Source organism: Nitrosospira multiformis (genome assembly GCF_900103165.1).
Lineage (GTDB): Bacteria > Pseudomonadota > Gammaproteobacteria > Burkholderiales > Nitrosomonadaceae > Nitrosospira > Nitrosospira multiformis_D.
Genome location: NZ_FNKY01000001.1, coordinates 2,996,883 through 3,458,255 on the forward strand (window position 1 = coordinate 2,996,883; position 461,373 = coordinate 3,458,255).

Annotated in this window: 409 protein-coding genes, 7 tRNA genes, 1 other RNA gene, 6 pseudogenes and 1 riboswitch (1 of these 424 cut by a window edge); of the genes and pseudogenes, 191 read left to right on the forward strand and 232 right to left on the reverse strand. The window is 52.4% G+C overall.

From position 1 onward, the window contains the following. Positions 1–242, forward strand: partial view of an EAL domain-containing protein gene (locus BLR00_RS13475; RefSeq protein WP_074633551.1) — the final stretch only. 2,722 nt of this gene lie to the left of the window's left edge; 242 of the gene's 2,964 nt are visible here — the last part of the coding sequence; its start codon lies off the left edge, out of view; it ends in the stop codon at positions 240–242. A 204-nt stretch (positions 243–446) separates the two neighbouring features. Here BLR00_RS13475 and BLR00_RS13480 read toward each other — a convergent pair whose 3' ends face one another. From BLR00_RS13480 to BLR00_RS13490, 3 genes are all read right to left on the reverse strand, one after another. Continuing rightward, the gene (locus BLR00_RS13480) at positions 447–1,718 is read right to left on the reverse strand and encodes an ADP-ribosylglycohydrolase family protein (protein WP_074634323.1); all 1,272 of its coding nucleotides are present in this window, start codon (positions 1,716–1,718) and stop codon (positions 447–449) included. Positions 1,719–1,789: 71 nt separating this feature from the next. Beyond that, on the reverse strand, positions 1,790–2,356 hold the full coding sequence (hpf, locus tag BLR00_RS13485; protein ID WP_074633554.1) for a ribosome hibernation-promoting factor, HPF/YfiA family: 567 nt from the start codon (positions 2,354–2,356) through the stop codon (positions 1,790–1,792). 115 nt (positions 2,357–2,471) lie between these two features. Beyond that, on the reverse strand, positions 2,472–2,912 hold the full coding sequence (locus BLR00_RS13490; protein ID WP_074633557.1) for a universal stress protein: 441 nt from the start codon (positions 2,910–2,912) through the stop codon (positions 2,472–2,474). A gap of 430 nt (positions 2,913–3,342) precedes the next feature. On the opposite strand from BLR00_RS13490, the gene polX reads away from it, so the two are divergent. The 5 genes from polX to BLR00_RS13515 all read left to right on the forward strand — a co-directional run bounded on the left by polX (position 3,343) and on the right by BLR00_RS13515 (position 10,884). Beyond that, positions 3,343–5,064, forward strand: a complete 1,722-nt coding sequence (polX, locus tag BLR00_RS13495; protein WP_074633560.1) for a DNA polymerase/3'-5' exonuclease PolX — start codon at positions 3,343–3,345, stop codon at positions 5,062–5,064. A 133-nt stretch (positions 5,065–5,197) separates the two neighbouring features. Beyond that, positions 5,198–5,836, forward strand: a complete 639-nt coding sequence (locus BLR00_RS13500) for a phosphoribosyltransferase (RefSeq protein ID WP_074633563.1) — start codon at positions 5,198–5,200, stop codon at positions 5,834–5,836. 598 nt (positions 5,837–6,434) lie between these two features. Then, positions 6,435–7,130 (forward strand): ABC transporter ATP-binding protein, encoded by a 696-nt coding sequence (locus BLR00_RS13505; RefSeq protein WP_074633565.1) that lies wholly within the window; start codon positions 6,435–6,437, stop codon positions 7,128–7,130. Then, on the forward strand, positions 7,127–9,688 hold the full coding sequence (locus tag BLR00_RS13510) for an FtsX-like permease family protein (RefSeq protein WP_074633570.1): 2,562 nt from the start codon (positions 7,127–7,129) through the stop codon (positions 9,686–9,688). Before BLR00_RS13505 ends, BLR00_RS13510 begins: the two co-directional genes overlap by 4 nt. Before the next feature lie 62 nt (positions 9,689–9,750). Beyond that, complete coding sequence (locus BLR00_RS13515) at positions 9,751–10,884, forward strand: lipocalin-like domain-containing protein (protein WP_256324155.1); 1,134 nt, start codon at positions 9,751–9,753, stop codon at positions 10,882–10,884. Positions 10,885–10,961: 77 nt separating this feature from the next. Here BLR00_RS13515 and BLR00_RS13520 read toward each other — a convergent pair whose 3' ends face one another. From BLR00_RS13520 to djlA, 6 genes are all read right to left on the reverse strand, one after another. Further along, on the reverse strand, positions 10,962–11,483 hold the full coding sequence (locus BLR00_RS13520) for a hypothetical protein (RefSeq protein ID WP_074633575.1): 522 nt from the start codon (positions 11,481–11,483) through the stop codon (positions 10,962–10,964). 309 nt (positions 11,484–11,792) lie between these two features. After that, entirely contained in the window at positions 11,793–12,806 is a 1,014-nt protein-coding gene (locus tag BLR00_RS13525) for a hypothetical protein (protein WP_074633578.1), read from the reverse strand. 1 nt (position 12,807) lies between these two features. Then, the gene (locus BLR00_RS13530) at positions 12,808–13,893 is read right to left on the reverse strand and encodes an IS630 family transposase (RefSeq protein ID WP_074631760.1); all 1,086 of its coding nucleotides are present in this window, start codon (positions 13,891–13,893) and stop codon (positions 12,808–12,810) included. Positions 13,894–14,273: 380 nt separating this feature from the next. Then, positions 14,274–14,717 (reverse strand): CNP1-like family protein, encoded by a 444-nt coding sequence (locus BLR00_RS13535; protein ID WP_256324156.1) that lies wholly within the window; start codon positions 14,715–14,717, stop codon positions 14,274–14,276. Beyond that, positions 14,718–14,840 carry a hypothetical protein gene (locus BLR00_RS17115; protein WP_256324157.1) on the reverse strand — a complete coding sequence of 41 codons (123 nt, stop codon included), beginning with the start codon at positions 14,838–14,840 and terminating at the stop codon, positions 14,718–14,720. Between the two features lie 239 nt (positions 14,841–15,079). Next, the gene (gene djlA, locus BLR00_RS13540; RefSeq protein WP_074633580.1) at positions 15,080–15,856 is read right to left on the reverse strand and encodes a co-chaperone DjlA; all 777 of its coding nucleotides are present in this window, start codon (positions 15,854–15,856) and stop codon (positions 15,080–15,082) included. Positions 15,857–16,099: 243 nt separating this feature from the next. On the opposite strand from djlA, the gene BLR00_RS13545 reads away from it, so the two are divergent. The 4 genes from BLR00_RS13545 to BLR00_RS13560 all read left to right on the forward strand — a co-directional run bounded on the left by BLR00_RS13545 (position 16,100) and on the right by BLR00_RS13560 (position 20,652). Continuing rightward, positions 16,100–16,822, forward strand: coding sequence for a glutathione binding-like protein (locus BLR00_RS13545; RefSeq protein ID WP_074633582.1), 723 nt, complete (start codon positions 16,100–16,102; stop codon positions 16,820–16,822). Between the two features lie 350 nt (positions 16,823–17,172). Next, the gene (gene ettA, locus BLR00_RS13550; protein WP_074633585.1) at positions 17,173–18,837 is read left to right on the forward strand and encodes an energy-dependent translational throttle protein EttA; all 1,665 of its coding nucleotides are present in this window, start codon (positions 17,173–17,175) and stop codon (positions 18,835–18,837) included. Between the two features lie 202 nt (positions 18,838–19,039). Further along, complete coding sequence (locus tag BLR00_RS13555) at positions 19,040–19,531, forward strand: retropepsin-like aspartic protease family protein (protein WP_256324158.1); 492 nt, start codon at positions 19,040–19,042, stop codon at positions 19,529–19,531. Positions 19,532–19,737: 206 nt separating this feature from the next. Further along, on the forward strand, positions 19,738–20,652 hold the full coding sequence (locus BLR00_RS13560; RefSeq protein ID WP_074633589.1) for a formylglycine-generating enzyme family protein: 915 nt from the start codon (positions 19,738–19,740) through the stop codon (positions 20,650–20,652). Between the two features lie 378 nt (positions 20,653–21,030). On the opposite strand, the gene BLR00_RS13565 is transcribed toward BLR00_RS13560, so the two are convergent. After that, complete coding sequence (locus tag BLR00_RS13565) at positions 21,031–22,296, reverse strand: PEP-CTERM sorting domain-containing protein (protein ID WP_074633592.1); 1,266 nt, start codon at positions 22,294–22,296, stop codon at positions 21,031–21,033. 154 nt (positions 22,297–22,450) lie between these two features. Here BLR00_RS13565 and BLR00_RS13570 point away from each other — a divergent pair, with 154 nt between their 5' ends. Next, positions 22,451–22,681: a hypothetical protein gene (locus BLR00_RS13570; protein WP_143007658.1), complete on the forward strand. Its 231-nt coding sequence runs from the start codon at positions 22,451–22,453 to the stop codon at positions 22,679–22,681. Between the two features lie 508 nt (positions 22,682–23,189). Here BLR00_RS13570 and murA read toward each other — a convergent pair. Continuing rightward, positions 23,190–24,440: a UDP-N-acetylglucosamine 1-carboxyvinyltransferase gene (murA, locus tag BLR00_RS13575; protein WP_074633597.1), complete on the reverse strand. Its 1,251-nt coding sequence runs from the start codon at positions 24,438–24,440 to the stop codon at positions 23,190–23,192. A 590-nt stretch (positions 24,441–25,030) separates the two neighbouring features. Between murA and BLR00_RS13580 the strand changes: the two genes are divergently transcribed. From BLR00_RS13580 to panC, 8 genes are all read left to right on the forward strand, one after another. Then, positions 25,031–25,420: a Rid family detoxifying hydrolase gene (locus BLR00_RS13580; RefSeq protein ID WP_074633600.1), complete on the forward strand. Its 390-nt coding sequence runs from the start codon at positions 25,031–25,033 to the stop codon at positions 25,418–25,420. Then, complete coding sequence (gene recG / locus BLR00_RS13585) at positions 25,417–27,525, forward strand: ATP-dependent DNA helicase RecG (protein ID WP_074633603.1); 2,109 nt, start codon at positions 25,417–25,419, stop codon at positions 27,523–27,525. The genes BLR00_RS13580 and recG overlap by 4 nt, the downstream gene beginning before the upstream one ends. A 106-nt stretch (positions 27,526–27,631) precedes the next feature. Further along, the gene (locus BLR00_RS13590) at positions 27,632–28,417 is read left to right on the forward strand and encodes an ABC transporter ATP-binding protein (protein ID WP_074633606.1); all 786 of its coding nucleotides are present in this window, start codon (positions 27,632–27,634) and stop codon (positions 28,415–28,417) included. A gap of 270 nt (positions 28,418–28,687) precedes the next feature. After that, a complete protein-coding gene (gene pcnB, locus BLR00_RS13595; protein WP_074633608.1) occupies positions 28,688–30,088 on the forward strand; it encodes a polynucleotide adenylyltransferase PcnB in 1,401 nt (466 codons plus the stop codon). 4 nt (positions 30,089–30,092) lie between these two features. Continuing rightward, positions 30,093–30,602, forward strand: a complete 510-nt coding sequence (gene folK, locus BLR00_RS13600) for a 2-amino-4-hydroxy-6-hydroxymethyldihydropteridine diphosphokinase (protein ID WP_074633611.1) — start codon at positions 30,093–30,095, stop codon at positions 30,600–30,602. Next, positions 30,599–31,240: a deoxynucleoside kinase gene (locus tag BLR00_RS13605; protein ID WP_074633614.1), complete on the forward strand. Its 642-nt coding sequence runs from the start codon at positions 30,599–30,601 to the stop codon at positions 31,238–31,240. Before folK ends, BLR00_RS13605 begins: the two co-directional genes overlap by 4 nt. 203 nt (positions 31,241–31,443) lie before the next feature. Further along, a complete protein-coding gene (panB, locus tag BLR00_RS13610) occupies positions 31,444–32,235 on the forward strand; it encodes a 3-methyl-2-oxobutanoate hydroxymethyltransferase (RefSeq protein ID WP_074633616.1) in 792 nt (263 codons plus the stop codon). Positions 32,236–32,249: 14 nt separating this feature from the next. Next, positions 32,250–33,080: a pantoate--beta-alanine ligase gene (gene panC, locus BLR00_RS13615; RefSeq protein WP_074633619.1), complete on the forward strand. Its 831-nt coding sequence runs from the start codon at positions 32,250–32,252 to the stop codon at positions 33,078–33,080. A gap of 109 nt (positions 33,081–33,189) precedes the next feature. On the opposite strand, the gene BLR00_RS13620 is transcribed toward panC, so the two are convergent. After that, positions 33,190–33,786: a hypothetical protein gene (locus BLR00_RS13620; protein WP_074633622.1), complete on the reverse strand. Its 597-nt coding sequence runs from the start codon at positions 33,784–33,786 to the stop codon at positions 33,190–33,192. A 642-nt stretch (positions 33,787–34,428) separates the two neighbouring features. Between BLR00_RS13620 and BLR00_RS13625 the strand changes: the two genes are divergently transcribed. Further along, a complete protein-coding gene (locus BLR00_RS13625; protein ID WP_074633624.1) occupies positions 34,429–35,205 on the forward strand; it encodes a Crp/Fnr family transcriptional regulator in 777 nt (258 codons plus the stop codon). A 104-nt stretch (positions 35,206–35,309) separates the two neighbouring features. Here BLR00_RS13625 and BLR00_RS13630 read toward each other — a convergent pair whose 3' ends face one another. Then, positions 35,310–38,138: an aconitate hydratase gene (locus BLR00_RS13630; protein ID WP_074633627.1), complete on the reverse strand. Its 2,829-nt coding sequence runs from the start codon at positions 38,136–38,138 to the stop codon at positions 35,310–35,312. A gap of 200 nt (positions 38,139–38,338) precedes the next feature. Beyond that, on the reverse strand, positions 38,339–39,097 hold the full coding sequence (locus BLR00_RS13635; protein WP_074633630.1) for an SDR family oxidoreductase: 759 nt from the start codon (positions 39,095–39,097) through the stop codon (positions 38,339–38,341). Between the two features lie 758 nt (positions 39,098–39,855). Between BLR00_RS13635 and BLR00_RS13640 the strand changes: the two genes are divergently transcribed. Then, complete coding sequence (locus BLR00_RS13640) at positions 39,856–40,584, forward strand: esterase/lipase family protein (RefSeq protein ID WP_256324159.1); 729 nt, start codon at positions 39,856–39,858, stop codon at positions 40,582–40,584. Between the two features lie 6 nt (positions 40,585–40,590). Next, a complete protein-coding gene (locus BLR00_RS13645; protein WP_256324160.1) occupies positions 40,591–41,997 on the forward strand; it encodes a hypothetical protein in 1,407 nt (468 codons plus the stop codon). Between the two features lie 47 nt (positions 41,998–42,044). On the opposite strand, the gene BLR00_RS13650 is transcribed toward BLR00_RS13645, so the two are convergent. The 6 genes from BLR00_RS13650 to BLR00_RS13680 all read right to left on the reverse strand — a co-directional run bounded on the left by BLR00_RS13650 (position 42,045) and on the right by BLR00_RS13680 (position 47,369). After that, positions 42,045–43,496: a bifunctional 2-methylcitrate dehydratase/aconitate hydratase gene (locus tag BLR00_RS13650; protein ID WP_074633636.1), complete on the reverse strand. Its 1,452-nt coding sequence runs from the start codon at positions 43,494–43,496 to the stop codon at positions 42,045–42,047. Positions 43,497–43,720: 224 nt separating this feature from the next. Next, entirely contained in the window at positions 43,721–44,110 is a 390-nt protein-coding gene (locus tag BLR00_RS13660) for an MliC family protein (protein ID WP_081346779.1), read from the reverse strand. 61 nt (positions 44,111–44,171) lie between these two features. Continuing rightward, entirely contained in the window at positions 44,172–44,762 is a 591-nt protein-coding gene (locus tag BLR00_RS13665) for a DedA family protein (RefSeq protein ID WP_074633642.1), read from the reverse strand. 274 nt (positions 44,763–45,036) lie between these two features. Next, positions 45,037–46,194: a bifunctional 2-methylcitrate synthase/citrate synthase gene (gene prpC, locus BLR00_RS13670; protein ID WP_074633644.1), complete on the reverse strand. Its 1,158-nt coding sequence runs from the start codon at positions 46,192–46,194 to the stop codon at positions 45,037–45,039. After that, the gene (prpB, locus tag BLR00_RS13675; RefSeq protein ID WP_074633647.1) at positions 46,187–47,086 is read right to left on the reverse strand and encodes a methylisocitrate lyase; all 900 of its coding nucleotides are present in this window, start codon (positions 47,084–47,086) and stop codon (positions 46,187–46,189) included. Before prpB ends, prpC begins: the two co-directional genes overlap by 8 nt. Positions 47,087–47,120: 34 nt before the next feature. Next, positions 47,121–47,369 carry a hypothetical protein gene (locus tag BLR00_RS13680; RefSeq protein ID WP_081346780.1) on the reverse strand — a complete coding sequence of 83 codons (249 nt, stop codon included), beginning with the start codon at positions 47,367–47,369 and terminating at the stop codon, positions 47,121–47,123. 465 nt (positions 47,370–47,834) lie between these two features. Between BLR00_RS13680 and sdhC the strand changes: the two genes are divergently transcribed. The 24 genes from sdhC (at position 47,835) to tatC (ending at position 72,290) form a co-directional block, all read left to right on the forward strand. Continuing rightward, positions 47,835–48,212 carry a succinate dehydrogenase, cytochrome b556 subunit gene (gene sdhC, locus BLR00_RS13685; protein WP_074633650.1) on the forward strand — a complete coding sequence of 126 codons (378 nt, stop codon included), beginning with the start codon at positions 47,835–47,837 and terminating at the stop codon, positions 48,210–48,212. Beyond that, the gene (gene sdhD, locus BLR00_RS13690; protein ID WP_074633653.1) at positions 48,206–48,568 is read left to right on the forward strand and encodes a succinate dehydrogenase, hydrophobic membrane anchor protein; all 363 of its coding nucleotides are present in this window, start codon (positions 48,206–48,208) and stop codon (positions 48,566–48,568) included. Before sdhC ends, sdhD begins: the two co-directional genes overlap by 7 nt. Then, a complete protein-coding gene (gene sdhA / locus BLR00_RS13695; RefSeq protein ID WP_074633655.1) occupies positions 48,559–50,322 on the forward strand; it encodes a succinate dehydrogenase flavoprotein subunit in 1,764 nt (587 codons plus the stop codon). Before sdhD ends, sdhA begins: the two co-directional genes overlap by 10 nt. 94 nt (positions 50,323–50,416) lie before the next feature. Next, entirely contained in the window at positions 50,417–51,919 is a 1,503-nt protein-coding gene (gene zwf, locus BLR00_RS13700) for a glucose-6-phosphate dehydrogenase (protein WP_074633657.1), read from the forward strand. Positions 51,920–51,974: 55 nt separating this feature from the next. After that, positions 51,975–54,455, forward strand: a complete 2,481-nt coding sequence (locus BLR00_RS13705; protein ID WP_371130408.1) for a glycogen/starch/alpha-glucan phosphorylase — start codon at positions 51,975–51,977, stop codon at positions 54,453–54,455. 57 nt (positions 54,456–54,512) lie between these two features. After that, positions 54,513–55,208, forward strand: coding sequence for a succinate dehydrogenase iron-sulfur subunit (locus tag BLR00_RS13710; protein WP_074633659.1), 696 nt, complete (start codon positions 54,513–54,515; stop codon positions 55,206–55,208). Positions 55,209–55,603: 395 nt separating this feature from the next. Next, positions 55,604–55,837 carry an FAD assembly factor SdhE gene (locus tag BLR00_RS13715; protein ID WP_074633660.1) on the forward strand — a complete coding sequence of 78 codons (234 nt, stop codon included), beginning with the start codon at positions 55,604–55,606 and terminating at the stop codon, positions 55,835–55,837. Between the two features lie 46 nt (positions 55,838–55,883). Continuing rightward, entirely contained in the window at positions 55,884–57,185 is a 1,302-nt protein-coding gene (gene gltA, locus BLR00_RS13720) for a citrate synthase (RefSeq protein WP_074633664.1), read from the forward strand. A gap of 52 nt (positions 57,186–57,237) precedes the next feature. Next, complete coding sequence (locus BLR00_RS13725) at positions 57,238–60,099, forward strand: 2-oxoglutarate dehydrogenase E1 component (RefSeq protein WP_074634327.1); 2,862 nt, start codon at positions 57,238–57,240, stop codon at positions 60,097–60,099. A 15-nt stretch (positions 60,100–60,114) separates the two neighbouring features. Continuing rightward, positions 60,115–61,350: a 2-oxoglutarate dehydrogenase complex dihydrolipoyllysine-residue succinyltransferase gene (odhB, locus tag BLR00_RS13730; protein WP_074633666.1), complete on the forward strand. Its 1,236-nt coding sequence runs from the start codon at positions 60,115–60,117 to the stop codon at positions 61,348–61,350. Positions 61,351–61,417: 67 nt separating this feature from the next. Next, a complete protein-coding gene (lpdA, locus tag BLR00_RS13735; protein ID WP_074633669.1) occupies positions 61,418–62,863 on the forward strand; it encodes a dihydrolipoyl dehydrogenase in 1,446 nt (481 codons plus the stop codon). 240 nt (positions 62,864–63,103) lie between these two features. Beyond that, positions 63,104–63,772, forward strand: coding sequence for an ATP phosphoribosyltransferase (hisG, locus tag BLR00_RS13740; RefSeq protein ID WP_074633671.1), 669 nt, complete (start codon positions 63,104–63,106; stop codon positions 63,770–63,772). Positions 63,773–63,781: 9 nt separating this feature from the next. Beyond that, complete coding sequence (gene hisD / locus BLR00_RS13745; protein WP_176759985.1) at positions 63,782–65,101, forward strand: histidinol dehydrogenase; 1,320 nt, start codon at positions 63,782–63,784, stop codon at positions 65,099–65,101. Positions 65,102–65,104: 3 nt separating this feature from the next. After that, entirely contained in the window at positions 65,105–66,196 is a 1,092-nt protein-coding gene (gene hisC / locus BLR00_RS13750) for a histidinol-phosphate transaminase (RefSeq protein ID WP_074633674.1), read from the forward strand. A gap of 41 nt (positions 66,197–66,237) precedes the next feature. Beyond that, complete coding sequence (gene hisB, locus BLR00_RS13755; RefSeq protein WP_074633677.1) at positions 66,238–66,825, forward strand: imidazoleglycerol-phosphate dehydratase HisB; 588 nt, start codon at positions 66,238–66,240, stop codon at positions 66,823–66,825. Positions 66,826–66,864: 39 nt separating this feature from the next. After that, positions 66,865–67,533, forward strand: coding sequence for an imidazole glycerol phosphate synthase subunit HisH (hisH, locus tag BLR00_RS13760; RefSeq protein ID WP_074633680.1), 669 nt, complete (start codon positions 66,865–66,867; stop codon positions 67,531–67,533). Between the two features lie 53 nt (positions 67,534–67,586). Then, complete coding sequence (hisA, locus tag BLR00_RS13765; RefSeq protein WP_074633683.1) at positions 67,587–68,357, forward strand: 1-(5-phosphoribosyl)-5-[(5-phosphoribosylamino)methylideneamino]imidazole-4-carboxamide isomerase; 771 nt, start codon at positions 67,587–67,589, stop codon at positions 68,355–68,357. Between the two features lie 96 nt (positions 68,358–68,453). Beyond that, positions 68,454–69,230 (forward strand): imidazole glycerol phosphate synthase subunit HisF, encoded by a 777-nt coding sequence (hisF, locus tag BLR00_RS13770; protein ID WP_074633686.1) that lies wholly within the window; start codon positions 68,454–68,456, stop codon positions 69,228–69,230. Positions 69,231–69,268: 38 nt separating this feature from the next. Beyond that, positions 69,269–69,658, forward strand: coding sequence for a phosphoribosyl-AMP cyclohydrolase (gene hisI / locus BLR00_RS13775; RefSeq protein WP_074633689.1), 390 nt, complete (start codon positions 69,269–69,271; stop codon positions 69,656–69,658). After that, entirely contained in the window at positions 69,655–69,981 is a 327-nt protein-coding gene (locus BLR00_RS13780) for a phosphoribosyl-ATP diphosphatase (RefSeq protein WP_074633692.1), read from the forward strand. The genes hisI and BLR00_RS13780 overlap by 4 nt, the downstream gene beginning before the upstream one ends. Before the next feature lie 2 nt (positions 69,982–69,983). Then, the gene (locus BLR00_RS13785) at positions 69,984–70,337 is read left to right on the forward strand and encodes a histidine triad nucleotide-binding protein (protein WP_074633695.1); all 354 of its coding nucleotides are present in this window, start codon (positions 69,984–69,986) and stop codon (positions 70,335–70,337) included. Positions 70,338–70,348: 11 nt separating this feature from the next. Then, positions 70,349–70,576 carry a Sec-independent protein translocase subunit TatA gene (gene tatA / locus BLR00_RS13790; protein WP_074633698.1) on the forward strand — a complete coding sequence of 76 codons (228 nt, stop codon included), beginning with the start codon at positions 70,349–70,351 and terminating at the stop codon, positions 70,574–70,576. A 90-nt stretch (positions 70,577–70,666) separates the two neighbouring features. Then, entirely contained in the window at positions 70,667–71,098 is a 432-nt protein-coding gene (tatB, locus tag BLR00_RS13795) for a Sec-independent protein translocase protein TatB (protein ID WP_074633701.1), read from the forward strand. Positions 71,099–71,489: 391 nt separating this feature from the next. After that, positions 71,490–72,290: a twin-arginine translocase subunit TatC gene (gene tatC, locus BLR00_RS13800; protein WP_074633704.1), complete on the forward strand. Its 801-nt coding sequence runs from the start codon at positions 71,490–71,492 to the stop codon at positions 72,288–72,290. 58 nt (positions 72,291–72,348) lie between these two features. On the opposite strand, the gene BLR00_RS13805 is transcribed toward tatC, so the two are convergent. Then, a complete protein-coding gene (locus BLR00_RS13805) occupies positions 72,349–73,536 on the reverse strand; it encodes a S1C family serine protease (RefSeq protein WP_074633707.1) in 1,188 nt (395 codons plus the stop codon). A gap of 57 nt (positions 73,537–73,593) precedes the next feature. On the opposite strand from BLR00_RS13805, the gene BLR00_RS13810 reads away from it, so the two are divergent. From BLR00_RS13810 to pdxR, 6 genes are all read left to right on the forward strand, one after another. Further along, a complete protein-coding gene (locus BLR00_RS13810; protein WP_074633710.1) occupies positions 73,594–74,343 on the forward strand; it encodes a Nif3-like dinuclear metal center hexameric protein in 750 nt (249 codons plus the stop codon). A 281-nt stretch (positions 74,344–74,624) separates the two neighbouring features. After that, positions 74,625–76,334 carry a multiheme c-type cytochrome gene (locus BLR00_RS13815; RefSeq protein WP_074630778.1) on the forward strand — a complete coding sequence of 570 codons (1,710 nt, stop codon included), beginning with the start codon at positions 74,625–74,627 and terminating at the stop codon, positions 76,332–76,334. Further along, on the forward strand, positions 76,331–77,527 hold the full coding sequence (haoB, locus tag BLR00_RS13820) for a hydroxylamine oxidation protein HaoB (RefSeq protein WP_074630779.1): 1,197 nt from the start codon (positions 76,331–76,333) through the stop codon (positions 77,525–77,527). Before BLR00_RS13815 ends, haoB begins: the two co-directional genes overlap by 4 nt. 172 nt (positions 77,528–77,699) lie before the next feature. Further along, positions 77,700–78,407, forward strand: coding sequence for a cytochrome c-550 CycA (gene cycA / locus BLR00_RS13825; protein ID WP_074630780.1), 708 nt, complete (start codon positions 77,700–77,702; stop codon positions 78,405–78,407). After that, a complete protein-coding gene (locus BLR00_RS13830; RefSeq protein ID WP_074630781.1) occupies positions 78,407–79,012 on the forward strand; it encodes a NapC/NirT family cytochrome c in 606 nt (201 codons plus the stop codon). Before cycA ends, BLR00_RS13830 begins: the two co-directional genes overlap by 1 nt. Positions 79,013–79,176: 164 nt before the next feature. Further along, positions 79,177–80,661 carry a MocR-like pyridoxine biosynthesis transcription factor PdxR gene (gene pdxR / locus BLR00_RS13835; RefSeq protein WP_074634329.1) on the forward strand — a complete coding sequence of 495 codons (1,485 nt, stop codon included), beginning with the start codon at positions 79,177–79,179 and terminating at the stop codon, positions 80,659–80,661. 247 nt (positions 80,662–80,908) lie between these two features. Here pdxR and BLR00_RS13840 read toward each other — a convergent pair whose 3' ends face one another. The 3 genes from BLR00_RS13840 to BLR00_RS13850 all read right to left on the reverse strand — a co-directional run bounded on the left by BLR00_RS13840 (position 80,909) and on the right by BLR00_RS13850 (position 84,027). After that, positions 80,909–82,156, reverse strand: a complete 1,248-nt coding sequence (locus BLR00_RS13840) for a methane monooxygenase/ammonia monooxygenase subunit B (RefSeq protein WP_074630674.1) — start codon at positions 82,154–82,156, stop codon at positions 80,909–80,911. Further along, positions 82,156–82,980 (reverse strand): methane monooxygenase/ammonia monooxygenase subunit A, encoded by an 825-nt coding sequence (locus tag BLR00_RS13845; RefSeq protein WP_074630673.1) that lies wholly within the window; start codon positions 82,978–82,980, stop codon positions 82,156–82,158. Before BLR00_RS13845 ends, BLR00_RS13840 begins: the two co-directional genes overlap by 1 nt. 234 nt (positions 82,981–83,214) lie before the next feature. Next, positions 83,215–84,027, reverse strand: a complete 813-nt coding sequence (locus tag BLR00_RS13850; RefSeq protein ID WP_074630672.1) for a methane monooxygenase/ammonia monooxygenase subunit C — start codon at positions 84,025–84,027, stop codon at positions 83,215–83,217. 579 nt (positions 84,028–84,606) lie between these two features. On the opposite strand from BLR00_RS13850, the gene gluQRS reads away from it, so the two are divergent. Beyond that, positions 84,607–85,494 (forward strand): tRNA glutamyl-Q(34) synthetase GluQRS, encoded by an 888-nt coding sequence (gluQRS, locus tag BLR00_RS13855; protein WP_074633713.1) that lies wholly within the window; start codon positions 84,607–84,609, stop codon positions 85,492–85,494. A 219-nt stretch (positions 85,495–85,713) separates the two neighbouring features. Next, positions 85,714–86,871, forward strand: coding sequence for an NAD(P)/FAD-dependent oxidoreductase (locus tag BLR00_RS13860; protein WP_074633716.1), 1,158 nt, complete (start codon positions 85,714–85,716; stop codon positions 86,869–86,871). A 273-nt stretch (positions 86,872–87,144) separates the two neighbouring features. Here BLR00_RS13860 and BLR00_RS13865 read toward each other — a convergent pair whose 3' ends face one another. The 50 genes from BLR00_RS13865 to BLR00_RS14110 all read right to left on the reverse strand — a co-directional run bounded on the left by BLR00_RS13865 (position 87,145) and on the right by BLR00_RS14110 (position 124,116). After that, the gene (locus BLR00_RS13865) at positions 87,145–87,681 is read right to left on the reverse strand and encodes a DUF2806 domain-containing protein (protein ID WP_256324161.1); all 537 of its coding nucleotides are present in this window, start codon (positions 87,679–87,681) and stop codon (positions 87,145–87,147) included. Positions 87,682–87,683: 2 nt separating this feature from the next. Continuing rightward, complete coding sequence (locus tag BLR00_RS13870; protein ID WP_074633718.1) at positions 87,684–87,998, reverse strand: hypothetical protein; 315 nt, start codon at positions 87,996–87,998, stop codon at positions 87,684–87,686. Between the two features lie 284 nt (positions 87,999–88,282). Beyond that, positions 88,283–88,681 carry a 50S ribosomal protein L17 gene (rplQ, locus tag BLR00_RS13875; RefSeq protein ID WP_074633721.1) on the reverse strand — a complete coding sequence of 133 codons (399 nt, stop codon included), beginning with the start codon at positions 88,679–88,681 and terminating at the stop codon, positions 88,283–88,285. After that, positions 88,668–89,672 carry a DNA-directed RNA polymerase subunit alpha gene (locus BLR00_RS13880; protein ID WP_074633723.1) on the reverse strand — a complete coding sequence of 335 codons (1,005 nt, stop codon included), beginning with the start codon at positions 89,670–89,672 and terminating at the stop codon, positions 88,668–88,670. The genes rplQ and BLR00_RS13880 overlap by 14 nt, the downstream gene beginning before the upstream one ends. 34 nt (positions 89,673–89,706) lie before the next feature. Beyond that, the gene (gene rpsD / locus BLR00_RS13885) at positions 89,707–90,333 is read right to left on the reverse strand and encodes a 30S ribosomal protein S4 (RefSeq protein WP_074633726.1); all 627 of its coding nucleotides are present in this window, start codon (positions 90,331–90,333) and stop codon (positions 89,707–89,709) included. A gap of 10 nt (positions 90,334–90,343) precedes the next feature. Beyond that, positions 90,344–90,733 (reverse strand): 30S ribosomal protein S11, encoded by a 390-nt coding sequence (gene rpsK, locus BLR00_RS13890; RefSeq protein ID WP_004181016.1) that lies wholly within the window; start codon positions 90,731–90,733, stop codon positions 90,344–90,346. A 44-nt stretch (positions 90,734–90,777) separates the two neighbouring features. After that, a complete protein-coding gene (gene rpsM, locus BLR00_RS13895) occupies positions 90,778–91,158 on the reverse strand; it encodes a 30S ribosomal protein S13 (protein ID WP_074633729.1) in 381 nt (126 codons plus the stop codon). A 55-nt stretch (positions 91,159–91,213) separates the two neighbouring features. Beyond that, entirely contained in the window at positions 91,214–91,327 is a 114-nt protein-coding gene (rpmJ, locus tag BLR00_RS13900; RefSeq protein WP_074633734.1) for a 50S ribosomal protein L36, read from the reverse strand. 17 nt (positions 91,328–91,344) lie between these two features. Beyond that, complete coding sequence (gene infA / locus BLR00_RS13905; protein WP_004181006.1) at positions 91,345–91,563, reverse strand: translation initiation factor IF-1; 219 nt, start codon at positions 91,561–91,563, stop codon at positions 91,345–91,347. Positions 91,564–91,583: 20 nt separating this feature from the next. Continuing rightward, complete coding sequence (gene secY / locus BLR00_RS13910; protein WP_074633737.1) at positions 91,584–92,912, reverse strand: preprotein translocase subunit SecY; 1,329 nt, start codon at positions 92,910–92,912, stop codon at positions 91,584–91,586. A 17-nt stretch (positions 92,913–92,929) separates the two neighbouring features. Continuing rightward, positions 92,930–93,361, reverse strand: a complete 432-nt coding sequence (gene rplO, locus BLR00_RS13915; RefSeq protein ID WP_074633740.1) for a 50S ribosomal protein L15 — start codon at positions 93,359–93,361, stop codon at positions 92,930–92,932. Then, positions 93,362–93,550: a 50S ribosomal protein L30 gene (gene rpmD / locus BLR00_RS13920; protein WP_074633743.1), complete on the reverse strand. Its 189-nt coding sequence runs from the start codon at positions 93,548–93,550 to the stop codon at positions 93,362–93,364. Beyond that, positions 93,547–94,089 (reverse strand): 30S ribosomal protein S5, encoded by a 543-nt coding sequence (gene rpsE / locus BLR00_RS13925; protein ID WP_074633746.1) that lies wholly within the window; start codon positions 94,087–94,089, stop codon positions 93,547–93,549. The genes rpmD and rpsE overlap by 4 nt, the downstream gene beginning before the upstream one ends. A 17-nt stretch (positions 94,090–94,106) precedes the next feature. Then, positions 94,107–94,463: a 50S ribosomal protein L18 gene (rplR, locus tag BLR00_RS13930; RefSeq protein WP_074633748.1), complete on the reverse strand. Its 357-nt coding sequence runs from the start codon at positions 94,461–94,463 to the stop codon at positions 94,107–94,109. Between the two features lie 12 nt (positions 94,464–94,475). Next, positions 94,476–95,009 carry a 50S ribosomal protein L6 gene (gene rplF, locus BLR00_RS13935; protein ID WP_074633751.1) on the reverse strand — a complete coding sequence of 178 codons (534 nt, stop codon included), beginning with the start codon at positions 95,007–95,009 and terminating at the stop codon, positions 94,476–94,478. A gap of 29 nt (positions 95,010–95,038) precedes the next feature. After that, positions 95,039–95,434, reverse strand: coding sequence for a 30S ribosomal protein S8 (rpsH, locus tag BLR00_RS13940; protein ID WP_074633754.1), 396 nt, complete (start codon positions 95,432–95,434; stop codon positions 95,039–95,041). A 76-nt stretch (positions 95,435–95,510) separates the two neighbouring features. Beyond that, a complete protein-coding gene (gene rpsN / locus BLR00_RS13945; protein WP_074633756.1) occupies positions 95,511–95,816 on the reverse strand; it encodes a 30S ribosomal protein S14 in 306 nt (101 codons plus the stop codon). A gap of 9 nt (positions 95,817–95,825) precedes the next feature. Then, positions 95,826–96,365: a 50S ribosomal protein L5 gene (gene rplE, locus BLR00_RS13950; RefSeq protein ID WP_074633759.1), complete on the reverse strand. Its 540-nt coding sequence runs from the start codon at positions 96,363–96,365 to the stop codon at positions 95,826–95,828. A 17-nt stretch (positions 96,366–96,382) separates the two neighbouring features. After that, positions 96,383–96,700: a 50S ribosomal protein L24 gene (gene rplX, locus BLR00_RS13955; protein ID WP_074633761.1), complete on the reverse strand. Its 318-nt coding sequence runs from the start codon at positions 96,698–96,700 to the stop codon at positions 96,383–96,385. A gap of 20 nt (positions 96,701–96,720) precedes the next feature. Beyond that, positions 96,721–97,089 (reverse strand): 50S ribosomal protein L14, encoded by a 369-nt coding sequence (gene rplN / locus BLR00_RS13960; protein ID WP_074633763.1) that lies wholly within the window; start codon positions 97,087–97,089, stop codon positions 96,721–96,723. Positions 97,090–97,289: 200 nt separating this feature from the next. Next, positions 97,290–97,553: a 30S ribosomal protein S17 gene (gene rpsQ, locus BLR00_RS13965; RefSeq protein ID WP_074633764.1), complete on the reverse strand. Its 264-nt coding sequence runs from the start codon at positions 97,551–97,553 to the stop codon at positions 97,290–97,292. Next, positions 97,550–97,750, reverse strand: a complete 201-nt coding sequence (gene rpmC, locus BLR00_RS13970; RefSeq protein ID WP_074633765.1) for a 50S ribosomal protein L29 — start codon at positions 97,748–97,750, stop codon at positions 97,550–97,552. The genes rpsQ and rpmC overlap by 4 nt, the downstream gene beginning before the upstream one ends. 2 nt (positions 97,751–97,752) lie before the next feature. Next, positions 97,753–98,169 carry a 50S ribosomal protein L16 gene (rplP, locus tag BLR00_RS13975; protein WP_004180992.1) on the reverse strand — a complete coding sequence of 139 codons (417 nt, stop codon included), beginning with the start codon at positions 98,167–98,169 and terminating at the stop codon, positions 97,753–97,755. Then, on the reverse strand, positions 98,153–99,049 hold the full coding sequence (gene rpsC, locus BLR00_RS13980; protein WP_074633766.1) for a 30S ribosomal protein S3: 897 nt from the start codon (positions 99,047–99,049) through the stop codon (positions 98,153–98,155). The genes rplP and rpsC overlap by 17 nt, the downstream gene beginning before the upstream one ends. Positions 99,050–99,066: 17 nt before the next feature. Then, entirely contained in the window at positions 99,067–99,414 is a 348-nt protein-coding gene (rplV, locus tag BLR00_RS13985; RefSeq protein ID WP_074633767.1) for a 50S ribosomal protein L22, read from the reverse strand. A 9-nt stretch (positions 99,415–99,423) separates the two neighbouring features. Continuing rightward, positions 99,424–99,711: a 30S ribosomal protein S19 gene (rpsS, locus tag BLR00_RS13990; protein ID WP_074633768.1), complete on the reverse strand. Its 288-nt coding sequence runs from the start codon at positions 99,709–99,711 to the stop codon at positions 99,424–99,426. Positions 99,712–99,717: 6 nt separating this feature from the next. Beyond that, positions 99,718–100,551 (reverse strand): 50S ribosomal protein L2, encoded by an 834-nt coding sequence (rplB, locus tag BLR00_RS13995; protein WP_074633769.1) that lies wholly within the window; start codon positions 100,549–100,551, stop codon positions 99,718–99,720. Next, the gene (gene rplW, locus BLR00_RS14000; RefSeq protein ID WP_074633770.1) at positions 100,551–100,886 is read right to left on the reverse strand and encodes a 50S ribosomal protein L23; all 336 of its coding nucleotides are present in this window, start codon (positions 100,884–100,886) and stop codon (positions 100,551–100,553) included. Before rplW ends, rplB begins: the two co-directional genes overlap by 1 nt. Continuing rightward, complete coding sequence (gene rplD, locus BLR00_RS14005; RefSeq protein WP_074633771.1) at positions 100,883–101,503, reverse strand: 50S ribosomal protein L4; 621 nt, start codon at positions 101,501–101,503, stop codon at positions 100,883–100,885. The genes rplW and rplD overlap by 4 nt, the downstream gene beginning before the upstream one ends. Further along, on the reverse strand, positions 101,503–102,225 hold the full coding sequence (rplC, locus tag BLR00_RS14010; protein ID WP_074633772.1) for a 50S ribosomal protein L3: 723 nt from the start codon (positions 102,223–102,225) through the stop codon (positions 101,503–101,505). Before rplC ends, rplD begins: the two co-directional genes overlap by 1 nt. A 118-nt stretch (positions 102,226–102,343) precedes the next feature. Then, positions 102,344–102,652: a 30S ribosomal protein S10 gene (gene rpsJ, locus BLR00_RS14015; protein WP_004180980.1), complete on the reverse strand. Its 309-nt coding sequence runs from the start codon at positions 102,650–102,652 to the stop codon at positions 102,344–102,346. Positions 102,653–102,739: 87 nt separating this feature from the next. After that, positions 102,740–103,930, reverse strand: coding sequence for an elongation factor Tu (tuf, locus tag BLR00_RS14020; protein WP_074633773.1), 1,191 nt, complete (start codon positions 103,928–103,930; stop codon positions 102,740–102,742). A 24-nt stretch (positions 103,931–103,954) separates the two neighbouring features. Next, on the reverse strand, positions 103,955–106,045 hold the full coding sequence (gene fusA, locus BLR00_RS14025) for an elongation factor G (RefSeq protein WP_074633774.1): 2,091 nt from the start codon (positions 106,043–106,045) through the stop codon (positions 103,955–103,957). A gap of 148 nt (positions 106,046–106,193) precedes the next feature. Next, on the reverse strand, positions 106,194–106,664 hold the full coding sequence (gene rpsG, locus BLR00_RS14030; RefSeq protein WP_004175950.1) for a 30S ribosomal protein S7: 471 nt from the start codon (positions 106,662–106,664) through the stop codon (positions 106,194–106,196). Positions 106,665–106,725: 61 nt separating this feature from the next. Next, the gene (gene rpsL / locus BLR00_RS14035) at positions 106,726–107,103 is read right to left on the reverse strand and encodes a 30S ribosomal protein S12 (protein WP_041514953.1); all 378 of its coding nucleotides are present in this window, start codon (positions 107,101–107,103) and stop codon (positions 106,726–106,728) included. Between the two features lie 322 nt (positions 107,104–107,425). Further along, positions 107,426–108,838: an aspartate aminotransferase family protein gene (locus BLR00_RS14040; protein ID WP_074633775.1), complete on the reverse strand. Its 1,413-nt coding sequence runs from the start codon at positions 108,836–108,838 to the stop codon at positions 107,426–107,428. A gap of 271 nt (positions 108,839–109,109) precedes the next feature. Next, complete coding sequence (gene rpoC, locus BLR00_RS14045) at positions 109,110–113,339, reverse strand: DNA-directed RNA polymerase subunit beta' (protein WP_074633776.1); 4,230 nt, start codon at positions 113,337–113,339, stop codon at positions 109,110–109,112. A gap of 112 nt (positions 113,340–113,451) precedes the next feature. Then, positions 113,452–117,525 (reverse strand): DNA-directed RNA polymerase subunit beta, encoded by a 4,074-nt coding sequence (gene rpoB / locus BLR00_RS14050; protein WP_074633777.1) that lies wholly within the window; start codon positions 117,523–117,525, stop codon positions 113,452–113,454. 182 nt (positions 117,526–117,707) lie between these two features. Continuing rightward, on the reverse strand, positions 117,708–118,088 hold the full coding sequence (gene rplL, locus BLR00_RS14055; protein WP_074633778.1) for a 50S ribosomal protein L7/L12: 381 nt from the start codon (positions 118,086–118,088) through the stop codon (positions 117,708–117,710). Between the two features lie 62 nt (positions 118,089–118,150). Beyond that, positions 118,151–118,675 carry a 50S ribosomal protein L10 gene (gene rplJ, locus BLR00_RS14060; RefSeq protein WP_074633779.1) on the reverse strand — a complete coding sequence of 175 codons (525 nt, stop codon included), beginning with the start codon at positions 118,673–118,675 and terminating at the stop codon, positions 118,151–118,153. Between the two features lie 386 nt (positions 118,676–119,061). Further along, positions 119,062–119,754: a 50S ribosomal protein L1 gene (gene rplA, locus BLR00_RS14065; protein WP_074633780.1), complete on the reverse strand. Its 693-nt coding sequence runs from the start codon at positions 119,752–119,754 to the stop codon at positions 119,062–119,064. A 1-nt stretch (position 119,755) separates the two neighbouring features. Further along, entirely contained in the window at positions 119,756–120,187 is a 432-nt protein-coding gene (gene rplK, locus BLR00_RS14070; RefSeq protein WP_074633781.1) for a 50S ribosomal protein L11, read from the reverse strand. A 101-nt stretch (positions 120,188–120,288) separates the two neighbouring features. Continuing rightward, entirely contained in the window at positions 120,289–120,822 is a 534-nt protein-coding gene (gene nusG, locus BLR00_RS14075) for a transcription termination/antitermination protein NusG (protein WP_074633782.1), read from the reverse strand. Continuing rightward, positions 120,822–121,166, reverse strand: a complete 345-nt coding sequence (gene secE, locus BLR00_RS14080) for a preprotein translocase subunit SecE (RefSeq protein WP_074633783.1) — start codon at positions 121,164–121,166, stop codon at positions 120,822–120,824. Before secE ends, nusG begins: the two co-directional genes overlap by 1 nt. A gap of 178 nt (positions 121,167–121,344) precedes the next feature. Beyond that, positions 121,345–121,420: transfer RNA gene (locus BLR00_RS14085), tRNA-Trp, on the reverse strand. A 66-nt stretch (positions 121,421–121,486) separates the two neighbouring features. Continuing rightward, positions 121,487–122,677, reverse strand: coding sequence for an elongation factor Tu (gene tuf / locus BLR00_RS14090; RefSeq protein WP_074633773.1), 1,191 nt, complete (start codon positions 122,675–122,677; stop codon positions 121,487–121,489). Between the two features lie 53 nt (positions 122,678–122,730). Next, positions 122,731–122,805: transfer RNA gene (locus BLR00_RS14095), tRNA-Thr, on the reverse strand. 240 nt (positions 122,806–123,045) lie between these two features. Beyond that, positions 123,046–123,119: transfer RNA gene (locus BLR00_RS14100), tRNA-Gly, on the reverse strand. A gap of 169 nt (positions 123,120–123,288) precedes the next feature. Next, positions 123,289–123,373, reverse strand: a tRNA-Tyr gene (locus BLR00_RS14105). Between the two features lie 278 nt (positions 123,374–123,651). Next, positions 123,652–124,116 (reverse strand): FKBP-type peptidyl-prolyl cis-trans isomerase, encoded by a 465-nt coding sequence (locus BLR00_RS14110; protein WP_074633784.1) that lies wholly within the window; start codon positions 124,114–124,116, stop codon positions 123,652–123,654. Positions 124,117–124,314: 198 nt separating this feature from the next. Between BLR00_RS14110 and BLR00_RS14115 the strand changes: the two genes are divergently transcribed. After that, on the forward strand, positions 124,315–124,761 hold the full coding sequence (locus BLR00_RS14115) for a YbaN family protein (RefSeq protein ID WP_074633785.1): 447 nt from the start codon (positions 124,315–124,317) through the stop codon (positions 124,759–124,761). Between the two features lie 84 nt (positions 124,762–124,845). Here the strand turns inward: BLR00_RS14115 and BLR00_RS14120 are convergent, their stop codons facing one another. From BLR00_RS14120 to BLR00_RS14130, 3 genes are all read right to left on the reverse strand, one after another. After that, positions 124,846–125,517, reverse strand: coding sequence for a YiaD family glycine zipper/OmpA-like lipoprotein (locus tag BLR00_RS14120; RefSeq protein WP_074633786.1), 672 nt, complete (start codon positions 125,515–125,517; stop codon positions 124,846–124,848). Positions 125,518–125,835: 318 nt separating this feature from the next. Beyond that, positions 125,836–126,747 (reverse strand): site-specific tyrosine recombinase XerD, encoded by a 912-nt coding sequence (xerD, locus tag BLR00_RS14125; RefSeq protein WP_074633787.1) that lies wholly within the window; start codon positions 126,745–126,747, stop codon positions 125,836–125,838. Further along, positions 126,734–127,237 (reverse strand): methylated-DNA--[protein]-cysteine S-methyltransferase, encoded by a 504-nt coding sequence (locus BLR00_RS14130; protein WP_074633788.1) that lies wholly within the window; start codon positions 127,235–127,237, stop codon positions 126,734–126,736. Before BLR00_RS14130 ends, xerD begins: the two co-directional genes overlap by 14 nt. A gap of 210 nt (positions 127,238–127,447) precedes the next feature. Here BLR00_RS14130 and BLR00_RS14135 point away from each other — a divergent pair, with 210 nt between their 5' ends. The 9 genes from BLR00_RS14135 to BLR00_RS14175 all read left to right on the forward strand — a co-directional run bounded on the left by BLR00_RS14135 (position 127,448) and on the right by BLR00_RS14175 (position 140,002). Continuing rightward, on the forward strand, positions 127,448–128,947 hold the full coding sequence (locus BLR00_RS14135; RefSeq protein ID WP_074633789.1) for a leucyl aminopeptidase: 1,500 nt from the start codon (positions 127,448–127,450) through the stop codon (positions 128,945–128,947). Positions 128,948–128,954: 7 nt separating this feature from the next. Beyond that, the gene (locus tag BLR00_RS14140; RefSeq protein WP_074633790.1) at positions 128,955–129,377 is read left to right on the forward strand and encodes a DNA polymerase III subunit chi; all 423 of its coding nucleotides are present in this window, start codon (positions 128,955–128,957) and stop codon (positions 129,375–129,377) included. A 44-nt stretch (positions 129,378–129,421) separates the two neighbouring features. Next, a complete protein-coding gene (locus tag BLR00_RS14145; protein WP_074633791.1) occupies positions 129,422–129,787 on the forward strand; it encodes a hypothetical protein in 366 nt (121 codons plus the stop codon). Positions 129,788–129,936: 149 nt separating this feature from the next. Continuing rightward, on the forward strand, positions 129,937–132,714 hold the full coding sequence (locus tag BLR00_RS14150; protein WP_074633792.1) for a valine--tRNA ligase: 2,778 nt from the start codon (positions 129,937–129,939) through the stop codon (positions 132,712–132,714). Positions 132,715–132,942: 228 nt separating this feature from the next. Then, positions 132,943–133,596 (forward strand): adenylate kinase, encoded by a 654-nt coding sequence (gene adk / locus BLR00_RS14155; protein ID WP_074633793.1) that lies wholly within the window; start codon positions 132,943–132,945, stop codon positions 133,594–133,596. A gap of 197 nt (positions 133,597–133,793) precedes the next feature. Then, complete coding sequence (locus BLR00_RS14160; RefSeq protein WP_074633794.1) at positions 133,794–135,053, forward strand: 6-phosphofructokinase; 1,260 nt, start codon at positions 133,794–133,796, stop codon at positions 135,051–135,053. Between the two features lie 146 nt (positions 135,054–135,199). Continuing rightward, positions 135,200–137,233, forward strand: coding sequence for a sodium-translocating pyrophosphatase (locus BLR00_RS14165; RefSeq protein WP_074633795.1), 2,034 nt, complete (start codon positions 135,200–135,202; stop codon positions 137,231–137,233). A gap of 113 nt (positions 137,234–137,346) precedes the next feature. Then, the gene (locus tag BLR00_RS14170) at positions 137,347–137,757 is read left to right on the forward strand and encodes a GlcG/HbpS family heme-binding protein (RefSeq protein WP_074634331.1); all 411 of its coding nucleotides are present in this window, start codon (positions 137,347–137,349) and stop codon (positions 137,755–137,757) included. 1,186 nt (positions 137,758–138,943) lie between these two features. Next, positions 138,944–140,002, forward strand: a complete 1,059-nt coding sequence (locus BLR00_RS14175) for an AI-2E family transporter (RefSeq protein ID WP_074633796.1) — start codon at positions 138,944–138,946, stop codon at positions 140,000–140,002. An 84-nt stretch (positions 140,003–140,086) separates the two neighbouring features. Here the strand turns inward: BLR00_RS14175 and BLR00_RS14180 are convergent, their stop codons facing one another. Beyond that, the gene (locus BLR00_RS14180; protein WP_074633797.1) at positions 140,087–140,902 is read right to left on the reverse strand and encodes an SDR family NAD(P)-dependent oxidoreductase; all 816 of its coding nucleotides are present in this window, start codon (positions 140,900–140,902) and stop codon (positions 140,087–140,089) included. Between the two features lie 201 nt (positions 140,903–141,103). Here BLR00_RS14180 and BLR00_RS14185 point away from each other — a divergent pair, with 201 nt between their 5' ends. Further along, a complete protein-coding gene (locus BLR00_RS14185; protein ID WP_074633798.1) occupies positions 141,104–141,796 on the forward strand; it encodes an SDR family oxidoreductase in 693 nt (230 codons plus the stop codon). 75 nt (positions 141,797–141,871) lie between these two features. Here the strand turns inward: BLR00_RS14185 and BLR00_RS14190 are convergent, their stop codons facing one another. Together BLR00_RS14190 and BLR00_RS14195 are read right to left on the reverse strand one after the other, a co-directional pair. Next, the gene (locus BLR00_RS14190; RefSeq protein WP_074633799.1) at positions 141,872–142,192 is read right to left on the reverse strand and encodes a heavy metal-binding domain-containing protein; all 321 of its coding nucleotides are present in this window, start codon (positions 142,190–142,192) and stop codon (positions 141,872–141,874) included. Positions 142,193–142,391: 199 nt separating this feature from the next. Beyond that, positions 142,392–142,685 (reverse strand): hypothetical protein, encoded by a 294-nt coding sequence (locus BLR00_RS14195; RefSeq protein WP_074633800.1) that lies wholly within the window; start codon positions 142,683–142,685, stop codon positions 142,392–142,394. A gap of 94 nt (positions 142,686–142,779) precedes the next feature. On the opposite strand from BLR00_RS14195, the gene BLR00_RS14200 reads away from it, so the two are divergent. From BLR00_RS14200 to BLR00_RS14210, 3 genes are all read left to right on the forward strand, one after another. Continuing rightward, the gene (locus tag BLR00_RS14200; protein ID WP_074633801.1) at positions 142,780–143,793 is read left to right on the forward strand and encodes a Fe(3+) ABC transporter substrate-binding protein; all 1,014 of its coding nucleotides are present in this window, start codon (positions 142,780–142,782) and stop codon (positions 143,791–143,793) included. Positions 143,794–143,920: 127 nt separating this feature from the next. Continuing rightward, the gene (locus BLR00_RS14205; protein WP_074633802.1) at positions 143,921–145,489 is read left to right on the forward strand and encodes an ABC transporter permease; all 1,569 of its coding nucleotides are present in this window, start codon (positions 143,921–143,923) and stop codon (positions 145,487–145,489) included. Between the two features lie 12 nt (positions 145,490–145,501). Beyond that, the gene (locus tag BLR00_RS14210; RefSeq protein WP_074633803.1) at positions 145,502–146,575 is read left to right on the forward strand and encodes an ABC transporter ATP-binding protein; all 1,074 of its coding nucleotides are present in this window, start codon (positions 145,502–145,504) and stop codon (positions 146,573–146,575) included. A gap of 315 nt (positions 146,576–146,890) precedes the next feature. On the opposite strand, the gene BLR00_RS14215 is transcribed toward BLR00_RS14210, so the two are convergent. Next, positions 146,891–148,039 (reverse strand): S8/S53 family peptidase, encoded by a 1,149-nt coding sequence (locus tag BLR00_RS14215; RefSeq protein ID WP_143007659.1) that lies wholly within the window; start codon positions 148,037–148,039, stop codon positions 146,891–146,893. A 97-nt stretch (positions 148,040–148,136) separates the two neighbouring features. Then, positions 148,137–148,424: a CU044_2847 family protein gene (locus BLR00_RS14220; RefSeq protein WP_074633805.1), complete on the reverse strand. Its 288-nt coding sequence runs from the start codon at positions 148,422–148,424 to the stop codon at positions 148,137–148,139. Between the two features lie 574 nt (positions 148,425–148,998). On the opposite strand from BLR00_RS14220, the gene BLR00_RS14225 reads away from it, so the two are divergent. The 6 genes and pseudogenes from BLR00_RS14225 to BLR00_RS14260 all read left to right on the forward strand — a co-directional run bounded on the left by BLR00_RS14225 (position 148,999) and on the right by BLR00_RS14260 (position 153,863). Then, positions 148,999–149,514 carry a hypothetical protein gene (locus BLR00_RS14225; protein ID WP_107797593.1) on the forward strand — a complete coding sequence of 172 codons (516 nt, stop codon included), beginning with the start codon at positions 148,999–149,001 and terminating at the stop codon, positions 149,512–149,514. Then, on the forward strand, positions 149,511–149,780 hold the full coding sequence (locus BLR00_RS14230) for a hypothetical protein (protein WP_074633807.1): 270 nt from the start codon (positions 149,511–149,513) through the stop codon (positions 149,778–149,780). The genes BLR00_RS14225 and BLR00_RS14230 overlap by 4 nt, the downstream gene beginning before the upstream one ends. A gap of 290 nt (positions 149,781–150,070) precedes the next feature. Further along, positions 150,071–151,181 (forward strand): annotated as a pseudogene (locus BLR00_RS16505) (IS3 family transposase). Positions 151,182–151,209: 28 nt separating this feature from the next. Then, a complete protein-coding gene (locus BLR00_RS14250; protein WP_074633809.1) occupies positions 151,210–151,962 on the forward strand; it encodes a YopT-type cysteine protease domain-containing protein in 753 nt (250 codons plus the stop codon). A gap of 240 nt (positions 151,963–152,202) precedes the next feature. Then, positions 152,203–153,141: a 2OG-Fe(II) oxygenase gene (locus BLR00_RS14255; protein ID WP_074633810.1), complete on the forward strand. Its 939-nt coding sequence runs from the start codon at positions 152,203–152,205 to the stop codon at positions 153,139–153,141. After that, entirely contained in the window at positions 153,138–153,863 is a 726-nt protein-coding gene (locus BLR00_RS14260) for an SDR family NAD(P)-dependent oxidoreductase (RefSeq protein ID WP_176759986.1), read from the forward strand. Before BLR00_RS14255 ends, BLR00_RS14260 begins: the two co-directional genes overlap by 4 nt. A 102-nt stretch (positions 153,864–153,965) precedes the next feature. Here the strand turns inward: BLR00_RS14260 and BLR00_RS14265 are convergent, their stop codons facing one another. The 8 genes from BLR00_RS14265 to BLR00_RS14300 all read right to left on the reverse strand — a co-directional run bounded on the left by BLR00_RS14265 (position 153,966) and on the right by BLR00_RS14300 (position 162,973). Further along, entirely contained in the window at positions 153,966–155,447 is a 1,482-nt protein-coding gene (locus BLR00_RS14265) for an FAD-dependent oxidoreductase (RefSeq protein ID WP_074633811.1), read from the reverse strand. Positions 155,448–155,585: 138 nt separating this feature from the next. Beyond that, a complete protein-coding gene (locus tag BLR00_RS14270) occupies positions 155,586–157,205 on the reverse strand; it encodes a serine hydrolase domain-containing protein (protein ID WP_074633812.1) in 1,620 nt (539 codons plus the stop codon). A 261-nt stretch (positions 157,206–157,466) separates the two neighbouring features. Then, on the reverse strand, positions 157,467–158,144 hold the full coding sequence (locus BLR00_RS14275) for a hypothetical protein (RefSeq protein ID WP_074633813.1): 678 nt from the start codon (positions 158,142–158,144) through the stop codon (positions 157,467–157,469). A 96-nt stretch (positions 158,145–158,240) separates the two neighbouring features. Further along, positions 158,241–159,806, reverse strand: a complete 1,566-nt coding sequence (locus BLR00_RS14280) for an ATP-grasp domain-containing protein (protein ID WP_074633814.1) — start codon at positions 159,804–159,806, stop codon at positions 158,241–158,243. Further along, on the reverse strand, positions 159,803–161,071 hold the full coding sequence (locus BLR00_RS14285) for a cytochrome P450 (RefSeq protein WP_074633815.1): 1,269 nt from the start codon (positions 161,069–161,071) through the stop codon (positions 159,803–159,805). The genes BLR00_RS14280 and BLR00_RS14285 overlap by 4 nt, the downstream gene beginning before the upstream one ends. Before the next feature lie 66 nt (positions 161,072–161,137). Next, positions 161,138–161,680, reverse strand: coding sequence for a hypothetical protein (locus BLR00_RS14290; RefSeq protein WP_074633816.1), 543 nt, complete (start codon positions 161,678–161,680; stop codon positions 161,138–161,140). 171 nt (positions 161,681–161,851) lie between these two features. Then, complete coding sequence (locus BLR00_RS14295) at positions 161,852–162,187, reverse strand: helix-turn-helix domain-containing protein (RefSeq protein WP_074633817.1); 336 nt, start codon at positions 162,185–162,187, stop codon at positions 161,852–161,854. A 363-nt stretch (positions 162,188–162,550) separates the two neighbouring features. Then, on the reverse strand, positions 162,551–162,973 hold the full coding sequence (locus BLR00_RS14300) for a lysozyme inhibitor LprI family protein (RefSeq protein ID WP_074633818.1): 423 nt from the start codon (positions 162,971–162,973) through the stop codon (positions 162,551–162,553). A 525-nt stretch (positions 162,974–163,498) separates the two neighbouring features. Between BLR00_RS14300 and BLR00_RS14305 the strand changes: the two genes are divergently transcribed. Genes BLR00_RS14305 through BLR00_RS14315 form a run of 3 tightly spaced genes read left to right on the forward strand, consistent with a single transcriptional unit; the run spans position 163,499 to position 168,033 of the window. Further along, the gene (locus tag BLR00_RS14305; protein WP_074633819.1) at positions 163,499–166,231 is read left to right on the forward strand and encodes an MGH1-like glycoside hydrolase domain-containing protein; all 2,733 of its coding nucleotides are present in this window, start codon (positions 163,499–163,501) and stop codon (positions 166,229–166,231) included. Continuing rightward, on the forward strand, positions 166,228–167,706 hold the full coding sequence (locus BLR00_RS14310; protein ID WP_074633820.1) for an alpha-amylase family glycosyl hydrolase: 1,479 nt from the start codon (positions 166,228–166,230) through the stop codon (positions 167,704–167,706). Before BLR00_RS14305 ends, BLR00_RS14310 begins: the two co-directional genes overlap by 4 nt. A 39-nt stretch (positions 167,707–167,745) precedes the next feature. Next, positions 167,746–168,033: a SemiSWEET family sugar transporter gene (locus BLR00_RS14315; RefSeq protein WP_074633821.1), complete on the forward strand. Its 288-nt coding sequence runs from the start codon at positions 167,746–167,748 to the stop codon at positions 168,031–168,033. Between the two features lie 209 nt (positions 168,034–168,242). Here the strand turns inward: BLR00_RS14315 and mltB are convergent, their stop codons facing one another. The 7 genes from mltB to glgC form a co-directional block, all read right to left on the reverse strand. Then, positions 168,243–169,232, reverse strand: a complete 990-nt coding sequence (gene mltB, locus BLR00_RS14320) for a lytic murein transglycosylase B (RefSeq protein WP_074633822.1) — start codon at positions 169,230–169,232, stop codon at positions 168,243–168,245. Positions 169,233–169,441: 209 nt separating this feature from the next. Continuing rightward, on the reverse strand, positions 169,442–173,053 hold the full coding sequence (locus BLR00_RS14325; protein WP_081346784.1) for a UvrD-helicase domain-containing protein: 3,612 nt from the start codon (positions 173,051–173,053) through the stop codon (positions 169,442–169,444). Further along, a complete protein-coding gene (locus tag BLR00_RS14330) occupies positions 173,050–175,806 on the reverse strand; it encodes a PD-(D/E)XK nuclease family protein (RefSeq protein ID WP_074633823.1) in 2,757 nt (918 codons plus the stop codon). The genes BLR00_RS14325 and BLR00_RS14330 overlap by 4 nt, the downstream gene beginning before the upstream one ends. Before the next feature lie 25 nt (positions 175,807–175,831). Continuing rightward, positions 175,832–176,155, reverse strand: coding sequence for a ferredoxin FdxA (fdxA, locus tag BLR00_RS14335; protein ID WP_074633824.1), 324 nt, complete (start codon positions 176,153–176,155; stop codon positions 175,832–175,834). A gap of 192 nt (positions 176,156–176,347) precedes the next feature. Beyond that, positions 176,348–178,372, reverse strand: a complete 2,025-nt coding sequence (locus BLR00_RS14340; protein ID WP_074633825.1) for an alpha-amylase/4-alpha-glucanotransferase domain-containing protein — start codon at positions 178,370–178,372, stop codon at positions 176,348–176,350. A gap of 209 nt (positions 178,373–178,581) precedes the next feature. Next, positions 178,582–180,282 carry a glycoside hydrolase family 57 protein gene (locus BLR00_RS14345; RefSeq protein WP_074634334.1) on the reverse strand — a complete coding sequence of 567 codons (1,701 nt, stop codon included), beginning with the start codon at positions 180,280–180,282 and terminating at the stop codon, positions 178,582–178,584. 154 nt (positions 180,283–180,436) lie between these two features. After that, on the reverse strand, positions 180,437–181,714 hold the full coding sequence (gene glgC / locus BLR00_RS14350) for a glucose-1-phosphate adenylyltransferase (protein WP_074633826.1): 1,278 nt from the start codon (positions 181,712–181,714) through the stop codon (positions 180,437–180,439). A gap of 417 nt (positions 181,715–182,131) precedes the next feature. Here glgC and glgB point away from each other — a divergent pair, with 417 nt between their 5' ends. Further along, positions 182,132–184,384 carry a 1,4-alpha-glucan branching protein GlgB gene (glgB, locus tag BLR00_RS14355; protein WP_256324162.1) on the forward strand — a complete coding sequence of 751 codons (2,253 nt, stop codon included), beginning with the start codon at positions 182,132–182,134 and terminating at the stop codon, positions 184,382–184,384. A gap of 327 nt (positions 184,385–184,711) precedes the next feature. Beyond that, complete coding sequence (glgA, locus tag BLR00_RS14360) at positions 184,712–186,196, forward strand: glycogen synthase GlgA (protein WP_074633827.1); 1,485 nt, start codon at positions 184,712–184,714, stop codon at positions 186,194–186,196. Positions 186,197–186,284: 88 nt separating this feature from the next. Here the strand turns inward: glgA and BLR00_RS14365 are convergent. Continuing rightward, positions 186,285–186,584, reverse strand: a pseudogene (locus BLR00_RS14365) (DDE-type integrase/transposase/recombinase); the annotation flags it as partial. A gap of 117 nt (positions 186,585–186,701) precedes the next feature. Between BLR00_RS14365 and BLR00_RS14370 the strand changes: the two are divergent. Beyond that, entirely contained in the window at positions 186,702–188,318 is a 1,617-nt protein-coding gene (locus BLR00_RS14370) for a dihydroxyacetone kinase subunit DhaK (protein WP_074633828.1), read from the forward strand. Between the two features lie 451 nt (positions 188,319–188,769). After that, on the forward strand, positions 188,770–189,252 hold the full coding sequence (locus BLR00_RS14375) for a hypothetical protein (protein ID WP_074633829.1): 483 nt from the start codon (positions 188,770–188,772) through the stop codon (positions 189,250–189,252). A 93-nt stretch (positions 189,253–189,345) separates the two neighbouring features. Here BLR00_RS14375 and BLR00_RS14380 read toward each other — a convergent pair whose 3' ends face one another. Then, positions 189,346–189,768 (reverse strand): tyrosine-type recombinase/integrase, encoded by a 423-nt coding sequence (locus tag BLR00_RS14380; protein WP_074633830.1) that lies wholly within the window; start codon positions 189,766–189,768, stop codon positions 189,346–189,348. 65 nt (positions 189,769–189,833) lie between these two features. On the opposite strand from BLR00_RS14380, the gene BLR00_RS17245 reads away from it, so the two are divergent. Continuing rightward, positions 189,834–189,986 carry a DUF1353 domain-containing protein gene (locus tag BLR00_RS17245; RefSeq protein WP_371130409.1) on the forward strand — a complete coding sequence of 51 codons (153 nt, stop codon included), beginning with the start codon at positions 189,834–189,836 and terminating at the stop codon, positions 189,984–189,986. Between the two features lie 733 nt (positions 189,987–190,719). Here the strand turns inward: BLR00_RS17245 and BLR00_RS14390 are convergent. The 6 genes from BLR00_RS14390 to rpsU form a co-directional block, all read right to left on the reverse strand. Next, entirely contained in the window at positions 190,720–191,592 is an 873-nt protein-coding gene (locus tag BLR00_RS14390) for a hypothetical protein (protein WP_074633832.1), read from the reverse strand. Positions 191,593–191,705: 113 nt separating this feature from the next. Further along, positions 191,706–191,782 (reverse strand) — tRNA-Ile (locus BLR00_RS14395). Between the two features lie 35 nt (positions 191,783–191,817). Further along, positions 191,818–194,037: an RNA polymerase sigma factor RpoD gene (rpoD, locus tag BLR00_RS14400; protein WP_107797596.1), complete on the reverse strand. Its 2,220-nt coding sequence runs from the start codon at positions 194,035–194,037 to the stop codon at positions 191,818–191,820. Between the two features lie 89 nt (positions 194,038–194,126). Then, positions 194,127–195,920, reverse strand: a complete 1,794-nt coding sequence (gene dnaG / locus BLR00_RS14405; protein WP_074633833.1) for a DNA primase — start codon at positions 195,918–195,920, stop codon at positions 194,127–194,129. 170 nt (positions 195,921–196,090) lie between these two features. After that, entirely contained in the window at positions 196,091–196,537 is a 447-nt protein-coding gene (locus BLR00_RS14410) for a GatB/YqeY domain-containing protein (protein WP_074633834.1), read from the reverse strand. A gap of 176 nt (positions 196,538–196,713) precedes the next feature. Next, positions 196,714–196,926, reverse strand: a complete 213-nt coding sequence (gene rpsU, locus BLR00_RS14415) for a 30S ribosomal protein S21 (RefSeq protein WP_004179462.1) — start codon at positions 196,924–196,926, stop codon at positions 196,714–196,716. Positions 196,927–197,062: 136 nt separating this feature from the next. Between rpsU and tsaD the strand changes: the two genes are divergently transcribed. After that, the gene (tsaD, locus tag BLR00_RS14420; protein ID WP_074633835.1) at positions 197,063–198,109 is read left to right on the forward strand and encodes a tRNA (adenosine(37)-N6)-threonylcarbamoyltransferase complex transferase subunit TsaD; all 1,047 of its coding nucleotides are present in this window, start codon (positions 197,063–197,065) and stop codon (positions 198,107–198,109) included. 13 nt (positions 198,110–198,122) lie between these two features. On the opposite strand, the gene plsY is transcribed toward tsaD, so the two are convergent. Beyond that, on the reverse strand, positions 198,123–198,731 hold the full coding sequence (gene plsY, locus BLR00_RS14425; RefSeq protein WP_074633836.1) for a glycerol-3-phosphate 1-O-acyltransferase PlsY: 609 nt from the start codon (positions 198,729–198,731) through the stop codon (positions 198,123–198,125). Between the two features lie 106 nt (positions 198,732–198,837). On the opposite strand from plsY, the gene folB reads away from it, so the two are divergent. Beyond that, positions 198,838–199,206, forward strand: coding sequence for a dihydroneopterin aldolase (folB, locus tag BLR00_RS14430; protein ID WP_074633837.1), 369 nt, complete (start codon positions 198,838–198,840; stop codon positions 199,204–199,206). A 345-nt stretch (positions 199,207–199,551) separates the two neighbouring features. Here folB and BLR00_RS14435 read toward each other — a convergent pair whose 3' ends face one another. Further along, complete coding sequence (locus tag BLR00_RS14435; protein WP_256324163.1) at positions 199,552–200,199, reverse strand: CBS domain-containing protein; 648 nt, start codon at positions 200,197–200,199, stop codon at positions 199,552–199,554. 448 nt (positions 200,200–200,647) lie between these two features. Here BLR00_RS14435 and BLR00_RS14440 point away from each other — a divergent pair, with 448 nt between their 5' ends. Beyond that, the gene (locus BLR00_RS14440; RefSeq protein ID WP_074633838.1) at positions 200,648–200,977 is read left to right on the forward strand and encodes a hypothetical protein; all 330 of its coding nucleotides are present in this window, start codon (positions 200,648–200,650) and stop codon (positions 200,975–200,977) included. A 27-nt stretch (positions 200,978–201,004) separates the two neighbouring features. On the opposite strand, the pseudogene pyrF reads toward BLR00_RS14440, so the two are convergent. The 6 genes and pseudogenes from pyrF to aroA form a co-directional block, all read right to left on the reverse strand. Beyond that, positions 201,005–201,828 (reverse strand): annotated as a pseudogene (pyrF, locus tag BLR00_RS14445) (orotidine-5'-phosphate decarboxylase). Then, on the reverse strand, positions 201,821–202,078 hold the full coding sequence (locus tag BLR00_RS14450; protein WP_074633839.1) for a LapA family protein: 258 nt from the start codon (positions 202,076–202,078) through the stop codon (positions 201,821–201,823). Before BLR00_RS14450 ends, pyrF begins: the two are co-directional and overlap by 8 nt. Before the next feature lie 293 nt (positions 202,079–202,371). Beyond that, on the reverse strand, positions 202,372–202,656 hold the full coding sequence (locus BLR00_RS14455; protein WP_074633840.1) for an integration host factor subunit beta: 285 nt from the start codon (positions 202,654–202,656) through the stop codon (positions 202,372–202,374). Positions 202,657–202,665: 9 nt separating this feature from the next. After that, positions 202,666–204,381, reverse strand: coding sequence for a 30S ribosomal protein S1 (rpsA, locus tag BLR00_RS14460; RefSeq protein ID WP_074633841.1), 1,716 nt, complete (start codon positions 204,379–204,381; stop codon positions 202,666–202,668). A gap of 383 nt (positions 204,382–204,764) precedes the next feature. Next, the gene (gene cmk / locus BLR00_RS14465; protein WP_074633842.1) at positions 204,765–205,427 is read right to left on the reverse strand and encodes a (d)CMP kinase; all 663 of its coding nucleotides are present in this window, start codon (positions 205,425–205,427) and stop codon (positions 204,765–204,767) included. 44 nt (positions 205,428–205,471) lie between these two features. Beyond that, a complete protein-coding gene (gene aroA, locus BLR00_RS14470; RefSeq protein WP_074634338.1) occupies positions 205,472–206,788 on the reverse strand; it encodes a 3-phosphoshikimate 1-carboxyvinyltransferase in 1,317 nt (438 codons plus the stop codon). Between the two features lie 340 nt (positions 206,789–207,128). Here aroA and cysK point away from each other — a divergent pair, with 340 nt between their 5' ends. From cysK to BLR00_RS14520, 9 genes are all read left to right on the forward strand, one after another. Further along, positions 207,129–208,106 (forward strand): cysteine synthase A, encoded by a 978-nt coding sequence (gene cysK / locus BLR00_RS14475; RefSeq protein WP_074633843.1) that lies wholly within the window; start codon positions 207,129–207,131, stop codon positions 208,104–208,106. Then, positions 208,106–209,056, forward strand: a complete 951-nt coding sequence (gene epsC / locus BLR00_RS14480; RefSeq protein ID WP_074633844.1) for a serine O-acetyltransferase EpsC — start codon at positions 208,106–208,108, stop codon at positions 209,054–209,056. The genes cysK and epsC overlap by 1 nt, the downstream gene beginning before the upstream one ends. A gap of 495 nt (positions 209,057–209,551) precedes the next feature. Further along, the gene (locus BLR00_RS14485; RefSeq protein WP_256324164.1) at positions 209,552–210,211 is read left to right on the forward strand and encodes a tetratricopeptide repeat protein; all 660 of its coding nucleotides are present in this window, start codon (positions 209,552–209,554) and stop codon (positions 210,209–210,211) included. 559 nt (positions 210,212–210,770) lie between these two features. Then, positions 210,771–212,186, forward strand: coding sequence for a dihydrolipoyl dehydrogenase (locus BLR00_RS14490; RefSeq protein ID WP_074633846.1), 1,416 nt, complete (start codon positions 210,771–210,773; stop codon positions 212,184–212,186). 353 nt (positions 212,187–212,539) lie between these two features. After that, a complete protein-coding gene (locus BLR00_RS14495) occupies positions 212,540–212,809 on the forward strand; it encodes a CopG family ribbon-helix-helix protein (protein ID WP_074633847.1) in 270 nt (89 codons plus the stop codon). Beyond that, a complete protein-coding gene (locus BLR00_RS14500) occupies positions 212,800–213,072 on the forward strand; it encodes a type II toxin-antitoxin system RelE/ParE family toxin (protein ID WP_074633848.1) in 273 nt (90 codons plus the stop codon). Before BLR00_RS14495 ends, BLR00_RS14500 begins: the two co-directional genes overlap by 10 nt. 492 nt (positions 213,073–213,564) lie before the next feature. After that, positions 213,565–214,047 carry a hypothetical protein gene (locus BLR00_RS14510; RefSeq protein ID WP_074633850.1) on the forward strand — a complete coding sequence of 161 codons (483 nt, stop codon included), beginning with the start codon at positions 213,565–213,567 and terminating at the stop codon, positions 214,045–214,047. 2 nt (positions 214,048–214,049) lie between these two features. After that, the gene (locus tag BLR00_RS14515; protein ID WP_074633851.1) at positions 214,050–214,439 is read left to right on the forward strand and encodes a SirB2 family protein; all 390 of its coding nucleotides are present in this window, start codon (positions 214,050–214,052) and stop codon (positions 214,437–214,439) included. A 436-nt stretch (positions 214,440–214,875) separates the two neighbouring features. Next, positions 214,876–217,206, forward strand: a complete 2,331-nt coding sequence (locus tag BLR00_RS14520; protein ID WP_074633852.1) for a penicillin-binding protein 1A — start codon at positions 214,876–214,878, stop codon at positions 217,204–217,206. Positions 217,207–217,318: 112 nt separating this feature from the next. On the opposite strand, the gene hemB is transcribed toward BLR00_RS14520, so the two are convergent. The 4 genes from hemB to BLR00_RS14540 form a co-directional block, all read right to left on the reverse strand. Continuing rightward, on the reverse strand, positions 217,319–218,317 hold the full coding sequence (gene hemB, locus BLR00_RS14525; RefSeq protein ID WP_074633853.1) for a porphobilinogen synthase: 999 nt from the start codon (positions 218,315–218,317) through the stop codon (positions 217,319–217,321). Between the two features lie 135 nt (positions 218,318–218,452). Next, positions 218,453–219,145 (reverse strand): ribosome biogenesis GTP-binding protein YihA/YsxC, encoded by a 693-nt coding sequence (gene yihA / locus BLR00_RS14530; protein WP_074633854.1) that lies wholly within the window; start codon positions 219,143–219,145, stop codon positions 218,453–218,455. A gap of 61 nt (positions 219,146–219,206) precedes the next feature. Beyond that, positions 219,207–219,989 carry a type III pantothenate kinase gene (locus tag BLR00_RS14535; protein WP_074633855.1) on the reverse strand — a complete coding sequence of 261 codons (783 nt, stop codon included), beginning with the start codon at positions 219,987–219,989 and terminating at the stop codon, positions 219,207–219,209. 235 nt (positions 219,990–220,224) lie between these two features. Further along, positions 220,225–221,214, reverse strand: coding sequence for a biotin--[acetyl-CoA-carboxylase] ligase (locus BLR00_RS14540; RefSeq protein WP_074633856.1), 990 nt, complete (start codon positions 221,212–221,214; stop codon positions 220,225–220,227). 193 nt (positions 221,215–221,407) lie between these two features. Between BLR00_RS14540 and BLR00_RS14545 the strand changes: the two genes are divergently transcribed. The 5 genes from BLR00_RS14545 (at position 221,408) to BLR00_RS14565 (ending at position 227,257) form a co-directional block, all read left to right on the forward strand. Further along, positions 221,408–223,129 (forward strand): glutamine--tRNA ligase/YqeY domain fusion protein, encoded by a 1,722-nt coding sequence (locus tag BLR00_RS14545; RefSeq protein WP_256324165.1) that lies wholly within the window; start codon positions 221,408–221,410, stop codon positions 223,127–223,129. 324 nt (positions 223,130–223,453) lie between these two features. Beyond that, a complete protein-coding gene (trxA, locus tag BLR00_RS14550; protein ID WP_074633857.1) occupies positions 223,454–223,780 on the forward strand; it encodes a thioredoxin TrxA in 327 nt (108 codons plus the stop codon). A gap of 150 nt (positions 223,781–223,930) precedes the next feature. Continuing rightward, complete coding sequence (gene rho / locus BLR00_RS14555; protein ID WP_004179512.1) at positions 223,931–225,190, forward strand: transcription termination factor Rho; 1,260 nt, start codon at positions 223,931–223,933, stop codon at positions 225,188–225,190. A gap of 161 nt (positions 225,191–225,351) precedes the next feature. After that, positions 225,352–225,576, forward strand: coding sequence for a 50S ribosomal protein L31 (rpmE, locus tag BLR00_RS14560; protein ID WP_074633858.1), 225 nt, complete (start codon positions 225,352–225,354; stop codon positions 225,574–225,576). Between the two features lie 199 nt (positions 225,577–225,775). Further along, on the forward strand, positions 225,776–227,257 hold the full coding sequence (locus tag BLR00_RS14565) for a M48 family metalloprotease (RefSeq protein WP_256324166.1): 1,482 nt from the start codon (positions 225,776–225,778) through the stop codon (positions 227,255–227,257). A 79-nt stretch (positions 227,258–227,336) separates the two neighbouring features. On the opposite strand, the gene BLR00_RS14570 is transcribed toward BLR00_RS14565, so the two are convergent. Continuing rightward, entirely contained in the window at positions 227,337–227,999 is a 663-nt protein-coding gene (locus tag BLR00_RS14570) for a glycerophosphodiester phosphodiesterase (RefSeq protein WP_074633859.1), read from the reverse strand. Between the two features lie 64 nt (positions 228,000–228,063). After that, a complete protein-coding gene (locus BLR00_RS14575; RefSeq protein WP_074633860.1) occupies positions 228,064–228,894 on the reverse strand; it encodes an alpha/beta hydrolase in 831 nt (276 codons plus the stop codon). 75 nt (positions 228,895–228,969) lie between these two features. Here BLR00_RS14575 and ppa point away from each other — a divergent pair, with 75 nt between their 5' ends. The 4 genes from ppa to BLR00_RS14595 all read left to right on the forward strand — a co-directional run bounded on the left by ppa (position 228,970) and on the right by BLR00_RS14595 (position 231,953). Beyond that, the gene (gene ppa / locus BLR00_RS14580; RefSeq protein WP_074633861.1) at positions 228,970–229,518 is read left to right on the forward strand and encodes an inorganic diphosphatase; all 549 of its coding nucleotides are present in this window, start codon (positions 228,970–228,972) and stop codon (positions 229,516–229,518) included. A gap of 144 nt (positions 229,519–229,662) precedes the next feature. Next, complete coding sequence (locus BLR00_RS14585) at positions 229,663–230,268, forward strand: GNAT family N-acetyltransferase (RefSeq protein WP_074633862.1); 606 nt, start codon at positions 229,663–229,665, stop codon at positions 230,266–230,268. A gap of 146 nt (positions 230,269–230,414) precedes the next feature. Then, the gene (locus BLR00_RS14590) at positions 230,415–231,152 is read left to right on the forward strand and encodes an intradiol ring-cleavage dioxygenase (RefSeq protein WP_107797597.1); all 738 of its coding nucleotides are present in this window, start codon (positions 230,415–230,417) and stop codon (positions 231,150–231,152) included. 48 nt (positions 231,153–231,200) lie between these two features. Further along, positions 231,201–231,953 (forward strand): hypothetical protein, encoded by a 753-nt coding sequence (locus BLR00_RS14595; RefSeq protein ID WP_143007660.1) that lies wholly within the window; start codon positions 231,201–231,203, stop codon positions 231,951–231,953. Between the two features lie 95 nt (positions 231,954–232,048). Here the strand turns inward: BLR00_RS14595 and lon are convergent, their stop codons facing one another. Further along, a complete protein-coding gene (gene lon / locus BLR00_RS14600; RefSeq protein WP_074634341.1) occupies positions 232,049–234,424 on the reverse strand; it encodes an endopeptidase La in 2,376 nt (791 codons plus the stop codon). Positions 234,425–234,862: 438 nt separating this feature from the next. Here lon and BLR00_RS14610 point away from each other — a divergent pair, with 438 nt between their 5' ends. The 7 genes from BLR00_RS14610 to BLR00_RS14640 all read left to right on the forward strand — a co-directional run bounded on the left by BLR00_RS14610 (position 234,863) and on the right by BLR00_RS14640 (position 244,538). Continuing rightward, positions 234,863–235,174 carry a hypothetical protein gene (locus tag BLR00_RS14610; protein ID WP_074633866.1) on the forward strand — a complete coding sequence of 104 codons (312 nt, stop codon included), beginning with the start codon at positions 234,863–234,865 and terminating at the stop codon, positions 235,172–235,174. 113 nt (positions 235,175–235,287) lie between these two features. Beyond that, the gene (locus tag BLR00_RS14615; protein ID WP_074633867.1) at positions 235,288–235,644 is read left to right on the forward strand and encodes a cupin domain-containing protein; all 357 of its coding nucleotides are present in this window, start codon (positions 235,288–235,290) and stop codon (positions 235,642–235,644) included. Between the two features lie 75 nt (positions 235,645–235,719). Further along, on the forward strand, positions 235,720–237,567 hold the full coding sequence (locus tag BLR00_RS14620; protein WP_074633868.1) for an alpha-amylase family glycosyl hydrolase: 1,848 nt from the start codon (positions 235,720–235,722) through the stop codon (positions 237,565–237,567). Positions 237,568–237,667: 100 nt separating this feature from the next. Beyond that, on the forward strand, positions 237,668–238,045 hold the full coding sequence (locus BLR00_RS14625; RefSeq protein ID WP_074633869.1) for a hypothetical protein: 378 nt from the start codon (positions 237,668–237,670) through the stop codon (positions 238,043–238,045). Between the two features lie 243 nt (positions 238,046–238,288). Then, the gene (locus BLR00_RS14630) at positions 238,289–239,731 is read left to right on the forward strand and encodes a TolC family protein (RefSeq protein WP_081346787.1); all 1,443 of its coding nucleotides are present in this window, start codon (positions 238,289–238,291) and stop codon (positions 239,729–239,731) included. Then, on the forward strand, positions 239,728–241,329 hold the full coding sequence (locus BLR00_RS14635; RefSeq protein ID WP_308811288.1) for an efflux RND transporter periplasmic adaptor subunit: 1,602 nt from the start codon (positions 239,728–239,730) through the stop codon (positions 241,327–241,329). The genes BLR00_RS14630 and BLR00_RS14635 overlap by 4 nt, the downstream gene beginning before the upstream one ends. A 59-nt stretch (positions 241,330–241,388) precedes the next feature. Next, positions 241,389–244,538 carry an efflux RND transporter permease subunit gene (locus BLR00_RS14640; protein ID WP_074634342.1) on the forward strand — a complete coding sequence of 1,050 codons (3,150 nt, stop codon included), beginning with the start codon at positions 241,389–241,391 and terminating at the stop codon, positions 244,536–244,538. A gap of 252 nt (positions 244,539–244,790) precedes the next feature. Here BLR00_RS14640 and BLR00_RS14645 read toward each other — a convergent pair whose 3' ends face one another. Continuing rightward, a complete protein-coding gene (locus BLR00_RS14645; protein WP_074634343.1) occupies positions 244,791–245,774 on the reverse strand; it encodes a GlxA family transcriptional regulator in 984 nt (327 codons plus the stop codon). Between the two features lie 104 nt (positions 245,775–245,878). Between BLR00_RS14645 and BLR00_RS14650 the strand changes: the two genes are divergently transcribed. Further along, positions 245,879–246,181 carry a putative quinol monooxygenase gene (locus BLR00_RS14650; protein ID WP_074633871.1) on the forward strand — a complete coding sequence of 101 codons (303 nt, stop codon included), beginning with the start codon at positions 245,879–245,881 and terminating at the stop codon, positions 246,179–246,181. 76 nt (positions 246,182–246,257) lie between these two features. Here the strand turns inward: BLR00_RS14650 and BLR00_RS14655 are convergent, their stop codons facing one another. Beyond that, positions 246,258–247,310: a PEP-CTERM sorting domain-containing protein gene (locus BLR00_RS14655; RefSeq protein WP_081346788.1), complete on the reverse strand. Its 1,053-nt coding sequence runs from the start codon at positions 247,308–247,310 to the stop codon at positions 246,258–246,260. Positions 247,311–248,515: 1,205 nt separating this feature from the next. On the opposite strand from BLR00_RS14655, the gene BLR00_RS14660 reads away from it, so the two are divergent. The 9 genes from BLR00_RS14660 (at position 248,516) to BLR00_RS14700 (ending at position 254,327) form a co-directional block, all read left to right on the forward strand. After that, positions 248,516–248,938 carry a hypothetical protein gene (locus BLR00_RS14660; protein WP_074633873.1) on the forward strand — a complete coding sequence of 141 codons (423 nt, stop codon included), beginning with the start codon at positions 248,516–248,518 and terminating at the stop codon, positions 248,936–248,938. A gap of 157 nt (positions 248,939–249,095) precedes the next feature. Continuing rightward, positions 249,096–249,458: a hypothetical protein gene (locus BLR00_RS14665; protein ID WP_074633874.1), complete on the forward strand. Its 363-nt coding sequence runs from the start codon at positions 249,096–249,098 to the stop codon at positions 249,456–249,458. 356 nt (positions 249,459–249,814) lie between these two features. Beyond that, complete coding sequence (locus BLR00_RS14670; protein WP_074633875.1) at positions 249,815–250,237, forward strand: hypothetical protein; 423 nt, start codon at positions 249,815–249,817, stop codon at positions 250,235–250,237. Positions 250,238–250,353: 116 nt separating this feature from the next. Further along, positions 250,354–250,671: a multidrug efflux SMR transporter Smr gene (gene smr / locus BLR00_RS14675; RefSeq protein ID WP_074633876.1), complete on the forward strand. Its 318-nt coding sequence runs from the start codon at positions 250,354–250,356 to the stop codon at positions 250,669–250,671. Positions 250,672–250,967: 296 nt separating this feature from the next. Further along, positions 250,968–252,185 (forward strand): DUF2863 family protein, encoded by a 1,218-nt coding sequence (locus BLR00_RS14680; protein WP_074633877.1) that lies wholly within the window; start codon positions 250,968–250,970, stop codon positions 252,183–252,185. A gap of 197 nt (positions 252,186–252,382) precedes the next feature. Further along, positions 252,383–252,928 (forward strand): septation protein A, encoded by a 546-nt coding sequence (locus BLR00_RS14685; RefSeq protein WP_074633878.1) that lies wholly within the window; start codon positions 252,383–252,385, stop codon positions 252,926–252,928. Further along, positions 252,928–253,227: a YciI family protein gene (locus BLR00_RS14690; RefSeq protein ID WP_074634344.1), complete on the forward strand. Its 300-nt coding sequence runs from the start codon at positions 252,928–252,930 to the stop codon at positions 253,225–253,227. The genes BLR00_RS14685 and BLR00_RS14690 overlap by 1 nt, the downstream gene beginning before the upstream one ends. A gap of 8 nt (positions 253,228–253,235) precedes the next feature. Further along, positions 253,236–253,502 carry a BolA family protein gene (locus tag BLR00_RS14695; protein ID WP_176759988.1) on the forward strand — a complete coding sequence of 89 codons (267 nt, stop codon included), beginning with the start codon at positions 253,236–253,238 and terminating at the stop codon, positions 253,500–253,502. A 30-nt stretch (positions 253,503–253,532) separates the two neighbouring features. Then, a complete protein-coding gene (locus tag BLR00_RS14700) occupies positions 253,533–254,327 on the forward strand; it encodes a peptidyl-prolyl cis-trans isomerase (protein ID WP_176759989.1) in 795 nt (264 codons plus the stop codon). A 175-nt stretch (positions 254,328–254,502) separates the two neighbouring features. On the opposite strand, the gene alr is transcribed toward BLR00_RS14700, so the two are convergent. Further along, positions 254,503–255,579, reverse strand: coding sequence for an alanine racemase (gene alr / locus BLR00_RS14705; protein WP_074633879.1), 1,077 nt, complete (start codon positions 255,577–255,579; stop codon positions 254,503–254,505). 189 nt (positions 255,580–255,768) lie between these two features. Between alr and lplT the strand changes: the two genes are divergently transcribed. Beyond that, entirely contained in the window at positions 255,769–257,043 is a 1,275-nt protein-coding gene (lplT, locus tag BLR00_RS14710) for a lysophospholipid transporter LplT (protein WP_074633880.1), read from the forward strand. Positions 257,044–257,062: 19 nt separating this feature from the next. Here lplT and BLR00_RS14715 read toward each other — a convergent pair whose 3' ends face one another. The 6 genes from BLR00_RS14715 to tsaB form a co-directional block, all read right to left on the reverse strand. Beyond that, positions 257,063–257,569: a TPM domain-containing protein gene (locus BLR00_RS14715; RefSeq protein ID WP_074633881.1), complete on the reverse strand. Its 507-nt coding sequence runs from the start codon at positions 257,567–257,569 to the stop codon at positions 257,063–257,065. Next, positions 257,570–258,472: a TPM domain-containing protein gene (locus BLR00_RS14720; protein ID WP_074633882.1), complete on the reverse strand. Its 903-nt coding sequence runs from the start codon at positions 258,470–258,472 to the stop codon at positions 257,570–257,572. It lies immediately after the preceding gene. Between the two features lie 81 nt (positions 258,473–258,553). Beyond that, positions 258,554–259,159, reverse strand: coding sequence for a LemA family protein (locus BLR00_RS14725; RefSeq protein WP_074634347.1), 606 nt, complete (start codon positions 259,157–259,159; stop codon positions 258,554–258,556). 212 nt (positions 259,160–259,371) lie between these two features. Next, on the reverse strand, positions 259,372–260,118 hold the full coding sequence (locus tag BLR00_RS14730) for a uracil-DNA glycosylase (RefSeq protein ID WP_074633883.1): 747 nt from the start codon (positions 260,116–260,118) through the stop codon (positions 259,372–259,374). Continuing rightward, positions 260,115–260,576: a ribosomal protein S18-alanine N-acetyltransferase gene (gene rimI / locus BLR00_RS14735; protein ID WP_074633884.1), complete on the reverse strand. Its 462-nt coding sequence runs from the start codon at positions 260,574–260,576 to the stop codon at positions 260,115–260,117. Before rimI ends, BLR00_RS14730 begins: the two co-directional genes overlap by 4 nt. Further along, positions 260,573–261,244 (reverse strand): tRNA (adenosine(37)-N6)-threonylcarbamoyltransferase complex dimerization subunit type 1 TsaB, encoded by a 672-nt coding sequence (gene tsaB, locus BLR00_RS14740; RefSeq protein WP_074633885.1) that lies wholly within the window; start codon positions 261,242–261,244, stop codon positions 260,573–260,575. Before tsaB ends, rimI begins: the two co-directional genes overlap by 4 nt. Before the next feature lie 131 nt (positions 261,245–261,375). On the opposite strand from tsaB, the gene BLR00_RS14745 reads away from it, so the two are divergent. Beyond that, on the forward strand, positions 261,376–261,816 hold the full coding sequence (locus tag BLR00_RS14745) for a host attachment protein (RefSeq protein WP_074633886.1): 441 nt from the start codon (positions 261,376–261,378) through the stop codon (positions 261,814–261,816). Between the two features lie 12 nt (positions 261,817–261,828). Here BLR00_RS14745 and thpR read toward each other — a convergent pair whose 3' ends face one another. The 7 genes from thpR to BLR00_RS14780 form a co-directional block, all read right to left on the reverse strand. Further along, positions 261,829–262,398, reverse strand: coding sequence for an RNA 2',3'-cyclic phosphodiesterase (gene thpR, locus BLR00_RS14750; RefSeq protein WP_074633887.1), 570 nt, complete (start codon positions 262,396–262,398; stop codon positions 261,829–261,831). Continuing rightward, the gene (gene ispF / locus BLR00_RS14755) at positions 262,385–262,882 is read right to left on the reverse strand and encodes a 2-C-methyl-D-erythritol 2,4-cyclodiphosphate synthase (RefSeq protein ID WP_074633888.1); all 498 of its coding nucleotides are present in this window, start codon (positions 262,880–262,882) and stop codon (positions 262,385–262,387) included. The genes thpR and ispF overlap by 14 nt, the downstream gene beginning before the upstream one ends. 218 nt (positions 262,883–263,100) lie before the next feature. Further along, complete coding sequence (gene ispD / locus BLR00_RS14760) at positions 263,101–263,796, reverse strand: 2-C-methyl-D-erythritol 4-phosphate cytidylyltransferase (RefSeq protein WP_074633889.1); 696 nt, start codon at positions 263,794–263,796, stop codon at positions 263,101–263,103. 94 nt (positions 263,797–263,890) lie between these two features. Continuing rightward, entirely contained in the window at positions 263,891–264,646 is a 756-nt protein-coding gene (gene zapD / locus BLR00_RS14765) for a cell division protein ZapD (protein ID WP_074633890.1), read from the reverse strand. A gap of 127 nt (positions 264,647–264,773) precedes the next feature. Beyond that, the gene (gene coaE / locus BLR00_RS14770) at positions 264,774–265,379 is read right to left on the reverse strand and encodes a dephospho-CoA kinase (protein ID WP_074633891.1); all 606 of its coding nucleotides are present in this window, start codon (positions 265,377–265,379) and stop codon (positions 264,774–264,776) included. Positions 265,380–265,512: 133 nt separating this feature from the next. Continuing rightward, positions 265,513–266,373 carry a prepilin peptidase gene (locus tag BLR00_RS14775; RefSeq protein ID WP_074633892.1) on the reverse strand — a complete coding sequence of 287 codons (861 nt, stop codon included), beginning with the start codon at positions 266,371–266,373 and terminating at the stop codon, positions 265,513–265,515. A 22-nt stretch (positions 266,374–266,395) separates the two neighbouring features. Continuing rightward, the gene (locus BLR00_RS14780) at positions 266,396–267,613 is read right to left on the reverse strand and encodes an HlyC/CorC family transporter (RefSeq protein ID WP_256324168.1); all 1,218 of its coding nucleotides are present in this window, start codon (positions 267,611–267,613) and stop codon (positions 266,396–266,398) included. Between BLR00_RS14780 and BLR00_RS17120 the strand changes: the two genes are divergently transcribed. After that, on the forward strand, positions 267,603–267,767 hold the full coding sequence (locus tag BLR00_RS17120) for a hypothetical protein (RefSeq protein ID WP_256324169.1): 165 nt from the start codon (positions 267,603–267,605) through the stop codon (positions 267,765–267,767). The two genes, BLR00_RS14780 and BLR00_RS17120, sit on opposite strands and share 11 nt — an antisense overlap. Positions 267,768–267,995: 228 nt before the next feature. Here the strand turns inward: BLR00_RS17120 and BLR00_RS14785 are convergent, their stop codons facing one another. Further along, a complete protein-coding gene (locus BLR00_RS14785; RefSeq protein ID WP_074633893.1) occupies positions 267,996–268,823 on the reverse strand; it encodes a cytochrome C assembly family protein in 828 nt (275 codons plus the stop codon). A 65-nt stretch (positions 268,824–268,888) separates the two neighbouring features. Between BLR00_RS14785 and ffh the strand changes: the two genes are divergently transcribed. Further along, positions 268,889–270,238: a signal recognition particle protein gene (gene ffh, locus BLR00_RS14790; protein WP_074633894.1), complete on the forward strand. Its 1,350-nt coding sequence runs from the start codon at positions 268,889–268,891 to the stop codon at positions 270,236–270,238. 13 nt (positions 270,239–270,251) lie between these two features. Here ffh and BLR00_RS14795 read toward each other — a convergent pair whose 3' ends face one another. From BLR00_RS14795 to coaBC, 3 genes are read right to left on the reverse strand one after another with little or no spacing between them, the layout of a single operon-like run. Next, on the reverse strand, positions 270,252–270,761 hold the full coding sequence (locus BLR00_RS14795) for a DUF192 domain-containing protein (RefSeq protein ID WP_256324170.1): 510 nt from the start codon (positions 270,759–270,761) through the stop codon (positions 270,252–270,254). Between the two features lie 20 nt (positions 270,762–270,781). Next, on the reverse strand, positions 270,782–271,231 hold the full coding sequence (gene dut / locus BLR00_RS14800; protein ID WP_074633895.1) for a dUTP diphosphatase: 450 nt from the start codon (positions 271,229–271,231) through the stop codon (positions 270,782–270,784). A 16-nt stretch (positions 271,232–271,247) separates the two neighbouring features. Continuing rightward, on the reverse strand, positions 271,248–272,456 hold the full coding sequence (gene coaBC / locus BLR00_RS14805) for a bifunctional phosphopantothenoylcysteine decarboxylase/phosphopantothenate--cysteine ligase CoaBC (RefSeq protein WP_074634350.1): 1,209 nt from the start codon (positions 272,454–272,456) through the stop codon (positions 271,248–271,250). Between the two features lie 148 nt (positions 272,457–272,604). Here coaBC and radC point away from each other — a divergent pair, with 148 nt between their 5' ends. From radC to rpmG, 3 genes are all read left to right on the forward strand, one after another. Next, entirely contained in the window at positions 272,605–273,279 is a 675-nt protein-coding gene (gene radC / locus BLR00_RS14810) for a RadC family protein (RefSeq protein WP_074633896.1), read from the forward strand. Between the two features lie 62 nt (positions 273,280–273,341). Further along, positions 273,342–273,578: a 50S ribosomal protein L28 gene (gene rpmB, locus BLR00_RS14815; protein WP_074633897.1), complete on the forward strand. Its 237-nt coding sequence runs from the start codon at positions 273,342–273,344 to the stop codon at positions 273,576–273,578. A 47-nt stretch (positions 273,579–273,625) separates the two neighbouring features. Beyond that, positions 273,626–273,781: a 50S ribosomal protein L33 gene (rpmG, locus tag BLR00_RS14820; protein WP_004176237.1), complete on the forward strand. Its 156-nt coding sequence runs from the start codon at positions 273,626–273,628 to the stop codon at positions 273,779–273,781. Between the two features lie 126 nt (positions 273,782–273,907). Here rpmG and BLR00_RS14825 read toward each other — a convergent pair whose 3' ends face one another. Together BLR00_RS14825 and BLR00_RS14830 are read right to left on the reverse strand one after the other, a co-directional pair. Continuing rightward, a complete protein-coding gene (locus tag BLR00_RS14825) occupies positions 273,908–275,074 on the reverse strand; it encodes a DesA family fatty acid desaturase (protein ID WP_074633898.1) in 1,167 nt (388 codons plus the stop codon). A gap of 202 nt (positions 275,075–275,276) precedes the next feature. After that, complete coding sequence (locus BLR00_RS14830) at positions 275,277–275,573, reverse strand: hypothetical protein (protein ID WP_074633899.1); 297 nt, start codon at positions 275,571–275,573, stop codon at positions 275,277–275,279. A gap of 349 nt (positions 275,574–275,922) precedes the next feature. On the opposite strand from BLR00_RS14830, the gene BLR00_RS14835 reads away from it, so the two are divergent. Together BLR00_RS14835 and BLR00_RS14840 are read left to right on the forward strand one after the other, a co-directional pair. Further along, a complete protein-coding gene (locus tag BLR00_RS14835) occupies positions 275,923–276,897 on the forward strand; it encodes a CHAD domain-containing protein (RefSeq protein ID WP_074633900.1) in 975 nt (324 codons plus the stop codon). Positions 276,898–277,078: 181 nt separating this feature from the next. After that, positions 277,079–277,438: an EF-hand domain-containing protein gene (locus tag BLR00_RS14840; protein WP_074633901.1), complete on the forward strand. Its 360-nt coding sequence runs from the start codon at positions 277,079–277,081 to the stop codon at positions 277,436–277,438. A gap of 47 nt (positions 277,439–277,485) precedes the next feature. Here the strand turns inward: BLR00_RS14840 and BLR00_RS14845 are convergent, their stop codons facing one another. The 3 genes from BLR00_RS14845 to BLR00_RS14855 form a co-directional block, all read right to left on the reverse strand. Beyond that, positions 277,486–277,968: a YihY/virulence factor BrkB family protein gene (locus tag BLR00_RS14845; RefSeq protein WP_081346790.1), complete on the reverse strand. Its 483-nt coding sequence runs from the start codon at positions 277,966–277,968 to the stop codon at positions 277,486–277,488. Between the two features lie 325 nt (positions 277,969–278,293). Continuing rightward, positions 278,294–278,647 carry a hypothetical protein gene (locus BLR00_RS14850; protein WP_074633902.1) on the reverse strand — a complete coding sequence of 118 codons (354 nt, stop codon included), beginning with the start codon at positions 278,645–278,647 and terminating at the stop codon, positions 278,294–278,296. A gap of 346 nt (positions 278,648–278,993) precedes the next feature. Further along, a complete protein-coding gene (locus BLR00_RS14855) occupies positions 278,994–279,302 on the reverse strand; it encodes a hypothetical protein (protein ID WP_074633903.1) in 309 nt (102 codons plus the stop codon). Between the two features lie 782 nt (positions 279,303–280,084). Between BLR00_RS14855 and BLR00_RS14865 the strand changes: the two genes are divergently transcribed. From BLR00_RS14865 to BLR00_RS14880, 4 genes are read left to right on the forward strand one after another with little or no spacing between them, the layout of a single operon-like run. Then, complete coding sequence (locus BLR00_RS14865; protein ID WP_081346791.1) at positions 280,085–282,289, forward strand: TonB-dependent receptor; 2,205 nt, start codon at positions 280,085–280,087, stop codon at positions 282,287–282,289. Positions 282,290–282,317: 28 nt separating this feature from the next. Next, positions 282,318–283,034, forward strand: coding sequence for an ABC transporter ATP-binding protein (locus BLR00_RS14870; protein WP_074633906.1), 717 nt, complete (start codon positions 282,318–282,320; stop codon positions 283,032–283,034). Continuing rightward, on the forward strand, positions 283,031–284,512 hold the full coding sequence (locus tag BLR00_RS14875; protein ID WP_074633907.1) for an ABC transporter permease: 1,482 nt from the start codon (positions 283,031–283,033) through the stop codon (positions 284,510–284,512). The genes BLR00_RS14870 and BLR00_RS14875 overlap by 4 nt, the downstream gene beginning before the upstream one ends. A gap of 17 nt (positions 284,513–284,529) precedes the next feature. Beyond that, complete coding sequence (locus BLR00_RS14880) at positions 284,530–285,996, forward strand: DUF3526 domain-containing protein (RefSeq protein ID WP_371130390.1); 1,467 nt, start codon at positions 284,530–284,532, stop codon at positions 285,994–285,996. Between the two features lie 45 nt (positions 285,997–286,041). Here BLR00_RS14880 and putA read toward each other — a convergent pair whose 3' ends face one another. The 5 genes from putA to BLR00_RS14905 all read right to left on the reverse strand — a co-directional run bounded on the left by putA (position 286,042) and on the right by BLR00_RS14905 (position 292,763). Then, positions 286,042–289,707 (reverse strand): trifunctional transcriptional regulator/proline dehydrogenase/L-glutamate gamma-semialdehyde dehydrogenase, encoded by a 3,666-nt coding sequence (putA, locus tag BLR00_RS14885; protein WP_074633909.1) that lies wholly within the window; start codon positions 289,705–289,707, stop codon positions 286,042–286,044. Positions 289,708–289,855: 148 nt separating this feature from the next. Next, entirely contained in the window at positions 289,856–290,176 is a 321-nt protein-coding gene (locus BLR00_RS14890) for a YacL family protein (RefSeq protein WP_074633910.1), read from the reverse strand. Beyond that, on the reverse strand, positions 290,173–290,823 hold the full coding sequence (locus BLR00_RS17250; RefSeq protein ID WP_074633911.1) for an EndoU domain-containing protein: 651 nt from the start codon (positions 290,821–290,823) through the stop codon (positions 290,173–290,175). Before BLR00_RS17250 ends, BLR00_RS14890 begins: the two co-directional genes overlap by 4 nt. A gap of 187 nt (positions 290,824–291,010) precedes the next feature. Continuing rightward, positions 291,011–292,498, reverse strand: coding sequence for a DVUA0089 family protein (locus BLR00_RS14900; RefSeq protein ID WP_074633912.1), 1,488 nt, complete (start codon positions 292,496–292,498; stop codon positions 291,011–291,013). Position 292,499: 1 nt separating this feature from the next. Continuing rightward, positions 292,500–292,763: a hypothetical protein gene (locus BLR00_RS14905; protein ID WP_074633913.1), complete on the reverse strand. Its 264-nt coding sequence runs from the start codon at positions 292,761–292,763 to the stop codon at positions 292,500–292,502. A 310-nt stretch (positions 292,764–293,073) separates the two neighbouring features. Here BLR00_RS14905 and BLR00_RS14910 point away from each other — a divergent pair, with 310 nt between their 5' ends. Beyond that, a complete protein-coding gene (locus BLR00_RS14910; RefSeq protein ID WP_074633914.1) occupies positions 293,074–294,054 on the forward strand; it encodes an isoaspartyl peptidase/L-asparaginase family protein in 981 nt (326 codons plus the stop codon). A gap of 378 nt (positions 294,055–294,432) precedes the next feature. On the opposite strand, the gene BLR00_RS14915 is transcribed toward BLR00_RS14910, so the two are convergent. Continuing rightward, positions 294,433–294,618: a CsbD family protein gene (locus tag BLR00_RS14915; protein ID WP_004179697.1), complete on the reverse strand. Its 186-nt coding sequence runs from the start codon at positions 294,616–294,618 to the stop codon at positions 294,433–294,435. A gap of 821 nt (positions 294,619–295,439) precedes the next feature. Continuing rightward, positions 295,440–296,567 (reverse strand): SLC13 family permease, encoded by a 1,128-nt coding sequence (locus tag BLR00_RS14920; RefSeq protein ID WP_074633915.1) that lies wholly within the window; start codon positions 296,565–296,567, stop codon positions 295,440–295,442. An 815-nt stretch (positions 296,568–297,382) separates the two neighbouring features. On the opposite strand from BLR00_RS14920, the gene BLR00_RS14925 reads away from it, so the two are divergent. The 3 genes from BLR00_RS14925 to BLR00_RS14940 all read left to right on the forward strand — a co-directional run bounded on the left by BLR00_RS14925 (position 297,383) and on the right by BLR00_RS14940 (position 300,124). Beyond that, positions 297,383–298,432, forward strand: coding sequence for a hypothetical protein (locus BLR00_RS14925; RefSeq protein ID WP_218124336.1), 1,050 nt, complete (start codon positions 297,383–297,385; stop codon positions 298,430–298,432). Between the two features lie 820 nt (positions 298,433–299,252). Further along, on the forward strand, positions 299,253–299,609 hold the full coding sequence (locus tag BLR00_RS14935; RefSeq protein WP_074633918.1) for a hypothetical protein: 357 nt from the start codon (positions 299,253–299,255) through the stop codon (positions 299,607–299,609). Between the two features lie 47 nt (positions 299,610–299,656). Beyond that, positions 299,657–300,124 carry a hypothetical protein gene (locus BLR00_RS14940; RefSeq protein ID WP_143007662.1) on the forward strand — a complete coding sequence of 156 codons (468 nt, stop codon included), beginning with the start codon at positions 299,657–299,659 and terminating at the stop codon, positions 300,122–300,124. Between the two features lie 184 nt (positions 300,125–300,308). Here the strand turns inward: BLR00_RS14940 and BLR00_RS14945 are convergent, their stop codons facing one another. The 3 genes from BLR00_RS14945 to BLR00_RS14955 form a co-directional block, all read right to left on the reverse strand. Beyond that, the gene (locus BLR00_RS14945) at positions 300,309–300,812 is read right to left on the reverse strand and encodes a hypothetical protein (protein WP_143007663.1); all 504 of its coding nucleotides are present in this window, start codon (positions 300,810–300,812) and stop codon (positions 300,309–300,311) included. A gap of 128 nt (positions 300,813–300,940) precedes the next feature. Beyond that, positions 300,941–301,219 (reverse strand): ribbon-helix-helix domain-containing protein, encoded by a 279-nt coding sequence (locus BLR00_RS14950; protein ID WP_074633921.1) that lies wholly within the window; start codon positions 301,217–301,219, stop codon positions 300,941–300,943. A gap of 252 nt (positions 301,220–301,471) precedes the next feature. Further along, on the reverse strand, positions 301,472–301,759 hold the full coding sequence (locus BLR00_RS14955; RefSeq protein ID WP_074633922.1) for a hypothetical protein: 288 nt from the start codon (positions 301,757–301,759) through the stop codon (positions 301,472–301,474). A gap of 964 nt (positions 301,760–302,723) precedes the next feature. Here BLR00_RS14955 and BLR00_RS14960 point away from each other — a divergent pair. Beyond that, on the forward strand, positions 302,724–303,218 hold the full coding sequence (locus BLR00_RS14960) for a hypothetical protein (RefSeq protein WP_074633923.1): 495 nt from the start codon (positions 302,724–302,726) through the stop codon (positions 303,216–303,218). A gap of 265 nt (positions 303,219–303,483) precedes the next feature. Here BLR00_RS14960 and BLR00_RS16530 read toward each other — a convergent pair. Then, positions 303,484–304,416 (reverse strand): annotated as a pseudogene (locus tag BLR00_RS16530) (IS3 family transposase). A gap of 772 nt (positions 304,417–305,188) precedes the next feature. Here BLR00_RS16530 and BLR00_RS14980 point away from each other — a divergent pair. Continuing rightward, positions 305,189–306,841: a tetratricopeptide repeat protein gene (locus tag BLR00_RS14980; RefSeq protein ID WP_074633924.1), complete on the forward strand. Its 1,653-nt coding sequence runs from the start codon at positions 305,189–305,191 to the stop codon at positions 306,839–306,841. 258 nt (positions 306,842–307,099) lie between these two features. On the opposite strand, the gene ssrA is transcribed toward BLR00_RS14980, so the two are convergent. The 5 genes from ssrA to BLR00_RS15005 form a co-directional block, all read right to left on the reverse strand. Next, positions 307,100–307,461: a transfer-messenger RNA gene (gene ssrA, locus BLR00_RS14985) on the reverse strand. A gap of 186 nt (positions 307,462–307,647) precedes the next feature. Then, complete coding sequence (locus tag BLR00_RS14990; protein ID WP_074633925.1) at positions 307,648–308,295, reverse strand: HAD-IA family hydrolase; 648 nt, start codon at positions 308,293–308,295, stop codon at positions 307,648–307,650. A gap of 408 nt (positions 308,296–308,703) precedes the next feature. Then, positions 308,704–309,420, reverse strand: coding sequence for a bifunctional 2-polyprenyl-6-hydroxyphenol methylase/3-demethylubiquinol 3-O-methyltransferase UbiG (gene ubiG, locus BLR00_RS14995; RefSeq protein ID WP_074633926.1), 717 nt, complete (start codon positions 309,418–309,420; stop codon positions 308,704–308,706). Beyond that, positions 309,420–310,754: a TRZ/ATZ family hydrolase gene (locus tag BLR00_RS15000; protein WP_074633927.1), complete on the reverse strand. Its 1,335-nt coding sequence runs from the start codon at positions 310,752–310,754 to the stop codon at positions 309,420–309,422. The genes ubiG and BLR00_RS15000 overlap by 1 nt, the downstream gene beginning before the upstream one ends. Positions 310,755–310,827: 73 nt before the next feature. Beyond that, the gene (locus BLR00_RS15005) at positions 310,828–311,499 is read right to left on the reverse strand and encodes an OmpA family protein (protein WP_074633928.1); all 672 of its coding nucleotides are present in this window, start codon (positions 311,497–311,499) and stop codon (positions 310,828–310,830) included. Positions 311,500–311,841: 342 nt separating this feature from the next. On the opposite strand from BLR00_RS15005, the gene gyrA reads away from it, so the two are divergent. The 7 genes from gyrA to BLR00_RS15040 all read left to right on the forward strand — a co-directional run bounded on the left by gyrA (position 311,842) and on the right by BLR00_RS15040 (position 321,410). Further along, positions 311,842–314,403: a DNA gyrase subunit A gene (gyrA, locus tag BLR00_RS15010; RefSeq protein ID WP_074633929.1), complete on the forward strand. Its 2,562-nt coding sequence runs from the start codon at positions 311,842–311,844 to the stop codon at positions 314,401–314,403. Positions 314,404–314,572: 169 nt separating this feature from the next. Next, entirely contained in the window at positions 314,573–315,667 is a 1,095-nt protein-coding gene (serC, locus tag BLR00_RS15015) for a 3-phosphoserine/phosphohydroxythreonine transaminase (RefSeq protein ID WP_074633930.1), read from the forward strand. Next, complete coding sequence (locus BLR00_RS15020) at positions 315,660–316,859, forward strand: phosphoglycerate dehydrogenase (protein ID WP_074633931.1); 1,200 nt, start codon at positions 315,660–315,662, stop codon at positions 316,857–316,859. Before serC ends, BLR00_RS15020 begins: the two co-directional genes overlap by 8 nt. Positions 316,860–316,995: 136 nt before the next feature. Then, complete coding sequence (gene pheA / locus BLR00_RS15025) at positions 316,996–318,063, forward strand: prephenate dehydratase (protein WP_074633932.1); 1,068 nt, start codon at positions 316,996–316,998, stop codon at positions 318,061–318,063. A 111-nt stretch (positions 318,064–318,174) separates the two neighbouring features. Beyond that, positions 318,175–319,287, forward strand: a complete 1,113-nt coding sequence (hisC, locus tag BLR00_RS15030) for a histidinol-phosphate transaminase (RefSeq protein ID WP_074633933.1) — start codon at positions 318,175–318,177, stop codon at positions 319,285–319,287. Beyond that, positions 319,284–320,300, forward strand: coding sequence for a 3-deoxy-7-phosphoheptulonate synthase (aroF, locus tag BLR00_RS15035; protein ID WP_074633934.1), 1,017 nt, complete (start codon positions 319,284–319,286; stop codon positions 320,298–320,300). The genes hisC (BLR00_RS15030) and aroF overlap by 4 nt, the downstream gene beginning before the upstream one ends. 219 nt (positions 320,301–320,519) lie before the next feature. Further along, positions 320,520–321,410 carry a prephenate dehydrogenase gene (locus BLR00_RS15040; protein ID WP_074634351.1) on the forward strand — a complete coding sequence of 297 codons (891 nt, stop codon included), beginning with the start codon at positions 320,520–320,522 and terminating at the stop codon, positions 321,408–321,410. A gap of 33 nt (positions 321,411–321,443) precedes the next feature. Here the strand turns inward: BLR00_RS15040 and BLR00_RS15045 are convergent, their stop codons facing one another. Then, a complete protein-coding gene (locus BLR00_RS15045) occupies positions 321,444–321,707 on the reverse strand; it encodes a hypothetical protein (protein WP_074633935.1) in 264 nt (87 codons plus the stop codon). A gap of 286 nt (positions 321,708–321,993) precedes the next feature. Here BLR00_RS15045 and BLR00_RS15050 point away from each other — a divergent pair, with 286 nt between their 5' ends. Next, positions 321,994–322,344 carry a SnoaL-like domain-containing protein gene (locus BLR00_RS15050; RefSeq protein WP_074633936.1) on the forward strand — a complete coding sequence of 117 codons (351 nt, stop codon included), beginning with the start codon at positions 321,994–321,996 and terminating at the stop codon, positions 322,342–322,344. A 63-nt stretch (positions 322,345–322,407) separates the two neighbouring features. Here BLR00_RS15050 and BLR00_RS15055 read toward each other — a convergent pair whose 3' ends face one another. Together BLR00_RS15055 and BLR00_RS15060 are read right to left on the reverse strand one after the other, a co-directional pair. Then, complete coding sequence (locus BLR00_RS15055; protein WP_074633937.1) at positions 322,408–322,695, reverse strand: encapsulin-associated ferritin-like protein; 288 nt, start codon at positions 322,693–322,695, stop codon at positions 322,408–322,410. A 77-nt stretch (positions 322,696–322,772) separates the two neighbouring features. Further along, a complete protein-coding gene (locus tag BLR00_RS15060) occupies positions 322,773–323,516 on the reverse strand; it encodes a Mut7-C RNAse domain-containing protein (RefSeq protein WP_074633938.1) in 744 nt (247 codons plus the stop codon). A 163-nt stretch (positions 323,517–323,679) separates the two neighbouring features. Between BLR00_RS15060 and BLR00_RS15065 the strand changes: the two genes are divergently transcribed. After that, positions 323,680–324,012, forward strand: a complete 333-nt coding sequence (locus tag BLR00_RS15065; RefSeq protein WP_256324172.1) for a hypothetical protein — start codon at positions 323,680–323,682, stop codon at positions 324,010–324,012. Between the two features lie 136 nt (positions 324,013–324,148). On the opposite strand, the gene glgX is transcribed toward BLR00_RS15065, so the two are convergent. The 7 genes and pseudogenes from glgX to BLR00_RS16540 all read right to left on the reverse strand — a co-directional run. After that, entirely contained in the window at positions 324,149–326,230 is a 2,082-nt protein-coding gene (gene glgX / locus BLR00_RS15070; protein WP_074633939.1) for a glycogen debranching protein GlgX, read from the reverse strand. 19 nt (positions 326,231–326,249) lie between these two features. Next, on the reverse strand, positions 326,250–328,769 hold the full coding sequence (locus BLR00_RS15075) for a glycogen/starch/alpha-glucan phosphorylase (RefSeq protein WP_256324173.1): 2,520 nt from the start codon (positions 328,767–328,769) through the stop codon (positions 326,250–326,252). Positions 328,770–328,805: 36 nt separating this feature from the next. After that, entirely contained in the window at positions 328,806–331,190 is a 2,385-nt protein-coding gene (locus BLR00_RS15080; protein WP_074633940.1) for a phosphoketolase family protein, read from the reverse strand. Then, positions 331,187–331,357, reverse strand: coding sequence for a hypothetical protein (locus BLR00_RS16765; RefSeq protein WP_176759992.1), 171 nt, complete (start codon positions 331,355–331,357; stop codon positions 331,187–331,189). The genes BLR00_RS15080 and BLR00_RS16765 overlap by 4 nt, the downstream gene beginning before the upstream one ends. Then, positions 331,354–332,556: an acetate/propionate family kinase gene (locus BLR00_RS15085; protein WP_074633941.1), complete on the reverse strand. Its 1,203-nt coding sequence runs from the start codon at positions 332,554–332,556 to the stop codon at positions 331,354–331,356. Before BLR00_RS15085 ends, BLR00_RS16765 begins: the two co-directional genes overlap by 4 nt. Positions 332,557–332,662: 106 nt before the next feature. Continuing rightward, positions 332,663–333,019 carry a hypothetical protein gene (locus BLR00_RS15090; protein WP_107797605.1) on the reverse strand — a complete coding sequence of 119 codons (357 nt, stop codon included), beginning with the start codon at positions 333,017–333,019 and terminating at the stop codon, positions 332,663–332,665. 86 nt (positions 333,020–333,105) lie between these two features. Next, positions 333,106–333,252, reverse strand: a pseudogene (locus BLR00_RS16540) (IS3 family transposase); the annotation flags it as partial. A gap of 504 nt (positions 333,253–333,756) precedes the next feature. Between BLR00_RS16540 and BLR00_RS15095 the strand changes: the two are divergent. Both BLR00_RS15095 and BLR00_RS15100 read left to right on the forward strand, forming a co-directional pair. After that, complete coding sequence (locus BLR00_RS15095) at positions 333,757–333,939, forward strand: terminase small subunit-like protein (RefSeq protein WP_074633943.1); 183 nt, start codon at positions 333,757–333,759, stop codon at positions 333,937–333,939. Positions 333,940–334,560: 621 nt separating this feature from the next. Beyond that, positions 334,561–334,770, forward strand: coding sequence for a hypothetical protein (locus tag BLR00_RS15100; protein ID WP_074633944.1), 210 nt, complete (start codon positions 334,561–334,563; stop codon positions 334,768–334,770). Between the two features lie 107 nt (positions 334,771–334,877). Here the strand turns inward: BLR00_RS15100 and BLR00_RS15105 are convergent. Further along, positions 334,878–334,967: transfer RNA gene (locus BLR00_RS15105), tRNA-Ser, on the reverse strand. Between the two features lie 135 nt (positions 334,968–335,102). On the opposite strand from BLR00_RS15105, the gene BLR00_RS15110 reads away from it, so the two are divergent. Then, positions 335,103–335,798, forward strand: a complete 696-nt coding sequence (locus BLR00_RS15110; RefSeq protein WP_074633945.1) for a Bax inhibitor-1/YccA family protein — start codon at positions 335,103–335,105, stop codon at positions 335,796–335,798. An 82-nt stretch (positions 335,799–335,880) separates the two neighbouring features. Here the strand turns inward: BLR00_RS15110 and rlmD are convergent, their stop codons facing one another. The 9 genes from rlmD to BLR00_RS15155 form a co-directional block, all read right to left on the reverse strand. Further along, complete coding sequence (rlmD, locus tag BLR00_RS15115; protein ID WP_074633946.1) at positions 335,881–337,197, reverse strand: 23S rRNA (uracil(1939)-C(5))-methyltransferase RlmD; 1,317 nt, start codon at positions 337,195–337,197, stop codon at positions 335,881–335,883. 51 nt (positions 337,198–337,248) lie between these two features. After that, complete coding sequence (locus tag BLR00_RS15120) at positions 337,249–338,022, reverse strand: 3'-5' exonuclease (protein ID WP_074633947.1); 774 nt, start codon at positions 338,020–338,022, stop codon at positions 337,249–337,251. Positions 338,023–338,088: 66 nt separating this feature from the next. Beyond that, positions 338,089–338,511, reverse strand: coding sequence for a YdbL family probable chaperone protein (locus BLR00_RS15125; protein ID WP_074633948.1), 423 nt, complete (start codon positions 338,509–338,511; stop codon positions 338,089–338,091). 35 nt (positions 338,512–338,546) lie between these two features. Beyond that, a complete protein-coding gene (locus tag BLR00_RS15130) occupies positions 338,547–338,756 on the reverse strand; it encodes a hypothetical protein (RefSeq protein ID WP_074633949.1) in 210 nt (69 codons plus the stop codon). Positions 338,757–338,763: 7 nt separating this feature from the next. Then, positions 338,764–340,794 carry an intermembrane phospholipid transport YdbH family protein gene (locus BLR00_RS15135; RefSeq protein ID WP_074633950.1) on the reverse strand — a complete coding sequence of 677 codons (2,031 nt, stop codon included), beginning with the start codon at positions 340,792–340,794 and terminating at the stop codon, positions 338,764–338,766. Between the two features lie 162 nt (positions 340,795–340,956). Further along, positions 340,957–341,844, reverse strand: a complete 888-nt coding sequence (cysM, locus tag BLR00_RS15140) for a cysteine synthase CysM (protein WP_074633951.1) — start codon at positions 341,842–341,844, stop codon at positions 340,957–340,959. Between the two features lie 209 nt (positions 341,845–342,053). Next, a complete protein-coding gene (locus tag BLR00_RS15145) occupies positions 342,054–342,347 on the reverse strand; it encodes a ComEA family DNA-binding protein (RefSeq protein WP_074633952.1) in 294 nt (97 codons plus the stop codon). A 29-nt stretch (positions 342,348–342,376) separates the two neighbouring features. Next, positions 342,377–342,835 (reverse strand): single-stranded DNA-binding protein, encoded by a 459-nt coding sequence (gene ssb / locus BLR00_RS15150; protein ID WP_074633953.1) that lies wholly within the window; start codon positions 342,833–342,835, stop codon positions 342,377–342,379. Continuing rightward, a complete protein-coding gene (locus BLR00_RS15155; protein WP_074633954.1) occupies positions 342,836–344,194 on the reverse strand; it encodes an MFS transporter in 1,359 nt (452 codons plus the stop codon). It abuts the gene before it with no gap. Between the two features lie 126 nt (positions 344,195–344,320). On the opposite strand from BLR00_RS15155, the pseudogene uvrA reads away from it, so the two are divergent. From uvrA to BLR00_RS15180, 5 genes and pseudogenes are all read left to right on the forward strand, one after another. After that, positions 344,321–347,139: pseudogene (gene uvrA / locus BLR00_RS15160) on the forward strand (excinuclease ABC subunit UvrA). A gap of 20 nt (positions 347,140–347,159) precedes the next feature. Further along, on the forward strand, positions 347,160–348,482 hold the full coding sequence (locus tag BLR00_RS15165) for a glycerate kinase type-2 family protein (RefSeq protein ID WP_074633955.1): 1,323 nt from the start codon (positions 347,160–347,162) through the stop codon (positions 348,480–348,482). A gap of 139 nt (positions 348,483–348,621) precedes the next feature. Next, complete coding sequence (phoB, locus tag BLR00_RS15170; protein ID WP_074633956.1) at positions 348,622–349,332, forward strand: phosphate regulon transcriptional regulator PhoB; 711 nt, start codon at positions 348,622–348,624, stop codon at positions 349,330–349,332. Positions 349,333–349,369: 37 nt separating this feature from the next. Continuing rightward, positions 349,370–350,689 carry a phosphate regulon sensor histidine kinase PhoR gene (phoR, locus tag BLR00_RS15175; protein ID WP_074633957.1) on the forward strand — a complete coding sequence of 440 codons (1,320 nt, stop codon included), beginning with the start codon at positions 349,370–349,372 and terminating at the stop codon, positions 350,687–350,689. Positions 350,690–350,905: 216 nt separating this feature from the next. Next, positions 350,906–351,505 (forward strand): NUDIX domain-containing protein, encoded by a 600-nt coding sequence (locus tag BLR00_RS15180; protein WP_256324174.1) that lies wholly within the window; start codon positions 350,906–350,908, stop codon positions 351,503–351,505. Positions 351,506–351,551: 46 nt separating this feature from the next. Here the strand turns inward: BLR00_RS15180 and BLR00_RS15185 are convergent, their stop codons facing one another. The 5 genes from BLR00_RS15185 to purB all read right to left on the reverse strand — a co-directional run bounded on the left by BLR00_RS15185 (position 351,552) and on the right by purB (position 357,860). Further along, a complete protein-coding gene (locus BLR00_RS15185; protein ID WP_074633958.1) occupies positions 351,552–352,400 on the reverse strand; it encodes a peptidoglycan-binding domain-containing protein in 849 nt (282 codons plus the stop codon). 73 nt (positions 352,401–352,473) lie between these two features. Then, entirely contained in the window at positions 352,474–353,580 is a 1,107-nt protein-coding gene (gene dnaJ / locus BLR00_RS15190; protein ID WP_074633959.1) for a molecular chaperone DnaJ, read from the reverse strand. Positions 353,581–353,717: 137 nt separating this feature from the next. Next, on the reverse strand, positions 353,718–355,658 hold the full coding sequence (gene dnaK / locus BLR00_RS15195; protein WP_074633960.1) for a molecular chaperone DnaK: 1,941 nt from the start codon (positions 355,656–355,658) through the stop codon (positions 353,718–353,720). A gap of 86 nt (positions 355,659–355,744) precedes the next feature. Next, a complete protein-coding gene (gene grpE, locus BLR00_RS15200; RefSeq protein WP_074633961.1) occupies positions 355,745–356,314 on the reverse strand; it encodes a nucleotide exchange factor GrpE in 570 nt (189 codons plus the stop codon). A gap of 169 nt (positions 356,315–356,483) precedes the next feature. Beyond that, complete coding sequence (gene purB, locus BLR00_RS15205; protein WP_074633962.1) at positions 356,484–357,860, reverse strand: adenylosuccinate lyase; 1,377 nt, start codon at positions 357,858–357,860, stop codon at positions 356,484–356,486. Between the two features lie 178 nt (positions 357,861–358,038). On the opposite strand from purB, the gene BLR00_RS15210 reads away from it, so the two are divergent. Next, the gene (locus BLR00_RS15210; RefSeq protein WP_074633963.1) at positions 358,039–358,647 is read left to right on the forward strand and encodes a glutathione S-transferase; all 609 of its coding nucleotides are present in this window, start codon (positions 358,039–358,041) and stop codon (positions 358,645–358,647) included. 33 nt (positions 358,648–358,680) lie between these two features. Here BLR00_RS15210 and mnmA read toward each other — a convergent pair whose 3' ends face one another. Continuing rightward, a complete protein-coding gene (gene mnmA, locus BLR00_RS15215; protein ID WP_074633964.1) occupies positions 358,681–359,763 on the reverse strand; it encodes a tRNA 2-thiouridine(34) synthase MnmA in 1,083 nt (360 codons plus the stop codon). 20 nt (positions 359,764–359,783) lie between these two features. Next, the gene (locus BLR00_RS15220) at positions 359,784–360,230 is read right to left on the reverse strand and encodes an NUDIX hydrolase (protein WP_074633965.1); all 447 of its coding nucleotides are present in this window, start codon (positions 360,228–360,230) and stop codon (positions 359,784–359,786) included. A gap of 482 nt (positions 360,231–360,712) precedes the next feature. Between BLR00_RS15220 and icd the strand changes: the two genes are divergently transcribed. Further along, positions 360,713–361,963 carry an NADP-dependent isocitrate dehydrogenase gene (gene icd, locus BLR00_RS15225; RefSeq protein ID WP_074633966.1) on the forward strand — a complete coding sequence of 417 codons (1,251 nt, stop codon included), beginning with the start codon at positions 360,713–360,715 and terminating at the stop codon, positions 361,961–361,963. A gap of 115 nt (positions 361,964–362,078) precedes the next feature. On the opposite strand, the gene BLR00_RS15230 is transcribed toward icd, so the two are convergent. After that, positions 362,079–362,282: a cold-shock protein gene (locus BLR00_RS15230; protein WP_004174375.1), complete on the reverse strand. Its 204-nt coding sequence runs from the start codon at positions 362,280–362,282 to the stop codon at positions 362,079–362,081. 299 nt (positions 362,283–362,581) lie between these two features. Here BLR00_RS15230 and clpS point away from each other — a divergent pair, with 299 nt between their 5' ends. Then, positions 362,582–362,890 (forward strand): ATP-dependent Clp protease adapter ClpS, encoded by a 309-nt coding sequence (gene clpS / locus BLR00_RS15235; protein ID WP_074633967.1) that lies wholly within the window; start codon positions 362,582–362,584, stop codon positions 362,888–362,890. Between the two features lies 1 nt (position 362,891). Next, the gene (gene clpA, locus BLR00_RS15240) at positions 362,892–365,150 is read left to right on the forward strand and encodes an ATP-dependent Clp protease ATP-binding subunit ClpA (RefSeq protein ID WP_074633968.1); all 2,259 of its coding nucleotides are present in this window, start codon (positions 362,892–362,894) and stop codon (positions 365,148–365,150) included. 64 nt (positions 365,151–365,214) lie between these two features. On the opposite strand, the gene BLR00_RS15245 is transcribed toward clpA, so the two are convergent. The 9 genes from BLR00_RS15245 to ovoA all read right to left on the reverse strand — a co-directional run bounded on the left by BLR00_RS15245 (position 365,215) and on the right by ovoA (position 383,203). Next, positions 365,215–365,448, reverse strand: a complete 234-nt coding sequence (locus tag BLR00_RS15245) for a dodecin family protein (protein ID WP_074633969.1) — start codon at positions 365,446–365,448, stop codon at positions 365,215–365,217. A gap of 244 nt (positions 365,449–365,692) precedes the next feature. Next, on the reverse strand, positions 365,693–369,295 hold the full coding sequence (locus BLR00_RS15250; protein WP_074633970.1) for a hypothetical protein: 3,603 nt from the start codon (positions 369,293–369,295) through the stop codon (positions 365,693–365,695). A gap of 475 nt (positions 369,296–369,770) precedes the next feature. After that, a complete protein-coding gene (gene cphA, locus BLR00_RS15255) occupies positions 369,771–372,338 on the reverse strand; it encodes a cyanophycin synthetase (protein WP_074633971.1) in 2,568 nt (855 codons plus the stop codon). A 140-nt stretch (positions 372,339–372,478) separates the two neighbouring features. Further along, complete coding sequence (locus BLR00_RS15260; protein ID WP_074634355.1) at positions 372,479–374,755, reverse strand: cyanophycin synthetase; 2,277 nt, start codon at positions 374,753–374,755, stop codon at positions 372,479–372,481. A 991-nt stretch (positions 374,756–375,746) separates the two neighbouring features. Continuing rightward, positions 375,747–376,220 carry a cyanophycin metabolism-associated DUF1854 family protein gene (locus BLR00_RS15270; RefSeq protein ID WP_074633972.1) on the reverse strand — a complete coding sequence of 158 codons (474 nt, stop codon included), beginning with the start codon at positions 376,218–376,220 and terminating at the stop codon, positions 375,747–375,749. Continuing rightward, positions 376,217–378,562 (reverse strand): cyanophycin metabolism-associated ABC transporter, encoded by a 2,346-nt coding sequence (locus BLR00_RS15275; protein WP_371130410.1) that lies wholly within the window; start codon positions 378,560–378,562, stop codon positions 376,217–376,219. The genes BLR00_RS15270 and BLR00_RS15275 overlap by 4 nt, the downstream gene beginning before the upstream one ends. Positions 378,563–378,736: 174 nt before the next feature. After that, positions 378,737–379,624: a DMT family transporter gene (locus BLR00_RS15280; RefSeq protein WP_074633973.1), complete on the reverse strand. Its 888-nt coding sequence runs from the start codon at positions 379,622–379,624 to the stop codon at positions 378,737–378,739. Between the two features lie 232 nt (positions 379,625–379,856). Beyond that, positions 379,857–381,086, reverse strand: coding sequence for a MalY/PatB family protein (locus BLR00_RS15290; protein WP_256324176.1), 1,230 nt, complete (start codon positions 381,084–381,086; stop codon positions 379,857–379,859). After that, complete coding sequence (ovoA, locus tag BLR00_RS15295) at positions 381,083–383,203, reverse strand: 5-histidylcysteine sulfoxide synthase (protein WP_074633976.1); 2,121 nt, start codon at positions 383,201–383,203, stop codon at positions 381,083–381,085. Before ovoA ends, BLR00_RS15290 begins: the two co-directional genes overlap by 4 nt. Before the next feature lie 515 nt (positions 383,204–383,718). Here ovoA and BLR00_RS15300 point away from each other — a divergent pair. From BLR00_RS15300 to BLR00_RS15320, 5 genes are all read left to right on the forward strand, one after another. Next, on the forward strand, positions 383,719–385,224 hold the full coding sequence (locus BLR00_RS15300; protein ID WP_074633977.1) for a hypothetical protein: 1,506 nt from the start codon (positions 383,719–383,721) through the stop codon (positions 385,222–385,224). A gap of 2 nt (positions 385,225–385,226) precedes the next feature. Continuing rightward, entirely contained in the window at positions 385,227–385,880 is a 654-nt protein-coding gene (locus tag BLR00_RS15305) for a DUF3047 domain-containing protein (protein ID WP_074633978.1), read from the forward strand. 129 nt (positions 385,881–386,009) lie between these two features. After that, positions 386,010–386,876 carry an alpha/beta fold hydrolase gene (locus BLR00_RS15310; RefSeq protein WP_218124337.1) on the forward strand — a complete coding sequence of 289 codons (867 nt, stop codon included), beginning with the start codon at positions 386,010–386,012 and terminating at the stop codon, positions 386,874–386,876. Between the two features lie 187 nt (positions 386,877–387,063). Then, positions 387,064–387,621: a Slp family lipoprotein gene (locus BLR00_RS15315; RefSeq protein ID WP_074633980.1), complete on the forward strand. Its 558-nt coding sequence runs from the start codon at positions 387,064–387,066 to the stop codon at positions 387,619–387,621. 172 nt (positions 387,622–387,793) lie between these two features. Next, the gene (locus tag BLR00_RS15320; protein WP_074633981.1) at positions 387,794–389,044 is read left to right on the forward strand and encodes a YfiM family lipoprotein; all 1,251 of its coding nucleotides are present in this window, start codon (positions 387,794–387,796) and stop codon (positions 389,042–389,044) included. Between the two features lie 281 nt (positions 389,045–389,325). Here the strand turns inward: BLR00_RS15320 and BLR00_RS15325 are convergent, their stop codons facing one another. The 4 genes from BLR00_RS15325 to BLR00_RS15340 form a co-directional block, all read right to left on the reverse strand. Then, positions 389,326–389,715 (reverse strand): TIR domain-containing protein, encoded by a 390-nt coding sequence (locus BLR00_RS15325; protein ID WP_074633982.1) that lies wholly within the window; start codon positions 389,713–389,715, stop codon positions 389,326–389,328. Between the two features lie 80 nt (positions 389,716–389,795). After that, complete coding sequence (locus tag BLR00_RS15330; RefSeq protein WP_074633983.1) at positions 389,796–390,185, reverse strand: RidA family protein; 390 nt, start codon at positions 390,183–390,185, stop codon at positions 389,796–389,798. A 100-nt stretch (positions 390,186–390,285) separates the two neighbouring features. Further along, positions 390,286–390,732 carry a hypothetical protein gene (locus BLR00_RS15335; protein WP_256324208.1) on the reverse strand — a complete coding sequence of 149 codons (447 nt, stop codon included), beginning with the start codon at positions 390,730–390,732 and terminating at the stop codon, positions 390,286–390,288. Positions 390,733–391,271: 539 nt separating this feature from the next. Beyond that, a complete protein-coding gene (locus BLR00_RS15340) occupies positions 391,272–393,149 on the reverse strand; it encodes a serine hydrolase domain-containing protein (RefSeq protein WP_074633984.1) in 1,878 nt (625 codons plus the stop codon). Between the two features lie 284 nt (positions 393,150–393,433). Here BLR00_RS15340 and BLR00_RS15345 point away from each other — a divergent pair, with 284 nt between their 5' ends. Beyond that, positions 393,434–393,856 carry a hypothetical protein gene (locus BLR00_RS15345; RefSeq protein ID WP_074633985.1) on the forward strand — a complete coding sequence of 141 codons (423 nt, stop codon included), beginning with the start codon at positions 393,434–393,436 and terminating at the stop codon, positions 393,854–393,856. Positions 393,857–393,937: 81 nt separating this feature from the next. Further along, positions 393,938–394,078: a hypothetical protein gene (locus BLR00_RS16770; protein WP_176759993.1), complete on the forward strand. Its 141-nt coding sequence runs from the start codon at positions 393,938–393,940 to the stop codon at positions 394,076–394,078. A gap of 176 nt (positions 394,079–394,254) precedes the next feature. On the opposite strand, the gene BLR00_RS15350 is transcribed toward BLR00_RS16770, so the two are convergent. The 5 genes from BLR00_RS15350 to BLR00_RS15370 form a co-directional block, all read right to left on the reverse strand. Beyond that, entirely contained in the window at positions 394,255–396,645 is a 2,391-nt protein-coding gene (locus BLR00_RS15350) for a sucrose synthase (RefSeq protein WP_081346793.1), read from the reverse strand. Continuing rightward, on the reverse strand, positions 396,629–398,794 hold the full coding sequence (locus BLR00_RS15355) for an HAD-IIB family hydrolase (RefSeq protein WP_107797606.1): 2,166 nt from the start codon (positions 398,792–398,794) through the stop codon (positions 396,629–396,631). The genes BLR00_RS15350 and BLR00_RS15355 overlap by 17 nt, the downstream gene beginning before the upstream one ends. Beyond that, positions 398,791–399,702, reverse strand: coding sequence for a PfkB family carbohydrate kinase (locus BLR00_RS15360; protein ID WP_074633987.1), 912 nt, complete (start codon positions 399,700–399,702; stop codon positions 398,791–398,793). Before BLR00_RS15360 ends, BLR00_RS15355 begins: the two co-directional genes overlap by 4 nt. Positions 399,703–399,998: 296 nt before the next feature. Next, on the reverse strand, positions 399,999–400,733 hold the full coding sequence (gene ubiE / locus BLR00_RS15365; protein ID WP_074633988.1) for a bifunctional demethylmenaquinone methyltransferase/2-methoxy-6-polyprenyl-1,4-benzoquinol methylase UbiE: 735 nt from the start codon (positions 400,731–400,733) through the stop codon (positions 399,999–400,001). A gap of 54 nt (positions 400,734–400,787) precedes the next feature. Continuing rightward, positions 400,788–401,204 (reverse strand): gamma-butyrobetaine hydroxylase family protein, encoded by a 417-nt coding sequence (locus BLR00_RS15370; RefSeq protein ID WP_074633989.1) that lies wholly within the window; start codon positions 401,202–401,204, stop codon positions 400,788–400,790. 137 nt (positions 401,205–401,341) lie between these two features. On the opposite strand from BLR00_RS15370, the gene BLR00_RS15375 reads away from it, so the two are divergent. Then, entirely contained in the window at positions 401,342–402,436 is a 1,095-nt protein-coding gene (locus BLR00_RS15375) for an FAD-dependent oxidoreductase (RefSeq protein WP_256324209.1), read from the forward strand. A gap of 24 nt (positions 402,437–402,460) precedes the next feature. On the opposite strand, the gene BLR00_RS15380 is transcribed toward BLR00_RS15375, so the two are convergent. Beyond that, positions 402,461–402,970, reverse strand: a complete 510-nt coding sequence (locus BLR00_RS15380; RefSeq protein ID WP_074633991.1) for a DUF1269 domain-containing protein — start codon at positions 402,968–402,970, stop codon at positions 402,461–402,463. Positions 402,971–403,204: 234 nt separating this feature from the next. On the opposite strand from BLR00_RS15380, the gene BLR00_RS15385 reads away from it, so the two are divergent. The 7 genes from BLR00_RS15385 (at position 403,205) to lysS (ending at position 412,718) form a co-directional block, all read left to right on the forward strand. Continuing rightward, positions 403,205–404,329 carry an S-(hydroxymethyl)glutathione dehydrogenase/class III alcohol dehydrogenase gene (locus BLR00_RS15385; RefSeq protein WP_074633992.1) on the forward strand — a complete coding sequence of 375 codons (1,125 nt, stop codon included), beginning with the start codon at positions 403,205–403,207 and terminating at the stop codon, positions 404,327–404,329. Between the two features lie 110 nt (positions 404,330–404,439). Further along, on the forward strand, positions 404,440–405,306 hold the full coding sequence (gene fghA / locus BLR00_RS15390) for an S-formylglutathione hydrolase (RefSeq protein WP_074633993.1): 867 nt from the start codon (positions 404,440–404,442) through the stop codon (positions 405,304–405,306). Between the two features lie 230 nt (positions 405,307–405,536). Continuing rightward, on the forward strand, positions 405,537–405,692 hold the full coding sequence (locus BLR00_RS17255) for a hypothetical protein (protein ID WP_176759994.1): 156 nt from the start codon (positions 405,537–405,539) through the stop codon (positions 405,690–405,692). 22 nt (positions 405,693–405,714) lie between these two features. After that, on the forward strand, positions 405,715–405,855 hold the full coding sequence (locus tag BLR00_RS17260; RefSeq protein ID WP_081346889.1) for an integrase core domain-containing protein: 141 nt from the start codon (positions 405,715–405,717) through the stop codon (positions 405,853–405,855). A 465-nt stretch (positions 405,856–406,320) separates the two neighbouring features. Next, entirely contained in the window at positions 406,321–408,603 is a 2,283-nt protein-coding gene (locus BLR00_RS15400; protein WP_074633994.1) for a tetratricopeptide repeat protein, read from the forward strand. Positions 408,604–410,072: 1,469 nt separating this feature from the next. Then, a protein-coding gene (gene prfB / locus BLR00_RS15415) for a peptide chain release factor 2 (RefSeq protein WP_107797607.1) occupies positions 410,073–411,177 on the forward strand; the annotation gives its coding sequence in 2 pieces (ribosomal slippage) (positions 410,073–410,153 and positions 410,155–411,177; 1,104 coding nt in all). 8 nt (positions 411,178–411,185) lie between these two features. Next, positions 411,186–412,718, forward strand: a complete 1,533-nt coding sequence (gene lysS / locus BLR00_RS15420) for a lysine--tRNA ligase (protein WP_074633998.1) — start codon at positions 411,186–411,188, stop codon at positions 412,716–412,718. Positions 412,719–412,851: 133 nt separating this feature from the next. Here lysS and hpnA read toward each other — a convergent pair whose 3' ends face one another. The 4 genes from hpnA to BLR00_RS15440 all read right to left on the reverse strand — a co-directional run bounded on the left by hpnA (position 412,852) and on the right by BLR00_RS15440 (position 418,166). Then, on the reverse strand, positions 412,852–413,850 hold the full coding sequence (gene hpnA, locus BLR00_RS15425; protein ID WP_256324177.1) for a hopanoid-associated sugar epimerase: 999 nt from the start codon (positions 413,848–413,850) through the stop codon (positions 412,852–412,854). A gap of 185 nt (positions 413,851–414,035) precedes the next feature. Continuing rightward, positions 414,036–415,685 carry a MutS-related protein gene (locus BLR00_RS15430; RefSeq protein ID WP_074634359.1) on the reverse strand — a complete coding sequence of 550 codons (1,650 nt, stop codon included), beginning with the start codon at positions 415,683–415,685 and terminating at the stop codon, positions 414,036–414,038. Positions 415,686–415,969: 284 nt separating this feature from the next. Continuing rightward, positions 415,970–417,313, reverse strand: a complete 1,344-nt coding sequence (locus BLR00_RS15435) for a TolC family outer membrane protein (protein WP_308811287.1) — start codon at positions 417,311–417,313, stop codon at positions 415,970–415,972. 187 nt (positions 417,314–417,500) lie between these two features. Further along, complete coding sequence (locus BLR00_RS15440) at positions 417,501–418,166, reverse strand: protein-L-isoaspartate O-methyltransferase family protein (protein ID WP_074634361.1); 666 nt, start codon at positions 418,164–418,166, stop codon at positions 417,501–417,503. Positions 418,167–418,229: 63 nt separating this feature from the next. Beyond that, positions 418,230–418,336: riboswitch (TPP riboswitch) on the forward strand. Positions 418,337–418,376: 40 nt separating this feature from the next. Here BLR00_RS15440 and thiC point away from each other — a divergent pair. Then, on the forward strand, positions 418,377–420,284 hold the full coding sequence (gene thiC / locus BLR00_RS15445; protein WP_074634000.1) for a phosphomethylpyrimidine synthase ThiC: 1,908 nt from the start codon (positions 418,377–418,379) through the stop codon (positions 420,282–420,284). A gap of 320 nt (positions 420,285–420,604) precedes the next feature. Beyond that, a complete protein-coding gene (locus BLR00_RS15455) occupies positions 420,605–421,429 on the forward strand; it encodes an undecaprenyl-diphosphate phosphatase (RefSeq protein ID WP_074634002.1) in 825 nt (274 codons plus the stop codon). A 53-nt stretch (positions 421,430–421,482) separates the two neighbouring features. Here the strand turns inward: BLR00_RS15455 and BLR00_RS15460 are convergent, their stop codons facing one another. Next, positions 421,483–421,935, reverse strand: coding sequence for a rhodanese-like domain-containing protein (locus BLR00_RS15460; RefSeq protein WP_074634003.1), 453 nt, complete (start codon positions 421,933–421,935; stop codon positions 421,483–421,485). A gap of 264 nt (positions 421,936–422,199) precedes the next feature. On the opposite strand from BLR00_RS15460, the gene glnA reads away from it, so the two are divergent. From glnA to BLR00_RS15475, 3 genes are all read left to right on the forward strand, one after another. Beyond that, positions 422,200–423,609 carry a type I glutamate--ammonia ligase gene (glnA, locus tag BLR00_RS15465; RefSeq protein ID WP_074634004.1) on the forward strand — a complete coding sequence of 470 codons (1,410 nt, stop codon included), beginning with the start codon at positions 422,200–422,202 and terminating at the stop codon, positions 423,607–423,609. Positions 423,610–423,802: 193 nt separating this feature from the next. Then, positions 423,803–424,465 carry a tetratricopeptide repeat protein gene (locus BLR00_RS15470; protein ID WP_074634005.1) on the forward strand — a complete coding sequence of 221 codons (663 nt, stop codon included), beginning with the start codon at positions 423,803–423,805 and terminating at the stop codon, positions 424,463–424,465. 224 nt (positions 424,466–424,689) lie between these two features. After that, positions 424,690–425,946, forward strand: coding sequence for a putative Na+/H+ antiporter (locus tag BLR00_RS15475; protein ID WP_074634006.1), 1,257 nt, complete (start codon positions 424,690–424,692; stop codon positions 425,944–425,946). A 66-nt stretch (positions 425,947–426,012) separates the two neighbouring features. Here the strand turns inward: BLR00_RS15475 and BLR00_RS15480 are convergent, their stop codons facing one another. The 5 genes from BLR00_RS15480 to BLR00_RS15500 all read right to left on the reverse strand — a co-directional run bounded on the left by BLR00_RS15480 (position 426,013) and on the right by BLR00_RS15500 (position 433,531). After that, positions 426,013–426,315 (reverse strand): LapA family protein, encoded by a 303-nt coding sequence (locus BLR00_RS15480; RefSeq protein WP_074634007.1) that lies wholly within the window; start codon positions 426,313–426,315, stop codon positions 426,013–426,015. A 98-nt stretch (positions 426,316–426,413) separates the two neighbouring features. Beyond that, the gene (gene pbpG, locus BLR00_RS15485; protein WP_074634008.1) at positions 426,414–427,244 is read right to left on the reverse strand and encodes a D-alanyl-D-alanine endopeptidase; all 831 of its coding nucleotides are present in this window, start codon (positions 427,242–427,244) and stop codon (positions 426,414–426,416) included. Between the two features lie 338 nt (positions 427,245–427,582). After that, on the reverse strand, positions 427,583–430,648 hold the full coding sequence (locus BLR00_RS15490; protein ID WP_074634009.1) for an EAL domain-containing protein: 3,066 nt from the start codon (positions 430,646–430,648) through the stop codon (positions 427,583–427,585). Between the two features lie 116 nt (positions 430,649–430,764). Continuing rightward, complete coding sequence (locus BLR00_RS15495) at positions 430,765–431,193, reverse strand: response regulator (protein ID WP_074634010.1); 429 nt, start codon at positions 431,191–431,193, stop codon at positions 430,765–430,767. A gap of 382 nt (positions 431,194–431,575) precedes the next feature. Next, positions 431,576–433,531, reverse strand: coding sequence for a PAS domain-containing sensor histidine kinase (locus BLR00_RS15500; RefSeq protein ID WP_256324178.1), 1,956 nt, complete (start codon positions 433,529–433,531; stop codon positions 431,576–431,578). A 522-nt stretch (positions 433,532–434,053) separates the two neighbouring features. On the opposite strand from BLR00_RS15500, the gene BLR00_RS15505 reads away from it, so the two are divergent. From BLR00_RS15505 to BLR00_RS15515, 3 genes are read left to right on the forward strand one after another with little or no spacing between them, the layout of a single operon-like run. Beyond that, positions 434,054–434,686, forward strand: a complete 633-nt coding sequence (locus BLR00_RS15505; protein ID WP_004174284.1) for a MotA/TolQ/ExbB proton channel family protein — start codon at positions 434,054–434,056, stop codon at positions 434,684–434,686. Between the two features lie 2 nt (positions 434,687–434,688). Next, positions 434,689–435,090, forward strand: a complete 402-nt coding sequence (locus BLR00_RS15510) for an ExbD/TolR family protein (protein ID WP_074634012.1) — start codon at positions 434,689–434,691, stop codon at positions 435,088–435,090. 10 nt (positions 435,091–435,100) lie between these two features. After that, positions 435,101–435,910, forward strand: a complete 810-nt coding sequence (locus BLR00_RS15515) for a hypothetical protein (RefSeq protein ID WP_074634013.1) — start codon at positions 435,101–435,103, stop codon at positions 435,908–435,910. 36 nt (positions 435,911–435,946) lie between these two features. Here the strand turns inward: BLR00_RS15515 and BLR00_RS15520 are convergent, their stop codons facing one another. The 3 genes from BLR00_RS15520 to BLR00_RS15530 form a co-directional block, all read right to left on the reverse strand. Beyond that, on the reverse strand, positions 435,947–437,812 hold the full coding sequence (locus BLR00_RS15520; protein ID WP_074634014.1) for a S9 family peptidase: 1,866 nt from the start codon (positions 437,810–437,812) through the stop codon (positions 435,947–435,949). 290 nt (positions 437,813–438,102) lie between these two features. Continuing rightward, positions 438,103–439,341 carry an exonuclease/endonuclease/phosphatase family protein gene (locus BLR00_RS15525; protein WP_143007664.1) on the reverse strand — a complete coding sequence of 413 codons (1,239 nt, stop codon included), beginning with the start codon at positions 439,339–439,341 and terminating at the stop codon, positions 438,103–438,105. A gap of 10 nt (positions 439,342–439,351) precedes the next feature. After that, on the reverse strand, positions 439,352–439,792 hold the full coding sequence (locus BLR00_RS15530; protein WP_143007665.1) for a hypothetical protein: 441 nt from the start codon (positions 439,790–439,792) through the stop codon (positions 439,352–439,354). Positions 439,793–440,574: 782 nt separating this feature from the next. Here BLR00_RS15530 and dndC point away from each other — a divergent pair. The 4 genes from dndC to BLR00_RS15550 are packed head-to-tail and all read left to right on the forward strand — an operon-like array spanning position 440,575 to position 445,618. After that, positions 440,575–441,741, forward strand: a complete 1,167-nt coding sequence (dndC, locus tag BLR00_RS15535) for a DNA phosphorothioation system sulfurtransferase DndC (RefSeq protein ID WP_081346796.1) — start codon at positions 440,575–440,577, stop codon at positions 441,739–441,741. Then, complete coding sequence (locus tag BLR00_RS15540; RefSeq protein WP_074634017.1) at positions 441,734–441,949, forward strand: DNA modification system-associated small protein; 216 nt, start codon at positions 441,734–441,736, stop codon at positions 441,947–441,949. Before dndC ends, BLR00_RS15540 begins: the two co-directional genes overlap by 8 nt. A 22-nt stretch (positions 441,950–441,971) precedes the next feature. After that, on the forward strand, positions 441,972–444,044 hold the full coding sequence (gene dndD, locus BLR00_RS15545) for a DNA sulfur modification protein DndD (protein WP_074634018.1): 2,073 nt from the start codon (positions 441,972–441,974) through the stop codon (positions 444,042–444,044). Beyond that, on the forward strand, positions 444,041–445,618 hold the full coding sequence (locus BLR00_RS15550; RefSeq protein ID WP_074634019.1) for an FtsK/SpoIIIE domain-containing protein: 1,578 nt from the start codon (positions 444,041–444,043) through the stop codon (positions 445,616–445,618). The genes dndD and BLR00_RS15550 overlap by 4 nt, the downstream gene beginning before the upstream one ends. 134 nt (positions 445,619–445,752) lie before the next feature. On the opposite strand, the gene BLR00_RS15555 is transcribed toward BLR00_RS15550, so the two are convergent. The 3 genes from BLR00_RS15555 to BLR00_RS15565 form a co-directional block, all read right to left on the reverse strand. Further along, positions 445,753–446,409 (reverse strand): class I SAM-dependent methyltransferase, encoded by a 657-nt coding sequence (locus BLR00_RS15555; protein WP_074634020.1) that lies wholly within the window; start codon positions 446,407–446,409, stop codon positions 445,753–445,755. Beyond that, entirely contained in the window at positions 446,406–447,398 is a 993-nt protein-coding gene (locus tag BLR00_RS15560; protein ID WP_074634021.1) for a hypothetical protein, read from the reverse strand. The genes BLR00_RS15555 and BLR00_RS15560 overlap by 4 nt, the downstream gene beginning before the upstream one ends. 762 nt (positions 447,399–448,160) lie before the next feature. Then, a complete protein-coding gene (locus BLR00_RS15565; protein ID WP_074634022.1) occupies positions 448,161–448,631 on the reverse strand; it encodes a hypothetical protein in 471 nt (156 codons plus the stop codon). 751 nt (positions 448,632–449,382) lie between these two features. On the opposite strand from BLR00_RS15565, the gene BLR00_RS15570 reads away from it, so the two are divergent. Then, positions 449,383–449,823 carry a very short patch repair endonuclease gene (locus BLR00_RS15570; protein WP_074634023.1) on the forward strand — a complete coding sequence of 147 codons (441 nt, stop codon included), beginning with the start codon at positions 449,383–449,385 and terminating at the stop codon, positions 449,821–449,823. On the opposite strand, the gene BLR00_RS15575 is transcribed toward BLR00_RS15570, so the two are convergent. The 5 genes from BLR00_RS15575 to BLR00_RS15595 all read right to left on the reverse strand — a co-directional run bounded on the left by BLR00_RS15575 (position 449,820) and on the right by BLR00_RS15595 (position 454,547). Further along, positions 449,820–450,830 carry a BsuBI/PstI family type II restriction endonuclease gene (locus BLR00_RS15575; protein ID WP_074634024.1) on the reverse strand — a complete coding sequence of 337 codons (1,011 nt, stop codon included), beginning with the start codon at positions 450,828–450,830 and terminating at the stop codon, positions 449,820–449,822. The two genes, BLR00_RS15570 and BLR00_RS15575, sit on opposite strands and share 4 nt — an antisense overlap. 9 nt (positions 450,831–450,839) lie before the next feature. Then, complete coding sequence (locus tag BLR00_RS15580; RefSeq protein WP_218124338.1) at positions 450,840–451,796, reverse strand: DNA cytosine methyltransferase; 957 nt, start codon at positions 451,794–451,796, stop codon at positions 450,840–450,842. A gap of 1,494 nt (positions 451,797–453,290) precedes the next feature. Continuing rightward, positions 453,291–453,641: a hypothetical protein gene (locus BLR00_RS15585; RefSeq protein WP_074634026.1), complete on the reverse strand. Its 351-nt coding sequence runs from the start codon at positions 453,639–453,641 to the stop codon at positions 453,291–453,293. Between the two features lie 54 nt (positions 453,642–453,695). Beyond that, a complete protein-coding gene (locus BLR00_RS15590; protein ID WP_107878326.1) occupies positions 453,696–453,968 on the reverse strand; it encodes a hypothetical protein in 273 nt (90 codons plus the stop codon). A gap of 105 nt (positions 453,969–454,073) precedes the next feature. Next, positions 454,074–454,547 carry a ribbon-helix-helix domain-containing protein gene (locus tag BLR00_RS15595; RefSeq protein ID WP_074634028.1) on the reverse strand — a complete coding sequence of 158 codons (474 nt, stop codon included), beginning with the start codon at positions 454,545–454,547 and terminating at the stop codon, positions 454,074–454,076. 142 nt (positions 454,548–454,689) lie between these two features. Here BLR00_RS15595 and BLR00_RS15600 point away from each other — a divergent pair, with 142 nt between their 5' ends. Next, positions 454,690–455,370 carry a recombinase family protein gene (locus BLR00_RS15600; RefSeq protein WP_074634029.1) on the forward strand — a complete coding sequence of 227 codons (681 nt, stop codon included), beginning with the start codon at positions 454,690–454,692 and terminating at the stop codon, positions 455,368–455,370. Between the two features lie 81 nt (positions 455,371–455,451). Here BLR00_RS15600 and BLR00_RS15605 read toward each other — a convergent pair whose 3' ends face one another. The 3 genes from BLR00_RS15605 to BLR00_RS15615 all read right to left on the reverse strand — a co-directional run bounded on the left by BLR00_RS15605 (position 455,452) and on the right by BLR00_RS15615 (position 458,838). Then, entirely contained in the window at positions 455,452–457,092 is a 1,641-nt protein-coding gene (locus tag BLR00_RS15605; RefSeq protein WP_074634030.1) for a P-loop ATPase, Sll1717 family, read from the reverse strand. 85 nt (positions 457,093–457,177) lie between these two features. Further along, positions 457,178–458,647: a DUF6538 domain-containing protein gene (locus BLR00_RS15610; protein WP_074634031.1), complete on the reverse strand. Its 1,470-nt coding sequence runs from the start codon at positions 458,645–458,647 to the stop codon at positions 457,178–457,180. A gap of 98 nt (positions 458,648–458,745) precedes the next feature. Further along, positions 458,746–458,838 (reverse strand) — tRNA-Ser (locus tag BLR00_RS15615). A gap of 72 nt (positions 458,839–458,910) precedes the next feature. On the opposite strand from BLR00_RS15615, the gene mltF reads away from it, so the two are divergent. Both mltF and BLR00_RS15625 read left to right on the forward strand, forming a co-directional pair. Further along, complete coding sequence (gene mltF / locus BLR00_RS15620) at positions 458,911–460,335, forward strand: membrane-bound lytic murein transglycosylase MltF (protein ID WP_074634032.1); 1,425 nt, start codon at positions 458,911–458,913, stop codon at positions 460,333–460,335. A 235-nt stretch (positions 460,336–460,570) separates the two neighbouring features. Then, a complete protein-coding gene (locus tag BLR00_RS15625; RefSeq protein WP_074634033.1) occupies positions 460,571–461,209 on the forward strand; it encodes a peroxiredoxin in 639 nt (212 codons plus the stop codon). Positions 461,210–461,373 lie beyond the last annotated feature (164 nt).

A 461,373-nucleotide genomic window follows, 5' to 3' on the forward strand; every position in this document is an offset into this window, starting at 1 on the left:
CTTTCATTATCAACATGACCAGCAACCCCGACGATCTGAACATCGTCTCTGCCATCATTTCTCTGGCTCATTCCCTGGACCTGCGGGTAATCGCGGAGGGTGTGGAAACCAACGAGCAGGCGCAGCTTTTACGGGAGCTCAAATGCAACGAGATTCAAGGATATTTGTTCAGCCCTGGCGTTCCTGCAGAAAAAGTCGAAGAATTTCTACGCCAGAAAAAACTGCTCCCCAAGTTGATATAGATCATCAGATATAGCACCAACGCCTTATCAAGCTGCCAGCCACTCTTAAAACTCCAGGCTGCTGGGCGATGGTGTTGGAAGATAACGAAGATGACGCTTTGCTTGCGGAAATTGAAGCGCTGATCAGGCGCCATGGCGCCGATGCGTTAGCGGAAGAATTTTTACGTTACGAGTAGCCAGGGTGCGCCTCGCGGTGCGAGATGCTCAAATGGCATTTCCTCGCAGAGCAATATCCGTAAACGCGTCGATCTCGGCTTTCAATTCCTTTTGATCTATCAAGCCCTCCACCAGATGGTTCGGCAAATCATCGTTGGACGCACCGGCAATCAGTCCCATAATCATGCCTCTATGCACATTGTCTCCGCCGGCATTGGCATTCGCCAGAAGAGACGCCTCGACACCCAGGTTATGTTTCATGACGAGATACAGGAGCAGCGGAAGCCCGTGTTCCGGGTAGCAGGCGGTTGCAAAGAGACGACGGATCACTTCGGGCTCGGTGTGCTGGCTGGCTAACTGGATTACTTCATAAGGCGCGGCATTAAGTCTCACATGAAGTTGCCACATCTCATCTTTCGGGATATTGCCGGGACCGCCATGCTCACGATAAGCGGCGAAGAGTTCCTCGCCGCTTACTTGAGGTGTTCGTATGTCTCTGGCATATGAAGATATTGCCTCGACCGGGTCGGCGCCTCTCACCAGCGAATTCAGAAGAGGAACCAGTATCCCCAGCGCACTGGCCGCGTTTTCCGATCTATGGGTGAGACACTGATGCTCTATGGCGAATCCGAGCCCCTGATAAGTACCGTCGACCAGCATGGCGAGAACCAGGGGACGTATGACCCCGCCATGCGAGCCGATGGACCATACATTGCGTTGCAGTTCGGCGCAGACATGGAGCGGCAGGCCTCGGGAATAGTTCTCGAACCAGCGTCGAAGATAGATCTCCGTATAAGGGTCCCTGTTTTCGCCGGGCGTGGTGAGATGCTTCACGAACTCTTCAATAAAATCTCCTGGCTCATAGCGGCCAACACGTATCACGGACCGCATGAGCACGCGAACCAGATGGGCACCAAGCGTATTCTCTCCCGCGGCCAATCCGTGATGGTAATGGAAACGATCCTCCAGCCGGGGAACCCGATTGCCGTGCTCGCTCTCCCGTTCCAGAGATCTGATTGCCAGATCACTATAACTGGTGTCATAGAAACGGGCATGTGCATGAAGAATGTCATAGCGACGGCCCAAGCGATTTGCGGTATCGACATCTGGATGATAGGTCATTCCCATCATGAAGCTTTCAGGGTGAGGATGGGGCGGCGCCTCGTATCCACGAATACCACCGTCAAATTGCTGCCGGATATTTTTCAGGCTGTAAAACCAGTGGGCCGGCATTGCCAGCGCGTCGCCTATAAATAACCCCCATAGTGCGTTACGCATGCGCCTCGCGCGACTTTCAACCGTACTTGCAGGATGATTCATGAGATTCAGATCCTTAAAATTAACACCATCAGGTGAAGCGTGCTGAGTAGTGCTCCAGCATACCGGGCATGTCATTCTTCATCTGCCTCTCCTTTCGCGACGTGATGTTTGCCGGTGCTCACGCGTTTTGCCTGAAAACCCTCGCTGCCAATATCCTCCAGGAACTTTACTTCGCTGCCTTTCTCCAGTTTGTCAAAGTTATTTTCAGCGAGATTATCCCGGTGAAAATATAACTCTTCCCCGTCGGGCGTCTCGATGAAACCGTATCCTTCCTCCGCAATCAGGCGCACTACCTTGCCGCGTATGACTGGCGCGTGCGCCTTGATATCGCCGCGCTGGCGGCGCCCGTAGTCTTCGAGCTGGCGCTTTGCGGCATCGAAGGCATCGCGCAGCGCAACATACACATCCTCATCCGCCTCACGGTTGACCACCAGCTCTTTGCCCGGCACGGTGATGTCGAGACGCACGTTGAACATGCGTCCCTGATGTTTATGTTTGTGTGGAACCTCGACTACCACCCGGCATCCCATGATATTCGGATAAAACGTCTCGAGTTTTTCCGCTTTTTGCCGGATGTGACTTTCCAGTGCTTCAGAATGGGGCACATCGCGCGCAGTGATTTGCAGCAGGGCTTTCATGAGTGTTCCTCCCAATGATTCATATTGCGCCATCCATTGGGGTGAACTGGACGGCATGGTTTCATCATAGACTATGCTTGACACTCATGTTGACCCAAGTCGCCCCGGCAAGCTGCTAGGCGCCACGAATCAGTAGCACGGGTATATGTGCCGTACGAACCACTCCTTCGGCAACGCTGCCGAACAGAACGCGGCTGAAACCGGAACGGCCGTGGGTACCGATTACGATCAGGTCGGCCGGCCAGCGCTCAGCCTCTTCCACTATTATGCTGGCGATGCGCTTGCCATGTGCTTCAAGCAGATTTATTTCCGCGCCCATGCCTGTCAGCTGCACCACCATTTGTGCGTGTGCCAGCGTCTTTTTGCCACTGTTCCTTACGGTTTCCTGCATTTCAGCGTAGTTGATGTAACTATCGCTATCCAGCAAGCGGATATCCTCGACGACATGCACCAACTCGAGCTGCGCGCTTTGCTGCCGGGCGAGCCGGATGGCTTCCTGCAACGCGCGGTCGGAGGTTGCACTGCCGTCAACAGGTACCAGGATATGTTGATACATGATACCTCCTGACAGGAATTATCCCTTAACACACACTTTTGGCCGGAGGAAAACAACCCGGCGTGCGGGCCCTGCTTATTCCGTCCCTCGCATCGAGCGGGAGCGAATAATCAGAATGCCCTGTTGCAGTTCATGGCATGGCCCGCGCCATGACTTGACGAAGCGAACGCCTGATTTCCTCTGGCACCCGCAAGAATATATGAGCCCGGTACTTCCATCTTGATCTAAAGCCATGGTTCATTATAGTCACTTCAGGAGAACTCGCTGAAGGGTCCCAAATCAAGCATAAATCAGGCAGGAATTCCTATTCCCGGCACCGCTACATAATTCTCTGGATATACTAAACTTTGATCTTGGAAGCAAATAGGCGCACTCCGTATCCGCCCAGCCAGCATGCTGCATAAATAAAGATCGACCGGGAAAAGTAAGCATGCCACGCCATAATGCCGATATCGCCGCGATCTTCGAGGAGATTGCCAATCTGCTTGAGATCCAGGGAGCCAATCCGTTCCGTATACGTGCTTACCGTAATGCGGCCCGCACCATAGGCGAGCTTTCTACGGAAGCATACGTGCTGGTGGAAAAGAATGAGGACTTGACGCGCTTCCCAGGCATTGGTCACGACCTTTCCGCCAAAATACAGGAGATTATCACTACGGGTCACTGTAGCTTACTGGATCGTCTGCACACGGAACTTCCTCCCGCCGTTACTGAACTTCTGAAAGTCCCGGGCCTTGGTCCCAAGCGGGTAAGGCATCTCTATCACGATCTGGATGTGCAGACCGTCGAGCAACTCTACTGCGCCGCGCGTGACGGCCGCATTCGTGCTCTGCCCGGTTTCGGTGAAAAGACCGAACTGAGTATCCTCCAGGCGGTGGAAACACATGCCGATCAGGTACGTCCCAAGCTGGCTGTAGCGGCACAATATGCCGAAGCGCTACGATCGCACCTGGCGGGAGTGCCTGGCGTAATACGAGTCACTGTCGCGGGTAGTTTCAGGCGTATGCGCGAGACGGTTGGCGACCTTGATTTCATTGTTGCGGCAACACCGGCTAGCGCTGTCATGCAGCATTTCATTGCCTATGACGAGGTTGCCGAAACGTTAGCGGTGGGTACCACACGTGCCAGCGTTATCCTCAAATGCGGTATTCAGGTCGATCTGCGCATAGTGGCCGAGGACAGTTACGGCGCCGCCCTGCTCTACTTCACTGGCTCCAAGGCACATAATATCGCCGTCAGGCAAATCGCCCAGAAACGCGGACTAAAAATCAACGAATATGGCGTATACCGGGGAAAAACCCGTATCGCGGGTGAAAGCGAGGAGTCGGTCTATCATGCTGCCGGCCTGTCTTATATTCCGCCGGAGCTGCGTGAAAACCGGGGCGAAATTGCGATGGCGCGTGTTGGATCTCTGCCACGACTGGTGGAGCTCGGCGATCTGCGGGGCGACCTGCATGTCCACACCAAATTTACTAACGGTCACAATACGCTGCGCGAAATGGCGCTTGCCGGCCAGTCACTTGGTCTGGAGTATATTGCCATCACAGACCATTCGCGCAGTCTTACCGTCGTGCGCGGTCTCGACCCGCAACGGCTGGCGCGCCAGTGTATGGAAATCGAAGCACTTAACGAAGAACTGAAAGGTATTACTTTACTCAAGGGGATAGAGGTGGATATCCTGGAAGATGGCAGCCTCGACCTGCCGGATCACGCTCTTGCGCAACTCGACCTGGTTGTGGGAGCGATACATAGCAAATTCGAGCTTTCGCGAGCCAGACAAACGGAACGCGTCTTGCGTGCCATGGCGCATCCTCACTTCACCATGCTTGCACATCCCACCGGGCGGATTATCCAGGAACGCGCGCCCTGCGACATCGATATGCCGCGCATTATCCGTGAAGCCGGGCGCCGAGGTTGTTTCCTTGAACTCAACTCCCAACCCGGCCGTCTTGACCTGCTCGACATCTATTGCCAGATGGCCAAGGAAGAGGGAGTACTCGTCAGTATCAATTCCGGCGCGCACAGTACTTTTGAGTTCGACAACCTGCGCTTCGGCATTGGGCAAGCACGCCGTGGCTGGCTGGAAAAGCAGGATGTACTCAATACCCGCCCCCTCAGCGAGCTTCGTGCACTCATCAATCGGACAATGTAGACAACAACGGCCTGCACTTTATCTGCTACCTATCTGCAAAGATTTGTTCAGGATGAAAAATTGAAAAAATGCCTATGCCGCCTATACTTCAAATAGGTTTCAACCGATTTGGCGCAACTAGCGGGGGATTGCCATGGTTTTTGCAAACCGGATTGCAGCAGCCGAACAACTTGCTGCGGCTCTTTCCGAATACCGGAACAAACATCCGCTGGTGCTGGCGATTCCAAGAGGCGCAGTGCCAATGGCAAAGGTCATTGCCGGCAAGCTGAATGGTGAACTGGATGTGGTATTGGTACGTAAACTGCGCGCACCCGGCAATCCGGAATTCGCGATTGGTTCGGTCGATGAAAGCGGTTGGGTGTATCTTGCCGATTATGCCTCGCAAGTGGGGGCGGACAAGGAATACATCAGGAATGAAGTTTCCACCCAACTGGAAACGATACGGCAGCGCCGATCTCAATACACTCCCGTGTGGCAACCGGTTGATCCCGCCGCACGCATCGTTATCGTAATCGACGATGGGCTGGCTACCGGTTCGACCATGCTTGCGGCACTGCATGCGCTCAAGGCGAAACAACCCGCTGAGTTGGTGTGCGCAGTACCGGTGGCACCTCCCGATACGCTGAAAAAGGTGTGCGGCAATGCCGATCGCGTAATATGTCTCTCGACTCCCATCAACTTTGGGGCTGTCGCACAATTTTACATGGATTTTCCTCAAGTGACGGACGAAGAGGTTATCGCCATCCTCGCTTCTTCCGGTCACGCCCAATGACGTGATTTCAAGTCTGGCGGACTGCCGGGCTAAAGGAATCGAAGCAAAAAAGTGACTGGGTAAGGACAGATTTTGAAGTCATGATCAGGCCGCTACGGCGCTGACGCTATCCTAAATCCGGTAATTGGACGAGATGAAGTGTGCGGTTTTTGGGGTGCAGGGCAAGGCGTAACGACGCGGAATGGTCGTTCCATTCCAAGAAGTTGCAACGCAGCCATGTGCCGCAAAAACTGTGCAATTCACCCCGTAGCGGGCTCACCCAGAAGGTGAGAGTCAAATAATACGAAATATTGTTATCAATCATAATACTGCTCTATTAAATGAGCGGTCAACTACCGGATTTAGGTTGATAAATCCTCCTCATGGGGCTCTAATAATATTCTGACCCGCAAGTGTCCTATCCCCGCGTTCCAGCTACCCGACGATAACGGCTAAGGGGTTACCCGTTACAATAGCCTCTTTGCTTGGGGTAATTTAAGTGCAATCTCGCCTTGCTGCCAGAGCCTTCCTCCCACTGCACGTGCTGGAACGGGTGATCGTTGAGGAATACGGTTTCTTCGCGCCATGTTGCGTACCGGTTCTTTAGCCTAAATCAACCATGCTGGAACTGCGTCATATTGGCAAAGCGTATGCAAACGGACAGCGGGTGCTGACCGATTTATCCTATACCCTCAGTGCCGGCGAGTATGTAGCGATAATGGGCGAATCCGGAGTCGGCAAATCAACGCTGTTGAATCTGATTGCCGGTTTGGATACCCCGGACACGGGTGAAATACTGATCAACGGCATTGCCATGTCGTCACTGGATGACGATGCGGCAACCCGGCTGCGGCGCAAAGCGTTTGGGTTCGTCTTTCAGGCATTTCATATCCTGCCGCATCTGACGCTGGGTCAGAATATTGCTCTGCCCTTATTGCTGAATGGCGTCTCCGGTGAACGTACTGAAGAACGAACCGGGCAAATGCTGGATGCGGTCGGCTTGCACGGCAGGGGACAGCATTTTCCGCGCCAGCTATCCGGGGGCGAGATGCAGCGAGTCGCTATCGCCCGTGCACTGGTACATCGCCCTAAACTGATCCTGGCCGATGAACCGACCGGCAATCTTGACCCGGACACCGCGCATGACATACTCATGCTAATGCGCGCTGAAATCAAGGCAAATGGGGCATCCGGCATCATCGTTACCCATTCGCATGCGGCCGCGGCAACGGCGGACCAGGTGCTGGTGCTCACAAAAGAAGGGCTCCACCCGGCGGATTCAGCGCATTCGACAGATTCGCACCAAAGCCGATGACAAAGTGGACAAATGGGGGCACGCTGTCGCGCTGGTTGTTGCTGGGCGAATGGAAGGCTCATCTGACGCAGGCCGCCATCGCTATCACTGCAATTGCACTTGGGGTAGCGCTCGGGTTTGCAATTCATCTGATCAATTCGGCTGCCTTCAACGAATTCTCCGCTGCCGCCAAAAGTCTTTCCGGCCAATCCGATCTGCAAGTGCGCGGTACCCAGGCGACCTTCGCCGAATCACTTTACCCGGCGCTGGCGGAGCATAACGGTGTCGAGCTTGCCAACCCGGTTTTGGAGCTCGATGTCGCCGTCCCCGGTAATCCGGAAAAACGGAAAAACACCACCTTGAAAATTCTCGGACTGGATATTTTTCGTGCCGCGGATATCGCGCCGGACTTGATCGGTATCCCGGCTGAAGACAGCCTATTCGATATTCTCGCGGATGATGCCATTTTCCTTTCCCCTGCCGCAATGGAATGGCTGGGGGTAAAGCGGGGCGATCCCTTATCGTTACGCGTGGGAACACAAACCATCACGCTGCGCGTCGCGGGCGGCCTGGTGCGAACCCGTGCGGGACAACGTATTGGAGTCATGGATATTGGCGCGGCGCAGTGGCGCTTCCAACGCATCGGTCAATTGTCGCGCATTGAATTGAAATTGATGCCAGGCATCGATCACGAAGCATTCAAAACCACGCTGGCACGGAAGTTGGGCGAACAATATGTTGTCACGGAAACCGCAGACCAGGAAGCGCGTGTTGCCAATATGTCGCGCGCCTATCGCGTCAACCTGAATATGCTGGCACTGGTGGCATTGTTTACGGGTGCATTTCTGGTTTTCTCCACGCAGGTGTTGTCGGTCGTTCGGCGGCGTCACCAGTTTGCGTTGCTGCGGGTGCTCGGACTAACGCGCAAACAACTGTTGGGGCAGATCTTATTGGAGGGAGCAACCCTTGGCACCATTGGCTCGCTGTTCGGGCTTGCCACAGGCTACGCCATAGCGGCGGCGGCGCTGAATATTTTCGGAGGAGACCTGGGAGGAGGATTTTTTCCGGGGGTACAACCGAGTCTGCATTTTGATCCCGTTGCGGCCGCAATTTTTTTCATGCTGGGATTGGGCGTCACCTTGTTGGGCAGCGCAGCCCCCGCCTGGGAAGCGGCAAACGCGCGCCCGGCACCCGCACTCAAGTCCGGGAGCGAAGACGCCGCGCTGTCGAAACTGGCCACACCCTGGCCCGCCCTCACTTGTCTTGCATTGGGGGGCTTGCTTACGCAGCTGCCGCCGATTTTTAATTTACCGGTCTTTGGCTATCTCGCAGTGGCCTTGTTGCTGATTGGCGGCATTGCGCTCATGCCGCGCCTTTCAGCGTTGATCTTCTCCGCCGTATTTTCCGTGGTAACCCGGCGCACATCCGATGCAGTACCGGTACTGGCGCTGGCACGACTGGCCAATGCACCCAATCAGGCAGCTGTCGCCTTGGGGGGCGTGCTGGCCAGCTTTAGCTTGGTGGCTGCGATGGCAATCATGGTCACCAGCTTTCGGGTATCGGTTGATGATTGGCTCAAGCATATTCTACCGGCTGATTTATACGTTCAGACGGCGACAAGCGGCGATACGCGTGGCCTTACGCCGGACGAGATAAAGACTCTCTCTGCGACGCCCGGCATCTCCCGCGCGGACTTTTTTCGCTCATCGCACCTGACGCTCGATCCGAGCCGGCCCAACGTTATACTGATTGCCCGTCCCATTGACATGACCGATCCCGCCAACACCTTGCCCATGACCGGTGAAGTTATCGCGCCTGCCCTGCTCCCGAAGGATGCGATACCCATCTGGGTATCGGAAGCGATGGTCGATCTATACGGTTATACACTCGGCAAGCGAGTCACCTTGCCGATAGGAATGTCCCCGCAAAACTTCGTGGTCGCCGGCGTGTGGCGCGACTATGGGCGGCAATTCGGCGCAATTCAGTTACAGCTGACCGATTACCAGGCCCTGTCTGGCGACCAGAAAATAAACGATGCCGCGCTTTGGCTACAGGCGGGTGTAACGCCTGAGCAGGTGATGGCATCGTTGAAACGCTTGCCATTCGGCGGCGCGCTGGAATTTTCGGCACGCGGCCAGATCCGCGCGCTCAGCCTCAATATTTTTGACCGCAGCTTCGCGGTCACGTACTTGCTGGAAGCGGTCGCGATTATTATAGGGCTGCTCGGTGTGGCGGCAAGCTTCTCCGCACAAACATTGGCGCGCACCAAAGAATTTGGCATATTGCGTCATATCGGCGTGACGCGCCGCCAGATTCTCAGTATGCTGGCAGCGGAGGGCGGCCTGCTGACTGCACTTGGCATTGCGCTCGGATTTGTACTCGGCTGGTGCATCAGCCTGATTCTCATCTTCATCGTGAATCCGCAGTCTTTCCATTGGACCATGCAGTTGAGTCTGCCTTGGGGTGGGCTGATGACCGTAGCTCTGGTATTGCTGCTGTCGGCATCATTGACTGCGCTGGCAGCCGGGCGTCATGCCGTCTCGGGTAACGCGATACGCGCAGTACGGGAGGATTGGTAATGTACTTTTTTAGATGCGATCCCATCCATATGGGGGGTTCTCGCAAAAGCGGTCACCCGATCATGCTCCTCGCGAGAATGATGATTCTCTCGCTGCATCTGGTTGCTGCTTGCGCTACCGCGCAATCACCTCCTGGTTTGCCTTCCGGGTCACCTCCTCAATCACCTCCACAATCATCTCAATTGCCCCCCCGGTTTTCCCAGGTGGTTCCTGGCGTAACACTTACCTTTCCCCAAGACTTCGGCGCGCATCCCAGCTTTCGCACCGAGTGGTGGTATGTGACCGGCTGGCTGGAAACTCCCGATAAAAAACCGCTCGGCTTCCAGATCACCTTTTTCCGCGCGGCGACCGAGATCGATCGCGCCAATCCCAGCCGCTTTGCGCCCAAGCAGCTTATCATTGCGCATGTGGCGCTATCCGACCCAGCCATCGGAAAGCTGTTGCACGATCAGAAAAGCGCGCGCGAGGGCTTCGGCCTCGCCTATGCCAAAGAAGGCGATACGGACGTAAGACTGGACGATTGGCGCATGGTGCGCGAGGAAAACGGCCGCTACGAGACCACCGTCGAAGCGCGCGACTTTACGTTGCGCTTGTCACTGACCCCCTCCCAGCCGCCGATGAAGCAAGACAAAAACGGTTTTTCACGCAAAGGGCCTCGGCCGGAACAAGCCAGCTATTACTACAGCGAACCGCATTTACAGGTCTCCGGGACGATTACCCGCCACGGCAAGCCTGTCCCCGTGAGCGGCACCGCCTGGCTCGACCACGAATGGTCCACCGCGTATCTCGACCCGGATGCCGATGGATGGGATTGGGTCGGCGCCAGTCTCGACGATGGCTCCGCACTGATGGCGTTTCGAATTCGGGGGAAAGACGGAAGCAAGGTATGGGCGTACGCGGGACTGCGCGATGCATCCGGCCGCATCACGCTATACGAGCCGGAGCAGGTGCACTTTCATCCGCAGCGCACCTGGCACTCGCCGCGCACTGATGCTGCCTATCCCGTGGCAATGCGGATTCAAACCGGTTCAACTGAATGGCTGCTCACACCGTTGCAAGATGACCAGGAACTCGATTCGCGGCAATCAACCGGGGCGGTCTACTGGGAAGGCGCAGTCACGATTACCCGTGACGGCAAACCCGCCGGCCGCGGTTATTTTGAAATGACCGGCTATGTAAAACCGTTAAAGCTATGAGAACAATAAAAACAATCGCTTGAACGGATGCTCACCGTTCGATATGAGCGGCAGTCATTGGCGAGCCGGTGACTGGGTTAGCCCCCAACGAACCCAAAATTGATTGCGGTATCGCCAGTCTGAATACAACGTTGATAGTAGGAAAGTATGTCTTTAGTAAGGGCATCAACGTTCGGATTTCTCAACAAGACAGGAAGCTCGGTGGCCGAGAAGACTTTTTCGCCTTTTGCAACATTAGAGCCAATGCAAAAGGATACCGTTCCGACAGCGTTGGCGGCGAAAATGCCCGAAAGGGCGCGCCATGCGATGAAGCCGTTTTCCTTCCATGGCATATAGCCGTCAAGTGCCTTAGCCCAAGCTAGCAGCGTGGGATACGTTTGGCTAGGTGTCTGAATTCGTGCGAGAACGTCTGGAAGAAGGTGCTTCGAGGCAACGTCGCGATTTGTATGCTTGAGTTGCTCCAGTTCTTGCCACATGGGCTTGATGAAGATCCCCGCATAAAGCAGAGTTGTATTCGGTGGCGCTGCGATCCTTGATCGCATACCGGGATTCTTCTGCAAGTAGCTTAGAAAATCCTTGGTTTGGGGTAGCAGCGTCATGGATGCTCCTCAGGAAGCTAACTTTATTATCGGTGGCCAGTTCGGTGTCCCACCCTCGAGCGCTTTGCCATTTCTTGGGTCTGATGGCTATACCGTTGTCTCTCCTAAACCCGCATAGATGCTCAATTAACTGCATAAGCATGCACCGTTTTTAATATAGCATATAGATGAAAAATGTTTTTGTAAGCCGCATCGCCCCTGCCGCATACGCGCGAATGGCGACTTTGGAAAAAAAAGCTGATCGTCTCCTTTTGGCACGTTTCTGCCTGTGGCGAAAGTCGCAAGCCGACACATAAGAGACAATATTGCCTATCCTCGGCCGCGTAACTTCTCCGATAGCACTAACCATTCATCAAAGTTGTTCTTTTCTGGAAATCTGAGGTCAGGAACTTCAAAGAAAGCCAATCGACGCATTCCTATCGGGCTAACGCCAGAAGCAGATTCAAACAATTCAAATATACATCCCCACAGATTTTTGATAACGTCAGAATCTGGGATAACTCCTTCATGCACTAAATTATTTCGTTGCTTACGTGCTGACGACAATGCTGCGAAACAGTTCTCAGATAGAAATTTGGTTTGCCATAGCAATTCATGTTTAACCGCCGTTGACCACGTGCGGTTATCTTGTTTGAGCGAGTCGAGTCTGTTTTTCATTTCGACTGGGTGAAAATCTGGTGTGCTCAGGAAGCGGTTTTTCCATAAGAAGAATGTAAGTTGCTCAACAACAACCCAAAGGCTGCTTAAAGCATCACTCCGATTCTGGTACACCATGGCGGTGTATCCATGCAGTAAAAAAAATGGCGACAAGTTATTTATCGCATTAATCACATTAATACCCTCACGGTATGCATTCCTCAGTTCGGATACACGTATGATCCGCGGATTCATTAAAGGCGCAAGACGCTCAACTATAGATGCCCACTTAGAACGTAGTCGAGTATGTAATGTGAGATTGTAAACAAAAATATTTGTTTTGCTCTGCAAACTCCCATCAAGCAGTTCTCTTGGACCTATTACTTCAGCATGTATTCCTCCAAGTAAAATCGCACAAAAAATTCGATTAATATTGTCGAGAGCAATATCCGAAGAATGATAATCAGCGCTTCTAGGGATTGCGATTGCCCCGTCGTAACTGATTAGTGCATTAATATTGTTGGCGTTGGTCAGCAGTAATGTTGCAACGGATTCGGACAACTTATCGCCATCATAAGAATTCGAATTTATCTGCTCAATCGAAATTTCCAATTTATCTTCTGCATCGGGAAGGACAACAGTATAGGGATTTAGAAACGCCACCCATGCCGGATTGTATGAAGGCACGCTAGTGTCCTGAGTTAGAAGTTCGCAGACAAAAGCGTTCGATGCTGGCAATGATGTCATCGGCGGATTTGGTCCAGACAAAGGGTTTTGGACCGGCGTTATTGAGTTTGAGGTAATGGCGAATGGCATCCTCCAATTGACGGGTCGAACGATGGGTTCCACGGCGAATTTGTTTTTCGGTCAGAGTGGCGAACCAGCGCTCGACCTGGTTGAGCCACGAGGCGGAGGTCGGCGTGAAATGTACATGGAAACGCGGATGACGGGCGAACCAGTTGCGGATGGCGGGTGTCTTGTGCGTTCCATAGTTATCCATCACCAGATGAATGTCCAGGTCACTCGGAACCGATGCCTCGATCATACGTAAGAATTTCAGGAACTCGCTGCTGCGATGCCGCCGGTGCAACTGTCCGATGACCTCGCCGGTAGCAATATCGAGCGCGGCAAACAAGGTAGTTGTGCCATGGCGCTGGTAGTCGTGCGTGCGCCGTTCTGCGATGCCGGGGGCCAGCGGCAGGATAGGCTGGGTCCGGTCCAGCGCCTGTATCTGGCTCTTCTCATCGACGCACAGCACCATGGCCTTGACCGGCGGATCGATATACAGTCCAACGATGTCACGAGTCTTTTCGACAAACAGGGGGTCGGTGGAGAGCTTGAAGGTTTCTTGTCGATGCGGTTGCAAGCCGAAGGCACGCCAGATACGGCTGATCGCCGTTTGCGACAGCTTGGCTTCGCGCGCCATGGTGCGCGTGCTCCAGTGCGTGGCATTCGACGGTTGCTCTTCCAGGGTCTTGGCGATCACGGCATCGACACGCGCATCATCAATCGTGCGCGGCGCTCCCGAGCGGGGGGCGTCCAGCAAACCATCCAATCGCATTTGCACAAAGCGTCCGCGCCATTTCGACACCGTCTGCCGCGTCACCGCAAGCTTGAGCGCAACTTCCTGATTCTCCGCCCCACCGGCACATTCCAGAACAATGCGCGAACGCAAGGCCAGCGCTTGCGCCGTTTTGCGCCGCCGTGCCCAGGCATGCAATTGTTCTTGTTCAGCTTCGTTCAACACCAGCTTCGCTCTCGGTCTGCCTGCCATCTCGTCCTCGCTGTCTCGAACCCAATATCTGGGAGACAGCCAGCACACAAAATAATTCAACGAATTTCTAACTCACTACACTAGATATTGGTGGCTTATAGCCTCTTGGCACCTCGGTGTTGTTAACCCAACTTCGATTGACCCAGACATGGAGCTCGCTTGGTCGTGGAATTACCGTTTCGGATAACGTTGTGGGAATATTTCTATTGTCGAGCTTAAATGGGTCAATCCCATCATCAAATGCATAAAGCTGTCCGGTTTCAGTATCTTGGTAAGTTTTCATGAACTCCTTAAAAAACTAATGGCTGGTTTTGGCACGGAACTGCCTATCACGATAGGCTCTTCAACGTTGAATTCAGCATCTACCGCTGGCTACTGAATCACGCGTGGAGGCTGCCTCTCTTCAATGCTTGAATGGCCTCTCTCTCATTTCTTACAACGATATTGGCTGGGCAGAAAAAATATCTGGAAAGCGCCCGTTGCGCATAATGCTGCGATATATCTTCGAGTTCCTCCCATTTCGATACCTGTACCCGTACCCAGGTCTTGTCGTCACGGCCAATGGCGTAGAGCCTTTTTTCGGTGACCTGAAATTTCAATATCAATATTTCGGCTCTTGCATTCTCTCTCGCACCGTCGGTCGCACACCGCATACCCTCGTAGCTTATGTTCATCGCTCCCGCGGATGATTTGATTACCAGAGTGTAGCGCACTATGTAATCGTCTCCCACCACGATGGAAGGCCCATCAATGAAATGAAGATTGTCGCTGGCAGGGCCGGCGTCAAATGGCAGCGGGTTCTCCGCTTTGGGGTAGGCGGGCAATTATATCCGCAGTTCAGCCCAGGTTTTGCCGCCATCAAATTCACTATCGAATCCCTTCAATGCCTTCTGGGGAGTGCACGCTGCGAGCGGCAGAAAGCATAGCCACAACAGAATTTTTTTCATGAAGAAAAATCAGCGGTATCGGATTAACTTAGAGTTCATGTGTCAATGCTCAGCATTGACACAGATTGTGGAGCACGCAACTCATGGAGTTTGTGCCATAGATCAGTTGATCAGTTTGCGCGGATCGTGGCGGTTATGGCGGCGATTCTCGGGTGCACAGTCTGAGTTACACCGGTATCACAAAACAATGCCGAGGAGCGTACACAAAAGTGTGTACTGCACACCTTAAGATATTGATCTTACGATATGTTTCTGCTCTTTTTAATCAGATCATAAGCAGTCTGTACCTCCTGAGTTTGTGCGGTAGCTACAGCAATCATATCTTCCGGCATCCCTTGGCCCATTAATTTGTCGGGGTGATACTGGCTCATCAGTTTCCGATAGGCACGTTTGATTTCCTGATCGCTACTCTCTTTACTGACACCTAACGCCTTGTAAGCATCATCCAGAGCGGTGGCGGAAGTTGCCTGCCCGCCCGCAAAGTGTGACTGGCCTAGAACCATCTCCAGTAATTGCTTGAACGCTGACTGGTCATAACCCAGATGAAAAGCGAAATCCTTTAACAAACCCTCTTCAGCCGCATCCAACCGCCCATCTGACAATGCCATGACAATGAGATAAATCAGCAGCATCTGCTTCAGGCTGTTCGTATGCCCGCAAACCGCCATAAATTCGTCCAGCTTCGGCTTGACATCAAAATCTGCGGCCGTTCCTTGCTTGAACAGGGCGATTGCCAGTTGCCGATGTTCGGAAGACATTCCCAGCTTCCGCATGAAATCTTCCACATGATTAATCTCACCCTGGGAAACATGGCCATCCGCTTTGGCGAGCTTCCCCATCAAGATGAAAACAGTTTCAATGAAAACTGTCTGGCGCTGAGCGTTAGTCAGCGGGTTAATGGCACCCGCACCATAAGCCCGGTAACGATCGATGATACTTCCGGCGATATACCCGGCAAATGCGCCGAAAATACCCAGGAAGTAATAACCTAATAAAAGTCCAATTATTTTAAACAAGGGAATTCCTGCGAATAATGTGGAAAATAGTCCTGAGTTAGGTAATTATTACTGAAATCGGAATTCTGACATACTTGGTTGACATACTGAGTGGATAAATTCATCGTGACGCGCGGATAACCTGATCGGCTGCCAGCACCCGCGAGCAAACCATATGATATTTACCATTATCCCCCTGCCAAATCACAAATGTATAAATAAAGTGCGGCGGATCCTTCAATGCACGCGACAGAGGAGAGACTGATGATTGAATTGCATTCGAGCCCCACGCCCAATGGGCAAAAGATAATGATTATGCTTGAGGAGACTGGAATCGAATGGCGGCATATCGACGTCAATATCGGGACTGGCGACCAGTTTAAACCTGAACACCTCAAGCTCAGCCCTAATAATAAGATTCCCGCCATTGTGGACACGGATGGGCCAGGAGGTATGCCATACACAATGATGGAATCCGGCGCCATTCTCCTTTATCTGGCGGAGAAAACTGGAAAATTTATGCCAAAGGATGCACGCAAACGCTATGACATGCTGCAGTGGCTGTTTTTCCAGGTGGCGCACGTCGGCCCCATGTTCGGCCAGGCCAATCACTTCAATAGCCAGGCCAGAAATAATCAGTATGCCAAGGATCGCTATAACAACGAGTCGCTGCGCCTGTACCGCGTGCTGGATAACCGGCTGGGAGAATGCCCATGGCTCGCTTGCGACGAATACACCATTGCCGACATCGCCACCTATCCATGGTGTAAAAGGCATAGGGATCGCGGCATCGACAACACCGCTTTCCCTAATTTCATGCGCTGGTTTGCGGCGATGGAAGCGCGTCCGGCTGTACAACGCAATAATGACATTGCGGCCGAAATCCGTGAACGCATGAGCAGAGCGGCGGAGGGTCAACCAACTATCAACATCTACGATACCAAAGATAATGCCGAGCGCCTGGCTCGGGCCACGTCGGTGCGCTAACGTGACGATATGCGCAATCGCAGCCGGGGCGAGTTCGTTTACACGCGAAAATTACCAAAAGCGTAGTCATGCTAATCACATATTACGCCACGATATTGCATTTTTCTCATGCCATATAAATAAATATCCGGCATCCTATCGATTGACAGCTGCCATATCAAACACAATAGAACAACTGCGAGCGTTATAGAAGTAAAATCGCTCCCGCAACTCCTCACTCGTTCGAGAATGAATACAGCGGACGGAAACCGGGCATGCATCGGTCTTTCATTTTGGCAACAAAGATCTTATGCGTAGCGCCTCCATAGGTTAAACTTGAACATCAATCTTACTTATGCTGACACCTACCTATGGCCCAATACGTACTAACCATGAATCGCGTGGGCAAAGTCGTTCCACCCAAGCGTCAGATTATCAAAAATATTTCCCTCAGCTTCTTCCCCGGCGCAAAGATCGGATTGCTCGGCCTTAACGGTTCCGGAAAATCCACAGTACTGAGAATCATGGCAGGGCTGGACAAGGATATTGAAGGCGAGGTGACGGCAATGCCCAACCTAAAAATCGGCTATCTCCCGCAGGAACCGCAGCTCGACCCTGAACTCACCGTGCGGGACGCGGTGCAGGAGGGGCTAGGTGAAATATTCGGTGCACAGCAGAAATTGGAAGCGGTATACGCTGCTTATGCCGAACCTGACGCCGATTTTGAGGCGCTGGCGGCCGAACAGACCCGGCTGGAAGCCGTTCTTGCCGCTGGTGGTGGGGATGGTGGTCAACAGCTGGAAATCGCAGCCGATGCGCTTCGCCTTCCTGAATGGGACGCTGTCGTCAAAAATCTTTCTGGTGGTGAGAAACGCCGCGTTGCCCTGTGCAAACTTTTGCTATCCAAGCCCGACATGCTATTGCTGGATGAACCGACCAACCATCTGGATGCCGAGTCGGTGGATTGGCTGGAACAATTTCTCACCCGCTTTCCCGGCACGGTAGTGGCCGTCACGCATGATCGCTATTTTCTCGACAACGCCGCGGAGTGGATTCTTGAGCTCGATCGTGGTCACGGTATTCCATGGAAAGGTAACTATAGCTCCTGGCTGGAACAGAAGGAAAGCCGCCTGAAGCAGGAAGAATCGACGGAATCCGCACGCCAGAAGGCCCTCCACAAAGAATTGGAATGGGTACGGCAGAACCCCAAGGGACGGCAGGCGAAATCCAAAGCTCGTATTGCCCGCTTTGAAGAACTCAACTCACAGGAGTATCAGAAGCGCAATGAGACACAAGAAATTTTCATTCCCGTTGCTGAAAGGCTAGGCAACGAGGTCATTGAATTCAAGGATGTTTCCAAGGCTTACGGCGATCGCCTGCTGATCGATAACCTGAGCTTTAAAGTGCCGCCTGGCGCTATCGTTGGCATCATCGGCCCCAATGGGGCGGGCAAATCCACCCTCTTTCGCATGATCACAGGAAAGGAGCAACCGGATTCCGGCGAAATAGCAATCGGCACAACTGTCAAAATCTCGCATGTGGATCAATCGCGCGATTCCCTGGAAAGTGGCAAAACCGTGTTTGATACGATTTCCGGCGGCCACGACATCCTTACCGTCGGCAAGTATGAAACTCCCGCACGCGCTTATATCGGACGTTTCAACTTCAAGGGCGCGGATCAGCAGAAGATCGTCGGCAATCTTTCCGGTGGTGAACGCGGACGGTTGCATTTGGCAAAAATGCTCATTTCGGGCGGTAACGTCCTGCTGCTGGACGAACCTTCCAATGATCTGGACGTAGAAACCCTGCGTGCCCTTGAAGATGCCTTGCAGGAGTTTGCCGGTTGCGTACTGGTCATCTCGCACGACCGCTGGTTCCTCGACCGCATCGCCACTCACATCCTGGCATTTGAAGGCAATTCGCAAGTTGCATTTTTCGACGGCAATTACCAGGAATATGAAGCCGACAAGCGGAAGCGGCTGGGTGAGGAAGGCGCAAAACCGAAGCGAATCAGATACAAGCCGATCAACCGGTGATAATGCCAATTGGCATTACTTCCTGGATACCGGTGGAATTTGCCGGGCGGCATCATGACAATCGGCGATCGGCTTCAGGCTCCGGCAATGCAGTCCGGTCAGCGGAAGATTGCTCGTTTCTGTACTTCTGTTTCTAAAGCAGAATTTATCAGCTTGTCGAGAATTTGTTCTTACTGGCAGAATAGAGAAACCCTTAATCACGATGAGTAGCCGCGCTCCCTGGGGTCATTTCACCGCCCTCGCGATCTGGATCATTATCTCCGGTGTGATATATCTATACTTTGATGCCCATCAGAAACCGACGGTTGCGGTAGCCAGCGCGCAGTTGGCTGGTGGAGAAGTCGTGATCCCGAGATCACACGATGGACATTATTATGTGCGAGGCGCAATCAACGGCCGCCCTGTGGATTTTATGGTAGATACGGGGGCCAGTACGGTGTCTATTAGTCATGAGATCGCACGGAACACCCATTTGCCCAGAGGTACGCCGGCTAATTTTGTGACCGCGAACGGTGCGGTCATGGGTGAAATTGTTTCAGGGCAAACGATTGAAGCGGGAGGCATCGTCGTGGAAGGTCTCAGTGTAGGGGTTGGTATCCAGGGCGATATCGCGCTGCTTGGACAAAACTTTTTGCGCAGGATAGACGTGCTTCAGTCGGATGATAAAATGGTGCTGCGGGTCAGGACCAGATAGTCTCGCCGATACCAAGCCCGAGCCTGTGCTAGGTCCACTGATAGGTCCGGCAAGATTCTTCTGAAACTTCCCTCATCTTGAAAGCATTTTGTTTCCATACCTGGTTAGCATCGGCTACCATGTAGGCACCGATTACGCTTCCCTGATACGCTTATGCACATAAATGCACTGAAAATTTCCAACCCTGCTTTTTTAGAAAGGCATTCATGAAATCGATTTGTTATACCTGCCTACTCGTCTTGATCTTCACCGGATCTGCGGAAGCACGCTCGTTCGCCTCCACGTTACCAAGCGAACGCGAGGCTGGTATCTTGAATGCGAAGATGCCAACGGAGATAGCAAAGTTGCAGGCATCAGAAAAAATCGATGCAAGCAATGGGATGGCACTTGAGGAAGCACTTGAGATAGGCGATACCTCTTTCCAGAGGGTCGAATCACAGCGGGTGGCCCAACTCGACAAGGGAACTAAACGGCATGATAGCGAACGGCTACCGGCTGGAGACAAGAAGCAGGCTGAAGAGAATAAAGCGTGCACTGATTGCCCCGAATTAATATCCATTCCAGGTTATAAGTTTGCTATCGGCAAATTCGCGGTAACGTTTGAGGAGTGGGACGCCTGCGTGGCGGATGGTGGCTGTGGCGGATACCAGCCTCCGGATAATGGCTGGGGGCGCGGCAATAGGCCGGTGATCAACGTAAACTGGAACGATGCGCAAACCTATATTCAATGGCTGTCGGACAAATCCGGCAAAGCCTACCGCCTGCCGAGCGCCGAGGAATGGGAAATCGCCGCGCGCGCCGGCACCACCACCGAATATTATTGGGGTGATGATGTCGGACGTAATCATGCGAATTGCGATGGCTGCGGGAGCGAATGGGACAATCGAAGGACTGCGCCTGTAGGCAGCTTCAAGCCGAATGCCTTCGGCCTATACGATATGATGGGAAATGTATGGCAATGGACCGACACCTGCTGGCAAGGCAATTGCGCAAAACGCCTGTTTTTTGGCGGCTCGTGGAATCACAGACCGCAGGATATGCGTGCGACGACGCGCAACTGGTTTGACACGACGAAGCGTATGCGTTACCTGGGATTTCGTCTCGCCATGACAACTCCCTGAAATAACTCTCCCTTCCTCATCTGATCCTCATACCAGAGATATCTTCCCATTTGAACGTGTAACATAACTCGGACTCTTATTTTCGTTAGGTATGACAGGATGATTTTTCGGGAAAGATCGGTCGAACTGGTGCTTAGTTAGTGCTCGTTGCACAAAAGATAAGTTTACGATACACCCGAAGGAAAATGGCCCCATGAGGGCCATTTTCCTTCGCTCAATCCAGTCAGAGTATTGTGGCCTTAGATTTGCGTCGTACTACGGCCCCCATGAAAATTGACCTAAGTAGTTCTCATCCAGAAACGGCCTGATATTTTGCTGATCGAGTGTTTTCAACATTAAATTCCGGGCCGGTTTAGTGACACATTATGCTGTCTCTCCTTAATGCCATCCGATGAACTCCGTTTCACGGCTCCGCCCTGCGCGTGCTCTCCTTGCAAAGGGCAGGAACAAAATGAGTCCTAACGCGCTCAGGGCAAAGGTGGAAGGCTCCGGAACCGTGGCTGAGACCTGGGCAGCCAAATCACTCGTAAGACTTACATCATAAAGATGACTCGGATCGAGTAATCCTACCGGAATCTGGTAAGGTATCTCAATGGAGTTCAACACTCCGCTAGACAGACTCACGCTCGTTGGCGTAACGACCCAAGGCAAATTCGTGAATAGGCCTGACGTATTGAAGACGCCATTATTGAGAGAAATCATGGAATCGACCAGCGTTGAATCGGTGATCCAAGAACTGAGGAAGTCCAGCGAAATGGATGCGGAGGAAACCCCGTCTTGGGGTACGTTAAGAGAGATACCATTCGAACCAAATGACCACTCGCCATTAACTGCTCCCTCGAAGTTGGAAGAGAAAAGATTCTCCGTAATCGATGTGCCTAGAGTGAGGTCGGTCAGGATGACAGAGAGAGGGTCGGTCAGTTTCCCTGTGCCAGTATCTGCCCCGAAGCCAACCGTGCCTTTGAATTGGTCGGCATTGATGACCACTGTGGCCGCTCCAGGTTGGCTGACCTCAACACTCGTGACTGTTCCCGTGGAAATTGTCATTGTAGAGTTAGCTTTAGCGTGGGCATTCTGGTTCCCATGAGCCGCTGTCGGAGGAACTGTATCGGCTTCGACTACGATATGCATGCTGCCGGTCACCTTGCCAGGCCCCCCAACAGCACCAACCGGGGCTCCCGCCATAAAAGTCACGTCCGCTTTTGCACTGGGTTCTGCGCCGACTGGACCGCCGGCCAGACCAGTCGTTTTCGGGGCGGCAGGCAGTCCCGCTCCTATTTTCCAGTTCGGAGAATCAAGACCGGTAGGACTCTTGGAAGACAATAAAGCATTGACATGGTTATCCTGGGCGACTGCGGTGAGATCCCAAGTATAACGACCAAATACATTAGCAGCTGGGGCAGGCACGACTGGGATATTCCAAATGATGGTCTTGGTCGCATCAATTTTCTTATCAGCGTTAGATATGCTTGGCCATGCACTTAAAAAAGCCAGAATAAACAATGAAACGGTATACGAAGAATACTTTAGCGCCAATTCGTATTTGTGAGCAGAAGACACATTGCGGTCGACCATCCAGATCGCCCTGAATATCAGGATCGTACCGAGAAATATCAGGAGCGCAAGAAGCAATTGGGCTGTCATGGTAGAGTCTCCGTACTGGTAAATTTAAAACAATCAGGCCTGCAACTTACTGAACCAGCTTCCGGCGAAGTTAGCTTTGCGTCCATAACCTACCGCATGATTCAGCGACGGAACATTTCTTTACTGCAATTTAATATAGTTCATGAGCAAGGAAATGCAAGAAAGTGCATCGCGCGAAGCGTCAGGAAAGCTGGCAAGAGATAGATGGTGCAAGTTCTTTACGAAGAAGAAATGGCGAACACTCTGGCCCCGAGTCATGCGTAGTACGCCGCGAGGCTATGGTGAAGCGTTGACAGAGGAAACGACAGGCCAGCCATTGAGCCGCGAAATAAGCAAGTTGGGGATGCTGACGCTGTGTGTAAAAGCGGAAGACCACAAAGCATGACGACAATCGCAAGGCGTGCTTTGATCCCTCGCGGTCGCAAACCCTAAGTATGTCAGGAAATCTCTTGCACGGAAGCTGGGAACCTAGAGGTTACCGAAAAGGAGACCGTAATATGATAAAAATACCCGGCGCGAATATCTCGAAACGATTCGTAAACATTATCGCAAAGCCTACGAGAAGGGTAAGAAACCGATCCTGGACGATTTTGCGCCAATTGTGCCTATCATCGCAAATCTTCATTCAACTCTTGAGCAGGCGCCCGCGGGTGTGGCTCAAAACCAGGTGCCAAGCCGGTCTATGATCCCGCAGCATTGCTGGTGCCGCTCAAGCGTATCTGGTTCGCCACTGATCAGATGTGCTCGAAGAAGCTCAAGGCCGCTATTCTACTTTGGCTGTCTCACTACGAGCGCAGTATAGCGCCCTCTCAGAATTGGTCAGAACGCGCAATTGCTCGCTGTCAGCACATGCAATCACGTTTCAAGAGAAAAGAAGAATACCCATACCTCACTCAATCCGCCCGTCTAATTCTCGCCCCCAGCAACGACAATTTGTCCTCGATACGCTCATAGCCGCGATCAAGGTGATAAATACGGTCGATGACCGTTTCGCCCTTGGCAATCAGTCCCGCCAGCACGAGGCTGGCGGAAGCGCGCAGGTCGGTGGCCATGACATTGGCGCCATCAAGACCGGCTACACCACACACCACGGCGGTATTTCCTTCCACTTTGATGTCAGCATTCATGCGTCTCAATTCCTGTACATGCATGAAGCGATTTTCAAATATGGTTTCGGTAATCATTGCGGTCCCGGCGGCAACGCAGTTCAATACCATGAACTGTGCCTGCATGTCGGTGGGAAAAGCCGGATAGGGCGCGGTTCGCAGATTTACGGATTTCAGTGGGTTATTCATTTTCAGATGTATCCAGTCTTCACCTGATTCGATGGCGGCACCCGCTTCCATCAATTTGTCGAGTACCGCGTCGAGTGTATCGGAGCGTGTTTCCGTAAGATGAATTTCGCCGCCGCTGGCCGCTGCCGCCACCAGGAATGTACCGGTTTCGATGCGATCCGCCATGACGCGATACGTGGCGCCGTGCAACTTCTCGACGCCTTCAATGGTAATGACATCGCTGCCGACGCCATGAATTTTCGCACCCATTGCAATCAGGCAATTTGCCAGATCCAATACTTCCGGCTCGCGTGCCGCGTTCTCGAGCACGGTTGTTCCATCGGCCAGGGTCGCCGCCATCATCAGGTTTTCGGTCCCCGTAACGGTGACAATATCCATCACTATGCGCGCACCGGTGAGACGTTTCGCTTTTGCGTGAATGTAGCCATGCTCGATATCAATCTCCGCACCCATGGCCTGCAAGCCCTTGATATGCTGGTCAACCGGGCGCAAACCGATGGCGCAGCCGCCGGGCAGCGATACCCTGGCCGCACCTGCGCGCGCCAGCATGGGGCCTAATACCAGGATTGCAGCACGCATGGTTTTCACCATTTCGTAAGGCGCAACAAGATGGGAAAGATGGGCGGCAGTCATCCCTGTTTCCTTCCCGTTCGGCGCAACGCTAACGCCCATTTGTCCAAGAAGGCTCAGCATGGTGGTTATATCGTTGAGATAGGGAACATTCTCGATGGTCAGTGTTTCACCGGTAAGCAGAGAAGCACATAGAATGGGTAACGCGGCATTCTTTGCACCGGAAATACGAATTTCGCCGGAAAGAGGTACGCCGCCCTGGATGATTAGTTTTTGCATGAGTTATAAATATTATTGATGTAAGTCCATATCAGCCCACCCTTCGATCGGCATGAGCCCAGGCAGGAATTTCGTCAATACCAGGAGATCACTGAATAACCCTCTGTGAACCGCATTGCTGGAAACTCGGAAAGTTTTTTCAGAAGCCTCCGGGTTGTCTGGCGGGGAATTTCCTGGCATCTTCCATGGTTCTCACGCAAATCCTGTAGACTCCGCACTGGATTCCCGGCCGCACAATCAGATCCCAAAATGAGCTATCCGAAGCCTCGTTTTCTGTACTGATTATCGGTCATGGTTTTAACGATTGAAATATGCGCGCATTCCCTTCATCATATCGCAAAGGTCACTCTTATAAATCCAAATTTGCAAACCCTCTACGAGTCCGAATATTTCATAAATTCATATGATGATTGCGCAGGATTTTGTTTTTTAGGGGGATTTTGTGAAAGAGTGGTGTAGTGATGCATACACCCGACTGAATGAAATCTCCATACGAAACAAGAGACCCGCGAGGACACGTGTTAATTTATGAAACATTCAGGTTGGCACAGCACCATCAAGCCGGCATTCCATCACTTAAAGGAGATCAAATGAAAAAACAAACGATTCAAACTGGCGATGCACCCCAGGCCATCGGCACCTACTCTCAGGCGATACGCGTCGACGGAGGGAATACCGTCTATCTTTCCGGCCAGATCGGGCTGGATCCATTTACCATGCAGATGGTGGTAGGGGTCGAGGGACAAATTCAGCAGGTTTTTTTGAATCTGAAAGCAGTAGCGACGGCGAGTGGCGGCAATCTGAGTGATATTGTTAAACTGAATGTTTATCTGACGGATCTTGCCAATTTTGAGAGAGTGAACGAGATCATGGCGAGCTACTTCAACTCGCCCTATCCAGCGCGAGCGGCGATAGGTGTGGCAGCGCTTCCGCGCGGGGCATTAGTGGAGATGGACGCGGTAATGGTATTGCAGGAGTGAAGAATAGCACCCGCGACGATTCCACGCCGGGTGCTGTCACTGGTTTTGCAAGCAGGGTAATACAAGAAAAACTTGCCAGACTTGGCATCACCGATGAATTCGATCTGGTGCTGCATTTGCCGCTACGCTACGAGGACGAAACACATCTTTATCCCATTAACGACCTGCCCGAAAACAAGACGGCACAGGTTGAAGGCGTCATTATCCACAGTGAAGTCATGTATCGCCCAAGGCGTCAACTGGTATGCCAGGTGGAAGACGGGAGCGGCATACTTTTCATGCGCTTCCTCAATTTTTATGGCAGCCAGGTAAAAGCCTACTCCACCGGCACGCGGGTACGCTTGCTGGGGGAAGCGCGCCCAGGTTTTTTCGGTGTCGAAATGGTTCATCCCAAATGCCGCATCGTGCGCGAAGGTGAGCCATTGGCCGACGCGCTAACACCCGTCTACCCGGCCACCGCAGGACTCTCCTCGGAACCAATACGCAAACTGATCCGGCGGACGCTGCAACGATGGGTAGAGAATGGCGATCAACAAAGCTATCTTTCGGAAACCCTGCCCGACACGGTTTTACGGCACTACCGATTGCAAGGCTTCAGGGATAGCGTCATTTTTCTGCATCAACCGTTACCGGACGCGTCAGCCACTTTATTGCAGGAACGCACCCATCCGGCCTGGCGGCGAATCAAGTTCGATGAGTTGCTGGCGCAACAACTCTCCATGCGTTTGCATTATCGTCAGCGCCGCAGTCATAGTGCCCCGGTTCTGCTCAACAAAAGCAAACTGACCACCGCGCTGCTGGAGTCGCTCCCTTTCGAACTCACCCGCGGCCAGAAAAAAGCATTTGCCGAAATCAGCCGCGATCTTGCTGTATGCCACCCAATGCAGCGGTTACTGCAGGGTGATGTGGGTTGCGGCAAAACCGTTGTCGCCGCATTGGCTATGCTGCAGGCAATTGAAAATGATTGTCAGGCGGCATTGATGGCTCCAACCGAGATCCTGGCTGAGCAGCATTATCAGAAGCTTTCAGGATGGCTAGGTCCGCTGCTTGCCCACTTGGGGGTTACGATTGCCCGGTTATCCGGCAGTCAGAAAAAGAAACAGCGGGAGGCCGCGCTCGCTGATATTGCTGAAGGTCGTGCCATGCTTGCCGTTGGTACGCATGCGTTGTTCCAGGAGCAGGTAGAATTCGGCAGGCTTGGACTTGCCATTATCGATGAACAACACCGCTTCGGCGTGCATCAGCGGCTGGCGTTGAGGATGAAAGGTGCTAAAGCGGAATCAGTACCGCACCAATTGATGATGAGCGCAACCCCCATTCCGCGCACGCTTTCAATGAGCTACTATGCCGATCTGGATGTATCGGTGATTGATGGGCTGCCTCCTGGCAGAACCGAAGTGATGACTAAACTGGTCGCGGATACCCGCCGCGATGAAGTGACCGCACGTATCCGGGAAGCTTGCCATGCCGGAAAACAGGCCTACTGGGTTTGTCCGCTGATCGAGGAATCCGAAGCTTTACAACTTAAGACAGCGCTGGAAACTCATGAAACATTGAGCCTGACTTTTCAGGATTTGAAAATTGGCCTGGTGCACGGCCGGCTCTCAGCCCAGGAAAAATCGGCGGTGATGGAATCATTCAAGCAAGGTGAAATCCAACTGCTGGTTGCGACGACGGTAATCGAGGTAGGTGTAGACGTACCCAATGCTTCATTGATGGTAATTGAGCACGCGGAACGCATGGGGTTATCGCAATTGCACCAGTTAAGAGGCCGTGTGGGCCGGGGCGCTGAAGCCAGCATATGCATACTGCTGTATCAGAAGCCTTTGTCCGCAACCGCTCAGGAGCGGCTCAAAATTATCTTCGAACATAACGACGGCTTTGAGATTGCGCGCCAGGATTTGCGGCTCCGCGGTCCGGGTGAATTTCTGGGTGCGCGCCAGAGCGGTGTACCTATGCTACGCTTTGCCGATCCGGAATATGACGGGGATTTGCTCGATAACGCCCGCATCGTCGCCGAGGATTTGCTCCGTGACCACCCGGAAGCCGCGAAACGCCACCTTCATCGCTGGCTGGGACGTAAAAGCGAGTACCTGCGAGTCTAGCAGACCGCTTAAATTCACTTTAGTATTTTGATTCATAAAAACTTTCTTTGTCATTTGATCTCCACATTTTTAGTGGACCCACTACAGGGCAGCTGCCGGATTTAGAATGATTCTACAAACTCGGAATCTAACCCTGCAATATCCCGGCAAGTTACTATGCTGCAATTTAAGCCTGACTATTAAACCGGGTGAATGCTGGGCTATACTCGGCCAGAATGGCTGCGGCAAGACCACGTTGATACACGCGCTAGGCGGCTTGCGTCGCGTCGACAGCGGAAATGAGTCTTCCGTTATGATAGCGGGGAAGCCCCCACAAACGTGGTCCCGGCGCGAACTCGCCCGTAATCTCGGCATCATGTTGCAGGAAGAGCCCGGTGAGTTCTGGGGCAACGTGTACGAATACGTATTACTGGGGCGCTATCCCCATATCAAAAATATGTTTGGCTGGGACGCCATTGACCAGGACATGACGCTTAAAGCCATTGAGCGCATGGAATTGACCAGCCTTGCCCACCGGCCGCTCGTCACGCTTTCCGGTGGCGAGCGCCAGCGGGCACGTATCGCTTTATTGCTCGCACAGACACCGGTATATTATTTGCTGGATGAACCGCTGCAACATCTGGATCTGCGCCACCAGCTTCTCGCCATGACGCTGTTTAACGAACTCGCCAGGCAAGGTAGCGCGCTGGTGATGGTGCTGCACGATATTAGCTGGGCGAGCCGTTTTTGTGATCATGTTTTGATGCTGTTTGATAATGGCCACGTTATTAGTGGAAGTACGGAAGAAACCCTCAACCAGTCCAATCTTGAGGCGCTTTACCAATGCAATATTAAGGAAGTCGTCGTGAACCATGGGCGCCATTTCGTACCTGAAACGATGCCGGGTGTATAATCCTAAATCCGGTAGTTGACCGCTCATTCATGATTTTAGCTCTATGATTCATAAAGATTTCCTGTGTTATTTGAGGCTCATCTTCTGGGTGAGTCCGCTACAGGGCGGATCGCACGGTTTTTATGGTGCATGGCGGCGTTGCAACGCCTTGAAATGGAATAACCATTTCGCGTTGTTGCGCCTTGCCACGCACCCCAAAAACCGCACACTCCACCCTGTTCAACTACCGGATTTAGGATAATCCGCTCTTGATGCTTCTCAAACTTCGTAATGATCCGTAAATTTCTCCACCGCGTTTTCGGCCACAAGCCATCTACTTCCGTTTCCGTTTCCCGCCCTCCCGCTGGTGTACACGTCATCTCGCGTAAGCAGCATGGCATTACACGCGACCACATCAATCCCTGTGCGCTAAAAGTTACCTCGGGCTTACAAGAAGCCGGGTACTCCGCTTTCGTCGTCGGTGGCGCGGCACGTGACTTGCTGCTGGGACTGGACCCGAAAGATTTTGATATTGCCACGAATGCCACGCCTGAGGAAGTGCGTGCTATTTTTCGCCGCTCCCGCATTATCGGCCGCCGTTTCCGCCTGGTGCACGTAATGTGCGGTGCCGAGACGGTGGAAGTTTCGACTTTCCGCGGCGACACGCTTGCCGGCGAGAACGATGGGGCCACCGCCAACGCGCATGCTGACGAGCATGGACGCCTTTTGCGGGACAATGTATTCGGCAGCCAGGAAGAGGACGCGAAACGGCGCGATTTTACTGTCAACGCATTGTTCTTTGATCCCGTCCATGAAGAGATCTGGGATTACCTGAACGGCTATGAAGACATCAAGGCGAAGCGCTTGCGTATCATCGGTGACCCTTTGCGGCGGTATCGGGAAGACCCGGTACGAATGCTGCGGGCCGTCCGGCTCGCAGCCAAGCTGGATATGCAGATAGACGCGGACACCGCCGCGCCTATCGGCGACCTTGCACCGCTATTGCAGAACGTGCCGCCATCGCGGCTATTCGACGAAATGCTAAAGCTGCTGCTGTCCGGTCACGCCTTGGCCTGTGTGATCGATTTACGCACACGCGGCTTACACCACGGTTTGCTGCCGATGCTGGACGTCATACTGGAACAACCACTGGGTGAGCGTTTCATCACGCTCGCGCTCAAGAACACCGACGAACGCGTGCGGCATGAAAAACCGGTATCTCCCGGCTTCCTGTTTGCGGCTCTGTTGTGGCACGAAGTGCTTGCGGCATGGAATAACCGTCAAACCGCGGGAGAAAAAATGATTCCTGCTCTGCATCAAGCCATGGATGATGTACTGGCAGTGCAAAATAAAAAACTCGCGATTCCGCACCGCTACGATGCCATCATGAAGGAAATCTGGGCTATGCAGCCACGTTTTACCGGCAGATCGGGCCGCAGGCCATTTCGTTTACTGGAGCACCCTCGCTTCCGGGCCGCATATGATTTCATGCTGCTCCGTTGCGAAAGCGGCGAGATAGACATGGAGCTGGGCGAGTGGTGGGAGGCGTTTCAACGCGCCGGCTCCGGCGAACGCGAAGCCATGCTACTCAAGGACGAAACGCAAAAGAAACGGAAAAGAAGTCGCAGCCGCCGCAAATCCGCATCCAGCGATGCGGAAAACGGCGGTACGGTTGCAGATACGGTGCAATAAATTAATGTCATTTGCCATATCGCAGCGGGTCCACCAAGCTTTTATTGCACTGGGCAGCAATCTGGATGACCCGGCATCCCATGTACGACAGGCCTTTGATGAATTGGCGCGTCTTCCTTCATGCCGCCTGCTGACGCACTCCGCACTTTATCGCACCGCACCGGTGGGGCGGCTTGATCAGCCAGATTTCATCAATGCGGTGGCGAAAATTGAAACCACCCTCACCCCGCACAGCCTGCTTAAAGCACTACTTGAAGTCGAGTATTCCCACGGGCGCGTGCGCGAATATCCCAATGCTCCGCGAACGCTTGATCTGGATATATTGATGTATGATGATCTGCAATGCGACGAGCCCGGTCTGATCCTACCGCATCCACGTATGCATCAACGGGCATTCGTGTTGCAGCCGCTTCTGGAAGTTGCGCCGGATTGCCTTATTCCGGGGCGTGGCGCTGTTATTGAATTGCTGGCCGACTGCAGAGGTCAGCAAGTGAAACAAGAACAAAACAAATGAAACTGGAAAAATATCGCTACATCGTAGTCGAGGGTCCGATAGGCGTAGGTAAAACCAGTCTGGCGCAGCGCATGGCAAATCACCTGAACGGCGCACTGCTGTTGGAAAAGCCGGGCGAAAATCCATTTCTTGAGAAATTTTACGGCGATATTTCCCGCTATGCTCTGCCGACGCAATTATTTTTCCTGTTCCAGCGAGCGAGTCAATTGCAGAGTTTTGCGCAAATGGATATGTTTACCCAGGTAACGGTAAGCGACTTTCTGCTCGACAAGGATCAACTGTTTGCCAGGCTCACGCTAAGCGATGCCGAGTATGAGCTGTACCAGCAAATTTATCGTCACTTGCAGCCGCAGGCATCACCGCCAGACCTGGTGATTTATTTACAGGCTTCTCCCGCCACGCTGATTGAACGAGTGAAGCGGCGCGGCAATATGTTCGAGAAGAACATTTCTCAGGAATATCTTTGGCGGCTGGCTGAAAGTTATACTCGCTTCTTTCATCAATACGAGGATGCACCAGTCATGATGATCAACAGCGAAAATCTCAATTTTGTCGATAGCCAGGAGGATTTCTATCTGTTGTTGCAACAACTGGAGCAGATGCGCAGCCCCCGGGAATATTTCAATCGTGGAATCTAGTATAGTACGTCAGAAATATTGTTACTTAAAAATGGCTAGATTGTCGCCATGCTGCGTTGCTCGTCGTTGCATATGAATAACTATGCGCCTCCTCACGCCTTCCCTGACGCCAATCTAGCCATTTTTAACATCCCGTTCCTGGTTTATTAACTTGAATCTATCAGGTAACAATACTTCTGACGCACTACACTAGGAGTTCAGTTATGCGTACTACACAAGGTGCTTTACAAAAAATGCGTGACGATGGAGAGAAAATTGCCATCCTCACCTGTTACGATGCAAGCTTTGCGGTACTGCTGGAAAATGCCGGTGTCGATATTCTGCTGGTGGGTGACTCGCTGGGCAATGTTCTCCAGGGTGAAGAAACGACTCTCCCCGTCACTCTGGATGACATGATCTATCACACACGTTGTGTGGCACGCGGATCAAGCAAAGCGTTCATCATGGCCGACATGCCGTTCGGTACATCTCAAGTGGCTCCGGAAGATACTTTTGAGAATGCCGCCGAGCTCATGGCTGCAGGCGCCAATATGGTCAAGATCGAGGGCGGCAGCGTCATGGCGGAAACGGTGGAATTCCTGACCCGGCGCGGTATCCCGGTTTGCGCTCATATCGGTTTGACACCCCAATCGGTCAATCAACTGGGCGGCTACACGGTACAAGGTAAAACCGACCACCAGGCAAAGCAATTGCTGGAAGACGCGGTTGCCCTGGAAAAGGCAGGAGCGGGTATGTTGCTGATGGAGGTTGTTCCCGCCGCGCTCGCCAAAAAAGTTACCAAGAAACTGTCCATCCCCACTATCGGCATTGGCGCCGGCATAGATTGCTCGGCGCAGGTACTGGTACTTTATGACATGCTGGGTATCTATTCCGGCAAGAAAGCCCGGTTTATGAGGAATTTCATGATCGGCGCAACCAGCATTGAGGAGGCGGTGGCAAATTACGTCAGGTCAGTCAAAACTGGAGAGTTTCCAGCGCCTGAGCATGCATTCTGAGTTGTGGATAGAGAGTGGAAATTATCACCGAGATCTCATCCTTGCGCAGCCGCCTCAAGCATGAACCTCCGATTGCTTTTGTTCCCACCATGGGCGGTTTGCACGAAGGCCATTTATCGCTGATTCGGATCGCGCAACAAAAAGCAGACTGTGTGGTGGCGAGTATTTTTGTTAATCGCCTGCAATTTGCACCGGCAGAGGACTTTGATCAGTATCCACGTGCTTTGGCAGATGACTGTGAGTTATTGAAGAATCAAGGCGTTGATGTATTATTTGCGCCCGATGAGAAGAGCCTTTACCCTGTGCGGCAGGAATTCATGCTGGAACCTCCGCCAGTAGCGAATATGCTGGAAGGCGAGTTTCGTCCCGGATTCTTCCGTGGGGTAGCGACGGTCGTACTGAAGCTTTTCAATATCGTGCAACCCCACGTGGCGATTTTCGGAAAAAAAGACTACCAGCAACTGCATATCATGCGTGAACTCATACGGCAATTCAATTTACCTCTGGAAATTATTGGGGGCGAAACCGTGCGTGCATCGGACAACCTGGCGTTGAGCTCGCGTAATCGCTATCTGTCAAACGATGAACGAGCCGAGGCGGTGCGGCTTTATCGGGTTTTATCGCAAATCAAACGGGAAATAGAGCACGGCAACAGAAATTTTCATGCATTGCAGCAAAGCGCAAAAGATGACCTCGACGCTCATGGCTGGAAGACGGACTATATCGTGGTGCGGCAGCGCGATACACTGATTCCGGCACGAGAGGATGATGGCGATATGGTGGTGCTTGGCGCTGCGCGGCTAGGTCAGACCCGGTTGATAGATAACCTGGAAGTGTCCGTGTGAATCTGAACGGAGTAATGGGGTAACGATGCTATACGTCACTGCTGTATTCTCAAGTTTACTTTATGGGCTTGAAATGGAACCTGAATCCTTATCCACAGCAAGATCATTTCTATTTCGGGCAGTTTGCGATACACCGCTCCTCCACGATTTTCCTCCCGCCGCAACTTAAAAAACAAGCGTCCTGAACTGATTGACATCCGCATTCAACCTCGCATTGTTCGTAGCGCAGACGATCAAACTCTCTGTTACGATCCGGCGTGATTGGCGGTGCGGGCTGATAATAGAAAGGATAGGAATATCCCAAGCCATAATAGGGTCCTCCCCATCCCCACGGTGATCCGCTCCATCCCCAGGGTGATCCACCCCAGCCGCCCCCCCACCCTAATCCGGCGCGACCCCACCCCAAAAAGCGTGAATTCATCCGCTGCCGGTAGCTACTGAGCTCATTTTCATAGCGCTGTACCGCTTTGTTGTATCGCTCGTCCGCAAGCGGTTCGATACGCTTCAGACACGATTGATAAACGGATGTACAGCGTTGCTGGCATGCCTCCAGTTTCTGCGTACATTTTTCCAGGCATATTCCACTTGCGGGGTCGGTGGGCGGTTCATAGCGATGCATGATCTGATAACGGGGAGCGAACATGACGCACCCGGAAAGGCCGCTTATCAAAATGGCAAGAACAATGGCGCGCGGAATTGAAATCATGCTTATTTTTTCTATTAAACGTGTAGCTTCCGTTTCTTGATAACGTGCCGGGTTATGTAAAAGTTTACCAAAATAGCGCGTTAGCGTAGTTAATGGTCTGAATGCAGATTTGTCATTTAAGCGTGTTGAAAAGTAGCGTTCAATGAGTTCTTGGACTGGCTTACCGCATTACAGCGCTTGGCCAGCTGCTTCTCGAGTTAAGGCCTGGTGCCTGGAATATCATACAACCTATTGATATCACTTTTAATTTTATCCGTCTCCATTTGGAGACACAAGCTATTGATTTATTATCAATAACTTATGCCACTTCATCGATTTCGCGTTGCCGGGCAGCAACAGTATCAGCCGGTTCTCTTCCATCTTATATAGTAATCCATTGTTTTATATAAATAATTAAATCTGGCATGATAAATGCTTTATTTGTTAAATAGCGAGTTACTGAATATGTGGCTCATAACATTCAATCCATGGAGGCAGTCAACGGGATAAATAGAAACATCGAACCAAAGACCGATTGTAATAGCACCGATCCGGCGCAGTTGATTGACTGTCCGGATTGATCTTGAAATCTGTCTTAAATAGCGTCATGGTCGAAGGATTGACTTTGGCAAAACAGCAATAACATATGGAGGTACTTTCATTATGTTTCCACTGCAAAGTCCGAAGCAAAACCAAATTCTTGCGGCCCTGCCTGCGGAAGATTATGCGAGACTTCTGCCATATCTTGAGTCCACATTCATGTCGTTGGGGCAAGTGATCTATGAACCCGGCGCTTCGATTAATCATTTGTATTTCCCGACCACCAGCATTTTTGCGCCGGTATACGGCGTGGAAAATGGGACTTCGGTGCGGCTTGCGATCATTGGCAACGAGGGACTTGCCGGTATTTCGGCTCTCTTGGGTGGTGGCGGCATGCCCGGCGGAGTTGTGGTACAAAGCGCGGGCAACGCCTATCGAGTCAAGACGAACATACTAAAAAAGGAATTCGATTCACGCGGCAAATTTCAACGGCTGGTGCTGCATTACACCCAGGCGCTGATTACTCAAACCGCGCAGAACGCGGTGTGCAACCGGCACCATAATATAGAACAACAGCTAGGCCGTTTCCTGTTGATGAGCCTGGATCGATTATCGGGCAACGAGTTGCAAATGACGCATGAACAGATAGCGATCATGTTGGGCGTGCGCAGGGAGAGTGTGACTCAGGCCGCGCTTAAACTGCAGACGATCGGAGCGATTCGATATAGCCGCGGTCATATCACCGTCCTGGATCGCGAGGAGCTGGAAGATTCCGTATGCGAATGTTATGCGGTGGTAAACAATGAATACGAGCGCCTGTTACCCCATCGCTCGCTTTCCGATCCCGCTCCTGCAACGGCTAAACGCTGCGTCAGCAGAGAACTCTGGACTGTAAACTGAGGAGAGCCCCGGACTATTCAGCGAAAACCAATTCGCCCTCCCCCTGATCTTGGTTTGAGCTGTGTAGTCCGGCTTGTTGCATAAAGATGAAACCATTCTCCGTTTCAGGCCCTCATGAGTTCCCTGAGAACATAAGGTAATATGCCGCCGTGCCTATAATAGTCTACCTCAATGGCGGTATCAATTCTGCTCAACAAATCGATCTCGCGGCGCGAACCATCATTGCCGTGAATCACCAATGTCACGCTCTGCTGCGGGCGAATATCATCCAGGCCTAGAAGATCGAATTGTTCATCGCCTTTGATGCTCAATGATTGAGCACTGGCATTTTCCTTGAATTGCAATGGCAATACACCCATGCCAACGAGATTGCTGCGGTGTATCCGCTCAAAGCTGCGGGCGATTACTGCCTTGACGCCGAGTAACTGGGTTCCTTTCGCGGCCCAATCACGGCTCGAACCAGCGCCGTACTCCTCTCCTCCAAATACCACCGTCGGTACGCCATCCGAAATATATTCCATGGCAGCATCATAAATACTCATTTGACGGCCATCCGGCTGATGCAGGGTGATGCCCCCTTCGCTACCGGGTATCATCAGATTTTTAATGCGTATGTTGGCAAAAGTGCCGCGCATCATCACATCATGATTGCCGCGGCGCGCCCCGTAGCTGTTGAAGTCGGACTTCGAAACGCCGCTCGCAAGCAAGTATTGGCCTGCGGGGGAGGTATCCTTAATGGAACCAGCGGGACTGATATGATCGGTGGTTACGGAATCACCGAATATGCCCAGCACGCGCGCGTTGCGTATTCCGCCGGGTCGTTCCGGCTGCATGGAAAAATTCTGGAAGAACGGCGGTTCGGCAATATAGGTGGATTTCGGCCAGTCATACACTTGCCCCGAAACCGATGATATATTGTTCCACAACGGATGATTTTTGGTGAGATTGCTGTAGAGTCGGCGAAACGTTTCCGCGTTGGCGGCGAATTTCATCAACCCATGAATTTCGCCCTCGCTCGGCCAGACATCACCGAGCCAGACAGGTTTATTATCCTCGCCAAAACCCAGCGGTTCAGTCATCAAATCCTTGAGCATGGTACCCGCGATCGCGTATGCCACCACCAGCGGTGGAGAAGCGAGAAAGTTGGCGCGGATGTTGGGGTGAATTCTTGCCTCAAAGTTGCGATTACCCGAGAGTACCGCGGCACACACCAGATTATTGGTCACCACAGCTTCTTCGATAGGCTCCGACAATGGCCCCGAATTGCCAATACAGGTTGTGCAGCCATAGCCCGCCAGACTAAAGCCGAGTTTCTCGAGATAAGGCAGCAGACCGGCGGCGGTGAGATATTCCGTCACCACGCGTGATCCTGGGGCAAGCGATGTCTTGATATGCGGCTTCACTGTCAGCCCCTTCTCTACCGCCTTCTTTGCCAGCAGGCCGGCAGCGATCAGCACGCTGGGGTTCGAAGTGTTCGTGCACGATGTGATGGCCGCGATCAGAATATCGCCGTGACCAAGATTAAACGGGGCTTCCGGTATACATAATGGCGCTTCTTCTATTGCCAGTATCGGACGATTGTCGACCATCTCCGTAATATTCATTTCGGTGCCCGGTCGCACCGCATGCCGGCTTGAGCCGCCAGTGATGGCCTCCATGTCGTTATGGCGGTCATCGCAGCCGCGCACTGGATAACTTTGACTCAGATCCGTTGCCTTTCTGCCATAACCGCCTTCCATAACGGGTTTGGCGAAGAGCTCAGTGAACCTGGATTTGATGTTGCCGATCTCGATACGATCCTGGGGGCGTCTCGGCCCGGCCAGTGAGGGCGCGACTGTGCCCAGATCGAGCTCCAGTTCACGCGTGTAATCGATGTCGCCCTTGCGGGGGATACCATACATCCCCTGAGCTTTGAAGTAGGATTGAAGCATGGTGACTTCCTCTTCGCTACGCCCTGTACCCCTGAAATACTCGATGGTGGCATCATCCACCGGAAAGAAACCCATGGTGGCGCCATATTCAGGCGCCATATTGGCGATCGTGGCGCGATCGGGTACCCGCAGCGATGCGGTACCTTCACCAAAAAATTCCACAAACTTTCCCACCACATTGGCTTTGCGCAACATCTCGGTAACCGTGAGCACCAGATCGGTGGCGGTCACGCCGCCACGCAACTGGCCGGTCAGATTCACACCCACCACGTCCGGCGTAAGAAAGTAAACCGGTTGCCCAAGCATTCCGGCCTCCGCTTCGATGCCGCCGACACCCCAGCCGACCACACCGATACCATTGATCATGGTGGTATGCGAATCGGTACCAACCAGTGTATCGGGATACACCACACCGTCTTTCTGGTGCACTCCGCGGGCGAGATATTCCAGATTCACCTGGTGCACAATACCGATTCCGGGGGGCACTACCTTGAATGTATCAAATGCCTGCATACCCCATTTTATGAACTGGTAGCGCTCATTATTGCGATGGAATTCAATTTCCATATTGAGATTGAGTGCCTGTTTATTGCCGTAGTAATCGACCTGGACCGAGTGGTCGACCACCAGATCTACCGGCACCAGCGGTTCAACGAGCTTGGGATCCCTGCCCATCTTTTTTGCTACGCCGCGCATCGCCGCCAGATCTACAAGGAGTGGCACACCGGTGAAATCCTGCAATACGATCCGGGATACAACAAAAGGAATCTCATCCGTCCGTGCGGCGCCGGGCTGCCAGCTTGCCAATTGCTTTACATGAGCTTCGGTGATTTTCCTGCCGTCGCAATTGCGCAAGACCGACTCCAGCACGATGCGAATGGAAACCGGCAACCGCGAAATCTTGCCCACACCCGACGCTTCCAGGGCGGGGAGAGAATAGAATTTTGCTTTCTTGCCCGCAGCGAGAGGAAACGCTTTTCGCGTATTGAACAAATTATGCATTATGGTGATACTCCTTCAAAATAGTGCTCCGGATCGCGAAAAACTAAAAAACATAAAGACATGGGACGATCATTGCTTTGAATCGGACCAAGGTCTCTTGAAAAAATTCCTGGCGCTCCTTCAGACTGCTTCTCAATGAACCCGAGTCTGGCAAAGCGGCATCCGTATTATTTTTACATTTTGTTTTCCAATTTTAAATTTTAATCGGGCCGATATTCTGAAATATCAGCTTCGATTATGCTTTCTGAAAAATGCCGGTAGGCGCCCCCGACCCGCTTGGCCATTGAGTCGGGGAAAAGATGGAAATCCCCTGCCTTCAATGCGGTGACGATCCCCTCGCCAACGAGCGAGGCCGGCTCGGCAATCCCGCCCAGGCCAGCGGCATCACTCATATCGGTCGCGATAAGACCAGGATGTACGCTCAGAACCGCAGTACCCTGCTGATCCAGCAATTCACGCAGCGCCTGCGTAATGGAGTAGGCAGCCGCTTTGGAAGCGGAATGCGTCGCGAAGTTGGCAGAGCACTTCAACGACGCAATCGAGTTGAGTTGCACCAACGCCCCGCCTCCATTTATCCTGAGAACAGGGGCGAAGGCCTGCGCCATCCGGATAAGGCCCAATACATTGATCTCCATTCCCCGCTCAAATGAATCGATCGCATCGCTATCCATCGGAGTTGAAGCGATAAAAACACCTGCATTATTGACCACCACCTGGACGTCTTGCGCCGTCTCCACGGCGGCTATGATAGTCTCCGGTTTGGTTAGATCCAGTTGAACTGGGACCACCCTGCCGCCATAGCACTCAACGATTGGGATAGCGGAGTTCAAATTGCGAACCGCAGCGTAAATTTTCGCTGCGCCATTGCTCAAAAAGGCATCCACTATCGCCTTGCCGATTCCGCGATTTGCGCCGGTGACAAGGGCTATCTTACCTTTGATGTCGTAATGTCTCTTCATCTTTATTCTTTAATGCGGATTGGTTTAACCCGGATGTTTCATAAATTCGCTTGATGATCGCGCAGGATTTTGTTTTTTAGGGAGATTTTGTGAAAGAGTGGCGTAGTTATTCATACGCCCGACTGAATAAAATTTCCATACGAAACAAAAGACCAGCGAGGACGCGTGAATTTATGAAACATCCGGGTTAAGTGTTTTAATTGATTAAGTATATCTGTTTAGTCATATCCCGCTTCAACTCGACGGGGAACCGCTTTATTTGTCTGAAGCGAATTCTCGCTGCAAATGATATGCCCATAACCCGCTATCAGCTTGATACTTATGCAGGATGGGTAAGCATGGCATAATCCATCAAAACCCCACACAAAGCGATACACCAAACCATGACCGGATATCGGCCGGACTGCGGTTTGGTAAGATGCGAAAGCACAATGATGGGTTACGCTTCGCTCCACCCATCCTACTAAAAACGTGTAGAGACATATCAAGTTATGGCTTCTAAAAGCGCCGCACACGTTAAAGTATCATCGTAGCATTCACAGGAATCCACTTCCATTCTTATCTGCTCCCGGGTAACGAGGATGTTGCCGGCATTACTAAACAACGCGTAAATCCAAAAAATCATATAATATGAAATAGGAATGCATGCTGACGCGCAACGTGACCATTCTGCGCAAATGCGCCTTGTCACCGCTATTCCAGGCTTGCGCGTTCATAGTGCGGATATCCGATGGATTACCTTATAGCGAGCATTGTTTATGGTGTCCCCAACGCTGGCTCTGTTGCATGGTTTTCTTGGTTTCTCGCGTCGCGGACCGATCGAGTGTTTTCGCGGCGTCGAGCACGCGTTGCGCCGGATACATATTACTCCTCTCATGCCGGAAGTACCGCCTGCCGGCACCATAGTCGAACGCGCGGAGGCGCTTGCCCGGCAACTCTTTCACAGTGATGTACCAGCTTTTGCATTGGTGGCGCACAGCATGGGAGGATTGGATGCCCGGCATCTGATTACCTATCTTGACCCCGATCGGCGTGTAAAAAGTCTGCTTACCGTTGCCACGCCGCATCGTGGTACACCGCTGGCCACATGGGTGCTCGAATCGCGAGGACTGATTCCGGCCTGGATTCGGCATATCGGCTGCCCCGGTTTGAGCGAACTGACTCCCGAGGCTCGTTCAATTGCGCCGATCGCGGATCGCTCTGACGTCATCTACTCGTCCTATGCAGGTCAGCGTCCGCTTGATGAACAGCCATTCTGGCTACGATACTTTGGACGTGTAATTCCGGAAGCCAATGATGGTATGGTGCCGGTTGAATCCGCACGATGGGGAAAATTCCGCGGCATCCTGCGTACGGATCACGTCGAATTGCTCGGGTGGAGCCTCGGCCTGCCGAGTAGCCGGACCGCCCGGCCTTTCGACCATTTTGATTTCTGGACCCGGGCCGCCGTCGAGGCCATGTCTGCGGCAGAAAGCAAACCAAGCTGAAGGAGGATGATGGATCAAAGCGAGGGTAACAAATGGGACATGCCGTGGTACGACTGGCTGGTATTTCTGGTGCCGACATTTCTTATTGTGGGTCTTGGGCTGGAATCCGCTCTGGGGCCTAAAGACGTTGAGTACCGCGATTTCCGGGCCGTTGCGCACTGGTTTGATCCGGTATTTTTTCAATATAACCTGATCATGGCGCTGTTGGCCGTCCTGGTCGTGCCGTCTCTCGCCTTAACCTATATACAGAACATGACCAACCGGAAGGAGCGGCAGTTGCAGCGCGAGGTTCCAGCTGCACGCCGTGGCGAGATCCGTAGAAGGATGGGACACCGTGCTTCCTTCAGCACCTATCGGGGCAGTGTCTGGTTGACTACAACCGTCGTGCTGCTCGGCATTTGCATCCTGCTACTGTTCAAACCTGTATCCTCAGCGGACGGAGGGGTGGATTTCAGTCTTGGTGCAAATATGTTAACCATGGGACCTTTCACCGAATTATTCGGGAAAAATCCGGAGGCGTATTATTCCCATCTCGTCCGCAATCTGACCGCTTTCCAGTACGGTTTCCTGGGTGCCTATATTTATTTCATCGGCTCGGTTACGCGCGCATACTTCACGCTGGATCTGACCTCTCATACTTTCGTCGATGGCGCCATCCGCATGATCGTTGCAAGCATACTGGCGCTGGTTCTTTCCTTCGTCTTCAACTTCACTTTTCCTGAAGACTCCCCGCCCGCTGCGGCGCGAGTTGCCACATCCACCAGTGATGCCGCTAAACCCTCATCCACGGCTGAAACCCCACCTGCCAATGAAGATTCGAAGGACGGTGCCGATGAGACAGGCTCAACTATACCCGCGAGCCTTAGCCTGCTACCCGTTTTGAGTTTCTTCTTCGGCTTTTATCCGAAACGGGCCGCACTGGCAATCGAACGCGTTGTACTCAAAGTGATGAGGAACATCCCTGGTGACAATTACCGTGCGTTGCCGCTTTCCATGCTTGCCGGGATGAGTTACGCCCATGAATTGCGACTGGAACGGGAGGGTTACGACAACATTGAAAATTTGTGTAACGCCGACGCTGTGGATTTGGCGGTACGTACCTGCTTCACCTACAATCAATTAAGGCAATGGATAGATCAGGCCTGGCTTGTGGCGCACCTGCGGGAGGATTATCCGGAATTTGTACGGCGTACGGGTATTACAAGCAGTGACGAATTGCATCATTTTCTGTCTACCTGCCAATCCGCACAGGTCGATGGGGTGGAACAACTTGTAGCGGGTTTATCAATAGACCCCGCGGCAACTCCGTCGTGGAAGGTAAAACTGACAGCTCTTAAAATATTGCTTGATATAGATACTGCTCCACCACGAAATACTGCTGATTCGGACACGAAAGAGCACGGATTGGACTGAGGCCTACGTCGATTGACGGATACCCGCCCGGAAACAAAACGTCTGGTTTAAATAACAAGCATATCAACAAACTCGTTGACGGGCGTTGCTTCGAGTTTCACCTGATCAAGGCAGAGATCCGTGATCGACTTTTGTTGACTGGCGGGAAAGCGGCGCGCAAGATTGATTCTGAATTTTTCTTCCAGTAGCGGAATACCTTCGCCACGGCGAAGCTTGTGGCCGATGGGGTATTCCACCACCACCTCATCCAGCTTGCCACCATTCCTGAATTCCACCGTGATACCGTTAGCGATAGAACGTTTCTCGGGATCGTGATAATCCCAGGTGAATTGCGGGTCCTCGACACAAATGATTTTAGCGCGCAGCTCGTCGATGCGTGGGTTGGCTGCGACAGCATCCTCATAATCGGCGGCGGTAAGCCGCCCGAATATCAGCGATACCGCAACAATATACTGTATGCAATGATCGCGGTCGGCAGGGTTGTTGAGTGGCCCTTTCTTGTCAATAATGCGAATTGCCGCCTCGTGAGTACGGATGGTGATCTTCCCGATCTCATCGATCCGTTCTTTTATGAAGGGATGCAGCTGCATCGCGCATTCCGCCGCCGTCTGAGAATGGAATTCAGCAGGGAATGAAATCTTGAACAGTATGTTTTCCATCACGTATGACCCCCACTGTTCAATCGGCCGCTGAAACCGGAATGGCTGCCCCTTGAACAGTACATCGTAAAACCCCCAGGTCTTGGCGGTGAGCGCAGAGGGGTAGCCCATTTCGCCTTTAAGCGTAAGCAATGCCAGCCAGACCGCACGGCTGGTGGCGTCCCCCGCCGCCCAGGATTTGCGCGACCCGGTATTGGGCGCATGGCGATAGGTACGCAGCGATTGCCCATCCACCCACGCCTGCGAAAGCGCATCGATAATCTGATCGCGGCTGCCACCAAGCAAATGCATCACAACTGCCACAGAGGCGACTTTCACCAGCACAACATGATCCAGCCCCACCTTATTGAAGCTGTTTCCAAGCGCGAGGCAACCCTGAATTTCATGCGCCTTGATCATGGCGGTCAGCACGTCGCGCATCGTGAACGGTTTTTTCCCCGCAGCCACTGCATTGCGTGCGCACCAGTCCGCAACGGCAAGTATGCCACCCAGATTATCCGACGGATGTCCCCACTCAGCGGCAAGCCAGGTATCGTTAAAATCGAGCCAGCGGATCATGCTGCCGATATTGAATGCCGCCTGTACCGGATCAAGCTGAAACCGGGTGCCGGGAACTCTGGCTCCATGGGGTACAGTCGTACCGGAAACGACCGGTCCAAGCAATTTGGTACAGGCCGAATAAGTAAGCGCTTCCATCGCGCAGCCAAGCGAGTCTATCAGGCAGTTGCGCGCGGTGTCGTAAGCCAGACCACCCTGAATCTCGCGATTGGTGACATAGTCGGCAATGTCAGCCAGTACTTGATCGGGTTGGGGACGGATATTGGAGATGTGGGATGACATGGTCACCTATTATAGAGCCGGCCATCTAACAGCGAGCATCGTCTTTCCCGCGAAAGCGAGAACCCATTGATCTTTTTTCGTCGTCTTTCCCGCGAAAGTGGGAATCCAGAGACGCTCTCTAAATGACTTCATCACTGACTGCGTAATAATAGGTAAGCGGTCGACAATCTCAGTCTTCTGAACCGTTGATGACAGCACCGTATCTGCCCTATCCGCGTTGAACCTTATCCAGTACTCGCCTGAACACACCTCTCGATTATGTCTCCCGTAGTACCATCATTCTTGTGTTGGAGGAGCATGCCTTCCGAGCCTGGTCCCATCCCCTTTGTCCACCACTCCAGTCCGCCATCGGCGTAGCGTGCGCCGCTGCCCGATATGATGATGATCATCTCGCGCGTCTTGCCCTCATACTCCACAACGGCCGTAGTACCGGAGTGATAGGACGCGTTCACGATGCGACCGCTATTGCAGCGGTAGACAATTGGCGCGTCAATATCCGCTTTCCTCTCGGCAACTGGTGCGTTGGCGGGAGAGAGATGACTACAACCAGGCAAGACGACGGCAATGACGAAAAGAAAAAAACGCTTCAATATTTGAGCCCAGATATGAGTCATGTCTGATCATCTTGGGGCAAAGAACTGGCGACCGTATTCTCCCTTTTTCTCAATTCTGTATTCATTTCAGATTTCGATAAATCAGCCACACTGTGGCCGCAATCAGTGGGCCTGCCAGCCACCAACCCGCTACATGTACCTGCATCAACCCCATCTTGATCCGGTCTCCCAGAAAATAGACGCCGCTCGTCCAGGCGCCCACCCACAATATACCGCCAAGTGCATTGTAGGCGACAAACTTCCCCCATGGCATCCGCATACTTCCGGCAAAGATTCCGTTCAACTGCCGCAGCACCGGAAAAAAGCGCGCGACAATCACTGTCGCAGGGCCAAACCGGTCAAAGAATTTTTGCGCAGCTTCTAGCCGTACCGGGGTGATCCCGATACGGTTGCCATGGCGCACCGCCCAGCGATGCCCTCCCCAGCGCCCAATCAGATAGCCAACGTTATCTCCAAGAATCACTGCCGGTATCGCCCAACCGGCCACAGCGGCGATGCTAAGCTCCCCCTTTAGTGCAAGCAAGGTCGCGGCAATCAGGAAGGTTTCTCCCGGCAGCGGTAAACCGAACGACTCGGTGAATAACACAACAAACAACGCCTTATAGCCGTATTGCGCCAGATAAGGATGCGCTGCTGCGACAAGATCATTCATGCACGAATTATTGCTGCGGTTTGTGATTCCGCTGCAAGCATGAAAGCATTGTGGTAGAACCCGCCTGACATCTCAGTTAATGCAAGCTCAGTTAATACAAACTATAGCTGGCCAAACAAAATAGAAAGAATAGGAACAGACACGATTATTTCTTAAAATTCTTTTGGTCACAGGTACGTTGTTCGAAAAAGGTGGATATAACCGGCGGCGACATCGATTACCCCTTCCATCCCTCTGCCAATATTACGTTTCCGAATTTTCCCAACCCGTTTGACTAAGTGCGTGCGGAAATCGGAGCAAACTCCCGATCCTCGGGTCCGATGTAATTCGCCGAAGGCCGAATAATCTTATTGTCCACGCGTTGCTCAATAATGTGCGCGGCCCAGCCGCTGGTGCGGGCAATCGCAAACAGTGGCGTAAACATGGCTGTCGGTATCCCCATCATGTGATAACTCACGGCTGAGAACCAGTCGAGGTTGGGGAACATTTTTTTGATATCCCACATCACCGTTTCCAGTCTTGCGGCAACATCAAACATTTTCATGTCGCCTGCTTCTGCCGAGAGTTGTCTCGCTACCTCCCGTATGATCCGGTTACGCGGGTCGGAGACGGTGTAAACCGGGTGGCCGAACCCGATGATGATTTCCTTGTCCGCCACTCGGCGGCGGATATCGGCTTCAGCTTCATCCGGAGTATCGTAGCGCTTCTGGATATCGAACGCGGCCTCATTGGCGCCACCATGCTTCGATCCGCGCAGTGCGCCGATGGCGCCGGTGATGGCGGAATAAAAATCCGAGCCGGTTCCGGCGATCACGCGCGCGGTAAAAGTAGAAGCATTGAACTCATGCTCTGCGTATAGCACCAGCGAGGTATGCATCGCCTTCACCCAACTTTGCGGCGGCGGTTTGCCATGCAGCAGGCTCAAGAAATTTCCACCGATTGAATCATCGCTGGTTGCCACGTCAATCCGGCGATTGTTATGAGAGTAGTGATACCAGTAAAGCAGTAGAGGTCCCAGGCAGGCCAGCAGCCGGTCAGCCAGATCGCGCGCGCCCTCAACGGTATGTTTTTCCGCCTCCGGCAGCATCGTGCCCAACGCGGCGACGCCAGTACGCAAGACATCCATCGGGTGCGCCGTTACGGGAATCGTTTCCAGTACGGTTTTAAGGCCGGCAGGAAGATCACGCAGGCTTCTCAGTTTTTCCTTGTACGCAGCCAGCTCCGCCAGCGTGGGCAGCTTTTCATGAATCAGCAGATAGGCAATTTCTTCGAATTCACAGGTATCGGCTACGTCCAGAATGTCGTAACCGCGATAATGCAGATCGTTGCCGGTTCTACCGACGCTGCAGATGGCGGTATTACCCGCCACTACGCCTGACAGCGTGACAGATTTCTTGCCTTTCAAGCCAGGATTTTGGATAACTTCACTCATTTTCAGGTTTTTTGGAAGATTGGAAAAACAAACTATTCAGCTTCTCCTCGTAGGCATGGTAATCGAGAAATTCGTATAGCTCGGCACGGGTCTGCATGGTATCCATTACATTTTTCTGCGAGCCCTCATTGCGTATTGCCCGATATACATTGAGAGCAGCGGCATTCATCGCCCGAAATGCAGATAGAGGATAAAGCACCAGGGAAACGTTCGACTCGGCCAACTCCTCGACTGTAAAGAGAGGCGTTACGCCAAACTCGGTGATGTTGGCGAGGATCGGAACCTGCGCGGCGGCCGCGAACTGCCGGTACATGCCCAATTCAGTAACGGCCTCGGGAAAAACCATATCCGCACCCGCTTCCACATATCGGCTCACGCGGTCTATGGCAGCTTGTAGTCCTTCAACCGCCAGTGCATCGGTGCGCGCCATTATGACAAAATCGGAATCGGTCCTGGCATCCACAGCCGCCTTGATGCGATCCACCATTTCCCCATGGCTGACGACAGCCTTGCCCGGACGGTGGCCGCAGCGTTTGGCCTGTACCTGGTCTTCAATATGCATCGCCCCTGCCCCGGACTTGATCAGTGATTTCACCGTACGGGCGATATTAAAGGCACTGCTTCCGAAGCCAGTATCCGCGTCCACCAGCAATGGCAGATTGGTGATGTCCGTGATGCGGCGCACATCTGTCAACACGTCATCCAGCGTCGAAATAGCGAGATCGGGAAGACCCAGGGAACCTGCCGCCACGCCGGCACCGGAAAGATAAATCGCCTTGAAGCCGGTAAGCTCCGCCATGCGCGCAGCATACGCATTGACGCAGCCCGCCACCTGCAAGGGCTTCTCGGCGGCAAGCGCGGCACGGAAACGAAAACCAGCGGAGATAATCATGGAAACAGAAAGATACTAAAGTGTCGAGGTACAGTTATCCAAGCAGATGCTTGACAGAATCCCGTTCTTCCACCAATTCCTGGTAGGTCGCCTGCATTTTCGCTTTGCTGAATTCGCTTATCTCAAGGTCGGGGACGATTCTGTAGCCCCCCTCCCGGCAGGTCACGGGATAGCCGTATATAACACCCTTCGGGAATGCCATAGCTGCCGTCCGAGGAGATACCCAGTCATTTTCCCGCGTCCCAAAAAGCCAGTCACGAACATGATCAATAGCTGCAAGCAAAAATCAGAACACAACAATCACCCGCAGGCAATTTCGGCTCAGATCTCTAATCCATCCTGAAATGCAATGCTCAGCGCGACGCAGAAGATCCTTTTAATCCGGATGCTTCATAAATTCGCGTGATGATTGTACAGAGTTCTGTTTTGTATGGAGATTCTTTGAAAGCGTAGCGTAGTTATTCATACGCTCGACTGAACAAAATTTCCATACGAAACACAAGACCAGCGAAGACGCGCGTCAATTTATGAAACATTCGGGTTAGTATATGCCCAACGCACCGGACTATAAAAACATTCCACCCTACTGTCAATTTAGGCAGCATTCGGAGTTCATCCTGGACTAAAATCCGGCCTTAAACCCTATTACTTATAGGGTTTACTTGTACGGCATTCATATTGTATCGCTCAGTATAACGGTCTACACTAAGTTGGTGGATGGTGAGACCGGCACCTTGGAAGTAAAAAATTGCAAAGAACACGTCCCAAGTTTCTTAATTTGATGGAAATCAAACAGCCACTCCCGGCTGTGATTTCGGTTCTGCATCGCATAAGCGGTGCGCTACTATTTTTCCCGGGGATCCCTCTCCTTCTTTGCGGCCTGGAGATGACGCTGAATTCTCCTCAAGGCTACGCCCGATTTCAGGCTCTTGTGAGCGGCTCCCTGTCCAAAGCCGCATTGACTCTCCTGTTGTGGTTCTTCCTGCATCATCTCTGTGCGGGCATTCGTTTCCTCGCACTGGATCTGCATTATGGCGGCACGCGAGAACAGGCACGATTGACCAGCAAGGTGGTACTGGCTGCGGGGATCATTCTCACCTTCTTGATTTCGCTATTGATATGGTGAAGCGTATAGTCACCGGTGCGCATTACGGGCTGCGGGATTGGCTGGCGCAGCGCGTGACCGCCGTGGTGATGGTCGCCTTTGTCCTGTGTCTGGCCGTCGCACTGCTGATTTCGCCGCCACACGATTACGCCACATGGAAATCGCTGTTCAGTGGCCGATGGATGCGTATTGCCTCCTTCCTGTTTCTTGTCAGCCTGTTCTGGCATGCCTGGATCGGCATGCGTAATATCCTGATGGACTATGTTCACGCTACCGGCATCCGCCTGACGTTGCAGATATTGGTCGTATTGTCCCTGTTGTTTTATACCGTCTGGTCTGCGGAAATCCTGTGGGCCCTGGAGTTCACGTGGCGATAGCCAAAAGAAAATTTGATGCGGTAATCGTCGGCGCCGGCGGTGCGGGCATGCGTGCCGCATTGCAATTATCGGAAGCAGGACTCAAGGTGGCGGTATTATCCAAGGTATTCCCCACCCGATCTCACACAGTGGCTGCGCAGGGCGGCATTGCCGCGGCGCTTGGGAATGTCACCGAAGACAACTGGCACTGGCACATGTACGACACAGTGAAAGGGTCTGATTATCTCGGCGACCAGGATGCCATCGAGTTCATGTGCCGCCAGGCCAGTGAGGTGGTATATGAACTGGAGCATTATGGCATGCCGTTCGATCGGCTGGAGAACGGCAAAATTTACCAGCGTCCCTTCGGCGGCCAATCGCAGAATTTTGGCGGCGCGCAGGCAACGCGCTCGTGCGCGGCGGCGGATCGCACCGGCCACGCCATGCTGCATACACTATATCAACGCAACGTGCGCGCCAACACCCAGTTTTTTGTTGAATGGATGGGGCTGGATCTGATCCGCGATGAAGACGGCGAAGTGTGCGGCATAACGGCGCTGGACATGGAAACCGGCGAAGTCATGGCGCTGCAGGCAAGAGCCACCTTGTTCGCCACCGGCGGCGGGGCACGCATATTCCATGCCAGTACCAATGCATTCATCAATACCGGAGACGGTCTCGGCATGGCGGCACGCGCCGGCATACCTTTGGAGGATATGGAATTCTGGCAATTCCATCCCACCGGCGTGTATGGAGTGGGCGTACTCATCAGCGAGGCGGTACGTGGCGAGGGCGGCTATCTGCTTAACAGGGATGGCGAGCGCTTCATGGAGCGCTACGCCCCCCACGCCAAAGATCTGGCCAGCCGCGACGTCGTATCGCGCGCCCTGACTACGGAAATCAAGGAAGGACGCGGCTGTGGCAGGGATGCCGACCATCTGCTGCTGAAACTCGATCATCTGGGTGCGGACGTGATCAAGACACGGCTGCCGGGCATTCGTGAAATTTCCATGAAGTTTGCTCACGCCGACCCGATCCGTGACCCGATTCCGGTGGCGCCTACCGCGCATTACATGATGGGCGGAATCCCCACCAATTATTACGGACAGGTGGTGGCGCCTTACAAAACCGGGCCCGAAGAAGTGGTGCAAGGTTTTTATGCCGTAGGCGAGTGCGCTTGCGTTTCCGTGCATGGCGGCAATCGCCTGGGGACCAATTCGCTGCTCGATATCGTGGTGTTCGGACGAGCCGCGGGCAATCAAATTATCGAGGAACTGAAAAAGAACCCTCATCACAAGCAGTTACCGGCGGATGCCGCCGATAAGTCGCTTGCACGGCTGGCCCGGCTGGATGGTCAGAAGAATGGGGAAAGCGTAGCGCAAGTCGGCGATGCGCTACGCAAAACCATGCAGGCGCATTGTGGTGTCTTCCGTTTCGCAGACATGCTCAAGCAGGGTGTTTCAAAAATTGACGAAGTGGCGGAACGTGCCAGGCACACCGGGATCGGGGACAAGAGCAGAGTCTTCAATACCGCCCGGGTGGAAGCGCTGGAACTCGACAACCTTGTAGAAGTAGCAGTGGCCACCATGGTATCGGCTGAAGCGCGCACTGAAAGCCGCGGCGCCCATGCCCGTGACGATTTTCCAGAGCGGGATGATAATAAGTGGCTGAAGCACACTTTATTCTTTAGTGAAGGACGACGGCTGGATTACAAACCGGTCCGGTTAAAACCGTTGACGGTGGAATCGTTCCCGCCCAAAGCGAGAACCTATTAACGAGAAAGTCACACATTAATGAGAAAATCTTCAACTATTGATGTATAGGATACAGATATATTATTAGCGCACGCCGAATATGGGGGAAAGAAAAATGGGAACCATCGAACCATGTATTGTAGTGATTTTTGGAGCAAGCGGAGATCTGGCGCGGCGCAAATTGATCCCGGCGCTGTTCCGGCTGGAAGTCGCGGGACGGCTACCGGAAAAAACGGCGATAGTTGGGTGTAGCCTGGAGTCCTGGAGCAGCGAGCAGTGGATCTTGGAAGTAGCCAGCATGCTCCGGTCCAAATTTGCGGCAGGGCTCGACGAACAGGCATTCGAGCGTTTTCGTGCACGTCTGCATTACCATCCCAACCCTCCCGGCAGCGATGCTTATCCGAAATTAAAGGAAATATTGGAGGAAACACCGGGATTTCCCTCCAATATCGTATTTTATATGGCAGTGCGTCCGTCGGCGTTCCCGGCGATCATCGACAAACTCGGCGTCATCGGCTTGCTCAAGCAGGAAAAGGGTTGGCGCCGCGTGGTAATCGAAAAACCTTTTGGTTACGATTTGTTAAGTGCGCAAACCCTTCAGGGCAGCCTGTATCGTCACTTGAACGAGCCGCAAATTTTCCGGATCGACCACTATCTCGGTAAAGGCACGGTGCAGAACGTACTGGTATTTCGCTTCGCCAACATATTGCTGGAACCATTGTGGAACAATCATTATATCGACCATGTACAGATCACCCATTCCGAAACCCTCGGTGTTGACGGACGGTCGGATTATTATGAGGGAGCCGGTGCGCTACGCGACATGATACAGAGCCACTTGCTGCAGTTGCTTGCTCTGGTGGCGATGGAACCGCCGGTATCTGTGACAGCCGAGCACTTGCGGGACGAGAAAGTGAAAGTGCTGAAAGCGATACGGCCGATCACGCAAAATTCGGTACATGCCCACGCATTCCGCGGTCAATATACCAGCGGCATCATTGATGGCAAGCCCGTTCCTGGGTATCTGGACGAATCAGGCGTGGCGCCGGATAGTTCCACCGAGACCTATGCGGCACTGAAACTGTATCTAGACAACTGGCGGTGGGCCGGCGTGCCCTTCTATCTGCGCACCGGCAAACGCATGGCGGAAAATAGTTCGGCGATTTGTATCCGCTTCAAAAGGCCGCCGCAGGATTTGCTGCGTCATGCGGTTCGCGAATCATCACACCCGAATTGGATTATGCTGGGCATTCAACCCAATGACTGCCTGAGGATGGAAATTCAGGTCAAGGTGCCGGGGCTGGACTTGCATACACGCACCATCAGTCTGGACGCAACCTATCGCAAGGCCAACGAAGAGGAACACGACGCCTACGAAGGTTTGCTGCTGGATGTGATGCAAGGCGATCATTCACTGTTTCTGCGCATTGATGAGGTGGAATGGGCCTGGCGCGCGGTGGATCCTATTATCAAGGTGTGGGCGATGGAACGCGATTTTATCAATGGCTATCAGGCCGGCACCTGGGGGCCGCGCGGCACCTATCGCCTGTTTGATGGCGACGGTCAGTTCTGGCGCCATTCACTGAATCCGGAGGGTGCTGATTTGCAGGCTTATTGATCACCGTTTCATAAACTTGACGGGATAAATCATGGCTGATTCTTTGCAAAAATCTATGTTTGAGCATGAAAAAACCGGTTTCGACGCGGACTCAATCAAGCAGTCTCTTGCCAACTGCCTGACCTATTCGGTCGGCAAAGACACCATTACCGCCACAGACCGCGATAGATTCTTCGCCGCGGCTTATTTGGTGCGCAACCGCTTGATCGACCGCTGGATGGAAACCATGCGCGGTTATTACATCAATGATGTAAAGCGGGTTTACTATTTTTCCCTGGAGTTCTTGATGGGACGCACGCTGATGAATAGCGTGCACAATCTGGGGTTTGATCAGCAATTCCGTGAGGCGCTTAACGATTTGGGAATCAATCTGGACAGTGTGCGTGAAATAGAGCCGGATGCCGCGCTTGGAAATGGCGGCCTGGGGCGGCTTGCCGCCTGCTTCCTCGATTCCATGGCGACGCTCGATCTTCCCGGCTACGGTTACGGCATCCGCTACGAATATGGCATGTTCGCCCAGCGCATTGAAGACGGCAGGCAAGTCGAGCATCCGGATAACTGGCTGCGCTATGGCAATCCCTGGGAATTTCCCCGTCCGGAGGTGCTATATCAGGTTAAATTCCACGGCCGTGCGGTTCAATACCCGGATGAACAAGGTGTGGCGCACTATCACTGGATAGATACCGACGATGTAATGGCCATGGCTTTTGACACTCCTATTCCAGGCTATGGTACCCACACCGTCAATAACATGCGCCTCTGGTCGGCCAAGGCGACGCGCGATTTCGAATTGCGTTACTTCAACGAGGGTAATTATGTCAAGGCAGTAGAGGATAAGAACGATTCCGAAAATCTATCCAAGGTACTGTATCCCGACGACACGACCACAATGGGACGCGAACTGCGCCTGAAGCAACAATACTTCTTCGTGTGTGCTTCATTGCATGACATCCTATATCGCTACAACAAATACCAAAGCAATTTCGATGCCTTGCCCGACAAGGTGGCGATCCAGTTGAACGATACGCATCCCGCCATTGCCATCCCCGAACTGATGCGTGTGCTGGTGGATTTGCACCATCTGGATTGGGAGAAAGCGTGGGATATCACTACACGTACTTTTGCCTATACCAACCACACGCTGATGCCCGAGGCACTCGAAACCTGGACAGTTGCCCTGTTCGAGAATGTCCTGCCTCGCCATTTACAAATCATCTATGAAATCAACCGCCGGTTCTTGAAAGATGTGATGCACCGATACCCCGGCGATACCGGGATATTGCGCCGCATGTCCATCATAGATGAGTCGGGAGAAAAACGAATCCGCATGGCCCATTTGGCCATCGTCGGCAGCCACAAAGTGAACGGGGTAGCGCAAATTCATACCGAACTGATGAAGCAGACCATATTTTCGGACTTCGACGTTTTTTTCCCCGGTAAAATCATCAATATAACCAACGGCATCACGCCACGCCGCTGGCTGAATCAGGCCAACCGGCGTTTAGCCGAACTCATTACTACGCGCATCGGTTCCGGCTGGGTCAAGGACTTGAGCCAACTGAAGCGATTGATTCCCCTTGTCGATGATGCATCTTTTCGCAAGGAGTTCGCCGCTGTGAAGCGTGCGGATAAGGAGCGGTTGGTTGCCATGCTGAAGCAAAAGCTCAACATTGATATCAGCCCCGATTCGCTGTTCGATGTCCAGATCAAGCGGATCCACGAATACAAGCGGCAACTGCTCAACGTGCTGCATGTGGTGACCCTGTATAACCGCATTCGCCATAACCCGAACGCGGAGTATGTATCGCGTACCGTAATTTTTGGAGGCAAGGCGGCGCCCGGTTATGTCAAGGCCAAGCTCATTATTAAACTTATTAACGATATCGCCGACATTGTTAATAATGACCCTCAGGTATCCAGCTATTTGAAAGTGGTGTTCATGCCCAATTACGACGTATCGGCCGCGGAAGAGATGATTCCAGCTGCGGATCTCTCGGAGCAGATTTCCACTGCGGGCACGGAAGCCTCCGGCACGGGAAACATGAAGCTGGCATTGAACGGCGCACTCACGATCGGTACTCTGGATGGCGCCAATATCGAAATCAGCGGCGAAGTCGGAGAGAACAACATCTTCATATTCGGCCTCACGGCGGCGGAAGTCGCCGAGACGAAAGCGAATGGCTATCAACCTTGGGATTTCTACCACGCCAATCCGGAATTACGAGCGGTGCTCGACATGATCGGATCGGGATTTTTCTCGCCGGATGAGCCGGACCGCTTTAAACCTATCGTCGATACGCTTTTAGAGCATGGGGATCAATATTTGCTGCTGGCGGACTATGCGTCTTATATCGATTGTCAGAAAAAAGTTGAAGTGGCTTACCGGGATCAGGAACAGTGGGTACGCAAGGCGATCCTGAATGTTGCCAATATGAGTAAATTTTCCAGTGACCGCACCATCATGCAGTATGCCAGCGAGATATGGGATGCAAAGCCGGTAGCGTCCCGCAGTGTGGAGTCTGGTGGAATTGGCTAGCAAACCACAGCTATCCACGGGGTGGATTTATACGATGGATATATTAAGGAATCAGCCATGAGGTTCTCAATCTACCGCTTCGATCCCGACAAGGACGAAAAGCCTTATATGCAGGATTACGATATTGCGCTGGAACCCGCCGACAAGATGCTGCTGGATGCGCTGATACGTATCAAGTCCGTGGATGACAGCTTGAGCCTGCGCCGCTCCTGCCGGGAAGGAGTATGCGGATCGGATGGAATGAACATCAATGGCCGCAACGGATTGGCGTGTATCACACCCGTCGCTGGACTGAAGGAACCCGTGGAATTACGCCCGCTGCCAGGATTGCCGGTGATACGCGACCTGATTGTGGACATGACGCAATTCTTCAAGCAATATCATTCCATCAAGCCTTATCTCATCAACAACGATCCGCCACCGGAAACCGAGCGGCTACAATCGCCCGAAGAAAGAGCGGAACTGGATGGACTGTATGAATGCATTCTATGCGCATGCTGCTCCACCGCATGTCCTTCATTCTGGTGGAACCCTGATAAATTCGTGGGTCCGGCGGGACTGTTGCAGGCATATCGCTTCCTCGCTGACAGCCGCGACCAGGCTACCGCCGAGCGCTTGGATAATCTGGAAGATCCGTATCGCCTGTTCCGCTGCCACTCCATCATGAACTGCGTGGATGTGTGCCCAAAGGGATTGAATCCGACCAGCGCTATTGGCAAGATCAAGGACATGATGGTAAAAAGAACGGTATGATCCTAAATCCGACAGTTGACCGCTCACTTTTTACTCATTTGTCAAGCCCGGTGCGATGATCCAAAAAGATTTTTTTTGCCAGTTAATCTTCACCTTCAGGGTGAGTTCACTACCACTACCGGATCTAGGGCCTGTTAACACTTATTTCGCACCCGCGTTGCTACACAAAAAACGCGGAGGCAAGGCGCGAAGCACAGGCCATAGTAACCTATGGCCAAGCTTCGTAACGCGGCCTCCGCGTTTTTTGTGCGCAACCCGAAGGGACGGGACGGATTTCATCCAGCCCTTCGTTACTCGCCGCTTACGGAGGCCTGCTCCGCCGCGCGGCTCATGCCTCGTGCTGGATGAAATCCGTCGCCGTCGCGAGTGCGAAATAAGTGTTAACAGGCCCTAGTATGAAAGAACAGGAACGTGCCCGCTGGCGGTGCCGGCGGGGTTTGCTGGAACTTGACATCGTGCTGCAACACTTTATGGATGAGTATTACGCCCGGCTGGACGAAACAGAATTACGGCAATTTGAAACATTACTGGATCTCCCCGACAATGACTTGTGGGAAATGATCGCACTGAGGAAAGAAGCGGAGGATAGAAGCCTGCAACCTGTACTTCGCCTTTTGCAGACGATTTAATTTCATCGCGGTTTTAAACAAGGATAACGAAATAGTGGAGAACAAGATGGAACAAAAGCGTAAAGCGACTCTCAATCTGGATAATGGCGGTCAGCCGCTTGAGTTTCCCATCATGTCCGGAAGTATGGGACCGGATGTCGTGGATATTCGTACCCTGCACGCCAAGAGCGGTGTGTTTACTTATGATCCTGGCTTTCTTTCCACCGCCAGCAGTAGTTCAAAAATAACCTTTATCGATGGCGACAAAGGCATTCTGCTCTATCGCGGATATCCGATCGAACAGTTGGCCAAGCGATGCGACTTCATGGAAGTGTGTTATTTGCTGATGAATGGAGAATTGCCAACCAGAAACGAGAAGGCATTATTCGATAGAACCATCAAGGAACACACGATGGTGCATGAGCAACTGGCGCGGTTCTACACCGGTTTCCGCCGCGATGCTCATCCCATGGCAGTGATGGTTGGAGTGGTCGGTGCGTTATCGGCGTTTTATCACGACGCGATGGATATTTCCGATGCTTCGCACCGCGAGCTGTCTGCGTTTCGCCTGGTAGCGAAATTGCCGACTATTACCGCAATGACCTATAAATACAATATCGGCCAGCCTTTCATCTATCCGCGTAATAACCTTAATTATGCGGAAAATTTCATGCACATGATGTTCGCCACGCCTGCCGAGGAATATAAACCCAATCCGGTATTGGCGCGAGCACTGGATCGTATTCTGATTTTGCATGCCGACCACGAGCAGAATGCCTCTACTTCTACCGTGCGGCTTGCGGGTTCCAGCGGCGCAAATCCGTTTGCCTGTATTTCCGCCGGTATTGCCTGCCTCTGGGGTCCCGCGCATGGCGGAGCCAATGAAGCCTGCCTCAATATGCTGGAAGAAATCGGCGATGATTCACGCATCGGTGAATATATTGATCGCGCTAAAGACAAAAACGATCCTTTCCGATTGGTGGGCTTTGGCCACCGGGTATACAAGAATTTTGACCCCCGCGCAAAATTGATGCGCGAAACCTGCCATGAGGTATTGAGCGAACTGGGATTGCATGACGACCGTTTGTTCAAGCTGGCAATGAAACTGGAGAAAATCGCGCTGGAGGATGAGTATTTCATTTCCCGGAAACTCTACCCCAATGTCGATTTTTACTCAGGCATCGTGCAGCGTGCATTGGGCATCCCCATCTCCATGTTCACCGCCATATTTACCATGGCGCGCACAGTGGGGTGGATTGCGCAGTGGAGTGAAATGATCTCCGATCCCGATTACAAGATAGGACGCCCGCGACAGCTTTATACCGGTGCTGTCACCCGGGATGTAGTGCCGATCGCATTACGCAAGTGATCTGGCATATCTGACGCTGGTGGATATTTATCAAACGATGGAATCCAGCCCCATGATAAAGCAGCTGTTCGAAGACTCTCCCTTGTTCGGCGCGAATGCGCCCTTCATTGAAGGGCTTTACGAAGACTATCTGCAAAATCCGGAATCAGTTCCATCGGAATGGCATCACTATTTTGATAAATGGCGCGCAGCGGCAAAACCGGCTTTGGGGCAGGATTTCCAGGATGTACCGCACGGCCCGGTAATTGAATCGTTTTTCCGCCTGGCAAATGAGCGCTCATATCGAAGCATGCGGGATACTGCCAGGGAACCGGCACCGGACAAGGATGACCTTGCTTCGGAGCGCAAACAGATCTCGGTATTGCAGTTAATCAATGCCTATCGTTTTCTCGGCGTGCGCCATGCCAATCTCGATCCCCTCAAACACCAGGAAAAACCATACATTGCCGAACTCAATCCTGGCCACTACGGATTAACCGAATCAGACCTGGACACCATTTTTGGCACGGGTTCCTTGATCGGTCCGGCCCGTGCCTCGCTGCGGGAAATTCTTGAGGTATTACAACAAACCTATTGTGGCAGTATCGGTGTCGAATATATGTACATTACCGATACCGAGCAGAAACGCTGGATACAAAATCGCATTGAGGGTCCGCGCGCCCAACCCGATTACTCCGCTGAATACAAGCGCCATATTCTGGAGCGCCTGAATGCGGCGGAAGGGCTGGAAAAGTATCTGCACACACGCTATGTCGGCCAAAAACGCTTCTCCGGCGAGGGTGGCGAAAGCCTGATTCCACTATTGGATAACTTGCTGCAACGCGCCGGCAAGATGGGCGTGCAGCAGATAGTCATCGGCATGGCGCACCGCGCGCGGCTTAACGTGTTGGTCAACACGTTGGGTAAAGTGCCCGCTGATCTGTTCCAGGAATTCGAAGGCAAACAACCACAAGAACTGACCGAAGGCGATGTCAAATATCACCAGGGCTTTTCCTCGGCGGTATCCACGCCGGGCGGGATCATGCGCTTGACATTGGCGTTTAATCCCTCACATCTGGAAATCGTGAACCCGGTGGTAGAGGGCTCGGTACGAGCCCGTCAACACCGCTTGCAGGACAGGGAAGGCAATCTGGTGTTGCCTGTGCTGCTGCATGGCGATGCCGCCTACTCCGCCCAAGGTGTGGTGATGGAAACCCTGAATCTCTCGCAGACGCGCGGTTATGGTACGGGCGGCACAGTGCATATCATCATCAATAACCAGATCGGTTTCACAACCTCTGACCCGAGGGATGCCCGCTCCACGCTTTATTGCACCGACGTATCAAAAATGATCGAGGCGCCGGTTTTTCACGTCAATGGCGACGATCCCGAGGCGGTCATCATGGCGGCCGAAATTGCGCTTGATTTCCGGATGAAGTTCCATAGGGACGTGGTCGTGGACATGGTCTGTTTCCGGACGCTCGGTCATAACGAGCAGGATGAACCGATGGTGACCCAGCCGCTGATGTACAAGATTATCAGCCGCCATCCTGGGACGCGCAAACTCTATGCCGATAAACTGGAGGCGGAAGGTACCGTCAATGCCGGTGAGGCTGAGCAGATGGCAAAGGCCTATCGCGACGACATGGATGCGGGCCGCAACCCCAACAAAACCATCCTTTATGAGTACAAGTCGCCCAAGGCGGTGGACTGGACGCCTTTTCTGAAGAATGACAAATGGAATGCAAAGGTAAAGACCGGATTGCCGGAAGCGGAATTACGGAATCTGGCGGAACGGCTGACCGATATTCCCGCCAAATTCAAATTGCATTCGCGTGTGGAAAAGATTATCGCCGACCGCCGCTTGATGGGTGAGGGAAAACTGCCTCTGGATTGGGGAATGGCCGAAAATCTCGCCTATGCAGCACTTCTGAAAGATGGCTTCCCTATACGCATTTCGGGCCAGGATTCGGGACGTGGAACCTTCTTCCACCGGCATGCGGTGCTGCATGACCAGAACCGGGAACGATGGGATGAGGGCACCTATGTGCCATTGCGCCATATTGCGCCGGGACAACCGGATTTCGTGATAATCGATTCCGTATTGTCGGAAGAAGCGGTACTTGGTTTCGAATACGGCTACGCGACCGCGGAACCGGATGAGCTGGTGGTATGGGAAGCACAGTTTGGCGATTTCACCAATGGCGCACAGGTAGTGATAGATCAGTTCATTGCTTCCGGCGAGGCCAAGTGGGGACGGCTATGCGGTCTGGTATTGATGCTGCCGCACGGCTACGAAGGACAAGGACCGGAACACTCTTCGGCACGTCTGGAACGTTATCTGCAACTCTGTGCGGAATACAATATTCAGGTGTGCGTTCCTTCCACACCGGCACAGATGTTCCACGTGTTGCGACGGCAGATGATCCGCCCGTTGCGTAAACCGCTTGTCATCATGAGCCCCAAGAGTCTGCTGCGCCATAAGGAATCGATATCGAGTCTTGCGGAACTCGCCGATGGTAATTTTCAGAATGTGATTCCGGAAACTCAGAAGCTTGATCCGGATAATGTACGTCGTGTTATCGCCTGCTGTGGCAAGGTATATTACGATTTATTGGCGTACCGCAGGGAGCATCAAATCGAAGATGTCGCGATTATTCGTATAGAGCAGTTGTACCCGTTTCCACATGATGATTTTCAGACTGAAATCGATCGCTATCCACAGGCCAGAGATATCCTCTGGTGCCAGGAAGAACCTGGCAACCAGGGAGCGTGGCACCGCATCCAGCACTACCTGATGCGGCACAAACGGCCGGAACAGGTTTTAGGCTACGCATTGCGTGTGTCCTCGGCGTCCCCAGCGGTGGGATACCTGGCGAAGCACAATTTCCAGCAGAAGGAATTGGTGGCCGCGGCGTTTCGCGAAAGAATTTAACCAGGAGGTTGGTCCATGCTAGTCGAAGTCAAAGTTCCGGTGCTATCCGAATCGGTGGCGGAAGCCACGCTGCTTTCCTGGCACAAGAAAGCGGGAGAACACGTTGACCGCGACGAAAATCTGATCGATATCGAAACTGATAAAGTCGTACTGGAATTGCCGGCACCCGCCACAGGAGTACTGGCCAGAATTATCAAGGACGACGGAGCAACGGTGGTAGGGGGTGAAATCATTGCCACCATAGATACCGAGGCTGCGGGGGCATCACCTGCGGCCGTATCTGCCTCGCCAGCATCATCGAATACGGAACCTGTCCCGGTCACCGCCGCCGACGCAACGTCAGCTCCGGCGATGATGCCCGCCGCCCGGAATCTGGCGGCGCAGGCCAACCTTGGAACCGAAGAAATCAGCTCGATCAAGGGCAGCGGGCGTGACGGCCGTATCACCAAGGAGGATGTGGCGGCACATATGAAAAGCAAGCCCTCATCGTCCCCCGCAGCTCCGTTATCCCCGCCGCCTTCCATTACGGCTGTGCCCGCGCTTGGCGGTAATCGGCCCGAGCAACGGGTGCCCATGTCGCGGTTACGGGCGCGCATCGCCGGGCGTCTCGTGCAGTCTCAATCCACCGCCGCGATACTGACCACATTCAACGAAGTCAATATGCAAGCGATCATGGACTTGCGCGCCCGCTATAGAGATAAATTCGAGAAAGAGTACGGCGTCAAGCTCGGCCTCACGTCGTTTTTTGTCAAGGCGGCGGTTGCTGCGCTGAAAAAATTCCCCATCGTCAACGCCTCGGTGGATGGAAACGATATCATCTACCACGGCTATTTCGATATTGGCATTGCCGTAAGCAGTCCGCGCGGCCTGGTGGTCCCTATCATTCGTGACGCCGATTCCTTAACGCAGGCCGGGATTGAACGGCAAATTGCCGATTTCGGCAAACGCGCCATGGATGGCAAGCTGACCATTGAAGAATTGACAGGTGGTACCTTCTCAATTACCAATGGCGGCGTATTCGGCTCGATGCTCTCCACACCCATCATTAACCCGCCGCAAAGCGCCATTCTTGGCATTCATGCGACAAAGGATCGCCCAGTGGCCGAAAATGGCCAGGTAGTGATTCGTCCGATGACCTACCTCGCTCTCTCTTACGATCACCGGATCATTGATGGGCGCGAAGCGGTACTTTCGCTGGTGGCAATGAAAGAGGCGCTGGAATATCCGATGAGTCCATTGCTGGAAGCCTGATACACCGGTAACGTTTCACTTTTGCGGAGCCGTATTTTTATGATTCATTTTTTTATAAAGTGCCAGCATGTCCCAATCTTTTGATGTAGCGGTAATCGGTGCCGGTCCCGGCGGTTATGTCGCGGCGATCCGTTGTGCCCAACTGGGCCTTAATACTGTTTGCATAGATGAGTGGAAGAATCCCCAAGGCAAAGCCAGCCTCGGCGGTACCTGCCTGAATGTCGGCTGCATTCCCTCCAAGGCGCTGCTGGAATCATCGGAGAATTACGAACGGGCCGCACATAAATTCGCAGCGCACGGGATCAAGGTGGAAGGCCTGTCCGTGGATGTTCCCACAATGATGTCCCGCAAGGATAAAATCGTCGCGGCCTTCACTGGCGGCGTTGCCATGCTGCTCAAGAAAAACAAGGTGACGTCGATGAATGGACGTGGCTCATTGCTCAAGAGCAGTAAATATGATGATGGCAACACGCTCTGGCAAATCGAAGTGAAAAATGGGGATAAGGTCGACACCGTCGAGGCGAAACATATCATCATCGCCACGGGTTCGACACCGCGCCAATTGCCGTTTGCGCCGGTGGACAATGAGCGGATACTGGACAATGCCGGCGCATTGGCGCTGACGGAAACACCAAAACGGCTGGGCGTGATTGGCGCGGGCGTGATCGGCCTGGAAATGGGCAGCGTGTGGCGGCGGCTCGGTTCGGAAGTCACCATCCTTGAAGCCCTACCCGGATTCCTTATGGCCGCCGACGAGCAAGTGGCAAAGGAAGCAAAAAAAATCTTTGCCAAAGAAACAGGGTTGGTAATACAAACAGGTATCAAGATCAGCGGGATCAAAACCGGGGAAGCCATCACGGTAGAATATGCTGACACCGAGGGCAAAACGCAACAACTCGAAATCGACAAACTAATCGTCGCGGTCGGCCGGGTTCCCAACACCACTGGCCTGGGCGCGGAAAATGTCGGGCTGAAAATGGATGGTCGCGGTTACATTGAGGTGGACAGCCATTGCCGCACCAATCTGCCGAACATATATGCCGTGGGTGACGTGGTACGCGGACCCATGCTGGCGCATAAGGCCTCCGAAGAAGGCGTCGCGGTAGCCGAAACCATCGCGGGTCAGGCGGGACATGTGAATCTCGACACCATTCCCTGGGTGATTTATACCTCACCGGAAATTGCCTGGGTGGGCAAGACCGAACAGGAATTGAAAACAGCGGGCATTCAGTATAAAGCGGGACAGTTTCCCTTCATGGCTAACGGACGCGCGCGCGCATTGGGCGAGACGGGCGGTTTCGTGAAAGTGTTGGCCGACGCGGACACCGACCGCATCCTTGGCATCCACATGATCGGCCCCTATGTCTCCGAAATGATCGCCGAAGCGGTGGTGGCAATGGAATTCGCGGCCAGCAGCGAGGATATCGCGCGCATCGTTCATGCCCATCCCTCGCTGTCGGAAGTCTTGCACGAAGCGGCGCTGGGAGTGGATAAACGGGCAATACATATATAAACTGGGCTGTGGGGCTGCATTCCCGCCGTCCAGGCCTTCACTTTCCTTCTCCCTTTGTGGCAGCGTAGCGACATCGAATTACCCAACTTGATCATTAACAAGTACTATTTTAACAGTGGACTCCGCATCGGATTTGTTCAGGGGCCTTTTAAATATTGCATAGCTACCGAATCTTTCAATGTTCTTCAGCAAGCCTGGTGTAGCTGCTTTGGGGTAAAATAGGTTTTTTACGGATTCCCTATGGCCAGCATCACCATTGCCCTTTCCAAGGGCCGCATTTTTGACGATACCGCGCCGCTATTGAAAGCTGCGGGCGTTGTCGCGCTGGACGACCCCGAGACGTCGCGTAAACTGATCCTCGCCACCAACCGCGATAACGTACGGCTTATCATCGTGCGCGCTTCGGATGTGCCGACTTATGTGCAATACGGGGCGGCGGATATGGGTATCGCCGGCAAGGATGTGTTGCTGGAACATGGTGGATCGGGGCTTTATCAGCCATTGGACTTGCATATTGCCCGCTGCCGCATGATGGTGGCGGTACGCGACGACTTCGATTACGAATCCGCTGTACGCCGGGGAGCGCGGCTGCGGGTCGCGACCAAGTACTTACATACGGCGCGTGAGCACTTCGCCGAAAAGGGTATGCATGTGGATCTCATCAAACTCTACGGCTCGATGGAGCTTGCGCCGCTGGTAGGGTTGGCGGAAGCCATTGTCGATCTGGTTTCCAGTGGGAATACGCTGAAGGCTAATCATCTTAAGGCGGTGGAAGAGATCATGCCCATCTCGGCCCGGCTGATCATCAACCAGGCGGCATTGAAACTAAAACGGACGACTATACAACCGATGCTGGATGCATTCTCAGCGGCAATCGCGCAATGTGAAGAAACAACGGCACAACCATAATTCCTTCCTATGATTCAGATCAAGAAATTATCTTCCACCGATGCCGGCTTCCATGCGGCGTTGGAGAAACTGCTGGCCTTTGAGGACGCGCACGATGCGGCGGTAGACGTGACAGTCGCCGGCATTCTCAAGGATATCAAAAAGCGTGGTGATGAAGCGCTGCTGGAATACACGCACCGCTTCGACCATCTGGACGCAAACTCGGTGGCGGAGCTTGAATTGCCCCGGAGCGCCTTGAAGCAAGCTCTGCAGGGTCTGCCCGCGAATCAACGTAATGCGCTGGAACAGGCTGCCGTACGGGTACGCGCCTACCACGAAAAGCAATTGGCCCAGTCCTGGAGTTATACGGAACCTGATGGTACGCTGCTGGGCCAGAAAATAACCCCTCTCAGTCGCGTCGGGTTATATGTTCCCGGTGGCAAGGCGTCCTATCCTTCGTCGGTGTTGATGAACGCGATTCCTGCCAAGGTGGCGGGGGTCAGCGAACTTATCATGGTGACACCCACTCCCGGTGGAGAAAAAAATAATCTGGTACTGGCTGCGGCCGCGATTTGCGAGGTGGACCGGTTGTTCACAATAGGTGGAGCCCAGGCTGTCGGCGCATTGGCCTACGGCACCGGAACTGTGCCGCGCGTGGACAAGATCGTCGGGCCAGGCAATGAGTATGTGGCGGCGGCCAAGCGCCGCGTATTTGGCGTGGTGGGCATCGATATGGTGGCGGGTCCATCCGAAATCCTGGTGATTTGCGATGGCAAGACCGATCCTGACTGGATTGCAATGGATCTGTTTTCGCAAGCAGAACATGATGAGCTGGCCCAGGCAATCCTGCTTTCTCCCGACGCTGCTTTTATCGACGCGGTGGCGGAAAGTATTGCACGGCAACTGGAAACAATGCCACGCAAGGCGGTTATCCGTGCTTCGCTGGAAAATCGCGGTGTCCTGATTCAGGTAAAAGACCTGGATGAAGCCTGTGCCATCGCGAATCACGTGGCACCGGAGCACCTGGAGTTATCAGTCGAACAGCCGGAAAAATGGGTGGATAAAATCAACCATGCCGGTGCGATTTTCCTGGGACGCTACACTTCCGAGGCACTTGGTGATTACTGCGCCGGCCCCAATCATGTGCTGCCTACTTCCCGTACCGCGCGCTTTTCGTCACCGTTGGGCGTGTATGATTTCCAGAAACGCAGCAGCCTCATCCAGGTGTCGGAGCAAGGCGCGGCAAAGCTCGGCGCGATTGCTTCAATCCTGGCCCATGGAGAGGGTCTGCAAGCCCATGCGATGTCGGCGGAATATCGATTCATGAACAGGACTGACATACAAGATTAAAAAATGTCCAGATCGCCTGATCAGGTTATCCGCCCCGAAATTCTCGCGCTGTCCGCCTATCACGTGCCACCTGCAAGCGGCATGGTGAAACTGGATGCGATGGAGAATCCCTACACGCTACCGCCGGAACTAAGGGAGGAAATCGCACAGCTTGCGGCCAGTGCACCGATCAATCGCTATCCCGATGCGGGTGCTGCTTCGCTCAAGGCCGCGCTGCGGGAAGCGCTGGCGATTCCCGACGGGATGGACATCATGCTGGGCAATGGTTCGGACGAGATCATCCAGATTATCGCCTTGGCCTTTGCCAGACCTGGAGCAATATTGATGAGTGTCGAGCCCGCATTCGTCATGTTCCGTATGATTGCCACTTTCACAGGAATGGGTTATGCGGGCGTGCCGCTGAGAGCCGATTTTTCACTCGATGTGGACGCGATGCTGACCGCCATCGCGCGGCAACAGCCAGCGGTTATTTTTATTGCTTATCCTAATAACCCCACTGGCAACCTGTTTGACGCCGACGCAGTCTCGCGTATTATTGAAGCTGCTCCCGGCGTAGTCGTGGTGGATGAAGCCTACCATGCTTTCGCCGATGCAAGTTTTATGGATAAACTGGTGCAGTACCCCAATCTACTGTTGATGCGCACCCTTTCCAAGCTGGGACTGGCTGGTTTAAGGTTGGGACTCCTGGCCGGAAGACCGGAATGGTTGAGTCAGCTTGAAAAGCTGCGTTTGCCGTATAATGCGGGAATCTTCACTCAGTTGATTGCGGAAAAAGTATTACAGTATCCTGGTATCCTGCTACAACAGGCCGAAGCGATCAAGACAGAACGGACGGTGATGAGTAAACGTCTGGTGGCGCTGGATGGTGTTGAGGTTTTTCCGACGGATGCGAATTTTATCCTGTTCCGCATGACCCAAGGGTATAAAGCCGGTAAAGTGTTTCAGGAGCTTAAAAAGCACGGCATCTTGATCAAGAATCTTGATGGTTCCCATCCGTTATTGAAAAACTGCCTGCGCGTGACAGTGGGAACACCTGCTGAAAACGTGCAATTTTTGGAAGCGCTACAGGCCTCGCTTAAGACAAGCCTCACTTAAGACAGCTCTCACTTAAGAACCCCAGCAACTAAATTACCCCCATGCGTCAGGCCCAAGTCACCCGTAATACCCTGGAAACCCAGATCAGCGTCAAAGTCGATCTGGATGGAACCGGCAAGGCAGTACTGAATACCGGTGTGCCATTTCTCGACCACATGCTGGATCAGGTGGCGCGTCATGGCATGATAGACTTGGAGATTGCCGCCAAGGGAGATCTGCACATCGACGCCCACCACACCGTGGAAGATATTGGCATCACCCTTGGACAGGCACTCGCACAGGCTATCGAGGACAAGAAAGGCTTGCGTCGTTACGGCCACGCTTATGTACCGCTGGACGAAGCATTGTCACGCGTGGTCGTGGATTTCTCGGGACGCCCCGGGCTGGAACTCAACATTGAGTTTGCCCGCGCACGCATCGGCGAATTTGACGTTGATTTGATAAATGAATTTTTCCAGGGCTTTGTCAACCATGCCATGGTGACGCTGCACATCGACAATCTATCGGGACGCAATGCCCATCATCAGGCGGAAACCGTATTTAAGGCGTTTGGCCGCGCGTTGCGCATGGCGATGGAACCCGATCCCCGTGCGGCAGGAATCATTCCATCCACCAAAGGCTCTTTGTAGCGTCCTCACTCCTTCTCATTGGCACGGTATGGGCACCACATGACTGATATTGCAATCGTTGATTACGGCATGGGTAACTTGCGCTCGGTGTCCAAAGCTCTGGAGCATGTAGCCCCGGATGCCTCCATTGTCATTACCGGCGACCCGGAGGTGGTACGGAAAGCCAATCGTGTGGTAGTGCCCGGTCAGGGTGCGATGCCCGACTGCCTGCGCGAACTGGATGCACGCGGATTGCGCGAAGCGGTGCTGGATGCCGCCATCAATAAACCGTTTCTCGGTATTTGCATAGGTCTGCAAATGTTGTTCGAAAGCAGCGAGGAAGGCAATGTAAAAGGTCTGGGTATTGTATCCGGCAAGGTATTGCGCTTTCCTCCCACGGCGATGGTGAGTGCAGATGGACAAAAACTCAAAGTGCCGCACATGGGCTGGAACCAGGTACATCAGGCTATCGATCACCCCTTGTGGGAAGGCATCCCCAACGACGCTCGCTTTTATTTTGTACACAGTTATTACGTCGAAACTGCCAGCCCGGAGCCGGCGGCGGCCTATAGTCTTTATCCTTTTGCGTTTACTTGCGCGGTGGCAAAAGATAATATCTTTGCGGTCCAGTTTCACCCGGAAAAAAGCCATGAGGCAGGGTTGACGCTGCTGCGTAACTTCGTGCAATGGGAACCCGCTTCACGCGCGGATAATCGGGCACGGACGTAAACCTTTCTCTACGAATATCAAACCAATCCTATATTTTTAAATCCTGATTCAAAATGCTTATCATTCCCGCAATAGATCTGAAAGATGGTCAGTGTGTACGCCTGAAACAAGGCGTAATGGAAGACGTCACAGTGTTCTCGGAAAATCCCGGCGCCATGGCCAGGCATTGGCTGGATCAGGGTGCGCGGCGACTGCATCTGGTGGATCTCAACGGTGCGTTTGCCGGCAGACCAAAGAATGAACTGGCCATTCGTGACATCGTCGAAGCCATCGGTGACGAGATCCCGACCCAGCTTGGCGGCGGCATACGCGATCTTGAAACTATCGAACGTTATCTCGACGATGGCATCACCTATATCATCATCGGCACCGCGGCGGTGAAGACGCCAGGGTTTCTGCATGACGCTTGTAACGCTTTTCCCGGTCATATCATGGTGGGGCTGGATGCCAAGGAGGGCAAGGTGGCCGTTAACGGCTGGTCCAAGGTCACCGGCCACGACGTGGTGGATCTTGCAAAAAAATTCGAGGATTATGGTGTCGAAGCGATCATCTACACGGATATCGGACGAGACGGCATGCTCAGCGGTGTCAATATCGAGGCCACGGTGGAACTCGCCCGGGCGCTCACTATTCCGGTCATTGCCAGTGGCGGCATCACCAATCTGGACGACATCAAAGCGCTCTGCGAGATTGAGCTGGAAGGTATCATGGGCGCAATCACGGGTCGCGCTATTTACGAAGGGGCTCTGGATTTCAAATCGGCACAAACGCTGGCGGATGATCTGAGTATAAGAATAAGGTCGGGCGATACGGCCTCTTCCTGATGAGACTTCAATAAATTACCGCCAAAACGGTAGGGCCAGGACAGGATCCTGGCTTCCATTTAACCGCACCTTCCGTATCTTGGTCTATTCCACACTATGGGTCTTGCCAAACGTATCATCCCCTGCCTTGACGTAACAAATGGACGCGTAGTCAAGGGCGTCAATTTTGTCGAACTCAGAGATGCGGGCGACCCCGTCGAGATATCGCGCCGTTACGACGAGCAGGGAGCAGATGAACTGACTTTTCTCGATATCACCGCCAGTTCTGATAATCGAGATTTGATTCTGCATATTATTGAAGAAGTCGCGGCCCAGGTATTCATTCCGTTAACCGTGGGCGGCGGGGTTCGTCAGGTGGAAGATGTTCGCAGGCTATTGAATGCCGGAGCCGATAAAGTCAGTATCAATACCTCTGCTGTGCAGAATCCCCAATTGGTGGCGGATGCTGCGGGCCGTTATGGCTCCCAGTGCATTGTAGTGGCGATAGATGCCAAACGGGTAAGCGGCATTGACGCTAATACCCCACAGTGGGAAGTATTCACCCACGGAGGACGTAAAGCTACCGGTCTGAATGTCATTGAATGGGCGAAAAAAATGCAATTACTGGGTGCGGGTGAGATATTGCTCACCAGCATGAATAAGGATGGTACCCGCGACGGGTTTGATCTGGCGCTTACTCGGGCGGTTTCGGATGCGGTGGATGTGCCGGTGATCGCAAGCGGCGGCGTAGGTAATCTGCATCATCTGGTGGAAGGAGTCCTGGAGGGCCACGCCGATGCCGTACTGGCCGCGAGTATTTTCCACTATGGCGAGTACACCGTGCGCCAGGCCAAAGCGTATATGGCGCAGCACGGTATTGAAGTACGGCTGTAATGGTAGAATGAAAATTCAATAATTTCCCAAGCATATCCATGTCAGACAATTGGCTCAACAAAGTAAACTGGTCCGAGGATGGGTTGGTGCAGGTAGTGACGCAGGAAGCCCGCAGCAATACGGTGCTGATGGTCGCATGGATGAATCGCGAGGCGCTGAAACTCACTGTGCAAACCAACGAGGCACATTATTGGTCACGTTCCCGTAAGAAACTCTGGCATAAAGGTGAAGAATCAGGGCATGTCCAAAAGGTGAAGGAAATCCGTCTGGATTGTGATGAGGATGTTCTGTTGCTGACAGTGGAACAAGTGGGCGGGATAGCCTGTCATACTGGCAGACATAATTGCTTTTTCAATAAGCTGGACAATGGTCAGTGGGTGGTAGTTTCGCCAGTGATTAAAAGTCCTGAAGAGATCTATAAGAAATGACCGACCCAGCTATTCTTGATCGCCTGGCTGCAACTATCGAAGCCCGTAAGAGCGCCGACCCCTCGGCTTCTTATGTAGCGAGACTGCTGCACGAGGGAGAGGACAAGATCCTCAGAAAAGTTGCGGAGGAGGCGGTAGAAATTCTGTTAGCCTCAAAAGACGGGGATAAGCAGCATATTGCGCGTGAGACGGCGGACCTGTGGTTCCACTGCCTGGTGTTGCTGGCTCATCATGGCTTGGGACCGGACGATGTATTGAATGAATTGCTACGCCGGGAGGGAACCTCGGGGATAGATGAAAAAGCGTTACGGAAAATGGGGTAAATATGGAAAACTGTATTTTCTGCAAAATCGTACAGGGAGAGATCCCCAGTAAGAAAGTGTACGAGGATGCCGATGTCTTCGCGTTTCACGACATCCATCCTGCGGCACCGGTACATTTTATGCTGATTCCCAAATTGCATATCAATTCGCTTGCCAGCGTCGAAGACAAGCACCGCGATTTACTGGGTGACATGATGGTGCTGATACCCCGGCTGGCGAAGGAGCAGGGATGCACCGATGGCTTTCGTACGGTAATCAACACCGGGCGCGTGGGGGGGCAGGAGGTTTACCATTTGCATATTCACGTCATAGGCGGCAGGGATCGCTTGCCTGTCATGATTCCTCACCCGGGATAAAGGAGTAAATGATGGGATCATTCAGTATCTGGCACTGGCTGGTCGTTCTGATAATTGTTGTTCTGGTATTCGGCACCCGGAAACTTCGCAATCTCGGGAGTGATCTGGGCGGCGCCGTAAAAGGCTTCAAGGAAGGAATGAAAAATGCTGACGGAGAGGAAATATCGCCACCACCCCAGCAAGCCGGCGGGCAAACCATTGAAGGCGAGATCAAGGACAAGACGCAAACAAAACTGTGACACGTGATCAGCAAAAGCAAAGGGATCGAGCATGACCGGATAGGTGTTTAATCGCTGCCTGCTATGTCTCACCGGTGATTCTCACAAAAAATGTTCGATATCAGTTTCACAGAGATTCTTGTTATAGCCGTTGTGGCACTGGTCGTCCTCGGCCCGGAAAGACTGCCCCAGGTGGCGCGTACTTTGGGACATCTGTTCGGGCGGGCTCAGCGTTATGTCAATAACGTCAAGAACGACATTCAGCAAGAAATGGAATTGGAAGAACTGAAGAAATTTAAAACTTCGGTACAGGAGGCTGCCCGCTCCATTGAGAATACGGTACGAACAGAAATAAACCAGTTTCAGGACATCGCGGCGGGCACAAAATCCGTCACTGCAACAGATCCCGTACTACCCGCCGAGAATATGGAGAAGACTGCTTCCTCATTCGACCCTCCCGCAGCTCCAGGCAACTCCATTCAACCGCCAGGCGGATCAAAGCCGGATTCGAATGATACGACTGGAATAGAGACGCACCGTTAGGCAATCAGCGTGAGAAATCAAAAAGGCGACGGGGCAAATGGTTGGCTCCCTTCGCAAGACGCCTGAAAAGAAAGACCATCCCCCAAAGCCATTGTTGTGTTCCTTCGGCAATCCCGAAGACCTGTTCAGAGAATCTTTATTAACCAGCGCGGCAAATACACATACCCGGCTGAGCCGGGACGGTATACTAGCGGTCTGTGGGACTTAACGAATCGAAGCAAAGATGGCTGGGCGAGGATAGATTTTGAAGCCAATAATTGTTCTTATTGGCTGAAAAAACAGCAAAATATGGAACGGCCAGAGCTCTTACAACTGGCTTTCCCAGCCGATTTCCCTCAGTCCAACAGGCTACCAGGACAGTTATTCTACCCACCCCTTTTCACCGCACAGCATGAATGTCGACGAAACATTTATTTCGCATCTTGTGGAATTGCGCGCCAGGCTGCTGCGCATATTCGGCGGATTGATACTCGGTTTTTTACCCTGCGCCTATTACGCACGGGAACTCTACTCGTTGCTGGCGCAGCCTTTGCTGGAAAAACTTCCACAAGGCGGGCAGATGATCGCCACCGAAGTTGTCACACCTTTTTTTGTGCCAATGAAGGTTGCCATGATGGCGGCTTTTATTATAACTCTGCCTCATACGCTCTATCAGGTGTGGGCATTTGTTGCGCCGGGATTGTATTCTCACGAAAAAAAACTGGTATTGCCACTGGTGTTTGTCAGCAGTTTTCTGTTTATTTGCGGTATGGCATTTGCTTACTTTGCGGCCCTGCCCCTGGTATTTGAATTCATCACCCATTTCGCACCACAAGGTGTGGCGGTGATGACTGATATCGGCAAGTATCTCGACTTTGTTCTAACGATGTTCATTGCCTTCGGTATAACGTTCGAAGTACCGATATTTGTGGTGATACTGGTCCGCATGGGAATCGTTTCAATCGAGAAGCTAAAAGAGGTACGGCGGTATGTTCTTGTTGGCGCATTCGTGGTCGGCGCGATATTCACGCCGCCCGACGTGGTTTCTCAATTTATGCTGGCCGTACCGCTTTATCTACTCTACGAACTGGGCATACTGGTAGCAGGTTTCGTTACCCATCCGGCTTCAGGGTCGGCATTAATCTATCACCCGAATGACCAATCAGACAGCATGAAAGCCCAGGGGGAAAACCAGGAAGAGAAAAACGGTTGAATCCCGCAATTCATGCACGAACATCTTTTTTATTAATCAGTCGAATATTTCACAAGATTTATTCCATCCCATCCGGGTCCTGATACTGATCCTGGGGCATCGGCTTGGGCCGCTTACCAACGCTAATCTTGAGAGACTTCTCCGTCTGGTTGCGCATTACCGCAATATTGGCAGTTTTTCCTGGTGGCAATGCCGCGATCAGATCGAGCATTACGGATGAATCAGTGACCGCTTTGCCATCCACCGCCACAAGTATATCTCCAGGCTTCACCCCAGCCTGATCCGCGGGCCCATTCTTGAGAACCCCCGCGATTAACGCGCCATTGGTGTTGGGGCGCTTGAATGACTCCGCCAATTCCGGTGTCAAATCTTGTACCTCCACACCGATCCAGCCTCGTGTTACGCCGCCCGTCTGAATGATCTGTTCCATTATTTGCCTGGCCACCTTGGTTGTAATGGCAAAGCCTATACCGAGTGATCCACCCGTGCGGGAGACAATCGCGGTATTGATACCGATCAGGTTGCCTGCGGTATCCACCAGCGCACCACCTGAATTCCCGGGATTGATAGCGGCATCGGTCTGGATGAAATTTTCAAAGGTGTTGATGCCCAGATGAGATCGCCCCAGCGCGCTGATGATACCCATGGTCACCGTCTGCCCCACGCCAAAAGGATTACCGATGGCAAGTACGATATCGCCCACCTTGGCATGGTCGGAGTGCCCGAAAGTCATCGTAGGCAGCGCTTCCATATCCACCTTTACGACAGCAAGGTCGGTTTCCGGATCCGAGCCGATGACACGCGCTTTCGCCTTCCTGCCATCAGCCAGCGCAATCTCGATCTCGTCCGCCGCTTCTATGACATGATGATTGGTAAGAATATAGCCTTCAGGACTGACTATTACACCGGAGCCGAGACTTGATGCACGCCGGCTTTGGGACTCGAAGCGATCACCAAAGAAGCGCCGGAACCTGGGATCTTCCATCAGTGGATGAGGAGATACCTTAATCTCCTTGCTGGTAAAAACATTCACTACTGAAGGCATGGCGATTTGGGCGGCCTCGCTGAAACTGCTGAATTTGGATCCTTCCCTGGGTACCCCATCGGAAGCGGCCTCCTTGATGGTTATCGTGGCGCCACGCTGCTGACTCCATGGCAAGAGTTCGGGCCGCAAGGTAGAAACGACGAACAACGCCGCAAGGACTATCGTTGCCGTTTGTGCGAAAATCAACCAGAGTTTGAGCATTTTTTAGGGTGCGGATTCTGAGATCAGGATAAATGGGATAAAGACCAGGAAATATCAATGCAATTGGATGAGCTCGAAACCTATTTGAACCAACTTCTGGATGTTGCCCGTTTTCGCGATTATTGCCCAAATGGACTGCAAGTGGAAGGCCGAAGTGAAGTACGCAAGCTGGTCAGCGGTGTAACGGCCTCGTTCGATCTCCTGCAAGCGGCTGTAGCAGCCGGAGCCGACGCGGTGCTGGTACATCACGGTTATTTCTGGCGCGGTGAGGATCAATGCCTGATCGGGATGAAACATCGCCGTATTGCGCTGCTGATGGCGCACCATATCAGCCTGCTCGCATATCATCTGCCGCTGGATGCGAACCCGGAATTCGGCAACAACACCCAGCTCGCCCGCAGAATGGGTTTCGTCGAAACCGGCCGTTTCGGCGAGCAAAATATCGCCATGCAAGGTAATTTGTTGTCAGGAGCATCCACCCTGCAAGAACTGCGGCTCAATATCGAATCTACCCTGTCTCGAAAACCTCTGGTAATCGGGGATGATGCAAAATGGATACAACGTGTCGCCTGGTGCACGGGTGGCGCCCAGGATTATTTCGATGAAGCCATCCGTCTGGGAGTGGACGCGTTTCTTACAGGAGAAATTTCCGAGCGGAACGTGCATGCCGCACGCGAATCCGGCGTGGCATTTATTGCCGCGGGGCATCATGCCACCGAGCGTTACGGCGTACAGGAATTGGGGGAGCTGATATCCCGGAAGTTTGGCGTTTCGCATCAATTCATTGATATAGACAGTCCGGTGTAAAACATGGCGCTCTGAATACTATGCAGGCTCCTATCCATAACCTCTAATTATGCGCGTCGCCGAATGATGTTATCGCTCGATTTCTGCATGCCGTTTTCTTGACACACCATGGCTCCCGGGTTAGGCTAAACAGAAATCTTGGGTTATAATCAGGGTCATTATGGAAATCAGGGTAGACCTTTTTGTCTGATGGCGGAATAGTCTAGACGGATCAGGTTAATACCGCGGTCCAAACGATAGTAGCATCAAAAAAACAATTAATACGGATAAGGAGAAGAGAGATGGTTGTCAAGCTTGGGCTGAGGCTCATAACGCTGACATGCGGGGCGCTGCTGGCGGCGTCTTCATGGGCGAACTTTCCCAGCGTCCCGAAGGAGATGTACAAAGCGCTGAACCTGGAACAAACGGCCACGCCCAAGGAACTGCATGAAGCGGTGACCAAGCGCTACAAGGACCCGGCACAAGGGGCGGGACGTGGGACGTTGGCGCAGTACTGGGAACCGGTACCGTACAGCATGTACATGGACCCGGCCTCATTCTACAAGCCACCGACCTCGATGAAGGAAGTGGCGGAGCGCCAGGAATGCGTCAAGTGTCACACGGACGAATCGCCGGTGTGGGTGAATGCGTGGAAGAAGAGCACGCATGCCAACCTGGACAAAGTGCGCAACCTCAAGCCGGACAGCCCGATCTACTACAAGAAAGCCAAGCTGGAAGACGTGGAGAAGAACCTGCGCTCCATGGGACGGCTGGGCGCGACCGAGAAGCTGAAGGAAGTGGGCTGTATTGACTGTCACGTCGACATCAACACCAAGAAAAAAGCCGACCACATGACTGAGCTGCGCATGCCCACGGCTGACGTCTGCGGCACCTGCCACCTGCAGGAATTTGCCGAACGCGAATCCGAGCGCGACACCATGATCTGGCCGAACAAGCAATGGCCGTCGGGACGGCCCTCGCACGCGCTGGACTGGAAAGCCAACGTAGAAGTTGCGGTATTTGCCGCCATGCCGCAGCGCGAGATCGCTGAAGGCTGCAGCATGTGCCACACCAACCAGAACAAATGCGACTCCTGCCACACCCGTCACGAATTCTCCGCGGCCGAATCGCGCAAGCCCGAAGCGTGCGCCACCTGCCACAGCGGGGTTGACCACAACAACTGGGAAGCTTACTCCATGAGTAAGCACGGCAAGATCGTCACCATGATGGGCGACAAATGGAACTGGGAAGTCTCACTCAAGGACGCCTACTCCAAGGGCGGCCAGACCGCCCCGACCTGCGCGGGCTGCCACTTCGAATATGAAGGCAAATACAGCCACAACGTCACCCGCAAGATACGCTGGGCCAACTACCCTGCCGTACCTGGCATCGCCGAGAACATCAACAGCGAATGGTCGGAAGCGCGCCTGGACTCCTGGGTCAAGACCTGCACCTCCTGCCACTCCGAGCGTTTTGCCCGCTCCTACCTGGAATTCATGGACAAAGGCACCCTGCACGGCCTGGCCAAATTCAAGGAAGCGCACAACGTCGCCGAGCAACTCTACAAGGATGGCCTGCTCACCGGGCAGAAGACCAACCGTCCGGCGCCGATGGCACCGGATAAGGAAATGTTCGCCGGCTTCACCCAGCTCTACTGGTCCAAGGACAACAACCCCGCGGCGATCGAACTGAAAGCGCTGGAAATGGGAGAAAACGACCTGCCCAAACTGCACGTCGGCCTGGCCCACGTCAACCCGGGCGGCTGGACCTACACCGAAGGCTGGGGACCGATGAACCGCGCCTACGTCGAAATCATGGACGAAAACACCAAGATACGCGAAATGGCGGCACTGCAGGCACGGGTAGCCAAAATGGAATCGAAACGCACCAGCCTGCTGGATCTTGACAGCAAGGACGACAAGCTCTCGCTGGGCGGTCTGGGCGGCGGCATGCTGCTGGCCGGCACCCTCGCGCTGGCTGGCTGGCGCCGGCGCGAGAAAAGCGGGCATTGACCGCCTCCTCCGCCACAACCCCCTCCCCCGCAGCACGGGGAGGGCTGGGAACTAAACTCCTCCCGTCACTGGGCATCCTCCTGGTGACGGGAGGTTTACTTTTACTCATCTGGTTTGCCTGGCTCTGGTTCAACCCGGCGCCCGCACCCTACCGCTACACCCTGGTCAAGGAAGGAGCTAGCACCCAATTTGGCCCGCTGGGCCTCGATGCCTGGCCGGACCTCACCGTCGCCCAATATGAAATCCACGCCGACGGCGTGAACGATCCCATCGCCCTGGCCACCACCGCCCGGCGCGGTGCGACCCCGCCCATCCTCATCAGCTGGGAGAACCGCAGCAGCGAACTGCTCATCTCCCTCGACAGCAAACTCAATGAACTGACCGCGCTGGCTGCCGCCATCGACAAGTATGCGGCCAAGGACGCGCGCATCCTGGCGTGGTGGGACACCTCGCGCCAGATCAAACTGCTGGCCGGGCGCGACACCCTGTTTACCCGGCACCTGGGCGAACCCCTCATCCTCCCCTTGCCCTGGCAGGCCTACAGCGACGCCGTCCGTCACTACGAAGACCAATTCTGGGGCGCCCCGGCCTCGGCTGACGAACAGCGTAACTTCCAGCACTTCGTCGACGCCCTCATCGCCGAGCCCGTCAAGGGCGCCGCCCTCCTGCGCCAACTGGCCGGCCTGCAGGACAGCGCGGGCAAGACCCCGGACCAGGCCCCCTCGGAAGCCTACATCGTCATCCACGTCACCGACCTCTATAAACTGGGACTGATGCGCCCCGAGCAATTCGACATCACCTACAAGCACTTCCCCATGGAAGGCAACATGCACGGCATGATCGGCTACCTCAAGAAATGGATGCAGGAAAACAACTTCGCCACCTACACCCTGCAATCCCTCTCCGACAGCATGGTGCGCGGCTACTTCCTGCGCGACGAAAAAAGCAGCCACAGCCTCCTGGCGCAGATGCTGCCCTTCACCAACTCCATGCCGCTGGACCTGACCGTCCTGCAACTCATCTACCAGCAGGGCGGCTACTGGGTCTACAAAATCCCCTCCGCCGCGGACGCCGCGGCGGCACCCTCCACTCCCGCCCCCGCTGACGCCGCCGGCGCCCACACCGCTCCCCACTCTGACACCGCCCCCGCCCCGGCCGCTCCCGCCCCGGCCGCTCCCGCCCCCGCCTCCTGAGGCGGGCCAGGCTGGTTGACCGAGGGCGCACGCGCGGCGGTACCAGTGGTACCACAAAGAGTGATGGTACTGGTGCTACCCGTTTAGCGCAACCAGCGATACAGTACCGGCATAATTGGGTTTTATACATATAACAACGATCAACGGATATATTTGCCCGAAGGAGAAGACCATGCGCCATTCCCTGACACTTGCCCTCGCCGCTGCCGCCATGTTTGCGCTGCTATCCGGCAGCGCCTCCGCACAATCATTTGAAGGCCGCAAGAAGTGCAGTTCCTGTCACAAGAGCCAGGCCGAATCATGGAGCCAGACGGCGCACGCCAAGGCCATGGACTCGCTCAAGCCCAACACCAAGGCTGAGGCCAAGAAAAAGGCCAAGCTCGACCCCAAGAAGGACTACACCAAGGACAAGGACTGCGTAGGCTGTCACGTCGACGGCTGGGGCAAGGAAGGCGGCTACACGGTTGAGGACCCCAGCAAATTCACCAGCGGCGTCGGCTGCGAATCCTGCCACGGCCCGGGCGCCAAGTATCGCGGCATCCACCGCAAGGCGGGAGCGGCCTACGAGAAATCGAAGAAGACCGCGCCGCGTTCGACCCTGGCGGAAGCGGGACAGGACTTCGCCTTTGAAGAATCCTGCAACGCCTGCCACCTGAACTATGAAGGCTCGGGCTGGAAGGGTACCAAGAAGCCCTACACCCCGTTCACCCCGCAAGTGGACAAGAAATACACCTTCAACTTCGACAAATACGTCAAGGACGTCAAAGCCATGCACGAGCACTACAAACTGGACGGCACCTTCGAAGGCGATCCGAAGTTCAAGTTCCATGACGACTTCCAGTCCACGGCCAAGGTCGGCGAGAAAGGCTCGGAGGACTGATGGGAATACGCGCGGGCGGCACCCTGCTCACGGGTGCCTTGCTGGGGGTAGTCATGGTAGCGGTGGTATTCGGCGGCGAGGCCGCCGTCTCCACCACCGAATTCTGCACCAGCTGTCACTCCATGTCCTATCCGGCGGAGGAGCTCAAGACCTCCTCGCACTATGGCGCCCTGGGCGCCAACCCGGGCTGCAAGGATTGCCACATCCCGCAGGGCTTCAAGAACTTCCACCTGGCGGTGGCGACGCACGTGGTGGATGGGGCGCGCGAACTGTACCTGGAATTTGCCAACGACTACTCCACGCTGGAGAAATTCAACGAGCGCAGGCTGATCATGGCGCACGATGCGCGCATGAACCTGAAGAAGTGGGACAGCAACACCTGCCGCGAATGCCACAAGAACCCGCAGCCGCCGGGGGCTGATGCCAAGGCCGCGCACAAGAAGATGGAGACCGAAGGGGCCACCTGTATCGACTGCCATCAGAACCTGGTGCACAAGGAAGTCGCCGAGACCGACCTCAATGCCAGCCGCAAGGAAGGCAAAATGGTCCTCAAGCCTGAAAAGAAGGATAAGGACGACGAGGAGGAGGAAGAAGAGGAGGGATGATTATCTGGGAATTCGCTGGTTTCCGGGGAAGGAGCATATTTTAGTTAGTACCTCCCCTATCCTATGTTGCTGATCATGTCAGCACGCGGAAAGAGATCGGCATTCCCTCCATATCGGATTATAAAGATACGATACAGCGTACAGGCGTGCCGGCAGAAAAAAATATGGCAATTCCCATTGTACTTGATCACAGCAGCCCGCAGTCGCTGCAAGGGCAGATTTTTGAACAATTACGCCATCTGATTCTCGGCGGGAAACTAAAACCTGGCACTCCTATACCCGCCAGCCGTGTGCTTGCCGAGCAACTGGGTACTTCCCGAAATACCGTCCTCCTTGTCTATGATCGTCTAATGGCTGAAGGCTATCTTCAGGCCCGAAAAGCGATTGGAACGTACGTAAACCTCGAACTGCCTGAAACCTGTCTCGCTGCAACCCGCAGAATTGCCACCTCAATTCCTGTTCAAGGGGAGGTGGTAAGGCAGCCCATAATTCCCTTTACCGGACAGCGGCGGGTGGGAAACGATACTCGACATCTGGACTTTGATTTTTTTCCGGATCGTACCGATCTTGATTTATTCCCCCAAAAGATATGGCGTCGCTTTATCAACAGGACACTGACCTCGTCCAGTACCCATTTTACCGAATGCGGTGATCCGGGTGGGTTGCTCCAATTACGGGAAGTCGTCGCGGATCATCTTGGAATAGCGCGTGGAATTAGCGTCTCATCTGACCAGGTCATTATTACTGCCGGCTCTCAGGAGGGATTGAACCTGGCGGCTCGTCTCTTGATCAAGGATGGGACATTGGTTGCCACGGAGAATCCCTGCTATGAGGGAGCTGCACTTCTTTTCCAGAGCTACTATGCGAAATTAGTTCCCGTGCCCGTAGATGAAGCTGGATTGGATGTAGAGCGATTGCCGAAAGAGGGCGTAATGCTTCTGTATGTTACCCCGTCGCATCAGTATCCGCTCGGCTTTACATTGCCGATTGAGCGCCGCTTGAAACTGCTTGACTGGGCTCGGCGTTGCGGGGCATACATTATTGAGGATGACTACGACTCGGATTTTCGATATCGTGGCTCCCCTTTAACGGCGCTTATGGGTCTCGATGACTATGGTTGCGTCATGTATCTGGGGACTTTTTCCAAATCCATGGGCGCGGGGTTGCGCCTGGGTTACTTGGTGGTACCTAAGGCGTTGATACATGCGGCGCGCTCGGCCAAGGCGCTACTGAACAACGGACATGCGTGGCTCGACCAGGCAACGATGGCTGAATTCATCCGAAGCGGCGCCTATGGCAATCACCTGAGGCGGATGCGTCACGTTTATTGCAAGCGTCGTGATTGCCTCATCGAAGCCCTGCGACAGCATTTTGGTACGGTCCAACTTTCCGGACTGGAAAGCGGCCTCCATCTGGCATGGCATCTACCAAAGAATTATCCTGATGCCCCTCAACTCCAAGCACTTGCGCTCCGTCATGGGGTAGGTATTTATGCCATTGGGCCCGGCACCGCCTATGACTATGGAAAATGTGACTACAGCGCTCGTACACTGATACTTGGCTTCTCATCTCTTAACGAATACCAGATCAGGGCAGGTATTCGGCGAATTGCTGATGCATTTGCAGGTCTGCCAACAGTCAATGAGTGATACCTGCAATTCTCGCATTCCGCTTTAATAAATCCTTGGAACCACTCTGTTGAGAATTGGCCCGCAATTGCGGGCCAATTCTCAACAGGCATGCTTCAGTAAACCGGTAACCGCTCAAGCGGCCAAATGAATAAAAAGATGAGGAGATTCCAATTCCCTTCTGCGCGTATGGCTGGTCGACAAACGCACATTAAAAAAACCGGCCCGCCGTCTAACGACGGCGGGCCGGTTGTCATGCTTTGGTTGCTTAGAGCTTGGTGAAGACCGGTATCACTGCGCCGGCGATGCTGTTGATGTTGCGATCACCTGCATCGCTCCATGTCATCAGCAATCCGCCAAAACGGCTTTCCGGATCTCCCAGCAGCGCCATCAGCCGCTGCACTTCCCACAGCGCGTCCTTGGCTTCCATCTTGACTTCACGCGTCTCGCCAGGCTGGATCGGCGCGTCGTTGTCCATCGACAGGCCCGTGGCTACCAGTTCTTTCGGGTAGTTGCGGTCCAGGTGCTTGAGGCCCACCTTGTTGATGAAACGTACACCCGCGGTGGTGAATTCGCCTATGCGATAAGCGGTGTCGCCACTGTTGGTGATGTTCATGGTCACGCGCAGCGCCCGGCCCGGTACGTCATAGTTGGCGTGGGTCACTTTGATCGCGATGGGGTTGGGTTTCACCGGCATCGGTTGCACTTTCGATTCGCCCGCTTGAATAGGCACCGTGTACGGGTGTTTGGTTTCCGTATAGCGGTAGCCGCCCCAGACGATGCCGAAGGTGGCGATCAATACGATCCAGGCAACCTTTTTGTCCATCGGGTCCAGCAGCAGTTCGTCTCCATAGGCCAGCAGTACCCGGCTACGCGGTAAGAACATGGGCCGCGCAACGTAGTAGCCAATCCAGAAGATGCCCAGGCCCAGCCACAGCAGGTGCCAGAAGACGCCGTTGTTGTAGTTGAAGGTCTCGGTGTCGATGGTCTCGCCCGTCAGCAGTTTGACCGGGTTGGTGAAGTCATCCCAGCTGCCGGTGATGTTCATCCAGGCGGCAGGGCCGGCAATCGGGCCTGCGTCCTTGATGTTGACCATGGCGTGCATGTGATGGCGACCCGGGATGCGGGCTTTCAGCTTGACTTCAAAGGCGTAGTCGCGGCCAATTTCCAGCGGGCCCGAGATGTAGGTCGGTTCGCCGTTCAGCTTGGTGGAGAGCCGTACGAACACCGGGCTGGGGCTGCCAACGTTGAAGAACGCGCGTCCCGGTTTGCCCACCGCACGCGGCCAGTCTTCGGCCAGGTGGAATTTGCCGGTCATGGTGGCAAAGTCGTTGACTTTGGTGGTGTCAGGGCCCCATTTCATGTCGTACCATTGGATGGTACGCATGCGCAGGAACGGTTCTTGCGAGCGTTCGCCATGCGCTGCCGCCGGCGAGATGTCAAGCGTGCTCAGCGCCAGTGTGGCCATGCCGTAGAGGCCAACGACCCCTAGTTTGAACAGGTTTTTTGCGTTCATTATTTGATCCCCTCCGGAAACCCTTCTTCGCCATAGGCGGTAACGTCGTTTTTCATGGTGACCCGGCCGCGAGGACCTTTGACGTAGTAGAACGCGGTGCAGTAGAGTTTGCCAAAGTACCACCAGACGCAGAACATGAGCATGGAGACGAACGCGGAGAAGAAGGCCGCAATCACGGTGGTGTGGCCACCAAAGGTGCGTAGTGAGCCTTGTTCGATCAGCCGTACGTATTCCGGGGTGCCCGTGCGGACATACAGGAAGCCGGTGTAGTCAGCCAGGGACAGGAGAACGCCTTCGGCTACCAGCGGCAGGTGCGTCGGTCCGAATATCGGCCAGTTGCCCGGGTAGAACAAGAGTCCAAACGCGCCGCCGCCGACCAGTGCCGTGATCATCCAGTTGCGGGTGAGCAGCATGACGGTGTCCATGACCAAAGCGCCCGGTATCATGGTGGAGGGCAGTACGAAGTTGATCGGGTAGTGCGACCACCAGTAGAAGCCCCAGAAGCGGGTCAGCCATTCGCCGGTCAGCAGGCACACGATACACAGTGTCGCGCCAAACGGCAGGCGGTAGTTGACCCACAGGTAGTACATGATGGTGGCGCAGTAGGTGATGCCCACGATCGGGGTGACCACCGGCCACCATTGGCGGTCTTTCCAGTCAAGCCAGAAGTCCCAGTCGCCTGCCAGCAGCATGAAGTGCATGTGGTAGGTGCCTACCAGCAGTATGCATAAAATCGGGAAATAGACTGCGTCTATCATCCTCGACATCTTTACCGCTTCCGGCGGCATCTTGGCCGCCTTTAATATTTCGTCTGTTCTGCTCATCGTGCCCTCCCCTCAAATATGTACGATCTTTAACGTGAAAAATGGGTGCCGCTGCTGCTCAATCCTGGTGCCACTCGAGTGCCGTGGCACGCTGTTTGTGATCCGCCTTCTGTCTTCCGGGTGCCTTTTCCGGTCTTCGCCGCAGGTTCGAAGGTGTTTGGCCGGTGCTGCCCCCCGCTCTCCGGTGTTGCGGGAGCGGGCGGCCGCCCGGCCAGGTCTGTCAGGATCTGCCGCTTACGGGACGATCCGGTTGTTGAGGATGACTTTGCTCTGTCCGTTCCAGATGACGTCGGTCAGGTTGGAGTAGCGGGTGATGATCTGTGCCGCGATGCCGCCGGCAAACAGGCCCGACCAGCCCAGTATCACAAAGCCCCAGTGCAGCGGTGCGCTAAATAGTTCTTCCATGAACCAGAAGGCATGGCCCCATTCGTTCAGGCCTACGTTCGGCAGGATCATGAGCGGGCCGGCAATGGCCATCACCAGCGGGAACGAGGTCCCACGGGCGTACAGCGGCAGACGCGTCATGGCATACAGGTAGCTGGCCACGCCACAGACGATGTACATCGGGAAGGAACCATAGAACACTACCACATGGCTCGGGGTGAAGCTGGTGTCGCGGATGATGACCTGGTGCCAGGAGGCGTCTTGCTCGGTGAAGAAGCTGCCGCCCCAGTACACGCCAAACAGGTATACGCCCAGCCACATCATCCAGTAGAAGTAACGCTTGACTTCCAGCTTGGGGTCCAGGTTGTCCAGGTTGGTGTCGCGTGTCTTCCAGATCCAGCCCCAGGTGACCAGCGCAAAGATCGGCATGACGATCATGTGCACCCGCCACAGTCCCATCCATACCTTCTCGAATTCCGGCTCCATCGAGTCCATGCCGTGCGAGTAGGCAAACGTCCGCTGAAACCAGATCCAGAATATCGCTACTCCCAGCATGGTGATCAGCCCAAATTTGTACCACCTTGAGTCGTACCACAGCGACATGTCGTAGTCGCGTCCGCTCGACCCCGCATGGCTGCCTGATGTTCCCAGTGTTGTTGCCATTTCTTTTATCTCCTCTTACGTTAATCAAGTACCCGCTGCTGCTCTATGCTTTCGCTGACGCCGCTCCCCCCGTCTCCTTCCTTACAAGAAGATATACGAAGACAGAATGCGTCGCCGCCATATTACTAAACCATTACATACCCACAACCCCGTAAAGACTATCCCCGAAGATGCGCCAAGTCAAGCAGTTTGTCGGACAGGCAACGGCTGAATCCCCACCCGTCTATCCATCCGGCTCTTGCTTTTTTACGGTTGAGTGTATTTCCGCTTTCATCTACTTTTGGGGATAGGATTTATAGCACATATCATTTCCACAGAAAGGTCATTTTTTGAGAATATTGCTGCTTCATGAGCCCAGAATGGAGCTCGGGATGAATTTCGCTCTAAAGAACTCTATCAGGCGTGAACGTCTCCGAAAAGTGATTATCTGAATCTATCTGCCGCCTGATTCTGTGCTTCCATTCACTTTTCCAGGAGGCAGGTATGCCATTCATGCCACTGTTTGAATATACTGATACTATGAATACGGATTGATTGCCTTAATCCTGCGATACCATTCAGCTGTTTATTCTGGAATCGATGAACCAAGAACCTATCTTCCAGGCCTATCGTGGCCGGTTTGCTCCATCTCCCACTGGACCGCTGCATTTTGGTTCCCTTGTTGCCGCGGTGGGCAGTTATCTGGAGGCGAGATCCCGTCACGGTGAATGGCTGGTCAGAATTGAAAATCTGGATCCATCACGCGAGATTCCCGGGGCCTCGAAAGAGATTCTGAGCACACTTGAAATATTAGGAATGGAATGGGATGGTGAGGTGGTCTATCAAAGCCGGCGAAACGAAGCTTATCAGGCTGCACTCATTCTACTCAAAAATAAAAATCTGATTTACCCCTGCGTCTGTAGTCGCAAAGAAATCGCCGACTCCAGCATTACGGGTATAGACGGTCCAATTTATCCCCGCACCTGCCACCGTGGTTTGCCTGACACGGAGCGGCTTCAAGCATTGAGGGTGCGAACTGATAACAACCCGATTGAAATTAAGGATGTGTTACGAGGCCTGGTTCGGCAACGGCTGGAAAGTGATATTGGCGATTTCGTACTGCGCCGGGCTGACGGCATTTTTGCTTATCAATTGGCGGTGGTTGTGGACGATGCCGAGCAAGGCGTAACCCATGTGGTACGCGGCGAGGACTTGCTGAACTCCACACCTCGTCAGGTTTATCTGCAACAATTGCTGGGCTATCCTACTCCGGTGTATATGCATCTGCCTGTAGTCGTCAATACACTAGGCGAGAAACTCAGTAAACAAACTCATGCCGCACCTATCGTTACCGCTGATCCAGTATCGCAATTGATAATGGCGATACGTTTCCTTGGTCGGAAGCCACCTGCAGAATTGGCCGAAGGTGACGTTGCCTCATTTTGGAAATGGGCAACTAAAAACTGGAAACCTGAAATGATTCCCTGAAATATCGCTTGCCTCGCTCAATGGATTCTTACTGTGAGTGGAAATGCAGCGCCTTATTCAAAATATTCGTGCTACGCTGCACTTGCGGATTGCTGCTTTATCCATAAATCAAGGCATGATATAGCTTGTTTATCGCGTTTGCATGAAGCGAAACAGCGTTGAATTTCAAAAAAATACTTGAATACCAAAACTGATTTGGTATCTTGCGAAGGAGGAATCGTGGCTTTCCTGCCATTTTATATATCCAGGCACAAGCAGCTCAAGATAGTGATTATAGGGGGTGGTTACGCCGGGATCGCAGCATTAGTGACCTTCTTGCGCTATATGCCGGATGCTGACATCACCATTATCGACCCGCGATCTCATCACCTCAAGATCACCCATCTACATGAGACTTTCCGATATCCGTTGCAGGATTACCTGATACCGTTTCCGGCCCTTGAACGCCGTTTTGGTTGTCGCCACATCCATGCTGCGCTGATCCCGGAAGAGGAGACTTTGCGGCAATGGCAGAATGATAAATTTCTTGTCGTCAATGATGAAGTACTGGAATTTGATTACATCCTGATCACTTCGGGTTCCGCGCTGGCGCAAATGGATAAGACGGAAAATATCTTCGATCTGTATGACTTCATGACCACCCCCGGCTCCAGCTTGTTGGATAGCCGGCTGGATGGGCTCGAAAATGGCAGGCAATTCATTTCTGTAATAGGTGGGGGTGCCACCGGCATCCAGTTTCTTTTTGAAATTGCACATTTTCTTCGACGCCGGAAAATCGAAGCTGGACTACGTTTGATCCATGGGGTGGATCGCGTACTTAACCAGTTCCCGGCCGGCTTCTCCACCTATGCTCAGGCACTCATGTCTGATCTGAATATTGATTTTTACCCTAATACGTATTATCGCGGACAAGAGACAGATAGCATATTTCTGGAAGAAAACGAGACCGGCCGAAAGTTTAATTTACCTTCTGCGATGTCGCTTCTGTTCCTTGGCAAAAAATCCGAAACTATATTCCTTGCCAATGCCTTTGGGCAGACCATGGTGGAACACAAACCACTACAGAATATTTTTACCGCGGGAGATTGCTCCGTTTATCAATCCTTCGGCTCTGATACCCTGACAGCACAATCAGCGGTACGCAAAGGAAAGTTGGTAGCGCGAAATATTTTGCGTCACTCGGGTTCCTTCAAGTTACTTGAGCCATATTTGCACCGCGATTTGGGTTACGTCATCAGTCTGGGACCGGCAGATGCGGTAGGCTGGCTAGCGCTGGAAGGTAATGTGGTCGGTGGCATGCCCGCAATGATGATCAAGGAGCTGGTGGAAGCTCAATATGATTTATTGCTGACAGGAATCGATACGTACCTGATTTAAGCCCGGATGATCCATTGAGACGTGGGATGGATGGCGAGGTAGGTCGCGAGACAATTTGCTGGTTGGGAGAATAGTCGATGGACGCCGGGCAAACAGCGAAAATGGCCGAAAACTGATCTTCAGCACTCGGGTAGGCTGGAGAGCCGCCTGATGGATTATCCGGGTTAAATAAAAAGTACTCGCAAAAACCGGATCTGTGAATATACCTTTTAAGTTTAACGAACCCTAGGAAGTTCTCAGGATCCGATGCATACGACAGATACCTGGAATGCATCAGTTACGTGCCAGGATGGATGATACAACCATTCCTTGCCGAAACCATTTTTCGATTACGTATTCGTAGAATTCCTGATTTCGCTTTGCATTGTGAACAGCGGCCATAGCCTTTCCCAAATCCGTCAGGAGAACGTGACCCAGATCCAGCTGATTGTTCGCTGCCTGAGGGAATTGTATTTTTGTCGGCTTGCCATAGTAGAATAAACGGGTATGTTTACCGAATTTTCTCTTCACGTACCCGCCTGGCTCCAAAGATATCAATCCAATGGCTTGTAGATATTTCAATGCCGGTAAATTGATTCCATGTTTTGTATAGATTTCATTCTCTATTTCATAGATTAAGGGCAAAGGCTCCCCCTGAACCCATACAAACTGACGAAGGGACGTAAAGAGCGCGATACTCTTCTCATCAAGAATACTCGCATCGATCTCCTTACCTGACGATATCCCGGCATCGGGATCAATCAGCGGGTTATTCTCCGCCATAGAGCTGGTTAAATTGCGTTTGATTCTCGCCGGCAGGCGCAGATACATGCTCAGAATTTATGGCCGCGACGAACAAGTTCTTGCTCCAGCTTATCCAGAAAACCTATATTCTTTTTATGTTGCTTGTCACCCTTGTACCAGGAAAAAGAGGCAAGAACGCCAAGCACGATCAAGAGGATGTTTACCACGGTTGGACCACCAAAAAAAACATCGGTAAGTCCCGTTAGAAACGCAAATGCACCCAAGAATCCCGTCCAATTTAAGAACTTATTGCCCCAAGTTGGGGCCTCGCGTTGGACGCGCCATGCTTGAAGCTTCTCACGTACAGAAATAACTTCTTCGTCAGTCCAATCTGTTAGATCCATCAGAATACTCTCAATCAGAACAAGAAAAAAAGATGATAGCAATACCCGAGAGCCGATCGGGCTAAGGTAGGGGAGACTGCGATCTGCTCGATATCAACCATCAACGTTAAAGGTCGAATGGCACAAACCTCTTTGCGGATCATAACTCTCAGTTGAGAAATAATGAGAAATGGCCGAATCAAAGTTTAACTGAGCTTATGACTGCCGCACCGCGGATTATAAACTCTTATGCAAAAAAAAGCCGGGGGTAACCCGGCTTTCTACTTCTGTACTGTACGGCCAATTTATGCGTCAGTTTTATCTGTCGCAGGTTTCTCCACCGGCGCCGGGCGATCCAATAATTCAACTAGCGCCATGGGCGCATTATCGCCAATGCGAAAACCAAATTTGAGGATACGCAGGTAGCCACCATTACGTGTCTGATAGCGGGGGCCCAGTTCAGCAAACAATTTACCCACCATATCGCGATCACGCAGACGGTTAAATGCCAAGCGCCGGTTAGCCAACGATGGCTTTTTGCCGAGCGTTATCATGGGTTCAACGACGCGACGTAACTCTTTGGCTTTAGGCAGCGTAGTTTTGATGACCTCGTGCCGCAACAACGAATTAGTCATGTTGCGCAGCATCGCCAGACGATGACTGCTGGTACGATTTAGTTTTCGGAGTCCATTATGGTGCCGCATGACTTGTTTCCTTTTTGCTTTTCTCAAGATTGGCGGGAGGCCAGCTTTCCAATTTCATTCCCAACGTTAATCCGCGCGAAGCTAGTACTTCCTTGATCTCATTGAGAGATTTTCTGCCCAAGTTAGGAGTCTTCAGCAATTCAGTTTCCGTGCGCTGAATCAGGTCGCCAATGTAGTAAATGTTCTCGGCCTTGAGGCAGTTCGCGGAACGTACGGTAAGCTCAAGATCATCCACTGGGCGCAATAATACCGGATCAATCTGCGGCAACTTGGGCTGCTCCACTGGTAATGGCGTACCCTTGAGGTCAGCAAATACCGATAGCTGTTCAACCAGCACCTTTGCGGCGTAACGAATCGCCTCTTCCGGATCGACTACACCATTTGTCTCGATATCCATAACAAGTTTGTCGAGGTCGGTACGCTGTTCGACACGCGCGCTCTCCACCGCATAACTTACACGCCTGACTGGACTGAAGGAAGCATCCAGTAAAATACTGCCGATGGTACGGCCTTCATTTGCCTGTTGCCGAACCGTTCCCGGCACGTAGCCGCGCCCCAGCTCTACTTTGATCTGCATATCCAATTTTCCGCCGGCGGTGAGATGCGCAACAACGTGATCCGGATTAATGATCTCCACGTCGTGTCCGGCCTCGATATCACCTGCGGTAACCGTCCCCTCGCCTTTCTTCTTAAGGATCAGAACAGCTTCGGTGCGGTTATGCAGCTTCAGTACAATACCTTTCAGATTAAGCAGAATATCAACCACATCCTCCTGCACGCCATCAAGAGCGGAATATTCATGCACGACCCCACTGATCTGAACCTCCGTCGGCGCGAACCCCGGCATGGAAGATAGCAAGATACGACGCAACGCGTTCCCTAAGGTGTGTCCATAGCCACGTTCAAACGGTTCCATGGTGACTTTGGCATGCAGCGGCGAAAAATTCTGAACATCAATAATTCGTGGCGTAAGAAAAATGTTACTTGGCATAGCCTGATCCTTTTGCGGAAAGCTTGGCAGTTAATTATTTAGAATACAATTCAATGACTAACGATTCGTTAATGCTGGATGGTAACTCGGACCGCTCCGGTTTGGTCTTGAAAATTCCTTTCATGGCTTTGGCATCCATCTCTATCCATTCCGGGAAATTGCGGTGCTCAGCAGCTTCCACTGCTGCCTTGATACGCAAATGGCTTTTCGCTTTCTCTGCCACTTCGATCACGTCACCTGGCTTCACCTGATAGGACGGTATGTTGACTCTCCGCCCATTCACCAATATTCCATTATGGCGCACAATCTGGCGCGCCTCTGAACGCGATGCGCCAAAACCCATACGGTATGAAACCGTATCCAGCCGGCACTCCAGCAATTGCAGCAAATTTTCACCGGTGATGCCCCGTTGCCTGTCAGCCAACTTATAATTATTGTGAAACTGACGCTCCAGTATTCCATATATGCGGCGCAGTTTCTGCTTTTCGCGCAACTGCACCCCATAGTCGGATAACCGCCCGCTTTTCTGGCCGTGTTGACCCGGGGCGTAGTTTCGACGTTCAATAGCGCATTTGTCGGTAAAGCACTTCTCGCCTTTCAGGAATAGTTTTTCTCCTTCACGGCGACATTGGCGACATTTGGGATCAAGATTTCTGGCCACAGTCTACTCCTTAGATACGGCGTTTCTTCGGCGGCCGGCATCCGTTATGCGGAACCGGTGTCACATCCGAAATACTGGTAATTTTGAAGCCTGCCGCGTTCAAAGCCCGCACTGCGGATTCACGCCCAGGGCCAGGACCTTTGATACGCACTTCCAGATTCTTCACTCCACACTCCTGTGCGACTTTACTTGCCTGTTCGGCGGCCACTTGGGCAGCAAATGGGGTACTTTTACGTGATCCCTTAAAACCGGCACCGCCCGAAGTCGCCCATGACAAAGCATTGCCTTGGCGATCGGTAATGGTGACGATAGTGTTATTAAATGAGGCATGAACGTGAGCAATACCTTCTGCTACGTTCTTCTTAACCTTCTTGCGTACCCGCGTCGCTGCTTTTACCATGTAGTTATTCCTTTGCGCTACGATTCAATTGGCTACCAAATAATTTATTTTCCTGCTGACTTTGCGCTGGACGAACGAACCGCTTTACGGGGTCCCTTTCGGGTTCTGGCATTGGTGCGAGTGCGCTGACCACGTACTGGCAAACCACGACGGTGCCGCAATCCCCGATAGCAGCCCAGATCCATCAAGCGCTTGATATTCATTGAAATTTCACGCCGCAAATCGCCTTCCACAACGAACTTGGCAACTCGGTCCCGCAGTTTATCCATTTGCGCGTCGGTGATATCTTTGATCTTGGTCGATGTGACGATCCCGGACGCCGCGCAAATCTCACGCGCCCTGGTACGCCCTATACCATAAATCGAGGTCAATGCAATCTCGACATGCTGATGATTGGGAATATTTACTCCAGCGATACGGGCCATACGGTCTTCCTAGAAAAAAATTATAATTAAGACATTTACAGCATTTACCGGACGCTCAACCCTGACGCTGCTTATGTCTCGGATCTGTGCAAATCACCCGCACTACGCGGTTGCGTCGAATAATCTTGCAATTTCGGCAGATTTTTTTTACCGATGCCAATACTTTCATGTACGTCTCCTTTCCAGCTATTTCGCGCGAAATGTGATTCGCGCTCTGCTTAAATCATAGGGTGTCAGATCTACCGTTACCTTATCTCCCGGCAAAATCCGAATGTAATGCATGCGCATCTTGCCGGAAATATGTCCCAGCACCACATGCCCATTTTCCAGCTTGACACGGAACGTCGCATTGGGCAATGTTTCCAGTATCTCACCTTGCATTTGTATCGTTTCTTCCTTGGCCATCCTATCCTTGGATACAACAATTATCTTGCCGGTAACCCGCCGCCACCCTTGAAATTCGTTTTCTTCAACAGACTCTCGTATTGGTGCGACATGATATAAGCCTGCACCTGCGCCATAAAATCCATGGTTACTACGACAATAATCAGCAAAGAAGTCCCACCAAAATAAAATGGCACATTCCATTTCAAAATCAGGAACTCCGGCAGCAAGCACACAAGCGTTACATAAATCGCCCCTGCCAGGGTAAGCCGCAGCATGATGCGCTCGATATAACGCGCAGTTTGCTCACCAGGGCGGATTCCGGGAATGAAGGCACCGCTCTTTTTCAAATTCTCCGCAGTTTCTCTAGGATTGAACACTAATGCGGTGTAAAAGAAACAGAAAAATATGATCATCGCCGCGTACATCATTACGTAGACCGGCTGACCTGGTGATAGCGCCCCGCTCATGTCTTTTAACCAACTCATGGATTCGCCGGTAGCGAACCATCCCGCCAATGTGGCAGGAAACAATATGATACTGGAAGCAAAAATTGGTGGAATTACACCGGCCATATTAAGCTTTAGCGGAAGATGCGAACTCTGGCCGCCGTATACCTTCCGTCCCACCTGACGTTTCGCATAATTCACCAGTATTTTGCGCTGACCGCGCTCGACAAAGACCACAAAGGCAGTGACAACCGTTGCCGCCACAAAAATTCCGAGCGCTACCAGGAAATGCATCGCGCCGGTTCTTACTAATTCGAGCGTGCCACCGATCGCGCTTGGCAGTCCAGCGGCAATACCGGCAAAAATAATGAGCGATATGCCGTTACCGATTCCACGTTCAGTAATCTGTTCACCCAGCCACATCAGGAATATGGTGCCGGTGACCAGGGTTATTACCGTTGTCATTAGGAACATCGGCCCAGGCTCTATGACCAGTCCCGCCTGGGATTGTAAAGCAATGGATATACCATACCCCTGCACCAGGGCCAATCCCAACGTGCCGTAACGAGTATATTGGGTAATCTTTCTGCGCCCGGACTCGCCCTCTTTTTTAAGCGCTTCCAGATAGGGGAAAGCCACCGTACCCAGCTGCATAATGATCGAAGCCGAGATATACGGCATGATCCCCAAAGCAAAAATCGAAAAGCGGGAAAGCGCACCTCCGGAAAACATGTTGAACATGCCAAGAATGCCTCCCTGCTGCGACTCAAATAAATCTTTCAGCACGACAGGATCAATACCCGGCACCGGAACATGCGCGCCGATGCGATAGACAATCAGTGCAAGCAGCAAAAACCACAGACGACGTTTCAAGTCGCCGAGTTTCCCCGAAAGTCCTCGCAGGGATTCGTTAGTGGCCAATCTTTGTCCTCTTGAACTTACTCAACACTGCCACCAGCAGCTTCAATGGCAGCCTTTGCACCCTTGGTCACCGCAATGCCCTGCAATTTCAACGTGCGCTCGATCGTCCCGGAAAGTATAACCTTGGCGGTCAGCGCCGAATTCGGAACAATCCCCGCCTGCTTCAATGCCAGAATATCTATGACATCGCCCGGCAATTTGCTCAAGACCGAAAGCCGCACCTCCGCGATACTTTTTCTTGTGAGCGAAACAAAACCACGCTTTGGCAGGCGGCGTTGCAGAGGCATCTGCCCCCCTTCAAAACCCACCTTGTGAAAACCACCCGCCCGTGACTTCTGTCCCTTGTGACCGCGTCCGGCGGTCTTGCCAAGACCGGAACCAATACCACGTCCCACACGCCGACTGGAATGCTTGGCGCCGGCAGCCGGTTTAATGGAATTCAGCCGCATCTATGCCTCACTCTTGACAAGGTAGTAAACGTTATTAATCATACCTCGCACCGCCGGAGTATCCTCCAGCTCGGAGGTACTATTAATTCCCCGCAACCCAAGCCCCCGTACCGTTGCACGATGTGATCGCTTGGTGCCGATCAGACTCTTGATCAACGTTACCTTGATTTTTTTTCCGGTCTTGGTCATTTCGCCGAACCCATGATTTCTTCTACGCTCTTTCCTCGTTTCGCAGCAATTTCCGAAGGTGTGTTCATAGACTGCAAACCGTGCAGCGTAGCACGTACCACGTTATAAGGATTGGTCGAACCAATACACTTGGCCAGAATATTATGTATACCCATCACTTCAAATATTGCGCGCATTGGACCGCCGGCAATAATACCGGTTCCTTCTGAAGCGGGTTGCATATAGACCGTGGCGGCACCATGCCTGCCAATGACCGGGTGATGCAGCGTGCCATTCTTGAGATCTACCTTGATCATCTTGCGGCGCGCTTCATCCATCGCCTTTTGCACCGCTACAGGCACCTCACGTGATTTCCCCTTGCCCATACCTACGGTACCGTCACCATTTCCAACCACGGTCAACGCGGCAAAACCGAGGATACGCCCCCCTTTCACCACTTTGGTGACACGATTGATCGCCACCATCTTTTCCTTGAGGCCATCGCCGCGATCATCACCTTGAGGCACTTTCCCCTGCATTCTTCCCTGCATCTTAGCCATTATTATCTATTCCTCGCTCAGAATTTAAGGCCATGCTCACGAGCCGCCTCGGCCAGCGCTTTAACGCGCCCATGGTACTTAAAACCCGACCGGTCGAACGCAACGGTTTCAATACCCAGGCCCTTGGCCTTTTCAGCAACTCGTTTACCGACTGCCGCCGCCGCAGCAACTGTCCCCCCATTGGGAAGCTCTTTCCGCAGATCCGGCTCCAGGGTAGACGCGCTGGTCAGCACCTTGCCGCCGGCGCCATCTATCAGCTGTACATAAATATGGCAATTACTGCGATGCACAGCCAAGCGGACTGCCTTCAATTCAGCAATCTTGGCGCGGGTACGGCGCGCACGGCGCAAACGGGATTTTATCGGATTGGACATATCTAACCCCAGTTATTTTTTCTTGGTTTCTTTCATTACAATGACTTCATTCGCGTAGCGCACACCCTTGCCTTTGTAAGGTTCCGGTCTGCGATACGCACGTATTTCCGCCGCCACCTGGCCGACTTGCTGCTTATCAATGCCTTTAATAAGGATCTCTGTCTGGCTCGGCGTCTCCGCTTTCACGCCGTCAGGCATCTTATGAGCAACCGGATGAGAAAATCCCAAGGTCAGGTTAAGAACCTCGCCCGCCGCCTGGGCTCGATAGCCCACGCCCACCAGCAGCAGTTTTTTCTCAAAACCCTTGGTCACCCCATGAACCATATTAGCCAGCAGCGCGCGCATTGTACCGGACATCGCATTCGCCTGCTTGGAATCGTTGGAAGCCTTTATGAGCAGATTTCCGCCATCCCGCTCAACGGCAATATCCGAAACGAGATGATGCCGCAACGTACCCAGCGGTCCTTTCACCAACACCTCGGAGGCTGACAAGGTTACTTCAACATTTTCCGGAACTGATACCGGATTTTTACCCACTCGAGACATTTTCTACGCCTTTTATACCTTTAGGCCCCTTAGGCCACTATGCATAACACTTCGCCGCCGACGCCACTGGCACGCGCCTTTCGTTCAGTCATTACACCCTTGGAAGTCGAGACTATTGCCACACCCAGACCATTCATCACATTAGGGAGCTTGTTACTGGCCTTATAGATGCGTAAACCAGGACGGCTCACCCGCTCAATTTTTTCGATTACCGGACGGCCAGCATAATACTTCAGACTAATATCCAGTATCGGCTTCCCGCTCGCTTCGTGAACCGCAAAATCCTCAACGTATCCTTCATCCTTTAACACCTGCGCAATAGCCGCTTTCAGCTTGGAGGCAGGCATCGCAACCGAGTTTTTTTCAGAAAGCTGCGCATTACGTATACGCGTCAGCATATCGGCGATGGGGTCACTCATACTCATCTAAAGGCACCTCTGGCAATCCAATTTTTGGAACAAGCTCTGAAACATTCAAGCATACCCATGGCCATGTTTCCCGCTACCAACTGGCCTTGGTCATACCGGGAATTTCTCCGCTCATGGCAATATCGCGAAGCTTGCTACGGCCCAAACCAAACTTGCTATATACCCCGCGAGGGCGGCCGGTCAATGCACAACGATTACGCAATCGCACCGGACTGGCGTTGCGTGGCAGCATCTGCAATTTGATTCTGGCAGAATGCCGCTCCTCATCGCTCATTTTGGCATCATTGATGATAACGAATAATTCAGCCCGTTTTGCCGCAAACTTCTTTACGGTCTCACGGCGTTTCAGGTCGCGGTTAATAACGGCTACTTTGGCCATCCTGCTCTCTCAGTTTTTGAATGGAAATTTGAATGCGGCGAGTAATGCCTTGGCTTCCGCATCTGTTTTCGCGGTCGTGGTGATCGTGATATTCATTCCACGCAGGGCATCGATCTTGTCATATTCAATTTCCGGAAAAATGATCTGTTCCTTTATGCCCATATTATAATTGCCCCGTCCATCAAAAGCCTTGCCGGAAATACCACGAAAATCCCGGATACGCGGAATCGCCACGCTAATCAATCGATCGAGAAATTCATACATGCGGACACGCCGTAACGTGACCATGCAACCGACCGGATATCCGTCACGCACCTTAAAAGTGGCGATAGATTTTTTTGCTTTAGTCACCACCGGTTTTTGCCCCGCGATCTTTTTCATATCGCTTACAGCGTTATCCATAATTTTCTTATCTGCAACCGCCTCCCCCACCCCCATATTCAGGGTAATCTTACGAATACGCGGAACCTCCATCACAGACTTGTAATTAAATTGCTGGATTAACTGCTTTACTACGGCGTCACGATAATATTCTTGCAGACGAGCCATACCCCCTCCATTGCCCCTTATATGTCAAGCAGTTCGCCATTCGACCTGAAGTAACGCACCTTGCGTTTATCTTCCAGGATCTTGATTCCAACGCGATCAGCCTTCTGCGTGGCAGGATTAAAAATTGCCACATTTGAGATCTGAATGGGCTTTTCCATTTCAACGATTCCACCAGGCGTTCCCTTGTTCGGATTGGGCCGCTGATGTTTCTTGACCTTGTTGGCTCCCTCGACCACCACCAAGTCAGCGCTCACGATGCGCAACACCGTGCCACGTTTGCCCTTATCCTTACCGGTGGTGACGATTACGTCATCGCCTTTCTTTAATTTTTGCATACTGATTCCTTATCGGGCGCTTACAGAACTTCTGGCGCAAGCGAAACGATTTTCATGAAGCGCGCATTGCGTAATTCACGCGTTACTGGGCCAAAAATACGCGTACCAATGGGTTCCAGCTTGGCGTTCAGCAATACTGCCGCATTCTGGTCAAATTTGATCAACGATCCATCAGTACGCCGTACTCCTTTGGCGGTACGCACCACCACGGCATTATATATTTCGCCTTTCTTGACACGGCCTCGTGGCGCCGCATCCTTGATGCTGACTTTTATAACATCGCCGATGCCGGCATAGCGCCGCTTGGAGCCGCCCAGCACCTTGATGCACATGATTGAACGCGCGCCCGTATTGTCGGCGACTTGCAGAATCGATTGCATTTGGATCATTATTTACTCACTCTCTCCAACTTTTCCACCCGAATTTCAAGGTGCGGATAGTATTGGAACCCGTTCGGGTTGTGGTGCCGCCGAAACTGATCAGCGGCAAAAATTAAAGATCTGAAAACCAGAAGACTAAAGACTTGAGATTATACGATCATCGTACCAGAATGACAAGATAAAAAACCTGGCCTGACCTATCATTCAGCCTAGATGGTTATAGCCTTTTCCATCAGTTTAAGTACGCGCCAGGCTTTTGTTTTGGAGAGAGGTCTGCACTCTTCAATGATCACCGTGTCACCTGCATGAAACTCATTATTCTCATCGTGAACATGATATTTTTTCGAGCGGACCATAATCTTGCCATAAAGCGCATGTTTAACTTTACGTTCGACCAGAACGGTAATGGTCTTATCCATTTTGTCACTCACGACTTTTCCTGTGAGAGTACGGCTTAAATTGGCTTCGCTCATGATTGCTTCACTTTCTGGCTGAGAATGGTTTTTGTGCGCGCGATATCCCGGCGCACATTACGCAATTGGTTAGTGTTGCCTAGTTGCTGGGTTGCGTGCTGCATGCGCAGGCCAAATTGCGCCTTCAACAACTCCAGGAGTTCCTGCTGCAGTTGTTCCGGATTCTTGGCCCGGAGTTCGCTGATTTTTGCTTTCATAATTAACCGCCTACTTGTCGGATAACAAATGTGGTTTGAATGGGGAGCTTGGCAGCTGCCAAGCGGAACGCCTGACGAGCCAGCACTTCGTCAACACCATCCATTTCATACAACATTTTACCGGGTTGAATTTCCGCCACAAAATACTCCGGGTTCCCCTTGCCATTGCCCATCCGTACCTCGGCTGGTTTATGAGAAATGGGTTTGTCCGGAAAAATACGAATCCAGATACGTCCACCACGTTTAATGTGGCGAGTCATAGCACGCCGGGCGGCCTCGATCTGTCGCGCGGTTAAACGGCCACGGCCAACAGCCTTAAGCCCGTACTCACCAAAACTAACTTTGGCACCGCGTGTCGCAACCCCCTTGTTGCGGCCTTTTTGCTGCTTGCGGTATTTTGTTCTAGCTGGCTGCTGCATTTTTCGCTCCTGGCTTTACTGTCTTTCTGGCTGCAGTTTTGGTAGCAGCCTCATCAGCTGCGTTATCGGATCTTTTGTCTATACCCTTTTCACCAACTCCGGTTTCAGTTCTTGCCTCAGTTCCGGCAGCCGGCTTTGATCCCGCCGCAACCTTGACTGGACTTGAAGCCGGTCTTCTGGCCGGGCGTTTCTTCTCCGGTTCTCCAGCCGGAATGAGCGCTTGCGCTGGCGTCGCCACGAGTTGCTCATTCCGACCGATCACTTCACCCTTGAACACCCATACCTTAATTCCAATCACACCATACGTAGTCTTGGCTTCGGAAGTACCATAATCCAGATCGGCGCGCAAAGTATGAAGGGGCACACGGCCTTCCCGATACCATTCTGTGCGGGCAATTTCGATGCCATTCAATCGTCCGGCGCTCATGATCTTAATGCCTTGGGCACCCAGTCGCATGGCATTTTGCATTGCACGTTTCATGGCACGACGGAACATGATGCGCTTTTCCAATTGCTGCGCGATATTGTCGGCGATAAGTTGCGCGTCAATTTCCGGTTTGCGGATTTCTTCGATGTTCACGTGAACAGGAACACCCATGAGCTTTTGCAGCGCTCCACGCAGAACCTCGATATCTTCGCCTTTTTTGCCTATGACAACACCCGGGCGTGAGCTATAAATGGTAATGCGTGCGTTCTTGGACGGCCGTTCGATAATCACACGCCCTACTGATGCGTGCGCCAACTTCTTTTTCAGGTAGTCTCGTACCTTGATATCTTCGTTCAGCATCGCGGGAAATTTTCTTCCGTTGGCATACCATTTCGATGACCAGTTTTTTAGCACCGAAAGCCGGAAACCTGTTGGATGTATTTTTTGTCCCATAATGGCTTCGTAGATCCCTATTTTTTGTTGCCGGCTTTATCACCGACAGTAAGAAAAATGTGACAGGTTGGCTTGACAATACGATTGCCACGCCCTTTGGCGCGAGCGCTGGTACGCATCATGGATGGTCCGCGATCTACATATATAGTCGATACCTTTAGCTCGTCTATGTCAGCACCATCATTATGCTCCGCATTGGCAATGGCCGATTCCAGCAATTTCCGGATAATGACCGCTCCCTTCTTCGGGCTAAAGGCAAGCAGATTAAGCGCCCGATCCACCGGCAGGCCCCGAATCTGGTCAGCCACAAGACGTCCTTTCTGCTCGGACAGCCTAACTCCGCGCAATACAGCAGTTGTTTGCATGTTAATCTCCTATTTCTTCGATCCAGCCGCTGCTTTCTTGTCGCCTGAATGTCCCTTAAAGGTACGGGTATGGGAGAATTCCCCAAGTTTGTGCCCTACCATATTCTCTGTCACATATACCGGAACATGCTGCTTGCCATTGTGCACTGCAATGGTCAAACCGATAAAATCGGGAAGAACAGTGGAGCGGCGTGACCAGGTTTTGATCGGACGCTTATCACTGGTCGCACGCGCATTCTCGACCTTGTTCATCAGATGCAAGTCAACGAATGGTCCTTTTTTTACGGAACGTGCCATGATTCATTACCCCTTATTTGAATAACGACGACGTACGATCATACCGTCGGTACGCTTATTGGTGCGTGTACGAAAACCCTTGGCGGGTGTTCCCCACGGGCTGACTGGATGACGGCCGGCGGCAGTTCTGCCTTCACCACCGCCATGCGGATGGTCTACAGGATTCATCACTACGCCGCGCACAGTTGGCCGAATGCCACGCCAGCGTTGCGCACCTGCTTTACCGATAGAGCGCAGGTTATGCTCTTCGTTGCCTACTTCACCTATAGTGGCCCGGCAATTCACGTGCACTTTGCGAATCTCTCCCGAACGCAGGCGCAGTTGCGCGTAATCCCCCTCGCGTGCAAGAAGTTGCACCGATGTACCTGCCGAACGGGCCAGTTGCGCGCCCTTGCCAGGCATCATTTCCACGCAGTGAATGGTGCTCCCTACTGGAATATTGCGTAATGGTAGTGCGTTACCGTTTTTGATTGGCGCATCCACGCCGTTCATCAACTGCATCCCGCTGACAACCCCCTTTGGCGCGATAATGTAGCGGCGCTCGCCATCTGCATAGCAAAGCAACGCCAAATTGGCACTGCGATTCGGGTCGTATTCCAGTCGCTCGACCTTGGCAGCGATCCCATCCTTGTTACGGCGAAAATCCACCATTCGATAGTGCTGCTTATGGCCCCCTCCCATATGACGGGTGGTGATGTGACCATTGTGGTTACGTCCGGCTGTATGATTCTGCTTCTCCACCAGCCTGGCGTAGGGTGCGCCCTTGTGTAAACCGGGATTGACAACCTTGATTACCGCGCGACGGCCAGGTGAAGTTGGCTTGACTTTAACGAGTGCCATTACTTCGCCTCCCCTTGTGCAATTTCAGAAAAATTGATTTCCTGACCGGACCTGATGCTGACATAGGCCTTCTTCCAATTACTGCGGCGCCCCATGAAACGACCAAAGCGCTTCTCTTTTCCCTTGACGTTAGCCACCTGCACACTCTTCACTTCGATGTTTTGAGCCTTCCACATCAATTCAACAGCGGCTTTTATCTCGGCCTTGGTGGCATCCGATATCACACGAAAAATGACCTGATTATGCTTCTCAGCGATATAGGTAGCCTTTTCCGAGATCTGAGGCGCCAGTATTACCTGCATCAGGCGTTCAGGGTTAAATGTTTGCGCACTCATGCAAGCAGCTCCTCAATTTTTGTCAATGCGCCACGCGTCATCAACACGGAGGCAAAACGCATAAGACTGACCGGATCGGCATGGCCCGCTTCCACCACCAGCACATGGGGCAAATTACGGGATGAAAGATAAAGATTCTCATCCACGCTATCGGTAATGATCATCACGTCATTCAACCCCATATCTTTCAGTTTCCGGGCCAGGACGTTGGTTTTTGGCGCATCCACAGTAAAATTCTCCACTACCGACAAACGATCCTCACGTACGAGCTGTGACAGGATGGCGCCGATACCGGCACGATACATCTTGCGATTGACCTTGTGGCTAAAGTTTTCTTCGGGGCTATTGGGGAAAATCTTACCACCACCCCTCCATAACGGACTGGAAGCCATACCGGAACGTGCGCGGCCCGTACCTTTCTGCCGCCAGGGCTTGCGGGTGGATTTAGCGACATCCGATCGCCCTTTTTGAGCACGATTAGCGCTGCGAGCATTGGCCAGATAAGCAGTAACCACTTGATGTATCAAGGATTCATTATATTCACGGCCAAACAGGGCATCTGAGGCAGAAACGCTTGCGGCAGCCTGACCATCGTCATTGATGAGTTTAAGTTCCATTATGCACCCGCCTTCTTGGCAGCTTTGGTGCCACCTTTCGCGCCTGTCGTATCCGCCTTGACAGCGGATTGCGTGCGGATCCGGGAAACCTTTACACTCGGATGCACTATTACGTCACCGCCTCTAGACCCAGGAATGGCACCCTTAATGAGTAACAAACCACGCTCTGTATCAACTCGAAGCACTTCCAGGTTCTGGGTGGTGCGCTGCACACTTCCCAAATGCCCGGACATGCGCTTGCCGGGAAATACACGGCCGGGATCCTGCGCCATGCCAATGGAACCCGGTACATTATGTGATTTTGAATTGCCGTGACTGGCGCGATTTGAAGAGAAACCGTGACGCTTGATCACGCCCGCATAACCTTTGCCAATGGAGGTACCCGTTACATCCACCTTCTGCCCGACTTGGAAAATATCCAAACCGATGACTGCGCCAGGCTTAAGATTAAGGAGCGCCTCCTGCGTTACACGGAACTCCTTGAGGATGTGACCGGCTTCCACCGCGGCCTTGGCGAAATGCCCGGCCGCGGGCTTATTGACGCGACTGGCGCGACGCTTCCCAAATGTCACCTGCACTGCGGAATAGCCGTCTGTATCAGGGGTTTTAATTTGTGTGACACGATTGTTCGACACGTCAAGCACCGTAACCGGCTGGCTATCGCCATCGTCGGTAAAAATGCGAGTCATGCCAACCTTGCGGCCGACAAGTCCTAAACTCATTTTAATTACCCTTTCTTAAAAGGTGCCGATTGCAATTGACCGGCAGTTTAAATCCGCTTTGGATTTAGCGATTAAACTATTGATTCAACAAATAAACTAAAGACACAATATTCAAAACTTACAACTTTATTTCCACATCCACGCCTGCGGGTAGATCCAGTTTCATCAGGGCATCCACTGTCTTGTCGGTGGGATCCATAATGTCCATTAAACGCAGATGAGTTCGAATTTCGAACTGGTCGCGCGAAGTCTTGTTAACATGAGGAGAACGTAGTACATCGAAGCGCTCGATGCGTGTAGGCAGGGGCACAGGTCCCTTTACCACAGCACCGGTACGCTTGGCGGTTTCAACAATCTCCATCGCTGACTTATCGATCAACCGATAATCAAACGCTTTCAGACGAATACGTATTTTCTGGCTTTGCATAGTCAAACCTCAGGTTGAGGACTCGGATTTCGAATTGGCGATTTGATACGTGGCATCAAATCTTAAACCCTATCCTTAATCCTATTATTACTCAATAACTTTTGCCACCACGCCTGCGCCGACGGTTCTTCCGCCTTCGCGAATGGCAAAACGCAGCCCTTCTTCCATGGCAATCGGCGCAATCAAGTTCACCGTCACCGATACATTGTCCCCAGGCATCACCATCTCCGTTCCCGCCGGCAGTTCTATCGCCCCGGTCACATCAGTGGTGCGAAAATAAAACTGGGGCCGGTATCCCTGGAAAAATGGGGTATGGCGTCCACCTTCTTCCTTGCTCAGCACATAGATCTCGGCCGCAAACTTGGTGTGCGGGGTGATGCTGCCTGGCTTGGCCAATACTTGTCCACGCTCGACTTCTTCCCGTTTGGTACCCCGCAGCAGTACGCCAACGTTGTCCCCCGCCTGTCCCTGGTCCAGCAGCTTCCGAAACATTTCCACGCCGGTACAGACCGTCTTCACGGTAGGCTTCAAGCCTACGATCTCGATTTCTTCGCCCACTTTGACTATGCCGCGTTCAACCCGGCCCGTCACCACGGTACCCCGTCCGGAAATGGAAAAAACGTCTTCCACCGGCATCAGAAAGGGGCCGTCTATCGCCCGCACCGGTTCCGGAATGTAGCTGTCCAATGCATCCGCCAGCTTGAATATGGAGGGCTCGCCTATGTCGCTCTGATCACCTTCCAGCGCTTTCAGCGCAGAACCTATGATGATCGGTGTGTCGTCGCCAGGAAAATTGTATTTGGAGAGCAGTTCGCGTACTTCCATTTCCACCAGTTCCAATAACTCGGCGTCGTCCACCATGTCGGCTTTGTTCATGTAGACGATGATGTACGGTACGCCTACCTGGCGTGCCAGCAGGATGTGTTCGCGCGTTTGCGGCATCGGCCCATCGGCAGCCGATACCACCAGTATGGCGCCGTCCATCTGCGCCGCGCCCGTTATCATGTTCTTGACGTAGTCAGCATGGCCAGGACAGTCAACATGGGCGTAATGGCGAGCGCTGGTCTCGTATTCAACATGGGAGGTGTTGATGGTAATGCCCCGTGCTTTCTCTTCCGGCGCCGAGTCAATCTGTGCGTAACTCTTCGCTTCACCACCAAATTTCTTCGCCAGCACCATCGTCACCGCCGCCGTCAGCGTGGTCTTGCCATGATCCACGTGCCCAATCGTCCCTACATTTACGTGCGGTTTCGTCCGCTCAAATTTGCTCTTTGCCATGTTGTACCCTTTACTTAATGACGGTTATTTCTTATTAATAACGGCTTCAGCTACATTTTTCGGTGCTTCGGAATAATGCTTGAACTCCATGGTATACGTTGCGCGCCCCTGAGTCGCGGAACGCAAGGTAGTTGAATAGCCAAACATTTCCGCCAGCGGAACTTCTGCTCGTATCACCTTGAGACCAGGAAGATCGTCCATTCCTTGGATCATGCCGCGACGGGAGGATAAATCGCCTACCACATTGCCCATAAAATCGGCTGGCGTTTCCACTTCCACCGCCATCATTGGTTCCAGCAACACCGGGTTGGCTTTACGCATTCCATCCTTGAATGCAATTGAAGCCGCCATCTTAAAGGCATTCTCATTGGAATCCACATCGTGATAGGAACCATCAAATAGCGTGACTTTGACATCCACTACTGGAAAGCCCGCCAATACGCCGTTGGGAAGGGTATCGCGCAAACCTTTTTCCACCGCCGGAATATACTCGCGCGGCACTGTCCCGCCTTTGATGGCGTCAACAAACTCAAAGCCTTTACCCGCCTCATGCGGCTCCATTTTGAGCCAGACGTGACCATACTGACCGCGTCCACCGGATTGTTTGATAAATTTCCCTTCAACCTCCACCGCCTTTCTGATGGCTTCACGATACGCCACCTGCGGAGCACCTACGTTGGCTTCCACACTGAATTCACGCTTCATGCGGTCTACAATGATTTCCAGGTGTAATTCCCCCATGCCGGAAATAATGGTCTGACCGGATTCCTCATCGGTGCGAACGCGAAAAGACGGATCTTCTTGCGCCAGACGATTCAAAGCGATACCCATCTTCTCCTGATCCAGTTTTGTTTTTGGCTCCACTGCAACATGAATGACAGGCTCGGGAAATATCATCCGCTCAAGCGTGATGATGTCGCCAGGATCGCATAACGTATCGCCGGTAACGGCTTCCTTCAAACCTACTGCCGCGGCAATATCCCCGGCACGGACTTCCTTGATCTCTTCTCGTTGGTTGGCATGCATTTGCAACAGCCTTCCAATTCGCTCCTTCCGTCCTTTAATCGGGTTGTAGATCGTATCGCCGGACGCCACCACCCCGGAATAAACACGAAAAAAAATCAGCTGGCCCACATAGGGATCCGTCGCAATCTTGAACGCCAGACCGGCGAATGGCTCTTCGTCGCTTGCATGACGCTCGCCGGGTTCGCCATTTTCCTTCTCGCCATTAATCGCACGAATATCTACCGGCGAAGGCAAGTAATCAAGGACGGCGTCCAGCATGGCTTGCACGCCCTTATTCTTGAATGCCGAACCACAAAGCATAGGCACAATTTCGTTACTGATGGTACGAAGACGCAACCCCGTTTTGATATCAGCAATGGACAAATCCCCTTCTTCGAGATATTTGTTCATCAACTCTTCATTCGCCTCAGCGGCCGTTTCCACCATCTTTTCACGCCACATCTTGGCGTTTTCCAGCAAATCGGCCGGGATATCGCGTTCGTCGAATCTCATTCCCTGACTTGCTTCGTCCCAGTAAATAGCTTTCATTTTAATGAGATCGACGACGCCCTCAAACTTTTCTTCGGCGCCAATCGGCAATTGAACGGGTACCGGATGAGCTTTCAGGCGCGTTTGTATCTGTTCATAGACACGCATGAAATTGGCGCCCGCACGATCCATCTTGTTAACAAAGGCCAGTCGCGGCACTTTGTATTTATTGGCCTGACGCCATACGGTTTCAGTCTGAGGCTGCACGCCGCCAACCGCACAGAAAACGGTGCAAGCGCCGTCCAGTACACGCAGAGACCGCTCTACCTCGATAGTGAAATCAACGTGGCCCGGGGTGTCGATGATATTAATGCGATGATCGGGATAATTGCCTTCCATCCCTTTCCAAAAACAGGTGGTGGCAGCTGACGTAATGGTAATCCCGCGCTCCTGCTCCTGCTCCATCCAGTCCATTGTAGCCGCGCCGTCATGTACCTCGCCAAGCTTGTGCGATACGCCGGTATAAAACAGAATACGTTCAGTAGTCGTGGTTTTACCGGCATCTATATGCGCCATTACGCCAATATTCCGGTAACGTTCAATGGGTGTTTTTCTTGCCACAGTATATAAACCTTAATATTTTTGAACACCAGGACGCCAGAAAGCGCCGTTGAATAACGGAAATCAGCCCCTTAAACCGGGAGCGATGACCTCAAGAATTCTGAGTCGAACTGTACCCGCCTATGGCCGGCACTGATCAGACCATTCCTTAGAATCGGTAATGTGCAAATGCCTTGTTGGCTTCTGCCATGCGATGAATTTCCTCACGTTTCTTGACCGCACCACCGCGGCCCTCAGCTGCCTCCGCCAATTCACCAGCAAGACGGGCACCCATGGATTTCTCAGCTCGCTTACGAGCGGCATCACGCAACCAGCGCATTGCCAAGGCATTACGCCGAACCGAGCGAACCTCTACCGGAACCTGGTAGTTCGCGCCGCCGACCCGGCGGCTTTTTACTTCCACCATCGGGCGGACGTTAGATAGCGCCTGCGTAAATACTTCTACCGGATCCTTCCCGGTTTTTTTCTGAATTTGATCCATAGCGCCGTAAATGATTCTCTCCGCCACGGACTTTTTACCACGCGTCATAAGCACATTGACGAATTTCGCCACTTCCGTATTGTGATACTTGGGATCAGGCAAAATCTCGCGTTTGGGTACTTCTCTGCGTCTTGGCATTTTTCTACCTCGGTGTCTAATTGATTAGCTTAAGTGGCTTAAATTTCAAGCCGCTTTACTCTTAAGCTGCTTTTGGCTTTTTGGCACCGTATTTGGAGCGGGCCTGTTTGCGATCTTTTACGCCAGCCGTATCCAGGCTACCGCGTACTGTGTGGTAGCGAACGCCCGGTAAATCTTTGACACGACCACCGCGAATCAGTACCACCGAGTGTTCCTGCAGATTATGCCCTTCTCCACCAATATAACTGGAGACCTCAAAACCATTAGTCAGGCGAACCCGTGCCACTTTTCGCAAAGCCGAGTTCGGTTTCTTTGGCGTAGTGGTATAAACCCGGGTACAAACTCCCCTCTTCTGAGGACTATTTCCCAGCGCTGGAACTTTACTTTTTACGCGTCTCGCCGCTCGGGGCTTACGTACTAACTGACTGATTGTCGGCATTTTATTCCCTAAAAAACCGGGCCGGTAATATAACCGGCCCCGCTGCCCGTATGAATCGTGGTTTTCTGCCGTTCCAGGTATTTTTGTCCGGGGGGCGGCTAAAAAGACTGCGAATTCTATGGGGTTTATGCTGCTATGTCAAGCCGCTATCTTTGCCGAGGAGGATAAAAGAAATCCCTTCGGCTCGGAATGATCTTTTCCGCCTTGTGGGTCCTGCGAGGAAGCAAGCCAGGACACCACAACCGCTCCGTACGCACTGGCAGTGCTTGGGGTTTCCAGGGAGCGGTCCCTTAACCCGTTCACAAAGAAAACCGATCGAACTTCAGGTGGTGGCCGCGCGACCCTCGCGCCGCTTCGCGGTAAGCGCGTGGCTGCCCAGCTTCTTCAACACTTCCCATGCAGGCCCTGGAAATTTGTGTAGCTTAACCAGCACGTCCTCAAGCGCTTCCAGAAACCAATCCACATCAGCATCACTGATATTCAAGGGCGGCAGTATTTTGATGATGGGCATGGCGTGACCCGCTACCTGGGTAAGAATGTGATGATCATCCAGAAGCGGGAGAACAATCGCTTGAGCAAAAAGATTTTCGTCCATCTTGTTGACCATGGACCAGGCTGCCTTTAGCGACATCGATTCCGGCGGACCAAACTCGATAGCGATCATCAGGCCACGCTGGCGCACCCCCTTCAGGAACTCGAAGCGTGGCACCATTGCCTCAATACCGCTGCGAAAACGGTCACCCAGTATATTAGCGCGCTCGACAAGGTTCTCGTCATCCAGGACGGCCAGCGATGCCAGGCCCGCCGCCATTGCCATGTTACCCATACCGAAAGTGGAAGCATGAACAATAGCGCGATGCATGGTATCGTAGACACTATCGTATACCGCGCGGCGAGTGATCGTCGCTCCTACCGGGATATAACCCCCTGAAAGTGCCTTCGAAAGGCAGACGATATCGGGTCGCAGACCTTCGACCCACTGGCTGGCCAGAAAACGTCCGCTACGGCCCATGCCTGATTGAATCTCGTCGTAGATCATCAGCGTGCCGTATTTACGGCATAATTCCTGCGCGCCAAGAAGATATTCGCTACTGGCAATATTGACACCCTTGCCCTGGATCGGCTCAAGTACGAGAGCAGCGACATCACCCAGAGCAAGACGCGTCTCAAGCCCGGCGAGGTCACCCAGCTTCACTTCCGAACTGCTTGGGAGCATCGGTTCGAAACCCCTGCGAAAACTTGGCTCCCCGTTCAGCGATAAGGCTCCCATGGTGAGGCCGTGGAATGCCTTCGCAAGATGAACTGTGCTGGGCCTTCCCGTGTATCCACGCGCAAACTTGATCGCCGCTTCGATAGCTTCGGTACCCGAGTTACTGAAATAAACAGTATCCAGTCCAGGCGGCATGCGCTTTACGAGCTCGCGAGCCAATGCGGCGGCGAGCGGAGGAGCGTCGAAGCCGACCCATCCGGGAAAATCGGAGTCCAGCACTTGCTGCAATGCGCCACGAATGGCCGGATGACGGCGGCCAAAATTGAAGACACCCCAATTGGTAAGGAAATCCAGGTAGCGTGTACCCGCCTCATCCCAGAGGTAAGCACCTTCACCGCGTACCCAAGAGCGATTGAATCCGAGTGTACGCAACACCTTGACGAATACCGGATTCACATGCTCTTCGTAAAGTTCGAAGTTCTTGCCTCGTGTTTCGTTAAGTATCGCGTTGATATCAATTGGCATGGCTCAGCCCTTCGATGTCTGTTCCGACAGCGCAAAGGTCTGTGATACCGGTCCGGATTGACTCCGAGCTGTGGAGATTCGTTTCATGGATTGTGAATTATCTTTTAACCGCCGCAACATTATTACTTATCCTCCAATAAAGCATCGGACTTCCCCATATTCATCCATGCTTGTGAACAAGATAGCGCAAATATCAAATAATCTGCCAAACACCTCGTTTACATTATAAAAGAACATTCCGCGTTGCAGCGGCTGATTCAATACCCCTATTTTAGACGGTATATCCGCTGCTTCGCGTTTCCCCCGTGCCTTCTTCACTAAAACCGAGGCTCTCGCCCGCGGTCAGCATCTGTCTTTGCTTCTTCCGGGTATTGTGAAAAGCCAGACCGGTACCCGCGGGAATGAGCCGTCCGACAATGACGTTTTCCTTGAGACCGCGCAGATCATCCTTCTTGCCCATGATTGCCGCCTCGGTCAGTACACGCGTAGTCTCCTGGAAGGAAGCCGCGGAGATAAACGAATCAGTGGAAAGCGATGCTTTGGTAATACCCAACAGCATGAATTCATAGATAGCCGGTTTCTTGTCTTCGGCTATTACCTGTTCGTTCTCCGCCAACAGATCCGCCCGTTCCACCTGTTCACCCGGAATAAAGCGCGTGTCACCGGAATCAACAATCTGCACACGACGCAGCATTTGACGCACAATCACCTCAATGTGCTTATCGTTGATCTTGACACCTTGCAAGCGATATACATCCTGAACTTCGTCGGTGATATAGCGTGCCAGGGCTTCTACACCCAGGAGGCGCAGAATATCATGTGGATCGGCGGGCCCGTCAACAATACTCTCCCCCTTATTCACCACCTGACCGTCATGGGCTGTAACGTGCTTGTCCTTGGGGATCAGATACTCATGAGAAACTCCATCCAGATCGGTAATGACAAGACGTTGCTTGCCTTTGGTATCCTTGCCAAACGACACGATACCGGTCACCTCCGCAAGCACGCCGGCATCCTTGGGCGAGCGGGCTTCAAACAATTCCGCCACACGAGGCAAACCTCCCGTAATGTCACGGGTCTTGGAACTTTCCTGCGGAATACGGGCCAGCACTTCGCCTACGCTAACCTGCTGCCCATCCCGTACCGTAATAATTGAACCCACCTGAAAGGTAATGTTGACAGATAAATTACCGCCGGCAAGCCTCACTTCCTTGTCATCCTCGTCGAGGAGTTTCACCAATGGACGCAAACCCTTGGTTTGCGCCACCCCGCGCCGTTTCGGATCGATCACCACCAATGTGGACAAGCCGGTTACTTCGTCTATCTGCTTAGCCACAGTTACGCCTTCTTCGACGTTCTCGAAGCGAACCCTGCCGGCGTATTCCGTGATGATGGGGCGAGTATGCGGGTCCCATGCTGCCAACACCTGCCCCGCCTTTACGACTTCTCCGTCGCGGATGAGCAGCGTCGCGCCATAAGGCGCTTTGTGGCGTTCACGTTCGCGGCCGTTATCATCATATATCACCACTTCGCCGCTACGGGAAATCGCGATCAGCTCATTGCGAGAGTTGGTAACGTAACGCATGGTGGGTGAATAACGCACAATGCCGTTGGACTTGCTCTCCACCTGGCTTGCCACCGCGGTTCTGGAAGCGGCGCCACCGATGTGGAACGTACGCATGGTCAGCTGGGTGCCCGGTTCGCCGATTGACTGGGCCGCAATGACCCCTACCGCTTCGCCTACGTTGACCGGCGTGCCACGCCCCAAATCACGCCCGTAGCATTTGGCACACAAACCATAACGGGTTTCACAGGTAAGCGGTGTACGTACCTTCACTTCATCTATACCCAGAGACTCTATGGTATCGACCGCGTTCTCGTCCAGCAGCACACCAGCCGGATAAATCACCGCCTGATGCTCCGGATTGACGACATCGTTGGCCACAACTCGTCCCAGGATACGCTCCCGCAACGCTTCGATGACTTCACCACCTTCCACCAACGCCTTCATCACAACGCCGTTATTCGTGTTGCAATCATCCTGGGTTACCACAAGATCCTGAGTCACGTCCACCAAACGGCGGGTCAAATACCCGGAGTTGGCGGTTTTCAGCGCTGTATCGGCCAGGCCTTTGCGTGCACCATGCGTGGAGATAAAGTACTGCAGCACATTTAACCCCTCGCGGAAGTTTGCTGTAATGGGCGTCTCGATAATTGAACCATCGGGTTTTGCCATCAAGCCGCGCATACCCGCCAGCTGACGAATCTGGGCTGCTGAACCACGCGCTCCCGAATCGGCCATCATGTAAATCGAATTGAAAGATTCCTGTGTCAGCGGTTTGCCTTTTTTGTCTTTCTTGACCTCACCGGTGAGCGAATCATGCACCGGCTCAACACCGAGCTGATCCATCATCGCTTTGGCCACCTGGTCGCCAGCACGGCCCCATATATCCACAACCTTGTTGTAGCGCTCGCCCTGCGTCACCAAACCGGAAGTATATTGAATCTCGATCTCCTGCACCTCCTTCTCGGATGCGCTGATGATGTCGTTCTTTTGTACCGGTGTCAGCATATCGTCCAGGCAGATTGAGATACCGGCACGAGTCGCATAAGTAAAGCCGGAATACATCAATTTGTCAGCAAATATCACCGTCTCACGGAGTCCGCAGCGACGGAAACTCGCATTGATGAGTTTGGAAATCTCTTTTTTCTTGAGCGCTTTGTTGATAAGGGGAAAAGGCAGGCCAGCGGGAAGAATTTCAGACAGCAGCGCGCGCCCCACGGTGGTTTCATAACGTGTGGTTTTTTCACGGCGCTCACCGTCGGCGTCCACCTCATATTCCTTGATCCGTACCATTATCCTGGCATTCAGTTCAATGACACGACTCTCGTAAGCACGAGATACTTCACTGATGTTGGCAAACGACATGCCCTCGCCGCGAGCATTAATTTTCTCCCGGGTCGTGTAGTACAGTCCCAATACGATATCCTGTGACGGCACGATAATGGGTTCTCCATTTGCCGGCGACAAGATATTATTGGTGGACATCATGAGAGTGCGGCATTCCATCTGCGCCTCCAGCGACAGCGGCACGTGAACCGCCATCTGGTCACCGTCGAAGTCGGCGTTGAACGCTGCGCAGACCAATGGATGCAATTGGATCGCCTTGCCTTCTATCAGCACTGGCTCGAAGGCCTGAATCCCCAGCCGATGCAGTGTCGGAGCGCGATTTAGCATCACCGGATGCTCGCGAATGACATCCTCCAGGATGTCCCATACTACAGGGCTTTCATTCTCCACCTCGCGCTTGGCCGCCTTGATGGTGCTGGCGATGCCCATTATTTCGAGTTTGTTAAAGATGAAAGGCTTGAACAATTCCAGCGCCATTTTCTTTGGCAAGCCGCACTGATGCAGTTTGAGCTGCGGACCTACCACGATCACCGACCGGCCGGAATAATCCACCCGCTTGCCAAGCAGATTCTGGCGAAAACGTCCGCCTTTTCCCTTGATCATATCGGCAAGCGATTTTAACGGCCGCTTGTTGGCTCCCGTCATGGCTTTGCCACGACGGCCGTTATCCAGCAATGAGTCCACCGCTTCCTGCAACATGCGCTTTTCATTACGTACAATGATTTCCGGCGCCTTTAACTCAAGCAGACGCTTTAGCCGATTGTTACGGTTGATGACTCGGCGATATAAATCATTCAGATCAGAGGTAGCGAAACGCCCGCCATCCAGCGGCACCAATGGACGTAACTCCGGCGGCAGGACAGGCAGTACAGCCAGAACCATCCACTCCGGCTTGATACCGGATTTATTGAACGCCTCCAGCACCTTTAGACGCTTGGAGATTTTTTTCATTTTGGTTTCGGAACCGGTTTCCCCCATCTCGCGCCGAAGATTATCGATTTCAACACGGATGTTGAGGTTGGCCAGTAAGTCGCGGATACCTTCCGCACCCATGCTGGCGCGAAAATCGTCTCCGTACTCTTCCGTCTTGGCACGATAGTCATCATCCGTCAGCAACTGGCATCGCGCCAGAGGCGTCATGCCGGGATCAGTCACCACGTACGCTTCAAAATAAAGTACTCGCTCGATATCACGCAAGGTCATATCCAGCACCATACCGAGCCGCGATGGCAGCGATTTCAGAAACCAGATATGCGCCACCGGGGAGGCTAGTTCGATATGCCCCATACGCTCTCGCCGCACCTTCGAGAGCGTAACCTCGACGCCACATTTCTCGCAGATCACGCCACGGTGTTTCAGGCGTTTATATTTCCCGCACAGACATTCGTAATCCTTTACCGGGCCAAAAATTTTGGCACAGAACAGTCCGTCCCGTTCCGGTTTGAATGTGCGGTAATTGATGGTTTCAGGTTTCTTCACCTCACCATAGGACCAGGAACGTATTTTCTCTGGGGAAGCCAAGCCGATTTTGATCGAATCGAACTCTTCTTTCTGAGTAACTTGTTTGAATAAATCGAGCAGTGCTTTCATTTGTCACTCCTGTTGATCAGGGGCCGATACAAAAATCATCCGGTGATGAGACACGGAAACGAAAGGAATATTAAATATTTAATTCTCCATTCGTCCCGCTACAATAAAATTGCTAATGCCGGTCCAGATCGATATCCATCGCCAGCGACCGGATTTCTTTCACCAGCACATTGAATGATTCCGGCATACCGGCATCGATCTTGTGGTCGCCTTTGACAATGCTCTCGTACACCTTGGTACGCCCGTTTACATCGTCCGACTTGACCGTCAGCATCTCTTGCAAGGTATAGGAGGCACCGTATGCTTCCAATGCCCATACCTCCATTTCACCAAAGCGCTGTCCGCCGAACTGCGCCTTGCCGCCGAGTGGCTGTTGGGTGACCAGGCTGTAGGGGCCGGTGGAACGCGCATGCATTTTATCGTCCACCAGGTGATGCAGTTTCAGTACATGCATATAGCCCACCGTGACCGGGCGGTCGAAAGCCTCGCCCGTTCGGCCATCGTACAACGTCACCTGCCCGGATCGCGGAAGACCGGCAAGCTCCAGCATATCCTTGATTTCATGCTCGGTAGCCCCATCGAAAACAGGGGTCGCGAAAGGTACTCCGCCCTTGAGATTCTCCGCAAGGTCCAGGATCTCCACATCGGTGAGCGAAGCAATATCCTCTTGTTTACCGCTGGTGTTGTAAATCTTGTCCAGGAGTTTCCGGAGCTCCGCAATCTTGCTGTCGGCCTGGAGCATATCACCGATTTTCCTGCCAAGTCCTTTTGCGGCCCACCCAAGATGGGTTTCCAGAATCTGGCCCACATTCATGCGCGAAGGTACGCCCAAGGGGTTCAACACCACATCGACCGGAGTACCATCGGCCATATAGGGCATATCTTCCACCGGCACGATCTTGGAAATCACGCCTTTATTGCCATGGCGTCCCGCCATTTTATCCCCGGGTTGCAGACGCCGCTTCACCGCCACATAAACCTTGACCATTTTCTGTACACCAGGGGGCAGTTCATCACCTTGGGTAAGTTTCTTTTTCTTTTCTTCAAAAGCATTGTCAAATGCCTTACGTTTCTGCGCCAGGCCTTCCTCGATCTGTTCCAGCTGCAGACTTGTTTCTTCGTCGGTAAGGCGGATATCGAACCAGTGGTGCGGATCAATACTATCCAGATATTCCTTGGTTATCTGCGCACCCTTGGCAAGTTTTTTGGGTCCTCCGGTTGCTGACTTACCCTTGAGCAAACGCTCGATACGCTCGAATGCATCGCCTTCCACGATCCGCATTTGGTCAGCCAGATCCTTCTTGTAGCGTTTCAGCTCATCGTCGATAATCTGCTGGGCACGCTTATCACGCTCGATTCCTTCTCGAGTGAATACCTGCACATCAATTACCGTACCAGAGATACCTGATGGCACACGTAGCGATGTATCCTTTACGTCGGAAGCCTTCTCGCCAAAAATCGCGCGCAATAGCTTTTCTTCAGGCGTCAACTGCGTTTCGCCCTTGGGGGTGACTTTGCCTACCAGCACATCGCCAGCCTCCACTTCTGCGCCGATGTGAACAATGCCTGAGGCATCCAGACGTCCAAGTTGTACCTCCGACAGGTTGGAAATATCCCCGGTGATTTCTTCCGTCCCCAATTTGGTATCCCGGCTCACCACCGAGAGTTCCTCGATATGAATAGATGTAAACCGGTCTTCGGCGACGATGTGTTCCGAAATGAGAATCGAATCCTCAAAGTTGTAGCCATTCCAGGGCATGAATGCAACCAGCATGTTTTGTCCCAGCGCCAACTCACCTTTATCGGTGGAGGCGCCGTCAGCCACCACATCGCCGCGTGCGATTATGTCGCCTACTTTCACCAGCGGACGCTGGTTGATGTTGGTGTTCTGATTGGAGCGGGTGTATTTAATCAGGTTATAGATATCCACGCCCACTTCACCGACGCGTGTTTCAGTGTCATGTACTCGCACCACGATACGGCTCGCATCGACGTAATCCACCACGCCACCGCGCACTGCTTGCACCGCGGTGCCGGAATCCACTGCCACGACACGTTCGATGCCGGTGCCGACCAGAGATTTTTCCGCGCGCAGGCAAGGCACTGCCTGTCGCTGCATGTTGGAGCCCATTAACGCACGATTGGCATCATCATGCTCCAGAAATGGAATCAATGAAGCGGCTACCGATACGATCTGGGCAGGCGCCACATCCATATATTCGATACGATCCGGTGTCGCCAAGGTAAATTCATTCTTGTGACGGCAGGAAACGATGTCGTTGGTGAATTTGCCGCGGCGATCCAGCTCCGCATTCGCTTGAGCAATCACATACTGACCTTCCTCGATCGCCGACAGATAGTCAATTTCATCGGTGACGCTTCCGTTCTTCACCTTGCGGTAGGGTGTTTCCATGAATCCATATTCATTGGTGCGGGCGTAAAGCGCCAGTGAATTAATCAAACCAATATTGGGACCTTCCGGCGTTTCAATCGGGCACACGCGACCATAATGGGTGGGATGCACATCGCGCACCTCAAATCCCGCGCGCTCGCGCGTCAATCCACCGGGTCCCAGCGCAGAAACGCGGCGTTTGTGAGTAATCTCGGAAAGAGGATTGGTCTGATCCATAAACTGCGACAACTGACTGGAACCAAAGAACTCGCGCACCGCGGCCGACACCGGTTTTGCATTGATCAAATCATGAGGCATTAGATTGTCTGATTCAGCCTGGCTGAGGCGTTCTTTCACCGCTCGTTCGACCCGCACCAACCCCGAACGGAATTGGTTTTCCGCGAGTTCACCAACAGAGCGGACACGACGATTACCGAGATGATCGATATCGTCAATCTCACCGCGGCCATTGCGCAATTCGACCAGAATCTTGATGACCGCGATGATATCGTCATTCGACAATGTGGTGGAACCATCCAATTCAGTCCTGCCCACACGGCGATTGAATTTCATCCGCCCCACTACAGATAGATCATAACGTTCCGGTGCATAGAACAATCCGTTGAACAACGCCTTGACTGCTTCCTCGGTAGGGGGTTCGCCCGGGCGCATCATGCGGTAGATAGCCACTTGCGCGGCCATCTGATCAACGGTTTCATCTATTCTCATGGTTTGTGAGATGTACGCGCCCTGATCCAGATCGTTGGTATAGATGGTGTGAATCTCTTCTATATTGGCTTCGCGAAGTTTGGCAAGCACAATCTCCGTAATCTCGTCGTTAGCGAGCGCCACGACTTCACCTGTTTCCTTATCCACAACGTTATGACCCAGGATCCGGCCCAGCAGAAAATCTTCCGGCACCGCGAGCCTGTCAATGCCTGCTTGCTGCATTTCCCGAACATGTTTGACGGTTATACGTTTGTCCTTCTGAACGATAACTTTGCCGCTTTTGGCGGCAATATCAAAGCGCGCAATGTCGCCGCGCAAACGTTCCGGTATCAATTCAAAGAGAATGCCTTTTTTGGACAGATGAAAAGCATCAAAGGAGAAAAAGCTCTCAAGAATTTGCTCCGGCGTATAACCTATCGCTTTCAGCAATGCGGTAATCGGCATTTTGCGGCGGCGATCAACGCGAAAATACAAATAATCCTTGGGGTCGAACTCGAAATCAAGCCAAGAACCGCGATAGGGAATAATACGCGCGGAAAAAAGCAATTTGCCGGATGAGTGCGTTTTACCACGATCATGCTCGAAGAATACCCCTGGGGAGCGGTGCAATTGCGACACAATGACCCGCTCGGTGCCATTAATAACAAATGAACCCGTGCCGGTCATGAGCGGAATCTCGCCCATGTAAACTTCCTGTTCCTTAACTTCTCTTACGGTTGGCTTGGAAGCCTCCTTATCCATAATCGTCAATCGCACTTTGGCGCGCAACGGGGAAGCGTAAGTCAGACCACGCTGCTGACATTCCTTGACATCGAACGGAGGAATACCCAGCACATAATTAACGAAATCAAGGCGGGCGTTCCTGGAGTGACTCTCGATCGGGAAAATCGAGATAAACGCCGCCTGCAATCCCTGAGTGGCGCGTTGATCAGGCTCAACCTGGGCTTGCAGGAAAGCCGCATACGATTCGATCTGAGTAGCGAGAAGAAACGGAATCGGCAAGACGCTGGCGCGCTTGGCGAAACTTTTACGGATACGTTTTTTCTCGGTAAACGAATAGCTCATGGAATCTCCGGGAGGTCAAAAGACGGATGGACAGAAAATGGGAGCAGAGTATCTGTTTTAAGCTACCGTACTAAAGCGTTCTGCGACACAAAAAACGGACATTCAAACAATTAAATTCAAAAGTAAAAATGCCAGATGCTGACGGCGCCTTACACGCCGTCAGCTGGCCTTATTGCATGACTCTATTTAATCTCGCTGGTCGCACCGGCTTCGGCCAGTTGCTTTTGAATGGCTTCAGCATCCGCTTTGGGAATACCTTCCTTGACCGCCTTCGGTGCGCCGTCGACCAAATCTTTCGCCTCTTTCAAGCCTAAACCGGTAATCACGCGCACAACCTTGATCACATTGACTTTGCTTTCACCCACCGCGGTCAGAATCACGGAAAATTCTGTTTGCTCCTCCACGGCGGCAGCGGCTGCACCCGCTGCGGGTGCAGCCGACGCAACAGCTACTGCTGCAGCGGAAACACCAAACTTTTCTTCCATTTCCTTGATTAACTGGGAAAGCTCCAGCACCGTCATATTCGCGATTGACTCTAAAATTTCTGCTTTGGCTATCGCCATGATTTTCTCCTGATAAATTTAAGCTTCTAGTTGGGTTACGGTTTCAAATGACTTGAAACCGGCTAAGCGGCTTGCTTCTGATCACGTACGGCTGCAAGGCCACGCACAAAACTGGTCGGTACCTCATTGAGGGTCCGCACAAAATTGGCAACGGGGGCCTGCATGGTGCCCAGCAGCTTCGAAAGTAGTACTTCACGACTCGGAAGAGAAGCTAGATCCGCAATCTCTTTACTGGACATCACGAGATTTGCCATGGCGCCGGCTTTGATCACGAATTTGTCATTGCCTCTGGAAAATTCGTACAACACCTTTGCCGCTGCTACCGGATCGCTTGCGATGCCATACGCTAACGGTCCCACCATAAACTCGGAAAGTCCGGTAAATGGGGTATCTGTCACCGCACGCCGCGCGAGCGAATTCTTGAGTACCCGGAAATATATTCCCGATTGCCGTGCCTTCGCACGCAATTGGGTCATATGCCCAACTCCAAGCCCGCGGTACTCTGCAATGATAATGGCCTGGGCCTTTGCTACTTGAGTACTGACTTCAGCGACAACCGCTTTTTTCTCTTCTAAATTTAGACTCAAGGCACATTCTCCATCAGTTAAATGCGATGTTGAGTTTAGTATTGAGTCATGATAAAACTCGCAACTTGTCTCAATATCGCGAACCGGCGACCTTAAATCAGGAGATAAACCATTCCTGTTTTTGGGTACGCCATCTACGCTGGGCGCTTGAAGTGGCAGCAGTCGGAAGCGCGGAAATAAACAATCACCCGCCCCTCAAACTATTCCCATTCCATTTTGCGATTAAGTTCTCAAACGACAGCCTGATTCGGTAAATGGCGTTTCTTCATTGTTTACCGTCCGCTCTTCGCTTAGTCAACCCCGGCGGTCTTTGACAACCCGTCAGATCGGAAAAACAGCCTCTCTGCCGGCCCAAAGCCTTACAAATTCATATGGATACTTCTCTCTTACCGCATGCTGGTCTGATCTACCCGGACCCCTATCCCCATCGTGCTGGAAACCGATATTTTTCTGAGATACACACCTTTGGATGTGGCGGGCTTAGACTTGTTGAGTGCATCCACCAGCGCCCGCATGTTCTCTTGCAAGGAATCCACGCTAAACGATGCGCGACCTATGGTGCACTGAACAATACCTGCCTTGTCAGCGCGATATTGCACCTGGCCTGCCCGGGCGTTTTTCACCGCGCCCACAATATCCGGCGTCACCGTCCCCACCTTGGGGTTAGGCATCAAACCACGCGGACCCAGTATCTGGCCTAATTGCCCTACGATACGCATGGCATCGGGGCTGGCGATAGCCACGTCAAAATTGATGTTGCCTGCTTTGATTTGTTCCGCCAGATCTTCAAATCCGACGATGTCGGCACCCGCGGCAAGCGCTTCCTTAGCCTTGTCTCCCTGGGCAAATACCGCTACACGCACGGTTTTACCGGTACCCGCCGGCAGCACCACCGAACCTCGCACCGACTGATCGGATTTTTTTGCATCGATGCCAAGATTGACTGCCACATCAATTGATTCATCAAATTTTGCGGTAGCAGTTTCCTTGATGATTCTGAGCGCATCCGGCAGCGGATAAGACTTGCTGCGATCCGCTTTAGCGGTGATTGCCTTGAAACGTTTAGATATATGCGCCATGTTATATGCCCTCCACGTCCACGCCCATACTGCGAGCGCTGCCGGCAATGGTACGAACCGCGGCATCCATGTCGGCCGCGGTCAAATCAGGCATTTTTACCTGGGCGATCTCTTCCGCTTGCTTCCGCGTCAACTTGCCTATTTTATCGGTGTGGGGCTTGGGGCTGCCCTTACTGAGTCCAATCGCTTTCTTGATCAGCACTGTCGCGGGCGTGGTCTTCATGGTGAACGTGAAGCTCTTGTCGGCATAGGCGGTAATGACCACCGGCACCGGCAAGCCAATTTCCATTTTCTGGGTAGCGGCGTTGAATGCCTTGCAGAACTCCATGATATTGAGTCCCCTTTGACCCAGCGCGGGACCAATGGGCGGACTAGGATTGGCCTTGCCCGCCGGCACTTGAAGCTTGATATAGCCGACTATTTTCTTTGCCACGATAATTCTCCTCTCGGGTGCGAACGAACGCTGTCGCGCTCTCCCCAGCTAATAAACAACACCGGCGATACCTGATACGGGCTCGCTTCTAATTAGGATTTTCAAGCTTTCTCGACCTGACTGAAATCCAACTCTACCGGGGTAGGGCGGCCAAAAATGGAAACCGACACCCTGATCTTGCTTTTATCGTAATTAACATCTTCCACATTGCCATGGAAATCCGTGAACGGACCGTCCTTGACCCTTACCGCCTCACCCGCTTCGAAGAGAATCTTGGGCTTCGGCTTTTCCACTCCCTCCTGAATCTGATGGAGGATATTTTCTACTTCCTTCTCGCTGATAGGCGTCGGCTTCATGGCCGAACCCCCGATAAAACCGGTAACTTTGGCGGTATTTTTGACCAGATGCCATGTTTCGTCAGTCATTTCCATCTCGACCAGCACGTAACCGGGGAAGAATTTTCGTTCACTAAGATTTTTCTGACCCCCTTTCATCTCGACGACTTCTTCTACCGGAACCAGTATTTGACCAAACTTGTCCTCCATTCCCGCGCGACTGATTCGATCCTTTAGCGCGCGCTGTACACTCTTCTCAAATCCGGAGTAGGCGTGAACCACAAACCATTTTTTATCCATCACCCTTCCTGCCCCATGAGATATTTCACCGCCAGCAGCAACCCCGCATCCACCATCCATAAAAATATGGCCATTACCAGAACAAAGGCAAACACAATGCCCGTGGTTTGCACCGTTTCTTTACGGCTCGGCCACACCACTTTCTTGGTTTCTTCCGAGGACTCTCTGCTGAATGCGTAGAATTGCTTGCCTGGAACGGTAAACCAGACCGTCACCGCCGCCAAAACGAGACCTGATAGCACGACAACGACACGAATCACCATGGCGCTGTCCCGCAAATAATAAAAACCGGCAATACCCGCAATCAGCAGCAGAAGCGCCAATCCCAACTTGATCTTATCCACTCTATTCCACTCTGCCTTTAATGCTCGTCAGTAAATGAAGCTGAAGCGCGCAGAACCGGATATGCGAATTGCAAATCCAGCCCACGGGACTATCATGATTCAATCCGCTTGTGCCATTATGAATTTTGTATCCATCGGAATACGCGATGACTGATGGTTTTTAACGACATCCTTGTCTTGGCAGGCCAGGAGGGCATCGAACCCCCAACCTTCGGTTTTGGAGACCGACGCTCTGCCAATTGAGCTACTGGCCTATATTTCCTTCAGGAACAAAGATAAAAATCAGGAAACTCACGTGTCAAGCATAAGAACGTCTGGTGCTACTCAATAACTTTTGCCACCACGCCTGCGCCGACGGTTCTTCCGCCTTCGCGAATGGCAAAACGCAGCCCTTCTTCCATGGCAATCGGCGCAATCAAGTTCACCGTCACCGATACATTGTCCCCAGGCATCACCATCTCCGTTCCCGCCGGCAGTTCTATCGCCCCGGTCACATCAGTGGTGCGAAAATAAAACTGGGGCCGGTATCCCTGGAAAAATGGGGTATGGCGTCCACCTTCTTCCTTGCTCAGCACATAGATCTCGGCCGCAAACTTGGTGTGCGGGGTGATGCTGCCTGGCTTGGCCAATACTTGTCCACGCTCGACTTCTTCCCGTTTGGTACCCCGCAGCAGTACGCCAACGTTGTCCCCCGCCTGTCCCTGGTCCAGCAGCTTCCGAAACATTTCCACGCCGGTACAGACCGTCTTCACGGTAGGCTTCAAGCCTACGATCTCGATTTCTTCGCCCACTTTGACTATGCCGCGTTCAACCCGGCCCGTCACCACGGTACCCCGTCCGGAAATGGAAAAAACGTCTTCCACCGGCATCAGAAAGGGGCCGTCTATCGCCCGCACCGGTTCCGGAATGTAGCTGTCCAATGCATCCGCCAGCTTGAATATGGAGGGCTCGCCTATGTCGCTCTGATCACCTTCCAGCGCTTTCAGCGCAGAACCTATGATGATCGGTGTGTCGTCGCCAGGAAAATTGTATTTGGAGAGCAGTTCGCGTACTTCCATTTCCACCAGTTCCAATAACTCGGCGTCGTCCACCATGTCGGCTTTGTTCATGTAGACGATGATGTACGGTACGCCTACCTGGCGTGCCAGCAGGATGTGTTCGCGCGTTTGCGGCATCGGCCCATCGGCAGCCGATACCACCAGTATGGCGCCGTCCATCTGCGCCGCGCCCGTTATCATGTTCTTGACGTAGTCAGCATGGCCAGGACAGTCAACATGGGCGTAATGGCGAGCGCTGGTCTCGTATTCAACATGGGAGGTGTTGATGGTAATGCCCCGTGCTTTCTCTTCCGGCGCCGAGTCAATCTGTGCGTAACTCTTCGCTTCACCACCAAATTTCTTCGCCAGCACCATCGTCACCGCCGCCGTCAGCGTGGTCTTGCCATGATCCACGTGCCCAATCGTCCCTACATTTACGTGCGGTTTCGTCCGCTCAAATTTGCTCTTTGCCATGTTGTGCCCCTTTTAAAGCTTTTTATATCCAGATTTTAAAATTTAAATACCTATGGAGCCCATGGCCAGGATTGAACTGGCGACCTCTCCCTTACCAAGGGAGTGCTCTGCCACTGAGCTACATGGGCAAGCACCGTTTCTGCTTGTAACAACAACTCCCAATAACTAATAAACTTCCAACTCTTGCTTCAGCCTGCCAAACTGCCCTGCCCGAAGGAAATCGGACACCAGCCACCAAGCATCTGGTTAATCCACATTTCGCCATCTTTTCAGCGATACAACTATTGGCTCTCCAGAATCCTCAAAATCTGTCCTTACGCAGCTACTCTTGCGCTTCGATTCTTCAAGTCCGGCAGACCGCCAGAATCTGGAGCGGGTGAAGGGAATCGAACCCTCGTCGTAAGCTTGGAAGGCTTCTGCTCTACCATTGAGCTACACCCGCGACTAGCAATCAACTCGAAAATAGAAGCAGCTCAATCAATTACCTGGTATTCAATCAGCTATCGTTCGCACTGGTCACTGGTTAGACGCTATCCCGATCTCCTCGCCTTTAAATCAGGCTTTCCAGGACCGTCAGGCTGATGCTGCGCCAATTACCGGCCTCCTGATTTTGGTGGAGGGGGAAGGATTCGAACCTTCGAAGGCAGAGCCGTCAGATTTACAGTCTGATCCCTTTAACCGCTCGGGAACCCCTCCAAACGAAACTCCCAATTGTGAATGTTTTAGACTAACAAGTCAACGTGCATTTTCAGGACCTTGTACTCGCCAAGCCGAAATATTGGAAATATGAAGTATCGAAGGCATTTCCCGCTGACCCGCATTTTCCGTTGACCGCCGGTTTGCCAATTATTGATCAATCACCATAAAACGGCTCCAGCCGGTGGACCGAATTATGCCATCTCTGTGACGAATCAGGGCATCCTTGATAGTGGAATATCAACACGGCCATACAGCCGGTTATATACCGGCAATGTTCAGTGCGTGGAGCCCTGGCGCAGACCCAATAACTCCACATCGAATATCAATACCGCGTCCGGCGGTATTACATTCCCGGCTCCCCGTGCACCGTAGGCCATTTCAGCGGGGATGACCAATGTGCGCTGCCCACCCACTTTCATACCGGCAACACCGCGATCCCAGCCTTTTATTACGCGCCCCGCGCCCAGCAGAAATGAAAAAGGTGTGCCACGATCACGGGAGCTATCGAATTTTGCACCCTTGTTTTCGGGTGCTGTCACATCGTAAAGCCAACCGGTATAATGGACCTCGACCATTTTACCGATAACCGCTTCTTCGCCAGTTCCTATTTTTATATCTTTTTTCACGAGTTCAGTCACCTTGGCTGCTCCTTTTGGAGTTTCGGAAAATGCAACTTGGGGCAGAGAAATCACGCCCAATAGTAATAGGCTCACGTTAATCAGGGTGTTTACTTTAGTCATGGCTCCCTCAGAAATTGAATTAAACTCATCGACGGTGCTCTCAAAACGATAGTCTCTTGAAGCAGCAGGAATGCGTTGCGTCAACGTTTTTTATTATACCCCGTATGCCAAGTTGCACCGCAGTCTGATTAATGAGTCTGTTAAATGAGTCTGCTGATTCCGTAATTATCATCAATAACTGGATGAAACGCCGCACGCATGCAGGAGCGCACGAACGAAGAGATACAGCAGGAGCAAGAAGCAGGTCCGGCGCGCCTCCATGATTCGCGCCTGGTACGCGCGCTATATCTGACAGTGGGGTTTGCCGCGGTCATACTGGGCGTAGTGGGAATAGCGCTGCCGGTATTACCCACAACTCCTTTTCTCTTGCTTGCGGCCGCCTGTTTCGCACGCAGTTCACCACGTTTCCACGATAAACTGCTGGCCAACCGCTTCGCCGGACCCATAATCCTCGAATGGACCCAGCACCGCAGTATTCGACGCCCCGTCAAGCGCTGGGTCTACCTGCTGCTGGCACTATCATTTGGCAGTTCCATCCTGGTGATGCCGTCTGTTTGGCACCAGGCGATGCTGGCTGCGCTGGGTATCGTCCTGGTGGCGTTTATCTGGCGCATTCCGGTAAGAGATGCCGATACCCAAACATGAATTAGCACATAGCATGAGCTGGCCGGGGCTGTGCCTGCCTTCTCCCCGAAGGAAGCCGCATGATGATTCGATTCCGTTTAGCGTTTACTGCGCCGCAGCCTGTGGCTCGGCTACAAAGATTTCAACACGACGATTTTTTGCCCTGTTTGCGGGTGTATCGTTAGCAACCACCGGCTCGCGGGAACCACGGCCATCAATACTGATGCGATTTGAAGAAACACCCTGGCTTATCAGATAATCACGTGTGCTGGCCGCACGGTTGAGCGATAACGGGTTATTGACCGCGTCGCTGCCTGAACTGTCGGTATGACCGACAATTGTTACCAGGGAATCCGGATTTTTTGCCAGGCTAGTCGCAAAACTATCCAATACCGGCCTGAAATTGGATGTGATCGCCGCACGGCCGGTATCAAATGAGATATCGCTGGGGATATCCAGCTTCAGGCGGTTGTCCGCGGTCTTGATGACTTGCACCCCCGTTCCCGATGTGGCTTGTTCCATTTCCTGTTTTTGCTGCTCCATTCGTCTCGACCAGACGTTTCCCGCAATGGCTCCGGCGCCGGCACCGGCAGCCGCACCAATCGCCGCACCTTTCCCGCCACCTGCAAGAGCGCCAATTATTGCGCCGGCGCCTGCGCCGATACCCGCGCCTATAGCGGTATCCCGGGTGGTGGCACTCTGTGTTTCAGGCGAGCTGGCACAACCACTCAGTGTCAAAACTGCCGCTACGGAAATAACTGACAATTGATTACGCATGGCCTCTCCTCATTTATTGATAATTGATTATGGTAGGGATTATCTGCTTTTGGCAGGAATTATTCTATCGGTATTTATTGAAATAACTTTAACCCGGATATCTCATAAATTGACGCGCGTCCTTGCTGGTCTTTTGTTTCGTATGGAAATTTTGTTCAGTCGGGCGTATGAATAACTACGCCACTCTTTCGCAAAATCTCCCTACAAAACAAAATCCTGCGCAATCATCACGCGAATTTATGGAATATCCGGGTTAAGAGAAAAAAACAGGACGCAAATCGTTCTCAGGAATGAAGCAGCTACGCGAATCAAGCGCCGTCATCCCCGTGGGTGATGCAGGGCATGGATCTGCTTCAGCCGCTCGCGCGCCACGTGGGTGTAAATTTGCGTGGTGGAAATATCGGCATGGCCCAGCAATAGTTGCACGACACGCAAATCGGCACCGTGATTGAGCAGATGGGTAGCGAAAGCGTGGCGTAATGTGTGGGGTGACAAAGTGTTGTTGATACCCGCGAAGCGCGCATGGCGCTTGATCAGATGCCAGAAAGCCTGGCGTGTCATGGCTGATCCTCGGACTGTCACAAACAGCGTATTGCTGGCTTTTCCACCCAATAATACGGACCGCGCTTCCTTGGTGTATCGGATTACCCATTCCAGCGCTTCTTCACCCAAAGGTGTCAGCCGCTCCTTTCCACCCTTACCCATTACGCGCACGACACCCATGTTCAGACTGATTTGTGCAATGTCAAGGCTGACCAGCTCGGATACCCGTAGCCCGCTGGCGTACAACACCTCAAGCATGGCGCGATCACGCAACCCCAATGGCCGCTCCACATCGGGCGCGTTCAGCAGCGCTTCCACGTCTGCTTCGGTCAGACTTGCTGGCAGACTGCGGGGGAGTTTCGGCGTGTCAATATTGAGGCTGGGATCAGCCTGAATCTTCCCCTGACGTAGCAAAAAACGGTAAAATCGCTTCAAGCTCGACAGCTCGCGGCTGGTGGTGCTGGCCTTGACCCTGACCGAAACCTTGTAGGCAAGAAACTCCAACAGATCGGCATGGGTCGCGGCTGTCAGTGCATGGTCATTCCACTTTCTTTTCCCGAGCCATTCGCTAAATTGCCGCAGATCGCTGCGATAACTCTCCAGCGTATTGCGTGACAGCCCATCTTCCAGCCATAAGGTGTCAGAGAATTCATCCAGTAACCCTGCGTTGAGCTCAGACGCGCTCATGCTGCAATAGCCAGCGCTTAATGGTGAGCGGGATGCCGTCGCTTGCATTCATGAAGCCGCCCAACCCGCCGCCTTTGGCAATAACGCGATGACATGGAATAACGATGGGGAGACGATTGGCGCCACACGCCTGCCCCACGGCACGCGGCGCGGAGTGCAATTGCGTAGCGATATCGGCATAACTGCGGGTCGCGCCGCTGGGAATGTCCTGAATGGCACTCCATACCCGGCGCTGGTGAATGGTACCTCCAATGTGAAGCGACAAATCAAATATGAAACCCGAATCGGCCAGATACGCCTGCAATTGATTGCAAACTTCCTTGGCTAGAGAGGTTTGCGGCGCGAGTAGCGGCGTATCCAGCGGCAGATATTCGATATCGGTCAGCCAGTCTTCCTCTATGCGGATACCCAGAACAGCAAATGGCGTGGCGAGTTTTGCCTGATAATCCTCCACTGATTTTGCTCTCAGATTAGTCTTCGGTTTGTTCATGACAGCGTTGTTTTATCGCCAATCCCCTATCCACACACTAAACTATTATGTTCCGGCCATCAACCATGCATGCCTGCTTCTCTGTTGCCCGTATATTTAAATGGGATTATTGATAGTTAGTTATTCCGTCTATTTTGACTTTATCCAGGCAGACCGGCGATAATTCGCTATATTGACTACTGTCGGCAAGAACCATTAAAGGAGCAAGCAGTGAAATTTAGCATAAAAAGCGGAACCCCGGAGAAACAGCGCGGTGCCTGCGTGGCCGTAGGCGTATTCGAGCCGGGTAAACTGACTGAGGCCGCGGAAGCCATGGATAAGATCGCCGGTGGGTATATCGGCGGCATATTACGCAGCGGCGATATGAAAGGCAACGCGGGTTCGACGCTGGTGCTGCACAACGTGCCCGGCACGCTGTGCGAGCGTGTATTGCTGGTAGGGCTTGGCAAGGAACAAGAAATTAACGACAAGGCGTACCGCGACGCCGTACGCGCCGCCTTCAAGGCGCTGCATGAGACGGGCGCCACCGATGCCACCCTGTTTTTGACTGACGTACCGATGAAAGAACGTGGCGCTGCCTGGAAGGTTTCACAGGCCGTGATTGTGGCGATGGAAAGCATCTATCGCTTCGATCGTCTCAAGAGCAAAATCGAGGGAGCCAAACCCCATCTGCGCAAAATCACCCTGGGCACAACCAGCCGGGCGGAACTTGCCGCCAGCGAAGAAGCCCTGCAACAGGGACTCGCCATCGCCGATGGCATGAACCTGGCCAAGAATCTCGGTAATCTGGCACCCAACATCTGTACTCCTACTTATCTGGCCGAGCAAGCCACAGGTATCGCCAAGACCCATAAGCTCAAGGTTACCATCCTGGGTCAGAAAGACATGGAAAAGCTCGGCATGGGATCGTTGCTGGCTGTCGCGCGCGGCAGCCGTCAACCCGCCAAGCTGATCGCGCTGGAATACTGGGGTCAGGCGAAAAAAGAAAGGCCCATCGTGCTAGTGGGCAAGGGTGTTACTTTTGATACCGGCGGCATTTCCTTAAAGCCCGCGGCGGAAATGGATGAAATGAAGTACGATATGTGCGGCGCGGCCAGTGTGCTTGGCACTATTACCGCGATCGCACAAATGCGGCTGCCGCTCAACGTAATCGGCATTATTCCCACCACCGAGAACATGCCGGGCGGCAATGCCACCAAACCTGGCGATGTCGTGACCAGCATGTCCGGACAAACCATAGAAATTCTCAACACCGACGCCGAAGGACGATTGATCCTGTGTGATGCGCTGACTTATGCCGAACGTTATGAGCCGGAAACGGTAATAGATATCGCCACGCTTACCGGCGCCTGTGTCATCGCGCTCGGACATGTGGCATCGGGTCTGCTCAGTAATGATGAAGAACTGGCGGAGGAATTGCTGCGCGCCTCCGGGCAGGCGGCGGATCCCGCCTGGCGTCTGCCCCTATGGGACGATTACCAGGAGCAACTAAAAAGCAATTTCGCCGATATTGCCAATATAGGCGGGCGTGCCGGCGGAACCATCACCGCCGCTTGCTTCCTGTCGCGTTTCACCAGGAAATATCGATGGGCACATCTGGACATTGCCGGGACCGCTTGGAAATCCGGTAAGGAAAAAGGCGCAACAGGCCGGCCGGTGCCGCTGTTGACTCAATTTTTAATTGGCCGGACGGTAAAGAAGGGCCGGTAACATCGCCATGACCGAAATCGACTTTTATTCTGGCGGGGGCGATAAGCTGCATACTGCCTACCGTCTCGTCGCCAAGGCGGTGCGGCAAGATCTCAAACTGATGGTTTATAGCCTTGATGCGGCAATAGTCGAACGGTTCGACAAACTGTTGTGGACCTTCTCCCCGGTCGATTTTATCCCGCACTGCCGCACGGGTAACAAGCTGGCCAGTGTAACTCCGGTCGTACTTGGCCACCACTACGGCGAACTGCTACACGATGATGTACTACTCAATCTGGATATTGAATACCCGCCTTTTTTCAGCCGTTTCCAGCGCTTGATCGAAATCACCGGAACCACGCCGGAAGATACGCAGGCCGCACGAAAACGCTACCGCTTTTATAAGGACCGGGGGTATGAAATCCGTCATCACAAGCTTGGCATGGTATGACCCCACCCTCCATTCCCATGCCTTCGTGAATCACCGGGATCCCCATGACAAACAATAGCGAAACCTCGCCGGAAACTGATTATAATGAGATCTTGGAGAAGCTCGATGCATTGCTGCGCAAGCACCAGGGCAAGCCGCCTTCAGCTTCGAATGAAGCGGATAATAATGCGACGTCTTCGGGTCTGACTCTCGGAATGCCAGAGGAGACCTCACTGACGGCTGTTGATAACATTCCGACACTCACAGAAACGGTATTTTTGACTCCGGCAATGTTGTCGCCTCAGTCTGATATCACGTCTCTATTGAGACAGATTCTGGATTCAGCCCTCAAGGATGCGGGAGCCGATCTGGATGCCGGAGCGCGAAACGCATTGGTTCATGCTCTGGAATGCCGTTTATTTGGTCTTTGATAAGTCCTGTTGCCTCAATTCAATCTTCAACAACCATTAATTCTCAGTTTGATATAGACAACCGTCTTTCAGCGAACCGCCATACTACCGGCCTCCGCGTCCAATCTCCTATAATCGCTGATTTTCCTGCCTCGTCGGGCCTGATATCCATGGAACTCGAAAAAAGCTTCGAACCCCGATCCATCGAAAGCCGCTGGTATTCTCGTTGGGAGTCCGCTGGTTATTTCAAGCCCATGCCCATCGGCACACCCGCTGAAGCGGCCCCCGCCTACTGCATCATGTTGCCACCGCCCAACGTAACCGGTACGTTGCATATGGGGCACGCTTTCCAGCATACCCTGATGGACGCGCTGACACGTTGTCACCGCATGTGCGGGGACGACACGTTATGGCAGCCGGGAACGGATCATGCCGGTATTGCCACCCAGATTGTGGTGGAACGTCAACTTGACCAGCAAAATATCAGCCGCCGTGACTTGGGACGTGAAGAATTTCTCAAGCGCGTATGGCAGTGGAAAGAAGAATCCGGTTCCACCATTACCCGCCAGATGCGGCGACTGGGGACTTCCTGCGACTGGTCGCGTGAACGCTTCACCATGGACCCGGTGTTGTCCCGCGCCGTCACCGAGGTTTTCGTGCGGCTTTATCATGAGGGACTGATCTATCGCGGCAAGCGGCTGGTAAACTGGGACCCGGTGTTGCAAACCGCCGTTTCCGACCTGGAGGTTGTATCGACGGAAGAAGATGGATCTCTCTGGCATATTCTCTATCCGCTCGAAAATACGAATCCGGGTCTGGATAAGCGAAAAGCGGAAGGACTGATTATCGCCACTACCCGTCCCGAAACCATGCTGGGCGATATGGCGGTCGCCGTGCATCCGGATGATCCGCGCTACCGGCACCTCGTCGGCTGCCACGTACGTTTGCCCCTATGCGAGCGAAGTATCCCCGTGATCGCGGATGCCTATGTCGACCCCGAGTTTGGCACGGGTTGCGTAAAAATCACCCCGGCGCACGATTTCAATGACTACCAGGTGGGACAGCGGCACAAACTTATACCGCTCAATATTCTCACGCTGGATGGAAAGATCAACGATTCTGCGCCTGCTGAGTATCAAGGGCTGGACCGTTTCGACGCGCGCAAGAAAATTATCGCCGCTCTGGAGGAACAGGGACTTCTGGTTGAAACCAAACCGCACAAACTCACGGTACCGCGTGGCGACCGCACTCACACGGTCATTGAGCCGATGCTCACTGATCAATGGTATGTGGCGATGGAAGGGTTGGCAAAACGCGGGTTGGAAGTGGTGGCAAGTGGCGATGTTAAATTCACGCCGGAAAATTGGAGCCATGTTTACAACCAATGGCTCGAAAATATCCAGGACTGGTGTATTTCACGACAATTGTGGTGGGGACACCGGATTCCCGCCTGGTACGATGAGGATGGCAACATCTTTGTCGCACACGGTCCGGAGGAAGCGCAACAGCAGGCTGGCGAACGCAAACTCACGCAGGATGAGGATGTTCTCGACACCTGGTTCTCGTCCGCGCTATGGCCCTTCTCCACACTGGGCTGGCCTGAAAAAACGCCGGAACTCAGAACTTTCTTGCCGACCTCGGTGCTTATCACCGGTTTTGACATCATCTTCTTCTGGGTGGCGCGCATGGTCATGATGTCTCTGCACTTCACCGGCAAGGTGCCCTTCAAGGAAGTCTATGTAACCGGGCTGATCCGCGATGCCGAAGGCCACAAGATGAGCAAATCCAAGGGCAATGTGCTGGACCCGCTGGATCTTATCGACGGCATTACGTTGCCGGCTCTGATCTCGAAGCGCACTACCGGACTGATGAATCCGAGGCAGGCCGAATCTATCGAAAGAGTCACACGCAAGCATTTCCCGGACGGCATTCCCGCATTTGGCACTGATGCACTACGTTTTACTTTTGCCAGTCTCGCCTCCCATGGCCGCGACATCAAATTCGATATGCAACGCTGCGAAGGCTACCGGAATTTCTGTAATAAACTTTGGAATGCCACGCGTTACGTATTGATGAATTGCGAGGGCAAAGATACGGGCTTGTTCAGTGAACCGCCATTGGAATACTCCGACGCCGACAGGTGGATCATCAGCCGCTTGCAACAGGCGGAAAGTGCGGTGGAGCAGGCTTTTCATGACTACCGCTTTGATATTGCGGCACGCGAAATCTACGAATTTGTCTGGGACGAGTATTGTGATTGGTACCTGGAATTTGCCAAGGTACAATTAAACAGCGGCGGCGACCCGGTACAACGCGCAACCCGCCGCACCCTGACACGAGTACTGGAAACCGCACTGCGACTGGCCCATCCCATCATTCCATTCATTACAGAGGAGTTGTGGCAGAAAGTCGCGCCGCTCGCCGGCAAACAAGGTGTGAGCATCATGCTGCAATCCTACCCCAAGATCAATCCTGCGCACATCAGCGAAGACGCCATCGAGCGCATTCGCGCCCTCAAAGAGATGATCAATGCCTGTCGCACTTTGCGCGGCGAAATGAATTTATCCCCGGCATTGAAGGTCCCGCTATTGGCTGCGGGAGACCCTCAGACACTGTCTGCTTCTTCTCCCTACCTGGTGGCACTGGCTAAACTCTCGGGTGTGGAAATCATGCGGGATGGGCTGCCGCAGGCCGAGGCCCCCGTGGCAATCGTCGGAGAATTCAGGCTAATGCTCAAAATCGAGGTGGATATCGCCACTGAGCGCGAGCGCCTGGCCAAGGAAATGACTCGTATTGAAGGTGAAGCCAACAAAGCACAAATCAAGCTTGCAAATGCCAGCTTCGTCGAGCGCGCCCCGGCCAAGGTGGTGGAGCAGGAAAAAGAACGGCTTGCTAATTTTAGTGCGACATTGGAGAAACTTAAGGACCAGTTGCGGAAATTGGACTGAAACATTGCTATTAATCACCGGTGCTCCAGTGGCGCATAGGCATCAGCCTGCTTAAGTTGTGGCAGCCGCTGACATTTTAGCCCTTACCACCCGCTTGCTCTTGCTGTAAATCATAGTAAAAACTTCAAGCTTTCACCTTTGCTGCGCTATAATCACCAGAACCAATAAATAGATACCTCTCATTCTCCCCGTCATACCAGGGAGAATTTTATCTGAAAAGGGGGAACGATCATAATCGTCCTATTAGGCGGTCCCGGCGCGGGAAAAGGCACGCAGGCCAATTACATTAAGGAACGTTTCGGCATTCCGCAGATTTCGACCGGCGATATGTTGCGCGCCGCAGTCAAGGCAGGGACCATGCTGGGTCTCATGGCAAAAAAAATCATGGATGCGGGCGGACTTGTCTCCGATGACATCATAATCAATCTGGTTAAAGAGCGCATCGCGCAGCCGGATTGCAAAAATGGGTTTCTGTTTGACGGATTCCCTCGTACTATTCCCCAGGCGGATTCAATGAAAGCCGCTGGCGTCCCGATCAACTACGTCATTGAAATCGACGTTGCCGACGACGAGATCATCAGGCGTTTGTCGGGGCGCCGCCTGCACCCGGCCTCGGGTCGCATTTATCATATGATATTTAATCCCCCCAAAACGGACAACAAGGATGATGTGACGGGTGAGCCGCTGATACAGCGTGACGATGACAAGGAAGAGACCGTGCGAAAACGGCTCGAAATCTATCACGCCCAGACTAAACCGTTGGTAGAATACTATTCGAGATGGTCAGCCAACGGTGGAGCAGGCGCTCCCAGGTATGTGAAAATAGCCGGAGTCGGATCGGTTGAAAGTATCCGCGATGCCATTTTCGCATCTCTGAAATAACGTCAGTCACGATTCCTGGCGGACGGGGATTGTTGATGCCCGCCTTTTAAATTCGCGAACGGAGCAATGCTGCGTCGGCAGAAGACTTTACACCTTGCCAACGCATTATGGCGCTGCCGGACCTTTAGCGCCACGGAGAAGTGTGCGCCGTTTTATAGGCGTAAGCCGCAAGAGATTTAAACAATCAGGAGAGAAACATGGCAGCAAAAAACGCTTTTTATGCGCAGTCAGGCGGGGTGACCGCCGTCATCAACGCATCCGCCGCCGGCGTCATCGAGACCGCGCGCCAGCAAAAAGGTAAAATAGGTAAAATTTATGCGGGCCGTAACGGCATTATTGGCGCGCTAACCGAAGATCTGATCGATACCGGCAAAGACTCCATCGCGGCAATCAGGGCTCTGCGTCACACTCCATCAGGTGCATTTGGCTCCTGCCGTTACAAATTAAAGAGCCTTGAACAGAATCGGCGCGAATACGAACGCCTGATCGAAGTATTCAAGGCACATAACATCGGTTATTTCTTTTATAACGGTGGCGGTGATTCCGCCGATACCTGTCTCAAGGTATCACAGTTGGCCGACACGCTTGGCTATCCCATCCAGGCGATTCATGTTCCAAAAACGGTGGATAACGATCTTCCCATTACGGACTGCTGCCCTGGTTTCGGCTCGGTGGCAAAATACATCGCCGTATCCACGCTGGAAGCGAGCTTCGATGTCGCCAGTATGTCAAAAACATCAACCAAGGTATTCGTGCTGGAAGTGATGGGACGTCATGCTGGATGGATTGCGGCAGCGGGCGGCATGGCATCCAGCAAGGATTGTGAGATTCCTGTTGTTATTCTGTTTCCCGAGATCGCGTTCGATCGATCGAAATTTCTCGCCAAGGTGGATGGTTATGTCAAGAAATTCGGCTACTGCTCGGTGGTGGTATCGGAAGGCGTGAAAGGAGAGGATGGCAATTTTCTCTCCGACCAGGGAGTGCGCGATGCTTTCGGTCACGCTCAACTAGGCGGCGTCGCACCTGTCGTGGCAAACATTGTCAGGGAAGGTCTGGGGCTCAAATATCATTGGGGTGTGGCCGACTACCTGCAACGCGCCGCTCGCCATATCGCGTCGAAAACCGATGTGGAGCAGGCTTACGCGATGGGCAAGGCGGCTGTCGAATTTGCTATCAAAGGCCATAACTCGGTGATGCCCACGATTGAACGTCTCTCCAGCAAACCCTACCGATGGAAAGTCGGCATGGCTCAGCTCAGCAAGGTCGCCAACGTGGAAAAAATGATGCCCAAGAATTTTATCAGCAAGGATGGTTTTGGCATCACTGACAAATGCCGGGAGTATCTTGCACCCCTTATCAAGGGAGAAGACTACCCGCCTTACAAGGATGGCTTGCCCAACTACGTGCGCCTGAAGAATGTGGCAGTCGCAAAAAAACTGAGTGATTTCACTATCTGAAACGTCTTAAAACCTGACAGGATCGTCGCGGGAAAGGGCTACCCGTGCGCTGTTATCGAGATTTATGCATAGGCACTTAATGCGGAATTATAAGATCGAAATTTCGTATGTGTTTTCAGCTGGTCTGACTTTAACTGGAGATTTTAATGGCTAATGGTTTAATCATCGCAATCGGTTGCGCGATGGCGGCACTTGTGTATGGAGTGGTTTCGATAAAATGGATTGTGGGTCTACCCACCGGCAATGAGCGCATGCGCGATATTGCCGCCGCGATTCAACAAGGAGCTTCCGCATACCTGAATCGCCAGTACACCACTATCGGCATCGTCGGTGTTATTCTGCTGGTGGCCATTTTTATGGCCCTGGGCTGGCAAACCGCCGTCGGCTTCGCTCTCGGCGCATTTCTCTCGGGGTTAACCGGCTATATCGGCATGAACGTCTCGGTACGTGCCAATGTGCGTACTGCACAAGCCGCCACACAGGGCCTCAATGCCGCGCTGGATGTAGCTTTCAAAGGTGGCGCGATAACCGGTATGCTGGTGGTGGGTCTGGGCCTGTTAGGTGTGGCTGGTTATTTTGCCGTCCTGACCGGCATGGGCGCTACCCAGTCGGAAGCGACCCATGCGCTGGTGGGCGTTGCCTTCGGCAGTTCGCTGATTTCCATTTTTGCCCGTCTTGGGGGCGGCATATTCACCAAGGGTGCCGACGTCGGCGCCGACCTGGTGGGCAAGGTTGAAGCCGGTATTCCGGAAGATGATCCACGCAACCCGGCGGTCATTGCCGACAATGTGGGAGACAACGTCGGCGACTGCGCCGGCATGGCCGCTGATCTGTTTGAAACCTATGCCGTGACGATTATCGCCACCATGCTGCTGGGCGGCCTGCTCATCACCGACGCCGGTCCAAATGCGGCGCTCTACCCGCTGGTCTTAGGTGGAGTTTCCATCATCGCCTCCATCATCGGCTGCTACTTCGTCAAAGCACGTGAAGGCGGAAAGATCATGAACGCGCTTTACCGCGGCCTGGCGGTAGCCGGCGGGCTGGCAGCAGTATCCTATTATCCCATCACTACCATCATGCTGGGTGATGGCGTAATGATTGAGGGCAAGCTGGTTACCTCGCTGAACTTGTACCTTGCCGGGCTGGTAGGTCTGGCGCTGACTGCGGCCATGGTGTGGATCACGGAATACTATACCTCCACCGAATACGCTCCAGTCCAGCATATCGCAGAAGCCTCCAGCACCGGCCACGGCACCAATGTCATCGCCGGCCTGGGCGTCTCCATGAAGTCTACCGCTGCTCCGGTACTGGTTGTTTGTCTTTCGATCTGGTGCGCTTTCGAACTGGGGGGGCTATATGGCATCGCCATTGCCGCGACTTCGATGCTTTCGATGGCGGGGATCATCGTGGCGCTTGATGCTTACGGCCCGATTACCGACAATGCTGGCGGTATCGCGGAAATGGCCGGCTTGCCGTCAGAGGTGCGCGATATTACCGATCCACTGGACGCGGTGGGTAACACTACCAAGGCAGTGACCAAAGGCTACGCCATCGGCTCCGCCGGTCTGGCTGCGCTGGTGCTGTTTGCCGATTACACCCACGCACTGACGGCAGGTGGTGGCTCGATAAAATTCGATTTATCCGATCATATGGTAATCATCGGCTTATTCCTGGGCGGCATGGTTCCCTACCTGTTCGGCGCCATGGCGATGGAAGCGGTCGGTCGCGCGGCCGGTTCAGTGGTGGTGGAAGTGCGACGCCAATTCAAGGAAATCCCCGGTATCATGGAAGGTACCGCCAAACCGGATTACTCCAGAGCAGTGGATATGGTAACCAAGGCGGCGATCAAGGAAATGATTGTGCCCTCGTTGCTGCCCGTAGCGGTGCCCCTGATTGTTGGCCTCATGCTGGGCCCCGTGGCCTTGGGCGGGGTACTGATTGGCGCCATCATCACCGGTATTTTCGTGGCAATTTCCATGACCGCGGGTGGTGGAGCCTGGGATAATGCGAAGAAATATATTGAGGATGGCCACTTTGGCGGCAAGGGCTCGGAGGCGCACAAGGCTGCCGTGACCGGCGACACCGTTGGCGATCCCTACAAAGACACTGCCGGCCCCGCGATCAACCCGCTCATCAAGATCATGAACATCGTTGCATTGCTGATTGTGCCGCTGATATAACGCGTATTATTTTCGCAAAGCACGCCCGATAACTCCGGCGTGCTTTGTTTTTGGCTGCCACTGCAAGTGGTCACCGCAATTCCCGTCTATTTCTCAGCTATCAGGCCGCCTTTATGGATACTAGAATTACCCTTACCCTTGATGACGCCAAAAAAATCGCTGCTGCTGCGGAAGCAGAAGCCCGGCACAATGACTGGCCGGTGGTGATTGCTATCGTTGATGACGGCGGTCACCTCCTTCATCTCTCGCGTCTCGACCATGCTCAGTTCGGCAGCATCGAAGTGGCAATACAGAAAGCTCGTGCCGCCATTGCCTTTCGCCGTCCCACCAAGGTCTGGGAGGAGCATGTCGCCGAAGGACGCGTGCGTTATCTCGGTTTACCTGGCACCCTGCCGATCGAAGGGGGTTTACCCATCACGGTAAATGGTCAGTTCATTGGCGCTGTAGGTGTCAGCGGTGTAAGATCGAATCAGGATGCACAAATTGCACAAGCGGGGCTGGATGCGCTGTTGAAATCCAGTTGAGATATGCCGAAGAGTTGCAGGATTCCTGTTCTGCGGTCCTGCGGTCTCGTTATGTTTGTATCTCCTCAATCAGAACGGAAGCCGCGAGGAACATCCTGGGCCTCTATGTTCTTCCAGTGCTCATCTTGCGAAACAATGTCATACACGCTTGGTTGAACTACCATCAACGATAATAAATAATAAAAACGAAGCTTGGCGGCCACCTTGTACCCATGTATCTAAGCGGTATCACCCTAAGCTTTCCACTGATAAACCACCCCTCTCGTAACCACCGTCTTTAGACGGTGACATTTTTCAAGTGTGTTGACTCAATGCGCGTTTAGCTTGGTGCGGTTTGACGACTTTGGTCGTCTGTATCCAAGTTACGCTAACCCACCTACTTTCCGGAGGTGGTAGTTAGTTGGTAGTGTGGCCGCTGCGATTGTTCACGAAAAAGACCAAAATAAAAAAAATATCCATCAGTAAATATTTGCACCGCACTTAACCATGCTGATATTATGGTTATGCTTCTAACTTGAATGTACTCATTAAATGTGTCAATTTAAGAAGGAGAAACGGTGATGAAAACAGATAAAACGTTGGTAACCCTTATAGTGCTGGTTCTCGGCCTGATATCGCTCTTCGGAATTCTAAATAGATGGTTCATCGTAATGTAGCGACTCTGTATGCCTTTGGGGCTTGGACAAACACTGGTATGCCGAAATTTTTACGTTGCATTGTTCTCATTTTTGGAAAAATCTTTATCGTTTAGACAGACTCTATCGTGCCTTGGCAAATAGGCAAGGATTAACGCTAGCTGGGATAATGCTTACCGCCTTTCATATGGCGTGAGTGGTGACTGTTGCAATTATTTGTACCGATACCGATCCACCGGTCTGACCAAAATCGATAGTGCGCCGCTGCAATCTGCATGAACTCTCTAGGATAAACTTTGAACCGCGCTACAGAAACCCTGCCGGCGCATGCGCAGTCTCGTTTTTTCATCCCGCTACCCTGCTTGTGGCTGCGTTAAGGTAGGATTGCGCTATAAACTCAACGAATGCGTCTTCCCTTTATGACCTGGATCTGTTGATCCCGTAACTGATCGCTTATTTTTCAGTTTAATACCATGATCAACAAAGACTTTTACATAATCTTACTTTTTCATCCCTAGGTGAATTCGCTATAGCTCCCTGATCCAGAATAAATGAATTCCCCTGAGCTTCAGCAAAAAACCTTCCTGCTCATGTTGATCGCCGTTTCCCTGGCGTTCGGGTGGATATTACTGCCCTTTTACGGTGCGGTATTTTGGGGGTCCGTTCTCGCCATAATATTTACGCCGTTTTATCGCTGGTTGCTGGTTATCTTGAACCAGCGACAAAATCTTGCCGCGCTCACTACCCTGTTGCTCTGTCTGATTATGGTGATTCTTCCATTTACGCTGATTGCAGCTTCGCTACTGCAGGAGGTGCTAGATATTTATCAACGCATCAAGTCGGGAGAGCTGAACTTCGGCGCATATTTTCAGCAAATCATGGGTGCATTGCCATCATGGATGGTCAATTTTCTGGATAGTATGGGACTCACAAATATCTCCGAATTGAAGGACATGCTGTCAAACGGCGCGTTGCAGGGAAGCCAGCTCATCGCGACGGAAGCGCTCAATATGGGTCAGAATACATTTCACTTCATCATTAGTTTCGGCATCATGCTGTATCTGCTATTTTTCCTGCTGAGGGACGGTACCATTCTGTCCACAAAAATAAAGCAAGCAATTCCGCTAAGCATGGAATACAAGCGGCATCTATTCAGCAAATTCACTACTGTTGTTCGTGCCACGGTAAAAGGCAATATCGCTGTGGCCGCGGTACAAGGTACTTTAGGCGGTGTAATGTTCTCGTTTCTCGGTATACAGGGAGCACTGCTTTGGGGTTTCGTAATGGCCTTCTTATCTTTGGTGCCAGCCGTTGGCGCCGGACTGATCTGGGCGCCGGTGGCGATCTATTTTCTGCTCACCGGCGCCCTTTGGCAGGGCATAACCCTCATCGCCTTTGGCGTACTGGTGATCGGAATGGTCGATAACGTTCTCCGACCTATACTCGTCGGAAAGGATACCCAGTTACCCGATTATGTGGTCCTTATCTCGACACTCGGGGGCATGGTTGTTTTTGGTCTGAACGGTTTCGTCATCGGCCCGGTAATTGCGGCGCTGTTCATTTCCGGGTGGGATCTCTTTTCTTCAAACAGAGAAGCGTCTAAAGATTGATCCGGAATCCGGCCTCTGACCGCGCACTCTTCAACCTGGCGTGGTGATCGAGGAATGCTCCTTAACTGCCGGACTCAGGATGATTTAGAATTTCATCTCCCGCCGGATTGCCCAGGCAAAGAGACGAGCGCCCAACAGCCATCTTGCTGCCGCAGCCATCTTGGAATCGAGTGGCAACGCATGTCGTACCGGAGGATTCGGGCTCGTAACTGCATTGAGTACCGCCTGGGCAATAATCGCCGGACCCGGTGCCTTGGGTTCTCCAGCCATAAGGTGATGAAGACCTGTGATAATTTTCTGATAAGCAGGCGGATGTGCGACAGTTTTGAGTAGTTCCAGTTGCTTGGGAACAAACTCTGTCTTGATCAAACCTGGAGCAATGAGCACGACGTCAATCCCGAATTCCATCACTTCACCCCGCACGGCGTCGGTTAACGCTTCTATGGCATATTTGGAAGCCGCATACCAGCCAAAACCCGGCGTCGACATCTTGCCCAGGATCGAAGTGATATTGACGATGCGCCCTGACTTTTGCGCCCGCATATGCGGCAGGACCGCCTGCATGAATCTCGCGTAGCCGAAAACATTCACCTCGAACTGTCGATGGGCTGCTTCCATCGAAACACATTCGATGGCACCCAACTGACCATAAGCTGCATTATTCACCAGCACATCCACCCGCCCCTTGGTCAATATGATGTGGTTTACTGCCCTGTGAATGGCGTCTTCATCGGCAACATCCAGCCCGACGGGTTCAATGTGATCGGAACGTATCTGTTCCAGCCTGTCCATGCGCCGTGCCGCCGCAAACACGTAATAGCCGTTCTCGGCAAGAAGCACCGCCGTAGCTCTGCCGATACCGCTGGACGCACCGGTAACCAGTGCAACTCGCTGGGTCATGTTTTCACTCCCGTTATTGTTATTAGGTTAACTTTTTATACATAATAGGCGAATATTCGGTTACACCATAATTCCCCGTGGGCAATTGCCTTCTCATTCCGAGATATTTGTCCTCCAATGCTACCCTATAGCATTAGGCAATACACTATCCCTCAATCAGCTCAAAGATTGGACTATGGGCATGGGCATAAGGAGAGAAATATGAAAGCCGCGTTGATTACAGGCGCCAATCGTGGGATTGGGCTGGAATTTTCCAGACAATATGCCGCGGATGGCTGGCGTGTTTTCGCTTGCACCCGTCATCCACAAAAATCCGATGCACTCAATACATTAGCGGCTGAATTTCCTCAGCAAATCACGGTGCATGCGCTTGATGTCGGGGATCATGCACAGATTGAGCAATTGGCACAATCACTCACTAACGAATCCATCGACCTGCTCCTTAATAATGCCGGTATCTATACATCCTGTCATAAAGACGACAATATCGATCAGGAAGCGTGGATGCATTCATTTCTCATTAATACGATAGCACCACTAAAAATGGCCCAGATGTTTTCCCCGCAAATCGCCCGCGGCAGTCAAAAGAGTATCGTAACCATCAGCAGTAAAATGGGCAGTATCGCGGACAACAGCAGCGGCGGCAGTTATATATACCGCTCAAGCAAGGCGGCGGTAAATATGGTGGTGAAGAGTCTGGCTATCGACCTGAAAACAGCCGGTATCACTGCGGTGGTATTGCATCCCGGATGGGTAAAGACCGATATGGGTGGCCCGAACGCGTTGATCTCCACGGCACAAAGCGTATCCGGCATGCGTAATGTCATAGATCACCTTACCCTGGCTGACTCAGGAAAATTCATTGCTTATGATGGCAAAATGATTCCTTGGTAGCCTAGCCCGCTTCAATGCCGGCAACTCCAAATGGAAGCGGAAGCGACCGTCCTGCGGCAATCAGGTTGAGCAATCTTACTCAACGATTACCGCGGTTCCGCTGGCGGAAACCATCAGCATACCGTTTTCCTTACCCATTATCTCGTAATCGAGATCGATGCCTATCACCGCATTTGCGCCAAGATCCTGAGCGCGCTGCTGCAGTTCTTCAAGCGCGATTTCACGGGCGCGCTGCAGTTCCTTCTCATAGGTGCCGGAACGTCCTCCCACCAGGTCCCGGATTCCCGCAAAGAGATCCTTGAACAGATTGGCCCCGAGGATTGCTTCGCCGGCTATGACACCACAATACTTGGTGACACGTTTCCCTTCTATGTTCGGAGTCGTTGTGAGTTGCATGTTTTCCCCCAATAATATTTTAAGAAAAGTGATTCATCAGCATAAGAAAGAGATACTGAGGACATCTGTTGTTCGATATAACCCCTTTCTCATTGCCATTGTCAGCCACATGGCCGATCGTGCGAGCCCACATCTCGACCAGGAATGAAAATCTCCTGGCGATTGACAAGGGTTTGCCGGCGTTTAAGCGGCGTGTCCGCTATGGTGCTCCTCCTCCCGACCCTCCTCCTGGCCCTCCTCCCTTGGGCGGTCTCTTGCGAAGCTTCTTCAGCGGCCTTTTACTCTGCGTGCCGTTGCGGGATTTAAGTGGATCGGCGGGTACGACAGCCGTGCGCCGGATACCCCGCTCCGAGGATACAGCGCGATTGACGGGAGTCAGAGTAATTTCAAGTTCGTTAATCTCATCCCATTGGGCTTCCGTTCGTTGTCGCTCAGGTATCGCAAGAAGCTCTTGCAGACGGTGATGAGAGGAGACTGGCTGTGGTTTATCCATGGTATATTAATGCATCGCTTCACTGATAATTATTATCATTTATAATAGATCGATTATGACCTATCCTGCTGCTTATATCCGGAGTAAATAAAAAATGTCGAGATCCTGCATTAATCGCTATCTTACCGCAATGTTTTGCTGTGTCACCCTGTTTGGCGCCAGTGTATCCCACGCGGAGCAAGTCGTTGTGTATTCTGCACGGATCGAGCAGCTCATCAAGCCAATGTTCGATGCTTTTACCAAAGAAACCGGTATCGACGTGAAATTCATTACCGATAAGGAAGGCGCATTGCTCGCGCGTCTGAAAGCGGAAGGAAAGAATACCCCTGCCGACATGCTGATCACCACGGATGCGGGTAACTTGTGGGAGGCTGCACGGGAAGGACTATTGAAACCCATAGAGTCAGAAACGCTTGAAGCCAACATTCCCGCCAATCTGCGAGATCCCCAGAAACAATGGTTTGGTCTGTCGGTGCGTGCCCGTACCATTATTTACAATACACAAAAAGTAAAACCTGCCGATCTTTCCACCTACGAAGCGCTGGCCGAACCCCAGTGGAAAGGGCGTTTATGTCTACGCACCTCCAAGAAAGTATACAACCAGTCGCTGGTGGCAATGATGATCGCTGAATCAGGCGAGGCAAAGACCGAGCAAATCGTAAAGGGCTGGGTCGCCAATTTAGCCACCGACCCCCTGTCCGATGATACCAAGGCGATGGAATTCGTCGCCGCCGGGAAATGCGATGTTACCCTGGCCAACACGTATTATTATGGCCGCCTGATGGAAAAGAATCCCGCATTGCCCCTGGCGATTTTCTGGCCTAATCAGGCGGGCAGCGGGGTTCATGTGAACATCTCGGGAGCGGGCGTTACCCAATATGCCCGTCACGCACCCGCGGCGATCAAGTTGCTTGAATTCCTGTCATCGGAGAAAGCACAAAATCTGTTCGCCGATATCAATATGGAATACCCTGTTAATCCAAAGGTAAAAACCGACCCTGCTGTTGCAGCCTGGGGCAGCTTCAAACAAAATCCGGTAAATCTGACCAAAGCCGGTGAATTGCAAGCGGAGGCGGTAAAATTGATGGACCGGTCCGGTTATCGATAAGGCATAAGGGGTGAAAGGTAGTACGCTGAACTCTACGGTAAACAATACTACCACGAGATACGGGTTTTCCGGATTTTTAAGCTCTACTTATCGCACCTCATCAGGCTGGCGCTTAATTCCCTTTCTGATGGCTGTGCTCGTGCTGATCCCTGTCGGCACCGTCATATCATCATTTTTTGCGCCTGCCAGCGATATCTGGCAGCATCTGGTTGAAACGACACTGACCAGTCTGTTGGTCAATACGTTCTGGCTTGTTCTGGGTGTAGCATCCGGCACCGTACTGTTGGGAGTCAGTCTGGCGTGGTTTACCGCAGTGTGTGAATTTCCGGGGCGAAAGTTCTTTTCCTGGGCGCTATTACTGCCGCTTGCCATTCCCGCATACGTGACCGCATTCGTCGCGTTGGGACTGTTCGACTATACGGGTCCGGTGCAAACCGCGCTACGCGCCTGGCTGGGATCGGAACTTCCCTGGTTTCCAAATGTGCGCGGCAGGATGGGTGTCATTACCGTCATGACTCTTGCATTTTATCCCTATGTTTATTTGCTGGCGCGTAACGCCTTTCTCACTCAGGGCAGGCGATCACTGGAGGCTGCCCAATCGTTGGGCCTTAATCGCACGCAGGGGTTTCTCAAGGTAGCGCTACCCATGGCGCGGCCGTGGATTGCGGGAGGCGCGATGCTGGCACTGATGGAAACCCTGGCGGACTTTGGCACGGTAGCGGTTTTCAATTACGATACCTTCACCACCGCCATCTATAAAGCCTGGTTCGGGATGTTTTCCCTGCCGGCTGCCTCCCAGCTCGCCTCGTTACTGATCGTGATCGTTTTTGCAATGATAATCGTGGAACAACGGTTTCGCTCGCGTATGCGCTATGCGGAAACCAGACAAAGTGCGCGGGTTAACCGTATTCCGCTCACCGGCTGGCGCGCATGGTTGCTTGCGGCTTTCGCTTCGGGCACATTGTTTTTTGCATTCCTGCTGCCGGTTACGCAACTGGGCATTTGGGCGGCAAGTGTTTTCACTCAGGACTTCGATCAGCGCTACCTGGAATTTCTCGGGCATTCACTGCTGCTGTCCTCTCTCGCTGCCCTGCTTACCTGTTCCGTTGCGCTACTCATGGTATATGCGGCGCGCCGCCACCCTGATCCGGCTACTCATGCCGCGGTGCGCATCGCCACGATTGGCTACGCCCTGCCTGGCGCCGTACTGGCGGTAGGAATCTTCGTCCCGGTCGCCTGGCTGGATAACTGGCTGAGCGAATTGGCCATGCAATTCTTTAATATAGAAACCGGACTACTGATCCAGGGCACCCTCTTCACCATGCTGATTGCTTATATCACGCGTTTTCTTGCGGTCAGTCATAGTCCGATAGACAGCGCCATGCAACGCATAACCGGCAGCATCGATGAGGCCGCGATGGGGCTTGGCCTGAACGGATGGGCGATGCTGCGGCGCGTACATTTACCGATACTGAAAGGTGGAATATTTACTGCTGCCACCCTGGTATTCGTGGATGTGATGAAAGAGATGCCGATTACCTTGATGACCCGGCCCTTCGGATGGGACACGCTGGCGGTGAGAATTTTCGAAATGACTTCGGAAGGGGCATGGGAGCAGGCAGCGCTACCCGCGGTGGCGCTCGTGCTGGCGGGCCTGCTTCCCATCATATTGCTCGTGCGGCAAACAGAAAAATAAATTACCGCTGCCATGAATGCACTGCTCGAACTCAGGAATATCCGGCATGCCTACGGCAAGCAGGTCGTCGTAAACGATTTATCGCTTACGTTGAGAAAAGGGCAAATCGGTTGCCTGCTGGGGCCAAGCGGATGCGGCAAAACGACCGTGTTACGCTGCATTGCGGGATTTGAACCCATCTCGGCTGGAGAAATCCTGGTCAACAGTGTAGCGGTAAGCAATGCCAATTTTTGTACGCCGCCGGAACGGCGGCATATCGGTATGGTATTTCAGGATTACGCACTATTTCCTCATCTGACCGTCGCCGCCAATATCGGTTTTGGCCTGCACCGCATGCAGAAAACCGAGCGCGACTCGCGCGTCGCGGAATTGCTGCAAACCGTAGGACTCGCCGATACCGCAGCAAAATATCCCCACGAACTTTCCGGTGGACAGCAGCAACGCGTGGCATTGGCGCGCGCGCTGGCCCCTCGGCCCGACTTGTTGTTGCTGGATGAGCCCTTCTCCAATCTTGATGTCACGCTGCGCGAGCGTTTGAGCCTGGAAGTACGCGAGATTCTCAAGAGCCAGAACGCCACGGCCATGTTAGTGACCCATGATCAGGACGAAGCTTTTGCCATTGCGGATGAAATCGGTGTCATGCACCGTGGTGAAATCCAGCAATGGGACACGGCCTATAACCTTTATCACAGGCCCGCCAACCGTTTCGTCGCAAATTTTATCGGACAAGGCGTATTTCTTTCCGGCAAGATACTTGACCCGCACCATGTAGAAATCGAACTGGGGGTTTTGACAGGACAAGTCCAGCATGACTGTAAGCCGGATTGCCAGCTATGCGATAAGGGCCATCCCGTCGATGTGCTGATACGTCCGGATGACATCGTGCACGATGATACCAGCCCTATTCAAGCGGCAGTCGTACATAAGGCTTTCCGCGGCGCCGATATCTTGTACACGCTGCGCCTCCCCGGCGGCAGCACCGCGCTATCGCTGGTACCCAGCCACCACAATCATGCCATAGGTGAGAAAATCGGCATCAGACTGGAAGCGGATCATGTGGTTGCATTCAGCCAATCTGTGTCGTAATCCCGCAACCCCGATATTCCAACCTGCAAAATGCCTATTCTTCGCTGATTCCGGGGAGCATGCAAAACCGGGGGAGGTACATGGAGCCGGTGATATGATCAGCGGATGAAGTAACAGAAACAGGTGTTTTCCGATAGAGCTTGACACATCGGCCAATTTCGTCTGACCTTCGTCATTTCCTCGGCAAGTTCATCTCCCCCCGGTTTTGCATACTCTCCTCTATTATTGATAACGTATTTTATCAATAATAAAAGTTACGTTGCCTCTATGACCAGTGTTACGACCAAGTCTCCCTTGATGAGGTAGAGCGGATTATTATTTAGAGGATAGGGGATCCGAATAATCCGTGTTAGCAGGTTTTTCTTTAGCACGATATTGGGCGAAGCGACCTTCTCGCGCATTTTCAATGACCTTACGCGTAAGATATCCTATTTGTGTTGGTATCCCATGAGTCATAGGTATGTCGAAATGTTTCGTGAGAAGCGCTACCGCAGACACAAAGGGCGCAGCAAAGGAAGTTCCATGTGCTCCGTCTATGAAAACGCCTTGGGCGTCTGGATCCTCCGGGTCATCTCCCCCAAATGCACTCGCGGAATACAAGTCTCCGAGCGGTCCATCAGGAGCACTTGAATAACGGGCTCTCTCATGATGGCGATTTTCAGCGATTGCAAATAGAAGAGTATCGAGGTCTTCTGTCAACCAACGAGAGTTTGGAATTTGACCAGAGTTTCCGGCGGCCATAACTGTAAGCGTACGGACCGCGTTCTTCCCTCCCAGACGCATGACAAGAGGGAGAATGCTCGTTAGAAACGTAGGAGCAAGAACTCGCTGCTTACAGCGCGAACAAAAAAACCAGTCGTTCCGCAGAGAAACACTAAGATTTACAACGTCTGGCATCTCCCGGGCGATAATGTCACCCAATGCTCGTGCGATGGTTAAGGCAGTTAATGAATCTGACGGCAGTCGGCCAACGCTGAGTTCAACGTGCGGGGGCAGGATTTGGTCGAAAATCGAAACAACGCGTGTCCCGTGGCCACTTGGATCAGCTGGTTCCGCATCACGCCTCAGTTGACCATTGATCGAGTAGTCAAAGTATCGAAGCTCACGATGTGCCGAGAAGTCCCGAATAAGGCCACTGTCCAGAACTGCGATTCTTAAAGGGCCTGGGCGTGAGTCTGGCGGCGGCAGGGCTGATCGAAGTAGTTGGCGAACAATCGATGCTTCACGCTCGGCGTGGGGGCTGAAGCGGAGGGAGGTGTCAGAAAGTGGTTCAACTGCTGCCAATGGAAGAATATGGTTTACGTCGACAGCAGCCTCGTTCTTTTCGATCAGAGCGGACAATCGCGCGCTTAAGCGACTGACCGCGTATAACTCCAACCCCGGATCTGTCTTAAGTACCACTGTTCCCAATCGCGACAACTCAGTATTACGATCATTCCCCTCTTCTTCGTTTATCAAAGGCATAACTGGTCCGAGCCGACCCGGCAGATCCCTGCCGATTTCTCTGAGCCCCGATATCGGACCGATTGCAATTGCTTGACCGGGAACAAAGTTGCACATCTTATGTGGGCTTCTTCCAGACGAGCTTGACTGTAATGGTTGAGGTACCTTCCATCGAAGCAATGATCCATTTACCTTCTGCCTTTAACCCTACACCAAGCGTCAACTCTATCTCGTCTGCCGAGGTAGCTGAATCTGCGAGCTTTTGACGAAGAGGTGCAATGGCATCACGTAGAAGAGTACCAAGCGAATCAAGAGCCTCTTTGGCTTGCTCGCCAACTAACTCACCTGCACTTGCAAAACCTGCCTCCTGCATAAAGGCGATTTCCAGAGAATGTTGTTCCGCCATGCGATCACCTCTCAATAGAATATGGATCAGAAACTTGAACTCGTTTGCTGACGCGTTGTAGCGTCACCCGCGCAAGCAATTCCAAATTACACATAGAATCGAAACAGCACCCCCAGATACTTTGCAAGGCACCTATCATTTACGATAGTTCAAAATATGAACAATGCAACCTAACATTAATCGATTTTTATAATTTCGATGTCCTGCAAAAAATCGCAGACCTATTTTTAGAGAGCCCTAAATAAATAGCGGCTTTAACAGCATGCCTCAAAGCCCTCAATTTACCTTTGATAAAATAGGTTCAAGGGTAAATGATAGAAAGAATTTTACTGAGATTTTGCTCGCGCAATATCGATAACGTATTTTATAGAATACCAAATCTCGCGTAACAGTCACTTTGCTATTTTCGGTGTTGATAGAAATTGTACGTAGTTTTTCCAGATTTCTTTTCTGACTCAGCTGCAAAGATCCACAAAAAAGAATCGGCCCCAGTCTGGATTTATTGGCAGTTCTTTACTATTTTAAACTTATGAGCTTTTGATACTTCGATTAGTAATCAAAAAAGGAAGCGCGTGTGGACCATCAATCAACTTTGAAAATTAAGCCCAATTTATCTTCGACGATACAGCTTTGGGTTTCACCAGTAATGACTGCAATGCTTGGTCTCATAGCTGGGGTTTTAACGTCGTCTTACAACTCGGATCTGGCAGCAAACAAATTCTTTCTAGAAAAACAAGTAGCAACTGCTGACAGTGTAGCAATTGAGTTTTCTCGGTATGTAGAGAACTGGTCTAGATTAATCCGATTACGTAAAGAATTTGATGCAAAGAACAAGGAGCCAAGCGCAGAAGAGAAAGAATATTTCAAGAAAACCGTGTCAGAGCGTGCTATTGCACGAGTCAAGCTATTCGCATCGCTTGACTCCGCGTATCTTTATTATGGTAAAGATACGTCGAATTTGGTTATTAAATTTAGAGATTGGGATAGCAAGCAATCGGATTTGACTATTGAGAAACTTCCAGACATTAATGAATGGAGGAGATGGCAAATCGATATTCTTCGCCAGCTGCATAAGGAGATCAGAAAATGATGCATTTCGGTATATTGCTGTTTTCCCTCTTTCAGCTTGCACAAGCCGATACGCATAAAGAGTATTGGAAAAATTGTCCTGGTCCTGGTTGCCCAGCCAGGCAGGAAGACAATAGCGGTGCTGCAGCCTCCAGAGAAGACAAAGAAGTATTAAAAGACAAACTCGATGCCATTAAGAGAGAAGAGAATAAATTGCACATAGAGAAAGAAAAACTTAAAGAAGAAATCGAGAGTATCGAGAAAGGAGAAGCCAAGGGAGTGTATTGATGTGTAATGTGTATAGTAGACTCCAACCTGACTTACCCTTGGGGTTATCCAGATAGAGTAGATTATCCAAAAGCATTACCCTCTTTAGAGGATATGTTGATGAACGAACTTCCGGAACCGCCTGATGATCGCTTCTGCGATCTTGTAATGAAGGGAGGAATCACAAGTGGGGTGATATATCCCCGGGCTATTGGATTGCTATCACACTATTACCGCTTTAGAGGTATTGACCTGCCCCCTTCATTAGCTTCATGAGATAGTAGAGTCCGATTCTTGGAAAGGAGCGGACCATGAAGAAGCGATACAGTGAAGAACAGATTATTGGATTCTTGAAGGAAGCGGATGCAGGCATGCCTGTGGTGGAGTTGTGCCGCAAGCATGGTTTTTCGGACGCCTCCTATTACAAGTGGAAAGCGAAGTTTAGCGGCATGGAAGTCTCTGACGCCAAGCGGCTTAAGGCGCTGGAAGCAGAGAACAACAAGCTTAAGCGACTGCTGGCTGATGCCTTGCTCGACAATGCGGCATTGAAAGATGTCGTCTCACGAAAGTGGTAAGCCCACAAGCACGGCGGGAAGCAGTGGCAGGTCTGAAGGCAGCATGGCAGTTGTCTGAACGTCGGGCTTGTGGGCTGATGAACATTTCCACCTCCGTGTGGCGCTATCGCGCCCGGCCAGACTCGAATTGTCAGCTACGCGAGTGCATTGTTTCGCTTGCCGGGCAGCGGCGGCGCTTTGGCTATCGACGCATCCATATTCTGCTCAAGCGCGAAGGCTGGCATATCAATGTCAAGCGGGTCTACCGGCTCTATCGCAACGCAGGATTAGCCGTGCGTAAGCGTAGCCGCAAGCGGATTGGTCTGACAGAAAGAGTGCCATTGTTTCTTCCAGAAACACCCAATCATGCCTGGTCAATGGATTTCGTGCATGACGGCTTGGCTGACGGCAGGCGCATTCGCTGTCTGAATGTGATGGATGACTGTACCCGAGAGAGTATCGTCTTGAGGTAGATACCTCCATTTCGGGAGAGCGGGTGGCGCGTGTATTGGAGCGCATTGCCGGGCAGCGGCCTTTGCCACGGACGATCAGGGTCGATCATGGACCGGAATTTACCAGCCTGGCACTGGACAAATGGACCCATGCCCGGGATGTGAAGCTGGCCTTTATTCAACCCGGAAAACCTACGCAAAACGCCTATATCGAAAGCTTCAATGGCAGGTTCCGGGATGAATGCCTGAATGACCATTGGTTCTCAACCTTGCATGAAGCACGCGTTCTTATCGAAGCATGGCAAAAGGATTACAATTCAACAAGGCCGCACAGCTCGCTCGGCAATAACACGCCAGCCGAATTTGCGGCACAACACCCATTTACAACCCAAGATACTACTCCGCCGTGTGGCTAATTATAGGGAGCAGGTCAATTCATAATTCATGCATTTTAGCCTCTTCTCCAAGTTAGCCACCGATTCGTCTCTGTCTCAGGCGCAGGCATTCTCTCAACAGACCTGGCGAAAACATCACTATTCACCAGACCAAGGTACGCTTTGTTCAGGACTCACCTATTTTTGGCTAAACGAAAAGTTGTGCTCTCGTTCTCCACTATCTCAGTTCGAAAAACCCAGTGCCGAACTCCTCCATCATCTCGCTAGTATGCAGGCGCTTAGCTATTACCCGACTTTCCCGGAAAACTTTAACCCTGGCGAAAGAGAATTACTGTTACTGACTAAGAAGTACGGGACACAGGACTGGAAAGAAATTCAGCAACGCGTAGTCGATGAGCACCAAGGAGACTATATTTTATACGATCTTTCGCGGATGTTTCGCTATGACTCTGCCAGCATTGTGCGCTTTACCGACCTGCCCCAAGCTCTCCCTTGTCTGAAATCGCTACCCGCAGGCTCGGCCGTTATAGGCGTACTTCGCTATCTTGAGAACGGGCAACCGGGCGGCCATCGCATCGCATACTACCTTGATCGAAAAAATCGTCACCACTTCTTTGATCCGAACGCTGGCGAGGTCATCGAGTCTCGTGACACAGGCTTTCATCAGTGGCTAAACACTTTCCTAATCCATGCCACCTACCGAAAGTTCGAACCTTCGATAGAAGACTCTTTTCTGACACTCTATCAACTTAAAAACGTTTCACCTCAGACACAAAATTTCCTTCCAAGACATTCGGATTGACAGCATGTACGAGCACTCTTACACTAAATGATATGAAAAATGGATGAAGTTACTCTGCTGCTGCAAATATCGAGATTGTTTGGCGCGCCTAATTGACCTAATGTTGGATATCTCCATAACACCCGAGCCACTCAACTCCATTTTTGGTCCTTTTCTATTCCAGAACCTCCTCCATTTCTAGGCGTAACCCTGTTAGACGTAACGCCGAGACGAAACCCAACTCAAGAATGAGATTCCACAGTGACCAATTTGAAAATCAATTCCGAGCACCAATCGACATCAGGCCAGTTACCTGATTCGATATTGGAGCTCGAGCATACAAACCAATCTTTGGAGGCGGCAAGACCTCAGTTTGGTCCCGGCATAGCGCCGCAGCTGCCGAATCAAAGTACAAGCACACACTTGCGCAAATCTTTACCTGGAGGGGGGCAGTGGTGGGAGTGTTTGTTGCCCTTTCGCCATTTTACCGCCACCGATGTATTCGAGCCGGAAACTTATAAAGAGCTGACCCATCAATTCTCCCTGATACTTGAGACGACTGCCGGCAAGCGCGAAGGTGCGTATAAAATGAGGCCTGCCCTGGGGAGCAACGATGGTTTGATATTGGGGCTAACCGATAAGCTGGCCACCGCATTCTCTCCTTTGTTTACAGAAGCGTGGCTTCGTTCACTGGCAGAACTGCTGGATCTTAAATTTTTGCCTCGTGTCGAGGGAGCATTGCACTCAAATCCGCAGGGCAGCCGAACTGGATGGATTCATACAGACTGTTGTTCAGCATGGTTTGATGAGAGTAACAGTACGATGGAAGAGTTAATTTTTCCGCCGCGGGGACGATGTAATTACTTTACCGGGCAAGCTAAAGTGCCCGATGCGAAACCAAAAGAATATATACGTGCGGCAACGATGATTTTCTACCTTTGTAATGATGGGTGGAAACAAGGAGATGGCGGTGAAACCGGCGTCTATAGCGCGGATCGTGAGACAGAAGACACGGCGGTGAAGCTCATACCGCCACTCAATAACTCCCTGTTTCTCTTTGAATGTAGCCCACACTCCTACCACAGATTCGTAACGAACCCTGGGCGAACACGCAACAGCATTATCCTGTGGCTGCACGCCAGCGTGCATGACGCGGAAGCGCGATGGGGAACAGCGATCAATCGGCGGGACAGTCGATGAAACCTGTGTGCCTGATTACCGGCGCGGGCGGACGCCTGGGTCAGGACCTCTGTCATGCCCTGCAAGAAGATTATGATCTGGTGGCAACTTATCGTTCAACTATCCCCGACATTCCCTCACAGTTTCAGCAGCCTTTAGAGGGGACAGCAGGAGGGGCAGAGGAGCCAGAAAATGAATCCGCTTTGAACGGCGTGCCAGCCTACCTGGTTCAAGCTGACCTTACCCGCCGTGAAGATGTGAAGCGAGTGGTTGAGGTGGCCTTGGCTCGCTATGGCCGCATTGATGCCCTGATCAACACCGCTGCCGACATCAAATTTCACGGCAATCTTCGCGATCTCTGGCAGGCTAACGACTATCCACAATCGCAGATGCTCCTGAACTCTATTGTGCCCATGCAACTGGCTTCCGCAATCTACCAATATTGCTGGAGGGATCAGCCCGATGAGAATACACGGTGGAACCGGTCTGTTGTCAACATATCAAGCATTTCAGGCCTCTACGTCTTTGAAGAGAGGGGGCAGGCATTTTACGGCGTTTCCAAGGCCGCGCTGAATATGCTGACACTCTACCTCTCACTTGAGTTGGCACCGCATGGCGTCCGGGTAAATGCGATCTGCCCGAGCAGATTCACGGGGAAGGCGGCGACCCGTCGCGTCACTGAGGCCATACGGAATCTATTAACCGGCGACTCGACAGGAACAATCGTTACGAAGGTACCCTAGCCCCTGACTGGCTTGACCGCTCTGGCGCGTTACTGAGTAAACCAGTGGTCAAGTTCGTGGAGGCTATCGATCTTACCAGAACGTGGCGCATAGAATTGGCGGTCATTCGCTCAACGGCGTTTCGGTCGCCGCCATCTTTCCGGCAATCTGGCCGAATGCCCAGGCCTCGGGATAATTGCTTCCCACTTGATAAAGGAAACCAAAAAAAGAACCCAGCTCTCCCGCTGCGTATAGCCTCGGGATAACGCCATCGTTATGGTCCAGCACCTGGCAATTTACGTTGCGTTTTGGGCCGCCCTGGGTATTCACCAGCGAGAGTCCCAGTTCGACCGCAAAATAGGGCGGCGTCTCGAAAGGGGCTAATGTTTTTTCGTTTCGACCAAATAGAGAATCGCACCGCTCGATACAGGCGCGATTGAATTCTGTTATGGTCTTCTCAAGAACATCGGTTCTAGCCCCGATCTTATTGGCCAGATCGGCGACGGTTTCAGCCTGCAGCACCCACCCCTCGTCGAGCTCGGCCTGATTGTCGGCGCTCCAATCGTAGATCTTGTTCACTAAACAGTAGCCGACAATTCCGCCCCTTTTTGTCCGCAACATTTGGGCGGTAGGGGCAATCGGCCCTCTGGATAGGTATGTCTGATCAAAAATCATATAAGCAGGCAGATTTCGATACTCCGCGTTACCGTGGTCGTACCGCAGGATCTCAAGCTGCTCTTTACAATGGCTGAGCAGTGCATCCTCAGCCATAAACCTTTCCCCGAACTTGTTCACGAACATATAGCTGCCGGCGCGTTTTGTTCGCCCCAAACCGTAGCCGATCGCAGTGCCGAATTTTTTGCTGGGTTCCCGCGCGCAGAATCTGCCCCATTCTATCGCCGCCATGTGCCAAAGCGCGGCTCCAGCCTCGGAAGCCAGGCTAATGCCATCCCCGGTGTTACCGGGAGATCCCCAGGAGAAAATGTAATCGGTTGCTCCGGGAAAATTGAAGTTCGCCAGCATCGCCGGATTGTATGCGTACCCGCCACACGTCAAAATGACTCCCTTGCGAGCCAGAAGTTGAATATCCTGCCCATTGCGTTGCGCTTTCGCCCCCAGGATTTCCCGTGTTTCTGGATTCTGGATCAGGGTTTTCACCTGCGTGTCCGTAAGGATCTCGATTTTGCGATCCTTGACCTGGCCGTCGAGAAACCGGAATCCATTCTCACCCGTAGGGTCGATATGAATTTGCTTGAGCCTACCGCTCATCATTGAAGGAAAACTGGGGGGAATCGGGGGTCCGGCCGTGAATTCCAGGCCCAGCCGGGACAGCAAATCGGGGATGCCCACCATCGCCTCGGCAAAGGCACGGACCATCTCTTCGCCCACCGTGCCGGACGAGAGCGCCCGGTAATATGCGATTGCTGCCTCGATGCTCTCCGGAATCACCATGGCTCCCGCGCAAACAGCGCTGTTGCCGCCGCCAACATCAAGTTTTTCCGCGATCAGAACGCGAGCCCCGGCATCGTGAGCAGCAATGGCAGCATTGGCCCCGGCCGCGCCATACCCCACGATCAATACATCGACGTCATAGTCTTTCTTCATGAGACTCTCTGTTACTCTCCTATTCGTCCTCGATCCCCACCCTGATGAGAGTCGGGAAATCTTGAATTCTGTCGAGCGTTTGCAGGTTACGTGATAGTTTGAAAATCTGCAGCTTTTGCGAACCTGGCCGACGTTTCCCTAACCGCTATCACCATGCAGACAAACGGCACACTCTTCCTGATGATCAATGCACGGCTGAAATTGGCGTAGAAATACCATTTCGTTCAACACAAATGAGACAACCTCACCCGTGTTCGGATCTTTTTTAAACTCGATGGTTTCAAAACAAAAGGCTCCCAGTTTTTGTTTGAAACGCAGCCCGCCGATCGGCTGCAATAGCGTCTCGTATGCCACGCCATAACTCAGGTAGATCTGATTCACTCTATAGATAACTTCTACTTTTCCAAAAGTGGCATGACGATACAAGCCAGCCAATTCCTCCCATGACTCAGGCGCCGCTGGCTGTTTTCGCAAACGGCTTAGCCTCTCATAAAAAACCTGGTCGCCCAGGGTAATTGTGGCATCTCCCTTGCCCAGGCCGCTAATCCTGAGCATCTGGTGGCGACAATCGCCATTAAGCATAAAATACGCATTTCTTGAATGGGGATAGAGATTAATCCGGCAATCGTCCCGAATAAATTCCGGGACATTTCCATCTTCCCCCTTGAAACGCACAACGCTCCTTCTGTTTCCGGCAAGGACATTGAACCTCCCGGTACGCCGTCCAAAATGGGGCAAAAAACTGCCACCCACTCTTTCCCGGCAAACCTGATATAGAATCTCTCTCAGCTCGTTGTTGCAAGTGGCGTGATTACCCAAAGCAACACCCACCAGGCCTAGATCGGGAATCATAAACATGAAACCGGAAAAACCCGAACTGCTTCCGGCGGAGTAATAGAAAGGCAAATCGTCTATCGCCTCCACAAACAACCCGAGGCAAGCACTGGAGTGGGGACTCACCTTGTGCCGATCCACCAGCATCTGCTCAACCACCCCGCTCACTATGAAATTAACACGGTGGCCTTCGCCAACGAAGCTGACCAGCCAACGGAGGTAGTCATCGGCAGTGGAAATCATACCTGCGGCAGAATTTGGCAAGGGGAGGTGTGGACAAGGCACGGAGGGTTCCCCAAGGTCGGGGGAGCCGAAATACCAGCCCTTCCAATACCCGGTCGCGAGATCGCCGTTCGATTGTTCGCCATTATCGGCAAAACCGCTGCGGTGCATTCCAAGAGGAGAAAAAACCGCTTTGGATATAAAAGCGTCAGCGGCATCGCCACTGATACTTTCGATCACCTTACCTAGCAAATAGTATCCCCAATTCGAATACTTGAAATGTTCTCCGGGCGCGAACAGCAATTGCGAAGAACTGATTCGCAACAGCGTATCTTTGTCGGAATAGGCACGGGAATGATAAGGTCCCCGAGCCAGCCCTGCGGTATGGCTCAGGAGATGGGAAATGGTGATGGAGCGGAATTCCGGGCGCGTTTCCAGCTCCGGAATATAACAGGCGATGGAGTCGTCCGGATCCAACCGGCCCTGACTGGCCAGTTGCAAAACGGCATGCGCAACGACCGGTTTTGTCAGACAACCTATCCGGAATAAGTGCCTGGATTCCAGCCGTTCGCCGGACGACAGGTCGCTGACACCGAGTTCACAATTGAAAAGTTCACTGCCATTTTGGGCGACGCGAATGCTGAGTCCGGGTATCCGCCGTATACGCATCCTGTATTGCAGATCGGCGAGCAAATCGTTCACTTACATGCTTCCGCAATTCCGGGGTCATCATGGGGCAAATTCCAACTCACCAGGTATTCAACATCCCGCACGGACATCGCTTTCGTCCCGTTGACTGCTTCTCTGATTATGCAGAGGTTGTCCCGCCTTTTCGGGCGTATTGCAAGGCATCAGCCCAGACCCGAAACGCCAAACCGATGAAGCAATAAACTCGAACCGGTTTGGCGCCCCCACACACACGGCGCCCGAAAAGACGACATCCTTTCCGGGCTACCCGTACGGTCAAGAGAAATTGATTTGAGCCGCTTCAATAAGAGGCGTGGAGCCGCAAATAAATGGCGGTTTACCACCGTTTATTGTGACACCCGTTACGGTGTAAGTCTCCATGTACTGGGCCATTTCCAGCACTGTGTCCATAGCGATGAGCGTGTGCTTCAGCGTTTTCTGGCTGTCGGCGGTCCACTGCTTCAAGAACGTATTGGACCCCGTTACACTGTCTGGTTTATTTTGCTGCAGCCAGGTTTGCAACTCGATCACCAGGTTCGTCTGTATTATGCCTATGCCATTCGCATCAGCAGTCTTGTAATCGAAACCTTGCATTTGCTCGATGACATGCTTCCACCAGTCAATTGGCGCATTTGGGTTTTTTTGCTTGTCTGCCGCAACCGCTTTAAGAATTTGCGTTACGCCGACATTGAGCGCAGTAACCAAGCCGGCGATTGCCAACTGTTTGAGAGCTTCTTGAAAGAATGCTTTTACCGTGGCTGACGCACCTCCGCCCTCGCTAGGTTCTGGTTCCGGTTCCGGCTCAGGTTCCGGCTCGGGTTCTGGTTCTGGCTCCGGTTCCGGATCTCCACCTTCGATTTTCCAGAGGTAGGTGTCTTCCACGCTGGCGGCATACTTCATGTGCGCTTCGTCTACGGGTTCGAAATCCTTTTGTGGGTCGTTTTGTGCTTTCATATTTTTCTCCTTTGGTTTTGCTGGACGCTCATATAGAACTAGAAACTCTCTTAATTAATTAATCGCAACCCCCGTCTCTGCCGGTGGTCGTTTAACTTAATGAATGGACAACCGCTCTTGCAGGAGCGCCAGCAAGGACTTGCCAAGCTTACGATCTATCGCAGCCCGTCTTTTAACCTTGCTTTCAGCAGTGGGCTCCAACAAATCGTAGTCTTTATCGCCATTCATTTTGAAAAGCCTGTTGGCTTCCCAAAACACATACTCGCCATCTTGGGTTCTTGAATAGTCCAGAGCAGTCACGTCACTTCCACTTGCTCGCCCTGCACGCGCTAAAAGTCCCAGGTCAGACTCGCTTCCACGAATAAAGTCTCTATTGGCAGCAGCCGAGTCTGCGAATGATTCGGAGGAAGCAAAATTCACCAGCCAGTGGGTGCTGACCGTCTTGTGCCGCAAGACCACGTTGTTGCCCACCACATAGGCGCGGCACTTGTGATATCTACCCTGCTCATCCGCGATGTCGATAAATTCAATGGCGAGATTGGGTGGAGGCAAAACGCCTGCGCCTCCCGAAGCCAGGAATTGGGTACGCTTCGCGTTCACCAGCGCCCGGGCCTCGTCAACACCATGAACCAACCGCATTTGCTGACCACGGTGAATACCATCGACGCGCAGAATCAGGGGGTAAGGAAGCTCAATATCGTCGACACTGGCAAACTTCTGGAATTTTGGGCAACGAATACCCGCCTGCCGCAAGTTACCCAATATAGTGGAATGTCGAACGTCCCATCCGCTAAATACGCTATTAATAACGGGTATCCGGCGTGCTTCGCAAGCCTTTTCAAATACCATTGCGTGATATACGAAGTCATTGCTCCGGTGCCGGTAACTCCAGAAAACCACGCCTCTGACACTATGCGGATCGAGTTCGATGCTGTCGTCCCAGGGTTGGCAGAGGGACCAGGAAAGACCACAGTTCTCCAGCGCCCAGACTAGTTGGCGGGACGCCCCAAATTCGGAAAATTTCTCCAGGGTTGAGTCAGCCGAGACAACGATAACTTCGCTCTTCCGCGCTTTTTTCTCCGCTTGCGAACCCTTTCTTTCGCCAAAGTACCCTGGATTCTGCCGGTATCGTGAACTCGCACCGGACTCCATCGGTGGGGCCTTCATTTCCAATTCCGATACGCCCAGCAAGATCTCGGCAACGCCACAAAAAGGAGACATGATCGGCCGATTTGCGGACCATAACTCACAATAGCGACACTTTTGCGCCCACGTCAGATGCCCTGCCTGCGCCAACCCTTTTTTTAATTCCAGGTGGTGCTGCTTCCAGCGTTGCCAGTATTTGAGCAACTCAGCCTGCCAGGGGCTGCTGCGACGGAGTTCGACCCAAGCCTGAAGGATTTCCCGACATTGGACGTCCGACCACTCGGGATGACCCTCAATTTCTTGACCGAGGAGCCCCCACAAGTCGCTGTCAGATAGGCGAGCCCAAGCATCCGCAACGTTTTTAGTAGTAGGCATGCCCGCTTCTTGCAGGACGCCAGAATCGAATGCGAGGCCGTTTCGACCGGAGGTGAAAACTCGGGCCATATCCAGAGTCGCCAAGGGTAAAACCCTCTCATGGTCGAGCGGCCAGCGCACTGGTTCCATGGCGTTAATCATACAGCGATCGCCTTTTCGATCAGCTCGCGCCGCGCATAGATTCTGTCGTCTACCGGAAAAGAGACTAAACGGCCATTTGTACCCAATGGCAAGCCAACATAGTCTTTTACGTAGTCCTCGGGAAGGGTTAGATGCAAGTTGCACTCCTCTGAGCATACATATTTGAGAACCTCAACCAACATTCCAATTGAGTACACCCGGCCCGTGCATGACCGCTTGCCCAAACCAAATGGCATAAACTTGCAACCCTTCGTCGAATTGGCTGCAGCAAAGCGCTGGGGACGGAAATCATCAGGATCCTCCCAAACGTTCTCATTGCGATGCAGGCCAAAGACGGACACCATGAAATCCGTAACCTCTTCTTTTGATCGTCCGCTTTTTTCCCATATCCCTTTTTCCTCATAGCCGAATTGACGGAATGGGGGAAAAAGGCGGAGAACTTCGTTGACGAAGTGTTTTGCCATCGTCTCATCGTCACGGATCTTATCGACATATTCCGGGCGTGCCGCGAGACACAACAACATGGAGCTCATGGCCGCAGACAAAACGTATGAAGACACCAGGATACTGGTCAACTCCCCCCTGAACTGCGCCCTGGAGATTTTGCCGCTTTGCTTCAATTCGATCAGATGGGCATACCAACTCCCTTCTTTCGGAGTCGCAAATTCAAACATCATCTTTTCGAGTTTGACTGTGATTTTCCTGGTGTAATGATCGCTCTTGAAGAATATCAAATCGATGATTTTCCGCATGGGCCCAAAACTGGGGAATTGCATGCCTAGCGCATACATCACCCCGTCCAGGTGCATTGGCCGCGTACCCGGTTGAAAATCGATTTCCCGGATATGCTCCCGCAAGGATTCCAGTACATTCGCACCCAGCAAGTTCGACGACATGCTAAGGTATACCGCTGGAATAAGGCTGCTCGACAGGCGCAACTCCCTGCTGTTACCCGTCATAAAGACTTCGTCGACGAGTTTCTTCGCAATGTCGGGATAGCGTTCCTGGGCCGGCACGCACTGGAGAAATATGCTTCTTAAAAATTGTGCGTGCCCGTCATCGCTGACCACGATGGAGTCGTGGCTGAGGTGAAAGCGGCTCAACATGTCTCTCGTCAACTGCGAGCGCGTGAAGTTGCCTCCCTTGAGATACTCTTTCACCCGATCGGGGTCGGCGCTGTACTCCAGAAGATTTCTCAACCATGGCAAACTGTATAGGTGATCAGTGCCCTTCCATTGGAATCTGTCCAGTAGTGATTGAAACATGAGCTCCCCTCTCCCCAGGCCAATAATTACCACTACACGAGCGCTGCCCCTCTTCTCAAGGCTCGATCAGACATCAAGGACGCGTGCGAATTTCCTCTTGATAAACCCTAGCCGGGCAGACTGATAAGACAACCCGACGAAAAGCGCTGCTTTAAGTATTCCAAACCGAATCCAATAGGGCAACCACTGCTGGCCGATCCCGTTGAGGCCATACTGATAAACCCTGTCAACCAACTGCACATCTGAGAAATGCGTAATCTTTTTGTTAACCAGGCTTGCCGTTGCGAATGTATACAAATCTTTGGCAAGATCGTACTCACCCAACTTCACCAGCGCCGTAATCTTGCGGAGATGATCACGCCAAAATACAGCCCACTCATCGTTATTGCATCGAGAAACAATCTCTGGCGCAATTTCGTAGTAGAGGTCTACAGCAGAAAGCTCTTTCTTGCTTTTCATCTTGTTGTCACGGAGGTACCGCGCAAGTTCTAACGGTTCGCAGTCGTCAGGCAAACCCTGCGCCTCGACAGTGGCGGTCGTTAAAAAACACGCCCTGGCTGGATCAGGCTTTAATTCGTTTGGCTTTTTTTCACTCACTTTCTTATTCATATTTCACTCCTTCCAGATGAATTAAGTGTTTGGATCGACACAAGGTCGGTAACCCCGTTTCTTTGATTGAGTCATTCATGACACGAACGCCAGGGAGCTTATACTGCTACTTCTGCTACTAATGGATAGAGGCCGGACTAGTCGAAACGATTACTGATTCTTCGAAAGCAATTACAGTTGTATCCTGCGCCTGTCATGATGGCAGCTGTCGCGCCTGCCCATCTTCCGCCTATCGTATTGCTGGGCATTACGCCGGCTTATCAGCCGCCGCTCGGAGGTATCGGCCGCAGTTTCAATCCGCTCCATCTGCCCTTCTCCGGCGATTAGCCAATCAAAGGAAAAAGCAAACACGGAATGAATAATCAGCAGTTTTTTGATCTCAGGCGTGGCGACCCCATTTTCCCACGCTGAAACGGCGGCTTTGGAAACGCCGCACAATTCCCCTAACTGGCTCTGGGTAAGTTTGTATTTGTTTCGAAGCTGGACAAGTCTTGAGCCGATACTCATTCTAAATTGATGCTCCAGCGCAATTGAAAGTACATTTAAAATGTATATAAGGCAAAGCTTAATGCTGTTATAAGGTAATTGTCAAATATCTTTTTACTCCAATAAGGACGCCTTCCACTTTTCATTACGTCACACCTTGACGATACGCACAGACATACCGACGACAGATCAATAAAGAAGCGTTGGAGTTTGCTCACTTAATAGTGAAGCAGAGCTGACCTGCTCCCCGTAATTAGCGACACGGTGCAGTAGAATCCTGGGTTGCATGACCCGCTTGGTCGTTTCGTAACTTCTCTATCAATTTAATCGGAGGATCAGCCAAGCCGGTCAGGTTTCCATACTACGGAAGAACATCGTGCTATCTCATCGGGCTGGCCTCACGCAGCTGACGTCACCCTCCGGGCAATTTATCAGCCTGATAAGTTCCTCGGTGCGAGCGCGGGTCATCCGGGTCGCACATCGCCATTTGACCATGTCCTGTACGCTGCCTCCCTGACTGGCGCTGCTCTCGAAGTCGCAGGCAGCGGTACGATAGTGGATCCAGGCCTTCTGGGTGTGCCGCAGTTGGTTTCGTGGCTTCTGAGCAAGACTTTCAGCCAGCATTTTATAGCTGACTGCGTAGGCTTCCGTTGCAACGAGAAATTCTTCGTGGGCACAGCGCCCCAAGTCCGCTTGCGTGACTGGCGACGCACAGTCCTGTGCGAATGCAACACCGGCCATGTACGTCATGCACAGCAGCGGCGCGGCTGTAAGTGCCCGGCCAAGTGTGTGGGCGAATTGGTTCATTCTTTACTCCAGCAGGTTAAATCAACACAATCAGCGCAAAATCGCTGAATGCGGAGAGCGTGGGCCGCGGATCATTCAGCTCATTCATCTCACTTATATGTGAGCCGCTGGTTACTCATTTACAGTTATTATTGATCGGCGTCGATGGAATGCAGGCTCATTTTCAGTTATCTCTGAACCCTGACTGCAGTATCCCGATGGCATTCCTCCCTTCGTCAGGGTCGCCCTGTGGTATTCCGGGCTCGACTTCCAATGAACTTCAGTCCGTCACAGGAAGTAGAAAGCGACTAAGCCGAGTTTACTGCTCCATTCGTTCGGTTACCAATAATTTGAGGCAACGTATCCTCTTGATACACTCCTGCGGTTTTTTTATTGAGGCAATTCGCACGTTACTGCACGGTGGATATTTTTATGAATATGGCCTATAAATAATTTGATTAGTATCGGTTTGGACGACAAACCTTGGCAATAACAAATAGCCCAGAATGGGCAGCTGGTCAATAATTCCTTAAGGGGAGAACATCGATGAATGCCGAACAATCCCGCCTGGAAGAGGCCAGGATAAAGAAAGCCTCCTGGAAAAAATGGGGTCCCTACCTGAGCGAACGCCAGTGGGGAACCGTCCGTGAGGACTATAGCCAGGGTGGCGATGCCTGGAATTACTTTTCCCACGATCAGGCGCGCTCGCGGGCATATCGCTGGGGAGAAGACGGGTTGGCTGGAGTCTCCGACGACAAACAGCAGCTGTGTTTTGCGCTCGCCCTCTGGAACGGGAAGGATGCCATCCTCAAAGAACGACTGTTCGGGCTGACGAATAGCGAAGGCAACCACGGCGAGGACGTCAAGGAATATTACTTCTACCTCGACAGCACGCCGACGCATTCTTACATGAAGTATCTCTACAAATACCCACAGGCGGCCTATCCCTACGCCGATCTGGTGGAGACGAACCGTCGTCGCACCCGGGACGAGATGGAGTATGAACTGCTCGATACCGGCGTGTTTGATCAGGATCGCTATTTTGATGTCTTCGTGGAATATGCCAAGGAAGGTCCGGACAACATCCTGGTGCGGATCACCGCAGTCAATCGGGGACCTGAGCAGGCAGAGCTGCACCTGTTGCCGACCCTGTGGTTCCGCAACGATTGGGCCACATGGATTACCGGGCCTGGCGAAAAACCGATACTGAAGCAGATCCAGGGACCGGCGGGCACGAGTGCGATGACGGCGCACCATCCCCTGCTGGGCACATATAATCTGTACTGCGAAGGCGAGGTGGCGCTGCTCTTTACCGAGAATGAAACGAACAACGATAGGCTCTTTCCTGAATACCCGAACGCCGGCCTATACGTCAAAGACGGCATCAATGACTATGTGGTGCAGGGTCGCCACGCGGCCGTGAATCCTGAACACCAGGGCACAAAGGGCGCGGCGTACTACAGGCAGAGGGTGGAGCCAGGCCAGTCGATGACGGTGCGCCTGCGCCTCACCAGCCGAGTCCCCGTCGAGCAGGACAAGAAGAAAGGGGTTGCCGTCCCCTTCGGGCCGGCGTTTGCCGAGACCCTCGCCGCTCGCCTGCAGGAGGCGGACGAGTTCTACCATTCTGTCACCCCGCCTTCGGTCTCCCCGGACGCAGCCAACGTGATGCGCCAGGCCCTGGCCGGCATGCTCTGGTCCAAGCAATACTATTATTTCGATGCCGATCGTTGGCTGAGCGAACATAACGCTCACCCTCTGTATCCTGATAGCCGCTACTCCAGAAACCGGGACTGGTTCCACATGGTCAACTGCGACATCATCTCGATGCCAGACAAGTGGGAATACCCCTGGTACGCGGCCTGGGATCTGGCCTTCCACACCCTGCCGCTCTCGATCGTGGACCCCGACTTTGCGAAGCAACAGATGCACCTGATGCTTCATGGGCTATACCTGCATCCCAACGGCCAGATGCCCGCCTATGAATGGAACTTCGGCGACGTAAACCCTCCGGTCCATGCCTTTGCGACTTTATTTCTCCACCGCACCGATCAAGCCCTGCGCGGTGAGACGGACGTGAATTCCCTCAAGTCGGCATTCAACAAGCTTCTCCTGAACTTCACCTGGTGGGTGAACCGCAAGGACCGGTTCGGCAAGAACGTGTTCGAGGGAGGCTTCCTCGGCCTCGACAACATCGGCATCTTTGACCGTAGCGCCCCACTGCCCAGCGGGGGCAACCTGGAACAGGCGGACGGCACGGCCTGGATGGCCTTGTTCAGCCAGAACATGCTGGAGATCGCGGTGGAACTCGTTGCCGACGACCCCACCTACGAAGACATGGTCACAAAGTTCGTTGAGCACTTCCTCTATATCGCCGTGGCTATGAACAAGCCCGGGTCGGACGGCATGTGGGACGAGGAAGACGGCTTCTATTACGATCTGCTGCGGCTGCCGGACGGCAGCGCTCAGAGGCTCAAGGTGCGCTCGATGGTGGGGCTGCTGCCTCTGTGCGCCACCACGGTGGTCGAGCCGTGGCAGCGCGAACTCATTCCGGGGACAGTCGCCGCGCTTCAGGCCCGCCTCCGCCAGATGCCTGAACTGCGCAAATCCATTCACCCCACGGGCCAGGGGCATTTCGGAGTGGCCGATCGGGGAATGGTTGCTCTGCTCAATCCGGAGCGGCTCCGGCGGGTCCTCTCGAAGATGCTTGACGAGGACGAGTTCCTGAGTCCTTACGGCATCCGCTCGCTCTCCAAGTTTCACGAGCAAAATCCTTACATCTTAAACGTGGGCGGCCAGGAGTACCGGGTGGACTATTTGCCGGGCGAGTCAAACACCGGCATGTTCGGCGGCAACTCCAACTGGCGCGGACCGGTCTGGATGCCGGTGAATATCATGATCATTCGGGCGCTCCTGAATTTCTATCTCTATTACGGCGACAATTTTAAAATTGAATGCCCCACTGGGTCCGGCAAGATGATGAACCTCTTCGAAGTCTCCAAGGACATTGCGGATCGGCTGAGCCGGATCTTTCTTCGCAATGAAGAGGGTCAGCGTCCTGTCTACGGCGGCACGGAGAAGTTCCAATCCGATCCCCACTGGCGCGACCATCTCCTCTTCTATGAATACTTTCATGGCGACAACGGAGCGGGGCTGGGCGCGAGCCATCAGACCGGCTGGACCGGGGGCGTGGCGAAACTCATCCAGCTGTATGGACTCCTGGATGCACAACAGGTCCTGGAAAGGGGTAAGCGGGCTGCGTTCAAGAGAGGAAACGCATGAACCCCTTGCCGAAATATCCCGTCATCTATGAGATCAACACCTGGGTCTGGCTGGGTGAGTTGAGCCGGGCACACCGGAAGCCAGTGACCCTGGCCACGGTGCCGGATCAGGAATGGGATGCCCTTGCCGCTCATGGCTTTGACACGGTCTGGTTCATGGGCGTGTGGGAACGGAGCCCTGCCGGCATCGCCATCTCGATGCGAAACGAAGGGCTTCTGGAGGATTTCCGCCGGGCGCTCCCCGACTTCTCGCCAGAGGACAATGTCGGTTCGCCCTATTGCGTGCGGCGCTACGCCGTGGACCAGCATTTGGGAGGGCCGGCAGGGCTTGCCGCAGCGAGAAAAAAGCTGGCAGACCGGGGGCTGCGGCTGATCTTGGATTTCGTCCCGAATCACGTGGCGCCGGATCACCCCTGGGTCACGGAGCATCCGGACTATTTCATCCAGGGCAGCACCGACGATATGACACAGAAACCGGGTGAGTTTTTCCAGGCCGGCGGCAAGGTGCTGGCCCTGGGAAGAGATCCATTCTTTGCGCCCTGGCCTGACGTGGTGCAGCTCAATGGGTTTCATCCAGGATTGCGCAAGGCAATCATTGAGACTTTGGTGTCCATTGCCGGGCAATGCGACGGCATGCGCTGCGATATGGCGATGCTGCTCATGACGCCCATCTTCGAGCGCACATGGGGGCACCGCGCCGGGCCGTGTCCCGACAAAGAATACTGGCCGGAGGTAATCCAGGAGGTGCGGAAGCGTTACCCCGATGTCCTTTTCATGGCTGAGGCTTACTGGGATAAGGAATGGGAGCTTCAACAACAGGGATTCGATTACTGCTATGACAAAAGGCTGTACGATCGTCTTGAGCATGATCAGGCCGAGAGCGTACGATTGCATCTGTGTGCCGATCTGCCCTACCAGGAGAAGCTCGTGCGCTTTATCGAGAACCACGATGAACCGCGTGCGGCTGCGACGTTTGCGGACCAGAAGGCGCGGACTGCCGCAGTGACGTTCGCGACCCTGCCTGGCGCCAGACTATTTCACGAAGGGCAATTTGAGGGACGCCGCGTGAGACTCCCTGTATTCCTGCGCCGCCGTCCCGATGAAACCCCCGACCCGAATCTTCAGGAATTCTACAAATTGCTCCTTCAAGCCCTTCGCAGCAAAGATTTCGGGGATGGGGAGTGGAAACCATGCGAACGGACCGGTTGGCCGGACAACGACAGCTACTTGAACATGGTTGCCTGGTGCTGGCAACAAGGGGCCGACCACCACCTGATCGTCGTCAATCTTTCCGGGGTCCGTTCCCAGACGCAGGTCAAATTACCATGGGCTGATCTTGCCGGCTATTCCTGGGAGTTGACCGATCTGCTGCAGATGACGGTCTATGATCGAGTGGGCGACGAACTGCAGGAGGCGGGCTTGTACGTGGACCTGGAACCGTGGGGCTATCACGTCCTCCACTGCGAGCACAGCTGATCGAACCGAATCCAGGCGGCGGGTAACGATAGGGTTTCGATGGAATTGCATGAAATCATCGGTTTTGTAGCGGGCTTCGGCACCACCTTTGCAGCCGCCCCGGATTTGCTCGCAATGCTCAAGCGAAGGAGCTCCCGAGGTATGAATCCAACCATGGCAGGCATCATGGGCACGTTTCAAATCGTGTGGGTATATTACGGTGTCTTGATTGACTCAATGCCCGTGATAGTCTGGAATATTATCGCAGTGGTGATCAATTTCCTCGTGGTGGGTGCTTTTTTTTACTTTGTCCGCAACGAGAAAATAGTGCGCGAAGCAAAAAGGTAGAAGGTAGCAGGTGAAGAAACTAATCCCACGCCGGAGTCACAGGCATCATGAGTTCAGTAACCTCGCGCTATAGATTTCACCGATAAGCCATAACGCCCCTTTCCTGTTTACACTCCAGCTATCGATAAAATACGCTATTAAGGGTAAATACGCGGTGGAACTTTTCATGAACACAATAGTGCACCGCCTCTTATTTTGCTACAGAACCGTCATTTCTGCTTCAAACTGGAATTCCGTGCCGTGCGAATCTCTTCCGCCAATTGCCACACGGCCATGGCGTAATGCACGCTGCGGTTGTAGCGCGTGATAACGAAAAAATTATTAAAACCCAGCCAATACTCGTTGCCACTTTTATTCACCAGCTCAAGCAGCGTGGCCGGATGATCACGGGGAATGTCAGCCCGCGTCATGACGCCCAGTTTTCGTATTTCTTCCACTGTATATGATGGCTTGCTCCCAGCGAATAAAACGCTGCGATAACTCTCGCCATTCACCATAGCGGGGACCACTACCGTTCCCCCTGTCTCCCAGCCGAAGCTCTTCAGATAATTCGCGACACTGCCTATGGAATCCGCTGTGCTGCCAGATAAATCGACCTTGCCGTCACCATCAAAATCCATCGCATTACGCCGATAGCTGCTGGGCATGAATTGCGGAATACCAATGGCTCCGGCATAAGAGCCCTTGATATTGAGAATGTCGGCACCCTGCTCTCGCCCCAGCAGCAGATATTGCTCCAACTCGTCCCGAAAGAATGCGGCGCGCCTCGGATAGTCAAAGGCCAGCGTGGTCAATGCGTCCAGCACGCGGCGTTTACCGCTCTGCGCGCCGTAAGTGGTTTCCACGCCAATTATCGCGGTGATGATTTCCTCGGGGACACCAAATTCCCTGCGCGCCCGCTCCAACGTCGCGGCATGATTATTCCAGAAATCGACACCGCCCGTTATGCGCCGCGGGTTGATAAAAACAGGACGGAACACATGCCATGGCCTGGAGGTCGCCGGCCGGGAAATTGCATCGATGATGGTGGGCTGAAACTTTACGGTGCCAAATATATTCTCCAGTTCGGCCTGTCCGAATCCATGCCGCGCCACCATCTCACCGATAAAGGTTTCGATCTCCGGACGCAATGGTTCGGCCATGGCTGGTGTACTCCCGGCGATCGCAAGAAACCCGAATGCATATAATGGCAGCCGCATGATTACCCCTACCGAAAACACCAAATAATCGCTTGTTGATATAGGCGATCAATACCTGGCGGTTCATTGATCCCTTCCGTTGAGCTGCCCAAAAACTAACCCCGACCAGCCCCGAACAACACCGCCCCGGTGAGCGGGATGTTACTCATATATAACCGGTTTACAACACCACAAGCAGCGGAGAATTTGCCCCATAGAGATACCGGACTCTATTCTTCACCGCCCCACTCCCGCCATCCCCTTAACAACGGAAAATACAATCCTCGTTTCACCGGCTCATCGTCAATCATACGCATAAGTGCGGCATAGCGGTCAAGTTGGAACCGGTAGCGATCCTGCTCACGATCAAGAAACCCTTCCATATCCGCACCTTCATGACTGCTGATCTTGTAATCCACCACCCAGCGCTGACCTTCCGCATCCCGGAAGGTGCGATCGATGACGAGATCTCTCTGCTCGCCCTCCATAATCGCCGTCATGCGCAGCTCGTTGTAGACATCCCGCTGCGGTCCAAGCAACCATTGCCCGCGCTTATCGCCCACGGTTTGGGCAAGCGCCGTTATTACGCGTCCCGCTGCCGTATCGATATCGCCGCCATCGCGATCCACGCCACACGCAACCAGCTGGCGCTTGAAAGTATCGCGCAAAACCTGAATCCGCGCCATGCTCCAATTTTCCATGCCGTCCTCCGCGATGCGCCGCAACCAGCGGTGCACGATGGTTCCAATATGGCGAGCCGTCTCACCGGCCCATGAATACTCGATATCACCCATCGCGGGCATCATCTGCGGCTGCGCGTTCCACCGCACCGGCGGCGGCGCGGGTGGCAATGTCCAATCAGAGACAAGGCGGCGCAAGGATTGATCGATCGAGGGCTTCTCCTCTTTTTCACTCTCTTTCGCGTCTGTGATCGAACACGTATCCGAAGCCGCTATTCTCGCCGCAACATCCGCATAAGCAGGCTTGACCACGGACCAAATCTTGCTCAACAATGTTTTTCCAGCAGGGGGCTTCAGTTCGAAACCTCCATCACTATCGTAAGCGATACCCGTACTGCCAAGCAGATGCAGCCGCTGCCTGGCGCGCGTTGCGGCAACATAGAGCAGCCGCTCATCTTCGAAGCGTTCTTTCTCACCATCCAGTTTCTCCAGCCAGGAATAGATGCGATCAGCATCTGTACCCGTTTCCTGAATGGGTGCAAGCAATAAATCGCTTCCTGCATTCCATTCTCCCGTCGACGGTTTGGCGCGTGGCTGTTCCATCCACATGAACAACTTCTTGTCGCTGGTACGTGACGGGCGGCCAAGGCCGGGCACGATCACGCAATCGAACTCCAGTCCCTTGGCCTTATGAATGGTCATGACCTGTAGCGTATCGTCAGCTTCCAGGTCAGGTAACGCGTAGAGTTTTGCGAGCCCTTCTTCCAATGCCGAAAGTGCGGGAATACTGCCAGCCTCTTCGTGCGCTTCAAGATAATCAAGATAGACTGCAGCGTCTTCAAGGTCTGTCGCGTCGTCAATGCAGCCGGGGCCTCCCAGCGCAAGCCATGCCGCCTCAACAGTCACACGGAGGGATTGACGGCAGCGATTATCCATACAGCTCTTCAGCACCTCGCGTACACGCAGCAGCCGGACGCGGCCATCGCGGGAAACCGCCGCCATTGGCGCATCATCAACGAGCAACTCCCATACTGTTCGATTATTCGCTCTGACGTTTCGTCCCACTCCTTCAATCCCGGCTGGATCGTCCGTCCCGCCGCAAACAGCGACTGCATGGGTCGAAACGAGCACGTGCATATCCTGGAGCGTAAGACCGCACCATGGTGCGCGCAACAACGCAAACCATGCCAGACGATCCGCCGGATGTGCCAGTGCGCGTGTCAGCGCCAGCAAATCCTGCACTACCGGCCGGCGGCCCAGCCCTTCAATTTCGATCGCACGAAACCTTATTCCGGCCTCTTTGAGCCGGGGCACGATTTGCTGAAGATGATTACGGCTGCGCACCAGAATTGCCGTGGTGGCGGACGGATCATTACGCCGTACCTGCATGACAATTTCCACCACTCTCGCCGCCTCGGCTATGTGGTCATTATTGAAAAACGGATGCACGCTGACTGCCTCGCCGGCGAGTAAACCGTGCGTCGCAACCGACGGCGTATAGGAAACCGCACCCAGTGTGATGTCCTCTTGCCGCGGCATCACCTGCTCGAAGGTGTTGTTAACCCAGTCCACAATACCGCGCTGCGACCGGAAATTGCTGGAAAGAGAAACCGGATGCAGGACAACATTGCCAATGCCCGCCACACGGGTGCGTAAGAATAATCCAACCTCCGCCTCGCGAAAACGATAGATGGACTGCATCGGGTCGCCAACCAGCAGCACACTGCGGCCATCTCCCGATTCCCATCCGGCGGTAAGTTTCGTGACGAGTTCGTATTGACTGATCGATGTATCCTGGAACTCGTCTATCAATAGATGTCGAACGCGGTAGTCGAGCGCGAGAGCAAGATCAGTAGGCATCTCGGGCTCGCCAAGCGCACGCAGGGCACCTTGCGCGACCTCTGTAAAATCGACCTGGTTATGCGACTGAAATACGAGCTTGAGCTGCCCGGCGGCACGCGGCAACAGCCGCGTGATCGAACCGAGCACTGCCCATTGCTTTTCGGTATAAACGGGCAGGGGCAGGAAACGAATATCATGTAACGCATGGCACAGTGTTTCGCCATCATCCGCCGCCAGGACGTCTGTCAGCGCTAGCGCTCTTTCCTTCCATGACTTTGCGATTGCTTTTTCATTCTTGGTTCCGCCGGGCGGGAAGCCATCCCTGATCGTATGCTGCTTGCGCCAGGCACCCTCTTTTGTAAGTAACAGATCGGCAATGGCAACCCAGCGGGCAACATCCTGTTCCTCATCGCCCGGCAACCCACCGCCTGCATCGAGCCCCTGATACGCAACAATGGGCGCTCCCCCGCTGCCAGCGGTTAAATGACCGGCAGCATAGCGGGCAAGCTCCACCAGCTCGCTTTGTATCGAGACAGGATAGCGTCCGTATAAGCTGCATAGGTGCTTCAGTGCCCCGTGTCGCGTATTTTTCAACGCCGCTTCCAGCTCATCGCGCGCTCTGCCATGAATATGGCGTAACCAGTGGTCGCGCCGGGCCAGCATCCCGGCAAGCAGATTTTCGATGCGAGCCACATCATTGTCGAGGTGTTCCAGCAAATGCTGGACATCCTGCGCCACCGCATCGTGACCTTCGACCAGACCGATGGTTGTGCGCGCCGCTTCGAGATATAACTCGGATGCGTCCTCGACAGTTTCAGGTTGCGCGCCAAATTTTGATAGCATCGGCATCTGGCGCGTTAGCGATGCACACAATGAATCGAGAGTTTGAATGCGTAATCGTGTGGGATTTTCGATGATATGCCAGCCAGTCTGCCTATCTCGCTGCAAGACAGCCTCAGCTAGCTCGCGGGTCAGTTTCTGGTGCCCGGTTTCAGGGGTTTCAGGGGTTTCAGGGGTTTCAGGGGTTTCAGGGGTTTCAGGAGTTTCAGGGGTATTAGCGGAATCAGACGCATTGCCGCTCTTCACAAGCGCCGCCACTACACGTTCGCGCATCTCCGCCGCGGCTTTGCGGGTAAACGTAATCGCAACGATCTCTTCCGGCTCATTAGCGCACGCAAGCAGCGTGAGATAGCGTTGAATCAGAAGCCCGGTCTTACCCGATCCGGCAGGCGCCTGAACAATAAAAGAATATTCGGGGTTAAGCGCACGGCAACGCTCGGTAAAATCGGGTGTATCGGGCACCGTTGAAGCGGTACTCACTCTTCGTCTCCCTGCTCGGTATACGTGCGCCGCATTCGCTCATCAATACGGCAGAAGGAGCGCAAATCACAGTTGCGGCACGTATGTGGAAATTTCCTGGGGTCAACCTGGGCATCACCGCTGGAGAAACTGACCGCGATGCGGGTCAGATCAGTCCGCCAGGTGGCAACCAGCTCCTCCCATGAGCCGTATCGGTCACCCGGGCGCGATTCGGACAACATCTTCCCTCCAGGCAGCAGATCACTATCGCGTGCAAGGGCGGCGAACCGCATGTCACCCGTCTTGACCTGCGCGAATGCTACCGCTACGGCAGCCGGCTCGGCGGCGACGAGATACAACGGCAACTGCGGCTCCTCTGGACGATCGCCAAGCATGGTGTTCTCGGACGGTGCCCGAGTCTTGTAGTCGATGATGATGCGGCGTCCATCGCCGAACTCATCGACGCGGTCGAGACACGTCGACAACCGGAGTCCGCCGATCTCGATGCTGCGCTTGTCTTCAATCGCTATGACTGTGTAACCGCCACGCGCTTTCTCTTTGTCAAGCCATGCACGTGCCAGCCGCACCAGGCGCCGGCGCTCAATCTCCGCGAAACGACCCGAGAGCGTGGTTGGACGATCGCGATGAATACGCACGATTGCTTCATCCGTGGCATGCATGATCATTGATTCAAGATTATCATCGCTGATAGCATCCAGCCTACTTTTGGTCTTGAGCTCACTCCATACTTGTGCGAGCACATGGTGCACCAAGGTACCGCGCTCCATCGCATCAAGCCCCGTGTGAGGGGTTCTCAGACTTTCCGCGCCAAATCGATGCACCGCCAGCGAGCGAAACGGGCAAGCGGCATGATCTTTTATTACCGCCGTGCCGCCAGCGACATCGCCGTTTCCGGTAAGCGCCTGGTCGAGTGCCGGTGCCTTGTCATCATCGATGGACTCAAGCCGGCTCGCGCTTTGAATCAGATCGCGGTGGCTTGCATAAACGGGCAACACAAGTTCGCGCACAGCAATGTTTGCGATCAGCGGACTGGGTGCAAGTTCGCGGGCATCGCGAACATCGCCATGCCGCGGATGACTGAGAATGATCTCATCCGCGCTCGACAGCCACGCAGCAGTAAGCCGCTGCGCGAGTTCCAGTGACGCAACCGCCGAGCCCAGCGGCAACTTTTGCGCTCGCTGTAATTCAATCGGCAGAAACGGATTCGGACTTGGCTGCAATGGCCATACATCGTCGGACAACCCCATTACCCAAAGGTAATCGAATTCCATGCCCGCGGCCTCGAGCACGCCAAGTATCTGAATCGGAACGTCTGGCGTCCTGGGCTGAAACTGCGTCTCCACTACCATGCGGTAGAGACGCGATACCGCGTTGCTGTACCGCATGCGCGACACAACACAGCCGAGCGTAGCAAAGCCGGCTAAAACTTCATGCCATTTTTCCAGTGCCTGATACTCGGATGAATCCAGGACACGCTCGCCAGGAAACCCGGCGATCCGCAGGGCTTCAGAAATTACTCTCGTCAATGCTGAGGGCGTTTGCAGACCGGATAGCTTTGCCTTGCGAAATTCGGCAAGAGCCGATAGCCTTTGCACCAAAATAGGGCAACTTGCTCCACCGTCGTCACGCTCAATCAGGACAAGCAGCCGTTCGAGCGTAATCATGGGCTCGGCGCGCTTGCGCAACTGTGCATCGAGTCGCGCGCGATTGACCATTTCAGTCTCTGCCCCGTCGAGAAAAGGCGAACGGAGTAAGAGGCTTACACGCTCGAACTCAATTTCCTGCCCACCGAGTTCGAGTATCAGGAAAGCTGCGCTTACCAGTGGATAAGCACTCAGAGCCATGCCAAGCGATGCGTTAAAGGGCAGCACGCGTCTGGTGGTACCCGGCAGCGATTGCTGAACATCCGGCTCCATCACGGAACCGAATATACGCATGATTGCGCTGCGATATTTTGAAAACTCCAGAACGGCCACACCAATACGTGCCGTACCATCAGCCTCGATTCGCGCCCGCGCCCATGACGCCGCGCGACGAATCTCATCATCGCTGTCATCACATGCCACGCGCCGCGCATTGCCGCTGCGCGGCTGCGGCCTCACCCACATCACCTCACAGCCAGCCTCCTTGAGCTTAATCAGTAACGCCGTCTGCTGTGGTGTGACGATATCGAAACCGTAGCAAGCCAGGCGCTTCGGTTTGCTGACCACCGCGTATTTGCATAATTCGCTTACCAGATCGCAAAGGCGCGCGTGATCGATCTGCCGCGCACGACGGGTTGTTTTCTCATAGCGTTGGGACCAATCCCGAAACGCCTTGCAATCTTCATTGAGCGATAAATTCTTGAGCGGCGGAACGAGGCGCCATGCATGGGTAAGCTGCCAGGCTTCGCGCGCAAGCCGCGCGGTGGCCCCGATAACAAGTAAGGGTGCGCCCGTATCTGAATGGCCAATGGCATCCTCCCACAAGATCTGTTCCTGAGCGGAGGTGAGGAGTATCGGTAATTCAGACGTTTGCCCGGAATGGAGCGCATCTTCGTAGAGACGCTCAACGAATGCAGGAAACGGCAGGATATCCGCCGAATGCCAGGCAGTAATTTCCCGGCTGGCCTGCCGCCCGTCGAACTCGCGTTTAAGCGCGATAGCAAGGCGTCGATTAGGGGTAATTACCGTGACGCCGGCTTTCAAGCCGGCGGCGAGGTCCGCGAAAATGTCGCTGAGGGGAGCTTGTGGAAAATTCGGAATTGAAAACATGCGGTGACAAGCGACCGCTGCTGGATCAGCGCTCCAGTTTATCCAGCTTGCCCGTTACCTTCGCCCAATCATCGGCATCGGCCAGAGCATCTTTCTTCTCAATGATAGGTTTCCAGTCTTTTGATAATTCGGAGTTAAGTGTTATGAAATGCTGTTGATCCGTCGGTACATCATCCTCGGCAAAAATTGCTTCTACTGGACACTCTGCTACACAAAGTGTGCAATCTATGCACTCGTCCGGATCGATCACCAGAAAATTGGGCCCCTCGCGAAAGCAGTCCACCGGGCACACATCTACGCAATCAGTGTATTTGCATTTGATACAGCTTTCAGTTACCACATAAGTCATGACGGTCCTTGCTTGGCTCTTTGAGAATCCGCAATTTTACCAGAAATTTTATCGGCACCACTAAACTCTGTTATCCGGTTCTACGACTGATGGCCATGCCATTATTAAGGTTTAAGCCTTGGGATAAGGTTCCTTCGAGCATCATCGCCCCCTTTTAAGCTCATGGTACCGGACTCCGTTCCATTCCACCCATTATCTATGAGCATGATGCTTTTTTGTGTTGAACTCCAAAGTAATCATCAATTCGCCCACACTTAGCGGCCATTCCAATTTCAGTGTCACGGCCTGCATGATTTTTTCGAATCCGCCTTCTGACTGTGATACGGAATAATGGGGTTGTGCGCGCAATGCAGCTGGAGATGAGACATTCAATACAATACTTCCAGCCAGCTCATCGTCATCCAGTGTCAGACCGGTCATCGTGGACAATTCAAGCAGCTGACCGAATCCCCCGGGAATCTGGCCCTGATGAATGTAGCGGCCGCTCCAGCCGTCGCAACTTGGCATGGCAAGATTGATCTCGGTGCTGAACATGCCTTCCACTTCACCCGCAAAATGGTATGACACAAGCAGCCGATTATTGGCAAGATCAAAACTTTTTTTTATGTGCAGCGGAAACACATCCGCCCGAAAGCATGCTCTATCGACGGCGGATGTCTCATGCCGATAACTCACAAATGCGCCATTCAAACGATCCACGAACAGCCCTCGCGCATGCTCGTCAGCTTCCATGTCTACCGCATCTATCTTATGCTTGAAACTGACCCGGTCATGCGCCGAAGCGATGCCCGCACCGCTATGTTCGTTCGCGTTATTCCCGCTCCGATGAATTCTATGATGATAATGTTCAGCCTGGCGCCGCAATGTATCGCCAAAATTATGCCGCAAGGCATAGGAATCAAGCTCGCAAATGGTGCCGCCGCCATCCAGCTTCAGCACTGCCTGGATCACACCGTTCTGTAAATATATTTCCTCCGTCCCGTCAAGATCGGTATCTTCCACGAACCGCGCGGGGCGTGGCATACACGTATCGAGCATCGCTTCCAGTTCCACCATCGCTTTGTATACCGCACGCCGCAGATGGGGTAGATACAAGCCCCCGAACAAACCATGCCAATAGGCATCATTGGCCTGGGACTCATAGAGCTTGTCCTTCATTAGGGCGGTGTTTTGCCCCTCCGGCAGGGCAGCCAGCCGCGCGGAAAGGCCTAGCATGCGTTTATGCATCCAGTTGGACTCAGGATAGCGCGAAAAGAAATTTCTCCAGATACCCCCTCGCAAAAATGCCTTGTGACGTTCATACCAACCCGCTGTTTTAGCCTGTTGCACCAGATCGGCATAGATACTGGCGGGTTGGGCAGGCAATGTCCACTCATTCATTTCGATATATGAAGTGGTGGGCAAATACACGATACCGCGGGTTCTTCCCCCGCTATGATAGTCGCGATAATGCTGGGTACGAATCCTGGAGGATGCCAGCACACCCTGAATGAATTGATCGAGCCAACCCTTTTCATATACCCATTGATACGTTTCCGGCCATATACCGAACTTTTCAATGTCATCAAAATAAATCGCCGCATTGCCGCCGCCAGCTAGGCTGTACTCAGCGAGCGACTCGATATAGGCCACGACTTCATTCGCCGGAGAAAACGGCAGCTTGTAACGCAATGCTTCCGAGATAGGGAAGAGATTGAGCTTACGCCCGTCCTCTTCGGTGGTGAAATAGCCATCCAGTTCCGTTGCGGCTTTACCTGCGCAGAGAAAATGATAATCATCCACGATCACATAGCGGATGCCGCAATCGGCCAGCGCGGGAACCACGGTCGACTCCCAGACACGCTCTGTCAGCCACGCCCCTTGAGGGCGCTGCCCCAGTTTCGTTTCCAGCTTATCCGAGAATGTCTGGATTTGTCCGATACGATCGCGGGTGGGAATCGCCGCCAATACGGGTTCGGTGTCGCCCGCACCGAATAGCTCAACCTGTCCACGTGCCACCATTTCCCGCAACAACGCCATATCCTCTGGATAACGGTCGATCAGATAGTCCAATAGCCAGCCGGAAATGTGCATCGCGAAACAGAAATCCGGATAGCGATAAAGTACTTTCAGAAAAGGCTGATAACAGCGCAGATGTGCGTCAGCGAGCACTTCTGGAAAATTACCGACAGGCTGGTGAGCATGAACGCCGAAAAGCAGGGAGATGGGTTGGGACATCGAGTTATCCTCGGGGGAAAATTTTTTCACCACGGACTTATACGGATGCTCGGGAGCGCAATGTCACCACGGCTTGGCGCTATGCTTTTATGCGTATATCCATGGTGCAGGAACGTCCATTCTTGCCAAATATGACTGAAATTCCACTTCTGAGATTCTTAAGCAAAAAAACTGCCCTATTTATAAAAGGGGAATCAGGATGGCCCATCTCAAGAAGCACGCCGCATCGTGCCGCCAGACTCGGGAGTCCCACCGCCATGGCTGATGGGTTCGAGTACTGTTTTCGGCGTTGGCAGTTTTAGCAGACCGTAAAGATTGGCCAGGTTATCGCGAAATAACTGGTCGAAGCTTGATACCACGTAAGGCGGATTATAGTCACCTAACCACCAGAACCAGTCGGAGCTCTCGCAGGAAGCCAGTTGCCGCTCGGCTTTGAGCATTTCTTCGCTGCTCAATCGACCGCTTTGCATTACCAGATCGTAACTATGCTTGGCAGCACACAGGAGATCCCAGGCGTGATTCTTGTCGCGATCGCCGATCCATGTGGAAAACGTTCCGTATACCCAGCTACCCGCTGCCAATACCGGCAGAGCAGCAGCATCAATATGTTTCAGTGATGTGATATAGTCACGATAGGTAGTGACGTGAATCGAAGCATGATTCTCAAGAATCTCATACAGATCATTAAGAAAATAGTAACCATTGTACGGATAGTACTCCCACGCATTTTCGCCATCCAGAATCACACTCACCACCGGGTTCTCTCCGGGCAGCGCATTCCGGCCGATATCTTCAAGGGAGTGTACCAAATGCTCAGCGGCGTCGCGCCCAAACCATTTTGCATACTCGAAGCCGATCATATCGGATAGTTTCTCATCACGGAAAAAACAGGTAACGCTATCGGCTTTACCTTGTACCCGGTAGGGACGATAGAGATAACGGCCCCGGTCCTGCAGGTGCTGGTTTGGGTACGAATGGCGTAGACTATTCGCCAGCACGGCTTCGCCGCTGGCGCTCCATTGGCAACCATGTTCCGCCAAGATTTCCAGGAATGGCGCGGATACGGCGCCTTCCGCAGGCCATACGCCACTGGGGCGTATGCCGAAGCGTCGCGTATGACTCTCGATGGCCGATGCCAGATGAACAGCGACACGCCCCCTCCCCCCAGGGTAGGCGGGTTCCACGGGCAAATTCTCGTTGGGCATGCTGTCACGAGCGGAGGAGAAATCAATCAGCAGCGGGGCAAGCGGATGGTAATGCGGCGTGGTGGACAATTCGATCTGACCCGACTCGGCCAGCTTGCGGTAACGCGGAATCAATCCCTGTATCAGGTCCCCAATAAGGCCGAGTAATTGCACCCGGTCCGCATGGCTGAAACCCCCGCCTTGCGTCATCAATCGCACCACAGTCTCATTGGATCTGCGCACGCTCTCACCCGTCCACGCCAGGTGATACCATACCAGCAGGTCCGCCAGATACTGGGCGGAAAGGTAGGCCAGTTCAGCCTCACCATGTCCCCGCAACGTCTCGTGCATATCATACAAACGCTTATATGCCGGATATGGCTGCATCATCGTTACATGATTGCTGCGAAAACAACTATCGAATACACGCAGACGATCACTGGCGGAGACCTGTTCCAGGTCAGGCGTCGCCAGCAAACGCAACAGCGGATCCCGTATTTTCCCAGTGGCGAACTGCGCGGCATAGTCCTCCAGTTGATCCAGCAGCACCGGCACAAAATTTACAACTGCCTTCATTGAAGGGTGCGCCTCGAGATGAGATACCATATCGGTATAATCCTTGATGGCATGCAGATACACCCATGGCAGCATGAATTCACCCGTCTCGTAATTACGATAATCCGGTTGATGCATGTGCCACAATAAGACAAAATTTATTGGTTGCATTTCGATATAGACCTGATTCGACCGCTTACGTGCCATAAATTATTCATGATTACCGTCCCTGATTTCTTTAGGAATTTCTTTATAGGCCCCTGCCTGGAGCGTGTTGCCGCCAAACTCGGGACTTATTCAGGATTCCTCTGGCGTGACTCCCCGGTTACCTGACATGATGTATTCTTTGGTTGAGCATTTCCGGGGTAATCAACGTAACGCCATTTTCGGTGACATGAAATCGTTTGCGGTCCTCCACCGGATCAAATCCTGCCATCAAACCCGGGGGAATCATACAATTTTTATCCACTATTACCCGTCTCAGGCTCACATTACGGCCGATATCCACATTGGGTAAAATTACCGAATCCTCGATGCTGCTGTAGCTGCGTACCTGAACATTGGAAAACAATAGCGAGCGGCGCACCGTCGAACCACTGATAATACATCCGCCCGAAACCATTGAGTCGAGCGCCTGACCTCTCCGGTCATCGTCATCAAATACAAACTTGGCGGGCGGCAGCTGTTCCTGATGGGTCCAGATCGGCCAGTCCTCATCATACAGATTGAGGTCTGGCGTCACATGAGTCAGATCAAGATTGGCCTCCCAGTAAGCATCGATGGTACCGACGTCTCGCCAGTAGGGCACACCGGACGCCATGTTGACGCAACTGTCAAAAAAACGGTGAGCGAATACGCGGTGACGAGGCACAAGGTACGGAATCAGATCTTTGCCAAAATCATGGGACGAGCGCCGTTCATCATGGTCATGAATCAATTGCTCAAAAAGAAACGATGCATTGAATACATAAATGCCCATACTCGCAAGCACCTGTCCAGGCTGTCCCGGAATGTGCGCGGGGTCCGCAGATTTTTCCGCAAAGCTGGTGACGCGCCAATCGTCGTTAACACTCATGACGCCAAAGGAACCCGCTTCAGCCGCCGGAATGGCGATACACGACACCGTCATGTCCGCGGCCTTTTCCACGTGATCGGCCAACAATTTGCTATAGTCCATCTTGTAAACATGATCCCCACCCAGGATCAGCACATACTGAGGATCGTGACGGCGGAGGATATCGATATTCTGGTACACCGCGTCGGCGGTCCCCTGGTACCAGGTTTCCTCGATTCGCTGCTGAGCCGGCAGCAGCTCGACGAATTCCTTGAAGCGTCCGTCGAGAAAACCCCATCCATGCTGAATATGACTGATAAGGCTCTGCGCCTTATATTGAGTAGCAACGCCAATCCGGCGAATACCGGAATTCACACAGTTTGAGAGGGGAAAATCAATGATGCGGAATTTTCCGCCAAAGGGCACCGCGGGCTTGGCACGCCAATCGGTCAGCTGCCGCAAGCGGCTGCCACGCCCGCCCGCCAGTATCAACGCAATCGAATTACGCGTAACCTGGCTATGAAAACGTAAATCGGCTTCCTGTGTCATCGGATAGTCCTCCGCATGTTTTTATCCCGGATGTTTTATAAATTCGCGTGATGAATGCGTGGGATATTGTTTCATAGGGAAATTTTGTGGGAGTGGCGTAGCTATTCATACGCCCGACTCAACAAAATTTTCATGCGAAACAAAAGACCAGCGAGGACATGCGTCAATTTATGAAACATCCGAATTATGTTTATACCACTTCTTTTCTGCCTGTGCACCTATTCGCGATTGCGATGTTTACCATGATGTTAAGCCGATCTAAATCCATAGCCGCGTGCAAGCAAGCTATAATTCTAAGTCCGGCAGTTGAGCGCTCACTCGTCAGTTTAGAATTATGATTCGTAGAGAATTTCTGTGCCATTTAATTCTCACCTTCTGGGTGAGTCCGCTACGGAGCGGATTTAGGATAACCCCCGCATGAGTCCCAATCCCATGAAATCCGGCATTTCCTCCAGGAACAATCCCATGCTGGAAGCCCTATTGGCCGCACGGCTGCACGATCCTTTCGCTTATCTCGGCGCTCGCATGGAGCAGGATTACAGCCTGGCGCGCGCATTTTATCCCCATGCCGCTCATGTGTGGATCAATATAGCAGGCGAATTCGAGCCAATGGAACGGGTCCATCCCGGCGGCATTTTCGAATGGTACGGCACAACCTTGCCGCCCATGCCCTATCTCTTGCGTATCGAGGATGGCAACGCGGCGCCCGAAGAAGCAATCGTATATGAAACCTATGACGCCTATGCTTTCCCGCCGCAAATTTCCGATCATGACTTGTATCTGTTCAACGAAGGCCGGCTACGGCAAGCTTATCGCACGCTGGGCTCTCATGCCACGGAAATCAACGATATTGCAGGCGTACTTTTCTCTGTATGGGCACCCAACGCGGAACGCGTCAGCGTGGTGGGGAACTTCAACCGATGGGACGGGCGAGTACATCCGATGGCGGTTCATGGCTCGAGCGGAGTATGGGAGCTATTTATTCCGGGTCTGCCGCCGGGATCGCTCTATAAATATGAGATACGCAACCGCCACAGCGGTGAGATTCTTCTCAAGACAGACCCTTATGCCAGGTTTTACGAGTTACGGCCCAATAATGCCGCCCGCACGCCTGAGGGAGGTGAAATAGCCTGGCTGGATTCTGGCTGGATGGCAAACCGTGCGGCCTGGAATTGGCTGCAGGCTCCGTTGAATATTTATGAAATTCATGCCGGATCCTGGAAGCGGCATCCGGACGGACGCTTTTATTCTTACCGGGAACTCGCCCGGTATCTGATTTCCTATGTACGCGAAATGGGTTATACCCATGTCGAATTACTACCCGTTTCGGAGCATCCGCTCGATGAATCCTGGGGGTATCAGACAACGGGCTATTTCGCTGCTACCAGCCGCTATGGCTCACCCGATGATTTAAAATTTTTTGTCGATGCCTGTCATCAGGCAGGCATCGGTGTTTTGCTCGACTGGGTGCCAGCGCACTTTCCGCAAGACGCATTCGCTCTATCGCGATTTGATGGTACTGCCTTGTATGAACATGAAGATCCCCGTGTGGGTCTGCATCAGGATTGGGGCACCTATATTTTTAATTTCGGACGTAACGAAGTGAAATCGTTTCTACTGTCCAGCGCCCATTACTGGTTATCGGAATTTCATTTTGACGGATTGCGCGTGGATGCTGTTGCATCCATGCTCTACCTGGACTATTCCCGTCATCCGGGCGAATGGTTGCCCAATCGATATGGCGGCAGGGAGAACCTGGAGGCTATAGATTTCCTGCGCGAGCTGAACGTCATGGTGCACGAAGAGTTTCCGGGTGCCTTGACACTGGCTGAGGAATCCACCGCGTGGCCAGCCGTATCCCGCCCCACCTATGTTGGCGGTCTGGGATTCTCAATGAAGTGGAACATGGGCTGGATGAACGATACACTTTCTTATATTCTGGAAAATCCGGTGCATCGGCGCTTTCACCATGACAAGCTTACCTTCGGTCAGCTGTATGCGTACACTGAAAATTTCGTATTGCCGTTTTCGCATGATGAAGTCGTGCATGGCAAGGGCTCGCTGCTGGGTAAAATGCCGGGGGACGCGTGGCAGAAATTCGCAAATCTGCGCCTGCTGTTTACTTATCAAATGACCTATCCCGGTAAGAAACTCAATTTCATGGGTAACGAATTTGCACAAGGGCGCGAATGGAATTCCAGCCGGGAGCTGGACTGGTATCAGCTAAGTTATGAACAGCACAGCGGCGTACAGGCGGCATTGCGCGACCTCAATCATCTGTACAGCAATATACCCGCGTTGCATCAGCTCGACTTTTTACCGGATGGGTTTGCCTGGATAGACTGCCACGACGCCGATAACTCTGTCATCAGTTACATCCGGCGCGCATCCGATGGTTCATTTGCGCTGGTTATCCTTAATTTTACGCCGGTCCCGCGAACGGGCTATCGTATTGGTGTTCCTTCCCAAGGAACTTATCACGAGATATTCAACAGCGATTCTTCACACTATGGTGGAGGCAATATGGGCAATATGGGGGAAATCGATACTTCGGACCAGCCATGGATGGGGTTGCCGGATTCCGTCGTTATCACACTACCGCCGCTGGCGGGGATTATCCTTTCGCTTGAAACCTCGCGTGGCATTATGGTATCAACGGATGAGGTATGAGGTTATATTTACCTGGCAAAATAATACTGGCGCGCCCGAGCTCCGCTGAGCCGGTAAACAATTCAGGTAAGGCAAGCCGCGGCTGATAACGGAATCCCCAAGCCACAGGCCAGATTGAAACACTCCTGATCTGGAATCGGTTGATACGCCGGACACGCCGCTATGAGGCGCTCCCAGCTATCCCGCAAGCGGCGAAATCGCATCATCAGGAAAATACGTTTTGCGTAGCAGATCATCACCAGACGCGAAAAGGGGTAAGGTTTGCCAGTGATATTTGGCGTCTGGAAATCATTAAATAATTAACATAAGAAAATCAACGGCTCACTCATGGCGCGTGCTCCATCAGCTACCCTTCCTGGCGTTCTGTTCATAACACCAGAGGTTTATCCCCTGCTCAAAACCGGCGGTCTCGGTGATGTGAGCGCGGCGCTGCCGGCGGCATTACGGGAAATCAAGGTAGACGCTCGCCTACTTATCCCAGGCTATCCTCAAGTATTGAAAGGACTCAAACACAAACGCAAAATCGCGGAGTTCGCAGCTCAACCTCCATTCCCGCCATCGATACTGCTATCCGCAAAACTGCCGCTAGGGGCGTCCGCGAGCGTTCCTATATTTATCATCGATTGTCCCATTCTCTACCAGCGAGAAGGCAGTCCTTATGTGAATGCGGCCGGTCACAATTGGCCGGATAACGCGCTGCGTTTCGGCCTGCTCTCAAAAATCGGCGCAATTCTGGCGAGCGATGCCAGTCCACTCGCCTGGCGCCCACGTATCGCTCACTGCAACGATTGGCAAAGCGGTCTGGTGCCGGCATATCTGCATTTTCATCAAGGCAAAAAAGCGGCTTCCCTGATGACGATACATAATCTCGCTTTCCAGGGCATATTTCCCGCTGATACTATTGCTCAACTGGGACTGCCCGCCACCAGCTTTCACATAAACGGTGCCGAATACTATGGCGGCATGTCGTTTCTCAAGGCCGGGCTCTATTATTCCGATCACATCGCCACCGTGAGTCCCACCTATGCCAGGGAAATTCAGATGGAAACCCTGGGCTTTGGCATGCAGGGTTTACTGTCGGCACGCCGCAATCATATCAGCGGCATCGTCAACGGCATCGATACTAACGATTGGGACCCCGCCACCGATCCCGATATTCCACGGAATTACAGCGCTAATAAACTCGCAGCTAAAGCCGCCAATAAACGAGCACTGCAACAGTTGCTGGGATTGACTATCGATCCCGGCATTCCGCTGTTCGGAGCTGTAAGCCGCCTCACTTACCAGAAAGGTTATGATCTGTTACTTGAAGTAGCGGCGCAATTGACCGGACTGCCGGCGCAACTGGCTATTCTGGGTAGTGGCGAAGCCATGCTGGAACAGGAATTGACTACGTTGGCGAAAAATAATCCTGGAAAAATCGCCGTACATATTGGATTTGACGAAAAACTCTCCCACTTGATCGAAGCCGGAGCGGATAGCTTTCTGATGCCTTCCCGTTTCGAGCCCTGCGGCCTGAATCAGATGTATAGTCAACGCTATGGAACGCCCCCGCTAGTGCATGCGACAGGGGGCCTAGTAGATACGGTGGTCGATTGCACTCCCGCAACCCTGGCTGACGGAAGCGCCAGCGGCTTTTTGTTTTTCGATATGACCGCTGATAGCTTTCTTGACGCTATCCGGCGTGTCACCGTTGCCTACAATAATAAATCGGTCTGGTACCGCCTAATGAAAAATGGCATGGCCAAAGATTTCGGTTGGCGCTCCAGCGCTGCTGCTTACCGGAAAATCTACTTGTCGCTAAGATCTTGATTCAGTCTTGATCCTGGCAGCTTGTCGGACTTGAAGAATCAAAGCAGAAAAATGACGGCTCCCTAGGAAAAAAATAAGGGGTGTGGTGATCGGCGCGAGCGAGATCTCTTGTTTTGTAGATGCGCTTGCGGACGTGTTCTTCTTTCAGACTGCTGAAGAATGATTCGGCTACCGCGTTATCCCAACAATTTCCGCGCCGGCTCATGCTGGGCAATAAGCGGTGAGAACGGCAGAAGCGGATCTAGTCGTCACTGCCATATTGACTGCCTTGATCGGAGTGCACGACAACCGGTTGCGTGGGTTTACGTCGCCATACCGCCATCAACAGGGCATTAAGGACCAACTCTCAAGCCAGCGCCGGCTTCATGGACCACCCGACCACCTTGCGGGGGCTCTGTTGCAAAAAATAAGAAACAGCTATATTTTAATATTTAACTAAATATTTTTTAATAACTTTTAAATTCACATTTAATCAAAAATCATTTTTTGCAACAGAGCCGAAAATATGGCCCAGTTCATCAACACTAAAGAAAGCATCGTCACCGAAGCCATCGATGGTCTGGTCGCGGCGTCTGGCGGTAAGCTGGCGCGGCTCGACGGCTATCCGCATATACGAGTGGTCGTACGTAATGACTGGGACAAGTCCAAGGTTGCATTGATCTCGGGAGGCGGATCGGGCCACGAACCGGCACATGCGGGTTTCGTCGGGGAAGGGATGCTGACGGCTGCGGTATGCGGCGACATCTTTGCCTCGCCGACAGTCGACGCGGTACTGGCAGGCATCCTTGCCGTGACGGGATCGTCCGGCTGCCTGCTCATCGTCAAGAATTATACCGGGGACCGATTAAATTTCGGGCTGGCGGCCGAACGCGCTCGCCAGTTTGGCTTGAATGTCGAGATAGTCATCGTCGACGATGATGTGGCGTTGCCTGACTCGCCTCAAGCCCGCGGCGTCGCCGGCACGCTTTTCGTGCACAAGATAGCCAGCGCGTTGGCCGAGAATGGTGCCGACTTGGCGCACGTCGCCACGGCCGCGCGCAAGGTCGTGTCAAAGACAAAAAGCATCGGCATGTCGCTAAACACCTGCACCATCCCGGGTTCGCCAAAGGAGGATCGCATCCCGCCCGGGATGGCTGAGCTTGGGCTTGGCATCCACGGTGAAGTCGGTGTTGAGCAGGTCAAGTTCAAGGACGCGAGCGAAGCTGTCGCTGCCATGGTCGAGCGCCTGTCAGCTGCAATGGAAGAAAAGCCGCATGTCGTTATGGTCAACAATCTCGGCGGCACGTCGGTCATCGAGATGTCGATCATTCTCAACGAAATCCGGCGGTCAGCGATTGGCGAGCGGATAACCCACGTCATCGGGCCGGCGGCCATGATGACATCGCTCGACATGCATGGCTTCTCGATTTCGGCCTATCCTGCCGACGATGCCGAGATCGCCCTGCTCAAGCAGCACACGCCGCTGGCAGCATGGCCACGGGTCTCCCGGCTAGGCCAGGTCGCGATTCAGGCGCTTCCGGACGGCCTGACGGCTGTCGTTCCGATGCCCTCAATGCACAAACCGACCAGGGAGTTCCTGATCAGTTGCTGCGAGGTTCTGATCGCCGCCGAGAACGACCTCAACGCGCTCGATGCGAAGTCAGGCGATGGGGACACCGGCAGCACGCTAGCCGGCGTGGCACGCGCCCTGATCAGCGCCGTGGACCGATTGCCGCTTGCCGACCATACCCAGCTCTATCGAGCCATTGGCTTGGAGCTTTCCCAAACCATGGGAGGCTCGTGCGGTGTGCTCCTCGCGATCTTCTTCGCCGCAGCGGGCGATGCCGCCTCAAGCGGCTTGCCAATGCGCGAAGCGTTGCAGGCCGGGTTGCAGAGAATGCAGGAGATCGGTGGTGCACGCCCGGGTGACCGCACCATGGTCGATGCCCTTGCGCCGGCCCTTGATGCCCTGGAAGAGAGCCTGCCCGAGGCGGCGAAAGCCGCACGTGCGGGTGCCGATCGCACTGCCCACATGAGCAAGGCGAATGCGGGCCGCGCTTCCTATGTCAATGCCAAGCATTTGGTGGGTCACGCTGATCCAGGTGCTGAGGCGGTCGCGCGACTGTTTGAACACTTGGCCTAATTTTAGATTGTAAGCATCTATTTATAACAAATAAATTTGTCGACAGCCATAGATGCTGTGCATCGATTATTGCCGGTGTTTCTAACGGTATCTGATTTGGCTCAATTCAAATGTGAACCGGCAGGCTCTGTCAGTTGCAGTTATTCTGAGGCGAAAACGGTGTTGAAGCCCTAGGATAAACGACTATTGACATAATTTAGGTCTGTTACGAGTCATCTTGGGGATTCCATTTCCGCAAAAGCTTCACTATCACCCCTTGTGGATGTAAGGATTCAGGGCTTTTGCGGAAACCAAAATGCATAAATTCGGTCGCTTGGTAAGCGACCCGCTCTACTCATTTCTGTCGCAAGAGTAAAATTCCTTCAGTTTGTTCAACCGTTGCCGTTATTAAAACGAATACCATCAATCCTTCTCAGAATCCGGATTAACTTTACCTACTGCTGAGAAAAAAATGAAGAATTCGGAACAATTACTTAAAGAACTGCACGAGCGATCTATTAAAGAGGATCACGAGAAAAGAATTTCGACAATCATCACAATGATGGCCTCGCTTTATGATAAATCGGCGGCATACACGAATATTATTATGGCGGTCGGCTATGCGGGATTTTTTACTGTGTGGTCGAATATGAAGGTTTACATGTCAGCCTTCGATATGCGCATCTCATCGCTTTGCATGCTTACCTCAGTAGTGGTATTTGTTATGTGGGAGGTAACGAAAATGATTTATTCCGCTAGGGAGCTCCATCTACTCCAGGACGTCCTGAACGCCCCTGCAGAAAATTTCAGCTCCCTGTTAATAGCTAAGCAACACCAAATTAATGTTAGTCATGTATGCCTTATGAAGGCATGGCCGATCATGCTTTTTTTCACAATATTTCCGGCACTAACCGCAACAAGTATACTGATCTTTAGCTTCGTTATGAACTTATAGGTAGAGACAAACCCCGGTCGGCCAGCCTTCCGGGGCTTTCTTTGTCCTACTGGGTACCTTAGTTGCCTCGAAAATCAAAATGCATCAAAATGGTCATTTGGTTGGCTCCACCTTCTCCCCTACCCTCGCACGAACGTAATGCTCAGTCATAGTGATTGAGCGGTGGCCAAGCTGCTTTTGCGCCTGCACCAGATCGCCGGTGTCGGCCTTGTCGGTACCTGCCTTCGCGCGCAGATCACGGAACTGATATGCAGTGATCGCATCGGCGATGCTGGGATTGTCAGCGGTCGCTTTCAATCGCGCAACATCGAATCTATAGCGCAGTGCATCCCGTCCTAACTTCCCTCCCCTTTCATTGCAGATCAGCGCCAAGCTTCTCACCGAGAATTGTCGTTTGCGTTCAATTATGCGTTGCAAGAGCTCGTCCAGTTGGCCGGTCACGTTCATGCGCAGTTTCTGGCCACCTTTGTTCTGGCTGATCAGTAATGCGCCATCCCTGATGTCGGTCTCCATCATCTTCAGCACATCGCCGGCCGCTGCCCCGTCAGGTAAGCGAGATCTAGCGCATCGCGCAGCGGGATATCGGCAGCTTTCCAGACCGCTCCTCCGTGCCGCGAATCCCCTTGGTGTACGACAATCTAGGTGACATTGCCCAACGACCGGCAGTGATCCACGACTATCTGTATTCAAAAGTCGAACTGTCGCGCGACTGTCGGATCAGGCAATGGAGTTGACCGAAATTCCCTGGCTCAAAAGGCGGCTTATTTATCTCGGAGTGAGAGTGGGAGGCGGAAGTCACTACATGAACGAGAAGAACGAGACAAGTTAGGCTGGCGACGGCATAACGCCAATGCTTTCCTTATTCCCCGCTCAAAGCCAATCGCGCAATTATAAAGACTAGCAACAGGATAGTTCTTCTCATTCTGCGAATATTGATGGATTCTGTAGAATTAAGACAGAATGAATGATTCCACCTTAGACTTCCTCGCCGTAAACCTATCCAAGATAGAAACTATCGCAGGAGGGTTGCCGCGCATTAGCCAGCGATCAGGGCTGAAAATGAAGGCGGAAGAGATACTCCTCCTTATTGATAAAGCTAGGAGGGCTGCTTTTGATATGAAAGCAGAGTTGATCAGGTCTGAAGTACGACTATCCCGCACAGAGATTCGAAAGAGAAAAGGGAGTGAAACGGGGGGAAGGAATGATCACGCAATCTTCTTAGCTGTATCGGATTAAATATTTTTCAAATATCCGTAACCCAGAAAACGGAGATGGATTCTCCCTGGTCAAAGTTGAGTTATAGTTGAATCTAGGTAAGTTTTGAGTACATGTATGCCGCAATAAGCGATGCACCAATGCCAATAACTAATGAGTTGAATGTCAAGGAAATCTTATCCCAAAAACTCGGATTTTCCACTTTCATCTGAATCGAAGCGTTAGGTATAAAATGGGCGTGCACCCAAAACATCAAGGTAAGCAGAAAAAAACTACAGAGACGAAAAGAGCACGGTCCTTCCAGTTCGCTATTTCCGGCATAAAAACAAGCATTGCTAAAAATGTAATATGGTTCAGACCTAGACCAAATTTTTTGTATGAAGTTATCAAGACACGCTCGCTCGGCTTAAGAAGAGCTGCGGTTGCTTCCGTTTTTCCGATGACCCAAGATTCCTGAATACTTTGCCCCCGCACCTCATTGATACCTTGGGCATTTAGTTCAACTACTATCAGTCGATTAATCCCGTATCCACCGGGCTCCGGCTCCTGTGTTGTGATTTTTAGGTAATTAAGTGGACCGAGTGAATGTGCTTCATTTAAAAAATCCTCCGCAAATTTTGTAACCTGACTCCCACGAACATTGTAGGTGACGACAGGTTGAGAGGAATTGAAATCCTCTTGGATATAGCTGATTAACTGCTTTACGTCACTGAAAAACAATCGAACAGAACCTAGGAAAATATTTTTTGTGTACAGCTGTCTAGCGATTGGCGGATGTGCCTGTCCTACATTTTCAGGATATGCACCATGATGTGGATAGGCTGTAAACGCCCCTCCTGTGCCTATCGAAGTCACCCAAGTGCCCCGAATATTTCCCTCGGGTGTTAATATCGCTTCGGCCGTTAAGGTTCCCAATTCGATGTCCGGAGGACCTTTCACCGGATCTCCGCTTAACTTTAGCTTTTCATCAAATGTTCCTTTTATCGAATACTCCGCCACGCCATGCTCCGCATCCATTATCCGCAACGTTCCAGATATATCGGGGCCCGTATTTTCCAGTTCCAAGAAAAGATTGCCGGTATTTGTACCGTACATCTTTCCAGCCCAAAATTTTGCAATGTTCACGGCTTTCCAGTTTTGCGAAGGGTTGAAAGGTAATGTTGCGGTTACAAACCAGTTACATCTTATGAAAGAAGAAAAGGAGTTACAGAATTAATTTCTGTAACTCCTTGCTTTATTGGTGGGTCTGACTGGACTCGAACCAGTGACCAAGGGATTATGAGTCCCCTGCTCTAACCAACTGAGCTACAGACCCTATTCAAACACTAAAACGGAACAACCGAAGGCCGATCAGCCTTCGGTATCCAGAAAACTGCGTAGACGTTCAGAACGTGAAGGATGCCGCAATTTGCGTAGCGCCTTGGCTTCAATCTGCCGAATGCGCTCACGCGTCACGTCGAATTGTTTACCCACCTCTTCCAGCGTGTGATCGGTATTCATTTCGATACCGAAACGCATACGCAGTACTTTTGCTTCACGCGGTGTCAGGGAATCCAGTATATCCTTGGTAACATCCCGCAGGCTGGCGTAGACTGCGGCGTCCGCGGGCGCCATGGTAGCTGAATCCTCGATAAAATCGCCCAGATGGGAATCCTCGTCATCGCCAATGGGCGTCTCCATGGAGATCGGCTCCTTGGAAATCTTGAGGATCTTGCGGATTTTCTCTTCCGGCATTTCCATTTTCTGAGCCAGCAGCGCCGGTTCCGGTTCCTGTCCGGTTTCCTGTAGAATCTGGCGCGAAATACGATTCATCTTGTTGATGGTTTCGATCATGTGCACCGGAATACGGATGGTGCGCGCTTGATCAGCGATGGAGCGGGTAATGGCCTGACGAATCCACCAGGTAGCGTACGTCGAAAACTTGTAACCCCGCCGATATTCAAATTTATCCACCGCTTTCATGAGCCCGATATTGCCTTCCTGTATGAGATCAAGGAATTGCAGCCCGCGGTTGGTATACTTTTTGGCAATGGAAATCACCAGCCGCAAATTGGCCTCGGTCATTTCGCGTTTGGCACGGCGTGCCTTGGCCTCTCCGGTGGACATGCGCCGGTTGATTTCCTTGAGATCCTTGAGCGGGATACCGACCCGCTTCTGCAGCGCCAACAGGTTCTCCTGCTGTTCAAGGATGGCCGGCTGGTAACGTCCCAGCGTCTGACTATACGGCTTGCCAACTGCGAGTTCCTGTGCCACCCAGTCAAAATTACTCTCGTTACCTGGAAAGCCTTTAATAAAGTGATTACGCGGCATACCCGCCTTGGTCACACATAGCTCCATGATCTTGCGCTCGTAGCCGCGCATTTCATCCACTAGGCCACGCTGAGTGTCACAGAGTCTCTCAACCATTTTTGCGGAGAAGCGAATGGCCATCAATTCGGCTGAAATATTCTCCTGCAGGTCTTTGTACGCCTTGTTGGTGGATCCCTTTTTTTCCAGCGCTTTCTGCATCTCGACATACGCCTGCTGAATCACCGCAAAACGCTCCAGCGCGTCATTCTTCAGCTTGAGTAAATTAGCGCTTGCTATCGCGGCGATATCTTCATCTTCCGTATTTTCCGCGCCCAATTCCTGCTCCAGCGTTTCATCGGAGATTTCCTCGTTGACCATTTCCTGATCATTCGGATCCAGCAATCCGTCTACCAATTCGTCAATACGCATCTCATCCCGCGCCACCTTGTCGGCGAGATCGAGTATTCCGGCGATAGTGGTTGGGCAGGCGGAAATTGCCTGGATCATATGCTTCAATCCATCTTCGATACGCTTTGCAATTTCGATTTCGCTCTCGCGTGTGAGCAATTCCACCGAGCCCATTTCCCGCATATACATGCGTACCGGATCGGTGGTACGGCCAAACTCGGAATCCACGGTGGAAAGCGCCGCCTCGGCTTCTTCCACCACGTCCTCATCGGCTACCGTAGGCGCGGTTTCGGACATCAACAGTGTTTCCGCGTCGGGCGCCTCATCATAAACAGAGATGCCCACATCATTGATCATGCTGATGATGTTTTCGATCTGCTCGGCATCCAGCATATCATCGGGAAGATGATCGTTGATCTCGGCATAAGTCAGATAGCCACGCTCCTTGCCCTGCACGATAAGGTTCTTCAGGCGCATGCGCCGCGCCTCAATGTCTTGCGGTGCGAGCGTGGTTTTCTCGACGTCTTTCGCCTGATTCTTGCCTTCCTTTATCGCCTTGGCTCTAGCTATTTTCGCGGTAAGCAAATTGGGCTCCGTGGCCGCCAGCACCGCCTTCTCGATCTCTGTCACACGGCCCGGTGCTTTAGCGGATAATTTCGCAACGGTCGTAATTTTTTCTTCCAACGCTTCCGCAGTCGCTTTTAGCGGCGATTTTGCCGTTTCCTTCAGCGGCTTCGTAACGGACTGGCTTGTTTCCCTTTTTCTCGCCACCTTGACTTTGTCGGCGGAATGACTCACAGCCGCGGCTTCTGAAGCCGCCGCCTTCGATTTTGCTCTTACCGTCACCTTGGCTTGCGTTTTCGCTTTTACCATGTCGATTCCCAGAAATAGTACGGCTGGTTGAGACCTAAAAATTTTTCGATTATATCAAAATTTTGTTAACGCTGTTCGGCTTATCGCTTTCACGATACGGCCAATCGCTGGAGTTCCTGCTTTTCCTCGGGGGTAAGCATGCTCAAGGGCTTGTTATGTAACCTTGTCATGCGTTGTTTACGTTGCATTTCCCGCAAGCGCGCCAGTGCACCGGAAAATTCCGCCTCCAGATCGATGTTGTTGTCCCACGCAAGTGTTTCGCTTTCGGCTTTTTGCAGCAGCACACGATGGGGGCTATCGTGAAAATATGTGATCGCCGAAGGTATTGCCGTGTCTTTTCCAAGATGGGGGTGAGTATCGATAAATTCAACCAGTGCTGACAGCGCTGCTATTTCTTCAGCATATTCCCGGCTTTCCACGAGCAGCGCTCTATCCAGCTTCCGAACATAGCCAGGATCGTATAACAATATTTGTATCAGCCAACGGCAGGGCGAAGCAGGCTGTGGCCGCGGCGCTCTTTCACGAAACGGAGAGGATGAAACGCGCCTGATCTTTAATAAATCCTCCAACTCCCTTTGGGTGGTGCCGCTGATCTCCGCCAATTGCTTTAACAGCATGAGTGCCAACCCCGGAGCTGTAACCCGTGCCAGCAGGGGCTTTGTATCCTGCACCAGTTTGGCGCGGCCTTCGCTGGTTGTCAGGTCGACACGTGCTGACAATTCCCTGAACAGAAAAACGGACAGCGGCAATGCTTGTTTGAGTAATCCCTCAAAAGCTTCCTTGCCGAAATTGCGGACATAACTGTCGGGATCCTCACCCTCAGGCAAAAAGAGGAAACCGATGTTCTTACCATCCAGAAACTGTGCAAGGCTGTCTTCCAGCGCACGCCATGCCGCTTTCCTGCCCGCATTATCTCCATCGAAACAAAACACCACATTGTCGGTCTGGCGCAAAAGCTTTTGTATGTGAAACGACGTAGTAGCGGTACCCAGGGCAGCCACGGCATATTCGATGCCATGCTGCGAAAGTGCCACGACATCCATATACCCCTCTACCATGACCACTCGTCCCGCCTCGCGAATCGGCCTGCGCGCAGCGAAGAGATTGTAGAGCTCGCGGCCCTTCTGAAACAGGGGTGTTTCGGGAGAATTGAGATATTTGGGTTCACCCTGTTCCAGCACCCGTCCGCCGAAACCGACGATTCTTCCCTTGAGGTCAAGAATGGGAAACATGATGCGGTCACGGAACCGGTCATAATGTTTGCCATCATCACTCTTGATGACCAAGCCGGCCTCCACCAGCAGATTTGTCTGTGCTTTCGCCGCGTAATCAGGAAATGCCGCGTCCAGGTTTCGCCAACCGGCCGGAGCGTAACCAACGGCAAAACGGGCAGCTGTCTCACCCGTCAAACCGCGCTTTTTCAGATAAGCAACGGCGCTTTCTGAATGCTTGAGCTGTTCCCGGTAAAACCGTGCGGCAACATTCATTACCTCAAGCAAATCCTGGAAAGAACTTTCTGTCCCGTGGGTTTTGTCTGGCACTGCGCTTGACGGGGATTCTGATCCGGGTGCTCGGCGAAAAGATTCAGGTTCCTGAGCGGGCACTTGCATTCCAACACGCGCTGCGAGGTCATTTATTGCTTCGACAAAATTCATGCCACCATATTCCATCACGAAGCCGATGGCGCTTCCGTGCGCGCCACAACCAAAACAGTGATAAAACTGCTTGGTGGGCGTTACCGTGAATGAAGGCGTTTTTTCACTGTGGAATGGGCAGCAGGCGGTGTAATTTGAGCCGGCCTTTCTGAGCGGCACGTCGCGTTCAATGACATCTACGATATCTACGCGGTTGAGCAAATCCTGAATGAATGATTGTGAGATCATTTATAGCGGATAAACCAATAATATCTCAGACGGCGTGCGAATCAGGAAAACCCGATCACACGATTTTCATTATAGGATGTTTTCTGAAAATGCAAGGGAACACGTTCCCCATACCGGCATATCCGCAAACAGGATGATGTGACTACCGCTCACGACAACGCACCGAAATATCAGCTAAGGAGCTTTGTTCTGACCAGCGCGGATACTTTACCCATGTCAGCCCGTCCGGAAAGCCTGGGCTTGAGCACCGCCATCACCCGCCCCATGTCCTGCTGCCCTTTCGCTCCAGTGGCTAAAATCGCGTCGGTTACAGCGCCTTCCACTTCAGCGTCGCTTAATGCTTCAGGCATATAACCCCGCAGCACATCAACCTCGTATTTCTCCGCATCGGCTAAATCCTGACGATGTGCAGCCTCGTATTGCGTAATAGAATCGCTACGCTGTTTGAGCATCTTTTCTATCACCGCAACGACCGCAGCGTCATCCAGCACAATGCGCTCGTCCACTTCGCGCTGCTTGATCGCGGCCTGCAACAACCGGATAGCATCGCGCCGCCTGGTGTCGCCCGCGCGCATTGCGGCTTTCATGTCCTCAGTGATTTGTTGCTTCAGATTCACAATAGAGATATTTGCCTATTTGCCAGGAACCCGTCGATTAAATCGCATATCGCATCAAGTATGGCCAGTTAATGATTCGGCCAGCAAAACCATGAGCTTATGAGACTGATATCTCTCTCGCAATCAATCCGTGATGGCGTGAAAGATCCATAGATAATTTTTATGACTAACTTTAACTAATAAAGTTTCGGGGGGAGCAACTGACTGCGCAGGCGTTTGTAGGTACGTTTAACCGCGGCGGCGAGCTTGCGCTTGCGTTCAGCGGTGGGCTTTTCGTAGAATTCCCTAGCACGTAATTCAGTGAGCAAACCGGTTTTTTCTATGGTACGCTTGAAACGACGCATGGCGACTTCAAATGGCTCGTTTTCCTTGACTTTAATGGTGGTCATGAAGATGTAGTCCCCTTCCTTGAAATGTAAATAATTGGATAAATGGCGTGTAACGAATGATGCAACGGATACAAAGCTCGCCATTATATAGCAGTACGTAATTCTGTTGTAAAAGACTAATTTTTCTCACACTCCATTGCTTGTACTTGGCATTGAAACTTCCTGCGACGAAACCGGCATTGCGCTCTACCACACGAAGCGCGGACTGCTGAGTCACGCGCTTTATTCGCAAACGGAAATGCACGGCGAGTATGGCGGCGTGGTGCCGGAGCTTGCCTCGCGCGACCATATCCGGCGAGTATTACCACTCATCAGACAAGTCTTGGCGGCGGCCAGTCTCGATCTGCGGGACATCGATGCAATCGCGTACACCCGGGGACCGGGACTGGCTGGAGCACTGCTGGTAGGGGCGAGTATTGCTGCAGCCCTGGGTTTCGCGCTGAAAATTCCGGTGCTGGGTATTCATCACCTTGAAGGGCATCTCCTGTCTCCGCTTTTATCCACCCCCGCGCCAGATTTTCCGTTTGTGGCGCTGCTGGTGTCGGGTGGCCATACCCAGTTGATGGAAGTGAGCGGCCTGGGGCAATACACGCTACTAGGCGAAACCGTGGACGATGCGGCGGGAGAAGCTTTTGATAAGACCGCGAAACTGCTGGGGCTGGGTTATCCCGGCGGACCGGCGTTATCGAAACTCGCCGATGAATTCTCCAGCTCGAATCAACAGAAACGCTTCAAACTCCCCCGCCCCATGCTCCATAGCGGCGACCTCAATTTCAGTTTCAGCGGTCTGAAAACCGCCGTGCTGACCCTGACAAATAAACACGAAATGACTGAGCAAGCCAGGGGCGGTATTGCCCTGGCTTTTCAGGAGGCTGTGGTAGACGTACTGACGGGAAAATCATTGGCGGCGCTGGCAAAAACCGGCTTGACTCAGCTGGTGGTCGCAGGCGGGGTAGGCGCCAACCGTCAATTACGTAGAAACCTCTGCCGTGACGCCGAGAAAATAGGCGCCACGGTTTTTTTTCCTGAGCTCGAATTTTGTACCGATAACGGCGCCATGATCGCATTCGCGGGGGCGATGCGGTTGCAGTCGCCAGGCATCCGGGATCAAAAGCCGGATGACACCTTTGCCATAAAGGCGCGATGGGATCTGGAAATTCAGGGAATGTCGCCGGAGGCTTAAACCGGACGCGCAGTCAAGGGGTACCGCGCGTACCGATACGGGTTTCTTTGCCCGCAATCAGGCTGGCGATATTCGACTTGTGCCGCCAGATGATTACCAGGGACATGATAAGAACGGCAAGAGTGCTTGCTTCGAAACCCAAAAAAAATAGTGCATAAATCGGCGCAAGCCCCGCCGCGACCAAAGCAGCCAGTGATGACATGCGCCAGATTACCGCGACCAGAATCCAGATGGCGACGGCCGATAACCCCATCCACGGATTGAGTCCCAATAAGACGCCAACGGCCGTCGCCACGCCTTTCCCTCCCTTGAACCGTAGGAATATCGGGAATATATGGCCCAAAAATACCGCCAGCGCTACTGCGGCAATCGCTTTATCATCCCCCCCGGCAGCAGGCATGAAATGTTGCGCCCATGCCACCGCCACCCAGCCTTTGCCGGCATCGCCCAGTAACGTGAATGCCGCCGCCGCTTTCTTCCCACTGCGCAGAACATTGGTTGCTCCGGGGTTCTTCGAGCCATACATGCGAGGATCGGGCAACTGAAATATCCAGCTCGCCAACACTCCAAAGGAGATGGATCCCAGCAAATAAGCCAGTGGTATAAGAACCATCAACGTCATGTCATTAGCGTCATCTTTGCAAATAGAATAAAATCCCAAGCTGATTTTACGTGAAAAACCTGCTTCCGCGACACGTTCCGGAAGCGCTTTAATTCCCTCCTAGATAATGGACATTATTTTCCTGCAGGAACTCAAGGTCAAAACATTGATTGGCATTTATCCGTGGGAACGCAATATCGCGCAGACCATCCAGCTCGATCTGGAAGTTGCGATGCCTACGAGCCGGGCCTGCCAGACAGACAATTTCGAGGATGCGCTGGATTACGCCTTTATTGTCCAACGTATCAATGAAACCCTGTCACAAAAACATTTCTCTCTGCTGGAGGCCTTGGCTGAGCACATCGCACAAATCATCCTGAAAGAATTTAAATCGCCGTGGGTCAAGGTCAGCGTGGCGAAGCTCAGTGCGATACGCGGCGTAAAGAAATTGGGAGTGTGCATTGAGCGCCGGTCAGAGACGGACTCATATATTTGAACCATGGCGTGGAATTTACCCACCGAACATAATAAGAACGAGGAGGCGGGTCTTCTCGGAGGGATTGAACTGACGGCCAGGCCTTAGGGGATCTACTTAGGGATCTATTCAGAAATTCCTCGGCAATTGCCGAAATCCAAAATTAAGTCCGTGCAACCGCGAGCATCAAATCTCAATCGAAATTGGGCCAAGTAAACAACCCGCCCCCAAGGAGCGGGCTGTTACTCATAATGCTTAGCTAGTCTACAACGCCGCAAACCGCGGAGATTTGACCCCAAAGAGATCCATCTTAACCCCGCTTGACCACGTACCTGCACCCCCTTTAAATGCGATGCCCGCTCACGATCAATGCATCAATGTAGTCTCGATCTCAGTAAACGTTTTAGCAACTTCCGTGGATGGAATGGAAGTACCCAATTGCTTCTCGATTTGCGTCAGTGAAAAAATACCACACACCGCCGGCTTGCCATCAGCGTCATTCTCCATTACCAGGGTATGTTGCCGGCCGGTATCCAGCAGGCTGGCGATAACATCGCCAACCCGGGCGTGGTGAATTTCCTCAATGGGGATCGCTTCCAACCGGTCGAGCGGAGTCATGATATCGGAAACCAGAATCTCATTGTGCTTCATTCTCCGCTCCTGAATAAAACGGAGCGGCTTCTCACCGAGAATATCGGTTGCGGTGATTAAACCATTGAGGGCTTGATCCTGATCTAATACCAGCAGGGAACGTATACCGCGCTGTATCATATATGTGTTTGCTGATTCCATTGTCATATGCAATTCGATTACCGCGGCATGGATATGCCGCAGATCGGTCATCACATCAAGGGCAGGAGATGTTAGCGTGACAGATTTTGGCGGAACGGGGCGAGTTACCCGCACAGCACCCGTCAGGCGCTGTGCGGGAAGGACGTGATAATCGGGCATGGTATTGTCCTCCAGCGTTGGTGAACGGGGGATATGCTTGAAATTGAAAAGACCGAATTTCAAACATCCCTGCATTGAACTTTACGCTCAACGGAATGATGGGTCAATACAACGTCAATTACTCAATACCATAAGAAACCACACAACTAGAAACGAAAAGCAGAATCTGGAAGTCTTTTTTAGAAAGAGATCCATGGGGAAGCCGCGCCTGGGAGTGCCATGGATCGAAATCCGGCAGCTGACCGCTCATTTTTAGATTGGTGACCGACCGGCCAGCCAGAACCGTCAAGGAATTACACCACAACGTGGCTCTTCCAGTTGCTCAAGCGGAACAACATCCTGCACAGAACCCACGTTGACTACAAAGAAATGCGCCATGATGTATCTCGATATAAATCGAGATACTTTTATAATCCGTCTCTGGTATAGTTCAGAGGAAGCGGTATTGCAACCGGCTCGAAAGTGTTTAGTGTAGCCGGGACGATTCACTCGGTTATCAAGGAGCGCACTTATGAGAACCCGTTCGTTACTCTTGGCAGGTGTCGTAGCATTGATTGCTTCCGGATGCGCGTCGGGTCCACCGCTCATTGATAGCATGCAGCCCGAAGCCGTGTCGATGGCTGCACGCCGCGCGCAGTTTGAAATGAATTGCCCTGCGGCCAACGCGGAAGTGATTTCACGCGAGACCATACAACCGGTCAGTGTCAGGTGGGGAGTAGAGCGCGTGGAATATACGATTGGCGTTGCCGGATGTGGGCAGCGCGCAACATACGTCGTCATTTGTTCGCAGAATAATTCGAGCTGCTTCGCTGGTGGGGGACGCACCGCAATACATCAGTGATTCTTGTCTGAGCGGGCTTAAAGTACCTCAGGTTGAGCGGTTTACTCCAGATGCCCCCGGCTGGGCCGTTTGACAATGATCATGGGCTCTAATGCATTCCGAGCCAGCACATTCTTCAATCTCGTCGTTCAATCGCCGTAACATGGATATCGGGTCTGCCGCCTGCGTAATGGGCCTGCCGATAACCAGATAATCTGCGCCATTTTCGATCGCCTGCCGTGGCGTTGTTATCCGTTTCTGCTCGTCCACGGAAGCATCGATAGGACGGATTCCCGGTGTGACCAGACAAAAATCCCCCCCATGACTTGCCTGAGCCGCGGCGCTTCCTGGGCGGAGCATACGACTCCATCCAGTCCGCAATCATTTGCCAGCAGTGCCAGTCGCTGTACGACATCCTGTGGATCCCCATTCAAGCCGATCTCGTTCAGGTCACTGCGCTCCATGCTGGTAAGCAGGGTCACAGCGATAAGCTTGGCCGTTCCTGTTGGGACTGCCTGCCGGGCGGCGGATAGCATTCTTCTTCCACCCAGAGCGTGGATGTTCATCATCCATACCCCCAGGCCTGCCGCGGCCTTGCATGCATTTGCTACGGTGCTTGGAATATCGTGAAATTTCAAGTCCAGGAAAACTTCAAAACCTTTACCCATTATTTCAGCCACCACCCGCGGCCCGGCGGCGGTAAAAAGCTCCTTGCCCACCTTTACCCGGCACGATCCCGGTTCAAGCCTGTCCGTAAGGGCTAGCGCCTGTTTTGCGTCAGGAAAATCCAGCGCAACGATAATGCGAGGATCGCTCGTGCGATCAACTCTGTTACTCACTGAATTGCGAGTAAGCGTTCCGTGTTTATCCATGCTCATCCAGCGAGGGATATTTTTTCCTGAATATCGCAATTTCCCGTCTTTGTCTGGATATCTTACCGAGGCAGGGCAGAATACCGATAGCCACCCCGAGAGCAAAAAATAATAATATTACCAGCACAAGGGACGCCTGCCATTCGTAGCCAAAATAATAACGCAGCGTCACCGTTTCAGCATTTCTTACGGCAAAGCCAAGCAGCAATAGAAACAGAACAATACGCAGGAACCATATCAGATAACGCATGACCCTAAATCCGGTAGTTGACCGCTCATTTAATAGATCAGTGTTATGATTAATAACAATATTTCATATTATTTGACTCTCACCTTCCGGGTGAGGTCCGCTACGAGGTGAATTGCACCGTTTTTACGGCACATAGCTGCGTTGCAACTTCTTGCCCCGCACCCCAAAAACCGCACACTTCACCCCTCGTCCAACTACCGGATTTAAGATAATCCCAAGTTCCCGCAGCAAGTCAAAAAAGCGGCAGATCTCGCGACCTGCCGCCATTATACGCATCTACATCTTACGATTTTTTAGTTCTTTTGATCGACCCGCTCACGCATTTCCTTCCCTGCCTTGAAATGAGGAACATACTTCTCCGGAACACGCACTTTTTCTCCGGATTTCGGGTTGCGTCCGATACGTGGCGGCCGATAGTTCAGATCGAAGCTGCCAAATCCACGAATTTCAATGCGCTGCCCCTGTGACAGACTCTTGGCCATGGCATCAAGTATCACCTTGACCGCAAACTCGGCATCCTTCGCCACTAACTGCGGATAACGGGCTGCAAGCTTTGAGATCAATTCGGACTTTGTCATGGGCAATCCCTATTGTTCAGTATTTTTGACATCCATCTTGGCTTTAAGCAGTGCACCCAGACTGGTGGTTCCGGCATTGACGGAGCTGTCGCTGGTAACTTTCTGCATGGCATCGGATTCCTCCGACATGTCCTTGGCCTTGATGGAAAGATTAATACCCCGGTTCTTGCGATCAACATTAATAATCATCGCCTCAACCGTATCGCCCTCTTTCAAGTGGGTACGAATATCCTCAACCCGGTCACGCGATACTTCCGATGCGCGCAGATAACCTTCCACATCGTTTTCCAGCGCGATCACCGCACCCTTGGCATCAATTGACTTGACGGTACCCTTGACGATACTGTTCTTGTCATTCACCGAGACAAAGCTGTTGAATGGATCACCTTCCATCTGCTTGATACCCAGCGAAATACGTTCGCGTTCGACATCAATGGACAGTACCATCGCCTCAACTTCATCGCCTTTCTTGTAATTACGTACCGCTTCTTCGCCTGGCTGATTCCACGACAGGTCGGATAAATGCACTAATCCATCTATACCGCCTTGCAATCCGATGAACACGCCAAAATCGGTAATGGATTTAATTTGCCCGCGCACTTTATCGCTTTTTTGATGATTCATGGCAAAGTCATCCCAAGGATTCACCTTGCATTGCTTCATACCCAGCGAGATACGTCTGCGTTCCTCATCGATTTCAAGAATCATCACTTCGACTTCGTCACCCAGTTGCACCACCTTGGACGGATACACATTCTTGTTGGTCCAATCCATTTCAGATACATGCACCAGCCCTTCAATACCCTGCTCGATTTCAACAAACGCGCCATAATCCGTCAGATTACTGACTTTGCCGAATAGACGGGTATTTTGCGGATAACGCCGGGAGAGTCCTACCCATGGGTCTTCGCTCAACTGCTTCATACCCAGTGAAACGCGGTTTTTCTCCTGATCAAATTTGAGCACCTTGGCGGTTACCTCATCGCCGACATTGATGACTTCGGATGGATGTTTCACTCGCCGCCATGCAAGATCCGTGATATGCAACAGGCCATCTATACCGCCCAGATCCACGAACGCGCCGTAATCGGTAATATTCTTGACAATACCTTTGACCACCGCACCTTCCGCCAGGTTTGCGAGCAACGACTGACGATCCGCGCCCTGGCTTTCTTCCAGAACCGCGCGACGCGATACCACTACGTTGTTCCGCTTGCGGTCAAGTTTGATAACCTTGAATTCCATTTCCTTGTTTTCGTACGGCGTGGTGTCTTTGACCGGCCGGATATCCACCAGCGATCCCGGCAGAAAAGCGCGGATGCCGTTAATCATGGCGGTCAGGCCACCCTTGACTTTGCCGCTTACCAGGCCGCATACAATAGCGCCACTTTCCATGGCGGCTTCCAGGTCATGCCAGGCCGTCAGGCGCTTGGCCTTGTCGCGCGACAGGCGGGTCTCGCCATACCCGTCTTCAAGCGCTTCGATTGCAACACTAACGAAATCACCAGGTTTGACCTCGATTTCGCCTTTGTCATTCTTGAATTCTTCAACAGGAATAAAACTTTCCGATTTGAGCCCAGCGTTCACGACAACGATGTTGTAGTCAACCCGGACAACCTCGGCGGTGATGACTTCACCGACCCGCATTTCCTGGCGGGAAAGACTTTCTTCAAATAGCGCCGCAAAACTTTCGGGGGAATCTGTAGCGGAGGAAGCGATGGCCATTATAAAAAATACCTGATTTGAGATCCCATCAAACAAGAATTTGACGGGGTAAGTAGGTTAATAATAACTGCCTGAATGCAAAATCCACTCTCTTGCCGTTTATCAAAGAGGGTGATGCAGCAGCACCGGGTCGACTATCGAGAACTATGTTTCCTTTGATACACTAAAAATCCTGATTTTGTGCAAATATCATTACTACAATAAAAATTCCGTTATATCTCAAGATGTTACTGCGTCAGCTTTTATGTTTTATTTGCCGGCTTACTCCAGCCTTCTGTGCCGGTTCGGTCCCAAACTTATTGAACCCAATTTATTTGATGAACGAACTGGCAATGAGCTTGAGCTTTCCTGAAATCCTGGAATTTCCAGAGACGCCTCTCCGCTTAAATTTCAGCGTATTGTCTAAGTATACAATCCACCGCCTGTCCGATATCGAGCGAAGTCGTATCCAATAAACTTGTACCCTCACCCTGTTGCAAGGGCGCCACACTACGACCGCTGTCACGCGCGTCGCGCTCCCGCAGATCCTGCAAAAGGGTGGAGATATTAGCATCTATCCCTTTTTCCATCAACTGTTTATACCGCCGCTGTGCGCGTGTTTCCGCACTCGCGGTAAGAAATATTTTGAGAGCGGCATCAGGAAACACCACTGAGCCCATGTCGCGGCCATCCGCCACCAGGCCGGGAAACTGGCGAAATGCGCGCTGCCGCTCCAAAAGCGCCACTCTAACCCGCGGATAAGTGGCAATTCTGGAGGCCGCGTTGCTGCATGCTTCCGCGCGGATCGCATCGGTAACATTTTCGCTCTCCAGCCAGATTTCCGCATCTTCAAAAACAACATCGAGCCGGGCGGCAATATCGCTCAGAACATGCTCATCCGCCAGGTCGGCGTCCGATCGCATTGCTGACAATGCCACCAGACGATAAAGCGCGCCGCTGTCGAGATAATGAAACCCAAGCTTCCCCGCAACGCGTTGCGCAACCGTGCCCTTGCCGGACGCGGAAGGACCATCAATCGCGATAACCGGGATGTCATTAATAACCATAAGAAAACCTCGATAAAGTTTCCATTTCTATTTGTCTACCCAAGTCAGGCTCTGACTATTGCCGCGAATTTTTCGAAATAATCGGGAAACGTCTTGGTTACGCAGCCGGGGTCGTTTATCCGCAGCGGAACACCCAGTGATGCCAACGAGAAGCACATGGCCATACGGTGATCGTCATACGTATCAACGATCGCGTGCGCGGCAAGATTCCCATCCGGCGGCGGCGTGACGCGCAGAAAATCCGGCCCCTCCTCCACCACGGCACCGAATTTGCGAAGCTCTCGCGCCATTGCCGCAAGACGGTCGGTTTCCTTCACCCGCCAACTGGCGATATTCCGAAGCGTGGTAGTACCCTTTGCGAACAACGCCACCACTGCAAGCGTCATGGCGGCATCGGGAATATGATTACAGTCAAGGTCAATCGCCCGCAGATCACCGGATTCCGGTGCACCAGCCTCAATCCAATCGTATCCCCGCCTGATACAGGCTCCCATTTTTTCCAGGGCTTCAGCAAAACGGATATCTCCCTGAAGGCTTCCATGCCCTATTCCTTCCACTCTTACCGGGCCGGTGCCGACAACACCCGCGGCGAGAAAATATGAAGCGGAGGAGGCATCCCCTTCAACAAATATTTCCCCGGGACTGCAATAGCGCTGTCCTCCGGGCAGTGCGAAATGGCGCCATCCTTCATGCTCAACATGCACGCCGAAACGGCCCATCAGGGCAATGGTCAGTTCGATATAAGGCCGCGAGATCAACTCTCCCGTCACCGTTATCGCCGGTGTTTCACCCTCAACCGGCACAAACAGGGGCAATGCCATCAGCAACCCGGTCAGAAACTGACTGGATACATCGCCCTTAACGGTTATCGCGCTAATCCGAATCCGGGCCGGTTGGATCTGCAGTGGCGGAAAACCTTCTTCACCGAGATAAGTGATATCCGCACCCACCTGACGTAATGCATCCACCAGATCTCCGATGGGCCGCTCATGCATGCGCGATGTGCCCGATAACCGGTAACGTCCCTGTGCCAGCGCCAGTACGGCAGTCAATGGGCGGAAAACCGTGCCTGCATTACCCAGAAATAAATCCGCCTCATTGACCGGGAAACGCAAGGGAAGTTGTCCACCGATACCCTGGACACGATAATCACTCCCATCGATCTGAACGATGGTTACGCCCAAGGTCTGCAGTGCATCCAGCATCCGTGCCGTATCATCGGAGGCAAGCAAATTACGTATATGGGTCACGCCATTTGCCAGCGCGGCAAGCAGCAGAATACGATTGGAAATGCTCTTGGAGCCAGGCAGGCGCACCACGCCTTCAGCGGACTTAACCACCGGGAGATCAAGAAACTTCATATCATGCTTCGCGGGTAAGATCATCTACCGCCAGAAGATTCTGTGTTTGACATTTGTCAGCTACTTCCTTTTTAGATCCCGTACATACAATGCAGGCTCACTTCTGGTTTCCAATATCGCGGTATCGTTATCTGCACCAAGTTTGAATAAAACCGTATGTTGGCCGAAAGCCTGCTGAAAGAAGGCAGAAACCTGACAAGAAAGTTCGCTATTATAATCAACTCTGGAAGGTTTCCCCGGTTTTCCCTTTTCCGGTTGCTAAAGCCTGTCGGACTTGAAGAATCGAAGCGAAAAATTGACTGGGCAAAACTCGGCAACCCGTACTGAAGGAAGTCTCAAAATGCCACATTGGTTCAAAGATAACTCGCAATCCATCGGACACACGCCACTGATCCGGCTTAACCGCATCACCGATGGCGCCCCGGCGACGGTGCTGGCCAAGATCGAGGGGCGCAACCCTGCTTATTCCGTAAAATGCCGCATCGGGACGGCAATGATCGAGGATGCGGAAGCCCGTGGACTGCTCGGTCCCGGAAAAGAACTGGTGGAACCAACCAGCGGCAACACCGGTATTGCACTGGCATTCGTTGCTGCCGCGCGCGGCCTGCCACTGACCTTGACCATGCCGGAAACCATGAGCCTGGAACGCCGCAAACTGCTCGCCGCTTATGGTGCAAAACTGATTCTGACGGAAGGCGCACGCGGTATGAAAGGCGCGGTAGCGAAAGCCGAGGAAATTGTCGCCTCCGATCCCAGCCGGTTCGTGTTACTCCAGCAATTCACCAACCCCGCCAATCCGGCCATCCATGAGCGAACCACGGGACCGGAAATCTGGAACGACACCGATGGCGCCGTTGATATTTTTGTTTCCGGTGTAGGCACAGGCGGTACCATAACCGGTGTTTCACGCTACATCAAAAAGACCAGGGGAAAAGCAATCATTTCGGTCGCGGTCGAGCCATCCGCCAGCCCGGTGCTCACCCAGCAACGTGCCGGTGAACCGCTCAAGCCCGGACCGCACAAAATTCCTGGAATTGGAGCGGGCTTTGTCCCGGAAAACGTGGAACTCTCGCTAGTGGATGAAATCGAGCAAGTCAGCAATGAGGAAGCCATACTCTACGCACGCCGTCTTGCGCGTGAGGAAGGCATTATTTCCGGGGTTTCGTGCGGCGCCGCTGTAGCGATTGCGGCACGCTATGCCCAGCGTCCGGAGAATGCGGGTAAAACAATCGTCGTTATCCTGCCGGATTCCGGCGAACGTTACCTGAGCTCCATCCTCTTCGAGGACGTGTTTGATACGCGCGGGCTGACGGCATAATGGCAGAGTTCAAAAAAACGGAGCACTCATCATTGAAAGGGACAGGTTTGGAAATTGACACGGTTGTGGCCGAGTTACGTACCTTGCGTGTGGAATCGCTGGAAAACCGGCAGAGACGGGATAGCCCCCCCAAACTTCCCTCCCGCAAAATACTGATTGGCATCGCGGATGGATTGAGCGCCGTGCTGTTTCCTCACCGCCTGGGCTTACCGGAACTCACCAATCAGAGCGTCGATTATTACGTTGGTCATATGCTGGATGTGACACTCCGGGATTTGCTGGTGCAAGTGCGCCGTGAACTGCGCTTTGTATCCGGTCTCGACGCTACAAGCAATACGGATCGCGAGCAAGCCGCCGCCATTGCCCAGGCATTTGCCAAACGGTTGCCGCATATTCGCAGTTTACTGGAAAGCGATATTCAGGCCGCTTACGAAGGAGATCCAGCCGCGCGTAGCGTCGACGAAATACTGGTCTGCTATCCCGGATTTACCGCCATCACGCATTATCGGCTCGCCCATGAATTGCACTCTCTTGGCGCACCATTGATTGCTCGCATGATTTCCGAGATCGCTCATTCCGCCACCGGCATCGAGATCCATCCAGGTGCGCAGATTGGCGGCAGTTTTTTCATTGACCATGGCACCGGCGTCGTCATCGGTGAAACCGCCATCATTGGCGAACACGTACGGCTATATCAGGCGGTGACTCTCGGCGCCAAGCGCTTTCCGGTGGATGAACATGGCTCACTGGTAAAGGGCAATCTACGGCATCCCATTGTCGAAGATGATGTGGTCATCTATGCTGGCGCCACCATTCTGGGCCGCATTACCATCGGCCGTGGCTCGACCATCGGCGGCAACGTCTGGCTCACGCGCAGCGTTCCTCCTGGCAGTAACATCTCACAGGCGCAGATACGCAATGAGGTATTCGACGGAGGCGCCGGGATCTAACCGATATCGCATCGCCGTTGCTGACCGCTGACTTCTTCTTTGGCAATCGAATCCCAAATAGCACTTCAACAATAAGCGGGCCCCTGCGACGACACCCAATTTTGATCTTATCTTCGAAAGGATTGATAGCATTTCAGGACAGCGCCTGGCACCCTCAAGGCACCAGGCGTTTCCTCGCCGGGTTGACGCCCGGCAGGTCAATACCTAGACTGTATGGAAAGTTAAGCAATATCTGTCATTTTCGAGCATAACCGTAGAACAACAAGAGATATTATGTACGCGAAATGCATTAAGTGCGGAAGCGAGAAGACGCACAGCTCTCGTGTGCGTCCAGGTGAACGAACCCTGGAAAGGTTGTTTCTCAGACCCATGCGCTGCCGCGAATGCAAAGAACGCTTCTGGGTGCGAAACCCCAATGCGTATATCGCAGCGGGGGCAACCCTGGCTATAAGCGGACTGTTTGTTGGTGCGGTTTGGTTGATCATATCAGCCAATATGGCTGATGGATACATCGCGACGGAAACTGGATCGGAGCAGCCTGCCGTTTCTGAAGCTGCTAAACTTTATCGCGATCCCTTGACACCGCAGGACGCAAGGAATACCGATAACAACAAGTCCTCCGACCGTAAAATAATCCCTGACGCACAGCCGGCAACGTCCAGTGCACAGAAGCTTGCCGATGATCACTATTTCAGAGTGCGGTTGTATCAGGAAAACGCGGAAAAGGGAGATAGCGATGCGCAATACAAACTTGGGTTGTTATATCTCACCGGGAATGGTGCCCTGCAGGATTTCGACGAAGCTGCCAGATGGCTTAAATTGGCCGCAGAACAGGGCTATGCGCTTGCACAGTATGAGCTGGGCCTGATTTATCGTACCGGTCATGGTTTCGCTATTGATCCGGTAAAGAGCTACATGTGGCTGAATCTTGCGGCCGCAGCCGGCATCCAGCAGGCTGTGACGGCCCGGGATGAGGTTATGAGATCTCTCAGCGCCAAGCAACTTGCGCAGGCACAAAAGATTTCTCGTGAGTGGCTCGCCTCACGACCCAAATCCGAACCATACGTGCCGGAAGCTGCAGGCATGAAAAGTAAAGTATCCCCCGCCAGTCCCGCCAGTGAGCCGGATGCCGCATTCTCCGGTCAGACCGAGTAAAGGGCATTACCGGAAGCTGAACTAGGCGGACAGCGTTTTGGGTACAGGCAAGACGAATAACGCGGAATAATGTACGGGCGAAGCAGCGCCTTTCGGAAGAAGGTGTAACCCGTAGCGAGCGTCCATGGAACCTGAGCGTGGTCGCGGCATCCCCAATGCTACTTTGACCCCGCTTCGCGGAGCCCTGCATACGACGCCTCTGGGGGCGCCTCCGGGGGCACTTCCAAGGCGGGGAACAACGTAGCCGTGTGCGCAAAGACCATGCAATCCGCAGCGAACTCACAAAAAGGGTGAAGTCAAATGTCGCAAAAAGTTTTTGGAAGTCATGGTACCGAACTTAATAAAATTGAGTGAAAATAAGCGGTCAGCCGCCCCATTCAGGCTGAATTAAAGAAGAACTCCCATGGAAAAACTTCCACCCAGATCAGAAAAACCAATCCCACCATGACCGACTGAGAACCTGACCCTGTCAGGCTCAACCCTGACAGAAATTCATGTGAATTTCTGGAAACCTGGATCAGATCTTTCGACATAAAACCTCACTACCGGAGAAATCACCATGAGTGAAATATTCGATGTCATCATTATCGGTGGCGGCACTGCGGGGCTTGCTGCCCTGCGGGAAGTGAAAAAGCGCACCCATAATTTTGCCATCATCAACGACGGACCATGGGGAACGATCTGCGCCCGGGTGGGCTGCATGCCTTCCAAGTTACTCATCGAGGCGGCAAATGCCTTCCACCATCGTGGCACCTTCGAAGAATTCGGTATCCGGGGCGCCGGCGGTCTCACACTCGATATCGCCGCCGCGCTGCGACGCGTACGCCGGTTGCGTGACGATTTTGTCGCCAGTACACTAAAAGCTACCGATACTCTGGGTAAGCGCGCCATTTCCGGCCGTGCGCGCCTGCTTGACGCTGGCAGACTGGAGGTAAACGGACGAGAACTCCGGGCGCGCAACATTATCATCGCCACCGGATCGCGCCCGATCGTACCGGCCTCCTGGCGCACGCTGGGCAAACAATTACTGACTACAGATACATTGTTCGAACAGGAGTCCTTGCCTTCACGCATGGCGGTGGTCGGCATGGGTCCCATCGGCGTCGAGATGGCGCAAGCGCTTTCCCGGCTTGGCGTGGAAGTGACGGCATTTGGTGAAAACAACACCATTGCCGGATTAAGCGATCCGCAAATCAATGCTGTTGCGCGAGAGCTTTTGGGACGTGAATTTCCTTTGTATCTGGGGGAGAAAGCTGACCTGGACGCCGTAGGCAACGGTGTGCGGGTAAAATCAGGAGCTACGGAAATTGTCGTCGACTGTGTGCTTGTCGCCTTGGGCCGTCGCCCCAATATCAACGGCATCGGGCTTGAGACGCTGGGTGTGGAACTGAACAGTCAAGGCTTGCCGCCGGTTGATCCGCACACCATGCAAGTGGCCGATCTGCCGGTTTTCATGGCTGGTGACGCCAATCAGCAGATACCCCTGTTGCACGAGGCGGCCGATGGAGGACACATAGCCGGGATCAACGCCACCCGCCCCACTCCGGTTTATTTTACACGCCGGACACCGCTTGCAATAGTTTTTGCCGATCCCGGTATCGCAACAGTAGGCAACGGCTTCCAGGCGCTCAATGGCAAAAAGACACTATCGGGCGAAGTGCGCTTCGAACACCAGGGCCGTGCCCGCGCCGGTCAACGCAACAAGGGTATCATGCACCTCTATGCGGAGCCGGAAAGCGGCCGGCTGCTCGGTGCCGAGATGTGTGCGCCCGCTGGCGAGCATATGGCACACCTGTTGGCGCTGGCTATTGATCGTTCGCTGACGGTGCAAGACCTGCTGCGGCTCCCGTTTTACCACCCGGTTCTGGAGGAAGGTCTGCGCACCGCCTTGCGCGATCTGGCGGCACAACTTCCCCCCTGCGGCGAATCCGACCTCGCTGCCTGTGACGCATTCAATGCCGACGCGCTGGATTGATTTAACCTAAATCCGGTAGTTGACCGCTCATTTAATAGATCAGTGTTATGATTAATAACAATATTTCGTATTATTTGACTCTCACCTTCCGGGTGAGGCCGCTACGGGGTGAATTGCACAGTTTTTGCGGCACATGGCTGCGTTGCAACTTCTTGGAATGGAACGACCATTCCGCGTCGTTGCGCCTTGCCCCGCACCCCAAAAACCGCACACTTCACCCCGTCCAACTACCGGATTTAGGTTTAATTTGATCAGGCGCAACCGGGGCGTACCGGTGCATATTGGTATGGAAAGCAGTCTGACAACGGCTTATAATCACATGTATACAATTGACTACGCAGGAGTGAACGGTTATGACGCAATCAGTCTCCATCCGGCTCGACGACGAAGTTTTGAACAAGCTCGACATGCTTACCAAAACTACGGAACGATCGCGTGCGTGGCTCATGGCTCATGCCGTGGAGCAATACGTACAACATGAAGCCTGGCAAATCGAGGCCATTCAAAATACATTGGATAAAATCAGGCAAGGCAATTCCAAATTTGCCGACGAGGAACAGACTGAACAGTGGTTGCAAAGCTGGGGTAGTAGTCAGGAACTAAAAGCGCCGGCATGCAAATAAAGTGGCATGAAAATGCCATCAGTGATCTTGTCTCGTTGCGACAATACATTGCACTGGATAACCTGCATGCCGCGCGACGCATAGGCGGCAAAATTCTTGAGTGTGTCAAATTACTCAAGGAACATCCGCTGCTTGGCAAAGCCGGGCGCATCCACGCTACCCGCGAACTTGTCGTGACCGGTACGCCCTTCACAATCGTTTACTTGCCTCAGGCTGATTCAATCACCATTCTACGGATTTTCCACCAGATGCAGCAATGGTAGGGATAACCGACAGGATACGAACGATGACTTGATGATGAGATTGTAAAAAAATTCAGGGGAGGCTATCCGCAGGACAGCATCATCTTCTCGGATGACGTAACCGCTGTTTTGGTGCAGCGCAAAAATGCCCTGCGCTGTGAAATGACCGACACAGCCAGATGTCCCAACTACTCTACTCGCGCTTTTCTTCAGCTTCCATCGACCTGAGATTGCGGATTTCCGCGCCGTGGAGCAGTTCAAACTAATTTGCCTGCCGTACTGCAAAGCTCTGCGCGAAATGATCGATTTGCTCATGCGCGTGACCACAGTGAGTGTGGAAACGGTGCGTATAACAAAAGCGACGAAGCAGGCGGCACGATGATTATCGGACGGGTCGGCGCTGATGCAATTGCCACTATTGAATTCCATGAATAAAGCAGAGTCCAAGGCGGGAGCGTGTCATTACCAGCACGATACGCGGAACATACGAGCAACGTAGAGGGATTACCTGTGATGGATGAATTCGCATTTGCCAGAGTGCTCCATGTACTGGGAGTCGTGTTATGGATCGGGGGTGTGGCGATGGTCACCACTGTATTGATTCCCGCCATGGCACAAATGAAATCGGCGTCCGAGCGAACGGAGTTTTTCAGTCGTGTCGAAAGCCGCTTCGCTCCCCAGGCGCGCTTCACCACGCTACTTGTCGGCTTGAGCGGCTTCTACATGGTGCATATACTCAATGCATGGAGCCGTTTCACGGAATTGCGCTTCTGGTGGATGCATGCCATGGTCCTGGTATGGCTAATGTTTACGTTGATGCTATTCGTGGTGGAGCCCTTTGTACTGCGCCGGCGGATTAAAAATACCTCGGAGCATGACTCGGAAAAGATTTTGGCGCGAATGCGGCGTATGCATTGGGTAATGCTAAGCTTGAGTCTGATCGCTGTCGCCGGGGCGGTGGCAGGTAGCCACGGCTGGATGCTGCGCGGGGAGTAGGTATGAGCTATGCGGCATTAAAAATGATTCATGTCACCAGCATTGTGATCAGCTATCTGCTGTTTTCCTTGCGTGGCGTTTGGATGATGCGGGGATCCGCCGCATTGCAACAGCGCTGGGTAAAAATCACGCCGCACATAGTGGATACCGTGCTGCTGACCAGTGCCATTGCGCTGGCTATCATGATTGACCAGGACCCGGTAAATAACTCATGGCTCAGCGCCAAGATCGCGGGTCTGCTGCTTTATATCGGCCTCGGCATGATGGCGTTGAGATTCGGGAAAACCCGCAAAGCGAAAATTTCCGCCTGGATCGCTGCTCAGGTCGTATTTCTTTATATCGTACTGGTGGCCTTAACTAAAAACCCTGCCGTGTTTTCCTTGACGTCATAAGCAATCAACATAGACCGGATTCTAAACTTTTAGCGGTCAAAACCATATGTGACGTATTATTTTCAGCGATTACTTTATAATTGCATGCGTTCACTGTGATAGGACACAGCGGAAATAGGATTTCAATTCCGCTGGTTGCTTTCGACCCTTATACTTAGTCTCACCATTTTTTTACATCAGGATTGAAATCAGCTCCTTATAATTCCAGATAATCCATTAGGACGCGAGATGATGACGAGGCAGTTGCGAGACGATTTTGCCGGTTGCGAGAAGTTCATAGCTGGGTCTATGGACGCCGCGCCAATGGCAAGAACGGCGGCGAAAATGGCCGCAACTGGCCGCCAGCACTCGGGCAGGTTCGAGCAAGCCGCCTGATAGATTATCCGGGATAATTGCGAATGTTTATTTTGACGCTCCTCTTCAACGTTCAGCCCACATGCTAACCCGCTGGTGGGTTTATCTGATCGCCGCATTTTTTGCGGTGGGTCTGCTTGGTGTTCTACTAGTGGGTTTTGCGGCGCTGGTTACCATCCCCACACTTCCCTCGCTTGAAGCATTAACCGATTACCGCCCAAAAATTCCCTTACGCGTCTACAGTGACGAAGGTCTCCTGATCGGAGAATTTGGCGAAGAGCGCCGCCAGGTGGTTAAAATCAGTACGGCGCCAAAGCGTCTGAAACAGGCGATCCTGGCTGCCGAGGACGACCGGTTCTATCAGCATGGCGGGGTGGACTACATTGGTATACTGCGCGCCGCCTATTCCAACTTCACTTCCGGCGGCGTACGCCAGGGAGCCAGCACCATTACCATGCAAGTCGCGCGGAATTTTTTCCTGACCAAGGAAAAAACACTGACCCGGAAATTCAGCGAGGCTTTACTTGCATTCAAGATCGAACACAGTTTAAGCAAGGATGAAATCCTTGAACTTTACTTCAACCAGATCTATCTCGGGCAACGTGCCTACGGTTTCGCTGCCGCGGCACAGGTCTATTTTGGCAAGCCCCTGAATGATATCAGCCTTGCTGAAGCGGCTATGCTTGCGGGTCTTCCCAAAGCACCCTCACGCTTCAATCCGGTGGTCAACATCAAGCGCGCCAAAGCGCGCCAACTTTATGTACTCCGGCGCATGCACGACTTAAGCTATATCTCCAATCAGGAATTTAAAGAAGCGGAAAAACAGCCAATGCATGTCAAGCGCGAATCACAAGAATTCACCATGCGCGCCGATTATGTGGCGGAGATGGCACGCCAGGCAGTGTACGAACGTTACAAGGATGATGCCTACACCAAAGGTTACAGAGTCTATACGACGGTAAAAAAACTGGATCAGGAAGCAGCCAATAAAGCAGTACGTCTAGGCGTGATGGATTATGACAGGCGTCACGGCTACCGCGGCCCCGAGGCGGTTATTGATCTAACCAAAAATAGCTCTGACCGGGAGGAAATACTGGAAGATGCGCTCCAGGAAGTATCCGACAGCGGTGATATTCATGCTGCCGTGGCGCTGGCCGCTGACCCAAAATTTGTCAAGGTATACCGCAGGGGTGGAGAAATCATCGAGATTACCGGCGATGGCCTCAAGTTCGCACAAAAATTTCTTACCAGCAAAGCTGGCCCCAACCAGCAGCATATCCGCCGAGGGTCGTTAATCCGTATATGGAAGAATGAAAAGGGTGCATGGCAAATTGTACAACTCCCTCAGGTCGAGGCCTCGCTGGTTTCAATAAATTCGCGAGATGGGGCGATTCACGCCATGGTAGGCGGGTTTGACTTCAATCGAAATCAATTCAACCACGTCACGCAGGCTTGGCGCCAACCGGGTTCCAGCTTCAAACCGTTCGTTTATTCCGCCTCCCTTGAGAAGGGTTTTACGCCCGCAACCGTCATCAATGATGCGCCACTCTTTTTTACCGCCGCGGAAACAGGAAGCGAGGATTGGGAACCGAGAAATTTCGATGGCAATTTCGAGGGTCCATTGCGTATGCGTGAAGGGCTTGCCAAATCCAAGAATCTGGTGTCGATTCGTATTCTTCAGGCAATTGGTACCCAGTACGCACAGGATTACGTCGCCCGCTTTGGCTTCGATCCCAAGCAGCATCCTCCCTATTTGCCGATGGCATTGGGCGCCGGATCGGTCACACCGATGCAAATGGCGGTGGGATATGCGGCATTCGCCAATGGGGGTTTCCGTGTATCTCCCTATTTTATTAAGCGCATCGAGGATGTGAAAGGCAATATTCTGGAGCAATCGGAACCGGCGTTGGCGGCGGAAAAGGCAAAACAGATCATCGATCCGCGCAACGCTTTTCTTATGACCAGCATGATGCAGGATGTGATTCAGCGAGGTACGGCGACCAAAGCAAAACAGTTGAACCGCACCGATCTGGCTGGCAAAACAGGCACGACCAACAATCACGTTGACGCCTGGTTTTGTGGTTATCAGGCCGATCTGGTCGCAATTGCCTGGATTGGCTTCGATACGCCCAGATCGCTGGGTAATAAAGAAACGGGGAGCCAGGCCGCTCTGCCCATATGGATGAATTATATGGGCAAGGCGTTAAAAGGTGTGCCAATGGCGGCTTATACGCCCCCACCAGGCATTACGGCGGTTAAAATCAATCCCGCGACTGGCTTAAGAGACGCGGGGGGTACGATGACGGAGTATTTTCTGGAGGAGCAATTGCCGCCCGAAGCGGATAGTGTGAAGGGGGTGGACGAGGCGATCAAATCTGCGGAGGACGTAATCAGGGAATTCCTCGCTCATTAGACCCGGCAGTTGACCGCTCATTTTTAGATGAGTCCGCTGCTACCGAATTAGGCTAAACCCAGGCATTGCGGCACACTTGCAAATTACCGGTTTTTCCCGCTATTTACTCTCTCTACTTTAGCCATTCCGCCACATCCAGCGCATAGTAGGTCAGGATACCGTCTGCGCCCGCCCGCTTGAAAGCCAGCATAGCTTCCAGAACGCAGGTTTTCTCATCCAGCCAGCCATTTTGCGCGGCAGCCTTAAGCATGGCGTATTCTCCGCTGACCTGGTAAACAAAGGTGGGTGCACCGAATCGGTCCTTGACTCGCCGGACAATATCGAGATAGGGCAAGCCGGGTTTTACCATCACCATATCGGCGCCTTCTTCCAGATCCAATCCGACTTCCCATAGCGCCTCATCTGAATTGGCCGGATCCATCTGATAGGTGTATTTATTTCCCGTACCCAGGTTGGCAGCCGAGCCCACCGCATCGCGAAACGGGCCATAGAAACTGGAAGCATATTTTGCCGAATAAGCAAGAATGCGGGTGTGAATGCACTTCCGGCCTTCAAGCGCAGATCGGATCGCACCAATGCGCCCGTCCATCATGTCTGATGGCGCAACAACGTCAGCACCGGCCTGAGCATGCATCAACGCCTGCTGAGCCAATACCGCCACAGTTTCCTCGTTCATTACATAGCCATTGGCATCAATCAAGCCATCCTGACCATGACTGGTGTAGGGATCGAGTGCCACGTCGGTGATAATACCGAGTTCGGGAAAACGCTTCTTCAGTTCGCTCACAATGCGGGGCACGAGTCCCATTGGATTGACTGCCTCGGCGGCGGTGAGGCTCTTCAGGCCAGGCTCTATAACGGGGAAAATAGCCATCGCCGGTATACCGAGTTGCAAGCACTTTTCCGCACGGTACATGAGCAGATCCAGACTTTGCCGCACCACTCCCGGCATTGAGGCTACCGTTTCCTCCTGTTTCTTTCCGTCCAGTACAAATACCGGATAAATAAGATCGTCCGGGCGCAAGTGGTTCTCCCGCATCAGGCGGCGTGAGAACTCATCGCGGCGCATGCGGCGCATCCTTTTCTGTGGGAACTGGCTAAAAACTGACATAATCAACCTAAAAAAAAGAATAGATCAGATAAAAAATTAAATATGGGGAACTTGTACCCAAATTTTCTATCTTATTAACAGACGGTGTTTAATTGTCTCCCGCTTTTCCTCCCTGAGCGGGTACCTTAATCCCTATTAAGGTAGTTTGCCCCCGGTTTTATTCCCCTTTAACCGGGGGCTTTTTATTTTCGTTTTCTGGCTTTGCGCAGCATTCAATTCCTGGATCAGATTTGTATCCAATCCAAGCCAAGTACCCAGCAAGGCGGTAGCCTCTTCGACCCCTTCCCGGGTCATGCTGGAAAATAATTGTACGCTACATTGCGGATATGTTTCGCGCAGAAACAATAGTACGTCCTTGAGTATTTTTGCCGCTTGTTGCCTGCTCAGCTTGTCCGACTTTGTCAGCAACACATGCACCGGTTTTCCCGTTGACGCAAACCAGTTCAACATTTGCCGGTCAAGCGGGGTCAAAGGATGCCGCACGTCCATGATCAATACCATGCCGTGAAGAGATTCGCGAGTTTGGAGGTAGGTACTGAGCAGATGCTCCCAATGCTGGCGAATTGCAGCGGGCACTTTAGCATAACCATAGCCGGGAAGATCAACCAGAAAACGACCGCTTCCCAATTGAAAAAAATTTATGTGTTGAGTACGTCCGGGTGTTTTGCTAACGAAAGCAAGACGGGCGCGATTAGTGAGTGAGTTGATAGCACTGGACTTACCCGCATTGGAGCGTCCGGCAAAAGCTATCTCCACACCATCCGGCGGCGGCAACTGCTGCAACTGATTGACCGTGGTATAGAAAGTTGTGTGCTGAAAAACGGACATATATTTCCAGATCAGCCGCGGTGGCAAAAAAATACCGAATTACATCATTTGTAATTAGTAATCAGGGATCCAGCTTTATAGCGCCGGTAGCGGCATCCTCCATGCTTTCCCGGGCAATTAATACCAGACCTTCCAGCACCAGATCATCCATCACTCTGACATTCAGGTTAAGTTGGGATTGCAACTGCTGCGCCGCGCCACCACAAAGGATGCAGTCAGGCGCATGGCCGAGGGTGGTGGCGAGCAACGCGGCCATGCGCTCCACGGCACCTGCGAGTGCATGCACCGCACCACTGAATATGGCGTCAGCAGTGCTGTCGGGATAATCGCAAAACTTTCCTTCCTCGGGTTTTAGCGATGCGGTATGTTCCACCAATACTTTTTGCATCATATCAATACCGGGGGTGATGATACCGCCGAGAAACTCCCCGGTGTCAGAAAGCGCATCAACGGTCATGGCGGTGCCGGCATCCACTACCAGGCAGCCCTGCCGTTGCAATTCCCACGCCGCAACCAGCGCCGCCCAGCGGTCGCTGCCAAGCTGTGCGGGGTCAGCGTAATAATTGCGCACGCCACACTGGTAGGCAACGGCAGTGACCCATTGCGGCTCAATCCTCCAGCGAGAAAATAGCTCAGATAAATCCGCCTTCGCATCCGTACCGGCAACGTGGGATACCAGGATACGCGCGGGCTCCCGCAGATCTTGCCATTCCCGCTCCAGCAACGCCTTTCCGGTTTGCGCCGCCATCCCCTGCTTCAGCCAGTTGCTGCCATCATGCAGCCCCCATCTGACGTGGGTGTTGCCCGAATCAACAATCAGCAGAAGGGGTGGAGAGACTGTCATACTAACCTAAATCCGGAGTTGGACAGGGCAGAGTGGCGATTTCTGGCGAAAGGTACGGATAACGACTCGGAATGGCTATTCCATTCCAGGGAGTTGCAACGCAGCCATTACCGTAAAAACCGTCTAATCCATCCTGCAGCGAACTCACCAAAAAGGTGAAAATCATGTGGCGCAAAAAATCTTTGTGAATCATAACACTAATATGGAATATGAGCGGTCAACCACCCGACCAGGATTATGCCATCCTGCACAGCAGTATCTCGCCGCTGCTATAACCATGAGTTCCTGCCGCAGTCTGGAGCAGCAACGATCCATCGGCCGCTATGCCATGTACTATGCCTTCCTGGCTTGAGCCATCAGGCAGGCTGAGTGTGACAGGTTTATTTTCACATATATGGTGATCCACCCATTCTTTCTGGAACGGTGCAAAGCCCCGGTGCTCGAATTCCCTTAGCATCGTTATGAGTTCAATCAATAGTATCGCCAGCAATTTGTTACGGTCAGGCATTTCATCAGTGATGGAGAATATATCTGTAGCCCCCTGATCTATACGCGCCTGGATGGTGTCCGGCAATTTCAGGTTCATGCCGACACCGATCACCGCAACGGTAGGACCAAACATGTCGCCCTGCAATTCGATCAGTGTTCCCGCCAATTTACAGAAGCTAACCATCACGTCATTCGGCCACTTGAGCGCGGCATCTTTAATCCCTATCGATCTTAGCGCGCGCAGGATAGCTACTCCGACAGCAAGGCTCAAACCCGATAGAAAACTCGCACCCTGCTGGAACCGCCATAACAGGGAAAAAGTAAGACCGTCACCCAGGCCGGAATGCCATTGCCGCCCGCGCCGTCCGCGTCCGCGCGTTTGCAACTCGGCTGCGATCACATGAATACTGTCGTTACCGGGACTCGATACCATCGCAGCTTTTTGTGATAACAGGCTATTGGTGGATTCGACGATATCCAGCACTTCCAGATTAAAATTGCGCGCTTCCTTGCCGAGATGCTTCAAAATAGTGTTTCGCTCCAACCAATGCACCGGGTCAGGCAGACGATAACCGCGACCGTGCACCTTGTGCACGGTCAGACCCACTTCGTCCAGGTCGCGGAGCGCATTAGAGATGCTTGCGCGCGAGACATCCAGCCTCTGGGCAATCGTCACACCGGAATGGAAGGCACCATCGCTCAATAGACGCAGAATGGAAAAAGTAAGGGGCTTCATGACAATCAGTGTAGTGCAAATATCCTCGCCTGTGTTACTGCGGCTTATCGGGTAACTCTCTCCTCCAAATAAATTCTTGAGTCGTTTCCTGGGCTTAGACAGAAAGTTTGCCGACCCAAAAATACAATGAAAAACGTATTCAGGAGCTTCCTGAATACGATTACCACTATAATAGTTTGTCTGACGTATAAGAATGATATTCCGAGAGGCCGACTTGAAAGATAATTCCGCAGCTATCCCCGCCACGCCGCCCGTTTCCAACTTCATCCGTAGCATCATTGAAGAAGACAATCGCGCCGGCAAATGGAATGGACGGGTGGAAACCCGTTTCCCGCCGGAACCGAATGGCTATCTCCACATCGGGCATGCAAAAAGCATATGCCTCAATTTTGGCCTCGCACGTGATTATAACGGCTCTTGCCATCTGCGCTTCGATGACACCAATCCCGAGAAAGAAGAGCAGGAGTATGTCGATTCAATACTCGATTCGGTCCGTTGGCTTGGTTTCGATTGGGGAGAGCATCTCCACTATGCTTCCGACTATTTTGACAAACTTTACGAATTTGCCGAATGTCTCATCAGCCAGGGGAAAGCCTATGTGGACAGCCTCAATGCCGAGGAGATCCGCGCGCTACGCGGCACTTTAACCGAGGGTGGCAAGAACAGTCCATACCGTGAACGCGCCATTGCGGAGAATATCGACCTGTTCCGCCGCATGAAAGCAGGGGAGTTCGCCGACGGCACCCACGTTTTACGCGCCAAGATCGACATGACCTCTCCCAACATTAACCTGCGCGATCCGGTGATCTACCGCATCCGTCGCATTCATCATCACCGTACCGGCGATAAATGGTGCATCTACCCGATGTATGATTACACGCATTGTATTTCCGATGCGCTGGAGAAAATTACCCACTCGCTTTGCACGCTGGAATTCGAGGATCACCGCCCTCTCTACGACTGGGTACTGGATCAGTTGAAAGACGTTGTTCCATGCCACCCGCAGCAAATCGAGTTTGCGCGACTGAATCTAACCTATACGGTGATGAGCAAGCGAAAACTGATCGAGCTGGTTGAAAATGGTTTCGTCGATGGCTGGGATGATCCGCGCATGAATACCCTGGCCGGCGTGCGGCGTCGAGGATACACGCCCGAGTCCATACGTCTTTTTGCCGAGCGCATCGGTATCAGCAAAGCCGACTCATGGATAGATATGGGCGTGCTGGAAGACTGCCTGCGCGAAGACCTGAATGATCGTGCACCCCGGCGTATCGCCGTCCTAGAGCCGCTAAAAGTCATTATCGACAATTATGCAGAAGATAGCGAAGAGGAATGCCTTGCCCCTAATCATCCACAAAAGCCGGAGTGGGGAAAGCGCATCGTGCCGCTGTCGAAAATTATTTATATCGAGCGCGGTGATTTCATGGAAATTCCCTCCAAGGGCTATTTCCGCCTTTCTCCCGGTGCCGAAGTACGGTTGCGTTACGCTTACATTATAAAATGCGTTAGCGTCGTAAAGGATGCGAACGGAGAAATCATGGAAATTCACTGTACCTATGATCCCGACACCAAAAGCGGCACGGCGGGAGCGGAGAAACGCAAAGTGAAGGGCAATATCCACTGGCTTGCAGCGAAACATGCGCAGCAAATCGAGGTAAGGCTTTATGATCGTCTGTTTGCACAAGCGCATCCGGATGCCGGAGGAGGAGGAGACTATAAGGCGTCTCTCAATTTGCATTCGAAGAAAATCACCACCGCTTACGTGGAACCTTCGCTCAGCGAGGCTCAGCCGGAAGATCGTTTCCAGTTCGAACGTCACGGTTATTTCATCGCCGACCGCAAGGACACGGAACCGGGCAAACCGGTATTCAACCGTGCGGTAACATTGCGGGATTCGTGGGGAAAAATCGCCTGATATCCGGCGGAATCGGAATCAAACGTAAAAGGCTTTTACCCACAGGGCCGGATGTCACACCCGGATTAGGCGGTATACGCACGGTGCCAGGGTATTTTTTATATCGTGTGTCACTGATCATAATTTGATTATGATATGACGCTTCCCTTTCGCACATTTTTTCGCTAGCATAGGCAAAATATAACAATATTTAATTTTTTAGCATATAGTTTCTATGTTCTGTTATCTTATACATCTATTCTGACCGGCTCAGACGTATACACCGATACCTCCGCCTTGCCGTACGTCATTAGCCGAATATATTAACCTTTGAATGAGAGCCCCATGAGCCAGCATATCCATTACGTCTCCGATGGAACATTTGAATCCGAAGTCTTGCAATCAGCCGTGCCCGTATTGGTTGATTATTGGGCGGAATGGTGTGGTCCGTGCAAGATGATCGCACCCATTCTGGACGAAGTTGCTAAAGAGTATGGGGAGCGGCTCAAGGTGGCAAAACTTAATATTGACGAAAATCAGGCGACGCCCCCAAAATACGGTATCCGGGGTATCCCCACGCTCATGTTGTTCAAGAATGGCAATATTGAGGCAACCAAAGTTGGCGCACTATCCAAATCGCAATTGACCGCTTTTATTGACAGCCATATTTAAACCGGCTACTCTTATAACTGTTGCCTCCCTAAAGTAAGTAAAGCGGAATCCGGTTGGATCCCGCTTCTAATTCTTGCCCTACCCCATCGCCCTTCCCCAACGTTTTCTGACGCTTTACGCCTCCTGCTTTTTCACCCACGAATTCCGTCCATGCACCTATCCGACCTTAAGAACTTCCATGTCACCGAACTGGTAGAGATGGCTATTGCCAATGAAATTGACGGCGCCAACCGTCTGCGAAAACAGGATTTGATTTTCGCATTGCTGAAAAACCAGGCGCGAAAGGGAGAGAGTATTTTCGGTGAAGGCACGCTGGAAGTCTTGCAGGATGGTTTCGGGTTTCTGCGATCACCGGATACCTCCTATTTGGCGGGCCCCGACGACATCTACGTCTCCCCCAGCCAAATCCGGCGTTTCAACCTGCATACCGGAGATTCGATAGAAGGCGAAATCCGCACTCCCAAGGATGGCGAACGCTATTTCGCACTGGTAAAGGTAGACAAGGTCAACAACGAGCCGCCGGAAAACTCCAAGCATAAAATTCTGTTTGAAAACCTTACCCCGCTTTTTCCCACCCAACGGCTTCTGCTCGAACGTGACATCAAAGCCGAGGAAAATGTCACCAGCCGCATCATCGATCTCATTGCCCCCATCGGCAAGGGACAGCGCGGCCTGCTGGTGGCGAGTCCTAAATCGGGGAAAACTGTCATGCTGCAACATATCGCTCACGCGATCGCCGCCAACCATCCTGACGTTATCCTGATGGTGCTGCTGATAGATGAGCGCCCCGAAGAAGTGACCGAGATGATACGTTCGGTCAGAGGCGAAGTGGTTTCTTCCACTTTTGATGAACCGGCGGTGCGTCACGTACAAGTCGCCGACATGGTCATTGAAAAAGCCAAGCGGCTGGTGGAACACAAGAAGGATGTGGTGATATTACTGGACTCGATCACGCGTCTGGCACGCGCATACAATACGGTAGTACCTGCCTCCGGCAAGGTACTGACGGGTGGCGTCGATGCCAATGCATTGCAGCGTCCCAAGCGTTTTTTTGGTGCCGCGCGCAACATCGAAGAAGGCGGCTCCCTCACCATCATCGCCACCGCACTGGTCGATACCGGCTCGCGCATGGATGATGTGATCTATGAGGAATTCAAAGGCACCGGCAACATGGAAATCCACCTCGACCGGCGCATGGCGGAAAAACGCACCTATCCGGCAATCAACGTCAACCGTTCCGGTACCCGCAAGGAAGAATTGCTTATCAAGCCCGACGTGTTACAGAAAATCTGGGTGCTGCGCAAGCTGCTCTATCCGATGGATGACATGGATGCAATGGAATTCTTGCTCGACAAGATCAAGGCCACGAAAAACAACGCGGATTTCTTCGATTCAATGCGGCGGGTATAGGCGATGATGGATCAGGGAAATACGTCTTGTGTTCCTGATTCAAGCCCACCGGCAACCTCCACATAACAACCGCATTGTTGCAACCCCTTCCGGATTAAAGGATAATATGCCCCTTTCCGTTCCGCAGCCTGCCGGACGGGGTTAGATCAAGGACACGAACCATGAAAGCAGAAATTCATCCAGATTATCAGGAAATCACCGTGACCTGCAGTTGCGGCAACACATTTCAGACCCGCTCCACCATGAGCAAGCCTTTGCATATAGAAGTATGCTCAGTCTGCCATCCGTTCTATACCGGTAAGCAAAAAATCGTTGATACTGCGGGGCGGGTAGAGAAATTTCGCCAGAAATACGGCAAAAAGACGGAAAAACAGACAACGGCTTAACACTGTTTCCATCCCCTCTCTATCTCTATCTGTATGATGGCAGCTAGGGCGGGTGGTAAGGGTCACCAGGTAAACCAAGGGCAGCTTCGAGCTGCCCTTTTTTATTTCCTGCAACTTTTTCGTATTTCAATCGTTAACCTAAATCTGGTAGTCGGTAGCGAATTCACCAAAAAGATGAAGATTAGGTTGATATAGCGCCATGAGGACTTCATCCACACCTGGATTTATCGTTGCGCTCAGTACGATACTTCTATTTGCGGGTTGCGCGATAAATCCGGTTACCGGCAGCCGGAACTTCACTCTCATGTCGGAAGCCGACGAGATGAACAAGGGGCGGCAGGCCGCCGCGGAAATTCAGAAGAAATATGATAATTATGATCTGCCCGCCCTCCAGAACTATGTTAATACAGTCGGACAAAAACTCGCCAAAAAAAGCCACCGGCCGCAGCTCGAATATCATTTCACGGTCGTCGACAGTCCTCAGGTAAATGCTTTTGCCCTGCCCGGCGGTTATATTTATGTCACGCGCGGCATACTGGCATATCTTAACTCCGAAGCCGAACTTGCCGCCGTGCTGGGGCATGAGATTGGCCACGTGACAGCGCGCCACAGCGTACGGCAATATAGCGCCGCTACTGCCGCCAATGCCGCTGCCACTGTCGGGGGCCTGGTGGCGGGAATATTTATGCCGCAACTGGGCGGGCAACTGGCACAAGGCTTTCAGAGCCTTCTAGGGTTTACCGGCAGTGCCCTCCTTTCGGGCTATGGCCGTAGCCACGAGCTGGAGGCGGATCGTCTGGGTGCCGAGTATCTTGCGCGAAGCGGCTATGATCCGCAGGCAATGATCAAGGTCATTGGCGTGCTGAAAAATCAGGAGCTATTTGACATTGAAGTCGCCAAGCAGGAAGGCCGTGAACCGCGTCGCTATCATGGCATTTTTGCCACTCACCCCGACAATGACACACGCCTGCAGGAAGTGGTTAGCGAAGCGAACCAATACATCGAACCGGCTGGCACGGATGATCGTCGCGCGGAATTCCTGCGCCAAACCGACGGGATGGTATTTGGCGATGCGGTCAACCAAGGGGTTGTGCGAGGAAGTACGTTTCGGCATAAAGAGATGGGGTTCATGTTGTCGTTTCCTCCCGATTGGCGTGTACGCAACAAGCCCGATGAAGTTGTGGCGACCAGTCCCGATGGGGATGCGCTGATGGCATTGAGTCTCTTCGATACGCCCCGCGGTTCCCCGGCTGATTTTGCCCGGGAACGCTTTCGTCTTGAATCCTCCGATCAGATTTTATCGATGACCAATAACGGCTTGCCTGTCGCTGTTGTGACCTCCACTACACAGAATGGAGAGCCGTTCAAGGCAGGCGTGATTTACCACGACAGCAAGGCATATCTTCTTGCGGGGAAAAGCGATTCTCCCGCCGCGTTCGATCGTTACCGCGCGGTAATCTCCAACGCGATTGAAAGTTTCCGCGCGCTCACCGATGCGGAGCGAGAATCCATCAAACCGCTTGAAATCAGAACCATCACTGCCAGGAAAGGTTTGAGCTACACTGAGTTGGCACGGAATTCTCCCCTGGGTGTAAACGCCGAAAATTACTTGCGTTTACTTAATGGCCAGTATCCTGAGGGCGAGCCGGTGCCCGGCCAGAAAATCAAAATAGTCAAATAAGCACTTCGCTTGCAAGATAACTATCGGCTTTCTTCCGTGCTTTTAGCCAACCTGAAACGCTTTTTTTTCTCAATGCAAGCTACGCATTCTGGGCTAAAAGGGGATAGTCGGTAATCACGCCATCCACACCGAGCTCCCGGCAGTAGTCGTGCTCCATTTTTGTCATCGGACCATAGACAAAATTACGAAAACCATCCATAGCCGCCTGCTTCAACAGGCTATCATCCAGAACATCATAATCCCACACAATATGATTGACCCTGGGATTGCCATCACAATCAGAATCAGCCAGCAAGGAATTTAGCGTTTGTGGCCGATGCGCCACCAACAGGCCGCAATTAACCATAAGAGATGACGCGCAGATTGCAACCAGATCGTGACGGAAGGAGCTGACGACAATCCGATGGCTGGCCTGATGCTTTTCAAGCACTCTTATGACCGAGGATAATGCCCTCGTTGTCTTGATCTCGATATTCCACAGGATGCCGGAGAATTGCTCCAGCGCTTCATCCAGCGTTGGCACCTCATGTCCTGAAGCCTGTTCGATGTCTCTGCGGGTGAGATCGGCCACGGCTTGCCCCGATGCAATCACACGATCATGAATCAGTACCGGCAGACCATCAAGACTGATGCGCACATCAGTTTCGATGCCGTTTACACCCAGCGCTACCGCGGCTTCAAAAGCAGCCAACGTATTTTCAGGAACTGCGGTGTGTGCGCCACGGTGAGCTATTACCAGCATGATATAGTCCAAAGAAAATTTAATCCGTAAAACATAGTTGCAGCTATTCCTCTTTATAGTAAAGCTATGGGACCGCGCCTAAGTTTGCATCAATAAACTTTCTCAACGCTTCCACCCAGTCTTCCCGCATGAAAATAAATCCATTGTTGTGACCGCCCTGCAACCGCAGAAATTGCTTTGGTTCAGGTGCGGCCTGATACAGCGCCTCGCCATGCGTGAACGGCACAATGTCATCCTGTGGACTATGCGCGACGAACACCGGGCAAGTAACAGTTCGCAAATAGTCAATCGTACTATATTCAAAACGGGATAACAGACGTACCGGCAAAAAAGGGTAAATCTTCGCCGCCATGTCGGGGATGGAAGTGAATACGGAGGCAAGTACCAGCAATGCCGGTTTTTCTCGCACCGCAAGCCACGCCGCCACTGCGCCGCCCAAGGATTCACCGAATAATACAACATGCGTTGAGGGAATTTCTTTTGTTTCGGTGAGGTAACGCCACGCCGCCCGAGCATCAAGATAGGTACCGGACTCGGAAGGAGATCCGCTACTCTGACCATAGCCGCGATAATCGAAAATGAGGGTGTTGTAACCAAGGCGATGAAACATCAGCAGATAGTCCATGCGATGCGAAATATTGCCGGCGTTTCCATGAAAGAACAATACCGTCCCCGTTGCAGCTGGGACAGGGATAAACCAGCCATGCAGGGATTCACCATCCGAGGTAGCAATTTCCACAGACTCGTAACCAAGTCCCCGGTCATCAGGTGTTTCGATGACATTTCTTCCGGATCCCGGATAATAGACAAGGCTCGATTGGGCGAAAAATATCAATGCTGCCAATGCAGCATAGGCGATTGCAGCCATAATGGATAAACTGAACAACATGCGCATGGACGGAAATCGGGTAATCTCTCAGACTCATAGTTATAATAGACATTTTTCAGCCACCAAGAACAGGAACTTAATATGAATCTCGACCGGGTAAATTCTGGCCGTGACGTGCCCAATGATTTCAACGTCATCATAGAAATACCCATGAACGCCGACCCCATCAAGTACGAAGTGGATAAGGAGACCGGCGCGATGTTTGTGGATCGTTTCATGTCTACATCAATGCACTACCCATGCAACTACGGCTATATTCCTCACACACTGTCGAAAGATGGTGATCCGGTGGATGTACTGGTGATTTCGCCGGTTCCGCTCATTTCCGGCGTGGTAGTACGCTGCAGGCCGCTGGGCATGCTGAGAATGACTGATGAAGCCGGTGAGGACGCCAAAGTGCTGGCCGTACCCATAGATAAGCTATGTGGCCTCTACCGCAAAAAAAAATCCTACGACGATTTACCTGAGCTGGTGCTCTCGCAAATCGCACATTTCTTCGCGCACTATAAAGATCTGGAAACGGGAAAATGGGTCAAAATAAATGGCTGGGCTGGCGTCAAAGATGCCAAAGCGGAAATCATGAGCGGGGTCAAGCGTTATAACTCTGCTAAAAAGAAGCCAATGTTTTAGAACTCGTCGCAATGCAACGTAATTTTTGATCCGGCGTGCAAAGCACATCACTATTGATTCGAGCTGGATTCCACACCAAATCCGGAATGACGAAATTCCTGATACTTGTTACCCATATAAATAGCAGCATGAGCATACGAAGAAATGAGCTGGCTTGAACCGGTGGAGTTGAAGGGGGCGATTGTAACACTTGCCCCTCTCGGGATTGATCACGTCGAACCGTTGAAGGCTGCTGTACAGGATGGAGAGTTCTGGAAACTCTGGTTTGCGAAGGTACCCTCGCCGGAGCAAATGGAAAGCTATGTGATGCACGCCGTTGAAGATGCAGCGAAAGGAAATATCGCGTTTGCTGTCAGGCTCAATAAAACAAACCGGATTGTTGGCACCACCCGTTTTTATAACGTTGATGAGTTAAACCAAAGGCCAATGCTAGGCTACACCTGGTATGCAAAATCAGTGTGTAAAACAGGCGTGAATAGTGAGAGCAAGTTTTTGTTACTTCGATATATTTTTGAGCAAAAAAATGCTATCGCGGTGGAGTTTAGAACACATTATTTTAATCATATCTCCAGAACTTCAATTGAAAAGCTGGGGGCAAAACAAGACGGGGTTCTACGCAACCACCAAAGAATGCCTGATGGCTCAATCCGGGATACGGTTGTTTATTCAATACTTCAGCATGAGTGGCCAGCAGTGAAAAACAACCTGTTGAGCAGGCTCTTGGCTAACTACCATGGCACCCCGGAATAAATTACGCCTCAATGGTATGTTGTATTGCCACCTGAAATAAACTTGAGTTACTCGCTTCAGGAACTTCGGGAATGAGTAATCATCAAAGTTTACTGATGGAATGGCATTAGCGGTTTACCGCTGATCCAAAATTTATGAGAGGGAGCATGAGCGCTGATGATTACCAGGAATGGCTGTTAAGCCGACGAAAAATGCTGACCCTGCTGGGAGCAGCGGGAATAAATATGCTCACTGGCTGCTCGTCTCGCGGCTCCGGTACCAGGGAAGTCAATGGAAGGATACTTTCCTGCATTGTCACCCCCCAGCAGACCGAGGGTCCCTATTTTGTTGACGAGCGCCTGCATCGTCCGGATATCCGCTCCGATCCCTCGGATGGCTCGATAAGAGAAGGATTACCTCTTGCGCTCGAAATTCATGTTTCCTCAGTAGATAAAACCGATTGCAAGCCGCTTGCGGGTGCTGTTGTGGATATCTGGCACTGCGATGCCCAGGGAGTTTATTCGGACGTTATGGATAGTGGTTTTAATACCGTTGGCAAGAAATTCCTGCGCGGCTATCAAGTCACAGATACAAACGGCAGCGTTCGATTTACGACTATCTACCCCGGCTGGTATTCGGGCAGAACCCCCCATATCCACTTCAAGATTCGTACCGATCCAAAATATATGCGAGCCCGTGAGTTCACGTCGCAATTCTACTTCGACGACTCCATAACCGATCATGTTTATGCAACGCAGCCGTATGCCCAAAGGGGCCCGCGCGCGCCGAGAAATAAGGGGGATGGTATTTTCCGATGGAGTGGAGGAGACCAACTGATACTGACGCTCATCAAAAGTGATACAGGTTATGTTGGATCATTCAATGTCGGGCTGGAAATAAGCTAACCAGGCACCCCACCCTCACCCATCCGTAAAACCGCTCCACAGATCCGGGTGGCGATAGGAGAAAGCATGATTGCAGGAAAATCACCCGAGACCTGGTACTGGTCACACGACATTGAATCAGATCAAATCGACAGCATAGTTGTGCCGGGCATGAATCTGATGCGGCTGTCGAGCTATGGCACGGGCAGTCACCGACGGTTCGCCGCGCTGATCTTCAAGGATTCCGGACTCGATCACAGTTACACGCTCGATCTCGACGCCGCCGCGATTGAAGTTCTGCCGCGTGAAACCGGAGCCCGGCCCGCCACCATCACTGTCGATATCAGCGGGTCACAGCGACGCTTTTCGTTGGTTTTGCAAAAGGAACCGGGGCCACTGTCCAGCGTTCATCTCGATCTGGATGAGGTCACTGTGCGCAAGTTCCTCGACGGCCACCACGGCATCTCCGACTTTGTCACGTATGTCGCGGATGGGGTTCGTAAATATGCCGTGATTCTGGAGGAACGATCTGGATCATCATGGTTTTTAACCGGCCTCACCGCACACGAACTTGATACTAGGCTCGCCGAACTGGGTGCCAGCTTGCTGCGTGTGCGCGCCTACGTCGAGGACGGTCAGCAGCGATTCGCTGCGATCGCTGAGCAACCAGGCGCCGGCAAATGGGCATGGTACGCCGGCCTTGATGCTGACGCAGTGGCCAGTAAACTTGACGCCAATAATGCCTACCCCTTTGATCTGGACGCCACGCGCGACGAGCGCGGCGTTCGCTTCACGGTGGTCATGTATCGTAACAAGCCGTAACATCGCCGCAACACGCGATGCTTCACCCTGGCACTGTAAGCAATCGAACACCAATACCTGAGAATTGAATTGCCTGGGTCCAGCCAGCTCTGTGCTCAGACAAGCTTGAACGCTGACTCAGAAGGACGGGCGCCGCGCTCGCCCAGTGACGCCTGAATCGCATCAGCCACGGTTTCCAGCAAGATGAACTGTAAAGCGGCCCGCGCCGCTTCGGGTACTTCGCTCAGATCTTTCTGATTGCGGGCCGGCAACAGCACTCTCCGCAAGCCCGCGCGTTGTGCGGCAAGCACCTTCTCCTTGATGCCACCCACCGGTAGTACCAACCCACGCAAACTGATTTCGCCCGTCATTGCCACGTCGTGATGCACCGGCCGATCGGTAAAAAGTGACGTGAGCGCCACGAACATGGCAACCCCGGCGCTGGGGCCATCCTTCGGAATAGCGCCCGCCGGCACGTGCACATGCACGTCGATGCCGTCGAACATTGCCGCGGGAATATTGAGGTCGTTTGCATGTGCTTTTAACAGGGTGAGCGCCGCCTGAGCGCTCTCCTTCATGACATCGCCCAACTGGCCGGTCAGAATCAATTGTCCTCTGCCGCTTACCCGCGTGGCTTCGATGAAGAGGATGTCGCCGCCCACCGGCGTCCAGGCCAGACCGGTGGCCACCCCCGGTAAACTGGTGCGCAGCCCGATTTCATGCTCGAATTTCGCGGGCCCGAGGATGGCGTCGAGGTCCGCGGCATTGACACGTACCTGGAGGCGCTCATCATCGGCGACACGCATGGCTATGTGGCGCATTACGCGCCCAATTTCCCGTTCGAATTGGCGCACTCCAGCCTCATGCGTGTAATTGGCAATGATGCTATCCAGCGCCTCGGTCGCCAGTTCGCACTGCGCTTCGCTCAGGCCATTAGCCTCGCGTTGACGGTGCACCAGATAGCGCAGCGCGATCTGAAGCTTTTCCTCGCGGGTATAGCCCGGCAGATCGATGATCTCCATGCGGTCGCGTACCGGGGGCGGCACATGATCGATTACATTCGCCGTGGCAATGAAGACAACACGGCTCAAATCAAACGGTACGCCGAGGTAATTGTCGCGAAAGGTCGAATTCTGTTCCGGATCCAGCACTTCGAGCAGCGCCGCCGATGGATCGCCATGGAGACTGGCCGACATCTTGTCGACCTCATCGAGCATCATCACACAGTTGCGCGCACCAGCTTTGCGCAAGCTTTGCACGATATTACCCGGCATTGCGCCAATATAGGTGCGGCGGTGACCACGCATCTCGGCTTCGTCGTGTACCCCGCCCAACGACACGCGGACGAATGGCCGCTGCAATGCGCGCGCGATGCTCTGGCCGAGGGAAGTCTTGCCCACCCCTGGCGGCCCGACGAAACATAGAATTGGCGCGCGGCCCTGAGGCTTGAGCTTTTGTACTGCCAGGAATTCGACAATACGCCGCTTGACACGATCAAGCCCGAAGTGGTCGGCCTCAAGAATCTGGCGTGCGGCATTCAAGTCGATGGGTGGATCGGCCGGCAACCGCCAAGGCAATTCAGTCATCCATTCCAGATAAGTATGAAGCATTGAATATTCACTCGACGCGCCTGGCATCCGCTGCAGCCGCTGCAACTCTTTGCGCGCCTGTGCTTCTACCTCCTCTGGCATGCCGGCGTTGGTGATCGCCTCGCCCAACTGCTCGATTTCCTGATCATTGCCATCGCTTTCTCCGAGCTCCTTCTGGATGGTCTTCAATTGTTCACGCAAAAGAAACTTGCGTTCACGATCCTCCAATTGTTCCTTCGTTCGCTCACCGATCTCCTGCGACAGCCTGAGTACTTCGATGCGGCGCGACAGGATCTGCAACACCTTTTGCAGCCTTTCCTCGGTACGCATGGTTTCAAGCAGCATCTGCTTCTCGTTTACTTCCGTATCGAGCAGACTGGCGGTAATATCCGCCAGGTGCGATGGCGCACGCGTTGCCTGCAGTGCATGCGCAAGCTCCGCAGGCACGCCGGGCAGCAGCGACAAGATCTCGACCGCACGTTCACGCAATTGCATGGCAAGCGCTTCAGCCTGGGTAGAAACCAGTTCCGATTCATCAATACGCTGCACACGAGCTGCCAGGAACGGATAACCCTCCACCAGTTCCTCGATGCGGAAACGCTCAATCCCTTGGCATACGGCATGGCGTAACCCATCGGCCGAAGCGATGTGCCGCAAAACGTTGGCCACCGTACCGATGGGGCATAGCGCATCAATGCCCGGGTCATCGATAGCGGCGTCCTTCTGCAACACGATACCGACCGGGGTATTGGATTGAAGCGCGTGCTCAACAGCGGCGATCGACTTCACGCGGCCAACGGTGATGGGCATTAGGACATGAGGAAACAATACGACATTGCGCATTGGCACCAGCGCAATCACCCCGTCGGGCAGGTTGAACCTGGTTGCGGCAGGCTGTTCCATGACATCCTCTCTTGGCAAAAAAACAGTTCCTGTTGCACAGATCAGTGAGCCCGGCTGCGCTATACTGAAAGCATTATTCTTCAAAAATGGCAGCGTGAAACATTGCATTGGAAGACAGGAATCTCGCATTCCTTGTGTCAGTCTAGCATGGGTCATCTAAACATCAACTTGATCGGATCTTCCCTGAACAATATGACTATTTTTGGAACCATGAAGCACAAACCATACAACCCTGATTCCGGCAAGCCGTTCGTTTTCCTGGTTCGAACCAAATAATCCATTAGGGTGCGAGGTAATGGTGAAACGGGTTGCGAGACAGCTTTCGCCGGTTGGGCGTGCATGCCATTGTGTGCCGGGCGTAGATTTCATACAATCAAACTCACGCAACCACGCTTTAGTGGAATCGCTTAATTATGCGATGAGGGATGAAGGCTAAAAATGAGCAAATACCTCGTACAACTGGACTTCATTTCCTTTATCAAATTCAATTCATTGGCATTCTGTTGCGCCAATACGCTATTTTCACCTTTCAATGCCTTTTATACCTTTCAGAGCAGCGGTATCAGCAAAGCATTTCTTGTTCTCCTTTTGGCGCCATTTGCCGGCCTGCTTCTGGGGCTATTCTTTGGCGTCCTCGCCTTCCCGCTTTATAAGTTCCTGACTGCCCGTAGCCAGTTTCTTGCGGCGCTTTCAGGCAGTTTCCAGAAATTACCGGACAGCTCCGTGGATGAGCCTGTTACCGATGACTAGCAACTTATCAAACTTAAAGGAAATCAACTGCAAAACGTCTGGCCGATCCCTATTTCGCCTCGATTCTTCAAGCCCGGCAGGCCGCTAGCAATTTGTTCCGTCAGGAGGGTCCATTGAAAACCAAGGTAACCGTTGAAGAAGTACTCTCCCGCATTCCTGGTCCCGTCACGGTGGAATGGCCTATGGGTGAGCGATTCGCCGTCGCCCTTGCCCATGGAACCATGTCGGTTGAGTATTACGCCCCTATCGGCCACGACCCGCAAACTCCGCATGAACAGGATGAGGTCTATTTTATCCATAAGGGAACGGGTGAACTCGTCATTCGCGGGAATTCGCATTCATTCAAGGCGGGTGATTGTCTTTTTGTGGCGGCCAATGTTGAGCACCGGTTCGAGAATTTCTCGAGTGATTTTGGAACTTGGGTGGTATTCTGGGGATCGAAGGGAGGCGAAAGTAACGAAAATCCCTGATTCACCTATCGCCGGATAATCTGTCAACGTCAGAAGCACCCGCCCCATCAGTTGGAGAATCATGGGTATCAAGTCATGAAGAATCTTCCTCTGAATCAGCTCGGCCCCCACGAATCCACGCCTGGCGTGGTAAATTTCGGTATATTGCTGCCATGGGTTTCGGCATCAAATGGCAATCGCCTATTCGTGAAAATCATTCACGAGCGCGACCAGTTCATCCAGGCGATTCAACCACTTGCATTCGAACTACAGCATGATGTCAATGCTGATTACGGCGATATCTGGTCGGCAGCCGTCGATTTCAACACGACTCGCGACTCGCAGCCAGGCTCGCGTTTCGGTGCGCCTGGCCGGCATGTGTACCGTTTCGAGCTGCACAATCCGAACGCCGGTGCGCTGGATTGGATCGTCGATCCCTACGCGCGCGAGTATGCCACCGGCAAACTTTCGGCCTTCACGCTCGGCTACACCCCTTATTCCTGGAGCACCGGCGAGACGGGCTGGAAAACACCCGCGCTAAACGACTTGATTCTGTATGAGCTGAACCTCGCCGAATTCGGTACCGGCTTGCAAGGTGCGATCGACCGGCTCGACTACCTTGCCGATCTCGGCGTGAATGCGCTGTCGGTAATGCCCGTCAACAATGTTTCGCTGGAGGTTGACTGGGGTTATCTGCCACTGGGCTATTTTGGAGTCGATGAGCGCTTTGGGCGACGCGACGATTTCCAGCGATTCGTCGATGCGGCACACCAGCGCGGACTAGCGGTAATTGTTGACGCAGTTTATGGTCATACCGGCGAGGACTTCCCTTACGCTGATCTCTACCGGCGGCTCCAGTACCAGGAAAATCCGTTCATGGGGTTGTTTGCTCAGAACTATTTCGGTGTCAGCACTGATTTCAACCGCACTCTGACCCGCGATTTCTTCTTCAGTGTCAACCTTCACTGGTTGAATACCTATCATATCGACGGCTTCCGCTATGATTGCGTGCCGAACTACTGGGATGGCGCGCTGGGTATGGGTTATGCCAATCTGGTCTTCCATACCTACGAATACGTCAGAACCTCGATCGCCGGCCTCACCAGCCTAAGCCGGTTCGATGCACCGGAAGGCCCACGGCTGATCCAGATCGCTGAACAACTGGAAGCCCCGGAACAGATCCTCGAGCAAAGCTACAGCAATGCCACCTGGCAGAATGCCACTTATGGAGCCGCAGTGGCTTGCGCTCGCGGCGCGGCGGGTGCGATCGGGAATCTCGGCCAGCGGCTTGGCGCGCTTGGATACGTCGAACAGGCAACCCACAATGGCGAAACAATGGCCAAGGCTCCGCTGCAATACATCGAGAACCATGACCACAGCCGCTTTCTATGTGAATTCAGCCTGCGTCATCGCGACTGGAATCTATTATTTGCCGAAGGCGACCGTACGCAATGGTATCGGCTCCAACCCTATCTGATTGCACTGCTCGCGGCCAAAGGCATTCCCATGCTATGGCAGGGGCAGGAATTTGGCGAAAACTACTTCTTGCCCGATTCGGGTCTCGGCCGGGTCCTATTGCTGCGGCCGCTGCGCTGGGATTATTTCTATGACACGGCGGGTAAAAGCCTGGTCAAGCTGACTCGCGGGCTAATGAACCTGCGTAAGCGTTGCGCCGAGTTGCGTCGTGGCAGCCATTATTTTTACAACGATTACGAGCGTTACCTCTCGCGTGGCATCCTGCTGTTCCAGCGTGAGACCGCCGCCGCGACGAGTCTGGTAGCAGTGAACTTTACCGATGTTGATCAGGCTGTGCCGTTCATTTTCATGCGCGCCGGCAGCTACACCGAGCAACTGCACGGCCTGGATAACTTTTCTACCAATGCGGGGCAGGAGCGCTGGCTAACCGTCCCGTCCAATTATGGCCGCATATGGCGAAGCATTTGAATGTTTCTCGGTTATCCAGGCAATCACCCGACGACACTGGGAAATCCCATGAAAAACAAATTTGGCAGTACCGTTTACAGGGGTATACAATCTGAGCGTCATGAGTAAACGCCGCCACATCTATTCTGTCATATTTGTATTATTTGTCAGCATGCTGACGAACGCATTTGGCTGGGCGTTTAATGGCGAGGTATTTGCCCACGAACTGGATCATGAGCATCATGTTCTCTCGCTCGATCCGGCGGCGCATCTTGAGGCTCATCAGAATAGTGTTTTCAAGGATGAAGGCCATATGGATGCCGCTACGCATCTGTGCCTCCATGCAGCCGGGCAATATCAGCCCTTTTTCTTTACATCACCTCCGCTCGTACCTGCTTCCGCCGGTGCGGAAGCCTTGATGGTATTTGTTTCTGTCACCGTTCCCGAATCCATTCCGGATTCCCCGCTTCATCCTCCCAAAAGTCACTTCGCAAGCTAGATCGGCAGGCCACGCCGGTTAGCTCCTGACATTTGCCTGGTCTGCCCCAAGTCAACTAAAGGCGGCTAAGGCAACTAAGGACAACTAAGGGTAGCTAAAGCCGCCTGAAGCAATGTCAAGCGACCCGCCACGCGGATCTGCCGCCTTGTATCGGCGTTATAACCGCTTCGCTTATAGCGATGTCGATTGCGCAATTGATTACGCAGCGGGTTATTGACGCATAACACTTGCGGAGAAATTCCTATGAACTTTAAAGCATCGTTCGCGGTGCCACGATGCCGGGTATCGGCCGGATTGCTTATTCTGACGCTCAGCTGCACATCCGCGGTCATTGCTGAAAATACTTTTTCTGGCGCATTGCCGGGTGGAAACGTGGATGACTCCACTCCCTCTTTGCCCGGAGAAAAGAATGACCTTACTTTGCGGGATGCTGCGCGCCTTACACTACAGCGTAATCCCGAACTGGCGGCTTTCACCAAGGAAATGCGTGCCCTTGAAGGGGCCACACTTCAAGCCGGACTGTTGCCGAATCCTGAGCTATTGGTAAACGTCGAAAATATTGGAAATACCCGGCCACTTACAAACGATATTAATTCCGCCGAGTCCGTCGCAAAAGAAGTTGTACAACAACTCACCACCATTCGGATCAGTCAACTGATCGAGCTTGGCGGAAAACGTGCTGCGCGCGTGGTGGCTGCTTCACTCAACCAGGAACTGGCCGCTCAAGACTTTGAGACCAGACGTGTGGAACTTATTGCACGGGTGGCAAATGTGTTTACCGAGGTCCTTGCGGGGCAAGAGCGTCTACGACTTGCAGAGGAGAGCCAGCAACTGGCGCAGAGGGTGGTGAACGCGGTAGCAAAGCGCGTTCAGGCCGGCAAGGTGCCACCCATCGAGGAAACCCGGGCGGGAGTCGCATTTTCCACCACTAGAATTGAGCTGGAACAGGCACAACGCGATCTGGCTGCGGCACGCAAGCGGCTGACTCTGCTATGGGGCGACGCTTTCCCACAATTTAACAAGGTCCTGGGAAACCTTGAATCATCAGTTGTTCTGCCAAATTTCGAAGCACTTGCGGAACGTGCGCTCGCCAGCCCCATGGCACTGCGCGCCATGAAAAACATAGAACAACGTAAAGCACTGCTCGAAGTGGAGGAAACACGGCGCATACCAAACCTCACCATTAATGCCGGAGTCGTGCACCACGCGCAGCTCGGAGGCAATACGCCTATCGCCGCCGTGACATTACCGCTGCCATTGTTTAATCGTAATCAGGGCAATATCCGGGAAGCCCATCAACGCGTGAATAAAGCCATTGACGAGCAGGCAGCCATCGAGTTGCGGCTTAAAACAGAGCTTGCGCAGGCCTATGAGGCATTGTCAGCCGCACAAAGAGAAACCGGCATTTTACGCAATGAGATACTTCCCGCCGCCAAGAGCGCCTTTGAAGTTACCAATAAAGGCTACGAATTGGGAAAATTCGGCTATCTCGAAGTACTGGACGCGCAGCGCACCCTATTTCAGAACCAGATTTTGTATGTGCGCGCGCTAGCGAATTATCAGCGGCTGGTCAATGAAATAGAGCGTCTGATTGCAGCACCGATTGATGGCGTCGCAGAAGTCAGACTGAGTCCTTCGGCCAGTAATGGCAAGAACGCGAATACAGCTTCAAGGAGTGGATTGTGAATAAACGGCAAACCGTCCTAATAGTCATCGTTATCGCGATTGGAATTGTGTTGGGGGGACTCATTCTTACCTGGGAAAAAGCTGCGGTGCCCGAAACTACGCACGGTAGCCATGGCAAGGCTGACTCGCCCCATGCCCCGCATGACGATCATGATGATCATGACGAAGCTCATTCATCCAGCCACGCGCACAAGTATTCCGAAACCGGGAACGCGCCGACAGCGGATAAAAATACAGAGCGCGGGCCAGGCAAAGGCCCTAAAGGTGGGAAGCTATTCACTACCGACGGCTTCGGCGTAGAGATTACTATCTTCGAGAAAGGGGTGCCGCCGCAGTTGCGGCTTTACCTCTATGAAAACGGCAAACCACTTCCTCCCGCAGCCGCCAGAGTTACCGTCACACTATCGCGTCTCGGTGCACCGGCGCAGGTATTTAATTTCAAGCCTGAGGCCGGCTATCTGCTCGGCGACCAAGTGGTGGAAGAGCCTCACTCTTTCGATATGGCAATTGCCGCCGAACACAAGGGTAGAACCTTTCGCTGGGGTTACAACCAGATCGAGGCACGAGTGGAAATGCCGGATGAAGTACTAAAGAGCATCGGCGTGGAAATACGCACTGCCGGACCGGTTACGATCAGGCCCACACTCAAGCTGCCGGGCGAAATCGTATTCGACGAACACACTATTGTACAAGTCGTGCCGCGTCTACCAGGCATAGTCACCGCGGTCTATCGCCATCACGGTCAACACGTGAAGAAAGGTGAGGTGCTTGCAGTCATCGAAAGCCAAATACTGGCTGAAATGCGTGCACAATTCCTCGCCGCGCGAAAACGATTTGGCTTGGCGCGAGTGACGTTTGAGCGTGAGAAGCAATTGTGGGAAGAAAAGATCTCCGCCAAGCAGGATTATTTGGCGGCGCAGCAGGCTTTGACTGAAGCCGAGATCGCCTCGGATCTTGCCTTGGCCAAATTGCGTACGCTTGGAGTACCGCCCGAGGCAATTCACCAACGAGGTGATCTGGCCCGCTACGAGATCCGCGCCCCCAATCCGGGGCTCATCACAGCTAAAGCCATAGCCCAGGGTCAGACGCTCAAGGAGGATACGGCCATCTTTACCATAGCGGACGTGTCGACAGTATGGGCTCAGGTCACGGTTTATGCGAAAGACCTGGAGGTGCTTAGATTGGGAGAGAAAGCTGTCATCAGATCAACCGCGATCGATGTCGAAGGGGCGGGCGTCATTTCCTTTATCAGCGCACTTATTGGCGTCCAAACCCGCAGCGCCACGGCACGGGTTGTGCTGGATAACAAGGATGGCCATTGGCTACCCGGCATGTTCGTTACCGCGGAGTTGGTGACGGAAGAAATTGAGGTTCCGGTCGCCGTCTCCGTGGATGCGATTCAGACATTACATGATTGGTCAGTGGTATTCGGCCGCTACGGCCAATACTTCGAAGCGCGTCCACTGAAACTGGGTCGCAGTGATGGCAGGATGGTCGAAGTACTTAACGGGTTTTCCGCCGGAGAGCAATATGCGGCGGGGAATAGCTTCGCCATCAAAGCCGAACTCGGCAAGGCCGGCGCATCCCATGATCATTGAAAATCATATTGGCCGCCCGAAAAGCCCCCCTCAATGAAACGTCCATCGAAGATAAGACCATGATAGAACGTATTTTACGCATATCCATACAGCGGCGCGGATTCGTCCTGGGCGCGGTGCTGGCGATGGCTGGATTGGGGGTTTACAGTTACCACAGGCTTCCCATCGACGCAGTTCCGGATATTACCAATGTACAGGTGCAAATCAATACACAGGCACCCGGTTATTCGCCGGTGGAAGCCGAGCAACGCGTGACTTTCCCGATCGAGACCGTGATGGCCGGACTTCCCCATCTCCACCATACCCGCTCTATCTCGCGCTACGGACTATCCCAGGTTACCGTTATTTTCGACGATGGCACGGACATTTATTTTGCCCGGCAATTGGTGGATCAGCGGATTCAGGAAGCGCAGGGTAGCCTGCCTGCCGGAATTGTGCCCACGATGGGCCCAATTTCTACCGGCTTGGGGGAAATTTTCATGTGGACCGTCGATGCTGAGGAAGGCGCGAAAAAGCCGGATGGCGCGACGTATAACATCACGGATTTGCGTGAAATCCAGGACTGGATTATCCGGCCCCAGCTACGCATGGTTAGAGGCGTTACCGAAATCAATGCGATTGGTGGTTACGTCAAGCAGTATCACGTGACGCCTTATCCCGAAAAACTGCTCTCGTTCGGTCTGACGCCGCAAGATGTCGTCCTGGCTCTGGAACGCAACAATCTCAATGTCGGCGCCGGTTATATCGAAAAAAGCGGCGAGCAGTATCTGGTCCGGGTACCCGGACAAGTGACGAACCTGGACGAGATTGCCGATATCATTCTGGGAAGTCGCCAGGGAGTACCGATACGCGTCAAGGATGTCGCCGATGTGATTATCGGCAAGGAACTGCGCAACGGCGCCGCCACGCAAAATGGCGAGGAAGTGGTGCTGGGCACCGCACATATGTTGATCGGTGAAAACAGCCGGGCTGTGTCCAGGGCCGTGGCTGAGAAATTAACGGAGATTAATCGTACTCTGCCGGAAGGGGTGGTTGCCACCGCCGTATACGATCGCACCACCCTGGTCGACAAATCCATTCGAACTGTTGCCACCAATCTCTTCGAAGGCGCCACACTGGTAATCGTGGTGTTGTTCCTGTTTCTGGGCAATTTGCGCGCGGCGCTCATTGCCGCACTGGTCATCCCGCTGTCCATGCTGTTCACTTTCAGCGGCATGGTCGCCAATCACGTCAGCGCCAACCTGATGAGTCTGGGGGCACTCGATTTTGGCATCATCGTGGACGGCGCCATTGTCATTATCGAAAATAGCATTCGGCGACTGGGCCATGAGCAGGCAAGGCTGGGGCGGGAATTAACCCCTGCAGAACGTTTCTCAGTGGTCTTCGACGCATCCAGGGAAGCCCGGAGGGTATTGATTTATGGGGAGCTGATTATCATGGTGGTCTACCTCCCCATCTTCGCGCTCTCGGGAGTAGAAGGAAAAATGTTCCACCCCATGGCCTTCACCGTGGTAATCGCGCTGCTGGGGGCGATGATTCTGTCCGTGACGTTTGTCCCCGCTGCGATCGCGCTCTTTCTGTCCGGCAAGGTTGCGGAAAAAGAGAGTCCCGCCGTGACATGGGCCAAGAAAGTCTACGTGCCCGCACTTGCCGCCGCCATGCGTAATAAGGCGCTTACCATCACGCTTGCCGTGGTGATTGTGGTGCTGTCCGGCCTGTTGACGACACGGATGGGCAGCGAGTTTATACCCAGCCTCAACGAGGGCGACATCGCGCTCCATGCGATACGCATCGTCGGCACAAGCCTGACCACGTCCATCGAGATGCAAAATGAGCTGGAGAAAAAGATCAAGGCATTCCCCGAGGTGGACAAGACCTTCTCCAAGGTTGGAGTCGCCCAGATTGCAACCGATCCCATGCCGCCCAGTGTGGCGGACATCTTCGTCATTCTTAAGCCAGAATCGGAATGGCCGGGGCCGCACCATACCAAGCCAGAGTTGGTGGCTGCAATGGAACAGGCCGTACGGCAAATACCTGGTAACAATTACGAGTTCACCCAGCCCATACAGATGCGATTCAACGAACTGCTGTCGGGTGTGCGCGCGGATGTCGCGGTAAAGGTGTTCGGTGATGACATGGATACACTGCTCGCCGTGGGGGAGCAGGTCGAGAAAGTTCTCGCTACTGTCCCGGGCGCCGCGGATGTGCGAGTCGAACAGATTACCGGACTACCGGTACTTTCCGTACAGATGGATCGCGCCAGGATGGCGCGCTACGGTTTGAACGGGGTGGATGTACAAGACGCCGTCACGATCGGTATTGGTGGAAGAATCGCCGGCACTATTTATGAGGGCGACCGCCGTTTCGAGTTGCAGGTCCGGCTGCCCGAGTCCCAGCGCGGTGACATCGAGGCACTCGGGCGTTTGCCGATCCGACTGCCTGATACGAGCGTGGGCAATACGGCGGCTACTCCGAATGTTTTCGGCTACGTCCTGTTAAGCGAGGTGGCCAACCTGGAAATTATCCAGGGCCCCAATCAGGTAAGCCGCGAAAATGGCAAACGCAGAGTAGTGGTCACCGCGAACGTACGTGGCCGGGATCTTGGTTCGTTTGTCAACGAAGCGCAAGCACTCATCGCTGAGAAGGTGCAGATCCCGTCCGGCTATTGGGTGGCATGGGGAGGCCAATTCGAGCAATTGATTTCCGCCGCGCAACGCCTTCAGATCGTTATTCCGCTTGCTCTGGGCCTGATTCTCGTTCTGCTTTATACGATGTTTGGCAATTTCCGGGACGGATTGCTGATGTTTACCGGCGTTCCGTTTGCCCTCAGCGGCGGGGTCCTGGCACTGTGGTTGCGCGACATTCCCTTATCCATTTCCGCCGGAGTTGGATTTATCGCACTGTCCGGGGTCGCGGTATTGAACGGCCTGGTGATGCTGGCCTTTATCCGTGATTTGCGGGAGAAAGGATTCACTCTGGATGATGCGATACAAACCGGCACTCTTACCCGGCTGCGGCCGGTGTTGATGACGGCGCTGGTGGCCGCCATTGGATTTATTCCCATGGCCCTTGCCACGAGCACTGGCGCGGAAGTGCAACGTCCACTGGCGACAGTGGTGATTGGCGGCATCCTGTCGTCCACCGCGCTGACGCTGCTTGTATTACCGGTACTGTACCGGTTGGTTCATGGCAAGGATAATTTAACCTAGATCCGGTAGTTGACCGCTCATTTAATAGATCAGTATTATGATTAATAACAATATTTCGTGTTATTTGACTTTCACCTTCCGGGTGAGGCCGCTACGGAGTGAATTGCACCGTTTTTGCGTCACATGGCTGCGTTGCAACTTCTTGGAATGGAATAACCATTCCGCGTCGTTGCGCCTTGCCCTGCACCCCAAAAACCGTACACTTCACCCCATCCAACTACCGGATTTAGGTTTAACAGCGGGACACCCGCCTCAGCACTCTTTGCCGGAATGATCAGCAGATATGCGCAGCTCGCTCACGGCGCGGCCCATCTTGCGTCGCAGGAGAGTACGCAATGTCGTGCCATCAGCATAACCGACCTGAGTTGCAATCAGATCAACACTGTCGCTGCTCGTCCTCAAAAGATGTAGTGCGCGCTCGACACGAAGATCCTGAAAATAGGAAAGTGGAGTTTTACCCAGTACGGCCCGCAGGCGGCGGGAAAGCGTTCTCTCGCTCGTACCTGCCGCACTGGCTGCATCGCTAAGTGAGAAGCCAGCGGCTAATCTCAGTCGTGCCCACTGCTCAAACCGTTCGACCAGGGGGTCCTCATGCGCAAGATGATCGGGAATCGCAAAAATTGCCTGCGATGGGCGGGGTTCGATTACGAGAAAACGGGCTGTTAATGCCGCGAGCGCCGGGCTGCTGCGCCTCACAAGCCATAGCGCGAGATCGATATGCGCAAGCGCGGCCCCGGCGGTGACAAAACGGGACGAGTTTACTACCATGCGGGACTCTTCCAGCGTCACAAGGGGATAAAGCTCTCGAAACAGGGGGGCAAGCCACCATGAGGTGGTAGCGCTCTGCCCATTGAGAAGCAAAGTGTTTGCAAGAACAAATGTTCCAGTGCATGCGGCTCCCACCAGAACACCGCTATCAGACCATTGCCGCAAAAGCTCGCCGGCGTCCGCTACATCGCGGCGTTCAAGCGCCGCTCGCAGCGTTTCAGGCATTTTTGCCCCGAGTGCGGGAATCAATACGACATCCGGGTATGCGCATCGGGTGGCCGGCACCACTGGCACCGATAATCCCTGACTGGTACGCACATGGCGGCGTGTACCAATAATGGTTATCTCGAAATGGGTTGAAAAAGCATTGTTGGCGCCCGCAAGATCATTCGCAACACTCAGGGTATCGAGAATAGTCGACAACCCGGTGTCAAAAACTTCATCAAGTGCGAGAATGTGGATACGCATGGCAAGAATTATATCAAATTTGTCAATCTTGCCACTTGGCAAGACCTGATGAACTCTCTAGAGTCAGTCTCTCGCTGTTCAACTTCAAAAAAGAGGAAATTATCATGGTAAAAGTTGCATTGTTGGTGCGATTACAAGCCAAGCCTGGAAAAGAAGCCGATGTCATCCGTTTTCTCGAGCAGGGACTTGCCCTGGCAAATGCGGAAACCACCACGCCAGTCTGGTTCGCGCTGCAGCTGGGCCCTTCGACTTTTGGCATTTTCGACGCATTCACCGACGAGGCGGGGCGATCAGCGCATTTGACGGGTCCTATTGCCGCGGCACTGATGGCCAATGCGTCCGATCTACTCGCCGAAGCCCCGCAAATCGAGCATGTGGATGTACTTGGCGCAAAACTTGCCAGCTAGAATTTATTGGCTGCGAGTGCCGGATGGTCTATTGAACGAATGAGAATCGGGTTTCTTTGAGGTGCTCTAAAGTAATTTAGATTATCTCTACTCTCGGCATGGCGGAGCGACGATGTCGCCAGACAAAAAAACCAAGTAGGCCGATGCCGAAAAGGCTCAGGCTATCCGGTTCGGGAACGGCGAAACTGGCAAGGCTTTTGGTGAAGGAAGCGCCTAAAGAGCCATCAGGAAGAATAGGTTGCATGCTGACAACCAACAGATCGTATTCCCCCAGACTCAAGGATGGAGTTGAAAAGGCAAGCATCCCGAAATTACCGGCTAGAAAGACCGTATCCGGATCTGGCATGTCTTCGGAAATCAGAGAGCCTGAAGCAATCGCTGACGATGATGCAAAATTCGTCGTGTGCAGGAAAGAGAGATCGAGTCCGCTATAAATTTGCAGTGCACTGATATTAAAAGCCGTTTGGGAGGCATTGCGTATGACGAACTGATCGAACAATTGTCCGGTGTCATCAAAGAAAAAGGAAGAATCAGACGCATCAAAGGGATGGCCGTCCGGGACGGATCCATTTTCTTCCTGCTTGTTCCCCGCATTATTGGCTTTTTGCTGGTCCGAAATGTATGTGCCGCTTTTTGAGAAATTTGGAAAAGTTTCGCTCCCAATACTCATGCGTAAAATATCAGCTCCGGGAATATTCTCGGCAGGAAAATTATAATTCCTCCCGCTTACGTATGGACTATCTACGACGGTTGCCAAGCGTGCGTTGTTTTTAGTCACGCTGTCGACGGCTATATTGCCAGCCGGAGCTCCTTTGACGGTTGTTGCCTTAAGTGATTCATACCCCTTTAATGTATTGTCATATGTGAGATCAATCTTGATTTGACTTGCCTCACTCGATCGCGGCCCGGAAGCAAGTAGGGAACACCCGATAAGGGCTGCACACCATATTACTTGTGTAGCAGAAGATTCGACCCAGGTTTTGTGCTTGATACGGGCGATTCTGATCGAGGTATGAGTGTTACGATATTCTGCGGACATAGTTACTCCCCCCTGACAAAGATAAGAGACTTCGATAGTAAATGCCGCTATATCGATACTTAAACCTGAATCCGGCAGCTGACCACTCATTTATCAGTCTAGCGATATAATTCATAAAGATATTTCGTGTCATTTGATTCTCACCTTTCGGGTGAGCTCGCCACGGGGCGGATTTATCTCCATCAGCACCATCCCGATATTTTTTATAGATCACGCTGCTCTATATAGCAAGCCATGCAAAATCCAACGGATACACAACTGTTGGAAAAACTCTTGATCTTGTATGGAGAATGAATAGCCCTAAATCCTTCGGCTAACGGCCTGCCGGATTTTCCTTACCAGTCGCATACTTGGCACTTATTTGTACGATAAGTCTGGCAAAGAGTGTCCCCCCTGGGCTGTACTGGCTGACGGATGAGGCGGTAGCAAGCGGAGCATACGTCATCTTTTGCCCGCCTGTATCGTCCTCGTTCGACGAGGCGACATTGTGGATCACCACAGAAGTTGGTCGCAGCGTGACGACCTTCCTTCTGCCCGACGAGTATCAACGGATTGGTCGGTCTTGCACCGGCCTTCCATTGCTTCCCCTCCGATCATTCGCTTTTAACGGTTCAACTAGGAGATTTTCATGGAAAACACGACACATCCATATTAATCCGCGTTTAATCAGCAAAACTGGTGCGAACACTCGCGGAATCGTTTGGCACCCGCACTGAAACCATTTTTATCGAAGGCGACCCTAGTAAAGAAATCGTAGGGTAGCTGCTGAACAGGAAGCCGATCTTGATCCGCGGCCGCATGGCTATTCAGGGTGAAACCATTTTACTTTGGGAAGCATTGCGGAATATGTTGTCAGGCACGCTCCCTGCCCGGCGCTCACTATCAAACCCACGGTAGCCAACAGATCTGAGCTCCGCACTTCGCCTGTCTTGCCAAGAAACGATTAAGGCGGGGATGTTTTGCCTAGACTCTAGAACAAGATGCTCGCATCTGTTTTTTATCGGCAGGACATCGAATACATGCAGCTCCAATTTCCTGACAGAATCGAAAGCCTTCCATTGAGGTGAATCACTATGCGCCTCATCTAAGGGTTTCCCTTAGAGCAAAATAAGGGTTTCCCTAATACCATTTTTATTGCGAGGAAATTAATATGTAATCGTATTTGGGACTCTGACCACCCGTCCATCGGCGCAATGCCGGTTTAATCAGGACTCTGACCATTCGTCCGGCAGCAAAAAGGGACTCTGACCATCCGTCCAAATTGATTTTTAATCAAATGGAACAGGAGAATCAAAATGGCAACGACACTCGGCACAAAAGTAAAAGATACTTTTGCAGTTTTATCCCTGCTTGGTTTATTGGCTGTGGGTGCACCCACAAGCACCGTAAAAGCAGAAAACCTCCCTGAATCAACTATTCAGGCCGCACCATCCTCAAACGAGCACAGCGTTTTGGCGAAGCGTTTTGAAGATGCCGCCCGGGAAATGCAGGCAAAGGCAGATGAGCAGAAGATGCTACTTGAACAGTACGAGCAGACAAATCTGTATGGCTGGCAATCTCGTAATTTGAAATCGCATACCGCAGCTTTGATACGCAAGTATGAGCAAGCGGCGTGGGCCAACATGAAGGAAGCCATGGCCCATCGCCAAATGGCGCAACAATCTCAGCCAGGTTACGCGATTCATGGCGGCGAAATGCCGCAAACAGGACGTAACTGATGCCGTACTTGGCTTGGCAGAACAAACTCGGAGGCTCCCGTAGTTTGCCTGTCATCTTAGGACTCTGACCACCCGTCCATCGGCGCAATGCCGGCTTAATCAGGACTCTGACCATCCGTCCAATTGATTTTTAATCAAATGGAACAGGAGAATCAAAATGGCAACGACACTCGGCACAAAAGCAAAAGATACTTTTGCGGTTTTATCCCTGCTTGGTTTATTGGCTGTGGGTGCGCCCATGAGCACCGTAAAAGCAGAAAATCTTCTTGAATCAGCAATTCAGACTGTGTCATCCTCAAATGAGCACAGCGTTTTGGCGAAAAACCCTAAAGATACCGCCAAAGAAATGCAGGTAAAGATGGACGAGCAGAAAAGATTATTGGAGCACTACGAGGATAAAAGCTACCTTTATGGCAAGCGGGCACAAGACTTGCGATCGCACACTTCAGCATTGATACGCAAGTATGAGCAAGCTGCGTGGAGTCAACAAATGAAAGAAACGACGCTTATCGCCAGATGACGCAAATTCTTATCCAATCATCAATAAATTATCACTCCACAGATAATGCAATACTGATTGGCCATGATATAAGCTATTTGATCCATCTGGATTGTCATCTTTCTGTGAAGTAATTATAATGGTAATTAATAAATCGTTCTGAATATGCTAACTTTTCCCATTTGGCTGTCATCTAGGACTCTGACCACCCGTCCGTAGCAGGACTCTGAATACCTGTCCGTCGGCGCAATGCCGGTTTATATCAAGGACTCTGACCACCCGTCCAATGTGAGGACTCTGACCATTCGTCCGGCAGAAAAAGGGACTCTGACTATCCGTCCCATATTGATCTAATCAAGTGGAACAAGAGAATCATAATGGTAACGACACTCGGCAAAAAGGCAAAAGATACTTTTGCGGTTTTGTCCCTGCTTGGTTTATTGGCTGTAGGTACGTCCATAAGCAGCGTAAAAGCAGACAATCTTCCTGATCAATCGGCTATTCAGACTGCGGTATCTCCAAGTGAGCATAGCGTTTTGGCGAGGCGTTTTGAGGAGGCCGCCAAGGAAATGCAGGTAAAGGCGGATAAGCAGAAAATACTACTGGAGCACTACGAGAATAAAAGCTACCTTTATGGCAAACGGGCGCAAGACTTGCAATCACACACTTCAGCGTTGATACGCATGTATGAGAAAGGTGCTCGGTTATATATGAAGGAAGCTATCGCTCATTGTCAAATGTCGCAGAGTGTTAATTTGCCGGGTAAGCATCGGAGTGATGCCCATTGCACTCTTCCATGAGAACAAATCGAACCACACAAATTGTTGTATCGACATGATAGAGGAATAGGATTCCTCACGAAGCACCTGATAAAGTCGCCTTGACCACTAACCATTCACAGATAGGATAAGAACAGATGAGTTGGGTGTACCTCGTTCTCGCCGGCCTTTTTGAGATTGGCTGGCCAGTCGGCCTGAAAATGGCCCAAGAGCCGCAGACGCGTTGGATGGGGATCGCCGTGGCTGTTGCGTTCATGTGTGTCAGTGGCTTCTTGCTGTGGCTCGCACAGCGCCACATACCGATTGGAACCGCCTATGCAGTTTGGACGGGTATTGGTGCTGCAGGAACGTTCCTGGTTGGCGTACTGTATTACGGCGACCCAACATCATTTGCCAGGTACATGGGTGTCGCGCTGATTATCGGGGGCGTCGTGACACTCAAACTGGCGCATTAGTTACCATAGGAAGTAGATTCAGCGGCGATGAAGACCGGGCTGCGCGCCCATGAGCCCTATATTCTTGTACGATTTGCTTTCATTCTCCCCTCCCCTACCACTCACATAGCATCCTTTTCCTGAACGTACCCGTCCTGGTCTGCACGGCAACCGCGGCCTGCTGTGCTTCGATATCCGCCAGAGCGCCTCGTTGGCGTGCAAACCCATCGCATCTCCTTCCTCAATACGGACTCTACCCCTTCCAATCCCAGGATTTGGGTTAAAATGTCTTCTTAACTTGTTACGTATACCTTTACATGAAAAAACCCCGCGTCCCGCATCGCACCAAATCACCACGCGTGGTTCAAGAGCTCTCCAGGCTGGCAGCGGGACTTGCGGCTTCCGGCAGCCGTATCGAGGATGCTTTCTGGGAGAACCGGCTTGCGGCAAAGATACATGCCCAATTGCGTACCGGCGACGATCAAAACCTTGAAGCGGCGCTGGATCAACTCTATGACACCGATTCTGTGGGTTACGGTGAATTCATTTACGCCATTGAAGCGGCGATCGAATGCGGTGTACTGATGCGGGAAGGCATTGGTCATGATGTACTGATGTTCGCGGCGCCTATGTTGACCTGGTCGCGTTTCTCAATTCCTTCCGGCCTGATATCCGAACCGGTACTTGCCGCTCTCCGGGCGCAGTTGCAGGCACATGTGCTGGCGGAAGATGTCCAATTCGTGCTGGCGGATTGCCTGTTCAGTCCCGACCAGCTTCCACGTGGTTATCACCTCACGCATGAACTTGCCAACAAATTGTGGACAGCCGCGGTGGCGGGAGAACGGGACCTGCACATAAATCCACGCCAACTGGCTGAAACCGGGCGTTTTCTGTCCGATACCCGTTACCTCCTCGGTGCGATTGCAGTTCCACAGGGGAAATCCATGTTCCGATGGCAGGAAGCTGATGGAGCCAGCACAGACAAGAACGCCACTCCGCCTGGCGTAAAATTTTCCAAGCAGGAGACACTGCTCGCATGGCAGGCCCATGGCGCCGAAGCGCTTCGGCCGCTATTTCAGGGTTGCGCATTCGAATTGTTGATACCCGATGGTTTTTTTTCGGCATGGCGCATGGCGGATCGCCTTGCCCGGCCCTATTCCACCCATGCCACCATTGATTTTCTGCAATCAACGCTGAATATTTCCGCAAACAGGCTGCGTGCGGTGATCGCGCCCTTTTACGACCAGTGGCTGGAGGAATACCGAGTAAGCTTTACTCTCAAGGATCGCGACGAAGTCCTCTATGGCATCGTCTGGGCGCTGGTAGGTGACGAAGACGAAAACAGCGACACTGTGACGCAAATCGAAACGACGCTGCGAGAATGCGGTATCACGCATACGACAGTGCTGGAAAACCGTTTCCTTCTGGAATATTGCGAAGAGTGCGGCGCACCGCTATTTCCAAATCCGGAGGGTGAAGTAGTACATGCTGAATTTCCCGACGAAGGCGAAGTTGCGCCGGTACATTTGCATTGAAGCACGCGCTGAAATAGCGTTAGTCAGCGCGTTGATCGGCTTCCCCAACGGGGGTGTTCGCATCGGTCACGGAATTATAGAAAATTACAATCGTTTTAATCTGTTATATCCTTGGCTATTCATGAAATTAAATAGCCTTTTGCAGACTTAACCGACATAATCGCTCCATCAATTAACCGAAAACCGTATCGACATTTATGAAGTTTCTTTTTGATCTCTTTCCGGTTATTCTGTTTTTCATTGCTTTCAAGATCTATGGAATCTACGCCGCCACCGCCGTAGCCATTGTGGCAACTTTTGCGCAAATCGGCTGGGTATGGTATCGCCACCGCAAGGTTGAAACCATGCTTTGGGTAAGCCTCGTTATCATCGTCATCTTCGGCAGCGCGACGCTGATACTGCAGGATGAAACTTTCATCAAGTGGAAACCGTCCGTGCTCTACTGGTTGTTCGCCGGTGCGCTGCTCCTGGCCCACGCGATTTTCAAGAAGAATTTGATTCGTGTCATGATGAAAGAGCAGATTGCACTTCCAGAACCCATATGGGCTCGCCTCAACGCTAGTTGGGCAGCATTTTTTGCATTGATGGGTGGCGCCAATCTCTATGTAGCCTTTAATTATTCCACTGAAACCTGGGTCAATTTCAAGCTGTTCGGGTTCATGGGACTGATGCTGGTATTTATCGTGGCTCAAGGACTGATACTGGGAAAGTATATGGAAGACAAGGAGGATAAAGAGGCATGATGCTCTATGCGATAAGCGGCGAAGACATTCCGGAGAGCCTGGAAAAACGGTTGGCGGTCCGAGCGGCTCACCTGGAACGTCTCAATGAGTTGCGGCGAGAGGGGCGCCTTATTCTGGCGGGACCCTATCCGGCGATTGATAGTCCCGATCCTGGCCCCGCCGGATTCTCCGGCAGCCTCATCGTGGCGGAATTTGAATCGCTCGAAGCGGCGCGCAGTTGGGCGGAAACCGATCCCTATGCCACATCGGGCGTATATGCAAGACTGACAGTCAAGCCATTCAAGAAAGTTTTGCCATAAAAATAAAAATGGTGAGTACAATCGAATTGATCAGGCAGAAGCTCGCTGTTCTTGATCCGGAGCAGATTCATATCGTGGATGAAAGCGCCAGGCATGCAGGGCATGAGGGTGCTAAAAGTGGTGGCGGACATTACTTGCTCACTATTGTCTCACGCGAATTTTCCGGCAAATCCGCTCTGGTCCGGCACCGCCTCGTCTATACCGTGTTGAAAGAGATGATGCATAAGGATATTCACGCGCTGAGTGTAAAAGCGTATACTCCCGAAGAAATTTGATTCGATTCAATCCACTGACAAGGAAAACCTATGCGTTTTATGAAACTTTCTCAATTGACGGTACTCGGTATTTCCGGCTTGATCGCCGTAACGACTGTTCAGGCCCAATCCACACCCATGGCCAAGGTGAATGGAGTGTCAATTCCTCAGTCGCGCCTTGAATTTATTGTAAAAGCACGTGCCGCCCAGGGTCAGGCCGATAGTCCCGAAACCAGAAAAACCTTGCGTGAGGATCTCATAACCGAGGAAGTCATCGCGCAGGAAGCCCTGAAAAAAGGACTTGATAAGGATCCGGATTTCGTATCCCAGCTTGAAATTGCCCGCCTGACAGCATTGGTCAGAGCATATCAAATCGATTATGTGAAGAACCACCCGGTCAGCGATGAAGAACTGAAGAAAGAATATGACTCACTGAAAACCCAGATGGGCGATAAGGAATACAAGGCACATCACATCTTGGTCGCTACCGAGGCGGAAGCAAAAGACATCATTGCGCGTATCAAGAAGGGCGGCAAGTTTGATAAGCTTGCGCAGGAAAAATCCATTGATGCCGGCAGCAAAAGTAAAGGCGGTGAACTCGACTGGAGTCCCGCGGCCAGCTATGTCCAACCCTTTGCCGAAGCCCTGATGAAAATGACCAAGGGTCAGCTTACCGAGCAGCCAGTGAAAACTCCTTTTGGCTGGCACGTCATCCGCCTGGATGACATACGGCCCCTGAAGATTCCGCCATTCGAGGAAATAAAGCAGAATCTGGCGCAACGCGTATTACAACGACAATTTGCAACCTTTGTCGGTGACCTCCGCGCCAAGGCAAAAATCGAATAACCCGGAATTCAAGGTTTCATCAGAAAAAAGGCGGTCGGATTGACCGCCTTTTTTTATTCTAAATCCGCCCTGTAGCGAGCTCACCCAAGAAATGAAGACCGCGTGACGAAAAAAGTCGTTTTAAATCATCACACTGAAATGAGGTATCAGCGATCAACCGCTGGATTCAGGCTCATTACGTCACTATCGGCATGCGCGGCGCCAGAGCGCACAACAACTCATAGCTTACCGTACCGGCCGACTGCGCTACCTCATCCACGGACAACCCTTTCCCCCAAAGTGTTACGGGACTGCCTATGCCTGCATCTTCAATTCCGCTCAAATCCACATGCAGCATATCCATGGATATGCGTCCGATGAGCCGGGTACGCCTGCCATTCACCAGCACGGGGGTGCCGGCGGGCGCGTGGCGGGGGTAGCCGTCGGCATAGCCGCCCGCCACAATACCAACACGCATTGGCCGGTCGGCGCGAAACATGTGGCCATATCCCACCCCGTCTCCAGACTTAAGCGCTTGCACCGCGATGATTCTGCTCGATATTGTCATGGCGGGATGCAAATCCAGTTCGTCAGCGGTTTTGTCAGGAAGCGGCGAAGCGCCATAAAGCATGATGCCGGGCCGCACCCAATCCGCATGTGTTTCGGGATAGCGCAGGATAGCGGCGGAGTTGGCCAACGAGCATGGCAGGTTCCGCCCTTTGGCAACAGCATTGAAGCGTTGCAGCTGCGCGGCAATGCTTTCATTTCCATCGGACTCATCGGCGCGGGAAAAATGAGTCATCAGCGTAATCTGGCCGATAGCGGGATTAGCTTTCAGCGTTTCCAGCGCGGCGGAGAATTGCTCAAGCGTGAAGCCCAAGCGGTTCATGCCGGTATTAAGCTTCAGAAACACATCGAGCCTGCCGCCGCGTGGCCTGTATGCCGATAACATTGCCAGTTGCTCATGATGGTGGACCACGGTGCTTAAATGGTACTGTTCGATCCACGCCAATTCCTCCATGGCAAAAAAACCTTCGAGCAGTAGAATGGCCTGGCGATAACCTGCTTCCCGCAAACGAACGGCGGCGTCAATTTCGAGCATGGCAAAACCCTCCGCGCGCTTCAGTGCTTCAGCCGCGCGCAGCAGCCCATGACCGTAAGCATCGGCTTTGATCACCGCCATGACACGCGAACGGGGAGCATAACGGCGAACGACGGATAGATTATGTTCGAGCGCGGATAGATCAATCAGCGCCTGAATGGGACGTGACATCAGCGTTCAGGGCGTGAGGAAATTTTGATCATTCCAGATCCGGATTCAGAATTATTGATCCTGAAACAGCGGGTTTCAATTGGTGGCGTAAACGGTTTCATGGTATAAACTTTTTCGCCAAAATAAGCCGGGATGACCATTGTATAATCTGACACCTAATGATGAGAAAGTTTTTGGAGGGAAAGCAGGGTGAAACGCGGATTCTATACCATCATGGCAGCGCAGTTTTTCTCTTCGCTCGCGGACAATGCGCTGCTTGTCATTGCCATTGCACTTCTGATAGAACTGCATGCGCCTGCGTATCTCACCCCGATGCTCAAGTTTGTATTCGTTTTATTCTATGTGATTCTCGCTCCTTTCGTCGGTGCTTTTGCCGATTCCATGGCCAAGGGGCGGGTAATGTTCATCAGCAATACGATCAAGATTGTGGGCTGTAGCCTGCTTTTCCTGGCTTCGCACCAGTATTTCGCCCTCACCGCCTATGCGGTCGTCGGACTTGGGGCTGCCGCCTACTCTCCCGCCAAATACGGAATACTTACCGAACTGCTCCCTCCTGAAAAGCTGGTCATCGCCAATGGCTGGATCGAAGGGCTCACCGTAGCTTCCATTGTGCTGGGCACGGTATTAGGTGGACTGCTCATAACCCCCTCAATCTCCGCCCTATTTCTGGGGTTCGACTTCCCCTTCATAGACACTGGCGTGGATACCGTACCGGAAGCAGGCATCCTCCTTGTCGCGGTTTTTTATAGTACCGCAGCCATCTTCAATCTATACATTCCCAACACCGGCGTGGATCACCGTATTCTCAAGAAGAATCCCATATTCCTGGTGCACGAGTTCGCTCACTGTATGAAGCTGCTATGGACGGATAAGCTCGGACAGATTTCACTCGCTGTTACTACACTGTTCTGGGGAGCTGGCGCAACACTTCAATTCATCGTATTGAAATGGGCCGACGCGGCACTCGGCTATCCGCTAAATAAAGCCGCCCAGTTGCAAGGTGTGGTCGCCATCGGGATTGCGCTAGGTGCGGTTGTCGCGGCACGGCTGGTATCGCTGCGGCAGTCCGTAAAAGTTATCCCGCTTGGCATTGCCATGGGTATTGTCGTGATGGCCATGATTCTGGCGCGCGACCTGTGGATTGCGATTGTGCTTCTTACGCTGATAGGCGGGTTGGCGGGATTTTTTGTGGTGCCAATGAACGCCTTGCTGCAACACCGCGGGCACATCCTGATGGGGGCGGGGCATTCCATCGCGGTACAGAATTTCAACGAGAACCTGAGCATCCTCACCATGCTGGCGATATATGCGGTACTGGTAAGCTTCGATGTGCACGTTTATACCGTTATCATTCTGTTCGGCTTGTTTGTGGCGGTTATTATGGCACTGATACGTCAGTGGCATCTGCACAATCAGAGCATTGAGGATTCTCTCCATCTGATCGGAGCTCACAAGGGACATTAGCCGTTTAGCCCGGATACCGCTACAAAATAACCGGTGTATCGGGCAGTTCGTTCTCTCTTCCTGCCCGCTCTTTCTCTGGCCGGAAATGCTTTTGCAGATGGTTACCCACAGCGGCGATTCCGGCGACTACCCCTGATTCAAAATGGCCCTGACGAAAAGCCGTCTCCATTTCGCGGCAGATTTTTTCCCACTCCTCAGCGCTAACTTTGACGTTAATCCCCCGATCTGCAACGATCTCAACGTCGCGGTCCGCGAGCAGCAGGTAAACCAGCACACCGTTGTTATGCTCGGTGTCCCAAACACGGAGTTGGGAAAATACCTCTACCGCCCGCGCCCGCGCCGGCTGATCTCTAAGCAAAGGCACGGTATCCAATGCTGCCTCCACTGCAAAGCAGACTTCACCCTCATGACTGATTTCCGACTGCTTGATGGCTTGCTCGATGGCTGCCAGGGAAGCATGGGGAAACAAGCGCCGCACCATCGCACGACCCGTAAGGAAATGCCGCAGTATGCGTGTAAGATTCATTTACCATCTCCCTGAGGCGCCACCACCGCCAAAACCACCCCCTCCTCCTCCCCCAAAGCCGCCCCCTCCACCAAATCCACCTCCGCCGCTCCTGCCGCCCATTCCACCAAACCCACCGGGAGGCCAGCCACCCCGTCCGCCTCTGGCAATTCCCCCACCCGCGTTACCAAACAGACTTATAGAGAACGCGAGAAAAGCGATAATCAAGGCAGCAATTATCGAAGAAAAAACGAGCCAGCCAATGAAGCCCCCCGCTACACTCATTATGGTGGCGCCAATGAAACGCCCAAATAGGGATTGCAGTACTCTGCCGGCTACGATAAGTGCAATAAAAATGAGAAAAACATTGTCCAGAACAATATCCATCCCTGCCGGAGCGCCATTGCCACGCCTGGGTTGCGGCGGAGGCAATGGTTCTCCTTCGATTACCCCAATTATTTTCTCGATTCCCGCATTGATGCCACCCGCGAAATCTCCCTGCCGGAGCCTGGGAACCATTATTTCTTCGATGATACGCTTCGCCATGGCATCCGGCAGCACACCCTCCAATCCATAACCCACCTCGATCCGCAACGCCCTGTCTTGCTTCGCAATGACCAGCAGGATGCCGTCATCCACGCCTTTTCGCCCCAGTTTCCAGTTCTCCGCAACTCGAATCGAATACTGTTCGACAGTTTCGGGATGCGTGGTAGAAACGGCCAACACCGCGATCTGGCTGCCTTTTTTTGCCTCGAATGCAGCCAGTTTCTGCTCCAGCTGCGCGGCCTGATTCGCGGTGAGTGTTCCGGTCAGATCGGTAACACGGGATTTGAAAGGCGGAACCGCCACTTCTGCCGCTGATAAGGAAGCAGAAAGAAGCAATACGATTAACGTGAGGGCCTTTCCCCAAGTTTGAATCATCATCCTAGGTCCCTAAATCCCTTATGGGTCATGGGTGGTCAACCGCCAAGTTCTGATAGCGAACCCATTGAGACGCAATTTCTATTATTTTGCCGGCGATGGTGTGCTGAAATCCACCTTGGGAGCGGAGGAAATTTCTTTCTCATTCTCTACGGTGAAGCCTGGCTTCACCTGAAAACCAAACACCATTGCGGTGAGATTGCTGGGGAATGAGCGCACCACCACGTTGTATTCCTGGACCGCCTTGATGTAACGGTTGCGGGCCACCGTGATACGGTTTTCGGTACCTTCCAGCTGGGCCTGCAATTCACGGAAATTAGCATCCGATTTAAGTTGTGGATAATTCTCCGCCACTACCAGTAAGCGCGATAGGGCGCCCGACAATTCTCCCTGGGCGCTTTGAAATCTGGCAAATGCTTCCGGATTGTTGATCAGCTCCGGGGTGGCCTGGATGCTGCCCACTTTGGAACGGGCATTCGTCACCCCCAGCAGCACATCTTTTTCCTGTGCGGCGAAACCCTTCACCACATTTACAAGGTTGGGAACCAGATCAGCGCGGCGCTGATACTGATTCAGAACTTCCGACCAGCCCGCCTTGATCTGTTCATCGGTAGACTGCAGTGTGTTGTAGCCACAGCCGCTTAAAGTAAGCGTAAGAAGCAATGTCAGGGACAACAGCAAATTATGCATGGCATTCTTCCTGAAAGAATTGGGTTTGAGGAACCTCCGGTCAAGTTCCGGCGAGCTCTCCAGCAACATGATCCATAGGGGCTTTTCCGAGATCCACTGATTGTAAATGGGGATTAAACAGCAGATTGCAAGGGAACTTGGCATAAGCCTCCGTTGGTGCGGCGACATATGTCCCCTCGGCACATAAACGTCGGCAATGCGCTCACATTGGCTTACCCGGAAGCTCCCAGGCCTTGCATGGTACTTCTGGCAAAACACAAATCCTCCCAGACCTTTGCCTTGTCGGCAAGCGTACGCAGCAGATAAGCCGGGTGATAGGTGACAATAACAGGGATACCGGAATGCTCGTGCAACCTTCCGCGCAGACTGGCGATAGCGGCATCGGTATGCAGCAGGTTCTGCGCAGCGACTTTTCCCAGCGCAATGATGAGCTTTGGCTTGATCAAGCCGATTTGCCGCTCAAGATAGGGTGCGCACTGCCCCGCCTCATCGGGACTGGGATTTCTATTGCCCGGTGGACGGCATTTCACGATATTGGTGATATAAACATCCCGGCCGCGCTCCAGATTGATCGCCGCCAGCATATTATCCAGCAATTTTCCGGACGGTCCGACGAAGGGCTCTCCCCTGGCATCCTCCTCGGCACCCGGCCCTTCGCCTACGCATAGCCAATCGGCATTTTTGTCGCCTACGCCGGGTACGGTGCGGGATCGAGACCGGCAGAGCGGACACGCAATGCAACCCTCTACGCTTATCTTCAGCTCATCCCAGCCCATTCGCAGGATTTTCGAACGACGCTCTTCCGCAGCGTCAGTCGGGTGACTGACAACCTGTTCGCTGGACTCGACCAGTGCGGCAGGATCTTCCCCGGAAGCTCTGGCACGCCACAATGGAGTCAAACCCAGCTCCTTGAGTATTTCGTTGCGTCTGGCCCGCCTGGAATAGCCGGTCGCGGTCACAATATCAACTCCATGACGATGGAGTCCTCGCGTCCGCCCATCGCAGGATAATAATCCCTGCGTTTGCCGATCTGCCTGAACCCTATCCGCTCATACAGCCGGGCAGCCGCACGATTGGACTCTCGCACATCCAGAAACATCGAGCGCGCGCACTGGTCCCTGGCAATGCAAATAAAATACTGCAACAATTTCTCGCCCCAACCCTTCCGTTGCGATCCCGCGGCGACGCTAAGCGTTAGTAAATGGGCTTCTTCGGGTCCGATTATCATCACACCGTAGCCAAAAAGATGCCCATTCTGCTCCAGCACCAGGCAATGATAGCCGGAATCGATCGAATCGCTGAAATTGCCGCGCGTCCAGGGAAAGAGAAAAACCTCCCGCTCGATTGCCACGACCGCATCCAGGTCCGTCATCAACATTCGCCTGATTTGGGGCATTTCCCGCAATTGAGCGCTCATCGTTCTTTTTCCTTCAGGGCCACCTTGTTACGGACATAAAGTGGCGTGGCATCAGCGGGGTCTACACCCAGTCCCTTCGCAAATCTCGGCTCAGCCAGTTGAATCATTTCGCGTGCATGAGGCCAGAGATCGCCAATGACGTGCTTGATACAGCCATCGTAGCGGGTGCGCAATGCTTCGCCATACATGGAAAAACCGCTGCCGCAACCCATCCAGCTCCTTCCACGTACTAATGGCGCTTGCTGTGGCGGGCATAGCGTCGGCCCACTCACCGGTTGCCACCCGTCGACCGTTTTTGTATAAGCGGCATGATAAATCTCGCTCATACGGGCGTCGAGCGCCGCAATCACGTTATTGCCCCCCGCTGCTTCCGCCAATGCTTCCAATGTGCATATACCGATTACCGGCAGATCCGCGCCAAAAGCCAGCCCCTGCGCCACTCCGCAAGCGATGCGCAAACCCGTGAAAGAGCCTGGCCCAGCGCCAAAGGCAATCCCATCCAATTGTGCCAGCGTCAGTCCGGTTTCGCCCAGCATTTGCCGCAGCATCGGCAAGATCAGTTCGGAATGCCGCTGTTCCGCGAGAATCTCCCGGCTGAGTATTTCGCCATCCAGCCATACTGCAATCGAACAGTACTCGGTAGAAGTATCAAGAGCGAGAATTTTCAAAGAGGCTGATCGAATGAGTAGGAAGGATTATAATGGGCTGGAGCAACACCCTTTCCGGCGGAAACTTATGTCGAGAATTCATTGTCCATTATTACGGCAATGTTACTTTAACATCATCTCAGGGAGGAGTCATGAGCATCACGTGGATACTCGTTGCAAATGCAAGCGCAGCCTATCTCTACGCAAATTGCGGGCCCAAAAAAGGACTACAGAAACTCAAAGAATTCAAACATGACGCCAGCAGGGAAAAAGGGCAGGATCTGGTATCCGACCGCCCCGGACACAACAAAAGTCACGGTAATGGCCGTGGCTCCTACATACCCGCCACTGATCCAAAACAAAACCAGGCGCAGAATTTTGCCCTTCAGCTAGCCAGGGAACTCGAGCAAGGGCGTACAACCAATAGCTACCAGCGTCTTATCCTGGTGGTATCAGCGCCGTTCATGGGACTCGTCAACGGCAGCTTGGGAAGCCATGTGCGTACCCTGGTAAGCGACACCTTCGAGAAGGACTACACCAAAACCAGCGAAAAAAATCTGACAAGGCATCTGGAAAGCTGCATTTATCTCTGATACGTGGCGTAGTCATGCCAAAGGCCAGCGGCGGATGGGAGTATATACCGGTCCGCTGCTGGTCTGCTCCGATTTGACCAGCATCCATTCACGCACCTGCCAGGCTATAGGCTCCGCCAATTCAGGCAAGGTCTGGCACGAAGCATCCCTCATCAACGTAATATGGGGTTTATAAGCTCGTTGCTCCAATGTGAACCCGGCGGTGGATAGCGCATTCTCTAGAGCACTCACCAGATCGATAAGTTTTGGAGGAATCCCGCCCGTCGCCGCGTATAAGATGCGATTACGTTTCCAGTAGCGAATTTCTTCCACGGCAAAATCAAATGCGCTCGTGCCGGAATCTTTAATTCTGTCGGCTGCCAGACATAGCGTTTCCAGCTTGCTGGCACCCACTTCCCCCACAAATACCAGGGTGAGATGAATATTTTCTGCTTTAGTTTTCCGTCCGACGCAGAGTGCTTCCCCTCGCAACTGTTCCGCCAACCCTGCCAATTGCTTCCGCGCCGCATCGTCCGGCCATATGGCAAAGAAAACCCGGGTTGTTCCTTCGCTGATATCCGGATTGCTCTCAGTTGTCCGCATCGTCCATTCGGGTAATCAGGCATACCGCCTCCGCTTCTATCCCCTCACCCCTGCCAACCGGACCCAGGCGCTCGGCGGTTTTGGCCTTGACGTTGACATCCCCTGTCCGCATGCGAAGATCCTGTGCGATATTGGTCACCATGGCGGGAATATGCGGCGACATTTTTGGTGCCTGAGCGATGATCGTGGCATCGATATTTATCACTTCATAATGATGCTCCGCCAGCAGACGGGAAACATTTTGCAATAACACGCGACTGTCGATGTTCTTGTAACGCGGATCGGTATCCGAAAAGTGCCTGCCGATATCACCCAGCGCCGCGGCACCCAGCAACGCATCGCAGATCGCATGCAGTAACACGTCCGCATCGGAATGCCCGAGCAGACCTTTTTCATAGGGAATGGCCACGCCGCCGATGATAAGTTTACGGCCTTCGACCAATTGATGTACATCAAAACCCTGTCCGATTCTAACCTTGCTCACTCTTTTCCCTCTCTTTTTATCTCTTATTGATCCAGCGGGCACAATACAAACGTCATACCGGCGAAAGCCGGTATCCAGTGACGTTCAAGGCACGCCACTGTTGGTTTGGACTGGATTCCGGGTCAAGCCCGGAATGACGAAATTCATGGTATTTTCTCGCCTGTCGATAGTGAATCTTAAAGCTTATACCGCTCATAGCACTCCTGCGGCCACACTACTCAGGGATTTCTCAGTATCAACTCCGCCAGCGCAAGATCCTGAGGATAGGTCACTTTCAGATTGCGTGCATCGCTTAGAACCAGCTTGGGATGCAAGCCCAGCGCTTCAATCGCCCCGGCATCGTCGGTCATGGTTACGCCACCCATCATGCTCAACGCTTCCACGAGCAACTTATAACGGAACATCTGTGGCGTTTGCGCCTGCCATAGATTTTCCCTGGATTCGGTATACTCAACCCGCCTGCTGGCATCGCCGCGTTTTAACGTATCCGCCACCGGCACCGCGAGCAACCCCCCCACCTCATCATCAGCCAGTTCATCCAGCAGCTTGTCGAGTTGCATCTCAGCTAAACAGGGCCGCGCTGCGTCATGCACCAGCACCCAGTCGTCATCGCCAATGGACGAGACTCCTCGTGCCGCCTTCAGGCCATTGAGCACGCTTTCAGCGCGCGTGGCACCGCCACATTCAAGTACCTCCAGTTTGCCGGAGAAGTCTGACCAGTCATGCCGCAACCATTCCTCATCGCCGGGCGCAAGCACGACGAATACGCAGGTGATCCGTGATGAGCTGCACAAGATTCTCAAGGCATGATATATCATGGGCTTGCCAGCCAACGACAGATACTGCTTGGGAAGCTCGTCTCCCATACGTGAGCCGGAGCCAGCTGCGGGAATTAGTGCAAAAAAATTGGGCATTGCATCGTGAAATAGCGCGGAATCAATCGATCAAATCCGGTAAAAAACAGCGCCTCCACCCTCGCGGGGATTGTTACCATGATTACCAGGCAGATTATAAATTACAATAAGTCAGCTCAAACTTTACATCATCATCGTATATCTTGGTTTTTTGCCTGGAACCGGAGATGACGAAACGAATGTTAAGTGCATATTTATTGGCACTGATTTCAGGAACACAAGGCAAACCCTCGTCTACCTTCAGGCACAGCATATGCGCCACCCGTGCGGATCCCATTTGCTGAAACACACCATGGCGGGCGATATGCGGAAAAGTCTTGCCGCTGCACCGTAGCAGGTTCAAAACAATACTGAAGGCTTCCTCCAGTGGCAGCATCGGCGCCACCCACTCGTTGAGATCATTACGGCGCAGGATGGGATCCAGATGCAGCCAATAGTGATAAGACGGCAGATCGAATTCACATGCCCCACCCGGTATTCCCATACGCTGCTTGATACTCATCAGCCATTCATCTTCACGCATATGTTCCCCGATTTTTCCCGCCATGTTGAGCATGCTGTGGGATGCTGCCTGGATGTTACTCAGCACTTCGTTCAACGCACCTTCGGAAATATCCGGACTTTTACGCATGGTTTCCAATGCCTGCTTTTGGCGCTCCAGCTCCTGCAATAATTCCGACTTCATATCAGCGCGGCTCGTTACATCGAGTATTTCAAACAAGGTAACAAGCGCGGAGTGGTGCTCAATGGCTTCGTCCCTGGCCGAAAAGAAGGCTACCTTGTCAAACAAATCCTCGAGCCGCAGCAAGGTGCGAATGCGCTCATTAAGGGGATGTTCGTAGCAAATCACGATAGTAAGCCAAGGGGCGGGGTTGATGCGGGACAAGACATGTGATATTGCCCTATGAAACAGAATTTTACAATCAGAATTGGCATTAAAATTGCTCTGTAATGAAAGGAAAATGATCGCTTAAAAATCAACCTTTGCTCGCCAAAGCGAGATATTTTTTGTGCAGCGCATCCACCTGTTGCCGGAGATGCAACACATCCGCATCATTGGCAATCACATCATCCGCTCGCCGTAATCGTTCCTGACGTGAGAGCTGGCTGGCCATAATGGCATGCACAGTCTGCTCATCCATTCCCGTGCGGGCCATGGCACGAGCGATCTGCTCATGTTCGTTGCAATCCACTACCAGGATACGCTGGATCATTTCACGGTAGCCGCCTGTTTCCAGCAGCAACGGCACAACGACTATTCCGTAGGGGGCGGAGAAAAGTGCAGCACGGCGAGCCACTTCAATACGAATAAGAGGGTGGAGAATCGCCTCAAGCTCTCGCCGCCAGCCGTCGTCGGAGAAAACCAGAGTCCGCATTTCTTTCCGGTCCAGCGCACCTTCAGCGGTAATGAATTTCCCGGTAAATATTTTCCGAATGGCCGGAATCGCGGCGCCCTGTGGCTGGGTAAGTTCATGCGCGATCGCATCGGTATCAACCACGTCGGCACCCAGCAATGCAAAGAATTTCGCGGCGGTAGTTTTGCCGCTCCCGATTCCTCCAGTTAAACCTATTATCAAAGACATAAATCAAACCTAAATCCGGCAGTTGACCGCTTATTTTGTCAGTCTATAACTATGATTCGTAAAAAACTTTTGCACCATTTATTCTCGCCTTTTGGGTAAGTCCGCTACGAGGCGTCTAATTACCGGACTTAGGTTAAAATAAATCAAGATAGGCGCTATTGATCTGATTTCCCCAGAACAAGGCAACGAAGCCGCCGCCAACCAGATACGGCCCGAACGGAATGGGAACGTGACGCCCGTGCTTTGCGATCACTATCAGTCCGATACCTGCTATGGCTCCCACCAGGGAAGAAAACAGAATGACCAGTGGCAGCATTTGCCATCCGAGCCACGCGCCGATCACGGCAAGCAATTTGAAATCGCCATACCCCATGCCTTCCCTGCCGGTAATAAGTTTGAAGCACCAGTATACCGACCACAGCGCAAGATAACCGGCAACGGCACCGATAACTGCGGAGCGGATGTCGGTGAAACCATCGCCCAGATTGACCAGTAATCCTCCCCACAGCAAAGGTAACGTAATGTCGTTGGGGAGTAGCTGCGTATCCATGTCGATGAATGCTAGCGCCATCATTGCCCAGGCAAAAACCAACGCCGCGAAAGCAGCAAAGCCATAGCCGAAATGCCAGGCTATGAAACCACTGATAAAGGCGGTTAAAACCTCAACAACAGGATAACGCGTGGAAATGGAAGTATGGCATTGGGAGCAGCGGCCTCCTAAAAACACGTAACTCACTACTGGAATATTCTCGAGGGCGGTTATTTTGTGTCCGCAATGAGGACAAGCGGAACGCGGAATAACGATATTGAATGGGGACTCCACCTCAACCGGTTCCCCACGCAACTCGGCGCATTGCCGCCGCCATTCCCGTTCCATCATTTTCGGCAAACGGTAAATAACGACATTCAAAAAACTGCCCACCATCAGACCAGCGATGGAGCAAAGCGAAATAAAAAAAACTGGAGAGTATTGCAATAGGTAATTAAATGACATCAAAATCGCGGCGTCAGAATTGCTAATCCGTGACCGGCTCCCCAGTTCCTGCAGCTGCCGTCAGACTGGGGAAAATTCGGACTACCTTGACCACCCGATCCTGAGTCTGGAGGATTTCCATTGGATAATCCGCTATTTTCAGACTGGTGCCGGCCTCAGGGATATCCTGGAAGTGTTCCAGAATGAGGCCATTAAGGGTCTTAGGGCCGCCGAGAGGCAGCTGTAACCCCAGCTTTCGATTAAGATCGCGCAGCAGGCTGCTGCCTTCCACTATGACACTGCCATTCTCCTCCTGTTTCACCAATATACGTGCTTGTGTCGGTGCGTGTGTGGTGAATTCCCCGATAATTTCTTCGACGATATCCTCCAGCGCCACCAGTCCCATCCATTCGCCATACTCATCCACGATGAGGCCAACGCGCTCGCGGTTTTCCTGGAACAATTGCAGTTGCGAAAACAGGGGCGTGCCGGACGGAATAAAGTAGGGCTCGCGCATGATTTTCTCCAGTATCGCGGCGGTAATCTCGCCGCTTCTCATCTGGTTCAGTACTTTGCGCACATGAATGATACCGGTCACGTTGTCCGGCGTTCCCCGGTATACCGGCAGACGGGTGTGATGGCAGGTTAACAGTTGATTGTGGATGGTTTCATCGTCGGCGCCCAGATCTATCGCTTCGATCTGACCGCGCGGTACCATGACGTCGTCAACGGTGACGGTCTCAAGGTCAAACAGATTGAGCAGCATACTTTGGTGTTTTTTACGAATGAAGTGTCCCGCTTCCAGTACCAGTGTTTTGAGCTCTTCCAGGCTGACTGTTTGCGCGGCGCTATCCTCCCTGGGCTTCAGGCGCAAAATAGTGAGCAGCGCCTGCACGAACAGGTTGACGAACCATACCACGGGGTAGACAACTTTCAGCAATGGGGTCAAGACGTAACTCGACGCCAGCGCGATGCGCTCGGGGTAGGCAGCGGCGATCACCTTGGGGGTAATTTCGCTGAACACCAGGATGGCGAAGGTCACGCATATCGTTCCGATAAACAGGGCCAGATCGTTCTGCCCGAAGAAATTCGAGATAATCACCGCAACCAGCGTCGCGGCCGCGGCATTCAACAAATTATTGCCAAGCAGAATCACGCCCAGAAGTCTGTCGGTATTCAGCAATAGTTGAGAGGTCAGGCGAGCGCCATGGTGTCCCTCTTTTGCAAGATGTTTCAACCGGTAACGGTTGATGGCCATCATGCTGGTTTCAGAAAGGGAAAAAAAAGCGGATAGAATCAATAAAACAACCAGTGCCACTAGCAGCACATACAACGGCATGTCTTCCAAAAACGCCTCTATGCAAGTAGAAAAAATTCAGAATTGGAGGGTACTGATCAAAAATTCGACTGCCTGAAATTTTTGACGATCGGTAGATCCATCTAAACCCGTTTCCCTGCGCACTGTGTACCTGGCAGCCTATCGGACTTAAAGGAAATCAACTGCAAAAGCAGCCCTAAAGCATCTGGCCGGCCCATGGTTCGCCGCTTTTCAGTCGATAGAATAACTATTGGCCTTCAAAATCGTCAAAACCTGTCCTCGCCCAGTCACTTTTTCGCTTCGATTCTTCAAGTCCGACAGGCCGCTAGCGCTGCAGTATCACTTCCAGTACAAATTTACTGCCGAGATAGGCCAGCAGCAGAATAATGAATCCAGCCAGTGTCCAGCGGATAGCGATGCGTCCGCGCCAGCCGTAAAGCTGCCTACCCGTTAGCAGCGCGGCGAAAACACCCCAGGATATGATACCAAACAGAGTCTTGTGGGTGAATTTGAGCGGCTGACCGAATACTTCCTCCGAGAAAATAATGCCACTGAGGAGCGTCAGCGTGAGCAGTATGAATCCCACCCAGATGACACGGAACAACAATTTCTCCATCGTAAGAAGCGGGGGCAGATTGGCCAGCACCGATGGCATTGACGGATGATGCAGGCGACGCTCCACCACCGCCATCAGCAACGCATGGAGGGCGGCAATGGTCAGCAGACTGTATGCCAGCATGGCGATGGAGATGTGAGCCTTGAAAGCGGGTAATTCCGTATTGGCCAGAGGACGCAGCGATGGAAACGCCAGGGGCAGCAGCACCGCCACCGCTGCCACCGGCGCCACCAGGGTCTGCAATCCTTCCAGACGATAGAAGAAACCGGACAGCCAGTAAATCGTGGCGGTAAGCCATACGATGGACGAAACCGCGCTGCCCACGCCAAAATTCAATCCGGCGCCAGAGAATACGGACTGATAAAGCGTATAGCCGTGCAGCAGCAGTGGCACAAGAATGGCGTAACGTTCCCATCCCGCAGCTATAATGATGTCGCCTGATGATCGTACGGGGGCATTCCATCTGGTGCGCCAGAAATGCCAGCCAATCAGACCATAAAGCAGACAAGCGGCAACATAGGCTAGAATAACGGACATTGACATTGCGGACTAAAGCGGAATTCCGGCTAGTCTACACCAATTTTTCTTGAGGGGCATTTAGCATGTTCGACAATCTTACCAACCGGCTTTCCGTTGTTATCAAAACCCTGCGGGGCGAAGCACGGCTGACTGAAGCCAACATCCAGGACGCATTGCGTGAAGTGCGCATGGCGCTCCTGGAGGCCGATGTGGCCTTACCGGTGGTTAAGGAATTTATTGCGCGCGTCAAGGAAAAAGCTGTCGGCAAGGAAGTCATGAGCAGTCTCTCACCGGGACAGGCGCTGGTGGGTGTGGTACATCAGGAACTTATCGCCATCATGGGAGGAGAAAAGGCCGATATCAACCTGGCGACCGTACCGCCGGCAGTTATCCTCATGGCGGGACTGCAGGGCGCCGGCAAGACGACCAGCAGCGGTAAACTCGCGAAATGGTTGATGGAGCAGAAGAAGAAAAAGGTATTACTGGTTTCCTGCGACACTTATCGTCCCGCCGCCATTCAGCAACTGGAACTGCTGGCAAATCAAACCGGCACGGACTTCTTTCCTGTCCACGCGGGGCAGCAACCAAAAGAAATTGCCGCCGCTGCCCTGGATTTTGCTCGCCGGCACTTCCACGATGTCATGATTGTGGATACCGCTGGACGATTGGCTATCGACGAAGCCATGATGGAGGAAATCAGAGAGCTGGAAACGCTGCTGAAGCCTATCGAAACGCTATTCGTGGTGGATGCAATGCAAGGGCAGGACGCGGTCAATACCGCAAAAGCATTTGCCGAGGCGTTGCCTTTGACAGGGGTCATCCTCACCAAGCTTGATGGCGATGCCCGGGGTGGAGCTGCACTGTCCGTGCTTCAGGTCACCGGCAAGCCCATAAAATTTGCCGGCGTAGCTGAAAAAATGACCGGGTTGGAGGCATTTCATCCAGATCGCATGGCGTCACGCATTCTCGGCATGGGAGACGTGCTGGGATTGATTGAGGAAGCCCAGCGCGGCGTGGATCAGCAAGAGGCCGAGAAGCTGGCCAAGAAGATAAAATCGGGCAAGAGCTTCGATCTGAACGATTTTAAAATGCAGTTTCAACAAATGAAAAATATGGGCGGCATGAGCGCCATGATGGACAAATTACCCGCACAATTGACTCAAGCTGCGCAGAAGGTAAAAATGGACGACAAGGTCATGGGGCGCACCGAGGGCATCATCAATGCCATGACGCCGCAAGAGCGACTCAAACCGGAAATTCTGAAGGCGTCACGCAAGCGTCGCATCGCCACAGGAGCGGGCGTCCCGGTACAGGAAGTGAACCGCCTGCTGGCGCAATTCGAACAAACGCAGAAGATGATGAAAATGATGAATAAAGGCGGGATGGCAAAAATGCTGCGAGGGATGAAGGGAATGCTGCCGGGAATGCGGTAAAGACACGTTTCGCTTACTCCGCTGCCGGTACCTTTTCGAGCCCCATCACCTGTGCGCCTGCTGTAATATTTCTTGTCTTGAACCAGCCACGATTCATTTCCAGCGCATATTTTGCCGCACCGGCGGAACTATGCGCTGTTTTAGTGTTGGGCGCCATATCGGCAATATTGAGAATCACCCCTTTTCCATCGATAAAAGCGACGCTCAATGGAATATCGGTATTCATCATCCACATACTCTGCCGGCCAATATAGGAAAACACAAATAGCATCCCGTTATTCTCACCCATCGACTGTCGAAACATCAGTCCTTGCGAACGGGTATCATGGGTGTGCGCAACTTCCGCGGAAACAGTATGGCCTGAAATCCTGAGTTGGCTTACCGGCATTTCGGCATGAGCGGCCGCCGGCAAAAGAAAAACAAAAAGAATTGCAAGAATGCGTATTAACCTGAACCGGGCAGCTGCAGAGGATTTGTCCGGGAAAGTAAAAGTCAAATAGCGCAAGAAGTGCTGGCGAACCATGGCGCGCAACCGAAGCCGGTTCAATGCTTGCCGGTACTGCCGAAACCATTCGCACCCCGGTGACTCAGCTCAAAGTCATTAACCACGTTAAAATCCACCTGCACCACCGGCACCACTACAAGTTGGGCGATGCGCTCCAGCGGATTCAGCGGAAAAGGGCTATGTCCGCGATTCCAGCAGGACACGAATATCTGCCCCTGGTAATCGGAATCGATAAGACCGACCAGATTCCCCAGGACAATGCCATGCTTGTGACCCAGCCCGGAGCGCGGAAGCACCATCGCGGTAAGCCCAGGATCAGCAAGATGGACGGCGATGCCGGTGGGGATAAGATTGGCCTCACCAGGTTCGATGGTCATTACATGATCAATGCACGCCCGCAAATCCAGACCCGCGGAACCGGAGGTCGCGTAAGCCGGCAACTGATTTTTCAAACGTGGATCGAGAATTTTGATGTCAATTTTTATCATGTCAGCCTGTCTGGATTTATTTTTCGGTTTGTTTCTCGTACAACGATGCAATATGTTTAATCAACCGTCGCGCTTGCTCAATTTTCGGCGCTTTCGGCAGATTATTTTTGCCGTCGTTATCAAATAAAGTCAACATACTTTCATCGGAACCGATGGTATCCTGAGCCAGATTGGCGGCGAGTAGCGGCAGTTTTTTCTTGCGCCGCTTGGCTTCGGCATTTCTTTCCAGATCTTCGGTCTCTGCCGCAAAGCCCACGCAAAAAGGGGGTTGGGGCAGGGTTGCGACATACTCCAGGATATCAGGGTTAGGTATGAATTCCAGCGTGATACCGCTTTCCGTTTTTTTTGTTTTCTGTTTATTCGTATTGATGGCACGGTAATCCGCCACCGCCGCGACGCTCACAAAAATATCGATGCGGGAGATCTCTTTTTTTACAGCCGCCAGCATATCCCGTGCGCTCACCACATTGACGAGCCTGGCCGCCACGGGAGCTTCCAGGCACACTGGACCGGAAATAAGCGTGACTTCCGCTCCCGCTTCGAGCGCCGCGCGGGCCACCGCGTAACCCATTTTTCCCGAACTTAAGTTAGTGATGCCTCTGACCGCGTCGATAGCTTCGTAGGTAGGTCCCGCGGTAACGAGCACGCGCTTGCCTTGCAGCAGCTTTGGCTGAAAAAAAGCACATATTGTTTCAGCAAGCTCAGGCGCTTCCAGCATGCGGCCCATGCCGATCTCACCGCAGGCCTGGACGCCGCTGGCGGGACCGAGTATCGTCACCCCGTCGCGCTTTAGCGTAAAAATATTACGCTGAGTCGCGGGATTTTCCCACATTTGCCGATTCATGGCGGGGGCAATCATCAACGGACAATCGCGCGCAAGGCACAGCGTCGAGAGTAGATCATCGGCAAGTCCACAGGCAAGCTTGGCAATAAAATCCGCGCTGGCGGGAGCGACAAGAATGGCATCAACGTTGCGCGAAAGATCAATATGAGCCATGCTGCTGGCAATGCTGGTGTCCCAAAGATCCGTGAATACCTGTTTACCGGTTAACGCCTGTAACGTCGCGGTACCCACGAAATGCCGGGCTGACTCGGTCATTACCGCTTGCACATCCATGCCTTCATGTATCAGAAGGCGTGCGAGTTCCGCTGCTTTGTATGCGGCCACACCACCGGTCAGCCCCAGCAGCAGACGCCTGTCAGTGGCCAAGGATGTGTCGGTCATAAGCACGTGGAATGAAATCATTTCGATAGAGAAACAGGAGTTTAACCTAAAAACGGCGTGTTATTAAGGGGAATGGTCTCCCTCCGAGAAGATCGCCTTTCCGGTTCCAATTCAACTTTGCTGTACTTCTGCCGTTACCCATTACATTATGGCAATTCCAGACTGGCCCGAATCCGAACGTCCGCGCGAAAAACTCCTGAAGAACGGAGCGACGAATCTTTCCGATGCCGAACTCCTGGCGATATTCCTGAGAACGGGTATAAAGGGAAAAAGCGCCGTGGATCTGGCGCGTGAATTACTCAAGCATTTTGACGGTTTAACAGGTCTGTTTGCCGCGAATCAAGTTATTTTTTGCCAGGTGCCTGGAATGGGGCCAGCCAAATACGCCCAGCTACAGGCAGTACTGGAAATGGCGCGGCGCGCCCTGGAAGAAAAACTGAAAACGGGTGACACCATGAGTTCGCCAAAATCAGTGCGCGATTATTTGCGCCTGAGTCTTGAAGGCAAGAAGCACGAAATTTTTATCGGCATTTTTCTCGATTCCCAGAATCGCACTATTGCAGCCGAGGAGCTGTTCAATGGCACGCTCACCCAGACCAGCGTATACCCGCGAGAGGTGGTAAAGCGGGCGCTGCACCATAACGCCGCCGCTATTATCTTTGCCCACAATCATCCTTCTGGTGTGGCGGAACCGAGTCAAGCCGATGAGATCCTGACCCAATCGCTCAAGCAAGCGCTTGCGCTGGTGGATGTAAAGGTCCTGGATCATTTTATAATTGGCGGCGGAACAGCCATGTCGTTCGCCGAGCGAGGATTGATTTGATTTGAGAAAATCTTTGAAATCGGGATATAATAGGCGTTTTTCGAACTCTGGAGTGGCTTATCATGGCACGCGTATGTGAAGTAACCGGCAAGAAACCGATGACTGGCCACCATGTTTCCCACGCTAACAACAAGACCAAGCGGCGCTTTCTACCTAATTTGCAGCGTCGCCGATTCTGGGTGGAAAGCGAGAATCGCTGGATCAGCCTGCGCCTGTCGAACGTGGCGCTGCGGACAATAGATAAGAACGGTATTGACGCGGTACTGACCGATATGCGTGCCCGCGGCGACCGCATTTAAAAACATCATGAAGCGCTATTCAGGCTTCGGCATCTAAGGACATCATTATGCGGGAAAAAATAAAACTTGAATCTTCGGCTGGCACTGGTCATTTCTATACCACCACTAAGAATAAACGCACCACGCCGGAAAAATTAGAGATTCTGAAGTTTGATCCGGTAGCGCGAAAGCACGTCAAATACAAGGAAATCAAACTCAAATAGGACTTTCATAACAGCGGGACCCGGCTGCCTATAATGATATCTCCGGCAAAAACCCGGAGTCCCAAATAAAAAACCCGCTATTAGCGGGTTTTTTATTTGGATCCATACCTCTCTGCTTTTAATTTCTCAGGCGTAGCAACGTAACCTGCGGGAGAAGTTTTGCAGCACCTCGATGCCACTTTCCTCGGCACGGTGACACCAGTCCTCTAATTGCTTGACCAGCTCATCTTTGGATGTCGTGGAGCGTTGCCATACCGCCATAAGCTCTTCACGCATTGTATAGACCTTGTCGAGGGTGATAGTTTTGCTCAGCACCAGACTCAACTTGGCGCGCTCGTCTTCTTGCAGGGTTCTGGAGTCGGCAAGTACCCATCGTTTAAGCGTGGGTCGATCCACACCGAGATTCGTAGCCGCTTCCTTCAGATGGTCGACTTCCTTGGCCAGTGTTTGCTTGAGCGATTGAGCATACTTTGCAAGTACTTCATAGCGGTGAGAAATGACCGCTTGCAGCGTATCGAGATCACATGTTGTCTTGGCCGCATCAAGGCGCAGTTTGGGGGCCACTTTCTTCACCTGGGCCAATCCCATCGATTGCAGAATACATATGTACATCCAGCCGATGTCGAACTCGTACCATTTATTGGATAATCGCGCGGAAGTCGCATAAGCATGATGATTATTATGCAATTCCTCCCCGCCAATGAGGATACCCCAGGGAACAATATTGCGGCTGGCATCCTCTGCCTGGAAAGTGCGATATCCCCAGAAGTGTCCAATTCCGTTGATGACACCGGCAGCCATGATCGGCGCCCAGGCCATCTGTATCGCCCAGATCGTAAGCCCCATGGTTCCGAACAGAATGAAATTGATGATCAGCATCAGCGCGACACCCTTGCGGCTTTGACCGGAGTAGACATTGCGCTCCAGCCAGTCATCCGGTGTACCGTGACCATATCTTTCGAGGGTTTCCAGATTCTTGGCTTCTTTCCGGTAGAGTTCCGATCCTTCCCTCAGTACTTTATTGATACCCAATACTTGGGGGCTATGGGGATCGTCAGCAGTTTCGCACTTGGCATGATGCTTACGGTGTATCGCTGTCCATTCCTTGGTGACCATGCCGGTAGTGAGCCATAGCCAGAAACGGAAAAAATGGCTGGGCAGCGGATGCAGCTCCAGAGAACGGTGAGCCTGATGGCGATGAAGATAGATTGTGATGCTGGCAATAGTGATATGAGTGAGAGCCAGAATAACTACGATATAACCCCACCACGGTAAATCAATAAGACCAGTCACAGTGAAATCCTTTTAGAAAATTTCCAGAGAGAAGGGATACAGCAATTTAAAGGGAAACTAACGTTTAGTCAAGAGATTATACTTCATAAAATATAGTGTGGTGCATCTACTTCTGACACAAAAAGACGGGGCGCAATGCAGCACTTGTCCGGACACTTGGAAGAACGACTTGGCGATCAGAATTTGGCACAAATCCCGGCTCCTACCGCCGCTTCTTACCAATTCCGGGGGGAACATCCGATGGGATGCCTCTGCGCTCGGTATCCTTCAGTCCACGCTCAATGTCTTCTACGGCCTGTTTTACCGTATCCCGCGATTCCTGATGTGCCGTGGCGGAAGCAGTACTTGCCGAGCCGGTCGTCTCGTCTCGATCATGAGGCAATAATAATTCTCTCTTCTCCTGTTTTGGAGAAGGAGGCTTTATCACATCTTCGGCTTTCTTCTTCGCATCAGCGTAAGCTTGTTGCTGGCGCGGATTCTTACTTTTCCGGATAGTCATGTCCTTACTCAGATCGCGGGAATGTTGGATAGTTCAGATTGCACTTCTTAAATAGCAGATTATTATCTTAGTAGTTGCGCAAAATCTATCTGCATCGATATCGTTATATTTGCTTTAGTGTCCTGCGGCGCATTTGTCCGAGTGCATCCGGCTTTTGCAGCGAGCTTCCTTTAAGCCGACTGGCTGGCAGCCAATAACTTCTTGCCAGGATATGTTAAATTGGGACCATTGATGGATCTAATGAATTTTAAGGAGCACCTGGAGTGAATATCAGGCATGGCAGCCCGAAAGAAGCGGAAGAAGCGTTGACCAACAGTGCCGCCGGGCGCTACACCCGCCAATACAAGCGATGAAGCGTGCCTTGCAGACCGCTCGCTCCGCTACATCGGGTAATCCCGCTTACGGAATGCTGCACACAGCAATCAGTGAAGCATTGAAGCACCTGAAGGCGCCGCCGCCCATTTCGGATGAATCAATTCACGACGCACGCAAGTCTCTGAAGAAAGCACGCGCGGCACTGCGGTTATTGCAGGACGGAATGAGCAAGCACACTTATGAAGCGGGAAACTCCGGGCTCAGGGATGCAGGTCGCTTCCTGTCGCCGTTCCGTGATGCAAGATCATTAATTGACGCCTTCGATTCGCTGCATGACCGGTACGGCGACAAGCTGCAAGGCGTGAACCTTGCTCCCCTTCAGAAAATATTGCACGCAAATCTGACAAAGGCTCGACGCCATTTTCTACACACGCCAACCGAGCTGAAGAATTGTATCCGGCTACTTAAAGACTGCACCACCTTGGCAAAAAAGGAGGAATTTTCGTCTATTGATTCCGAAACCATCGAAAAGGGGTTACGGCGCATCTATCGGAAGGGTTGCGAAGCACGCGCTGAAGCTGATACGGCCCGAACACCGGAAGCGCTCCATGAATGGCGAAAGCAGGTGAAATATTTGCTGAATACGGTGGAGGCCCTTCATCCTCACGAGAAGAGGGGTGTAGTAAAAATCTTGAAATGGATTGATCAATTGGCTGACTACCTGGGAAACGATCACGACCTTGCCATGCTTTCACAGGAAATTGCGCGGGGAACTTATGCATCAGTTAATTCCGAGGTGATAAAAACGCTGCATGGATTAATTGACCGGCGCCGGACAAAACTACAGAAAAAAGCGTTCAGTTTGGGAAAAAAACTTTATGACTGGAAACCTAAACGATTTACGCAACGTATATTGAAACAGATATCTCCAGCATCCCCAACCGCTGCGGCACCCTCAGTCATAAAATCATCTCCCACGAATGACCGACAACAAAAAGCCAGCGGTTGACCACTCCTTTTTAAGAAGACCCATAGAGATCTGACATCATTTGACGCTTGAGTTCGCTGCCGGATTCGGGATAAAAGAAATTGTGGCTTGATCTCCGCCTTAGTGGGCTTCCGCACCGAAATTCTTGATGTGTTCACGTAAAATTTTTTGTAGCAATTTTGCCACGCCAAGGAGAAGTGCCATGAAACTTTCAATGCCATCGGCCCGATCACTAGCGTTTGCTGGCGCACTGATCTTCATGGGAACTGGTTTGACTCATGCCCAGCCCGTCGGGGGGCAATCCCCTCAAGGACAGAACAGGTCCGTAATCGGTCAGCCTCCATTAGGTCAGAACAGCTCCATTATTGGCCAACCCCCTGGGGGACAAAGCGGCACCAGGCCGATACAGCCGAATTATCCAAATACCGGTTCAGCGATCGGGAGTGATCCCGTAAAAGACAAACTGAACCAGACAAACCGGGAAGCCGCTGACCTGGATCGCGACGGCAGGATTAGTCCGGAAGAGGCCGCCAGAATGCCGGGAATACCCGCGTCACGATAAGCTGCTACTGAGGACACTATTTCCATGTTTATCCGCCCAGGGCCACCTCATGGCGGCAATTGGCCCCGGCTGCGCCATGTTTCTGCTACTTCCGTTCTAGCCGGCCGTGATGCGCTCGGCATTTCAGATTGCGCCGATTCTTTTCTCGACCCGTGCGCACCAACATATACCCAGGTGAATTCAGCCCCCAGTAAAAAGATCTGAGCCGAATAATAGACCCACACCAGTACTACCACGAGCAAACCTGCTGCACCAAATCCCGAGCTAACGGCGCTTTTCCCAATATAGATACCTATCAGAAGTTTTCCCACCGTAAACAATAATGCGGTTACGGTTGCACCGGCCCAGACATCCTGCCAATGAATCTTGACTCGCGGCATAAATTTGTAAAGCATCGCGAACATGACGGTCATTAAGGCAAAGCTGAACAAAAAATTCAGCGCGGTCGCCCATATTTCAAGACTTGCAAAATAGGGTCCCCACCATTTCCCTAATGCGGCCATCGCAGCGCTGAATACGAGCGATACCATCGTCAGGAAACCTATTCCGAGTATTATTCCGAAGGACAGTAGCCGGGATCAGATCAGCGATGCGGCTATCACCTAATTCCCGCCCACCGTTCAAGAAATACAAATGGTATGTGGAAGAATCTGGTTGCCATGATCTGTTCAGCCGTTTTTCATAAGGAAGCGTGCTGGAGTCGTTGGCTACTCTCCTGCGCCAACTCGTCAGTTAGGTAAAACTGCGGTAACGTCGTATTCCAGGCCTATAAGTCCCGAAAGACCCAGAGGCGTCGCAACCAACTCTTCACGATTGAGCCCCGGAAGAACCCCCGGAGCCATTTAGCCGGCGAGGCTAATACCGGCCAAGCGGATCAGGACCGGACCCTTCGTGACTCTCTCTTTTATCACGGTCAATAATGGACTCGGTACCAGGCTTCGTTTCCTTTTTTTCGCTCGAACTATCTGATTTCTTCTTAGGCTCGCCTTTTTTAATGGTGCCATACTCCTGCCCGGCAGGAGTCTTCCCCGGCTTATATTGTCCGGCTCCGGATTGTCCGATTGGGGGACTATCCATTGGCCCGGTCTGAGCATGAGCTGAACCGTATATAAACAGAATCAATATCAAACCCAGCACGCTGAAACCTGCGTGGGTAATGAGCTGCGAGGATCGCGGCGCTTCATTTCTAGCTGTTGCAGGATAATTCATGGTGAGATTCCTTTCATCCGTTCAGCGATGGTGCTGTGGAAGAATAATACAAAGCATTCCCCACCCCTTCAGTGCGCTACCGCACGAGACCGGAATACGAATTCACGGAGTTACAGAGGCTCATCAAGCTCGTCGAGAGCACCTGCAACATCTGCCTGGGGTGAAATATCCGGGCTGACAGCCCGCCGGATTAAAGAATCAAAGCGAAAAATGGCTAGTAGGGACAGATTTTGACGATTTTGAAGGCCAATAGTCGTTCTATATGAGGCGAAGATGGCGAGATATGGTCCGACCCGATGCTTTACGCCCGGCTTGCAGCTGACTTCCCTTTAAGTCCGGCAGGTTGTTAAGGGGGCGTTTCCTCTGGCTTCTTGTCGCATTTGATTTCCCAAATAAGGCGCGAGGACGTGACTCCGCCGGTCGGACCCATAATTGGACGCGCCTCTTCAGAAATAAGCGTATATCCCGTCATGCACAGATTCCTGGCATCGATGTCCATGGATCTGATGGTTTGCTCCCTTGATCCCGACTCTCCGTCATATAAACTTGTAATGGAGTAAATCCTTGAACCGTCAGCCGCGGTAGTGGGCGTGCCGTCAGCCAGCATCGAACCGCAACCCGCGAGCAAGGGAAGGATCAACAAAGCGCTTTTCATAGATTTAATATCCTTCCTTGATAAAGTCCGGACAATTTACCATATCGAGTGCCGCAGCGATGCAACTGTCAGTTTTGCTGTCGCATCTGATTTCTCAAATAAGATGCGTGAAACGCTGATCTTCCCAAGCCGAATTATGGCGACTTCCATTATCAATCTTTTCTCTCCCTGATACTCATTGATGCGTGCTGCGCTCAATCCGCAACTGTTTCCGCAGTGCTGGGGGCAGTATATCGGCCAGCGCGGCATCGGTCCGTCCGCGAGCAACACGCGGTTGCCCATTATAAGCACAACGGCAATCTGCTTAAGCAGCGCGGTCTCGTCATCGCGATGCAGGCAACCTCACCGCGGGATGTAAATATGAGCGTGTTACTCCCCTGGGCGCCTTCCGTCGGAAGCTTTTCTAGCTCAAATTCCTTTGGCAAGCTCTGCGTTATCACGATGAAGTTAGCATTCATTTTAATTGGATAATTGCTATCTTTTCTGGTCCGGGATGTGTCGTGTTACGTAATGAGATTTAATTTTAATCGCGGGCCAGCCCAGGATATTAATTTTTTCTTTCGACTATTGTCCGTCGCAAGGCAAGGATCCCAATTTAATTCAATAATGTAGGGAATTCCTGACAAGGCATTCATTTGTGCCGACTTCACATCTCAGCTTTATCCGACAGACATGTGAAGTTTTTGTGATAAATTTCATACGTATGATTAAATAATCATACTTCTTAACAATATAAAGATAACGATAACCGGGCCCGTCGTTCGGATAAAAGAGGGAAAATCATGGGACAAGAATTCATCTTGTTGAGATGTATGGTGGCGACCTTATTCGTCTCCGCATTACCTGCTTTAGCGCAGCAGTCCCAAAAAATAAATGATGTTGAAAAGAACGCCGAGAAAGGGTTAGAAACCCCGACACAGCCGTCAGTCCCTTTCCAGGTGGCCGCCAATGATCTGAAGGTTGTCAGGCTCGAACCCCTCGTCATAAAGGGTCAGAGCCTTACCATCAGCAAGAATCAGCCGTTTAGCGTGCATGTGTTCGACAAGGATTTCATTGCTGATCGTCAGGTTGCCAACCTGGAGCACCTCTTCCGTGAAACGGCAGGCATGGAAGTACGAAGTCTAGGTTACGGCAGCGTTGCCAGCTCCATTAACCTGCGTGGTTTTGCCGGTGGCGGGCATGGCGGTGATATAGGCTTCGTAATTGACGGCATTCCATTGAATGAAGCCTCAAGCCATGCTGACGGCTACGCTGATATGAGCGTAGTCATCCCGCTGGAGATCAATGCCATGAGAATTTTCAAGGGCCCGGTATCGGCCCTGTATGGAAACTTCAACCGGGCCGGCGTAGTGGCGTTGGAAACCCGCCGGTCCGGCAAGTATGCTGAACTGGATGTGCGTGGCGGTTCGTTCGGAACCGTGGATTTGCAGGCGGCTGCCGGCGGGAAATTTTATGGAGTGGATTTCAATGCTGCCGTGCAAAACTTCACCACCAACGGCTTTCGTCCTCAATCGGACAGCAATCGCCAGACCGGATCGCTCAGTGCAGGGTACAACTTTACCGACAAGACGCGCTTTACCATAGCCGGCCGGGCGCATACTGGGGAGGCGAATACCGCCTCCGTGATCGCCCAGGATCAATACGATAATCGCCACAACCGCAGTGCCTTCTTCGCAAAAAATCCGAATGTCCAGAACGATGGCACCGACAAGGATCTCTATACCATAAGGGGAGACCTTTCCCATGCGATTACGCCGCAGATAACCGCCGCGCTTTTTGGCTACGCCACCACGCAGACATTTCGCCGGTCCTTTACACGGCTGACCAATGCCACCACCTGGCAGCAGCGGCAGGAAGATTATGATCGAGATGTACTGGGATTCGGACTCAACGTCAACGGCAAACACAACTTTCTGTTCAAGCCTCTGACTTGGGTACTCGGAGCGGAACGCTATGAAGAGAAAACCTTGTACAAGTATGCCGATGCGCTGAACAATGGCCAGTTCACACCCACCACCCTGACCGCAGGCGTCAATGGCGGCAGTGGAACCCTTAACCGGAATCTCAAAACCAATTATATTTCATTGTTTGCCCAAACCGAATGGGTACTCAACCCCTATTTCAGGCCTTCCTTCGGCATTCGCAGAGATTTTATCGACGGGGAGTGCGACCGGCGCGGCCTCGAAACCCGCACCGGTGCAAGCGCGCAGTGCGGCAAGATGGAGAATTTCGATATTACCACGCCCAAGTTCGGCTTCCGCTCCACGCTGTGGCCGGGGCTCCTGGAAGCGCGGCTGAGCGTGGCCGACGGTTTTGCGCTGCCGAGCGATGCGGCAAAATTCACACCTGGCATCGGTGTCAAGCCCACTACGTTCAGACAGCTCGAGCTGGGTTTCACGCTTACGCCAGGGTCGATGTTGATAATCGATGTGGCCCATTACCAGATAGAGAGCAAGAACGAGGTGGCACTGCCAAATCCTGCCCTGCTCGATTATGTCAATGTCGGAAAAACCAAGCGAATCGGCACCGAGGCTGAAATCCGGTTCATGCCAGCACAATGGTTTGAAGCCACCGCGGCGATTTCCAATTTCAACTCGAGAATTACCGAAACCTTGCCTAACCAGGCTTACCTGCTCGGTGCCGACGTCGTGGGGATGCCCAAATTCATGGCGACGTTTACAGGCACAGTGCGGCCCATGCCTGGCATGGCGATCACCGCCATAGGCAGAATATTTGGCCGTTATCCAATCAACCTGCCAACGGCCACGGCAGCCCAGGCATATTATGACGGGTACGAGACGGTGGACATAATAGCGAGCTATGAGCCAAGGTCGCAACCGTGGAATATGCGGGGGCGTTACTTCGTCCAGGTATTCAACTTGACGGACGCGCGCTATGCCTCTTCCGCCGGCATAACAAGCGGCTCAAGGACCTATAATCCGGCAGCCCCCCTTACGGTGCTGGGCGGAATTTCGTTCAAATTTTAATCCAGTTCGTCTTCAAAGGAGAACTACATTGCTTCACGCTCAGGATCTCACCAAGCGGTATAACGGCGTACTGGCATTGGACCGGCTGAATCTTACCGTGGCGGGTGGGGAAATCTTTTGCCTGCTAGGCGGCAACGGAGCGGGCAAGACCACCACCATCAACCTGTTTCTAAATTTCGTCCCGCCGTCCAGCGGACGAGCGCTAGTGGACAACATTGACGTCACCAGGAATCCGCTTGAGGCCAAGCGTCAAATAGCCTACATCCCGGAAACCGTGATGTTGTATGGCAGTTTATCCGGCCTTGAGAATATTTCCTACTTTACGACGCTCGCACTTGGAGTAAAGCGGCCTGACGACGAGTTGCTGGAACTTCTGGATCAAGCGGGATTGGCGCGAGAAGCGGCATTCAAGCGCGTTGGAGGCTATTCCAAGGGAATGCGTCAAAAGGTGGGAATTGCAATTGCGATGGCCAAGAATGCGAGAGCGCTGTTGCTCGATGAACCCACGTCAGGTCTTGATCCCCAGGCAGCAAATGAATTTGCCTCCCTGCTCCAAAAATTGAAACATAAAAATATAGCTATCCTGATGACCACGCACGACCTTTTCCTCGCCAAGCAAACCGGAACACACGTGGGCATCATGCGCAGCGGAAAACTGATATCGACACTCGCTACAGTCGATGTGGATTCCACGGATCTGGAACGAATATACCTGGAGATTTCCGGGAGCAGGCAATTGGCATGAGTAATCTAGTTCAATCACATGTTGGGGTCAGCTCCGGGACAACTCTCCGAGGCGGTATCATTGCGGTCGTGGCCAGGAAAGAGTTCCTGGAGCTGTTGCGCGACAGGAGGCTCACCTGGATGGCGGGAACGTTTTTACTGCTGATGCTGGGCGCGTTTCTGATGGGATGGCAGCAGATGCAGCAGACAAGGGTGGAACGGACCGCAGCGCAGAATGTTTCGTACGCTCAGTGGCTCGGTCAAGGCGAAAAGAATCCGCATAGTGCAGCTCATTTTGGGCAGTATGCATTCAAGCCTTCCAGTCCACTATTATTTGTTGATCCCGGTATTACGCCGTTTGTGGGCGTAAGCGTCTGGATGGAGGCCCACAAGCAGAATGAATTCAAGTTCCGTCCGGCTCGCGATGCAACATCACTACAGCGGTTTGGCGAGCTATCCGTTGCCTTCATATTGCAAGTATTGGCACCCCTGATAATCATCCTGCTGACATTCTCCGCTTTTACGGGGGAGCGGGAACGCGGTACGCTGCGCCAATTGCTGAGCGTTGGCGTACACCCATTACAGTTGCTGGCCGGGAAAGCGCTGGCAAGCACGCTCGCTCTCTGTGCATTGATGCTGCCATTGGCAATGGGAAGCTTGATAATGCTGCTTCCCTCATCCGAGCACCATGTCGGCATCGATAACATACGCGAGCGCGTGATCCTCATGATGGCGGGCTATGCGATTTACCACGCGGGTTTTACCGCATTGTCGCTTGGTATCTCGGCACTTGCGAAATCCTCCCGCAAGGCTCTGGTGTTATTACTCGCTTTCTGGGTGCTGAACAGTTTTGTCGTACCGCGCCTGATGATCGACCTGGCGCGTGGCGCAAGCCCGACACCTAGCGCGGTAGAATTCCAGACCGCCCTGACCGAGGCACGCAAAGCCACTTTTGGGCATGACGATACTCATCCTGCCTATCTCAGTTTTCGCGATGATGTATTGAAGCAGTATGGTGTATCGAAAGTTGAGGAGCTTCCCGTGGATTTTGATGGATTGGCGCTACAGGAGGACGATATGCGCGGCTACCGTATTTTTGACAAAGCCTACGGTGCGTTGTGGGACAGTTATGCGCAACAGGAAAGGATACGTTCGTTCGCAGGGTTTATGTTTCCGTTGATGGCGATGCAACCTATCTCGATGGGGCTGGCAGGTGCGGATATCGAACACCATAACGATTTTGCACGCGCCGCCGAAACATACCGCCGTCATATTCAGGGCATAACGAGCGACGATCTGGTAAGAAACCGGAAGTATGGCAACAAGGAGTATAAAGCTGCTCCGGAGCTGTGGGCAAAGATACCGGCATTCACCTATCAAATTCCCGGTACCCGCTGGGTGTGGGACCGGCAAGGCTTCAATTTCCTGATACTGGCAACTTGGGCATTTGTAATGGGAATTATCGCGGTATTTGCCGCCCGCCGCTTGTCGCCGGTATGAGCGCGCCGGGAGCCAGCATGTCTTCATTCTTTTCATTCCGCGAGGTTTTTCGCCACGAGTGGCATAGTTTTAAAGCGGAGAGGGTGATCGGGAGTATTTTGGTCATGCTGTCAATAGCCGCCGGGTATGGCCTCGTCAACGGCAAAACGTTGGTTGAGAAGCAGCGGTATGCGACGGAGGCAGCAGGAAAAGAGGAACAGCTGAGATTGAACGATAATCTCCAGAAGCTGGTTGCGATGCAGAAAGGCGAGTATATCGCTTCAAGCGCTTTCCGGAATCCAGCCAATCCCCTGTGGATCGGAAGCCGCCACGCAGCTACCTATGCGGTTCTTCCTCCCGGCCCCCTTGCTTCGACCGCTATCGGTCAAAGTGACTTGAATCCTTCCTACATTTTAATATCCGCCGACAGCAAGGAAACGTTTACTTTCAACGAGGAGATTGAGAATCCAGGCAACCTCCTCATTGGTCATTTCGATCTGGCGTTTTTTATGGTTTATCTCTTGCCATTGCTCATTATCGCGTTGTCCTACAACGCCCTTTCAGGCGAGCGCGAACAAGGTACGCTGGCAATACTCATGGCGAATCCTATCCGGCTAAGCATCGTGCTTCTTGCCAAGCTTGCATGCAGGGCCACATTGCTTATTCTGCCGCTGGCGACGGTAACCGTCGGATTTGTTGTTTTCGAGAACCCTTTTCAGTCATTTTCGACCGATGTCGCGGTACGTCTCGCATGGTGGATCGGACTCGCCATCGCTTATGCTTTGTTCTGGTTTTCCGTTACAGCTGTGGTTTCCATTCAGGGCAAAAGCTCGGAACATAATGTGCTGGTTCTTATAGGCCTATGGGTAGTGTTTTCACTGATCGTGCCCACGTTACTTAGCGTCGCCGTAAATGTGGCGTATCCAGTTCCATCCAGAGTAGAGATGATCAACAGCTTGCGCGCTATACAGACAGATGTCAGCAAGGAGTATGACGCTTCAGTAGCTCGCTACGAGGAGGAGCATTCCGCCATGTCAGGCAATGATGGCGTTCTGAACAAAAAAGACCTGGGTGCTGCTCGCAAGAGAATTCTTGTGCAACAGTCTGCAGCCCGCTTGACTGAGAAGCTCATGACACAGCATAACGATCAACTGACGCATCAGCAACGCATCGTAGACTGGCTGGGTTTCTCATCTCCCGCGATTGTCATGCAGGGGGGATTGAATGATATAGCAGGAACTGGAAATAGCCGTTACCAGCACTTCATGGGGCAGGTTGACCGGTTTTACACTGATTGGCAGGGGTTTTTTATACCCAGGGCATTGAAAAATATTGCCTTAACACCGGAAGACTACAATAATTTTCCTCGTTTCCAATACCAGCCCCAACCACTTTCCGATTTGAATTCACGTTTGATGCGCACTCTTCTCGGGCTGCTCATTCCGGCTATCCTGTTGGGTTATCTTGGCGCCCGGCGCATTTCCCATTATCCCGTCACAGCCTGATTGCAACGATGCTCTTTCCCTGATGCGCATTGATGCGTGCCGCGCTCAAGCACCCAGCATCATCAGGCTCGCATTGCCACCGGCGGCGGTCATGTTCACGCTCACCACTCGCTCGGTGGCCAGCCGGTACAGCGGAAAATCGTGACCATCAGTTGCGATCAGCGGTACCCTTGCACCGTCGCGTGCAGCGAGTTCGCAGCGTAGCCGATACGCATCGTCCGCTGGCCCAGCATAGAGTACAGCGGCGATCGCCTCGTGCATCCAGCCACGCTCAACCCGTAACTGTTCGCACACCGTTGGGGGCAGCGTATCGATCAACGCGCGCGGCATCGGCCCGTCCGCGAGCAACGCGCGGTTGCCCGTTGCAAGCACGGCGGCAATTTGCTTAAGCAGCGCGGTCTCGTCATTCGCAATACAGGCAACCTCGCCGCGTGGCGCAAACATGAGCGTGTTGCTCTCCCCCGTCGGTCCCGGCAGCGGAATGTAATGCATCAGGGGGGTGCGTACCGCATAGTCCGTACAGCGCTGGGCAAATGCGGAGCGGCCGGTCTGCCGCGCCCACCCGATAAGCACTTGCAGGGCTGCCAGCGCGCCCGGTTCACCCTGTTCGTCCTTTTTGCGGACACTCCCCATGCGCGCAAGCGATATCGGTGCTTGGCGCAGCAGGCGATGCAGGTATAGCGGTCCGCCAGCCTTGGGGCCGGTGCCGGATTTACCCTCGCCGCCGAATGGCTGCACTCCCACTACTGCCCCGATCATGTTGCGGTTCACGTAAATGTTGCCGGCATGTACGCGGGCCGCAACGAAATCTATAGTTTCATCTATCCGGCTGTGCACGCCGAACGTGAGCCCGTAACCGGTCGCGTTGATGCAACTGACCAGTTCGTCCAGCCGGTCGCGCGCGAAGCGCACAACATGCAGCACCGGGCCGAACACCTCACGCTCCAGCTGGCCGATATCGCCGATCTCGATCAGAGTCGGCGGGACAAAGGTGCCGTTCACACAAACGGGCGGCAGTGGCAGCTGGAACACCGCGTGACCGGCCTCCCGCATCTTCTCGATGTGATCAAGCAACGTGCGCTGCGCATCGGCATCGATCACCGGACCGACGTCGGTGGCCAGCCGCCCAGGGTCGCCGAGTGCAAGTTCCTGCATCGCACCCTTCAGCATCTCCAGAACACGGCCGGCAATATCTTCCTGCAGGCACAGCACGCGCAGCGATGAGCAGCGCTGTCCGGCGCTGTCGAATGCGGACACCAGTACGTCCTGTACCACCTGCGCAGGCAACGCGGATGAATCGACCACCATGGCGTTCTGACCACCGGTCTCGGCAATCAGCGGGATCTCCTCATCCCGCGAACGCCTGGCAAGCGTGCCGTGGATGACCTGCGCAACTTCGGTCGAGCCGGTGAAGATCACGCCGTGCACGCGCGGGTCGCCAGTGAGCCGCGCGCCGGTCGTCTCGCCGCGTCCCGGCAGGAACTGCAGTGCCGCGCGTGGAATACCGGCCTCATACAGCAATCTCACCGCGGTTGCTGCAATCAGCGGCGTCTGCTCGGCCGGCTTCGCGAGCACCGGGTTGCCGGCGGCGAGCGCGGCACTCACCTGACCGATGAAAATCGCAAGCGGAAAATTCCATGGACTGATGCAAACTACCGGCCCGAGTGCTTCCGGCTGGCTGCCGTTCGTGAACTGGCTACGCATCTGCTGCGCGTAATAGCGACAGGAGTCAACCGCCTCGCGCACCTCTGCGAGCGCATTCGGCAATGACTTGCCGGCCTCGCGCACCGCGAGCCCGATGAGCTCCGCACGGTGCGTCTCAAGTGCGTCGCCCGCACACTCGATCAACGTCGCACGGAACTCAAGCGGCACCGCCTGCCATTCGGGTGCAAACGCCAGCGCGGCTGCGAGCGCCGCTTCGATGTCGCTTTTACTCGCTTCGATCACGGTGCCAACACGATCGGTACGATCGGCAGGATTGAAAATCGGCAGCCGTTCGCCATCGGTGCGGTCACCACTGGCCAGCATCGGCATAGCCAGCCAGTCCCGGTCTTCCAGCACGGTCAACTCGGCGGCCAATTTGGCGATCGCGTGCTCGTCGCTGAAATCGATGCCGGATGAATTCCTGCGCCCACTGCCGTACAAGTCGCGCGGCAGTGGAATCGCTGGATGCGGCATCGATCCCTCATGCTCAACCTGGGCGACCGGATCGGCAATCAGCTCATCCACACTCACGTCCTCATTGAGAATGCGGTTGACGAACGACGAGTTTGCGCCATTCTCAAGCAGGCGCCGCACCAGATAGGCCAGCAATGTATCGTGGCTGCCGACGGGTGCATAGATCCGGCACGGCTTGGCGAGTTGATCCGCACCAGTCACCTGATCGTACAATGTCTCACCCATCCCATGCAGGCATTGGAACTCGTAGTCGTCAACCCGCGCGTCCTGCGCCATCTGATAAACCGCCGACAACGTGTAGGCATTATGCGTCGCAAACTGCGGGTATACCGCGTCCGGCGCGCGCAACAACCGCTGCGCGCAGGCAAGGTAGGCGACATCGGTGTGCACCTTGCGCGTATAGACCGGATAGCCTTCCAGCCCGTCGACCTGCGCACGCTTGATTTCCATGTCCCAATACGCGCCCTTGACCAGCCGGATCATGATCCGGTGACCGCTGCGGCGTGCGAGATCGATGATCCAGTCAATCACGAATGGACAACGCTTTTGATAAGCCTGGACGACGAAGCCGATGCCATTCCAGCCGGCCAATTCCGGGTCGAACGCGAGCGTCTCCAGCAGATCGAGCGAGAGTTCGAGCCGGTCCGCTTCTTCAGCGTCGATATCCAGTCCGATGTCATAGCGCCTCGCGAGCAGCAAGAGGGATTTCAGCCGCAGCAAAAGTTCAGCGACCACACGCTCGCGCTGGGCGCGCATGTAACGCGGATGCAACGCGGAAAGCTTGACCGAGATCCCGGGTCCCGCGTAGATCCCACCGCCGGCGCTCTCCCCGCCGATGGCGTGGATCGCGGCTTCATACGACGCATAATAGCGGCCGGCGTCGGCTGCGGTTAATGCAGCCTCGCCCAGCATGTCATACGAATAGCGGTAGCCGCGCGCCTCGTGTTCACGGGCGCGCTCAAGCGCCTCCTGGATCGTCTCACCGGCCACGAACTGTTGCCCCAGCATGCGCATCGCAAGATCCATGCCCTTGCGAATCAGCGGCTCCCCTCCTTTCGCGGCCAGATGCGTCAGCGCGGATGCCAGCCCGTCTTCGCTATGGGTGGACACCAGTCTGCCGGTGATCAGCAGACCCCAGGCGGCCGCATTCACGAACAGCGACGGACTCTTCCCAAGGTGTGAACTCCAGTCACCCCTGCTGATCTTGTCGCGTATCAGGCGGTCGGCGGTTTCCGGGTCCGGGATACGCAGAAGTGCCTCGGCTAGACACATCAGCGCGATGCCTTCCTGACTGGACAGTGAAAATTCGTTCATCAGCGCGTCGACCCCGCTGGCACGGGCGCGCTTGTCGCGGACTGTGACAACCAGCTTGCATGCACGTTCTCGCGCCTGGGACCGGCTTACGCACGGCAGATCGATCTGAGTCGCCAGATTGTTAACACTTTGTGCCTCATCGTGCCGGTAGGCATCGGTGATCGCGGCACGCAGTGGCGGTTGCGGAGTACGGGGTTCGGATTGGAGAGCGGCAGTCATTAAGGGCCTGCGTTACTACGTGGAAAGCGGTTTTCTCATCATTTCCCCGCCATTTTCTGTTGCACGAGACCGGGCCGCAGTCATCCATCATGATCCCAAAACATCGCCGGGACAATTTCTTGGAACCGCCACCCGCCACATCATTTTTTTATGCCTGCTGCCTCACAAACTCTTGCCACGCAGCGGCTGCCGCTTCAAAATCATTGATTGAAATCTTGACTGCTTCTCCAGGTTTCTCCGCATAATCCTCCTCGATTTCAACTTGATCCGGAAACAAGCGGAGCCAATAAGCGTTTCCTATCCGCTCCCACGAAGAAATCCGCCCTGATTTAACTTCCCTGGTTTTCTGCAACAGCTCTTCCGCCCATTGAGCATTCTTTTGTATGTCAATGGTAAGGTAAGCGATGATGAGATCGTGAGCCGAATTGTCACGGAGGCGGCCCGGCCAGGCAAAACTATCGGCACTCATTGGCGTATGGGAAATGCTGTGTTGATCTTATTGTTTCCAGGCGCGGCAAAGCCAATGAGGAAAAACTCTTCGTTGTTGCTGCAATAGCCTGACAGCTCCTCCTTCGTCACATGGGTTGGCCGGTTTTTGCCACATTTCACCCAGCCTGGGGAGCCTTCCGGGCAACTGCGATCCGGATGCGCCGATGCATAGGAAATGGAATTGAGAACCTGTTCGGTTGAGCAGCTGTCGGGAAACATCGAAGAAAATTTGCTTCTATCGGGATTATTAGTATGTGACCATCTGCCGGTATATATTCCCGCTGAATTGGGCGAATCTTGTACCGTAAAATTCCTGACCGTCGCGGGATTCACGCCGCCAGGACGCGAATGAAAACCTTTTGGACGGCTGTTTGTCCATTCTCCGCAAAAGACATGCTTCTGACTCATTTGCAAGCCGTTACCAAGTGTAGCCCAGTGAGGCAGCGTTGAACAATTCACCCCAGCCAATGCATGTAGCGGGAATAAGAAGAATGCGAACAGGTATGCAAGAAGAATAATCGGTCGCGCATCATACATCGCTTCTTCCTCGATGACAAAATGGATATCGGTGCAACGGATGAGTAGATTAGCATGCTTTGAATGCCGCTGGATTGGGCAATAACCCATAACATCCCTTACATCCCTTACATCCCTTACATCCCTTACGGCCGCTGGTGTCCGGCTGGACAGCGCGGAAGATAGGAGAATTCCCGAGCAACGCAGGAGACGCCGGAGTGCGATTACCGACAGCGCACGAAATGGAACGCGCGCGATGGCGATGCCGCATTATCCCAGGATAATGCGGCATGCAGGATCAGGTTCTAACCGAGATGCTGTAAGAACCCGTGCCGGTTGGGCTGTAATGCCTGACCTGGGCATAGTAAACGCCAGGCGCAAGGTTGACGGCAATCCTTGAATTGGTTCCGGGACCGCTATCATCATCCTGAGCGATGAATGTGGCCGGGTTGCCGGGACCAAATAAAGTCAGGAAACAGTCGGTGCTGCCAGCGGTCTCGATAGTATGGGTACCGGAATTAGTGACTGTGAATGTATACATGTCCCGCTCATTCGCGGCAGCGATCGTTCCCTGCACTGCCGGACCATTCACCTGAATGGTTGGGTTACCGGGCTGGGGTGCCGATCCGCTTACCGAGATACTATAGCTCCCGACTGATGAGCCGCTGTAGTGCCGCACCCGCACATAATAGGTACCCGCTGACAGATTTCTTTCAATCCGCGAATTCGCGCCGGGCCCGCTGTCATCATCTTCAGTAATGATTGTCGCCATGTCGTTGGGGCCATACAGGCCCGTCACTACGTCGGTGGAACCCTGAGTCCCAATGACATGAGTTCCGGGTGTAGTCACGACGAAACTGTATATATCAATTTCTCCCGCCTGCCCTATTGCGGCCGAAGTCGCTGGCGCGCCAACGGTAAGGGGCACGACCTCCGGAGATACCACTCCCTCATCGTCATACGTGTAACCGAGCGCATGATGATCGAGAACGCTTCGAGGCGTAGGCGGAGACGCTTCATTGTTCCATGGCGGCATCGGATCATCCCGGCCGTGACCCGCCACCACATTGGGGGTACCGCTGGGCGGCAAATAAATCGCCGCAGGATTTTCCCTTTGCCATTCCGCCCATAGCCGATCGATATTGCAATGGTGCAGCCAGAATACGGGATCATTGGGAGACGACATGGCCATCATCGACCCGCCAACCCACATGTGCCCCGGATTGTGAATAACCCCCTCCAATCGATTCCGGAAACTCGTGCTGGTGCTGCTATTGGAGTTCCATGGTGCGGAATCATATGGAACCACATTCAGGGTGGCGCTGACCCCTTGTTGAGTCGGCAGGGCTCCCATTGCGCCAAACGCGCGAGTAAGGAAAGTGACCGTATCGCCGGGATCACGCACCGTAAGCGTCCATTCTCCGGTCGAAAAGGCAAAGGGACCTGTAGTCACCTGCCGGCTGGCACCCGCTCCATTGCCGCCCATGAAATTCGCGGCCCAAAGCGAGGCGCCAGCCGTCCTGTCGACTGTCCAGTCCCAGTAGGGTATGGAAACACTTGAATCGATCTGCTGGAGGGCAAGCTCGAACCGGCGAAGATACTCCCGGTGCCACGGCAAAAAAGCCGGACCCCCATGCGCAGGGTCGTTGGGGCTGGCCATAAAGGCCGCGCGATGTTGAGCAACGAATATGTCGTAGTCGCCGTTTGCCTTCAGCGCCTTCACCGCAGCGACAAATGCGGCTTTCTCGGCGGCTGACAGGGTGGACTGATTTTTTCGGATTCCCATGTTATTCCCCCGTTTCCCTGTAATCGATAATCTTCTTGGCTAATTCGGCTGGCGAAGGTTGAGGGTCGAAGGCGAAGCCGGATGCCTTATACCCTCCACCCGCATCGCGTACCGTGTAGATTCGCTCCCCATCGATGTATAGTTCAGCCCCCTCAGCGCCCGCTTCGTCTTCGCTGATCCCTGCGGTAGCTCTCGCGGTAGAAGCGTCTGCTCCGGTACGAAGAATAACCTCCCGGCCCTTATAGGTTTCACGTTGCTCCGCCATTTTTCCTCCCTCGCAAATATGAGTTCCAACCAAATTAGAAACCAACACGTCAAATGAACTGGTATTTTTAATATAGATCATCTCATTGAAAATGCCAGGAAAGCTGATGCGCCGAATTGCGCCAAATCAGATATAGCCCGAAAATATTCCAGGAAATAACGTTGCGCTACTGAAAGTTACCGAAAAGAAGACCACAATATGGAAAAAGTCCGCGGTGCGAGTATTTTGAAACGATTAAAACATTATCCTAGGACAGGTCGACCAGCAATCCGTAGATAGTAACTTTCCTTTACTTTGGATTTTGCAACACATGACGATACAAACGAATACCGCTAGCGCGGATACTTCCCCGATCCGGCTGGTGATTCATGGTGGCGCTGGCACTATCGCACGCCGCAAGCTGACATCAGACCTCGAGCAGGCTTACAGGCAGGTGCTTTCGCAATCGCTGGCCGCTGGCCATGCAGTGCTTGAAGCAGGCGGCAGCAGCATCGATGCCGTCATCGCGGCAATTGTGGTGATGGAGGATTCGCCTTTATTCAATGCCGGGAAGGGTTCGGTGTTTAGTAATGCCGGCCGCAACGAGCTGGACGCATCGATCATGGATGGTTCCACACGCATGGCAGGTGCTGTTGCCGGGGTTACAACGATTCGCAACCCGATCCGCGCTGCACACGCCGTGATGACGCAAAGCGCGCATGTAATGCTGATCGGCCAGGGGGCCGATGCTTTCGCTGCCGAGAAGGGTCTGGAGATTGTCGATCCGTCCTATTTCCATACGCAATTCCGCTGGAATCAATTGCAAAAAGCCATTGCCGAGGAACGCATACTGCGCGATCACGATGCGGGTCCCGATATGCCGCTACCTGACGCGAATGAAAAGCGCGGAACAGTGGGTGCCGTGGCGCTGGATCGTCATGGCAATCTCGCTGCCGGCACATCGACTGGCGGGCTTACGAACAAGCGCTTCGGGCGTGTAGGCGATTCGCCGGTCATCGGTGCCGGAACCTACGCGGACAATCGTTCGGTTGCAGTATCCGCGACCGGCACCGGAGAAATATTCATTCGCACTGTCGCTGCGTTCAACACGGCGGCACAGGTACGGTTGCAGCATATTCCAATTACCGAGGCGGCGGATAACACTCTGGCGGAAATTGCTGCCATCGGCGGGGATGGCGGTTTGATCGTGCTGGATGCAAAAGGCAATTATGCAATGCGGTTCAACACCAGCGGCATGTACCGCGGCACTATCGGCAGCAATGGCATCATGCGGGTAGAAATTTTTTCATAGGCTAGGGCCTGTTAACACTTATTTCGCACCCGCGTTGCTACACAAAAAATGCGGAGGCAAGGCGCGAAGCACAGGCCATAGCAACCTATGGCCAAGCTTCGTAACGCGGCCTCCACGTTTTTTGTGCACAACCCGAAGGGACGGGACGGATTTCATCCAGCCCTTCGTTACTCGCCGCTTACGGAGGCCTGCTCCGCCGCGCGGCTCATGCCTCGTGCGGGATGAAATCAGTCACCGTCGCGGGTGCAAAATAAGTGTTAACAGGCCCTAGATGAATCGTATGCCCGCCTTTCTTCGCTTCTTTTTGCGTGCTCAACGGGATCAATGATAGAAAAAACCCGCCGCAGCGGGTTTAAAATTACCTATACGGAGCAACTCCTATAGCTTGTTGGCTGCATCCTTAATCGTTTCCTTGGCATCTCCCACACCTTTTTGTATCTTTCCTTCAACCTGCTTGGCGAGACCTTTTGCTTGATCCTCTTTGCTGCCAGTTATTTTACCGGCCTCTTCCTGAATCTTTCCGCTGATGTCTTTAGCCGTACCCTTGATTTGATCCTTATTCATTTATATTCTCCTGGAAAAATTGGAACATGACCTGCTTTTAATTTTGATGAACGCAGGAGTATGTATTTTAACAATCGCCCAAAACTCATCCGTTCGGTAATGCACATTGGGTCAGGAAATCAGAAAAAAACACTATATTAGTTCGATGCTCATCTCAATGACCCAACAACAGTTATTCGTCATTATCTCCCCTGATGACCCATCTCAGGAATGGGAGCTATCGCTGGGTTCAACTGACGCGCGTTATCCGGGAACCGAAGCCATAGAGCTCAATTCAAAAGCAGACGTTGCAATCGATTACCGTTAAATGAAATTCTATTGGGGACGAGATGAATACGGATTACAAAGGATGCAATATTGTTGCCACGGCGAAATAACAAGCATTGAAGAGCTATGGCTCAATCTGAAAAAGAGAGGGGTTCGTAACACCGGGCGGCGCCACGAACCCCAAATATGGAGGAAAGGAAACCATTAAAACAACTGAGGAAACAAAAATTTACGGCAATCTACACACACAGTTACAGATACTCTTATTGCATCGTAGCGATTTCTCAACGTCGAGAAGAATATCTGCCAGCAGAATAATCGATTTTTACCACCGAAGGAATGTGACAAATTGTCGCGCCACAATTTGAAGATGCTTTGGAAGGCAGGCCAACAAGTCGGAGCCTGCCATGAAACTATGTACAAGACTATTTCGCACTCATGCTGATTGATGGTCTGCGACTCGATACAGGCATGCCCGTCACCTTCCGAAGCATATGGGCAAACAACTTGCCGCTTCCGTTCGGGTGATGCGGTTCCGTCAGATGACGAGAAGCTTAGAAGAAAAACAGCCATAGATAGACGAGTCCGCTGATCACCAATAAAAACGGCAGGGAGAACGCGTGAAAAGTCAGCCAAGCCCTGCTATCACGAGCCATGCGGAGTGCGATGATGTTAGCCAATGACCCCAATATGAAACCAAAGCCGCCGACATTTACTGCATAGGCGATTAATTGCCAATCATTCGAATACTCGGCCAACAAGATCGCGGCCGGCACATTGCTGATAAGCTGAGAAATGGCAACGCCCGTGAAGTAGAGATGCTGGGGATCGCTCAATTCCAACTGCTCGATAAACGAACGCACCGTTGATTCTTGCGCAATCAGCCGCATGTCGATGAACATGAGCATGAATACCAGGATCAGTGCCCAATCGACCCTTGCCAGCACCCGCCGATGGGTAATGAGGAAGATCGCCAGCACCACAATCGCCGCCGCTTCGGCCTGGTGTGCATCAATGGATACTACAAACGGAAAATACAAAGCCAGGGACAGATACAACAGCCTCTTGTTCAGGGGAAGCAGATCAGTACCGTCTCTGATGGCGATACGGTGGCCGGTAAATGCATAAGCGGTAAGCAGAAGAAGCGGAAGAAGAAAAACCAGGACGAGCGGCAACATCGCGCCAACATAATGATAAAACGGGATTTGATGGAGTTGCGAGAGAAACAGATTCTGTGGGTTTCCAATCGGCGTGAGGGCGGAACCGGCATTGACTGCAAATGCTTCGAAGACGACAAGCCGCGTCACGGGTACCGTACTGACCGCACGCAAGCCCACGGTCAGCGGGACGACAATGAATAGCGCGACATCGTTGGTGAGCAGGGTAGACAGGAATGCCGCGGTAAACACAAGAAACATGGCTAACGACCGATCTGTGGGCATTCGCAAGATCAGGTGCTTGCCTAGATGATGCAGGTAGCCGGATAGCTCCACGCCTTTGGTAAGCACCAGCAGGCCGGTCAGTGCAGCGATGGTCGGCCAATCCACCAACGTGGGATAAATGAGGAGTTGCTGTGGTTTCGTTGCGGTTAACCAGACGAGTAACGCAAGAAGTGCCCAGAAAAAATAGTCCTTGCGAAGCGATTGCAGCGGAGAAAGGACGGCGAGAGTCTTATCGTCCATTTTTTATCGTGCTCCGTTAAAAGCAGGCGTGATCCTATGTATTATTATTCGCTTTCTCGCGTTTCTGGAATGAAAGAGCTCCTCACGGGACGTATTCTTATTTGCTGCGTCAGTTATACCCTCGATAAAATCTGTTATCAACTGCCATATAAAATCCTGCGGTTTGAATTGATAACTCTCGATAGCCCCATTATGATTGGATGTTATCAGATTGCACAAGACGCAAATGGACGAGGAAGTCCATATTTATAAAGAAAAACGCCGTCACTTAGACGGCGTGACGGCATCAATTGAATAACACTCTACAATGCTTGTGGATACTAGATTATTCTAATTCGAGAAAGTATAGTTACCGTCAAAGTTACCACCACACTATCGACTTACCTATAGTAGCTCCAACTTGATCTGCCAGAAAATATCGGATCATGTTGGATTTAATAAATTCTCAAGGTAATGAGGAAAAAGACCGGCAGACGCTAAAAATGAAAAAAGCTACATAGGGACATCCGCACCTCAGTACTTTCGCCACAGGCAGGAAGTGCCAATAGCGTCACTCGAATCATCATGATGAGGCCAGCTAAACTATGTTTGCGCTTCAAAAGTACATCAACTCCTTTTGTCTGTACCATTACGCCTCTGGGGACAGGTAAAATTGATAGATTTCGGCGGGTCGGCCTTATAACTGTTAGGCGCGAGCGGAACAATATGGCGATCAATAAAACTTCAAGGTAAGTATGTTTTTTTCGAGAAAAATAAACAAGGAATCCACGAAAGTAGAAGTCTGGGAGTGCGAATGGTCAAACAAGGGAACGGGCATGGCCAAGAAGGAATATATTCGCAAAATTGGCGATGAGGATGAGATAGAGTTTAATCACAATGCCTATTGTGCAGCAGACGCGGTCTGTTGGGCTCCGGGTCGAACTATTGGCAACATCGCTGTCAGCTCTGAAGAAGCGTTTGGAATGTTCGAGGGTACTTCCGGTAACGACGCCGTACTGCCGTGTCAAATTATTCCTTGTGGGAAATTTCGCCACGGCGCAAGGAGATGGTATTGCAAAACACATCAGATTCATTGGGGAACTAAAGCAGATTTCGCCTCAGCTTCGGAGTCTGGAGACGTCAAATGTAGTAATCATCTAACAAAGATGAGTTATGTCATTAACCCCTTAGAGGTTGAGTTTCAGGAATTTGAGGAAATTGGGATTTGGTGTTCTCTTCCCCCGGGACTATCAAGTGAGGAAATAAAGCCAAGACCGCCAGAGATACATGTCCATAAGAGATTTAGTGGAGAGGACAAAAAGACCATTGATAGGGATTTTGATGCTGTCGTTTGCTCTTACAATCAAGATTTAGACTTATTCGAAAACACGGAAATAACACAAATCCAAATAACTCCGCCGGCAGCATTTGAATTTGTGAGATCTATCGAGGAAGAACGACGTATGTCGTGCGTTTCCTGTAAGAAATGCGGATACCCTCATTTGGACTTGGGTGATTTTGCAATAAATCCTCATCGGAAACATTTTTGCGGGAACTGTGGCAACGATAGCATTTGGAGTTCAGAGGCCATTGTGTCAACGCCACTTAAGCCACTCCATGATCAATTTAATAATAGCAACGCCTATATTTGTCCGGAGCGAGAGCTAGATTTAGATCAATATGAAGGTCGTCGTTTTGAAGTTTGGGCCTCAACTCCAGCCGTTGTGTGGACCGCAAACAGACCCCAGGAGAAAGGAATTCACGCGCATGTGTATGAAAGTGGCCGAAGAATCGTCGACGATACCTTTGCGAGAGTCATATATAAAGGACAGGAGTTGAGTAGAAGGACGCTTTGGGAAAATATGATTAGAAACACGATGTACTAAATGCGCCTAACGATTCGCAGCAGGCGCGATGGCACTGACGGGCCGCAGCCTGAGCTCAAACGTCAAAGCTGTCGAAAAGTGTTTTTACGTGAAACCAGGGTTTTCAACTCATTGATTTTCCGATGAGTAAATTTGTATAACTAATTTTTTTGGGTTTTTCCTACACCCTCGTTAGGGCTATGCATCGCATGCGGCTATTCAAATACATACCCAAGAAATTTCTTGATGCTTTCTTTCGCAACGGTAACCTCAAGATTTGAACTCTCTACGATTATCGAAAGCTAGAACATTACGGCGAAGTCATTGGCGACAAGAATGAAGGATTGCATAAGACAGAGTTCAGTTTCGTAGGAGGAGGCGGGGAGATTGATCTAGCCACCGATACACCTGAAGCGGCTTTCTTCAGAACGCGCGTTCTTCGGCCGGATCAACAAAACTTAAAAGTAAAAATCGTTTTCGAGGATGGGACTCGTCTTATTGTAGAAAACAACTCCCAAGACCTTTACATCACAGGTCAAGTCCCGTCTGTCAAAAACCTTTTCCGTTCGTATGCTATATATTAAAAAATGCGCTCGAGCCGTTAATCGAGCATATCCGCGGACTTTCAGAGGAGACAACGGCACAGTGCTGCTTTTCACGATTATTTAAATACTGTTTAAAATCTAGTATAGTTGTCGAAAAACCGGCCAGCAAGTAGCTCTTAGCGCGATCCACTACGTCGAGCTAGGAAGCAAAACTGTCTCCTTATAACAAAGTTATGAGGGCCGAAACCGGCTAGTATCGCTGTGATTATGATTGGTTCAATTAAAAAGGGGGTTGTATGGTAGAGCCGATCTCGCTGGCTACCGCTGCAGCAGTGATTAGCGCAATGGTGGATGTGATTCAACTTGGCAAAGTATCATTTCAAGAATACTTCCGCCGTAGAGAGAGAGACCCAACAATAGCAGCAAAGGAGTTGGCTCTCACGAAGGCATTCTCGACTTACGCTCAATCAGAGGTTCAAGCAATTCTTGATCGAATTGAACGTTGTCGGCGCCAGTTCATTGAAGAAGGCTCCGGCGTGGCACGCAGGAATTGCTTATGTAGCGTTCTCCGCGATGTCAGGGACGGAAACGGCGGAACCATTCCAGATCCAGAATGGGAAAAGAATTATAATCAACTTGGGTGCGCCGCATAACCCTGCACTCAAGCGTGCCGCCCCTTAGCTTCACGTTAGCGCACACCATGTCATCCCTCATCTTCTATATCGATCAAGACCAAGTCTTTGTGGCAACGAACACGCTTGCTGTGAAGCCTGACGGAACACCAACAATGTTCCGCAGCAAGGCAATCTATCTCCCACATCTCAGGACCATCATTGCTGAAACTGGCGTGGGCATGTTTTCTGGGGATTGGCGCATGCAGGTGAACAACCGCATGGTGCTAGCAGGGATCGAAAACCTCGACTTTCATACGCCCTTCGCGTTGCGCCAGCGCTGGACGGAGTATCAGTCCGGGTTTGATCAATCTTCTGGGGTGACAACTACGATCTACCACTTCGGTTTCTCGGAGGATACTGGTGTCATGCGAGAGCAGACAAGGGGTCTCAAGCAAGACAAGGAGGCAAGTCTTGCTATTTGCAACGAGCTGTTCGGCCATAGATCATGGGGCCGGACTGGGTGGCAGGTTTCTGTCTCAGTTCCAAAAGTCTGACGCTTCCACTTTGAATTCCTTGCTAAACTGTGCTCGCTTGTGCTCGGAATTCTGTTTGCCAATGTTCTTCTCCATTTGACATCGCTGTTCACATTGTCTACCTTCTAATGTGTCCGGAAAAGCTGGGTTAGCTCTTTATAACAATTTATTGTAATGGAGTTCCTTCAGCAAACAGCTTGAGAGCTTAAGAGGCATCTTCGCTCCCATAAGCATCAACGTTACTTCGCTTCCATTCCCATATTCCGCTGCGGACTCGACCCATGTCGTCATAACCAATCCATTTCCCAGTCATTGAGTTTGCGCCGAGGTGGATGATTAGTTGGAAGGTTCCGCTATATGTTGGCCCAGCCTCCTGATCAAACCATTTTCCAGTTACATAACGCTCCTGCTCAATATCGCCAACAAGGACATATCTACGCCCTTCTAAATGACTAACCCAAGAAGTCGTAATGCGATTATGTAGCTGTTTCACCATACATTCCTTTTCTTCGGCTACGAACGATGTTTCATTATTCAAAGACCAGCGATGATCCCAGCTCCCGGAGATCGACTTGCGACCTCTGTGCTTTGACGACCCTAGCAGTCGCACTAAAAAGGAAGTAGCTCTCTCTTCAAACAGAGGTTGTAGAAATAGATTGAATGTCATTCCTACTAATCCACCAAGTAGAACTAACAATAAATCTTTCATGGTTTCTGGATAGAGATAGGGTTTTTCTCTATCGAATATATTGATAAAGAGTTTCTCGGCTTATACCAAACTCTATGCAAGAACCCACGATTTGGTCAGCGTACCCTGCCTGGTTGACCAACGTGCGGTTAACGCCAGACTAAAAACTTATGTCCTGTTGACTTAAGCAAGTTTCCCTCTTTATCTTTAAGTAAGGGGATATAGCCCTCTTCCAAGTCATCTACAGAAGCAGAAGCAAATTTAAGGAGGTTTCTAAAAAGCTCAGACCGAGTGCTTGCGCCTGTTCTTACACGCAGCTCATCAAACAATTTAAGTGCTTCTGGATTGACTTCAAAAATAAGACGCTCTTTTTTTGCTTCCGCCGCTTCGGAAAGAAACTCTCCTGGGAGGGAGTGAGTGATAGCCATGTGTAGTCTCCTGTGAGTTCAAAAATAGTTAAGCGGCCTAATTTAGCCGCTGTAAGTGGTTTTTTTAGTGTGGAATGGAATAAAAACTGCTACTACAGCAGAAGGCAGCCTCCTAAAAGGACTTTTATACTGCCCCCCTTTTAACATAACCATCCAAATAAAAATGGTTACGAAAAATAAAGACAAAATTACGTTAATAAACATTATAAGTTGTACTAAGAGCGGTCCTCTACGGGACCGCTTTAGGTTTTATCAGTGCAATAAGAGCTTTGCTAGAATCGCTCTTATTTTTGTTTGAAAAGCGAATAAAAAAACAGCAAACACAATGGAAGATAGCCACTTGAAAGTACTTTCATATAGCCCCTGCGTTAACATAAACATCGCGATCCAGATGGTTATAAAATATAGAGGCAAGATGATTTTAAAAAAAATCTTTTGTATCGATCGATCATGATCTGCTTCTAAATATGCTGCATACACCTCTACATCATTACGATCTTTTGAGAGTTTCTCAGGGAGAGATTGCGGTGGACCGTCCATTTTCACTACCTCGTGCGTTTTTAGAAAACCTTTTCTAGCTCGTAGTAAAATGTTACCTTAAAGTGACACCAATGTCAACTAAAAATGTACATTTATCCTACATTTCTCCTACAACCTCTTCTTGTTTAATCGCACACGTACGGGGTCCACACAGAGCTGGCCCCACTCGTTTGAACAGCGGCCCGATTTTTTTAAGTGGGATCTCTGCTGATTCTCACGCTGCCAGTTCAACCGTCGGCAACATCACGGCATAAGCTTCATCAGGTGTTTTCTTTTCCAGGCCCGAATGTGGTCTGGCTTGATTGTACTGCAACATGGTACCAACATGGGGTCACAACATGGGGTCAGGTCTTGCCATTTACCATGAGCTGCGTGACCAGTGTTATGACGATAACTTCTCTGATGATATTGCAGTTACCGTCAAGTTAATAACCATGTTGGGATGCAATACCTGTTCGGTTAGTTTGGATTTGCAGATCGCTGTCGCAATGATAGCGGTTTAGGTTCGAGGGGAGACCTCAGAGTCAGACTCGATTGGTTCTGAACTATTCTGACCATCTGTCCCCATCCTTGATCGCAGGCTCTACCCGCCTCTTCAATTTCTCCTGAATACATAATCAATCGTCTGACTCTATTGATTCATTGACTCATGTCCAGGAATGGCGCGGTAAGCCGCAACTTCCGTTAGCGGGCGGCAGGCATTTCCCCGATTCAGCGTGGAGGCCGTCTACAACCGCAGTTTTACATGAAAAATACCCCTACTGAGGCGTGTCACGGCAGCCTCCTTGGGATCTCGCGTGGCTGGATGATTTCAGTCGAATCGGATATCCTGATATTCTCTATGGGAATACAATAGAACCTCTGTCCGCGCAATCGGAGCGTTGCCGCACAGCAAAAAAACCTTTGGTGTAAGGATTGATTTAAGCCAATCTTTCCAGCCATGTGAACTACTTAAGAGATTATCATGAAATATCTTCTACTCTTGTTAACCTTGGTATGCGGGTCGGCCCATGCCACCAACATTTGGTATGCCTTGTTTGTCAATGAAGGCGACGTTAAACCCAATTATTTCTACCTTACCAATACGCATAGCGATGCCTGCGAACTTCCCTGGTTTGTAGCAAAAATGGAATCGAATGAAGGGAAAATATTGAATAAAGAGCCCATTTGCTGGTCCATCGGATGGGAAATTCTTCCCAATATCAGGTTTCCAAAAAATAATGAAGTCTTTTTAAATGTTTCAGGTTTTACCATCGTTCCAGGAGCCCTAAAAGAATGGAAGCCTATTGTAGATGCTTCGCGGCAAGCGTATGACAAACTCAATGCGCTAAAAACCCCGGAAGAACGGGAACGAGACTATACAACGAGCCGGAGAACCAGAACCGACTGGTTTCAGTTCTCCTCACAAAACCCGGAAGATGCCAAACGTCTTTCTGGATTGGCTAATCCTCGGCCTTGAAGGTTGGACGGGAGAATTTCTAGTCTAATTCCTGGTTTGGCGCTGTGATAGCGGTATGAAAGTGGTGAAGTGCTCAAGTTAAACATGGAAATAATCGATAACATTAATCACTTGCTTGGGAACAATCTAAAGCAGACCTTCAAACCCGGTTCGAAGCTCAAAACTACGCTTCGCTTCGGGCCCCACTCGCTCCACTCACGCGTCCAAGCAAGCAGTGCTCGCTTAGTCGAACCCATGGCGGGTTCTCATGACCTGCTCCCCATAATTAGCTACATGGTGCAGTAGAATCCCGGGTTGCAAATGGGTGTTGTGCCGCAAATTCGGCTGGCGTGAAATTGCCCAGGGAACTGTGCAGTCGCTGTGAATTGTAATCCTTTCGCCATGTTTCGATCAGAACGCGCGCTTCATGCAAGATTAAGAACCAATGGTCATTCAGGCACTCATCCCGGAATCGGCCATTGAAGCTTTCGATATAGGCATTCTGCGTAGGCTTGCCAGGCTGGATGAATGCGAGCTTTACACCCTGGGCATGGGCCCATATCCAATGCCAGACTGGTAAATTCCGATCCATGATCCACCCTGATCATCCGTGGCAAAGGACGCTGCCCGGCAATGCGATCCAGTACACGCACCACACGCTCTCCCAAAATGGAGGTATCCACCTCAATGACGATACTCTCCCGGTACAGTCATCCACCACATTCAGACAACGAATGCGCCTGCCGTCAGCCAGGCCGTCGCACGAAATCCATTGACGAGGCATGGTTGGGTGTTTCTGGAAGAAACAATGGCACTCTTTCTGTCAGACCGATCCGCTTGCGGCTGCGCTTAGCGTAACACCGAAGTAGAAATGTTCATCAGCCCACAAGCCCGGCGCGCGGACAGTTGCCATGCTGCTTTCAACTCAGCTACCGCCACCCGCCGTGCTTGTGAGCTTACCACTTTCGTGAGACGACATCTTTCAATGCCGTATTGTCGAGCAATGCATCAGCCAGCAGTCGCTTGAGCTTGTTGTTCTCTGCTTCCAGCACCTTAAGCCACTGGCATCAGAGACTTCCATGCCGCCAAACTTTGCCTTCCACTTTTAGTAGGAGGCATCGGAAAAACCATGCTTGTGGCACAACTCCACCACAGGCATGCCCGCATCCGCTTCTTTCAAGAATCCAATAATCTGTTCTTCACTGAATCGCTTCTTCATGGGCCGCTCCTTTTCCAAGAATCGGACTCTACTATCTCATGAAGCTAATGAATGGGGCAGGTCAAAAAGGGTCAAGCGCCCAGTAGTGAATCACAACAGGGGAAACTTCCGCACCGGGCAATGCCTTGGCGCGCGCAATATTGTGCGCTCCGGATGCGAATGCACTCAAAAGCAGGCGTTGATCGAGCCATCCTCTCGACCTTGCTCTATCATGGCTTGCGGCCGGAGGAGCTCACCAAGCTAGAAGTGAAAGATTACTGCCATACACGCCGTGGCGTAGCCTATTACGGATACAAGACGGCAAGATGCACTTTATTCCCACCCATCCAAGAATAACGTACACATACATACCTACACGGCACTCATATCCCGTAACTATTTAAGAGCAGGTCGTACTGAAGTATTTAAGAAGCTCAGCATTACAGGCGAGAACATAGGGCCATATGTGATGCGGGGCACCGCCGCCAATGCACTAGATAATGATACGGATATCGCCAAGGTGCAGGAATAGTTGGGGCATGCAAATATTGCTACTACTCGGATCTATGATCATCGCAAAACTCGCCCGGAAGACAATCCTAAGTTTAAGGTGAATTATTAAATATTGAAAAGTATTCAAACTCTACCAATCTCCTTGAGTTTTGCTATAACTGGATAGACCGTAGGTCGCATCAAGTAACAGCGAACTCCGTGGAGATACAATAGCCTTCCCTATATCTGGCTTCTCCTAGGATCCTTGGAATCGCCAATAATTGGTAAACAGGAGTAAATCATGAGTTGGGGCACGGACATCCTAAACTGGGCGAGGGACCAAGGGCCTCTTGCCAATCTGCTAGGGATCATGAGTTTCATGGGCGCAGCTGGGGGTACCGTTTATGCTGTGATGAAGAGACGGTTCCAGCGAGATAAGCTTCTCTTGGAGAATGCAGAAGCCCGACTTACGCTAAAAAACGAGGAATTAGCAGCATTAAGGCAGGAGAGGGATCAGTTTAAACAGTATGACCCATCCATCTGGCTTAAATCCGCCGAGAAAGAACGCAAGGACGGAAACGAAGAAAAAGCCGTAGCTATATTGCGCACCAGTACCATGCTAGTCAATGACGGCCTGCATGAGACATATCTCGCGCTAGCGCGGTACCACATTTCGATCTATCCGGATCAAGGTGAGACTCTGCAGCTCCAGGAAGCTGAGCGCGTGGCACGCATAGCTTCTCTCTTGAGGCCCGACGATTCCGCCGTGACATTGCTGCTAGAGGAGATTAACGAAACAATGGTAATGGAAAACATCCACCAAGGGCACTACAACCCAGAGAATTTAAATTTCGTGGCACCAGATGTAGGGCTTTATGGAGGTGAGTTGGGATCGTATGTCGTGGAACAGCTATTAACTCTGGCGCACAAACACGCCGTTGCGGGGCGATATATATTTTACGAGAGGTTGGCATATCGGGCGCGGTGCATTGAATTACGTGAGAGTGGGAAAACTTCGCCCCTTACGCTCATCGCACGATTCACGTGGGCTCAGGCATTGAGTTTAAATGGCTTTTTTTTGCCAGCGATAACCGAAATCGACAGCATATCGCCGCTCCTCAGCAACGCTGAAGATGCGGACACGCAACTCGCTGCGCGCCACTTACGAGCGAGGATTCTGAAGAATCTTGGACGCTACGAAGAGGCGCTGCGGGAGATCAACAGCCTGCTGCCAATCAAGGAGCGTCTCAGTGGCACAGAACATCCGGAGACGCTCGCCGCTCACACTCTGCGAGCGGAGATTCTGAAGAGTCTCGAACGCTATGAGGAGGCATTGCTGGAGATCGACACACTACTACCAATCAGGGAGCGCATCAGCGGTGCTGAACATCCGGATACGCTTACTGCTCGCACACTGCGAGCGGAAAGTATGATGGATCTAGGGCGTCCCGCGGAGGCGCTGCGGGAGATCGACACACTACTGCCGATCAGGGAGCGTGTCAGCGGCGCCGAACATCCGGATACGATCACAACGCGCTATGAAAGGGCAAGCATTCTTGATTGGATCGGGCACCACGAGGAGGCACTGCGGGAGATCGATACCTTACTGCCGATCAGGGAGCGTGTCAGCGGTGCCGAACATCCGAGCACCCTCAACGAACGCAATTTGCGAGTGATAATTTTGAACGCTCTTGGGCGCCACGAGGAGGCATTGCGGGAGATCGACAGCATACTGCCTATCTGGGAGCGGGTCAGCGGCGCCGAACATCCGGGCACCCTCATCGGGCGCGATTTGCGAGCAAGGATTCTGGATAATCTTGGGCGCCACGAAGAAGCACTGCGGGAGATCGACACCTTACTGCCGATCAGGGAGCGCGTCAGCGGCGCCGAACATACGCGATCGATCGCCGCTCGCACTCTGCGTGCAATGATTCTAGCCAATCTTGGGCGCTAAACTTACTCCTATTTCAAAATGATGGAGCGAAGGTTGATGCACAAAGCTCAATAGGGGGTCTTGTTATTTCCATGAACTGTGGGGCCAGTGTCATGACGGTAACCCCCCTCTGATGATGTTGCTGTTACCGCCAAATTTACCGTCAGTTACTGTCGGATTGTAATAACCATGTTAGGGTGTGGTTAGACAACAAAAAACCCGCAAGCATTTATCCATGCGGGTTTTCTGGATTTCTTTGGACTACTTATGACACTTAATTGGTGGAGGCGGCGGGAATCGAACCCGCGTCCGCAAGTCCTCTACAGACAGTTCTACATACTTAGCCATGTTATTTAGTTTAACCTGGCATCCGCCAACCGGCGGGCTGATGACAGGCGAGTCACCTATTGTTTAACGCTCTGTAAAGTAACCCTGCGGAGCGCGATCCTCGTTAATGGCTCCGCTGTCTGTTGCCAGACCCGGCGTTGAGGCCCACCGGTGCGGAGTCCAGCCGGATTTAAGCGGCTAGAGCGTAACGTTCGTCGTTTGCGACTATAGTTTTCCAGATGTATTTACGAGGTAACTGGTCCTCGGTATGCCCTGCGCTGCTTTGCAACCCACGTCGAAGCCAGGTCGCCCCCGGCATTCTGTACTACATTTTATTAGATGGCGATGAGATGGAAGAGTTCAACGATGAACTTCAAGTCTGCTACCACGCATACTATAACAGAAACAGGGAGGGCTCCCCTGATTTTGCCACCAGATCAAACACGCAAACGTGGAGGAATTCTCATACTACAATTTTTCTGAAAGGTGCTTAAGGGTAACTAAAGGTAATTAAGCAGTTCCCGGGGATGATCGATGAGATATTTTGCGCCCCATGATTCAGGGGGATGCCCATTTCCCAGATAGCCATACTTGGCGATGATCGGCTCCATCCCTGCAGCCAGGCTTGCCTGCACGTCGCGGTAGTCGTCGCCCAGGTAAACGCATTCAGCGGGTACAATGGCCATCATGCTGCTTGCTGTCAGCAGCGGCTCCGGGTGCGGCTTGGAGTGAGTCGTGTCGCCACCGCTGACAATACATGCGGCGCGGTGGTTCAAGCCCAGCTCCCGCATCAACGGCAGGGTAAAGCGCGCAGGTTTATTGGTCACGATTCCCCACGGAAGCCCGCGAGCCTCGATCTGGTCAAGCAGCTCGGCCACGCCCGGAAACAGACTGGTTTCATCGCACAGGCGTTCAGCATAAAAATCGAGGAACTCATTGCGCATGGCATCATAGCCAGTATCGCCCGGTTTAATATTGAACCCGAGCCCAAGCAGCCCGCGCGCACCGGCCGAGGCTTCGGTACGGATAAGCGCTATCGGCAAGGCTGAGAGGCCACGTGCGATGCGCTGCCGATTGAGGGCATGCCCCAAATCGGGTGCGGTGTTGGCAAGGGTCCCGTCGAGATCGAAGAGAACGGCTCTAATCATCCTAAATCCGGCAGTTGGACGGGGTGGAGTGCCCAGTTTTTGGGATACAGGGCAAGACGCAACGACGCGGAATGGTCATTCCATTCCAAGGAGTTGCAACGCAGCCATGTGTCACAAAAATTGTGCAATCCGCCCTGTAGCGAACTCAACACAAAGGTGAAGATCAAGTGGCACAAGATGTCTTTATAGATCATAGCGCGAAATAGAAAAATGAGCGGTCAACTACCGGATTTAGGATCATCAGTCATGGTTACTTCTGAGGAGTGATGAAGTGAGGCATGCACATGCCATCATCATTCTGGCTGGATTCCGGATCAAGTCCGGAATGACGAAATCACTCTAAATCCGGCAGCTTGGGCGGGGTTACGTTTCCCGGTTTATCGCCTTATTTATCCCCAGACTCACAATTCAGGCACGGTACACCATGACGTAGTTCACGTCAGAATCCGGCTCCAATGCGTAGATCTTGGTAATGGGGTTGTAAGTCATGCCGATGATATCTTCCACTTCAAGGCCCGCTTCACGAGCCATGCGGGCGAGTTCCGATGGTTTGATGAATTTTGCATAATCATGCGTGCCTCGCGGCAGCAGATTCAATACGTATTCGGCGCCAATGATAGCGAACAGATATGACTTCGGGTTGCGGTTGATGGTCGAGAAGAAGATCCAGCCACCCGGCTTGGCAAGTTCGGCGCACGCGCGCACGATGCTTGCCGGACTGGGCACGTGCTCGAGCATTTCCATGCAGGTAATCACATCATAATGATGCGGCTGCTCCCGGGCGAGATCTTCCACCGCGATCTTGCGGTAATTCACTTTTTTACCGGTTTCCAGCAGGTGCAGTTTTGCTACTTTCAGGGGTTTGTCGCCCAGATCGATGCCAGTGACATGCGCGCCCCGCCCCGCCATGCTTTCCGACAAAATACCGCCGCCACAGCCCACATCCAGCACGGTTTTGCCTGATAGACCGGCAAACCGGTCAATATAGTCCAGCCGCAGCGGATTAATTTCATGCAGCGGCTTGAATTCACTGTTGGGGTCCCACCAGCGATGCGCCAGCTGACTGAACTTCTCCAATTCCAGCGGATCAACATTTACGCTCTTTTCTTCCGTTTCCTTAATCATTAGCTCTTCATCCCGTCCGTCATCTGTTCCCGCCAGAATTGTGCCCTGAGCAATAGTTCCTGCTCATTCAAAGTGGTCAATTCTCCATCATTCAACAGCATTTTACCATTTACCCACACATGGCTCACATGTTCGCGTCCGGCGGTATAAACAAGATGCGAAACAGGGTCGTAACAGGGTGCGAGTTCGAGGCTGGAAAAATCCACCGCGGTGATGTCGGCTGCTTTACCCGCGATCAGTGAACCGGTGAGCGCACCCAGCCCTAGCGCCCTGGCACCGTTGAGTGTCGCCATTTGCAACGCCTGCCATGCGGGCAACGTATCCGCCCTGCCGCTCTGGCCCTTCGCCAGCAGCGCGGCGAAGCGCATTTCCTCGAACATATCGAGGCGATTATTGCTGGCGGCCCCATCCGTTCCCAGGCCGACGTTAACACCTTTATCCAGCAGCGAAGCGATGGGCGCAAGCCCGCTGGCCAGCTTCAGATTGGAAGAAGGGCAATGCGCCACGGAGCAGCCTTGTTGCGCCATCAGCCCGATTTCGTCGCTGCTGAGATGGACCATGTGCACGGCGATCAGATTGGGCCCCAGCAAGCCAAGTTTGTACAGGCGCTCTATCGGGCGTACGCCGGTGGTTTTCAGACTACTTGTGATTTCGTCATCAGTTTCGTGCAGATGAATATGGATGGGCAGATCAAGCTGCTCAGCATAGGTCAGGACATTGGCAAAAACCTTATCACTCACCGTGTAAGGGGCATGCGGCGCAAAGCAGAATGATAACAGCGGGTGATGGCTGTACTCATCCCGCAGCGCCAGGCCTTTGGCCAAATAATCATCGGCGTCGCTGGCATAAGCCGTGGGAAAGTCGATGATGATCATACCCACGGCGGCACGCATGCCGGAGGCCAGCACCGCCTGAACCGATGCCTCGGGAAAGAAATACATGTCATTGAAGCAGGTGATTCCACCCCGTAGCATTTCGGCACAGGCCAGCCGGGTTCCATCAAAGACAAACCCTGCATCAACGTGCCGTGTTTCAGCAGGCCATATATGGTTGTGAAGCCACTCCATCAACAGCAAGTCATCCGCCATGCCGCGCATCAGCGACATGGCGGCATGAATATGAAGATTGACGAGACCCGGAATCAACGCATGATTGCCGAGAACAATCCGTTCACCGGAAGAAAATTGCGAATGCGCCTCGGCAACCGGTAAAATTGCCTGAATTAGCCCTTTATCGATTGCAATCGCATGATCGCGTAACACCTCACCGGCGGGTTCCACCGGAATTATCCATCGCGCTTCCAGCAACGTATCGATTTTTACAGGATAGATCATATATTGAGAAGCTTAGCAAAAAAAAACCCTGCACAACGGCAGGGTTTTAATTTTTAACGCTTAAGCTTTTTGATTATTGCGCTGTTGCCCGCGTACCGGCAACTTCAACTTCAACGCGACGGTCAGGTTGCAGGCATTGGATCAGAGCTTTGGTTGCCTTGGTGCCTTTGCATGTATCGCCGGTTACCGAATTGGCTTCGCCTTTACCATCGGTAAAGATCTTGTCGGCGGGGATACCTTTTTCTTTCACCAGGTATGCCTTGACAGCCTCAGCGCGACGCAGCGAGAGTTTCTTATTGTAGTCATCGGCGCCGATACGGTCAGCATAGCCAATGGCAACGATTGTGTCGTATTTGATGCCCCCAAGTTTGCTTACAAGGTCATCCAGAGCTTGCTTGCCCCCGGGTTTCAGGACGGCCTTATCGAAATCGAATAGTTCATCAGCGGACAAGGATATTTTTTCAGGCTCCGTCACTGCAGCCGGAGCAGGCGCGGGAGCCACAGGGGCGGGCGCTTCAGCTTTTTTCTCGGGTGCTGGAAACAGATCAGGATCGCATTCGTATATCGCCATGGCAGGCGTCCAATAGCCTGTACGCCAACAGTCGCCGGAAGAATCCCTGGCCACCGGACCACGGCCATCACTTGCGTAAGCTTCAGGTTGCTCTTGCGCCATGGCGGTTCCCGAAAACAGCACCGGCAGAACAACTGCTCCAAGCAAGAGTTTTTTCGCTACTATATTTTTCATGCTATCGCCCCTTTTTCAGAAAAACTTCAATTCAAAATCAAATCGTCCCTAATTCATGCAAATTTCAACAAATCTATCCCTGATTCATGCAAATACAAACAAAGCCATTATTTGACAATGGCGCATTATTGCACATTCGCGATTCAATTATCTAGTTATATATCTGCCCTTGTCAAATCATGTTGTTGCGGACGGCATGAATACTCGAATACACCAGTGACTTCAATACACCTGGCATGCTAAAATCAACGGTTTTTATGCATTGTTAAATGGTTTTTATGCATTGTTATCCGAGGCAGAATTCGTATCATAACTTATTGTCTCTGATAGAGAAATATCATAATGGATCAATTCGCGAAAGAAACCCTGCCGATTAGCCTCGAAGAGGAGATGCGCCGCTCCTACCTTGATTACGCCATGAGCGTAATTGTGGGGCGGGCATTGCCGGACGTGCGTGACGGCTTGAAGCCTGTACACCGGCGTGTACTGTTCGCCATGCACGAACTCTCTAATGACTGGAACCGCCCGTATAAGAAATCCGCGCGTATCGTCGGCGATGTGATCGGTAAGTATCATCCCCATGGCGATACCGCCGTGTATGACACGATCGTGCGCATGGCGCAGAACTTTTCGCTGCGCTACATGCTGGTGGATGGTCAGGGTAATTTCGGTTCCGTGGACGGCGATAACGCGGCGGCCATGCGTTACACCGAAATCCGCATGTCCCGCATCGCCCATGAGTTGCTGGCGGATCTCGACAAGGAAACAGTGGATTTCGGTCCGAATTACGACGGCTCGGAAAAAGAGCCTCTGATTCTGCCCGCGAAGATTCCCAATCTCCTCATTAACGGCTCTTCCGGCATTGCGGTGGGCATGGCGACCAACATTCCGCCACATAACCTGAATGAAGTGGTGGAAGCCTGCCTCGCGCTGCTGAAAAACCCCGAAACCACCATCGAAGAATTGATCGAAATCATTCCGGCACCCGATTTTCCAACCGCCGGCATCATCTACGGCGTCGCCGGCGTAAGAGAGGGCTACCAGACCGGACGTGGCCGGGTCGTGATGCGCGCACGCACTCATTTCGAGGATATGGAAAAAGGCAGCCGCCAGAGCATCGTCATTGACGAGCTGCCGTATCAGGTGAACAAAGCTAATTTGCTGATCCGTATCGGCGAACTGGTACGCGACAAGAAAATCGAAGGTATTTCCGATCTACGTGACGAATCGGATAAATCCGGCATGCGCGTGGTAATCGAACTCCGCCGCGGAGAAGTGCCTGAAGTGGTGCTGAACAACCTGTATAAAGAAACACAGATGCAGGATACTTTCGGCATGAATATGGTGGCCTTGCTGGATGGGCAGCCCAGGCTGCTGAACTTGAAGCAGATGCTGGATGCGTTCCTGCGTCATCGCCGGGAGGTGGTGACAAGACGCACGGTGTTTGAATTGAAGAAGGCACGGGAGCGCGGCCATCTGCTGGAAGGCTTGGCGGTGGCACTCTCCAACGTGGATGAGGTGATCGCTCTGATCAAGGCTGCGCCGACTCCCGCGGTAGCGAAAGAAGCATTAATGTCGAAACTTTGGCGTTCCGGATTGGTGGAGGAAATGCTCGCCCGTGCCTCGGTTGACACGAACGCATTCCGTCCTGATGGCCTGGCGCCCGAGTTCGGCTTATCCGGGGATGGATATCGCCTCTCCGACGCTCAAGCGCAAGCGATACTTGAACTGCGCCTGCAACGGCTGACGGGGCTGGAGCAGGACAAGATTGTCAATGAATATAAGGAGGTAATGGAGAAGATCGCCGATTTCCTCGACATCCTCTCCAAGCCCGAACGTATTACGGCCATCATCACCGAAGAGCTTGTTGCCATGAAGCAACAGTTTGGTGACAAACGCCGCAGTGAAATCGTCATCAATACTCAGGACTTGAGTATGGAAGACCTGATCGCATCGGCGGATGTGGTCGTAACGCTGTCGCATAGCGGCTACATCAAGTCGCAACCGCTCGATGACTACCGCGCACAAAAACGCGGGGGACGCGGGAAGCAGGCAACCGGCACCAAAGAAGACGACTTCATCGACAATCTGTTCATTGCCAATACCCACGATTATATCCTGTGCTTCTCCAGTCGCGGACGGGTGTACTGGATCAAGGTTTACACGGTACCGCAAGGCGGACGCGCGTCGCGCGGCAAACCCATCGTCAACCTGGTGCAACTGGAGGAAGGCGAGAAAATCAATGCTATCCTGCCGGTAAAAGAGTTTGACGAGAACCGCTATATATTCATGGCGACTTCCTTCGGCACCGTGAAGAAAACGCCGTTGTCGGAATTCTCCCGTCCTCGCGCCAGCGGCATCATCGCGGTAGGCCTGGATGAGGATGATTATCTGATCGGTGTTGCGCTGACCGAAGGCAAGCATGATGTCATGCTGTTTTCCGACGGCGGGAAAGCGGTGCGTTTCGATGAAAACGACGTGCGCGCAATGGGCCGCGGCGCGCGCGGCGTGCGCGGGATGAAACTGGGCAAGGGACAGAAAGTTATCTCCCTGCTGGTCGCCGAAAGCGAGGAACTGGCAGTCCTGACCGCAACAGAAAATGGCTACGGCAAACGTACGCCGATCAGCGAATATACCCGCCATGGCCGTGGCAGTCAGGGCATGATTGCGATCAAGACCAGCCAACGTAATGGCAAGGTGGTGGCGGCAAGACTGGTCAGGCAGGATGACGAAATTATGCTGATCACCACCGGTGGCGTGCTGATTCGCACGCGCGTCAAGGAAGTTCGCGAAATGAGCCGCGCTACCCAGGGTGTCACGCTGATTAACCTCGATGATGGAGAAAAACTGGCCGGATTGGAGAGGGTGGTTGAAACAGACGAGGATAATGGAACGCTTTTTTAAATCCGGACGAATCCGGATTTTAATCGCCTGCCAGCGCGCTTCATTGTAGTGAACAAGTGATCTGATAGCGGGCTGATGTGAGACCTGATTGACAGGAATAGCCTTAAATAGCCTTAAATAGCCTTAAGACTGAAACGTTTTACAAGTGTAGCGACAGGAAAAGGAATTCATGGAACATATATATAACTTCAGCGCGGGCCCTGCGGTACTGCCGGCGGAAGTGCTGCAACAGGCGCGGGACGAAATGCTCGACTGGCACGGCAGCGGCATGTCGGTAATGGAGATGAGCCATCGCGGCAAGGAATTCATGTCCATTGCCGCAAAGGTCGAAGCGGATTTGCGCGAATTGATCGGCATTCCCGGCAACTACAAGATTCTTTTTCTATCCGGCGGCGCTTCCAGTCAGTTTGCCATGGTGCCCATGAATCTGCTGCGCGGCAAAAAAAGCGCCAGTTATGTCAATACCGGTGAATGGTCCAAGAAAGCCATCAAGGAAGCGAAGCGATACTGCACTGTCAATATTGCGGCGTCATCCGAGGATGCGAATTTCACGTACGTGCCGCCACAGGATAGGTGGAATATCGATCCTGACGCCGCCTATCTGCATTACACGCCCAATGAGACCATCGGCGGAGTAGAGTTCAACTGGATTCCGGACTTGACGCGCCTGAACACTGATATGCCGCTGGTTGCAGATATTTCGTCCACCTTCATGTCACGCCCGCTGGATATCACCCGGTTCGGGTTGATTTATGCCGGTGCGCAGAAAAATTTCGGCCCTGCGGGATTGACTGTCGTCATCGTACGCGAAGATTTGCTGGGTACAACCTTGGCCGGCACCCCGACCATGTTTGACTACAAAATCCATGCCGATAATGATTCCATGTATAACACTCCACCCACCTACCCCATGTATATCGCCGGGCTGGTGCTTGAGTGGCTGAAGAAAAATGGTGGATTGGCAGCAATGGAGAAGATCAATATCGCCAAGGCCAAGCTGTTGTATGACATGCTCGACACGACCGATTTTTATCACTGCCCCGTCGCCAAATCCGATCGCTCGCGCATGAACGTACCTTTCACGTTGAAAGATGCCTCACTGGATGAGGCGTTTCTGAAACAGGCCAAGTCACGGGGTCTGATCCAATTGAAGGGACATCGCTCTGTAGGAGGAATGCGCGCGTCGATATACAACGCCATGCCGCTGGAAGGAGTGGCGGCTCTGGTGGAATTCATGAAGGAATTTGCGAGCAATCATGCCTGAACGTGCACACAAGGTTTTCCAGATACTGACGCTTAACCAGATTTCACCGCTGGGCCTGAAGCATTTTGCCACCAGCCACTACGTGGTTGGCCACGATATAGCCCAGCCGGATGCGATCCTGGTGCGTTCGCACAACATGCTGCAAATGGATATTCCACCCAGCGTAAAAGCAATAGGCCGGGCAGGCGCGGGCACGAATAACGTGCCCGTGAAAGCCATGAATCTACGCGGCGTGCCGGTGTTCAACGCACCCGGCGCAAACGCCAATGCGGTGAAGGAACTGGTACTGGCCGGTTTGCTGATCGCGTCGCGTAATCTGATCCCGGCAATTCACTTCACCGAGAGTCTACAGGGCGACAACGCTACCCTGCACAAACTGGCGGAAGACAGCAAAAAGCAATTCGCCGGAATCGAGTTGCCGGGACGTACGCTGGGCATCATTGGCCTGGGCGCGATAGGACGGCTGGTGGCCGATGCGGCGCTTCGTCTGGGCATGAAAGTGATGGGTTACGACCCCGAAATAACCGTGGACGCCGCCTGGAACCTGTCTTCAGAAGTCAAGCGTGCTCAAAGCATCGAAGACCTCCTGCGCCATAGCGATTTCATAACCCTGCATGTGCCTTTGCTGGATGCGACACGCGGCCTGATTAACCAGGAAGTCGTGCAAAGCATGAAGAAGGGCGCGATCCTGCTCAATTTCTCCCGCGATGGGATCATTGACGAGAATGCGGTACTGATGGGAATCGAGTCCGGCAAAATCAAATATTATGTTTGCGACTTTCCCAGCGAAAGATTTCAGCGTCACCCGGCCGTCATTACACTGCCGCATCTGGGGGCTTCCACATTGGAAGCGGAAGAGAATTGCGCGGTGATGGTAGTGGATCAGACGATGGATTATCTGGAAAACGGCAACATCACCAACGCGGTCAATTTTCCCAATATCACCATGGAGCGCGAATCTCCTTACCGTCTGGCCGTGGCCAATTCCAACGTACCCAATATGGTGGGACAGATCTCCACCAGTATGGCCCAGGCCGGTCTTAACATTCATAACATGGGCAATAAATCGCGCGGTGAGATGGCCTACACCCTGGTTGATGTGGATAGTCCGGTACCACAGAAAACCATAGACGAGATTGCGGCAATCCACGGCGTGTTAATGGTGCGCTATTTGCCGGTATTGTCTGAATAACGGGATGAGAGCTTATTCTTAAACCTGAATCCGGCCATTCTGGATTCGACGCATGCCATGGTTGGCTTGAACCGGGTTCCGGGTCGAGTCCGGCATGCCGGAATTCATAATATCTCGTCGCCAAATAAATAGACTGATGATCAACCAACTCAAACAGCTGCGCGACAAGATCGATGCGATTGACAGCGAGCTCCTCAAATTGATGAGCGCGCGCGCCGGGCTTGCACGGGAGATCGGACAAATCAAGAACGGCATGGCATACCGTCCCGAGCGTGAAGCTCAGGTCTTGACACGGCTGTGCGCATTGAATCCGGGACCGCTCGCGAACGAACATATTGTGCGGTTGTTCACCGAAATCATGTCATTGTGCCGGTCCCTGGAAGAACCCATGACTATTGCATACCTTGGTCCGCAAGGGACTTTTTCGGAAGAAGCGGCGTTGAAGCGCTTCGGCGGTGTGGTAACGACCCTGGCATGCAATTCGATAGATGACGTATTCCGCAAGGTGGAGGCGGGAGTGGCCGGTTATGGGGTCGTGCCGGTGGAAAATTCCACCGAGGGCGCGGTTGGCAGATCGCTGGACCTGCTGCTGCATACTCCGTTAAAAGTGTGTGGCGAGATAAAGCTGCCAATACATCAGCATCTGCTTGCGCTGCAAACCGATCTCGCGCGCATAAAGAAAATTTACTCGCACCCCCAGTCATTCTCTCAGTGTCATGAGTGGCTTAACGCCAATCTGCCCCACTTGCCGGAAGTAGCACGAATCAACGCGGCGAGCAACGCGGACGCGGCAAGACTGGCCGCGGGAGACGAAACGGCCGCGGCGGTAGCGGGCAAGAAAGCCGGGGAAGTATTCGGATTAACCATCTGTGCTGAAAACATCGAGGATGATCCCAACAACACAACGCGCTTTCTGGTAATCGGCACCCAGGAAGTCGCGGCCTCCGGCAAGGATAAAACATCGCTGGTCATGTCGGTCAAGAACCGCCCCGGCGCGATACACGAATTGCTGGCTCCATTGGCTGAACATGGCGTAAGCATGAGCCGCCTGGAATCCCGGCCTTCCCGCGCCAGTCTATGGGAATACGTATTTTTTGTGGATATTGAAGGCCACCAGCAAGACGCAACAATCGCAAAAGCGTTGCAAGAACTGCGAGAGAGATCCGCATTCCTGAAAATACTCGGCTCGTACCCGGCGATGTAATCGCGTGTTCCATATATTGTTCTTTGTCCGGATAGCAAATAGAAGGCCGATAGCACCCCCTTGAATTATCTTTAATTTTTCTGTACTTCTGCAATTTACGGATCTGACTTTATGAATCTCAGCGATCTTGCCCCTGAATACATCCGCGCTATCAGTCCCTATCAACCTGGTAAGCCAATTTCTGAATTGGCGCGGGAGATGGGTATGGATGAACGCACAATCATCAAGCTTGCGTCTAACGAAAATCCGCTGGGAACAAGTCCGCTGGCCCTGGAGGCGATGACCAGGGCGTTGGGTGAGGTAGCGCTTTATCCGGATGGCAGCGGTTTCGAGTTGAAGGCGGCGCTGTCGAAATGTTATGGGGTGACCAGCGGTCAGATTGTGCTGGGCAACGGTTCCAATGATGTCCTGGAGCTGGCGGCTCGAGTATTCCTGAAACCGGGCGCATCCGCGGTCTATTCGCAACACGCCTTTGCGGTCTATCCGTTGGTGACACAGGCGGTAGGTGCGAGCGGCATAGCGGTTCGCGCCATAAAATACGGTCATGACCTTGATGCCATGCTGGATGCGGTCACGCCCGAGACACGTATCGTATTTATCGCCAACCCGAATAATCCCACCGGTACGTTACTGGCTGCCTCAGCGGTATTGCGTTTTCTGGAACGAGTATCTTCCGACGTGCTGGTAGTGCTGGATGAAGCTTACAACGAATATTTGCCCGGCACTATCAAGGCTGATAGCATTGCGTGGCTGAAACGCTTCCCCAATCTACTCATTACCCGCACTTTTTCCAAGGCGTATGGCATGGCGGGCATACGCGTTGGCTTCGGACTGGCTCATCCGGATGTAAGCGGCTTGATGAATCGTGTACGCCAGCCATTCAACGTAAACAGCATTGGCCTTGCTGGCGCGGTGGCCGCACTGGAAGATGTGGAGTTTGTGAAACGCACTTATGCACTCAACCAGGCGGGGATGCTGCAAATCACGACCGGACTGCGGCAACTCGGCATCGAGTACATTCCATCCTACGGTAATTTTCTGAGTTTTCGCCTGCCGAAAAGCAATGTCCGGGCGATAAACGAAAGTCTCCTCAGACAGGGCGTCATTGTGCGCCCCATCGGTATTTACGAAATGCCGGAGCACCTTCGAGTCACCGTCGGCCTCGAATCGGAAAACCAGAAATTCTTGAAATCACTTGAGACAGCAATCGGAGAATCAGCTTGATCATCATCATGAACAACGGCGCCACCGACGAACAAATCGATTCGGTGGTTAATAAAATTCGAAGTTTCGGCCTTGATGCAAATGTTTCGCGCGGCACCGAACGTACCGTGATCGGCGCAATCGGCGACGAGCGCAAGCTCGATCCGGAAATGTTCGATTCCTTGAGCGGGGTCGAATATTCCATGCACATCGTCAAGCAGTACAAGATTGTATCGCGCGAGTCGCACAGGCATGATTCGGTAATCGATGTAGGCGGGATACCGATTGGCGGCAATCAGGTGCAGATTATCGGCGGCCCGTGCTCGGTGGAAACGCAAGAGCAAATGGACTTGTCAGCAGAAAATGTTTATACGGCTGGTTGCCGGCTGATGCGGGGCGGCGCCTTCAAGCCCCGTACCAGCCCCTACACCTTTCAGGGCAACGGCGAAGAAGGGCTGAAGATGTTCCGCAATGCCGCGGACAAATATAATCTGCGCATCGTCACCGAACTGATGGATGCGCGCATGCTTGACACATTTCTCAAGTACGATGTGGACGTGATCCAGATAGGGACTCGCAGCATGCAGAATTTCGAATTGCTGAAGGAAGTGGGACGCATCAACAAGCCGGTGATACTCAAGCGCGGCATGTCAGCGACGATTTCCGAGTGGCTGATGGCGGCGGAATACATTGCCGCAGGCGGCAATCACAACATCATTTTCTGCGAACGCGGCATCCGTACCTTTGAAACCGCCTACCGCAACGTACTGGATGTAACCTGCATTCCGGTGCTGAAGAAGGAAACCCATTTACCGGTTATCGTTGATCCTTCCCATGCCGGCGGCAAGGCGTGGATGGTTCCCGCACTGGCACGCGCGGCAATTGCCGCCGGTGCCGACGGCCTGCTGGTGGAAACGCATCCAAATCCGTGCGACGCTTGGTGCGATGCGGACCAGGCATTGAACCCGCAAGAATTCGAATCTCTCATGGGGTCGCTGAAAGGAATAGCGGGCGTCATTGGCCGCAGCCTGTAAGACTCTTCCAGAGATTCAAAGCAGGATGGGACGAAGGGAAGCGCAACCCCTCATTGCGCTATCTCCCATACCTCGCTAAACCGCAACCACGCCGGTGATTTTGAGGGGTTACGCTGCGTTACCCGTCTACATAGATATCAAACTGAAAAAGGATCATGGGCATATTCCAATCCTGTCATCACCCGCGGAAAATAACCGGCCTTAATTATGCCCAGCGTCATGATCAATAAACTGGTGATTATCGGTGTGGGCCTGATCGGCGGCTCATTCGCGCTGGCGCTACGCAAGGCGGACAAGGTTAAACATATTGTCGGTGTGGGCCGCAGCCGGGAAAATATGCAGCGCGCGCTCAAGCGAGGCGCAATCGACGAAATCGCCGATGACCTTCCATCAGCGCTGAAACACGCGGATGTCGTGCTGCTCGCTACGCCAGTTGGACAGGTCGGCAGTATCATGGCGCAAATCTCCCCCTATCTTGAACCCGATACAATCGTAACCGACGCCGGCAGCACCAAACAGGATGTCGTCGCCGCGGCACATTCTCATTTGGCCGGACATCTGAAAAATTTTGTGCCCGCCCACCCGGTCGCGGGAGCCGAGCTGAGCGGAGTGAGCGCGGCTGATGCCGGTTTATACCAGAGCAAGAATCTGGTGTTGACGCCGTTGAAGGAAACCAGCGCCGAAGCGGTAAAACGGGTAACGGAATTATGGCAGGCCTGCGGCGCACGCGTTTCGGAAATGAACGCCGCCCAGCACGATGCCATCCTCGCTGCCGTGAGCCATCTTCCCCATGTGCTGGCATTCCTGCTAATGAACCACGTCTCATCCAGCACCGAGCATGATTCGAATGAGCCGCTGCGCGCGGACGATCCACTACGTTTTGCCGGTAGTGGATTCCGCGATTTTACCCGCATCGCCGGCAGTTCCCCGGAGATGTGGCGCGATATATGCCTTGCCAACCGCGAAGCGCTATCCTGGCAAATCGATGCTTATCAGAAGGAGCTGACAGCTTTGCGTGAGATGCTGGCGCGCGATGATAGCGAAGCACTGGAACGCGTTTTTACCAGTGCACGTGAAGCACGGCGGCGATGGCTTGAGAACAAGTCTTGACCGCTTAAAGAAATAAACGGCCAACCGCCGGATTCAGGTTGAATAAACGGCCTGTTCTTCTGGCTCGACGCTTAATACCCGCCCTTTATTCATCGGCACGATCTTGGATTTAATGGCCTTGTTATGTGCGTCAGCCAGCTTCTTTACGGCAAGGTTATAGTCTGCCCATAGCGTATCGAGCTCCTGCGCGTGGCGTTCGAGCATCAAGGTATAATCATCCTGATGCTGATCGCGCAGGGCGTTTTTGGCACGAAGATAAGTTTTATGGCGTCGTTGGGCTTCGGTATTCTTTTTCATGGCTCACGATAAATAGCGGTTCGACAATTAGCGCAAATTTATATATAAACCCCTTGGGGAAATCAAAACTTCATGTGGGTATCGTATCAATTTGGATAACGAAAACAATTGGACCTTAGTACATCCACTGCTCATGAACCATCCATTACTCGGCGCATAACGGATAAAAAATTCACGGGGGCACTATTGCTATCATGGGTGGTCAGTTACTATGGGTAAGTACTATGGAGCAGTTCACGACGGCTCATCCCGATCAAATTTCAATCCAACCTGAACGGAGGAAACGATGACCTTAAAAGAACAGCTGGACGACTTGAACAACATGATTCTGAAGGGCGAAATTCTGGAATCCATGGACAAGTATTACCATCCGGATTGCGTGGTAGTTGAAAAGAATGATGTGGTGGCGACAGGCCTTCAAGAAGCCAAAGACCGGGAGTCGGATCTTTTTAAAGGAGTTGAAGCGTGGCTTAAGTCAGAGATCAAAGCCACCGCTGTGGGTGATGACGTCACAATGACCGAGTGGCATTATGAATACAAGCATAAGGACTTCGGGCACAAGAAATTCGACCAGGTAGCTGTTCAGCACTGGAAAGATGGAAAGATCATCAGTGACCGGTTCTACGCGATGTATTGACCTCCGGGGATGGCTCGTCACTGATAGCCATCCAGCCCCATGGGTGAACCCGGTCAGCAAAGCCTACTTATGCGTAATGGGTTTATCGGTGAAAAGGAATTTTTTCAGTTGAGTGGAAAAGGCTGCATCCTTGCGTCGAATCCACTCCAGCACCATGGAGGCGTGTTCCTTCTCCTCATCGCGATTGTGCGCAAGAATTGCTTTGAGTTCCTCATCTTTGCATGCGTCCACACGCTGGTTGTACCAATCCACAGCCTCCAGCTCTTCCATCAACGAAACGATTGCTCTGTGCATGTCCCTTGTTTCATTGGACAATTCCTCAATGGGCTCGTGGTAACCGACACTTGACATGATTTGCTCCTTCTTCTTGGATAATAAATGTGACGATGGATATCCTATCCGCTTATGCGGAGATTTGTGGGAAAAAATTAACTTAGCGGCATAATCCCATCCAGTAGGACGCGCATCCGCCGCCAATGCGAACCCTCCCAGAATACGCGTTGGCAAACATTGCAGGTGCTGAAGTGATCGAATCGATCGCGTACAGCGGGCGGGAGGCACGTCAGCACTTCCGCCTTGGCGACGGCGCGCAACGGTGCGTTACATGTCAGGCATAAGGTGAATGGCCGCGCGCTGCGCGCCAGATCCAGCCGATCGAATATCTCGTAGAGTTGCTGTGTCGATCTCAACGCACGTATGTAACAGCCGCGCGTGATTGAACGGCGCTTGAGCAATTCCCTGTCGCGCGTGAGCAAGATGCGCTCGTCCCGCGCGACGATAGCTTCAATTTCGCTGTCCTGAAAGTTGTTGTCGTAAAGTGTATCGAAGCCGGCCATGCGCAGCAAGTGCGCAAGCCCGCCCAGATGCGCATCGGCGACAAAGCGCGTTACCCGCAAAGGTTGATCGCGCACGCGCAGCAAAGGAGTAATATCGAGCATCTCGAATCGGGGAAAGATTGCTACGCGATCCCCTTCTTTCAGCAGCCGGTCGAAGTTCGCGGACTCACCGTTGACCAGCACCAATTCGACCTCGGTATGAGGCACACCAAGCGCCTCGATCATATGCTTGGTAGTTGCCGACTCTGAACAGGGGCAAGCAAACTCCCGCCTGCGCCGTTCAGGCGCGATAAAATCGTTCAGTTCCTCATAGAAGCGAAATGTGGCGGTGACCATAGAACAAAGCCCGGCAAGCTGGCCGCTCATATTTTAGCGAATGTCGAGAATAGTTTGATACGCTGGAACTATACGCCCCGTACAGCAACTCTAATATAGCGTCGGAGGTAGACATTAAAACGCCTTTTGCCATCCGGTTATTTCAAACACTAACGGAGTCCTCATGAGAATGAAATGGTTTTCGCTGATATTTTTTGCCGCCTTTTCAAGCCCCGCTATAGCCGTTGAGAAAAATTACAGGATATGTACTGCGGGAGGCTATTTTGCCGGAGCTGACGATAAGTTTCTAAGCGGGCTGGCTACGCATCTCGCGCAAAAAAGAAATATCCTCAACGATCCCATATGTGGCGCTCTATGGAGAAACGCACATAAGATCGGAGCAATCGTCTCTAAAACAGGGAAGATACACGATGAAGCGGAAGGAAATGTTGTTCATGACGCCACCGAGTTTAGTGGCAAGGTATATGAGGTAGTCGGCTCCAAGATCAATTTCTAGCCTGCCGGAATCGAAGCGAAAAAGGAGATATTGGGTCTGAGCTAACCTGGCCCAGGAAACAGCTCAGATCTCTACGTGAATAGAGATCGAGCAACACTGCCAAGCAGGACCAGATAGCGTTGGAAGGGCAGAGACTTCAGCGCGCCTCCAAGACGGCAATACTACGGGGCTGCGAGAGGTAATGTGCATCTGTGTGCTCGATTTGTCCATCAGGCAGGCTGATATCTTGCGGTGAAGCCAATGCCGTATCCAGGGCAATATACCATTGCCGCCCCTTGATGAAAGGTAATGGCGCATCCAGCGCCTGTTCCGACATGTTCATGATCACGTGCAAATCCGCCTCGCCCTCCTCCCGGCCGGCAATCGTGCAGGCAAGTACGCGGCAATGAGGATCATGCCAAAGCGGTTCGTTCAGTTGCATTCCATGCCAGGCGATATCGGGCAGCTGGCGCCCGGCCACCATAGCGCCCGTAAAAAATTTGTTGGCGGTCAGACTGGGATGCCGCCGCCGCAAAGCGATCAGCTCCCGTGTGTAGCGCAACATATCGTTGTTCCGCTCGACAAACCCCCAGTCGAACCATGAAAGTTCGTTATCCTGACAATAGGCATTGTTATTGCCGCGCTGGCTGCGCAATACCTCATCGCCGGCAAGCAGCATGGGTACCCCGCGCGACAGCATCAGAAGGGCCATGAGATTCTTTGCCTGGCGGCGACGCAACGTCAATACCGCGGCGTCGCCGGTGTCGCCTTCGGCACCGCAATTCCAGCTCAAATTGTCATTGGTTCCGTCACGATTATCTTCGCCATTGGCTTCGTTGTGTTTACCGTTATAGCTCACCAGGTCGTACAGCGTGAAGCCATCGTGGCAGGTAATGAAATTGATGCTGTTCGTCGGGCAGCGGCCACCGGCGGCGTAGAGATCGGCACTGCCACCGAGCCTGGTCGCCACCGCCCCAACCAATCCGGGGTCACCGCGCACGAAACGCCGCATGATGTCGCGATAGTGGCCGTTCCATTCAGACCAGGCCATGCCGGGAAATGCACCGACCTGGTAGAGTCCAGCCGCATCCCAAGCTTCGGCAATGACCGGCACATGGCTCAGGATGTGCGAAGTTTCGATGGCCCATGGCAATGGTGGGTTCGCCAACGGCACACCTTGCTCGCCACGGGCGAACACGCTGGCAAGATCGAAACGAAAACCATCCACGCCGAAAGTTTCCACCCAGTATTCGAGGCAATGCACAATGAAACTACTGACCAGGGGATGGTTGCAGTTCACTGTATTGCCGCAACCGGTGAAGTCGAGGTAACGCTGGCGCTGGCTTGCATCGAGGTGGTAGAAGGCGTCGTTGCCAAGTCCGCGGAAACTGATGACTGGTCCATCCTCGCCACCCTCCGCCGTGTGATTGAAAACAACATCCAGTAAAACACCGATGCCTGCCGCGTGAAAAGCATCCACCAGGTCGCGAAACTCCTGGTTGGCCAGGGTCTCGTCGAAGCAGTACTTGGGGTGTGGGGCCCAGAAACTGTAAGTGTTATAGCCCCAGTAGTTACTCAAACCCGCTTCGGCAACAGGCCACGGAACACTTTGCGTGTCATATGCCATGACCGGCAGGAATTCGACATGAGTAATGCCCAGTTCCTTCAGATAGGGGATTTTTTCTTTTAGGCCAGGAAAAAGACCTGGCCGTGACACCCCGGCAGAGGGGTGCCGGGTAAATCCCCCCACATGAAGTTCATAGATAACCGCGCCGGTCAGATCAGGATTCGCACATAAGCCGGTTTTGGCCGGAACCGGGGGTGCAAGCGAATTGACTACGATGGCACGCAATCCGCCATCCTTCGTATCGGGGTCGATGCCACGGCACCGATCCCAAAGACTATCGGATACTGCCCTCGCCCAGGGATCGAGCAGTTCCTTGTGCGGGTAAAAACGCCGGCCGGTCGAGGCCCAATCGTTGGGGCCATCCATTCGCCAGGTGTAATACGTACCGACCGGCAGTCCGACCACGAATACATGCCAGAAAAAAAAGCTGCGGTTGTGCTCCGCATCCAGCACGACCGTCTGAAATGCCTCGGGAGTATCCGCTGCCGCATACAGCACCAGTTCACCCCCGGTTGCATGTTGGCTGAAAATACAGAAGTTGACACCATCGGCGGTGACGGTAGCTCCCGGCGGAAATCGCGTGCCGGACCTGGTTGGATAGGGAGGTGTCATAGTCGAGACTTGCGAATCGTTAAGCCTTCACAGTCACTGGTCTTATATTCCAGATGTCCTCACAGTATTCCGTAATGGCGCGGTCGGATGAGAATTTACCGCTGCGCGCGGTATTGAGAATAGACATCCGTGTCCAGTTCGGGACGTCCTGCCAGGCCGAATTGACCTGCTCCTGACAGGCGATATAGGCAGCGTAATCGGCCAATACCAGGAAAGGATCATCATGCGTCAGGTTGTCGACCAGTGGACGAAATACTTCGGCATCGCCCTGCGAGAAGTGTCCTGCGCCAATGAGCTCCAGCACGGCACGCAATTCATCATTTCCTGCAACATAATCATGAGGACGGTAACCGGTACGCTTGACACTCTCGACTTCGGCAGCCGAGAGACCGAACAGGAAGAAATTATCTGCCCCGACCTCTTCGCGTATCTCGACATTGGCTCCGTCGAGCGTACCAATGGTGAGCGCGCCGTTGAGCATGAACTTCATGTTGCCCGTACCTGACGCTTCTTTGCCGGCCGTGGAGATTTGTTCTGACAGATCGGCGGCTGGATAGATGAGATGTGCATTCTGGACGTTGAAATTCGGAATGAAAGCGACCTTCATGCGCGTATTCACATCTGGATCGGCATTTATCGTTTCTGCAACGGCATTGATGAGCTTGATGATGCGCTTGGCCATGAAATAACCGGGCGCAGCCTTACCGCCGAAAATGAAGGCACGCGGTGGCAATACCAGCGCCGGATTCTCCTTAAGCCTGCGATACATGGTAACAATATGCAAGATGTTCAGATGCTGGCGCTTGTATTCATGGATACGCTTCACCTGGATGTCAAACAGCCAGCCCGGATCGATCTCGATGCCGGTTTGCGCATGGATGTATGAGGAGAGGCGCTGCTTGTTGCCGAGTTTTATGGCGTACCAGTCGTGCTGAAAGGCGTCTTTATCCGCATGAGCGTCGAGCTTGCGCAGCAGACCCGGTTCCGTCAGCCATTGCTGGCCCAGCGTATGATCAAGCAATTCGCGCAAGCCGGGATTTGACAGGGCCAGGAAGCGGCGCGGAGTGACGCCGTTGGTCTTGTTACTGAAACGCTCCGGCCAGAGCTCATGGAAATCCTTGAGTATGCTGGCCTGGAGTAGCTCGGTATGAAGTGCCGCGACACCATTGATGGCATGACTGCCAACGGTAGCAAGATGAGCCATGCGCACCCGTTTATCGCCTTCCTCGCCGATCAGGGACATCCGCGCTACGCGAGCCTCGTCGTCCGGGAAGCGTGTACGCACCTCGTCAAGGAAGCGCCGGTTGATCTCGTAGATGATTTCCAAATGTCGGGGCAACAGCTCGGCGAACATGGGAAGCGGCCATGTTTCAAGTGCCTCCGGCAACAAGGTATGGTTCGTATAACCAAAGCTTGCCACGGTGATGGCCCAGGCCGCATCCCAGTCAAATCGCCGCTCATCCACCAGCAGCCGCATCAGTTCGGCCACGCCGATGGAAGGGTGCGTGTCATTGAGCTGCACGGCAAAGCGCTCCGCGAAGGTTTCGACCGGTGCATGGGCCAATTCGAGCAGATGCAGCATATCCTGCAACGAGCAAGTCACGAAAAAATACTGCTGCGCCAGGCGCAGCCTCTTGCCGCTCGCCGGTTCGTCGTTAGGATAGAGCACCTTGGTCACCGTTTCCGAGACCAGTTTTTCGTTTACCGCCTGGTAGTAATCACCGACATTGAATGCCTGAAAGTCAAACGACTCGACGGCCTCGGCACTCCACAACCTCAGCGTGTTGCAGGTGTTGACGCCATAACCCTGGATGGGCGTATCATATGCGACGCCCTTCACCATCCGGTCCGGTATCCAGCGCACACGCTGACAGCCCACCTCGTCCTGGTAATGTTCGGTATGGCCGCCCCAATTGACATAATAGAAAGTATCAGGCTTGGCAATCTCCCACGGATTGCCTCGACGCAACCACTTGTCGGTGATTTCGGTTTGCCATCCGTCGCGAATCTCCTGCTCGAAGATACCGAACTCATAGCGAATGCCATAGCCGACCGCGGGACACTGCAGGGTCGCCAGTGAATCAAGATAGCAGGCAGCGAGACGACCGAGACCGCCATTGCCCAAGCCCGGCTCCTTCTCGCAAGCAAGAATATCGTCAAGATCGTGGCCGAGAGTCGCCAAGGCATTTCTCGCTTCCTGTTCAATATGCAGATTCACCAGGTTATTCCCTAAATGGGGCCCCATAAGAAACTCGGCCGATAGATAACATGCAACCTTGCGATTCAAGTCAAAATAAGTCTGGGTGGTATTAATCCAGCGATACTCCATCCGATCACGAATCGCGAGCGCGAGCGCACGATAGTAATCGTGTGGACTCGCCACGGATGGCAAGCGACCGACGGAATAATGCAAATGATCAAGCACCGCCTGCGTGAGCGCCGATGCCTGCATCCCGAGGCGGACATCAGAAGCCGTGACTGACAGCGCAACTTTATCTGCGCCAATTCCAGAAGTTTCCTGAGACATTTCGCTTTTCATGATATTCGCATCCAATTAAGTTGGAAAATACTTCATTCAGTATGGCCAGACCCAGTTGCTGAACATCTCATTATCTGTGCCATGCTCATGGGCATATGCCAGGTTCAGGATAATCTCGTTCTTCATTTGTTCTTTCAGATGGGCAGCCCTGGCGGCAAGGGTAGGCACACGATCGATGACATCGATGACCAGAGTAAAGCGGTCAGCCTGATTAAGAATTGCCAGCTCCAACGGCGTATTGATGTTCCCTCGCTCCTTGTAACCCCGAACATGCAGATTTTCATGATTCTTGAAGCGATAGGCCAGCTTGTGGATCAACCACGGATAACCGTGGAAGTTGAATATCACCGGCTTGCAAGTAGTAAACAAACTGTCGAATTCTCGCTCTGTCGAGCCGTGCGGGTGCTCGCTCGCCGGTTGCATCTTATACAGGTCAACGACATTGACGAAACGCACCTTCAAGTCCGGCAGATGTTCGCGCAGGATGGCGGTTGCCGCCAGTGCCTCCTGGGTCGCCACGTCGCCACAGGAGGCCATCACCACATCCGGTTCAACGCCCTGGTCGTTGCTCGCCTGTCCCCAGATACCAATTCCCTTGGCGCAATGTACGATGGCCTCATCGATGGTAGTGAACTGCAGGTGCTTCTGCTTGTCGGCGACAATGACATTGATACAGTCGGTCGAACGCAGGCACTGGTCCGCCACCGCCAGCAGCGTATTGGCATCGGGCGGTAGATAGATGCGCGTAACGGATGGACTTTTGTTGGTCACCAGGTCGATGAAGCCCGGATCCTGATGGGAGAAGCCATTGTGATCCTGCCGCCAGACCGTGGAAGACAGAAGAATGTTCTGCGAGGCCACGGAGGCGCGCCAGGGGACATGGTTCTTCGAAATATCCAGCCACTTGGCGTGCTGATTGAACATGGAATCCACCACATGGGCGAAGGCTTCGTAGGTATGGAAAAAGCCGTGACGGCCCGTCAGCAGGTAGCCTTCAAGCCAGCCGATCAGGGTGTGCTCCGAAAGCATTTCCATCACGCGACCGTCACGTGACAGTTCACCACCGTCAGCATCCTCCGGCAAAAGATCCGCCATCCAGACTTTCTTCGAGACTTCATACATGGCCTGCAAGCGGTTGGAGGCAGTCTCGTCGGGACCAAACAGACGGAAATTGGTCATGTTGTTACGCATCACATCGCGCAGGAATTCACCCAGCGGCCGGGTATTCTCATAAAGCACCTTGCCTGCTTGTGGCACGTCGACGGCATAGTCGCGGAAGTTGGGCAGTTTGAGCTCCTTGCGTAACAAACCACCATTGGCATGCAGGTTTGCACTCATGCGCAATAGACCCTTGGGCGCCAATTCCCGCAGTTCAGGCAGGAAACGACCGTCGGCATCAAACAATTCTTCCGGCTTGTAGCTCTTCAGCCAATCCTCGAGCATCTTGAAGTTCTTTGGATTCTCGCGCACATCCGAGAATGGCACCTGATGGGAACGCCAGCTTCCTTCCGCCTTGTGGCTATTGATCTCTTTGGGTCCGGTCCAGCCCTTCGGCGAACGCAGCACGATCATCGGCCAGCGCGGACGCTCCGCCTTGCCGCTGTCCCGGGCCGTTTTCTGGATGGCTTGAATATCGGCAATGGCTTGTTCCAAAGTGGCCGCCATTTTCTGATGCATGTCCGTGGGATCGTCGCCCTCGACAAAGTAAGGGGTGTAACCATAGCCGCGGAACAAGGCATCAAGCTCCTCGTGGCTGATGCGCGCGAGGATGGTCGGATTAGCGATTTTGTAGCCATTCAGGTTCAATATTGGCAGTACCGCCCCATCACGGATAGGATTGATGAATTTATTGGAATGCCAGGCAGTTGCAAGCGGCCCGGTTTCGGCTTCTCCATCTCCCACCACGCAGGCAACGATAAGGTCTGGATTGTCCAGACAAGCGCCGTAAGCATGCGAAAGGCTGTACCCGAGTTCACCGCCTTCATGAATGGAACCAGGAGTCTCAGGGGTAACGTGAGAGCCAATCTGTCCCGGAAAAGAGAATTGCTTGAAAAACTTCTGTAGCCCTTCGATATCCTGGCCCTTGTCGGGGTAAACCTCGGAATAGGTACCCTCCAGGTAGGTCGGACCAAGCACGCCCGGTGCGCCATGACCAGGACCGGCCATGAAGATCACATCCAGATCGTCGCGCTTGATGATTCGATTGAGATGCGCCCAGGTGAAGGACAACGCCGGGCTCGCTCCCCAGTGGCCAAGTAGCCGATGCTTGACATGCTCAACCTTGAGGGGTTCCTTGAGTAATGGATTATCGCGGAGATAAATCATGCCGACCGAGAGGTAATTGCATGCTCTCCACCAGGCGTTGATCAGGCGTAATTCTTCGGCATCAAGCGGATTGGGAATTTGGGCTGATTGAGTCATGGTAGCTTCTCCTCATTCTCGTTAATGAATCGCCATTTCCAGGCGAGAAAAGATCGTGCATGAGACAGTAAGTAAAACTTGGGATGGGTAAGCGATGCCCTTTCGTTGGCGATGCCAACAGCCAGCGTTCTTACCCTTGAGCAATGGACGGCGGGTTCAAGCGTCATGGCGATTCTCCTGATTCAATGGATTTCAGAATGCGCCGGGTATGCCGTGCGATCAGCAGCTCTTCATTGGTCGGGATAACCCAGACCGGAATCCGGCTTTCCGCCTTGCTGATGCAGGGACCGCCAATGGCGTTGGCGACGGGATCCAGCGCCAGCCCCAACCAGGCGGCGGCCTGGCAAATACTCTCCCGGATTGGCGCGGAGTGCTCGCCGATGCCGGCGGTGAACACCAATGCATCGAGTCCGCCCAGGGCTGCCGTGAGTGACCCCAGCTCGCGGCCAACGCGGTAGACAAACAACTCCACCGCAAATTTCGCCTTCGGGTCGGCGGAGTTAATCAGGGCGCGCATATCGCTGGATAGGCCCGAAACACCGAGCAGCCCGGACTGCCGGTAGAGCAGTTTCTCGACCTCACGGGTATCCATCTTCAGTTCATCCATCAAATAGAGGATGACACCAGGATCAAGGCTGCCGCAACGTGTCCCCATGGGCAGCCCGTCAACGGCGGTAAATGCCATAGTACTGGCGATGCTTTTGCCACCCTGGACGGCGCACATGCTGGCGCCGTTGCCCAGGTGCAGCACTACCACGCGTCCTTGTGCGACGCTGGAGTCATACTCCGGCAGAACAGAAGCGATGTACTCGTAGGAAAGGCCGTGGAACCCATAGCGGCGCACGCCCCGCCCGGTAATCTCTGACGGCAACGCGAAGGCTTGCGCCACTGCCGGTTGAGTGCAATGGAAGGCGGTATCAAAGCAGGCCACCTGGGGCAGTTCCGGATGGTTGGCCATCAACAAGCGGATGGGCATCAGGTTATGGGGCTGATGCAACGGTGCCAGCGGAATCAGTTGTTCCAGATGCCCAACGATCTCGGCCGTCAGGCGCACCGGGGCGGCGTAGTCGATACCACCATGCACAATACGGTGGCCAACGGCGGCCAGATGATGTTCCACGAGATGCTCGCGCAGGAAGTCGGCCAAATAGGCGATTGCGCCGTCGTGGCCAAGCGGTTGGCCTGGCACCCACTGCTTTTCACCGACAATGGCACCAGCCGCATCCTTGGCCTTGAACCGGGACGTGTTGTACAACCCCTCCAGCTGTCCGCCGAGGAACAGTTCAAGCGACTCGCCGTGCTCCAGGAACAGCGAGAACTTGATACTGGAGGAGCCAGCATTAACAACCAGAATAGCATTGCTCATCAGACTACCACCCTGCTGGTGTTTTCCTGCCGAGATTGGGCGACAAGGCCCGCCACTTCCAGATGGAGCAGGCATTCCTCTGCAGTGTAAAATTCTTAAGTGTCGTTCATGCTGCCGAGCAGACTTGTAAGGCTTTCAGTGCCTCGACACCCTCATACTTGAGGCCCTTGAGAAGAACATCTGAAACGTTCGGCCCAGCTTTCTTCAATTCCAGATGGAATGCATAGGAAACAGTATTATTAGCATACGTACCCAAGACTTCTGATTTGTTTGTATCAGGGTAGACCCGGACGCTATATTGCAGAGCGTTAATGTTCTGTCGTTTATCGGTCTGCATCTTAGCGGCGACGCAACGAGCGAGGGCTGAGTAATCCCCTTTTATCTCACCGGCAAGTAATGTCTCCTGTTCTTCCACTTCCGTGAGGTTTGCGCAGCCAGAAAGAACTAATGCTGTCGTGATCATTAAGAGCTTCATCTCAACCTTTATTATTGAGTTGACTACTTTATGCGGAAGATTAATGAGTGATACCCCAAACGTACCACCGGGTTTTACCCCATTTCTACGGACGGCTTGGCTAAGTCTAAAGCATTGTTGACGCATTTCCAGTATCTTCGTTTTCGTGGGTTATGGAATCGTCCGATACAGTCGCAGACACCTGTATCTGTTCGCGCCTCAGCCCGGATGCGATACTGTCGACACATCCCATGAAATCTATTTATAGTTTATTTTTTGATTATTACTACACTTCGATACAGAATATGAATCTGGGACAAATGCAGTGCTCAGCTTACCGTCTAAACCCGCAATCCGAGCAGTTCAACGTTGTGATGATCCGACTCTCACGCTTACACTGGCAGCAGCATTTGATAACGATCCAGTGACGAGATTCTGTGTTCGCACAGATGCCCGCCGCCACTGGGCCATGCGAGTCGGCTTCAAACGAGCGCTGGATTTATATCAACCATACGGCTTAACCTTTATCGCAAACGATGGAGCGGGTGCTGCGCTTTGGGCCCGTCATGACCAATGGCAATTCACGTTCTGGCAAGAGTGTTCGCTCATTCCACTGTATATGCGCGTCTGTGGCATCAGTCGCTTCATGCATCTCAGTCGCGGATTCGACGCGATGAAATTACACCATCCGGTTGAACGTCATTATTATCTCTACTTGCTCGGTGTACATCCTGACCACCAGTCACATGGCTTGCACTGCAGTTGCAGAACATGCACTGGACATTGCGGATGATGGATCCAACGACTGGATGGAATCACACGACCCCGAAAACCGTGGCTGGCAGTTCAATGGGGAGCACGTGCAGCGCTCCAGGTTGCGCGTAGAGACGAGAAAATGGTTTCTATCAAAACTGATGCCCAAGGTATAGGGCGACAAATCCTCAGTGGAGCTGAGTGGCTCGCTGGACCTCGCTAAGGAAATTCTTGCTGCACGTAAGAGGGTAGCGAAGAAATGTGTCACAGAATGAAATAATGCCGCCCCCAAAGGTAAATTTGTTTATCGGCAAAGAATCGTCCTACTGAGGCTGTTGGCTGCTGAATTTCCACACGTGTTTTGACCCCATCAACATCGCGGTGTGCAATTGAGCGAGACTGCCAGGAGGTCGCGGGCGATTGTACCTGATAAGTTGCTATTTGGAACTTCCAGCAGCATTCCTAGCTCATGATCGTCCATTGCAGAGAGGTCGTGTCTTAACACAGCCCTCCCCCACGGCCGAATCACTGCTAATTCACATAATCGGCCACCTTGCTGAGCGCATAGATGTGACTGTGCAGCTCATGCATAAGCCACCAAGCAATGACCGGGCATCTTGGCCACCGGACCGTTGTGGAAGTCGGCATTACGAACATCGATGTCAAGATAATATAAATAAATTGTGAGTTATTTGTGAACTAAAGTTATCCATGATCGTCTTACGAGGACACCAGTAAGGTGCGGAGCACCTCTTAAAAAAGTACTTTCGTAAACGCAACCACAGGAGAACTTGAAAATGAGCAAACATGTTACTTATTTGCGGACCCTCGAAGGCAACATCGAGCGCTTGCCAAATGCCATCACCACGCAACTCGGTAATTCGCTGCATCCCTACCATTATGAAGAAACCCTCGTGGGCTGGCCTGAATCCAAGGTATATTGGGCGAACGCCAGAGGTCCTGCCGTGGGTCTGGCACCGCTGGACGCAACTTTCGAGATTAGATGATCGTTACAGCGTGAGAAATAAACGAGGAGCTACGTGGGTTGAAACGTGGGTATAGAAAGTTAATATAATAAATATTACTTTATAAACATAGATATATACAATATTTTTGGCGGAGGCGGTGAGATTCGAACTCACGGTAGAGTTGCCCCTACGGCAGTTTTCAAGACTGCTGCCTTAAACCGCTCGGCCACGCCTCCCAAATGGGTCGCACGAATCATACCGTTTTGGGACTAATTTTTCCAGTAAGGCCTCTATACCCATAATGATATTGCAACTTTCCATAAACATGCGTAGTCTTATGCATGTAGAAGTTCGTCAACCAAGGAGACGTCATGCAACCTGAACTGAGATATTCCGGCTCAATCGCGCAAACCGGGCTTGCTGTTGTTCGCAACAAGGTCCTGCGCAACACCTACTGGATGCTCGGCCTGACCATGATTCCGACGATGTTCGGCGCAATGATTGGGATGAGCACCAATTTCGCATTCCTTGCGCAAGCGCCGATCATGGGGCCGCTGGTGATGCTGGCCGTAATGATGGGCCTGCTGTTTGGGGTGAGCGCCACGCGCAATAGCGTGATGGGGATTGTGTTGCTGTTCCTGTTTACGTTCGTTGCGGGCTGGTGGCTGGGGCCGATGCTGCAATATGCGCTTCATTTCAAGAATGGCGCGCAACTGATAGGAACCGCCGCCGCCGGAACGGGAATGATCTTCTTCACCCTGGCAGGAATCGCGACAGTAACCAAGAAAGATTTTGGCTTCATGCAAAATTTCCTGTTCGTGGGGCTGGTGTTACTGATCATCGCGTCCATCGCTAACCTGTTCTTCGCCATGCCGGCAGCTTCGCTCGCCATCTCGGCCGTTGCGGTGCTGCTGTTTTCCGGCTTTATCCTGTTTGACGTGAGCCGTATCGTTAACGGTGGAGAAACCAACTACGTCATGGCGACGATGGGCATTTATCTTAGCCTCTATAATCTGTTTACCAGCCTGCTGCATCTGTTGTTGGCATTCTCGGGTGAACGAGACTGACAGTCTGAGTAATCTTTGATGAAAAAGGGCGACTGTTACCAGCCGCCCTTTTTTATTCCCAATCCTTTTTCCAATCATCTCTCTAAACGGCGGCTTTTTCAAACAAAGCAATGGATTCGACATGTGCGGTGTGCGGAAACATATTCACCACCCCTGCTGCCTTCAATACATATCCCTTCCCATGCACCAGCACGCCCGCATCGCGGGCCAGCGTAGCCGGATTGCAGGATACATACACAATGCGCGGGGGCGCTGCGCTTCCTTCTCCCAACGAATTGACCGCGGCAATTGCACCCTCGCGTGGCGGATCAATCAGCATTTTGTCGAAATATCCCTGCCCTTGCATCCAGGCTTCATTTATTTCAAACAGGTTGGCTTCGATGAATTGCGTATTACGCGCGAGCCCATTGCGTCTCGCATTCTCCCCCGCTCGCCTGACCATGGCCGCGCTGCCCTCGTAACCCGCCACATGCGCGCCACGCCGCGCGATTGGCAGGGTGAAATTTCCCAATCCGCAGAATAAATCCGCAATGCGTTCCGCCGGTCGCGGATCGAGCAAATTCAGCGCACGTCGCACCAGTATCCGGTTCATAGCGGGATTGACCTGGGTAAACTCGGTCGGGTGAAACGGCATGACAATATCGAATTCCGGCAGGGTGTAATTCAACTCCGGCGCGTTTTCCGGGTAAAACGGATAAGCCGTCTGCGGGCTGCCTTCAGGTTGCAGGAAAAACTGAATGTGATGCCGATCGGCGAAAGCCTTGAGTAATGCTTCGTCCCGTGAGGTAAGCGGCTCCAGGATACGCAATACCAGCACATCTACATCCTCGCCCAACGATACCTCGATTTGCGGGATACGGTCGCGGATCGATAGGCTTCCCACCAGTTCCCGTAACGGCAGGATGAGCCTGGAAATACGCGAGGGCATGACTTCGCAAGCCCGCATATCGGCGACAAAACTGCTGCGCTTCTCGTGAAAGCCGACTAGAACGCCGCCCTTCTTGGCGACATAGCGCACCGACAGCCGCGCGCGGTAGCGATAACCCCAGGCTGCCCCATATACAGCAGGCAGGATTAATTCGGGCTCGACCTTGCCGATATGCTTGAGATTGTCTTCCAGAACGCGTTGTTTTGCCGCCACCTGAGCGCGAGCGTCCATGTGCTGCAGGCTGCATCCGCCGCATATCCCGAAGTGTCTGCATTGGGGTGTGACCCGCGCATATCCTGGCCTGAGAACCTGCCCCACCTGCGCCATCTCGAAGTTTGATTTCTTGCGATAGGGATTGTAGGTGACCACTTCACCGGGCAGCGCACCTTCAATGAAGATGACTTTACCTTCCGCGTGGGCAACCCCGCGGCCTTCCTGATCCAGGGATTCGATGGTGACGGGGGCAATCATCCTAAAGCCGGCAGTTGGACGGGGCAAGGTGAATAAGCGTCGTCGTTGCCGCTACGGCCACTGACCGAGAAATTCCTGCCAGTGAGGTTCGGAAGACTTGCCCAAGGTGAAGCGTACCAGCTCGCATTCGCGTTGATACTGCTCGTCGTCGAGAATACCGCGCATGAGCTGGAAACGCAAAAAGACCAGATAGGTATTCACTACATCGGTTTCACAGTAGCTGCGAATTGCGGCGATTTCCCCATTCTGGAAGGCGCCCCAGACTTGGGAACCCTCCATGCCGAACTTTCCGGGAAAGCCCATCAGCTTCGCCAATTCGTCCAGCGGTGCATTGGCGCGCGGCTGATACAGCGCCAGTAAATCCATTAAATCGAGATGACGCGTATGGTAGCGGCTGAGGTAGTTGTTCCATTTAAACTCGCGGTCATCATCGCCCATCTCCCAGTAACGGCGTGCCTGTAGCCCATGAATCAGGCCGCGGTAATGAAGTACTGGCAGATCGAAGCCCCCGCCATTCCAGGACACCAATTGCGGGGTGTATTTATCGATGCCTTCGAAGAACCGGCGAATGAGTTCCGCTTCGGAGTCTGCCGCACTTCCTAGTGACCATACGCGAAAATCATTCTTGTCGCGCAGTGCACACGAGATTGCGACGATCTTCTGTATGTGTAATTGCAGGAAATCGTTGCCGACAGCCTGGCGGTGCGACTGAAACGCCATGTCGGCAATATCGGCGGCAGCAAGCTCCGGGCCAAGATCATGAAGCTTGCGCAATCCCTCGATATCGGGAACCGTCTCGATATCGAAAACCAGTACCGGCGTCACGTTAAGGGGATCTCAAACGAATTTGATTTGCGAATTTGCGGATTTGCCAATTTATGGTTTGGGATTCTATTTTCTGACCCACGAACCGCTCGCCGCCTGGTACCACCACCCCGGTCTGGCTAATTCGATCCAGCGTTGACCAAAAGTGGAACGGATATCCCCTTCCCATTCGGGCTGGCCATTGGCCCGGGCTATTTCGCGATAAAGTGCATTTCTGTCCTGATTCTCGGAGGCAATCAAGGCATTGACCGACTGGCGTGCCGACAATGGCAGCGCGTTGGCGTCACGCATGGCAATAAGCCCGTCGCGCGTAAGCCCTACCGCACCTCTCGCATAGTATGGCTCCAATTGGCTGTGCCGCTGCTGCATGCTTTGCTTGAGGGTCGCAATCGCCGGCGTATTGATCTCGATATCGGCCGCCGTGTAGCCAGCGAACGATGCCGGAAGCAGTATCATCAGCAATATCAAACGGGAAACTGGATTGCGCATGGTATTCACCTTTAATGTTACGGTTGTAACGGTCGCTATGGTTGCACAGGGGGTTGGGAAGGAACGGGCTTATCCGTCACCTGCCCGCCCTCTTCGGGCTTTTTGAGCTGCCACACTTCTTCGATGATCTTGTCCGCCGCTTTTTCGGCCGCGGCTGCGGGGAAATAAATATTAATGGTGACACATCCAGACAGTAATGTACCCGTCAGTGTCAGCAAGCCTGCGCGAAAAAGAATATTTTTCATATCGTCCCTACTGAAAGATAGGTTTAACGTTTGCTTGAGTGATCCGCTGCAGGCGGTTAATCAGTTCCCACCAGTCCACATCGCGATTATAGCCTATCACTGTGATCGCCGGAATTCCACCACCTTTGACGATGACATAACCTTGCGCCGGATGCTCGGACGCTATCCCGCCCATATGGCAAACACCGTTGCGCAGTGAACAGCTCCAGCCGATCTTTGAATAGCCGAATTCCTCAAAAATATGCAGGAAACTGCGCTGAATCGCCGCTGCCGCCCCCGATCCTCCCAGAGAGGAAATATTCTGCACGGCGGCCTGGCTGATACGGCGCGGATAGTTGCCAGGGCTGCTCATGATGCTGGCGTCAAACTTTATCGGTTTCCAGTCAAAAAGTTCAAGGCCATGCACCGCCACATCAATGCGGCCTTGCATATTACCGAATGAAAACACGCCGGTCAGCAGATTGAGATCGAGATTGCGCATATTCAGATCTCCCACAAGCGACGGTGCCCGGCCCATCGGGTCCAGCACCATCATGTTTCTCAATTCCACCGTGCCATCGAATACCTTGAAAAGCAGGGCGCCATCCATTTTGAGAGTGTGACCCGTGTAGCTCACTTTGGGGATCGTGCCGGACAGCGTACCGTGCATGGGACGGCTTCCCAGCGCTTCCGTCAGCCGCTGCATGGATATGGGCGAAAGCCCGCCGCTGAATTGCCAGTGCCAGTCCTGAGCCTGGCGCGACGCACGAAAATTCTCCAGCGTAACCTCGCCGTCCAGTACCGGAATGGTCATTCGCGGGATGGCGAGATCTTGTCCGTTAATTTCCAGCGGCACACGAAATTCTCCTAGTGGTATCCGCGATAACTGACTATCCTGGATACTGATATCGGCTATCGACACCCCTTGGGCCTGCCAGGGAATGTTGGCGTTCACACCGCGAAATGCAAAGCGCTCGTGTTCGTCTTCCACCAAGACGTCACGCAAATTGAGGGTGAGCAACTCGCTGGCACCATTGCGGTAGCGCAATCGAATTCCGGCATGCCCCGCAGCTTTTAACCCCGTAAAGGAGGTATCCGCCAGAAAAGGTTTCAGCACTTGACTGAACAACGCGGACAATTCCAGATTGCCGGCAAGCAAATCAAGATCGCGCAGTGTGTTGGCAGATCGATCGGCCACGCCCGATAAATCCGCCTCGCCGATACCCGCGAGCACAAGATTTCCCTTGAGCAGGCGAATGCTGCCGTCATCCAGGTTGCCGCTGACACGCAAACGATGACCTTGGCCCGTAAAATAAATCGGTTGCCAGAACACTTCCCCCTGCGGCCAAATCACATCGGCCTGCCATTCCCATAAATTTCCCGGCTGGCGATTCTGACGCTCAGCTTTGGCGGTAATTTCTCCACTGATATTCTCACCCGCATGCAAACCGCTGACATCGCTAAACGCCAATCCATCCACGGCGAAATTGGCCTCCATGTTAGCAAGCCCGCCGGCATTACCGCGCAGCCTGGCCGTACCATTGATTTTCCCCTTGGCAGGCGCAAGCATTTCTCTTTCTTTATCCGGCAGTAATTCGGCAATGCGTGCTACCTGTCCGTTGGTCACGGTCAGCACGCCTTCCCACGCCGCGCCTCCCCAGTGGGCAGAAAGCCGCCAGCCTTCGCTGGCTTCACTGGAAGTCATCTGGATTTTTACATCCAGTGTTTTAGCGCGGGAAGAATAATGAAAGGTTGCGGGTATCGACGCTGATTTGGATAGCCGTAATACTCCATCATCGCAGCTGATCAGACCCTCGGAAAACTGAAATGTATGGCAGGAAAAACGTAAATTACGCCAGATCTTTCCCTGCACCGCAACTTCACCCAACGTTATCTCCAGTACTGACGCTCGCGGACCGGCAAGGCTGGCCTGTATCCCCTTTGCATTTAAAAGGGGGCTGTAAACATCATCGACGGAAAGGGTAATGAGAGGCGCAGCGTATGCGGAAGAAATGGCGATAAAGAATGCTGGCAATATTTTGACGAGTAGCTTAATCATTATCGTCCCGGCCAAACTGAACTGCGTAGCGCCTGGTCAAACAGCCTGCAGGACTCTACAGGACTTAGAGGAAGCCGGCTGCAAAAGCTTCGATTCTTCATGTCCAACAACTGCTAGACCCAGAAAAATGAGGGATACCCCACGCTGCTGAGGGCTGATAACTCAGGCCGGAAAAACCCCCGTTGAAAGGTAACGGTCGCCGCGATCGCAAACAATGGAAACGATCACTGCATTGTGTAACTCGGCGGAAATCTTGAGTGCTGCCGCCAGCGCACCCCCCGACGAAATTCCGGCAAAAATCCCTTCCTCGCACGCCAGCCGCCGGGTCATTTCCTCGGCTTCCGCCTGAGAAACCAGGATAATGCAATCTACCCGGCTGGCATCGTAGATTTTTGGCAAGTAGGCTTCCGGCCATTTGCGGATGCCCGGAATCTGCGCACCTTCTTCCGGCTGTACGCCGATGATCTGGATCTCCGGATTCTTTTCCTTGAAATATTCGGAGCAACCCATAATTGTACCGGTGGTTCCCATGCTGCTCACCAGATGAGTAATTTCCCCTCCGGTATCACGCCAGATCTCGGGAGCGGTACCTTCGTAATGTGCCCGTGGATTATCGGGGTTGGCAAACTGGTCCAGGATGATTCCGCGCCCCTCGTCACGCATCCGCTCAGCCACATCCCGTGCTTCTTCCATGCTTCCCTCTTTTGAAGTCAGGACGATTTCCGCACCAAATGCCTTCATGGATTGCCGCCGCTCCACACTCAAGTGCTCCGGCATCACCAGTATCAGGGGATAGCCCATGATCGCCGCCGCCATCGCCAGAGCGATGCCGGTGTTGCCGCTGGTGGCTTCTATCAGCGTATCTCCGGGCCTGATCTCCCCGCGCGCTTGCGCATGCCTGATCATCGATAACGCCGGACGATCTTTCACCGAGCCTGCGGGATTATTCCCTTCCAGTTTGGCGAGAATGACATTACTGGTTTTCCCCGGCAAACGTTTAAGTTTTACCAGCGGTGTGTTACCGACAAAGTCTTCTATGGTTCTGAACATATCCTATTAATTCGCAGAGAATTTGTAAAAGATCGTGCCGGATTATCGCATACGTGCCGCTCGATGGCTCATCACAAAACGCCCAAAGGATAACTACCAAGAAAACACCGAAGTATCCGTTCCCCGTAGGATGGGTGGAGCAAAGCACAACCCATCGGCAATGATGGGTGCGGCGTAATATCTCCACCCATCCCACCAATACCAGATTTTTATTGCCTGACAGACGGCTTATTTTCCTTGGCCGCAGAAGTGCCGCCAACCGTAATGTCCTTGCGCAGTTGCTTCATGGTGGCAGGGCCAATGCCATTAACCTTTTCCAGATCACCCGGCGATTTGAATGGGCCATTCTTCTTACGATGATCGACGATAGCCTTGGCTTTGGCTGGACCGATTCCCTGAAGGGTCTCAAGCTCGCCCTGAGTGGCGGTATTGATGTTGACAGCCGCGTAGACCGGACCGGCAAGCGCAACCAACATGACAATAAGAAAAAATAGTTTTCTCATAACTCTATATGGCACGTGATTGCATCACATCAAAACGGAATATCATCATCCATGTCATCGAACCCGGTGCCACTTCTTGGGGCAGCTTTACCTCCGGATGTACTCGGCGCAAAACTGCTCTCTTCCCTTTCTCCCCCCTCGTAACTACCGCTTCCCGGCTTGCTGCCCAGCATTTTCATGTCGCTGGCGATAATATCGGTAGTGTAGCGCTCAACGCCGGCTTTGTCGGTCCATTTACGGGTTTCCAGCCGTCCCTCGACATATACCGGACGGCCTTTCTTCAGGTATTCACCAGCGATTTCCGCCAGTTTGCGGTAAAACGTGACGCGATGCCATTCGGTTTTTTCCTGCTTTTCACCGTTTTTGTCTTTCCATGTTTCCGTGGTTGCCAAAGTGATATTGGTCACCGCGTCGCCATTTGGCATGTAGCGGGTCTCGGGGTCTTTACCGAGATTGCCGATGAGTATGACTTTGTTGACTGATGCCATTTACGCTTCTCCCCCAAGTAGTTGAACAACCCCTTCTTCGTCAAAGCCTCGCATATCCACTTTCAGGTAAGCCACGCCTTCACTTGCCAGCACCAGTGCTTCATGCACACCGGGTAGCGCCGCCAATTGACGCGATAGTCCGCTGGCTTTGCCCGTATCCATTTCCTCCACATGGTACATTCTGGTACGCACTGCGGCGGGCGCTTTCATGGTGGCGGCAAACAGCAGCCATAACATCAGCAGGATACCGCAAAACGCAAACAGCGCGGAACTGCCATGATGTTCAAATAAATAGCCGCCAGCGGTGGCGCCGGTAAATGCGCCGAGAAATTGAACGCTGCTATAGACGCCTATGGCTGTGCCCTTTGCGCCGACCGGCGCTATCTTGGAAATAAGCGAGGGCAAGGTTGCCTCCAACAGATTGAACGCGGCAAAGAAAACCAGCAGCGCTGCTGCCGTCCCCCATAGGGATTCGAACGTATACGCCAGCAATACCTGGCTTGCCAGCAATACAGCCACTGCAATGACAAAAACCGGTTTGAGTTTTGCTTTCTTTTCCGCATAGATGATCGCGGGAACAATCAGAACCATGGAAAAGAGCAATACCGGAAGATATACCTGCCAGTGGGAATCTACCGCCAGACCCGACTTGCGCAATGACAACGGCACCACCAGCCACAGCGCCATCAGCACTGCATGTAACGCAAACACACCGAAATCCAGGCGTAGCAATTCGGGATTATGCAACACGTTACCAAAGCGTCCTGATGATGCCTCGGTATCGGAATGGAAACGGCTGATCAATGGATTGGGAATGATCTTGTAAACCACTGCCATTGCCAACAGTGCCAGCACTCCGGTCATGGCGAAAATTCCAGGGACGCCAATCAAGCGATTGAGCGCCGGCGCGACAATCAGTGAGAGCGCAAAGGTGGCACCGATGGTCATGCCAATCGTGGCCATCGCTTTGGTGCGATGCTCCTCGCGGGTGAGATCGGCGGCAAGCGCCATTACCGCGGCGGAAATCGCCCCCGCGCCTTGAATGACGCGGCCAAAGATTACCCAATAAATATCCGTGGCGGATGCGGCCACGAAACTGCCCGCGGCGAACAGAATCAAGCCTATGTAGATAACAGGCTTGCGCCCTATCCGGTCGGACAACCAGCCGAAAGGTATTTGCAGTATCGCCTGGGTCAGCCCATAGGCGCCAAGGGCAATGCCGACCAGCGTATAGTTGCTCCCGCCGGGTAAATGCTCGGCGTAAAACGCGAACACAGGCAGGATGATAAACATGCCAAACATGCGCAACCCATAAATACCGGCCAGACCGGCGGTAGCGCGCAACTCAATCGGAGACATTTTCTCGGGGGGTGATGAGACGGACATGAATCAGATTGGGAAAATGCGGAGAAGTTGAGTATATTAACAGGTTTGACCGGCACTCAGATAGCCCAAGGTTGTCATGAGTGACCAATGGAAGCGTCGATGGAACTCATAAAAATTCGCGGTGCGCGCACGCACAACCTCAAAAACATCAATCTTGATCTGCCGCGAAACAAGCTGATCGTCATCACCGGTTTGTCCGGTTCCGGCAAATCCTCGCTCGCGTTTGACACGCTTTATGCGGAAGGTCAGCGGCGCTATGTGGAATCGCTCTCGGCGTATGCGCGGCAATTTCTGCAATTGATGGAAAAGCCCGATGTCGATCTGATCGAAGGCCTTTCTCCCGCTATCGCCATAGAGCAGAAAGCAACATCGCATAATCCGCGTTCAACCGTGGGCACCGTCACGGAAATACACGATTACATGCGCCTGCTATTCGCGCGCGTGGGCGATCCGCAGTGCCCCGACCACGGCATCACGCTGATCGCGCAAAGCGTTTCGCAAATGGTCGATCATGTATTGAAGCTGCCGCCCGATACCCGGCTGATGATACTGGCGCCGCTGGTGGTGGGGCGCAAGGGCGAGCAGCTGGATTTGATCGATGAGCTGCGTGCACAGGGTTTCGTGCGGCTGCGGATAGACGGCAACATACATGAAATCGATGTGCTGCCAAAATTGCAAAAGAATAAAAAACACACGATTGAAGTGGTGGTAGATAGGCTCAAGGTCACTCCCGATGCCAAGCAGCGGTTGGCTGAGTCATTTGAAACCGCGCTGCGCCACGCTGACGGACGCGCTTTGGCGGTGGAAATGGATTCCGGCCACGAGCATCTTTTTTCCGCCAAGTTCAGTTGCCCGGTATGCAGCTATTCGCTGCCCGAACTCGAGCCGCGCTTGTTTTCCTTCAATAACCCGATGGGCGCCTGTCCCAAGTGTGACGGCCTGGGGAAAATTACATTCTTCGATCCCAAGCGTATCGTTGCTTTTCCTCATTTGTCGCTGGCTTCCGGCACAATCAAGGGCTGGGATCGACGCAACCAGTTTTATTACCAGTTGCTGGCGAGCCTGGCCAAGCACTATGATTTTGACTTGGAGATGCCTTTCGAACAACTGCCTGAAAACATTCAGGACATCATCCTCAAAGGATCAGGCAGGGAGAAAATAGCATTTTCGTACCTGAATGAAAGCGGCGCCCGAACCCAGCGGACACATACCTTCGAAGGCATTATTCCCAACCTGGAGCGGCGCTATAAGGAGACCGAATCGCAGGCCGTGCGCGAGGAGCTGGCAAAATACCTGAATTCGCAGACCTGTCCCGAATGCGCCGGCACCCGCCTGCGGCGCGAGGCCCGCCATGTGCGGGTGGGGGGCGGGCCATTTTCGAAATCAATGCGCTGCCCCTGAAACAGGCCATGGTTTTTTTCGATCAAGTGGAGCTGACCGGGCAAAAGTATGCCATTGCGGAAAGAATTGTCAGGGAAATTTCCAGCCGCATGTTATTCCTCAACAACGTGGGCCTCGATTACTTGTCGCTGGATCGCTCCGCCGATACCTTGTCCGGTGGGGAATCCCAGCGTATTCGACTTGCCAGCCAGATCGGCTCCGGGCTGACCGGCGTAATGTATGTGCTGGATGAGCCTTCCATTGGTCTGCACCAGCGCGACAATAACCGACTGCTGGAGACACTCAAGAATCTGCGCGATCTTGGCAATAGCGTAATTGTGGTGGAACACGACCAGGACGCCATACTCTCCGCCGATCATGTAATAGACATGGGTCCGGGTGCAGGCGAGCATGGGGGAGAAATTATTGCGCAAGGCACACCGGAAGCCATTCGGAAAAGTACCAGTTCCCTGACTGGCAGGTATCTTTCGGGGCAACTGGTCATCGCGCTGCCGGAAAAGCGCACCCAGCCAAACAGTGATCGCTGGCTTCGGATTGAAGGCGCATCCGGCAACAATCTAAAAAACGTCGATCTCAACTTGCCGGTGGGATTATTCGTTTGTATCACCGGGGTGTCCGGCTCGGGCAAATCTACTCTCATCAATGAAACGCTCTACCTTGCGACGGCACGCTACCTCTACGGCAGCAGCACGGAGCCCGCTCCGCATCAAAGCCTGGATGGCCTGGCGTTCTTCGACAAAGTCATCAACATGGACCAGAGCCCCATCGGGCGCACGCCGCGCTCCAATCCAGCCACTTACACCGGCCTGTTCACGCCTATCCGCGAACTGTTCGCGGGCGTACCCCAGGCGCGCGAACGCGGCTACGGTCCCGGACGATTTTCGTTCAACGTCAAGGGTGGGCGCTGCGAAGCCTGTCAGGGCGACGGCATGATCAAGGTTGAAATGCACTTCCTGCCCGATATATACGTGTCATGCGACGTCTGCCACGGCAAGCGTTATAACCGCGAAACCCTGGAGATTCAATACAAGGGAAAAAACATCAACGAAATTCTGCAACTGACGGTGGAACAGGCATACGAATTTTTCAGCGCTGTACCGGTGGTAGCCCGGAAGCTCCAAACGCTGCTGGATGTGGGTCTGGGCTACATCACCCTGGGTCAATCCGCCACTACGCTTTCCGGCGGAGAGGCGCAGCGGGTGAAACTTTCGCTGGAACTTTCCAAACGCGATACCGGCCGCACGCTCTACATCCTGGACGAACCCACCACCGGTCTTCATTTCCAGGACATCGACATGCTGCTGAAAGTGTTGCACCGGCTACGCGACCACGGCAACACCGTGGTGGTAATCGAACACAATTTGGATGTGATCAAGACCGCTGACTGGATTATCGACCTCGGCCCCGAGGGAGGCGAAGGCGGCGGGCAAATTATTGCTGAAGGCACACCGGAGGAGATTGCGGCGAGCGAGAACAGCTTTACCGGTCATTATTTGAAAAGCGTACTCGATTCCTGATCGGGTTCGCAAGCGGCAAAATGAATCACCGAAAGCTTCTGCTCAACAGCTTCAATGCCGCGATCGCTGCAGCCGATCCCCTGCGTATCGTACCGCGGCACTTGCCCATGCCACTCAAGTTGCCCAAAGGACGTACTTTGGTGATCGGTGCGGGAAAGGCCGCCGTGGCAATGGCGCTGGCGGTGGAAAATCATTGGCAAAAAGACGCGGCAATGAATGGCATTGTCCTTACCCGTTATGGCCACGGCATGCCGCTTGAAAGAATCAAAGTGATCGAAGCCGGGCATCCCCTCCCTGACGCACACGGTGAACAGGCTGCCCGAGATATTCTGGGGGAAGTGAAAAAACTCGGTGCGGATGATTTTCTGCTGTGCCTGGTGAGCGGCGGCGGTTCAAGTCTATTATCGTTGCCGGTGGCAGGTGTATCGCTGAATGATCTCAGAAACGTCACCCAGGAATTGCTGCGCTGCGGCGCGGCGATTCAGGAAATCAATACCGTGCGCAAACATCTCTCCGCTATTCAAGGGGGAAGACTTGCCGCTTCATGCCGTGCACCGGTATGGGCGTTGATAATATCGGACGTGACCGGGGATGATCCAACTCATGTTGCTTCCGGCCCGTGTGCGCCTGACCCGTCAACCTATTCGGACGCACTGGAGATACTCGAACGCTACCGGATCAATGCATCCGCCGCAGTGCTGGAAATATTGCTGGCGGGCGCCGACGGCAAGCGCGACGAGACACCCAAACCGGGTGACGCCGTTTTCAGGAATGTGGAAAACCACGTGATCGCCACGGCCCATGATTCGCTGCTGGCGGCGGCCAAATACTTTCATGAACAGGGTATACCCGCCACAATACTGGGTGACGCCATAACCGGCGAGTCACGCGATGTGGCTAAGGTCTTCGCCGCGCTGGTGCGGGAAATCCGTCAATATGGCCAGCCATGGAAACCACCGGTGGCGCTGATCTCGGGAGGAGAAACAACAGTCGCGTTATGCGGAAATGGCCATGGTGAATGGAGCGGCGTCAGTGGAATGAATCCCGGCGGGCGAGGTGGCCGGAACACGGAATTCCTGCTGTCGCTTGCCATTGAACTCACCGGCGTGGCGGGCATCCACGCCCTCGCCTGCGATACCGACGGTATAGATGGTTCGGAAAGCAACGCCGGCGCGATCATGGCTTCGGATTCAATACACCGTGCGAAGCAAATGGGCATCAGCGCCCAAGCCCTGCTTGCCAGCCATAACGCGTATACTTTCTTTGAGCAGCTGGACGATCTGGTACTCACCGGCCCAACCCGTACCAATGTCAATGATTACCGGGTAATTCTGGTTTTGTAGAACTAATATTGCAAAAATGGGCCATAAGACTGCACAGAAGGCATGAAATCGTTTGCTGACCCGGCGATATGTCACGAAACCGCAATGTTGCTTACATATCATCGCAATATCGAAGAAAATTACCGATAAAGGAAAACATATGGCAGCAACCATACTGGTGGTGGAAGATGAACCCGCGATTCAGGAGCTGATCACGTATAGCCTGAGGCAAGCCCGGCATGTCGTTTTTGGTGCAAGAAGCGCGGAGCAGGCCATGGAGATAGTGAATGACGCGTTACCCGACCTGGTGCTGCTTGACTGGATGCTGCCGGGGATGAGCGGTGTCGAATTTGCGCGTATGTTGCGGCGCGTAACGCGCACCAAGACCATTCCCATCATCATGCTTACCGCTCGTGCCGAGGAAAGCGACAAGGTGGCGGGACTGGAAATTGGCGCCGACGATTACATCACCAAGCCTTTTTCGCCGCGTGAATTGCTCGCACGGATTAAAGCGGTGCTGCGACGGCGTTCACCGGAAGCGGCTGACGATATCGTGGATATCGGTGGACTGCGCCTTGACTCCGCAACGCATCGCGTAACCGCGAGTGATAAGGAAGTAGTGCTGGGGCCTACCGAGTTTCGTTTGTTGCATTTCCTTATGACGCACTCCGAGCGAGTGCATACACGTTCGCAACTGCTCGATCAGGTATGGGGAGACCATGTATTTGTGGAGGACCGTACCGTGGACGTGCATATTCGCAGATTGCGTAAAGCACTGGAAAATGTCAGCAAGGATGGCCTGGTGCAGACCGTGAGAGGCTCGGGCTATCGCCTGTCCGCTGGACCGGCGGCAAGCATTGGGATAGTATGAACATAATGAGTCAATTTCACGCTTCGAAATAGCTTACGTGTCCGATTCCTGGGAGCGCCTTACCCCTCTCCTGATAATTGTTGTGGCCGGCATACTCTGGGTCACACTCGGCGCGCTCACCGCATTAGTCTTTTGCAGCATTGCCCTGCTGTCGTTAGTCGTCCATCACTGGCGCCATCTGATAATGCTGGAGAGATGGCTTCAAGCCGAAGAACTCGCATCTGTTGCATTGCCCGATAGCTCCGGGAAATGGGGAGATGTATTTGCGCGTCTGGCGCGCATCATGCGTGAACAGCGCAAAAATCATCAGCAACTCGGTTTCGCGCTGGAGCGCCTACGGCGCGCCACTTCCGCCATGCCGGAAGGCGTGGTCATTCTGGATGACGTTGACCGTATCGAATGGTGCAATCCGGTAGCCGAAAAGCATTTGGGCATAGACACCAGCCGCGATGCCGGTCAGCATGTTACCCATTTAGTGCGCCAGACCCAGTTCACCGAGTACCTGAACGCTCACAACTACAGCGAGCCGTTGATAATCAAGCAGGCGCGGAACCCGGGCCTGACCCTTTCGCTACAATTTGTGCCTTATGGCGATAAGCAAAAATTACTCGTCAGCCGTGATGTCACCCGTCTTGAAAGAGTCCATACCATGCGGCGGGATTTTGTCGCCAATGTCTCGCATGAATTACGTACGCCGTTGACAGTCATTGGTGGATTCCTTGAAACACTCGCGGAAGAAGGTGCTTCTGACCCCGAAACAAATAAATGGGCGCTCACGCTGATGACCGATCAGACCCGGCGCATGCAGCGTCTGGTAGAAGACCTGTTGACGCTGTCGCGGCTGGAAGACTCGGAAAACCTGGTACGGGAGGACAACATCAACATCCCCGCCATGTTGCGTGAGCTCTGTCAGGAAGCGGAGTCCTTGAGTGCGGGGCATCACCGTATCGGCCTCAATCTCGATACCAAGACGAAGTTGATGGGTAGTATGGATGACTTGCGCAGTGCCTTCAGTAATCTCGTCAGCAATGCCATACGCTACACCGCTGAAGGCGGGGATATCACACTGAACTGGGAGATTCGTGACGGACAAGGTGTATTCTCCGTGCAGGACAGCGGCATTGGCATCGAGCCCGAGCATATCCCGCGCTTGACGGAACGCTTTTATCGGGTGGATCGTGGGCGCTCGCGTGAAACCGGCGGTACCGGCCTGGGACTTGCCATCGTCAAGCACGTACTGACCTGCCACCAGGCGAAACTGGAAATTGTCAGCGAACCGGGTAAAGGCAGTTGTTTCAGTGCATGGTTCCCCCCGGCACGGCTGATAGCGCACAAAGCGAGTAAATCGCCACCCTGATAAATCCGGCGGGAAAATGCCGTGAATCTCGCCATTCAGGGCGTGACCCGGAATTTGATCCGGCACTGGCGTGCTTGGAACACCGCTGGATACCGGCATCATGAAGCTCATACTGTTTGCTCGCCGGGCCGATCAGGGGTTGTATAATGTCAAGCTGATAGCACAATGATAGTGTTTGGACGAGCCGGCTTCTCTCTTTGCACCCTCCAGCATAATATGAATCGCTTATACGATTCATCCCGGAGTATTCCTTATCTCATGCCCAAGCCACCCATGGATCTTACCGAAACGCCGATCAATAGCCGGAAGGTGTTTGATGGCGAACTTTTGCACGTGTATCAGGACCAGGCTCGCCTGCCTGACGGCAAAGTGAAAGTACGCGAATACATCACCCATCCCGGCGCGGTCGTCATCATTCCACTGCTCGATAATGGTGAGCTGGTGCTGGAGCGTCAGCATCGCTATCCGTTGCATCGGGATTTCTACGAACTGCCTGCTGGAAAAATTGATCCCGGCGAAGATCCACTGTTATGCGCGCAGCGGGAGTTACTGGAAGAAACGGGCTATACGGCGGCAAGCTGGCGATATCTCGCCACTTTGCATCCCTGTATCGGTTATTCCGATGAGCGGTTAATATATTATTTTGCCCAAGAGCTCAGTTTCCAAGGCGCAAACCTTGATGAAGGCGAACATCTGGAGATATTTACCCTCACGCTGGCTACGGCATTGGAATGGGTAAAAACAGGCAAGATTACGGATAACAAAAGCGTTTCCGGCTTGTTCTGGGCGGAGAAGGTCTTACGCGAAGAATGGTAGCAGGCTCCCTGATGCAATCATAGCGGGAGAAGCCGCCACAACAGGATTATGGCATCCTGATTACGAGCGCTTCCGAGTTGGTTCCAGGGAAGCGAGGGTCGGCCATAACAATGTGCTCAATTACCGTCCCCAATGACAGAAGGCTTAGCCTGAACCTGGCCACATCCCCGCAAAAGGTGAGACGGCATCCCGGCTGAGCAATACGCATAATCTCTTTCTTACCTTTCTCCAAAGAACCATCCTTTGAAATAGGAGCATCTCTCAAACAGATGTCGCTTGCACATTGATCAGGAAGACTCGATGTTAGCGGCCGTACAGGCCCTGGAAAAAAGTTGGGTAGAAAATCCTCAAATCCAAGGTATTTCGTCTCGCCCTCGCCACCGAGGTTGATCTTCCTGCCGCCACCCTTTGGGTTGACTGGCGTTCCAAAGTGATTCACCTGGAAAGACACCGTGCCGTTCGGCCCTTGTCGAAATCCGCCGATGGGACACTTGCTGTGATCATGAGGGGCACCAGCAAGTGTTGTTGAAACGAATCTATCTTGTGCAGGACTCTCATTTTCAAGGATATCCATTTCCGTATCCAGACTCTTGATTGTCCTCTTGCCCACGATATCGTCTGCACTCGTTTGCCAAGGCTGAAGGATTCGCCGGGACGGGTGATTTTTGTATGCTTTGACCGCGGCTGCGGTCTTTGGACCATATGAGCCATCGATGTCCAAATTGAAGTTTTCTCTACCCGGACCTCTGCTTAACTGGTTTAATGCGGTTTGAATTTTCTTGACATGCTCACCGTGGGCACCAGGTGTGATATGGGCAGCGTCACTCACCAAGCATGCTTCGAGCTTGGGATCCGCTGTTGGGGTTGTAAACAACTGGGATATCAGCAGGCCCATATCATCCTTTGTCTTCTCAATTTCTATTCTGGCAGTATAGGAATATTAACGCCATATATCCACCAGATAGGATTTACTCCGCAAAGAACTCGCGTACCTTGTCCATCCAGGATTTCGCACGGGGACTGTGACGGGAGTCATCTTGCTGATTGAGCGATTCCAGTTCCTGCAATAGTTCTTTTTGACGGGCGGTGAGCTTGACAGGGGTTTCCACCACAACGTGACATAGCAAATCCCCCAATGCATTGCTGCGTACACCCTTGATCCCCTTGCCGCGCAGACGGAAAATTTTTCCGCTCTGTGTTTCCGCCGGCACCTTGATTTTGGCATGGCCATCGAGTGTCGGAATCTCGATTTCTCCACCCAGGGCAGCGGTGGTAAAACTTATCGGCATTTCGCAGTGCAAGTCGTTATGGTCGCGCTGAAAAACGGAATGCTGCGATAAATGAATCACCACATACAAATCTCCGGACGGACCATTGTTGACCCCCGCTTCGCCTTCCCCGGATAGACGAATGCGGTCGCCTTCATCCACCCCGGCCGGGATTTTTACCGACAGCGTTTTGTGTTGTTTGACGCGTCCCGCGCCATTGCATGTCACGCAAGGACTCGAAATAAATTTGCCGCTGCCATGGCATTTGGGACATGTTTGCTGGATTGAGAAGAATCCCTGCTGCATTCTTACCTGACCATGCCCATTACAAGTCGGGCACGTGGTGGGAGAAGTGCCAGGCTTGGCACCGTTGCCATGGCAGCTTCCGCACATTTCCATGGTGGGAATACGGATTTTGGTTTCCGTTCCGCGCGCTGCCTGTTCAAGCGAGATTTCCAGGTTGTAGCGCAAATCGGCACCGCGATAGACGTTGGCGTGCCCGCCGCGTCCACCGAAGATATCGCCGAAGATATCGCCGAATGCGTCAGCAAATCCTTGAGCCCCGCCGCCACCCATATTGGGATCCACACCTGCATGACCATGCTGGTCATATGCCGCGCGCTTATGGGGATCGGAAAGTATTTCGTAAGCCTCTTTGGCTTCCTTGAAGTGTTCCTCCGACTTTGGACTATCCGGATTACGGTCTGGATGGTACTTCATCGCCAGCTTGCGATAAGCTTTCTTTATTTCATCTTCGCTGGAGTCACGGTTGAGGCCCAGCACTTCATAGTAGTCGCGTTTGCTCATATGGATTTTCTTAAAAATGGAAGCGCAGGAGATTCATTTCTACTGCTTTCTTCCGATAAAATGCCAAGCGCAGGGAGCGCAGAAGAATGATAGCTCATCTCTCCGCGACCCCTGCGCCTGGATGTATCAGTATCTCTTTACTTCTTGTTTTTTACTTCCTCGAACTCGGCATCCACCACTTCGCCTTCTACGGGCTTCTCGCCACCGCCCCCACCCCCATGGGGCGCTGATTCCGCTCCAGGCTGGGCTTGCTGAGCCTGTTCTTGCGAATACATTTTCTCCGCAAGTTTATGCGAGACCTCGGCCAATGCCTGGGTCTTGGCTTCAATGGTATCCTTGCTGTCGGATTTCAACGCTTCTTCCGCATCTTTCAGCGCATCTTCTATTCTGGATTTTTCCTCGCCGTCCAGTTTGTCGCCATGTTCCTTCAATGTCTTTTTCACTGAGTGGATCATCGCGTCACACTGGTTGCGAGCGGTAACGAGTTCGAGCGCCTTGTGATCATCCGCGGCGTGCGCCTCGGCATCCTTGACCATGCGCTGTACCTCGTCATCCGACAGACCGGAACTTGCCTGGATCTTGATTTTGTTTTCCTTTCCGGTGGCCTTGTCTTTGGCCGATACGTGGAGTATGCCATTCGAGTCAATATCGAATGTCACCTCGATTTGCGGCATACCGCGCGGTGCGGGAGGAATATCACTCAGATTGAATTGTCCCAGACTCTTATTGCCGGATGCGAGTTCCCGCTCACCCTGCAACACATGGATGGTTACCGCGGTCTGATTTTCCTCGGCGGTTGAAAATACCTGCTGGGCCTTGGTTGGAATAGTGGTATTTTTCTGAATCAGTTTGGTCATTACGCCGCCGAGCGTTTCAATACCCAACGACAGTGGCGTCACATCCAGCAGCAGCACATCCTTCACTTCGCCCTGCAGTACGCCACCCTGAATGGCCGCACCTACGGCAACCGCTTCATCCGGATTCACATCCTTGCGCGGTTCCTTGCCGAAAATTTCTCTGACTTTATCCTGCACCTTGGGCATGCGGGTTTGCCCACCCACCAGAATGATGTCCTCAATGTCGGAAACCTTCACGCCAGCATCCTTGATAGCAATGCGGCAAGGCTCCACGGTACGCTCGATCAGTTCTTCCACCAGGCTTTCCAACTTGGCCCGGGTGATTCTCACCGCCAGATGTTTGGGGCCGGAAGCGTCCGCCGTGATGTAGGGCAGGTTGACCTCGGTTTGCTGGCTGGATGAGAGTTCGATCTTGGCTTTTTCCGCCGAATCTTTTAAGCGTTGCAGAGCAAGCATATCTTTTTTCAAATCTATGCCGCTTTCCTTCTTGAATTCATCCACAAGATATTCGATGATGCGCGAGTCGAAGTCCTCTCCGCCAAGAAAGGTGTCACCATTGGTGGCCAGCACCTCGAACTGGTGCTCGCCCTCCACTTCCGCGATCTCGATAATGGAAATATCGAACGTGCCGCCGCCCAGATCATATACCGCCACTTTACGGTCGCCTTCTTTTTTATCCATCCCGAAAGCCAGGGCTGCCGCGGTTGGCTCATTGATGATGCGCTTGACTTCGAGCCCGGCGATGCGCCCGGCGTCCTTGGTCGCCTGACGCTGTGAATCGTTAAAATAGGCGGGAACCGTGATGACGGCTTCGTTTACCGTCTCACCCAGATAATCCTCAGCGGTTTTTTTCATTTTCTTCAGCACTTGCGCGGAAATTTCCGGCGGTGCAACCTTCTTGCCACGCACTTCCACCCAGGCATCATTATTGTCGGCCTTGATGATGCTGTAGGGCACCATCTTGATGTCTCGTTGCACCATGTCCTCGTTAAAGCGACGCCCAATCAGCCGTTTAACCGCAAACAACGTGTTTTTCGGATTGGTGACCGCCTGGCGTTTGGCGGAAGCGCCCACCAGAATCTCACCGTCTTCCGTATAGGCGACGATTGAAGGCGTAGTACGCGCACCTTCCGAGTTCTCTATTACCTTGGGCTTGCCATTCTCCATGACAGACACACATGAGTTGGTGGTGCCGAGATCTATGCCGATAATTTTTGCCATGATTTGATCCTTGTAGTAGTAGTTTGTGCCGAATAATCGTTAATGCGTGAAATGGGGATTCAGGCCGGAATTTCAAGTCCAGAAATCTATTTGGCCTTCGAAACCGATACCAGCGCAGGCCGGATTACACGGTCATTCAAAACGTAGCCTTTTTGCATTACTTGCACGACGGTATTGGGAGCAAGGCTGGAATCCACCATACACATGGCCTGATGCAGATGCGGATCAAATTTTTCACCCGCCGGATTGATCAACTTGATATTGAATCTATCGAAAATGGCGGTGAGTTGCTTGAGAGTCAATTCCATGCCGCTTTTGAAATTCTCAACCGTCGCATTTTCCACCGCAAGCGCCGCCTCCAGGCTATCCATTACCGCTAGCAGTTCAGTGGAGAAATTTTCAATGGCGTATTTATGGGCATTGGTAACGTCGATCTGGGCGCGTTTCCGTATATTCTCGGCATCCGCCTTGGCACGCAGCCACGCATCATGATGTTCCTGCGCGTCAAGTTCGGCTTTCTTCAGTAATTGTTCCAGACTCGGCATCGTCTCCACCGCCGGTTCCGCTATCGTGTTTTCATTAGCCCCCGCGCTCACTGGGTCTGTGGTGACAGTCAATTCGGGCTGGTCTGGATTGGGTTGTTGTGTATCTGCCATAGTTTCTCCTCATTTCAATTTAAACTATATCGGGATGGTTTTTCCAATTTCAAGATCATGATTGCAGCTCGGCAGCCAACCCTGGTCGTATCGATAATGCCAGCGCAATACGGATAGCGTGAAACACTTGAAAAAAGTCTGCGGGACATAAACAACGAGGCAGAAATCTCTAATTCCCGATTCTTCGGGCTAGTATGGCCGCGTTGCCGATGTAGCTCTGCGGCGTCATTTCCCGCAGGCGGCTTTTCTCGGCTTCGGGAATGGCAAGACCATCAATGAATTTATGCAGGGTATCCCTGTTGATGCCATCCTTGCCACGCGTCAATTCTTTCAACTGCTCGTAAGAATTGTGCACTCCATGGCGGCGCATCACTGTCTGGATCGGCTCCGCCAATACCTCCCAGGCATCCTCCAGATCTTTCATCAAGCGTTCCGGATTGACTTCCAGCTTGCCCAGGCCTTTGCCGCAAGAGTCATAGGCCAGCAACGTGTGTCCCAATGCCACTCCCATGTTGCGAAGTACGGTGGAGTCGGTCAGATCGCGCTGCCAGCGAGACACGGGCAGCTTCTCGCTTAAATGCCGCAGCAGCGCATTGGCGACACCCAGGTTGCCTTCCGAGTTTTCAAAATCGATCGGATTGACCTTGTGCGGCATGGTGGATGAGCCCACTTCGCCTTCCCGGGTTTTCTGCTTGAAATAGCCTAATGAAATATACCCCCACACGTCACGGTTAAAGTCCAGCAGTATGGTGTTAATTCGGGCGTAGGCATCAAACAGTTCGGTCATGGCATCATGCGGTTCAATCTGGGTGGTGTAGGGGTTAAACTCCAGGCCAAGTTTTTCCACGAAATCCCGGGCGAATCTTTCCCAGCCGAAATCCGGATAAGCCGCTAAATGGGCATTGTAATTGCCCACCGCACCATTAATTTTTCCAAGAATAGCCACCTTGGCAAGCCGTTCATGCCCACGCCGCAGACGATAAGCGGTATTGGCAAGTTCCTTGCCTGCCGTTGTAGGGGTGGCGGGCTGACCATGCGTACGGGAAAGCATGGGCGTATCAGACAGTTGATGCGCCATCCGGATAAGCTGGGTGATGATCTTTTCCAAGGCCGGAAGCATCACCCGGTCACGGCTGTGCGCCAGCATCAATCCATGAGAGAGATTATTGATGTCCTCCGAAGTGCAGGCAAAATGGATGAATTCCGCAACCCGCACAATTTCAGCATTCTCGGCCAGGCGCTCCCTGAGCCAGTATTCGACGGCTTTTACGTCGTGGTTGGTACGGGCTTCGATCAGCTTGACCGCTTCCCCGTCGGCCTCGGAAAAATTCGCCGCAAGACTGTCAAGTTGCGCGATGGTGCCGGCAGAAAAAGCCGGCACTTCAGCGATGGCGGAGGCATGGCTTAATGCCTTGAGCCATTCGATTTCCAACTGAACGCGGTATTGAATCAGTGCAAGTTCACTGAAATAAGGTCGCAAATCCGCAGCTTTGCCGTGATAGCGTCCGTCTAGGGGGGAAAGTGCGGTGAGAAAAGACGAGTTCATATTATCCTGAATGCGGCGATTGACTACTCACTTTTCTGTTTAGCACCATAATGCTAAACGCTATGAGTCTCTTGAATTTCACCTGCCGGCGCATTTTAACATAGCACCCCGGCTACGCCATGCGGTATGGAAAGCCGATATAATACGTACCTGAATAAAATTGCCGCCAAGGGATGTCATGAAGCTTATAGGATCACTTACCAGTCCTTACGTGCGCAAGGTGCGCATCGTTCTGGCGGAAAAACGTATTGGTTATGATTTTGAAGTGGATAGCCCATGGAACGCGAGTAGTCACGTGCCGAATCACAATCCCCTTGGAAAGATACCGGTACTCATTCTGGACGATGGCTCTTCTTTATTCGATTCACGTGTAATCGTCGAATATCTCGACAGTGTCAATCCCGTCTCTCGTCTGATTCCCGAGCCCAGCCGGCAGCGCATTATGGTAAAACGCTGGGAGGCGCTGGCGGACGGCATCTGTGATGCCGCCGCCGCCGTATTCCTTGAACGCAAACGGCCTGACACCGGACAAAGCGCGGAATGGATCTCGCGCCAGCTGACAAAGGTCACCCAAGGCCTGGAAGCAGCTGCCCGGGAACTGGATGACAAAAAATGGTGCGATGGCAATACCTACACGCTGGCCGACATCGCGCTGGGCTGCACACTGGGGTATCTGGCTTTTCGCTTTTCCGAAATCGAATGGCGCAATACGTCACCCAATCTCGCAGAACTCTCCGACAGACTGGAAAAGCGGACTCCATTCATGGAGACGGCGCCAAGAGAATGAAAAGCGGAATGAAAAGCAGGAACTGAAAATGGATTATTCATCCGTGATGATTCCTCCTCCAAGACACACCTTGCTCTCGTAAACGACGACTGATTGTCCCGGCGTCACCGCCCATTGAGGCTGGGCAAATTCAATTTTGCATTGGTCCTGTCCGATATGCGCGATAGCACAGGGGGCATCCGGTTGGCGATAACGGGTTTTGGCAGCATAAACCCAGTTGCAATGCGGCTCGCGGCCGCTTATCCATGTCAGGTCACCGGCATTGAGCGCGGGCCGGAATAAATCCGGGTGATCATGGCCCTGGATCACGGTCAGGATATTCCGTGCCATATCCTTGGCTGAAACGAACCAGGGCTCGCCATCGCCGTCCCTTGTCCCGCCGATGCCCAATCCCTGCCGTTGGCCAATGGTGTAATACATCAGCCCGACGTGCTTCCCCATGACGGTGCCATCCGGTGTTTGTATCTCTCCCGGTTCATGCGGCACGTAACGGTTGAGAAATTCCCGGAACGGCCTCTCCCCAATAAAACAGATTCCAGTACTGTCTTTCTTGGAAAAATTCGGTAATTCGTGATTCCTGGCGATTTTACGTACATCGCGTTTGTAAAGATGGCCAATCGGAAATAGCGTTCTGGAGAGTTGCTGCTGGTTCAAACGATAGAGAAAGTAACTCTGGTCCTTCGTCCCATCCTCGCCTTTCAGCAACTGGAACAGACCGTCTATTTCGCGTACCTGCGCATAATGACCGGTAGCGATATGGTCAGCGCCGAGCCCGACCGCGTGGTCGAGAAACGCCTTGAACTTGATTTCGGCATTACACAGAACATCCGGATTAGGCGTTCGCCCGGCTTTGTATTCGGCAAGAAACTGATTGAATACACGCTCCTTGTATTCCGCCGAGAAGTTCACCGCTTCCAGAGGAATTCCGATGATATCCGCTACCGAGGCGGCATCGATCAAATCCTGCCGGGATGAACAATACTCGCTGGTGTCATCGTCTTCCCAGTTCTTCATGAAAAGACCGACGACGTCGTAGCCTTGCTGTTTCAATAACAGCGCGGCGACGGATGAATCCACTCCGCCCGACATGCCGACCACCACACGTTGTTTACCCATTGCTTCCAGCGAATTCAGATTTAATCGTAATGAGTAAGGATATCCAAAGAGTAGTGCTTACCTGCCAAATGATCTTCGACACACTTCATCACCAGCGGACTGCGGTGACGATCGGTCATTTCGCGGATTTCATCGACGCAAAACCATCCTGCGCGCAATATTCCTGCATCCAGCGGACGATCGGGATCATGGTCAGTGACAGAACCGGCAAAAGCAAAGCGCAGATAGGTAACGTTGTCGGCATGAGAGTGCCAGCGGTAAATTCCCAGCACCCATTGCGGAGCAAAAGTATAACCGGTTTCTTCCAGAGTTTCCCGAACCGCTCCCTGAACGATGGATTCATCCGGCTCAAGGTGTCCCGCTGGCTGATTGAACAATACACCGCTACTGGTTTGCTCCTCGACCAGCAAGTATTTTCCATCTTGCTCCACCACCGCCGCTACCGTGACATTGGGCTTCCAGATCATAATCTCTTGAGTGACTTCCATATTCTAAAAAAGAAGCAAGGGCGCCCAGCCCGTATTCTATCGTCACTACCCGGCAGAAAGAAATAATGATGAAGAGCCGCCGAAAAATTTCAGTACCCGTCACGCGCACTTTGCCACATCCCAGTTATGGAGGATATCAATCTTCAAACGGTAGATTGCAACCCAGATAATCCATTAGGACGCGAGATGATGGCGAGGCAGGTTGCGAGACAGTTTTGCCGGTTGAGAGAAATCCATAGCTGGGTCTATGGACGCCGCGCTGGTGGCAAAAACAGCGGCAAAAATGGCCGCAAACTGCCCGTCAGCACTCGAGTAGGCTCGCAGAGCCGCCTAATGGATTATCTGGGTTCAATGCATACACACGTTAGCGCTTCTCTCCAAAACACGAGTAAAATGGCTGGTTTGCATGTTTTTGCTCGCGCAATCCTTGCACCATTCATTATTAATTATCGGGAGACACCATGTACCAGCACATCAGGACGCCGGCCGAAGGCGAAAAAATCCGGGTCAATGAAGATTTTTCCTTAAGTGTGCCGGATAACCCTGTTATTCCGTTCATCGAAGGTGACGGGATCGGCGTAGACATTACGCCCGTGATGAAAAAAGTCGTGGATGCGGCGGTAAGCCGGGCTTATGGCGGCAAGCACAAGATTTCCTGGATGGAAATTTATGCCGGCGAGAAATCGAACCAGGTATACGGTGAAAACGTGTGGCTGCCCGATGAAACGTTGGAGGCTGCACGGGAGTATGTGGTTTCCATCAAGGGACCGCTGACTACACCGGTCGGTGGCGGCATCCGTTCCATTAACGTGGCCCTGCGCCAACAACTTGATCTCTATGTGTGCCTGCGCCCCGTGCGTTACTTTCAGGGCGTACCAAGCCCGCTAAAGAATCCGGAAAAAACCGATATGGTGATTTTCCGCGAGAATTCGGAAGACATTTACGCGGGTATTGAATGGGAAGCCGGGTCGGAGGATGCGAAAAAGGTCATCAATTTTTTGATGAATGATATGGGTGTCACCAAGATACGCTTTCCACAAACGTCTGGAATCGGCATCAAGCCGGTATCCAGTGAAGGTACCGAACGTCTGGTGCGCAAGGCCATACAGTATGCGATCGATAACAAGCGCCGCTCGGTCACGTTGGTGCATAAGGGCAACATCATGAAATTCACCGAAGGTGCGTTCAAGAATTGGGGCTATGCATTGGCGGCGAGGGAGTTCGGAGCAATCCCGCTGGACGGTGGGCCATGGATGAAATTGCCCGAAGACAAGGGCGGGATCGTTATCAAAGATGTCATCGCGGACGCTTTTCTGCAACAGATCTTGTTGCGCCCGGAGGAATATGATGTGATTGCCACATTGAATCTGAACGGTGACTACGTTTCCGATGCTTTGGCGGCGCAGGTGGGTGGCATCGGCATAGCGCCGGGCGCCAATCTCAGCGACTCGATTGCGATATTCGAGGCAACGCATGGCACCGCGCCGAAATACGCGGGAAAGGATCAGGTTAATCCGGGGTCGCTCGTCCTGTCGGCGGAAATGATGCTACGGCACATAGGCTGGAGCGAGGCCGCTGATCTGATGGTTCGCGCGATGGAGAGAACCATCCAGGATAGCGTGGTGACTTATGACTTTGCACGCCAAATGTCCGATGCCCAGAAAGTCTCATGTTCGGCATTCGGCGAGGCATTGATCAGCAGAATGACCTGATCCTCTTCGTAATTGCATGCTTGAAAAAAACCCCTTGCCGTTTTAACGGCAAGGGGTTTTGTATAATCCTGTAATTACAAGCTGGTCGCCGTTTTACCGCGCCAGCAGTGGATCACTAGGCAGACTGAATGTTTGATGCTTGCTTGCCCTTCGGACCCTGTGTGACTTCGAAACTCACTTTTTGACCTTCCTTGAGAGTTTTGAACCCGGACATATTGATTGCGGAGAAATGAGCAAATAAATCTTCGCTACCATCATCCGGGGTGATGAAACCAAAACCCTTGGAGTCGTTGAACCATTTCACTGTACCTGTTGCCATTATTGCTTCCTATAAAAAAACCGGGCCGGAAACCCGAACACTGTTTGAGTTTCAAGACCGCAAAACGGCTGTAACCGGTACTGCAGAGAGCTTGAAGCCAAACGCCAAGAGCCGTTTTACGCAAATCTGTTGTTCAAGTCAAGTAGTCATTCACTTATTTTATAGAATTGCAATAGAAAAATTTTCTCAAGGTACTTGAATATTTCGGTGTAATCATCAAATATGTTAGTGGAGGCACATTCAGTTATAGTTACGAGTAACGCGCTAACTGATGAGCAAACGAGATAGGAAGTCATGATATGGCAACGAGAGATCATGGGGATGTTGTCCTGGAGGCTAAAAAGAGTAAACTCAAGCCGCCACCCATGTTTAAAGTAATATTGCTGAATGATGATTTCACGCCGATGGATTTCGTAATAACTGTGTTGCAGACTTTTTTTTCCATGAATCGAGAACAGGCAACACAAATTATGCTCAAAGTTCATATAGACGGTGCTGGAGTCTGCGGGGTTTATCCCAATGATGTCGCTATCACCAAGGTTGAGCAGGTGGTCACATTTGCAAGGCAGCATCAACATCCGCTTAGATGCGTGATGGAGGAGACATGAAATGATTGCCCAAGAGCTGGAAGTCAGTTTACATATGGCGTTTGTCGAGTCTCGGCAGAAGCGCCACGAATTCATCACGGTGGAGCACTTGTTGCTGGCCATGCTTGACAATCCTACCGCCGCCGAGGTGCTGCGCGCTTGTTCGGTTGACATCGATGACTTGCGCAGGCTGCTGGCGGAACACGTTACCGAGAATACACCGACGGTGAGCGGCAGCGGTGAAGTTGACACTCAGCCTACGCTCGGTTTTCAGCGGGTCATCCAGCGCGCGATTCTGCATGTCCAGTCTTCTGGAAAGAAAGAGGTCACCGGCGCCAATGTACTGGTGGCCATATTCGGCGAGAAAGATTCTCACGCGGTTTATTTTCTGCACCAGAAGGGCGTGACGCGGCTCGACGTGGTGAATTATATTTCGCATGGCATTAGCAAGGTGCCGCAAGGCAGTAGCGCCAAAACCGAAACTGATGGTGATACCGAGCAGGAATTGGGTGCGGGCGGCGCATTGGAAAGCTACGCCGTGAATCTGAATACGCAGGCTCTTGCGGGAAAAATCGATCCCTTGATCGGACGCGAGAAGGAACTGGAGCGCCTGATACAGACGCTGTGCCGCCGTCGCAAGAACAATCCTCTGTTAGTGGGTGAAGCGGGAGTGGGTAAAACTGCTATCGCCGAGGGACTGGCGCGCCGGATCATAGAAAATGACGTTCCCGATGTGCTTGCGCACCATCAGGTGTACGCTCTGGATATGGGTGCGCTGCTAGCCGGTACCAAATACCGTGGCGACTTTGAGCAACGTTTGAAAGCAGTGTTGAAACAGCTGCTCGATAGTTCCAATGCCATTCTTTTCATCGATGAGATTCACACCCTGATCGGCGCTGGCGCGGCTTCCGGAGGAACACTGGACGCCTCCAACCTCCTCAAGCCGATACTTAATACGGGCCAGCTAAAATGCATCGGCGCCACCACTTACAGCGAATACCGGGGAATCTTTGAAAAGGATCACGCCTTGTCCCGCCGTTTTCAGAAAATCGACGTGCCTGAGCCGAGCGTGGAAGAGACCGTGGCCATCCTGCGGGGCCTGAAAGCCCGCTACGAGGCCCATCACGGCGTCAAATATACCGCGATCGCGCTCACTACCGCCGCGGAATTAGCGGCACGCTTCATCAATGACCGGCACCTGCCGGACAAGGCAATAGATGTCATCGATGAAGCCGGCGCGGCACAGCGTATCCTGCCCAAATCAAAGCAGCGCAAGGTGATCAGCAAGCACGAGATCGAAAATATTATCGCCAGGATTGCGCGCATCCCGGCACAGAATGTCTCCAGCGACGACCGCAATACCCTGAAAACGCTGGATCGCGACTTGAAAACTGTCGTGTTCGGCCAGGACAAAGCCATTAATGCATTGACGACGGCAATCAAAATGGCGCGGAGCGGCCTGGGCAACCCGCAAAAACCGGTCGGCTCGTTCCTTTTCTCCGGCCCTACTGGCGTCGGCAAGACCGAGGTGGCGCGGCAGCTGGCCTACGCCTTAGGCATTCATCTGCATCGTTTCGACATGTCGGAATACATGGAGCGGCATGCAGTGTCACGCCTGATCGGCGCACCGCCTGGCTATGTCGGATTTGACCAGGGCGGTCTGCTCACCGAGGCCATCATCAAGCAACCCTATTCGGTATTGCTGCTGGATGAGATTGAAAAGGCCCACCCGGATATTTTTAATATCCTGCTGCAAGTGATGGATCACGGTACCTTGACGGATAACAATGGCCGCAAGGCGGACTTCCGCAACGTGGTCATTGTCATGACCACCAACGCCGGGGCGGAATCGCTTAGTAAAGCCTCCATAGGCTTCACCAAGTCGGCGCAGGCGGGTGACGAAATGGCGGATATTAAACGCATGTTTACGCCTGAGTTCCGCAACCGGCTGGATGCGATCATTTCCTTCGCTGCGCTAGACCGGGATGTGATTCTGCGCGTAGTGGACAAGTTCCTGATGCAACTTGAAACGCAATTGCATGAAAAGAAGGTGGAGGCGATATTCACCGATGCGCTGAGAGAATATCTCGCCAGGAATGGCGTTGATCCTCACATGGGCGCCCGCCCCATGGCACGGCTCATCCAGGACACCATACGCAGCGCCCTGGCGGATGAATTGCTGTTTGGACGTCTTGCCAACGGCGGCAGAGTGATGGTGGATATAGATGCCGATAACAAGGTGAAACTTCAGTTTGAGGAAGAAACCGCCACCGCTGTGTAAAGACAAGATATGAAGCAGGGATAAAAAAAGGCGCGGATTACGCGCCTTTTTTTATTGAATTGGACTATTTGTCAGACTTTTTACTACTGGCTTCGTACTTGAAAGATAGATTCACTCTTGCACGGTACGCGGTCACCTTGCCATTCTCAATGACCATATCAAGTTTGACTATTTCAGCAACCCGCAAATCTCTCAAAGTTTTTGACGCAGCCTTGATAGCATTCTTGGCGGCATCCTCCCAGGATACCTTGCTAGTTCCGACTATTTCTGTTATTCGATAAATGCTGTCTCCCGCCATGATTCTTCTCCTTTTTGGTTAGCAACAACACATGGTACTAAGCACGGCACTGAGCAGATTGAATTCATTAATCTTTTGGCCGACTTCAGTTTAGATTAATCCTGTCAAATTGCAATCGAAGGGACTCTCAAGATCGCCAAGGATGAAGTGGTGCCACTCATTGCCCACTTGCTCCGATTAGACATAACCCCGACCATTTCAAACAGATAACGATCACGATGGGAGCTGTGCCGTACACCAAGCCTCAGTCCTCCACATATCGACGCAGCAGGCCTGACACGCTGAGCAACATGATGGGTGTCACGATTGCGCCCAATATTTCATAGATATTGCCGATTACACGCCACCACCAACCATCTTCTCGCATGGTAATCGAGCATTTATCCTCTTGCATGAGGTCCAGCAGTGGAACAAGTACATCCAGCGCATACCACAATGGATCGACTTCATCACCGCAAGATCGCTCAAAGACCATTTGATCATATTCTGCGACGGCACCAAGTTTTGAAGCCTTCTTCATCGCCATCGGAGGTCCCTCCATCGGGGCGACCTCTCCGGTGCGTTTATCAGGTAAGACGAATGTACTCACAGGAGGGGCATGAAGCACAAGTATAGGCCTATCAGGCCCGAATACTATAGGCTTCTCATCAAGTTTCTCTTCAAAAAAAAGTGGGATATTGATAATGATAGGCTGGTTATTTGCGGTATAGAAAAAAACTGTACCAGCTATCCATAACCCCAAGAACACGAACACGCTTTTGCGAGGAAACAGACCATGATTGAAACATCTCTCCATAATATAAAAAATCCCCCTATTCAATCCCAAAGGCATTGCCTGGCGCTCGAGCGAGAGTTTCAAGAGTGTGATGTGCTTAGCAGCCTCAAACCTGCCATCGTTACGCAATGCGCGGGCGAGTTGTTCATAGGGTTGTGGTTCAAAGTTCTTATTCTTACTTGCGCGATTATGTAGTTCCTTATGGGGATCCTTATGGGGATCATCCTGAGGTATCAGGGTGACTTGGTCATACTGTAGATACAACCATTTAAAGTAATCATTTGCACGCTGCTGCGTATCAGATACAACATCCTGTAACCGTGCACGCAATACCGGGAACCATCCCGGGGGAACTTGTTCCATGGTGCGGTCGGCGCCTGCTTCCCCGAGCGTCTTGCTTAGGGATGCCTCGCCTAGGGGTGTCTCGCCTAGGGGTTCAATTATCTCAAAACGATCATATACAAACCCCTCGAGCCGCAGCTTTATATTCTGACCCCAAGAATTGGTTGAAGAATGATATCTGAGCATTGCGGCCTTGAGGCCGCATAGCGAGATCTCTGCAATAGTGGTTACATCTTCCGGCAATTTCCATTCCCCCAGTTGATGCAACATACCCACGACTTTGGCAGGTGGAACGAAGAAGCTTGAGTCTGGATCGAAAATCAGCGGCAACCAGAATGATGATACCGACCCATCTGGCTTGATACTGGTGCCAAACTTAACATCCACACCAGACTTGACATGGGCTTTGGGACCAGGACTGAGTGCAGGAGTGAAAATACGCATGTGCGGCACATAGGTTACCGATGGCAACCCCTTGATCTCGACCAGCTGCTCATCATCCGTCATTGTTACAATCCCATTGGGCGCCACATGCAGCGTAGCGCGAAACAGATACCCGCCATAACCGATATGGGTACTGTAGGTCCACCCTTTATCCTTGCCTCCCTTTAACGGTTCCTGGTCGAAAGATACTGGTGACGACAATTGAGCGTCGCCAAGCACATTTTCCGACTCAATGATGAGGAAAGGCCCTTCCCTCCCTTCCTCGCCGCCCCATACGTAGGCGCAGAAGAATCTCAGGTAATCCAGAACTACCTTGTCGGACTCAAGCTTGAGCAGGCCATCTCTATTCATCCTGTGAATCGGCGCAGATTGCCCAGAAAGCGGTATATCTCTCTGTCCACTCTGTAGAAAAGCGACAATGGCCGCCTTGCTCCCATTTTCCAGTGGGCACAGCGCTTCAACTAGTCTCCAGCCGGGATAAAACGAAAGCTTGGCGGCTCGGACTTCGCTTGGTTCCATTAGCTCAACACGGTTGGCCGACACCTTCTTCACATAGAGGTCACGATCTATGCAAGCGTCCTCGATACTCATAGAGATGAGAATGTCTGATCTGGACTGAATAAACTCAAGATCAGCAATGCAGAACTCGCCGTGGTAATTGCCGCCGTCGAAGTTAAGATCAGCAATACGGAACTCGCCGTGGTAACTGCCACCATCGAAGCATAGAGACTGACTTTCTTTCGATGGCTTAAGGCTTCCGCTGATCGATACAGAGCCGCGTACCTCGGTATCCTTCGCGTTCAGTGCGGCAAGATCATTTGCGTTCACCTTCAGTCCGCCGCCTATACGCGACAATTCCAGATTGACAGTACCGGATATGGCTTTCAAATCGCAGTCGTTGCCTATCGTTATGTTGTGTGCTTGCAACCCATATTCTGAATCATTTGGCGAGACCATATCCGATTTCTCTACGTTGAGATTGTGCTCAATATGGCTACCGGTCAGATCAATAGAGGAATTGATGCTATCGAGGATCAAATCGCCGCCGATTCTAAGATTGGACGCAAGAATTGCCCACTTCTCCCACTTGTCCGGCAATTCAATCTCCAGATCGGCCAACTTCAAATCCCCACCGACAGTCATTCCTCGGGCATCTATCCAACCCTCAACAAAAGCTTCAACAATAGTTTTACCTGTCTTGGAAGACATGTTGCCAAAATCAAAATTATCCCGTATGCGCGCGAGGCTAAGGTCGACAGCAGAGTCTGGAGCGACTGCCACCTGCTTTATAATCTCTTGATTGGTTGAGCTCTCCTTCAAATTCTTCTGATCGGCTTTCGGTCTCTTCGGCGATCCAACAATACGGATACCGCGGAGATCGAGATAGCCGATATTAGCTCCCTTAAAGCTGAGTGTCCCCTTTAACTTGCACTCTTTTCCTGCTTTCTCATCATATAAGACGACGTCACTTCCACGTAAGACAACGGCATTGTCACATTGTAGAGATTCGGCTCGAAACGCGATCTCGCTCGATGCGACAAACTCAGCGGCTTCCGCCCAGATGTTGCCGCTTATGTGGGCCCCTCTGACGCTTACACCACCATCGGCATAAAAGCCCGGCTGGAGCCAAACAGAGCCATAAACCTCTGCACTAACGAGATTGAGCGCATAATCCGGCCTGCCGAACTCAGTACACTGGCCATGCCGAATTCTGAGGCGAGCCCTTTGGGCAATCACCGACCCATCAACACGGCAGCGGCGAAGAGAAATTTGGCAATAACAATCGGAATTGTGCGCCTCAAGATCGCTAATATCGAGATCGCCGTAGAGTGTAGCGTCGGTCAGGTCAACACGTCCGTCGATACGGCATTCTCGAAGTGAGAGGCGGTTTAGCCGCGCATTGCTGGCATTTATTACGCCAACAATTTTCTCTTCTACCTTGGTGCCATTGCAGACGATAGTATATTTTTTACTGGATCCCTCGTGAATAACGCAGCGCTCCAGCAGCAGCGGCGGCAGTGGCGCACCGTTCATGCCTGTGCAGTCGCTTAAATCGATTTCACCCTTGATAATTGCGCCTCTTAGTTTTACCCCATACACACGTGGTGGATTCATACTCGCATGCGAATTAACCAAGTTAAGCAGGAGTTTCCGTAGAAAACCGCCGTGAATGGTTATTTCGGCTTGCTGGGGCGGGGTCAACGAAGTGAGATCAGGAAGTTTGGAAGGTCCTGCCCATTCGCCACGAAATGCTGCATCAATGAGCTGATTTTCGAGGACAGACATCTCGATGACCTCCCGCTGCGAGGCAACCAGTTTCCGGATGCTGAACGCCGAAACATCCTTCTTACCGGCTCGCCCGTGTTAAATTGATGTTATCCGTCGGTGTGTATAGCTTGAATTTAAAACACAGTCGTTTTAACCATAGGCGAAGAGTTTGGCGAATTCAACTCTGAAACCGACAATTGGGCAATGGAAGGTAAATGCGTTGGCAAGATCGGGTGATACCGAGTAGAGGGTGGCGGACGGCAAGGACCTTCGTTGTTAGAAGAAAATGACTCATTTTCGACTATTTAGCGATAATAGTCGCATACGGTCGACAATAATCTGTCACGCTTTGTGGTGCAAAACTCTCGCACGCGCAGGAAAAGTCATACCTCCATGCGATCAGACCGACAGAAATATATTGGAACGACGCCCGCCGCCGGACGCACAGGAGTCGGCCCGTTCTCCGGAAGAGCCGGAACAGGACTTTAATATATCAGCCAGCGAAAACCCGCTTCGTGATGTATCCAAGCGCCTCTTCCACCTGATCGACAAGAATAAGACATAGCTCGCCCGCTTTCAGGTTGGCAAAGGCGGTATCGATGGCTACGAACTCACCGCGGATTTCCTTGACGTCACGCGTGCGTTTCGCGTTCTCCAGACCTTGCCGCAACAGGCCAAGCACTTCTCCATCGGCGCGGCCTCGCTGGCATTGGTCCTGATAAAGTACCACCTCGTCGAAAGCATCGCCGAGAATCTCGGTTTGCTGACGGATGTCCTCATCGCGCCGGTCTCCAGCGCCGCTAATGACAACCGAGCGCCGCTTGGCTGGCATGCTATCGATGGCGTGCACGAGAGCCCGAATGGCATCGGCATTGTGGCCATAGTCGGCAATGAGTGTGGCGCCGCGGTGATTGAAGAGATTGAAACGGCCTGGCGCGGTTTGCATGTTGCTGACAAAAGCGGCCAAACCGGCACGGATGATCTCCCAATCCAGACCAAGCGCCCAACCTGCCCCCGCGGCAGCCATTGCATTATCGATCTGGAACGCAATAGTACCATTCTGCGTGACAGGAACCCCACCCAGCGGGATCCGGTGTTCGGCATCGGCGTCCGAAGCAACAATCGAATCGCCATCGAGATAGATGACACGATTGCCTTGGGCGCGGTGTTTGACAATTACCGGATTTTCGGGATTGCGGGCAAAAAATGTCACTGAGCCAGGGCAGTGGGCTGCCATGCCAGCCACCAGGGGATCGGCTGCGTTGAGTACGGCGACACCGGTGCCTGTCACGTTTTGCACAATGACTCTTTTGACAGCGGTCAAGTCCTCCACGGTATTAATATACGAGAGACCGAGGTGATCGCCCATGCCGATGTTGGTCACCACTGCCACATTGCAACGATCGAACCCCAGTCCTTCGCGCAACAAACCACCACGCGCCGTTTCGAACACCGCAGCATCGACGTCGGGATGGAGAAGCACTTTTTTTGCGCTCTTCGGGCCGCTGCAATCGCCGGTATCGATACGCTGGCCATCAATGTAAACACCATCGGTGCTGGTCATGCCCACGCGCAGGCCTTGATAACCCAGGATGCTTGCGATCATACGAACGGTAGTGGTCTTGCCATTAGTACCACTCACGGCAACGACCGGGATGCGCGCATCATCGCCATCCTTGAACATGTTGGCGATGATCGCTTCTCCTACCGCGCGCTCCCTGCCGAACGAAGGCTGCAAATGCATGCGGAGACCTGGAGCAGCATTGATCTCGATGACGGCGCCTTGTTCTTCCAGCGGATTCGACACGCTATCGCAGACGACATCAATGCCGCAGATGTCCAGGCCGATCATTTGAGCTGCTTCTTCCACGCACTTGGCAAACTCGGGATGAACATCGTCTGTCACATCGGTAGCCGTTCCGCCAGTCGAAAGGTTAGCGTTATTCCGGAGAGAAATACGGGTGCCCTCAGACGGTACGGATTCCGCCGACAGACCCTTGGCTGCCAGGTGAGCAAGCGTAATTTCGTCGAAATGGATTTTTGTCAGTGAGTTCGCATGGCCTTCACCGCGCCGCGGGTCGCTATTGAGCTGTTCCACCAACTGTCTAACGCTATGCATGCCATCACCCATAACCTCAGGCGGGTCGCGTCGCGCGGCCGCAATCAATTTATTGCCGACAACGAGCATGCGGTAATCGTGCCCTGGAATATAACGCTCCACCAGCACGTCGCCGCTAATTTCCACCGCTATCGCGTAAGCCGCTTCCACCTGCTCCCGGCTGACAAGATTTACGGCTACGCCTTTTCCCTGATTGCCGTCCTGCGGCTTGACGACCACCGGCCCGCCGATTTCACAAGCGGCGGCCCAGGCATCTTCCGCGTTCGCTACCGGCCGGCCTGATGGCACAGGAATACCAGCGGCGCTCAGCAACGTTCGGGTCAATTCCTTATCCTGCGCAATCGACTCGGCTACAGCCCCCGTCAGGCCGGTTTCAGCGGCCTGGATACGCTGCTGCTTACTGCCCCAGCCAAATTGCACCATACTCCCGTCAGTCAGACGGCGGAAGGGGATACCGCGTGCAACAGCGGCACTGACAATCGCGCCCGTGCTCGGCCCGAGACGTATTTCCTCATTCAATGCACGCAGACGGCACACCGCATCGGCCAGATCGAAGGCAATATCCTCGGCTGCCGCGCGGCACAGGGTTTGTGAAAGTTCGATGGCGAGCCTGCCTACCGCTTCTTCACTGTACTCGACAACAACCTGATAAATGCCGGTTTCCAGCGTCTCCATGGTGTGGCTAAAGGTCACCGGGCACCCAGCCTGCACTTGCAGGCCAAGTGTGGCACGTTCGAACGCGTGCGCCATAGTCAAAGCCCCATGATGATATGCCGGCCGGAGCAGATCAATTTCCGGAAACCGTTCCCGCAACCGGTCCAGGAAACCCGCTAGTTCGCCAGGATGGCAGTCTGTTTCCCCGCAAGAAACAATGGCCTCTATAGCCGTATGACGACTCCATAAATTGGGTCCGCGCAATGCACGGATGCGTGATACTTCCATTACAGCTCTCCTGTTTTATTTATCCTGAATCCGGTAGTTGGACGGACTCGACCAAAATGTGACATCAAATAAAAAAAGTATATACTTTATAAATCAAAGATTTATGCTAACAAGCAAGCGTTCAAGTGCCAGATTCAGGTTTATTCATTCGGGAGCATTGATTCGGCGGCAAGGTTTTTTCTGTCTTGAATGCCCGGGAAACTCTCAATTCCATTACGAATGAGAGCGGGCGCGATACCAAGCGCCCACGCAGCGCCCACCGCCGCCAGAACATTCTCGATCTCCAGCGTCGCATGCCCTCCTTGCGTAACTGGCACGTCAGCCAATCTGGCCAGTGTTATTTCACTGAAGCCGGTAACGAGCAGAATGTTTCCGTCACGAGCGATAACGGCACGGTTGCTGTGTACCTGCCCCACACTTTCTGTGCCACTTGTACGATGCGCATTGATGACTGGCAGCTCAGGGTCGAGACTGAAGTAGATCACCTCGCCATTACACAGCGCAGCCATCTCGACAAGCATCGGCTCTCTTGCGTTGAGCACCGCTGCGCCCGCCGGCAGCACTACGTCCACCTGAGTGCGCAGAACATCGAAAACCTGTTTCGGTGTCTCGATATCGTAGCGGCCATAATGCCGGCTAATGTCAACATTGGTAACGATACCGACTTGACACCAATCGTAGGCCAGACCCTCACCCAAAATACCATCGCCGCTATTCTCAAAAACCGCCGCTTCAATCGAGCGATTCATCAGAATATTATTGGCTGACTTCCAGTTGGCATGATTGCCCTTATAAACCTGCCTGTGGTCGAAATAAAATCCGTCGCCACAAGCCAGCCCCGTATGCCGGCCGGTGAGTGCAAGCAACTGAGCGACAAGGTGCGCTACAGTGGTTTTACCGTAACTGCCTGTTATCCCCACGACAGGAATACGGCCATCGTTATCATCCGGGAAGAGATGATCGACGATGGCTTTACCCACCGGACGAGGAGTACCTACAGCGGGCTTAATGTGCATCAGCAGCCCGGGGCCGGCATTGACTTCGACAATAGCCCCGCCCTGCTCGGTGAGTGGCCGCGAGATATCTCTGGCAACAAGATCAATGCCGGCAATATCCAATCCAATAATACGGGCTGCAAGTGAAGCGGCCGCGGCAATACTCGAATGCACTTCGTCAGTGACGTCGAAAGCATGATTGCCGTTACGCTGAATCAGGACGTCGAGCCCAGCCGGCGGTACCGAGTCGATGGTAAAGCCCTGACGGGCAATCTCCATGATAGTTACGCCATCTATGCTGATCAGGTTGAGCGGGTGATCTTCGGTCGCTCCACGGCGCGGATCGGAATTGATCTGATGAGCGATCAACTCACTGATGGTTGACTTGCCATCGCCGGTAACCGATACCGAGTCACCCCGGTTCGCGGCGATGAGCCGGCCGCCAACAACCAGCAAGCGATGTTCGGTACCCGGAACATAGCGTTCAACCAAAACACCGCTACCTTGTGCCAATGCTGCGTGATAGGCCGGTTCAATCTCTTCGCGCGTAGTCAGTTCAATGAAAACACCGCGCCCATGGTTCCCGTCGCAGGGTTTGATGACGACCGGCAAACCGATATCCTGTGCGGCCTCCCAAGCATCTTCGCCGCTATCGACAATGCGGCCCTCGGGAACAGGAACGCCGCAGGACCGGAGCAATGACTTGGTCAGATCCTTGTCACGCGAGATGCTTTCCGCAATCGCCGGTGTGCGGTCGGTTTCGGCTGTCCAGATACGCTGGCTGCGCGCACCATAGCCGAGCTGCACCAGATTGCCTTTGGCAAGAAGGCGGATGGAAGGAATGTTGCGGCTGGTGGCGGCCTCGACGATGCATGCGGTGGATGGCCCCAGCCAGAGCGAATCGACCATATCGCGCAGGCGCTCAATCGTACCCTTGACATCATAGGGCTTGCCGGGTGGTTGGTGTTCCATCGCCGCCAGTACCAGCTCACGAGCCGCGAATAAGGCGTTGCGCGCAATACCCTCATGCCAGGCGCTAACGGTAACCTTGTAAACGCCGCGCCGCGAAGTTTCACGAGCTCTGCCGAAACCGCCAGACATACCAGCCAGGTTTTGCAATTCAAGCGTAACGTGTTCGAGAATATGGCCTGGCCAGGTGCCTTCCTTGAGCCGGCGCAGGAAGCCGCCCCGTTCTCCATAGCTGCAGCGGTGTTCGATCAGTGAAGGAAGCCAGGAAGATAAACGCTCATAAAACCCTGGAATGGTGTCGGATGGAAAGTCTTCGAGTTCGCCGATGTCGACGATTGCCTCAAGTACCGGGCGGCAGGTCCAGATGTTGGGCCCATTCAGATGCCGTATCTCAAGAAATTTAATGTCCCTTTCAACCTCATGGTCAGTATTCGTATTTGGACGAGCCAGCATAAAATTGCGCAAGACATGGATTGAAACTGGGTTAAACGCGGTTGGCATCAAATGGTTTACAGCTTTAGTAAATTTATTCTGAAAGCACATCGACGGATTCCTGAAAAGATTTCGGATGGTCATTCATATTGAATTCTTCCAGCCATACCCGGGACAGGCTGTCATTCGGCAGCCTCTCTAGGGCCTGTTAACACTTATTTCGCACCCGCGACGGCGACGGATCTCATCCAGCACGAGGCATGAGCCGCGCGGCGGAGCAGGCCTCCGTAAGCGACGAGTAACGAAGGGCTGGATGAAATCCGTCCCGTCCCTTCGGGTTGCTACACAAAAAACGCGGATGCAAAATAAGTGTTAACAGGCCCTAGTTTGCTCATCAGAGTTGATTGATTGCTGCTAATGCGACTCTTTTGCCGCACATCGTTTTTGACAAACCCACTCACTATTTTGAGGTCGCAAACGCTGTTGAGAAATTTGAATATTCCTGATGATAGATTTCTTGTAGTTCTAAAAGCTGACCCATATACGGGAGCAGATCGACACAATCTAAGCATACGTCATGCCAGATAAATTTAATCTTATAAAACAATCGATTGGATGAAATGGTTTTATGAAATTAGCGTGAAGATGTCGTCGTTCATTGACAAAAAATCATCAGATTATTATCAACCAACTGAAACATAATGAATATTTTCCGTCTCCAGATGGAGACAGGGCGATAATCGATCAAGCCGGCGTTAGGAAAAAGACCAGGCGGTGGTTGTTTCAAACAATCCGGCTACTATCAATTAGCGCCGAGTATGAAACAGGAATAGGACAGGCGGTCTATTCCGGCAGTCTGCCCGAATGGAAGAATCAACGCGAAAAGATGACTGGTACGACAGATTCTGGAAGCCAATAATTGTTATGTGCGGAAAAAAGCGGTGAAGTATGAACCAGCCCGATGCTTATACACCCGGCTTTTGCAGCCGATTTACTTTAGTTCGACGGGCTGCTAGAGAAATCGGTCCAGAATCTTGCGGCTGCGAGAATCGAGCGCAAAACGGTCGCGAATCAGGAACTGAATGCCGTGGCTATCCGCAATCAGCAGGGCTGGCGGGGCGAGCCGGCGGATGTCTTCCTCACCTTTGAGGATAAAGGATGTTTTGCCCCGATCCGTTTCCACCTGCCAGGTACTTGGCGTGACAAAACTCGATACATCGTGAATATGCCTGATTTCGGGAATGAACTCGCGGCTGGCCAGCTCGGTTTCGACTAGCGTACGCAACCCATCCGGCAAATCGCACAGCCGGTCAATCCACGCCAGCTCATGACCATGCTGGCCGATCAGCGCAATACCATAATCCGGGGCAGTGATCGGAAACGCGCGCACGGGAATGACCCCCTCATGCGCTTCGCCATCCGTTCCGGTAAACACCAGCCGTCCGAAGGCATTCCGGCTCAGCCGGTAACTCAGCCTGTCAATCATTCTCGTCCATCCTCGGTTTTGCGATCAATATCCGGTCTGCGCAAATCATCCTCGGTGTCGACATTGCGCGCCTGCGCCTGATAGAGGCCGTAATAATGACCTTCCTGCGCCATCAGTTGAGCATGATTGCCGGTTTCGATAACGCTGTCACGGTCGAGCACGATCAGCCGATTGGCGTCGCGTAAGGTGGAAAGACGGTGAGCAATGGCGATAGTTGTGCGTCCACGCACGAGATTTTCGAGCGCTCTCTGGATTTCTTTTTCGGTGGTTGTGTCAACAGAAGAAGTGGCTTCATCAAGGATCAGAATGCGGGGATCGATGAGCAGTGCGCGAGCAATGGATATGCGCTGCCGTTCACCTCCCGAGAGTGCCTGCCCCCGCTCACCGACCAGAGAGTCGTAACCGTGTGGCAGACGCAGGATGAACTCATGGGCATGGGCGGCACGGGCCGCGGCAACAACCTCCTCCCGCTTCGCATCCAGTTTGCCATATGCAATGTTCTCGGCAATCGTTCCAAAAAACAGGAAAGGTTCCTGGAGCACCAGACCGATGTGCTTGCGATATTCGGCGACCGGCAACGAGCGGATGTCTACTCCATCCAGCAAAATCGCGCCTTCGGTAACATCGTAGAAACGGCAGATCAGATTGACAAGTGTGCTCTTGCCCGAGCCGCTGTGCCCTACCAGGCCGATCATTTCACCTGGCTCGATGGTGATGCTGATGTCACGCGTCACACTGCGGGTGCCGTAGCGGAACCCGACGCCGCATAACTCGATACGGCCTTTGACGACAGGCAGATGCACGGGGTGTACGGGCTCCGGAACACTGGAAACGTGATCAAGGATTTCGAAGATACGTTTGGTGCCGGCCGCCGCTTTCTGCGTAAACGAGACGATGCGGCTCATCGAATCGAGCCGCAGATAGAAACGGCTGATATAGGCAAGAAAGGCGGTGAGCACACCCACCGTAATCTGGTCTTTCGATACCTGCCAGATGCCAAAAACCCACACCACAAGCAACCCGACTTCGGTCAGCAGGGTCACGGTAGGCGTGAACACTGACCAGACCTTGTTGACCCGGTCGTTAACCTCCAGATTACGGTCGTTCGCTGCGCGAAAGCGCGCCGCCTCGCGCTTCTCCTGCGCAAACGCCTTGACCACACGTATGCCGGGAATGGTATCGGCAAGCACGCTGGTGACCTCGGCCCAGACGCGATCGACCTTTTCGAACCCGGTGCGTAATCTATCGCGTACCAGATGGATCAGCCAGGCGATGACAGGTAGCGGCATCAGGGTTACCAGCGCGAGCCAGGGATCGATCGAAACCAGGATGATAATCGTCATGACCATCATCAGCACATCGGTAGCGAAATCCAGCAAATGCAGCGATAGAAAAACATTGAGGCGATCGGTTTCCGAGCCGATGCGCGCCATCAGGTCGCCAGTACGTTTGCCGCCGAAATAGGCATGCGAAAGTTTGAGCAGATGGTCGTAGGTTGCGGTGCGTAGATCGGCACCGATACGTTCAGAAACCCGCGCCAGCATGTAAGTTCGCGTCCAGCCCAGCCCCCACGCCACGAAGGCGGCGCCGAGCAGACCGGTGAGATAAAACGTGACGAGAGCGGTATCGATCGGTTTGCCGTTCTGATAGGGAATCAGCACGTTATCCATCAGCGGCATGGTCATGTAAGGCGGTACCAGCGTCGCCGCCGTACTGCCCAGCGTCAGCAGAAAACCCGTGAGCAACCGCCATTGATAAGGTTTGGCAAAACGCCATAAACGAAACAGCGTCCAGGTCGAGGGCGATACATGTATTTCTCTTCTGCACGCCACGCACGCTTCTTCACCCGGCAATAACGGCGCATCAAGTATTCTCTGGCACTTGGGGCATACAACATCCACGGATGGCTGCAGCGGCTCTCCAGTAAGCTGGTAATCCAGTTGCTCTGTAAAATGTTCGATCAGACGCGCGGCCGCAGTGTCGCCGCCGAGGGTGTAACGCCAGCAGGCAAGCCGTGAATCCGCGTTAACAAGTTCGAGACTGCCAACGCCGGAATAATCGTGATGAATCAGTCTCAGCCCTGGCTGGTAAACCCACCTCCGCCAGGCTGCGCCTTCCTGAGCCGCCCCTGGACTAGCCAACAGGGCTTGATTGGTCACAACCACCAGCCCGGAAGAAAAATGCAGTTGCGTATCAAGATCAGTTTCCAGCCAGGCAAGTACCTTTTCTTCAGCCAAAAGTTGCGACTCGACTTGCGCGGCCCATGCGGAAGGCAGGGTTAGCGGCGCGACGCCGGACAAGGCGCTGACGGAGGAAATAGAAGAAAGCGTAATGTCTGTCATCGTTGACATTGACTGCTCATCTCAAAGGTAGCGCTTGCGAACCGGTAAGCAATCGCAGTTCTTGCATTAATCATAAATCCGAAGCTCAGACCCTTAAGATTAGTATTCATGCAACCACATACTGGGCATGGTATGCCTTTGTCGAAGCATGTTAGTTTACTTGCATTCACGTTCTTAATCTTTACTTAACGGCGTCCGTGTTCCCAGGACAGCCCCTGCCGTCACGGCTCCCAACCCCGCCAACGTGAGCAAAGATAGCGGTTCGCCCAGAAGAGGCACGGCGGCGAGTGCCGATATGACAGGCACAAAAGCCATCAGCAATGCTACCGTTTGGGAGCCAAGACGATGCACCGCAAAGGTATAGAACAGCATCGCGATGAAGACCACCAGCACACCCTGATATATTGCCTGAAGCGCAATTTCGCCAGCGGGGGCTTGCCCAAGTGTACTGGGAAGAAAAAACCACCAGACTGGCAGGTAAACGATGGCGCTACCCAGCGTGGTGGCTACCGTCGCGGCAAGCGGTTGTATCGCATAGCGGCCAAGCAGCAGGGTAAAAACCGCCCATGAGGATGAACCGCAAAGAAAAAGAAGGTCGCCAAGAATTTGCGAACCAGTGAGTTCCGGGCCGCGCGAGAATGAATCGGCGGCTGTCAATACGATGCCGGCAAAGACAATGGCAAGCGCAGTGCGTTGCCGCCCTAATGGTTTTTGCCCAAGCCATAACCATGCAATGATGGCTGTCTCGAAAGGCAATGCACCAGGCAACAACACCGAGGCATGCGCCGCGGGTGTCATGCGAAATGCGGCATAAACGACAACTGCATACCCGATGCCGCCAAACAAGGAAAACAGCATGATCACCTTGAGCGGCGGCAGTGTTATTCGTGGCAGAAAAAAGATCGCAATCAGCGCGCCAACCCCAAAACGCAGCGACGTGATATCCCAGCTGGTAAGGGTGCCTGTGCCGCCATGACGCGTGACAAGAATGAAGCCGGTCCAGATGCATATGGTGATGAAAACCGCAACCCAGCCGCGATGGGAATGGATCGCTGTACTCATGTATGCCGGCAAACCAGGACCGGAAATTTACAAACCATGACCGGGATAAAGTTCCAAGAAAAGCCATCTATGCCGTTAAGGTAAATCAAAAATCCCGCTGCGCCCCGGAAATCGCAAACTCCACCTGTCCAGCTGCCGGATTCAGGATGAAGGGGAAGAGATATTTTCTGAAAAATGGGATAAAGGGGACGCGACGGAGCTGCCAATAAACGTAGACTGGCAGGGATGCCTCTCAGGCCGGCATCATTCCTTGCCTGGTTCTTTGCTCCGCTTCCCTGATATTTTCAAGAGCTACCTGGATAATATGGCGCGGTGCGCCAATATTCATGCGCATGAAACCGCTGCCTGTCTCGCCGAACAGTGTACCGGGACTCATGCCCACGCCGGCTTCATGCACGAAGAAATGCCGCAATTGTGCATCATTGATTCCCAATCGGGCAGTCAGCGCACGGCAATCGAGCCATAGCAGGTAGGTGCCCTCCGATTCAATAAGCCGGATATCCGGAAGATAGGTAGCCAGATACTCCGCTACGTAATCCCGCGTCTGCCGGAGATAAATCAGCAACTCATCCAGCCATGCCCCACCTTCCCGGTAGGCCGCCTCGAACGCGACGACACTGAATGGATTGGATGCGCTGACGTGCATGGTGTCAAACACCTGGGTCAGTGCTTTGCGACTCTCCGGATCAGGCACGATCAGAGCGGAAAGATTCAGCCCTGGAATATTGAACGTCTTGCTGGGTGCAACGGCGGTTACAACATTAACGCTACTCCCGGCCGATGCCTCCGCCAGCATGGAAAGTACATGATATTTGTTTCCGGGGTAGATCAGATCGGCATGGATTTCATCTGAAAATATTACCAGATCGTGCTTCTTCGCTATTCGCAGAATGTCCTTAAGCTCCCGCGTACTCCATACCCTGCCGACCGGATTATGCGGCGAACATAGCAGTAGCAGGCGGGCTCCTGCCGCACATTGCTCCAGATGATCAAAATCCATGGTGTAACGGTTGTTCGCCAGGCGCAACGAATTATATGCCAGCTGTCTGCCGGTGCCGGTAACGGCTGAAAAAAAAGGAAAATACACTGGCGGCTGCACGATGACCGGCCCGTCCGCCTCGGCAAAAGCCATCACAGCGGCATACAGCGATGGAACCACACCAGGGCACATCATGATCCACTCGCGCCGCACGTCCCAGCCATGGCGGCGCCTCAACCAGTCTATCAACGACTCATACAAACTGTCCGGATAGACGGTATAGCCATACACCGGATGCATAGCACGTTTCGCAAGCGCCTGGGTTACGGCCGGGGGGGCGGCAAAATCCATGTCCGCTACCCATAGCGGAATGACCTCCGCTGTGCCAAACATGCTTTGCCGCCCGTCATACTTGAGGCTGGCAGTACCTGAGCGATTGATGTCGCGGTTGAAATCATGGCCGGAAACGTCATTGCCACTCAAACAATTCGCTCCCAAATTGTCATTTCCGAAAGCGTGTGCTGGAATTTCCGCCGGGTTTCACGAATGACAAATGGCACTTCTCGCGGGCCTTGAATCAATCTGAAATGACTACCCAGAACTTCTTTCAGACCATCCAGGGTACCGAAGCTTTCGCCATCCCGCTTGAATCCGCCGATCCATGCTTCCTTCCTGGTATGCTCCTCCAGCCATGTATAAGGCGAGGCAATCATCAACAGCCCCCCCAGGTTAAGCCGTGTATGAATGCTTGAGAGAAGTTTGGCCGGATCATAAAGACGATCGATCAGATTGGCGGCAAGGATCAGGTCATAGCCGCTGAACAGAGTTTTAAGGTTACAGGCATCGCCCTGGTAAAACTTTACCTTATGTTTGACAGCATCAAGACCAAGGCCCGTCAGGGTACGTTCCTTATAAAAAACGAGGTCGCCCTCATCCGTCAGTGTATAACGCAGCACGCCCTGGCCCGCAAGCTGGACGCCCTGGCCAATGAAACGGGCAGAGAAGTCAATACCGGTCACATCGTCAAAATGCCGTGCCAGTTCGAAAGTGGCTCGTCCGGAAGCACAACCAAGATCCAGCGCCTTATGAGCCGGTTTGTCACCCATGGCGGCAATCGCCAGTTCGGCCAATGCCTTCGGGAAGTTGGGAACGGCAAAATATTCATCGCCATAATGAAACTCGCCATATTCCGAGAGCAGCTTATCGGTTTCGTAGTGAGAGTCGTGTTGAACGGCTGGCGCATCGGCCACCACGTAGCGAAACCCGGTATGCTGGAAGAAATGACGGCGAAAGGCATAACGGGCACTCTTGAGCGACTCGTTGCCGCATGAAATCCAGGAACCCCCCTTCATGAGGTTATGTCGTCCGTCGAATGTGGGTGTAGTGAAATCGTCGTAATGTGGATGGATGTCAAAGCCCTCGAACGGATAAATCGGCGTTTCGGTCCATTGCCAGACGTTACCGGCCACATCGTAGAACTCTCCTTGAGGAAATTCATTGACGGGATGGCTGGAAGCGGAGTGGTCGAGATGGATATTGGCAGCCGCTGGTTCGGTTTGCGGAATCTCCGACAACCCGGCTACGTCATAAAGCCGATACCATTCATCTTCTGTTGGCAATCTGAACGGTTGGCCGGTTGTCGCGGCTTTCCAATTGCAAAAGGCTTTGGCCTCATGATAGTTCACTTCCACCGGCCAATCCCAGGGCATCGGTATTTCTTCGGTCATCAAGCGTAGCCGCCACTCGCTACCATGCCTGACCCAGAAGGTAGGGTAGCCTGCGCGTGTATGATGCTGCCACGCACGGCCCTCTTCCTCCCAACAGCTTTCCATGCCATAACCATTGGCTTCAACGAAAGCCAGAAATTCCTGATTGCTCACCAGATATTTGCCAGCCTGGAATGCCGCAACTTCCGCACTATGACGGCCATATTCATTGTCCCATCCGTAGACAGGATCGGCCTTGTTTTTGCCCACAGAAACCAGACCCGCCGGCACATCGATTAATTGATTCTGTGGCGCCTGGCCGGACTTCCGGCAAGGTTCCCATGCGGGATGCGGTCTGACATGTTCAAGCGCATGCTGCCGGATGAGCACTGAGGAAGTTTCCAGATGGATACGTTCATGCTCGATCCCCATCAGAATAGTCCACCAGGGATGGTCCCAGCCAATCGGCAAGGTAAGGGGTGTTTCGGTGATGAGCCGGTCGACAATGCTGCGAACGGCATTGCGATAGGTTTGCACCTCTTCAACGGACGGCCAGTCGTAATGGGTGGTATTCAGATCATCCCAGCTCATCTCGTCGACCCCGACTGCGAACATGGATTCAAGTCTGGGATTGATTCGTTCCGCCACCAGTCCCGCAAGCAACAGTTTGTTAGCAAAGAAAGTTGCCGTATGGCCAAGGTAGAAAATTAGCGGGTGACGCAATGATATCGGTTTTTTAAAATAGGCTTGATCACCATGCAGCGTCTCAAAAAGCTGCTCGTAACGATCCAGCGTGGCATGAAAATAGGCGCGTATCTCCTCACGCTTTGCAGCCACATCGTCGCCGGATAGGTTGGGACTTCTTTGGAAAAGCAATTTTGGCATAGAACGCATAGACGTTAATTTTTCAGATTTTTTGAAAACTGGTTGAACAGGCATTATAACTTTTCGTGCGCTCAAATACATATTCAATCCCGGGTAAGAAATTTCCCGACAAAAAAATAACCAAAAACAGTCCGGCCAGAGCAGCAGAGAATGGATCGTCTCAATTACCGGCCACTGGACCGATGGAGATGATAGCCACCGGAAACCCAGGTTGACGCGGGATCAGACCGGATTGAAGCGATTGAGCAGGCGCTCCCTGCCGGGTTCGATTGTGATAATGGAAACAAGTTCCTCAATCGTCACGGACTGCGCTGCCGCACCCCGCATGCAGCAATCGATGAAAAGTCAAATAAGCGGTAGCATTCCCTTTCTTTGTATAAACTTTATCGTACCGAGGGTGTAATAATCAACACCCTTACTTCACACACCATTATCGTTCCAATTTGACTCAGTGCGCATCGATCGTCAAAGCTGGGGTAGATGTAAGAAAGTGGAAAGCACAATAACGTGCAGCGGAGGAAACGATGGATCATTGCAGCGATTCGAGGTGCATTATTCCGGCTGCGGCAAAATTAGTTCTGCTGCTTGGCACGCTGTTCCTGACCGGTTGCGTTACCGTGGGAAACCCTCCCATTACATCGATAGCCGATACTTTGACTACCTGCCGCGCACTGTATCAGGAAATCGATGCAATCATTGATCGTGAGGCGGTACGCGACCATGGCTCATCACCGGTTCGAGGTTTCCCTTATCTGCGCACAACCCGCCTGCTTGCATCGTTGCGTGACGAACTAACCGAGCCCGCACACTGGCCGGCATGGATCGATCATATGGCCAAGCTTGACGCCCAGGCACGTGCGCTGGAACTGCGCAATCTATCTGCACCCATAGCGGACTATCCCAAAGATTCTCTACTCTACGAACTCAGCACTTGTCGCGAACAGCTGATGGCTGCCGATCTTACGCAATCGGAGCGCCGCGCCCGGTTACGCAATGTTGCTCACGTTGAGGATGACTATGTAGCCTGGTGGCAGGTGCTCGGTCTCTATCCGCTCACTGCACCGATTATGTCGGCCGGCATCTCGGCCTGGCACAACAAAACACGCAATACCTTTTCCACAGAATTGGCCTCCCTGCCGGTAGCCGGCAGATTGGTGCGTTGGGTGCCTGCATCCGCCACACCGTCCCACGTCCCGCTCGACCCCTGGCAAACAGCCAAGATTCTACGCCGCTCGCTTGATCCGCTCGGCATCCCGCTGCCGACAGATGCTGCTCTTGATCAGCTTTTCGACACATATGCCCCGCTATGGGAAGTAGATGTCGTTGATGAGAATGATCAGATCGGCATGCTGCAATGGAAAAACGGACCGGTAATAGACCTTACCCGTCCGACGCTGTACCGCAAGGTTTCACACACCCGTCTCGGCGATCAGGTATTGCTACAGCTTAACTACATTGTCTGGTTCCCGGCGCGCCCCGGCAACGATATCTACGCGGGACAACTCGATGGTATCAATTGGCGGGTAACCTTGGGTCCGGACGGGGAACCATGGCTTTACGACGCCATCCATAATTGCGGCTGCTATCACGAATTCTTTCCGAGCCATCGGCTACGCTTGCGTAAAGATCTTCCCGCTTTTTATTTTGAACCTCCGATGCTGCCGCAACCCGCGCCCCCAGCGCGTGAACGGCAGCCGCTGGTGCTGCGTATCGCCAGCCATACCCACTTCATCCAGAGACTCTACTACGATGAATCGCCACCCGGATTATTGCCAGCAGCACAACCGCTGGCGTGGGAAGAATATGATGTGCTGCGCTCCCTGCCTGCTGATGAAGGCTATCGCAGCCTGTTCGGTGCATATGGCCTGATCGCCGGAACAGAGCGTACCGAGCGTTTTCTTTTGTGGCCAATGGGCATCCGGTCGCCAGGCGCAATGCGCCAGTGGGGACGTCATCCCACCGCTTTCGTCGGACGCCGGCACTTCGATGATGCCTTTCTCATTGAATCCCTGTTCGAGAGGACACCATAAGCATGGATACACGCGCATACCAATTGCTGTGCGGGGTAATGGTCTGTTTCCCGGTGCTGTCATGGGCGGAGGGTGATCGTGTTGATATTGCCCGCTTCTCACGGGGTGATCTGAGTGGCTGGCAATCTAAAGCTTTCGCTGGCGAGACCCGCTATTCATTCCAGAATAAGGATGGACAAACCGCCCTGCGCGCCGACAGCATGGCCGCCGCGTCGGGACTGTATCGCGAGGTAAATATCGACCTCGGCAAGACACCTATCCTCAACTGGACGTGGCAAGCCGGTAACATACTGGCGGGGGCCGATGAGCATACCCGCGCTGGTGATGATTATCCTGCGCGCGTCTACGTGGTGTTCTCCGGTGGACTGATGTTCTGGCGCACACGCGCCATCAACTATGTGTGGTCGAACAGTCGGGCTATCGACAGCAGCTGGCTTAACGCTTTTACCCATAATGCGCGTATGATCGCGGTGGAATCCGGCCCTGCCCGGCTCAATCAATGGGTGAGGGAGAAACGCGATGTCCGCGCCGATTTCAAACGCCTGTTTGGTGAAGAGCCTGGCCGCGTCGACGCCGTGGCGATCATGACCGACACCGATAACACGCGCACAACGGCAACAGCCTGGTATGGTGATATCTGGTTTACCACAAAATGACGGATGCGGTGATCGATATCAAGGTTCATTCACTTGCTCCTGTTTCGTACCCTATTGCATGCGGCTATTAGGGGTTCAGATAATCTTTATCGGCCTCGGATGGAGGATCACAGTGCGCGAGGAAGTACATTGGAAGAAATAGAGCTTCGGCACGAGCGCGTCACCGGAGACGGCATAGACCTGCACGTCGTTATGGCCGGTGAGGGACCACCCGTCATCCTGCTCCATGGTTTTCCGGAAAATTGGCGTTCCTGGCAGCGGCAGATTCCCGCGCTGGCAGCTGCGGGCTTTTCCGTATGGGTACCGGACATGCGCGGATACAACCTCTCGGGCAGGCCTTCCGAGCAGAATGCTTATCAGCTGGACCACCTTGTTGCGGATGTCGCCGCACTGGTCCGCGCAACCGGGTACCCCCGTGCGCATATCGTAGGACATGACTGGGGCGGTATCATCGCCTGGACATTTGCGGATAAGCACCCCGAGCTGGTGGACCGGCTCGCCATCCTCAATGCTCCACACCTCAAAATCTATGCCCAGGAAGTGCGGCACCCACGTCAAATGTTCAAGAGCTGGTATATGCTCTTCTTTCTTTTGCCACGCTTACCCGAGCTTGCGCTCTCAGCAAACAACTTCAAGGCGGTACGCGACATGTTCAAGCTGCGTCCGGCCCGGAAAGGAGCCTTCAGCGACAAGGATATCGAAGCGTATATCGAAGCGCTATCGCAGCCAGGCGCGCTCACCGCGGCACTCAATTACTACCGCGCAAATCTGACGATAGCCAATATGCGCAAAATTGCACTTTCCACACCCATCAATGCGGAAACGCTTGTGATCTGGGGAGAGCTTGATCCGGCGCTTGGAATCCACCTACTTGAAGGACTCGAGCGCGTGGCGCCCCACTTACGTGTTCACAGAATTCGGGATTCGAGCCATTGGATCCAGAACGAATCACCTGACGAAGTCAACAGGATCATGATAGATTTTCTAAGCGATTGAAATAACCATACTGATGCCATGCTATTTATTATCCGATGCCGGAATCATCATCTGCTATAACTGTCTTATGAAGTATGTATTCGTTGGTATTCCGGTTCCAGGTCATGCTCATTGGAATTGCGGATAAACCCGATAATAAAACCGGGGCGGATATCCCCGGTATTCTCATAATTGAGGGGAAAAAGACATGAGACAGTATTCGTTATTAGTCTGTTTGTTGTTGAGCGCTTGTGCCGGGTTGCCGTCTGCGGTTAAAGATGTCCCTGTAAAGGATATTTCTTATAGCCAGGCGAGCCAAAATCTGAACAGTTATAAAGATACATCTGTCAGATGGGGCGGAGTCATTATCGATGTGGAAAACGAGCAGGACTTCACCCTCGTACAAATATTGTCCTATCCTCTTAATTACTACGGCCGCCCGCAACTAAACAAGTCCAGTGAGGGACGCTTTGTCATTAAAAGCACCGAGTTTCTTGATCCCGCAGTTTATGCGAAAGACAAGGAAATAACCGTTGCGGGAACACTGCAAGGTGATATCGAACGGACCATAGGCAAGAAAACCGTCCGGTTGCCGCTGCTGGTGTCCAAAGGCATTTATTTGTGGCCTATCTATCTGGCCAGTCCCTATTATGGATACGGTTATCCAGGATATGGGGGATGGGGCTATGGGGGATATGGCGGCTTTAATCCCTATTTTGGATATGGATATTATGGCAACCCGTATTGGGGCAGGCCGTATTGGTAAGAGACGAGTTTTCACCTGCAGGTCCATTATTTCTTAGCTGGCCATTTCGCATACCTACCTATACTTTAAAAATTAGAGTTAAAGCAATGAGAGGCTGTTCTCGGCCTCCGGAATGATTATTTTGGCGCATCTGCACCATGCTGGCTCCGGAAAACATCACTGTTAGATAGTCATGCGAAAACTGTCGCTTTTTATTATCACCCTGGCGTTGGCGCTCCCCTTGGCAGTGTTGACGCTGGTAATTCTTGCCGTGGAAGACCACCCTCGCGTCGACCGCCGGGTCATCCTTACCCCGGAACACATGGAGCGTGCGAAACAGATCGTCGATGCACATCGTGATTGGGTCCGCCCCGGAATGCTGGCCTCGGCCAGGATAATGCCGGCGGACGCTGATCTAGCCGCAAACTATCTAGCCAACCGTTTCGGGAAAGGCAGCGCACAGCTGGCGCTCGCTGACCGCAATGCCGTTATCCGTCTGAGTCTTCCGTTGAATGGATATCCACTTGACGGCTACCTGAATCTTGAAGCAACCCTGATCGAAACAACCGAGCTCCCGCAACTTCAGTCGGTGAATATCGGGAAACTCTCGCTGCCCGACGCGCTTACGGACATGCTTTTACCCCAGCTTGTACGCTGGCTACGGGATAGCCCGGAATACCGCACCGGACTCGACACACTCCGGCTGGTTAAAATGTCACCCGACGAATTGAGCATCTTCTATCGTTGGGAGGGTGGGGTTTCTGATGAAGTCCGAGCGTCAGTCATCGACAAAGTTGAGCGTGAGCGGCTGCTCCGTTATCAATCCCTGTTGGCCGCAAATAGCAGACGGCATGGTGCAGCGGTGTCACTCGCGGAAGTTCTGCCGCCATTGGTGCGTCTTGCAGGCGAACGCTCGGTAAATGGGGAAGTTTTGGCAGAAAACCGCGCATTGATTTTAGTTACGACATTTTACGTGCTTGGCATTTCCTTGGAACGGATCCTTCCGGAAGCGGCGGGCTGGCCTCGTCCGGCGCGCCGGACGGTTACAATCGATGGACGAGAAGACTTTGCAAAGCATTTCATGGTATCCGCCTCTATTGCAGCCTATGCCGATACCACGTTAGCCGATGCGATTGGTTTGTACAAGGAGGTCGAAGACTCCCGCTCTGGGAGCGGTTTCTCATTCAATGATATCGCCGCTGACCGGGCGGGTACAAAATTTGGTGAAAAGGCCGTGGCAAGCGAGTCCTCCGCACAGCAACTCCAACGCCGCGTTGCGGCAGGATTGAAAGATTCGGATTTGATGCCAGTCTGGTCGGATTTACCGGAATTCATGCCCGAGGCCGAGTTCAAGCGGCGGTTCGGGGGGGTTGATGCGCCGGCCTACCGCGGAATGATGCAGAAGATCGAACAAAGGGTCGCGGCTTTGCGTGTGCTGCACTGAATACATCCCATTGTTTATGGATCTATTGCGATGTCTCATCCATATTTCTGGCGAAAGTTCCGGGCAGCCTGAAAAGCGAGCCGGCACAGTGTGAGCGCTTCTGATTAGCGAGGGCGCCCTGTCAGATTCATAAAATTGAAGCAAAAAATGTCATCTGCGCAAGCGCAGATTCTGCGGACAAGGCGCTTTACCGGCTGGTTCAAGAGGCAACGAAAATGAACCAGCCGAAACTTTTTGCGGGCGATTTCCTTAAATCTTTGGGCCGCCCGCATGATAGTCGCTTACAGTCTGTTTAGGAAGGATGAAATTGCGGGCCAGTTCCACGCTTCGATCTCACGCTCCCCCACGGGATCAGGTAATTTGGATGGCAGCTTCTCGGCGTCACCGTGAAGTAACAGCACGGGCATTCTACCCTCATAGGCACAGCGTATCTCCCACAGCTGCCCGTCCGCCCTGACAACGTTTTTTGTAATAAGGGCGATCACGCCGTCACAGCCGGTAACTTTATCCCGGCACTCTTCTTTCCAGGCGGGTTCCCACGACTGCTTGACCGGCATATCCACAAACGAGAAGGCTGTTTGTTCCTTATTTAGTTGTTCGAGAAGCTGATCGCGCAATTTGATATCTCTGAGTGCGAAGCTAATAAATACCTTGTTCGTTTTTGCGGCCATTCATTCCTCCTTGGAAATCAATTTATTGTTAGCAACACCCAACCTCAAAAATACTTCATCAACCACCATTAATCTACACGTCAGGCGCCAGAACCCCGACGGGCTGTCACCTGGATCTCGATACGCATTCGAGGATCGGACAAACCGGCTGAGATCATCATGGCCGCCGGCCTAACCTCTCCAAGATACTTGCGCAAGGTCGGCCAGCATTTTGGGAAGTCTGCCGCGTCAGGTAATACATAGGTCACCCGGACAATATCCCGCAAATGGGATCCCGCTTCGCTCAGCGCTGCCTGAATATTTTTAAAGCATTGCTCGGTCTGCTCCGCCAGATCATCTGAAATGATCATTTTGCTATAATCGAACCCGGTCGTGCCGGAGACGAAAATCCAATCGCCATCCACTACCGCCCTTGAATAGCCGATCTCCTGTTCAAACGTGGAACCCGAACTTATTAACTGGCGTGGCATAAAACTTCTCCCCTTGACTGGAACTTCACTGGCACTGAGTGATTACACGATGGTTGGCAAGCAAATCGACAAGAAAAATATCGTAACTGGCCTATATTCATCAATGAGAAAAACACTGGTTTTTATCTGGCAAAACGGTGCAGGCATATCGCATCTCCTGAACACCCCCTGCCCGGTTGAATACGTATTCCGCTCTCAATCCTTTAAATTGGGCGGGAGTGAAAGAAACCGTATCGGGGACAAGGCGTTTCTCATTCCAGAATCTCACTCTGCAGAAGTCGGATGCTGACCGGCATATTTTACTAAGTGCGGCGCCATACACCGCCGTATCCATATCCCGCTTGCTATCAATCAGGACAAAATGGATGTAGTTTCCTGAGTTTCCGAGCTCAAGCGAGCGAACAAGCTGCCAGCCATCACCATGCATATCCGATGATTGTGATGCTGATGGTTGCTGTGACTGTGGTGGCCCTGGTTGCTGCGATGCGGCAAAAACCGGCCACGAGAAAACGAACGTGGTGATTACTGCAACACTTATAATTCTCATGCTCACAAATCTCACAAATACTCCTTAGCTAATCTTTTACCAGCCACAGAACCTGGAATGCCAGCTGGCAACGCTCCTCTACCGGGGATATAGCGAGAATTGGGTGGAAAGAGAAGGTATCCCCGCAAATCCGCGAAGGCGATCCAGGTACAAAGGAAACGCATGCGGGAAACGCACCTAATAAAACATTTCGATGGTTTACTTTCTTCTCCATCAAGGTTGCTCATGCCACCCCAAAAACAGGGCACCGGTTAGATGTAACGATGAAACATAGGACTTTCATTCTATCAATAAAGAATCAGTCCGGGCAAATCGGAAACAGTCTACCCATCAGATGGCTGCCATACAGCGCATTTAGCGGAAAGGGAAATAAAAAAACGCTGGTGTGCATGGACTGTCGACACATCCTTCCATTCGTGGTGCAGCAGGGCAATATATTTTCACGGTGCCCATGATTTCCTGGTGCCTTGAGAACGAGAGGGCAGGCATCCCCAAGTCACCGGATTTGAGCCAAAAGTGGATGCTTTTTAACAGGTACTTCACGCCCATGTGCGCATACCAATAACACCCCAATAGGTAAGGTATGCGGTGGAAACCAGCATCGCTGAGATAACAAATGCTGAATACCAGCGGACAGCCCTGCGAATTCCTGGCTTTGGCGCACGCCACAAGACAAGGCCGCTGGTTAGGGAAGCGATAGCAAATACAATAGTTGCCAGGAAAATGCCGCCAGACCAGATAGTTAAATTTCCTAAAAGCGATATTACGTTACCGCTGTTGAATACGAAAAAACCTATGGCAACCGCAATCACGGCACTCAACACGGCAAACAATGGGAAGCCAAGGATAGCGCGCTCCGCCGGCTGAAAGAAATTTTTCCGGATGCATCCCAGCACCCAGAAAGGCGCATAGATGAGCACCGAGATCAAGGCTAATGCAATCCACGCCGCAAGCACGATTTCGGTGATGGCGATCCAAGTGGGGACGCGCTTCATCGTCATCATTCCTCCGTACAACTGAATGAATTCTCCCTCTCCATTCGGCGCCAGCAACCCGGCTGTGGCAATCGGGTCAGAGAGTTGGCGAAATTGCATGCCAGCAAAGGGGATCAAGACTAGATTTGGTCCTATCAGCGAAGCCAGAAGTAGTCTGCCATCCTCAACGCCGACATGAGTCATGCCCATCAGGCGCTCGGCAAAGTAATCAATCTTCGCGCGCGGCGAGTTTGGGATGTACCAACCTGCGTAGGAACTGGCATTCGCGGGAAGGGGGGCAACTGTGGGCAAAGTTGGTTTCTGTAATTCCCGTGTGATGTATGCCCGAATAGCCTCACCGATTTTCATGGCGGCGTCACCATTGCCCGTATTGATACTGTAGAAATAACCCACACCAGAGTCCGGTAAATAGGCCAGCTCTGTTAAACCACCATCGACACCGCCGTTGTGCCCGTGATAAACGAATCCATCCTGGACGCTGGAGTAACTGCCGAGTCCATATCCATTTTTGAGCCCTTCCCGGGCTGCCCAGGTGCGCGTTGGAACCCTCATACGATCAATGGAGGCGGCTGGCATCACCTGCACGCCATTTACGGTGCCGCGGTGAAGGTAGAACGAGAGATAAGCCGCCATGTCTTTGGCAGAAGCGTTTATCGCGCCTGATGGACGGTAGAGAATGTTCCGGTAGGGATAGGGCGTTTTACCATCGAGATGATAGAGTGCCGTAAGAGTCGCCGATGTGGGCGGAAAATATGTCGCTGTTTTCATGCCGATAGGGCCGAAGAAGTTTTGCGCGACAAAATCTTCGAATCGTTGTCCCGCGAGCTTCTCGACAATATAAGCAGCAACGGCGGATCCGGAGTTGCTATATGCCATGCGAGTTCCTGGCGGCCAACGGGAAATTCGTGAGCGGCGACCATAATCAAGTTCTTCGCGCAAATCAAGCTTTGAGGCGTCTTTCGCATATTCGTGCAAATGCAGGTCGTCCCAGCCGGTAGTGTGCTCCAGCAAATCGACGACTCTGACCGGATTGTCCGCCTCCCAATGATTTTCGAACCACACCTCGGGAACCAACTTGTGCACTGGGTCCATCAGGGAAAGTCTGTTCTCATTGGCTAACTTGAGGATCGATAGCGAAGCAAATGCTTTGGAGACGGAACCAATGCGAAACAGCGTTTCCGGTGTCGCTGGTCGATTATTGGACACGTCGGCTTTGCCAAGGCCTGCAATCCACTCCGGACCATCTCCATGTACGATCGCAACCGACAGCCCTGGCGTGCGTGTGTCTTCGAGAATCTTTTCAAGTTCCTGCTGGAGCTGGTTGATGGATCGAGCTGCCTTCGAGGTATCTTCTTTGCTCTGTGCAACATAGGGAATAGCGTACAGCAGGCAGAGGAAAAAAATAGGGATGAGGAATCTCATCTTCTGAATGTCTGATGGTTAACTATGGTGAAGAGTTGACATATGCTTACATGGAAAGTGGTAAAACAATATCTGACATCAATAACTTCAACAACCCGCATTTGAAATGGACATCATCCGGCGTTCACGCATAGCATAATCACTGCGGTCAATCCCAGCCCCCTGGTTGATCAAAGTTTTTTCCTAAGAGAAACACTTAGGAAGAAACCAGGGTTTCCCCAATATACTCAGGGCATTGACTGGGGTAGGATGAAATCATTCCTACTTTATTTGGATTTGCCACCATGAAAACAAAATTTGGAAATGTCGTCGCAGCGTTGTCCATGATTGGTGTCCTGGTTTCGGCAAGCTCATCGGTTGTTGCAGCCCAGCCAATCGACACCCCGGAAATCCGCGCTGCCGCTCAGAATGCCGTCACTCGCGGCGACCATGAGTTCCTTGCAAAATACTATGAGAATACTGCTGCGCAGATGCAGGCAAAGATGAAAGAGCAGAAAGAGCTACTGGAGCAATATGAAAACAAGAGCTATCTCTATGGTCGTCAAGCTCAAGACCTCCAGTCGCGCACTTCGGCGCTGATCCGTGATTTCGAGAAAAGCGTGGAAGCAAGCACAAAAACAGCAGCCCTGCATCGGCAAATGGCTGCCAAGCTCAATCAAAATCACGCAGCCAACACGCAACTGCTTGAGTCCGCAACCGGGCTATAACAATCCCGTTAGAAACGGTCTGACCGCGCTCTCGACCTGAGAGAGATCCCCTTAAAACAAAGTCAATTGCCCGGTGCTCTCATGCACCGGCGCAGCCTTGCGCGCCTGTTGCATCGCCACATCCGGCATGGCCGGCAGCGAAAGATCGGCCGGAATCGCGTCGCCGTGCCAGAAATAAAACCCGCCGAACTCAGCATTCGCTACTATTCAATCAACGAATAATTTCTCGCATGCGAAGGTCGCGCAACAGCTCCGGCGTTTGCAGCCAGGTCGAGCACATAAGCGAATGATCCGCTTATCAAGGTAGTGTTCCATGTAAATTAGAATCACTACATTTCAGGGGATAGGGATTTTCCCGTAATCCGTCACTCAAGCCACAGGCCGGAAAAGCAGGTTTCTCACTGATTTGGGAGTAGCGCCTGTGCCATGGGTCGAAACTGCAGATGATAAAACATATTGAGATAACGTGCGGTTTCTTCATGCTCCAAATTGCTGACAAATTTCCAGAAGCCGTAAATACGCGACAAAGTCATCATCTGTTCCGCATAAATACGCCATGTATAACGTGACTCGACCCGTTTCAGAGCCATTTCGGAAACTTTATTCCAGAAATCCGGATCGGCCGCTGAGCGCGCAAAGAAATCCGCCATGGCGGTGGCTGCCGCTAAACCGTCATTGGGGTCGAAATGATAGCCTGAAATCCCATGCTGAATGATCTCTCGCGGACCGCCATAGCGAGTGGCAAATACCGGAAGACCAGAAGCCATCGCCTCGATAATGGTCAAACCGAATGCCTCAAATCGGGCCGGCTGTACAAAAATGCCACGCCTGTCGGCCACGTGGCGATACAGTTCGCCAGCCAGATTCTTTTCCAGGCGGGTACCGAGCCAGCGCATCCGTCCTTCCAGCTTATATTCATCCATGATGGTATGCATATGGTCGATTTCAGCGCGTTCCTCGCTATCAGCGGAAGCGGCCGGATCAATATGCCCGCCGATTATCAATAGATTGGCAGCATCGGATAGCTGCGGACACTGCGCGAACCATGCTGCCAGCGAAGTGAGATTCTTAACCAGATCCAGACGCGCCATCGTGAATATCAGAGGCTTGGCTGGATCATTGAAATGCCCGCGCCACGGTACGCCGGGATCAGGGGCATATAAAAGACGTTCAATATCGGGCAACAGGGATTGCAGACGGTGCTCGCGATCAAGATACGAAAAATACACCTCGGCGTCGGCGCCCGGGGAAACAATATTGAATTTGGGATCGAAAAGATCTATACCGTTTACGACCCGATATAGGCCGGGCATGGTGTAGTTCTGGTAGGTCTCATATTGGCCAACCGTATGAGGCGTACCGGCAATTTCCTGATAGGTGCTGGTAATAATGAAATCCGCGCTGTTCATCGCGATGAGATCCGCCGTGTACTGGCAATCGAAATGGTATTGGGCTTCATTCTCCCGCCAGTGCAAGGCGGAATGGAGATATTTGCTCTGTTCCAATGCATGTGCGATATTGCATTGCGTTACACCGGTTCGTTTGGAAATCAGCGAGGCGACCAGATTACCATCCGAGTAATTACCTATCACCAGATCGGGACTGCCACTCAGCTGCGCCAGCGCTTCCCGTTCAACGTCCTGGGCAAAATTCTCAAGGTAGGGCCAGATCTCAAAACGAGATATCCAGTGTCGAATAATTTCTCCATTTTCCTTTCGAAATGGTACGCGTACGATCCAGGAATTCTGAGTACCGTGGACTTTTTCTAGCGGCTGGTTGCACAATGTTTCTCCCGCCTCAGGAATCAGACGTGTGCATATCAGGATTTTGGGCTGTGCCCCTATCCCTTGCAAAATGAGACGCTCGCTCATTTCCCGTTCCAGCGCACGTACCTGATCGAGGATATATACGACCTGACCGCCAGTGTCCGGCAATCCCAGTACGTTGTCCTGCCCGAAATAACCATGTGGTGACAGAATCAATAATCTGGAGATCATTGGAATGCGCGCCAGAAAATTCTCAAGTATCTGCGGCGAGGCCGCTTCAAGAATATCTACCAATAAATTCATGGTTTCACTTACCCGCATGACACAGTTGCCCCAACCGGGTGCGAAGCCCAATCCGCTCAGCGGCTCGGCAATCGCCTGCCAGGGAGCATCTTCAGTATAGGTATCGAGCAAATCAAGCGCGCGACGCAAACCCGTACGCAGCGCCGCTACGTCGGCAAAGTTGCCATGGAGCATGAGTTGCTGGCCATCCATGGAGTGCACTGTCAAAAAATGCAACAATTTGGCTGTTCCTGTGCCGGATTGAGTGAATAGGGTGCCAGCCAATTGCCTGTTAAGAAACCTAACACCCTGGCCAATCGACTTGATTTCCTTAAGTCTCGGAAAATTGCGGTTAAAAGGGGTAAAGTCCAATTCCAATACCGGTTCATGTGCGCTATCCGGACGCAACAGCAACTCCTTAAAAGCGAGATAATCGGAAACACTGATAATCTCGAGTACCAGTCGTTGCTGGTGAATGCGCGCGTAGGACCAGTGCCCCGCGCCCTCACGTAGCGCCAGGTAGACCATGGGAGGACGGCAAATCGCTTCCTGCAGATACTTGATCAGTTCGTGCAAGGGAGTGTTAACAAGAGGCTGGGGATGAAGATCACGCACCAGGTCAAAAGCCTCAAGCAAATCCGAGCGCAGAAGAAGCGGACGTTCCAGTTCGAACCATTTACGCAAAAGTGCATGTAACTCATCACGATGGTCTACGGCCCAGGCATCAAATTTTTGGATCATTCGCGGTCTCCAGGATGGGAATACCAAATGCGTAGTGTGACATACCCTCTGCAATTCCATCCGCATAACGGGCATTAGCGAAATAAATCTGTTCGTTTCCTCTCAGACTCGCAAGTTCAGGGCTATGATTGGCAACGACGACGCCGAGTGTATCTCCGATCAGCATTTCATGGTCGTTACCAGAATCACCTGCTACCAGAAAAGCACGTAATGGCAATCCCCACTTGTAAGCAAGATAGCGTATTGCTCGTCCCTTGGAGGCACGCAAAGGCAGAATATCCAGAAAAGCCTGACGAGAGTAGATCAAATTAGCAGACAGTTTCTGCTCGCGCAACAAGGCGCGAATTTTAGAAATTGGCGGCAACGCCTCGGGGTCGACATTGTAACTGAGCTTGAATTCACGCTGATTCTCTGGCGATTGCAGGATGAGTCCGGGTACTTCACGCAGCGCCTCTTCCACCGCATCGCGGCGCCATGAGTATCTGATCAGATTCTGCCATCCAATATCAGGCCGAAGTTTCTGACCATAATTTATCTCGCTGCCGACCGCTGTAATAAGTATGTCTGGTAATGGCACCCCCCATTCCTTTAATATTTTCAATGTACTTTCCAATGTACGTCCGGTCGCGATACCGAAACCCAGGTTGGGCGGCGTGGCGCGCAGTGTGGCAAGAAAACGGCGTAGGGCGGCGCGATCTCCGAGCAGGGTATTATCTATATCACTTATTAGCATCTGCGAGACCAATGGCAGGGGATGCCGTTGCGGCCGGTATATGGCCATGTCCCGCCGGATTTGCTTTCGCTTGTGGTGCAGCAAACGGGATAAAACGTGCAGGTACTTCTTGACGTGCGCATCCCAGGTATAGTGATTTTTTACTCCTGTAATACCGTTGCGCGCCCAGCGCTGCCAACGACGCGGCTCAGCCAGTACGTATTCGATTGCCCCCGCTATCGCATGAATATCCGAGGGATTAACCAGCATCCCATTTTTGCAATGGCCAACGATATCTCGCGGTCCACCATCCTCGGTAGCCACGATCGGAAGACCGCTAGCAGCCGCTTCAAGCAAAGTCAGGCCGAACGGCTCAGTGAGCGCCGGGTTGACGAATACGCCTCGGCGTTGGGCTGCAAGCCGGTAGAATCCAGCGACATCGATGGGTTTATGCTGCTTTGGCAGGGCAACCTTACCCCACAGATCGTATTGATCAATATCGAGCAATAGATTGGTCATCACTTCAGTCTGGGCAGCCTCAAGTTTGCGGATGTCTTCGCGGTTGCCGGCCACAATAGCAAGATTAGCCTTTTCATGCAGTGCAGGTGAACTGCCAAATGCGGCGATTAAAGCGCCGAGATTTTTTCGCATTTCCGGACGGCAAATCGTCAATATCAGAGGCTTTCGCGGTTGCACCAGGAAACGGTCAATGAGTCTGGCGACCTCCGGTTCTAGAGGAATCCGGCGGCTGGGCGGGGCAAAGCGCGATATATCGGTCCCGGGCGGGATAACAACCGCATGCTCGGGCTGATAATTAGTATATAAACCATATTGCTCGGCACTCTCCTGAGGCGTGCTGGTTATGATCAAGCTGGCTTGTTGCAATACGGCCTCCTCGGCAGCGATGCGCCGGTGAAAATTAAACTGACGTTCCAATGCCTGCGGTTTACGGCCTTGCGCTAGCAGATGCTGCTGTTTGCTGCGCCCAAGTGAGTGACCGGTGTGGATCTGCGGAATACCCAGCAGTTGAGAGAGCTGCATTCCAACATAGCCGGCATCGGCATAATGGCTGTGGATGACATCGGGTAAGCGCTTCTGCTCGCGCAGAAAAAGCAATACACGATCCACCAGTTGATCGAGATAAGGCCAAAGACTTTCCTTACGCAGGTAGCGACGGGGCCCGCATCGAAGGCGAATAATCCGGGCGTGATCGCCCAGGATCTCCTCAGGACAGGCGTAGTCCGCCGATATGGCGGAATCTTCTATCCGCCGGGTCAGCAAATCGACCTTGCCTACTTGTCGTTGACGAGCAAGTGACCGAGCCAGCTCTACGACGTACAGGATTTGACCGCCGGTATCCGCATCGCGTCCAAGTTCCAGATCATTCCCCCGAATCAGCCCATGGAGACTTAGCATCAACACATATAATTCTTTCATCCGTGCTCCAACCATTCTTCAAGGAATGGCTTATAGAAATCTTGGTGCTCTGGAATCGCGCCACGTATCCGGCATATGGCTCCGGCGAAATGATGTGCCCGCTGCAAGGTGACCGGTACCTTCCAGTCATGCAGCAGCCCGAGCATGAAAACCGCGGAGAATGCGTCACCGGCACCTACCGTGTCACGAATACCCGCTATGGGATCAGCCGCCATCTCTGTCAGCTGTGCCGAATCATCCAGCCACCAGGCGCCTGCCGCGCCACAAGTTATGAGCAGTCCCCGCAGTTGATATCGCTGAACCAGCGCTTTTGCCTGGACTTTGGCGGATGCCGCTTCCAGGTCGAGTAGCCGCGTAATACTTTCAAGCTCCGTATCATTGGCTTTGACAAAATCCGCATGTTGCAGTGACCAGTCCAGCTTCTCCGCGGATATCCAGGGATTACGCAAATTAACATCAAAAAAGCGCCGCCCCCCTGCCGCGCGCAACAGATGGCGCAGGGCTCGATGCGAGTTGGCACGCTGGGCCAATGTCCCAAAATAGACCAGTTCCGGGTTTGCGGCCAAAGCGGTCATTCGAGCCAAGCGGGGATGAATATGGTCATAAGCGCGATCGGGAAGAATATCGAACCGGTGACCGTCAGCGGTAAGTGTTACATCCACTACACCCGTGGGGTATATGGAATCAAGCTGGATGCCATGTATCGAAAACCCGGCGCTTTCCAGGGCCTGCAATAAGCGTGCGCCCACATCATCCTGTCCTATCCGGGTGACCAGGATCGGCACACTGCCAAAAGCGTGCAAATGCCAGGCCACATTGAACGGCGCACCACCCAAGGCCTCCTGGCCGGGAAACCGGTCTATCAAAATTTCGCCAAACAAAAGTACGACGTGACGGGCGGCAGTCATCCCCTGGAAGCCCTAGAAAAGGACTTAATCTGATTAAATAGAATTGACACCTGCGCGGGCACTCAGCTCACGTAGCCTCAAGCAGCAGGTAAGCGAGGAATAAATAATAGATATCGTGATCAGATTCGTATGTACGCTTACACACATATAGCCCTGTGAAAAGGATATCGAAGCGTGCAAGGGCCAGTTTCGACGCTAAACGCGAGAAAGCGGGTAAGGATAACGGGGAATGAAACCTTACTGAGGTGCTTTCAAATCAATACCGGGGGTGTTTTTTTGTGCGCGGACGCACTGCACTAGAATTTGTAGCCACGATGCAGCGCAACCGCGCTGGCAGCCAGATTAAAATACTCGACGCGCTCGAATCCTGCGTGGTGCATCAATCGTTTCAATTCTTCCTGAGAGGGATGTACACGAATGGATTCAGCGAGATAGCGATAGCTATCCTGATCTTTGGCAACGAGCTTACCCATTGCCGGCAGTACCTTGAATGAGTAGATATCGTAAAGTGGTTGCAGCGGTTTCCATATCTTGGAGAACTCAAGCACGATGACACATCCGCCGGGCCGGAGTACACGCAGCATTTCTTTCAATGCCGCGTCTTTGCGAGTCATGTTTCTGAGACCAAAGGCCACGCTCACGCAATCGAAATAATCGTTTGGAAACGGTAGTTTTTCCGCATCGCACTGCGCTACCGATACAGCCGCGCCTTCATCCAGCAGGCGGTCGCGGCCTATCGTGAGCATGGCATTGTTGATGTCGGTGAGCCAGACTTCGCCACCTTCGCCGACTTGCTCCACGAACAACGCGCTCAAGTCAGCGGTGCCGCCAGCAATGTCGAGTACCCGGCCACCTCTCTTGATCCCGCTTGTTTCCACGGCAAAACGCTTCCACAACCGGTGCATACCCGCTGACATGAGATCATTCATCAGGTTGTAGCGTTCCGCCACCGAATCGAATACACCTGCGACCTTGCGCGCCTTTTCTGTTTCAGGAACGGCTGCGAAGCCGAAATGGGTAGTTTTCGTCATAAATTTTCAGTTTCTATATAGAAAATACACGTTTTTATCGTGCGACAATTCAAATTATCTTGATTCGGGTAGCTTATTCGATGCCCGCGCACTCGTAACCGGCTCGCGGCTTACACCCGCTTCTTCCATTCGGTCCAGATACCGCTGCCACATTTTATCCTGATGCAGACCGTAGTCATAGAGTAAATCCCATGAATACAGACCCGTATTATGACCATCGGAAAAAGTTAGCTGGATTGCGTAATTACCCACCGGTTCGATATGATTGATGTTCACGTCCTTCTTGCCCACTTGCAGCACCTCCTGCCCCGGGCTATGCCCACGCACTTCCGCGGAAGGCGAATAAACCCGGAGAAATTCACAGGGAATCCGGAAGGTTTTACCGTCTCCAAAAGAAATTTCCAACAACCTGGACTTTCGATGTAATTTTATTTCAGTGGGATTGGGGGTATCTTTGCTTAGCCCTGCCATCTTGATAATCCTCCAGTCGAACCAAGTATGATAAACCAGCATGGGCAAAACTAAAACCTTGATGCGGGAAACAAGCTATTTCAACTGTTGTTGCCACCCCCTCACATAGCCTTCCTGGCTCCCGCGAACTGACGCTCATAGGGGGCGGGCACGCCCACGTCCTGTTACTGCGAAAGTTCGGCGAAGAACCGCTACGCGATGTTCGTTTGACCATGGTAAGCGACATAGAGCACGCAGCCTACTCTGGAATGCTGCCCGGTCATATAGGCGGCGTTTATGGCTGGGCGGAAATGCACATCGACTTGCGGCGGTTATGTAGTTTCGCTGGTGCGCGGTTCATCCATGCAAGAGCGTGCGGACTGGATCTCGGGCGGAAGCACGTGCTGATTGGCGATGGGACATCACCTTTGCCCACCGATCTGATTTCCATTAACGTGGGCGGCACACCCTGCATGAGCACCATAGCGGGGATAGATCAACGAGTGATTCCCTCCAAACCCGTGTCGCGCCTGCTGGCAGGCTGGGAGAGCGTCAAGGCTGCCGCGCGGAACAGCATGCATCCACCGCAAATCGTTATCGTGGGTGGCGGCGCAGGCGGAGTGGAACTCGCGCTCGCCATGCATTCACAGCTTCGGGGCAAGGCTGAATTCATTATTATTCAGCGTGGACCACACCTGTTACCGGGACACAATTTGCGCGCACAGCGTATTCTTACCAGGCTGCTGCGGGAGCGAAAATTGACCGTGATCACCAACGCCCAAGTGGTGGAAGTGACGCCGGATAAGGTGCGCCTTAATGACGGACGATTGTTGACCGCGGATTTCATCGTCTGGGCCACGCAGACTGCGCCACCGGCGTGGCTCGCTGAAAGTGGCCTGGACACCACACCCGAAGGTTTCCTTCGAATCAAACCCACCTTGCAGACAATAAATTATCCCTGGATTTTTGCGGCAGGGGATGTAGCGGCCATTGAACATCAAGAATTGCCAAAGTCGGGCGTCTTTGCCGTACGCATGGCAAAGACGCTGGGGGGTAACTTGCGCGCGTATCTGTCAGGCCATGGGCCCAGAGACTACCAGCCACAACGCTACAGCCTGAGTCTCATCGGCACCGCAGACGGGCGTGCGGTCGCCTCTTACGGCTGCATGGCAGCGCATTCCACGCATTTCTGGCAATGGAAAGACCGGATTGATCGCCGCTTTATGCGACAGTTTCAAGAGCTGCCCATGTAACCCTGGTAACCCCTGATCCGCTGATCAGGGGAACGCCGGTATGATCGGTTCTGTTCCCTCAATCTCCACAGTAGGCAAATGCGCTTTTATACGGGCCTCAATATCCTCAACCCTGCTCTTCGGCACGTCGGCCAGAACCAGTAGTTGACCCGCCTCAATCGCCGCTTCGAACTGCTTGATCCTCGAACTGGCGGTGCTTACGCCTATCAGGCCGCCTGCCCATGCGCCCACTCCCGCTCCGGCGAGTGCGCTCGCCAGCAGAACACCCCCCGCGATGACTGTTGAGGCGGGAGGAAGCGCTAGTGCGACCAATCCGGCGAGTGCGCCGGCCGACCCGCCGAGCGCGAGTCCACGTTCCACGGCGGGAATGAAATCGGTTCTCTGAAGGAGATTGGCTTCCGGCAGATCCTCAAGCTCTGTACCGCGCTTTGCGACCACATGGATATGCCGCTCGTCGATTCGTGCCAGAAGCAACTCGTCGACAATACGTTTGGTAATGGCGATATCGGGAACAAGAAAGTAGATTCGTCGCATCATGATCTCCTAAAAGTTTGTAAGATAATCACCCACTCAGGGAGGACGGAAATTCAAACCAACCTCGAATTCATCATAGGACGGCTTACCTGAAAAAGCAATGTTCATGCGAATCACAACATGCTATAACGTGCCACGAACCATCAAAACAGTGCTGGATATCGAATATTTGTTCGATACTCATTTCATGCGGCGATGCCATGATAGCGAGAAAAGAAACGGAGAACAGACGATATGGAAACGATTAAAACACGGGCAGCGGTTGCCTGGGGCCCGGGACAACCGCTCAATATCGAAGAAGTTGACCTGATGCCCCCACGAAAAGGCGAAGTACTGGTACGTATCGTGGCCACGGGGGTATGTCATACGGATGCATTCACCCTGTCGGGAAACGATCCCGAAGGCAAGTTCCCCGCTATCCTCGGTCATGAAGGAGGAGGCATCGTCGAGGCTTTGGGGGAGGGCGTGACCAGCGTGGCTGTGGGCGACCATGTTATCCCGCTCTACACTCCCGAATGCGGCGAGTGCAAATTCTGCAAATCGGGCAAGACTAATCTTTGTCAGGCGATACGTGCTACGCAGGGGCAAGGGCTGATGCCAGACGGCACCACGCGTTTTTTTAAGAATGGAAAACCCATCTATCATTATATGGGCACTTCAACCTTCTCCGAATATACGGTGATACCCGAGATTTCACTGGCAAAAATCAACAAGAAGGCACCCCTGGAAAAGGTCTGTCTGCTCGGATGCGGTGTAACGACAGGCTTGGGTGCCGTTGCCAAAACCGCGAAAGTAAAGGAAGGCGACACCGTTGCGGTTTTTGGGCTCGGCGGTATTGGTCTGGCCGTGATAATAGGGGCGGTAATGGCTAAAGCCGGGCGCATTATCGCGATCGACATCAATTCGGGAAAATTTGAGATAGCACGTCAATTGGGCGCCACCGATATAGTGAATCCCAAGGATTACACCAGGCCGATTCAAGATGTCATTATCGAAATGACTGGCGGCGGCGTGGATTTTTCCTTCGAATGTATCGGTAACGTCAAAGTCATGCGTTCCGCACTGGAATGCTGCCACAAAGGTTGGGGTGAGTCAGTGATAATCGGTGTTGCCGGTGCGGGTGAGGAAATCTGTACCCGTCCATTTCAGTTGGTAACAGGACGTGTATGGCGTGGCTCGGCGTTTGGCGGAGTAAAGGGCCGCACTGAACTTCCAGGCTACGTGCAGCGCTATCTTGATGGAGAATTTGAGCTCGACACTTTCATTACTCACACCATGGGGCTCGACGATATCAATACAGCGTTTGACCTGATGCACGAGGGAAAATCCATTCGTACCGTGATTCATTTCAACCGATAAATCATCAGCACGCGCTTGGCTCATCCCACAAAACCAGGTCGCGCCCTGCTGGCAGAATCGGGGACTTGCCGAAGTTTCCCCGGCTGAACTACGTATTGAGGATTCAGGATATGCCGGAATTGAAGCTCCTCTCATCCCATCTGTTATTCGACGGATCGCAAAAGCGCTACAGGCACCGTTCAGAATCGCTGAATTGCGAAATGAATTTTTCCATTTTTTCCCCACCCGGAATAAGCCATAACAAGAAAGTACCGGCGATTTATTGGCTATCGGGATTAACCTGTACCGATGAAAATTTCACCCTCAAAGCCGGTGCTCAACGTGCCGCGGCAGAACTTGGCGTTGCGCTGGTTATTCCGGATACCAGCCCACGGGGAAACGGCGTTGCAAGCGCTCCGGACGCCGCCTATGACTTGGGATTAGGCGCAGGCTTTTACGTGAACGCAACCCAGGCGCCCTGGAGTCACCATTACCGGATGTATGATTATGTCGTCGATGAGCTTCCGGCCCTGATTGAACAGCATTTTCCTGTAAATGATCGGCGATCGATTTGCGGACATTCCATGGGCGGGCATGGTGCGCTGGTCATTGCCTTGCGTAACCCACAGCGCTATCAGTCGGTATCCGCCTTCTCGCCTATCGCCAATCCGACGACCAGTCCCTGGGGCAAGAAAGCCTTTGGCCACTACTTGGGCGATGATGTAAAGAACTGGCGGGGTTATGATGCATCATTGCTGATTGAGGCTTCACGGGCATCGGAACACTTGCCAATGATGGTCGACCAGGGTGACGCGGATGAATTCCTGATCGAGCAACTGAAAATCAAGCGTCTTATCGCCGCCTGCAAGACAGTCAATTATCCGGCGCAAATCACCCTGCGTGCGGGTTACGATCACAGTTATTTTTTTATCAGCACATTTATCGAAGACCACCTGCGTTTTCATGCAAAAGCGCTTGGCCCGGATGTCAATTTATGAAACATTCGGACGAGTTCCTGACACTCGTTGTAGAAGTTCAGGGTGTGCTGATTAGAAAAATCCCGCCGGTATTCAGATGCAGGCCTGACGGTTGCATTGCCATCTCAATTTTTTAATCACCAAGCGTCCCACTGCTCTCTTTATAACCCAAACCCGACACAAATGGGGTGGTAATCCCCCCTGAAAGTAGCTGCGGCTAAAAATGGGAGGAGTACCAATGGATTTTGTGCATGACGGTTTGGCTGACGTCAGGCGCACGCTGTCTGAATGTGGTCGATGACTGTACCAGGGAGAGTATCGTCATCGAGGTGGATACCTCAATTTTGGGAGAGCGTGTGGCGCGCGTATTGGATCGCATCGACGGCTCTGTCCTTTGCCACAGATGATCAAGGTTGATCATGGGCTGGAATTCACCAGCTTGGTAAGCCCAGGCAGAATCCCTATATTGAAAGCTTCAACGGGGATTTTCGGGACGAATGCCTGAATGACCATTGGTTCTCAACCTTGCATGAAGCGTGCGTTCTGATCGAAGCATGGCGAAAGGATTAAGGCCGCATAGCTCGCTTGGCAATCATACACCAGCCAAATTTGCAGCCCAATACTCATTGGCAACCCAGGATTCTACTGCGCCGAGTAGCTAATTACGGAGAGCAGGTCACCCAAGTGCGAGCCCGCGGATTCGCTGCATCGGAAATTTGGGGTCTTGGATCAACCTTGCGGTTGGGTGCGATGTCGTCCTGAAGTCCGTAGGCGGAAATAAGAAACTGAGCCATTTCAGCGCCGAGTGCGGAAACTTGGTGATGTCATCTGCGACAACTCGCAGACAACGGTGGTAAATATAAACGGCAATGCCGCCATCATGCTCAAATAATCGGTACAAGGTGTCATGAGGCAATTGCAATACTGCGACAAGTTTTTCAGAAAAATGGCCAATAATCCTATAAGTTTTATCTATACTAAAAATATATAATCGCGTGATGCTGACGCGAGCTATTCACCCCCGGGGTTCTTCATATGCACGTGAGTACGCACAACGGGGCACTTTATCTGTCCGTCTTCCTGCTCGGATGGATTGCAGCATTCCGACTGTTTGCCGCTGATGGCATTGCTCAAGAGGCGGCTCGTGACACGCCGTCGGTTGATACGTCAATTGACGTTCAAACGCTCTGCGAGAAATATCAGATCGGGCATGAGCAATGTGAGACGCTCATAAACGGGTCGCCTGTGATGGCAGCCAATCAGAACGGCTGGTCTAAACTTCAAAGGGGACAATTCGAGGAAGCACTCAAAGATTTTTCCGTTGCCCTGCAGATCAATCCGGACTACGAGAAAGCACGCGTAAATAGGGCAACCACGCTCACCCACCTAAAGCGTTTCGAGGAAGCACTGCGCGATATTGATTACATCTTACAAAAAGATCCCCTTAGTTTTGCAGGCTTGCAGAATCAGTGCATTATTTTCGACAAGTGGAATAGAGCGCATGAGGCGCTTACTGCCTGTAATAAAGCGATATCCGTTTACCCTAAGAATGCCATTGCCTACAACAATCGTGGCTGGGTACGGTGGGGCTCTGGGGCACCAGAATTGGCTTTAGCAGACTTCAAGAAAGCTCTTTCATTAAATCCTCAGTATGACCAAGCAAGGGCGAATCTCCAGAGAGTCTTACACGAGATTGCTGACCAAGACTTAGTTCAACGTGAGATGGAACTGGAGTTGGCGTCCCACCCTCACGAGGCGGCCCATATGCTGGCGCTAGCTCAATATCTCGTCCGCCGCAACAAAGATTTGCCGCAGGCTCAGCAATTAACTACGCGAGCCGTGGCAATCTCCCCATCAGTAGGCACCCTCATGTTGGCCGCACTTGCAAATGCGAGAGCTGGAGATCGCCAACGTGTCCGAGAACATCTCCGACAAATGCGCGACCTCCTCGGAAGGGCTGATTTCGAGAAATTAGCTAATGCTCAATCAAGACGCGGCTTTAAAATGTCCCAAAATACCTCTGTCGAACCAGCATCTGTGCTTGTGCCAAAAGCGCGAGCGACATACCTCTCTGATACTGATCGAGTGGCATGCTTTCTGGAAACCATGCAAAAGAACGAACGGATCCGGATAGTTTGGCCGACTGAAGAAGACTTACGAGGACGAGGCTTAGATCCAAAGATGCCGGAAATTGTAGAAGCAATGGCGGTTGAATTGCCCACGAGGTACGAAAATCCAATCGCATCAAAGATTTTGAATAGCTTGTTTAGTCAAATTAAAGAGACACCAACTGTCAAAGCAATATCTCAGCAAAAAGCGGCAACAGTTCTACTCGGCACGTTTGATAATACTGAGCTTAGCGCTGAAATTCTCCGGGTGCCTGAGCTTAGCGCTGAAACTCAGTTCAAGTGCGGTTCTAGCTACGTCACTTCTTCGGCCTTTGATCATCGTATCATTACAGTAAACTGGCGTCTGTTTTCATTCGCGCACGAAATAACAAAGATTGTCTTTCCAACGGTCATCGGCGCTGGTGCGAGTAAGGCATCAAATAAGTTCGCTAGGGCAATTCGGGATGAACCGGATTTGCCATCTGTATTTTTGCAGGCCTTGACTGAGTTTCTGATGATAGCGCGACGGCAGGAGAGCGTCGCGATTGACCCAGAGGTGATGCATCTCCTTGAAGCGAACCTGACTGGCATGGAAGTATTTGCAGTGGCACACGAATACGCGCACATCCTACGTAACCATTCGACCATCGGAGCGACCGACGCGCGTACTTTACGGGAATCGTGGGGGCAAGAGCTCGAGGCTGATTTCATCGCCATGGATATCTTATTTGACGTAGCGAATTCAGATTCAAGAGAGAAGAGCGTCCGCACGCCTACCGTTTTTGGCGCGTTGTTTTTTTTGCGCACATTGGAAATGCTGGAGCAAGCGACTCAGCTCAATCGAGGCGGTCAAACGGTTGACTTAAGCGAGGACGATTTTAAGGAGACGTTGCGCATCGTCAGTGATTACTTGGTCCCTGGCGAGGCGGGGGGCGATCCGAGCAAATTCGAGCAAAAGCTTGCAGAGCGTTATGGTGAACATCCCCCACTATGGCTGCGACGCTACTTTGTCGAGCAGTTTACACACAGGTATCTCAAATCACTCACCTTTTCATCAGCCGAAGAGAAGAATAACGCCTCTGCGAGCGTTCATGCCTTGGAAAATTTGTGGCTCCTATTCGAGCGCGTCAAGCCGGATCTAGCACTCGGGCCCGCGACTCAGATGGTGCAGGATGAAGTCAATTTGATCGTGAAGGGAGAAACAAAATGAAATCGCAGTATCGAGCGTCTGTGCGTTTGTATATATCGTTCATGTGCCGCGTGCTTCTTATATACGTGATATTACAGACACCAATCGCTAATGCCGAGAACGCGCCACCAGCACATTACTCAGCACCCTTCTCGTATGGCAGCTATCTTACGTCTCGAGAAGCGCTAACGTCGTTTGCTGTCTTGGGCTTCGGCCTTCTGATGGCGATCGTTTCGACATATCTACTGCAAGTGGCGAAGGTGGCAGCGACTGAGGTCATTCGGCTCGTCGCACTTCTAGTCATTGTTACTGGGGTTCTTTTTTTGGTTGCTGCAGGATATGCTGTCGAGAATATCGCACCAGCGCTAGGTTTGCTTGGGACAGTCGCAGGATACCTACTAGGCAGATCTGAGAAGAAAGACACGTCAAAAACTGACTAGGAGATCATGTAATGGGGGTCAGTCACAGACTCCTCGTGAGTTTAATAGCGACTACAGCATTGGTGCAGTTATCGCCGCGAAGCTTGGATGCCGCTACCGAGGAACCAAGGCAAACCGAGGTTACCGTGCCTACGCTTCAACAGTACGCGAGGAAAAGGCAGGGCCTCGGACTGCTGACGGGACGTACACTATACGTTCGAAACAACAGCGAACAAGCAATTACGTTACGATTGCTTGACGTGAGAACTGCATCGGGGTGGCAATCAGTAGTGCTGCCGCCAGCATCAGAGTATGAGGTTAGGCTCGGTTCTTTATGGGTGGCAGTAGCGACTGGCGAGAACACTCCAGACCTGAAAGATCTTTCTGCAACAAATACAGTCGCGCTAGACAAGGATGGCTCGGTTGTAGGAATGAGCTTTGTAAGGCAGCTCCAGGATCAAAGACGATATGAGATTTGCTGGAGCAGCAGACTCATGCGTTGGGTCATGCAAGATTTACGGGAAACACTATGCCCATAAGATAGATCAGAAAGTCAAGTAAACAAGCTCCTATTTGGGATCCCGTCGTTTTACGTGCAAAAAGTGACGGTACGCAAAACGAGTAACGACACGGGGGTAATTCGGTATGATAATGATTAAATGAGCATTACTGTCTTCTCTGTAATACGAGTTTCGAGGCGTGAATGCTTGCTCGATTTCAGCTAATGGCGATAGTTCTTACGATATTTAGTGGTGGCTTGTGATCCAATACTGGTGTAGGGATGAGCATGTAAACCGCCGATTAATATAACTGTTCTGTCTGCTTCCTGAATGTTCGGGAAACCGCGTCAACAGATGACCTGTTTTCGCTGTTAGCGTGGTACTCGCTCTAGTATCCATGTGGGTTCTCAAGCGATAAAGCAGCGAATATAGACTCAATAATACATTGCACAAACTCCACTAGACTGAGTGAGGTTCTTCAGCCGTCAGTTATTACACGGAAAACAAGGGGACCCCCAAATGCACTCCCTGCTTCCTGTATAATTGGTCCTTTTGGAAACGGCTCTCTCCTATGGAAGCGGAACAACTTAACGCCCTCTCCTATCAACTCGCCGATCTCGACAACCGGGCGATAGAATTACGGAGGTATCTTTGACTTCGATACCAAGCAAACACGTCTGAACGAACTTACCCGGCTGACGGAAGATCCCGCCATCTGGGATGACAATAAACGTGCCCAGGAATTGGGTCGCGAAAAAAAAATGCTGGAAGACGTTGTCATCACCCTGGAAACAGTCGGGCGACAACTGCATGATGCGCGAGACTTGTTCCAGATGGCAAGAGAGGAAGATGACGATGCCACGCTGCGGAGCATCGACAGCGATATCGTGCAACTGGAAAAGATCGTGGCGGAAATGGAATTCCGCCGCATGTTTTCCAATCCGATGGACCCTAATAATTGCTTCGTGGACATCCAGGCCGGTTCAGGCGGCACTGAAGCACAGGACTGGACAGCGATGCTGGAACGCATGTATCTGCGCTTTTGTGAACGCCGCGGATACAGCGTGGAAGTGATGGAAGAATCGCCCGGTGAAGTTGCGGGCATCAAGAGCGCAAGCATCAAGATATCAGGTGATTATGCCTATGGCTATCTTCGCACCGAGACCGGCGTGCACCGGTTGGTGCGGAAATCCCCGTTCGATTCCGGCAATCGCCGGCATACCTCCTTTGCCAGCGTGTTTGTCTATCCCGAGGTGGATGAAACCATCGAAATAGAAATCAACCCGGCGGACTTGCGCGTCGACACTTTTCGCGCATCCGGCGCGGGAGGTCAGCACATCAATAAAACGGACTCTGCCATTCGCATCACCCACAATCCCACGGGTATCGTGGTGCAATGCCAGAGCGGCCGTTCCCAGCACCGCAATCGCGCAGACGCGATGGCCATGCTGAAATCGCGGCTGTACGAAGCGGAATTGCGTAAACGCAATGACGAAAAGCAAGCGATAGAAGACAGCAAAACCGATATCGGCTGGGGACACCAGATCCGCTCCTACGTACTGGACCAGTCACGCATCAAAGACTTGCGCACCAGCATCGAAACCGGCAATACCCAGGCGGTGCTCGACGGCGGACTGGACGATTTCATCGAAGCAAGTTTAAAGCAAGGCGTATAGGAGGCGTGATGGCGACGGACGGTATTTCAGAGAAAGGCGTGGATGAATCACTCGGCAGAGTAGAGACGGAGACGAAACTCGTTGAGGAGCGCCGCACTAAGCTGACTTTGCTGCGTGAAACAGGTAACGCCTTTCCCAATGATTTTCGCCGCGAAGATTTCTCATCCGACCTTTATCGGCAATATGGCGAGCACGATAACGAAACGCTGGAAGCAACACCCAGGCTCGTGACCATTGCGGGACGCATGGTATTGAAGCGGGTGATGGGCAAAGCAAGCTTCGCCACACTCCAGGATATGAGTGGGCGCATCCAGCTTTACATCACCAATGATATTACCGGCGCGGAGGTACATGAAGCTTTCAAGCATTATGACCTCGGCGATATACTGGGTGCTCAAGGCACGCTCTTCAAAACCCGGACTGGCGAGCTTTCGGTGCGCGTCACAACTCTGCGCTTGCTGACCAAGTCCTTACGCCCCTTGCCAGAAAAATTTCACGGTCTGACCGACCAGGAACAGAAATACCGCCAGCGTTATCTCGATCTGATCACGAACGAAAATACCCGCAAGGTCTTTATCACGCGATCCAGAATCATCCAGTCCATTCGCGAATTTTTTACAGCGGATGGTTATCTGGAAGTGGAAACACCGATGATGCATCCTATCCCCGGTGGCGCGACGGCACGGCCTTTTGTCACTTACCACAATACGCTGGACATGCAATTGTATCTCCGCATCGCGCCGGAGCTATATTTGAAGCGTCTGGTGGTCGGTGGAATGGAAAAAGTATTTGAGATCAATCGCAATTTCCGTAACGAGGGCATCTCTACCCGGCACAATCCCGAATTCACCATGCTTGAATTTTATGAAGCTTATCGGGATTACACCTATCTGATGGATTTCACGGAAACCATGCTGCGGGAAATAGCGACAAAAGTTTTAGGCGCCACTAATATAACGTATCAGGGACGGGAAATCGATCTGGCACAACCGTTCGCACGCCTTACCATTACCCAGGCAATCCAGAAATTTCACCCGGAATATACCGATGCGCAACTCGGTGATCGCGCATTCCTGGTCAGCAAGTTGCGGGCGCTTGGCATTACTCACAAAACGGGGGATGGTATCGGTGGCCTGCAGCTATCGTTATTTGACGAAACCACCGAGCATTTACTATTCGAGCCAACTTTTATCGTTGATTACCCGGCGGAAGTCTCACCGCTTGCACGGCGCAATGATGTCAATCCTGAGATAACTGACCGGTTCGAGCTCTATATCGCTGGACGCGAAATCGCAAACGGCTTTTCCGAATTGAATGATTCCGAGGATCAGGCAGCACGCTTCCAGGAACAAGCCAGTGCCAAGGAAGCAGGCGATGCCGAAGCAATGCATTACGACGCCGATTACATCCGCGCACTGGAATACGGCCTGCCCCCTACCGCGGGCGAAGGTATCGGCATAGACCGCCTGGTAATGCTGTTCACCGATAGCCCTAGTATTCGAGACGTCATCCTGTTCCCGCAATTGCGGCAGGAAGACTGAAGACAACATGCCTGAATCTGCTCCGCCTGTATGTTGACATACTTTTTCGATAATCCAGGATTTTTACCAAATCGACCCTGTTTTTGACGTTTCCCAAGCATCCTGCTCTATAGCAGAAATATTTTGGCGATCATCAATGCCTGTCACAATAACCATTATCCTGAAACCAGGTCATCGCATCTTCAAGCGCCTCCACCGCGGGGCGATAGCGATAACCCAGCACCCGTACAGCTTTTTCGCTGGAGTAAAACATCATTTTCTTTGCCATGCGCAAACTATCCACCGTCGCACGCGGCTCAACATTCGTCACCATTGCCATTTTTTCCATTAGCCAGGCAGCGGGTAAAATCATCTGGACGGGAATATTGAATCGCTTTGTCCGCTTGCCTCTAATCTCATCGATTGCCTGTAGTATTTGCAGTAAAGTCATATTTTCACCGCCCAGGATATAGCGCTCCCCCGATTTTCCATGCGTATGAGCCAGCAGATGACCATATGCGATGTCATCGGCATGGGCGACATTCAAACCGGTATTTACGTACGCCGGCATCCGGCCACATAAGGTGTCAACCACGATACGTCCTGTCGGCGTGGGTTTGATGTCGCGCGGCCCTATCGGCGTAGACGGATTGACGATAACCAGCGGCAGCTTATGCTCATCGGTAATCCGCTGAACAATCTGTTCCGCCATGAACTTAGACCGCTTATAGTGCCCGGTCATCGACCCAAGACTGGAAGGCGTGTCTTCGGTGGCGGAGGTCCCATCCTGATGCGTTCCCAGCGTTGCCACGCTGCTGGTGTATATCATGCGATTGATTCCGGCCTCCGCTGCTGCGAGTATCAGCGCCTCGGTTCCTTTGACATTGATGTCATACATGGTTTCGGGATTCGGCACCCATAGGCGGTAATCCGCGGCAACATGAAACAAACTATCGCAACCAGTAACCGCGCGCTTCAACGATGGAGCGGAACGTAAATCACCTTCGGAAATTTCAACAGGTAACTTATGAAGATTTCTCCGATCACTTCCCGGCCTGACCAGGCACCGCACTTCGTGGCCGGCGTCCAGTAAACAGCGCGCGACCGCCGAACCAACAAAGCCGTTTGCGCCTGTAACCAATGATTTCATCATACTCAACCTTTCTTCAGCTCCCGAATTGACCCAAGAGCCTATAAGCCGCGATTGCTTGGATGCCACATGCCGCAAATACTCAATTCGACCCTATAACCGGCAAAAGAGGGCGTATATCAAACAAGAATCGTTAAACCGGGGGACTCGACGATATCCACGATCCGGCATCAGAATAAGCACGTTCATCAGTCAGCGGGGCGCGTTGCAAGGTGCTTCTCCACATCTTCTTTGCTGAAACCTAAGGCGGCAGCCACACGATCAGCATGGCTGACCCGGGACACACCTGGAACCAAACGATAAGTCGGGCCTTGAGGCAAGAATTCACCCTGCAGGTAACGGCCAATTCCCTTGTTCTGCAAGCGCTCGCATAGCTCGTGATTATGGGTAACAAGTAATGTGCTTGCTCCAAGCTTGTGAAAGCCTGCAAGGACATATTCGGAAAGCTCCAACTTCTCCTCGAACGTTGTTCCTTCCGACAGCTCATCCAGTACAACGAGACTGCGCGCCGTGGAGTTGAAGAATATCTCGCGTGTACGCTTCAATTCATGGCCGAAGCGGCCCATCCCTTCATCCAATCGGCCCGGATCCGGCACCTGGTAAAAAATATGCTCCGCGAGTACCAGCTGTGCGGTAGCTGCGGGGATGTAACAACCGATCTGGCCCAATAACTGAATCTGGACTACGGTTTTACAATAGGCCGTCTTGCCACCGCTGTTAGGTCCCGTGATAACCAGCAACCGTCCTTTATCATCAAGCAGTATATCGTTCGGCACGTAGTCCGGATTCGTGCCGGCAAGTAGCGGATTTCTCGCTTCCGTAACGCTGAGGGAATGCCGCTCGCATTCGACTATCTCTGGCAGCACCATCTTTCCGCCAAAGGCAAGCGAGTAGCGATGAAACGATACGATTTCGTCAATCATACCCAACGCATCCAGTGCGCGCGCCAATTCCGGGCTCTGCTTGAACAGCTTGCGCAATGGATAGATAACGGAATCGCGATCGGATGCCGCGATTGCGAGCAGGAGGACGGGCAGAACCGGCACAGCCAGCACGAGTATCCCGTATCCCAGATAAGCAATTCCGAAACTGGCGAGCATACTCTGGAAGAAATAAAGCGCTACGCCAAGCACCGCCAATGTTAACAGCATTGGAAGCGGCTTGATAATCGATGGTGTGAAGCGCGGAACGGGTAAAAAACGCGGTTTCTCCTCCCGCGTCTTGAACTTTCCTTCTACAGGATAAACGGGTCCCCGCATCAGGGAGTAAATACGAGAGGTCCCGAAGTCGCGAATGACCGTAAACAAGTCTCGCAGATATGGACTTTGCGGCTGTGGCAGCGTGTCCATCGCCTCGACCAGATCGACAACAAAGCCGGTACCATCAGCAAACTGGTGGTAACCGTAACCGCTAAATTCCATTTCATCTTTCCCGCTTCTGGAATTATCGATAGCGAGACCACCGGTAAAGGTACCGTAAAGTAATTGATACAACGAGCGCTCTTCCGATGCCGCTGCTTTCAAGAAATGATGAAGCGCTTCCCGCAGACTGGAGTTTGACTCAAGCTCACGCAACGCTTCCTGCTTTTTTCGAGTTAGCGCAGGGTCGGTTGCTGGACGCGCCAGCGACCGGTAAAGTACCGATTGTCCGGCATGCGTAACGGCATGATTACAAGAATCAAATAATTGATTGATTTCGGTTGCGTGGAACGTCTTTGCATCCAGAACACCTTTGTCAGCATCTGTTGGACGCGTGTCGCGCACGCCCGCCAACCGCTCCCCGCTGGCAAGGACAGGCGGCTGACTCCAGCAGGGATCAGAGATGGCTGGATCGTTCATGGTAGGGGCTTGAGAACCTTTGAATAAATCCTCCATGAGCGTGTTGCAGGCACAATCAAAATGACTAAATAACTCGCCACAAGGGTCGTGGCGCCATTCACGATGGCTGTCAACGTGGGGGAGCGGACCTCCCGTTTTATTGCAGCCTTCACCATTGAGGATGGGATTTTTCGGATTGCTTGTCTTATTATGCCGCGTTTGCTCTGACTTCATCCAATATGTAGATATTGCTATTAATCATAATACTAACCTATTAAACGAGCGGTCAACTACCGGATTTAGTGTTATTGAACATGAGACACTGAACTTGGATCTCGCCCATTGGAAGAGGAGACACCGAGAGTACCTTTACTTACCAAGACATCATTTATCTGCCTCAAGTCTTCCTCATCCAGTTCACCCGCTTCCGCCTCCAATCTCAGCCTGGACATAAGAAAATTGTAACGCGCCTGGGCAAGATCCCGTCGTGCGGAATAGTGCAATTGCTGCGCATTCAATACATCCACTTCGGTTCTCACACCTACTTCCTGCCCGAGTTTGGTGGAATCCACCTGGCTTTGACTGGATGTTACCGCCTGCCGCAATGCTTTCATCTGCGCAATGCCGTTGGTAACATTAAGATACTGCTGACTTACTTGAAGCACACTGTTGCGCCGGGTATTGTTCAGATCCTGGAATACCTTCTCCTGAGTGGCCAGCGCTTCGCGTACGCGCGATTGCACTGCAAAACCCTGGAATATCGGAAAGTTCAACTGAATCCCGATTTCTTTTGTTGTCAGATCTATTGGCCGGCCGGTGACTGCCCCCCCGACACCTTTCTGATCACTGTATAGCGCGACCAGATCAACGGTCGGATAGTGTCCTGCCTTGGCTCGTTCCACTTCCTGTTTTGCGATTTCATACACTGACTGCTGAACTTTCATGGCAAGATTATTCTGTTCCGCCACGCTGATCCAATCCTGCATGTTTGCATACTTCAGGTTGAGCAGATCGGCAGAATTGGCAGAATTCTCATTTGGACGCACCAGGTTGTCCGGCAAACGGCCGATAATTTGTTGCAGTGCGCGTTTTCGAACTTCCAGATCGTTCCGGGCGACAATCTCCTGCGAGAGGGACAAATCAAACCGCGCCTGGGCTTCGTGGGTGTCGACAATGGTAACTGTTCCCACCTGAAAGTTACGCTTGGCCTGTGCAAGCTGCTCTCCGATGGCTTTCTTCTGAGCTTCCGCCACTTCCAGATTTATCAGCGCCAATAGAATGTCAAAATAAGCCTGCGCCACACGCAGGATCAGCTCCTGGGCTGCAATAATGAACTGAGAATCCGCTTGCGCAACCTGAATCTTGGATTGTTCATAGATGACGAAATTTTCCTTCCGATAAAGCGGCTGAGTTGCCGTAAGCGTTACGCTGGAAGGATCAATGGTAACCGGGGCCGGATTGGTCACGATGCCTCCAGCCCCCGTCGAGGTGCTTACATCGATATACTGTCTCCGACGCACGGCCCCAAGGGTGATGGTAGGCAGTAGCCCGGCCCGGCCCTGCGGCAATTTCTCCTGGGCCGCCTGATGCGCGGCACGTGCGGCGCTATATTGCGCGTCCTGTTCCAACGCCTCACGATAAATTTCCATGAGGTCACTCGCATGAAGCGGGGTATGAAAAGCCGCGCCAGCAATTAATAACGCGTAAATATATTGCGGAATCTTCACTTTGATCCAGATTGTCTTATTCTGCCGGGAGAAGAAGAACATCACCCGATTGAGCCCAGCTAATAAGTCCGTCAAGCGGGCACGCAATTCGCGAAGTTGATCTGGAAGATCAAAATGTGAATCTCGCCGGCTGCTTTGCGTTCTTTAGCGGAGCAATACAGGTTTCGAACAGACCCACTGTATTGTATGAGCCTGTTTTCTCTCCCTGCGCTACACAAGTGACGAGCAGTGCCTGCATCACCGGTGCATCACCCACCACCGCGAACAAGCGCCCGCCGGTTTTGAGGCTTTGCTGAAACGCCTCCGGCAAAACCGGCGTGGAGCCGGTCAGCACGATAACGTCATAAGGCCCATGCTCGGCCCAGCCACAGGCTGCATCGCCTAATTCCACCGTCACATTGCCGATCTCATGAGCCTGAAGATTTTTCTCCGCCATGGCTTTCAGTTCCGGCACGATTTCCACGCTGTAGACATATTCACCTTTCTTTGCCAGTAAGGCAGAAAGGTAGCCGCTGCCGCTGCCGACCTCCAGAATCCTGTCAGTCTCTTTAACCTGGAGTTCCTGCAAAATGCGCGCCTCAAACTTGGGAGCAAGCATCACTTCACCGTATCCCAGCGGGATTTCCATATCGACAAACGCAAGGGAACGGTATGCCGGGGGGGCAAACTCCTCACGCCGCAACTCAAATAATAATTTGAGAACTTCCTGATCCAGCACATCCCAGGGGCGAATTTGCTGTTCCACCATATTAAACCGGATTTGTTCGAGATCCATGTCCAGCCCTATATAAATTGTCATCACAGACTTGCAATTATTCCACATTTCCATTAGCTTCACAGCAGCAGCTAGGGGTCCGTTTCCGGAATCATCCGGCAAACCGGTGAGATAGTCCCTTAACACCTGATACGGGTAATGCCGCCGTAGGGAAGCTGGGATTAGCCGTCCCGCTCGTTTATGGCACCTAAAGACTTAAAGGAGCGTACTATGAATGCAACAGTTTTAAATCCAGCCCAATTCCCCTCTCCGTTTTCAAGCAAGACCGCCCATGTTGATGAAGGGGCGATCAAGCCTTTGCCCCAGTCCCGCAAAGTTTATGTGCAAGGGTCCCACCCGGATATTCAGGTACCGATGCGGGAAATCAGCCAATCCGATACGCCCGCCAATATGGGCACGGAGGAGAATCCCCCGATTTATGTCTATGATACTTCCGGCCCCTACACCGACCCCGCGGCAAAAATAGATATCCGTTCCGGCTTGCCGCCGTTACGCGAGAAGTGGATAGACGCACGGAACGACACGGAAGTTCTCTCCGGCCCCGCTTCCGCTTATGGCAGGCAACGTCTGACCGATCCCCAGTTGGCGGAAATGCGCTTCGATCTTAAGCGCCAGCCACGTTGCGGAAGGACCGGAGCGAACGTAACACAAATGCACTATGCCCGTCGCGGCATTATCACGCCGGAAATGGAATACGTCGCCATACGGGAAAATCAGCGTTGCGAACATCTTGGTGCTCAGCGCCGGGAATTGCTTACACGCCAGCATCCGGGGCACGATTTTGGCGCGCTCCTGCCACAGCATATCACACCGGAATTCGTACGTGACGAGGTGGCCCGCGGCCGCGCCATCATCCCTGTCAACATTAACCATCCCGAGTCTGAACCGATGATCATCGGGCGCAATTTTCTGGTGAAGATTAATGCGAATATCGGCAACTCTGCGCTGGGTTCAAGCATCCAGGAGGAAGTCGAGAAAATGACCTGGGCCATCCGTTGGGGCGGCGACACGGTTATGGATCTTTCGACTGGAAAGAATATCCACGAAACCCGTGAATGGATCATCCGTAACAGTCCAGTCCCCATTGGCACGGTACCGATTTATCAGGCATTGGAAAAAGTGAATGGCAAGGCGGAAGATCTTACATGGGAAATTTTTCGCGACACCTTGATCGAACAGGCGGAACAGGGCGTGGACTACTTCACCATCCATGCGGGTGTGCGGCTTGCCTATGTTCCCATGACGGCAAAGCGCTTGACCGGCATTGTTTCACGCGGCGGTTCGATCATGGCTAAGTGGTGTCTCGCGCATCACCAGGAAAGTTTTCTGTATACCCGCTTCGAGGAAATCTGCGAAATCATGAAGGCTTATGACGTCAGTTTCTCTCTTGGTGATGGTCTGCGTCCAGGTTCTATCTACGACGCCAATGATGAAGCCCAGTTTGCGGAACTGAAAACCCTTGGCGAACTAACCCAGGTGGCGTGGAAACATGACGTGCAGGTAATGATCGAGGGCCCTGGCCACGTACCCATGCATCTCATCAAGGAAAACATGGATTTGCAACTGGAATATTGCGCGGAGGCGCCTTTCTATACATTGGGCCCGCTCACTACCGACATCGCGCCGGGCTATGATCACATCACATCCGCAATCGGCGCCGCCATGATCGGCTGGTATGGCACGGCGATGCTATGTTACGTCACCCCCAAGGAGCACCTTGGCCTGCCGGATAAGGACGACGTAAAGGACGGCATCATCACCTACAAAATTGCCGCTCACGCGGCAGACCTGGCAAAGGGGCACCCGGGTGCGCAAATACGCGATAATGCACTGTCCAAGGCACGCTTCGAATTCCGCTGGAACGACCAGTTCAACCTCGGCCTCGATCCCGACAAGGCCAAGCAGTTCCACGACGAAACCTTACCGCAGGAAGGCGCCAAACTCGCGCATTTCTGCTCGATGTGCGGGCCCCATTTCTGCTCGATGAAAATAACCCAGGATGTGCGGGATTACGCCGCCAGTCAGGGAGTCAGCGAAAATCAGGCTCTCGAAAAGGGCATGGAAGAGAAAGCCATCGAGTTCGTGACGAAGGGGGCGGAGATTTATAGCAAGATATAATTTGCCTTAGCGCATGTAACCTAAGTCCGGGAGTTGGCCGGATTTAGGTTTAATGTGCAGGGAGATGGTTTTGGGAAGCAAAATCACAACAGATCAACAATTCCTGAAACTGCCTGCCCGGAGACTGGAAGTTCAATATTTTGAGGTCTTCTTTAGCCTGGAGCGAGAGTTCGGTGCGATAATACCGAAAATATTATCACCCGATCGAATCGCGACAACCATTCTCTATCGGATACTCCCATTGTCCAGTAACACCCTGACTCACTTGTGCTCATGCATGCCTATCCGGGGTCAAATGCTTTTCTCCGGATAATCGCCGCATGGATTGGCTTCTGCTCATCAAGGCCTTAATCCTCGGCATTGTCGAGGGCTTGACCGAATTCCTCCCGATTTCCTCCACCGGCCATCTAATCCTGGTAAGCGACTTGCTCGACTTCAATGACGAGAAAGGCAAAGTATTCGCGATTGTGATTCAACTGGGCGCAATATTGGCGGTATGCTGGGAGTATCGCGTCAAGATTGGTGGTGTAGTGAGGAACATTGGCTCAAGCGAGGATGCGAACCGCTTTGTGTTGAATCTTTTCATCGCGTTTCTGCCCGCTGCGATTCTGGGTCTCCTGTTCATCAAAACGATCAAGCAATATCTGTTTCATCCGGTTCCAGTGGCAATGGCGTTTATCGTCGGGGGAATTCTGATTCTTTGGGCTGAGCGCAGAAAGCATGTAGTCGATGTCGACCGGGTTGAGGACATGGACTGGAAACATGCGCTGAAGGTTGGATTGATGCAGTGCCTCGCGCTGATACCCGGTACTTCACGCTCGGGTGCAACCATTATTGGCGGCCTCTTTTTTGGCTTGTCACGCAAGGCGGCGACCGAGTTCTCTTTTTTTCTGGCGATACCCATCATGTTTGCGGCCACTTTCTACGATGTCTACAAACATCGCGACATATTGCATTTCGACGATATTGGCGTATTCATAGTGGGATTTGTGGCTTCGTTCATCAGCGCACTATTGGCGGTACGGGGCTTGTTGCGTTTTATCAGCCATCATGACTTCACTGTATTTGCGTGGTATCGAATTGGATTCGGGATCATTGTGCTGGCTACCGCCTATTCCGGGTTGGTCAAATGGTCGGCGGCGTAGACTTGTATCAGGATAGAAACAATTTACCGGTTTCTTGATTCCCAATTTCTGACTCAACCCTGTACCCACGGCAGTCCTGCGGCTTTCCACCCACCTCTGGTGCCACGGTGACCGGTTGCGTCCTTGTCACCTTCAAAGCCTTCTAGAATGTTGTAACAATTTGCGTAACCCGAGTCGGTGGCAATAGCGGCAGCTTGATGCGAGCGGCCGCCACTGCGGCAGATGAACATCACCATGGATTCCTTATCTACCTGGCTTGAGAGATAGTTGAGAAAGTCCGGGTTGGCACGCATGCCGGGGTAGGACTGCCATTCGATTTCCACCGCACCTGGAATTCGTCCCACCCAATCCCATTCAGCCCGGGAGCGGACGTCCACCAATCTGGCGCCGGGGGCTTCCTGCAACAATGTCAGTGCTTCAGCAGGAAGTAATGCGCCTTCATAGGGTAAATTCATTTCCTTGGCACGTTGTTGTGCCCTTTCGAGTATTGCAGTGATGGTTTCCATATGAACTTCAGATAGCAATGATTGAAAGATGCAATGTTATTCCTTTTTGAAGCACGTGTAACCTAAGGCACTTCGGTGCAAGCCCGTCATTCAGTATGGCTACCCCACCGCTATACGGCCCTATTTTAATAATTTGATCGCACCCTTTGGCACAATGTTTGATTCGTTTGAAGTAATGACGACGTTCGTACTGATATAATTCCCATTTTGTGCGCCTTGTGACGTATCTTTATCGAATAACTGAATTCCGGTCTGGAGAAAAATATGGCGGTAGTTGATGTTCTTAAAATGATTCAGGAAAACGAAATCAAGTTCGTTGATCTGCGTTTTACCGATACCCGCGGCAAGGAGCAGCATGTGACGCTTCCAGCTCACGCATTTGATGCGGACAAGCTTGAGGACGGCCATGCGTTCGATGGCTCTTCCATTGCCGGCTGGAAGGGTATTCAGGCTTCCGACATGTTGCTGGTGCCCGATCCTGAAACTGCTCATATGGATCCGTTCATGGATGAGGCTACATTGCTCATCACCTGTGACGTGGTCGAACCTTCGGATGGCAAAGGTTATGACCGTGATCCGCGCTCCCTGGCAAAACGTGGCGAAGCCTATCTCAAGTCGACCGGCATCGGCGATACCGCCTATTTCGGCCCCGAACCCGAATTCTTCATTTTTGACTCTGTCACCTGGCATGCGGACATGTCCGGTTGTTCCGTAAAAATAGAATCCGAGGAAGCGGCGTGGAATTCCGCGGAAAAATACGAAGGAGGCAATACAGGGCACCGTCCGCCCGTAAAAGGCGGATATTTCCCCGTTCCTCCGATCGACTCTTTGCACGACATTCGTTCCGCCATGTGTCTGGCGCTGGAAGAGATGGGGGTGGAAGTTGAAGTCCACCACCACGAAGTCGCAACTGCCGGGCAGTGCGAAATCGGCACCAAGTACAACAGCCTGGTGAAGCGTGCTGACTGGACCCAGGTATTCAAATATGTGGTGCACAATGTTGCCCACTCTTACGGCAAAACGGCGACCTTCATGCCAAAACCCATTGTCGGAGACAACGGTTCCGGCATGCATGTACATCAATCAATCTGGAAGGCCGGGCAAAATCTGTTTTCTGGAAATGGCTATGCCGGACTTTCCGAAATGGCGCTGTTTTACATAGGCGGCATTATCAAACACGCCAAGGCCTTGAATGCCATTACCAATCCAGGCACCAATTCCTACAAGCGCCTGGTTCCGGGTTTTGAGGCGCCGGTCAATCTTGCCTACTCGGTAAGCAACCGATCCGCCGCGGTGCGTATCCCTTATGCCAACAGCCCCAAAGGGCGGCGCATCGAAGTGCGATTTCCCGATCCCACCGCAAACCCCTATCTGGCATTCACCGCGATGATGATGGCCGGACTTGACGGCATCCAGAACAAGATTCATCCGGGCGACCCCATGGACAAGAATCTTTATGATCTTCCCCCTGAAGAAGCGGCGAGCATTCCGAATCCCTGCGTTTCGCTGGATGAAGCGCTGGACAACCTGGACAAGGATCGAAACTTTCTCACCCGGGGCGGCGTGTTCTCGAATGATATGATAGACGCCTACATCGAACTCAAGATGGAGGAAGTGACACGTTTTCGCATGACTACTCATCCGGTAGAGTTTGATATGTACTACAGTCTATAGGGCTTCCATAATTTTAGTGCGCGTTCGCACCGTTCCCGAACGCGGCAAATAATTGGAATCTGGCAGATACCACTCATTTCTCACACATTTTTTAGCTGAACGCTATGACCCATAAAAACATCTTGAGCAACCTGATTCTCCCCCAAGGGGAAAGTTCGCCAGGAGGCGGATCCAGGCTGCAGGAAAATACTCGATGAATATTCTTGCTGTTTCATTGCTAGCCGCTCTCTCGCTGACACTTGCGGGTTGTGGCGAAAAAGCGCCGGTGGAGACACCCAAGACAGAAGCGCCGCCGGCTAAACTTGCGGATGAGTTTACGTCTGAAAAGGAAATTCCGTCAATATTGGAGAAAGAGTTAACGGCGGAAGAAAAGTCTGCGCTAATGGACAAGATAATGCCGTCGTCCCCAAATGAGCCAACGCCGGAAGAAAAGTTTCTGAAATTAAGAAAAGATGCGGATGCTGGAGATCCAAAAGCGCAAAATGGTCTCGGTGTGATGTACTACACCGGCGAAGCCATATCCAAGGACTCATCGGGCAGGATTTTAAGCAACGATCCCGAGACAGCCGCGGCGTGGTTTCACCGATCCGCTGCGCAGGGGTATGCCGACGCGCAATTCAATCTCGGCTTGATGTATGCTAATGGCGAGGGGGTATCAAAAGATGCCGCCAAGGCCATAGAATTATTTCAGAAAGCTGCTGATCAGGGGAATATCGATGCACAAAATAATCTGGGGGTGATGTATTACTCCGGTGAAGGTGTACCGAGAGATGCGGCCAAGGCCAAGGAGTGGTTTGAAAAAGCCGCCGCGCAGGGCAATGCGGATGCGCAAGCCAATCTCGATGCGATGAAATAAATCTGTTGCGGTAGATTTGTTTATCAATTTCCATGTCAACGGTAACGCGATAGAGAATGCAAACCAAATATATGGCGCTGACTTTACTTGTCCAGCAAACTTTCCGGTAGTAAGAATGCTGTATCAGCCAGATTAATGTACAAGCATATGGCCTGTAGATTCTCCGCATATCTCGCACCCATGAGCATGGATCTCCCCCCGCAACACTGCCAATCAGGCAGTGAATGAATCCCACTTCTATTGAGATTATTGGCGCGATCCTGTTTGGCATTGCGCTAGTTCACACTTTTTCGACCAAATTCTTCGAGCGGCTGGCGCATACCCGCCCGGCTCACGCGGGTACTTGGCATTTTCTGGGCGAGGTGGAGGTGGTTTTCGGCTTCTGGGCAATGATTCTGGTCATTGTGATGCTGATCATTGAAGGTAAAGACGCCGCAACCACTTATCTCAATGGCCAGAGTTTTACCGAACCGATGTTCGTGTTCGCAATCATGGTAGTTGCAGGCAGCCGTCCTATCCTGCAATTTGCAATGTTATGCGTAAAAACTATCGCGCAGCGCATTTCGTGGTCCGAGGGGAAAGCATTTTATTTCGTTACGCTATCATTTGTACCCTTGCTGGGGTCACTGATCACCGAACCGGCAGCGATGACATTGGCCGGTTTGATTCTACTTCAGCGTTATTACTCCAAGGAAATCTCGACGCAACTCAAATACGTCACCCTCGGTGTTCTATTCGTCAACATTTCGATCGGCGGAACCATGACATCGTTCGCCGCGCCGCCCGTACTCATGGTGGCCGGCAAATGGGGATGGGACAATACTTTCATGCTGACCACATTCGGCTGGAAGGCCGCACTTGCCGTGCTGGTGAATGCTCTGGCAGCCACTCTTCTATTTCAGCACGAATTATCGAAAATGAAGAATGAAGAAGATGCGCCACGCGTTAAAGTTCCCTTTCTCGTGGTGCTTATACATCTGGTCTTTCTGATTGGGGTCGTAGTATTTGCGCATCACCCGGTTGTCTTCATAGGACTGTTGCTCTTCTTCATCGGGTTTACCCATGCCTATGAACGCTACCAGGATCCACTGATCCTGCGGGAAGGGTTGATGGTTGGCTTTTTTCTGGCTGGTCTGGTTGTGCTCGGGGGATACCAGAAATGGTGGCTGCAACCCCTATTGACGGACATGGACAATACCACACTCTATTTCGGCGCCACCCTTCTTACGGCGTTCACCGATAACGCAGCGCTTACTTATCTCGGTTCTCTGCTGGAGGGGACGAGTGCGGAGTTTCGTTACGCGCTCGTCGCCGGGGCTGTCACGGGTGGCGGCCTCACGGTAATTGCCAATGCACCCAATCCGGCGGGCTTTTCCATCCTTAAAGGCTCCTTCAAGGATGGGGCGATTCATCCGTTAGGTTTGCTGGTGGCCGCGCTTCCCCCTACATTTGTTGCCATTCTTGCCTTTCAGTTGCTTTAGCCCAGATAATTATTTGAACGCGAGAGGATGGTGAGGCAGGTTACGGTACGTGAAATCTGCTCCATCCTAGAATCCATATGGCGCAGAAGGGGCATCTTTCTTTGTGGCGCGCAAATCATCATTCTCGGTCCGTAGCATGTCGACCTGTTTACGCAGACGGCTTATCGAAATTCGCTCACGCAGCATGGTCGGCACTGTCACCAATGCACCAATGAGCGCACCTAGGCCAAAGCATGCCGCAATCACCACGGCGAGAGAAGCATCAACACGCCACAGAAAAAATACGACGCTGACGGACACGGCATTCTGGACCGCGAACATGACAATCAGGAAAATAACGACGAGTGCGGCAATCAGCTGTAATTGCATAACGGCTCCATTCCCGGATGACAGCCTCCCGCGTTAATGCAGTTGTCAGATTAGGCCGAAACTCGAAAATCGTCGCAGTGGCGCACCAGAAAAACCATTCAACCGCGAACCTTGCGAGTGAAGCCGGTTTCCATCCATTTCTTGATACGATTGGCGTCGCCGATGCGGGTATTCTTTCCTGCGGAATCAAGCAATACAATAATAACCGGCCTACCGGTTATTTTTGCCTGCATCACCAGGCAGCGGCCAGCTTCGCTAAGAAAGCCCGTTTTTGATATGCCGATATCCCAACTTCCGCTATGTACCAGACGGTTGGAGTTAGTAAACCGCAGGCTGCGATCGTCGTCTTCAAATTCCACCGCGTGCGCGGTGGTAGTGGAAAATTCACGGATGATGTGGTAATCCTCCGCGGCATCGACCAATTTTGCCAGATCGCGAGCCGTTGAAACGTTGGCCCGGTTTAGTCCCGTGGAGTCAACAAAATAGCTATTGCCCATGCCGAGCTCAAACGCCTTATCATTCATTGCCACAACAAATGCACGGATGCCCCCCGGGTAAGCGCGTCCCAGCGCAGCGGCGGCTCGATTTTCAGAAGACATCAGTGCCAACCGCAATAGTTCCTGACGAGTGAGACTTGCTCCTACCCGCAAACGTGAGCGGGTGTTTTTGAGAACGTCGATGTCGGCGGCTTCTATCATGATTTCTTCGTCAAGCGGTAGTTTCGCATCAAGTACCACTATTGCCGTCATCAGCTTGGTAATGGAAGCGATCGGCATCACCGTATCCGCATTCTTGGTGTAAAGAATACGTCCATGCTGCGCGTCCAGAATCAGCGCAGCTTGCGACCTGAGATTCAACCCGCCCGACTGGGCGAACGCGCCGCCGGCAAATGCAAACATGACACAAGTCGCAAAGATAATTTTTCTCATTCTGTCTTATCTAGTGGAAGAATTCATCTGCTCACCCCGCGGATCGGAAAATCAGCACCGGCAATGGATACGTTAACAAATATTGAAGAATAGGGAAAGAACTTTATAAGAATTGCTGAAACAAATAACCCCGGCAGCGCTGGTTGCAAACCAAGTCCCGGCCTCATTGTTCAGGCAATGAGAAGCCAATTCGTCGTTTCGGATATTTCACCGGATCGCGGGACGATGACGAATTGGTTTGCGAAGTGAATCGCGTATCCCCGCCAAACCTGTTAGAGAAATGTCGTTGTCATGTCCGCTTACGATAATTTTTGTGCCTGCCTGGCGAGATATCCGGATTAGTTTATCAGCAACCGGCGGTCTTCCATCAGCACTTGCGAAGCATTTTCGAGTGGCAGCGGCCGTGAGAAATAATACCCCTGCATCTCATCACAACCATGATGTATCAGGAAATTCAACTGCTCCCTGGTTTCGACACCCTCGGCTACCACTCTCAATCCCAGGCTGTGCGCAAGCTTGATCATTGCTACCGCGATGGTTGCGTCGTCAGGATTAGTCGTAACATCCCGGATGAATGTGCGGTCGATCTTGAGCACGTCGAGCGGAAAACGTTTAAGGTAGGCGAGGCTTGAGTAGCCGGTGCCGAAATCATCCATTGAAATTTGCACACCAAAAGCTTTCAGGTTTTGCAGCGCATTGGCAGCTGTCTCGGCTTCCTTCATCAATACCGATTCGGTCAACTCAAATTCCAGCAGGCGGGGATCGATTCCGGTGATCCTGAGCGTTTTTTCAATCACCGCATCGAGATCTTGCTGCTGAAACTGCCGTGCCGAGAGATTGACTGAAACCGGATGCGGAACCAGTCCTTGATCCTGCCATCTTCCTATCTGCTCGCAGACTGTCAGGACTACCCACTCACCAACGGATACGATCAATCCGGTATCCTCCAGGACCGAGATAAACTGGAACGGCGGCACCAGCCCCAGCGCCGGATGCCACCAGCGCAACAGTGCCTCAAAACCGGTAATTTTGCCACTGACCAGGCTCACTTTCGGCTGATAGTGAAGCACGAATTCACGCCGTGCCAGCGCACCGCGCAGTTGCGTTTCCAGTTTGAGGCGCGCGACCGCGCGCTCGTTCATCTGTGGCAAGTAAAACTGATAAATCGCGGGTCCCTGTTCTTTGGCCTGGAACATCGCGGTGTCGGCATTCCTGAGCAGGCCATCCGCATCCGTACCATCTCCGGGATAGATACTAATTCCGAGGCTGGCGGAAATGTAGATTTCCTGGCCTTCCAGCTCGAATGGCTGTGACAGCGCGGCAATCACTTTTTCCGCTACCAGGGTTGCATCCTCTGCATGAGCCAGGCTGGAGAGAATGAACGCGAACTCGTCACCGCCCAGACGCGCGACCGTGTCGCCGGAACGCACGCACTGTTGCAACCGTTGTGCGACTTGAACCAGTAGCCTGTCGCCGGTGCTATGGCCCATCGTATCATTGACGATCTTGAAGCGGTCAAGATCAGCAAATACAACACCGATTCGCCCGTGGTTGCGCTGTGCCTGTTCCATCGCCTGACCGAGACGATCGAGAAACAGGCTTCGGTTGGGCAACCCCGTAAGAGGATCAAACTGGGCCAGGTAGGTTAACCGCTCCTCGGCATTTTTTCGATTAATCGCAGTTGCGAGAACATTGGCAACGCTCTGCAAAAAACTGATGCTGGCCGGCGTAAAACGAAGTGTGTCACGGGAATAGGCGCCCAAAACTCCACTTGGACCATCGGTTCCCGAGATAAGCACGACAACTCCGCTGCGGATATCATGAGTTCTGAGGATTTCAGAGGGCGTGAAGCGAGTCTCGGTACGAAAGTCCTCCACAATGACAGGTTCACGGCTCAAGAGAGCAAACCGATTCTGCGTATTTTCATCGATGGTGCAGATCTGACGGCCAATCCATCCCTCTTGCCAACCCGAACCCGCTTTAAGAATAAAAGAACGGCCATCCAGAGTAATCAAAAGAATCTTGCAAAAATCCAGGTTCAAACCCTGAGAGGCAATTGCGGCCACCTGATTCCACAACTCGTCGAGATCGGTGCTGGCAAGCGCCTGTTGCCCGAATGCCGCAATGAGGCTCTGCTGTCTTGCGTGTTGCCGGATGGCTAATTCCGCCTGTTTGCGTTCAGTGATGTCGATATTGGTTCCTATTACTCTCAATTCCTTATCACTCGTACCCCACGTCACTGTCTGGGCAACATGGAGATAACGCACCGTTTCGTGTGCGCGCAAGATGCGAAAATCCAGGTGCTCCTGCCCTTTCTCGGCAACGATCCTGCGCAGCTTCACTTCCTGCTCTGCCAGATCATCCGGATGTACATAGGATTTCCAGACCTCATAAGTCATTTCGCACTCCCGTGGAACACCGTAGATCTCGTACATGTGGTCATCCCAGACGATCTCGCCGGTAGCGGTATTCCACTCCCAGATGCCTATCGCGGCCGCTCCGGTGGCAAGAGCAAGGCGCGTTCTTTCTTCCAGCAAAACCCGCTCTCTGCGATTCGACTCGGCCCGGAGCCAGACATTTTCTATGACTGTGGGTAGCCGCTGAAGATAGCCAGAATTTTTTACCACATAATCAGCGGCACCCAGTTTGAGAGACTGCCGTGCAATTTCTTCATCCCCCTGCCCGGTCACGAGAATGATTGGCAAATCAAACCCCCGAACCTGGCAAAGCTCCTTTATTACATCGATGGCGGAAGCTCCAGGCAAACGATAATCCAACAGGAGAACATCAATGGCAAGTTTCGGTTCAGGCACTGCAAAGCGATGCAAGACTTGTTCCGCGGTCTGAAGGGATTCAATGTGGAGGTGGGGAGCAATCGAAGCCAGTTCTCGTTTTGTCAAATCGATATCGTAAGCATTCGGTTCGACATAGAGAACTCTCAGCGTTGCAGCCCTGCGAAAGGTTTCCGTCTGGAATCTGTCGAGTGCCGCGCGGAGCACGAGAGCCAAGGTCTCAAGGAAATCGCTCCGTTTTATGACGTAATCATCCGCCCCCGCGCGGAGCAATGCCACCAGGGTTTCTTCGCTACCCGAGCCGGTAAGCACTACTACGGGCAGCGGCAGGTGCTGATCACGAACCTGAGCAAGTAAAGTCTTGCCGTTACCATCAGGAAGATTGAGATCAGTCAAGACCAGGTCATAACGCGCGGGAACGTCCCCGTTGGCCGGCGCGACTCCGACCGCTTCCAGACTGGTCCCATAAATCTCACGAAATCGTTCGAGCCGTGCGAGCGCCTCGGTTAATGTAGAAACGACTTCCAGCTGAATATCCGGCGCACGCTTCCGCAACTCGATTCGCACAAGATCAGCGTCTTGAGCATTGTCCTCAAGATAGAGGATTTTCATTATCCTAAATCCGGCGGTTGTGTGGAATTCACAAAAAACAAGATGCAATTCATATGCAGCAAAGGTTCAGTATGAATCATGATGTCGAGTTGAATGAATGGTCACCGGATACGGAATCATCCGTGCCTTGGCGGGCCGGCGATATTAAGAACAGTCCAGTAAAGTTCGATTTGCCTGGCTACTTCAATAAATTTATCAAAATCCACGGGCTTCACAATGTAGGAATTAGCCCCGAGCGAATAGGCTTCATGTATGTCACGGTCCTCAGCGGAAGAAGTAAGAATTACAACCGCGATGGTTCCAAAATCGGGATGGGCCCGGATGACGCGTAAAACTTCAAGTCCGCTAACTTTCGGCAATTTCAGATCAAGCAGTATCACTACGGGTATGGCTTCACCCGTTTCCCATTTTTCAATAAAGTCGAGCGCCTCCTGCCCGTCACGCGCCACTTGAAGTGGGTTGTTGAGATTGTGCCGAATGAAAGCACGTCGCGTAAGGTCCACATCCATTGGATTGTCTTCAATGAGCAGTATTGGCGAAGTCATATTTAATCGTAGTTTAGTGCATCAAAAATATCATCCTGAACCCGGTAGTTTGACAGGGTTAAGTGTGCGGTTTTTGGGATACAGGGCAAGGCACAACGACGCGGAATGGTCATTTCATTCCAGGAATTGCAATGCAGCCCTGTGCCGCAAAAACAGTGCAATTCACCTGCAGCGAATTCACTCACAAGATGAAGATTAATAAAATATCATTACTAATCATAGTAAAGCCAATAAATGAGTGGTCAACCATCGGGCTCAGGATCATTACGTAACAGCTTCGAGTAAGAGCACCAGGAGGCGAGGCCAGGAACGACTATATGTCAGTCAAGCCATAGAGAGACTCATCATTATTTTTATGCAACAATATTTCCGGCGTGCAATGCTAGCTATCCCGGAAAAGCGGTACTGGCTCCGTGCTGAATAATGGCAATGCCAGAAAAAAAGTTGCGCCGGCGCCCGGTTGACTTTCCGCCCAAACCCGTCCTCCTATTCGCTCCATCGCCTTGTGTACCATTGCAAGCCCAATGCCAGTACCCGGATACTCTTCAGCATGATGGAGGCGCTGGAATATCTCGAAAATTTTGTCGTAGAAGCGCATGTCAAATCCAATCCCATTGTCGCGCACCGAGAGAACACAATCACTGCTCGCAGCCTGCGCACGAATTTCTATTGCTGGTTCAGACGCATATCCGGAAAACTTGAAGGCGTTGTCAATCAGATTGCGCAGTGCTATCGCGAGGCCATCCGGGTCGACACTGACATGAAAATCGCTGATCTCGACAGTAAGACGTACATTCTTGGAGCGCGCGCGATACTGGTCCAATAGATTGGATACGAAGCTGGAAAGTTCTACGGCCGTCCTGGATACCCCTCGCCGCTCAAGCCTTGAATAAGCAAGCAGATCCTCAATCAGATCTGTCATATGCTTTGTTGCCGTCCGCACGTTTATCAGAAAATTCCGGCCTTCCTCATCGAATTGATCGTGGTATTCCTCTAATAAAAGACGGCTATATCCGTCGATGCCGCGGAGGGGCGCCCTGAGGTCATGCGAGACGGAATAACAAAAACTTTCCATCTCCTTACTCTTGGCCAGGAGCTGGGCAGTACGTTCTTCCACTTTATGCTCCAGGTTTACCTTGGCATCCCGTAGTGCGTCCTCAGCATTCTTTCGCTCGGTGATATCTTTAATGATAAGAAATGCCAGTTCTTTGCCATCGCCATAATGTGAAAGTAGCCCGGAATAGCTGAAGATACGCTCCCAATCTCTATCCACGCGTCCAATCCGCAACTCCAGATCCTGCAAATGCTCACCCCTGAGGATGCGTGTCAATGGCCATTGGTCGAATGGCAGGGTGATTCCTTCGACACTCGAAAGTTCGTAGAGCTGCGCAAAAGTATGGTGATTGAGCAGCGTTTCCTCCGAATTGCCGATGTCATGCATCTCCAGCGCCGCCGGGTTCCAATGCAGCGATTGACCTGCAAGGTCGGAAATGATAAGCCCTTCACTCATATTTCCCATTACCACCTCAAACCGCCTCTCCATTTCACGTCGGGCCTTCTCCCCCAGTCTCTGTTCATTTACATCCGTGTTGGTTCCAAACCACTGCACTACATGGCCTTCCGCATTCCTTAACGGCTCCGCCCGGGTCAGAAATATACGAAACCGCCCATCCGCCCCGCGTAATGGAAACTCCATGTCGAATGCCTCTTCGGCAGCGGTGGCGCTGATCCAGCGCTCCATTACTTTAGGCAGCATCACGGCGTCGTGCACCTTCTGCCAACCGAATCCTTCCATTTCTTCCAGTGTAGTGCCCGTGTAGTCATACCAGCGCTGGTTATACCAGGTTCTCGACCCATCGGTTTCAGCTATCCAGGCGAGCTGCGGGATGGTGTTGACAATAGTCCGAAACCGCTCTTCACTGTCCCGAAGCGCCAATTCCGCACGGCGGCGGGTCGTAATATCAAGAATAATTGCCAGAAATACCGTGCATCCTGATTGGACAAATAGCTGCAAGTGAACTTCGATGGGATAAAGCGTACCATTCGCACGCAAATGCATGGTTTCAAAAATGAGTATTTTCTTCTCGCCATGCAGAAGCGGATTGGTCATGGTTCGGAACGACGCTTCATCAAATTCCGGGTTGATGTCGAGCGGTGTCATCATCCACAGCCGATCCAGGCTATAGCCAAGATTAAGCTGTGCCCGGCTGCTCACATACTCGAAACGCAAGGTCTGGATATCAAAAAGATAAATTTCATTCAAACTCTGTTCAAGAATACCGTCAACTTCGACATGTACATTCTCGATCTGCGTAAGCTCGCGGGTCTCCTGATTCATCTCGGAAACACATGTAATCCTTCCTGCAGGGTTCTTGATTGGAGATATCATTACGAAAACCTGGCGCTATTGATCTTTCTTTTTCCAAAAAAACAAATATGCATATCGCTTTGTCGTTCCCGGTGTTAAATTCAATCAATCCGTATGATTAGCTTACTATTTCTATCGCGCTGCTCAATGCATCAGGCGAAGACGATCTACTTTGCGCCTATGAGTGGCATTCTTGCCACTTTTGGCTGGATGCGATCCTATTTGGGATGGCGCTGCAATAAATTTGAGTCGTAATAATTCAATCGCTTGTCTTCCTCAATCGATGAATCCGGAATACGCTGCGAAGGCTGGCCCGGCCAGCCCATAATAACGCTATGAAACCCTAAAATGAGAACTACGGATAGCTGTAAGATCTTACAGCTTGGCACAGGTAAAATTATGACTTGAATAACCTGGACCAGACCGTTCCGCGGGAACGACGAGCTTTTTAAACTAAAAAGGGGCTGAGTATCACCCCGTTTGGAGATAAACATGCAAGAACTACAAGCAACCTGGACCGCGTTAAAACTCGGCGGGTTAATTATTGTACCTTTATCTTTGCTGGCGGTCATCGCGTTGGCCATCATGCTCGAGAAAGCCTTTGTCTATTGGCGTTATGCACGCCTGTCGCATGATTTGCTGAACCTCGTCGAAACCTATGGTTTTGCATGGGCCGACCTCGAAAAAATATTATCGGGGCTGGACGAGCGCCATTATTACAAGCGATTCTTCGAGGTAGTGATCAGTAACAGACATCGGCCATCGTGGTGGACCGAGTCTCGTGCGGCGGATGAAGCTCAACTAATCGAAACATCTCTTGCCAGCCGGCTATGGATATTGGAAACAATCGTCACTGCCGCGCCATTGCTCGGGCTCGTGGGAACAGTCGTCGGAATGATGCGTGCTTTCCAGATTATCGGCGGCGAGGGAATCGTCAATCCCACCGCGGTGACGGGAGGCGTAGCCGAGGCACTTATCGCGACCGTGGTTGGTCTGGTAATCGCATTGATTGCCTTGTTCGGATTCAATTATTTCTCTCGCCTGCAATCGCAAATAATGGATGAGATGGAACGTCTTGGAACGCGCCTGATTGATCACATCCGTCTCGATCAGGAGGGACGGTAACAATGAAGCTGCGTAAATCCAGAACGTTTCGCAAAGGGCGTATTGAAATTATCCCGATGATTGACGTCATGTTTTTTCTGCTTGCAACATTCATGTTGTCCTCATTGTCAATGCAGAATCTCGATTCCTTACAGGTGAATCTTCCTCAGGGTGCAGCCGAAAAACTCAATGCCAAAACTCCCGTGACACTGACGGTGACAAGCGATAGCCAGATTCTTATTAACCGTACTCCCGTCACATTGGACACGCTGGCCGATACGCTAAAACCGCTACTGCAGGATTCGGAACAGAAGCTGATCGTATCCGCCGACAGCGATGCGCCGCAGGGCATTGTCGTGCAGGCGATGTTGCGCGCCCGCACTGCTGGCGCGCAACACTTTCTGATCGCGGTGAAGCACGAGTAACGCGCTCAGCATGCGGCATTCCAGAGCGAAGGAGGTTCAAGTCTGGTGGCCATTGCCACTGGCGGCCCTCCTCTGGCTGATCATTATCTGGGGATTCGGATTTTTCCTCACCTCTCCCGAAGTGAAAACCGAATCGCAGGCTCCGGTCCAGGCAAGCTTTATAGAATTGCCTGAAGAAAAAAAAGAACAGAAATCAGCGGCCATCCCTCAGAAGGCTCCCAAGGTACCACCCCGGCCTAAATCTCAGCCGCGTCTGGGTGACCAGAAAGCAAAACCGGTTCCGCGTGAAAAAGGAACTGCCAAGAAGGAAGCAAAGGTGGAACGCACCCCAGCCCCCAAGCCGGAGTCTCCAAAGGATCTGACGGATTACATGAAGGAAGCCAAAGAACGCCGCACTGCGGGAGGGATTTTTGAGGATGAGCCCACGGAACCTAGAAATGTCGAACGCGAATCTACTGAAGAAGAGCTCAGAATGGCGAACGTCAAACGTAATCTTCGAGAACCCGGGGTAGGTGGAATATTTCAAATTACCAGAATGGGGGTTCGATCCGCCCAGTTTTTATTTCGAGCCTGGAAATCGGATGCCAGCAATCCCCGGCGCGAAGTCATTGAAGTCACTGCCGGCCCGGATGGCGATATACAGCTCGCGCTCGTTCGAAAAATGATAGAACTGATTCGCCAGTACCACAAGGAAGAATTTCAATGGGAATCGTACCGGCTCGACCGCGTGGTTACCATGTCCGCGCGCATGGAAGATAGCAAAGCATTGGAGGATTTTCTGATACGTGAGTTTTTTGACGCGAAACATGGGTTTCGATAGGGTACGGCAGATTAGCAATACCCATGCTTGACGGCATTAGCCCCGCTGCCCGGCCGAGCCGTCTTCCGCCTTGTCATCTTTCAGGTATTTGTCCAGAAACTCCAGTATCCGGCGATTGGCCTCGATCTGGTTCTTCTTCTTCGTGAAGCTGTGGCCCTCATCATCGAAGATGATATATTCCACTGGGACATTCTGTCGCTTGACAGCTTCCACGATCCCGTCACTCTCAGCCTTGATGACGCGAGGATCGTTGGCACCCTGAATAACCATCAGGGGCTTCCGGATTTCCCTGGCGTGAAAAAGCGGCGAGGTCGCGACAAGGGCGTCTATGTCCTTCACCGGATCGCCAATCTCATCGTAAATGGCTTTACGCACCGATTCCCAGTAGAGAGGGATGCTTTCCAGCGTTCGCAGCCAATTGCTCACACCAAAAATATCCACACCGACCTTGAATGCCTCGGGACGGAAAGCCAACGCCGCCAGTGTCATATAACCGCCATAGCTGGCGCCCATGATGCCGATGCGCTCATGGTCGATGTAACCGAGACTGGCGAGATAGGTTTTGGCTTCCACGCAATCCCATAGCGGTTCACGCCCATGTTTACGATTGGCGGCGGTAAAGAAGGTCTTGCCATACCCGGAACTGCCGCGATTATTGATCCCCAGCACGGCGTAGCCATGATTCACGAGGTATTGGATCTGGGCATTATAACCGCGCATGGTCTGACCACCCGGTCCGCCGTGAACATACACGATGGCGGGCACTTTATTTGTCGTCGATGCCTCATGCGGTTTGTAGTAGATGGAAGGTATCACCATCCCATCAAAGGAGCGGAAGCGGATTACTTGCGCTTCCACCAGATCCAATGGATCGATATCCCGACTCAGGCTTTGGGTAAGCTGCCTGATTTGCTCCGGCCGTCTGGACTGCCCGATCCCGAAATCGTAGACGAACAGATTATCGGGAGAACGGTCACCGTTCACGTAGAAGGCCATGCGAGTACTGGTCCCGGAAAAAACCACACCCCGAATTTCCCCTTCCGGAAGGGTGGGAAGCTGCACGGACTTCTCTTCATTTCCATCGATCTCTACAATCCGGATCACTATGCTGCCGTCCTGGTTAATACCTGTCACCCGGAAACGTCCATCTCTGGAAAAATAAGTATAGATCACATCCCAATCAGCACTTTCGTGATCCCGGACGTCACCCGTAACTAAATCATAGGTGCACAAACGCTTGAATTCGCTGCCCTCATTGGTGAGAAAGAGCAACCCTTGAGAGTCCGGATCGAAGGTCTCGGCCCGGAAGCTGATGGCGCCCTCGTGCGGAGTCAGGTGTTTGACTTCCTGCTTGCCGACATCGAACAGGTAGATATCGCTGTCGGAAGTCGTATTGGCCCTGTTCAGTGCGATCCACCGCTCGTCGCGGCTGATCGGACCCAAGTCGAATCCTTGCTCATTCTTATAAAGTAAAGTGCGAGCATAGCTCTGCGCATCGTAGCAATACAGATCAAAGAATCTAGGATCACGCTCGTTGCTGGAAACAAAAAAAGCGCTCCCATCCGGGCGCCACCCCATGAACTGTGCCTTGAGCTTCTCCCCTGGGGTCAAGTCCCTTTCCGTGTCATCGTGATCAAGCAGGAAAAGATGATAATTTTCATCCCCCCCGTGATCCCGCGTGAAAAGAACCCGGTCATCGCCTGGAAAGAAACTGACGGAAAAAGTACTGTCGACTATGGACCGGGTCAGTGGCTCTGGCGTGCCTCCCTCAATCGGTAGCGTATAAGCGTTGAAGATGCCGGACGCATTGCTGCTGAAGAGAATACGCTTCTCGTCGGCACTGAACGACGCTCCCAATATGGAAGTCGTCGCCATGAATTGTTCTATGGTGTAGCGTTTCATATGAGTAATGATCCTGGATGGACTGCTTTACCTGCACACTCAAGAGACTACAGCGACGGTCGATATTTTATCAACACAGCGCGAGATTTCTCCGGATTATACTGAGTGAATCCTCGATGCGAGCTTCAATTCTGTTCATCAGTTTGATGCTGCGAGAAAATACCGCACATTTCGCCATTCCGGGCCTGACCCGGAATCCAATTCAAACCAGCAATGGCGTGTTTCGCACGCCATTGCATACTGGCTTCCGTAGTATGGCGTTTGTATTATTTTTATGCTGGATCAATCAACTACAACTCAAGAACCGTAACGTTCGGACAATGATCGCTGGTCACAATGGGTTGCGGGCGTTTTTTTACCACAGCAATCTTGCGCGAGCTGAGCTCGCGAGTCTGCGACTGCTTGATGGCATCGCTGATAACAATATGATCCAGCCCTTTTAAACCGTTGCATCCTCGCTCGGTCGAAGTCAACGGTACCTGATGCATCGCGGGAAACCCGTCAGCGATCTCTTGCCATAAATAGCTACTCTTGACTCTTCCCCACTCATCTTTTGTATTCGGCTCCGCCGAGTCCGTGCCATCGGTACGGACATCCGACTTTGCCACCAATGCTCTTTCCTCCTCGTCTATCCGGCGATTAAAATCACCGAAGAGGACGAAGCGAGGACTTTCTCTAGCCACATTCTCAACCCAATCCTCAAGAATGGGCACTTGCCGGTTAAGGACTTCGCACGCCGGGTCCGGATCAGTCAATTTGTGACCCGTGAAGCCGCTGCCCGTTTTTAGATTGGCGCAGCCGGACTTGAGATGAATATTCAGAAAAGTTACCGGTACGCCATTAATTACCAGTCGCAGTGCCAGTCCGGGCCTGACACGGTGCCTGGCAGGCTCGTCCCGGAGCTGTTCCGTGATGGCCAAATCCAAGTTTGGTACACAACTATTCTCGGCAGATGATATTGATGAAATTGATTTATCCCAGGCGAACGCCACAGTTTGAAAAGCATCATGCGGCGCAATACAAACATTGAATTGCCCGGCAAATTCGCCAAGCACCTGCTCTATCACCTCTCGGGACTTTACTTCCTGAAACGCAATGACCTTGATGTTCTCATTCTGAATCAGATTTTCGATGGTGGCCCGCAAACCGCTTAACTTCGCATCGTAGTTCTCCGCCGTCTCTGCTCTGCCTGGATGCTTTCTTTTCCCATACGCATTGCAAGGAGCGGTCATCATCATCGCTTCAAAGCCGCCGGCTGCCTCAATTGTTGCTTCCCGGCACCGCTTTGCGCGGATCTCCTCTTCCGGTGCCGCATGCTGCGTGCCACGGGGGATCTTGATCCGGCTATCACACCAGTTGACCTCAGGCGCACCGCAAACCTCGACATGCCGTTTGAAGTCATCAATGGTTCCAGCCCACGCCATGTTGAAGATGGCAATTCCGACCGGCGCGGTTTCCTGGGCCTGCGCACTGACCGGCAAACCAGGCGATAGAAATACTAAAAGGAAAATGAAGCGGGAAAGAAGCACAAAATGCAAGCTACGATTTAGACTGTTCTGGAGTCTTGCATTTTATTTCCCATGAAAGCGTTCTTTTTGCTGCACTCTCTCCCAATGCCCCCAGGAGAACAGGCGTTTGCTCATTAATAAGTGTATATCCTGACTTACAAATCTGATTCGCGCGTTTCGCCAATGTTCGGGTTGCCCAATCCCGGCTGGATTGACAAGGTTTAAAATCAGTTTTGAGAAAATATCGTGTCGTCCCATCATTTAATCTCGTTGAGGTTTGCTCATACGGGGGTTTGCTAGCACAGCCAACCAATGATGCGATAACCAATAAGGCGATTACGATAATTTTCATAATTTCATGAACATGCGTGTAAGTGTGCTGATACGAAGCGACCAAAATTCCGTGGAGCAGAGATGAAAAATTGTGCATAATGCCCCTACGTTGCGAAGCGTGTTTTTCATATTTAGACATGAAATCCTCGCCGTTACTAAGCCTCTTCATTGTTATGATCCCAAGTACCAAATTTATCACTACAGTTACAGCATCGACTCAACCTCATATCAATCCGAAGAGTACCGATGTATGCTACTAAATCTCCAGAATATTTACCCCTGAGGCATATAGGTCTGTTGTTTCGACAGCTTGCTACTGGTGTTACTTTCTCTAGCTGTTTAGTTCCGCTGTATGCTGATATAAATTATTTACAAACGGCTAGCCTCCATGATTCTTAGACGAGTGCTCGTGGCAACGAGCACTCGGATCTTACAGTTGATCCAATTGAGCAAGGAGTTTGCTTTCTATCGCTCTCCTAATGGTAGAGCGGCCAGAACCAGAAGCGTTGCGGAAGCAATCTGATGCAAAGTTAATCTCTCCGACTGCTCGGGTGCGAAACCGGTCCAACCGTCCTGATCAAAAGCTCTCTTCCGAGCGTCTTCCAGTGATTTTCTATTTTCATTTTTGCTTCGTTCATACCCATACCCTTTTTATTTTTCGCAGTATCTTACGATAATTAATGCCAATTTGACATGCTTAGTGGCATGGATACCGTAAGCGTTAATACTGTGATACGAATGAGCATAAGACGAAATGAAAAATCGCTGCATTAATTCGGTGAGCACCACGAACGCACATGCTCATTTGGGGCCGTGGCGATAGAGGCTCATACGTGTCACAATATAAAGCGGTTTTAAAGACTGCATTTTGACGTACTGGTTGATTAAAAAGCATAGGCTATTCATGGGAATGAAGTTGTTATGAAAAATTTAGCCGACTCTTCCCCAACGGCGGCCGACATTAGCGTGCCCACAGACGACGTATCCGCTCTGGATCGTTGGGCTGAGGTCGTGCAATCAGTTCGTGATGATTACTTGGATGAAAACCAACATTTCCCCTGGATTATCGGCTTCTCTGGAGGGAAGGACAGCACACTGGTTGTACATGCGACATTTGACGCCTTGATGTCAATTCCACCATCGCGGCGAACTCGGCCTGTTCACATGGTCTCCAACGACACGTTGGTAGAAAGCCCTGTTGTCATTGCACATCTTGATAAAGTCACTAAGTTGATTCGACAGACTGCCGAAGATCTTGGACTGCCGATCATTGTAGCCCGCACAATGCCGAATATCACCCAATCATTCTGGGTATTGCTGATTGGGAAGGGGTATCCGAGCCCAAACCAGTCGATGCGTTGGTGCACGGACCGGCTAAAAATTCAGCCCACAAGTGAGTACATCAAGCGGCATATCTCCGAATCAGGTGCGGCCATCGTTGTGCTTGGAGTGCGCAGAGCTGAAAGCAATACTCGACAACGATCCATCGACAAGCACCAGAATTTGCGGGATAGCAAACTGTCGCTACATAGCGAACTGCCGGGAGCCTTCATATATCGCCCCATAGTGAATCTCTCTACAGATGACGTCTGGGAGATATTGGGTACCTATCCCGCTCCGTGGGGAGGGACTCACACCGATCTTTTTCAACTTTACCGTGACGCAGAAGGCGGCGAGTGCCCGGTGGTACTTAGCAAGGAGGAAGCTCCAGGATGCGGAACGCCTAATAGTCGCTTCGGTTGCTGGACCTGCACGGTCGTGGAAAAAGACAAAAGCCTACAAGGTTTCATTGATGTTGGAAATCACCAATACAAGCCACTTGTGGATTTTCGGGACTGGCTCAAAGAGATCCGCAATAAATTAGAATATAGACAAGCATACCGTAGAAACGGACGCCTTTCGTTTGATACGAATGGGAAGCACATTCCTGGTCCGTTCACTATCCAAACGCGAAAGCTCATTCTAGAACGGCTCTTCAAAGTACAGCAAGAGTTTGGTGACAGTCTGATCACTGAAAAAGAACTGGACCTGATCTATCAGCACTGGACGGCAGAACTTCAACAAGAAAAAGGATTAGCAGATGGATAAGGATTATTTCGACCCAGCATACCTGAACGATTTGCCTATTTGGGCAGATGAGAATGCTAAGAAGATTTTAGAGACCGTGTGCCTAAAAAATAATGTCCCCGTTGAAGTCATCACTGAGCTTGTGTCCGTCCAGCGCGAGCGACAGCATCAGGAACGAGCACGGGGGATCAACATGCGGTTTGAGGAAATCCTCGGATTGATTGAGTAGCGACGAGCGGAGTATCAAGGGAATGTGGATCTCAAAACTGGAACTGACATGTTTCAAGAGCTACCAACATCAGGCCTTCAATTTTCCAGCACCCGAGGATGGACGAAATATTGTTTTGATCGGGGGGATGAATGGTTTTGGCAAGACTTCTATTCTTGAAGCACTCTATCTGTGTTTGTATGGCAAAGAGGCCATCATTCATTTAGCGCGTGCTGGCTTAAAAACCGATGATAAAAAAGGATATCCCACGTTTCTAGAGGGTGCCTTTAACGGTGAAGCAAAACGCCGGGGTTCCGACACTATGATGGTTCGCGTCACCATTAATAGGACTAAGATAAAAGCTATTGATATATGCCGAAAGTGGTTTTTTAGATCTAATGGTGATTGGACTGGTGAGGAAGAAGCGGTTGTTCGCGAAGTCTTACGGGATATTCCCAATAGCCCACGTGTTGATGGAAAAAACGGCTTCCACTTCTCGGAGCTATTAGATGAGGTTTTTGTTCCTGCACACGTAGCTCCGTTCTTCTTTTTCGACGGCGAAGAGGTCAAAAAATTAGCTGATCAGTCTCGTGTCGAACAGGTTAAACAAGGCCTTGAGGGCTTGCTTGGTGTGGTGCTCATACGCTCACTTTCAGATCGCCTCAGGAGTTTTGAAGCCACGAAGCGCGACGGTGTTGTGTCAGTTGATGAGCACCGACTCAATCAGCTTGCAGAGCAACTGGATATTAGTGAAGTTCAACTAATAAGACTTCGCGAAGACTCTCAACAAGATGAGCGAAAAAAAGTTCATTTGCGAGCCGAGCACCAGTCCCTACTTGAGCGGATCACTTCGTCTGGCGGTGGTGGTGGCGATATTGCTACGGTTAAAGAACTTGTAGAAGAGCGCGAACAAAACCGTAACAAACTCAGAGAATCACACCGAACGATGGAAGACATTTTATCCGGCCGTTTACCTTTCCATTTGGTCCCAAAGAAACTGACCGATAGATTCAAAACACAGCTCAGCGAGGAAATAAAATGGTTTTGTTGGGACACTGAAAAGCGCTCTCTTGAGCCGCGTAAGGTTGAGTTCCGAAAAGCATTTAATTCCCAATCCGAGCCACCAATCACTCCTGCGCTTTCCGTTGATCAACAGTTAGCGATCGAGGCACGGCTGGAAGCAGCTTGGGGCACACTCTTTTATCCGCCGCCAAATGATTGTGCAAAGGAGATTATTCATGATTATTTGCACGAAACTCAGCGTGAAGAAGCGCTGGAATTCTTGAGTTCGATAGATTTAGGTCAGAAGGAAATCCAAGATTTACTCAGTGTCCAGCAGGCACTTCAGCAACGCATAGATGACCTTGGACGCAAGATTTCCAGAGTGGAAGGCATCGATCATGACGGAACGCTTACGACTTTAAAGAATCAGCTAGAAGAGGTTCAGAACAAGATCGAAGCTCTGACAGATCAACTGCGTGCCAATGATCGCGCCATCATCGCTCTGGAGGCCCAAGTGCGCAACATGCGTGCTGACTATATGCGAGAAAAAGGGAATCTCGATGACTCAAGCCCAGTACGAGCCGTGATCGAAAAATCTGAGCGCGTACGCAAGGTTCTTGATGAAGTTATACCAGCCCTATTTCCTTTGAAGGTTAAGGCCTTGGGTCGGGCTATGACAGACGTTTATAAGCAACTTGCTCATAAACAGCAAGTAGACAAAATTGACATTACGGACGAGGGAACGGCGAGGATTCTGAGTACAAACGGCAGAGAAATCACCTTCGACAGATCAGCAGGCGAGAACCAAATCTTTGCGACAGCATTGATTGCAGGCCTAGCTAAAGTATCCGGCGTTAAGGCTCCCATGGTCGTGGATACTCCGTTGGGACGCTTGGACAGCAAGCACCGGGACAATATCTTGAAGTTTTGGACAGCTGACAAAACTCGCCAAGTCATCTTGCTATCGCAGGATGAAGAAATCGACTTTCACTTGTACAAGGATATCATGAGCAGCGTCTGTAAGACTTATCTTCTAGATCATGAAGATGTTGGAGACGGGATAGGCCGTACGGCAGCTAAGGAAGGCAAATATTTTGCCCGAGGACGCCGATGAGCAAACTGTCACTTCAGCAAATCATGATCTCTCGCTTTCGAACAAGCGCAGAGGCGGATAGTATTACTGTCGCGCTAATGTCCAAACTTGGCCTTTCCACTAAAGCCAATGTGGCGCGGCTTGCTATTGGCCGTTCACTCGCACTTGGAGCCTTTACAGATAACGGTATTGATTCAAAAGGGCTGGAGATCCCGGCCTCGGTGTTGTTTACGCAAGAGGACGTTAAAGTTTGGGTGGGGCTAGTTGTTACACACTCCATGACTCACGGTGGGGATGTCGTCAACTCCATGGACACCTTTCGGGTGGCAGTTCGAAAACACTGGCATCGGGGAGCCCAGCTTCTTTTAGAGGACTGGGATGGATCATCAGGTAACTTTGAAAAATTCTTAGAAACTTTGGTCATTCGTCGTGCCGATCTGCCCGACGTGGCTGCTGGACGCGTATCAAAAAAAGACTCGCTTGTGAAGGTGGAAGAGCCGCAAAATGCTTCTGCTATTCTGCTCAAGTCATTAGCGGAGATTGGAGTTATAGCAGAGATAAAGGGCCTTATTCACGGCCCTCGCGTGACACGGTACAAGGTATTTTTGCCGGATATAAATCAGCTCGATAAGCTCCGTAAAGGTTTAGAACGTCTGGGTCTGGCGCTGAATCTACAGCAAGCCCAACCTACCCTTTCTCCCGGTAATGAGGCAAAAACTGTGAGCCTTGATGTGCCTCGACCGCAGTCCACTTGGACGCCGGTGGGGTTTGCCCAATTTCGAAGCTGGCTGGCCGCGACACCGTCGAACGGTGATCAACTAATTGTCTATCCGGGTGTTGATGTTTTAGGTAAGCCCTACTCGTTTGATTTAGCCACTGCCCCTCACTTATTAGTAGGCGGTACTACCGGAAGCGGAAAGAGTAATTGTCTCCATGCATTGATCTTGTCGCTGCTATCTCGTATACCATCTACCGTCCTGAAACTTGCCCTGATTGATCCTAAGCAAGTTGAGTTCTCCGTGTACCAAGGGAGCGACTACCTTTACCGAGAAGTATCAACAGATGCTAGCTCAGCACGCGAATTGCTTCTCGAACTCGTTGCTGAGATGGAGGCCCGATACCATAAGTTTATGACCGCCGGAGTAAGCAACATCCTTGAAGCTCGCAGGAAGCAGGTTGATTTGCCTTACATCGTGGTCTTCATCGAAGAGTTCGCTGACTTGATCTTCGTAGATAAGGGTATCGAGGATCAGATCGTCAGGCTTGCCCAGAAAGCACGTGCCGCAGGTATTCATTTAGTACTTGCCACTCAACGACCCGATGCCAAAACTTTTTCTGGACTTATCCGAAGCAATATCCCTGCTCGGATTGCCCTCACAGTTCAAAAGAGCACGGAGTCCAAAATCATTCTGGATGAATCAGGAGCTGAAACATTGCTAGGATTGGGTGACATGCTTGTGAAAGCTAAGCCAGGAAGCCAACCTGAACGGTCGCATGGGGTTCGAATCGAACGGGCCGACATTGAGGCAGTGCTTAAGGAAAATCGTCAAAGTGACGTCCTGCACACGATCTCCGGCAGGCGTCGCACTGGGTAACGCAGCGTGGACACTGCGTAGATATGAATTTGATAAGATAACTACATCTCAATGCTCTAGCCTAGCCAATTATCCGTGAAGGAGTCAAGTCGTTCTTAACTTAGAGCGAGCTTGCGAAGAAATAGATGTCGTTTTCAAAGCGGGCTATCACGGTGCGCAAGAACATTGATCCATTGGATAGGCGGTCGATTCGGTAAGGAGTCTTCACTGTTCCATGCATCATTAATTATGAAACCGGACTCCTCTATTAAACTAACAAACTCCGTTAGCTGATAGTATGCGTAGAAACGTCCATCTGATGCGAAGCTCTCGCCGTATCCGCTCTGTACCGAAGCATACAGTACGCCACCCGGCACTATTGCTCTATATAAGCGACGAAGGATTTGCAATAACATAAATTTGGGAAAATGAAGCAAAGATGCGCATGCCCATACTGCGTCAAAGCGTTGGTCAAATGAGAGATCCTCCAGCCGCATCGGAATACAAGATGCACCTGAATAACTTTGTGCCAACCGTGCCAAAGCATTAGATGCATCAATTCCAGTGACTTGATATCCGCGATTCAAGAAAACTCGTAAATCCCGCCCTGAACCGCACCCTGCATCAAGTATGCTCCCGCCCGGATCTACTAACGACAGGAACCGGTTATGAAGGTGTGATAGGTCCAATGACACAGTTCTACGGAAATACTCGTCGGCATGCGTCTCGTAGAAAGTTATCGTCGAACTACTCGGATCCAGTAGTTTTTTTTTATCTGTCTGCGGTGCTACAGCTGGGAACTGCTCTGTCATCCGTTCTCGCTTCTGGCGGTAATCTGCTCGCGCCAATTCTCTAATTCCGAATTGATTTTCTGAAAACCATCATCAATCAGGACCTGAATCTGTTGAGGGAAAACTGCAGAATCTTCGACCAACAGTCCTGCAATTGATACGTCACTATCATTCTTTTCTTCTATCTGGCTCGCCTGCAAAGACTCTCGTTTCTCTTTTTCAATCTTATGCAGTTGCTTCAATACCGCAAAATGGGCGAGGTAGCATCCAAAAACGCTCATTAGCTCGTGCTGATCAGCGAGAGCATAGCCCGCATTCTTTTCGATAATGTGAACGATCTGCCCCCCTAGCCCAACGATCTCGTCAAAGTAGGGGTCCACTCCGAAATTTTTGCCATACACGCTCGAAATATGCAGCACAGTACGGAAACGTTTCCATCCCTCCGGGTTAATCATTATTTGGAGCTCCCCACCAACCTTTTGGAATTGATCACGGTGGATCCGCACCAGGATATCACCCATCTGACAATACAACGCTTTCGACTGACCAAGAAGCGCATGTAACGGACCATAAAGCAAAGACATCTGCTTCAGGCGCCAATCGACAATAGAATTTGTTATCTCAAGCGTTGCACGTTTCTTAGCTAGAGCAAGCTCATGTCTCATCGTGGCATCCAAACCCACCCGCTCCGACTCGAGCCGTTTCTTTTGCAGTAAATAATTAATCCCGCCGCCCAAAAAAACGCCAATTAAACCTGCTAAACTTGCTATAAGAGGATTAATCCAATGAGTATCTTCTACATGATCATTAATTTTAATTAGTTTCTCATTGATCAAATCGAGCTTGCTCAGAGTCTCAATGCGCTCTAGTATCATCGTTGGCGGCATCATCTTATTCTCGGCTGAACCAGTGGGTTTGTCTTTCTCCGGTGGCGCTATCTGAGCTTGACCCAATGGTACGATTGTAAGAAACAGCAATACTATCCAAAAATACGTCAAGCTTTTTCTCATCGAAAATCTCACTATGGATTGGCATTTAGCTTTAATGACTCTCGATACGAGGATGTACTAACAAGAAATTGCTATCTTATCAGGTATAGATTCGCCGATTGAGACTTCCGCGAGAAATGGTACTTAGAAGTGATGGAGGCTGCACAATATTGCTGGCATTACTAAGGCCTTAAATCTGAGCAATACGTTTTGCGCTTTGATAGTAACAGCACCGACTTGTACTAACTCAAGGGAATGTCGAACTGTTAGCTTTGGTCTCATCAATCAAGTCAGAGTGCTCCACTCTTAACCCTATTTGTTGCCACTATTCCGAATTGAGTATTTGAAGCTTTACTGCCTTCCTATGGTCGCTGCTGATTTTCTCGATGGTTTAATCTATGAGTAGCTTGATGGTGAAGCTCCTTAGGATATTGTATTAACAGTAGATCTGGCGGAGAGGGTGGGATTCCCCTTGTGCATGAGCTTAAGTTACTGATTATTCATTTATTATCCGTAGAGCTAAGAGTGTATTTGTAGCAACACTCTGCGGCATAACCGCGACTTAAGTATAAGCTTTGATTTCAAACTTGCAATAAATTTGTCTCTCGGTGGGCTTCAAGGAAGTAATTCTCTATCTAAGACCACCGCTATGAGTTCCAATCCCTAAATGATGGAAATACAATTAGTTCGAATCCTGCAAGAACAGAGATAATCCTTTGGAGAATGTCTGGGGCACATCTAAAACCAGGATTACACCTTACGGGTCGTTCGATTCAGCCATCGTTAATCATCTTTACTATTACAGTCGTTCTGGCATTTTTCTTGAAGGGTGGCACGAGTTCTTTCCGCTGCCGGGGTATTGTGGAAAGCAAGGTCGGTGCTGTTTGTCGCAAGATGCCCGTTATGGAACGCGTGGACGCAGCCATCAACGACATGAAACTTTTTGTCATAAGCGCGGAGCGGTTTGTGCGCGGGTCTATTGCAGGCTGGGCATTTTGGATTATCAGCCATTTTAGACTCATTCATATTGTTACGAACAGTTTGCAGTTCTCGAAGGATGTAGTCTAGATGATCAGCAAAATCCTCTTTTGTTGCAGCGCAAATACAGGCAAAAGCGATGGGGTAATCAATCCCACTGCTTGGTGGTGGCAATACATCGGCCGTTTGGATTGTGATCATGGCTTCCGCAACGTCGCCCGAAACATGCTTCTCGTCACACATCCCCTTCGCCCATTCCGGCTGGAATTTAATCATTTTCACTTGTCTCCCGGTCTTTGTTTAGCTCAACGTTACTTCAGTTCTCAGTTATACACACCTATGAATTGCTGGATGAGACTCGGCGCAACAACCCCACGCACGGCACGGACTGGTTCTGAGGTAGGGCGGGATTACTTTTAGATAATGCATCTAAGGGGCTGTAAAGGCGTTTAAATCGCATTTTACTGTTGAACTAGTGTTAGGGAACTACATTACGAGTTATTAACGGGCAAATCCGCCGCCACATAAGTTTTACCACTCCAGTTCCCATTCGACCTTCGTCTCGTCTCTTACCGGTTACAATCCACCGAGGACTTTAATATATAATTTTCCTTCGACATTGTGGAAAACCGTGGTGTTAGATTCCCTAACAGATTATTTCTTGATCATGGCAATAGTCGCGTTTTGGGGCTTATTTTGTGGGGAGATTCGCGAAGGGGATCGGTTAAATCGGATGTTGACAAAGCGAAAGCGCAGGTCGCTATGAATTAATTGAGGTCGATAGGAAACAATATCATGCAAGTGACACTTCTACGCTCATCTGGGAGAGGGCTGGCAATCTTAGTTTCGGTGGGCCGTGAACGTGATCCAAATAGGGTTAACGGAAAAATTAAGATGTTACCAACCCGGATAAAGATTAGTTCGGTTACTAAGAAAGAGCTTATGAAAGATGGGTATCAGCGAAGGGATGGTTCTATTATGGCAATGACGAGATTACCTATCACATCCCCTTGAATTAAGGCTCTTGATGGCCAACCCCATCCTTCTAACTACTCCCAGTAGGAGCGCCTTGATGAGCCGTATTCGGAGCATCAATACGGCGCCAGAAATTCTGGTGCGCTCTGCACTACACCGAATGGGTTTCCGCTTCCGCCTGCATTACCGCCGACTACCCGGCAAACCAGATCTCGTGTTACCAAAATTTAGGACTGCGATATTTGTGCACGGGTGCTTCTGGCATCAGCATCTCGGATGCACGAATGCTCGGAAGCCCGAAGCGAATAAGGCGTATTGGAGACCAAAGCTAGAAGCGAATGTCAGCCGTTTCGCTGCACAGACTGAGGAGTTGGAGAAACTTGGCTGGACAGTTCGCGTGATATGGGAATGTGAGACTAAAGACTCTGAGAAACTGAGAAGCTTGTTGCTGAGTTTCTTCTCCCGGTCTGTTAGTGGGACTCAGCGCTGTTAATCGGTGCCCGGATACGGGCCGAGGAATTTATCCCCATTAAAATGAATGAGATGGGTCGGCGTATCAGCGATCCAAACTTCGGTTTCCCACGCGATATCTTTTACGTGCGTCCTGAACGTGGCTCTGTCAGGAAAGGCAGTAACGAATACCGTATCGGCAGCACATTCCGCTACCATTTTTCTCAATGTTAGAAGCCTAAGCTCAGTAATAGGGTTAGCTGAATGCACAGCTTCTATCAGAAACAGCCAGTTCTTTGACGGAGAATATGCAACAACATCTGGCAATTTGTCCCGTGCAATCTCGGAGAAACTTAACGCCCGTAACCCAGCCTCATCGATATGTAAATACTTACTGGATGTGTCCCCCACATAAAGGAGTTCTGCGCCGAAACCAAATAACGGAAGGAATTCTTCAATAACGCGCTTCTGAAGAACGTTGTGGGGTCCTGGGCTAAAGTGTAGCTCTATATCCCCTTTGATTTTGACCGATATACGAGCAAGCTCCCGCTCACGCTTTAATTGCTGCGTCAACGTTTTGTGGTCTCCGTGAAATAGCTCAATACTTGTATCCCATTCCGGTGTTCCAAACCGCCTAAGCTGCTCGGCTACTAACATGCTTAACCCATAGGGTCTTGTTCCATCATTTGTGTCTGCGTCGGGGTTTTTTGCGCTCTTTAAAACTACGCCAGCCTCGACCGGTAGAATTAGGTCTGCGCGTCGGATATCGTCGTAGGAACCCTCCGAAATATTCTCATCTAGATACTTGTTCATATATCGAATAATCTGTCGGGAAATCAGTCGATGCCCATCCTCAATGCTTTTCACATGAGACCACGAAAATCCGGGCCTCATTCCGGCCACAGCGAGGAATGCTTTGGCCATTTTCTGCTTTCGTCTAGCGGAGAGGCCTACCGACGGCACACCTAATGACGACAAAATGACTAGAGCATCGCTTACTAATTGTGCTAGCTCTGGGTTTGCCTTGTTATATATTTTTTCGTTCTTCAATGGGTATTTTCAAAGTTGAAAATTAAGCTGTGCTGGCAACCGCTGCTTGGAGCCCCCTTTCACAGCCAAACGATCCGACGGCTCCAGATAGCTCAGAACGCTCTCGGCCAAATTAAAAGCTAACATTGGAGGGACAGCATTACCGATCTGTTTGAATACACTTGTCTCCCCACCGGCGAATTCAAACCAATCAGGAAAGCTCTGAACCCGAGCGGCTTCTCTGAAAGTCAACCTCCTGCGACGTCCGTCCTCTAACCGCACACGCTGCATATCGCCCGTTGCACCCGCAAGGTTTCGGCAGGTGATTGTGCGAGATGGCCTGTCCAAATGTAAGTCTCGGGGATTAATGCATTTTGACGCGCGCTCATACTTAGCCACATAGAGGTCCATCTGCGGAGTAAGGAACTTCGAGTTTTCATGAGCTTGAAGGACTGACTCTCCTAGAGCCTCGCCGGCAGTTATACGTTTTGAATGCTTAGCTGGGAAACGAAAACCACCGCGATGGCCAACAACTATAACTCGCTGACGGTTCTGAGGAACAGAGTAATCAACGGCATTTAATAGCTCACATTCAACGACGTAACCCAAGCTTTCTAGCTCTTGCATTATTTCAATTAAATACCTCTTGTTTCGATACATTAGCCCGCGAACATTTTCGAACATCCAGAGATCTGGTTTTGCTCGCTGGACTGCCCTTATGAATGTCGGAAATCCGTCGCGGGAATCCTGTATGCCCATTTGATTGCCACCAACACTGAATGGCTGACAGGGTGGGCCGCCTATAACAACCTCCGCCTTTGGAAAATCAGACGTAGAGATAAGTTTTACATTAATACAATCGCCTTTTAGGTTGAGTCTGTATGTAGCGCAGCAGTCTGCGTCCATCTCAAAGCCAAGTGTTTCGAAGCCGTGAGCCTCAAAGCCTAAAGCTAAGCCGCCACAGCCCGCAAAAAGATCAAGGACCAACGGCTTTCCTGGTGGCTTCGGCCTAAGTAGGCAATTAATATCTTCCATATACGCCATATAAACGGTGTTACTTTTGAGCTGGGTTATAAAGAAATGTCTTCATTGAAGTATAAGCTTTGGTTACTAGAACCAAGAAATTTGTCTAACAATGGGCTTCAAAGGAAGTGATTCGTATCTAAGGTTACCCACCCTCATTGAGTTTGAATCCCTGAATGGTAAATAACGAATTCTGTTAACAGAACAGATAAAGGAATGTTGTTAGATACTACTTCCTATCGAAAGCATGTTTCTGTTGTTCATTGACGTTCATCGTGAATAAGTATATCTGGAGTCCGCTGTATGTTCGGTCGCTTGTATTCTGAATCATCTTCGCTAAGGCACCTAAACGTAACATTTACCGTGGTATCTATATCCATCCTAGTTCTTGCAGTGCGTTCATTCATAAACATAAACTTTTTCCCGAGTGAGGGGCATTTTTTTGCACCCATCTGAAAGGCACTTTCTCTTGCCGATGCTGCTGTTCTAAAACCATCAGCTGTAGAGCTTACAGAATACGTGTCTCATCCCATCTCTAGCACGTCACTGGTCGAAACACACCCTAACAGCAGAATTGTAAGAAATGAAAGTCCACTTAATTTATATTTCATAGCTCCCTGTTCAGTGTGTCGTTTCCATTTAGCCCGTTTAATTTAACGTCGGATTGAGGGATAAGTTTAATTGCATGAAAATGTGCTTAGATGAGCTTCTAAAAAAACTTATTGGTATAGTTACTAAAATTGATACCCTGTATTGAATATCTATGCGGATTCTTACTAATAACGCTCCGCAATTCGATGATTGCTGTAATTCGCAAGTTAAAATGTTTTATAGTTTCATCTTGGTAACTTCTTGGTAGCTGTTTGATACCTAGTAGGTAATTTAAAACCTATTATATTGAATTAATGGCTTTTCTTTAGGGAGCTGACAAATCTACCCCTAACCCATCTAACAAGATGAGTTAAGTTGCCAGCCCCCTAAGAGACATCTTTTCTCCAGGTTCTTCCTTCAGTCTGCTGTATTTTGTGTTGGATAATATCGCACCCTGAAGGTCCGCCGAATGCTATATCCCTCACTGACCCGGCTACAGCGACCCTTTTGGGGCCAACTCCGCCTGTGAACGTTGTTGTCAGATTCCCTTCTACGTTCCGCCACATGCTGTCATGTAGCTTATACGACCGCACCCGAACGTGCTGTATACCGATAAGGTCGGAAGACTTCTTAAAGATTATTAGTTTTAAGTTTTAAGTTTTAAGTTTGGTTTGCAGCTAAACACAATATTCGGAGATAAGAAGATAGATTTTACTACCTGGAAAATACCGTTGCTTACATTATAGCCAGCGTTCCGGGAATCCTTCAGGTTTTATGTGGGAGTGCGCCCAAGCTGCTTAATGGCGAGCTTAAAACAGCTTTAGGCGATGCGAGGCAGTGTGCGTAAGAGAGTCGGGGTATACCTGACTACGAGCGGGGATTGCCATGTAGATTTGAATGGATGGGCTTGGGGTCAGTCTTGCATCGGATTTCCCAAATAATGTCAGTCAGATAGGTAAGTCGGGTTCCGTATGGACTCATGGGGCCAGGGATTATTTCCTCATTCACGACGTTATAGCCCGCATCGCAAAGTGTGGTGGCATATTTATTCAGACTGTTCAAGGACATATCCTTGGTTCCGCTATCTAGCCCACCATATCGGCTTGAGAGAACATATGCCTTAGAGCCATCATTGGTCTGAATTCTTGTTTGATTTACCTTCATTGCCGAACAACCCACCAGCGTCACGGCTAACAAACTAAGAATCAGACTTTTCATGGCACGTTACTCCTTACACTTGATTAAATAAAAGGCCCGAAACCGGGCCTCGTGTTAGTAGAGCCTATCTGAAGAAGATTCGCGCTCATAGGCCCGTTCACGGCGCTCGCTTTCTTGGTAACGCTGTTCACTGCGATCCCGGTCTTGCCTACGTTCCGTCTGCTCCTGATTGCGCTGACGGATAACCGCAGTGTCCGAAGAAGTGCGATCATCACCCACATAACGGCCTTCACCGACATAAGTTGCCTTCTCGCCCACCTGCGCGGTTACTGGCATAGCAGCCAATGCGAGGGGGACGACTAGGAAGAAAATAGTTGATTTACTCATAAGGGACCACTCCAAAAATGACAAGGTCATTGTCTTTGCTGACGCAGAAACTGCTAATTTACGATCCCAATCAAACTCTTTCCCTAACGTAAATTTCGGTATTTATTATTTCTTTTCCTCTTCTGGCATGGGAATAACCAGATTCGGCCATCCCTTAAGATGATTTTCGAACCATAGGCAATACTGACCAAATTCATCCTTACCCGCGTGTAACGTAAAGCCCCCCATTTCCTCGCTACCATCAATAATGCCAGCACGCATACTCTCGGCGAACTCTTCGTCATTCATCATTGCTGAGTAACGCAACAATGGATGCCCTTCTGCAATGCTGTCGAGCGTTGTAGAGCGTTCAGCAAGAGTAGTTTCGAGAAGCATCGTATCCATTGCCGCAGCACGAATGACAGCAGTCCTATTGTCTGCATTGGGATGTTTCTCTAATTGTTCTCGCACCCATTCAGGCCATTTGCGTTTTTGCTGCCCAGCTATCCACTCAACGGCCTGCCAGGTCGCAGGATCAAGGCGAATTCCTGTGCGATGTCCGTTGGCTAGTTCAAGAGTTCTCATACGCAGCTCAGTCATCTTTGTATCCTTTATCACATTATAGTTGCTATAATAGCATATTATCTGATTATTTACAACATTGTTGTTGCTTCCCGCAGAATCTTTGTTATACTGACTACACATTAAACGTTCGTCTTTTTACGTAGTCAGCGAGAAAATCATGGCAAATGGCAAATTCGTTGCTTATTACCGGGTAAGCACTCAAAAGCAAGGTCAAAGCGGTTTGGGGCTTGAGGCGCAACAAGCCTCAGTGGCGGCTTACCTGAACGGTGGCGCGTGGCAATTGATTAATGAGTTTGTTGAGGTAGAAACTGGCAAGGGAGCAAATGCGCTTGATAAACGTCCGAAGCTTCGCGCCGCGCTTGATATTTGCCGCAAGCAAGGAGCTACCCTACTTATTGCGAAGCTAGACCGGCTGGCTCGTAACGTTCATTTTGTTTCTGGCTTGCTTGAAACCGGGTGCGACTTTGTTGCAGCGGATATGCCGCAAGCGAACAAGGTCATGATTCAGATGCACGCGGTTATGTCTGAATGGGAACGCGATCAAATCAGTTTTCGCACGAAAGCCGCCCTTGCTGCTGCTAAGGCTCGTGGTGTAAAGCTTGGGTTTGCTGGTTCCTCGAATCTCGAACGTAATATCGAAGAGCGAAGGACTGCCGCTAATACTTTCGCGGCAAAACTAGCGGGAGTAATTCAGGGATTTAGAGCAACCGGCTTATCACAGCGCGCAATGGTGGCACAACTGAATCAGATTGGTATCCGCACTGCGAAAGGAGGGGAGTGGTCTCTGATTCAGCTTCAAAGAGTCCTAGAACGAATAAAACCTTGCATCGAGAAATAATCTACAGTAATCGTGACTTTGTCTGACAATTACCGGATTTTTGTGTGTAAATCAACATATATAACTAAATGGCATACTTACTCAGCTTACCGATGCAATTCCCAATCTTGCCCACAGCATTGGATGAACATGAACTACAGATGAAGGTTTAATCTGCCCATCTGTAGGAACTCGTTCGCTGAGGTAGTTCCATAACACTGCTGTGTGACTGTCTGGCTTAATCCCAAAAACACCAATATTAAAAAAAACTTTTGTCAAACTGATAATAAAATTATGAAGGCTTTGATTATTTAAATACGCATATCCAGCTCGAATTATGGGATCTTTATCATTCTTCCCATCGCATGCATATTTCAATACAAATTCGTCCACTCTAGTAGCCGTAATTAATGAAAGCTTAAATTGTGACGGCATTTTCTCAATAATGGAAAAGTAAGTATCTAGCTTCGGATAATGATTTATCCATTCATACTTCAAAGCATCGATACGCTCAGCGGAATATTCCATTTCACATTCTTTTATGTTTTTAGCTGCAATACCTTCTCTCCCCTGCGCTCGTATAAGACACAAATTTACAAAAGCTATAGCATCTCTAGGTCTAAATAAAGTCCGTCCTAGCAAATAATCATAAAATTCGGTCTTATCAATTCTCTCGGGAAATAATTTCTTCAATGCAATGGGTTGAGACGTAAATGGCTCACAAACAAACTTAACTACCCTTTTATTGATTAAGTTAACTAAATTAGACTTCTGCCAACGTATATTTAGAAACAGAGATTTATATTTTTCTTCTTGAAATCCGGCATCTCTGGTGTGATCAAATACTTGTTGAATTAGATCTTGTCGCAAGGCGATAATAATTTTTACCGAAGGAATCACTCTAAAACTTTTAATGGTTTCTATTAATGCGCGTATTAGTCGATATCTAATATCGGAATCTATCCAGGTTTCATCTAATTTATCTATAACGATATAGCGTTTTTCCTGTGGATCATCAAAAATATCTTCAGCCAATAATTTCATGACATCAGATAATGCTTTTATCTGAATACTATTCACGATATTTTGAGCCTTATGAACGTATTCAGATTTCACTTCCACGGAATTAGATTGTCTTATACCTGCTTCTAACTCTAGAACGCCATAATCTGCGCCCATTTGGCTTTTTATATCATTTTCAAGTTTTTGTGTAACCTCTACGATTCTGTATTCAGTCTCTTTCCAAAATTTATCTCCCCACTCTCTGAGATAGGTTAATGCTCTCTCTTTTGCTTGATCTTCCTTCTTCAGAATTAAAAGAAGCTTACTGATCCAACTCTTTGTCTTTTCTTCTGTTACTAAATCATATTTTGATTTAAGCAGCTCAACAGCGAAAACATGCTTCCATAATAAAATATAAAAAATGTCCAGTTTCACACCCGCATTCTCTAAAGTCCTAATAAAATCAGAGTTTGAAATATAATTTAAAGATAGGTCTGCGGGCTGGATTTCTATTACGTTGTCTTCGATCTGTTTCAAACGATATATAAGAGCACTTTTTCCCACACCTGTTCTACCGATTATTATTCGTTGGGAGCTTTCTAGGTCAACAAGAGTTTCGTAATCGCCCGTGTTAATAAAACATTCCGATAAATATTTTCCGTCAGATTCTGCTTCAGGTTCACCTATAGAGATGCCTCTTCGAATTCTAAAACTTTCACCTACATTATTGTTATTCCCCATACACCGAACCCCATTTTAGATGCTATGACATAAAAATCAATTACCGTTTTTCCGAGATGCCTTCCCCAGAGTTTTGTTCTTTTGCCTATTCATGAGTTCTACCCAAATTCAGCATGTGCAAGTGCGATAAATTCAGCCCCCGAAAATCAATACGATTTAACTCAACGGCAAGCTCGGGGATAAGAAGTTCACCATATTCGTCATGAGCATCTTTACGGCTTCCGCCCACATGTCCCACTAACGCTCGCTCATAGTCTTCTCGGAAACGTAACCGCTTACATTCCGTAATAAAAAGGTGCCGAAAGCTGTGTGCTGGGCTTATGCGCTTGTCTGTTATCCCGATGGTCTGACGAATATACCGCCCCCACCAGTCCCCCCACTTTGCGCCATATTGCTCACGCTTATTCGGTTTCAATAAAGGAAAAAGCTGGCCTCCCCCAGCTTCAGCCTGCTTCTTTACAAAAGCCAGAAAACCCATCTTTATGAGTTCATTATGTATAGGAACTGCCCGCTGTGATTCATCAGTTTTCAACCGCCCATCGTCATCAATGGGGTTAATAAGCAAGTGTGAGATTCCGTCCGATTCCTTTACTCGCTCGGTAGTCAATTGGCAAATCTCTTCCCGCCTCGCCCCTGTGAATAGCATTAGCAATGGAATCCAATACGCGGCTTCCCCCTTTGCAGCTATTGGCCGTTCCCCATTCAAAAAAACGGGAGAATTAAATATTTTCTTACATTCCTCCGGCGTGTAAGAGCGGACTTTCTTTCCTTTTAAAGCCGGGAGCATTATTCCTTTTGCTGGGTTCAAGACTATCCATTCTTCATGCTCAGCAATGGTGAGTAATGCCCTAATTGCGCCGTGCTCTTTTTCGATGCTCTTCGAACTCAACCCTTCGCTTTTTAACCATTCAATATATTCCCGCATGTGCCGCTTTTCGATTGTTTCCGCGTATAGCTCTGGAAAATGACCTTCAAACCGCTTAACGGCAGCCTGATATATTTCAACAGTGGCAAGAGCTGGATTTTTCAAGCGAATCCATGCCGGAACTATCTCTGATAGCCTATGCCATATTACCCTCTTTGGTTTAACCTGCGGCAATGGGCTTTCCTGCGCCACTGCTGAGCCTTGCTTATTTGCTATAGGGATAGATACCCCTCCAGCGCGTGAACTCGCCAGAGCGCGTTTAAATGCGTCGTTCTCAGCTTTGAGCTTTACTTGTTTGATTTCTCTTAGATGAGCGAGCTTCTGTTCAATTAGTGCGCCTTCACCCTGCTCTTTCTCTTGGATAAGACGCATTCTTTTCTTAACCTCGATTAGGACGTCTCGCTGTTTATTATCGTTGGCTTCAGACATGCTTGTTTTTAAGTTATTAAATAGGTGCTTAGCGGTTGCAGCGAGGCTTAGCGCCAATGGAACAGCAATATTTTTGTCGGTTGTGTGAAGGGATTTTATAAATTCCCGCTTGCCGATGATTGCAAGGAGGTCGGAAGGAACCGCGATGCGAAAGGAAAAAGTATCGCCTCGCCTTTGAAGATAACGGGTATGGTTAGACATTGACCAGTAGGCGTGCTCTGTAGCACTTTTATGTAGCAAATCATAAAAAACCTACGGATAATCAATTAACTATTGAGGACTCAATAGCTTAGAGTGATTGGCGGAGAGGGTGGGATTCGAACCCACGTGCCAGGTTACCCTGACCATCTGATTTCGAGTCAGCGCCGTTATGGCCACTTCGGTACCTCTCCATTACGCGGTGGGTATTTTACCAGTTTATCCCGCGTTTATCTTGCGCTCGTTCAGCGCAAAAACATGGCAGAATGCTCCTGTATTCCGCCCGCCTCTCATCCATGCGCGACTTCCCCCTCCCGTTTGTTATTCCTATTGTTTGCGGCCTCATGCTTGCCGCCTGCGATTCGTTTGAGAAGCCGGTGTTACCGTTCGACAAAACCGATGAGCTGGTGGTCATTACCGTTAACAGCCCTGATACTTATTATGAGGATGCGGAAGGCCGCTATGCCGGACTGGAGTTTGATCTCGCTTCAGAATTCGCGCGAGACCTGGGCATGAACGTGAAATTCAGGATTGCGCCCAGAATGGATCAGGTATTGGCAAAGCTGGAGGAGCATAAAGGGCATTTCGCCGCCGGTTTAAGCATTAGCACCAAGCATGAACTGCACGCTCATTTTGGCCCGATCTATCAGACCATACAACCTCAGGTGGCCTACAATACCGACTACCGCAGGCCCAAGAGTATCCGTCAACTTGTGGGAAGAACCATCGAGATCGCAAGCGGCACCACCTACGCTGAGCAACTCAATAAAGCGATGCAGCAAGCCCCGGGCCTGAAATGGAGCGAAGTGGATATCACGAGTGAAGATCTGCTGGCAAAACTCGCGGAAGGCAAAATCGACCATGTGGTAGCCGACTCCACGCAAATAAGTCAAGCCAAGAATTTCTACCCCAATCTGGATGCCGCCTTCGATTTGGGCGAACCCGTGGGTAAGGCGTGGGCGTTTTCACCCTACGCGGAGCGGGAGTTATTGGAAAAGACGCAAAAGTTTTTTAGCCGGATCGAGCGGGATGGCACCTTGATGCGTCTGGTGGACCGGTATTACGGTCATATCCAGCGGCTTGAACAAGCAGATGTGAGTGGCATTCTGAAAAAAAGGCGCACGCTGCTACCGGATTTGCGCGAACATTTTCACGAGGCCGAGGAGGTAACGGGGATCGACTGGCGCCTGATAGCGGCATTGGCGTATCAGGAATCCCACTGGAACCACTTCGCGGTTTCACCCGCCAATGTACGGGGCATCATGATGTTAACAGAGACGACCGCCGACCGGATGAAAGTAACCGATCGGCTGGACACTCGGCAGAATATACTTGCTGGTGCGCGTTACCTGCGATTACTCAAGGACAGGTTACCGACACGGATTCTGGAACCCGATCGCACCTGGATTGCGCTGGCGGCATATAATCAGGGATCCAGCCATATCGAAGATGCACGCATTCTGGCACAACGCCTGGGGTTGAACCCGGATTCATGGGTGGATCTGAAAAAGACATTGCCGCTATTGAGCCTCAGCCAGTACTTCCAAAATTTGAAACACGGCTATGCGCGAGGCGGCGAAGCGGTGATCCTGACAGAATCCGTACGGACGTATCACAACATTCTGCTGAAATATGAACGTCCGCATTCCTGGGGATTTCCGATCGCCGATGAAATTGACTCGCCATCCTGAGAACGTCTAAGCAGGTCTCCTCGATCTTGCCAATTTGATGACATCGGCGCAATATGCTGGGTTTATTGACGCCCTGTCACATGTCACATGTCACATGTCACATGTCACATATGACGATCATGCGTCATCATCCACGCGCAAAATAATAATGGTTGAGTCATTGAAGCAGTCGGGCTATATTGAGGCTGGCAATTTATGACCCATTTCTAACCAACTTCAACTTAGGGAGGATGCCATGACTTTACGCTTAAGCGATATTGCACCTGATTTCGAGCAAGATTCCTCAATCGGCAAGATTAAATTTCATGAATGGATCGGAGATTCCTGGGCTGTGCTGTTTTCGCACCCCGCCGATTACACGCCAGTTTGCACGACAGAACTGGGGATGACTGCGAAACTTAAATCCGAATTCGACAAACGCAATGTTAAGGCGATCGGTTTATCGATTGATCCGGTGGAGAAGCATTCGGGATGGATCAAGGACATTGAGGAAACACAGAATTGCAACATCGGCTTCCCTATTGTTGCGGATGTGGATAGAAAGGTTGCGACCCTCTACGACATGATTCATCCAAATCAATCTGAAACCATGACGGTCCGCTCGCTGTTCATCATCGATCCAAAAAAGAAAGTGCGCCTCATGATCACGTATCCCATGAGCACCGGTCGAAATTTTGAGGAAATACTGCGCGTTCTCGATGCGCTACAACTGACCGATAATTATTCGGTGGCCACACCGGCCAATTGGAAAGATGGAGATGACGTGATTATCCCGCTGACAATTCAGGACGAAGCAGTCATCAAGCAAAAATTCCCGAAAGGTTATGAGGCGCCGCGCCCATATCTACGCATCACGCCGCAGCCGAACAAATAGAAGCCTGTTACTCGCTCGGAAACAAAAAAGCGCCCAGGTTCCGGGGCGCTTTTTTAGTAGGGCGTCCATAAGGGAAGCGCATTGCGCCGCATGTCTAGCAATGGCATTGAGAGATTTTCATATGGCTTAATGATCTGAAATTACATCCCAACGAATGTTCCAAT

Coding starts and splice junctions, on each gene's coding strand:
- BLR00_RS13480 (WP_074634323.1), bottom strand. CDS start 1,718: ATGAATCATCCTGCAAGTACGGTTGAAAGTCGCGCGAGGCGCATGCGT.
- hpf (WP_074633554.1), bottom strand. CDS start 2,356: ATGAAAGCCCTGCTGCAAATCACTGCGCGCGATGTGCCCCATTCTGAA.
- BLR00_RS13490 (WP_074633557.1), bottom strand. CDS start 2,912: ATGTATCAACATATCCTGGTACCTGTTGACGGCAGTGCAACCTCCGAC.
- polX (WP_074633560.1), top strand. CDS start 3,343: ATGCCACGCCATAATGCCGATATCGCCGCGATCTTCGAGGAGATTGCC.
- BLR00_RS13500 (WP_074633563.1), top strand. CDS start 5,198: ATGGTTTTTGCAAACCGGATTGCAGCAGCCGAACAACTTGCTGCGGCT.
- BLR00_RS13505 (WP_074633565.1), top strand. CDS start 6,435: ATGCTGGAACTGCGTCATATTGGCAAAGCGTATGCAAACGGACAGCGG.
- BLR00_RS13510 (WP_074633570.1), top strand. CDS start 7,127: ATGACAAAGTGGACAAATGGGGGCACGCTGTCGCGCTGGTTGTTGCTG.
- BLR00_RS13515 (WP_256324155.1), top strand. CDS start 9,751: ATGCTCCTCGCGAGAATGATGATTCTCTCGCTGCATCTGGTTGCTGCT.
- BLR00_RS13520 (WP_074633575.1), bottom strand. CDS start 11,483: ATGACGCTGCTACCCCAAACCAAGGATTTTCTAAGCTACTTGCAGAAG.
- BLR00_RS13530 (WP_074631760.1), bottom strand. CDS start 13,893: ATGGCAGGCAGACCGAGAGCGAAGCTGGTGTTGAACGAAGCTGAACAA.
- BLR00_RS17115 (WP_256324157.1), bottom strand. CDS start 14,840: ATGAAAAAAATTCTGTTGTGGCTATGCTTTCTGCCGCTCGCAGCGTGC.
- BLR00_RS13545 (WP_074633582.1), top strand. CDS start 16,100: ATGATTGAATTGCATTCGAGCCCCACGCCCAATGGGCAAAAGATAATG.
- ettA (WP_074633585.1), top strand. CDS start 17,173: ATGGCCCAATACGTACTAACCATGAATCGCGTGGGCAAAGTCGTTCCA.
- BLR00_RS13555 (WP_256324158.1), top strand. CDS start 19,040: ATGAGTAGCCGCGCTCCCTGGGGTCATTTCACCGCCCTCGCGATCTGG.
- BLR00_RS13560 (WP_074633589.1), top strand. CDS start 19,738: ATGAAATCGATTTGTTATACCTGCCTACTCGTCTTGATCTTCACCGGA.
- BLR00_RS13565 (WP_074633592.1), bottom strand. CDS start 22,296: ATGACAGCCCAATTGCTTCTTGCGCTCCTGATATTTCTCGGTACGATC.
- BLR00_RS13570 (WP_143007658.1), top strand. CDS start 22,451: ATGCAAGAAAGTGCATCGCGCGAAGCGTCAGGAAAGCTGGCAAGAGAT.
- murA (WP_074633597.1), bottom strand. CDS start 24,440: ATGCAAAAACTAATCATCCAGGGCGGCGTACCTCTTTCCGGCGAAATT.
- BLR00_RS13580 (WP_074633600.1), top strand. CDS start 25,031: ATGAAAAAACAAACGATTCAAACTGGCGATGCACCCCAGGCCATCGGC.
- BLR00_RS13590 (WP_074633606.1), top strand. CDS start 27,632: ATGATTCTACAAACTCGGAATCTAACCCTGCAATATCCCGGCAAGTTA.
- pcnB (WP_074633608.1), top strand. CDS start 28,688: ATGATCCGTAAATTTCTCCACCGCGTTTTCGGCCACAAGCCATCTACT.
- folK (WP_074633611.1), top strand. CDS start 30,093: ATGTCATTTGCCATATCGCAGCGGGTCCACCAAGCTTTTATTGCACTG.
- BLR00_RS13605 (WP_074633614.1), top strand. CDS start 30,599: ATGAAACTGGAAAAATATCGCTACATCGTAGTCGAGGGTCCGATAGGC.
- panB (WP_074633616.1), top strand. CDS start 31,444: ATGCGTACTACACAAGGTGCTTTACAAAAAATGCGTGACGATGGAGAG.
- BLR00_RS13620 (WP_074633622.1), bottom strand. CDS start 33,786: ATGATTTCAATTCCGCGCGCCATTGTTCTTGCCATTTTGATAAGCGGC.
- BLR00_RS13625 (WP_074633624.1), top strand. CDS start 34,429: ATGTTTCCACTGCAAAGTCCGAAGCAAAACCAAATTCTTGCGGCCCTG.
- BLR00_RS13630 (WP_074633627.1), bottom strand. CDS start 38,138: ATGCATAATTTGTTCAATACGCGAAAAGCGTTTCCTCTCGCTGCGGGC.
- BLR00_RS13635 (WP_074633630.1), bottom strand. CDS start 39,097: ATGAAGAGACATTACGACATCAAAGGTAAGATAGCCCTTGTCACCGGC.
- BLR00_RS13640 (WP_256324159.1), top strand. CDS start 39,856: ATGGTGTCCCCAACGCTGGCTCTGTTGCATGGTTTTCTTGGTTTCTCG.
- BLR00_RS13645 (WP_256324160.1), top strand. CDS start 40,591: ATGATGGATCAAAGCGAGGGTAACAAATGGGACATGCCGTGGTACGAC.
- BLR00_RS13650 (WP_074633636.1), bottom strand. CDS start 43,496: ATGTCATCCCACATCTCCAATATCCGTCCCCAACCCGATCAAGTACTG.
- BLR00_RS13660 (WP_081346779.1), bottom strand. CDS start 44,110: ATGACTCATATCTGGGCTCAAATATTGAAGCGTTTTTTTCTTTTCGTC.
- BLR00_RS13665 (WP_074633642.1), bottom strand. CDS start 44,762: ATGAATGATCTTGTCGCAGCAGCGCATCCTTATCTGGCGCAATACGGC.
- prpC (WP_074633644.1), bottom strand. CDS start 46,194: ATGAGTGAAGTTATCCAAAATCCTGGCTTGAAAGGCAAGAAATCTGTC.
- prpB (WP_074633647.1), bottom strand. CDS start 47,086: ATGATTATCTCCGCTGGTTTTCGTTTCCGTGCCGCGCTTGCCGCCGAG.
- sdhD (WP_074633653.1), top strand. CDS start 48,206: ATGGTGAAGCGTATAGTCACCGGTGCGCATTACGGGCTGCGGGATTGG.
- zwf (WP_074633657.1), top strand. CDS start 50,417: ATGGGAACCATCGAACCATGTATTGTAGTGATTTTTGGAGCAAGCGGA.
- BLR00_RS13705 (WP_371130408.1), top strand. CDS start 51,975: ATGTTTGAGCATGAAAAAACCGGTTTCGACGCGGACTCAATCAAGCAG.
- BLR00_RS13710 (WP_074633659.1), top strand. CDS start 54,513: ATGAGGTTCTCAATCTACCGCTTCGATCCCGACAAGGACGAAAAGCCT.
- BLR00_RS13715 (WP_074633660.1), top strand. CDS start 55,604: ATGAAAGAACAGGAACGTGCCCGCTGGCGGTGCCGGCGGGGTTTGCTG.
- gltA (WP_074633664.1), top strand. CDS start 55,884: ATGGAACAAAAGCGTAAAGCGACTCTCAATCTGGATAATGGCGGTCAG.
- BLR00_RS13725 (WP_074634327.1), top strand. CDS start 57,238: ATGATAAAGCAGCTGTTCGAAGACTCTCCCTTGTTCGGCGCGAATGCG.
- odhB (WP_074633666.1), top strand. CDS start 60,115: ATGCTAGTCGAAGTCAAAGTTCCGGTGCTATCCGAATCGGTGGCGGAA.
- lpdA (WP_074633669.1), top strand. CDS start 61,418: ATGTCCCAATCTTTTGATGTAGCGGTAATCGGTGCCGGTCCCGGCGGT.
- hisG (WP_074633671.1), top strand. CDS start 63,104: ATGGCCAGCATCACCATTGCCCTTTCCAAGGGCCGCATTTTTGACGAT.
- hisD (WP_176759985.1), top strand. CDS start 63,782: ATGATTCAGATCAAGAAATTATCTTCCACCGATGCCGGCTTCCATGCG.
- hisC (WP_074633674.1), top strand. CDS start 65,105: ATGTCCAGATCGCCTGATCAGGTTATCCGCCCCGAAATTCTCGCGCTG.
- hisB (WP_074633677.1), top strand. CDS start 66,238: ATGCGTCAGGCCCAAGTCACCCGTAATACCCTGGAAACCCAGATCAGC.
- hisH (WP_074633680.1), top strand. CDS start 66,865: ATGACTGATATTGCAATCGTTGATTACGGCATGGGTAACTTGCGCTCG.
- hisA (WP_074633683.1), top strand. CDS start 67,587: ATGCTTATCATTCCCGCAATAGATCTGAAAGATGGTCAGTGTGTACGC.
- hisF (WP_074633686.1), top strand. CDS start 68,454: ATGGGTCTTGCCAAACGTATCATCCCCTGCCTTGACGTAACAAATGGA.
- hisI (WP_074633689.1), top strand. CDS start 69,269: ATGTCAGACAATTGGCTCAACAAAGTAAACTGGTCCGAGGATGGGTTG.
- BLR00_RS13780 (WP_074633692.1), top strand. CDS start 69,655: ATGACCGACCCAGCTATTCTTGATCGCCTGGCTGCAACTATCGAAGCC.
- BLR00_RS13785 (WP_074633695.1), top strand. CDS start 69,984: ATGGAAAACTGTATTTTCTGCAAAATCGTACAGGGAGAGATCCCCAGT.
- tatA (WP_074633698.1), top strand. CDS start 70,349: ATGGGATCATTCAGTATCTGGCACTGGCTGGTCGTTCTGATAATTGTT.
- tatB (WP_074633701.1), top strand. CDS start 70,667: ATGTTCGATATCAGTTTCACAGAGATTCTTGTTATAGCCGTTGTGGCA.
- tatC (WP_074633704.1), top strand. CDS start 71,490: ATGAATGTCGACGAAACATTTATTTCGCATCTTGTGGAATTGCGCGCC.
- BLR00_RS13805 (WP_074633707.1), bottom strand. CDS start 73,536: ATGCTCAAACTCTGGTTGATTTTCGCACAAACGGCAACGATAGTCCTT.
- BLR00_RS13810 (WP_074633710.1), top strand. CDS start 73,594: ATGCAATTGGATGAGCTCGAAACCTATTTGAACCAACTTCTGGATGTT.
- BLR00_RS13815 (WP_074630778.1), top strand. CDS start 74,625: ATGGTTGTCAAGCTTGGGCTGAGGCTCATAACGCTGACATGCGGGGCG.
- cycA (WP_074630780.1), top strand. CDS start 77,700: ATGCGCCATTCCCTGACACTTGCCCTCGCCGCTGCCGCCATGTTTGCG.
- BLR00_RS13830 (WP_074630781.1), top strand. CDS start 78,407: ATGGGAATACGCGCGGGCGGCACCCTGCTCACGGGTGCCTTGCTGGGG.
- pdxR (WP_074634329.1), top strand. CDS start 79,177: ATGGCAATTCCCATTGTACTTGATCACAGCAGCCCGCAGTCGCTGCAA.
- BLR00_RS13840 (WP_074630674.1), bottom strand. CDS start 82,156: ATGAACGCAAAAAACCTGTTCAAACTAGGGGTCGTTGGCCTCTACGGC.
- BLR00_RS13845 (WP_074630673.1), bottom strand. CDS start 82,980: ATGAGCAGAACAGACGAAATATTAAAGGCGGCCAAGATGCCGCCGGAA.
- BLR00_RS13850 (WP_074630672.1), bottom strand. CDS start 84,027: ATGGCAACAACACTGGGAACATCAGGCAGCCATGCGGGGTCGAGCGGA.
- gluQRS (WP_074633713.1), top strand. CDS start 84,607: ATGAACCAAGAACCTATCTTCCAGGCCTATCGTGGCCGGTTTGCTCCA.
- BLR00_RS13865 (WP_256324161.1), bottom strand. CDS start 87,681: ATGTATCTGCGCCTGCCGGCGAGAATCAAACGCAATTTAACCAGCTCT.
- BLR00_RS13870 (WP_074633718.1), bottom strand. CDS start 87,998: ATGGATCTAACAGATTGGACTGACGAAGAAGTTATTTCTGTACGTGAG.
- rplQ (WP_074633721.1), bottom strand. CDS start 88,681: ATGCGGCACCATAATGGACTCCGAAAACTAAATCGTACCAGCAGTCAT.
- BLR00_RS13880 (WP_074633723.1), bottom strand. CDS start 89,672: ATGCCAAGTAACATTTTTCTTACGCCACGAATTATTGATGTTCAGAAT.
- rpsK (WP_004181016.1), bottom strand. CDS start 90,733: ATGGTAAAAGCAGCGACGCGGGTACGCAAGAAGGTTAAGAAGAACGTA.
- rpsM (WP_074633729.1), bottom strand. CDS start 91,158: ATGGCCCGTATCGCTGGAGTAAATATTCCCAATCATCAGCATGTCGAG.
- rpmJ (WP_074633734.1), bottom strand. CDS start 91,327: ATGAAAGTATTGGCATCGGTAAAAAAAATCTGCCGAAATTGCAAGATT.
- infA (WP_004181006.1), bottom strand. CDS start 91,563: ATGGCCAAGGAAGAAACGATACAAATGCAAGGTGAGATACTGGAAACA.
- rplO (WP_074633740.1), bottom strand. CDS start 93,361: ATGCGGCTGAATTCCATTAAACCGGCTGCCGGCGCCAAGCATTCCAGT.
- rpmD (WP_074633743.1), bottom strand. CDS start 93,550: ATGACCAAGACCGGAAAAAAAATCAAGGTAACGTTGATCAAGAGTCTG.
- rpsE (WP_074633746.1), bottom strand. CDS start 94,089: ATGGCTAAGATGCAGGGAAGAATGCAGGGGAAAGTGCCTCAAGGTGAT.
- rplR (WP_074633748.1), bottom strand. CDS start 94,463: ATGTCCAATCCGATAAAATCCCGTTTGCGCCGTGCGCGCCGTACCCGC.
- rplF (WP_074633751.1), bottom strand. CDS start 95,009: ATGTCTCGAGTGGGTAAAAATCCGGTATCAGTTCCGGAAAATGTTGAA.
- rpsH (WP_074633754.1), bottom strand. CDS start 95,434: ATGAGTATGAGTGACCCCATCGCCGATATGCTGACGCGTATACGTAAT.
- rpsN (WP_074633756.1), bottom strand. CDS start 95,816: ATGGCCAAAGTAGCCGTTATTAACCGCGACCTGAAACGCCGTGAGACC.
- rplE (WP_074633759.1), bottom strand. CDS start 96,365: ATGGCTCGTCTGCAAGAATATTATCGTGACGCCGTAGTAAAGCAGTTA.
- rplX (WP_074633761.1), bottom strand. CDS start 96,700: ATGCAAAAATTAAAGAAAGGCGATGACGTAATCGTCACCACCGGTAAG.
- rplN (WP_074633763.1), bottom strand. CDS start 97,089: ATGATCCAAATGCAATCGATTCTGCAAGTCGCCGACAATACGGGCGCG.
- rpsQ (WP_074633764.1), bottom strand. CDS start 97,553: ATGAGCGAAGCCAATTTAAGCCGTACTCTCACAGGAAAAGTCGTGAGT.
- rpmC (WP_074633765.1), bottom strand. CDS start 97,750: ATGAAAGCAAAAATCAGCGAACTCCGGGCCAAGAATCCGGAACAACTG.
- rplP (WP_004180992.1), bottom strand. CDS start 98,169: ATGCAGCAGCCAGCTAGAACAAAATACCGCAAGCAGCAAAAAGGCCGC.
- rpsC (WP_074633766.1), bottom strand. CDS start 99,049: ATGGGACAAAAAATACATCCAACAGGTTTCCGGCTTTCGGTGCTAAAA.
- rplV (WP_074633767.1), bottom strand. CDS start 99,414: ATGCAAACAACTGCTGTATTGCGCGGAGTTAGGCTGTCCGAGCAGAAA.
- rpsS (WP_074633768.1), bottom strand. CDS start 99,711: ATGGCACGTTCCGTAAAAAAAGGACCATTCGTTGACTTGCATCTGATG.
- rplB (WP_074633769.1), bottom strand. CDS start 100,551: ATGGCACTCGTTAAAGTCAAGCCAACTTCACCTGGCCGTCGCGCGGTA.
- rplW (WP_074633770.1), bottom strand. CDS start 100,886: ATGAGTGCGCAAACATTTAACCCTGAACGCCTGATGCAGGTAATACTG.
- rplD (WP_074633771.1), bottom strand. CDS start 101,503: ATGGAACTTAAACTCATCAATGACGATGGTCAGGCTGCCGCAAGCGTT.
- rplC (WP_074633772.1), bottom strand. CDS start 102,225: ATGAGTTTAGGACTTGTCGGCCGCAAGGTTGGCATGACTCGCATTTTT.
- rpsJ (WP_004180980.1), bottom strand. CDS start 102,652: ATGCAAAGCCAGAAAATACGTATTCGTCTGAAAGCGTTTGATTATCGG.
- tuf (WP_074633773.1), bottom strand. CDS start 103,930: ATGGCAAAGAGCAAATTTGAGCGGACGAAACCGCACGTAAATGTAGGG.
- rpsG (WP_004175950.1), bottom strand. CDS start 106,664: ATGCCAAGACGCAGAGAAGTACCCAAACGCGAGATTTTGCCTGATCCC.
- rpsL (WP_041514953.1), bottom strand. CDS start 107,103: ATGCCGACAATCAGTCAGTTAGTACGTAAGCCCCGAGCGGCGAGACGC.
- BLR00_RS14040 (WP_074633775.1), bottom strand. CDS start 108,838: ATGCCAATTGATATCAACGCGATACTTAACGAAACACGAGGCAAGAAC.
- rpoC (WP_074633776.1), bottom strand. CDS start 113,339: ATGAAAGCACTGCTCGATTTATTCAAACAAGTTACTCAGAAAGAAGAG.
- rpoB (WP_074633777.1), bottom strand. CDS start 117,525: ATGAGCTATTCGTTTACCGAGAAAAAACGTATCCGTAAAAGTTTCGCC.
- rplL (WP_074633778.1), bottom strand. CDS start 118,088: ATGGCGATAGCCAAAGCAGAAATTTTAGAGTCAATCGCGAATATGACG.
- rplA (WP_074633780.1), bottom strand. CDS start 119,754: ATGGCGCATATATCTAAACGTTTCAAGGCAATCACCGCTAAAGCGGAT.
- nusG (WP_074633782.1), bottom strand. CDS start 120,822: ATGGATAAAAAATGGTTTGTGGTTCACGCCTACTCCGGATTTGAGAAG.
- tuf (WP_074633773.1), bottom strand. CDS start 122,677: ATGGCAAAGAGCAAATTTGAGCGGACGAAACCGCACGTAAATGTAGGG.
- BLR00_RS14110 (WP_074633784.1), bottom strand. CDS start 124,116: ATGACTAAAGTAAACACCCTGATTAACGTGAGCCTATTACTATTGGGC.
- BLR00_RS14115 (WP_074633785.1), top strand. CDS start 124,315: ATGCAGGAGCGCACGAACGAAGAGATACAGCAGGAGCAAGAAGCAGGT.
- BLR00_RS14120 (WP_074633786.1), bottom strand. CDS start 125,517: ATGCGTAATCAATTGTCAGTTATTTCCGTAGCGGCAGTTTTGACACTG.
- xerD (WP_074633787.1), bottom strand. CDS start 126,747: ATGAGCGCGTCTGAGCTCAACGCAGGGTTACTGGATGAATTCTCTGAC.
- BLR00_RS14130 (WP_074633788.1), bottom strand. CDS start 127,237: ATGAACAAACCGAAGACTAATCTGAGAGCAAAATCAGTGGAGGATTAT.
- BLR00_RS14140 (WP_074633790.1), top strand. CDS start 128,955: ATGACCGAAATCGACTTTTATTCTGGCGGGGGCGATAAGCTGCATACT.
- BLR00_RS14145 (WP_074633791.1), top strand. CDS start 129,422: ATGACAAACAATAGCGAAACCTCGCCGGAAACTGATTATAATGAGATC.
- BLR00_RS14150 (WP_074633792.1), top strand. CDS start 129,937: ATGGAACTCGAAAAAAGCTTCGAACCCCGATCCATCGAAAGCCGCTGG.
- BLR00_RS14160 (WP_074633794.1), top strand. CDS start 133,794: ATGGCAGCAAAAAACGCTTTTTATGCGCAGTCAGGCGGGGTGACCGCC.
- BLR00_RS14165 (WP_074633795.1), top strand. CDS start 135,200: ATGGCTAATGGTTTAATCATCGCAATCGGTTGCGCGATGGCGGCACTT.
- BLR00_RS14170 (WP_074634331.1), top strand. CDS start 137,347: ATGGATACTAGAATTACCCTTACCCTTGATGACGCCAAAAAAATCGCT.
- BLR00_RS14175 (WP_074633796.1), top strand. CDS start 138,944: ATGAATTCCCCTGAGCTTCAGCAAAAAACCTTCCTGCTCATGTTGATC.
- BLR00_RS14180 (WP_074633797.1), bottom strand. CDS start 140,902: ATGACCCAGCGAGTTGCACTGGTTACCGGTGCGTCCAGCGGTATCGGC.
- BLR00_RS14185 (WP_074633798.1), top strand. CDS start 141,104: ATGAAAGCCGCGTTGATTACAGGCGCCAATCGTGGGATTGGGCTGGAA.
- BLR00_RS14190 (WP_074633799.1), bottom strand. CDS start 142,192: ATGCAACTCACAACGACTCCGAACATAGAAGGGAAACGTGTCACCAAG.
- BLR00_RS14195 (WP_074633800.1), bottom strand. CDS start 142,685: ATGGATAAACCACAGCCAGTCTCCTCTCATCACCGTCTGCAAGAGCTT.
- BLR00_RS14200 (WP_074633801.1), top strand. CDS start 142,780: ATGTCGAGATCCTGCATTAATCGCTATCTTACCGCAATGTTTTGCTGT.
- BLR00_RS14205 (WP_074633802.1), top strand. CDS start 143,921: ATGGCTGTGCTCGTGCTGATCCCTGTCGGCACCGTCATATCATCATTT.
- BLR00_RS14210 (WP_074633803.1), top strand. CDS start 145,502: ATGAATGCACTGCTCGAACTCAGGAATATCCGGCATGCCTACGGCAAG.
- BLR00_RS14215 (WP_143007659.1), bottom strand. CDS start 148,039: ATGCCTTTGATAAACGAAGAAGAGGGGAATGATCGTAATACTGAGTTG.
- BLR00_RS14220 (WP_074633805.1), bottom strand. CDS start 148,424: ATGGCGGAACAACATTCTCTGGAAATCGCCTTTATGCAGGAGGCAGGT.
- BLR00_RS14230 (WP_074633807.1), top strand. CDS start 149,511: ATGATGCATTTCGGTATATTGCTGTTTTCCCTCTTTCAGCTTGCACAA.
- BLR00_RS14250 (WP_074633809.1), top strand. CDS start 151,210: ATGCATTTTAGCCTCTTCTCCAAGTTAGCCACCGATTCGTCTCTGTCT.
- BLR00_RS14260 (WP_176759986.1), top strand. CDS start 153,138: ATGAAACCTGTGTGCCTGATTACCGGCGCGGGCGGACGCCTGGGTCAG.
- BLR00_RS14265 (WP_074633811.1), bottom strand. CDS start 155,447: ATGAAGAAAGACTATGACGTCGATGTATTGATCGTGGGGTATGGCGCG.
- BLR00_RS14275 (WP_074633813.1), bottom strand. CDS start 158,144: ATGAAAGCACAAAACGACCCACAAAAGGATTTCGAACCCGTAGACGAA.
- BLR00_RS14280 (WP_074633814.1), bottom strand. CDS start 159,806: ATGATTAACGCCATGGAACCAGTGCGCTGGCCGCTCGACCATGAGAGG.
- BLR00_RS14285 (WP_074633815.1), bottom strand. CDS start 161,071: ATGTTTCAATCACTACTGGACAGATTCCAATGGAAGGGCACTGATCAC.
- BLR00_RS14290 (WP_074633816.1), bottom strand. CDS start 161,680: ATGAATAAGAAAGTGAGTGAAAAAAAGCCAAACGAATTAAAGCCTGAT.
- BLR00_RS14295 (WP_074633817.1), bottom strand. CDS start 162,187: ATGAGTATCGGCTCAAGACTTGTCCAGCTTCGAAACAAATACAAACTT.
- BLR00_RS14300 (WP_074633818.1), bottom strand. CDS start 162,973: ATGAACCAATTCGCCCACACACTTGGCCGGGCACTTACAGCCGCGCCG.
- BLR00_RS14305 (WP_074633819.1), top strand. CDS start 163,499: ATGAATGCCGAACAATCCCGCCTGGAAGAGGCCAGGATAAAGAAAGCC.
- BLR00_RS14310 (WP_074633820.1), top strand. CDS start 166,228: ATGAACCCCTTGCCGAAATATCCCGTCATCTATGAGATCAACACCTGG.
- BLR00_RS14315 (WP_074633821.1), top strand. CDS start 167,746: ATGGAATTGCATGAAATCATCGGTTTTGTAGCGGGCTTCGGCACCACC.
- mltB (WP_074633822.1), bottom strand. CDS start 169,232: ATGCGGCTGCCATTATATGCATTCGGGTTTCTTGCGATCGCCGGGAGT.
- BLR00_RS14330 (WP_074633823.1), bottom strand. CDS start 175,806: ATGTTTTCAATTCCGAATTTTCCACAAGCTCCCCTCAGCGACATTTTC.
- fdxA (WP_074633824.1), bottom strand. CDS start 176,155: ATGACTTATGTGGTAACTGAAAGCTGTATCAAATGCAAATACACTGAT.
- BLR00_RS14340 (WP_074633825.1), bottom strand. CDS start 178,372: ATGTCCCAACCCATCTCCCTGCTTTTCGGCGTTCATGCTCACCAGCCT.
- BLR00_RS14345 (WP_074634334.1), bottom strand. CDS start 180,282: ATGCAACCAATAAATTTTGTCTTATTGTGGCACATGCATCAACCGGAT.
- glgC (WP_074633826.1), bottom strand. CDS start 181,714: ATGACACAGGAAGCCGATTTACGTTTTCATAGCCAGGTTACGCGTAAT.
- glgB (WP_256324162.1), top strand. CDS start 182,132: ATGAGTCCCAATCCCATGAAATCCGGCATTTCCTCCAGGAACAATCCC.
- glgA (WP_074633827.1), top strand. CDS start 184,712: ATGGCGCGTGCTCCATCAGCTACCCTTCCTGGCGTTCTGTTCATAACA.
- BLR00_RS14370 (WP_074633828.1), top strand. CDS start 186,702: ATGGCCCAGTTCATCAACACTAAAGAAAGCATCGTCACCGAAGCCATC.
- BLR00_RS14375 (WP_074633829.1), top strand. CDS start 188,770: ATGAAGAATTCGGAACAATTACTTAAAGAACTGCACGAGCGATCTATT.
- BLR00_RS14380 (WP_074633830.1), bottom strand. CDS start 189,768: ATGATGGAGACCGACATCAGGGATGGCGCATTACTGATCAGCCAGAAC.
- rpoD (WP_107797596.1), bottom strand. CDS start 194,037: ATGGTAAAAGCGAAAACGCAAGCCAAGGTGACGGTAAGAGCAAAATCG.
- dnaG (WP_074633833.1), bottom strand. CDS start 195,920: ATGATCTCACAATCATTCATTCAGGATTTGCTCAACCGCGTAGATATC.
- rpsU (WP_004179462.1), bottom strand. CDS start 196,926: ATGACCACCATTAAAGTCAAGGAAAACGAGCCATTTGAAGTCGCCATG.
- plsY (WP_074633836.1), bottom strand. CDS start 198,731: ATGACGTTGATGGTTCTTATACCACTGGCTTATTTGCTGGGATCCATC.
- folB (WP_074633837.1), top strand. CDS start 198,838: ATGGACATTATTTTCCTGCAGGAACTCAAGGTCAAAACATTGATTGGC.
- BLR00_RS14440 (WP_074633838.1), top strand. CDS start 200,648: ATGAGAACCCGTTCGTTACTCTTGGCAGGTGTCGTAGCATTGATTGCT.
- BLR00_RS14450 (WP_074633839.1), bottom strand. CDS start 202,078: ATGCGTTATCTGATATGGTTCCTGCGTATTGTTCTGTTTCTATTGCTG.
- BLR00_RS14455 (WP_074633840.1), bottom strand. CDS start 202,656: ATGACAAAGTCCGAATTGATCTCAAAGCTTGCAGCCCGTTATCCGCAG.
- rpsA (WP_074633841.1), bottom strand. CDS start 204,381: ATGGCCATCGCTTCCTCCGCTACAGATTCCCCCGAAAGTTTTGCGGCG.
- cmk (WP_074633842.1), bottom strand. CDS start 205,427: ATGGTTATTAATGACATCCCGGTTATCGCGATTGATGGTCCTTCCGCG.
- aroA (WP_074634338.1), bottom strand. CDS start 206,788: ATGAAGTTTCTTGATCTCCCGGTGGTTAAGTCCGCTGAAGGCGTGGTG.
- cysK (WP_074633843.1), top strand. CDS start 207,129: ATGCCACATTGGTTCAAAGATAACTCGCAATCCATCGGACACACGCCA.
- epsC (WP_074633844.1), top strand. CDS start 208,106: ATGGCAGAGTTCAAAAAAACGGAGCACTCATCATTGAAAGGGACAGGT.
- BLR00_RS14485 (WP_256324164.1), top strand. CDS start 209,552: ATGGCTGATGGATACATCGCGACGGAAACTGGATCGGAGCAGCCTGCC.
- BLR00_RS14490 (WP_074633846.1), top strand. CDS start 210,771: ATGAGTGAAATATTCGATGTCATCATTATCGGTGGCGGCACTGCGGGG.
- BLR00_RS14495 (WP_074633847.1), top strand. CDS start 212,540: ATGACGCAATCAGTCTCCATCCGGCTCGACGACGAAGTTTTGAACAAG.
- BLR00_RS14500 (WP_074633848.1), top strand. CDS start 212,800: ATGCAAATAAAGTGGCATGAAAATGCCATCAGTGATCTTGTCTCGTTG.
- BLR00_RS14510 (WP_074633850.1), top strand. CDS start 213,565: ATGGATGAATTCGCATTTGCCAGAGTGCTCCATGTACTGGGAGTCGTG.
- BLR00_RS14515 (WP_074633851.1), top strand. CDS start 214,050: ATGAGCTATGCGGCATTAAAAATGATTCATGTCACCAGCATTGTGATC.
- BLR00_RS14520 (WP_074633852.1), top strand. CDS start 214,876: ATGCTAACCCGCTGGTGGGTTTATCTGATCGCCGCATTTTTTGCGGTG.
- hemB (WP_074633853.1), bottom strand. CDS start 218,317: ATGTCAGTTTTTAGCCAGTTCCCACAGAAAAGGATGCGCCGCATGCGC.
- yihA (WP_074633854.1), bottom strand. CDS start 219,145: ATGTCCGTTTTTCAGCACACAACTTTCTATACCACGGTCAATCAGTTG.
- BLR00_RS14535 (WP_074633855.1), bottom strand. CDS start 219,989: ATGACAGTCTCTCCACCCCTTCTGCTGATTGTTGATTCGGGCAACACC.
- BLR00_RS14540 (WP_074633856.1), bottom strand. CDS start 221,214: ATGAAGCCCCTTACTTTTTCCATTCTGCGTCTATTGAGCGATGGTGCC.
- BLR00_RS14545 (WP_256324165.1), top strand. CDS start 221,408: ATGATATTCCGAGAGGCCGACTTGAAAGATAATTCCGCAGCTATCCCC.
- trxA (WP_074633857.1), top strand. CDS start 223,454: ATGAGCCAGCATATCCATTACGTCTCCGATGGAACATTTGAATCCGAA.
- rho (WP_004179512.1), top strand. CDS start 223,931: ATGCACCTATCCGACCTTAAGAACTTCCATGTCACCGAACTGGTAGAG.
- rpmE (WP_074633858.1), top strand. CDS start 225,352: ATGAAAGCAGAAATTCATCCAGATTATCAGGAAATCACCGTGACCTGC.
- BLR00_RS14565 (WP_256324166.1), top strand. CDS start 225,776: ATGAGGACTTCATCCACACCTGGATTTATCGTTGCGCTCAGTACGATA.
- BLR00_RS14570 (WP_074633859.1), bottom strand. CDS start 227,999: ATGCTGGTAATAGCTCACCGTGGCGCACACACCGCAGTTCCTGAAAAT.
- BLR00_RS14575 (WP_074633860.1), bottom strand. CDS start 228,894: ATGCGCATGTTGTTCAGTTTATCCATTATGGCTGCAATCGCCTATGCT.
- ppa (WP_074633861.1), top strand. CDS start 228,970: ATGAATCTCGACCGGGTAAATTCTGGCCGTGACGTGCCCAATGATTTC.
- BLR00_RS14585 (WP_074633862.1), top strand. CDS start 229,663: ATGAGCTGGCTTGAACCGGTGGAGTTGAAGGGGGCGATTGTAACACTT.
- BLR00_RS14590 (WP_107797597.1), top strand. CDS start 230,415: ATGAGCGCTGATGATTACCAGGAATGGCTGTTAAGCCGACGAAAAATG.
- lon (WP_074634341.1), bottom strand. CDS start 234,424: ATGGAACAGCCTGCCGCAACCAGGTTCAACCTGCCCGACGGGGTGATT.
- BLR00_RS14610 (WP_074633866.1), top strand. CDS start 234,863: ATGAGCAAATACCTCGTACAACTGGACTTCATTTCCTTTATCAAATTC.
- BLR00_RS14620 (WP_074633868.1), top strand. CDS start 235,720: ATGAAGAATCTTCCTCTGAATCAGCTCGGCCCCCACGAATCCACGCCT.
- BLR00_RS14625 (WP_074633869.1), top strand. CDS start 237,668: ATGAGTAAACGCCGCCACATCTATTCTGTCATATTTGTATTATTTGTC.
- BLR00_RS14630 (WP_081346787.1), top strand. CDS start 238,289: ATGAACTTTAAAGCATCGTTCGCGGTGCCACGATGCCGGGTATCGGCC.
- BLR00_RS14640 (WP_074634342.1), top strand. CDS start 241,389: ATGATAGAACGTATTTTACGCATATCCATACAGCGGCGCGGATTCGTC.
- BLR00_RS14645 (WP_074634343.1), bottom strand. CDS start 245,774: ATGCGTATCCACATTCTCGCACTTGATGAAGTTTTTGACACCGGGTTG.
- BLR00_RS14650 (WP_074633871.1), top strand. CDS start 245,879: ATGGTAAAAGTTGCATTGTTGGTGCGATTACAAGCCAAGCCTGGAAAA.
- BLR00_RS14655 (WP_081346788.1), bottom strand. CDS start 247,310: ATGAGTGGTCAGCTGCCGGATTCAGGTTTAAGTATCGATATAGCGGCA.
- BLR00_RS14660 (WP_074633873.1), top strand. CDS start 248,516: ATGGCAACGACACTCGGCACAAAAGTAAAAGATACTTTTGCAGTTTTA.
- BLR00_RS14665 (WP_074633874.1), top strand. CDS start 249,096: ATGGCAACGACACTCGGCACAAAAGCAAAAGATACTTTTGCGGTTTTA.
- BLR00_RS14670 (WP_074633875.1), top strand. CDS start 249,815: ATGGTAACGACACTCGGCAAAAAGGCAAAAGATACTTTTGCGGTTTTG.
- smr (WP_074633876.1), top strand. CDS start 250,354: ATGAGTTGGGTGTACCTCGTTCTCGCCGGCCTTTTTGAGATTGGCTGG.
- BLR00_RS14680 (WP_074633877.1), top strand. CDS start 250,968: ATGAAAAAACCCCGCGTCCCGCATCGCACCAAATCACCACGCGTGGTT.
- BLR00_RS14685 (WP_074633878.1), top strand. CDS start 252,383: ATGAAGTTTCTTTTTGATCTCTTTCCGGTTATTCTGTTTTTCATTGCT.
- BLR00_RS14690 (WP_074634344.1), top strand. CDS start 252,928: ATGCTCTATGCGATAAGCGGCGAAGACATTCCGGAGAGCCTGGAAAAA.
- BLR00_RS14695 (WP_176759988.1), top strand. CDS start 253,236: ATGGTGAGTACAATCGAATTGATCAGGCAGAAGCTCGCTGTTCTTGAT.
- BLR00_RS14700 (WP_176759989.1), top strand. CDS start 253,533: ATGCGTTTTATGAAACTTTCTCAATTGACGGTACTCGGTATTTCCGGC.
- alr (WP_074633879.1), bottom strand. CDS start 255,579: ATGTCACGTCCCATTCAGGCGCTGATTGATCTATCCGCGCTCGAACAT.
- BLR00_RS14715 (WP_074633881.1), bottom strand. CDS start 257,569: ATGAATCTTACACGCATACTGCGGCATTTCCTTACGGGTCGTGCGATG.
- BLR00_RS14720 (WP_074633882.1), bottom strand. CDS start 258,472: ATGATGATTCAAACTTGGGGAAAGGCCCTCACGTTAATCGTATTGCTT.
- BLR00_RS14725 (WP_074634347.1), bottom strand. CDS start 259,159: ATGCATAATTTGCTGTTGTCCCTGACATTGCTTCTTACGCTTACTTTA.
- rimI (WP_074633884.1), bottom strand. CDS start 260,576: ATGAGCGCTCAATTGCGGGAAATGCCCCAAATCAGGCGAATGTTGATG.
- BLR00_RS14745 (WP_074633886.1), top strand. CDS start 261,376: ATGAGCATCACGTGGATACTCGTTGCAAATGCAAGCGCAGCCTATCTC.
- thpR (WP_074633887.1), bottom strand. CDS start 262,398: ATGCGGACAACTGAGAGCAATCCGGATATCAGCGAAGGAACAACCCGG.
- ispD (WP_074633889.1), bottom strand. CDS start 263,796: ATGCCCAATTTTTTTGCACTAATTCCCGCAGCTGGCTCCGGCTCACGT.
- coaE (WP_074633891.1), bottom strand. CDS start 265,379: ATGTCTTTGATAATAGGTTTAACTGGAGGAATCGGGAGCGGCAAAACT.
- BLR00_RS14775 (WP_074633892.1), bottom strand. CDS start 266,373: ATGTCATTTAATTACCTATTGCAATACTCTCCAGTTTTTTTTATTTCG.
- BLR00_RS17120 (WP_256324169.1), top strand. CDS start 267,603: ATGGCCATCATGCTGGTTTCAGAAAGGGAAAAAAAAGCGGATAGAATC.
- BLR00_RS14780 (WP_256324168.1), bottom strand. CDS start 267,613: ATGATGGCCATCAACCGTTACCGGTTGAAACATCTTGCAAAAGAGGGA.
- BLR00_RS14785 (WP_074633893.1), bottom strand. CDS start 268,823: ATGTCCGTTATTCTAGCCTATGTTGCCGCTTGTCTGCTTTATGGTCTG.
- ffh (WP_074633894.1), top strand. CDS start 268,889: ATGTTCGACAATCTTACCAACCGGCTTTCCGTTGTTATCAAAACCCTG.
- BLR00_RS14795 (WP_256324170.1), bottom strand. CDS start 270,761: ATGGTTCGCCAGCACTTCTTGCGCTATTTGACTTTTACTTTCCCGGAC.
- dut (WP_074633895.1), bottom strand. CDS start 271,231: ATGATAAAAATTGACATCAAAATTCTCGATCCACGTTTGAAAAATCAG.
- coaBC (WP_074634350.1), bottom strand. CDS start 272,456: ATGACCGACACATCCTTGGCCACTGACAGGCGTCTGCTGCTGGGGCTG.
- radC (WP_074633896.1), top strand. CDS start 272,605: ATGGCAATTCCAGACTGGCCCGAATCCGAACGTCCGCGCGAAAAACTC.
- rpmB (WP_074633897.1), top strand. CDS start 273,342: ATGGCACGCGTATGTGAAGTAACCGGCAAGAAACCGATGACTGGCCAC.
- rpmG (WP_004176237.1), top strand. CDS start 273,626: ATGCGGGAAAAAATAAAACTTGAATCTTCGGCTGGCACTGGTCATTTC.
- BLR00_RS14830 (WP_074633899.1), bottom strand. CDS start 275,573: ATGACTATCCGGAAAAGTAAGAATCCGCGCCAGCAACAAGCTTACGCT.
- BLR00_RS14835 (WP_074633900.1), top strand. CDS start 275,923: ATGAAGCGTGCCTTGCAGACCGCTCGCTCCGCTACATCGGGTAATCCC.
- BLR00_RS14840 (WP_074633901.1), top strand. CDS start 277,079: ATGAAACTTTCAATGCCATCGGCCCGATCACTAGCGTTTGCTGGCGCA.
- BLR00_RS14845 (WP_081346790.1), bottom strand. CDS start 277,968: ATGGTATCGCTCGTATTCAGCGCTGCGATGGCCGCATTAGGGAAATGG.
- BLR00_RS14850 (WP_074633902.1), bottom strand. CDS start 278,647: ATGAATTATCCTGCAACAGCTAGAAATGAAGCGCCGCGATCCTCGCAG.
- BLR00_RS14855 (WP_074633903.1), bottom strand. CDS start 279,302: ATGAAAAGCGCTTTGTTGATCCTTCCCTTGCTCGCGGGTTGCGGTTCG.
- BLR00_RS14865 (WP_081346791.1), top strand. CDS start 280,085: ATGGGACAAGAATTCATCTTGTTGAGATGTATGGTGGCGACCTTATTC.
- BLR00_RS14875 (WP_074633907.1), top strand. CDS start 283,031: ATGAGTAATCTAGTTCAATCACATGTTGGGGTCAGCTCCGGGACAACT.
- BLR00_RS14880 (WP_371130390.1), top strand. CDS start 284,530: ATGTCTTCATTCTTTTCATTCCGCGAGGTTTTTCGCCACGAGTGGCAT.
- putA (WP_074633909.1), bottom strand. CDS start 289,707: ATGACTGCCGCTCTCCAATCCGAACCCCGTACTCCGCAACCGCCACTG.
- BLR00_RS14890 (WP_074633910.1), bottom strand. CDS start 290,176: ATGAGTGCCGATAGTTTTGCCTGGCCGGGCCGCCTCCGTGACAATTCG.
- BLR00_RS17250 (WP_074633911.1), bottom strand. CDS start 290,823: ATGGGTTATTGCCCAATCCAGCGGCATTCAAAGCATGCTAATCTACTC.
- BLR00_RS14900 (WP_074633912.1), bottom strand. CDS start 292,498: ATGGGAATCCGAAAAAATCAGTCCACCCTGTCAGCCGCCGAGAAAGCC.
- BLR00_RS14905 (WP_074633913.1), bottom strand. CDS start 292,763: ATGGCGGAGCAACGTGAAACCTATAAGGGCCGGGAGGTTATTCTTCGT.
- BLR00_RS14910 (WP_074633914.1), top strand. CDS start 293,074: ATGACGATACAAACGAATACCGCTAGCGCGGATACTTCCCCGATCCGG.
- BLR00_RS14915 (WP_004179697.1), bottom strand. CDS start 294,618: ATGAATAAGGATCAAATCAAGGGTACGGCTAAAGACATCAGCGGAAAG.
- BLR00_RS14920 (WP_074633915.1), bottom strand. CDS start 296,567: ATGGACGATAAGACTCTCGCCGTCCTTTCTCCGCTGCAATCGCTTCGC.
- BLR00_RS14925 (WP_218124336.1), top strand. CDS start 297,383: ATGGCCAAGAAGGAATATATTCGCAAAATTGGCGATGAGGATGAGATA.
- BLR00_RS14935 (WP_074633918.1), top strand. CDS start 299,253: ATGGTAGAGCCGATCTCGCTGGCTACCGCTGCAGCAGTGATTAGCGCA.
- BLR00_RS14940 (WP_143007662.1), top strand. CDS start 299,657: ATGTCATCCCTCATCTTCTATATCGATCAAGACCAAGTCTTTGTGGCA.
- BLR00_RS14945 (WP_143007663.1), bottom strand. CDS start 300,812: ATGAAAGATTTATTGTTAGTTCTACTTGGTGGATTAGTAGGAATGACA.
- BLR00_RS14950 (WP_074633921.1), bottom strand. CDS start 301,219: ATGGCTATCACTCACTCCCTCCCAGGAGAGTTTCTTTCCGAAGCGGCG.
- BLR00_RS14955 (WP_074633922.1), bottom strand. CDS start 301,759: ATGGACGGTCCACCGCAATCTCTCCCTGAGAAACTCTCAAAAGATCGT.
- BLR00_RS14960 (WP_074633923.1), top strand. CDS start 302,724: ATGAAATATCTTCTACTCTTGTTAACCTTGGTATGCGGGTCGGCCCAT.
- BLR00_RS14980 (WP_074633924.1), top strand. CDS start 305,189: ATGAGTTGGGGCACGGACATCCTAAACTGGGCGAGGGACCAAGGGCCT.
- BLR00_RS14990 (WP_074633925.1), bottom strand. CDS start 308,295: ATGATTAGAGCCGTTCTCTTCGATCTCGACGGGACCCTTGCCAACACC.
- ubiG (WP_074633926.1), bottom strand. CDS start 309,420: ATGATTAAGGAAACGGAAGAAAAGAGCGTAAATGTTGATCCGCTGGAA.
- BLR00_RS15000 (WP_074633927.1), bottom strand. CDS start 310,754: ATGATCTATCCTGTAAAAATCGATACGTTGCTGGAAGCGCGATGGATA.
- BLR00_RS15005 (WP_074633928.1), bottom strand. CDS start 311,499: ATGAAAAATATAGTAGCGAAAAAACTCTTGCTTGGAGCAGTTGTTCTG.
- gyrA (WP_074633929.1), top strand. CDS start 311,842: ATGGATCAATTCGCGAAAGAAACCCTGCCGATTAGCCTCGAAGAGGAG.
- serC (WP_074633930.1), top strand. CDS start 314,573: ATGGAACATATATATAACTTCAGCGCGGGCCCTGCGGTACTGCCGGCG.
- BLR00_RS15020 (WP_074633931.1), top strand. CDS start 315,660: ATGCCTGAACGTGCACACAAGGTTTTCCAGATACTGACGCTTAACCAG.
- pheA (WP_074633932.1), top strand. CDS start 316,996: ATGATCAACCAACTCAAACAGCTGCGCGACAAGATCGATGCGATTGAC.
- hisC (WP_074633933.1), top strand. CDS start 318,175: ATGAATCTCAGCGATCTTGCCCCTGAATACATCCGCGCTATCAGTCCC.
- BLR00_RS15040 (WP_074634351.1), top strand. CDS start 320,520: ATGATCAATAAACTGGTGATTATCGGTGTGGGCCTGATCGGCGGCTCA.
- BLR00_RS15045 (WP_074633935.1), bottom strand. CDS start 321,707: ATGAAAAAGAATACCGAAGCCCAACGACGCCATAAAACTTATCTTCGT.
- BLR00_RS15050 (WP_074633936.1), top strand. CDS start 321,994: ATGACCTTAAAAGAACAGCTGGACGACTTGAACAACATGATTCTGAAG.
- BLR00_RS15055 (WP_074633937.1), bottom strand. CDS start 322,695: ATGTCAAGTGTCGGTTACCACGAGCCCATTGAGGAATTGTCCAATGAA.
- BLR00_RS15060 (WP_074633938.1), bottom strand. CDS start 323,516: ATGGTCACCGCCACATTTCGCTTCTATGAGGAACTGAACGATTTTATC.
- BLR00_RS15065 (WP_256324172.1), top strand. CDS start 323,680: ATGAGAATGAAATGGTTTTCGCTGATATTTTTTGCCGCCTTTTCAAGC.
- glgX (WP_074633939.1), bottom strand. CDS start 326,230: ATGACACCTCCCTATCCAACCAGGTCCGGCACGCGATTTCCGCCGGGA.
- BLR00_RS15075 (WP_256324173.1), bottom strand. CDS start 328,769: ATGAAAAGCGAAATGTCTCAGGAAACTTCTGGAATTGGCGCAGATAAA.
- BLR00_RS15080 (WP_074633940.1), bottom strand. CDS start 331,190: ATGACTCAATCAGCCCAAATTCCCAATCCGCTTGATGCCGAAGAATTA.
- BLR00_RS16765 (WP_176759992.1), bottom strand. CDS start 331,357: ATGACGCTTGAACCCGCCGTCCATTGCTCAAGGGTAAGAACGCTGGCT.
- BLR00_RS15085 (WP_074633941.1), bottom strand. CDS start 332,556: ATGAGCAATGCTATTCTGGTTGTTAATGCTGGCTCCTCCAGTATCAAG.
- BLR00_RS15090 (WP_107797605.1), bottom strand. CDS start 333,019: ATGATCACGACAGCATTAGTTCTTTCTGGCTGCGCAAACCTCACGGAA.
- BLR00_RS15095 (WP_074633943.1), top strand. CDS start 333,757: ATGGCTTGCACTGCAGTTGCAGAACATGCACTGGACATTGCGGATGAT.
- BLR00_RS15100 (WP_074633944.1), top strand. CDS start 334,561: ATGAGCAAACATGTTACTTATTTGCGGACCCTCGAAGGCAACATCGAG.
- BLR00_RS15110 (WP_074633945.1), top strand. CDS start 335,103: ATGCAACCTGAACTGAGATATTCCGGCTCAATCGCGCAAACCGGGCTT.
- rlmD (WP_074633946.1), bottom strand. CDS start 337,197: ATGATTGCCCCCGTCACCATCGAATCCCTGGATCAGGAAGGCCGCGGG.
- BLR00_RS15125 (WP_074633948.1), bottom strand. CDS start 338,511: ATGCGCAATCCAGTTTCCCGTTTGATATTGCTGATGATACTGCTTCCG.
- BLR00_RS15130 (WP_074633949.1), bottom strand. CDS start 338,756: ATGAAAAATATTCTTTTTCGCGCAGGCTTGCTGACACTGACGGGTACA.
- BLR00_RS15135 (WP_074633950.1), bottom strand. CDS start 340,794: ATGATTAAGCTACTCGTCAAAATATTGCCAGCATTCTTTATCGCCATT.
- cysM (WP_074633951.1), bottom strand. CDS start 341,844: ATGTTCAGAACCATAGAAGACTTTGTCGGTAACACACCGCTGGTAAAA.
- BLR00_RS15145 (WP_074633952.1), bottom strand. CDS start 342,347: ATGAGAAAACTATTTTTTCTTATTGTCATGTTGGTTGCGCTTGCCGGT.
- ssb (WP_074633953.1), bottom strand. CDS start 342,835: ATGGCATCAGTCAACAAAGTCATACTCATCGGCAATCTCGGTAAAGAC.
- BLR00_RS15155 (WP_074633954.1), bottom strand. CDS start 344,194: ATGTCTCCGATTGAGTTGCGCGCTACCGCCGGTCTGGCCGGTATTTAT.
- BLR00_RS15165 (WP_074633955.1), top strand. CDS start 347,160: ATGAATCACCGAAAGCTTCTGCTCAACAGCTTCAATGCCGCGATCGCT.
- phoB (WP_074633956.1), top strand. CDS start 348,622: ATGGCAGCAACCATACTGGTGGTGGAAGATGAACCCGCGATTCAGGAG.
- BLR00_RS15180 (WP_256324174.1), top strand. CDS start 350,906: ATGAATCGCTTATACGATTCATCCCGGAGTATTCCTTATCTCATGCCC.
- BLR00_RS15185 (WP_074633958.1), bottom strand. CDS start 352,400: ATGGGCCTGCTGATATCCCAGTTGTTTACAACCCCAACAGCGGATCCC.
- dnaJ (WP_074633959.1), bottom strand. CDS start 353,580: ATGAGCAAACGCGACTACTATGAAGTGCTGGGCCTCAACCGTGACTCC.
- dnaK (WP_074633960.1), bottom strand. CDS start 355,658: ATGGCAAAAATTATCGGCATAGATCTCGGCACCACCAACTCATGTGTG.
- grpE (WP_074633961.1), bottom strand. CDS start 356,314: ATGGCAGATACACAACAACCCAATCCAGACCAGCCCGAATTGACTGTC.
- purB (WP_074633962.1), bottom strand. CDS start 357,860: ATGAACTCGTCTTTTCTCACCGCACTTTCCCCCCTAGACGGACGCTAT.
- BLR00_RS15210 (WP_074633963.1), top strand. CDS start 358,039: ATGAAGCTTATAGGATCACTTACCAGTCCTTACGTGCGCAAGGTGCGC.
- mnmA (WP_074633964.1), bottom strand. CDS start 359,763: ATGGGTAAACAACGTGTGGTGGTCGGCATGTCGGGCGGAGTGGATTCA.
- BLR00_RS15220 (WP_074633965.1), bottom strand. CDS start 360,230: ATGATCTGGAAGCCCAATGTCACGGTAGCGGCGGTGGTGGAGCAAGAT.
- icd (WP_074633966.1), top strand. CDS start 360,713: ATGTACCAGCACATCAGGACGCCGGCCGAAGGCGAAAAAATCCGGGTC.
- BLR00_RS15230 (WP_004174375.1), bottom strand. CDS start 362,282: ATGGCAACAGGTACAGTGAAATGGTTCAACGACTCCAAGGGTTTTGGT.
- clpS (WP_074633967.1), top strand. CDS start 362,582: ATGGCAACGAGAGATCATGGGGATGTTGTCCTGGAGGCTAAAAAGAGT.
- clpA (WP_074633968.1), top strand. CDS start 362,892: ATGATTGCCCAAGAGCTGGAAGTCAGTTTACATATGGCGTTTGTCGAG.
- BLR00_RS15245 (WP_074633969.1), bottom strand. CDS start 365,448: ATGGCGGGAGACAGCATTTATCGAATAACAGAAATAGTCGGAACTAGC.
- BLR00_RS15250 (WP_074633970.1), bottom strand. CDS start 369,295: ATGTCTGTCCTCGAAAATCAGCTCATTGATGCAGCATTTCGTGGCGAA.
- cphA (WP_074633971.1), bottom strand. CDS start 372,338: ATGGAAGTATCACGCATCCGTGCATTGCGCGGACCCAATTTATGGAGT.
- BLR00_RS15260 (WP_074634355.1), bottom strand. CDS start 374,755: ATGCTGGCTCGTCCAAATACGAATACTGACCATGAGGTTGAAAGGGAC.
- BLR00_RS15270 (WP_074633972.1), bottom strand. CDS start 376,220: ATGATTGACAGGCTGAGTTACCGGCTGAGCCGGAATGCCTTCGGACGG.
- BLR00_RS15275 (WP_371130410.1), bottom strand. CDS start 378,562: ATGACAGACATTACGCTTTCTTCTATTTCCTCCGTCAGCGCCTTGTCC.
- BLR00_RS15280 (WP_074633973.1), bottom strand. CDS start 379,624: ATGAGTACAGCGATCCATTCCCATCGCGGCTGGGTTGCGGTTTTCATC.
- ovoA (WP_074633976.1), bottom strand. CDS start 383,203: ATGCGTTCTATGCCAAAATTGCTTTTCCAAAGAAGTCCCAACCTATCC.
- BLR00_RS15300 (WP_074633977.1), top strand. CDS start 383,719: ATGGATCATTGCAGCGATTCGAGGTGCATTATTCCGGCTGCGGCAAAA.
- BLR00_RS15305 (WP_074633978.1), top strand. CDS start 385,227: ATGGATACACGCGCATACCAATTGCTGTGCGGGGTAATGGTCTGTTTC.
- BLR00_RS15315 (WP_074633980.1), top strand. CDS start 387,064: ATGAGACAGTATTCGTTATTAGTCTGTTTGTTGTTGAGCGCTTGTGCC.
- BLR00_RS15320 (WP_074633981.1), top strand. CDS start 387,794: ATGCGAAAACTGTCGCTTTTTATTATCACCCTGGCGTTGGCGCTCCCC.
- BLR00_RS15325 (WP_074633982.1), bottom strand. CDS start 389,715: ATGGCCGCAAAAACGAACAAGGTATTTATTAGCTTCGCACTCAGAGAT.
- BLR00_RS15330 (WP_074633983.1), bottom strand. CDS start 390,185: ATGCCACGCCAGTTAATAAGTTCGGGTTCCACGTTTGAACAGGAGATC.
- BLR00_RS15335 (WP_256324208.1), bottom strand. CDS start 390,732: ATGAGAATTATAAGTGTTGCAGTAATCACCACGTTCGTTTTCTCGTGG.
- BLR00_RS15340 (WP_074633984.1), bottom strand. CDS start 393,149: ATGAGATTCCTCATCCCTATTTTTTTCCTCTGCCTGCTGTACGCTATT.
- BLR00_RS15345 (WP_074633985.1), top strand. CDS start 393,434: ATGAAAACAAAATTTGGAAATGTCGTCGCAGCGTTGTCCATGATTGGT.
- BLR00_RS16770 (WP_176759993.1), top strand. CDS start 393,938: ATGCACCGGCGCAGCCTTGCGCGCCTGTTGCATCGCCACATCCGGCAT.
- BLR00_RS15350 (WP_081346793.1), bottom strand. CDS start 396,645: ATGATCCAAAAATTTGATGCCTGGGCCGTAGACCATCGTGATGAGTTA.
- BLR00_RS15355 (WP_107797606.1), bottom strand. CDS start 398,794: ATGAAAGAATTATATGTGTTGATGCTAAGTCTCCATGGGCTGATTCGG.
- BLR00_RS15360 (WP_074633987.1), bottom strand. CDS start 399,702: ATGACTGCCGCCCGTCACGTCGTACTTTTGTTTGGCGAAATTTTGATA.
- ubiE (WP_074633988.1), bottom strand. CDS start 400,733: ATGACGAAAACTACCCATTTCGGCTTCGCAGCCGTTCCTGAAACAGAA.
- BLR00_RS15370 (WP_074633989.1), bottom strand. CDS start 401,204: ATGGCAGGGCTAAGCAAAGATACCCCCAATCCCACTGAAATAAAATTA.
- BLR00_RS15380 (WP_074633991.1), bottom strand. CDS start 402,970: ATGCGACGAATCTACTTTCTTGTTCCCGATATCGCCATTACCAAACGT.
- BLR00_RS15385 (WP_074633992.1), top strand. CDS start 403,205: ATGGAAACGATTAAAACACGGGCAGCGGTTGCCTGGGGCCCGGGACAA.
- fghA (WP_074633993.1), top strand. CDS start 404,440: ATGCCGGAATTGAAGCTCCTCTCATCCCATCTGTTATTCGACGGATCG.
- BLR00_RS17255 (WP_176759994.1), top strand. CDS start 405,537: ATGACGGTTTGGCTGACGTCAGGCGCACGCTGTCTGAATGTGGTCGAT.
- BLR00_RS15400 (WP_074633994.1), top strand. CDS start 406,321: ATGCACGTGAGTACGCACAACGGGGCACTTTATCTGTCCGTCTTCCTG.
- lysS (WP_074633998.1), top strand. CDS start 411,186: ATGGCGACGGACGGTATTTCAGAGAAAGGCGTGGATGAATCACTCGGC.
- hpnA (WP_256324177.1), bottom strand. CDS start 413,850: ATGATGAAATCATTGGTTACAGGCGCAAACGGCTTTGTTGGTTCGGCG.
- BLR00_RS15430 (WP_074634359.1), bottom strand. CDS start 415,685: ATGAACGATCCAGCCATCTCTGATCCCTGCTGGAGTCAGCCGCCTGTC.
- BLR00_RS15435 (WP_308811287.1), bottom strand. CDS start 417,313: ATGGAAATTTATCGTGAGGCGTTGGAACAGGACGCGCAATATAGCGCC.
- BLR00_RS15440 (WP_074634361.1), bottom strand. CDS start 418,166: ATGGATCTCGAACAAATCCGGTTTAATATGGTGGAACAGCAAATTCGC.
- thiC (WP_074634000.1), top strand. CDS start 418,377: ATGAATGCAACAGTTTTAAATCCAGCCCAATTCCCCTCTCCGTTTTCA.
- BLR00_RS15455 (WP_074634002.1), top strand. CDS start 420,605: ATGGATTGGCTTCTGCTCATCAAGGCCTTAATCCTCGGCATTGTCGAG.
- BLR00_RS15460 (WP_074634003.1), bottom strand. CDS start 421,935: ATGGAAACCATCACTGCAATACTCGAAAGGGCACAACAACGTGCCAAG.
- glnA (WP_074634004.1), top strand. CDS start 422,200: ATGGCGGTAGTTGATGTTCTTAAAATGATTCAGGAAAACGAAATCAAG.
- BLR00_RS15470 (WP_074634005.1), top strand. CDS start 423,803: ATGAATATTCTTGCTGTTTCATTGCTAGCCGCTCTCTCGCTGACACTT.
- BLR00_RS15475 (WP_074634006.1), top strand. CDS start 424,690: ATGAATCCCACTTCTATTGAGATTATTGGCGCGATCCTGTTTGGCATT.
- BLR00_RS15480 (WP_074634007.1), bottom strand. CDS start 426,315: ATGCAATTACAGCTGATTGCCGCACTCGTCGTTATTTTCCTGATTGTC.
- pbpG (WP_074634008.1), bottom strand. CDS start 427,244: ATGAGAAAAATTATCTTTGCGACTTGTGTCATGTTTGCATTTGCCGGC.
- BLR00_RS15490 (WP_074634009.1), bottom strand. CDS start 430,648: ATGAAAATCCTCTATCTTGAGGACAATGCTCAAGACGCTGATCTTGTG.
- BLR00_RS15495 (WP_074634010.1), bottom strand. CDS start 431,193: ATGACTTCGCCAATACTGCTCATTGAAGACAATCCAATGGATGTGGAC.
- BLR00_RS15500 (WP_256324178.1), bottom strand. CDS start 433,531: ATGAATCAGGAGACCCGCGAGCTTACGCAGATCGAGAATGTACATGTC.
- BLR00_RS15505 (WP_004174284.1), top strand. CDS start 434,054: ATGCAAGAACTACAAGCAACCTGGACCGCGTTAAAACTCGGCGGGTTA.
- BLR00_RS15510 (WP_074634012.1), top strand. CDS start 434,689: ATGAAGCTGCGTAAATCCAGAACGTTTCGCAAAGGGCGTATTGAAATT.
- BLR00_RS15515 (WP_074634013.1), top strand. CDS start 435,101: ATGCGGCATTCCAGAGCGAAGGAGGTTCAAGTCTGGTGGCCATTGCCA.
- BLR00_RS15520 (WP_074634014.1), bottom strand. CDS start 437,812: ATGAAACGCTACACCATAGAACAATTCATGGCGACGACTTCCATATTG.
- BLR00_RS15530 (WP_143007665.1), bottom strand. CDS start 439,792: ATGTCTAAATATGAAAAACACGCTTCGCAACGTAGGGGCATTATGCAC.
- dndC (WP_081346796.1), top strand. CDS start 440,575: ATGAAAAATTTAGCCGACTCTTCCCCAACGGCGGCCGACATTAGCGTG.
- BLR00_RS15540 (WP_074634017.1), top strand. CDS start 441,734: ATGGATAAGGATTATTTCGACCCAGCATACCTGAACGATTTGCCTATT.
- dndD (WP_074634018.1), top strand. CDS start 441,972: ATGTGGATCTCAAAACTGGAACTGACATGTTTCAAGAGCTACCAACAT.
- BLR00_RS15550 (WP_074634019.1), top strand. CDS start 444,041: ATGAGCAAACTGTCACTTCAGCAAATCATGATCTCTCGCTTTCGAACA.
- BLR00_RS15555 (WP_074634020.1), bottom strand. CDS start 446,409: ATGACAGAGCAGTTCCCAGCTGTAGCACCGCAGACAGATAAAAAAAAA.
- BLR00_RS15560 (WP_074634021.1), bottom strand. CDS start 447,398: ATGAGAAAAAGCTTGACGTATTTTTGGATAGTATTGCTGTTTCTTACA.
- BLR00_RS15565 (WP_074634022.1), bottom strand. CDS start 448,631: ATGATTAAATTCCAGCCGGAATGGGCGAAGGGGATGTGTGACGAGAAG.
- BLR00_RS15570 (WP_074634023.1), top strand. CDS start 449,383: ATGGCCAACCCCATCCTTCTAACTACTCCCAGTAGGAGCGCCTTGATG.
- BLR00_RS15585 (WP_074634026.1), bottom strand. CDS start 453,641: ATGAAAAGTCTGATTCTTAGTTTGTTAGCCGTGACGCTGGTGGGTTGT.
- BLR00_RS15590 (WP_107878326.1), bottom strand. CDS start 453,968: ATGAGTAAATCAACTATTTTCTTCCTAGTCGTCCCCCTCGCATTGGCT.
- BLR00_RS15595 (WP_074634028.1), bottom strand. CDS start 454,547: ATGACTGAGCTGCGTATGAGAACTCTTGAACTAGCCAACGGACATCGC.
- BLR00_RS15600 (WP_074634029.1), top strand. CDS start 454,690: ATGGCAAATGGCAAATTCGTTGCTTATTACCGGGTAAGCACTCAAAAG.
- BLR00_RS15605 (WP_074634030.1), bottom strand. CDS start 457,092: ATGGGGAATAACAATAATGTAGGTGAAAGTTTTAGAATTCGAAGAGGC.
- BLR00_RS15610 (WP_074634031.1), bottom strand. CDS start 458,647: ATGTCTAACCATACCCGTTATCTTCAAAGGCGAGGCGATACTTTTTCC.
- mltF (WP_074634032.1), top strand. CDS start 458,911: ATGCTCCTGTATTCCGCCCGCCTCTCATCCATGCGCGACTTCCCCCTC.
- BLR00_RS15625 (WP_074634033.1), top strand. CDS start 460,571: ATGACTTTACGCTTAAGCGATATTGCACCTGATTTCGAGCAAGATTCC.